This is a genomic window from Roseateles sp. GW821-FHT09H11 (assembly GCF_059415845.1).
Genome location: NZ_JBWKOA010000001.1, coordinates 1,279,666 through 1,686,630 on the forward strand (window position 1 = coordinate 1,279,666; position 406,965 = coordinate 1,686,630).

The following is a 406,965-nucleotide window of genomic DNA, read 5'->3' on the forward strand; positions in this document are numbered from 1 at the left end:
GGCCTTCTTCTCCTCGAAGTCGAAGCGGTACAGATCGCCCTTGCCGGCGTTGCCGGCCTCGGCGTCGATGGACACGCCCGGCTGCTTGCGCTCGATGTAGAACAGCGCGCCGTCGTCCGCGACGGCCAGGTCGTCGTAGCGCGCGGTCGACACCGGCAGGCCGACGATGCGGTCCTTCAGGCCGGCGAAGTCGATGCGCACCGGCTTGACCTTGGGCTTCACGTCCTTGCCGTCATCCTTCTTGCCGGACTTCCCGTCGTCCTTCGACTCCTTGGCGTCCTTGTCGGCCTTCTCCGACTTGTCGGCCTTCTCGCCCTTCTCGGACTTGTCCGACTTGTCGTCCTTCTTGTCCTCGTCCGCCTTCTTGTCCTTGCCGTCCTCGTCACCGGCCTTGGGCTCGAGCGGCGACTTGCCGTCCGCGCGCAGCACCGCCGCGTACAGGCCCATGCGCAGCGAGCGCTCCTGCGTGGACATGTCCAGGCCCACCTGGGCCGGGCCCGAGTTGATCGACGCGGCGAAGAACAGCACGTCGCCCTTGGTCGAGAACGCCGGCAGGTTGGCGTGGCTCAGGCCGTCGGTGACCGTGTGCTGCTGACCGGTCTGGAAGTCGGCGATGCGGACCTGGCTGAAGAAGTTCTTGCCCACCACCGTGTAGGCCAGGTAACGACCGTCGGGCGAGAAGCCGACGTCGAAGCCGGCGCGACGCTCGCTGCTGTCGATCTTCGCCAGCTTGCCCGACTGCGCGCCGGTCAACGGCAGCTGGTACAGGTTCAGGTGGTTGTCCTGCAGCACCAGCCGCGCGCCGTCGGGCGACCACGCGAGCAGCGTGTAGTAGCCGGTCTCCGGCAGCAGCAGCTTGCGCGTGGGCTTGTTGGCGGCCTGGTCGCCGAGCTGGTCGCGGATCACGACCTGGTGGCGCATGCCGGGCTCGTCGGAGACGTAGGCGACCTGCTGGCCGTCGGGGCTCCACAGGCCGTCCTTCTCGCGCACGCCGGAGGTCTGCGTCAGGTTGCGCACGACGCCGTCCTTCACCGGCACGGAGAAGATCTCGCCGCGCGCGCTCACCACGACGCGCTTGCCGGTCGCCGACAGCGACGCGCCGGTCATCGTCTTGGCGGCGTCCTTCCACTGCACGCGCGCCTCGTTGCTCGGCTCGTTCAGCGCGATGCTGAGGAAACGCGCGGTGCCGCCGTCGATGCCGACTTCCTTCAGCTGGCCGCCGGCCTCGTAGACGATGCGGCCGTCACGGCCGTCGGCGCTGCGGACGTCCCAGACGGTTTCCTTCGTCAGCTGGCGCAGCGCCTTGGTCCTGGTGTTGAACGCGAACAGGTTGGCCGCGCCGTCGTTGCGGTCGGAGATGAAGACGACCTCGTCGCCCATCCAGATCGGGTTGCTGTCGGTCGCGTTGACGTGGGGGATCTGCTCCCAGGTCTTGCCCTTGGGATCGAGGATCCAGATCGGCGGCGTCGTGCCGCCGCGGCTCTGGCGCCAGCCGCTCGGGCCGACGTACGCGGCCGCGTAGGGGCGGTAGGCCAGGCGCGTGCCGTCGGGCGACCACGTGCCTTCGAAGGCCACGGCCTCCATCACCTTCTGCTCGAAGCCGCCGTCGACCGGCACTTCGAAGAGCTGCCGGCTGCGGTTGTTCAGCACCTCGCGGTTGGAGGCGAACAGCACACGCTTGCCGTCGGGGCTCCAGCCGGTCACCACGTCGGCGGCCGGGTGCCAGGTCAGGCGACGGGGCTGGCCGCCGCTGGCGGCGATGACGTAGACATCGGTGTTGCCGTCGTAACCCGCGGAGAACGCGATCCACTGGCCGTCCGGCGAGAAGCGCGGCGCGAACTCGGCGGCCGCGTGGCCGGCGAGCCGGCGCGGCTGGCTGCCGTCGCGGTTGGCGATCCACAGGTCGCCGCCGTAGACGAAGGCCAGATGGCGCGCGGACACGGCGGGCTCGCGCAGCAGCAGGGTCACGGCTTGCGTCGGTGCGGTCGTCGTGGCCGTCGCGGCGGCGGATGCGATGACGGCAGGCTGGGCCTGCTGAGCCTGTGTCGGGGCTGCCGCGATGACGGCGGTCAGACTCAGGGCCAGGGTGATGGCCTTGCTGAGGATGCTGGGTTGCATGAGCGTGATCGGCGGTGAAAACAGCGGGCGAGGATAGCCCTGCGATTTCACCGTGACGAAGCTCACCCCCGGGGTTTGCGCGCTCTGCGGGTCGGTGTTTTCCCTTTAGGTGCCGCCTGCCTGCCGCGACCGGGGCGTTGGCCGCTGGGGCATTGGGCCACAGGCGTCAAGCGCCTGAACCCCAAGCCCCACCGTCCCCAACCGCTCGTGGCGTACGACGTCTTAGCGGCTCGCTGTCTGCGTCGATCAGGCGGTGGTGGTCTTCGCGCGTGAGGCGCGCCATCCACCGTACAACGCGATCAGGCCCGGGATCAGGATCATGGCCCAGATGATCTTGCTGAGATGGGTCTGCACGAACGGGATGTTGCCGAAGAGGTAGCCCGCCATCGTCAGGCCCACGACCCAGATGACGCCGCCGGCGACGTTGTAGGCGGTGAAGCGGCTGCGGGTCATCGCCGCGACGCCGGCCACGAAGGGCGCGAAGGTGCGGATGAAGGGCATGAAGCGGGCGAGGATGATGGTGACGCCGCCGTGCTTCTCGTAGAACTCATGCGCGGCGTCGAAGGCGCGCTTGTTGAAGAAGCGCGACTGCTCCCACTGGAAGACCTTCGGCCCGAAGTAGCGCCCGATCGTGTAGTTGCACTGGTCGCCCAGGATCGCGGCGACGAGCAGCACGGCGATCGCCAGCGGCAGGCTCATCATCCCGGTCCCGCACAGCGCGCCGACGACGAACAGCAGCGAGTCGCCCGGCAGGAAGGGCATCACCACGAGGCCGGTCTCGACGAACACGATCAGGAACAGCAGCGCGTACACCCACATGCCGTAGGCGGTGACGAACTCGGCGAGGTGCTTGTCGACATGCAGGATGAAGTCGACGAGGAAGTGCATCAGGTCCATGGGCGCGGATTATGGCGGGCGGTTCCCGGTCAACCGGTGACGAAACGCGAGATTGACCGACTCGGAAATGCGGTGTGGTCCACCGAACAGAGTCAAGCCCTCAGATCGGCAGTGATCGGCCCCGGAACCGCGCCACCTTCTACAATCGCCCCCATGGACGACACCCTCGCCCCGACGGCGAACGCCGCGGCCGCATTCGACACCGCCGCCCCCGCGGGCCGGCGCGCGATCCGCGAACTCCCCGATGAACTGATCTCCCAGATCGCCGCCGGCGAGGTCGTCGAACGCCCGGCCTCCGTCGTGCGCGAACTGGTGGACAACGCGCTGGACGCCGGCGCCGGCCAGATCCAGCTCAAGCTGATCGCCGGCGGCATCCGCAGCCTCATCGTCGAGGACGACGGCCACGGCATCCCCGACGGCGAACTGCCCCTGGCCATCAAGCGCCACGCCACCAGCAAGATCGGCACGCTGAACGACCTCGAGGCCGTCGCGACGATGGGCTTCCGCGGCGAAGCCCTCGCCGCCGTCTCGTCCATCGCCGAACTGGCCCTGGTCTCGCGCTACGACGGCGCCGCCCATGCCTGGCGCCTGGAAGCCCGCACCGGTGAGCTCAGCCCCGCCGCCCGCGCCAGAGGCACTTCCGTCGAAGTCCGCGAGCTGTTCTTCAACACGCCCGCCCGCCGCAAGTTCCTGAAGAGCGAGAGCACCGAGCTCGCCCATTGCCTCGAAGCGCTGCGCCGCCACGCGCTGGCCCGGCCCGACGTCGGCTTCGCCGTCTGGCACGAGGGCAAGCTGGTCGACCAGTGGCGCGCCTCCCCGCTGCCGCAGCGGATCGCGGAAGTCCTCAACGAGGACTTCATCGCGCAGAGCCGCGAGGTGTTCGCCGAGGTCGGCCCGATGCGCATCCACGGTCGCGTCGGCCTGCCCGAAGCCGCCCGCAGCCGCGCCGACATGCAGTACGTCTACGTCAACGGCCGCTACGTGCGCGACAAGCTGATCGCCCACGCGATCCGCTCCGCCTTCGACGACGTCCTGCACGGCCACCGCCAGCCGAGCTACGTGCTGTTCATCGACGTCCAGCCCGAGCTGGTCGACGTCAACGTCCATCCGACCAAGATCGAGGTCCGCTTCCGCGACGGCCGCGAGATCCACCAGCAGGTGCGCCGCGCCGTGGTGGCCGCGCTCGCGCTCTCGCGCAGCAGCGAGGAAAGCCAGTCGACCGCGGCGCCGCTCGCCACGACCGGCGAGCCCGCCGCCTCGCCGGGCCGCCAGCGCTGGACCGGCACGCCGGCCTGGGAACAGGGCGGCATGGCCGGTGCACCGGGCACCTCGATCGCATCGGGCATGGACGGACAGGCCGCGGGCGACGCCGCTTCCAGCCAGTTCGCCTACGAGCCGCCGGCCCCCTACACCGCGCCCTCCGCCCGGTTCGCCGGCCCCGAGGGCTGGCGTGCCCCGATCCCGACCCGCGCGCAGACGGCGCTCGCGCTGGAACAGGCCGAGGCGCTCTACGCTTCCGGCCCCAGAAGCGGCCTGCCGACCACGCCGGCCTCGGCTTCCGCGCTGTCGGCGCTGGGCGCCGCGCCCGCCGCCCCGCTGCCGTCGAGCCAGGCCGGCGAATGGCCGCTGGGCCGCGCGATCGCGCAGATCCAGGGCATCTACGTGCTGGCCGAGAACGCGCAGGGCCTGATCATCATCGACATGCATGCGGCCCATGAGCGCGTGGTCTACGAACGCCTGAAGGCCGCGCTCGGCGAGACCCGCATCGACTCGCAGCCGCTGCTGATCCCGGTGACCTTCGCCGCGACGCCGGCCGAGATCGCCACCGCCGAGGCGCAGTCCGAAACGCTGCGACGCCTGGGGCTCGACATCTCCCCGCTGTCGGCGAAGGTGCTCGCGGTGCGCGAACGCCCGGCGCTGCTGGCCGGCGGCGATGTCGTCGAACTCGCGCGCGGCGTGCTGGCCGAACTGGCACAGTTCGACGCCAGCCATGCGATCGAGCGCGCGCAGCATGAGATCCTCGCCACGATGGCCTGCCACGGCGCGGTGCGGGCCAATCGCCAGCTCACGATCGACGAGATGAATGCGCTGCTGCGCGACATGGAACGCACGGAACGCGCCGATCAATGCAACCATGGGCGCCCGACCTGGCGCCAACTGACCCTGCGCGACCTCGACGCGCTGTTCCTGCGCGGGCGCTGAGTCCGGGCGACTCAACGCGCCCGCCCGTCGTCCGTTCCCTCGCTCCCCTCTTTTTCCGGCGGATCCCCGCAATTCACCCCGAAGCAGTACCGACATGGCCACGCTCAAACTCAACAAGAACAAACCGGCCGATGCCAAGTCGGCGGACGACAAGGGGCCGCGCCGCGCGCCGCTGCGCGGAAAAGGCGTCAACAAGCCGCGCCCGACGCTGGCACAAGCCCAGACCGACCGCGCCGAACGCGAGGCGGCGTTCCAGAAGCGCCTGGCTGAGGAAGGCCGTGAACGACGTGACCCGCGCCGTGACGATCGCGGCCAGGACACCCGCGGCCCGCAGGGACGCGACGACCGCCGCGGCGGTCCCGGCGGCCGGCCACCGCGCGAAGGCGGAGGCTACGGCGACCGTCCGCGCTCGGATGACCGCCCCCGCTTCGACGGCGACCGTCCCCGCCGGGATGACCGCTACGGCGATCGTCCCGCCCGTCCTCAAGGGGATCGTCCGCAAGGCGACCGCCCGTATGGGGACCGCCCTCAGGGGGACCGTTCCTATGGCGACCGGCCGCAGGGGGATCGCTCGCACGGCAACCGTCCGCAAGGGGATCGTCCTTATGGCGACCGTCCTCAGGGAGATCGCCCCTACGGTGATCGTCCGCAACGCGACCGCGCCTATGGCGACCGGCCTCAAGGCGACCGTCCCCGGGGTGATCGGCCGTATGGCGACCGGCCGTATGGCGACCGTCCCTCTGGCGACCGTCCCTCTGGCGACCGTCCCCAGGGCGACCGGCCTTACGGGGACCGCCCTCAAGGCAACCGCTCCTACGGGGACCGCCCGCGCGATGATCGCGGTGGCGACCGGGGCGGCGACCGCTATGGCCGCGGCAACGAAGGCTCGCGCTACGGCAACGGCCCCGGCGCCGGTCCGGGCGCCCGCTACGGCGACGACCGCCCGCGTCGCGCGCCTTACGGCGACCGCGATCCCGGCCACCCGTCCGACGTCCATGCCCGCGCCGAGCGCGAGGAGCGCGCCGAGCGCACCGACCGCCCGCGTCAGCCGGACGCGCCGCGCCAGCCCGCGCCGGTGCGCCTCGCCGACCAGGATGCCGGTGAGCGCCTGTCCAAGCGCATGAGCGAACTCGGCCTGGCCTCGCGCCGCGAAGCCGATGAATGGATCGAATCCGGCTGGGTGACCGTGGACGGCCAGCTCGCGACGCTCGGCCAGCGCGTCGGCCCCGACGCGAAGATCGAGGTCGACCCCGCCGCCCGCGAACAGCAGGCGCAGCGCGTGACCATCCTGCTGAACAAGCCGATCGGCTACGTCTCCGGCCAGGCCGAGGACGGCTACGAGCCTGCCTCGGTGCTGGTCAAGGCCGACACCCATTGGGGCGAGGATCCGTCCAAGATCCACTGGGCGCCGGGCCACGGCCGCGGCCTCGCGCCGGCGGGACGCCTGGACATCGACTCCACGGGCCTGCTGGTGCTGACGCAGGACGGTCGCATCGCGCGCCACCTGATCGGCGAGGACTCCGACGTCGAGAAGGAGTACCTGGTCCGCGTCGCCATCGAGAACGGCGATCCGGAGCAGGCCCCGCAGCACGCGCTCGACCCGCGCGCGGTCGCGATGCTGATCCACGGTCTGGAACTGGACGGCGTGCAGTTGAAGCCCGCCAAGGTGAGCTGGGCCAACGAGGACCAGCTGCGCTTCGTCCTGCGCGAGGGCCGCAAGCGCCAGATCCGCCGGATGTGCGAACTGGTCGGGCTGAAGGTGCTGGGCCTGAAGCGCGTGCGCATCGGCCGCATCCCGCTGGGTCAGCTCCCGCCGGGACAGTGGCGCTACCTCGCGCCCTGGGAGCGCTTTTGAGCGTTCCGTCGCCGGCGGCCGCTGACCGCGGCGCGAGCCCCGCGCCCGCGCTGCAGGTCGTCGCGCTGGCGATGCTGCTGGGACTGCAGCCGGTCACAACCGACCTCTATCTGCCCGCCCTGCCCGGCCTGCGCGCCGATCTGCAGGCGGGCATGGGCGCGACGCAGCTGACGCTGTCCGCGCTGATGCTCGCGTTCGGACTCTCCCAACTGGTGCTGGGCCCGCTGGGCGATCGCTTCGGCCGGCGGCCGGTGCTGCTGGGCGGGCTGTCGCTGTACGTCGTCGCCGCGATCGGCGCGGCGCTGGCCTCGACGATCGAGGGCCTCGTCGCCTGCCGCGCGCTGCAGGGTCTGGGCCTGGCGGCGTCGGTCGTCGTCGCGCGGGCGATGCTGCGCGACTGGTTCGAGCCCCAGGAAGGCGCACGGATGATGGCCAAGGCGCTGTCCGGCCTCGGCGTCATCGCGCTGGCCTCGCCGCTGATCGGCGGCGTGCTCGCGGCCGGTCTCGGCTGGCGCTGGGCGATCCTGGCGACCGCCGTCTTCGGCGCCGCGACGCTGGCGCTGATCGCGCTGCGCGTCCCCGAAAGCCTGCCTCGTCCCGACCCCGCCGCGCTGCGTCCCTCGGGTCTCGTCGCCAACTGGCGGACCGTGCTCTCGAACCCGACCTTCCGCGCCTACGCGCTGCTCACCGCGCTCGCCTACGCGACGCTGTACGCCTTCCTCGCCGGCTCCAGCTTCGTGTTCATCGAGGTCCTGGGCCTGCGCCACCACGCCTACGGCGCGCTCGTCGCGGGCGGCGCCGCGCTCTACGTCACCGGCACGCTGATCTGCCGCCGCTGGCTGCGCACGCTGAGCATCGCCGACACCGTCGCGCGCGGCGCGTGCTTCACCGCGCTGGGCGCGCTGGGCATGGGCCTCGCCGCCTTCGTGCTGCCGCCGTCGCCGTGGGCGCTGATGATCCCGCACGTCGGCATCATGATCGGCCACGGCGTGCTCCAGCCCTGCGGTCAGGCCGGCGCGGTCGGGCCGTTCCCGCGCCAGGCCGGCGCGGCGGCGGCGCTGTCGGGCTTCGCGATCGCGCTCGCCGCCTTCGCCGTCGGCGCGTGGCTCAGCGCCAGCCTCGACGGCACCGTGACGCCGCTCGCCGCCACGATGATGGTGCTGGGCCTGTGCACCGCCACCTGCGCCTGGACGCTGGTCCGTCGGCACGGCCAGCCCTCGCCCCGACCCGCATGAGCGACCTCCGCCGCCCCGATACCGTGATCGACGCCGAGATCGACGCCGTGATCGACGCCAACCGCCCGGCGTGGCACGACCTGACCCCGCTCTGCATCGCCGGCCCGACGGGCTGCGGCAAGACCGCCGCGGCGCTCGCGATCGCGCGCCGCCAGCCGGTCGAGATCATCAGCGTCGACTCCGCACTGGTGTACCGCGGCATGGACATCGGCACGGCCAAGCCGACGCCGGACGAGCTCGCGTCCGTGCCGCACCACCTGATCGACATCCTCGAGCCGATGGCGAGCTACTCCGCCGCGCAGTTCGTCCGCGACGCCCTGCGACTCGTGCCGGAGATCCAGTCGCGCGGCGCGCGTCCGCTGCTCGTGGGCGGCACGATGCTGTACTTCAAGGCGCTCTTCGACGGCCTGTCGGAGCTGCCGCAGGCCGACCCCGCGCTGCGGGCGCAACTCGACGCCGAGGCCGCGCGCGACGGCTGGCCCGCGATGCACGCGCGGCTGGCCACGCTCGATCCCGAGACCGCCGCGCGACTGGCGCCGCTGGACGCGCAGCGCATCCAGCGCGCGCTGGAGGTCTGCCTGCTCAGCGGCGAGCCGATGTCGGCGCTCTACCAGCGCCAGCGCTCTCAGGGCGTCGACTGGCCGCTGATCTCGCTCGAACCCTCGGACGAGGCCCGCGCCTGGCTGCATGCGCGGCTCGGGCAGCGCTTCGCGCTCATGCTGGAACAGGGCTTCATCGACGAGGTCCGCCGCCTGCGCGCGCGCGGCGACCTGCACCTCGGCCTGCCGTCGATGCGTTGCGTCGGCTACCGCCAGGCGTGGGAACTCCTCGACGCGAACGAGGCCGCGCCCGACCTCGCGGCGCTGCAGGAACTCGGCACCGCGGCGACGCGGCAGCTCGCCAAGCGCCAGATCACCTGGCTGCGCAGCATGCCGGCGCGCCGCATCGTGCCGGCCGAGGCGCCGGACGCGCTCGACCGGCTGATCGCACACGTCGACACGATCTGACCGGGCGCCCGCCGGGACAGGCGCCACAATCCCTCGATCGACCTCCGGCTTCTCCACGACGATCTGGAAGAGGGTTCCGACGATGGATGTCCCGCTCCTCACGGCCACCGGCCTGACCAAGCGCTACGGCGCGCAGACGCTGTTCGAGCACCTCTCTCTGACGCTGCAGCGCGGGGAAATGCTCGCGCTGCTCGGCGAATCCGGCAGCGGCAAGTCCACGCTGCTGAACGGCCTGGCCGCGCTGGAGCCGCTGGACCGGGGTCAGGTCGTGCTGCTGGGGCGCGACATCCTGTCGCTGGACGAATCCGGCCAGGCGCAGCTGCGCCGCGAGCAGCTGGGTTTCGTGTTCCAGGCCTTCCACGTGCTGCCGCATCTGAACGTCCACGACAACGTGGCCCTGCCCTTGCTGCTGCAGGGCAAGCCCGACGCGAAGCGCGTGGCCGAGATGCTCGACGCGGTCGGCCTCGCCGCGCAGGCCCGACACCTGCCGCGGCAGTTGTCCGGCGGACAGCTGCAGCGCGTCGCGATCGCCCGCGCGCTGGTGCACCGGCCCGTGCTGGTGCTGGCCGACGAGCCCACCGGCAACCTCGATCCCGCGCATGCGGATCAGGTCATGCGGTTGCTGCGCCAGCAGTTGCTCGAGCAGAACGCGGCCTGCCTGCTGGTGACGCACTCGGCGCACGCGGCGGAACACGCGGACCGGCGGTTGCGGCTCGAGAACGGGCACCTCGTCGAGGCATGAGCCCGCAATGAGCACGCAATGAACTCGCGACACCACCGAAGCCGGCGATGAGTCCGCGATGCCCCCGCCCTGCGCCCACGACGGGCCAACGATGAGCCGGCGATGAACGCGCGCGTGAACTCCTCCGCCGTCGCCGGCCTGCGCCGCGCCTGGGGCTGGTGGTGGCAGCTGTCGTGGCCGGCGCTGCGCCTGCAGTGGGGCCGCCAGCTCGCGGCGCTGCTGACAATCGCGCTGGGCCTGGCGCTGGCCGGCGCGGTGCACTGGATCAACGCGTCGGCGCTGGCGCAGTTCGAATCCGCCGCGCGCCAGAGCAGCGCGGTGGCCGATACCGAACTCAGCCCCGCGCCCGGCGCCGCGCCGCTGTCCGACCGCTACTTCGGCGAGCTCGCCGCGCGCGACGACATTGCCGCGATCGCGCCCCGGCTCGACGCCAGCATCCGGCTGCAGGGCCGCGACGGGTCCTGGCAGCGCGTGCGGCTGATCGGGCTGGACCTGGTGCAGCTCGGCGCCTTCCATCCGCAATGGTTCCCCAGATTGGACGGCGCTGACCTCGGCCGCGCGCTGCGCGAGCCGGCGCTGCTGGTCAGCGACGCGGCATGGTCGAAGCTGGGCTTCGACGTCACGGCGAACGCCGGTGCCGGCACGTCCGGAGCCCTCCCGGCCTCGGGGTCAGGTCTTGCCGCCCCCCCTGCGTCGCCCTCGCCCCTGCCCCGGACCCTGCGCGTCGACCTCCCGGACGAACCGGCCCCGCTCCCCGTCGCCGGCCGCGTGCCGGACCGCCAGCAGCCGCTGGTCATCGTCGACATCGCCTGGGCACAGCAGCTGCTGCACCGCCCCGGGCAGCTCGACGCGATCCTGCTGCGCATGGCGCCGGACCGCGCGGTGCCGACCGACTGGCCCGCCGGCGTCCAGGCCCATGCGCCCGAGGACCAGGCCCGCCAGCAGGCCGACGAGGCGCGCCGCCTCACGCGCGCCTACCGGCTCAATCTCGGCGTGCTGTCGCTGATGGCGCTCTTCGTCGGCGCGTTCATGGTCTTCGCGGTGCACAGCCTGTCGGTGGCGCAGCGGCTGCCGCAACTCGCACTGCTGGGCGTGCTCGGCATGAGCGCGCGTCAGCGGCTGGCGCTGCTGGTGTCGGAGGCGCTGGCGCTTGGCCTCGCCGGCGCGGTGCTGGGCCTGGGGCTGGCCGTCGCACTCGCCGAGCTGGGCCTGCACGCCCTCGGCGGCGATCTCGGCAGCGGGCTGACCGGGCTCAGCGGCGGACGGCCCGAGCTGCAACTCTCGGGCGCCTCGATTGCGGGCCTGCTCGCGCTGGGACCGCTGGTGAGCCTGGGCGCGGCCGCCCTGCCGCTGGCGCGGCTGCGCGGCCTGCCGGTCGCGCAGGTGCTCAAGGGACTCGGCAGCGGCGGCGATGCCGGCCGCTGGTGGTGGATGGGTCCGGTGCTGCTGGCCGCCGCCTTGCCGCTGACGTGGATGCGCCCCGTCTTCGGACTGCCGCTCGGGACCTACGCGGCGATGGTCGCGCTGCTGCTCGGCGCGCTGGGCACGGTGCCCTTCGTGCTGCGCGCGATCACGGGCCTGCTGCGCGGCTGGGCGGCGCGGCGCGCGCTGCCGCTGCTGGCCGTCGAACGCGCCCGCGACCAGGCGGGTGAAGCGGGCCGCCTGATCGCGGGCGTGCTGGTCGCGCTCGCACTCGCCGTGGCCATGCTGGTGATGGTCGCGAGCTTCCGGAATTCCCTGGACCAGTGGCTGAGCGACATGCTGCCCGCCGATCTCTACCTGCGCCAGACCGCCCGCGACAGCGCCCAGCAGGGCCAGCCGATGCCGCCGGGGCTGGCGGCGTCGGCGGCGGCGCTGCCGGGCGTCGAGCGCGTGGCGGCGCAGCGCACGCGCTCGATCGGGATCCGGGTGCGCGGCATGACCGGCGGCACGACGCTGCTGGCGCGGCCGCTCGATCACCGGCTGCCGCTGCAGGGCGAGGCCGCCACGCTGCCCGACGGCCTGCAGCCGGTCTACATCAACGAGGCGATGCGCGACGAGCTCCGCCTCGCCCCCGGCGACCGCTTCATGCTCCGGCTCGACGGACGGCAGCTGCCGGTCGGCGTGAAGGCGATCTGGCGCGACTACAGCCGCCAGAGCGGCGCCGTGCTGATGGCGCGAAGCGATTGGGAACGGCTCAGCGGCGACGCCGCGATCACCGAGCTCGCGCTGTGGCTGAAAGCCGGCGCCGATCCCATCGCCGTGCAGCAGGCGCTGCGCGACAGCTCCGGCGCGCCGGAGTCGCTGGAGATCGCCTCGGCCGGCGAGCTGCGGCGCTTCTCGCTCGCGATCTTCGACCGCAGCTTCGCGATCACCTACTGGCTGCAGGCGGTGGGGCTGGGGCTGGGCCTGTTCGGCGTGGCGGCCAGCCTGTCGGCGCAGCTGCTGGCACGGCGGCGCGAGTTCGGCCTGCTGCTGCACCTCGGCCTGACGCGCGCGATGCTGCGCCGGCTGGTGCTCGCCGAAACGCTGCTGCAGGCCCTGGCCGGCGCGGTCATGGGGCTGCTGGTCGGGCTGGCCATCAGCGCGGTGCTGGTGTTCCGGCTCAACCCGCAGAGTTTCCACTGGAGCATGGACTGGGCCATCCCCGGCTGGCGCGTCGCGGCGCTGCTGGTGGCCAGCCTGCTCGCCACCGGCGCCACCGCCGCGTGGGCCAGCGCGCGTGCGCTGCGCGCCGGCAGCGGCGAGGCGCTACGCGCCGTGCGGGAGGACTGGTGATGATCGGACGGCGCCCGCTGCTGGGCGGTTTCGGACTCTCTGCGCTGACCCTGGCGCCTCAGGCGTCGTTCGCCCAGGCGCGGAGGTCCGGCGCCGGCGCCGGGTCAGGGTCAGGGTCAGGGTCAGGGTCGGGGTCGGGGTCGACGTCGGCTTCGGAGCGCTTGTCCGCCGCACCGCTGCATTTCCCCCGCGACCACGGCGCGCATCCCGAGACGCGCGTCGAGTGGTGGTACGTGACGGGCGTGCTGTACACGGGTTCGGCCGCGGCCGCGCCGGCAGCCAGGATCGGCAAGGACGGCGAGGGCAGTCCCCGCCCGGACTTCGGTTTCCAGCTCACCTTCTTCCGGGTCCGGAACGATCTGAAGCGTCCGTTGCAGTCGGCGTTCGCGCCGGATCAGATGATGCTGGGCCATGCGGCGATCTCGGACCTGGGCCGGCAGCGCCTGCTGCACGACCAGCAAGTGCTGCGGCACGGTTTCGCGAACGCGCGGACCGAGATCGACGACACCCGCGTGCGCCTGGGCAACTGGCAGTTGCGTCGCGTGGACACCCCCGGCGGCGCCGGCGGTGTCGGCACTGCCGGCGGCCGCAGCCGATACGCGCTGCTGATGGCGAGCGAACAGGCCGGCTTCGCGCTCGAGCTGACGCTGGACGCGCCGCAGGCCCCGCTGCTGCAGGGCCGGGCCGGCTGGTCGCGCAAGGGACCGGGCGAGCAGCAGGCGAGCCGCTACGTCAGCGAGCCGCAGTTGTCGGGCACCGGCCGGCTCGCGCTGCGCGAGGGCGGCACGCACGGCACACGCGATGTGCGGGCCCGGGCCTGGCTGGATCACGAATGGAGCAACCAGTACCTTGGCCGTGGCGCCGACGCGGCGCCGGACCGCGCGGTCGGCTGGGACTGGCTGGGTTTGAACCTCGACGACGGCGCGTCGCTGACGCTGTTCCGGATGCGCGGGCAGGACGGCAAGGGGATCTGGACCGGCGGCAGCTGGCGCGCGGCGACGGGCGGCGCCATGGTCGACTTCGAGCAGCAGCTCCAGTTCGAGCCGCTGGCGTTCTGGAAGAGCCCGGTCAGCCTCGCGACCTATCCGGTCCGCTGGCGGATCCGCACGCCGCGCGGCGTGTTCCTGGTCGAGGCCGCGTACGCGTCGCAGGAGATCGACGCGCGCCGCAGCACGGGCTTCCCGTACTGGGAAGGCGTGGCGCGCGTGGCCGACGAGGCCGGCCGCACGCTGGGCTGGGGCTACCTGGAGATGACGGGCTACGCGGGACGGGTCCCGCTGTAGCACCGCGCTAGGCCGGTCGCGTGCCGCTGTAGCGGTTGCGCCCCGACGGGATCGCCGCGTAGGCGCGCACGCAGTTGCAGCCGGCGCTGCGGGCCAGCGCCAGCGCCTGCCGGGCCTGCTGCAGCAGTTGGTCCGCGCCCTGCTGCGGCTCGCGCCGCCAGTCCTGCCAATGGGCCAGGCCCAGGCTCGCGCTCAAGGGCAGCGCCTGCCCCTGCCAGCGGTAGTCGAGGGTGGCCACGCGGGCCCGCACCCGGTCGGCGGCGTCCAGCGCGCCCAGCGGATCGGTGCACGGCAGGTACGCGGCCCACACGCCACGCGGCAAGGGCAGCAACCAGTCCCCGCCGCGCAACTGTTGCCGCACAAGCTGGTCCAGGCGCTCATCCAATGCCTGGATGCAGTCCTCGCCATGCTGCTGCTGCAGTCGCGCCCAGGGGTCGAGTTCCAGCAGCATCAGCACGCCGTCGTGGCGGTGCCGCTGCGCACGGGCGGCCTCGCGTTTGAGGTCGTCCATCAACTGCGCCTCGTCGGCGGCGGCGATCCGCGCCGGAGGCTCGCGACGCGCCAGCCAGCGCCGCCGCAGGGAAGTCCACCAGGCCCCGGGGCCCCTGTCCGAGTCTTGAGCCATGCCGCCCACCTTCGCCGGAGATGAGGATCGATTGCAGCACAGGAGCAAGCCGCGCGCCGCCCCCTTGAGCGGGGGAGGATAGGCGCTTGCGCCACGGTGCGTCGCGTCAGTTGTAACGAATCCGGACGCGCCGCAGGGACGCGTGCGACCAGTCCGCGCCTGCTCTACAGTCAACGGCTGTGTCCAGCGCCCGCGGCCTTGCCGCCCTGCCCGTGCACGCCACACCAGAACAAGGTTCGCGAGATCCGGGAGACTCGCGGGATTCCACGTTCAATGAACCGGCCGCTCCGCCGCCCGGCGACCTGCCGATGCCGGCGGTCGTCGGCGCGCTGCTCGTGCTGCTGACCGGTCTGGCGCTGACGCTCAGCGCGATGCTGTGGAACCGCAACCGCGTCGTGGCCGAAGGGCATCGCGTCCTCGATGCCCAGATGGAGCGCCTGCAGCGCGACGTCGTCCAGCGCTTCATGCAACCGGTCTACGGCCTCAAGGGCGCGCGCGGGACGATCGCCGCGCTGCGTGGCCGGCTCGACCGCCACGCCTTCCGCGCCTATGTGCAGTCGCGCGATCTGGCGCGCGAATTTCCGGGAGTGCGCGGCTTCGGCTTCGTGCCGCGCGTGATGCGCGCCGATCTGCCCGCGTTCATCGCCGCCGAGCGGGCGGACGGCGCGCCGCAGTTCTCGGTGCGCGGTTTCGGCGACGCCGCGCCGGACCTCTTCGTCGTCGCCCACATCGAGCCGCTGTCGCAGAACTATCCGGCCTGGGGCTTCGACCTCGGGTCGGAATCGACCCGCCGCCGCGCCATCGAACAGGCGATCGCCACCGGCGAGGCCACGCTGTCCGCGCCGGTGCCGCTGGTGCAGGATCGGGCGCACGGACCCGGCATGCTGCTGCTGGTGCCGGTCTTCCGCGACGGCGCGGATCCGGTCACGCCCGACCAGCGTCGACAGTCCTTGCTGGGCATGCTCTACGCGCCGCTGGTGGCGCAGGAGATCCTGCACGGGCTCAAGGAGGGCCTGGCGGCGGCGCCGATGGACTTCCGGCTGCTGGTCGACGACCACGGCGCGACCGAGGACCTGCTGCTGGACTCGGTCACCGGCATCCAGCCCCTCGACACCCCGCCGACCGCGCGGGCCGGTTTCGACAACCGCGTCGTCGCGGTCGAGCGTCAGGTCGAGATCGCTGGCCGGGCCTTCCGCGTGGAGGCCGCGCTGACGACGGCCTATGAGCGCGACGTCATCGACGCCGCGGGCTGGGGGCCGGGGCTGCTGGGCCTGGTGCTGACGACGCTGCTGGCGGCGACGACCTACCTGCTGTCGGCCGGCCGCGCCCGCGCGCAGGCCCTGGCCGACACGATGACCGAGGACCTGCGCCGCCTGACGCTGGACCAGCAGGCGATGCTGGACACCGAGGTCATCGCCATGGCCAAGCTGCGCGGCCGTCGCATCGTGTGGAAGAACGGCGCGCTGGAGCGGCTCTTCGGCTACGGCAAGGACGGGATGCTCGGGCTGCCGGTGCGCGAGCTGTACGTCGACGAGGACACCTTCGCCGCGCTCGGCCAGAACGCCTATCCGGTGCTGCGGCGCGGCGGCCACTACCGCAGCCAGCAACAGATGCGGCGCAAGGATGGCAGCCTCGTCTGGGTGGACCTCAACGGCGTCGCGCTGCCCGGCGAGCGCGACGAGGAGACGACGCTCTGGATGATGGTCGACATCACGCAGAGCAAGGCCTACGAGGCCCGCGTCGAGCGCGCCGCCTTCCACGACGCGCTCACCGGCCTGCCCAATCGCGTGCTGCTCGCCGACCGGCTGCGCCAGTCGATGGCCGCGGCGCAACGGCAGCAGCAGTCAGTGGCCGTGGCCTACCTGGACCTGGACGGTTTCAAGGCCGTCAACGACGCGCACGGCCACGATGCGGGCGACGAGGTGCTGAAGGCCGTGGCGCAGCGGCTCGCGGAGACGATCCGCGCCACCGACACGGCCGCGCGGCTCGGCGGCGACGAGTTCGTCGTGCTGCTGACGCCCCTGCCCTCGCCCGAGGCCAGCCGCGTCACCTGCGAGCGGCTGCTGCGCGCGATCCTGGAACCGGTACGGCTCTCCTCGGGCGCGACGGTGCAGGTGGGCAGCAGCATCGGCGTCGCGCACTACCCGCTCGACGGTGTCGACGCCGAGGTGCTGATGAGCCGCGCGGACCAGACGATGTTCGAATCCAAGCGCGCCGGACGTTGCCGGATCCGCTGGCTCAACGGGGCGCTGCCGCCGGACGAGATCGATCTGTCGGCGCTGCGCCAGCCTTCGGAGCTGCCATCGGCCGGCACTTCGGCGGAGACATCACCCGCGACCGATCCGCAGCGTCTGCGGGGTGACCGGAGCCATGCGCGCTGAGCCGCCGTACAGTCGGGCGATGACCTGCCTGACCACCGCCCGCCTCCGCCTGGAACCGATGACCGACGCCCACCTGCAGGGCCTGTTCGAGATGAACCGCGACCCCGAGGTGATGCGCTACATCACCGGCAAGCCCGACACGCTCGAGGACACGCAGGCCATGATCGACCGGGTCAAGGCGCGCTGGGCCGAGTGGGGCTTCAGCTGGTGGACCTTCTTCGAGATCGGGACCGGCGAGATCGTCGGCGCCGGCTGCATCCAGCATTTGCGCGGCGACAAGGCCAACCCGCACGAGATCGGCTGGCGCCTGCGCCGCGACCGCTGGAGCCTGGGTTACGGCTCGGAGGCGGCGCGCCGGATGGCGGCCTTCGCGTTCGACACGCTGCAGGCGCCCGAGCTCGTCGCGGTCTGCGAGCCGGCGAACGAGGGCTCGGCCCACATCATGAAGAAGCTCGGCATGAGTTACCGCGAGCTGCAGCGCTGGCACGACGCGGACATCGCGGTCTACGGCATGACGGCGGACGAATGGCGCCGCTCGCCGGCGGCGGCCAAGGCGGCGCAAGAGATGTCCGCCACAACGCTGGCTCCCCGCGGCTGACGCGGCGCCGGTTTGGGATGCGCCGCTAGGCGCAAACCGGAGCCATAGCAGCGCTATGGCGAGGATTTGCAACGACGCGGCGCGCCCAAAGCGGTGCTGCGTCAGTCGTGGGGATCAGAGGCCGCCGAGGAAGTAGCGTTTCAGGCCGGACAGGATCATCTCGACCGCGATGGCGGTCAGCACCAGGCCCATCAACTTCTCGATCGCCGAGACGACCGAGTCGCCGAGCAGCTTGCGGATCCGGTCCGCCAGGATCAGCGCGAGGAACGAGATCACCATCGCCGTGAACAGCGCGCCGATCCATTCGGCCACGCGGTCCGGCTGGCGCGAGGCCAGCAGCAGCACCGTCGCCATCGCCGACGGGCCGGCCAGCAGCGGCACGGCCAGCGGGAAGATGAACGGCTCGCGGCCGGTCTCCACGCCGTAGGCGGACTCGCCGGCGTGGCTGAAGATCATCCGGATCGCGATGATGATCAGGATCACGCCGCCGGCCACCTCGAGCGAACGCTCGGACAGGTGCATCAGCCGCAGGAAGCCCTCGCCCAGGAACATGAAGGCCAGCAGCACGCCGAAGGCGATGGTCACTTCGCGCAGCGCGACCTTGAGCCGGCGCTCGCGCGGCACGGCCCGCATGATGGGGATGAAGATCGGCAGGCTGCCCAGTGGGTCGAGCACCAGCAGCAGCAGGATGAGGGCGGAGAGAAAACTGTGATCCATGGGGTGGGATTCTCGCCGATGGCGACCTGCGGGCGACTGGGCGTTGGCGCGCCGCCACGCACGCTTCGTTCATCCGACTCCATAGAATCGCAAGGATTCCTCGCCCTGACCCCGATGATGAACAAGATGAACGACAGGATGGACAAGAAGACCGCCCCTGCCCGGCCCACCGGTCCGGTCGTGCTGGATGCGATCGACCTGCGGATCCTGGAGGCGCTGCAGCGCGACGGCCGGATGTCCAACGTCGATCTGGCGACTCAGGTCCACCTGTCGGCGCCGCAGTGCTTCCGCCGCGTGCGCGCGCTGGAGGAACGCGGCGTGCTGCGCGGCTACCGCGCCGATGTCGCCCCGCTCGCGCTGGGGCTGAGCGTCACCGCCTACGTCAGCCTGAACATCACCGCGCAGGCCTTCGTCCGCGTGCGGGAGATCGAGTCGCTGATCCGCGACTTCCCCGAGATCCTGGAGTGCCACACCGTGTCGGGGGACTCGGACTACCTGTTGAAGGTGGTCGCGCGGGACCTGCAGGCGCTGTCCAAGTTCCTGACCGACAAGCTGATGCAGCTGGACGGCGTCGCCGACGTGCGCTCGATGATCTGCCTGGAGGAGATCAAGCCGCCGGCGGGGCTGCCGGTCAAGTAGGCGCGTTCTGCTTCGACGGCACGGCGAATTCCAGGGCCGCGATCGCGTAGTTCAACGCTTCATGCTTGCGCTGGGCCACTCGATACTCCGCGCTCACGCCGCTGGGGTCGCGCGATGCGGGGACGCCTGACGCGGGGTCGGCCAAGCGGATCATCTCCCGCAGTCGGTCATCGCGCGCGGCCTTGATCGCCGGCAGCTGACCGCCATCGTCATGGAACGCATCGATGAGTCGCAGCCGCATCGGCGGCGTCAATTCATTGAATGCTCGACCAGCGGCCTTGGAGAGGTTCCGGGCAATGAATTCGGCCTCCCCGACACCGCTACCGCCGGCACCGGTCGCTTCGAGCTTCTGATGCACGTGACGGAGCTGGTCGACGACCAGCATCATCCGGTCCGCGATCTGATCCGCCAATCGGGCCTCCCCATTGCGGAACGGCAGGAGGCGCTTCAACTTCTGAGCAATGCCCAGGGAACTGTCGATCTCCCGGAACAGCGCTCCCATCGAATTCTGAAGGGGTCGTTCGCGCGAGGTCGCCAGCAGGTTGGCTTCGCTGGCCGCGCGCGCCTGCGTCAGTGCCAGCGCCAGCGTGGTCGCCGCTTCAGCATTCCTCGAGGTCTGCAGAAGGTCCGGGGCGGAAGCGGACCGCGGCAGCGCGGCGAACGCCTTCGGCAGACGGGCCATGGCGTCCATGATCTTGCGTTCCTTCAGGTCGGCAGCTTTGCGATCGTCGACCTCGGGATCATGGGTGGCCACTGCCGGCAACTGGGCGAACATTCGGTGGACCTCGGCGTTCGTGATCGCCGGGGTGGGCATCAAGGGCCGATGCAAAGCGGTGTTGGCGGGAATCGGCTCGTCCAGCAGCGATGACTCGGCCCCGGACATCGGTGCCGATGCCGGTGCGGGCACAGGTGCAGGTGCAGGTGCAGGTGCAGGTGCAGGTGCAGGTGCACGTGCAGGTGCAGGTGCAGGTGCAGGTGCGGGTGCGGGTGCGGGTGCGGGTGCGGGTGCGGGTGCGGGCGCAGGTGCAGGTGCAGGCATGGGTGCGGGCGCAGGTGCCTGTGCCGGTGCTGGCAGTGCGGCTGCAGGTGCGGGTGCAGGTGCTTGCGCGTACACGCGCTCGCAGGCCTGGCTGAGCTGACGATCCAGCCCTTGCGCAAAGGCCTCGCCATGCCGGTCCCGCGCCTCCTGAATGAATCGGCGCTGCTCTTGCTGGAAGTGTTCCAGGCTGGGCCCTGGCTGCTGCAGCTCATCCGCCTCCTGGCGGTGGCGATCCAGCGATTCCATCTGGTTCATCAGCGTGATCGCCGCACCGGAAGCCGTCGCGCCGTCCGCGCAGATCACCGCCAGGCCGCTGACGTCGCCGAGCGTCTCCTGCCTCGTCGCGACGGCGTCGCGAGCGCGGGCCACGTCCAGCTGAAACGCCTCCGGATCCCGCGGCTGGGCCTGCACGTCATGCATGCGCATCAGCCGCGACTCCACGGGCTCCCCGGGGAGCTGGATGTCCACCTGCAACAGCCAACTGCCGTCCGGTTCCATGCCGTCCAGGCGATACGCACTCGCGCGCGCTTCGCCGCCGTCGTCGGTCTGCAGGCTGCAGACGATCGACTGCCCCGGATGCTTGAGTTGCTCGAAGAATGGAGAGATCGGCTCACCAGGCCCCGGATGCAGCAGCATCACATCGGACACGTCCTGTTCGTCCAGGGCCTGCAGCACGCCGAGGAAGGCATGGGGATCGATGGGCGTCGGCGGCGACGACGGGGCAGGCACTGTCGCCGCGCGTGCCGGTGAAGCGGCGCGCTGGAGGTCCGGGCCGGCTTGCGGCGCCGGGCCGCTGCGCACAGGAGCGCCGGACTGCGGTTGCGGCGGTCGCGGCGCGCTGGGTGCCGGCGCGGGGTACGGCACGTACCGGATCGGGGCACCAAAGGCCGCGGGAGGCGCCGCGGCTTGCAGGACGGGCGGCATGTACCGGGAGATCTCGTGCAGCGCCGCATTCAGGATCGGCGCGATCACGCCGTGCAGCGGATGGCCGACCGCGCAGGCCGCCAACGGCAGCAGGTGGGCCACATGGACCCCGTGCGCCACGGGCGGCCACACGGACGCGACGCCCGCCATCGAGGCTCCACCGAACGACGGCGCATGCATGGCGCCGCCCCAGCCGACAGCGGAGGCGAAGGAGGAATGGAAGAGCGTGTTTTCGAACATGGGGCGGGAGAATCGCGCGGGGCAAGGCCTCGAAACGGGCCTGGCCAACGATCCAGGGAAGCGTGGATAGCCGTTTGGTGCGGTCACCGTCCAACACGGTTCGGCGCGCCCCGCCCGCGCTCCCTCATCCCCTCGGGTGATGCGCCGCGTGCAAGGCCTTGAGGCGCTCCCGCGCCACATGCGTGTAGATCTGCGTGGTCGACAGGTCCGCATGGCCCAGCAACAGCTGGACCGCCCGCAGATCCGCGCCATGGTTGAGCAGGTGGGTGGCAAATGCATGCCGCAGCGTGTGTGGCGAGATCGGGCTCGTGATCCCCGCGATGAGCGCGTACTTCTTGACGATGCGCCAGAAGCTCTCCCGCGTCATGGCCTGGCCGAAGCGGCTGAGGAAGAGGTCGTCGGTGCCGCGCATGCCGAGCAGCTGCGGCCGCCCTTCCCGCAGATAGCGCATCAGCCAGGTGTGCGCCTCCTCGCCGAACGGCACCATCCGTTCCTTGTCGCCCTTGCCGGTCACGCGCAGCACGGCCTCGCGCAGCCCCACATGCACGCTCTTGAGCGTCACCAGCTCGGTCACGCGCAGCCCGCTGGCGTACATCAGCTCCAGCATCGCCCGGTCGCGCAGGCCCTGCGCGGTGCCCACGTCGGGCGCGTCGAGCAGCGCCTCGACCTGCTGCTGCGACAGCGTCTTGGGCACGCGCATCGGCTGCTTGGCGGTGATCAGCTTGAGCGTGGGGTCGCGCTCGATGCGGCGCTCGCGCAGCGCCCAGCGGAAATAGCGCTTGAAGACGGACAGCCGCCGGTTCGCCGAACTGGCCTTGCCGCCGTCATGCCGCGCGGCGGCGTAGCCCATCAGGTCGAGTTCCTCGACCTGGTCGAGCGTCCGGTCCCGTTGCGTGGCCAGCCAGTCGGCAAGCAGCTGCAGGTCGCGCCGGTAGGCCAACTGCGTGTTGCGCGACAGGCCTTCCTCGATCCAGAGCGATTCGATGAAGGCATCGACGGCCCGGCCGCTGCGCTCGCGCGCGGCGGAAGGAGCGAGAGGTTCGGTGCTGGAAGACGACGAGGAGGGGGACGACGGGGAGGGCGACGACGACATGCCGCGCATGATGCGCGAAAAAAAAGGGCCCGCGCCACCACGCGCGGGCCCTACGGAGCAACCGCCACAGGCAGCGGTTGGTTGGGGACCGGGAAAGAGGGAGACGCCGCGCGTCAGCCGATGCGCACCGGCACGAAGATCTTGTCGCCGCCGCGCTGCACCAGCAGGGCGACCGACTTCTCCGCGCCCTTGACCGCGCTGCGGACCTGATCGAGCGATTGCACCGGCGTGCCGTTGACCGCCAGCAGCACGTCGCCGGGACGCACGCCGGCACGCGCCGCGGCGCTGCCCTCGCCCACTTCCTGGATCAGCAGGCCGTCGCGGGTGCCGAGCTGGCGGCGCTCCTCGGGCTGCAGCGGACGCAGGGCCAGGCCCAGCTTGGCGTGATCGGCGTCCGCATCGCCGCCGCCGACCTTGGCCAGCTTGGCGCCCTTCTCGTTCGCATCGCCGAGGGTGGCGGTGATCGTTTCGCGCTTGCCGCCGCGCCAGACCTCGATGTCGACCTTGTCGCCGGGCAGCGACTGGTCCACCAGCGCCGGGAGATCTCCGCTGGACACGATGCGCTGCCCCTTGAAACCGAGGATCACGTCGCCCGAGCGCAGGCCGGCCTTGGCGGCCGGGCCGTCATCCTCGACGTTGGCGACCAGCGCGCCCTCCGGGCGGTCCAGCTTGAAGGAGTCGGCGAAGCCCTGGTTGACCTCCTGCACCATCACGCCGAGCTTGGCGTGCTGCACCTTGCCGCCCTTCTCGATCTGCTGGCGGACCTTGTTGGCGACCTCGACCGGGATGGCGAACGACAGGCCCTGGTAGCCGCCCGACGCGCTGTAGATCTGCGAGTTGATGCCGACCACCTCGCCCCGCGCGTTGAACAGCGGGCCGCCGGAGTTGCCGGGGTTGATCGCGACGTCCGTCTGCAAGAACGGCACGCGGCTCTCGTCCGGACCCAGCGAGCGGCCCTTGGCGCTGATCACGCCGGCGCTGACGCTGTTCTCGAAACCGAACGGCGAGCCGATCGCCAGCACCCATTCGCCCACGCGCAGGTCCTTGGTCGCGCCCAGGCGGACGGTCGGCAGGTTCTTGGCTTCGATCTTCAGGACGGCGACGTCGGTCGACTTGTCGCTGCCCAGGACCTTGGCGCGGTACTCGCGACGGTCGGTCAGCTTGACGACCACTTCCTGCGCGTCCTGCACGACGTGGGCATTGGTCAGGATCACGCCGTCGGCGCTGACGATGAAGCCGGAGCCCTGGCCACGGATCTCGCGACTGCCGCCGCCTTCACCGCCGCCGTTGGGGCCGCCGGGCATGCCGGGCACGCCGAAGCGGCGGAAGAATTCGTAGAAGGGATCGTCGGGATCGATCTGCGGCGCACGCGCGGCCCGCGTCTTGACCGTGCCCGACACGCTGATGTTGACAACCGCCGGGCCCTGCGCCGCGGCGATCTGCGCGAAGTCGGGCATGCCCGCGGGCGGCGGCGTGAAGTTCCCGGCCGGCGCGGCGGCATTCGCCAGCGGCGTCGTGGCCGCGGCCACCTGGGTGTCGCCGTTCGACGCCGAGACACCGTCGGTCGACGCCGGCGCCGAGGTCTGCGCGACCGGCATCAGCTTCGCGTTGCGCATCGCGAGCGCACCGCCCGCGGCCCCCAGCACGCCAGCCGCGGCCAGCGCCCACACGAGTTTCTTCACCGGAATCATCTTCTCCACTTGAGCCATCTGAACCTCCAGATTCACTGGGAGTCGGCGACCAGTGCGGGACGCCTTGGCGCCGACTCGATGGCTTGAAGTTTGAGCAGCTTGGCTTAGGTCGCTCTTAATCCGCGGCAGGCGCCCTTCCGGTGCCGTTTTCAGCGGCCCGTCGACGATGCCGTGTCGCGCATGGCGCCGAGCACCTGCAGCGTGACCAGCAGCCGCTCGTTGCCCCGCCAGCACGCGTTCTGCTCGGTGATCCCGGCGCACAGCTGCTCATGGCGTTTCAGCGTGTCCTGGAACGAGCCGTCGCCGCCGCTCACGCGTCGGGCCCATCGGCGTCGACCCGCGTCGTCCAGGCCGTCGAAGGCGGCCTGCATCCAGTCCCCGCAGAGCCTGGCGCCGACCTCGCGTCGCCGAGCGGGTGCCCAGTGTTTGGGCAGCTCATCGAGCACGGGCGCGACCAGCGACATCGCCAGCGGCTCCACGGCCCTGTGCTTCGGCCCGAAGACCCGCCGCAACCAGCCTTTCACCCCGGTGGGCGCCGTCATGCGCGCCGTGAGGCTGCGGATGGCGGTCTGGCGCCAGGGCGTCAGCAACCGGGCCGTCCACGCCGTGTCCTCAGCTTCCTGCGCTTTCTGCGCTTCCTGCCGCGACGTGCAAGCGCGCGGAACCGCCGCCAGAGTCGTCGGCCCCACGGCCACCGGCGTGTCGTGCGGCGGCGAGGCCCGGGGGGTGCTCAACTGGGACTTGCGCAGGCTCGCGCCCCTCGGACGAGGCCGCGCGGGTGCGTTGGCGTCATGGCCGCGCGGGCGCTCGCCGCCGGGCGCGATCCGACCATGCGGGTCAGGCGTTTGGGACGTTCGGGACGTTCGGGACGTTCGGGACGTTCGGGACGTTCGGGACGTTTGGGGCGTTTCGGCTGCGGGCCAGGACTCAGGCGACTTCAACGCGGAGAGGAAACGCGTCGAGGCGAATCCAGCGGACGGAATGAGCATGAGAGACCTTTCGCGAAGCGTTGAGGTCCTTCATGGGTGGGAGCGGGAAGACACCCGGTTCCCTCGCGACATCGCGTCCGGCGCTGGCGCGCGATCGGGCACGCGTGGTGGCCATGCGGATGCGGATGCGGATGCCCATGCCGCTGCCGCTGGCGGTCAAGCGGGCGGCAGCGCGGGGGGCGGCGATGAAGGCGGCAGCAGCCCGGGCGGCGGCCCCGGCGGCAATCCGGACGGAGGCGGGGACGCGGCCAGCGGCGCGCGGGAGAGCGGCATCGCCAGCTCGACGCGCAGCCCGCCCAGCGCGGTGCTGTGCCCCAGCCGCAGCGTGGCGCCGTGGTCGTCGGCGATGCTGCGCACCAGCGCCAGTCCGAGCCCGCTGCCCGGCGCCTGCTGCGCCTGCGATTCGGACCGGTAGAAGCGGTCGAACACGCGCCCGCGCTCCGCGTCGGGAATGCCGGGGCCGTCGTCCTCGACCACCAGCAAGGCCTGGCCGCCGCTGCGCTCCAGGCTCAGGTCCACGCGGCCGCGGCCGTACTTGATGCCGTTGTCCAGCAGGTTGCGCAGCAGCATCGTCAGTGCCTCGCGATGGCCGTCGACCAGCACCGCGTCGCAGCGCTCCATGCCGAGGTCGATGCCGCGCGCCTGCGCCAGCGTCGCGCCGTCGATGACGGCATCGCGGCACAGCACGTCCAGCGCGATCGGCTGCGCCGGCGCCTGTGCCTTGGCGCTGTCCTGGCGGGCCAGCGCCAGCAGTTGCTCGATGAGGTGGGACGCCCGGTCGATGCCCAGGCCGAGTTTCTCCAGCGCCTGGAGGCGCGCGCCCTCGTCCGGCGCGCGGCGCAGCGACTGCAGCTGGAGCTTCAGCGCGGCCAGCGGCGAACGCAGCTCGTGCGCGGCATCGGCGACGAAGTGCTGCTGCTGCTCGAAGGCCTGGCGCACCCGGTCCAGCAGCGCGTTGAGCTCGGTGACCAGCGGCTGGACCTCAGCCGGCAGGTCCTCCTCGTCGACCGGGGCCAGGTCTTGCGCGGCGCGGCGCGACAGCTGCTGGCGCACCCGCTCCAGCGGCGCCAGCGAGTGCGACACCACCCACCACACGACCAGCGCCAGCATCGGCAGCATCAGCGCGGTGGGCAGCACGGTGCGCCAGGCCAGCTGTCCGGCCATGCGCTGGCGCACGGCGATGTCCTGCGCCACCTGCACGACCTGGAAGCGCCCCTGCACCGCGAAGACACGATAACGCTTGCCGCGCAGCGCGACGTTGGAGAAGCCCAGCACCGCGCGCTGCGGCAGCCAGTCCGGTCCGGCCGAGCGGTACAGCGGCGTGCCGTCCAGGCCCCAGACCTGCACGATCAGGTCGATGCTCTGCTCCTCGCCGAGCGGCAGCGGCAGCCCCGTGCCCATGCCCGCGCGCAGCGACAGCGCCACCTGCTGCATCTGGTAGTCGAAGATCTCGTCGGTCTCCATCAGCGCGTTGCGGTAGGCGCTCATGCCCTGCGCGAGCGCGCCGGTCAGCACCGCGCCCAGCAGGAACAGCAGCAGGCGGTAGCGCAGCGATCGCGGCAGCAGCGCCAGCCGGCCGCGGCGGCCCGCGCCGGAGCCGGCGTCCGCCTTCACGCCTCCATTCGCGTCCGCCTTCATGTCCGCATTCACGTCCGCCTTCATTCCTTGGGCACGCGGTAGCCCACGCCGCGCACGTTCTGGATCAGTTCCGCGCCGAGCTTCTTGCGCAGGCCGTGGATGTAGACCTCGACGGCGTTGCTGCTGATCTCGTCCTTCCAGCCGTAGAGCTTCTCCTCGAGCTGCTGGCGCGAGAGCACCATGCCCGGACGGGCGAGCAGCGGCTCCAGCACCGCCCACTCGCGCTGCGACAGCGTGACCGGATGGCCGTTGGCGGTGACCTCGCGCGTGGCCGGATTGATGCTGACGCCCATGTGCTCGTAGACCGGCTCCGCGCGGCCGGCGGCACGGCGCAGCAGCGCGCGGATGCGGGCCAGGAGCTCGTCGAGCTCGAAGGGCTTGAGCACGTAGTCGTCCGCGCCGGCGTCCAGCCCGGCCACGCGCTGGGCGGTCGCGTCGCGCGCGGTGGCGATCAGCACCGGCACCGCCTGCTTGCGGCCGCGCAGCGCCTGCAGCACGCTCATGCCGTCGCGCCTGGGCAGGCCCAGGTCCAGGATCACCAGGTCGTAGGTCTGGGATTGCAGCGCGGTGTCGGCGATCTCGCCGTCACGCACCCAGTCCACGGCGTAACCCTCGGCACGCAGCAGCTCGAGCAGCTGCTCGCCGATCATCAGGTCGTCTTCCACCAGCAGGAGTCGCATGGGCACGATTGTGCACGCGCGCCGAGGCGACCGCGGCCGCGAGCGGCCGGTCAGGCGTCCGCGGGGCGCCGTCGCACGGGGCCGGCCTCGAGGACCGCGGGCGCACGCCAGTCGCGCGACGGCGCGATCGGGAGCGGTGGGGGCGGCGGCAGCGGCAGATCCTTCGCCGGCGAGGGCGTTCTCCGGCGCCGGGCGGCAAAGCCTGCCCCCGCCTCCTTGGGCGATGTCCCCGCACGCAGCTGCTCGATCACGCAGCGGATCTGGACGAGGTCCCGCTGGCGCTCATGGATCACGGCCAGGCCGTCATGGTCCTCGGCGTCCTCGCGCGGCGAGCGGCATCGCCTGGCCAGCGCGATGGCGTCCCGCAGGCCGCTCGCGAACCGGACCGCCTTGCCGGTCGGCAGCGCATGCACGGAGAGGGACTTCCTGCTGCGCAGTTCACCGTCCACCTCGATCGTCAGTTCGACCCCACGCGGCAACTGGCCCGGCGGCGCCGGCAGCGGCCCTGTCCGGATCCGCAACCGGCCATGGCCCGTGAGCTCCCGGTCCACCGAGCACGGCGCGCCGAGCAGGCGCTCGACCAGCGAGCGGTGCTCCGGCGCCCCCCTCAGATCGGGTTCCTGGCGGACCGGAATCGCCACGCCGCCGATCCCCTGGTTCAGCACCGCGTCGGCCAGACGCACGAGCAGATCGCCGTCCTGCCCCGCGCCGGGTCCGGCGGCGATGGCCCAGGGATCGCCGGGTCGGCGCAGCACGCCGGATCGGGATCCGGACTCCAGCCCGGCCACCGGCCCCAGCGCGGCCCGCCAGGCGGCCACGCCCTGGGACAGCAGTCGCCGGCGCTCGAACGCCTCCTTTCCCGGCGCCGGTCCCTCCCGCCTCGCGGCGCTCCAGGCAGACGTCAGGTCGTGGCTGTCGGCCTTGGCATCGAGGCCCAGGCAACGCGTGAACAACGAAAAGATCGATGAGATGACCGGCATGTCGAGGGTTTCCATTCCTGCCCGTCCATCGGGCCGCTCCCCCTGTGTGCAGATGACGGCGCGGAGCACCTGTAAACCAGGCGGTCGCGAGGCGGACCGATTCCATGACTACAATGCGCGCCTGTCAGGAGAGAGCTCCCTCGCGGGAGCCGCCGAAGGCGCAGTGGCACAGGTGATCCCACGCTGCGAACGCTCAGGCAAAAGGACTGACGAAACGCTCGAGACATCGGGCGTCCTCACTGGAGAGAGGCGGGGCGGACCCTTTGGGTCGAGCCCGTCCACCGAAGGGGCAAGCCGCCGGTCAACCGCCGACGGCCAATCTCTCAGGTAAAGCGGACAGCGAGGGCATCTCCCCACCTTGACGTGACCGGTTCACAGTCGGGGTGGTCATGACGAATGCCCTCGGAGCGAGACATGTCCGCTGATCAGTCCTTGAACGCCCCCCTGCACAAGACCCCGCTGCACGCGCTGCACGTCGAACTCGGCGCCAAGATGGTGCCCTTCGCCGGCTACGACATGCCGGTCCAGTACCCCGCCGGCGTGATGGCCGAGCACAAGCATGCGCGAGCCCAGGCCGGCCTGTTCGACGTGTCGCACATGGGCCAGGTGCTGCTGGTCGGCGACGACGCCGCCGTGGCGCTGGAAACGCTGGTGCCGGTCGACATCGTCGACCTCGGGATGTTCAAGCAGCGCTACGCGCTCTTCACCGCCGACGACGGCGGCATCCTCGACGACCTGATGGTCGCGCGCCGCACGGACGGCCTGTTCGTCGTGGTCAACGCCGGCTGCCGCGACCAGGACATCGCGCACATGCGCAAGCACCTGTCGGGCCGCTGCGAGGTGCGCCCGCTGCCGGACCAGGCGCTGCTGGCGCTGCAGGGCCCGCAGGCCGTCACCGCGCTGTCGCGCCTGAACGCCGAGGTGGCCAAGCTCGTCTTCATGACCGGCGGCTTCTTCGAGCTGGACGGCATCCCGACCTTCGTGACCCGCTCGGGCTACACCGGCGAGGACGGCTACGAGATCTCGGTCCCCGCCGACCGTTCGGTGGAACTGGCCCGCAAGCTGCTGGCCCAGCCGGAAGTGATGCCCATCGGCCTGGGCGCGCGCGACTCGCTGCGCCTGGAAGCCGGCCTGTGCCTGTACGGCCACGACATCGACACGACGACGACCCCCGTCGAAGCCTCGCTGACCTGGGCGATCCAGAAGGTGCGTCGCGCCGGCGGCGCCCGCGCGGGCGGCTATCCGGGCGCCGCGGTCATCGACAGGCAGTTCGCCGAAGGCGCCGCGCGCAAGCGCGTGGGTCTGGTCAGTTCGGAGCGCATGCCCGTGCGCGAAGGCGCGAAGCTCGTCAACGCGGACGGCCTGGAGATCGGCGTCGTCACCAGCGGCACGCTGGGCCCGACAGTGGGCAAGCCGGTGGCGCTGGCCTATGTGCAGACGCCCTACGCCGCGCTGGGCACCGAGCTGTTCGCCGAGGTCCGCGGCAAGCGCACACCGATGACGGTCTCTTCCACGCCGTTCACGCCCAACGGATACTTCCGCGGCTGATCCGCGATCCCGGGTCACACGTCCTTCGATTCCCTCGAGCTCACCCTCGAGATTCCCCTTTCAACTTTCCGACGCACGGAGCCTCTCCATGAGCATCAAGTACACGCCCGACCATGAGTGGGTCGACACCACCGACGGCATCGCCACCGTGGGCATCACGGTCCACGCGCAGGACGCGCTGGGCGACGTCGTGTTCGTGGACCTGCCGGACGTCGGCAAGTCCTTCGCCGCCAAGGAAGTAGCCGGCGTGGTCGAGTCGGTCAAGGCCGCCGCCGACGTCTACGCGCCGGTGTCCGGCGAGATCGTCGAAGTCAACGAGGCGCTGCGCGCCGACCCGTCGCTGGCCAACACCGATCCGCTGAAGACGGGCTGGTTCTTCAAGGTCAAGCTGTCGGATCCGTCGGAGCTGGATGCACTGATGGACACGACGGCTTACGACGAGCTGGTCAAGAACAGCTAATCGCTTGAGCGATGCACGCAGGGCCCCTCGGGCCCTGCGGCAATGAATTCTTCTCTCCAGGATCGCCCCGCCATGTCCGCCCTGCCCTCGTTCGCCGAACTTGAAAACGCTGCCGAGTTCCACGCCCGTCACATCGGTCCCGACGCCCATGACGAGACGCTGATGCTCTCGGCCATCGGCGCCGCGTCGCGCGCCGCGCTGATCGACGCCATCGTCCCGGCCGCCATCAAGCGCGCCGCGAAGATGGACCTGCCGGACGCCGTGACCGAGTCGCAGGCGCTGGCCGAGCTCAAGGCCATCGCGGGCAAGAACCAGATCCTGAAGAGCTTCATCGGCCAGGGCTACCACGGCACGATCACGCCGGGCGTGATCCTGCGCAACATCCTCGAGAACCCCGCCTGGTACACCGCCTACACGCCCTACCAGGCAGAGATCTCGCAAGGCCGCATGGAAGCGCTGGTCAACTTCCAGACCATGGTCTGCGACCTGACCGGCCTGGCCATCGCCAACGCGTCGATGCTGGACGAGGCCACCGCCGCCGCCGAAGGCATGACGCTGGCCGCGCGCATGGGCAAGAGCAAGAGCCAGACCTTCTTCGTCGCCGACGACGTGCTGCCGCAGACGCTGGAAGTCGTGCGCACGCGCGCCGAGCCGCTGGGCATCACCGTCCAGGTCGGCAAGGCCGAGGACGCCGGCAAGACCGAATGCTTCGGCGCGCTGGTGCAGTACCCCGGCGTGACCGGCGTGGTGCGCCCGCTGCAGGCGATCGCCGACGCGGTGCATGCCCAAGGCGGCCTGCTGGTCGTCGCGGCCGACCTGCTGGCGCTGACGCTCATCGCGTCGCCCGGCGAGCAAGGCGCCGACATCGCCGTGGGCACCACGCAGCGCTTCGGCATGCCGATGGGCGCCGGCGGCCCGCACGCCGCCTACATGGCCTGCCGCGACGAGTTCAAGCGCTCGCTGCCGGGCCGCCTGGTCGGTGTGTCCGTCGACTCGCACGGCAAGCCCGCCTACCGGCTGTCGCTGCAGACGCGCGAACAGCACATCCGCCGCGAGAAGGCCACCTCCAACATCTGTACCGCGCAGGTGCTGCCGGCCGTCGTGGCCAGCATGTACGTCGTCTATCACGGCCCGCAAGGCCTGAAGCGCATCGCGCAGCGCGTCGCCGCCTACGCCGCCGTGCTGGCGCAGGGCCTGAAGGCGCTGGGCCTGACGCTGGTGCACGAGACCTCGTTCGACACGCTCCACGTGAAGACCGGCGCCCACACCGGCCCGGTGCTGGCCGCCGCCGTCGCCGCCGGCATGAACCTGCGCCAGGCCAGCGAGGACAGCATCAGCCTGACGCTCGACGAGACGACGACGCGCGCCGACATCCAGTCGCTGCTGACGGTCTTCGCCGAAGGCAAGCCGGTCGCGGACGCGTTCGGCGGCGCCTCGGCCTCGACGCTGATCCCCGCGGCGCTGTCGCGCACCAGCGCGTACCTGACGCATCCGATCTTCAACATCCACCACTCCGAAACGGAGATGCTGCGCTACATCCGCCTGCTCTCCGACAAGGACCTGGCGCTGGACCGCAGCATGATCCCGCTGGGCTCGTGCACGATGAAGCTGAACGCGACCAGCGAGATGATCCCCATCACCTGGCCCGAGTTCGCGCAGGTGCACCCGTTCGCGCCGCAGAGCCAGCTGCAGGGCTACGCGCAGCTCGACCAGCAGCTCACCGCCTGGCTGTGCCAGGCGACCGGCTACGCGGGCGTCTCGCTGCAGCCCAACGCCGGCTCGCAGGGCGAGTACGCCGGTCTGCTGATCATCAAGGCCTGGCACGAGTCGCGCGGCGACGCGCACCGCAAGATCTGCCTGATCCCGGAATCGGCCCACGGCACCAACCCAGCCTCCGCGCAGATGGTGGGCATGCAGGTCGTCGTCACCAAGTGCGACAAGGAAGGCAACATCGACCTGGCCGACCTGAAGGCCAAGTGCGAGCAGCACAGCGCCAACCTGGCCGCGATCATGATCACCTACCCCTCGACGTACGGCGTGTTCGACACGCACGTCAAGGAGATCTGCGCGCTGGTGCATGAACACGGCGGTCGCGTGTACGTGGACGGCGCCAACATGAACGCGCTGGTCGGCATCGCCGCGCCCGGCCAGTTCGGCGGCGACGTGTCCCACCTGAACCTGCACAAGACCTTCTGCATCCCGCACGGCGGCGGCGGCCCGGGCGTCGGCCCGGTCTGCGTGGTGGAGGACCTGGTGCCCTTCCTGCCGGCGCACCGCTCGGCCGGCCTGGGCGAGAAGACCGCCATCGGCGCCGTCAGCGCCGCGCCGCTGGGCAACGCGGCGGTGCTGCCGATCTCGTGGATGTACATCCGCATGATGGGCGAGGTCGGCCTCAAGGCCGCGACCGAGACCGCGATCCTGTCGGCCAACTACGTGGCCGCGCGCCTGTCGGACCACTTCGACATCCACTTCAGCGGCAACATCGACGGCGTCAAGGGCGGCGGCGTGGCCCACGAGTGCATCCTGGACCTGCGCCCGCTCAAGGACAGCAGCGGCATCTCGGCCGAGGACGTCGCCAAGCGCCTGATCGACTACGGCTTCCACGCGCCGACGCTGTCGTTCCCGGTCGCGGGCACGCTGATGGTCGAGCCGACGGAAAGCGAATCCAAGTTCGAGCTGGACCGCTTCATCGCCGCGATGCTCCAGATCCGCGAGGAGATCGCGAAGGTCGAATCCGGCGCCTGGTCGAAGACGGACAACCCGCTGGTCAACGCACCCCACACGGCCGAGAGCCTGCTCAAGACCGAGTGGTCCCACGGCTACAGCCGCGACGACGCCGCCTACCCGGTGCCGGCGCTGCGCCACGTGAAGTACTGGTCGCCGGTCGGCCGCGTGGACAACGTCTACGGCGATCGGAATCTGGTCTGCTCCTGCCCCCCGCTCTCGGCCTACGCCGACGAGTGATCAGGGTGATCGACGAAGGCCGCTGACGCGGCCTTCTTTTTGGCCTAGTTTCCATCCAGGCCGTCCGGCCCCGCGCGTCACGAGCGACGCGGGCGGGCGTTCCACATCCGCAAGAGCCACCCACGAGGTCCGCCATGGCAGTTTCCGTCTTCGACCTGTTCAAGATCGGCATCGGGCCGTCGAGCTCGCACACCGTCGGTCCGATGCGCGCGGCACGCATGTTCGTGCAGCGCCTGCGGCATGAGGGCGTGCTCGATCGCACCGTGCGCGTCGCCACGGCGCTGTACGGCTCGCTCGGCGCGACCGGCAAAGGCCACGGATCGGACAAGGCGGTGCTGCTCGGCCTGGCCGGGCACGAGCCCGACACCGTCGACATCGAGGCCATCCCCGGCGTCCTCGAGGGCATCCGCAACGACAAGCGCCTCGCGCTGGGCGGCGATCACGTCGTCGCCTTCGACGAGGCGCGCGACCTCGTCATGTACCGCCGCCAGAGCCTGCCGCTGCACGCCAACGGCATGCGGCTGATCGCCTACGACGCCGACGGCAACGAGATCCAGAACCGCGTGTACTACTCGGTGGGCGGCGGCTTCGTCGTCAGCGAGGAGGTGCTCGCGGACGGCAGCAAGCAAAAGCAGATCGCGCCGGACACCACCGTCCTGCCCTACCCCTTCAGGTCGGGCGCCGAGCTGCTCGAACTGACGGAGAAGGAAGGCTGCTCGATCGCCGAGATCATGCGCCGCAACGAGCGCCACTGGCGCACCGACGAGGAGACCCGCGCCGGCCTGCTGAAGATCTGGCAGGTGATGCAGGACTGCGTCCAGCGCGGCTGCCGCACCGAGGGCATCCTGCCCGGCGGCTTCAAGGTGAAGCGCCGCTCGGCCGCGCTGTACCGCGACCTGATCGCCCATCCGGAGGCCGCGTTGCGCGATCCGCTGCAGGTGATGGACTGGGTCAACCTCTACGCGCTGGCGGTCAACGAGGAGAACGCCGCCGGCGGCCGCGTCGTGACGGCGCCCACCAACGGCGCGGCCGGTATCGTGCCGGCGGTGCTGCACTACTACGCGCGCTTCGTCCATTCGGCCAACGAGGACGGCATCGTCGACTTCCTGCTGACGGCCGCGGCGATCGGCATCCTCTACAAGGAGAACGCGTCGATCTCGGGCGCGGAGGTCGGCTGCCAGGGCGAAGTGGGCGTGGCCTGCTCGATGGCCGCCGCGGCGCTGTGCGCGGTGATGGGCGGCACGCCGGCGCAGACCGAGAACGCGGCCGAGATCGGCATGGAGCACCACCTGGGACTGACCTGCGATCCGGTCGGCGGTCTGGTGCAGATCCCCTGCATCGAGCGCAATGCGATCGCGTCGGTCAAGGCCATCAACGCGGCGCGCATGGCGCTGCGCGGCGACGGCACCCACCACGTCAGCCTGGACAAGGTCATCAAGACGATGCGCGAGACCGGCGCCGACATGATGACCAAGTACAAGGAGACCGCCCGGGGCGGTCTCGCGGTGAACATTGTCGAGTGCTGACACGCCGCCGACGTGTCAGAGGGGGAGGCCGATTCGCGTGCCCCGGCGGTACGGCTTGCCGGAATCAATCGCGAGTCAGGCGGCGAAAACTGTCAGCACTCGAGCAAACGGTGGGTCCGGATCTCCCTGCCAGGCGTCCGCCCCATGACGATGACGCAGACTTCCTGACGGGAAGACCGGACCGGGATCGGATCAGCCTGGGTCGCTGATCGTCACGGTGCGGTGTCGCTGTCGCTGTCGGTGTCGGTTTCGGTGCCGCCGCCCGGCACGACGCCGGCCAGCGACGGGATCGCGGAACCGAAGCTCAGGTGGGCATCGGACACCATGCGGGCGCTCGTGACCGTCACCGGGAAGGTGTCGGTCACCGGCGTCGCGCCGCGTGCTTCCTGGACCGCGCTGAACATCAGGCCGGCGCCGATGGCCAGGCTGCTCAGCAGGATCGCGGTCTTGAAACTGCTGTTGCGTTCGGTGCGGATCGCTCGCAGGTACTTGGTGGTGCTCATGTGATGCCCCCCGGTTGATGGAACGAATGTTCCGCCTCAGTGCGTTCAGGCGGCAGACGTGCATGCCGCATCGCGCAGTGCAACGAAGCCGGCAGGCCGCGTAGGCGATCGACCGACAGCTGACAGCCGGTGACAGCACCGACCGCCGGGCAGGCGAACGGCACTGGCGGCGCCCCCTCGCCCGCTGCTACAAACGCGTCCGTGTCGATGTCACGGCGGCCCGCCCGTCGTGGGGACAGACACCCTCGGTTCAACACCTCCTCCTGGCCATGACCTCTCACCTTGATCCGAAACGGCGCCGCTGGCTGGCGCTCGGCGTGCTGTGCCTGGGCGTCCTGATGATCGTGCTGGACACGACCATCGTGAACGTGGCGCTGCCCTCGATCCGCGCCGACCTCGGCTTCACCGAGACCTCGCTGGTCTGGGTCGTCAACGCCTACATGCTGACCTTCGGCGGCTTCATGCTGCTGGGCGGCCGGCTGGGCGACCTCCACGGCCACCGGCGCATGTTCCTGGCGGGACTGGCGCTGTTCACGGCCGCGTCGGCCGCCTGCGGGCTGGCGCACACGCAGGCGCTGCTCATCGCGGCGCGCGCCGTGCAGGGGCTGGGCGGGGCGGCGGTATCGGCGATCTCGCTGTCGCTGATCATGAACATGTTCACCGAGCCCGGCGAACGCGCCAAGGCCATGGGCGTCTACGGCTTCGTCTGCGCGGGCGGCGGCAGCATCGGCGTGCTGCTGGGCGGGCTGCTGACCAGCACGCTGAGCTGGCACTGGATCTTCCTGGTCAACCTGCCGATCGGCGTGGTCGTGATCGGGCTGTGCCTGTGGCTCATCGAGCGCGGTGGACCGACCGCGCCGGACGAGACGCTGGACTGGGCCGGCGCGGTAACCGTCACGCTGTCGCTGATGCTGGCGGTCTACGCGGTGGTCAACGGCAACGAGGCCGGCTGGACCTCGGCGCGCACGCTGGGGCTGATGGGCACGGCCGTGGCGCTGCTGGCCGCCTTCCTCGTGCTGGAGACGAAGGTGGCGCACCCGCTGATGCCGTTGTCGCTGTTCCGGCTGCGCTCCGTGGCCGTGTCCAACGTGATCGGCGTGCTGTGGGCCGCGGCGATGTTCGCGTGGTTCTTCCTGTCGGCGCTGTACATGCAGCTGGTGCTGGGCTACGACGCGATGCACGTCGGCCTGGGCTTCCTGCCGGCCAACCTGATCATGGCGGTGTTCTCGGTGGGCCTGTCGGCGAAGCTGGTCATGAAACTGGGGCTGCGCAAGCCGCTGTGCGGCGGGCTGCTGCTGGCGGCGCTGGGGCTGGCGCTGTTCGCGCGCGCGCCGGCGGACGGCGGCTTCTGGCTGGACGTGCTGCCTGGGATGCTGCTGTTGGGGCTGGGCGCGGGCGTCGCGTTCAATCCGGTGCTGCTGGCGGCGATGAGCGAGGTCGCGCCGAGCGAGTCCGGGCTGGCCTCGGGCGTGGTGAACACGTCCTTCATGATGGGCGGATCGCTCGGACTGGCCGTGCTGGCCAGCCTGGCCGCGGCACAGACGGCGGAACTCGGCGCGATGGGCGCCGCGATGCCGGCGGCGCTGGCGCGCGGGTATCGCGTGGCCTTCGCGGTCGGCGCGGTGTTCGCTGCATCCGGCGGATTGCTCGCGCTGCTGCTGCGCGAGCCGGCACCGCAGGCCGGCGCGGCGGCGCCGGTGGCGCACCCGGGGTGAGGGCCTGTCGCCCAGTCGCGCCCCTCACTTCGGGACGACTCCGACGATGACTTCGCCGATCACTTGCCCAGCAGCGGCCACACGTACTTCACCGGCACCGCGTAGGTGATGCCGCTCGGCGCGCTGAGCGCCGATTCACGCGTGCCCTTGAGCACCACCATGTTGACGATGCCCACCACCTTGCCGGTACGGATGTCCAGCAGCGGACCGCCGCTGTTGCCCGGATAGGCCGTCGCGTCGAGTTGCAGGAATTCCATCGCGCCTTCACGCAGCTGGCGCACCGCGCGCTCGGACAGCGTGTTCGAGGTCGGCGCCGGCAGCGCCGCACGCGTGATCGCGGCCACGGTGCCGCGGTGCGTCGCCATCGTCACGCCCAGCGCCGTGCCGATCGGATAGCCCATCAGCGCCACGGCGGCGCCCTCGCGCACCACGGGCTGGTCGCCGTCGGTTTCGGCCAGGGGCAGCACGTCGACCAGCGCGCCCTTGTCGTCAGCCAGTTCCAGGATCGCCAGGTCGCGCGCCGTGTCGCGGCGCAGCAGCTTCACGGCGCGCAGTTGCGGCTGCCCCGACGCGTTACCCACCGCGGGCACGGTGATCATCAGGTCCTTCTCGATCGGGTTCGGGATCACGTGCGCGCAGGTGACGATGCGCCGGCCGTCGGCGACCGCGAAACCCGTGCCGCGAAAACCGAAGCGCGGGTTGTCCGTGGCCGCGAAGGTCCCCACCGCCACCACGGCCTGCCGGCTGCGGTCGATCAGGTCGGGCAGCGTGTTGGACATCTCCTGCGCCCGCGCCGGTGCGGACGCGCCGAACAGTCCCGCCATGCCCAGGGCGCCCCCCGCGCCCAGTGCCAGCAGCTCGCGGCGCCTCGGCGCCGTGGCATGCATGCCGCGATTGCTCGGCTCATTCACGGGATCGGACGTCGGGTCGGACGTCGGGTCGAACATCGGAACGGTACTGCCAGTCATGCGGCCAGGTCCTTCGTCGTGGTGCCCATCTCCAGCGTGGAGACGAAGCTGCGCCAATGGCGGTCGGGTTCGTCGATGCGGAAGCCGTAGAAGCTGCCCTGCTCGGTGTCCTTGCGTCGCACCGCGCGCGCGGTCACGTGCGCGGTCTCGTTGTGGCCGAGCTCGATCTCCACCGTGCCGTCCTGGTTCAGCGGCAGGTCGTGGTCGCACTCGGCCTGGAAGCCATGCGCCGACACCTCGATCACATCCAGGTCGAAATGCCCCAGCTGGCTGTCGTTGGCGGCACGGATGTCGAGGTGGCCCGGACAGCGGATCGAATAGCGCGGGTATTGCCGCAAGGAACGCCCCAGGTCCTGGCCGCCGCCGCTGAGCATCGGCAGCACCTCGCGGAACTGCGCGTCGTCGCGGTACACCGACCACAGCAGCGCCTTCTTGCGGTCGTCCATCGTCGGGAACACCGGCACGACCTGGTTGAAGAAGTGGTCGAGCAGCGCCGGCGTCATGACCGGGTCGTTGGTCGTGTGGAAGCGGCGCTCCGGCAGCCGGATGTTGGGCAGCCGGTGGCGGAAGAAGTAGTGGTGCAGGTTCTTTTCCGGCCGGCGGCCGCGGTAGCGGCGCTCGAACAGCGCGTCGGCCTCGTGCAGGTCCAGCGTCGCGCCGACCGCGGGCGCGCCGTTGGCGAAGTCGTACTCGGCCACCGTCTGCTCGCGCAGCCGCGTGAAGGACAGCAGCGCCTCGTAGAGCTCGATCTTGTCGGGGTTCACGGCGATCACCAGGTGCCGCGTGTCGAAGTACTCGGTGCAGTACTGGTGCATGAACTTCATCAGCGGGAACAGGATCGCGCCGCCGGTCTTGCGGAACGCGGGCGCGATCGCCAGCGCCGAGATCTCCGCGACCTTGCCGCCCTTGGCGCGCACCCCCTCGAGGTCGAAGACCGACTGCAGCGGGAAGCCGAAGACGCCCTCGCGCACCATCGAGATGGTGCCCACCACCTGGCCGTCGTACTTGGCGCACAGCGTCGTGGTCGTCGGCAGTGCGTGATAGATCGTCACGCGCAGGCCGCTCGGGTCGGGTTTCATGAAGCCGCTGCCGACGTAGGCGTCGTGCAGGATGCGGAAGCAGGCGTCGAGTTCCTCCTGCGTGTCCGCGACCTTCAGCTCCAGGCGCTCCGACGGCGCGGGATCGCAATCCACCATGCGCCGGTAGACCGCGAAGCGCATCGGCTTCGGGAGCGACGAGAACAGGCGCCGCAGCCCCTGATGGAGCCGCTTGCGCAGGCTGGATCGTCGAATCTGGCTCATGACCGTCCCCTCCCCGGGCGCGGTGGTGCCACCGTTACGCGGTCCCCGCGGCGATCGACCTCAGGATCGGACGCCTCAACGGATCGCGGCCTGCAGCTTGCGCACCTCGGCTTGTTGCTCGAAATTCGGTCCCAGGTCTGCCAGGCGCTTGAGTTCCGCCTCGGCCTCGCCCTTGTTGCCACCCGCCACGTAGAGCTGCGCGAGGCGCAGCCGGTACGCGGGAATGGTCGGCGCCTGCTTCACGGCGTCCTTCTGCACCTCGATGGCCTTGGCGTTCTGCCCCTTGGCGGCCAGCGCCTCGGCCAGCGTGTCCATGTACGGCGGCACGTTGGGACGGAGCTTGTTCGCTTGCTGGGCAAATTTCAAGCCCTCATCCGCCTTGCCGGCCCGCAGCCGCAGCCAGGCGACGTTGTTGGCCGCCGCCGCATTGTCCGGATTGGCGGCCAGCACCGCCTGGTACCGCTGCTCGGCCTCAGGATAACGGCCGGCGTTGAGCGCCACGTCGCCGAGGTGATACGTGAACAGCTCGTCCGACTTGAACTTCGCCAGATACGCGGCGGCCCAGCGGTCCGCCTCGTCCTTCTTGCCGGACTCGATCAGCACACTGTGCAGCGCGATCGCGAGCTCGGTGTTGGGCACCTTCGCACCGGCGTCCGCGGCCAGTTGATCCGCCTTGCGGTAGGCCGCGATCGCGGCCGGTGCATCCTTGCGCGCGCGGGCGATGTCGCCCTCGAGCTTCCAGCCCAGCCCGAACTTCGGCTGCGCCGTCTGCAGGCCCTTGGCCGCCGTCAGCGCCAGGTCGGGCAGCCCCAGTTGCAAGCTCTTCTCGACCACCTTGCGGGCCAGCTCTCCATCACCGGGCGCGATGGCCTGGGCACGCTTGAGCGCCGCGGTCGCAGCCGCCTTGTCGCCCGCCTGCGCATGCAGATCCGCCAGCCGCAGCGGACCGAGCGGCGAGCGGGGCTGCAAGGTCGCGACCTTGTTGAAGCTGCTGATCGCCTGCTGGCGGTCGCCCGTGGCGGCCTGCACCTGGCCCAGCAGGTCGACCAGCGCCGGGTTGTCCGGGCTCGCCGTCACGCCTTCCTGGGCCAGCGACAGCGCCGTCTTGAAGTCCTTCTTCTCCATCAGCAGGCCGACCGCCGCCTGGCGCGGCGTCGCGTCGTCCGGATGCTGCTTGGCGAGTTCCGTCAGGCGCTTGACGGCCGCGTCCCTGTCGATCAGCTTGTGGGTCAGCTTCAGACCCAGGAGGGCCATCTCCGCGCGCAGGTTCTTCGGCTCGGCCTTGAGCACCGTTTCATAGCGCTTGACGGCGTCCTCGGCCTTGCGGTCCTGCAGGTCCTGCGCGACCAGGCTGTTGGCCGCGGTCATCGAGCCCGGGTCGCGCTTGACCGCTTCCTCGAAGCTCGCCCGCGCGCCCGCGCGGTCGCCGCGCAGCAGCGCCAGGCGGCCGCGCAGCTCGGCGGGCGTCGCGGACTTGGGATCCTTCTTCTCCAGCGCCGCGATCGCCTGCGAGGCGCCCGCATCGTCCTTCTTGCGCGCCAGCACGCTGATCAGCGCGATGTCGGCCACGGTGCCCTTGTCCTCGGCCGCCAGCTGGCGCAACGCGGCCAGCCCGGCCGCTTCCTGGCCCTTCTGGATCTGGTTGAGCGCCAGCCCGACGCGGCTGCGCACGTCGTTCGGGTTGGCCTCGGCGGCGCGCGCCAGGAAGCGCTCGGCCTCGCCGCCCTGCCCTTGCTTGAGCCGGATCTCGGCGGCCAGCGCGAGCGCCTCCGACGAAGCCACCTTCGCATCGAGCGCCGGTTGCAGCGTGGTCATCGCCTGCTCGGCATCGCCGCCGCGCAACTGCAGCTGCGCCAGGGCGACGCGTGCCGGCTGCGCCTCGGGCGCGGCCTGGATGACCTTGCTGTACTGCGACTCGGCCTGTCGCAAGTCGCCGTTGGCCTGCGCCACCCGACCCGCCAGGAAGAGCGCGCGCTCGTTGTTCGGCGCCACCTTCAGCAAGGCCTGCGTGAGGTCGGTCGCCTCCTTGACCTGGCCCGCGTCCATCGCGAACACGGCGGCGTAGTAGTAGGTCTGGGGGTGCTGCGGCGCGGCCGCCTTCATCGCGGCGACGGCGTCCTTGGCCCCGGCCTTGTCACCGGCGCGCATCAGCTGGTTGATCAGGCCGGCATGCGCGCCGACGAGCTTCTTGTCGAGCTCCAGCGCCTTGCGGAAGCTCGCGACCGGTTCCGCCGATGGCGCCTCGGCCAGCACCTGCAGCTCGCCCTTGAGCTGCCAGGCCTCGGCCGACTGCGGCGACTTCTCCAGCACGCGCTCGACCTCGGCGCGGGCCTCGGGCAGCTTGCCCTCGCTGGTCAGCAGGCGCACGTTGACCAGGCGCACCGCCGCACTGTCGGGCGTCGCGCGCAGCGCCGCGTCCGCGGCCTTGCGCGCTTCGGCCATCTTCTGCTTCGCGACATAGGCGCCGACCAGCGTCATCTGCAGATCGGCCTCGTCGGCGGCGTTCTGCAGATGGGCGTTGCCGTACTGGCCGAGCAGCTCGTCGACCTTGCCCTGCATCAGCAGCAGCCGCGCCTGCAGCGCGACCAGCGCGTCGCCGCCGAAGCCTTGCGTCTTGGCCTTCCCGGCCTCGATCGCCGCGCCGGCGACATCGCCGCTGTCCAGCAGCGCCTTGGCGAGCAGGTAACGCGCCTCGGCCAGCGACTCGTCCTTCTGCAGCGCGTTCTTGAGCTGGATGATCGCGGCCTTGTTGTCCCGCTTCTCCAGGTGGCCCTTGGCGGACTTCACCAGGTCCTGCGCGGACTCGCCGAAGCAACCGGCCAGCAGCAGCGCCGAGCCCAGCGCCAGCGCGGTCGCGCCGCGCCGCAACGCGCGGCGGCCGTCGCGGGAAAGGCCGGCGTCCGCCACGCCGCAGTCAGCAGTCTGGGGGGCAGGCAAGGGTCCGGTCATCTTGGTGTTCTCAGGCTTGCGGGACATGCGTCGTCTCTTTCGCTGTCGGGTGGTCTGTCGGGTGATCGATGCTCAGGCCTTGACGCCGAGGCGGGCCATCAGGTCGTACAGCGTCGGCCGGCTGACCCCCAGCAGGTCGGCGGCCTTGGCGATGTTGCCGTCGGTACGGGCCAGCGCGGCCACGACGGCCTGGCGCTCGGCGCGCTCGCGCACGGTGCGCAGGTCGAGGTCGGCCGCGTCCGCCGGCACTTCGCCGCCGGCGGGCAACGGCAGGTTGAGGTCGTCGGCGGTGATGCGGTCGCCGTCGGCCATGATCGACGCGCGCTTCATGACGTTCTGCAGTTCCCGCACGTTGCCGGGCCAGCGGTGGGCCTCGACCGCGCGGATCGCGTCGTCGGCCAGGCGCAGGATGGGGCGGCGCTGCTCCGACGAGAAGCGGCGCAGGAAGGCATGGCTCAGCAGCACCGCGTCGCCGGCGCGATCGCGCAGCGGCGGGATGTCGACGACGATCTCCGCCAGGCGGTAGAAGAGGTCTTCGCGGAACAGGCCCTGCTCGATCTTGGCCTTCAGGTCCTGGTGCGTCGCGCCGACGATGCGCACGTCGACCGCGATCTCCTGACGCCCGCCCAGGCGTTCGATGCTGCGTTCCTGCAGGAAGCGCAGCAGCTTGGCCTGCAGCGACATCGGCAGGTCGCCGATCTCGTCGAGCATCAGGGTGCCGCCGTGCGCGGTCTCGATCTTGCCGACCGTGGTCTTGGTCGCGCCGGTGAAGGCGCCGCGCTCGTAGCCGAAGAGCTCGCTCTCGAGCAGCGCCTCGGGGATCGCCGCGCAGTTGATCGCGACGAAGCGGCCCTTGCGCTTGGACGCGTCGTGCAGCGACTGCGCCAGCACTTCCTTGCCGGTGCCGCTCTCGCCGAGCAGCAGCACGGTGGCGTCGCTGCCGGACACGCGTTCGACGGTGCGGCAGATGCGCTGCATCTGCGCGTCGCGCGTGAGCAGCTTGCCGGTGGGTTCGCCGTCCTGCTGGGTGAGCAGCCGCTGGTTCTCCTGCTGCAGCTCATGCAGGCGCATCGCGCGCTCGACGGTCAGCACCAGCACGTCCGGATCGACCGGCTTGGCCAGGAAGTCGTAGGCGCCCATGCGGATCGCGCGCAGCGCGTTGCTCTGGTCGTTCTGGCCGGTGAGCACGATGATCTTGGTGCCGGGTTCGAGCTCGATCAGCTTCTCGAGCAGCTTGAAGCCCTCGGAGGTCGAGTCCTGGTCGGGCGGCAGCCCGAGGTCCATCGTGACGACCGGCGGCTTGTGCCGGCGGAACTGCAGCACCGCGCTGGCGACGTCATCGGCGGTGACGGACTCGAAGCGGTCCATCGACCACTTCAGCTGCTTCTGCAGCGCGAGGTCGTCCTCGACGATCAGCAATGCGGGAGGTTGAGCGCTCATGTGGACTCCCCCCGCTTCGCGGGACCCTTCGGGAGGGAGGGCGTGCCGCCTTCGGGCGGCCGTGCGTCGGCGCTCATCGCGCCTCCACCAGTCCGGCATCGCTGCCCGACTGGGCGAAAAACAGCGGCAGCAAGATGGTGACCTTGGTGCCTCGTCCGGGCGCGCTTTCCACGTTGATCTTCCCTCCAAGTTCCTGCAGGTACTGGTAGCTCTCGTAGGCGCCGATGCCCATGCCCGCCGCCTTCGTCGTCTGGAACGGCTTGAACAGCCGTTGATCGATGAACTCCTGCGACATGCCGCAGCCAGTATCTTCCACTTCCACCTGCGCGTGGCTGCCCACGCGCTGCAATCGCAGCGTCACGCGGCCGTCGATCGGCGTCGCGTCCAGCGCGTTCTGCACCACGTGGCCGAGCACGCGCTCGATGCGTTCCTCATGGCCGCGCGCGCTGACCTCGTCGCGCAGCTCCAGGTCCAACGCGCGGCCCTTGCTGACGGCCGCCGCGGCCAGCCGCCGCGCGATCGCCGTCAGCGCGACGCCGCCGGCGCTGCCGTGATGCGGCTTGTCGCCCTCGCGCAGCTGCAGCATCAGCTGCCGCATCTTCTCCAGGGAGTTCTCCACCGTGTCCAGCATGTCCTGCTGGAACTCCGGGTTGTCGCGCAGCCGCTTGGCGTTCTTCATCATCAACGACAGCTGCGTGACGATGTTCTTGAGGTCGTGCACCACGAAGGCCGACATGCGGTTGAAGGCCTCGAACTTGCGCGCCTCCAGCAGCGCTTCCGCCGCCTGCATCTGCGCGAGGTAGCTGGCGGCCTGCTGGGCGGCGGTGCGCAGCAGGTCGCGCACCTCCCAGTTCAGCTCCAGCCGGGTGCGCGGCTGGCCCAGGATCACCCAGCCCGTCAGCGCGCCCGCATTGAGCAGCGGGATCAACAGCCAATGGCGGGCATCGCCGGCGATCGCCTCGGGCAGCGGCGCATGTTCGTAGGCGGCCGGGTCGCGGCGCCACTCGTCGAGGTCGACGATCCACGCGCGCTCCTGCAGCAGTCGCAGCAGCGGCTCGTCGGCGGTCAGCGGCTGGCGGTCGTCGTTGAGGTTCCAGCGCGCGGCCTGCTGGTACTCCGCGGCCGGCGCCGCCACCGGCGCGCGACGCAACCAGAGCGCGCCGGCCGGGCTCTCCACCAGATGGGCAAGCCCGCGGATCACCGATTCGCCCAGCTCCGCCGGCGACGCGCTGGCCGAGAGCATCGCGGTGAAGCGCAGCCATTCCTGCCGGTAGTCGTAGCGGTAGCTGAAGAAATGCTTGCTGATGTAGACGCGCAGCTTGGCGCGCAGCGAGCCCGACAGGCCCATCGTCAGCAGCGCCAGCACGCCCACCGCGAGCAGCACCTGCTGCAGCGCGCGTCCCCATTCGCCGCCGGTGTAGCGGACGTAGTAGCCGATGCCCGACACGCCGAGCAGGTACACGCCGACGATCAGCAGCGTCGCCGAGTGGAAGGCCGCGGTGCGCGAGACATGCAGCTTGTCCAGCCACTTCTTGTGCCGGCGGCTGGCCAGCCACAGCAAGGGCACGGCCAGGCTGTGCACGGCGGCGCGCACGCTGAGGGCGTCGCCGTCGAACTGCGCGAACAGCGAGGCCTGCGAGAACACGAACACGTCGAACGCGAACACCGCGCCCAGGCCCAGGCTGACCGGCTTGGCGTTCCAGCGCGCGTCGCTGTCGATGTTGCGCAGCATCTGCTCGATCAGCACCAGCCCGAACACGCCCAGGCCCAGCCAGGCCATCGTCATCGGACGCTGCATCGTGACCAGCGGCGCGTCGCCCCAGTAGCGCCACAACGGCAACGCGACCGCGGTGACCACGCCGGCCCACGCGAGCCATTGCAGCGGCCGCGCGACGCCGGCGCTGCGCGAGCGGCCGTCGTCGTCGCGCGATTCGATCAGCGCCAGGATGAAGGAGAACCACGCGCCGTAACGCAGCGCGTCGCAGATGGGCAGGAGCACGAGGGCGGGCCACTGGTGGCCGCCGAGCCAGCCCTGCTCGACCGCGGCGTCAAGACCGGCCCACAGGGCCGTCAGCAGCAATGCGGCCTGCAGTCGCAGCGCGCGGCGCCGGTGCTGGCCGAACTGGGGCAACACCACGACCGCCAGGGCCAGATGCGCGAATACCGCGACGATCCCCGACGCGGCGCCGAGGCTCAGGGTGTTGGCCCACATGGATCAATGTCCCGACGCGCGGGCCGCGATCAGGAACGGCCGCGGACACCGGCGCAAAAATGGACGCAGAAACGGGACGCCGGGAGCGCAACGCTCCGCCGTCGCGCTCAGCGCGCCCCCCGGCCCGTCAGGACCACCGCCACCGTCTCGAGCATGATCAGCAGGTCGAGGAACAGCGTGTGGTTCTTGACGTAGTACAGGTCGTACTGGAGCTTCTCCAGCGAGTCCTCGATGGTCGAGCCGTATTCGTAGCGGACCTGCGCCCAGCCGGTCACGCCCGGCTTCACGCTATGGCGCACCGCGTAGTACGGGATCTGCGCGACCAGCTCGTCGACGAAGAACGGGCGCTCGGGACGCGGGCCCACCATGCTCATCTCGCCGCGCAGCACGTTGATCAGCTGCGGCAGCTCGTCGATGCGGACCTTGCGGATGAAGTTGCCGACGCGCGTGACACGGGCGTCGTTCTTGGTCGCCCACTGGGGGCGGCCGTCCTTCTCGGCGTCGTTGCGCATGCTGCGGAACTTGATCACCTTGAAGGTCGCGCCGTTCAGGCCGACGCGTTCCTGCGTGTAGAAGATCCCGCCGGGCGATTCCAGCTTGATGAGCAGCGCGGTGACGGCCATGATCGGCGCGGTCGCGACCAGCAGCACCAGCGAGGACACGAGGTCGAAGGCGCGCTTGACGGCGCTGCGCAGCACGCCCTGGTTGAAGCCGTCGCCGAAGATCAGCCAGCCGGCGTGGACGTGGCTGATCTTGATCTGCGCCAGCGTCTTCTCGAAGTAGGTGGCCAGGTCCACGACGCGGATGCCGTAGAGCTTGCAGTCCAGCAGCTGGCGCAGCGGCATGCTGCCGCCGCGGCGCTCGGACAGCGCCACGACGATCTCGTCCACGCCCAGGCGCATCGCCGCGTCGGTCAGGCTCTCGGCGGCCAGCAGTTCATGCGCGGGCACCTGCGGGTCGATCTCGTTCGGGCCGGGCAGGAAGCCGACGATGTGCGCATGCGGATCGGCGGCGCGCAGGCTCTCGCTGACGGCCAGCGCGGCATGGCCGCTGCCGAAGATCAGGATCTTGGTCCGGCCGGCGCCCTGCGCGCCGGAGTGCGCGGCGTACACGCGGTGCACCATGACCAGCGCGACGGCCAGCATGGCGGTCGTGGTCAGCAGGTCGCGGTGGGAGACGGTGGCGGGGATCAGGCTGAACAGGCCGTAGGCCAGCGGCAGGCCGATCAGCAGCGCGAAGAGCGCGCGGGCGCAGGACTGCGTCAGCGAGCGCTTGTGGGATTGGGAGTAGAGGCCGGACGCGGAGTTGATGACGAACATGCCGCCGGCCAGCGAGAGCCCGTAGGACGCGGCGAAGGTCACCATGTGCTCGCTGCTGCCCTGGCTCAACGCGACCGCGAACACCGCCGCCACGATCAGGCCCAGGTCGAAGAGCACCTGGACCAGGGTTCGACGATGGAGGTAATGGTTAAAAATTCGAATCATGCCCGTCCCCAAAGCTGGTCACGGCATCCTCTCGGGATGCTGTCGCCGACCCGGGTGAACCTCTCAGGACCGCTCGTCGCGAACACGTCCTCCGCCAGAGGAGGCCCCATTCGCTGCGGGGGGCATCATGCCTCCCACCCCCAGGCTTGAAAGCCCCCTGTTTGCAGGGGCGTTCGCCTTGCAATCCGGCTCGGTTGAACCCGTCTCGCCGACCGCCGCGGAATCCCCGAATCGACCCCTTGGCGCGTTGACCGGGGCCATTGTCTGTAGGCCCTGTTAGGTGCAAACCCCCTGACTGAATGCTTTGAGGGGCTCTCGTGCGGGAATGCACGTGAGTGAGGGGGGTGCCCCCTCGATCAAGGGACAGGCCCGCGTCGTCCCGACGTCGGCTTGTCAGAGAGGAACCGTGAAGGGACGACCAGGGAAACGACGGACGAAAAAAAACGCCCACCGAAGTGGGCGTCGTTTTGACGTCGCACGACCGTCGCATGACCGTCGTGCGACAGCCGGATCCCTCTCCCGAGGGCCCCGGCCTCGCGCCGACGATCAGCGCACGACGGCGATCTGCTCGCGGTTGCCGCCCTTGTACGTATACAGGGTCAGCGCGCCGTTCTTGATGTCGCCCTTGGCGTCGAACGCGATCGTGCCGGTCACGCCCTTGTAGTCGGCCGTCTTGGCCAGCACCGGCAGGTAGACCTTCGGATCGGCGGACTTGGCCTTGACCATCGCGTCGACCATCACGTTGACCGCGTCATAGACGTACGGGGCGTAGATCTGGACCTCGACCTTGTACTTGTCCTTGAACTTGGTCTTGAAGGCGTCCAGCGACTTCTTCGACTCGCCTTCCACGCCGCCCGCTTCCGCGCAGACGACCTGGCTGTCGGCCAGCGTGCCGGCGGACAGCTTGGGCAGTTCGGCCGTGCAGATGCCGTCGCCGCCCATGAACTTGGCTTCGATGCCCAGCTGCTTCATCTGGCGCAGCATCGGGCCGGCGACGGCGTCCATGCCGCCGAAGAAGACGACGTCGGGCTTCTTGCCCTTCAGGGAGGTCAGGATGGCGGTGAAGTCCGTGGCCTTGTCGTTGGTGAATTCACGACCGACGACCTTGCCGCCGGCGGCCTTGACGCCCTTCTCGAATTCATCGGCGACGCCCTGGCCGTAGGCCGTGCGGTCGTCGATGACGGCGATGGACTTGCCCTTCAGCGAGGTCACCGCGTACTTGCCCAGCGTGCCGCCCAGGTGCACGTCGTCGGCCACGACGCGGAACGCCGTCTTGTAGCCGTTGCGGGTGTACTTGGGGTTGGTCGCCGACGGCGAGATCTGCGGGATGCCGGCGTCGCTGTAGATCTTGGACGCGGGGATCGTCGTGCCGGAGTTCAGATGGCCGATGACGCCGTTGACCTTCGAGTCGACCAGCTTCTGGGCGGCGGCGGTGCCCTGCTTCGGATCGCCGGCGTCGTCTTCGGCCAGCAGCTCGAACTTGACCTTCTTGCCGCCGATCGTCACGCCCTTGGCGTTCAGCTCGTCGATGGCCATCTTGGCGCCCAGTTCGTTGTCCTTGCCCAGGTGCGCGATGGCGCCGCTGGTGGGACCCACGTGGCCGATCTTGACCACCGCATCCTGCGCCAGGGCGGCGCCGCTTGCGGCAATGGCGATTGCGCCCACGATCACATTCAGCTTGGATTGCATCTAGGAACCTCCGACTCGGGAATATGTGGAATGACGTTGAGTTCTCAACGCGAGCGACCATACCCCGAAAGACGGAAGCGTTTCCATAGTGAAAATGCTGTGAACGCGGTCACGGCGCAGACGTTGTCGCGCCCCTGTCACCGGGGCAAACCCGGATGGTTTTCGCAGGAGTGCGACGGCGTGCACACAGGCCGCACGCGAAGTGCGGATTTCCGCCCAGTCGATCGCGCATCAGGGGGATTCGCGCCCTGCCCATGGGCTTCGCGGCACCACGACGGCGCAACGCGTCACCGGCCTGGCACCAGCCCGGCGCGGGCTTCGCCTGGCGACGAAATGACAAGAATCAGTCGGCTCAGGCCGACATGACGTGGTGATTCAGCGTCAGGCCGAGCGCCTTGTAGGCCTTGAATCGTCCGCGTCCCGCGGCGACCTGGTCGGCGTCGGTGGAGACCAGCTCCAGCACACGCTCGAAACGCTCGAGGCCGGGCGGTACGCCGGGCTCGAAATTGAGCAAGACCTGGCACCCGGCCAGCGCATCGAGCTGGTCCGAGAGCAGGATCGGGGTGCGCGCCCGCAGCGCCGCCGGGGTGTCGGCGCGCAGCAGCAGGTGCGGGAGGAATTCGCCGGGCTCGAAGGTCCAGAGCGTCTGGTCCAGCCGCTCCAGCAAACGCATCGGGCCCCAGATGCCGACGGTCAGTCCCGCCGCCTGCGTCTTGCGCAGCAGGCGGCAGGCGTAGACCTGGCGATCGGGCACGCCGGTATAGAAGTTGACTTCCGTCACCGGACCCGCCCTTCCCTCGTCAGCTTGCGGAAGTTCCGAAGAACGCCGACGGCGTTCAGCGGACCTGCGACAGCACGAAGTGCGTCAGCAGACCGACCGGCCGGCCGGTCGCGCCCTTGGCGCCGCCGCCCTTCCAGGCGGTGCCGGCGATGTCCAGGTGGCCCCAGCGGTACTTGGACGCGAAGCGCTGCAGGAACTTCGCGGCGGTGATGGAACCGCCCTCGCGGCCGGCGACGTTGGCGACGTCGGCGAAGTTGGTCTTCAGGCCGTCGGCGTAGTCGTCGTCCAGCGGCAGGCGCCAGCACGGGTCCAGCGCCGTCTCGCCGGCGGCGCTCAGCGCGGCGGCCAGTTCATCGTCGCTCGCGTACATGCCCGAACGCACGCCACCCAGCGCGATCACGCAGGCGCCGGTCAGCGTCGCGACGTCGACGACGGTCGCGGGCTTGAAGCGCTCGGCATAGGTCAACGCGTCGCACAGGATCAGGCGGCCTTCGGCGTCGGTGTTCAGGATCTCGATGGTCTGGCCCGACATCGAGGTCACCACGTCGCCCGGCTTGACCGCGCGGCCGCTGGGCATGTTCTCGCAGGCGGCGATCAGCACGACCAGGTTGATCTTCGGCTTGAGCTCGACCACGGCGCGCAGCGTGCCCAGCACGGAGGCGGCGCCGCCCATGTCGAACTTCATCTCGTCCATGCCGGCGCCCGGCTTCAGCGAGATGCCGCCCGAGTCGAAGGTGATGCCCTTGCCGACCAGCACGACCGGTGCCTGCGTCTTGGCGGCGCCTTCGTACTTCGCGACGATGAAACGCGGCGGCACGTCGGAGCCCTTGGCCACCGACAGGAAGGAGCCCATGCCCAGCTTCTCGATGCCCTTCTGGTCCAGGACCTCGACCTTGATGCCGTGGCTCTTGGCCAGGGCCTTGGTCTGGTCGGCCAGGTAGGCCGGCGTGGCGACGTTGGGCGGCAGGTTGGCGCATTCGCGCGCGACGGCGATGCCGGCGCCGATGGCCTGGCCGCGGGTCAGGCCGGCCTTGACCGCCTTGACGTCGTCCTTGCCGTGCAGCAGGGCGATCTTCGTCAGCTTCGACGCGGCGGGCGCGCTGGGCTTGGTCTCGCGGTAGACGTAGGTCGCTTCCAGGGCGGCGAGCACGGTCTGCTCGGCCAGGGACTCGGTCAGCTCGGCACCGAAGCCGGCGTAGGCCACCGAGGCGCCCGTCGCGCCCTTGCCCTTGAGCTGGCCCAGCGCGGCGCCCAGCGCGCTGCGGGCGGCCTTGAGCGAGGCGCCGCTGGCGGCGACGATCAATCTGGGGGCCTTCAGGCCGGCGGGACGGACCAGGGACAAGACCTGACCCGCTTTCAGCTCGAAGTCGCCGAGCTTGACGGCATCCTTGACCAGGGCGGTGACGGTCTTGTCGAGCGAGGCCGGCAGGCTGTCGCCCGCGACGACTAGCACGAGGGCGTCAGCGCCGTGCGACGACAGGGCGTCGAGGGAAACGAGCTGAGAGCGGAAGTCCATAATGCCGAGAAGTAGATAAAGTGCCCGGATGTTATTCGATTCAACCGTACGCAAGGAACTGGCCCGCAGTTTCGGATTGGCCTTCGTGGTCATCCTGACCATCGTCGTCACGATGCTGCTGGTGCGCTCGCTGGGCATGGCGGCCAAGGGCACGGTGGCCCCGCAGCACGTGCTGCTGTCGCTGGGTTATCTGGCCCTCGCCCAGTTGCCGGTGATGCTGAGCCTGTCGCTGTTCGTCGCCGTCGTCATGTCGCTGGGGCGCATGTACAAGGAATCGGAGATGACCATCTGGTTCGCCAGCGGCCTGGGCCTGACGCGCTTCGTGCGGCCGGTGCTGACGATGGCCTCGCCGGTGCTGGTCGTCGTGACGGTGCTGATGACCATCGTCTGGCCCTGGAGCAACGAGAACAGCGTGCAGCTGCGCGAGCAGTTCGAACAACGCAGCGATCTTTCGCGCGTCGCGCCGGGCCAGTTCCAGACCTCCAACGACGGCTCGCGCGTGTTCTTCATCGAGCGCGACCCGGCCGATGAATCCGCCGCCCGCAACGTCTTCATCATGAACAACACCGAGCACCTGGAGTCGGTGACGACCTCGGCGCGCGGCGCGCTGCAGTACAAGGACAACCAGCGCGTGCTGGTGCTGGATCACGGCCAGCGCAACGACGTCGACCAGCGCAACGGCGACAAGTCGGTGGCGCGCTTCCAGCAGTACCAGGTCGTCGTCGACGACGAGGTGATGCGCGCCGGCGGCACGCGCCCGCCCAAGACCCGTCCGACGCTGGACCTGCTGGTCGACCGCACGCCCCAGAACGACGGGGAACTGGCCTGGCGCTTCGGCATGATCCTGGGCTGCGTCAACCTGGTGCTGCTGGGGATCGGCATCTCGGCGACGAATCCGCGTCGCGCCAGCAACTGGAACCTGCTGTTCGCCCTGCTGGCCTTCATCGTCTACTTCAACCTGATCAACCTGACCCAGACCTGGGTGGTGGGCAACAAGATGAAGCTGGGCCCGGCGCTGATGGCGCTGCATGGCGGCGCCCTCCTGGTGACGCTGCTGCTGCTGCTCTGGCGCGAACAGGGCGCGCGACTGGGCGCCCCGCGCAGCGGCGTGCTGCCGGCCCCGCCCGAGAACCCGGCGTACGCGGAGACGGTCTTCGCCGCGCCCCCGGCCGGCATGGTGATCGCGCCGGCGTCGATGTCCGGCTCCACGCCGGGAGTGCCCACATGAGAACCGTCCGGCGGCTGCTGTATCGCGACATCCTCAGCTCCTTCACCCTGGTCATGGCCGGGTTCCTGGCGCTGTTCTTCTTCCTGGATTTCATCGACGACCTGGACCGCTTCCAGCGCCTGGGCCTGGGCATCGGGCTGGCGGTCTGGTCCAGCGTGCTGAAGCTGCCGGGCCGCTTCTACGAGCTGATGCCCATCGCGGTGCTGATCGGCACCATCTTCAGCATGGCGCGGCTGGCGCAGTCCAGCGAGTTCACCATCCTGCGCACCGGCGGCCTCGGTCCGCAGCGGGCGCTGGGCCTGCTGAGCGTGATGGCGCTGGCCTTCGCGGTGCTGGCCTTCGTCGTGGGCGACTTCGTCAACCCGTGGGCGGACCGCCAGGCGCAACTGCTCAAGTCCAGCGCCAGCGGCGGCGTCACGAACGCCCAGGGCGCCTGGTTGAAGGACCGCATCGGCGACTACAGCTACGCGGTGCACGTCGGCCGGGCCCGCGCCAACGGGACGATGGAGGACGTGCTCGTCTTCGAGTTCGACAGCAAGGGCGCGATGGCCACGCGGATGACCGCGAAGAATGCGACCGTCGACCCGACCGGCCGCTGGCTGATGAACGACGTGCGGCTGATGCAGTGGTCGCGCGCGCCGACGCCGCTGAACCAGCCGGCCCTGGCCGCGCCGCAGCACGCGGACCCGGCGGCGCCGCAGGACAAGCTGGCCGAGAACCCGGCCGTGCGCGAGATCCTGCTGCCGAAGTATGAGTGGCAGAGCCAGCTCCCCTCGGGCGTGGTGGCGGCCGCGGTGCAGCCGACCTGGAACATGTCGACGCTGGAGCTCTACCGCTACACGCGCCATCTCTCCTCGCAGGAGCAGTCGTCGGCGCAGCCGGAGATCCAGTTCTGGCGCAAGGCCTTCTATCCGTTCGCCTGCATGGTGATGGTGGCGCTGGCGCTGCCCTTCGCCTACCTGCATTTCCGCTCGGGCGGCATCAGCGTGAAGGTCTTCGGCGGCATCATGCTGGGCATCAGCTTCGTGGTGCTGAACGCGATCACCGGTCACCTCGGCCTGCTGCGCGACTGGACCCCGTGGCTCGTGGCCTCGGCGCCGAGCCTGCTGTACCTGGGCATCTCGATGGGCGCCTTCTACTGGCTGGTGCGTTATCGATGAGCGGCGGGATCGCCGCCTGCCGGGCCCCACGCGGGCCCTGTCGCCTGAGGGAGAACCGCTGATGGACAGTCTGCTGCTCTTCGCCCACGGGGCCCGAGATCCGGCCTGGGCCGGCCCGTTCCAGGCCATCGCCGCGGAACTCCAGACGCGCTGCCCGGACCTGCCGATCGCGCTCGCCTATCTCGAGCTGATGACGCCGGACCTGGCCACCGCCGCCGGCGCGCTGGTCGCCGTGGGCGCCACGCGCGTCCAGATCGTGCCCATGTTCCTGGGCGCCAGCGGCCATGTGCGCCGCGACGTGCCGCCGCTGGTGGAGTCGTTGCGCGCGCAGCACCCGGGCGTGCTGTTCGTGCTGCACGACGCCATCGGCGAACAGCCCTCGGTGATCCGCGCGATGGCGGGCGCGACGCTGGACCTGATCTCGTCCGTCACGCTCCCCGCCGATCCGCTCAACCCCGCCACGCCGACCGTGCTGGCCCAGTCCTGACGCTCCGACGAGCCCCGCACTGAACCCGCCATGAACCTCCACCAGTTCCGCTTCGTCCAAGAGGCCGCGCGCCGCAACCTCAACCTGACCGAGACGGCCAAGGCGCTGTACACCTCGCAGCCGGGCGTCTCCAAGGCGATCCTGGAGCTCGAGGAGGAACTCGGCGTCGACATCTTCTCGCGCCACGGCAAGCGGCTGCGCAGCATCACCGAGCCCGGCCGCCAGGTGCTGAAGTCCATCGAGATCATCATGCGCGAGGTCGGCAACCTCAAGCGCATCGGCGAGGAGTACTCCAAGCAGGATGTCGGCACGCTGTCGATCGCCACGACGCACACGCAGGCGCGCTACGTGCTGCCGGGCCCGGTCACGCAGCTGCGCAAGCAGTTCCCGCAGGTCAACATCGGCCTGCACCAGGGCAGTCCGGACCAGGTCGCGAAGATGCTGATCGACGAGACGGCCGACGTCGGCCTGGCGACCGAGTCGCTGTCGCAGTTCGAGGAGCTCGTCACCCTGCCCGCCTACGAATGGCAGCACGTGCTGGTGATGCGCGCCGAGCATCCGCTGGCGCAGCTCGAACGCATCGACCTCGAGCACCTGGCCGCGCAGCCGCTGGTCTCCTACCACCCGAGCTTCACCGGCCGCACCCGCATCGACCGCGCCTTCGCGCAACGCCAGCTCAAGCCCAACATCGTGCTGGAGGCGATCGACTCCGACGTCATCAAGACCTACGTCCGGCTGGGACTGGGCGTGGGCATCGTGGCCGAGATGGCGGTGCGCGAGGACCCGCCCGGCGGGGAACTCGTCTCGCGACCGCTGGGTCACCTGCTGGGCCAGAACGTCGCGCGCATCGCCTTCAAGCGCGGCGCCTACCTGCGCAACTACGTCTACAGCTTCGCCGAGCTGCTGTCCGATCGCCTGAACCGCACGCTGCTGCAGCGCGCGATGAGCGGCGAGGCCAGCGACTACGATTTGTGAGCCCCACCATGCGCATTCACACTCCCGTTCCCGCGAGCCGCCTGCCCCAGCTGGGCGTGACGGTCTTCAGCGTCATGTCGGCGCTGGCGCAGCAGCACCAGGCGGTCAACCTGGGCCAGGGCTTCCCTGATTTCGAAGGCGATCCGGCGCTGCTGGACGCCGTCGACGCCGCGATGCGCGCCGGCCACAACCAGTACCCGCCGATGCCCGGCGTCCCGGCGCTGCGCCAGGCGATCGCCGCGAAGATCGAGACGCTCTACGGGCACTCGTACAACCCGGACACCGAGATCACCGTCACCGCCGGCGCGACGCAGGCGATCCTGACGGCGCTGCTCGCGATCGTGCACCCCGGCGACGAGGTCATCGTGCTGGAGCCGGCCTACGACAGCTACGCGCCCAACATCGCGCTGGCCGGCGGCGTGATGGTGCCGGTGCTTCTGGACCCATCGAGCTTCCGTCCCGACTTCGACCGCCTCCGCGCCGCGCTGACGCCGCGCACCCGCGCGATCATGATCAACAGCCCGCACAACCCCAGCGGCGCCGTCTGGAGCGCGGACGAACTGCGCCAGCTCGCCGAACTGCTGGACGGCACCGACGTGCTGGTGATCAGCGACGAGGTCTACGAGCACATGGTCTACGACGGCCAGACGCACCAGAGCGTGTCGCGGCTGCCGGAACTGGCCGCGCGCAGCTTCGTCGTGTCGAGCTTCGGCAAGACCTACCACGTGACTGGCTGGAAGGTCGGCTACGTGACCGCGCCGGCGCCGCTGATGGCGGAGTTCCGCAAGGTCCACCAGTACAACGTGTTCACGGTGAACTCCGCGATGCAGCACGGCATCGCGACCTACATGCGTGACCCCGCGCCCTACCTGGGCCTGAGCGATTTCTACCAGCGCAAGCGCGACCGCTTCCGCGCCGGACTGGCGGGCTCGGCCTTCGTGCTGCGCCCCTGCCCCGGCAGCTACTTCCAGTGCGTCGATTACAGCGCGCTGCCGGCGCCGCTGGCCGCGATGGGCGACATGGAGATCAGCCAGTGGCTCACGCGCGAGATCGGCGTCGCAGCGATTCCACTGTCGGCGTTCTACGGCGGCGGCAGCGACGCGAAGGTCATCCGCTTCTGCTTCGCGAAGAAGGACGAGACCCTGGACCTCGCGCTGGAGCGCCTGAAGAAGATCTGAGCCAGGACGATCAGCGTCCCTTGGGCTCGCGTGGCGCGTCGTCCTCGACGAGCGACAGATCCAGATCCACCGACTGCGTGAGTGGCGTCCGCGACGCGGCTGGCGACTGCCAGACCATCGTGGCCATCTGGTCCGCCGGCGCGGTCGCATCCAGCGGCAGCACGACGTCGATGGACGACCCGTCGATCTCGTGCTCGGCGCGGTCCCGCGCCACCGCGTACAGCAGCAGCAGGTCGCGATAGGCCGGCAGCCCCAGGTCCCCGCTGTACTCCTGGTGGTTGGACAGCAGGTCCTGCAACAGGCTCATGCTGCCCTCGGGATCGGACCAGGCGGCCTCGAGCCGCTCGATCAGTTCCCCGTGGGTCTCCAGCGCCTCGCCCTGGTTCAGGTCGTCGCTCCACGACGGCGCACGGGCGTGGAACTGCTCGGCGAAGCGCGCCCCGACGCGGTCGAAGGCCTCGCGGTCGCCGCGACGCTGATAGAGCTCCATCAGCTTCAGGAACGGCAGGCCGCTGGCCGCGTCGCGGTGGTTCAGGCGCGAGGACAGCAGCTCGATCGCCGCGTCGTCCTGGCCCAGCACCATGAAGAAGTCGACCTGCTGCTCGAGGTCGATGAGTTCCTCGACCGTCACGGTGACACCGCCGACGCCCAGGTCGGCCGACAGCGGTGCCGGCCGCGTATCGCCGCGCTCGAACTGCAGGCTCAGCGGCTCCAGCGCATCGAGCGCGGCCAGGGCGTCGAGCGCGTCGTCCGCCGCCGTGGTCGGCGCACGGGCCGGCCGCTGGACGGAGGACGCGGGCGGCGTGGGCGACATCAAGGGCGCGGGACGGGTCGGCTCCTCGTTGAGGCTCAGCGGCATCGGGATCGTCGACGGCGCCAGGGACGCCACCGGACCGTCGCTCGACAGGTGCGACATCAACGGCACCGGCGAGCTGTGCGGATCGGTGGGCGTGAACGGGGACGGACCGGTCGGCACCGGCGGCAACACCGTCTCGGCCCCTTGCAGATCGTGGCGGGAGTCGCCCAGCCAATGCTGGCCCGCTTCACGCTTCTGCACGCGGTTGCTGCGCCACAGCAGCAGGCTGCTCGCGGCCAGCGCCAGGCTCAGCAGGCTCAGGCCCAGTACCCAGACGGACGACGACGCGTTGCCCCCGCTCGCGGCATGCTCGCGCGCGGCCTGCAACTCCTGGCGCAGCGTGGTCATCGCGGCCATCGTGCGCTTCTGCTCGGCCTGCATGTCGGCGAGCTGCTTCTGCATCGCCAGCATCTGCTGGCGCGCGTCCTCGGCGGCGCTCGCGGCACTGGCGGCGGCCTCGGCGGCCAGCAGCGCGGGTGCCGTCGGCTGCAGCGCTTCCATGGGTTCCAGCGACAGGCGCGGCGTCGGAGCCCGCACCACGCGGGCGTCGCGCGCCTGGGTGCGGCTCTGGCTCTGGCGTGCCTCACGCGACGGGTTCGAACGGGTGCCGTCGGTGCCAGGACTTGCCTCCGCCGTGCGACGCTGGGGGCGACGTGGCCGCTCGGCCGTGCTGCCCGAGGCACCAGGCGTTGCCGCGGCGGCGATCGCCAGCTCACTGCCGACGCGCGGTGTCGACGGACGGGGGACCGGCGCCTCTGGCGGCCGTGCCTGCTGGTTCTCCTGCAGAGCCTGCAGCGCGGGCGACACGGTCGCCGCGGGCGGCGGGCCGGCGTCGGCCATCGGCTCGCCGTTCAGGCCCGGCGGGTCGATGAAGGCGGTGTACTGGCGCGTCAGCCGCGCCGGACAACCCACGCTGAGCTGCACCGAGACGATGGGCTCGTCGATCCGTTGCGCGCTGCGCAGCCGCACGCCAGTGACGCGCGCGCCGTCGCCCTCGACCTGCCAGTGCAGGCCCGACGTGGCCAGCGCGTTCTCCCCGGCGCTGACTTCCGCGCGCACGCACTCGGGCGTGACGGTCTCGCCGGGGTTGAGCTGGACGGGGAACAGCAGGTTCAGCGGCTGGCCCAATGACGATGCCGCCTGGGGGCGGCCGACACCGAGGCTCCAGGCCGGCGCCGACATCATGAGGATGGCAAGCACGAGAACGCTGTGCGGCGGCAACGCGCCGCGCGGGTCGTGATGATCTCGATCCATTCCCGCTGTTGTTGCTGTTGGTGTGCGTTTCACTCTAGCACGGCGCTTACAGGGACAAACCCGGAAAAGCGCCCCTTCCTCCCCCCGGATGCGCATCGCCCGCGCATCATGCGCGGATGGTCGCGGCGCCCACGGGCATGCCGCGGGTCCCTCACAATAAGCCGGAAGAAGCCGCGACGCACGCGGTCCATCCGCACATTTCAGGAGACCGCTGGCTTGTCACGCCAGCGACAAAGCATGAACAGCTCGGTTCTTACAATTTCCGAACGCAACAACATCGAGACGGGGCCGTGGTTTTCCAAACTGTCACTGCCGCTGCGCAGCGACATTCTGGCGCGCGCCACCGTGAGACGCCTCACCGACGGCGCACTGATGTCGGTGCGCGGCGAACCGGCCGAGGAATGGATCGGCGTGGCCAAGGGCGCGGTGCGGGTGAGTTCGGTCTCGCTGTCGGGCAAGCAGGTCACGCTGACCTACGTCGAGCCCGGCATCTGGTTCGGCGACATCGCCCTCTTCGACGGCCTGCCGCGCACCCACGACGCCAGCGCCCATGGCGAGACCACGCTGCTGGTGATCCGCAAGCCCGACTTCCGCGATCTGCTCCAACGCCACACCGAACTCTACGAAGCGCTGCTGCGGTTGAACTGCCGCCGCCTGCGGCTGATGTTCGACCAGGTCGAGGACCTCAACACCCGACCCCTCGCCTCGCGGCTGGCCAAGCAGATCCTGCTGCTGGCGCGCAGCTACGGCGTGTCGCAGGGCGAGGAGGTCCGCATCGGCCTGCAGCTGGCGCAGGAAGACCTGGCGCAGTTGCTGGGCGCCTCGCGGCAGCGCGTGAACCAGGAGCTCAAGGGCTTCGAGCGCGAAGGCGCGGTGCGCGTGGAGCCGACCCGGCTGGTGGTGTTGAGCAAGGAAAAGCTGCTGGCCATCGCCAACCGCTGAGCGTCGGGGGAACGTCGACACAATCGACACGGTCGACGGGGTCGACCCGGTCTCCAGGACGCTCGGATCACGAATCACGACAACTTCAGGAGACCTTGTGGACGATGCTTTCACCGGCACCCGTGCCCCTTCGCAATCGATGGATGCCCAGGCGCTCGCCGCCTGGCTGGCGCGCGAGATCGACGGCTTCGCCGGCCCGCTGACGATCGAGCAGTTCAAGGGCGGCCAGTCCAATCCCACCTACAAGCTGATCACGCCGGGCGCGACCTACGTGATGCGCGCCAAGCCGGCCCCGGTGGCCAAGCTGCTGCCGTCCGCGCACGCGATCGAGCGCGAGTTCACCGTGATGCGCGCCCTCGCCGGCACCGACGTGCCGGTGCCGCGCATGCTGGCGCTCTGCGAGGACGAATCCATCGTCGGCCGCGCGTTCTACGTCATGGAGTTCATGCAGGGTCGGGTCTTGTGGGACCAGACGCTGCCGGGCGCCTCCACCGCCGAACGCAGCGCGATCTACGAGGAGATGAACCGCGTCATCGCCGCGCTGCACCGGGTGGACTTCCGCGCGCTGGGGCTGGAGGGCTACGGCAAGCCGGGCAACTACTTCGAACGCCAGATCGGCCGCTGGAGCAAGCAGTACCAGGCGACGATCACCGGCCCGAACGAGGCGATGGACCGCCTGATCGAGTGGCTGCCGGCGCACATCCCCGAGTCGGCGCGCGACGAGCGCGAGGTCGCCATCGTCCACGGCGACTACCGGCTGGACAACCTCGTCTTCCACCCGACCGAGCCGCGCGTGCTGGCGGTGCTGGACTGGGAGCTGTCGACGCTGGGCCATCCGCTGGCGGACTTCAGCTACCACTGCATGTCGTGGCACATCCGCAAGAGCGGCGCGGCGCGCGGCCTGGGCGGCGTGGACCTGGCGCCGCTGGGCATCCCGAGCGAGCTGGACTACGTGCGTCGCTACTGCGAGCGCACCGGCCGCGGCGACGCGGCGACGGTGATGAAGGACTGGAACTTCTACCTCGCCTACAACCTGTTCCGCATCTGCGCGATCCTGCAGGGCATCGCCAAACGCGTCGAGGACGGCACCGCGTCCAGCCAGCAGGCCCGCGAGGCCGGGGCCGGCGCGAAGCCGATGGCGGAGCTGGGCTGGCAGTTCGCGCAGAAGCTGTCGGGCTGAGCGCGAAACGAGCGGCGGCGATCGCGCCTCGACCCACTGGACCCACTGCTTTCGGAGCAGAGAGGCGCGAGTTCCGGAGCGGGCAGATTTTCAGGCTAGAATGCAAGGCTCAGTCGGGGCGTAGCGCAGCCTGGTAGCGCATCTGCTTTGGGAGCAGAGGGTCGCGAGTTCGAATCCCGCCGCCCCGACCAACCATCTCGAAAGCCGCAAGGAGTCCTGCTCCTTGCGGCTTTTCCTTTTGGCGAACTACTTCGACGACGTCCGCTTCGGACTCGCCAGCTTCGGCGCCATCGCGCCGACGGTCTTGCGCAGATGCTCGACCACGTGCTGCGCGCGCGCCGACAGCGGCCATTCGGCGCGATGGATCAGCCACAGCGTGTCCACCACCGGCGAGCCGCAATCGAGCACCCGGATCTCGTCCTGTCGAGGGAACGCGCGGCGCGCATGCTGCGTCAGCACCGTGAATCCAAGGCCGCGCGCCACCGGCTCGAGCAGCAGGCCGATCTGGTTGCTGAAGCCACGCACCGGCAGGTCGCGCACGCCCGGCGAGCCGGGGAAGTGACGGCTCAACAGACGCCCGGCCATCGCCTGTCCGTCGGGATGATCGATGAAGCCGATGCGGCGCAGGTCGTCCCACTCCGCGCACTTCTCTGCCGCCGGCAGCACGAGCTCCAACGGCTCTTCCAGGAAGGCGCAGCTGGCGAGCCGCGCATCGTCCGGTCGCAGCGTCACCAGGCCCAGTTCATAGCGGTTGTCCAGCACCGCCTGCAGCACGTCGGGATCGGGCGCGAAGCGATGCCGCACCACCAGTCCGGGACGTTGCGCCTGAAGGTCCAGCAAGTGCGGGTACACGAACAGCCCGATGCCGCCCGGCGTGATCATGCCGACCTCGCCCTGGCAGGCGTCCTCGTCCGCGAGCCGACCACGCAGGCGCTGGTCGGCCTCGTCCAGCTCGCGCCAGTAGTCCAGCGTCGCCTTGCCGGCCGGAGTCAGCTCGATCGCACGCGGGCGGCGGATCAGCAGCGGCCCCAGCGAGCTCTCCAGATGCCGCACGTGCTGGCTGACCGCCGCCTGCGTCAGGTCCAGCGCCTCGGCGGCGCGTGTGAAGCTGCCCAGCCGCGCCAGGGTGGCGAAGCTGCGCAGCCATTGAGGATTCAGCATGGGCTACCCGGCTCGAACATAAGGAAGTCTTATCGCGGTGATAAGGCCGCAGTACTTTTCATTATGGGTCCGACTTTCTAGACTGTCGTCTCCGCAGGTCTTTCCCTGCGCCCTCTTCCCCCCTTTCCACTCCCTTCCTCCCCCTCCTCCGGCGGCTCCCGCTTTTCCGATCAAGGTCTCCATGTCCAGCTTGTTCTCTCCGTTCACCCTCAAGGACGTCGTCCTGCGCAACCGCATCGCCGTGCCGCCGATGTGCCAGTACAGCGCCACCGACGGCCTGGTCAACGACTGGCACCTCACGCATTACGCCGGCCTGGCGCGCGGCGGCGCGGGCCTGGTGATCGTCGAGGCCACCGGCGTTTCGCCGGAAGGCCGCATCACGCCAGCCTGCCTGGGTCTGTGGAACGATGAACAAGCCACCGGCCTCGCCCGCGTGGCCGCGTCCATCGCCGCCGCCGGCGCCGTGCCCGGCATCCAGATCGGCCACGCCGGCCGCAAGGCCAGCGCCCACAAGCCCTGGGAAGGCGACGACCACATCGCCGCCGGCGATCCGCGCGGCTGGGCCACGCTCTCGCCCTCCGCCGTGCCTTACGGCAAGGGCCTGCCGCAGGTGCCCAAGGCCATGGACAAGGACGACATCGCCCGCGTCCAGGCCGACTTCGTCGCCGCCGCGGTGCGCGCCCGCGACGCCGGCTTCCGCTGGCTGGAGCTGCACTTCGCTCACGGCTATCTGGCGCAGAGCTTCTTCTCCGTCCACGCCAACCGGCGCGACGACGAGTTCGGCGGCAGCGCCGAGAACCGCGGCCGCTTCCTGCTGGAGACGCTGCGCGCCGTGCGCAAGGTCTGGCCCGAGCACTTGCCACTGACGGCCCGTTTCGGCGTGATCGAATACGACGGCCGCGACGAGCAGACACTGGCCGAAGCCATCGGCCTGACGCGGGCGATGAAGGCCGAGGGTCTCGACCTGCTGAACGTCAGCGTCGGCTTCACGACGCCGGAGGCGCAGGTCCCCTGGGGCCCGGCCTTCCTGGGCCCGATCGCGCAACGCGTGCGTCGCGAAACCGGTTTGCCGGTCGCGGCCGCCTGGGGCTTCCACACGCCGCAACTGGCCGAACAGGCCCTGGCCGACGGACAGCTGGACCTGGTGATGATCGGACGCGCGCTGCTGGCCAACCCGCACTGGCCCTACCAGGCCGCGCAGGAGCTGAAGAAGGACAAGCCGACCTGGGTGCTGCCCGCGCCGTACGCGCACTGGCTGGAGCGCTATCAACCGCAACGCGGTTGAGTCCCCCTCGACGAACGCCCTGACCATCGTGCACGGAGCCGGGCATGCCGGTACCCCCGGGAGCGAATTCCGAGCGGCGAGGAGGAGATTGAGCGGACGGGGGTACCGGCATGCCCGGCGGGCGCTCGGTCCCCGTCAAAGCGGATACGAATACCCCTGCTGGATCGCGCGCTCGTAGGTGCAGACCTCGATCGCGTCCCGGCGGCTGTCCAGGTAGTCCAGCAGCGCCGTGAACTTCGCGAACTGCGCCGCGTTGCCCGCCGGGATCACGTGGAAGACGAAGATGGCCAGCCCCCGGCTGGCCGCCGCATAGCTCGCGAAGTTGATCAGGTCGGCGCCGGTGTTGACGTTCAGGTCGATGCCCAACGCCGTCACGTAGTTCGGATCGGCGATCGGGAAGGTCTCCGGCAGCACGGCCTTGGCGGTGATGGAGCCGCTGGCACCGACGTTGAACCCGCGCATCCCCATCGGGAAGTTGGTCCTGCGCGCCGCCTTCCAGTCCAGCGCGTTGGGCGAGTTGTTGGAGAAGTAGGAGCCCATCCCTCCCCCGTTGAGCCCCAGCGCCACCCACAAGGCGCGTTGCGACGCCATCTCGGACATCGCCTGGCTGCCGCCGAACGAGGGGTTCTCCGTCGACCAGGCCTGGGACGCGACCTGCCAGCCGTGCAGCCGGCAGAGCTTCTGCATCTGCGCGACGCTCATCTGGAACTGGTCCGGACCCGCGCGCAGCATCGCGGCGACCGCGCCCGGGAACAGCGAGCCCGGGAAGCCGCGCCTGGCCATCTCGAACGAGGCGTCGGTCCAGGTGTCGGCCCGGCAGTCGTCGAAGGCGATCACCGCGGCGGCACGGCCCAGCTGTTTGGGACAGATGAACAGCCCGCCCAGCGCGATCTGCGTGCTGACGGTGACACCGCCGAGTCGCGCGCCCGCATGCGTGATCGCCGTGATGTCGCTCAGCTGGGCGGCGCCCACGGCCACGAAGTCCTCGATCGCAAATCCCAGCACCTGCCATTCGAGCGTGGCGTTCCAGTTCACACGCGTGCATTGCAGGTAGTTCCCGCCGCTCGCGTTGACCGTCCCGCCGGTGTAGAGACGCACGCCCGCCGTGATGCTGCCCGGGCCGGACGCGCCGCCCGGCAGCACCTTGAAGGCGAGGTAGACGTTGCAGCCCGTCAGGTTGAGCGCGGTCAGCGGCACCGCGCTCGGGATCGCCGTGACGGCGCCGCCCGAACCCAGGGTGATGAGCGGGCTCGTGCCCATGTTGGCCGGATAGGCGCTGGCCGCGGTGTTGCCGATGTAGGGATCGGCGGTGTCGTTGGTCTTGGTCGCGCCGCCGGTCAGCGCGGTCACCGCGGCGGCGGCCGTCGTGAAGAGCCCGAGGTTGCGCTTCTTCGGCCAGAACGTCGGTGGCGGCGCGGACGGGCCGGAGATCAACGGCATCTCGAAGGCGCCGGCCACGACGTTCGGCGGCGTCAGCAGCGTTCCGGTCGACACCTCGGACTCGAGCGCATTGGCGGTCGGCGCGGAGAGCGGCATCAACGCGCGCTGCTGCACGCCCACGACCTGACCGAAATCATCGACGACCCATTGCAGTTGGCGATGGGTGTCGTCGGCCATGGTTCAGCGTCTCGCCACGTCCAGCGGCACCGCCGCGGTCTCGACGAAGATCGACGGCCGGAAGCCCTCGGTGTGACCGCTCGCGGCCTTGCCCGAATCCGAGGCCAGCACCTCGATCGCGAAGGCCGACATCGGCTTCGCGAACAGGAAGCCCTGCAGCTCGTCGCAGCCCATCGCGACGAGCTGGTCGCGTTGGGCCGGCGTCTCCACGCCCTCGGCGACGACTTTCAGGTGCAGCACCCGTGCCATCTCGATGACGGCGCGCACGATGGCCTGCGCCTCGACGCTGGTCGCCACGTCGGCGACGAAGCTGCTGTCGATCTTGAGCTCCTGCGCCGGCAACTGGCGCAGCGCGGCCAGGCTCGAGTACCCCGTGCCGAAGTCGTCGATGGACACATGCACGCCCAGCGCGCCCAGCCGCTTGAACGCGCGCCCGGTGACGGTGGCGTGTTCCATCGCGACGGATTCGGTGATCTCGCAGGTGAAGCGCTCGGGCCGCAGACGGTGCTTCTTGAGGCCCTTCTCGAGCCGGAGGATGAAGTCATCCGAGCGCATCTGATAACCCGACACGTTGATCGCCACGCGCATCCGCAGGCCCATCTCGCGCCAGCGCGCGGCCTGGGTCAGCGCGGTATCGGCGACCCAGTCGCCGATCGCGTCGATCACGCCGTAGCGCTCGGCGATCGGGATGAAGCGCGACGGGCTCACCATGCCCAGCGTCGGATGCCGCCAGCGCAGCAGCGCCTCCACCGCGGTGACCTGCATCGTCTTCGCGTCCATCTTCGGCTGGTAGACCAGCTCGAGTTCCTTGTTCTTGATCGACTCGCGCAACTCGCGCGCCATCGTCAACTCCTCGCGGAGTTCCTCTTCCTGCACCGCATCGAAGAACGCATGGCCATTGCCCCCGAGGCGCTTCACCGAGCGCATCGCCGTCTGCGCGCGCCGGATCAGCCGGATCGAGCTGCCGTGCTCGGGCGACATCGCCACGCCCACCGACAGTCCCGTGCGCAGCGGCGTCGTGCCGATCACGACGGGTTGGCCCAGGCTTTCGAGCACCTGGCGCACCAGTGCATCGGTCTGCGACGGTGACACCTCGCTCCAGAGGGCGAACTCATCCCCCGCGAGCCGTCCGACCAGGGCCTTCTTGCCGCCGATCTGCCGCAGGCGCTCGGCGGTGCGGACCAGCAGGTGGTCGCCGAACTCCTTCCCGTGCTCGTCGTTGACGAGGCGGAAGCCGTCCAGTCCGATGTACAGCAGGCAGCCCTGCCCTTCGCGGCGTTGGAGGCCCTCGAGCATCGCGGCGAACTCATCCTCGAAGCGGCGCGCCAGCAGCAGGCCCGTGAGGCGGTCCCGCTGGCGCCGGCGACGGGCACGACCGAGCCGGCCCTGGACCGCCATCAGCAGGGCCAAGGTCAGCGCGACGCCCAGCAGGACGCCCAGGAGAACCCACATCAGCGTCAACAACGGCTCCGGAATCGGCGGGGGAAGTACGCATGCTAGGCGCTGAATGCGCTTCCGTGCGATCTCAGCACCGGAATGCGGGGGCAGGTCTGACCAGCGGCGACCGGAGGGCGTGACGAACTCGGCGGGGGCCGGGCCTTGCGTGCGAGAGGGGCCGGCGCGGCGCGGCGTTCGCGCGACACCCCACCCGCAGGGGCGATAGGCGCGATGGGCAAGCACCGATAGGTGGAAACCCCATGCGCACGGACCTGTCAGCACGATGTCAGGCAGAGACAATGCGCGCTGTTTTTTTGTTTCAAAACAGCGCCTTTTTCCTGTTCTCCTGGTCACGAGCCGGGAGGCGGGCGGGGCAACGGGAACGAACCCGGAAAGATCGAGCACAGCATGGCGCTACAGCATTTGACCGACGAGCAGGTGCAGACCTGGTCGCGCGCGCAGAAGGACGAGTGGTGGTTCAAGAACGTCTTTCGCGGCGACATGGCGCAGCTCTCGCTGCGCTCCGGCTTCACCGGCTTCATGCTGGGCGGCATCCTGGCGGCGACCTCGCTGTACATCGGCGGCAAGACCGGCATCAGCGTCGGCGTGGGGCTGACCTCGGTGATCCTGGCCTTCGCGATGTTCCGCATCTTCGCGACGCTGGGCTGGGCCTCGGACTACACGATCCTCGAGAACAACTGCACCCAGTCGATCGCGACGGCGGCGGGCTACGTGGTGTCGCCGCTGTTCTCGTCGCTGGCGGCGTACATGCTGGTGGTGGACCACATCGTGCCGTGGTGGCAGATGATGGTCTGGATGGTCGTGATCGCGATCCTGGGCGTGCTGGTGGCCTTCCCGATGAAGCGGCGCTTCATCAACGAGGACCAGCTCCCCTTCCCTGAAGGCCGCGCCTGCGGCGTGGTGCTGGACTCGCTGTACACCGGCGAGGGCGGCGAAGGCATGTACAAGGCCAAGCTGCTGGCCAAGGTCGCCGGCGGCGCCGCGCTGTACCAGGCCGTGGTGAGCGACGGCTGGATGAAGCTGCTGCAGTTCAAGATCCTGCGCATGGACCAGTGGGCCGGCATGACCGAGCCCTGGACCTTCCACGAGCGACTGGACCAGTACTACTACGGCCTGGCGGCCAAGGCCGAGATCTGGATCCCGAAGATCCTGGGCACCGACATCCGCGCGCTGGGCCTGCGCCTGACGCTGGACGCGGCGATGCTGGGCGTGGGCGGCCTGATGGGCATCGCGGTGGCGACGAGCTGCCTGCTGGGCGCCTTCGTCAACTTCGTGGTGCTGGCCCCGATCATGATCCAGGCCGGCGACATCGTGCAGCGCGTGGGCCCGACGGGCGCGCTGATCCCGATCTCGCGCGTGGAGATCGTCAACCAGTGGTCGATGTGGTGGGGCGTGGCGATGATGGTCGCGGGCTCGCTGACGACGCTGCTGGCCAAGCCCGACCTGTTCCTGGCGGTGTTCAAGGTCTTCAAGAAGAAGCCCGCGGGCCAGAGCGAAGGCAGCGACCTGCTGAACCACATCGAGGTGCCGCTGTGGATCTCGTACATCGGCGTGCCGGTCTTCGGCGTGCTGGCGGCGTGGACCTCGCACGCGTTCTTCGGCGTGCCCTTCCTGATGGCGCTGATCTCGCTGCCGCTGATCTTCGTGCTGACGGTGATCTGCACGAACTCGATGGCGCTGACCTCGTGGACGCCCACGGGCGCGCTGTCCAAGATCACGCAGTTCACGATGGGCGCGATCGACCGCTCCAACCCGGCGTCCAACCTGGTGCCGGCGGGGATGACCGCCGAGATCGCGTCGAACGCGGCCAACCTGCTGAGCGACATCAAGCCGGGCTACATGCTGGGCGGCAAGCCGCGCCACCAGGCGATCGGTCACATCATCGGCGTGGTGGCGGGCGTGCTGTTCTGCGTGCCGCTGTTCTTCCTGCTGTTCGTGCCGAAGAACGCCGAGGGCGTGCGCACGACGGCGACGATCATCTCGGACCAGTTCTCGATGCCGGCCGCGGTGCAATGGCGCGGCGTGGCGGAGATCATCGCCAACGGCCTGCACAGCCTGCCGGCGTCGGCGCTGATCACGATGGCGATCGCGGCGATCTGCGCGGTGGTGATCGAGGTGATCAAGATGGCGACCAAGGGCAAGTTCCCGCTGTCGTCGGTGGCGATCGGCCTGGGCGTGGTGCTGCCGCCGGAATCGACCTTCGCGATGTGGGTCGGCGCCATGATGTTCTTCGTCATGGGCAAGCTCTACAAGACGCCGGGCACCAAGGGCTGGAAGCGCTGGGTCGACGGCTGCGAGCCGATCTGCGCGGGCCTGATCTCGGGCGCGGCGCTGATGGGCATCGGCAACGCGATCGTCAACGTGCTGATCTGAGTTTGAGCTTATCGACAGTCGATCGGACAAAGATCGATATCGAACCATTCCACGGGCGCCGGTAACGGCGCATCGCATGGCACAATTCGGGCCCTTCGGCAGGCGTGGGAACGCTTTCCGGAGGGCCCGAAGTCATTTCTGGACGCGGGCCGTCGGTCTACCGATTTCAGTCTGCCCGTAGCTCAACTGGATAGAGCAGCTGCCTTCTAAGCAGCAGGTCGGGGGTTCGAGTCCCTCCGGGCAGGCCAGATTCACGTCCGCAACGCGTCGCGATTGTCCATTTTCCTCATTCACATCAAGTAGTTAGGTCGGATTTATGTCCGACGTTGTCCGAAGTTGTGCGCATCAAGCGTAGGGGCACAAGGGGAATCAGCAGGGGCACAATCAGCGCTCGAAGCCACTTCCGACCGGGTGTTCCCCTATGCTCACCGACGCCTCCTGCAAGCGATTCACCTGCCCGCCAGACAAGGCACGCGCACGCCTCAGCGACTCCGGCGGCCTGTACCTCGAGGCCGCGCCGAACGGCTCACGACGCTGGTTCTGGAAGTACTACTTCGCCAGCAAAGAGAAGCGCTTGGCACTCGGCGCCTACCCTGCCGTCAGCCTCAAGGACGCGCGGATCGCGCGCGACGATGCGCGCCGTCAGCAGCAGCAGGGCGTGGACCCGGCGGCCCAGCGGCAGCTGGCGAAGCTGAGAGCCCGAGGCGACGACACCAAGCACTTCGAGGCGGTCGCGCGCGAATTCCACAAGGCGCAGTCGCCAGGCTGGAGCGCCCAGTACGCGACGCGTTGGATCGAGCGCATGGAGAAAGACCTGTTCCCCTGGATCGGCGCGCTGGAGCTCGACCAAGTGACGGCGCCGACCCTCCTGAACGTGCTGCGCAAGATCGAAGCCCGCGGCGCCATGGAGACAGCCCACACGCTGCGTCAGACGGCCGGCCAGGTCTTCCGCTACGGCATCGCTACGGGACGCTGCGAGCGCAACCCTGCGCCGGATCTCCACGGCGCGCTGCGCCCCATGAACGTGAAGCACATGGCCGCCGTGCTGGAGCCGACGAAGGCCGGCGAGCTGATGCGCGCCATTCACGAGTACCCGGGCCAGCCTTCGACGCGCGCGGCGCTACAGCTGAGCGCCCTGCTCTTCCAGCGGCCGGCCAACATTCGCATGATGGAGTGGGCGGAGCTGGACCTACGGACCGGCATGTGGACCATCCCCGCCGCCAAGATGAAGCGCAAGGTGGCAGGCAAGATCAACGGGCGACCCCACTTCGTGCCGCTGGCCGCGCAGGCGGTGCACGTGCTGGAAGCGCTGAAGCCGCTGACCGGGCATGGCCGCTACGTGTTCCCCTCGCTGATCACCGGCGAGCGCCCGATGAGCGAGAACACCGTGAACACCGCGCTACGCCGCATGGGCTTCGGCCAGAGCGAGATGACTGCTCACGGCTTCAGATCGATGGCCCGGACGATCATCGCGGAGCGTCTGCCGGGCGTGGCCGTCGACGTCATCGAGGCGCAGCTGGCGCACGGCAAGAGCGGACCACTCGGCATGGCGTACGACCGGGCCGAGTACATGGACCAGCGCCGCGGCCTGATGCAGACGTGGGCGGACTACCTGGACCGGCTACGCGTCGGCGGGGACGTCGTGCAGCTGCGAAGCGCGTGACCCAGGCGCGGCGCGCGACATGGGGCATCGAAGGGGCTTCTGCAGGCTCTCTCAAGGCCCATGCAATCACGCGCTAGGCACGCGTCGGTCACGCGTGACGCAGTCGTCCGAGAGACACTCGGCCACCGGCGCGGGGAGCGCCAAGGGAGATCACCATGACCGAAGAGTCGAACGACTGGCGCAACGTCGCCCAGGCCTACCGGAAGCGTCTGCACGACGTCTGTTTTCTGCTGGCCTTTGCAACCTACCTGGGGAGCGCCGTGTTGCTGAGCTGGCTGATGGAACGCGCGCACATGTCTTCCTCATGGGGCGAGACCATCGCCATGTTCGTGTGGATCCCGCTGGGCGCCGGCGCATGGTGGCTCAAGAACCGGCTCGAGAAGTGGGCGGACGGTGGCTTGCCGACCCCCTGATCTCCTGAGGGTGCCGAACACGGGCCGCCAAGCCGCATGGCGCCTAGACTTCACGCCTGCCGCCTGAGCAGCATTCCCCGACCTGTTCCCCTGTTCCAGTCCGAGTGGGCAAGAAAAAGCCCGGCACGAGGCCGGGCAAAGCACAGGATGAGCGCCAATGGTCTCCGCGGCGTCGCGGAACGTATTCCCCTCAGCGCCTCGGGTTCAGTTCCTGCTGCCGGCGGCGCAGCCACTCCTGGTGACCCTCGGGGGTCTGATCGCGCGCGCGCGCCTCGGTCGCATTGGTCGACAGGTCGGCCCAGCTCATCCGCACCGGTGCGCCATCCTTGCCGAGCACTGCGTAGACGCCGCCGTCGGCGCCTCGCAAGCGCAGTTCGAGTCCGCTCTCGTCGGAGCTCGTGATCCACATCGAGCGATTGCGGAGCGCGTCCTCCGTCAGGAGGTGCGAGGCATCGCCCGCGAAGACGCGCGCCCCGCCCTCGCGAAGCACCTTCTCGACAGTCGCCTCCGCACCGCTGCGGACCTGCCTGTCGTCGAATCGTGACGGCACGCGGTAGGTGTCGGCGAAGTTGTACGCGTGCCCCATGGTTTCGTCATAGGCCTGGCGGGATGCCTCCTTCACCGATCGCCCCGTTGACCTGTACCAGTAGGCCAGCTTCTCCGCCTCCCCGATCACCACAGCGAGCGTCCCCGCGCCGGATGCGCCTTGCGCAGTGAAGGTCCGCTGCGCCAAGTCGAATTCGGAGCGGACTCGGTCTTGGATGTCCTGCATGTCGCCAGGGGGCACGAGCGCCTTCAGGTCCTCGGGCTTCATTGCCGACACCGCGGCCATGCGTGCGCGGCTGGCGTCATTGCGCATGTTCGGGATCACCATGGCGGCAGCCGGTAGCTTGTTGTCGGCGACGAGTTGCCGATACACCACCGGCCACGAGTCATTCCACCGGCGCTCCAACTGCTGAATCAGCTGCGCCGCATTGGCTCCGCCGGTGGCCTGGTCGTTGAACTGGTCGCTGATGGCGTTGGCCTGCGCGTTGGTCAGCAGCTTCGGGCCGCGAGGCTTGTTGCCGGTGACGTCGTCGCGGATGGTGCCAACGCCGAGGCGCAGCTGCTCGGACTGCATGACGTCGGCGAAGAACTTGGTCACCGCGACGCGGTCCTCTTCTCCATTCTTAGGATCCGCCATAACCTGCTGCATGACATTGGCGGCGTTGCGCACCCGCGGCGAGTTCCCGAGCGCGTAGGCGGCCGGGTCCTTCACGATGTCGCGCTCGACGATGGACTTCGCCTCGCCCAAGGCCTGATACATCCGCATGTTGCTGGAGAAGCCGGCTCCGGCCGTGGGGCGATTGGCCTGCAGGATCTCCTCGCGCTCGGGCGCGCTTGCCGTTCGCATGCGCTGGATGGCACCGCCGATCTGCTCGTAGTCGCCCACCTCCTGCTGCCAGATAGCTTTCCCGCTGGCGCCATGAAGACGCGTGTACTCCTCGACGGTTGGAGCAACACCCGGCGGAGGGGTCACACCATTCATCACCATGGACTGCAGGTCCTTCGTTCGGCTGGCGATGTCGAAGCGGCCCTCGGCAGCGATGCGGCTCACCTCGGTGTTCGCGCGGTGCTTCGCGAGCTCGAGGCGATCGGCCGGAAGCGCAGACAGCACAGGATCGTTCTTGATGCTCTCCGGCGTGGCCTCGTTGAGGCGTTTCGCCGTGCCAGCGGGGTCACGGTCGACCATGGCGTCGATCGCGGACTGAGCGATGGACTGCATCTGCCGTTGCTTCATCACCTGGCGCTCCACCTCCGGCAGCGGGAGAGAGTCCGTGGACGCCGCTCGGCGCGCCATGATGTCGAGGGCCTGACTGGGGTCCGCAAACACAGCCTGCCCGTCGGCCAGCACGCCCTGCGCCGCGTCGCCTCGGACCTTCGCCTGCTTCGCGTCGCGCTCGGCGGAAAAGGCCTGCGCCTGGACCTGCGCCCGGAGGCCGCTCGCGTATTGAGCATCGAACTTCCGAGCCGCGCGCGGCGACATGCGCCTGTACTCGGCCTCCATCCGCTTTTGGAAGTTCCCTTTGATGCGGTCGGCTTTGCCCTCAGCAGGGCCGTCGACCTTCTCACCCTGTTGTCCGTCTCCGCCAGCAGCGCCGTCGACCTGGTCGGCCAGGTCCTCGGCCATGCCAGCTCGCAGCCGGCTCATGGCGTTCGTCATGGAGAGGTTGTCCTCCGCGTCTCGCTCCTGCTGGATCTGGTGGTTGACGTTGAGGGCGATGGACGCAAGGCCTTGGGAGATGGCGCCGGCAGGGCCGCCATCACCTACGTTGGACGAGATCTCTGGCACAAGGCCTCGCGCCTGGATCTGATCGATGGGAAGTGCTGGCATAGGGATACCTCAATGTTGGTGGGCGTTGCTTATGCATGCATGGCGCAGATCGCGCCAATTCGCGAGACCTCACCAATGCGGGCCACTCGCTCAATTTCGTCGTCGAAGGCCGAGAGGTCGGCCAGCCGGTCGAGCTGATCGCGAGGGATGCCGTTCGCTTCGAGATTGCGCATCAGGCTGCTCAGTCGCTTAAGTTCGATTTCAAGCTCATCCCGGATCGCGATCGTCGCCGCGCTTAGCCTGGCCCTCGCTGCATCCGAAGCGGCCCGACTGCCAAGGAAGGCGGCGTCTGGCTGGCGCTGGCGCTCCGCCGCGCGCGCGACATCCTGCGGCGACGACCGGTTGCCGATCAGCGTTGGGTCGCTGCGCACCAGCGCTTCGACGGATGGCATGCGACCGGCGGCGAAGTCGGCGATGGCGGTGCGCATCGCGGCCTCACGGGTCTCCGGCTGCGCCATGCCGATGACGAACGCCGCCGGCGGCTCGTCGGTGCCGGTGATGGCGCGTGCGATCTCAGAGGCGCCGAGGATGCGATCGGCCTCCTCCTTCACACGGCCGGCGAATTGCTCCGGCGTGCGTCCGGCGTCGAGCTCGGCCAGTTGCTGCTCGGCCCGCGCGGCGCGCGCGTTGTCCTCGATGGTGCCGGTGAGGCGATCACGCGTGGCGGTTGCGTCGGTGAGATCGTCCGCGACCGACTTGCGCGCTGCGGCCTCAGCTTCCTTGCGCGACATGCCTTGGCCCTGAAAGTCCTTGGCGCGCTTCTTGAACTCTGCGTCTCCGCGCAGCGTGTCAACGCGGCGCTCCAGTTCGGCAATCTGCGTCTTCGCCTCCGCGATCAGGCGGGGCTCGGCGCGCTGTCCGGCCTGCGCGAGCAACTCCGCACGGAACGCTTCCCGCAGCGTCTCGCCGGCGGTGGCCGTGGCGCGCTCGGGCGTGACGTCGTACAGGCGCGCGAACGGCGCCTCGCTCACCGCCGCCAGCGGCTGGCCGCCGTCCCGCGCGATCGGCTGGTCCTGGATTACGCGCTGCTCCACCGCAGCGACCGGCACCGTTTCCTTCTCGGCCAGGCCGGCGGCGCGGCGCTGCAGGGCGCTGAAGCCAGAGGTGTCCGACACCTTGCCAGCCTCGAAGTCCAGCACCTGGCGAATCTCCTTGGTCCCCAGGCCGGCGAAGCGAGAGTACGGATTGCCGCCATTCAGGTGGTCGCCGATCGCGCCGCCCACGGCGTGCAGACCGCCGCCCAGCGCCGTGCCGAAGGCCATGTTGATCAGGCTGTCGGTCAGGCTGTAGTCGTCCTGCAACGCGGTGCGCAGGCCGTAGGTTGGGGCCTCCATCGCCGCGGCGCCGACGAAGCCTTCTGCCGCGCCGATGGCGCCGCGCGCCGCCACGCGCGCCACCGCGGACTCACCGGCGCGCGCGAGCATGCTCCCAACGCGGGCCTCGCGCACGACCGGGATGAAAGCCGACGCCACGTTGAGCGGGTCGCTCAGCCCCGTCAGCAACGCCGCGCCGCCGCGCACCGGCGTGCCGAGCCACGAATACGGCGTCGCCGCGTCGATGTCCCGCATCGTCTGCTGGTTGCGTTGACGCTTGATGATGTAGTCCACCGCATCTTGCGTGTACCCATCGACCGGAGCAGCGGCCTTGACGCCCGCGTCCTTGAACTTCTGATTTGCGGCAGCCTGCGTGAGGCGCTGCCCTCTGTTCCGATCCTGCAGGTCTGCGTAGTCGACGATCACCGAGGACAGATTGCCGGTCACCGCGGAGCCGACGGCACCAGCGAAGGACAGGCGGGCAGATGGCTCGATCTCGCCACGCCCTGCGAGCAAGCCTTGATCGGTATCGACGTAATACGGCATTCAAATCTCCTCAGAAATTGCTCTCGACGATCTCGTCGTCACGGGCGCCCAGAGGGGTCAGAGGCGCCAGTAAAGGGGAACCGTCAGGGGAACGCGATGGTTGGAAAGTGCATCGTGTCCAGCATCCATGCGCCCTAGCGACCACTCTTCGAGCCCCCTGACCGAGTCCGCGCGCGCTGCAGCAGCGTTCGGCGCGTGCACCATCGGTGTGGCAGGCGCAGGCGCTTCCGGTGTGGCCGCTGGAGTGGATTCAAAGTCAGCCATCGAGTTCTCCTTTGAGAGCCAGCCGGGCGCCCCGGGCAAGGACCTTCAGCGCCGGCGCCGCGTTCGGGCAACGCTCGAAGTCGACGAGAAGTTCCACCGCATGAGGGCCGCCCATGCCGCTGTGCCACGGGCGCGCGGACTGCGCCACGAGGTCAGCTGTCCAACCCGGGCGGTAGTACAACGCGATGACGTTGGGATCGGCCGCCGCAGCACGGAACGGGCCAGTCATCGGCACTCCGGGCGCACCGGGATCGGTCTGCATGCGCACGGTGCTGCGATCAGCGTCCAAGTCCAGCGCTTCGATGGCAGCGGTGAGCATCGCGCGGGAGCGCTTGATCTCGAAGAGGTTGACCAGCAGCACGCAAGCCTCGTCCGTCGCGAAGGTATGGCCCCAGACGCCGCGGGAGTGCCCGCCGACCCTGTCGACGTCGGCAACAAAGATCACGTTCATGACTGCGGCTCCTCTTCCCTCACGTCGAAGATCTGGCGAATCGATTGAAGGACGATCGAATCGCGAGCGCCCGACACGTCGCTGAAATTGCGGCCGGTGCGTTGGGTGAAGCGCTGCCACATCCGCCTCCACAGGCTGTGAGGCTTGGTGCCATGCATGTCCAGGAAGTCGACGCCAGCGCCCTGGGCCGAGAGGCGGGCCTTCGTGAACAGACGTTCGATGTCGAGCCACAGCTCGGCGACCTCGCCGTTCACGAGCTCGTCCATCTCGATGGCGCGCGCGACCAGCGCCTGCACGTCCTTGTCGTGCTCCAGCCGGCGAGCGGCGCGAATCGCATCAGCCTCGCGCCGTTCGGCCTGTGCGGTGAGCTGGGCAGCGGCCTCGATCGCCGCCTCCTTCTCGCGGATCTCGTCGTCGACCTTGGCGATCTTCGTGCGCGCCTTCGTGGCGGCCGCATCGTCGTCGGCGCCGATGGCCGCGAGGTATTCGCCCTCGAGGTCAGCGCGCTTCTGCCGCAGGTCCTGCAGCTGTGCCGCACGGCGCGCGCCCGCGTCCGTCAGCCTCTTGATGGTGGCCAGAATCTCCATAGTCACTCCTTCGGAAGGCGCAGGCGCGCCAGGTTGGCGATGTAAACCAGCGGCGCGCGGCCACAGGCGTTTGCGATCCGTGCCGCCGCAGCTCGAAGGCTCGTGCCCGGCCGCAGGCAGACACCCATCACAACGGGCGGCGGTTCGGATCGCAGCGCCTCAAGGCGACGGACCCGGTTTCTGAGAGAGGCATTGAGCGTCATGTGGTCTCCTTGAAAAGATCGCCGGCCAGAGCAACGTCGGCGAGGTACTGGCGCGCGGCGGCGCGGTTGTGCTGTTGGTCGTGCCACGCAACATTGGTGACGACCCAGGCCTCCAGGCCGGCGGCTCCGGCAGCGGTGTTCACCGGCGCCGGTTCCGGCAGGTCTGGTTCGTGCAGCGAAGCCATTGCCGCAAGGTGGCGACGGCCCATACGGCGGCGCATGCGTGCCAGGCGGGCCTCCAGGCCGTCTCCAAGCGGTTCAGGCGTGTTGAGGGCTTCCACGGCCGCCGCAAGTCTTTGGCAACGCTCCGCGGCCCGCTGCTGGGGCGTCATGGCGTCAAGGCGTGCGCGAGCGCGCTCCATGAGCAGAGCGATACCTGGGCGCTCGCTCTTGGCGATCTGCAGCTCCAGCCGACGAACACGGTTGCGCAACGAGCTGATGGTCATCGTTCGCCCCTTTCCTTGGCTTCCAGCGCCTCGATCCGTGCCAGGGTTTCCGTGCCCTCGATCAGGCGGCCGAGGATCGACAACACGTTGGCAAGCTTCGACACCTCGGCGATGTCGCGCTGGCCGGCCTTGCCATCGCGGTACAGGCGCGCCAGCTCCGCCTTGACGTGTCCCATCGTCTTGAGAGCCGGTGGTCTCCTGCGGGGGCCGGGGGGTAGCTCATTCTTCTCAGTGTTCATCGGTCATTCCCGGGATAGTTGCTTGCAAAAAGAGTTGCAGGTGAGACTGTTTGAGCACGGTTTCCGCTTATCCCTTCGTCCGTTCCACAGCGGCGAAAGCCGCGGTCGCAGTCACCACCGCTGCCCGGATGAGCCCCTGCGGGAGCGCGAACGTCGGCAAGCGCAGGAGGCAGGGTCATGGTCACGGGCATCAAAAGAGCCCCTCGGTCTCCACGTCCCACGCTTCGACGAAGGTGGTGCGCTCGTCGGTGAAGCGGCCCGAGGTGGCGCACTGCCAGTAGTCGAGCCGGCCTTCGAATGGCGCATTGCGCTGGCCCTCGACGGTGATCTTTGCGGCCGGCTTCGCCAGCCATTCCTCGTCGCTGGGGCTGCGCTCGAGCTTTGCGGCGCGCTCGCGGTCGTACCAGATCGTCACGATGTTGGAGGCCTGGTCGACGAGCGACGCGGTGCCGCGGATGTCGTGCTTCGTCGGCGGGTTGTTCTCGTCGATCGGCTTCTTGCAGTGCGCGACCAGATGCGCGTGCATGCCGGTTTCGCGGCAGGCCCCCAGCAGGTCGGTCATGAACTGCGACTGGGCGTCGAGCTGTTCCTCGCTGGCGCATACGAACTGCATCGAGTCGATGAAGGTCTGGGTGATGCCGAGTTCGGCCGCGTATCGCAGCACCGCCATCAGCTCGTCCGCGTCGACGTTGCCTTCGTGGTCGAAGATCCACAGCCGGCCGTCGGTCCAGCGCGAGATGAGCTTGAGCTGGTCGTTGGTCGGGCGGTACACGCCGAAGACCTGCCGCGCCATGCGTGCCAGGGTCTTCCATGGGTCCATCTCGAAGCTGGCCGTCAGCGTCTTGTGCCCTTGGCGGCAGAGGTCGGCCATCACTTGGCCGAGGAACATGGACTTGCGGTGGCCGTTGTAGCCGAACCAGGTTGTGACCTCGCCGGGACGGAAGTCGATGAGCGTTCCCATCCGCGAGCTGCGCATGGTGGCGCCGCGGTATCCCTCGGGCTTGGGCGCGAACTCGGCGAGCAGGTCCTCGAGGAACACGCTGGCCTTTCGGACCTTCGCCTTGCACGCCTTGTCGCGCTTGTAGGCCTCGAAGTCGATCTCGTCGTAGGTCAGAACTGCTGCCATGTGGCCTCCCCTTTGTTGCGCCACCACAGGCCCAGCACCTCGTGGTCGGCCGAGCTGTGGAGGGTCACGATGCACCGAGTCGCGCCTGCGTCATGGCACAGGTCGGCGACTTTTCTGGTCCGGACGGCGTCATCGCCGTGGACCATGACGATCATTCCGGCGACGAAGTCGAGGTCGCGCTCCAGCGCCGACATCCGATCGCGCTCGTCGATCTCGACGGCAGCCACGAGGGGGCTGACCTTGCCTGCATCGAGGTGCCAGCTGTCCCAGGTCGGGAGCTGGCTGTAGCCGACGCGGACCATGACGGAGTCCGGCCGACGACCCCGCTTGCGCAAGGCGATGAGGGGTTGATGGCCGCGCATCAGATGGCCCCCTCAAACGGGTCGAACCGAGCGGGACGGGCCGAGTTGGACTGGCCTGCACGCTGGTTTCGAACCCATGTCCGCCATGTAGCCGACCAGCTGAGCTTCACGCCTTTGCTGCCAGCGGCGGCGAGCCAGTAGTCACGGAACGATTCCGCCAGGTCGATCACATTCAGATCTGGACGACGCTCCTTGCAGAACGCGATGTCTTCAGCGCTGGGGTTCCAGTCAGCTGGCAGACGTGATCCCTTCGTGGTGGCGGAGCGCTCAGCGCGAGCCTTCTTTGGTTCCTGATGGTTCAATGATGGGTCGGGTGCAAGCCTTTGCAGGGGTTTGACGCAAGCCTTTGCACCCCTCCGCGCATTACCTTGCACCCCTGCAAGGCTTTGCACCCCGGAAGCGCAGGTCACGCGATAGAGATTCGTGCCTCTCGGCCCTTCGTTCTCTCGCACTTCGAGCTCGCCGGATTGCCTTAGCGCTGCGAGGATCACCTGGGCGTTCCTGGCTTGCATGCGGCATTTCGTGGCCAGGGTGCCAACTGCCGGATAGGCATTCCCGTCGTCATCGGCAAAGTCCGCGATCGCAAGCAGCATGAGCAGGTGCGAGCCGGAGTGCTGAGAGCACTCCCAGACCTTCGACATCGTGCGAATGCTCACGCGCCCCCCTCCACCCGAGAAAGCCAGGCTTCCACCTCGGGAAGGGTTGCGAAGGCCCGCGTCAGGGAGTGCAGACTCGCGCAGTACTCGACGCCGCCGCACTCCATGTGCGACTCGACAAGCTGGATGCCGCGCAAAGCGCAGCGGGCCTGCAGCGTGGCGAAATACTTGCCGGGGGATTGGCGCGACAGGATCAGCCAGTCCTCGACGGCCGCCGCCGACTCGAAGAACAGCTTTTCCTCGCCCAGCACGGCGACGTACTGGACCTTGCCACCCTCCGAATCGAGCGCCGTCAGCGCCACCCCGCGAGAAAGGGCGTAGACACGGAGTCGCTCCCAGTCGGCACGCCGGCGCTCGGCGATCTCCTCGTCTGTCGGCGGCACCGCGACGTGGTAGCCGGGCTGGAAGCCGCCGGCCGCGTACAGGTTCTCGCGCTGGTCGTACACGTCGGCGCTCATGCAGCCGCCTTGGCGCTCAGCGCCGCCCGTTCGATCCAGGCCTGAACGTCCGCGACGCGCCAGCGCGTGCAGCGCTGCCCGAGGCGGATCGGTTGTGGGAACTGCCCTTTGCTCACCCGGTCGTAAATTGCGCTGCGGCCAAGTCCGACGGCAATTCCCACCGTCTTGACGTTGATGAGCTGGTCCTGGGTCAGGCTGTTTGGTAGCGGTGCGTTCGTGGTCATTGCGGTAGCTCCTGGTCTAGGTGCGTTCGCAGTCTTCCGAAATGGACGGCGAACGTTTTTCCCAGTTCGAAGTCTTCCGGCGTTGTCCAGGAACGTTTTCCGCTAGTGGTCGCTAACGAGGAAAGGCCCGCGCTTGGCGGGCCTTTGAATCGACAGTCGACCGATCAGCTCGCGCCAGGCGGCGGCCAGTCAGGCAGTTGCTGCAGGCGCGGCGCGTCGGAATGCTCGCGGCGGCAGACGCGGTGGCCGCGCTGAAACTCGCAGAGCGGCAGGGCTTCGCGCGTTCGGCCAGTGACCGCCGCCCAGAGGGTGACGATCGCGTCGCCGCGGGGATAGTTTGGCTGCCCGCCCTGGCCGTAGTGCCGCAGCAGCCGCGGGCTGATGCCCATCTCGGCCAGGCGCCACGCGAGTTCCTGGGGCGCGAGCGCAGTCTCGATGGCGGCGATGATCTGCGCCCAGTCGGGAGCAAGGACTCTGTGCGCACGATGCCCGCGCTCTGCGGTCGGCACGTCCTCCGGGAGCGTGCGCTCCATCATGACCTCAGTGCGGACTGGTCAGCGCCGACGAGCCGCAGGTGTGAAGGCCGGCACGCGAGATCGGTGAGCTCCCCCGCTCGCGTGAAGTACTGCTTTCCCGTGAGGACCTCTTGCACCACATAGCCCGGTCTGACGTCGTGTCTTTTTCCGTCTTGGTCAACGAACATGCCTTCGGAATCTTCAACGGAGTAGGTGTCGATCGGCTTGATGATCACGACTTCAACACCGTACTCATCGGCATCCCGGAAGTGCAGCGCCCGTGCCCCGACCATCAGGGCCGATGAAGCATCGACTTGGCGTTGGATCACTTCGTAGACGCCGCATGTCTCCCACAGGCCGCGCCGGGCTGCTACCTTAATACCGTAGCGCAGCTTCTCGGCGAGCGATCCGAAGGCTTTGGGCAGCCCGCGTGGCAGGTCGCCGGACCTGGCAAGCATCGACTCCGCATCGGCCAGGATCTCCCGTGCCACGTCCAGCGACACGGTAAAGCCGGCCGCGGCTGCTGAGACCTTCCAATGAGCCTGCCTCAGGCGGAACTCCGGGAAGGCCCCTCGCGTTGCATAGTTGCCCTCGACGGACGCCGTGATCACGACATTGACGGATGAGTCGTCACGCCCTTGCTGCTGTACAGTTGAAGCACCCATTTCGATCTCCTTTCGATCGGTTGTGGTCAGGGCTCGTCATCGGCTGCAACCGGTGCCGGGCCCGTTCTATCTCTGAGCTGCAGAGACGTCAGTTCACCCGCCCTGGGTGGGTTCCTTCGCACGGTCGACCGCCTTCTCTAGCCACCCTCGGCCAAGGCGCTTCAATTTCTCCCACCGCGCATCATTGAGGCTGACGGTGCGGGGTTTTGCCCGTTCCTCGTCAGGGAGCTTAGGCCTGCCGCGGCCTCTCTTCTGTTCTGTTTCCATGGAATAAATATATGGTGTTTATTCAGTGGAATCAATGATTTTTCGCATGATGTTTAATCAGGAGAAACCCGACATGGCAGGCCAGCTCATCGACCGCAAGACCATCGCGGCTCGCCTCAGCGTATCGGTGGACACCCTTCGCCGCTCCATCGAGCCGCGCACAGACTTTCCCAAGCCGGCGCTGCGCATGAGCCAGAAGACTGTGCGGTGGGACGAGGCCGAGATCGAGAAGTGGCTCCGCTCGCAGCGGGCCGCGGCTCAACGATAGAGGTGCGCCATGCCCGTGCACCAACCGCCAAGCCTGCTGGAGACGCCCCAGGCGCTGCTAACGCTGGCCACGGTGAAGCAGCTGACCGGCTTCAGCAAGACCACGATCTACCGGCGCATGGAGGACGATGAGCACCCTTTCCCGCGGCCCAAGCGGCTCAGCAAGAGCTGCGTCAGGTGGCCGGCCGGCGCGGTCAAGCAGTGGCTGCAGGAGGTGATCGACGGGCCACCGTCATCGTGACGCGCCCTCCGACGTCTGGCACTTAGGTTGACTTAGGGGAAGAGATAGGGGAACAGCGCACCACCAGCGTTGCGCGGAACCAGCATTCATGCGGCCTAGCGGGCGATCTGCGGAGCCCTCCGGGCAGGCCATGCAGATCAAGCACTTGTGGCTCGAGACGTCAGCCGCCGAAGCCGCGAAGTTGGACAGCGTCCAACTCACCGTCCTGTCAGCGCGGCTGCACAGCCCGCACCGCACTGTTCGGCCAGTTCGCAGGGCTTGCTTTTGCAGCCCCCGACCGAGTCTTCAGTGGCCGGCGTCCAAGGCGGACAGTTGGCGCAGGCGGGTTCGCATGTCCAGCCAATCGTTCGCTCCTCACGGCCGGACTCACGGGAGGACCGCCGATATCATTTTCGAATGCAAAGCCGCCCCATCAACAACCCACCTGGCAGCGTCAACCCCGCGTTGTCTTCGGCCCCCGCCACAGCCGCAGATGCGCCCGCTCGAACTTCTGGCGAGAGTGTTCGATCCACCGGCAATCCCCATGGCCTGCCGACACGGGTCTCACCACGATCAAGCCCGACCGGAAGTCGCGTCAGCCTCCCATCGTCGTCCAGGGCACCAGACACAGGTGCCAGCGCTACGCCGAACCTGCGACAGTCTGCGAATTTTTTCGAGGGGATCGCGGAGAAGCCGAGCCAGGGGACGTCATTTGCAGCGGCCGCCCAAGGTGGTAACGCAGAGTCGCTGATGTTTGTCGCGCGGAACGTCAATCCGAATTACTACACTGGGGCGATTTCCAATGGGATTGGTGCATTGATGGGCGGTCCAAAGGCATTGAGGCAAAACTGCGTGTATTGCTCGAAGGCCGTTGATCAAAACCTCGAGGCACTCGCGTCTGGAACGCCAGCGAAATTCTGGGTGGCCACCGACACGTCTGCAGCCAACCTGCCGCACGAGAACAACGATCCCAAGGCCGTCAAAGCGCAAGTCAGCATTGAAGAGATGATCAAGGCGGAAATCGAGCCGGGTCGGCGCGGCATCATCAGCGTGCCGCAGCGCAAGGCAAAGGACAATCACGCGATGAATGTGGTGCGCGCGGATAGTGGGGCGATCCATGTGATCGACGGCCAGAATGGCAGGCTCTACGACCTGTCCAATCAGCTTGATCAGCAAGACTTCAACACCACCTTCGGCCACAACGGCGGTCCATGCATGGCACGGTTCTTCGACACAGGGGAAGCGCCCAAAGCGCCCACCCAGCAATCGTTGACCGAGGGTTGGGTGAGGGTTTGAGCGATCTGCTGTCGCAATGCTTCTCCCCAATTGACTCCCAACTGTTTCAGGCAAGCGGTGGGACCGCGCCCGCCGCGCGACGTGTTTTCGCCGCTGCCCACCCGACAGTTCTTGCATTGCCTCGTCGCCGGTCGAGCTGCTGCCATCAGCGCGGCGCTGTCGCCATCTGAAGCAACGGGGGACCTCCCTTGACATCGATTCGATGCCTCGCGCTCGCAGCCTTGCTGAGCGTTTCCTTTGCCGCTCATGCCGAACCCGAGATCCAGGTCGGCTTCTCGCCCGAGGGTTCGGCGCGACAGCTCGTGCTGGAGACCATCAGCGGCGCAAAGGAGCGCATCCAGATCCTGGCCTATGCCTTCCAGGCGCCCGACATCATGCAGGCGCTGGTCGATGCCAGACAGCGCGGCGTTCAGGTGCAGGTGGTCGTGGACAGGAAGCGCAACCAGAACAAGCCGAGCAAGAAGGCCATGGACTTCGTGACCAGCCACGGCGTGGAGCTGCGCACCAACGACCATTTCCACATCCACCACGACAAGACGATCATCGTGGACGGCCACACGGTGGAGACGGGCTCGTTCAACTTCGCGCCGTCGGCGGAAACGCTCAACTCGGAGAACGTCGTGGTGATCCGCAACGCGCCCGAGATCGTCCGCCAGTACCTGGCGCACTGGCAGTCGCGCTGGGACCTCGGCAAGCCCTACGTCTCGCAGACCTTCCCCGACAAATCGCCTTCGCCGCCCGTGCCCTGATCGATTGCACCGGGCCCGGCCGCCCTGCCCGTCAGATCGGGCGAGGGCCATGAACCGACGCGATCGCTGTCGCCGTCCCGACGATCAATCATCGGCATCCGGCAGGCTGGGCAACTCCAGGTTCTCGTGCGCATTGAGCCATTCGCCTTCGGCAACGGCTTGCGCGCGATCCGCATCGCCCAATCGCCTCGCAGCCAGGAGCGCGATCAGCGCGGAGAAGCTGCCGATCGTGTAGCAGCCGAATCGCTCCAGGCCGGTGGCATGCATCGGGAACAGGTCCACGAGGCACAGCACCAACACGAAGGCAGCCGCGGCGAACACGCGCTTCCAACGTCGTTCGAGTCGTTCCAGTTCCTGCAGGGTCCTCATGCGCGGCAGCTCCTGATTCGGGCCGGATCATAGGCCACTGGAAGATCAGCCGATACTGCCTCGTCCCGATTCGATCCACGCCCTTTCCCGACACCTTTCCCGACGCCTCCGATGTTGCTGTCCGCGCTCCGAAAGTTCTTCAGATCCGTGCTCTACCTGCTGCTCACCTTCGCCTTGCTGGCGGTCTGGGGCCTGCTGATCGAGCCCCGCTGGGTGGCCCGGCGCGACATCCCCGTGGAGGTGCCCGGCTGGCGCGGACCGCCGGGACTCAAAGTCGTGGTCGCCTCCGACTGGCACATCGCGCACGAGTTCAAGCGCGTCATGACCATCGCTCGCGCCAACGCCATCGTCGACGAGATCAACGCCGCCAGACCCGACGTCGTGCTGCTGCCCGGCGACTTCATCTACGGCCGCGGCGAGGACGGCACGACGCCGGAAGACGTGGCCGCCGTGCTGGGCCGGCTGCGCGCCACGCGCGGCGTCTACGCGGTGCTCGGCAACCACGACTGGTGGACCGACGGCCCGAGGTTCAGTCGCGCGCTGGGCGCGGCCGGCATCCAGGTGCTGCTCAACGAGGCGGTGCCCTTGCCCGGCACTGACCTGTGGGTACTGGGCATCGGGGACAGGACGTCGATGCAGAGCGACCCGGTCCGCGCGGCGCGCCAACTCCCCGCCGGCGCCCAGGCGCTGACGCTGATGCATGACCCCGCCAGCGCGCTCGCACTGCCGCCGGTGCCAGGTCTTGCCGTGGCCGCGCACACGCATGGGGGTCAGGTCTGGATCCCCTTCTACGGCTCCGCCGTCGCGCCGCACGGCTGGCCGAAGGACAAGACCCACGGGTGGGTGGAGGTCGGCGGTCGGCCGGTCTACATCACCAGCGGCCTGGGCGTCAGCATCTATCCGGTCCGCATCAACATGCGGCCGGAGTGGGTGATGTTCAGCGTGAGCGATGTGGCGAGTGGCGCCCGACCGAAGAGAATGGTCCGATGACGACGTCCCCACGCTCCGTGCCAGTCATGGCATCGCTCGCGGTGTTGCCGCTGGCGCTGATGGTGTCCACCCCGGTCCAGGCCGCCTGCGCCGAGACAGCCTGGGCTGGCCGCATCGGCACCGTGCCGGTGTCGCTGGTGTTCGGACGCCATGACGGCAGCGATGCCAGGACGCCGGTCGCGCGCTATCACTACAACCTGTCCCTGGAAGACCTCTACCTGCGCGCCGACGAAGGCGCCCCCACGCGTTGGACGGAAACCGATGTGTCGGGCCGCCGCACGGGCACCCTTCAGATGGAGTGCCAGGGGGATCGGCTCACGGGCACCTGGCGCTCGACGGATGGGCGCAGGGCCTTGCCGCTGCTGGCAAAGAAGCTGGCCGGTACGGACCAGTACGACGGGGGACGCACGCTCCAGCTGAAGCCTGATCGCGAGACCTCGAAGTACTTCGAGGACCGCATCTACGACGAAGTCGCGTACTCCGGTGTCTCCAGCGTGTCGGCGGTGTCACTGTGGGGCGACGGCGTCGGCATCGGGCGCATCAATGAACTGCTCTGGCATGAGGCCAAGCTCGCCATGTCGGAGGCCCTCGATTGCGACGGTGAGGGCCGCATGGTCCGCGGCCCGAAGCACGACCATGAATACAGCTGGCGACAGGCCGTCGCGGCCTGGAACGAACGGTATGCGGTGATCACGACCGCGTCCGGCGGCTACTGCGGCGGCGCGCATCCGTATTACGCGGATCGCGCCGCCGTGTTCGACCTGCGCTCGGCCGACGAGATCGATCCCAATGCCTGGCTCATGGCTGTTTATCGCCGGGGCGTCGATCTCAAGTCCCCCTTGGGGAGGATTCTCGTGGGGCGTTATCTGTCCCAGGAAGACGGCGAGACCGAATGCCTCGACAGGATCGACGCCGGCGGCTCCGTTTACCCAGTCCGCACGGGCATGGTCTTCAAGCTGAGCGCGATCGCCTATGTCCATACGCCATGCACCCGCGACGTGACGGTGCCGTGGGAGCAGTTGACGCCGTTCCTGAGTCCGGACGGGATGGCGGCGTCCAAGGCGTTCCGCTGAGCACGCAGGCGTTGGACGCGACCTAGCCCCCGAGTGAGGGACTCGACCCTCGACACCCCGGCGCTAGCATCGCCGCCATGTGCTACAGCGCCCGCATCCGCCAGGAATGGAAGACCTTCTGCGCCCGCCTGGGCGTGAAGATCTCGCTGGCCGATTACATCGAACTCTTCTGGGAACGCGCCGACGGCCGCAAGCTGCCGCTGCCCAAGACGATGGAGGCGATGTTCGCCGACCCGCGCACGGACGAAGAGCAGCGCGCCTGGGACGCCGTCGTCCGCTACCGCGAATCACGGACCGGGGAGATCGAGCAGGAACTCTTCGAGCTGCGCCGCCGTGTCGCCGACGCCGAACGCAAGCTCGCCGCGAAAGCGACCAGGACCGCCGAGGACAGCCGGCGCATCGCCCTGAACAAGATCGACCAGCGCCTGCGCTGGCTCGGCGACCTGCGCCGCGATCTGCCGACCGAGGAACAGGACTCGCGCATCTACCCCGGCTGGTACGTGCCCGTCCTGGTCATGGAGAACGGCCAGCGCGTGCTCAAGCCGATGCGCTACCAGTGCCGCCCCGCCGGCAAGCCCGCGTTCTTCGACACCAGGTTCCCAGGCACGTACAACGCGCGCCGCGACGGCCTCGCCGGCTTCTGGAAGGGCCAGTTCGGCGTGAGCCACGGCGTGATGGTCGCGGACGCGTTCTTCGAGATCGTCGAGCGCGACGGCCGCAAGGTGGTGCTCGAGTTCCGACCGCAAGGCCACGGGGACATGCTGGTGGCCTGCCTGTGGTCACGTTGGGAATCGCCGGACGCGCCCGGCGAGCCGCCGCTCCTGTCCTTCGCCGCGATCACCGACGACCCGCCGCCCGAGATCGCGGCCACGGGACACGACCGCTGCGTGATCCCGATCAAGGAGGCCCACCTCGACGCGTGGCTGAACCCGCAAGGCGATGTGGCGGCCATGCAGCGCCTGCTCGACGACCGCGAGCGACCGTTCTACGAGCACCGGCTCGCGGCCTGATCAGCTCATCGCCGCCACAGACCGAGCAGCTTGTGCAGCGCCAGCGCGCCGATCACTGCGGCGATCAGGGCTGTCAGCCACAACAGCGAGCCCGCCGAGGCGCCTGACGCGATCGCCGACCCGGCGTCCGACGTCCCCTCGCCAGGATCGCTCAACAGGAAACCCGTCGTGTTGAACGCCGCATGCAGCGCGATGCAGGGCATCAGCGAGCGGCCCCGCTCGTACAGCAGGCCGAGCAGCAGCCCCAGCAGGAAGGCCAGGCAGAACTGGTAGATGTTCAGGTGCGCGACGCCGAAGTACAGCGCGGAATAGCCGATCGCCAGACCTCTTGGATAGCGCTGCAGGAACCCGCGCAGCAGCACGCCCCGGAAGAGCATCTCCTCCACGACCGGCGCCACCACGCAGACCATGAGCGCCATCGACAGCGAGGGCTGATGGAGCTCGGTGAACGCCCGCGCCTCGTAGTCCGAGAGCGGCAGCACGGCCTGCAGGCCGGTGAAGAGCACCGAGTTCAGCAGCAGGAGCAGCGGGGTGAGCAGCAGCACCGCGGGCACGACCAGGACGAGCGTCGGCAGCAGCGACGACAGGTCGGGATGGACGACCTCCCGGTAACCGACGCCCTGCATCTGCATCGCCACGGCGATGACGATGCCGTCGGCCAGCACCGTGACGAGCACGGTCATCTGCTCGAGGCTCAGTCCCAAGGTCTCGCGGAAGTCGTAAAGCGCCGCGCCCACCAGTTGCTGGAGCACCAGCGTGGTCAGCAGGAGCAGGCCCGCCTGCAGGGCGGAAGGAAAGGGCGACTTGTTGTCCGGCATGGGATCCGGACTGTAGGGCCCGTTTGTTGCTGATCGGTATCGGGATCGAAGGGGATTTCCCCCAGTGGGGGGAGGCGCGCCCGAGGCCGCGCGCCAAGGCTGAAACCACCCTCGCGCGCGTGATAGCCTCGCGCCCCATGTCTCAAGAGCCCACCGTCGACGACGCCCACGCGCGCGCCTCGCTGCCCGAGGTGCTGCTGCTCGCCAGCGTCTTCGTCATCGCCGCCTGCGGGCTGGTCTACGAACTCGCGGCCGGCGCGCTCGCGAGCTACCTGCTCGGCGACTCCGTCCTGCAGTTCTCGACCATCATCGGCGCCTACCTCTTCGCGATGGGCGTCGGGTCCTGGCTGTCGCGCTACATCGACCGCCAGCTGGTTGCGCACTTCCTGCGGCTGGAGCTGCTCGTCGGCGTCATCGGCGGGCTGATGCCCGCGGCGCTCTTCACCGCGCACAGCCTGCTGCCGCCGTCGCAGGTCGCCGCCTTCCGCGTGCTGCTGTACGGGCTGGTGCTGCTCGTGGGCATGCTGGTGGGCCTGGAGATCCCGCTGGTGATGCGCATCCTCAAGCGTCACTTCCGGCAGCGTTACGCGCTCAAGGAACTGGTGTCACAGGTGCTGACCTTCGACTACCTCGGCGCGCTGCTGGTCGCCGTGGCCTTTCCGCTGCTGCTGGTGCCCCACCTCGGGCTGGTGCGCACGGGGCTGTTCTTCGGGCTGCTGAACGTCGCGGTCGCGGTGTGGGCGCTGTGGCTGTTCCGCGCGGAGCTGCGCGGCTGGCGCTCGCACGCGCTGACCTGCGCGGTGGCGATCGGCCTGCTCGCCGCGGCGATGGCGGGCGCCGACCGGCTCAGCACCTGGGCCGAGGACCGCTTCTACGGCGAGCAGATCGTGTTCAAGGAAAGCAGCAGCTACCAGCGCATCGTCGTCACGCAGGGCGCGGCGGGCACGCGGCTGTTCCTGAACGGCAACCTGCAGTTCCACTCGCGCGACGAGTACCGCTATCACGAGGCCCTCGTGCACCCCGCGATGGCCGCGCAGGGCGCGCCACGCAAGGTGCTGGTGCTGGGCGGCGGCGACGGCATGGCGGTGCGCGAGATCCTGCGCTATCCGTCCGTCGAGCAGGTCACGCTGGTCGAGCTCGACCCGCACATGACGACGCTGTTCTCGACGATGCCGCTGCTCAAGGACCTGAACAAGGACGCGCTGCTGAGCCCGAAGCTGCACATCGTCAACGCGGACGCCTTCAGCTGGCTGGAGACGACCGACGAGATCTTCGACGTCATCGTCATCGACTTCCCCGATCCGAGCAATTTCGCGCTCGGCAAGCTGTACACGGCCAGCCTCTACAAGATGGTCGACCAGCATCTGAGCGCGTCGGGGTACGCGGTGATCCAGTCGACCTCGCCGCTGGTGGCGCCGCGCGCGTTCTGGACCGTCGTCAACACGGTGGAGTCGGTCGGCCTCACCGCGACGCCCTACCACGCCCACGTGCCGAGCTTCGGCGAATGGGGCTTCGTGCTGGCGAGCCGGCGTCCGTGGTCGATGCCGAGAAAGCTGCCGGACGGGCTGCGCTTCCTGAGCATCGACGGCATCCCGGCGCTGATGAGCTTCCCGCCGGACATGGCGCGGCCGGAACACCTCGAAGTGAACCGCCTGTCCAACCAGGTGCTGGTCCACGAGTTCGAGCGCGAATGGGGCAAGTTGCATTGAAGCGGCGTGACCTGCTGACGCGCACGCTGGCGGCCTCGCTGGCCACATCGCTGGTGCCGATGCTGTCGGCTTGCGGGCGCGATGCGCGGCCGCTCGCCGATCGGCTGGCCGAGCGCCTCGTAGAACTGCCCGGCGGCTGGACCGGCGCGAACTGGGAGCGCGGCCATCGGCTGCGCGGCGCCCTGCCCGCCTGGTCGGCGGCCACCGGCGCGCCCCAGCGCGCGCAGGTGCTGGTGCTCGGCGCGGGGATCGCGGGACTGGCCTGCGCGCGCCGTCTGCGGCTGCAAGGCGTCGATGTCGCGCTGCTCGATCTGGAGGATTCCCCCGGGGGCAACAGCCGTGGGCATCGCATCGGCGCAGGCCCGGCGCTCGGCGAAGGGCTGCGCTGCCCGCTCGGCGCGCACTACCTGCCCACGCCGGGGCCGGAGGCCGTCGAGGTGCGCGCGCTGCTGGAGGACCTCGGCCTCGCCCGCCAGGAACATGGCCGCACCGTCTACGAGGAACGCTGGCTCTGCCACAGCCCGCAGGAGCGGCTCTGGTGGCACGACCAATGGGTCGACGGGCTGCTGCCGCCGGCCGAGTCGCCGGAGGTGCAGGCGCAGTACCGCCGCTTCGGCGAGCTGGTCGACCGGGCGCGGCATGAGGTCGGCTTCGCCATGCCGAGCACCCATCGCGCATGGACGCCGGCGCACCAGGCGCTCGACGCGAAGACCTTCGCCGCGTGGCTCGACGAGCACCAACTGACCGCCGCGCCGCTGCGCTGGTACCTCGACTACTGCTGCCGCGACGACTACGGCGCCGATGCGACGCAGGTGTCCGCGTGGGCGGGGCTGCACTACTTCGGCAGCCGCCACGGCTTCATGAGCGGCGAGGAACGCGAGGCCGTGCTGACCTGGCCGCAAGGCAATGGCTGGTTGTCCGAGCGCCTGGCCGCGCCGCTGGCGGAGACCTTCCACGGCGGACGCACGGCGCTGCGCGTGCGCGAGGAGCGCCATGGCGTGCAGGTGCTCGTCTGGAACGACAAGGACCAGGTGGCGGAGCAGTGGGAAGCCGATCAGGTCGTGATGGCGATGCCGCTGTTCATCGCGGCGCGGCTGCCGGAGCAGCCTCCGCCAGCGCTGATCGAGGCCGCAAAGGGCATGCGCTACGCGCCGTGGCTGGTGACGAACCTGCTGCTCGACGCACCGCCGCTGGAGCGGCTCGGCGCGCCGATGTCCTGGGACAACGTCGCCTACGGCGGCGAGGCCCTGGGCTACGTCAACGCGAACCAGCAGGACCTTGATCCGAGCCGTGGTCCGATGGTGCTGACCGCCTACCGCTCGCTGCGCGAGTCACAGCGCAAGGACCTGCTGCAGGACGACTGGCGCGCCTGGGCGGCGCGCGTGCTCGCGGACATGGCGCCGATGCACCCGGACCTGCCGGAGCGGCTGCAGCGCATCGAGTTGATGCGCTACGGACACGCGATGAGCATTCCGCATCCGGGGCTGCGCGGGTCACAGGCGCTGACCGCGCTGCGCGAGCGCCCGCAAGGGCGGCTTCATTTCGCGCATGCGGATCTGGCGGGGTACTCGGTATTCGAGGAGGCGTTCACGCAAGGTGAGGTGGTGGCGGCGCGCATCCTCCACGCGCCCTGATCAGGCGAGATTTGCCTGATAAACGCGGACTCGCGCCTCCAGCGTCGGCATCAGGTCGCGCGTCGCGACGCGAATGTCGTATTCGGCCTGCAGATTCAGCCAGAACCGCGGATCCATGCTGAAAAACAACCCGAGCCGCATCGCGGTGTCCACGGTGATCGGGCGTTGGCCGTTCACGAGATCGCTCACACGGCTCGGCGGCACGTCGATGTCAGCCGCGAGTTGACGTGCGGTCAGCTTCATCGGCTTCATGAATTCCTCGAGAAGGATCTCCCCGGGGTGGATTTCGTCTAACAGCTTGGCCATAAGGATCTAGTGGTAGTCGACGATCGCTACGTTGTGTGCGCCGTCCAGCCTCCATGTGAAGCAGATGCGCCACTGGTCGTTGATGCGAATGCTGTACTGCCCCTTCCGATCTCCGCAGAGAGCCTCAAGGCGATTGCCTGGCGGAATCTTCAGCGCACCTACGACCGTCGCGGCGTGAACCATCAAAAGCTTTCGCCTCGCCACGCGCTCGATGCGCCGAAAGCGAGGCACAACCTTGCTGGAGAACAGTGCCTCAGTGTCGGCACAGCCGAATGAACAGATCATGCCACATCGTGTTCCGCAAAACAGAATCCGCCAAGCAGAACTTCGAGTGGCATTTTCTTCTTCGTTGACTCGATGGTGCAGGCGAAGACCCAGATTCATGTCACCCTTTGAAGGAGTCTGGAATCAAGGGCCGGGTTTTCGGAGCGATCTGGTCCTTGATGTGACATCTCCCCACGTCACGAATGACCAAAATGGGCAGGCACCCCTTTCAGCCGAGCGCATGCCATGCCCCACGACCTCGACCAAGCCATCCTGCTCGCCCCTGCCGGCGACCACCGCTTCGCCGGCGCGACGAATCCGGCCTACGCCAACATGGTCGGACCATTCGGCGGCACGACCGGTGCGGCGATGCTCAACGCCGCGTTGCTGCATTCGGAGCGCATCGGCGAGCCGATCGCGCTGACGATCAACTTCTGCAGCCCGCTGGCCGACGGCGCCTTCGAGGTCGAAGCCCGACCCGCCCGCACGAACCGGTCGACCCAGCATTGGGTGCTCGAGCTCACGCAGAACGGCGAGGTGGCCGCCACCGGCAGCGCCGTCTTCGCGCAGCGTCGGGAGACCTGGTCCGCGAAGGAGGCCGAACTGCCGGCGGGCATCCCGCCCGCAGCGGAACTGAAGCCGCTGCCGAAGGTCGGTTTCCTGCCCGCCTGGGTCTCGCGCTACGACATGCGCTTCCTGCCCGGCTTCGGTCCTGGGCCGTTCGACGGCCAGGAGCAGCCGCACTCGATCAGCCGCTACTGGGTCCGCGACGAGCCCGCGCGCCCGATGGACTTCCCGTCCCTCGCCGCGATCTGCGACAGCTTCTTCCCGCGCATCTTCGTCCGCCGCCGCAAGCCCGGCGCGATCGGCACCGTCACGCTGACGACCTACTTCCATGCGGACGCCGTCATGCTCGCGCAGCAGGGCGACCGGCACGTGCTCGCGATGGCAAAGGCGCTCAATTTCCGCAACGGCTACTTCGACCAGACCGCCGAAGTCTGGAGCGACGACGGCCACATGCTGGCCAGCACGCACCAGATGGTCTATTTCAAGGAGTGAGGCGGCACTCGCCGTTGCGGCGATCAACGGCCACGTTCATCCGCCGCCTGACCTTGAACGGCGGCCGAGCCCGTCCGCCGGATCGGTCACCGATTCAACCGCCCGTGACTGGCGGGAAGAACGCCACTTCCGCGCCGTCCTCGACGGCCGTGTCCTCGGGCAGGATCTGCTGGTTCAGCGCGCAACGGATCGCGCGGCCGCGCGCCAGCGCCTCCGCGTGCGCCGCGTCGCTGGCGATCAGCGCATCGCGGATCGAGCCCAGCGTCGCGCCGGCGTGATGCGGGAAGCGTTCGTCGGTCCCCAGAGCCTCGCGCAGCGAGGCGAAGTAGCGCACGGTGATCGTCATCTCGGGTCGACTCGTCAGAACAGCTCGTTGAACGGAATGAAGCGCAAGACCTGACCCGGTGCCACCGTGCTGCCCGGCGGCAGGTCGATCAGGCCGTCGGCCCACGCCGCCGAACTCATCACGCCCGAACTCTGGTTGCCGAACAGCTGCAGCCCGCCCGCGTCGCTCAGCTTCGCGCGCAGGAACTCGCGGCGCTTGTCGGCCTTCGTCCAGGTGAACTCGGCCGGCAACGGCAAGGCGCGCGGCGTCAGCTGCGTCGCGCCCTGCATCCGCAGCAGCACCGGCCGCACGAACAACAGGAAGGTCACGAAGCTCGACACCGGATTGCCCGGCAGTCCGATGAACCAGGTGCGGCCACCAGTGCTGGTCACCTCACCGAACGCCAGCGGCTTGCCGGGCTTGATCGCGATCTGCCACAGGTCCAGGCGGCCTTCGCGCTCGAGCGCGGGCTTCAGGTGGTCCTCCTCGCCGACGGACACGCCGCCGGAGCTGAGGATCAGGTCCGCATCCTTCGACGCCTCGCGCAAGGCCGCGCGGGTCGCCTCAAGCGAGTCGGGCACGATGCCCAGGTCGCGCACCTCGCACCCCATCGCCAGCAGCAGCGCGTGCAGCGTCGTGCGGTTGGAGTTGTAGATCTGGCCGGGGCCCAGCGGCTGGCCCGGCAGCACCAGCTCGTCACCGGTCGAGAACAGCGCGACGCGGGGGCGCGCCGCCACCGTCAGCGCCGCCGCGCCGGCCGTCGCGGCCAGACCCAGCGAGGCCGCATTCAGGCGCATGCCGGCGCTGAGCACCGGTTGACCGACGCGCAGGTCTTCGCCTCGACGGCGGATGTGCAGGCCCACCGTCAGCGGCCCGTTGATACGCACCTGACCGAGACTGCCCGCCGCGCCCGTGGCATCGGCGATCGCCTCGCACTGCTCCTGCATCAGCACGGAGTCGGCGCCCTCGGGCACGGTCGCGCCGGTGAAGATCCGCGCTGCCGTGCCGGGTTGCAGCGGCTGCGGCACCGAGCCCGCCGCCACGCGCTGCGACACCGGCAATACCGCGCCCTCGCCGCCCAGCGCCGCGACGTCGGCCGCGCGCATCGCGTAGCCGTCCATGGCGCTGTTGTCGTAGGGCGGCACGTCCAGCGGCGAGACCAGGTCCTGCGCCAGCACGCGACCGCGCGCCAGCGGCGTCGTCACCGACTCGGTCCGCCCCAGCGGCGTGACCTGCGAGAGCAGGCGCTCCAGCGCCTCCTCCATCGGCATCATCGGCGCGCGCGGTGTGGCAGCGGCGCCCGGGGCGTTCTTCGCGTCAGACATGGTCGACGATGAACTGCTTGACCTGTTCCACCGAGACCGGCATCACGCTGACGCGCTTCGGACGCGTCTCGAGATCGTCGAGCGCGGCCGGGCGCGGCGGCACGATGCCGAGCGCTTCCTCGATGGTGACGGCGAACTTGGCCGGCAGCGCCGTTTCCAGCACCAGCATCGGCACGCCCGGCTCGCGCTTCGCGAGCGCGACCTTCAAGCCATCCGCCGTGTGCGTGTCGATGACGACGCCGTACTGCTGATGGCACAGACGGATCGTCGCCACGCGATCCTCATGCGTGCTGCGCCCCGAGACGAAACCGTAGCGTTCGCTGATGCGGGCGCGCTCCTCGGCGGTGATCTCGAAAAAGCCCTTCGAGGCCAGTTCCTCGCCGAACAGCCGCTTCACGCGCGAGGCGTCGCGGTCCAGCAGATCGAACACGAAACGCTCGAAGTTGCTCGCCTTGGAGATGTCCATCGACGGGCTGGAGGTCTCCAGCGTGTGCTCGGCGCCGCGCGGGCGATAGACGCCGGTGCGGAAGAACTCGTCGAGCACGTCGTTCTCGTTGGTCGCCACGACCAGGCGCTCGATCGGCAGGCCCATCCTGCGCGCCACGTGGCCCGCGCAGACATTGCCGAAATTGCCCGACGGCACGGTGAAGCTCACGCGTTCGCCGTCGGTCTTCGTCGCCTGGAAGTACGCGGCGAAGTAGTAGACGACCTGCGCCAGCAGCCGTGCCCAATTGATCGAGTTGACGGTGCCGATGCGGTGACCGCGCTTGAAGTCGAGGTCGTTGGACACCGCCTTGACGATGTCCTGGCAGTCGTCGAACACGCCTTGCACGGCGATGTTGTGGATGTTGGGGTCCTGCAGGCTGAACATCTGCGCCTGCTGGAACGGGCTCATGCGGCCGTGCGGGCTCAGCATGAAGACCTGGATGCCGGCCTTGCCGCGCATCGCGTACTCGGCGGCGCTGCCGGTGTCGCCGGAAGTCGCGCCGAGGATGTTCAGCGTCTCGCCGCGGCGCTGGAGCTCGTACTCGAACAGCTGACCGAGCAGCTGCATCGCCATGTCCTTGAACGCCAGCGTCGGGCCGTTGGACAGCGCGACCAGCGCCAGACCCGGCTCCAGCGGCTTCAGCGGCGTGATCTGCGGCGTGCCGAAGACGGCTTCGGTGTAGGTCCGGTGCGCGATCGCCTTCAGGTCGGCCGCGGGGATGTCGTCGATGTAGAGCGACAGGATCTCGAACGCCAGGTCGGCGTACGACAGGCCGCGCCAGCGGCCGAGCGTGGCGGTATCGATCTGCGGATACGCGACCGGCAGATACAGCCCGCCGTCGGGCGCCAGGCCCTCCAGCAGGATGTCGCAGAAGTGGCGCTCGGCCTTGTCGCCGCGGGTGCTGAGGTATCTCACGCCAGCTCTTCCTTGCGCAGCTTCACGATCGGCGCCAGCACGGTCTGCAGCGCCTGCATCTTCGCCAACGCCTCGCTCATGCGGCCTTCCTGCGTGTCGTGCGTCAGGATGATCAGGTCGGTCTGGCTCTCGCCTTCCGCCGACTCGCGCTGCAGCACCGCGTCGATGCTGATCTCGTGCTCGGCCAGGATGGTCGTGATGCGCGACAGCACGCCCGCCTGGTCCGCCACCCGCAGCCGCAGGTAGAACGCCGTCTGCACCTGCGCCATCGGCAGGATCGGCGTGTTGTTCATCGCGTCCGGCTGGAAGGCCAGGTGCGGCACGCGGTGGTCCGGATCGGCCGTCGCCAGACGCGTGATGTCGACCAGGTCGGCGATCACCGCCGAGGCCGTCGGCTCCGCGCCCGCGCCCTTGCCGTAGTACAGCGTCGTGCCGACCGCGTCGGCCTGCACCAGCACGGCGTTCATCGCGCCTTCGACATTGGCGATCAGCCGGCCCGACGGGATCAGCGTCGGATGCACGCGCAGCTCGATGCCGTTGTCTCTTCTGCGGGCGATGCCCAGCAGCTTGATGCGGTAGCCGAGCTGCTCCGCGTACTTGATGTCGGTCGCCTGCAGCGCCGTGATGCCCTCGACATGCGCCTGATCGAACTGCACCGGGATCCCGAACGCGATCGCGCTCATGATCGTCGCCTTGTGCGCGGCGTCCACGCCCTCGATGTCGAAGGTCGGATCGGCCTCGGCGTAACCCAGCCGCTGCGCTTCCTTCAGCACCGTCGCGAAGTCCAGCCCCTTGGAGCGCATCTCCGACAGGATGAAGTTGGTCGTGCCGTTGATGATCCCGGCGATCCACTCGATGCGATTGGCCGTCAAGCCTTCGCGCAGCGCCTTGATGATCGGGATGCCGCCCGCCACCGCCGCCTCGAAGGCGACCATCACGCCCTGCTCGCGCGCCGCGGCGAAGATCTCGCTGCCGTGCACCGCCAGCAGCGCCTTGTTGGCCGTCACCACATGCTTGCCGGCCTTGATCGCGTCCAGCACCAGCGTGCGCGCGATGCCGTAGCCGCCGATGAGCTCGACGACGATGTCGATCTCCGGGTTCGCGATCACGTCGCGCGCGTCGGCCACCACCGGGCAGGCGTCGCCGACGATGCTGCGGGCGCGCTCGACGTCCAGGTCGGCCACCATCGCGATCTCGATGCCGCGGCCGGCGCGGCCGCGGATCTCCGCCTGGTTGCGGCGCAACACCTGGAATGTGCCGCTGCCCACGGTGCCAATGCCCAGCAGGCCAACTTTGATCGGGTTCATCGTCTTGTCTTTCAGAAGGTCGGGAGGTCAGCGTGCGTGGCGTTTGCGGTATTGCGCCAGGAATCGCTCGATGCGGCCGATGGCTTCACGGAGATCGTCCGTGTTGGGCAGGAACACGAGCCGGAAATGATCGGGAGCTTTCCAGTTGAAGCCCGTCCCCTGGACGATCAGCACCTTCTCTTCGGCCAGCAGTTCGTAGGCGAACTGCTGGTCGTCCTCGATCGGATAGATCTTGGGGTCGAGGCGGGGGAACATGTACAGCGCGGCCTTGGGCTTGACGACGCTCACGCCCGGGATCTGCGTCAGCAGCTCGTACGCGAGGTCGCGCTGGTGGCACAGCCGGCCGGTCGGCGCGACCAGGTCCTTGATGCTCTGGTAGCCGCCCAGCGCCGTCTGGATCGCGAGCTGGCCCGGCGTGTTGGCGCACAGGCGCAGCGAGGCCAGCATGTTCAGGCCCTCGATGTAGTCGCGGGCATGGCGCTTCTCGCCCGACACCACCATCCAGCCGGCGCGGTAGCCGCAGCTGCGGTAGTTCTTGGACAGGCCGTTGAAGGTCACGAACAGCACGTCGTCGGCCAGGCTGGCCATGCTGGTGTGGGTGTTGCCGTCGTAGAGCGTCTTGTCGTAGATCTCGTCGGCGAAGACGATCAGCTCGTGGCGCCGCGCGATCTCGATGATGCCCAGCAGCACGTCGTCCGGGTACAGCGCGCCGGTCGGGTTGTTGGGGTTGCAGACCATGATGCCGCGGGTGCGCGGCGTGATCTTCGATTCGATGTCCTGCAGGTCCGGCAGCCAGCCGGTGCCCTCGTCGCACAGGTAGTGCACCGGGCGGCCGCCCGACAGGCCGACCACCGCCGTGTAGAGGGGGAAATCGGGCGACGGGATCAGGATCTCGTCGCCGTCGTTGACCAGCGCGTTGATCGCCATCTGGATCAGCTCGGACGCGCCGTTGCCCAGGTAGACGTCGTCCACCGACACGCCGCGGATGCCCTTCTCCTGCGTGTAGTGCACCACCGCCTTGCGCGGCGCGAACAGCCCCTTGCTGTCGGTGTAGCCGCCGGCGTCGGCCAGGTTGCGGATCATGTCCTGGACGATCTCGTCCGGCGGCGTCAGCCCGAACACCGCCGTGTTGCCGATGTTGAGCTTGATGATCTTCTGCCCCTCTTCCTCCATCTGCCGCGCCTTGTCCAGCACAGGCCCGCGGATGTCGTAACTGACGCTGGAAAGCTTGCTGGACTTGGCGACGGTTCTCAAGATGACTCCGGGCGAGGTTTCACGGGAAGCTCTGCGGAGCTTTCCGAGGGTTCCGCAAAGGGAACGCACAGGGGAAAATCAGGGCCATCGATTTAAACACAGGGTTATCGCGGGTAATCCCACGCCCGCGGGGAGACACCCTCCGTCGCTGCCAGAATCACCCTCAATGAAATTTCAACCCGACCAGCCGCTCGGCGGCAACATGATTTCGGCCCACGACCTGAACCACGTGTGGGTCAACGGCGTCGAGCAGGCCCACAGCGTGCTGGTGCCATGGCAAGGGCAGCCGGAGAACTGGGATGTCACCCGCTTCGAGGACCTCACCGAGGCGCACTTCGAGCGCATCCTGGCACTCAAGCCGGAGCTGGTGATCTTCGGCAGCGGATCGAAGCTGCGCTTCGCCAGGCCCGCGCTGTACCGGGGCCTGATCCAGGCCCGCATCGGCATGGAAACGATGGACATCGGCGCCGCATGCCGCACGTACAACGTGCTGGCCAGCGAGGGCCGCGCGGTGCTGGCGGCCCTGCTGATCGAGCCATGAGCCCGGCGTGATCGCGTCCTGAACGCCCGCCCCGGCCCCCGCGAACCCTGCCGCCGCCGCGGCTTGCCTCCCTCTCTCTGGGAGGCTGCCTACTCGTCCATGTCAGAGGGGGCGAGGAACGACCCATTCAACGTATAATCGCTGGCTATGCCCACCCGGGCACATCTCTCTGAAGAACGCCACATGACGCCAGCGCTCAACAAACCCCTCCCGGACATTGAAGCTCTTGCCACGGGAGGCGTGAAGTTCACTCCCAAGGAATTCCTGGGTCGGGTCGTGGTGCTGTACTTCTATCCGAAGGACAACACCCCGGGCTGCACGACCGAAGCGATGCAGTTCCGCGATCACCACAAGGAATTCGTCAAGGCCGGCGCCGTCGTGCTGGGAGTTTCCCGCGACAACATGGCCTCGCACGACAAGTTCAAGCAGAACCTGGAACTGCCGTTCGAACTGATCGCCGACACCGAAGAGAAACTCTGCCACATGTTCGGCGTGGTGAAGAACAAGATCATGTACGGCAAGAAGGTCAAGGGCATCGAACGCTCGACCTTCCTGATCGACGCCCAGGGCATCCTGCGCGAAGAGTGGCGCGGCCTGAAGGTCGCCGGCCACGTCGAGGAAGTCCTGAAGGCCGTCAAGGCCCTCAAGAAGGAAGCCGCCTGATCGTCTGCGCGGCCCGCGCCAGGACGTCCTGAGGGCCGCGGAACTTCGCATCGGACCATCGAATCCGATCGCCGACACCTCGGGTTTGCGCTGAGCCGCGCACGGCGGCGTCTGACAGCAACGCCGCCATGCGTCCGTCACGGGCGGACGCCGCGAGTTGTGCATAATCAGCCGCATGCCCCTGTGCCTGATCGCAGCGAATGAATTCCCAAGGACGAGCCGCACCGCCCCCGGTGCGGCTTTTTGTCTTCTGGGATCCGCGTGCGAGTTCGAGGCCCCCGATGCCGCCGATACCTCCGGCATCGCCACCGCCCGTCAGGCCCGGGGCATGACCCCTGGTCCGCATCGACCCAGGCTCATCACGCAAGCCCGTCACCCCCGCACATGCCACTGCCCAAGCCTCCGACCAAGCGCGCCAGCCGCCTAGATTCCGACGCCTTCGCGACCGACCTGTCGCCCAGCAAACGGCTCCCCCAGAACGAGGCCAGACCGTCCGCCCCCCTCGCCGCCCCGATCGCGGCGACCCGGCACGAGCCCGAGGCCAGCCATTCCGCCGCCGCTCCCGCACAGCCGTCCGCGGCCAGCGCGCGTGCGCGCACGGAGCCCGTCGAAGCCCGCGGCGGCAATTCGCCGTCGCTGGCGCTGGTGTCGCCGGCCCCGTCCAGGGCCCCCGCGAAGAAAACCGCCCCGACCCGCACCAAGGCGCGCAAGCCGGCCGGTGACCCCAAGCTGTTCGTGCTCGACACCAATGTGCTGATGCATGACCCGATGTCGTTGTTCCGCTTCGAGGAACATGACATCTACCTGCCGATGATCACGCTCGAGGAGCTGGACGGCCACAAGAAGGGCATGACCGAGGTCGCCCGCAACGTGCGCCAGGTCAGCCGCGACCTGGACGCGCTGGCCACCAGCCTCAAGTCGAGCACGATCGAGGAAATGTCCAAGGGCCTGCCGCTGGACCAGACCGGTCATCGCGAGGCCGGCGGCAAGCTGTTCTTCCAGACGACCCTGTTCGAGGCCCCGCTGCCGCAAGGCCTGCCGCAGGGCAAGGCCGACAACCAGATCCTGGGCGTCGTCCAGGCGCTGAAGCAGCAGCAGCCCGGCCGCGAGGTGGTGCTGGTGTCCAAGGACATCAACATGCGCATCAAGGCCCGCGCGCTGGGCCTGCCGGCGGAGGACTACCGCAACGACAAGACGCTGGAAGACTCCGACCTGCTCTACACCGGCGTGCAGGCGCTGCCGGCGGACTTCTGGGAGCGCCACGGCAAGACGATGGAGAGCTGGCAGCAAGGCGGCACCACGTTCTACCGGATCAGCGGCCCGCTGGTGCCGACGCTGCTGGTGAACCAGCTCATCTACCTGGAAGCGCCGGGCGCCGCGCCGCTCTATGCCAAGGTGCAGGAGATCACCGGCAAGACCGCGGTGCTGCGCACGCTGAAGGACTTCGGCCACCAGAAGCATTCGGTCTGGGGCGTCACCGCGCGCAACCGCGAACAGAACTTCGCGCTGAACCTGCTGATGGATCCGGACTGCGACTTCGTCACCCTGACCGGCTCGGCCGGCACGGGCAAGACGCTGATGACGCTGGCCGCGGGTCTGTCGCAGGTGCTGGACGAGCGCCGCTACACCGAGATCATCGTCACCCGCGTCACGGTCCCGGTCGGCGAGGACATCGGTTTCCTGCCCGGCACGGAAGAGGAAAAGATGGGCCCGTGGATGGGCGCGCTCGACGACAACCTGGAAGTGCTGGGACGCGGCGACAGCGCCGCCGGGGAATGGGGTCGCGCGGCCACCAACGACCTGGTGCGCAGCAAGATCAAGATCAAGAGCCTGAACTTCATGCGCGGGCGCACCTTCCTGAACAAGTACGTGATCATCGACGAGGCGCAGAACCTGACGCCCAAGCAGATGAAGACGCTGATCACGCGCGCGGGTCCGGGCACGAAGATCGTCTGCCTGGGCAACCTGGCGCAGATCGACACGCCCTACCTGACCGAGGGCAGCTCCGGCCTGACCTTCGCGGTCGACAAGTTCAAGGGCTGGGCGCACAGCGGGCACGTCACGCTGGCGCGCGGCGAGCGCTCGCGGCTCGCGGACTTCGCCTCCGAGGTGCTCTGAGCGGCGGGCCTGCCGGCCCTTCCCGCTCCCGCCAAGCCACCCTTCGGGGTGGCTTTTTCATTCCCGCGTCGACCCCGCTTTCGGGCGAGCGCGCCCTACTCTTCGGGGGTCAGTTTCGACTGGACGGTTTCCTCGGCGGCACCTTCGTCGCGGCGCAGCTGGTAGAAGATGAACGCCGCCAGCGCAGCCATGGCGCCGAGCGCAAGATAGGTACCGTGGAAGGCGGGGACGATCGCGGCGCCCTCGGTGCGCGGCAGCCCGTGCGAGAACAGCAGCAGGAAGGCACTCGAGGTCGCCACGCCCAGGCTCATCGACAACTGCATCACCACGGCCAGCAGGCTGTTGCCGGGACTCGCGGTGCGTTCGTCGAGATCGCCCAGCGTCAGCGTGTTCATCGCGGTGAACTGCATGCTGTTGACCATCCCGAACAGCCCGAGGTGGATCGCCAGCCAGACATGCCCGACGCCGCGCGGGATCAGCGCGAAGCTCGCGATCAGCACGCCCAGCAGCAGCGTGTTGACGATCAGCACGCGGCGGTAGCCGGCACGCTTGATCAGGCGGATCGCCAGCGTCTTGGTGAACATCGCGCCGAGCACCGACGGGATCATCGACAGGCCCGCTTCGCTGGGCGAGAAGCCCAGCCCCACCTGCAGGAACAGCGGCGTCAGGAACGGCGTCGCGCCGCTGCCCAGCCGCGCGAAGACGTTGCCCAGCAGCCCGATGCGGAAGGTCGGCACGGCGAAGAGCGCGGGCGTGAAGAGCGGCTCCTCCGTGCGCGTCGCATGCAGCCAGTAGGCCATCATGCAGGCCACGCCGGCGATCAGCATCACGAAGCACACGGCGACGCTGACCATGTGCTCGCCGAAGCCCTGCAGCGCCAGCGACATCAGCATCAGCCCCACGCTGAACAGCCCGTAGCCGCCCCAGTCGAAGCGCTTGCCGATGGGGCCCTTGATCTCCGGCATGAAGCGGCGGCAGGCGAAGGCGCCGGCCAGCCCGACCGGCAGGTTGATCAGGAAGATCCAGTGCCAGCTGACGAACTCCACCAGCACGCCGCCCAGCGTCGGCCCGAGCAGCGGTCCGACCAGCCCTGGCAGGCTGATGAAGGTCATCACCGCGAGGAACTCGGCCTTCGGGAAGGCCCGAAGCACGACCAGCCGTCCGACGGGCACGAGCAGCGCGCCACCGACGCCCTGCACCACCCGCGACGCGACCAGCACGTGCAGGCTGGGCGACACCGCGCAGGCCAGCGAACCCAGGCTGAACAGCCCGATCGCCCACAGGAAGACGGTCCGCGTCCCGAAGCGGTCCGCCAGCCACCCCGACGCGGGGATCAGCAAGGCCACCGTCAGCAGGTAGGCGACGACGGCGGACTGCATCCGCAGCGGGTCTTCGCCGAGGTCGCGCGCCATGCCCGGCAGCGCAGTGTTGAGGATGGTCGTGTCCAGCGTCTGCATGAAGAACGCCAGCGCGACGACCCATGGCAGCCAGCGGCGGGTGGCGTCGTCGAGGATCGGGCGACCGAGCACGTCGAGCGGCGTCGTCGAGGAGGAAGGCATGGGCGGCATCCGGCAAGTATCGGACCCCGGCGGCGTAGGATGTGCGCTTGTCGCGGCGCGCGGATGCGCCCCGGACCTCGCTGCCCAGGACCCATGCGCTTCTACGTTTCCGATCTCGACGGGACCCTGCTCGATCCGCAGGCCCGCCTCTCCGCCGCCACCCGCGCGGGCCTCACCGAACTGCTGGCCGAGGGCCTGGCCTTCACCGTCGCCAGCGCGCGGCACGTGGTGTCGATCGCCCGCATCCTCGAAGGGCTGCCCATCTCATTGCCGGTGGTGTCGTCCAACGGCGCCTACATCAGCGACCTGCGCACCGGCCGGCATGAGCTGGTCAACGCGATGGAGCCGGCGCTCGGCCAGGCCATCTTCGCGCTGGTGCGGCGGCACGGCCTGATGCCCTTCATCGCAACGCACGGCGCCAAGGGCGACCAGCTCTTCTGGCAGGAAGTGCAGAACGAAGGCCAGCAGCGCTTCGTCACCGAGCGTCAGCGCAACGCCGATCCGCGGCTGCGCCACGTCGACCGCCTGCAGGACCAGTTGGACGATCCGCTGGTCACGCTGCTGGTGGTCGGCCGCGCGGAGCCGCTGGAAGCGCTGCAGGCCGAGATCCTGAGCACCTGCGGCGACCTCGTCACGACGCACCTCGCCGAGGACCTCTACATGCCGGGTTGGCCCTGGCTCAACGTCCACGACCGCCGGGCCAGCAAGGACCAGGCGATCGCGACGCTGGCGCAGCGCTACGCGTTGCATGAGCGCGAACTCGTCGTCTTCGGCGACCAGGTCAACGACCTGACGATGCTGAAGGCGGCGCATCACGCCGTCGCGATGGCCAACGCCAGCGACGACGTGAAGCAGGCGGCGCACCGCATCATCGGCTTCCACCATGAGGACGCCGTGGTGCAGTTCATCCGCGACGACTGGCGGACCTACTTGCGCAAGTAGTCGTAGAACGCGTTGGCGTTGGCATCGCGACCGAGGAAGTCGCGCACCAGTTCCGGCGCCGGTTTCTCCGCGCCGCGCGACAGCACCGCGTCGCGATAACGGCGGCCCACGGCGGCATCGAGCTTGTCGGCCGCGAACGGCGTGCGCAGGTCCATCGCGACGACCAGGCTCCACAGGTAGCCGTAGTAGCCCGCGCCGTAGCTGCCCGCGATGTGCGCGAAGCGCGACGGGAACATCGTGCCAGCCACGTGGCCCAGCGGCGTGTCGCCTTCCATCCTGGCCCACAGCGCCAGCGGATCCTGGATCTCCGCGCCGTGCAGCGCGAGGTCATAACTCGCATACAGATGCTGGCGGCCGAACTTCGTGCCCTTGGCGAAGTCGCGCGCCTCGCGGGCCTTGCCGACGAGTTCGTCGGGCACCGGCTTGCAGGTCGGGCAGACCTCGGCCATCAGCTTGAGCACGCGCGGGTCGTAGACCCAGTCCTCGAGCATCTGCGACGGCGCCTCGACGAAGTCGTGCATCACCGCCCATTGCCCCAGCGACACGTCGCGCGTGTGGGCGAGGTTGTTGTGGACCGCATGGCCGAGCTCGTGCAGCAGCGTCTCCAGCTCGTCGAGCGACAGCCCGCCGCGATCGAGGTTGACGACCAGCGCCGCCGCAGGATGGCGCCCCAGGCGCGTGCTGCTGGAGCGCAGCGGCCAGACCGCCGCGTGGTTGTACTTGCCGTCGCGCGGGAAGGGATCGACGTAGAGCGTGCCGAGCGCCTTGCCGGTGGCCGTGTCGCTGACCACGTAGGCCTTGACGTCGGGATGCCAGAGGCCGGGCAGCTTCACCGCGGTGTGCGTCACGCCGAGCAGCCGGTCGACGACGCGCAGCGTGAAGGCGAGACTTTCGGCGGGCGGGAAGTACGGGCGGAAGGCTTCCTGGTCGACGGTGAAGCGCTGCTTGCGGATGCGCTCCGCGTAGTAGACGCCGTCCCATTGCGTCACGGCGGTGGTCTCGACCGCAGTCCCGAGGTGCGCCGCCTTCGCGCGGCGGAGTTCCTCCAGATCGGCGCGTTCACCCTGCTGCACGGTGCCCTTGACCTCGCCGAGGAATCGCGTCGCCGTGGCCGCGTCCTTGGCCATCTGGCGACGCAGGTTGAAGTCGACGTAGTTGTCGTAGCCGAACAGCCCGGCGTACTCCTTGCGCAGCGTGATGATCTCGGTGAGCAGCTTGAGGTTGCCCTCGCCGCCCTCGTTGGTCTTGGCGCGCCAGATGCGCTCGCGCGCGGCGCCGCTCTCGGCGGTCTGCATCAGCGCGGTGTAGGTCGGGTTGTCGACGCCGAGCAGATAACGCCCCTGGTCGTCGCGCGGCTTGTCCTTCCAGACGCCGTCGGGCACGCCGCGCAGTTCCTCGGCGGTGAACGCGACGCGGATGTTGGCGTCGCGGATCGCCTTCGAGAACTGCTGGTCGAGCGCGGAGAGCCGGTCCAGGATCTGCTTGGCGCGCGAGCGCTTGTCCTTCGACAGGCCGACGCCGCTGTCCTCGAACAGCCCCAGCGCATTGCGCTTGAGTTCGCGGTCGATCGCGTCCGCGGCGGGCGCGGTCTTCAGGCCGCGATAGATCTTCTCGTTCTGCGTGAGCGCGGTCTGGAAGTCGGTCCAGCGCAGCGCGCAGTCCTGGGCGGCGTCGCGCACGGCCTTGTCGGCATGCACGTTCTGAACGAATTCGATCGGGAACCGCGCATCCTCGTGATGCGCGATCACCAGGTCGTAGGCGGCGAGCCAGCCCTTGTCGACCTTGCGTTTGGCCAACTGGGCGACCTCGCGGTTCAGCGCCTTCAGTCCGGCATCACAGGCCCGGTCCACGGCCTTGCCGTCGGCGAAGCTGGGAAACGCCGGCGTGGGCAGCGCGGGCGCCCGAGCCTCGGATTGAGCGAACGCCGGCGCGGACATGATCGCGCTGGCCGCCAGGATCAACGCATGCGTCGAGGCCATCGGAAACTCTCCAGGAATTGGAATGGCGGGGATTCTCGTCCCCGCCCTCACCCATCCCGAAAGTCGTGCCCGCATCCTGGGGCAGAGGAAACCCGACCCCGCGCTCGCTCCATCACGCCATCACGCCATCAGGTCGCGGATCTGTTGCAACGCGGCCGGATCGTCGAGCGTGATCAGGTCGCCGGGGTCGCGATGCTCGCAGACGGCCTGGATCGCGCGCCGCAGCAGCTTGCCCGAGCGCGTCTTGGGCAGCAGCGCCACGAAGCGCACCCGCGACGGCCGCGCCACCGCGCCCAGCCGCTGGTCGACGCGCTTCAGGATCTCGCCTTCGAGCGCCAGCGCGTCCTGCGGCGTCGCGGCGCGCGCCGGGTCCTTCAGCACCGCGAAGGCCATCGCGACCTGACCCTTGAGCGGATCGGCCACCCCGACCACGGCGACCTCCGCCACCGCGGGGTGGCCGGCGATGCACTCCTCGATCTCGCGCGTACCGAGCCGGTGCCCGGCGACGTTGATCACGTCGTCGCTGCGTCCGAGGATGAAGTAGTAGCCGTCCTCGTCGCGCAAGGCCCAGTCGAAGGTCGAGTACACCTGCCGGCCCGGCACGCTTTCCCAGTAGGTGCGGATGAAGCGCTCGTCGTCGCGCCAGACGGTCTGCATGCAGCCGGGCGGCAGTGGATACGCGATCGTGAGCAGGCCCTTCTGGTTCGGCGCCTCCAGCACGTCGCCGGTGCGCTCGTCGAGGAGCTGGACGCGGTAGCCGAACATCGCCACGCCCGGCGAACCGAACTTCGGCTCGGCAGGCTCGACGCCGCGCGCCAGCGTCAGGATCGGCCAGCCGGTCTCGGTCTGCCAGTAGTTGTCGACGATCGGCTTGCCGATGGCATCGGCGATCCAGCGCGCCGTCGGTTCATCGAGCGGCTCACCGGCGAGGAACAGAGCGCGCAGCGACGACAGGTCGTGCCGCGTCAGGCAGACGGGGTCCTGCTTCTTGAGCACCCGCACCGCGGTCGGCGCGCTGAACATCACCGTGACACGGTGCCGCTCGACGAGCTTCCACCAGATCGCCGCATCGGGGCTCACCGGCGTGCCCTCGTACATCAGCGTGGCCATGCCCGCGATCAGCGGACCGTAGACGATGTAGCTGTGGCCGACGACCCAGCCGATGTCGCTGGTGGAGAAGAAGGTCTCGCCCGGATGCCCGTCGTAGATGTGCGTCATGCTCGCGGCCAGCGCGACGGCGTAGCCGCCGACGTCGCGCTGCACGCCCTTCGGCCTGCCGGTCGTGCCGCTGGTATAGAGCGTGTAGCTGATGGCATCGGAGGGCAGCCATTCGCAGGGCATGCGCGTGCCGAGCAGTCGCCCCCGTTGCTCCGCGTAGTCGAGGTCGCGGCCGTCAACGCGCTCGAACGCGCTGAGCCCGCGATCGACCATCAGCACCTTCGCCGGCTTGTGCGCCGCCAGACGGATCGCCTCATCGAGCAGCGGCTTGTAGGGCACGATCTTGCCGTTGCGACTGCCCGCATCCGCGCTGACGATCAGTACCGGCTCGGCATCGTCGATGCGGTTGGCCAGGGCGTGGCTCGCGAAGCCGCCGAACACCACCGAGTGGATCGCGCCGATCCGCGCGCAGGCGAGCATCGCGAAGGCGGCCTCGGGAATCATCGGCAGATAGATGAGCACACGATCGCCGATGCCCACCCCCTGCTCGCGCAGCATCGCGGCCATGGCCTCGACCTCGTCCTTGAGCGCGGCGAAGCTGAAGACGCGTTCCTGGTCGACCTCGCTCGACACCCAGATCAGCGCGGCGTCGTCCGGCCGCGCGGCCGCGTGGCGGTCGACCGCGTTGTGGCACAGGTTGGTCCGCCCGCCGACGAACCAGCGCGCGAACGGCGGCCGGCTCGTGTCGCAGATCTGATCGAACGGGCGCTCCCAGTCGATCAACGCCGCCTGCCCGGTCCAGAAGCCGTCCGGGTCGTCGATCGAACGCCGGTACATCGCCGCGTAGCTGTCGGTCATCGGGGTCTCCTTGGATGTTGGTATTGAATGCGCGAATTCCGCACGGATCCTCGCATCGGCAGCTTTTCTGAAACTTTCGTTCACAGCCTTGCGTCATAGGGCTGTGGTCCAATCCGGGTTTTCCTGGGAACGGTCTCGCGGCCACGCCCGGACTTTCCCTAGCCAAGCGCGGTCCTGCGGGCATTCGCGCTTGACCGGTACGGAGATGGTGCCTAGTCTCCGCGCCCAACACCGATGAGTACTGTTCGTCCTTCCCGCTCCGCTCCCCGACACAAGAAGCTCCAGCGCGCCATGGCCGCACTGGGGCTGATCTGCGTCTTCGCGAGCGGTAGTTGCTGGGCGCAACAGTCGACCTCGTCCACCAACGAGTCGCACGACAAGCCCAAGGCGCAGGCCAAGGCGGCGACGTCGAAGGCCGCCGCCAAGCCGGTCGCGAAGAAGCCCGCCGAGTCGAAGCAGGCCGCCAGGTCCTCGAAGGACGGCAAGGCCTCGAAGCCGGTCGCGGCCAAGGACACCGGCAAGGACCGCAAGGCCAAGGCCGACGAGGACAAGTCCCCGGCGACCGAGATCGCCGCCGACAAGCCGGCCAGCACCGACAAGATCGTATCGGCGAAGGCGGAAACGAAGGCCGAGACGAAGACTGAAACGAAGACCGCGGACAAGGCTGCGCCGGCAAAGGCCGACGCGAAGGTCGCGGACACGAAGACCGACGTCGCGCCACCCGCCGGCACGATGATGGGCGCCTATGGGCAGAGCCTGATGCGCTCGCCCGCCGGCGCCGCGGCGGTCGCGACGACCGTCGCCGCCGCAGGCACGGCCGCCGCGCTGGTCGCGCCGGCCCTGCCCGCCACGAACACGACCGCCACCCCGACCTCCTCGCTGCCGCCGACCGCCCTGATGGGCGCCGCCGCCGGCAACGCGAACGCCAGCGAGTCCGTTGCCCGCTTCCTGCAGCAGCGCGGCATCGTCGCGCAGGCCCAGCAGACGCCCGCCTCGCCCGGCGCCGATGCCGCCTCGCCGGGCCTGCTGAACCGGGTGCGCGACAACGCCTCGGACCTGGTGCTGTCGGCGATGAATTTCCTGGGCGTGCCGTACAAGCGCGGCGGCAACTCGGTCAACAACGGCTTCGACTGCAGCGGCTTCACGCGCCACATCTTCGAGATGAGCGTGGGCTTGGTCCTGCCGCGCCGCGCCGACGAGCAGGCCAAGCTCTCCAGCCTGGTGCCGATCAAGAAGGAAGACCTCAAGCCCGGCGACCTGGTCTTCTTCAACACGATGCGCGCGACCTTCTCGCACGTCGGCATCTATGTCGGCGAAGGCAAGTTCATCCACTCGCCGCGCGTCGGCGGCGCGGTGCGCGTCGAGGACATGCGCGAGGCGTACTGGGCCAAGCGTTTCACCGGCGCCCGCCGCGCCGATCTGAACCAGGCCAATCCTGGCACCTGAACCAGCACGCGAGCGGGTCCCTGCGCCCGCCGCCGACGCCCGCGACACGGGCGCCCCGCGCACCTTCCGGCGCGATCCTCCTGAAGACAAGTCCTGACACGGCAGCCCGGTGATCCCGGCTATGCTGCGCCCCAGCGCCGTCGCCGCGATCCTCCGCGATCCACCTTGTCCGCCGTCCTCGATCCCGCCCAGACACCGCTGCACCGAGTCTCCGACCAGATGGGTCAGGCCCTGCTGCTGGCCGTGCTGCTGCACGTGCTGCTGCTCGTGGCCATCGGCAACGCGCCCGGCGGATCGGCCAAGCCCGGCGAAGGCGCCTGGGGTCCGCTGAACGTGAGACTTCAAGGCGATCGCTACGAGCCAGGCTCGGGCGAGCCCGCCGTCGTGCTGCCCGAGCGCGGACCGATCGGCGAAGCGAAGCAGCCCCGCTCCGGCGGCGCGGTGCGGGAACGCCCGCCGACGCCGGAAGAACAACGGGCGCCTGGTGCCGCGCGCCAGGGGCAATGGCGGCAGCAGCCCGGCGACGAACTGACCGGCGACGCGCCCGCCGACCGCAGCGCTCCGCCGGCCACGACGGCACCAGTGCCCGCGCCCACACCGACGCCGGCCCCGCCCGCGCCGACACCCGTTCCCGCGCCAACGCCCGCACCGACACCAGCGCCGCCGACGCCGACGCCGCCTCCAGCGCCCTCGCCCACGCCCGCCGTCGAGCCCGCGCCTGCGATCACGACGCTCACGACGCCTGCCGACGCCACGGTGACGGCGCCCACACGCATCGCTCCCGCGCGAGAGGCAACGCCCGCGCGGCCTGCAGCGCCGACGGATCCGCTGCAGGCACCTTCGCCGTTGCAACTGCCGGAGCGTCCCGCTCCCATCCTCAGCGAGACGCCCACGACAGTGAGACGCATCGACCGCACGCCGATCGAGCGGACACTGACACCACCCGTGCCATCGGAACTGAAGGCGCCCGCCGAGTTGCCGCCACTAACGCCTGCGCCGGCGCCAACACCCGCCCCTTCGCCTCAACCCGCGCCGACGCCCGTACCGACGCCGCCAACGCCCGCGCCGCAGGTCGCGCCGCCCACACCTGCGCCCACCCCCACCGCTGCACCAACGCCACCGGCGGCGGCCACGCCCGCGCCCAGCCCTGCCGCCACGCCGCAGCCGCGCGTATCGACCACGCCTTCACCGACACCGGCCAATCGGACATCGCTCGACGGCTCGACCACGCCCACGACGACCCAACCCAGCGTGGGCGCCCCGGACGCAGGCGCACGCACCGGCCATGACGTGGCGACCCCGGCATCGACGCCGCCGAACGCGCCGAAGCTGAACCTCGACCTGAACGCCGCGCGGGGTCCGATGCGCCCGCGCGGGACGCCCTCGGGCGTGATCTCGGCGGTACCGAAGCCGCCGGAGGACAAGGACGCCCTGGCCGAGAAGATGCGAGAGGCCGGCCAGCAGGAATGCCGCAAGGCCTACGCGGACAAGGGCCTGCTGGCGGTCGTGCCGCTGGTGCGCGATGCCGCGCGCGACAAGGGCTGCCGTTGGTGAATGCCGCGCGCCGCGCTGACCACCCCGCGTGTTGTGCGAACTCCGTTCCGGTTCCCGACACAGCGGCGACCACTGTGAAATCTCTGCTATAGTCGATGTCTTCGTTGGGGGGGTAGCTCAGCTGGGAGAGCGTCGCGTTCGCAATGCGAAGGTCGGGAGTTCGATCCTCCTCCTCTCCACCAACAGATCCGGAAGGGGTCGCACCGAAAGGCGCGACCCCTTTTTCTTTGTCTGGCTTGTTCTTTGACCGGGTTTCCCCCCGACCCGCTGCCCGACTCGGGACCTTCCCTCATACGCCTTCCGTACTTGCAACGCGCTGCAATAATCCGCGCGCCTCGCGCCGGCACGTTCCGGCCACGCGAGCAAGAAGAACAAAGTTCCAGGCCACCACGAGGGAGAAATCATGATCCGACTGCGACTTGTCGCAACGCTTTCCGTCGCCCTGCTGCTGACCGCTTGTGCCGCGCCGATGCGGGCCAGCCTCACGCCCGAGCAGCGCGGCAAGATCACCGGGCTCACGGCCCATGTCGTCGTCGTGCAGGACGAGGTCATCGCCGCGGTGGAGGCCTCCAACGTGAGCGCCGCGCTCGGCGGCGGCCTCATCGGCGCCATGATCGACAGCAAGGTGACCAACAACCGGGTGAACGAGTCGCAACAGGCGCTCGGCCCCTTCTACGCCGCGATCGAGGACGTCGACTACCGCCAGGAATTCAACGGGTCGATCGAACGCGGCCTGGCCGGCTACCCGATCAAGGTGGGCAAGGTCACGACCACGCCGCGCGCCCTGTCCGACGCCAAGCTCACACAACTGCGCAAGGATCTGCAGCCCGGCCAGGCGCTGTTGGTGATCAGCCCGCGCTACACGCTGAGCATGGACTTCCGCAGCTTCGACTCCGAGTCCGTGGTCACGATCTGGCTCCGGCCCGAGGCCTCCGATTCGCGCATGCCCAGCCAGCGAGGCGTGCTGCACTATCAATCGGCGCCGGTCGGGCCGGGCGGCAGGGAGTCGCTGGCCCAATGGGCCGCCAAGGACGCCGCCGCCTTCCGCGACGTGATGCGCGAATCGATCGCGGAGACCGTCCGCATGGTGATGCTGGACATCGACGTCGCCGCCTCCAGCGCCCCGCCAGCCAAGGACCTCAGGAGCTTCGCGTTCAACTTCGGCGCCGGCAAGGGGGAGATCAAGGGCACGGTCCTGAAGTCGGAGAACGGCCGCACGATCCTGCTGGGCTCGGACCAGAAGCTCTACTCGCTGCCCGACGCGGGCGCCGCCGCCACCACCGCCTCGGCGCAGAAATGATCAGGAGGACCGCCATGACCAAGACCACGACGCTGATGGCCGGCCTTGCCGCCGCCCTGCTGTGCCATGCTGCCTCCGCCGCGGACGCCGACCTCGCCACCGCCGCTGCCGCCGCCCATGAATCCGGCGAGAAGGTGGCCATGAAGTACAGCGCCACCGACAGCGAGACCGGCGGCAAGGCCACCTTCCGCGCCGCCGGAGCCTGCACGGTGCACATCGTCCCCACCGCGGACCTCCGCCAGAACAAGGAGACCATCGGCCAGACGATGAGCGGCGCGCTGCTGTCCGGCGACGTCGGCCCCTGGGTGACCGACGGTCTGCGCCAGCTGAAGGACTTCGGCTTCACCGTGTCCGACGCGTCCGCCGAGGCCCCGGTCGCCGCCGACGGCGTGACCGTGCGCACCAGCGTCACGCGCGCCTACACGTGGCAGATCGGCCTGAAGCTCTTCAGCATGGTGGCGGTGAAGGCCGAATTCGCCGACCGCAACGGCGTGCTGCAGCAGAAGTACTACCGCTCCCATGGCGACAAGACCAACATGTGGGGCGCCAACAGCGAGTACGTCACGACGATGAACTACGGGCTCAACAACCTGCTCCCCTTCCTCGCCAACGACCTGCAGTCGCTGTGCAAGGGCGAAAAGGTCGCGGCCTATTCCTACGCTGGCCCCGACGGCCTGCCGAAGAAGTAAGGCCGGCCGCCGGGAGCGACCGGCGCGCCGTTTCCCCCATCGATCCGGAAGGGGTCGCACCGAAAGGTGTGGCCCCTTTCTCGTTGGCGCTTCGGCTGGAGCGTCCGCTGACGAGTCGCGGTAAAGCCCCAATCGCCATTCGCCCCCCTGCTCAAGACAATCCACGCCTCCTCTGCAGTCGGCGGCGTCCTTGAGTCACACAACATTACAGTGGTCGTACAAAACGCAAGGTTGGCCCCTTCGGGCAACCCGCAAGATGCGCTGCATGGTGGCGTTGGCGGTGTTGCCCTGGAGTTGCGCGGTCATGGCGACCGGGCCGACCGTGGCCGCCCCTTCGGCGGAGGGCGCCGGTGAGCTGAATGTGCTGCACTGGTGGACGTCCGCCAGCGAGCGTGCCGCGGCCAACCATGTCGCCGCGCGCATGGCCGAGAACGGCTTGAAATGGGTCGACGGCGCTGTCGCGGGCGGCGGCGGTGGCCCGGCCATCAAGGTGCTGAACGAACGCATCCTGCGCCGCATGGCGCCCAAGGTGGCCCAGCTCAACGGCGCGTCCATGAACGAGTGGGCCGACATGGGCCTGCTGCTGGAACTCGACGGCGTGGCGGCCCGGCGCAACTGGTCCTCGGTCATGTTCCCGCAGGTCATGGCCCAGGTCACGGTGCGCGGCCACATCGTCGCGGCGCCGCTGGGCATCCAGCGCATCAACAACCTCTACCTCAACAAGGCGCTGCTGAAGCGCCACGGCATCGCCCCGCCCGACGACTGGGACGGCCTGGAGCGCGCCGCCGTCAAGCTGCGCGCGGCCGGCGTCACCCCGGTGGCCTTCAGCGACGAGCCCTGGCAGGTGGCCACCATCTTCGAGGCCATGCTGCTCAGTGAAGCCGGCCCCGCCCTGTACCGCCGCATGCTGGAGCAGCGGGATCTCAGCGCCTTCGACGATCCGGCGCTGGAGCGCGCGCTGAGGCGCCTGCGCAACTGGCGCAACCTCGCGCTGCCCGCCAGCGGCGTGGCGCCCGGCGAGCGGCCCTGGACCGACGTCGTCGCCGACTTCGCCAACGAGCGCAGCGCCATGATGATCATGGGCGACTGGGCCCGCGGCGAGCTGGGCACGATGGGGCTGGAGGGCGAACGCGACTTCAGTTGCAAGGCCGTGCCGGGCACCGCCCAGGCCCATCTCTACAGCATCGACACGCTGGCCATGCTGGCCGGCAACGGCGGCAGCCAGGCCGACCAGGAGAAGATGGCCGAGCTGCTCGGCAGCGCCACGCTGCAGCTGGGCTACAACCGCATCAAGGGCTCCATCCCCGTGCGCCGCGACGTGCCGGTCGACGAACTGGACCCCTGCGCGCAGGCCTCCTTCCACCTCTTCGCCAACCCCGGCACGCCGCGCGTGCCCAGCCTCGTGCACCGCATGGCCTTCGGCGAGATCGGCAAGAACGCCATCATCGAAACCGTCCACCGCTTCGCGCTGGACCCCACCCAGACACCCGCCGCCGCCCAGCGCAAGCTGCAGGGCCTGCTGCGCGCGCTGAGCCCCAGGAAAGCCGCCCCATGACCCCGCGAAAAATCCTGATCGTCGACGACGATCAAAAGATCCGCAGCCTGCTGAAGACCTACCTCGAGAAGAACCAGTACGAGGTGCTGCTGGCCCACGACGGCGCCAGCTTCATGGCCGAGTTCGAGCGCCACCGCGACGAGATCAGCCTGTGCATCCTCGACGTGATGCTGCCCGACACCGAGGGCTTCACGCTGTGCCAGTCGGTGCGCCGACGCTCCGAGGTGGCGGTCATCATGCTGACGGCAAGCGCGGACGAGACCGACCGCATCGTCGGCCTGGAACTGGGCGCCGACGACTACCTCGGCAAGCCCTTCAACCCGCGCGAGCTGCTGGCGCGCATCAAGGCCATCACGCGCCGCACCGGCCAGGAGAAGACCAAGGAGCCGCGCTACTACGCCTTCAACGGCTTCACGCTGGACCTGCTGGAGCGCAGCCTCGTCGATCCCGACGGCACGGCCACGGCGCTGTCGGGCATGGACTTCCAGCTGCTCAAGCTGCTCGTCGAACACCCCGGCGAGGTGCTGGATCGCAGCCGCCTGGCCGAGGTCACGCGCGGGCGCGACCTGGGGCCGCTGGACCGATCGCTGGACGTGCAGGTCAGCCGCCTGCGCCAACGGCTCCAGGACGATGGCAAGCAGCCCGCGCTGATCAAGACCGTGCGCGGTTCGGGCTACGTGTTCTCGACGACCGTGACGCCGCGGCATGCGCTCTGAGACGCCCCGGTCCGCACCGACAGCACCGACAGGGGCACGTCGATGACCGACGCGGCCGTCGACTTCGACGGCCCGCCGGCCCCCGCGCGACGCTGGTGGCAGCGCACCCGCAGCTTCCTGTTCGACAGCCTGCAGGGCCGTTTCGTGCTGGCCATGCTGGGCGGCCTGGCCCTGGTGCAACTCACGGTGAACCTCGTCTGGTACAGCCAGATCGAGCAGCGCGTGCGGCGCCAGACCGAACTGGCCGCCCATCACGTGACCAGCGGCGCCATGGGGGCGATGCGGGCCCTGCGCGAACTGCCCGCCGCCTACCGGCCGCTGCTCATCGAGCAACTGCGCACCATGGGCGGCACACGCTTCCAGGTCTTCTTCAACAACGCCGCGGTGACGGTGACGCCGCTGCCCGGCCAGCCCATGGTGCGCATGCTGGAACAGCAGGTCACCCAGGAGCTGACCGCCCAGCTCCCCAAGGGCACACCGGTCCGCGTCGTGCTGGCCTCGCCCATCGGCCTGGCGGTGGCCCCCAGCGGCGCGCTGCTCAGCGATCTGCCGGAGAGCTGGGTGGAGCCGTCGCTGATCGCCGCCGAGCGGCCCGCGCCCTTCCTCGTCATCCAGGCCGAGACCGAACCCGGTGTGTGGCTCTACCTCAGCAGCACGCTGCCCGACCCCTATTTCCTGGAACAGCTGGAGTTCTTCACCTGGCACCGCCTGACCCCGCAACTGCTCGCACTGGGTCTGGCAGTGCTGCTCACGCTGATCGCCGTGCGCGCGATCACGCGGCCGCTGGCGGGTCTGAGCCAGGCGGCCGCACGCGTGGGCCGGCGCGTGGCCCCCAAGCCGCTGCGCGTCAGCGGCACGCAGGAGGTGCGCCAGGCCATCGAGGCCTTCAACGACATGCAGGAGCGCATCCGCCGCTACATCGGCGACCGCGAGCGCCTGTTCGCGTCCATCTCGCATGACCTGCGCACGCCGATCACGCGCCTGAGGCTGCGCAGCGAACTGCTGGACGACACCGCCGTGCAGGACGAGTTCCATGAGGACCTCGACGAGCTGGACATGATGGTGAAGACCGCCCTGCAGATCGTGAAGGACACCGACATCCACGAGAACCGCGCACCGCTGCGCATCGACCTGGTGCTGCAGAAGATGGTGCGGGACGCGCGCATGGGCGGGCACAGGATCGAGTTGCAGAACGAGCCGCTGACCGTGTTCGGCAAGCCGCTGGCACTCAAGCGCGCCATCGGCAATCTGCTGGACAACGCGATGTTCTACGGCGATGCCGGGCAGGCGGTGGAAGTGAGCGTCGGCAGCGACGAGGACGGCCTCGTGCTCATCACGGTGCGCGATCACGGGCCCGGCGTGCCCGACGGCGCGCTCGCTCTCCTGGGCCAGCCCTACACGCGGCTGGAGCACGGCGCCGGCCTGCGCAAGGAAGGCCTGGGCCTGGGCCTGTCTATCGTGCGCGAGATCGTGGCCGACCACGGCGGCACGGTGCGCTTCCGCAATCATCCGTCGGGCGGATTTGAAGTCCGTGTCGCCCTCCCTGCGGGCTGAGCCGTCACTACCGCCCTTCATCGCCCTGCTGCCACCGCCGCTGGCCCTCACCCCTGCCCTCTCCCGCAAGCGGGAGAGGGAGCAAGACGGACACCGCCTTCACCAACGCCGGAGGCGGCTGCCGAACAGGGCGTAGAACAGGATGACTCCGTACCAGGGCAGCATGACCCAGTAGCCGAGCTGCGGGCTGGTCACATCGGCCAGATGGCCGTAGAGCATGGGGATCAGCGCACCGCCGGCGATGCCCATGATGAGCAGGGCCGAACCGGCGGCCGTGTACTTGCCCAGGCCCTCCAGCGCCAGCGGCCAGATGGACGGCCACACCAGGGCGTTGGACAGGCCCAGCAGCGCCAGGAAGAACACGGTGTCGGGCACCGGCGGCACCCCCGCCCAGCCCAGCAGCGCCTGCGAGACGCTGGAGGTCGTCGGCGACGACAGGGCGACGCCGAGCACGAACGCGATCCCGCTCGCCCCCGAGAGGATGAGGGCGGTGCGTTGCGACATCCAGCGCGGAATCAGCGCGACGCCCAGCAGATAGCCCAGCACCATGAAGCCCATGGTGTAGGACGTCAGCACCCCGTAGTGCGCAACGCCGAGTTCACGGCCATAGAGCCCGATGGTGTCGCCGGCGATCACCTCCACACCGACATAGCCGAACAGCGCGATGGCACCGAGCACGACCTGCGGATGCTGGAAGACGCCCCAGCGCTTCACCGCGTCCGACGGTGCATCGGCCGCTTCCAGCTCAGGCTCCCGCAGCGACGAGAAATGGATCAGGGCCATGAAGACCAGCAGACCCGCGGCCATCACCGTGTAAGGCAGGACCAGGCGCTGCGACAGCTCATTGCGCAGCGCCTCCCGGCCCACGGCATCCAGGGCCGCGAGGGCCGGCTCGGAGAAGCGCTCCATGCCCGACAGGATCAGCGCCGAGAACACCAGCGGCACGACGATGCCGGCGCCCTTGTTGAACAGGCCCATGATCGAGATGCGCATGGCCGCGCTCTCGCGCGCGCCGATGCAGACGATGTAGGGGTTGATGGCCGTCTGCATCAGCGTCATGCCGCTGGCCAGCGTGAACAGCGCGGCGAGGAAGATCGCGTACTGGCCCGAGCGCGCGGCCGGGATGAAGGCCAGCGCGCCGATGGCCATCACGCCCAGGGCGGCCGTCATGCCCTTCTTGTAGCCGATGCGTGCCAGGACGGCCGCCGACGGCAGCGCCATCACCGTGTAGGCGATGTAGAAGGCAAAGGCCACCCACAAGGCCTGGAAGTTGTTCAGCTCGCAGACGATCTTCAGGAAAGGGATCAGCGAGCCGTTCAGCCAGGTGACGAAGCCGAGGATGAAGAACATCAGCCCGATGAAGAGCATGGGCAGCAGCACGCCCTGTGCTGCCGCAGGGGTCAGGGTCTTGGTATGCATGGAGGTGGTCGACCCTTAGAACTTGGCCCGGACGCCGACGCTGTATCGCGCGCCGTTCTCGTACATGCCGACGGGGATGCCGTCCACGGTGTTGGACTTGATGACCTCGTTGTTGATGTTCACCGCGCTGGCATAGAGCGCGATGTTGCGTGTCACGTCCCAGCTGGCCGACGCGTCCCACTGGCCGTAGGCGCTGTTGACGACCTGGCCGCCCATCTCCACGTTGCCGTAGCTCTTGGAGCGGTAGTTGTAGGAGACGCGCAACGTGATGGGTCCCCGCTCGTAATAGCCGCTGAAGTTGAACTGGTCGCGCGAATTGCCCAGCACCTTCAGGCGCGGCTGGCCCGCCACGGCGCCGGCCTTGGCGTCGGTGAACGTGTAGTTGACGACGGTGCCGAAGCCGGTGTTGCCGAAGGGCTGCTGCCACTGCAGCTCGAAGCCCTTGATGTCGGCGCCGTTGTCGGCGTTGTAGGGGCGCTCCACCGTCAGCGTCTCGCCGCCCACCTGCTCGGACTTGGACGCCTTGTAGGTGAAGGTGTCGAGCTTCTTGATGAAGAAGGTGCCCGAGACCAGCGCGGCATCGGCGTAGTACCACTCGGCGCCGATCTCGGCCTGGTTGGCGTGCACGGGCTTGAGCAGCGGGTTGCCGGCATAGCCCTTGGAGAGCACGGTGCCGTCGCGGCGCAGGCCGGGGCTGAGCAGGTCGAAGGTCTGGCGCGCCATGGCGCGCGAGACCGCGCCGCGCAGGATGACCTCCTTGCTGAGGTCGTAGACGACGTTCAGGCTGGGCAATGCGTCGGTGTAGTTGTGATCGACGCTGGTGGGTGAGAAGCCGCCGCTGGCGTTGCCCAGATAGCCGTCCGAGGTCTGCTGCGTGCGCACGACGCGCAGGCCGAAGTCGCCGCGGAATCTGGCCACCGAGAAGTCGGCCTTGGCATACACGGCGCTGATGCGCTCGTGGATCTTGTAGTTCTCGTTGAGCACCTCCTTGTAGGTCATCGCCTGGTCGAACATCGGGATGCCCTTGCTGGCGACGAGACCGTCGTCATACCAGGCGTACTGCCGCAGCGCGTCCGGCGTGCCCGCGGCCTGGCTCAGCAGCGGCGAGGGGCCGGTGGACAGGTCGGCCAGCGAGAACGACTGCCAGCCGTTCGAGCCCGGCCCGGCCGTGCCCTGGATGCGGGTGTTCCTGAGCGTGTTGTCGCGCAGCTTGACGCCCACCTTGACCGCCTTGATGACGCTGCCGTCGATGTCGACCGTCACGTCGCCCTGGGCGTACTTCTCCCGGGCGTCCATGCGGCGGATGCGGTCGTCGCCGGACTTGAGCGTCAGCGCTGTCGGATCCAGCGGGTTGATGTCGAGGTACTTCACGCCGTAGTGATCGGGCCCCAGCGAGATCGTCGTGCGCGTGTCGCCTTCCATCCAGAAATGGCGGTCGTGCTTGCTGCCGCCCGAGCTGCTCGTGGTGCCGGCCTGGCCGTGCACTTGCCAGTTGCCGCCCTGGTAGGTGCCGTCCAGGTCCGCCACGCGCGACTTGATGTAGCTCTCGCGATAGATGGGCTCGAAGGACACGCCGGTCTTGGGCCCGAACGTGCCGCCGACCAGCGCCTTGCTGCCGTCGGCCACGGTGATGAACTTCGGGTCGACGGCGCTGATGACGCCGCCCACCGCCAGGCCGCCGGCCTGCCAGAGGTAGTTCTGGTTGTTGTTGTTCATCTTCATGTCCGAATCCATCAGGTTCAGCACGAGATCGGTGGCCCGGTTGGGCTGGAACTGCAGCGCGAGGTTGGTCGTCGTGCGCTCGCGCTCCTGGCGGAAGATGGCCGAGCCGCCGCCCCAGGACGCATAGGCATTGGTGACGACGCCGTTCTGATCCCTCACGTCGTACTTGCCGTCGGAGAACTGCTCCAGGCCGTCGCGACGCATGTGGCGCTTCTGGCTGCTGATGGCCAGCAGCACGCCGAAGGTCTTGTCGTCGTTCTTCCAGTTCAACAGGCCCGACAGCTGCGGATCGGTCTTGCCGGGCAGCTTGCTGTACATGGCCTCGGCGGAGACCTGCACCGTCAACGGGTCCTTGAAGGCCAGCGGCCTGCGCGTCTTGACGATGACGAGGCCGCCGATGGAGCCCTCATCCAGGTCGGCCGACGGACTCTTGTAGACATCCAGGCTGCCGACGATCTCGGAGGGCAGCACGTCGTAGTTGAAGCTGCGGGTCTGCGGCTCGTTCAGCCACCACTCGGACGACGCCACGGCCTGGCCGTTGAGCTGCGTCATGTTGAGGTTCTTGTCCGTGCCGCGCACGAAGATGGACTTGCCCTCGCCCCAGATGCGATCCACCGAGATGCCGGGCACGCGCTGCAGCGAGTCGGCCACGTTCTTGTCGGGGAACTTCCCCACATCCTCGGCGCTGATGCTGTCGACGATGTTCTGCGCCTCGCGCTTCTCGGCCAGGTTCTTCTTCAACGTCGCCCGCACGCCGCGGACCTCGACGGTGTCGAGCTGCTGGTTCGCCTCCTGCGCATGGGCGGCACCAAACGCCGCGGCGCCGAGCGCGAGGCCGATGAGCCGGGGCAGGAGAAGCGGCTTGAAGACCGGCTTGAGGACCGGCTTCGGGAGGGGCTTGGGAAGGGTCTTGAAGGGGGGCTTGGCCACGTAGGTGCTCCTGGGCAACGAGTGCCCGCAATCTAGTGGCGATGCCCCCGCCTGGAGCGCGGCGTTGCGCTTTGATGGACTTCATTGCGCCGACGTTACGTTGGCGCAAGACAGGGTCAGGTCGCGCCCCCCACCGGTGCGCGACCTTGGCGATTCATTTCCCGCTGACGTACGCGTATGGCACGCCGCACGCTGTCGAGCGCGTTCGGCGCACGCCTGGAAAGATTGCGCAACCCGGGCTCGGAATCCCCCGAACGGGCGGTGGGTCACCGCCGTCCGCGATTGCGGCGGCGGCGCCGACAGGTCTAGTATTGATCGCTCCCACCCGGCATTCCGAGCCTCGCGCCCGGAGCGCCGGGAGCCCGCCGCGACGCGGCACCGCCACCAGGAGCACCCCATGCTTGAACTGATCGGCGCCATCCTCGTGGGCGCGTTCGCCCTCACCTTCGGGGTCCTGTGCATCGGCCCCATGATGCTCAAGCCCGACGACCTCTGAGGCGATGACGGGCACAGGGCTTGCCGCTAGGGCAAGCCATGAAATTCACCGTCCTCACCGTCAATCTCCACAAGGGTTTCGGCTTCTTCAACCGCCGCTTCATCCTGCACGAGCTGCGGGAGGCGGTGCGAGCCGTCTCCGCCGATGTCGTCTTCCTGCAGGAAGTGCTGGGCGAGCATGAACTGCATGCGGCCCGGATCGCCGACTGGCCGCGGGGCCCCCACTACGAGTTCCTCGCGGACAGCCTGTGGACCGACTTCGCGTACGGCCGCAATGCGGTCTATCCGCAGGGTCACCACGGCAACGCGCTGCTGTCCAAGTTCGCGATCACGCGACACACCAACCACGACGTGTCCATCGAAGGTCCCGAGCGCCGCGGCCTCCTGCACAGCGTCCTGAAACTCTCCGACGGCCGCGAGCTGCACGCGATCTGCGTGCACCTGGGCTTGCGCGAGTCGCACCGCCAGCGCCAGGTCGAGCGCCTGTGCCATCTGATCGACAGCCTGCCCCCGGGCGACCCGGTGGTCGTCGCTGGCGACTTCAACGACTGGCGCCAGCGGGCGCACAAGATGCTGAGCCGCTGCGCCGGTCTCGCGGAGGTCTTCGTGAAGTCGTACGGCTCCGCGGCGCGGACCTTCCCGTCGCGCTTCCCGCTGCTGGCGCTGGACCGCATCTACGTGCGCGGCGCGTCGGTGCAGCATCCGATCGTGCTGCCGCGCCGGCCGTGGTCGCACCTGTCCGACCACGCGCCGCTGGCCGCGGAGATCCGGCTGTGAAACGCCCCGACTGGAGCGCAGGCAACGACCTCGAGCTGCTCGAGAACGGCGAGGAGTTCTTCCCCGCCGTCTTCGCCACGATCGAGGGCGCGAAGCACGAGGTCCTCATCGAGACCTTCATCCTCTTCGAGGACAAGGTCGGCCTGGCCTTGCGCGAGGTCCTGATCGCGGCCGCGAAACGCGGCGTGCGCGTGGACATGACGGTGGACGGCTTCGGGTCGCCGGAGCTGTCGATGAACTTCGTGAGTGGACTCACCGACGCGGGCGTGCGGCTGCACGTCTTCGACCCGCCGCCCAAGCTGTCGCGGCGGCTGAAGCCGTTCCGCAGGCTGCATCGCAAGATCGTCGTCGTCGACGGCGAGACGGGCTTCATCGGCGGCATCAACTACTCGGCGGATCACCTGATCGATTTCGGCCCCGAGGCCAAGCAGGACTACGCCGTGCGCGTGCGCGGGCCGGTGGTCGCGCAGTTGCGGCGCGTGACGGGGGAGATCCTCGCCACCGCGACGCCGCAGACGCCGTCCGCCGGGTCGGCGGGACAGCGTCGCTGGTGGCCGAGCCGCGCTAAGGAACCACGCAAGAGCACCCCCTCGACGGGTCGCGCCGACGCAGCGACGGCCGGCCAGGCCAAGGCGGTCGTCGTCACGCGCGACAACCACCGCCACCGCGACGACATCGAGCGCATGTACCGCCTCGCGCTGCACGCGTCGCAGCGCGAGGTGATCATCGCCAACGCCTACTTCTTCCCGGGCTTCCTGCTGCTGCGGAGCATGCAGCGTGCCGCGCGCCGCGGCGTGGACGTCCACCTGATCCTGCAGGGCCAGCCCGACATCGCATGGGCGCGCTGGGCGGCGCAGCTCGTGTACGACCAGCTGATGCGGGCCGGCGTCCACATCCATGAATACTGCGAACGACCGATGCACGGCAAGGTTGCGCTGGTCGACGACCACTGGGCGACGGTGGGTTCGAGCAACCTCGATCCGCTGAGCCTGTCGCTGAACCTCGAAGCCAACCTGATCGTCGAGGACCGCGACTTCAACCGCGCCCTGCGCGACAAGCTCCTGCCGCTGATGAAGAACCAGTGCAAGCTGCTGAAGCTCGAGCACACCAATGCGCATCGCTGGTGGTGGCGCCTCGGCATGGGCACGCTGGTCTTCCACGTGCTGCGGCATTTCCCGCGCTGGCTGGCGCGGCTGCCGCGGCAGACGCAGCCGGTGATGCCGGCGGCGGAAACGCCGGTGGTGGTGAGCGCCTCGCAGACACCGGCTGCTGAAGCCTGGTCATGGCAAGACGGGACCGGCGAGCAGCGCGGGCAGGACGCGCACGGCGTGAAATGCATGAGCAAGGAGACGGCCGAGTGAGTGCCACGCCGACGCCGGACGCCGCGGGGCAACGCCCGGCGCGCTGGCGTTGGGGCCGATGGCTGAGCGGCGTGTTCGCGGTCGCCGTGGTGGCCCTGCTCGCCTGGGCGGCGCGGCAGGTCGACTGGGACGAGGTCGGCGACGCGCTGCGGCAACTGCCCCTGGGCGTGCTGATCGCCGGCGCGGCGCTGTGCGCGCTCAGCCACCTGATCTACAGCGGCTACGACCTGATCGGCAAACGCTGGGCGCATCACGCGGTGCCGACGCGGCGGGTGATGCTGATCACCTTCATCAGCTACGCGTTCAACCTCAACCTCGGCTCGCTGGTCGGCGGCGTCGCGATGCGATTGCGGCTGTACGCCCGCGAGGGGCTGAGGCACCCGGTGCCGGCGAAGATCCTCGCGCTGAGCATGGCCTCGAACTGGCTCGGCTATGGCTTGCTCGCGGGCGGGCTGTTCCTCTTCGGCTGGCTCGCGCCGCCGCCGGAGTGGCGGATCAGCGCCGCCGCGCTGCGCGGGCTGGGTGCGCTGATGTGGGTGATCGTCGCTGCTTATCTGGCGCTGTGCGCGTTCTCCAGACGCCGCGAGTTCCGGCTGCGCGGCCACGACTTCTTCGTCCCGAGCCTGCGCATCGCGCTGATGCAGCTGGCGATCTCGTCGGCCAACTGGCTGACGATGGGCGCGGTGCTGTGGGTGCTGCTGCAGCAGGGCGTCGACTACGGCCACACCCTGTCCGTGCTGCTGGTGGCCGCGGTGGCCGGCGTCATCGCGCACGTGCCGGCAGGCCTGGGCGTGCTCGAAGCCGTCTTCGTCGCCTTCCTGGGCCCGACGCTCGGCCACGGCCAGGTCCTCGCCGCGCTGATCGCGTACCGGGCGCTCTACTACCTCGCGCCGCTGTCGATCGCGGCCATCGCCTACTTCGTGCTGGAGGCGAAGGCGAGGACGTAGGAGGCTCAAGCGCTCCTCCGAACCCAGGCACCCGCCTTGCTGAGCCCTCCGCGAGCATCCGCATCGGATGCGCCGCACCGCTCTACAAGGACGTCGCCATGCTCCGCCTTCACTTCCAGGTCGCCGCGCTGAGCGCGCTGCTGTTCACCCTGCCCTTCGTCCACGCCGCCGACGACGCGGGCAAGGGCACCGGCAACGAGCAGCCCGGCAAGTTCAAGACCGCCATCGCGAAGACCGTGGGCAGGATCCGGCTGGATGGCGACATGCTCGCCGTGCTGAAGGCGCATGAAGGCCTGCGGCCCAAGGCGATCGAGAAGATCGACGTGCCCGCCGCCCGCGCGAATCCCACCCTCGCCGACGCCGTCAACGCGCTGCTGCGCCAGAACGGCCGCAGCACCGATCCCGCGCAGCTCGTGCCCGGCGTGACCAGCATCGACGGCACGGTGCAGGGCGGCGCGGGCATGATCCCGGCGCGTTTCTACACGCCCGCCGGGCCGGGCCCTTTCCCCGTCGTCGTCTACTTCCATGGCGGCGGCTGGGTCATCGCCGACAAGCAGGTCTACGACGCCAGCGCGCGCGGCATCGCCAGGCAGGCGCAGGCGGTCGTGGTCTCCGTCGACTACCGGCAGGCGCCGGAGAACAAGTTCCCGGCCGCCTGGGACGATGCGCTGGCCGCCTACCAGTGGACGCTGGCGAATGCCTCGAAGTTCAAGGGCGACATCAGCCGCGTCGCGCTGGCCGGCGAAAGCGCCGGCGGCAACCTCGCGCTGGCCACCGCCATCGCGGCGCGCGACGCGGGCCTGCAGAAGCCGGCGCACGTGCTGGCCATCTATCCGGTCACGCAGACCAGCCTCAACACCGAGTCCTACCTGGAGAACGCCGCCGCCCAGCCGCTCAACCGCGCGATGGTCGAGTGGTTCATCGACAAGCTGCTCGACAACAAGGAACAGTTGAAGGACTGGCGCCTGAACCTCGTCGACGCGAAGCTGACCGGCCTGCCGTCGGTGACGCTGATCAGCGCCCGCGTGGATCCGCTGCGCTCGGACAGCGCCAAGATGGAAGACGCGCTGAAGAAGGCCGACGTGCTGGTCGAGCGCCGCGACTACGAAGGCGTCACCCACGAGTTCTTCGGCACCGCCGCCGTCGTCGAGAAGGCGCGCAACGCGCAGGCCTTCGCGGGCGAGCGGCTGCGCAAGGCGTTCGGGAACTGAGGGCTGTCCCCGCTGATGCCCAAACGAAGGATCAGCCGCCGTTGGGCAGCAGACTGGTGATCAACGGCGCGACCAGTTCACGCAAGAGCACGCCGAGTCCGCCGGCCACCGCGATGGCCACCATGGCCAGCGCCAGGCGGGCGATGAGCCGCCGGTGGCCCGTCTTCAGGATGAAGGACAGGCTGAAGGCCAGGCTGGTCATCGAGGCCAGCACCGCGCCGTTGGCCGCGACGTCGAAACCGATCGCGCCCTGCGCCGCCATGCTCGCGGCGGCCGCCACCGCGCTGGCGCTGGAGAGCAGCCCGCCGATCACCGTGACCAGGTAGAAGCCGCCTTCGCCGAACTCGCGCTGCATCAACCGGCCCACGACATGCAGTGCCAGGAACAGCACGCCATAGCGCAGGGCCACGGGCAGCGAGAACGGCAGCTCCAGCTTGATGTCGGTGACGTCCTCGACGGCGGCGCCGTTGCGTCGCGCGATCAGGCTCAGCACCACGAAGCCCGCCGCGGACAGCACCATGAAGCCGAAGGCCGCCGCGGCGTTCACGAAGGCCAGCGGTGTGAGGATCAGCAGCAGCACCGCGTTGCGCATCACCATCGCGGCGACGGCCACCAGCACCGCGCGATACGCGCCTTCGGCGAAGCGGCCGGAGGTCTCGCGCACGCGCGTCGCCATCTCCACCACCGTGAAGTTGCTGTTGACCAGGCCGCCGAAGAACGCGGACAGCTCCGCGCCCTTGGAGCCGTAGAGCTTCCACAGGATGTAGTTCACGAAGCCGATGCTGGCGATCAGGATCACCGTCACCCAGGCGGCGCGGGGCTCGATCAGGTGCCAGGGTCCGATCGGCCCGGCGGGCAGCGCGGGGTAGATGACGATCGCCAGGATCGCGAGCAGCAGCGCGGAGCGCACCTCGCCCTCGGTCAGGCCCATCGACAGGCCGGACAGCCGTTCCTTCCACGCGAGCAGCGCGGTCGTGCTGACCATCACCGCCGCGGGGGTCACGGTGTGCCCCAGGCCGCAGAGGATGCCCGCCATGCAGGTCACCAGCATCGCCGCGGAGGTCGTCAGTTCCGGCCCATGGCCGCCGCGCATCGTGTGGACGTTGAGCGGCACCGCCAGGCCCGCCGCGAGCAGCAGGCTCAGCAGCGCGTAATGCTCGCCGAGCGAGCCGCCCAGCGCGCCCAGCAGCGCGATGAAGCCGAAGGTCCGCAGGCCGGCTTCCTTGCCGCGCCGCTCTCGTTCCAGCCCGAGCAGCAGGCCCAGGGAGAGGGCCAGCGCCAGGCGGATCAGGATCTCGAGATAAGGCCACTCGGCATTGGGGAGTGGCGTCGACGTCGGAAGCACTGGAGTCATCGGCCCCAGCGTATCGCAACACCACACACCGCGAAAGCCGCCGCTCTGATCGGCCGCCGCCCTGATTTGGGTGCGCGGCTAGGCGCGAACCGGAGCCATAGCAGCGCTATGGCGAGGATTCGCAACGACGCAGCGCGCCCAAATCAGGGCGGCGCGAGGCCGTCGGTGTGGTGGAAGGCCCCCCGGCCCTTCAACTACCGACGGCCCGCGCTGCACGCCTACACCGCCCAGCGCAACATCGGCGCGGCGACGGAAAGTGGAGCCGGCTGGTGAGCGACGTCGGGCTCGCGACCGGGCGTGCTCAGCACGCGGTCGAGCAGCCGCTGCTCCAGCGAGGCGAAGGCCGCGTCGCGTCGGCGCGGCCGCGGCAGATCGATGCGCAGGTCCAGCGCGAGCCGACCGTCCTCGATCAGCAGCACGCGGTCCGCCAGCGCGACCGCCTCGGCCACGTCGTGCGTCACCAGCAATGCCGTGAAGCGATGGCGCGTCCACAGCGTCTCGATGAGGCGCTGCATGTCGATGCGGGTCAGCGCGTCCAGCGCGCCGAGCGGCTCGTCGAGCAGCAGCAGCTTGGGCGCATGGACCAGCGCGCGCGCCAGTGCGACGCGCTGCCGCTGACCACCGGACAGGCGCGCGGGCCACTCGCCGGCACGGTCCGCGAGACCGACCTGCGCGAGCGCCTGTCGCGCCCGCTCACGCGCATCGGCACCTGCCAACCCCAGCGCCACGTTGTCCAGCACCCGCGCCCACGGCAGCAGCCGCGCGTCCTGGAACATGAAGCGTGTGTCCTCACGCTCGCCCGCTTCGAGCGCGCCGGCGCTCGGCGTTTCCAGCCCCGCGAGCAGGCGCAGCAGCGTGCTCTTGCCGCAGCCGCTGCGGCCGATGATGGCGACGAACTCGCCGGGGGCGATGTCCAGGTCGATGCCATGCAAGACCTGGCGCTCGCCGAAGGCCTTGCCCAGGTTGCCCAGCGTCACGGCCTGCCCGTTGGCAGGGAGCTTCGCGACGGCCTCGCGTCGCACCGGCGCCGCGTGCTGTGACGCCGCATGCTGCGATGCCGCGGGTGGCAGCGCCGCGGGCTGCGAGTCCTGCCATTCGGTCAGGACGTCGATCTCGGTCACGCTCATCATGTCTCACCCATCCTGTTTCAGCCTCGGGCCTGATAGCCCGGATGCCAGCGCAGCCACGCGCGTTCCAGCGCCTGCGCCGCGACGTCGGCCAGCTTGCCCAGCAGCGCGTAGATCAGGATGCCGACCAGCACCACGTCCGTCTGCAGGAACTCGCGCGCGTTCATCGTCATGTAGCCGATGCCGCTCTGCGCCGAGATGGTCTCGGCCACGATCAGCAGCACCCACATCAGGCCGAGCGAGAAGCGCAGACCCACCAGGATCGACGCGATCGCGCCGGGCAGGATCACCTGCCGGTACAGCGACCAGCCGCTCAGCCCGTACGAGCGCGCCATCTCGATCAGGTCGCGGTCCACGCCGCGGATGCCGTGGAAGGTGTTCAGGTAGACCGGGAAGAACACGCCCAGCGCGACCAGGAACAGCTTGGCCGTCTCGTCGATCCCGAACCACAGGATCACCAGCGGGATCAGCGCCAGCGGCGGGATGTTGCGCAGCATCTGCAGCGTCGTGTCCAGTGCCGTCTCCGCCCAGCGCTGCGAGCCGGTCAGCAGGCCCAGCAGCAGCCCCAGCCCGCCGCCGATCGTGAAGCCGATGAAGGCGCGCCCGGTGCTGACGGCCAGGTGCCGCCACAGCTCGCCCGAGAGCGCCAGCTCCCAAGCGGCCTTGGCCACCGAGGACGGCGCCGGCAGCACCCGCGTCGACAGCCAGCCCGCCTGCGCGCTCAGCTGCCACAGCGCCAGCACCGTCAGCGGCACGATCCAGGGCACGAGGCCCTTGAAGGTGACGATGCCGCGGCCCGGTGTCGCCTGGGAACTAGCCTGGGCCTGGGCCTGGGCCTGGGCCTTGATAGCGACGGTGCTCATCTCAGCTCGCCGCGGCCAGCTTGGCCGGACCGGGCACGAAGTTGTTGGCGACGATCTCGCCGAAGGGGCCGGTCAGTTTCGGTGCGCTGAGCTTCTCGCGCACGTCCAGCGGCAGCAGCGGGAAGACCAGCTCGGCGAAGCGGTAGGCCTCTTCCAGATGCGGATAACCGCTGAGCACGAAGTACTCGAGACCCAGCGCCGCGTACTCCTGGATGCGATCGGCCACCTGCTGCGGATTGCCGACCAGCGCCGTGCCCGCGCCGCCGCGCACCAGGCCCACGCCGGCCCACAGGTTGGGCGAAATCTCCAGGCCCGCGCGAATGTCGTTCTTGTCGAAGCGACCGCCGTGCAGTTCCGCCATGCGACGCTGGCCGACCGAGTCCATCGATGCGAACTTGGCTTGCGCTGCAGCGATGACGTCCTCGTCCAGATGCTTGACCAGATCGCCGGCGGCGGCCCAGGCCTCTTCCTCGGTCTCGCGCACGATGACGTGCAGGCGGATGCCGTACTCGAGCTTGCGGCCCTTGGCGTCAGCAGCCGCGCGCACCTCGTTGATCTTCTCGGCGACGGCCTTCGGCGGCTCGCCCCAGGTCAGGTAGGTGTCGACCTGGTCGGCCGCGAGGTCGATCGCCGGTCCCGACGATCCGCCGAAGAACACCGGCGGATAGGGCTTGTTGATCGGCGGGTACAGCAGCTTGCCGCCCTTGACGCGCAGCTGCTCGCCGTCGAAGTCGATGGCCTCGCCCTCGTGGCTCGCACGCAGCACGTCGCGCCAGACGGTCAGGAACTCGGTCGAGAGCGCGTAGCGCTCCTCGTGCGGCAGGAACAGGCCGTCGCCCGCGAGTTCATCGGGATCTCCGCCGGTGACCAGGTTGACCAGCAACCGGCCGCCGGACAGGCGGTCGAGCGTGGCCGCCATGCGCGCCGACTGCACCGGCTGCACCAGCCCCGGCCGCAGCGCGACCAGGAACTTCAGCCGCCGCGTCGCCTCGATGAGACTGGCCGCGACGATCCAGCTGTCTTCGCAGCTGCGGCCGGTGGGCAGCAGCACGCCTTCGTAGCCAAGACTGTCGGCGGCGATGGCGATCTGGCGGTAGTAGTCGAAGTCCGCGACGCGCGCGCCCTTGGAGGTGCCGAGGTAGCGTGAATCGCCATGGGTGGGAATGAACCAGAGGATCTTCATGGGGGGAAGCTCGTGTGAGGAACCGACGTCGCGGCGGTGGGCTTGCGGCGCTTACTTGGCGGCCGTGGTGATCGACTTCGGCAGCGCGTCGGCGATGCGGATCGGCTTGGGGATCAGCTTCAGCGCATGGAACGCGTCGGCGATCTTCTGCTGCTCGGCGGCGATGGCCGGCGTGATCGGCTGGATGCCGTAGGCGAAGCGCGCGGCGGCGACCTCGGTCGTCGCAAGGTCGAGCCCGATCTGCGGCGCGAGCAGCGCGGCCACGGCGGCGCTGTTGTTCTCGGACCAGCGGTCGAGTTTGGCAAGTTCTTCGATGATGGCCTGGACGACTTGCGGGTACTTCTCCGCGTAGCCGCGCTCGGCCAGGTAGAACTGATGGTTCGCGACGACGCCTTTGCCGTCGGCCACCACGCGCGCGCCGAGCTGGCGTTCCGCCGCGGCCAGGAACGGATCCCAGATCACCCAGGCATCGACCGCGCCGCGCTCGAAGGCGGCGCGCGCATCGGCCGGCGGCAGGTAGACGACGGTGATGTCGGTGTACTTCAGGCCCTGCTTCTCCAGCAGCTTGACCAGCAGGTAGTGGACGTTGGAGCCCTTGTTCAGCACGACTTTCTTGCCCTTGAGGTCGGCGAGCGTCCTGATCGCCGAGTCCTTCGGCACGATCAGTGCTTCGGCGGTCGGCGCGGGCGGTTGATTGGCGACGTAGACCAGGTCCGCGCCGGCGGCCTGCGCGAAGATCGGCGGCGCCTCGCCGACGGTGCCGAAGTCGATGGAACCGACGTTCAGTCCCTCCAGCAGCTGCGGGCCGGCGGGGAACTCGGTCCACTTCACGGCGATGCCCTGCGCGCTCAGGCGCTTCTCCAGGTCGCCCTTGGCCTTCAGCACGGTGAGCGTGCCGTACTTCTGGAAGCCGATGCGGACCTCCGTCGGCTTGGCCGCCGTCTGCGCGCTGGCGACACCGGCGAACAGGCTGAGCGAGGTGGTCAGCGCGGCGGCAAACGCGAGGGCCCCGCGGCGGTCGAAGAAGAACGTCATGGTGGTGGTCCTGGAGAGTGAAGAGTCGGGAGGAATCGGGAGGAATCGGAGGCGTCAGGCTCGCGGAGCGCGCGCGAAGCGTTCAGGGGCGCTCAGAGCACCAGCGCGGGACGCGAGACCGGCTCGACGGCCTGCGGCGTCGGCACGCGGTCCAGCACCTGCGACGCACCGGCGAGCAGGCGACGGGCGATGTCGTCGTTGATGCGGTAGTCGCCGGCGGCGTCCTTGGCGATCTGCGCGTCGCAGGCGTAGACGCCGTCGACATGCGAGCGCGCGCCGAGCGCGGACAGGACGGGCAGCAGGCCGTAGTCCAGCGCCAGCAGATGCGCCATGCTGCCGCCGGTGGCCAGCGTCCACACGCTCTTGCCCGCGAGGCCGTCCTGCGGCAGCAGGTCGAGGAAGACCTTCAGCAGCCCGCTGTACGCGGCCTTGTAGATGGGCGTCGCGAGCACGACGACGCGCGCCTCGGCGACCGCGGCCAGCGCGGCGCGGATCTCGGCGTCGTCGAAGTCGGCGTGCAGCAGCGGCTGCGCCGGCAGGTCGCGCAGACGCAGCGTGCGGGTCGCGAGTCCGTGGTGATGCAGCCGCTCCGCGGCGGCGCCGAGCAGCGCGCCGGAGCGCGATTTCACGCTGGGGCTCGCGGCGATGAGCAGGACGGGCGAGCCCGGAAGATCGGCGGTCGAGGCGGTGGCGGAAGCAGTCATGGCGGGGGGGAGGAAGCAGGAACCGCCCCATTCTGCGAACCGCGCCGCCCTCGCCGAACGAAGGAGATCGTCGATGCTTAGGCGCTTTGCGGCTATCGCTTGCGCGCGGGTGCCGACGGCTTCACGGCCGGCGTGAGCGACGCCAGGGCCTCGTTGCGGCAGGCGACCAGGATCTCGTCCGCCAGCGGCGAGTCGTCCGGACAGGCGCGCGACATCACCATCGCGCCGACTGCCCGCGCGAAGAGGTCCAGCGACTTGGCCCGCGCCTCGTCGGCGCTCGCGTGCTCCAGCACGGTCCCCTCGAGGTTCAGTGCCGCCAACAGACTCTCGATGCCGTTCGCAAACGTGGCGCGCACGGCGTCCGATTGACGCGCCGCATCGCCGCCGAGCGCCGCCATCGAGCACCCCTCGCCCCGCGCGTCGCGATGTTCGCGCGAGAGATAGAACCGGGCGAAGTCCGAGACCGTCACGCCGGCCGCCAGGGCCACCGTCTGCGCGATGCCGCAGGCCGCCGACTCCGCCATCAGTTCGGCCTTGGATTCGAACTGCTTGTAGAAGCCGCCGTGCGTGAAGCCGGCCGCGGCCATCAGATCGACGACGCCCACGCCGTCATAGCCCCGCTCACGGAACACCGTGGACGCCGTCTGCACGACGTGCTCGCGATTGGCCTGCGCCTGTGCCTTGCTGACCTTCATCTGTCGTCCATGCGCGTGGAGAGATCCACGGGCGTCACTATACATAGATGCTGATCATCATCAAAGTCTTGACTTTTTGGATTACAAACATAATCATTGCCATCGATCCTGCCCACCGATTCAACAGGCCTTCCCGGTCCACCCCCAGTCATGAAGACGACGATGAAAGCATTTGTCCTGGAACGCTACGGCAAGCAGAGCACGCTCCAGCCGGTGGAGATGCCGACGCCGGAACCCCGGGACGACGAGGTGCTTGTCGAGGTTCATGCCGCTGGCGTGAACCTGCTGGATTCCAAGCTCAGGGATGGCGAGTTCAAGCTGATCCTGCCCTACCGCCTGCCGCTCGTGCTGGGACACGACGTCGCCGGCGTGGTGGTCCGGGTGGGCTCGCGGGTGCGCCTGTTCAAGCCGGGGGACGAGGTCTACGCGCGGGTGGACGATTTCCGGATCGGCACCTTCGCCCACTTCGTGCCGGTGAAGGAGTCGTCGCTGGCGCTCAAGCCCGCGAACCTCACGATGGAAGAAGCCGCCTCGATCCCGCTGGTCGGCCTGACCGCCTGGCAGGCCCTGGTCGAGAAGGCCGACCTGCAACGCGGGCAGAAGGTCTTCATCCAGGCCGGATCCGGGGGCGTCGGCACCTTCGCCATCCAGCTGGCCAAGCACCTCGGCGCGACGGTCGCCACGACGACGGGCACGACCAATGTCGCGCTCGTGAAGGGACTCGGCGCCGACGTCGTCATCGACTACAGGAAGCAGGACTTCGACGGCGTCCTGCGCGATTACGACGTGGTGCTCAACAGCCAGGATGGCACGACGCTTCAGAAGTCGCTCGGCGTGCTGCAGCGCGGCGGCAAGCTCATCTCCATCTCCGGCCCGCCGGACCCCGAGTTCGCCCAGGGGATCGGAGCGCCCGGATTCGTGCGACTGATCGTGCGCCTGCTGAGTGCGGGCATCCGTCGCAAGTCGCGCCGCCAAGGCACCGGCTACTCGTTCCTCTTCATGCGGGCCGATGGTGCGCAGTTGCGCGAGATCACCCGCCTCATCGAGGCCGGCGTCATCCGGCCGGTGATCGACCGGGTCTTCCCCTTCGAGTCGACCAACGACGCCCTGGCCTACGTCAAGGCCGGCCGTGCCAAGGGCAAGGTCGTCATCAAGGTCAAGTAGATCCCGACACCCCACACGCCTCCGCCAAAGGACGCGGCGGCGCCATCGACGGGCCCGGAAGCCCAACCACAGGAGACAGAAGAATGACATTGATCCCGGCGGTCCATCGCCCCTCCCTGCTCGTGCTCGTTGCCGGCCTGGCTTGCGCCGGCCTCGCTCAAGCCGCAGCCTTCAAGCTCAAGGAGCAGAGCGCCGCCGGTCAGGGACGCGCCTTCGCGGGGTCCATCAGCGAAGGCGGGGATGCCTCCGTGATCGCCAACAACCCCGCCGCGATGACCCTGCTCGATGGGCGCCTCGTCCAGGCGGACGGCGCGGTCGTGACCTATTCGGCCAAGTTCGACGGCTCGGGCCGGGATGCGCTGGGGCGCCCTCTGTCCGGTGGGAACGGCGGCGATGCGGGACAGACCGCGGTCATTCCCTCGCTCTACTTCCATGCGCCGGTGACCGACCGGATCCATCTGGGTTTCTCCGTGACGGCACCGTTCGGATTCAAGACCGAGTACGACGACGGATGGGTCGGGCGCTACCAGGGCGTCAAGACCTCGCTGAAGGTGATCGACGCCGGCGTGTCGGGTGCCTACCAGGTCAATGACGTCCTGTCGCTGGGCGTCTCCGTGTTCGCGGAGCGCCTGGACGTCAAGCTGCGCAATGCCGTCGACTTCGGCGCGCAGCTGGCGGCCGCGCGCGTGCCGGGATTCCTGCCGACGAGCGCGGACGGGTACCTGGACGTCGAAGGCGACAACACCGAGGTCGGCTACACGCTGGGCGCGCTGCTGCGTCCCGTCGACGGGACGACGGTGGGCCTGGCCTACCGCTCCGAGGTCAAGCACAAGGCCAAGGGCGTGGACGCGCGCTTCTCGATTCCCGCCGCGGCGAACGCGGTGCTGTCGGTGGCGGCCCCCAACACCTTCGTGAACACCACGGTGGACACCGAGTTGACGATGCCGGCGTCGTGGACGCTCAGCGTCAGCCAGCGGCTGAATCCGCAATGGACGGTGATGGCCGACTACTCGCGCACCGCGTGGCACAAGTTCGACCGGGTGGTCCTGGACTTCGCGTCCAACCTGCCCAGCCAGACGCTGGACTTCGGCTATCGGGATTCGTCGTTCTACTCGGTGGGCACCGAGTACCGGATGAACGACGCCTGGACCTTCCGCGGCGGCTTCGCCTACGACCAGACGCCGGTCACCGATGCGGTGCGCGATGTCCGCGTTCCCGACGTCAGTCGCCGATGGCTGTCGCTCGGCGCGACGTGGCGGGCCAGCAAGCAATCGGCCTACAGCCTGGGCTACACGCATCTCTTCATCAAGGACACGAGCGTCAACCTGACCTCGCCCTCCGCGAGCACCCTGCAGGGCTCGTACAAGGTGGGCAGCGACATCCTGGCGGTGTCGGCGCAATACAGCTTCTAGGCGCGTCGACACCCGCGCCAGCTCGCGCCGGTCTGCGTCGGTTCGCGCCGCAGCGAATCGCACGGTTCCAGGGGTTGTCGTGCATTGGCTTTGCACACGACCCATTCGCCTCGGACGGCAACGTCCGGGGCGTTTTTTACGACAGGCGCTCCAGCTCCCTCAGCACCTCGCCCCGCAGGTCCGCCACCGCCGCGCTCCCGCGCCCGCGCGGATGCAGCAGCGGCACCTCGATGCGCCGCACGATGCGGCCCGGCCCGGCGCCGAGCACCAGCACGCGGTCGGCCAGCAGCACCGCTTCCTCCACGTCGTGCGTGACCAGGATCAGGCTGGTGCCATGTCTTGCCGCGACCTCGCGCACGAGGTCCTGCAGCCGCATCCGCGTGAAGGCGTCCAGCGCGGAGAACGGCTCGTCGAGCAGCAGCACGCGCGGCCGCGTGTAGAGCGCCCGCGCGATCGCGGCGCGTTGCGCCTGGCCGCCGGACAGTTGACGCGGCAGCGCCTCGCCGAGCTCGCCCAGGCCGACCTCGCGCAGCAGCGTGTTCACCCACGCTTCATCGTGGCCCTGGCCCAGGTCGAAGCCGACGTTCTCGGCCACCGTCAGCCACGGGAAGAGCCGCGGTTCCTGGAACACGACGCCGATGTCGCGATCCGGTCCGCGACGCGCGCGACCGTCGAGGCGCACTTCCCCGTCGAAGTCCGGATCCAGCCCGGCGGCGATGCGCAGCAGCGTGCTCTTGCCGCAGCCGCTCGCGCCGACGAGGCCGAGGACCTCGCCCGCGTTCAGGTCGAAATGGACGTCCTGCAGGATGGGCAGGTCGCGGGCGAAGCGCTTGGCGCGCACGGACACGGTCAACAGGCTCATGCGTGGCCTCCGAAGCTGTCGCGCCAGTGCAGCGCGCGTTGTTCCACCGCGGCCATCAGGCTGTCGGTCAGTTTGCCCAGCAGCGCCAGCAGCACGATCGCCGCCATCACCAGGTCCGCGCGGCCGGTCTCGCGGCCGTCGGTCAGCAGGTAGCCCAGGCCACGGCTCGCCGCGATCAGTTCCGCCGCGACCATGAACATCCACGCCAGGCTCAGTCCGTTGCGCAGACCCGTGAGCAGCGCCGGCAGCGCGGCGGGCAGCAGCACGCGGCGCGCGAGCGCCACGCGGCCGAGCCCGCGCAGGCGCGCGACCTCCACCAGCTTGCGGTCCACGTCGCGGAAGCCCGAGGACACGCCCATGTAGACGGGGAAGAAGGCCCCGATCGCGATCAGCGCGATCTTGGACGCCTCGTCGATGCCCAGCCAGAGCAGCAGCAGCGGCACCCAGGCGAGCGAGGGAATGGCGCGCAGCGCCTGGAAGCTCGGCGTCAGCACGGCTGCGGCCAAGCCCGAGAGGCCGACCAGCGCGCCGAACAGCACCGCCAGCACCGCGCCGAGCGCGAAGCCACCCGCCACGCGCAAGGTGCTCGCGAGAACGTGTTGCGTCAGTTGGCCATCGCGCAGCATCTGCGCCAGCGCCGCGGCAACATCGCTCGGCGCCGGCAGCAGGTTGGGCGCGATACAGCCGAGCCGCACCGCCGCCTCCGCAAGGGCGAGGACTGCCACGGGCGGCAGCGCGCCGAGGAGCCACGTCGGCCATCGCCACGCGACCCGCGTCTGCGTCTGCGTCTTCGTCTGTGTCTGCGTTGATCGCGATCGAGCCGACGCCTGCTCCGGCAAGACCGGCCCGAGCGACGAGACGGCGCGCGCGATGAGGTCGGGGTCGGCGCTCATCGCTCCGGACTCACGCCTTGATCAGGCCGTTGGCGAAGCGCGTGTCGACCAGCTCCGCGATCGTGCGGTTCAGGTCCACGCCCGGCTTCACCAGTTGCTCCGCGTTCAGGATCGGCGCCGCCGCCTGCAGCGCCTTCACATGCTCGTCCGACGGCTGCGGATGCGAGAAGTCGCTGCGCAGCTTCACCTGCAGCAGGGCCACCGGCAGGCTGACCTTGGCCTCTTCGGACAGGATCTTCGCGGCGTCCGACGGGTTGGCCAGCGTCCACGCACGCGCCCGCTCGTAGGCCGCGATCACGCGCTTGACCGTCTGCGGGTGGCGGTTCAGGAACTCCTCCCGCACGTTGAGGAAGCCGTAGGTGTTGAAGCCGACGTTGCGGTACAGCAGCTTCGATCCGGCATCGAGCTCGCTCGCCGCCATCAGCGGGTCGAGACCGGCCCACGCATCGACGCGGCCCTGCTCCAGCGCCGCGCGTCCGTCGGCATGCTGGAGCGCGACATGCTCGATGTCGCCGCGCTTCAGGCCCACCGTGTGCAGCGCGCGCAGCAGGAAGAGATAGGGATCGGTGCCCTTGGTCGCCGCGATCTTCTTGCCCTTGAGGTCGGCGAGCGAGCGGATGCCGGAGTCCGGACGCACCACCAGCGCGGTCCATTCCGGCCGCGAGAAGATGTAGGGCGCGCGGATCGGATTGCCGTTGGCGCGCGCCAGCAGCGCGGCCAGGCCGGCCGTGGAGCCGATGTCGATGCTGCCCGCGTTGAGGTACTCCAGCGCGCGGTTGCTGCCGGCGCTCAGCACCCAGCGCACCGACGTGCCGTCCTTGGCCAGGTCCTCCTCCAGCCAGCCGAAGCGGCGCAGCACCAGGCTGGTCGGCGAGTAGTAGGCGAAGTCGAGCTTCAGCTCCTTCGGCGCCGCGGCGCCTTGAGCGCGCAACGGGCCTGCGGCCAGTCCGGCGGCGAGGCCCGCGCCAAGGACGAGCGCATCGCGACGCGTCGGGCTGTTGTTCTTCGAATCGGTGTGGCGGGTCATGCGACGGGCTCCGTCAGGGGAATGTCCAGGGAAGTGAGTGGGGGATCCCGACCGTCGGCGGTCGTGGTGGTCGAGGGGGTCGCGGCGGCGGTATCGGCATTCGGCTCGCCGAGGCGGACACGACGCCCGGCGTGCGTCGGCTTGATGCCGTCACCCGCGCCGAACAGCCGCGCGCGCAACGTCCTCGGTGCGTCGGCGACGTCTGCGCCCTCGCCTGCTTCCGGGCGATAGCGGCCGCGGCGGCGAAGCTCCGGCACCACGAGATCGACCACGTCGCGGAAGGTCTCGTGCGCCAGCGCATAGGCCAGGTTGAAACCGTCCAGGCCCGTGGCGTCCTGCCACGCGATCAACTGATCGGCGATCTCCGACGGATCGCCGACGAAGACCGGCCCTCGACCGCCGAGGCCGATGAACGCGGCGGCCTCGCCCACCGTCCAGCGACGCGTCGGATCCGCGCTGCTGAACGAGGCCAGCGCCGTGCGCCCCGCCTGGGTGTCGAGGTAGTCGATCGTGGCGTCCAGCGGATAGCGGCTGAAGTCGACGCCGGTCCAGCCCGACAGCAAGGCCAGTGCGGCCTCGATGTCGACGTGGGACTTCAAGTCCTCGTGCTTGGCGTGGGCCGCGGCACTCGTCGGCGCGGTGACGATCAGCGCCTGACCGTAGATCAGCACGTCGCCGCGCGCCCGGCCCGACTCGGCGACCGCATCGCGCAGGCCGTTCACATAGCCCTTCACCACGGACGTGCTGGGACCGCTCACGAAGACGCACTCCGCATGCCGGCCGGCGAAGGCGCGGCCGCGGCTCGACGTGCCGGCCTGGAACAGCACCGGCGTGCGCTGCGGCGACGGCTCGCAGAGATGCACGCCGGGCACGCGGTAGTGCTCGCCGCGATGGTGGATCGCGTGGACCTTCGTCGGGTCCGTGAAGACACGCCCCGCCTTGTCGCGCTGGACCGCGCCGTCCTCCCAGCTCAGTTCCCACAGCTTGTAGACGACGTCGAGGTACTCGTCGGCCAGGTCGTAGCGCTCGTCGTGCGCGCGTTGCCCGGTGTGGCCGAGGTTGCGCGCCGCGCTGTCGAGGTAGCCGGTGACGATGTTCCAGCCGATGCGGCCCCGCGTCAGGTGATCGAGCGTCGACATGCGCCGCGCGAAGCTGTACGGCGGCTCATAGGTCAGCGCCACCGTCACGCCGAAGCCGAGGTGCTTCGTCACCGACGCCATCAGCGGCACCAGCGCCAGCGGATCATTGAGCGGCACCTGCACCGCATGGCGCAAGGCCGCGTCGGGCGAGCCGCCGTGCACGTCGTAGACGCCCAGCACGTCGGCCAGGAACACGCTGTCGAAACCGCCGCGCTCCAGCAGCCGCGCCAGCTCGACCCAGTAGTCCGGGTCGGTGTAGCGATGCGACTCGTCGCGCGGATGCGTCCACAGCCCCGGCGACTGGTGACCCACCGTGTTCATCGCGAAAGCGTTGAAACGGATCGGCTTCAACCCGCTGGCGCTCATTGCAGGAACGCCGGCCGCGCGTAGCCGGGGAACTTCTGCACCAGCACCGCCTTGAACTCCGGCGCGCGGAAGGCATCGGCCAGCGCCTTCGTCCACGGCTGCTGCTTGTCCTTGCCCTTCACCGCCAGCACCAGCATGTAGTGGTCGGGCGTCTTCTCCAGCAGCAGCGCGTCGGTGAGCTTCAGGCCGCTGGAGATCGCGAAGTTGCCGTTGACGATCGCGTACTCCGCGTCGTCGAGCGTGCGCGGGATCTGCGCCGCCTCGATGGGCTGCAGCTTCAGGTTGAGCGGGTTGCTGGCGATGTCCTTCTCCGTCACGCGGATCGGATCGGCGCCGGGCTTGAGCGTCAGCAGCTTCTGGTCGGCCAGCAGCGCCAGGCCGTGCGCCAGGTTGGCGGGATCGTTGGCCAGCGTGATGCGGTCGCCGGACTTCACGTCGGCCAGACTCTTGCGCTTCTTCGAGTAGATCCCGAACGGCGCCATCGGCCCCTGCACCACCTCCACGATATCCAGCCCGCGGTCCTCGCGGAAGCGGTTGAGGTAGGTGATGTGCTGGAAGAAGTTGGCGTCCAGCGCGCCCTGCGCCAGCGCGATGTTGGGTTGCACGTAGTCGTTGAACTCGACCAGCTTGACCGTGTAGCCGCGCTTCTCCAGCAGCGGCTTGATGCCCTGGCGCAGCACCTCGATGTTGGAACCGGCGGTCGCGCCGATGGTGATCTCCTTCTTGTCCTGCGCGTGGACGGCGGGCGAGGAAAGCGCGGCGGCGGTGAGCGCGAGGGCCAGCAAGGTGCGGCGGGCGAGGATCATCGGGAAGTCCTTGGAGGTCCGGGAGGGATGGAAAGGGAAAGAAGCGGGAAGGAAGAATCTGAAACGAAGGAGCGCGTGCTCAGCGCTTGTCGAGCCGTCGCGCCACGCGCTGACCGGTGAACTGGATCAGCTGCACGAGCACGACGAGGATCGCGACCGTCAGCACCATGACGTCGGTCTGGAAGCGGTAGTAGCCGTAGCGGATCGCGAGGTCGCCGATGCCGCCTCCGCCGACGACCCCGGCCACCGCCGAGTACGACAGGAAGCTGATCGCCAGCACCGTCAGCGCGCCCACCAGGCCGGCGCGCGCCTCGCGCACCAGCACGCGCAGGACGATCTGCGTCTCGGAGGCGCCCATCGCGTGCGCAGCCTCGATGACGCCGCGCGGCACCTCGCGCAGGCATTGCTCGACGAGGCGCGCGAAGTACGGGATCGCGGCGAAGGACAGCGGCACCGCGGCGGCCAGCGGCCCGATCGAGGTGCCCGCGATCACGCGCGTGATCGGCACCAGCGCGACCAGCAGGATGATGAAGGGGAAGCTGCGCACGGTGTTCACCACCGCGTTGATCAGGCGATGCAGCAGGCCCGCGCCGCGATGGCCCGACAGCGACTGGCCCGGGCTCAGCAGGAACAGCAGCACGCCCAGCGGGCCGCCGAACAGCACGGCCGCGCCGAGACCGATGGCGAGCATCAGGCCCGTCTGGCCGAGCGCGGTCCAGATCTCGGGCAGCAGCCCGATGAGGTTCTCAAGCATGGCGGACCTCCCGGCGTCCGATCGACGCGATCACTTCGGAGGTCGCCAGCGCCGAAGCGTCCAGCGCGGCGAGGTTCGCCGCCTGCCGCTGCAGCCGCGCGAGCTCCAGTCCCAACGGCGAGGTCGCCACGCGCGTCGCGTCGACGACATCGAACTGCTCGACCAGCCGGCCCTCCGCGATGACCGCGGCGCGTCGGCACAGCGCCTGCACGACCTCGAGTTCATGCGTGACGATCACGATCGTGACGCCCAGCCGCTCGTTGATGTCGGCCAGCGTGGCGAGCAGCTCGCGCGTGGTCTCGGCATCGAGCGCGGAGGTCGGCTCGTCGCACAGCAGCACGTCGGGTTGCGGCGCCAGCGCCCGCGCGATCGCGACGCGCTGCTTCTGCCCGCCGCTGAGCTGCGCCGGATACTGGTCGGCCTTGTCGGTCAGCCCGACCAGCGCCAGGCACTCGGCGACGCGATCGGCGATCTCGCGGCGCGAGCGGCCGGCGTGCAGCCGCAGCGGGAAGGCGACGTTCTCCGCCGCGGTCGCGTTCTGCAGCAGGTTGAACTGCTGGAAGATCATCCCGAGCCGCTGCCGCTCGTGGCGCAACTCGGCCGGCTTCAGCGCGGTCAGCTCGCGGCCGGCGACATGCACCCGGCCCGCGTCGGGACGCTCCAGCAGGTTGATCAGCCGCAGCAGCGTGGACTTGCCCGCGCCGCTCTTGCCGATCAGGCCGAGGATCTCGCCGGGACGCACGGACAGGCTCACGTCGCGCACGGCCTCGAAACGCCGCCCGTCGGGCAGCGCGAAGGACTTCGACACGCCGTCGAGGCGGATCAGCGGGTCGTTCTTTGGGGCGCTCTTTGGGATGCTCTTTGGGGTGCTCTTCTGGTCGCTCATCGGGACCTCCTCGATCAGGAATACGCCGTCGGATCGGGGATCCGGCCGTCGAGGAAGAAGCGGCCCAGGTCGCGCAACTTGTAGTCGACCGGGTCGTGCAGCGTGTGCACCCGCGCGTTGCGCCAGAAGCGGTCCAGGCCGAACTCGGCCGACGTGCTGCGCGCGCCGGTCAGCTCGAACAGCTGGCTGCCGACCTCGACGCCGGCGCGGTGCGCGAGCACCTTGGCCTCGGCGCCGGCGACCGCGACCTCGCCGCGTTCCTGCGCGGTCAGGGCCTCGCCGCGATCGAGCGCGCGCCACAGGCGGTCGACCGCCTCGGCCGACACGGCCTGCGCCGCCCTCACCTTCAGCCACAGGTCGCCGTAGCGGTGCTGCACGAGCGGATCGTCGACCGCGCGGGACACGCCCGAGGCCGACCAGGCCCGGCCGCGCGTCGCCGTGTAGCGGCGCGCCTCGTCGAAGGCGCCCTCGCCGATGCCCAGGTACAGGTGGGTCATGATCAGCTGAGCGATCTGCGAGCGCAGCGTCGCGCGCGGGGTCGGGCTCTGGCCCGGCACCTGCAGCAGTTCGTCGTCGTCCAGCCGCACCGCGTCGAAGCGCACCGTGCCGCTGTCTGTCTGCCGCTGGCCGAAGGCGTCCCAGTCCTGCTCGACGCGCACACCCTCGCGCCGCGTCGGCACGATGCCGATGAGGAAGCCGCCCTCGCCCGTCGTCGCCGAGACCGTCAGCCGGTCCGAGCCCAGCGCGCCGGAGCAGAAGCTCTTCACCCCGTCCAGGCGCCATCCGGCGCCGTCGCGCGCCGCCGTCAAGCGCGTGTCGGCGGGATTGAGCGCATTGCCCCAGAACAGGCGCTGCTCGGCGGTCTCGCGCAGATGGCGCGCGCCATGCGCCGTCGCGGCCGGACCGCCATACAGCGACACGCCGTAGAGCTGCAGGTGGTGGAAGGCCAGCACATGGGCCAGCGCGCTGTCGACGCGGGCGATCCGCCGCACGGCGTCGAAGAACTCGGGGATGCCGCCGCCCAGGCCGCCATGGGCCTCGGGAATCGTCAGCGCGAGCAGGCCGCTGGCGCGGATCAGCTCGCGCTGCTCGGCGGCGTGACCGCCCTCGCGGTCGCGCTGCACGGCCGTGGCGGCCAGTTGCTCCACGACGTGGTCAAGTCCTGACCCCAGGAGCTGGGCCAGCGGGGATGCGGCAGGGGTGGCGGAGGAAGTCGGGGAGGCGTCGTCGAGACGCCGCAGCACGGGAGCGGTCATTGGCGGGGAGGCACTCGGGGGGCGGCAATGCGCGATGACGCCGAGTGTTCCTGTCCGGCCGCGCGGACCGAAGCGAGAAATTCGTCTGTGCTTATGCGGTGGCCGGTACCGCACCCGTACCGTGCCGCGCGACCCCGGGGCGGGGTTGGCCGAGGCCGGCTGAGGTCAGCGGAGATCGGCCGAGTTCGGCCGAGTTCGGCTGACGTCGATTCAACTCGACCAGGTCGATTCGTTCTTCGCCGCCTGCGCGTTGCTCTGGATGCCGACGTCCTGCGAGAGCATCGCGCGCATCGCCTGCGCGCATTGTTCGACGTGTCGCTTGTCGGGATGCCACGGTCCCGCCGCATCGCCGTTGCTCTGCAGGTTGGCGCTTCTGACGTAGACGACGCGCCAGAGCGTCTGTTTGAGGTCGCTGGCTTGCATGTCGGGGAGTATTCCGAATCGACCGGGCCTTGCGCGAGACGGCATCGCCGTCACCGCCTGTCAGCCGCTGCCCTACAGCGGGGCACGCAACACCGAATCTACGCCTCGGGCTTGCCCCAGTCCAGTGCAGGAGGCCGGGCTGTTAATCTTCCATTCATGAACCTGCTGCTCGCCGAAGACGACGCGATCCTGGCCGACGCCCTGTGCGAACAGATGCGCGCCAGCGGCTTCACCGTGGAGCACGCGCCCAACGGAGCGGTCGCGCAGTACCTGCTCGCCAAGCAGCAATTCGACGTGGTGGTGCTGGACCTGGGCCTGCCGATGGTGGGCGGCATCGAGGTGCTCAGACAGCTGCGCCAGACGGATGCGTCGCTGCCGGTGCTGATCCTGACCGCGCTGGACAGCCTGGAGGACCGCGTCGCCGGCCTGAACGCCGGCGCCGACGACTACCTGACCAAGCCCTTCGACTTCCCCGAGCTGGAGGCCCGTCTCCGCGCCCTGCTGCGTCGCAGCCGCGCGCTGAAGGCGAGCACCGAGCTGGGCCAGCTCAGCATGCAGCGCGAGACCCGCAGCGCGCAGGTGCGCGGCGAGATGCTGGAGCTCAGCCCGCGCGAGTTCGACCTGCTCGACCTGCTGCTCACGCACCAGGGCCGCGTGATCACGAAGGAGCAGATCAACCAGGCCTGGTCGGGCGACCGCAACGGGACCGCCGCCGGCGCCGCCAGCCCCGTGGACAGCGGCGCGGCGACCAACGCCGTCGAGGTCTACATCCACCGCCTGCGCCGCAAGCTCGAAGGCTCGCAGGTGGCCATCCGCACCGTGCGCGGCCTGGGCTATCTGCTGGAGCTGGAACGCGCCTGAGGGCGCGCGCCCTCCACGCCCTCCCCATGGCGCCGTCCCGCTTCTCGCTCAAGCGCCAGCTCCTGCTGTGGCTGCTGCTGCCGCAGGTCGTGCTGTGGCTCGCGGGCGCGGTGTTCAGCTACCGCCTCGCGGGCCGCTATGCCAACGAGGCCGTCGACGCCACGCTGCTGCAGGCCACGCGCTCGCTCGCGCGTCAGGTCAAGCCCATGGGCAACGGACTGCTGATCGACTTCCCGCGCGCGGCGCAGGACGTGCTCGAGGCCGACCCCAGCGACAAGCTGCTCTACACGGTCAGTTCACCGCCGGGCAAGTTCATCCTCGGCAACCGCAACCTGCCCAGCCCGCCCGCGGTGCCGGCCAGCGCGCCGCTGGGCCAGGCGCAGTTCTACGACGGGGAGATCGACGCGCAGGAGTCGCGCACCGCCTCGCCGGTGCGGGTCGCCGCGCTCTACCTGCAGTTCGGCGAGAACCCCAAGGCCCAGCAGACGATGCTGGTGCAGGTGGCCCGCTCCAGCGCCAACCGCGAGCTGCTCGCGCGCCGGCTGCTGATCGACACGATGCTGCCGCTGTCCATCCTCATCGTGCTGATGAGCATGATCGTGTGGGCCGGCGTCGGCGCCGGGCTCGCCCCGATCGCGCGGCTGCGCCGCCTGGTCGAGGGCCGCAAGCCCAACGACCTGCGCCCCATCGAGCTCGACGCCGCGCCGCAGGAACTGCGCTCGCTCGCGCAGGCGATCAACGACCTGCTCGAGGCCGTCCGCCACAACGTCCAGGGCCAGCGCCGCTTCATCAGCGACGCCGCCCACCAGTTGCGCACGCCGCTGGCGGGGCTCAAGAGCCAAAGCGAACTCGCGCTGGCCGAAGCGCCCCCCGGTCCGCTGACGGTGCGTCTCGCCCGCGTGCATGAGAGCGCCACGCGCAGCGCCCACCTCGTCAACCAGCTGCTGGCGCTGGCGCGCACCGAGCCGGAGTCGCTGACGCGGCAGACGCCGGTGCGCTTCGACCTCGGCCGGCTGGCCCGCGAGGTCACCGCCGAACTCGTGCCGCGCGCGCTCCAGCAGAACGTGGACCTGGGCTACGACGGTCCGGACAGCGATCCGGACTGCGCCTCCGCCTCGCAGCTCGAGGAGCCGCTCACCGTCCCCGGCCTCTCCCGCGAAGAGCAAGCGCAGAAAGAGGGGCGCGAACAGGGGCAGGAGGACCGCCCCGTCGAGGTCACCGGCATCCCGCTGCTGCTGCGCGAGGCGCTGGTCAACCTCGTCGACAACGCGCTGCGTTACGCCGGCCGCGGCGCCCGGGTCACCGTGCAGGTGCACGGCGACGCCGACCGCGCGGAGCTGGTCGTCACCGACAACGGCCCCGGCATCCCCGAGGACCTGCGGGAGCAGGTCTTCGAGCGCTTCTTCCGCGCCACCCATGAGGGCAACGGCTGCGGACTCGGCCTGGCGATCGTCAAGGAGATCGTCGAGCGCCACGGCGGCCGCATCGTCCTGTCGACCGCCCGGCCGCGCGGCCTGCGCGTCTCGATGAGCCTGCCGCTCGCCGCCTGAGCCCCCCGCCCGCCCTGGCGCAGGCACGACCTGGCCCCGGCCGGTCATCACACGTCCTTCCTCGCAGGACTTGCCACCGCGATCGCTTCCCCGGACCTGTGCGCTCGGCGCCGCCCCGCGCGCACCAAGACTGCGCCGATCACACGCCAGGCGCCCGACATTGCCGCCACGCGCCCGAACTCCCCGCCTTTCGTGCACCACAACGCTAGTGGTAAGCACCAATATAGATTCATTAATGAATTATTAAAGTTCAGCCCGCATGCAAGAAAGATAAACGTCCGATTAACGGCGGCACGCCCGGAGCACCGTTGCTCGGAGACAACCGGAGACTGAACATGACACGCACCTCGCGCTTGCGCACCACCACGCTGTCGACCCTGTCGACCGCCGCCGGCCTGCTGATGGCCGCCGGTTCCGCCCATGCCCTGGACTACACCGGCTACTTCCGCGCCGGCCCCGGCGGCACCACGGACGGCGGCGCCAGCCGCGCCTGCTACGCCCTCAACGGCGGCACCAGCGGCATGAAGTACCGCCTCGGCAACGAGTGCGACATCTACGGCGAGTTCCAGCTCGCCCAGGGCTTCAAGAAGGACGGCATCGACTACAAGGTCGTGCTGATGACGGACTACTTCAATCCGCATTCGGACGCGGACGACGCCAAGCACCTGCGCCTGGCGCAGATGTACGCCGAGGCCAAGGGCTTCGACTTCGCGCCGGAAGCCACCGTCTGGGCCGGCAAGGAACGCGGCCGCCGCGGCGACGTGCACATCGTCGACACCTACTTCACCGAAATGGCCGGCATCGGCGCCGGCTTCAAGGGCCTGAACGTCGGCCCGGGCAAGCTCGGCGTCGCGTACTACACCAACGACAAGGACAACAACCAGCGTCCGGCCCACCGCGGCAACGTCGAGTACGTCGACATCAACTCCAACACCGACGGCACGCTGGCCTTCTTCGGCACCGCCACCAAGTCGCAGTTCGCCGGCGGCACCAACGGCTGGGGCCTGACCGCCAAGCATGTCCAGGCCAAGCTGTTCGGCTCGGACTTCAACAACGTGCTGTGGGTGCAGTACGCGCAGGGTTCCACCGGCCTGAACTCCAACTTCGGCAACCAGACCGACACGTCCGCGGCCAAGAAGTTCCGCGTCGTCGAATCGGTGAACTTCCAGCAAGGCGCCTGGGGCGGCATGGGCATGCTGCTGTGGGCCAACGAAAAGGACAACGCCGGCAAGGCCACGGTGTCCACGTCGGTCGGCGGTCGCCTGTCCTACGGCGTCACCCGCAACTTCAAGCTGCTCACCGAAGCCGGCGTCTCGCAGTACAAGCCCGACGGCGGCCAGCGCGCCCGCCTGACCAAGGTGACCTTCGCCCCCACGCTGTCCACCGGCCCGGCGCTGATGGACCGACCCGAGTTCCGCCTCTATGTCACCCACGCCAAGTGGAACAAGGCGGCCGGCAACGTGACCGGCGTGGCCGGCTACGACGGCGAGACCTCGGGCACCAGCTTCGGTGCGCAAGTCGAAGTCTGGTTCTGACGCCCGGTTCCGATCGGACGACGACTGAGGGGCGCGACGCGCCCCGCCTCATCCGACATCCCATGACAACATCGCACCCACTCACCGTCCGGCGCGAGCCGGATGCGATGCCCGGAAGGTGATGCCGGACGCGACACGAAACGCGATGCGAACCGTGATTCGAAACCCAATTCCAGACGACATGGAGACCCCCCCGATGATGAAGCTCAAGCAACTGTCCCAGGCCGCCGCGCTGTGCGCGCTGATGGCCGCCGGCGCGGCCCAGGCCGGCGAGGTCGAAGTCCTGCACTGGTGGACCAGCGGCGGCGAGGCCAAGGCCGCCACCGCGCTGAAGGCCACCCTGCAGAAGCAGGGCCACACGTGGAAGGACTTCGCGGTGGCCGGCGGCGGCGGCGATTCCGCCATGACGGTGCTGAAGTCCCGCGTGGTGTCGGGCAACGCCCCGGCCGCGGCGCAGATCAAGGGCCCGTCGCTGCAGGAATGGGCGGCCGAAGGCGTGCTGACCAACGTCGACACCGTCGCCAAGGCCGGCAAGTGGGACGAGGTGATCCCGCCGGTCGTCGCCAACATCATGAAGTACCAGGGCCACTACATCGCCGCGCCGGTCAACGTGCACCGCGTGAACTGGCTGTGGGTCAACCCCGAGGCGCTGAAGAAGGCGGGCGCCAAGCTGCCCACGACCTGGGACGAGTTCTTCGTCACCGCCGAGGCGCTGAAGAAGGCCGGCATCATCCCCGTCGCGCACGGCGGCCAGAACTGGCAGGACTTCACCACCTTCGAATCGGTGGCGCTGGGCGTCGGCGGCGTGGACTTCTACAAGAAGGCGCTGGTGCAGCTGGACCCGGCCACGCTGACCGGTCCGCAGATGGAGAAGGTGCTGACGACCTTCAAGCGCATCAAGGACTACACCGACAAGAACGCGTCGGGCCGCGACTGGAACCTGGCCACCGCGATGGTGATCAAGGGCGAGGCCGGCATGCAGCTGATGGGCGACTGGGCCAAGGGCGAATGGGTCGCCGCGGGCAAGACGCCGGGCAAGGATGTGCTGTGCGCCGCCGCCCCGGGCACGCAGAAGGCCTTCACCTTCAACATCGACTCCTTCGCGCTGTTCAAGCTGAAGAACGCCGCCAATGAGAAGGCCCAGCAGGACCTGGCCACCGCGATCATGTCGCCGGAGTTCCAGGAGCTGTTCAACCTGAACAAGGGATCGATTCCCGTGCGCACCGGGATGAAGATGGACAAGTTCGATGACTGCGCCAAGCAGTCCGCGACGGACTTCGCCGCCGACGCCAAGTCGGGCACCCTGGTGCCGTCGATCGCGCACGGCATGGCGGTTCCCGCCGCGGCCGAAGGCGCGATGAAGGACGTCGTGAGCCAGTTCTGGAACAGCGACAAGATGACGGCCAAGGACGCGCAGACCAAACTGGCGGCCGCCGCGAAGACGAAGTAAGCCACCAGCGAACGCTGGCCCCGAGGGGGCGGACCGATCCCGGACCGCCCCCGATCCGTTTCTCCCGACGCGCCGTCCGCGGCGCGTCCTCAGGTCCGCTCCTCCGCATGTCCGCTTCCCGAGCCCCCCGCAGTCCCTGGCTTCCCAAGCTGGTGGTCGCGCCGACCTTCCTCGTCTCCTTCCTCTTCATCTACGGCCTGATGGCGTGGAACGGCTACCTGTCGCTGTCCGCGTCGCGGCTGCTGCCGAACTACGAGTTCGTCGGCCTGGACCAGTACCGCGCGCTGTTCGACAACGAGCGCTGGTGGCTGGCGCTGACCAACCTCGGCATCTTCGGCGCGCTGTTCATCGGCGGCGCGATGGCCGTGGGCCTGCTGCTGGCCATCCTGCTGGACCAGAAGATCCGCGGCGAAGGCGTGCTGCGCACGGTATACCTGTACCCGATGGCCCTGTCCTTCATCGTCACCGGCACGGCGTGGAAATGGATCCTCAACCCCGGGCTGGGCATCGAGCACCTGATGCAGCAATGGGGCTTCGAGAACTTCAGCTTCGGCTGGCTGGTCGACCCGGACATGGCGATCTACTGCGTCGTCATCGCCGGCGTGTGGCAGTCCGCGGGCTTCGTGATGGCGCTGTTCCTGGCGGGACTGCGCGGCATCGACGACTCCATCATCAAGGCCGCGCAGGTCGACGGCGCGTCCCTGCCGCGCATCTACTGGCGCATCATCATCCCGACGCTGCGGCCGGTGTTCTTCTCGACGCTGATGGTCGTGGCGCACATCGCCATCAAGAGCTTCGACCTGGTGATGGCGCTGACCGCGGGCGGCCCCGGCTACGCCACCGACCTGCCGGCGACCTTCATGTACACGATGGCGTTCTCGCGCGGCCAGATCGGCCTGGGCGCGGCCAGCGCCACGGTGATGCTGGCCACGATCGCCGCCATCGTCGTTCCCTACCTCTATTCCGAGCTCCGCTCGAAGCAGTAACCGCGAGCGCCGCGACATGAGTACCCTCACCTCCCCTTCCGGTCCTCCCTCCTCGGGGGGATCCCGCAGCCTGACCGTGCAGCGCGTGCTGCTGTGGGCCGTGCTGCTGGTCTTCGCCTTCTTCTTCCTGCTGCCGCTGTACGTGATGGTCAGCACCTCGCTCAAGAGCATGGACGAGGTGCGCAACGGCACCCTGCTGTCCGTGCCGATGGCGCCGTCGCTGGCCGCCTGGTCCAAGGCCTGGACCAGCGCCTGCACCGGCACCGACTGCGGCGGGCTGAAGCCCTTCTTCATGAACTCGGTGCTGATGGTCGTGCCGGCGGTGCTGATCTCCACCGCCCTGGGCGCGATCAACGGCTACGTGCTGACCAAGTGGCGCTTCCGCGGCAGCGAGCTGCTGTTCGGGCTGCTGCTGTTCGGCGTGTTCATGCCGATGCAGGTCGTGCTGCTGCCGATGAGCCAGGTGCTGGGCACGCTGGGCATCGCCAGTTCGGTGTGGGGCCTGATCCTGGTCCACATCCTGGCCGGCATGCCGTCCACGACGCTGTTCTTCCGCAACTACTACGCCGGCCTGCCCGACGAGCTGATCAAGGCGGCGACGCTGGACGGCGCGTCGTTCTTCCAGATCTTCTGGCGCATCGTGGTGCCGCTGTCCACGCCGATCCTGGTGGTGACGCTGATCTGGCAGTTCACCTCGATCTGGAACGACTTCCTGTACGGGGTGGTGTTCTCCGGGGCCGACAGCAAGCCGATCACGGTCGGGCTGAACAACCTGGCCAACACGTCCAGCTCGGTCAAGGAATACAACGTGGACATGGCCGCGGCGCTGATCGCCGCGCTGCCGACGCTCGTGGTCTACGTGGTCGCGGGCAAGTATTTCGTGCGCGGGCTGACCGCCGGCGCCGTCAAGGGTTAAGGAGTCAAGCATGGGCGCGCTCGCCATTTCTCAAGTCCGCAAGAGCTACGGATCGGCCGACATCCTCAAGGGCATCGACCTGTCGATCGAGGCCGGCGAATTCCTGATCCTGGTCGGCCCGTCGGGCTGCGGCAAGTCGACGCTGCTGGCGATGATCGCCGGCCTGGAGCACCCGACCTCGGGCGCGATCCACATCGGCGACCGGGACGTCACCTACCTGCCGAGCAAGGACCGCGACATCGCGATGGTGTTCCAGAGCTACGCGCTGTATCCGAACATGAACGTCGCGCAGAACATCGCCTTCGGGCTGGAGATGCGCAAGGTACCGAAGGCGCAGCGCGAGACCACGGTGCAGCGCGTCGCGAAGATGCTGCAGATCGACCATCTGCTGGATCGCAAGCCGGGCCAGTTGTCCGGCGGCCAGCGGCAGCGCGTGGCGATGGGGCGCGCGCTGGCGCGCGATCCGAAGCTGTTCCTGTTCGACGAGCCGCTGTCCAACCTGGACGCGAAGCTGCGCATCGAGATGCGCGCCGAGATCAAGCTGCTGCACCAGCGCACCAAGACCACGACGGTCTACGTCACCCACGACCAGGTCGAGGCGATGACGCTGGGCGACCGCATCGCGGTGATGCGCGACGGGCTCGTGCAGCAGTTCGGCACGCCGGAAGAGATCTACACGCGGCCGGCCAACCGCTTCGTGGCCGAGTTCATCGGCTCTCCGACGATGAACTTCGTCCAGGCCGAGCGCAACGGCGGCGGCGCGCTCGCCGCGCAAGGCGTGACCCTGCCGGTGAACGCGGCGCAGCAGGCGTCGATCGACGCGGCCGGCGGCGTGCTCTACGGCGTGCGTCCGGAACACATCCGGCTGGCCGAGACGACCGACGCGGGCGCGGGCGGCATGCCGGGCGTGCTGAAGATGAGCGAGCCGACCGGTCCCGAGACCTACCTGCTGGTGGACACGCCGTCCGGCCCGATGACGGCGCGCGTCTCGGGCAACCCCCACCTCAATGTCGGTGACGCGGTTCGCCTGCAATGGGCGGCGGAGTCGGCCCACCTGTTCGACGCGAAGGACGAGCGCCGCCTGGCCTGAGACCGTCGGTGGGACCGGCAGGTCTCATCCGCAGCCAGAGGGTCTGCGCCGCGAGCACCGCGGCCAGCACCAGCGCGATCCAGGCGGAACCGTCGGAGCCGCTCATCGGCGAGGCGGTCTGCTTCACGTACACGCCCACCAGGCCCCACACCGCCGCGCCGGCATAACCAAGCGCGGCGGGGCCGGTGCCCGGCGCGTGCAGACGCGCGTTGGCGACCAGCAGCAGCAACGCGGCCAGGGCCCACAGCACCAGCGTCCAGGGCAACTGGTCCTGCGTCGGCAGCATCTGCGCGGCGACGACCGTCTGCGCGGTGTCCAGGAACGCGGCCAGCGACAACCAGCCCGCATGCAGCGCCAGCGGGAACACGGCGAGCCAGGACTGCGCGCCGCGCGGCATCGCCCGCGCGACCAGCATCAGCGCCCACAGCAGGCTCGCCAGCGCAGCCCAGATGACGGCAAGCGCCAGACCGAACCATTGCTGCGAGAACACGATCATCCAGCTCGCGGTCAACGCGAAGCCGACGATGACCAGCCAGTGGCAGCGATGCGAGTCGCGATGCCCTTCCCTGTCCGGGACCGGCTGGCCGCGCAGCAGCCAGGCGGCAAATACGAGATCGAGCAGGAAGATCACCCCCCAGATCGAGAACGCGTAGCCGTCGGCGACGAGCAGGGTCGGAAAGCGGTCGGAGATCGCGCCGTTGTCGGGCCCGAACACGCCGCGCTGGGACGCCCAGGCCACCAGGGGCATGGACAGCGCGCTGAGGATGACGAGGATCTGGAGCATGTCCCATCATGGGCAAGGCGCATTCCGCCTACCGCGAACGCGGGGAATGACTGGGTTTGCATACAGCTTATGATCCGCCGCCATGTCCACCGCCGATGTCTTCGCCGATCTGAATCCCGAGCAGCGCTCCGCCGTCGAGCATGGCCTGGATGAAGGCGCACAGGGCCACGGACCGCTGCTGGTGATCGCCGGTGCGGGATCGGGCAAGACGAAGACGCTGGCGTCGCGCGTGGCGCGCCTGATCCAATCCGGCGCGGATCCGCAACGGCTGCTGCTGCTGACCTTCTCGCGGCGCGCCGCCGGCGAGATGGAACGCCGCGCGGGCCGCGTGCTGCATCGCGCGCTCGGCCTGCGCGCGACGCAGGCGCCGCCGCGTTTCCCGTGGGCAGGCACCTTCCACAGCGTCGGCGCACGGCTGCTGCGCGAGTACGCGCATCGCATCGGCCTCGCGCCCAACTTCACCATCCTCGACCGCGCGGATGCCGAGGACCTGATGGGCCTGCAGCGTCAGGCGCTCGGCCTGGCCGAGACCACCGACCGCTTTCCGCTGAAGGCGACCTGCCTGAACATCTACTCGCGCGTCGTCAACAGCGAGGCGCGGCTGGACCAGGTGCTGCAGGAGCACTTCCCCTGGTGCTTCGCGGCCCATGACGAGCTCAAGCGCCTGTTCAAGGCCTACGTCGAGGAGAAGCAGCACCAGCAGCTGCTCGACTACGACGACCTGCTGCTCTACTGGTCGGAGCTGATGAGCGACGACACGCTGGCCGCGGAGCTCGGCGAGCGCTTCCAGCACGTGCTGGTCGACGAGTACCAGGACACCAACCGGCTGCAGGCGACGATCCTCAAGCGCCTCAAGCCGCGCGGGGACCGGCTGACGGTGGTCGGCGACGACGCGCAGGCGATCTACTCGTTCCGCGCGGCGGAGGTGCGCAACATCCTGGAGTTCCCGGCGCAGTTCGACCCGCCCGCGCGCGTGGTCGCGCTGGAGCGCAACTACCGCTCGACGCAGACCATCCTGGATGCCTCCAACGCCGTCATCGCGATGGCGCGGGAGCGCCACGAGAAGCGCCTGTGGACCGACAAGACCTCGAGCGAACTGCCGCACCTGGTCACTGTCGACGACGAGGCGCGACAGGCGCAATGGGTCGCGGACAAGGTGCTGGAGCGCCGGGAGCAAGGGCTGAAGCTGACGAAGCAGGCGGTGCTGTTCCGGACCTCGAGCCACGCCGCGCCGCTGGAGCTGGAGCTGACGCGGCGCAACATCCCGTTCGTCAAGTTCGGTGGCTTGAAATTCCTCGAGAGCACGCATGTGAAGGACGTGCTGAGCGTGCTGCGCTGGGCGGAGAACCCGCGCGGTCGGCTGGCGGGTTTCCGCGTGGCGCAGTTGCTGCCGGGCTTCGGTCCCGCGAGCGCGAGACGGCTGCTCGATGCAATGACCCCCGCGGCCGATCCGGCGCAGGCGCTGCGCGATTTCGAGCCGCCACGCGCCGCGGCGTCCTCCTGGACGGCGTTGCGCGAACTCATGCTGCAGTTGATCTCAGGCTCCAGTTGGCCGATGGATCTGGAAGAGGCGGTGCAGTGGTACGCGCCACATCTGGAGCGGCTCTACGACGATGCGCCGGTGCGTCTGTCCGACCTGGAGCAGATCACGCGCATTGCGCAGGGCTACGGGTCGCGGGAGCGGTTCCTGACGGAGCTGACGCTGGATCCGCCCGACGCGAGCAGCGACGAGTCGGGCGTGCCGCTGAAGGACGAGGACTACCTGATCCTGTCGACGATCCACTCCGCCAAGGGCCAGGAGTGGAATGCGGTGTATCTGCTGAACTGCGTGGACGGCTGCATGCCGTCGGACCTGAGCACGGGCGCGCAGGCGCAGATCGAGGAGGAGCGGCGGCTGCTCTACGTCGCGATGACGCGCGCGAAGGACCACCTCGCGGTGATGGTGCCGCAGCGCTTCTACGTGACGCAGCAGACGCGCAACGGCGATCGGCACCTCTACGCGAGCGTGTCGCGTTTCCTGCCCGGCAAGGTGGTTCGCCACTTCGAGAAGGTCGGCCCCGCCAATCAGGCACAAGCACCGCTGCCGGAGCTCGTGAAGCCGGCGATGGACGTCGCCGCGAAGCTGCGCAAGGCCTGGGACTGAGCTCCCCCATCGGTGACTCAAGCTTTCATGACCTGCGAACACCGCGTCAGCGCTGCTGAAGACAGGCTGCAAACGTCGTGCAGTCGCCCGCGCGTAACGCACGTTACGGCCAGCCCGGATGGCGGTCCGACGCGAAGAACTTAAACTCCGCGACGGTCAAACCCTGACCCCGCGCTTGCCGGAAGATCTCCGGACAAGTTCCCGGACCACCTCCCGGACCACTTCCCGGACCCAGCCCGCCAGCCCCGCCCGACCGCCGTGACGATCCGCGACACCGTTCTCCGCACCCTCGCCCATACCAACTGGAAGCTGGCGCTGCCGGCGCTGATCCTCACCTGCGGTTGCCTGATCGTGCAGGCCGCCAGCGACGACCCCGAGGTCGTCGTCCCCACGACCGCCCCCACCACCGCGGCCATCAGCCCCAACGGCGTCGTGACGCCCGCACCGGCGCCGCCCGTGGGTTCGTCCGCCCCGTCGCCGACGCCGGCCGCCTCCTCGCCCCTGATCGCCAAGTCGCCCGGCACGGTCGTCGCCCCGACGCCGTCCGACGAGCCGCTGATGAAGCTGCCCGTCAACGCCCGCCACATGCTGGTCGTCGACGACACCGGCCGCGTGCTGATGGCCAAGGAGCCGGACACCGTCGTGCCCATCGCCTCGCTGACCAAGCTGATGACGGCGATGGTCGTGCTGGACGCGAAGCAGGACATGAACGAGGAAATCAAGATCGACGACGCGGACGTCGACCGCCTCAAGCACAGCAAGTCGCGCGTGCGCGTCGGCGCCACGATGACCCGCGAAGCGGCGCTGGAGCTGGCGCTGATCTCGTCCGAGAACCGCGCCGCGTCGGCGCTGGCCCGCCACTTCCCCGGCGGCCTGCCGGCCTACGAGTCGGCCGTCGCCGCCAAGATCCGCGCGCTGGGCCTGTCGCACACGGCGCTGGCCGACCCGACGGGCCTGTCGCCCAACAACACCTCGACGGCCGCCGAGGTCGCACGCATCGCCGCCGCCGCGTCGCGCTACCCGGTGATCGCGCGCATCAGCAGCGACAAGTCCAGCGAGGTCGAGGTCAACGGCCGCCCGCGCGAGCTGCGCAACACCAACCACCTGGTCGGTGCCAAGGGCTGGGACATCCGCCTGTCCAAGACCGGCTACACCGAGGAAGCCGGTCGCTGTCTGGCAATGCGCATGAAGAGCGGCGGCCAGACCATCACGGTCATCCTGCTCGATGCCGACGGCTCCGCGCAGCGCCTGCGCGACGCGGCCGCGATCCGCAAATCGCTGGCGAAGATCGCGGCGGCCTGACCCCCTCATTACGCCTGGAATCCCCCTCGCGGGGGACGCGAGCAGGTTCTTTGAGGCTGGTCAAACAACCATCAGATTCGGCATTGGCGCCACGCCTTTGGTGTCCGATCACTCCTAGCATCTGCGGCTCCTCTCACCGCATGTCTGGAGTAGACGCATGCACCCTCACTCCCCGCAAATCACCAACGTCACGCCGATCCCGAACGCTCAGCCCGACCTCCATCACGTGATGTATCGGCTCGACCTGCTCTCCGCCGAGACTCACAAGCTCCGCCAGGAAATGCAGGAAGGCTTCACCTCGATTCGGAAAGATCAGGAAGTCTTCAGGAAGGAGCTCAACGACCAACGCCAGGACTTCACAAAGGAGATCAACACGGTGCGTCTCGAGATGAACGCCCAACGCCTCGAGTTCAAGGCTGAACTCAATGCTTGTCGGCACGAGTTCAAGCAGGAACTGCATGACATGCACGAGAAGTCCAGGAAAGAATTCGATGCCACGCTCGATCGCGCGAGGATCAACGTGAAGGAAATGCTCGACTCGGTGATCGCCACCGTCGACGATCGCATCAAGATGAGCGGTCAGGCCTCGGACCTCCGGCTGCTCAAGTGGTGCGCCCGCGCCGCGCTCAGCTCGTCCGCCGCCGCCGGCAGCCTCGCGTACGCGGTGTCGAAGCTCATGCCGTGACGGGCGCCTCAGGGAGGCGTCGCGTTCGCGCCTCCCTCCGTCACCCGCAGTAGGCCCCGTCCTACCCGCCCCATGAGCCACCGGAGCTACTGTCGAACCATCCTCGGCAGACTCGGTCCAGCCCTCATGGTTTCTCCCTCCTCCCCCGCGACGGACCTGCCGCCGTCCGCCTCTTCGGGCCCGCGCTCGTCGTCCTCGACCAGCCCGCCCGCGCCTCCGGTCGCGCCCAGGAAGAAGCACAAGCGCCGCCGCCCGCCGCGCCTGTCCGCCGCCGCCTGGCGGCAGTTCATGCAGATCGCCAAGCCCTACTGGCTCGGCGACCAGCGCAAGGCCGCCTGGGGCCTGCTGCTGTTGATGATCGTGCTGATGCTCTGCGAGACCCAGCTCGCCGTCATGCTCAACAACAAGACCGGGGAGATGACCTCCGCGCTCGCCGAACGCAACCACGCGCGCTTCTGGCTCGCCGTGCGCGACAGCCTCATCGTGCTGGGCTTCGCGGTGCCGGTGTACGCCTTCTACTACTACATGCGCGACGCCTTCTCCAACCATTGGCGGCGCTGGCTCACCGGCAAGTTCCTCGACGGCTACCTCGACGGCCGGAAATATTACGAGATCGGTGCCGGCGCGGCAGGCGACATCGACAACCCCGACCAGCGCATCTCCGAGGACATCAACACCTTCACCGGCCGCTCCACCCACTTCATGCTGCTGATGCTGGGCTCCGCGATGCAGCTGGTGGCCTTCTGCGCGGTGCTGTGGTCGCTGTCCAAGCTGCTCGTCGCCTTCCTCGTCGTCTATGCCACGGTGGGCACCTTCCTCGCGCTCTACGTCTTCGGCTCGCCGCTGATCCAGCTCAACTTCTGGCAGCTGCGCCGCGAGGCCGACTTCCGCTTCGGACTCATGCGCCTGCGCGAGAACGCCGAATCCATCGCGTTCTACCGCGGCGAGCCGCAGGAGCGCGCCCACATCGAGAGCCGCTTCGAGTCCGTCTATCAGAACTACTGGAAGCTGATCCGCAAGCAGCGCGCGCTCAACCTCTTCCAGCGCGGCTTCAGCCAGCTGACGCTGGTCGTGCCCGCCGTGATCCTGGCCGAGCGCGTGCTGTCCGGCGACCTGGAAGTCGGCGCGGCCGTGCAGGCCGCCGGCGCCTTTGCCGCGGTGCTGACCGCCGTCTCGCTGATCGTCGACAACTTCGAGAGCCTCAGCCGCTTCGTCGCCGGCATCGACCGGCTGCATGCGCTCTCCGAGGTCATGCACAAGCGCAAGCCCCGCGACGAACGCGCCCGCGAGAAGATCGAGACGAAACACGCCGACCAGCTCGCGTTGCGCGACCTGACGCTCTACACGCCGCAGTTCGACCGGCTGCTGATCGAGAAGCTCGACGTCGCGCTCAAGCCCGGCGAGAGCCTGCTGATCACCGGCGTCAGCGGCTGCGGCAAGAGCTCGCTGCTGCGCGCGATCGCCGGCCTGTGGCGCAGCGGCGAAGGCACGATCGAACACCCGCCGCTGGAGGACGTCTTCTTCCTGCCGCAGCGCCCCTACCTGCAGCCCGGCACGCTGCGCAGCCAGATGATCTATCCGGACACGACGACCGAGCTCGACGACGACGCGCTGCGCGCCATCCTCGACGAGGTCTGCCTGCCCGAGCTCGCCGACCGCGTCGGCGGCCTGGACGCCTCGCAGGACTGGGAGAAGCTGCTGTCGATGGGCGAGCAGCAGCGGCTGGCCTTCGCGCGGGTGCTGGTACGCACGCCGAAGATGGTCATCCTCGACGAGGCCACCAGCGCGCTGGACAGCTGCAACGAGCGCCGTCTCTACGAGCGCCTGTGCCGCGACGGCGTCACGCTGGTGAGCATCGCGCACCGCCACGCGGTGCTGCAGCATCACACGCATGTGCTGCGCCTCACCGGCGGCGGCGCGTGGCAGCTGCATGCCGCCGAGGGCTACGACTTCGACGCGGTCGAGGCGGAGGCCGAAGCGGCGCGCGAGGCGGCCCTGGAAAGCGCACTGGAAGCCAGGCACGCCACTGGCGCCGACACGGGACCGGTCGCGAAGCCCGCCGAGAAAGAGTCGCCATGAGCGCCGCCAGTGCCGCCGCCAGTGCCGCCGCCGCTGCAAGCGCAACGGCCAACGCCGCATCGAACGCCGCTTCGAACGCCGGCGCCTCCTGGACCGACGAAGTCATCGAGACCGTGCGGTCCGAGTTTTCCGACGTGCCCGACGTCGCGCAGATCACGCGCATCGCCGTGCGCCTGCTGCTGGCGGCGCTGCTGGGCGGGATCCTCGGCTACGAGCGCGAGCACCACGGCAAGGCCGCGGGCATCCGCACGCACATGCTGGTGTCGCTCGGGGCGGCGCTCTTCGTGCTGGTGCCGCAGCAAGGCGGCATGGCGCTGGCCGACATGAGCCGCGTGCTGCAAGGCGTCATCGCCGGCATCGGCTTCCTCGGCGCGGGGGCCATCCTCAAGCTGAAGGACGAGGAACAGGTCCACGGCCTGACCACCGCCGCCAGCATCTGGATGACAGCCGCCATCGGCATCGCCTGCGGGCTGGGCCGCGAGGCGACGGCCGTCTTCAGCATGCTGCTGGCGCTGCTGATCCTCGCGGTGCTGCCGCTGTTCACGCGGCCGCATCCCCGGACGGACGAGGACCGGACGGACGAACACCGGAAGGACGAGCCCCGGAACGAGGACGACCGGACGGCGGATGACCGGAAGGCGGACGCCCTGCGCTGATTCGCCTTTCCCACGCAGCGCCCCTGCCCATGGCACGCGAACCCGGCTGCTGTCGGAGCGACTGAGCCCGCCCCGACTGCAAGGACCTGCATGCTCCCCCTCCGCAGCCCCGCGAGCCCCGTCGCCGCATCGATTGACGACGCAACGATCGATGCCCGCTTCGACGGCGCGCGCCCCACCACCATCGATCCCACGCCACTGGCGCGCCAACTCGCGACCACGAGGGACGCCCTCCTCCGATCGATGGCACGCGCCCATCTCGCGCTCTGCCCCGAGGTCAAGGCGTTCCCCGACAGACCGGGAACGCACGAGTACGAAGCGCATTGCTTCAAGAGGCTCGTAGCCTATGCGAATGAGCGCCTGGCGTCGCCGTCGGCCGAGCCGCCGGTGGCTGCCACCGCATGGGAGCGGAAGCTGGATGCCCCCATGGAAGCCGAACGCTTCGTGAGCCGCGTGGCGCCGCGATTGACGGAAGCGGCGGTCTGCCGGGCGTTGGCGCGGCATCTGCGGCGCGGCGCCGACGCCCACAGTGACGCCCACAGTGACGCCCACGGCGACGCGCACGGCGACGTCGTCCTGTCGGCCCGGTCGCTATGGCGCGAGGCCCGGGCCACAGCGGGCGCTCCGCAGGCCGCCATCGTCATCGCGCCCCTCCCGGGGTCGCCGTCGCAGCAACTGCGCATCGAAGGCGATGAATGGGTCAGCATCACCGGACCCGCCCGCATGGAACGCTCGGTGCGCGTGGGCGATCTGGCGCTGATCGATCAAGCCGAGGGTGTTCGGTCCCGCCTGAGCGCCCATGCACGCGAGCGCGTGGCGCTCACCGCCATCGACGCGTCGTCATCCGCCGACCTGCGGGCCTTTCCCGCCGCCTGGGTCTGCACGTCCGGTGTCGCGGCCGCATTGCTGGAGCGGCTGGACGACCATGAGATGTCGCAATGGATGGCGCGCCAGGCGTTGACGGAGCAACCGGAGATCGCCCGGCGGATTGCCGCGAGCGGCGTCGACGCCTGGCGTCATGGGCTCGTGGCCGTCAGCGCTGATCGACTCGGCAGGACGGTCGTCCTGGAGAGCCTGAATGCACGCGCCAGCGGCCACGCGGACAACCGATCCCTGACCGCGGCGCGTTCACTCGGCGATGCCGGACGGGTCCGCGACCTCGTCGGCGGCGTGCTGGGCGGCATCGGCAAGGGGCTGACCGCGGACGAGGCCGTGTCCATCCTCTGGCGCGAGGACGACGTCGAGCCCTCACGGCCCGTTCTCCGGGGCGAGGAGGACGAGTGGCCCTCGCCGGCTCACCGGCACGGGCACCGGTACAACGCAGCCTTCCTCGACGCGCTGGCGCCTGCGTTGCGGGACGGCCGGCTGTCGGCCGTCCAGGCGACCGAACTGCTGGACAGCGGCACGCCGTCCCGGCCCATCGTGACGGGGTCGACCGCGGACATCGCCCACTGGTTCGGTGCGATCTTCAAGCTGTGGCGCGACGAGCGGATCAGCGCCGGACAGGCCCGGTCCTTGATGCTCGGTCTCGATCGCCGCGGATCCTCCGTGTGGCATGCGGCGCTGCGGCATCCCGTGGACACGTCGAATGTCTCCACCGCCCTGTCCCTGGTGCGGGCCTGGGACAGGGCCATCCGTGCGGGCCTCCTGCCGTGCGAGGCGCTGCGCGACGGGCTGCTCTCGCGAGCGCCCGACGGGGAACGAAGCGAACTCGCCCGCGCATCGGCCGCTCGCCATTCCCATTGCCTCTCCGCCGTGTTCAGGGAACTGGGTCGGCTTCAACGCCGAGGCGTCCTGCCGGAAGCCGACCTGCGCCTGATCCTCGACACCACGCTGGATACCGGAGGGATGGCGGAGGACGTGGCGGAGGAGCCTCTGGTCGACCTCATCCCGCACCCGGCACTCATCCGGTCGATTGCGCAACGTCAGTTGGCGACCTTCGAACGATTGATGAACCAGTGCCTCCACGCCCGGATCATCGATGGCGCGTCGGCCGCACGGTTTCTCCTGGCGCGGCCCGACGGCCAGACCTCGCGATCGGTGCGGGCGGCGGGGTGCGCCGGTGGGGACACCGACATTCATCGACGGATGCTCGACGACGCCGCGCACCGTGGCGACCTGTCCCCCGCGCAGAGGACCGAGGCCCTGCAGGCGGCCGGACGTCATGCCCTCGCGATCTACCCGCGACACGACTCGCCGCCGGCGGCCGCCGGCGCCTGAGCCTTCCACCGAAGCGTCCAGGCCGGGCAGGCGGCGCGGCCCTCGCTCCTCGCCGTCGCATACCGCCACCGCATGCCGCCACCGCATGCTGCCTCCGCACGGCATCTCCACGTGCCACGCGAACCTGGCCCTCACCGGGACGACTGAGGCCTGCCCTGCCTCGAGGACCTGCATGCTCCCCACCAGCACCACCGCGAGCCAGATCGCCGCAGCGATCGACGACGACGCGACGATCCTTGCGCCGCTGGACCTCGCGGGTCCCCCGGGCTCCGGCACCACGCCGCTTGCCCACGAACTCGCCAGCACCAGGCAGGCGCTCCTCGAGTCGATGGCACGCGAGCACCTCGCGCTCTGTCTCATGGTCAAGCGGTTTCCCGACCAGGTGGAGGACGTGGACGAGCATGAGGCGGACTGCGTCGCCCGGCTGGTGGCGTATGCGACCTCCGCGCTGGCCATGCTTCCCGGCAAGCCGCCGTCGTATCCGGCGTCATGGGACTGCTCCGCAGCGCACGACATGCGAGCTGCTCTTTTCCTTCATCGCGCGGCCCCGCAGGTGACGGAGGCCGCTGTCTGCCGGGCCTTGGCGCGCCGTCTGCTGAGCGGGATCGGTGCCGCCGGTCCGGACGGTCTCCCTGCCGACGCGGGCCTGCTGAAAGCGCGAGCGGCCGGGCTGGCACGGAGGCTGGGGGTGCGGATCCCCGAATCCTGCGTCCTTGCGCCGGACGCGGTGACAGGAACGGTCGGCGTGCGCGGCGACGCCACCCTGCTGGGTCAGACCTTGTGGCAAGCGGGACGTCCCACCGACGGTGCGACGGAGGCCGCGCCGGTCACCATGCGGCTGCCGGGGCCGTCATCACGGCAACTGCGCATCGATGCGCAGGAATGGGTCCGCATCGTCGGGCCCGATCGGCAGGAGACCTCGGTGCGCGCGGCCGATCTGGCGCTGATCGATCAGGCCGAGGGACGCCGCTCCCGACTGACGACCCGCGAGCGGGAACGGGTGGCGCTCACGGTCATCGAGTCGTCGCCTTCCGCTGAACTGATGGCCTTACCTGCCGCCTGGGTCTGCTCGTCCCGCGTCGCCGCCGCGTTGCTGCAACGGCTGGACGACGACGCGATGTCGCGCTGGATGGCGGACCAGGCCCTGACGCAGCAGCCGGACGTGGCCGCGAGGATCGCCGCCGCCGGCGTCCTGGCCTGGCGTCATGGGCTGGTGGCGGGCAACGTCGACAGCCTGGGCAAGGCGATCGTCTGGAAGAGCCTGACGGAGAAGCCCAGGCAATGGCACGACGAACGATGCCTGACCTGGGCCAGTTGCCTCGGCGATGCCGGGCGGGTCCACGCGATCGCCTCCGGCGTGCTGGGCGGCATCGGCAAGGGGCTGACGGCGGACGAGGCCCTGTCCATCCTCTGGCGCAAGGAGGACGTCCTGCCGCCGTTGGCCAACGGTCACGGGCATCGTTGCGCGGCGGCTTTCCTTGACGCGCTGGCGCCTGCGCTGCGGGACGGCCGACTGTCGGCTGAACAGGTGACCCGCCTGCTCGGCGGGGGTACCCCGACGCGGGCCGGCCTCGGCCTGGGGCCGGTGTTCATCGACGGCTACTGCGGCGAGGCCAGACAGTTCCTCGCCGCACTCCGGCGGTGCCAGGGCCCGGGTGGGCTCAGCGCGGAGCAGCAAGGCAGGATCATCACGGGGACGGTCCATGGCCGGCCGCCGCCTCGCCTGTCCTTCTCGCTACAGACCGTCATGAAGGGGTCGTCCACGGACATCGCGGACTGGTACGCCGAAATCCTCGCCTTGTGGCAGACACAGCGGATGCCCGACCAGGACGCCAGGCGCCTGATGCTCGGTCTCGACCGCGACGGATGGTCCGCGTGGCACGCCGCGTTGCGGCGCGAGCCGCGCGGGTCTGATGCCGCCGTGGTGCTCGCCCTGGTGGAGGCCTGGGCCGTCGCCATCCAGGAGCACCTGCTGCCGCGCAGCAGCCTGCGCGACGGATTGCTCTCGCAGTCGCCGCGCACGAGGCAATGCGAACTCGCCCGCGCGGCGGCGAATACCGACACCCGCCGGCTCTCGGAGCTGTTCCGCCGGCTGGGCGAGCTGAATCGCCTGGGCGTCCTGCCAGCCACCGATCTTGTCGAGATCCTCGACGCGACGGTCGACGTCGATGGATTGACGCAGGCCGTCGCGGCGGAATATCCGCACCTGGACACCACGAGGCGCGCTGGCTGGCGCAGGATCGCCGCACAGCGCCAGCTGATGAGCTTCGAACGATTGCTGAACGAGTGCCTCGAGGCCGAGGTCCTCGACAGCGCGTCGGCGGCCCGCCTGCTCCTGGCCCGGCCCGACGGCCGGACCTCGAGATCCGTTCGCGCGGCCGGGATGGCCGGCGGTCACAGCGACAGCCATGTGCGCCTACTCGACGACGCCGAACGCCGCGGCGACCTCTCCGCCGCGCAGAAAGCCGATGCCTTGAGCGCGGCCGGGCGCCTTGCCCTGGCGAACCCGGAACATGGCGCCCCGCCGGTGGCGGAAGGCGGCTGAGGGGCGGCTGAGGGGCGACTGAAGGGCGGCTGCCCCGTCCCATCGCCGTTTTACCCTGCGGCGCGACCTGTTCCGGCGACTTGGGCATGACAGTTGCCGCTCGATGCGCTAGGGTCGCCGATCCGGAGGCCACCCGGAGACGACCCGGAGTTCAGCATGGATCTCGATACCGTCTCATACGTTTTCCAGAGCCTGGACGGCACGTTCACGATCAAGCCGCGGCTGTCGCGGCGCTGGCGCGTGAAACACGACAGCATGCCGTGGGGGGATTCCTTTGCCTCGGCGGAGGAAGCCGCGAAGGCGCTGTCGGCGCGCTTCGCCGTGCCCGCCGACCTCAACGAGTGGACGGAAGTCGGTGACTTCCACACCGACGTCGGGGGCTTCAATCTCTGAATCCGCCCATCCCTCGGCACCCGTTTGACCAGGTACCGATGGCGCACATCGCGATGCACAGGGAACCCGTCGATCCTGGCGACAACTGAGGCTGTCCCTCGGATCGAAACGTCCAGACATGCCTGTGCATCACGCCTCTCCCGCCTTCTCCACCGCGCTGGTCTGCGCGGCCCCCTCGGCTTCGGCGCCCTCCCCTGTGGCTCAGACCGACTTCGAACGTCTGGCCGAGACGCTCTGCTCCGGCACGCTGACCCGCGATGACTTTCTGGAGGCCCTGCTGGCGCGCTCGCCCAACGGACAATCGTTCCTTGGCATGACAGCCACTCAAGCGGGAGGCCTCGATCGGCTCCTCGAAGGCTTCTCGCTTCTGGGTGACCTGTTTCATCGACAGCTGTTGGGCGAGGCTGACGTGGTGCGACTCCTCCAGGCCACGTTGGATCGTCCCGACGAGCAAGGGCAGCGGGCGATGTCGCACGCCCAGTTGGCGGACATGGCGGCTGACCAGTTGGGGGCCTTTGCGAGCCTGCTGAGCGTGTTGGTCCACGACTCGGTCATCAGCCACAAGACGGGCCGCCTGATGCTCTTCGGAGAAGGTCGCGAACAGACGCGCTTCCAGCAGACGAAAGCGCTGGCGGAACGATCGGAGTTCAGCTATCTCCATCTTCGGCTGGCCGGGCTGCCGCGTGAACTCCTGGCCCCCGCTCCTCGGCAAGAAGGCTCGTCGACGCGACGTCCGTGGATGAGTCGGGTGTCAGAGGCCTTTCATGGCCTCGTTCAACGTCGCTCCGACCAGACCCGTCCGCCGCCGATCGCGTGACAGCGTGAGCCTTCGGGCAGCCCGGCCAAGGTGGTGCCGGTGAACGCGCCGAACGCGGGCAGGATCATCAATCCCTCGGATTCGCAGAAACACGGCAGGCGATGGTGCTCGTGCGCCCGCCCGCGCAAGGTCATCGCCGGATGCAGATGCCCGGCGAGCACGTAGGCATCGGCCACGCGGCGCGGATGGTGGCAGGCGGCGAACGGTCCCATCGGATGCGGTTCGTCGACGATCTCGAAGCGCAGCGACGGCGGCGGATCGCCCGCGCGACTGTCGTGATTGCCGCGGATCAGCAGGCAGTTCACGCCCGCGTGCCGCTCGCGCCAGTGGTGCGCGGGATCGAGCACCAGCGGCTGCTGCGCCGCGGCCGCATGCAGGAAGTCGCCGAGCACGACGAGCCGCGCGGCGCCCAGGGCGTCGATCAGTGCGCTCAGGCGGTCGAGGTTGTCGCGCGTCGTCCCGGACGGCACCGGCTGGCCCATCGCGCGGAAACTCGCGGCCTTGCCGAGGTGCACGTCGGCGACGAACACCGTGCGCGTCGCCGGCCACCACAGCGCGCGCCCGGGCAACAGGTCGACGCGCTCGTCCGCCAACGTCACCGTGAGCGCGCCCGACCGCGGATCGGCGTCCGTCATCGTCTTCTCCTGCGGCCGGTATCGCGTCGTTTCGCAGGGGCCTCGCCACGCGTCTCCAACGCGAGCGACTCCCGCACCGCATCGACCGCAAACTGCGGCGAATCCTTCTTCGCGAACACCGCCAGCGCGCGCTCCGCGGGCTCGCGCGCGGTCCCGACCGCATCGCCGCCGGCGCTGCGTTCCAGTTCCGACACCATGCGCGCGATGCGGTCGCCGAGCGGCTCGTTGCTGAGCTTCTCGCGGAAGCGCTCCACCATCAGCGGAAACGCCAGCGGCGTCGGTTGCTTCAGCGCATGGATCTGGAGCGTCTGCCGGCCCATGCGCTCAAGCGCCGCGGCGAGCTGCCGCACGTCCAGCTCCTGCGTCAGCAGCTCCCGCTCCGCCTGCGCCAGCAGGCGGTTGCCCGGATCGTGCTGCTGGAACACCTCGAAGAACAGCGTCGCCGAGGCCTGCAGCTGCCGGTTGCTGCGGCGCTCGCCCGGGTGGCTCTGGAAGATCAGGCCGGCGATGCGCGCGATCTCGCGGAAGCGCCGCCGCGCCAGCTCGGTGGCGTTCAGGCTCGCGAGCACCTCGCGCAGCAGCGTGTCGATCGGCGGCAGCGTCAGCAGCGACGGCAGCCGCAGCGCCCAGTCGATGGGCTTGGCGCTGAGCAGCTCGATGCCGTAATCGTTCAGCGCGATGGAGAAGGTGCCGGTCTCGGGCTGCGCCGCGCGCCACGCGATCAGCCCGGCCAGGCCCAGGTGCACCTGCCGGCCGGCGAAGGGATGGAGGAAGAGGTGCCAGCCCTCGCGCGACTTGAGCGTCTCCGCCACCAGCACGTCCGGACCGGGCACGCCGGACCAGCGGCGCTGGATGTCGATCAGCGGCCGCACGCACTGCATCTCGGGCGAGTCGAAGCGTCCGACGTCGGCCGCGGCCAGCTCGTCCAGCACCGCGTCGGCGAGCGTGCTCGACAGCGGCATGCGGCCGCCGTTCCAGCGCGGCAGGGCGGCGCGGCCCGAGGTGGCGCGCCGCACCAGCGCCGTCATCTGCTCGACGCGCACCAGCTCCAGCAGCCGGCCGCTGAACATGAACGCGTCGCCCGGCTTCAGGCGCGCGATGAAGCTCTCCTCGACGCTGCCCAGCTTGCCGCCGCTCAGGTACTGCACGCTGATCGACGCGTCGCTGACGATGGTGCCGATGTTGACGCGGTGGCGCCGGGCCAGCCGCGCGTCGGGCACGCGCCAGACGCCCGCCTCGTCGGGCACGACGCGGTGGTAGTCCGGATACGCCGTCAGCGACGGCCCGCCCTGGCGGACGAAGTCCAGGCACCACTGCCAGTTCTCCGCGCCGAGGTCTTCGTAGGCGACGGTGCCGCGCACTTCGGCGAGCAACTCGTCCGGCCGGAAGCCGCCGCCCAGCGCCACGGTGACCAGGTGCTGGACCAGGACGTCCAGCGGTTCGCGCGGACTGCGCCGGGCCTCGATCCGGCCGGCGCGGACGGCATCGCGCGCGGCGGCGGCCTCGACCAGTTCCAGGCTGTGCGTCGGCACCAGCGTGATCCGCGACGGCCGTCCCGGCGCGTGGCCGGAGCGCCCCGCGCGCTGCACCAGCCGGGCCACGCCCTTGGCCGAGCCGATCTGCAGCACGCGGTCCACCGGCAGGAAGTCCACGCCCAGGTCGAGGCTGGAGGTGCAGACGGCGGCCTTCACGCGGCCTTCCTTGAGGCCGAGCTCGACCCACTCCCGCACCTCGCGGTCCAGCGAGCCGTGGTGCAGCGCCAGCACGCCGGCCCAGTCGGGCCGCGCCTCCAGCAGCGCGCGGTACCAGCGCTCGGCCTGCGAGCGCATGTTGGTGAAGACCAGGCAGCTCGCGCTGGCCTCGATCGCCTCGACCACCTGCGGCAGCATGCGCAGACCCATGTGGCCCGCCCAGGCAAAGCGCTCGGCGGTCTCCGGCAGCAGGGTGTCGATGACCAGCGTCTTGTCGGTTTCGCCCTGCACCATCACGGCGTCCGTGGCAGCGTCCGCGGTGCCCTGCAGGGTCCGCATCGCTTCGTCGAGATTGCCCAGGGTCGCCGACAGCCCCCAGATCATCAGCGTACTTCGCCGGCCGCTGGCCCTCACCCCTGCCCTCTCCCGCAAGCGGGAGAGGGCGTGCGCGGAACCGTCACCGGACTCGGAAGCGGCGCTTGAATCGCTCCCTCTCCCGCTTGCGGGAGAGGGCGGGGGTGAGGGCCTGCGCTCTCCGCAATGCTCCTGCCTGAAGCGGCGCAGCCGCGCCAGCGCCAGCTGCGTCTGCACGCCGCGCTTGTTGCCCATCAGCTCATGCCATTCGTCGACGACGACGAGGCGCACCTGGCCGAGCTGGTCGCGCGCATCGGCGCGCGACAGCAGCAGCGACAGGCTCTCCGGCGTCGTCACGAGCACGGTCGGCAGGCGCCGATCCTGTGCGGCCCGCTGCGACGACGTCGTGTCGCCGCTGCGCAGCGCGGCGGTCCAGCCGGGACACAGCGCCGCCATCGGCGTTTCGAGCGCCCGCAGCGTGTCGGCGGCCAGCGCGCGCATCGGCGTGATCCAGAGCACCGTCAATGGCGGTGCGATCGACTTGCCGGCGTGCACGCGCGCTTCGGCGCCGACCTCGTCGCGCAAGGCCGCGAGCGCGCCCAGCCACACCGCCAGCGTCTTGCCGCTGCCGGTGCTCGAATGCAGCAGACCGCCGCGGCCGCGCGCGATCTCCTCCCAGACGCGGCGCTGGAACGGAAACGAAGTCCACCCCTTCTCCGCGAGCCACGCGTCGATCGCCGCCACGCCGATCGTTGTCACGCCGATCGCTGGTACGCCGATGGCGTCCCCCCTTGGACTCCCTCTCCCGCTTGCGGGAGAGGGTGGGGGTGAGGGCCAGCGTCCGTGCCTGCCCACCCCGTCGTCGCCGTCGCTCCCGCCGGTCACGCGCCCTCCTCCGCCAGCAGGGCCTGCAACGTCTGCAAGGTGTCGGCCTCCTCGACCGGTTTGTCCTCGCGCCGACGCAGCATGCGCGGGAACCGGACCGCAATGCCGCTCTTGTGGCGGCCGCTGCGCGCGATGCCTTCGAAGCCGAGCTCGAACACCATCGTCGGCGTGACGCTGCGCACCGGACCGAAGCTCTCGGTCGTCGTCTTGCGGATCACCGCGTCGACATCGCGGATCTCGGCATCCGTGAGCCCCGAATACGCCTTCGCGAACGGCACCAGCTGCCGGGCCGGATCGTCCGGCGGGCCGTTCCAGACGGCGAAGGTGTAGTCGGTGTAGAGGCTGGCCCGCCGCCCATGGCCGCGCTGCGCGTAGATCAGCACCGCGTCGACCGACAGCGGATCGATCTTCCACTTCCACCAGACGCCGACGTCCTTGGTCCGGCCGACGCCGTATCGCGCGTCCCGGCGCTTGAGCATCATCCCCTCGACGCCGAGCGCGCGCGCCTGCTCGCGCTGCCGGGCCAGGTCGTCCCAGTCCGCACCGGCGATCAGCGGACTGGGCTCGAGCCCCGCCAGCGGGTGCGCGGCGACGAGGCGCTCCAGCCGCGCGCGCCGCTCATGCTGCGGGCGATCGCGCAGATCCTCGCCGCCCTCCTCGAGCAGGTCGTAGACGCACAGCGCCACGGGCAGCTCGCCGAGCAGCTTCGCGCTCAAGGTCTTGCGGCCGATGCGCTTCTGCAACTCGGCGAACGGCATCGCGCGGCCGTCGCGCCAGACGAGGATCTCGCCGTCGAGCACGACCCCGTCGGGCAACGCCTCGCCCATCGCGCGCAGCTCGGGAAAGCGGTCGGTGACCAGCTCCTCGCCGCGCGACCAGATCGCCACCTCGCCACCGCGTTTCACCAGTTGTGCACGGATGCCGTCCCACTTCCACTCAATGAGCCACTCCGACGCCGGCCCGATCGCGGCGTCGAACTGCCCGACAGCCAGGTTGAACGGATGCGCGAGGAAGAACGGATACGGCTGCAGCCCGCGACCGGCGCCATCGGCGCCCTCGAGGTCCGCGGGCGCGATGAGCGCGGCATAGTCGGCGGCGGTCGGCGTCGCGCCGAGGTGGGTGTAGCCCATCAGCCGCTGCGCGACGAGCTTGGCGTCCAGCCCGCCGACGGCCGCCAGCGCCTGCGTCACCTGCAGCTTCGACACGCCGACGCGGAATGCGCCGGTGATCAGCTTGAGGTGGACGAAGCGCTGCTCGACCGCCAGCGCGGCCCACTGGCTCTGCAGCAGGACGGCGAGCGACTCCGGCGGCTGCCCGCGCAGCGGCAGCAGGTACTCCGTCATCCAGACGGACAGCGGCCGCTCGATCACCTGCGCGGGCTCGGGCAGGAGCAGCGAGATCGTCTCGGCCAGATCGCCGACGGCCTCGTAGCTCTCGTCGAAGAGCCACTCGGGCAGCCCGGCCACCAGGCGCGCCTGCTCGCGCAGCAGCTTGGTCGGCACCAGCTGGCGCGGCTTGCCGCCGGCCAGGAAGTACACGGCCCACGCGGCGTCCTCCGGCGGCGCCAGGCGCAGGTAGGCCTGCAGCGCGGACTGCTTCGAGAGGCTGGACGTCGAGGCGTCCAGGTCGCGGTACAGCGCGGCAAAGGCTCTCATGCGGGCGATGCTAGCGAGCGCCGCGGTCCGACGCTGTAGGACGCGGGCGCGTTCTCAGGTTGACAAGCGCCGGTCCGCCCTCCAACACTGGGCCGGCTCCCACGCGGCACAGGCACTCGGCGACGCATCGCCGAAGCAGTCCGGAGCGGCCCGGGCCCGCCCGGAAGAACTCAACCGGTCCGGGGGGAGATCGTGATGGCGCAACCGCCGCGGAGCAAGAAGTCGCAGGGCTGGCGGGGCGCCGTGGTGGACCGGCCGCGCCTGGCCTGGCTCCTCATCGGCGCCGCGACGGCGGCGGCCGCCTGGACCGCGCAGTTCGGCTATACGGCCTGGGCCGGATACGAGGCGCGGCTGGAGCTGGAGCGGTCCGCGCGCGGGCAGGCCTTCCTGCTGAACCGCGTGACGATCACCAGCCCCGGGTCGGGGGCGCTCCTCATGCTCGGCCGCCTCGGCGACGAGCTCAAGCACGCCGCCCGCCTCGAGCGCGTCGAGCGCCCTCCCGCCGAACCGCTTGCCCGCCGCACGCTCAGCGTCCTGGCCCAGAGCCCGGAAACCGAAGTGGCCTTCGTGGCGAACCGTCGCGGGCTCGTCGTCGAGAGCTGGAGCAATCCGGGGCAGGAATCGCCGCTCGGGCAGGACGTCGGCCTCAGCCCCTACTTCCGGCGCGCGATGACCGGCGAGATCGCGGTGAGCGTCGGCATCAGCGCGTCGAGCGGCCGGCGCGCGTTCTTCACGGCCGCGCCCATCTGGCCGGAGGAAGGCGGCCCCGGATCCGTCGCCGCGGTCAAGCCGCCGGACCGGCCGATCGGGGTCGTCGCCCGGCGCTTCTTCCTGGACGAGGTGGACCGCTTCCTGGCCGACCCGCAGTTCGATCACGGGCGATCGGTCTCGCCCGACGCCCGGTACGCCGGCGGCCTGCTGATCTCCCCCGACGGCGTGGTGCTGGCGGCCAGCGAAGCCGGCTGGCGCCTGGCGGTCGTCGGTCCCTTCGACACGGCACGCGCCGCGGCGCTGACCGCCAGCCGCCAGTACGGCAACGCCTTTCTCGACCCGGCGCGGACGCGCCGCCTGTCCTTCGATCCGGAGCAGCCGACGATCGAGGTCGGCCGTCGCCGCCTGCTGACGGGCCGCGCCGACGTGGACTGGGGCGATCCGCGCGGCCCGTGGCGGCTGGTGCTGCTGAAGGACGAGACCCTGGTCGCCCCGATGGGCGAGCGGCTCGCCGCGGCCGGCGTCATGGCGCTGCTCTGCGGGGCACTGCTGATCGCGCTGCAGCGCGCGACCGCCCACGGCGTGGCCACGCGCCGCGCGAAGGAGGCCGCCGAAGAGGCCACGCGCGCCAAGTCCGATTTCCTGGCCAACATGAGCCACGAGATCCGCACGCCGATGAACGCCATCCTCGGCATGTCCGAGCTGGCCCTGCGCACCGGGCTCGATCCGCGCCAGCGCAACTACATCGAGAAGGTGCACCGCTCGGCCGAGCACCTGCTCGGCCTGCTCAACGACATCCTGGACTTCAGCCGCATCGAGGCGGGCAAGCTCCAGCTGGAGTCGGTCCCCTTCCGGCTCGACGACGTGCTGAGCCACCTCGTCGACCTGATCGCCCTGCGCATCGAGGACAAGGGCCTGGCCCTGCGGCTGAACGTCGCGCCCGACCTGCCGCCGCGGCTGCTCGGCGATCCGCTGCGGCTCGGGCAGGTGCTCATCAACCTGGGCAACAACGCGGTCAAGTTCACCGACCAGGGTGAGGTCGTCGTGGCCGTGGAGCGCGCGGACGAGGCGCCGATGTCCCCCGGCGGCACGACGCCGGACCGCGCGGCGTCGGACGGCCTGACGCACGATGGCACGAAGCGCGATGGCACGGCGCAAGACGGCACGATCGCGCTGCGCTTCGTCGTCCGCGATTCCGGCATCGGCATGAACCGGGCCACCCTGTCCCGGCTGTTCAGCAACTTCAGCCAGGCCGACTCCTCGACCACCCGGCGCTACGGCGGCAGCGGCCTGGGACTGGCGATCTGCCGACAGCTGGTGGAGTTGATGGGCGGCCGCATCGAGATCGAATCGGCGACCGGCCTGGGGACGATCGTCCGCTTCACGGCACGGTTCGGCGTCGTCGCGGCCGCGGAGACCGCGCCGGCCACGCCCTCGCCGGGCAGACGCCGCGCCCAGGGCGAGGCGATGCGCCGCCTGGCCGGCGCACGGGTGCTGGTGGTCGAGGACAACGAACTGAACCAGGAACTCGCGGCCGAACTGCTGCGGGATGTCGGCGCGACGGTCACGCTGGCGGACCACGGCGCGCAGGCGCTGGCCTTGCTGGCGATGGCGCCGCAGGGATTCGACGCGGTGCTGATGGACTGCCAGATGCCGGAGCTGGACGGCTACGAGACCACGCGGCGGCTGCGCGCCGATCCGCGCTGGCGGACATTGCCCGTGATCGCCCTGACCGCCCACGCGATGGCCGGCGACAGCGATCGCATCCTGGCCGCGGGCATGAACGCGCACCTGGCCAAGCCGCTGGACATCGAGCTGCTGTATGCGACCCTGGCCCGCTGGGTGGCGGTGTCGCGCGGCAAGACGCCGCCGGTGGCGGACGACGGCGCGCCGGTGGCGGCGGCGCCCCGGTCGCTCGACGATGGCGGCCCTCACGGCTTTCAGGACGCACGAGACATACACGACATACGCGACATTCGCGACAAGCGTGGCGCACGCGACGAGCGCGGCACGCCCGACCGACGCGACGACCCGATGCCCGTCGACGACGGCGAGGCGGGCCTGTCGTCGCAGGACCTGCGCCTGATGCGCGCCGGCCTGGCCGGCGCGAACCGGCGGATGCCGCTGTACCGGCGGCTGGTCGCGACCTTCCTGCGCACGCGTGCCGACGTCGACGCGCAACTGGCGGCCGCGCACGAGGGCGACGACGCGCGGTCGACCGCGCTGCTGGCGCATGCGCTGCGGGGTGCCGCGGGCGCGGTCGGCGCGCACGAGGTGGCGGAGGCGGCGGCTCGGCTGGAGCGCGCCTGCGACGCGGGCCTCCCGACGCAGGAACGGTCGGTGCTGCTGGCGCGGCTGCGGGAACAGCTGGGCGACCTGCTGCCGGCGCTGCGACGCATCCAGGCCTGGTCCAAGGCCCGGTTCGACGTCGGCTCCGATGATGACGCCGCCCATGACACCGCCCATGACACCGCCCACGACACCGCCCATGACGCTGTCGCCGTCGGCGCCGCGGTCGACGCGGCCAGGCCTGACGCCGCGAAGCTCGACGCGGCGGATCGGGATCGACTCCTGCGCCTGCTCGACGCCGACGACGGCGCCGCCGTCGACCTGGCGGAGCGGATGCGCGGCGCGCTCGATCGTCGGACGGCACTGGACGACGATCAGCGCGCGCAGCGGGCCGCGCTGCTGGGCGCGCTCGACGCCGTGCAGCGCTTCGACTTCAGCGACGCCCGCGATCGGCTGCGGAACGGGCGGCGGACCGGTTGAGCCTCACGGACGCGGCCCCGTTCGAGCGAGCCTCGCCGCCACGGTTCGGCGCGCGTGGGCCGAACGTCCGCGGCTCGGCACCAGCGCCTCTCACGGCGGCGGCTCGGGCACCGCGGCGGCGGTCGTGTCGGCATCGCCGCCCGCTTCCTCGTCGCCGTACTCGGTCGCGAAACCCTGTGCCCGCAGGCCCTGCTCGCTGAGCCAGCGCACCATCGTCGCGACGCTGCCGTGCGTGACGAAGACGCGCTCCGCGCCGGTGCCCCGGATCGCCGCCATCAAGCCCGGCCAGTCGGCATGGTCGGACATCACGAAGCCGCGGTCGACGCCGCGCCGCCGCCGCGTGCCGCGCAGCTGCATCCAGCCGCTGGCGAAGGCGTCCGCGAGGTCCGGCCCGAAACGCTTCAGCCACGGCGAACTCGCGGCCGACGGGGGCGCGATCACCAGCGCGCGCGACAGCGCGGCCTTGTCCAGCGCCGGATCGCCGGCATGCCGGGTGGGCGGCAGGCTGACGCCGGCCGCGCGGTAGACGGCGTTCAGCGGCTCGACCGCGCCATGCGCCACGATCGGGCCGATGGACGCATCCACGCCGTGCAGCAGCCGCTGCGCCTTGCCCAGCGCATAGGCGTAGAGCACCGAGGCGCGGCCCGCCTCGGCGTTGCGGCGCCACCAGGCGTCGATCTCGGCGAACAGCGCCGGCTGCGACGGCCAGCGGTAGATCGGCAGGCCGAAGGTCGATTCAGTGATGAAGGTGTCGCAGCGCACCGGCTCGAACGGCGCGCAGGTGCCGTCGGCCTCGAGCTTGTAGTCGCCCGACGCGACCCAGACACGTCCCCCGTGTTCGAGCCGTACCTGCGCCGACCCCAGCACGTGACCGGCCGGATGCAGCGACACGCGCACCCCGTGATGCACGATCGCCTCGCCGTAATCGAGCGTCTGCAGCGTGATGTCCTCGCCCAGCCGGCGCCGCAGGATCGCGGCGCTGTCGCGATGCGCCAGGTAGTGCGCATGGCCCATGCGGGCGTGGTCGCTGTGGCCGTGCGTGATGACGGCGCGGTCGACCGGCCGCCACGGGTCGATGTAGAAGTCGCCGGGCGGGCAATAAAGCCCCTCGGGCCGCGCGACGACGAGGTCGCCGACCGCCATTCCGCCGGCGTCCATGCCTGCCGTCCCCCGGGCGTTCACGATGTCCATGTCGACCGATGCTAGCCAGGGCGCGACGCCCTCCGTGTAGGACGAGCCCGCGTCCGGCGTCCGGCGCCGGGCATCCGGCATCCGGCATCCGGTATCGCAATCGCAATCGCAATCGCAATCGGCATCCAGCAATTCGATCGAACCGAAGCGCCGGGGGCGCAACAAAGTAGGTCTACCCTCACCTCGCGACCTTGCCGCCTACGCGGGGCTTGCGCCCCGGGCCACCTCCCCTACACTGACCCGGCGTTCATCCACCATCACCTGGCGCACGTACGCCGGGGGTTCCAGGGAGGAAAGGGATGGGTCGTGTTTCCGACTGGCTGCTGGGACATCGCCGGATCGCGTGGCCGCTGGCCGCCGTGGCGGCGCTCGCGCTCGGCGTCGGCGCGAGCGAGCTGCACCGCCGCTCGCTCGAGCACGACTTCCTGCGCAACCTGGACAACGCCGCCCAGCGCGAGGCGCTGGCGCTGCAAGGCCTGACCCTCACCGGCAAGGGCATGGGCGCGGTCGTGCTCTCCGGCCAGCTCAATCCGGCGCTCAAGACCGTCGCCACCCTCACCGACGTCGACGAGGCCCGCCGCACCCGCCCCGCCGCCGACACGCTGGAAGTGATCGGCAGCAGCGTCGGCGCGCAGCTGGCCTTCGTCGTGAACGCGCGCGGCCGCATCATCGCGGGCTGGGACGACGAGGGCTCGCCCCCGATCGGCCTGGACGTCGGCTTCCGCCAGTACTTCCACCAGGCGATGCGCGGCCAGCCCAACGTCTTCGCCGGCATCAGCATCAGCACCGGCCAGCGCGCGTACTGGCTCTCCGCGCCGATCTACCGCCGGCCCGGCCAGGAGGGCGAGATCGTCGGCGTGATCGCCGCCCGCCTCTATGCCGACGCGCTGGACCACTTCCTTGACACCCGCAGCTACGCGGGCGCGCTGCTGGTGTCGCCGTCGGGCGTGGTGCTGGCGGCCAGCCGACCCGGCTGGCGCATGAGCCTGGACGGCCCCGCCACGCCGCAGCGCGCGAAGACCATCACCGCGGCCGGCCAGTTCGGCAAGCTCTTCGAGGATCCCGCCCACTCCCACAGCCTGCCGTTCGCGCTGCACGGCCCCACGGCCGAGATCGACGGCGTGCGCCATGCCGTCGCCCATGCCGCCGTGGCCTGGAACGATCCGGCCGGCCCCTGGCGCCTGGTGCTGCTGGGCGACCTGGACGCGCTGGAGCCCACCGCGACGCGGCTGGGGATCGCGGCGCTCGTGGCGCTGCTGGCCTTCGGGCTGCTGGCCGCGACCTTGCGCAGCCTGGCGCACGGCGCGTCGCGCGACCGCAAGGACCTCGAGCTGCAGGCGCAGCATCGCCAGCTGCAGGCGCTGCTCGCGGAACGCGAGCGCGCCCAGGACGCGCTGCAGCAGGCCAAGGACGACGCGGAAAGCGCCACCCGCGCCAAGTCCGACTTCCTGGCCAACATGAGCCATGAGATCCGCACGCCGATGAACGCGATCATCGGCATGTCCCACCTGGCGCTGCAGACCGGGCTGGACGCCCGCCAGCGCAACTACATCGAGAAGGTGCACCGCTCGGCGGAGAACCTGCTCGGCGTCATCGACGACATCCTGGACTTCAGCCGCATCGAGGCCGGCAAGCTCAGCCTGGAGTGCGTGCCCTTCCGGATGGAGGAGGTGCTGGACCACCTGGTCAACCTGATCGGTTTCCGCGTCGAGGACAAGGGCCTGGAGCTGCTGCTGAACGTGCCGCCCGACCTGCCCACGGCGCTCATCGGCGACCCGCTGCGCCTGGGCCAGGTGCTGGTGAACCTGGGCAACAACGCCGCCAAGTTCACCGACCACGGCGAGATCATCATCGGCATCGAGGCCGTGCCGCTCACGCCGCTTACGCCGCTTACGCCGCTCACGTCGCCCATGCCGCCCACGCCGGCCCTGGACGCCGACCCGCCGGGCGCGGCCTGCACGCCCGAGGTCGAGCTCCACTTCCAGGTCCGCGACAGCGGCATCGGCATGACGCCGGAGCAGCAGGCGCGGCTGTTCCGCAGCTTCAGCCAGGCCGACAGCTCCACCACGCGCAAGTACGGCGGCAGCGGCCTGGGCCTGGCGATCTGCAAGCAGCTGGTGGAGATGATGGGCGGCCGGATCTGGCTGGAATCGACGCCGGGCGAGGGCTCGACCTTCCATTTCACGGCCCGCTTCGTGCTGCAGTCCGAGGGCTCGGACCTGCCCGCACGCCGCGCGCTGATGGCGCATGAGCTGGCGCAGATGCGCACGCTGGTCGTCGACGACAACCGCGCCGCGCGCGAGATCCTGTCCACGCTGGGCGCGGGCTTCGGGCTGGAGGTCTCCACCGCCGCCGACGGCGCCGAGGCGGTGCGCGACGCCGAGCGCGCGCAGGCCGACGGCCGGCCCTACGCGCTGGTGCTGATGGACTGGCAGATGCCGGTGCTCGACGGGATCGAGGCGACGCGCCAGCTCGTCGACGGGCGGCTGAGGGTGCCGCCGGCCGTCGTGCTGGTGACCTCGTTCGGGCGGGACGACTCCTTGACCGCGGCGCTGGCCGCCTCCGGGCCGTCGCGCCGGCCGGTGCTGCTGACCAAGCCGGTGACCGCGTCGTCGATGCTCGGCGCCATCGGCGAGGCGCTCGGCCACGTCGACCTGCCCTCCCCGGCGGCGCAGCGCCGGCGCGACTCCGCGCGCGAGGCGATGCGGCAGGTCGCCGGCGCCCGGCTGCTGGTGGCGGAGGACAACGAGCTGAACCAGGAACTCGTCACCGCGCTGCTGGAGGATGCCGGGGTCCATATCACCCTGGCCTGCAACGGGCGCGTCGCGCTGGACCTGCTGGAAGCCTCGCCCGACGGCTTCGACGGCGTGCTGATGGACTGCCAGATGCCGGTCCTGGACGGGTACGCTGCCACCCGCGCCCTGCGCGCCTCGCCGCGCTGGGCGGACCTGCCCGTCATCGCGATGACCGCCAACGCGATGAGCGGCGACCGCGAGCGCGTCCTCGAGGCCGGCATGAACGACCACCTCGCCAAGCCCCTCAACGTCGACCATCTGTTCGAGATCCTCGCGCGCTGGGTGCACCCGGCGATGCCGGCGGCGGACGTGCCGATGGACACGCGCTCCGGCGCGGGGCGTCGCGTGGACACGCAGCAGGGGCGCAGCGAGGTGCTGGAGCCCGGCATCCTCGATGCACGCGATGCACGCGATGCACGCGGCGGCGGGACCGCCTCCACCGGACCGCGGGAGGGCCGGAGCGACGGTCAGCCCGCCTGGCCCCAGGGCGACGCCGGCAAGCCGGACGGCCTGCCGCAGATCGCCGGGCTGGACGTGCAGGCCGGGCTGGCGACGGCCGGCGGCCACCTGCCGCTCTACCGCAAGCTGCTGCGCACCTTCCACGACACGCAGACCGGCTTCGCCGCCGACTTCGCCGAAGCCGCCTCGGCGGGCGACGCGATCACGATGACGCGGCTCGCGCACTCGCTGCGCGGCGCGGCGGGCACGCTCGGCGCCCGACCGCTGGCGGCGGCGGCCGGCGCGCTCGAGCAGGCCTGCGCGCAGCGCGCCCCCGCCGCCGAGCGCGACCCGCTGCTGATTCGCGCGCAGTCGCTGCTGGCGACCTTGATGGTGTCGCTGGGCCGGCACCTCGCGCGCGAGGCGATGACACAGGGAATGACGCAGGCGATGGCGCAAGGGATGACGCAGGGGATGCCGGCGTCGCCGCCCCCGCCCGCTCCGCCCGCCCCAGCGGCCACCTGGCCCGGCGGCGGCGCCTCGCCGGCGCTGGACGACGCCTCGCGCGAGCGCCTGGACGCGCTGCTGGCGCGGCTGACCGCGCTGCTGCGGGACAGCGACTCCGCGGCCACCGACGCGGCGCAGGAACTGACCGAGCTGCTCGACCGCGTGCCGCTGCCGACCGCCCGGGCCCGCCTGCTGCGCCGCGCGGCGGACTCCGCGGCCCGCTTCGACTTCGACGGCGCGCTCGACTGGCTGCACGACGACGAACGCGCAACGTCCTCCGGGAGGCCTGCATGAGCGACCCCTTGTTCCCTGCCGGCACCACGCCTCCCATGACCCCCCTGGACCGCGCCGCCAGTCTTCCCGACCCCACCGACGGCGCCACCGTGCTGGTCGTCGACGACACGCCCGACAACCTCCTGCTGATGAGCGAGCTGCTGCGCGACCGCTATCGCGTGAAGATCGCCAACCATGGCGAGAAGGCCCTGGCCATCGCGCGCGCCGAGCACCGCCCCGACCTGATCCTGCTCGACGTCATGATGCCGGGCCTGGACGGCCACGAGGTCTGCCGGCGCCTGAAGGCCGACCCGGCGACGCGCGACGTGCCGGTGATCTTCCTGACGGCGAAGTCCGACGTCGCCGACGAGACCCGCGGCCTGGCGCTGGGCGCCGTCGACTACATCACCAAGCCGATCAGCCCGCCGATCGTGATGGCGCGGGTGCGCACCCACCTGCAGCTCAAGGCCAGCGCCGATTTCCTGCGCGACAAGGCGGACTACCTCGAGGCCGAGGTGGCCCGCCGCAGCGAGGAACTGGCCGCCATCCAGGACGTCACCATCCTGGCGATGGCCTCGCTGGCCGAGACGCGCGACAGCGACACCGGCAACCACATCCGCCGCACCCAGCACTACGTGCGGGCGCTGGCCGAGGCGCTGCGCGAGCACCCGCGCTGCCGCGAACTGCGCCAGCCCGGCGTCATCGCCACGCTGTTCAAGTCGGCGCCGCTGCACGACATCGGCAAGATCGGCATCCCCGACCGCATCCTGCTCAAGCCGGGCCGGTTCACGCCGGAGGAGTTCGAGGTCATGAAGTCGCACCCGGCGCTCGGGCGTGACGCCATCGAGCAGGCCGAGGCGCAGCTGGGCACGCCGGTGGCCTTCCTGTCGACGGCCAAGGACATCGCCTACTGCCACCAGGAGAAGTGGGACGGCTCGGGCTACCCGCAGGGCCTGCGGGGCGAGACCATCCCGCTGTCCGCGCGGCTGATGGCGCTGGCCGACGTCTACGACGCGCTGATCAGCCGGCGCGTCTACAAGGACGGCATGCCGCACGAGCAGGCGGCGGCGATCATCGCCGAGGGCGCCGGCACGCATTTCGACCCGGTCATCGTCGAGGCCTTCCTGCGCATCCAGCCCGAGTTCGAGTCGATCGCGCGGCGCTTCGCCGACGACGACGCGGCGCTCGCGCGCAAGCGGGCCTGGATGGAGACGGTGAGCCCGCCCGACCTCACGCCGCTGGGCGTCGAACGGGGGCGTTGATGCCTCGCCCGGGCGATCGCAGCAGGCGGGGCTGGCGCGATCGACCGGTCATCGTCTGGGGCATCGCCACCGCCGTCGCGATCGCGGCGGGTTGGGGGCTGAGCACCGCGCAGCGCTGGTACCTGGAGGCGGACCTGCGCCGCGCCTTGCGCTCGGCCACCGACCGCGAGGGCGTCTCGCTGGTCCAGCTCACGCTGTCGGGCAAGGACATGGGCGCCGTCGAACTCAGCGGCCGGGTCGATCCGCTCGTCAAGGTGATGACGCTGGAGACGGACCTCGAGCGGGCGCGGCTGGTGCGGCCCGGCGCGGCGCACCTGCGGGCCATCGCCGACACCCTCGACAGCGAGGGCGTCGTCGTCCTCAACGGCAAGGGCGTCGTGGTGGCCGAATGGGGACCGGACGAGAAGAAGGAGCGCTTCATCGGCCGCGACCTGTCGATCCGCCCCTACGTCCAGCAGGCGCTGAAGGGCCGGCCGTCGATCTCCACCGGGCTGAGTCCCGACCTGCGGCGCCGGTCCCTCATCTTCTGCGCGCCGATCTTCGGGAGCCGGGAGTCCACCAGCGTCGTCATCGGCGCCATGGTCGCGCGCAACTCGTCGGCGGTGCTGGACCGCTTCTTCGAATTCCGGGGCCATGCGGGCGGGCTGCTGATCTCGCCGCAAGGCGTGGTCTTCGCGGCGAGCCGGCCCGACTGGCTCATGGCGCTCGTGGGCCCGCTCAACTCGGAGCGCGCCGCGTCGCTGACGGCGACGCACCGCTTCGCGGACCTCTTCCAGGATCCGGACCGCTCACGCGCGCTGCCGTTCGATCCCGTCGACGGCGCGGTCGTCGAGGTCGACGGCCGGCGCATGGCCGCCGCGGAGACCCCGATCGAGTGGAACGATCCCGAAGGCCCCTGGCGCCTGGTGCTGCTGGAGGACCTCTCCGGCGCGATGGGCGCGCGGTACCCGCTGGGGGTGGCGGCGCTGACGGCGGCGCTGCTGCTGGGGGGCTGCGCGCTGCTGCGGCTGATGGCGGCCCATCGCCGCCTTCGCGCGCGCAACAGCGCCGAGATCGCCGCCCGCGCCGACCAGGTCCGCACCATGTTCCGCATGGCGCCGATCGGCGTCTGCCTGATCGTCAACGACCGGATCGAGTTCCTGAACCCGGTGCTGGCCGAGCAGCTGGGGACGGCGCTGTTCCAGGACTGGCCGCATCGCTACGCGGACGAGGCCAGCCGCGATCTGGTCGACGCGGTGTTGCGCGAACGGCGCCGCACGCTGGACGTCGAGGTCGGCCTGCTCGACGCCCGGGGGGAGGCGCGCAGCTTCGCGCTCTCGTCGATGCCGTTCGACTACGAGGGCGACAAGGCCGCCGTGGTGCTGTGGCTGGTCGACATCACCCGGCGCCAGGAGGCCACGCGCGAGGCGCGCCGGGCGATGGAGGCGGCCAAGGACGCGGCCCGCGCCAAGTCCAGCTTCCTGGCCGGCATGAGCCACGAGATCCGTTCGCCGATGAACGTGATCGTCGGCATGTCCGACCTGGCGCTGCAGACTGGCCTGGACGCGCGCCAGCGCAACTACCTGGAGAAGGTGAACGGCGCCGCGCTCAGCCTGCTCGACCTGATCGACGACATCCTGGACTTCAACAGCATCGAGTCCGGCCGGATCGCGCTGGAGCGGGTGCCCTTCCAGCTCGACCAGGTGGTGGACCGCCTCATCGACCTGATCGGACTGCGCGCCGAGGACAAGGGCCTGGAGCTGCTGATCCATCGCCCCGCCGACGTGCCCAACGCGCTGATCGGCGATCCGATGCGGCTCGGCCAGGTGCTGATCAACCTGGGCGCCAACGCCGTGAAGTTCACGGACAGCGGCGAGGTCATCGTCGCCGTGGAGCGTGTGCCGGCGGGCACGGCCGGCCAGGGCGCCAGCAACGGCAACGGCAACGGCAACGGCAATGGCAGCGGCAATGGCAGCGGCAATGGCAGCGGCAGCGGCGGCGGCAGCGGCAGCGGCAGCGATGGGCGGGACGCCGACGTCGGCGACGACGTCGAGCTGCGCTTCAGCGTCACGGATTCCGGCATCGGCATGACGGCGGAGACGATCTCGCGGCTGTTCCACAGCTTCAACCAGGCCGACACGTCGACGACGCGCCAGTACGGCGGCAGCGGGCTGGGCCTGGCCGTCAGCCGCCAGCTGGTCGAGATGATGGGCGGACGCATCCAGGTGCGCTCGCGCCCGGGCGAGGGCTCGACCTTCTCCTTCACCGTGCGGCTCGGTCTGCGGCCGGGGAGTCGCACGGCAGCGACGGCCACCTCGGCGGCCTCCGCGGCCATGGCCGATCTGTCGCGGCTGCGCGTCCTGGTGGCCGACGACAACCGTGCCGCGCGGGACATCCTGGGCGCGCTGTGCGCGGGCTTCGGCATGCGCGTGGACACGGCGGTCAACGGCGCGAACGCCGCGCAGTGCGTGCTGGAGGCCGAGGCCGAGAAGCGCCCCTACGACCTGGTGCTGATGGACTGGCAGATGCCCGTCCTGAACGGCCTGGAGGCGACGCGGCTGATCGCGGCCGGACGGCTCGCCTCGCCGCCGGCGATCCTGCTGGTCACCGCCTTCGGTCGCGACGCGACGCTCGCCGCCGCGCTGGTCGATTCGGACCCGCGCCACCGGCCGCAACTGCTGAGCAAGCCGGTCACCGCCTCGGCGCTGCTGTCGGCCATCGGCGAGGCCACCGGGCGGGCGGTGCTCCCCACCCTCGCCGCCCCGCGCCGCGGCGGCGCGACGCGCGCGGCGATGGCACGGCTGACCGGGACGCGGCTGCTGGTCGTCGAGGACGATCCGGTCAGCCGGGAACTGGGCGCCGAGCTGCTGCGCGCCGCCGGCCTGGACGTGACGCTGGCCCCGGACGGCCCGACCGCGCTCGACCTGCTGGCGCTCGCGGATCCCGGCATCGATGCGGTGCTGATGGATTGCCAGATGCCGGGGATGGACGGCTACGAGACCACGCGCCGCCTGCGCCACGACCCGCGCTGGCGCGAGCTGCCCGTCATCGCGCTGACCGCCAGCGCGACGCTGGAGGCGCGCGAACGCATCCTCGCCGCCGGCATGAACGGCTGCCTGAGCAAGCCGCTGAGCGTGGACCGCCTCTTCGAGGCGCTGGCGCGCTTCTCACGCGGCGGCGCGCCCGATCCGGCGGCCACCGGCGACGGCGCCGCGACGCCGCCCGCCGACGCGGCGCCGGACGCCGCCCTGGAGGCGCTGCTGTCGCGCCTGGCCCAGCTGCTGCAGGACAGTGATGCGACGGCGATCGAGGTCGGCCGCCTGCTGGCCGAGACGCTCGATCGGCGGCCGCCGCCGCCGGCCCGGGCCCGCCTGCTGCGCCGCGTGGCGGCGGCGGCCTCGGGATTCCGCTTCGAGGAAGCGCTGGCGCTGCTGAGCTGGGACGCCGGCGCGCCGGCCGGAGGGCCGACGCCATGATGCGCGCGGCGCTCCGGCTGTCGCGTCATGCGACGGCGGCGTGGATCGTGGCGGCGGCGTTGTCGCTGCTCGCCGGCGCGCTGGTCGCCCGGCAGGCCCGGAGCGTCCTCGAGGAGCGCTTCCGTGCCCGCATGACGAGCACGATCGACCGGGAGGTCCTGCAGTTCCGCGGCCTCACGGAAGAGAGCAAGGCGATGGGCGCGTTGCGACTGGCCGGGCGCCTGGATCCGGACCTGAAGGCGGCGGCGCTGCAGACCGACCTCCCGGTCGCGCTGCGCATGCGGCCGGCCGCCGAGATGCTGTCCGCGATGAACGACCAGCTCGGCGCGGACGTCAGTTTCGTGGTCAACCGCCACGGCACGATCGTCGGGGAATGGAACCGCGGCCTGCAACGCTCGCCCCTGGGGCAGGACATCAGCCATCGCGAGTATTTCCGCGAGTCCATGGCCGGACGCACCGCGGTCTCGATGGCGATCAGCCAGGCCACGTCGCGCCGCGCCCTGTACCTGAGCGCGCCGGTCTTCCGGGACGTCGACGCCCGCGGCCCCGTGATCGGCATCGTCGCCACGCAGTTCTACGGCCCGTCGCTGGACCGCTTCCTGACCGAGCGCGCCGACATGGCGTCGCTGGTCCTGTCGCCCGAAGGCGTGGTGATGGTGTCGTCACGGCCCGAGTGGCTGCTGATGGTCGCGGGGCCCGCGTCGGCCGAACGCAGCCGCCGGCTCACCGAGGGGCTCCGCTACGGGCGCCAGTTCCTGGATGCGACGCGCGTGCCGGTGCTGCCCTTCGACCCCGGCGCGAGCGTCGCGGCGATCGACGGACACCCGCATGCGCTGGTGGCGCGCGACCTGGGCTGGCGCGACAGCGCCGGCCTCTGGCGGTTGGTCCTCGTGGCCGATCTCTCGGCCGCGCTCAGCGGACCGGCGCAGGCGGGCATCGGCCTGCTGACCGCGCTGCTGTGCTTCGCCGCGCTTGCCGCGCTGCTGCGCGGCCTGCTGCTGCGCGCCGCGAAGCACGCGCAGGAGACGGCGCTGCAGCGCCAGGGCGAGCGCTTCATGACGCTCATCGAGCACACGCCCGCGGGCATCGGGCTGATCACGGACGGCGTGGTGGGCATCGCCAATCCGGCGCTGCGGCGCCTGGTCGACGTGCGGATCGGCCAGCCCTGGCCCGACGTCTACGCGGACGACGCGAGCCGCGCGCGTGCGCAGGCCCTGCTGCAAAGCAAGAGCAGCAGCAGCAGCAGCAGCAACAGCAACGGCACCAGTGACGGTGACGGCGGCGGCAGCAGCACCGGCACCGGTGCCGGTGACGGCAGCGATGTCGAGCTGCAGATCGTCGATCGCGAGGGGGCGCACCATGCCTGCCTGGCGACCTTCCTGCCGGTGGCCTTCGGCCAATCGGGGACGCTGATCTGGCTGACGGACCTGACCGACCGCCTGTCCGCCGAGAACGAGATCCGCGCGGCGCGCGAGTCCGCGGAGGCCACGACGCGCGCCAAGACCGACTTCTTCGCCAACATGAGCCACGAGCTGCGCACGCCGATGAACGCGATCATCGGCATGTCCGAGCTGGCGCTGCAGACCGAGCTCGACGCGCGGCAGCGGAACTACGTGGACAAGACCTGCCGTGCCGCGGAGACCCTGCTCGGCGTGATCGACGACATCCTCGACTTCAGCCGCATCGAGGCCGGCCGGCTCGCGCTCGAGCACATCCCGTTCGAGCTCGACGAGGTGCTGGCGCATCTGGTGCAGGTGATCGGTCTCGGCCTGGAGGAAAAGGGCGTGGAGCTGCTGCTGAGCGTGCCGGCCGGCCTGCCGCGGACGCTGGTCGGCGACCCGTTCCGCCTCGGCCAGGTGCTGGCCCATGTCGGCAAGCATGCGGCGCGGCGCAGCGAGCAGGACGAGGTCGTCGTGGCCGTGGCGGAGGACCACCGTCCGGGCGACGACGAAATCATGCTGCGCTTCAGCATCCGCGACAGCGGCCCCGCCCTGTCGCCGACGGAGCTGGCGCGGCTGGGCCGGCGACCGGCGGAGGTCGACGCGGACACCCCCGATCGCGGCGACCTGGCGCTGGCCGTGTGCCGGATGCTGGTGGAGATGATGGGCGGCACGCTGCGCGTGGACTCGATGCCCGGCGCGGGCCTGACGCTGCACTTCACCGCGCGGCTGGGCATCGGGCGGGACGAGGATGACGACGAGAACGACGACGAGACGGACGGCGAGACGGACGACGATATCGACGCCGATGAGGGCCATCAGGGTCATGAGCGCCATGCGGCAGACGGGAGCGCCGACGACGATGAAGGCGCCCAGGACGATCACGACACGCGGCCGGCGGCGCTTCGCGGCCGGGTGCTGATCGTCGACGACAACCGCGTCGCCCGCGAGGTCCTCGCCGCCCTCTGCCAGGGCCTGGGCCTGCAGGTCGAGCAGTGCGTCGACGGCGCACGCGCGCTGCGGGCGGTGCATGCGGCGACGCGGGAACACCGTCCGTTCGACTGGGTGCTGATGGACTGGAAGATGCCGTCGCTGGACGGCGTGGGCGCGGCGGCCCGGCTGCTCCAGGAGGCGACCCCGGTGCCGCGCATCGTCATGGTGACCGCCTTCGGCAACGACGACGGGCTGTACGAGGCGATGACGGCGCTGCCCACCGGGCACGCGCTGCCGGTGCTGGCCAAGCCGGTGACGGCCGCCACGCTGGTGGGCGCCCTGGACGGCTCGGGCGCGTCCGGCGCGCACCCGGACGCGCAGGCCCGCCGCGCCGCGACGACGGCGATGATGCAGTCCCTGGCGGGGGCGCGGCTGCTGGTCGTGGAAGACAACCCGGTCAACCAGGAACTCGCCGGCGAGCTGCTGACCAACGCCGGCATCGCGGTCACCATCGCGGGCAACGGGGCGATCGCGCTGGAGCTGCTGCGGCAGTCCCCCGACGGCTTCGACGGCGTGCTGATGGACTGCCAGATGCCGGTGATGGACGGCTACGACGCGACCCGTTGCCTGCGCCAGGACGCCCGCTGGCGCGAGCTGCCCGTCATCGCGCTCACCGCCAACGCCACCGGCGCCGACCGCGCGCGCATCCTGGCCACCGGCATGAACGACCACGTCGCCAAGCCGCTGAACGTCGACACGCTGTTCGAGGTCCTGGCGCGCTGGATCCGCCCCGCCGGGGGCGCGGCGGTGGCGCCGGCCGGGCTGGCCGGCGGACCGCGCGCCGCGGCGGGGATGCCCCGCTCGTCCGGCACGCCGGCCCCGCCGCCCTCCTCCACCGGCTCGCCCAGGGCGCGCCTGGAAGTCCCGGCGGTGCCCGTCGTCGACGGCCTGGAGGCGCGCTCCGGCCTGGCCTCGGCCTCGAACAACGCCGAGCTCTACCTGCGCCTGCTGAAGATCTTCCTGCACTCCCAGCAGGAGACCGGCGCGCGGCTGGACCAAGCCGCCGCGTCGGACCAGGCGCAGGTGATGGAGAAGATCGCCCACTCGCTGCGAGGCTCGTCCGCGACCATCGGCGCGCTGCCCTTGAGCGAGGCCGCCGCGGCGCTGGAGAGCGCCTGCCGCTCGCCGGAGACGGCCGCCCGACGCCGTGAGCTGGCGCAGGCCGTCCGTGTCGCGCTGGACCGCCTGTTGCACGCGCTGGCAGAGACGCTCGCGGACGACGCCCCACCGACGCTGCCGGGCCCGCTGGACGATCTGTCGCCGCCGGGCATCCCGCAGCTGGACGAGCGCCTGGCGCGTCTACGCCGGCAGCTGGACGAGGACGACGCCGCGGCGGTCGACACCGCCGAGCGGCTGAGGGAAGAGATCGACCGGGGTCGGCACGGCCTGGACGACCGGCGCGCCGCCGCCTTGCGCGAGGTCCTGGCGGCCGCGACGCGATTCGACTTCGAGACCGCGCGCCGCAGGCTGGAGAATGAGGGCGCCAGTGCACCGCCCCCGCCCCCGTCCCCGCCATCTCCCGGCGCCCGATCGTTGGAGGACCCCCTGCCATGAGCATCTCGAACGGAGATTCGCGCCCGACGATCCTGATCGTGGACGATTCGCCCGAAGTCCTGTCCCAGCTGTACGAGCTGCTCAAGGAACGGCATCGCGTCAAGGTGGCGACCACCGGCGACCGCGCGCTGCGCATCGCGGCCGAGTCGCCGCGGCCCGACCTCATCCTGCTGGACGTGCTGATGCCCAACATGGACGGCTACGAGCTCTGCCGCTGGCTCAAGGCGGACGCGGCCACGCGCGACATCCCGGTGCTCTTCCTCACCGCGCGCTCCGATCCCGCGGACGAGAGCCACGGCCTGTCGCTCGGCGCGGTGGACTACATCACCAAGCCGATCAGTCCGCCCATCCTGCTCGCGCGCGTACGCACCCACCTGCAGCTCAAGGCCACCGCGGACCTGCTGCGCGAACGCGCGGCGCACCTGGAAGCCGAAATCGCCCGATGGGCCGGCGGCGCCGACGGCTGAGCTTTCATAATCGTCCGGTCCTCTCCGCTTCTGTCCTCGTCATGCAATTCCGGCCCTGGTCCCTCGCTCTCATCGCCCTGCTCGTCGGGTCGGGCAACACCTGGCCCCAGCCGCGGCCGGTGACGCCGCGCGGTCCGCTCGACGCGCAGGAGCAGAACAACATCGCGGTGTTCCGCAAGGTGTCGCCGTCGGTGGCCCACATCACGACGCTGGCGCAGCAGCGGGACTTCTTCTCGCGCAACGTGACGGAGGTGCCCAGCGGCACCGGCAGCGGCTTCCTGTGGGACGAGCAGGGCCACATCGTCACCAACTTCCACGTGATCCGCGGCGCCTCGGCGGCGAAGGTCACGCTGTCGGACCAGAGTGCGTACGACGCAAAGCTCGTCGGCGTCGATCCCGACCGCGACCTGGCCGTGCTGCGCATCGTCGCGCCGCGCGAGAAGCTGACCCCCGTCCCGATGGGCAGCAGCCGCGACCTGCTGGTCGGGCAGACGGTCTATGCGATCGGCAACCCGTTCGGACTCGACCAGACGCTGACGCGCGGCATCGTGTCGGCGCTGAACCGCGAGATCGAATCGATGACGCAGCGCACGATCCGCGGCGCGATCCAGACCGACGCGGCCATCAACCCCGGCAACTCGGGCGGCCCGCTGCTGGACTCCGCGGGCCGGCTGATCGGCGTCAACACGTCGATCTTCAGCCCGAGCGGCGGCAGCAACGGGATCGGTTTCGCGATCCCGGCCGATGAGGTGAACCGCGTCGTGCCGCAACTGATCAAGCACGGCCGCGTCATCCGGCCGGCGCTGGGCCTGACTGCCGGCAGCGAGCAGCTGCGCCAGGTGCTGCGCCTGCCCAAGGGCGTCGTGCTGATCGGCCTGCAGCCCGGCGGCGGCGCGCAGCGCGCGGGGCTGCAGCCGTTCATGCGCGGGCGCGACGGCCGCATCGTCGGCGGCGACCTCATCACCGCCGTCAACGGCAAGCCGGTGGCCGACCTCGACGAGCTGCTCGGCGAACTCGAGGAACGCCAGGTCGGCGACAAGGTCACGCTGACCGTCTGGAACGGCGGCAAGACGCGGCAGGTCCAGGCCCAGCTCACCAGCGACTGATCACCAGCGATTGATCACCAGCGATTGATCACGAGCGACTGATCGCCAACAGCGGATCGCCTGCCACCGATCGCCTACTCCATTCCGCGATAACCCTCCCGGGACCCCGGTCCGGACGGCGCGCCTAGACTCGGCGCCCATGCAAGCCCGACTTTCGATCCTCGACCTCGCCTTCATCGTCGAAGGCGGTTCCGCCGCCCAGGCGCTCCACGAGAGCATGGCGCTGGCGCAGCACGCCGAGCGCCTCGGCTACACCCGCTACTGGGTCGCCGAGCACCACAACATGGACGGCGTCGCGTCGTCCGCCACGGCCGTGCTGATCGGCCAGATCGCCGCCGCGACGTCGACGATCCGCGTCGGCTCGGGCGGGATCATGCTGCCCAACCATGCGCCGCTGACCATCGCCGAGCAGTTCGGCACGCTGGCCACGCTGTTCCCCGGGCGCATCGACCTCGGACTGGGCCGCGCGCCGGGCACCGACGGGCCGACGATGCGCGCGCTGCGCCGGCACCTGGCGACGGCGCACGAGGACCGCTTCCCCGAGGACGTGCTGGAGCTGATCAGCTACCTCGCCCCCGCCCAGGAGGGTCAGGTCGTGCGCGCCGTGCCCGGCCAGGGCACCGAGGTGCCGGTGTGGCTGCTCGGGTCCAGCCTGTACGGCGCACAGCTGGCGGCCTACCTGGGGTTGCCGTTCGCGTTCGCCTCGCATTTCGCGCCGGCGATGCTGATGCAGGCGCTGGAGATCTACCGCGCCCAGTACCGGCCCAGCGTCCGGAACCCGCAGTCCTACGCGGCCGTCGGCCTGAACGTGGTCGTGGCCGACACCGACGCGCAGGCGCAGCGCCTGTTCACCTCCATCCAGCAGCGTTTCCTCGGCATGCAGCGCGGTCAGCGCGGCCTGCTGCCGCGGCCGATCGACAGCATGGACACGCTGTGGACGGCGGGCGAGAAGCTCGGCGTCGAGCGCATGCTGTCGGAGTCCATCGTCGGTTCACCGCGCACGGTGCGCGAGGGGCTGCTGGCGACGCAGGAGCGCACCGGCGCCGACGAGTTCATCGTCGCCTGCGCGGTGCACGATCCGGCGGCCCGCCGGCGCTCGTACGAATTGCTGGCGGGAATCGCGGCGGGCACGGACGCCGGCTGACCGCCGGCCCCGGCGTGCGGCTGGCGCAGGCCGGTGACGGAAACAGGGGAGCCGCCTGCCGCGAATCGATGAGCGCCGACCGCTGGGCGCTCAACTTCGCGGATTGGCACGAACACCGCGGGCGGGGACCATGACGGCCCTCACCGCCCAGGAGTTCCTCCCGCAATGTCCGCCCGCGCCCGCTCCCTCTCCAACACGCCCGCAAGATCCGCGACACGGCAGTCGGGCTTCAGCCTGATCGAAGTCTCGATGGCGCTGGTGCTCCTGGGTGCGATGTCGCTCGGCGCGCTGCAGGTCCAGCAGTTCCAGCAGACCGTCGAGGGCGGACGCCAGGCCGGATTGCGACTGGCTGAACTGCGCGACGGCGTCGCGCGTTATGTGCGCGATCACAGCGCGGAGCTCCTGAAGGTGCAGGCCGCCCCCCAGTCGACCTGCGCGAACGTCGCCTTGTCGTTGGCGCCCTCGGCGGGGACGCCGCCGCCCAAAGACTGCGAATTGAAGGCGACGGCCGGCGGCAAGCCCCTGGCCGTCAACGCGCTCCAGCCCTCGCTGCAGGAGTTGCAGGACCTCGGCTACGTCACCTTCAGCGACACCTTGCCCTTCCCTCACGGGAACGCCATCGTCGACGGCCGCACCGGTGAGATCGCCCGGGCGCGCTGGGCGGTCTCCGTGAAGTGCAAGGCGAAGTGCCTGACAGTCGACGGCCAGCGGCCCGCGGCGACCTTCGAGGTGATGCTCTACAACACGCAGCCCTTCTTCGCGCAGGCCGATCTGCCCTTCGGCTACGGCGCGCAGTTGAAGGCGGCCCTGCAAGCGCTGGGGCCCGATGCGATGGTCTCGCTGCCGGGCGAATCTCCGCGGGTGGCGGCCCAGTTGCGCGGCAAGGGCGCCCTGCCCGTCGACAACCCGCTGCGGGGAGACAGCGCCGATACCGGCGTACCGGGCGTGCTGGCGTCCTTCCGGCTGATTCACCTGGACGGCGGCGCCACGACGGCCGGCGTCGCCTGCGGCGTCCCCACCGGCGCCACCGGCCGCGGCGCCAGCGGGTCGGCCTGTCTCGACGGCTCGGCGAAGCTGACCGGGCGATGGGACTTCAACGGCCATGGTCTCGTCGGCGTCGACGATCTGGAGGCCGCCAAGGCGAAGATCGCCGGCACCCTGCAGGTCGACGATACCGTCCACGCCAACGGCGGACTGGTGGTCCGGCATCCGCAGGGTGGCCGGAGGACACAGCAAGGAGCCGGGGCATCCCGCGACGTCGTGGATCCGGTCATCGACGTCCACGGCCACGCTGTCGTGCGCAAGCGCCTCATCGTGGGCCACAACAGCCCCTGGGACTTCGCGGGTCAGGATCAGGACGGCATGTCGCTGTCGGGCGTCCTGATGACGTCCAACGGCTACATCGACACCGCGTCGGGTCAGGCGGGCGGCCCTGGGTTCGACTCCCGTCTGAATGGCATCCGCATCCCCCGCCGCGACCCGGACACGCCTTGCAATGCGCAGGACGTCAACCCGAGGACCTCCGGCGGCAACATCGCCCTGTACCAGCCCCACCGGGGCCAGCAGGTCTACGTGATGGCCTGCAACCGGGAGGGCAAGTGGGTCAAGGCCACGGGCGGATGAAACGCGAAGGGCCGCTTGCGCGGCCCCTCCTCAGCGATGCGCCCTCATCGACGCATCACGCGCGGCGCGCGCCGCCCGATCTCACCCCACCCACTTGCGCGCGTTGCGGAACATGCGCATCCACGGGCTGAACTCGCCGGCGTCGCCGCCGGTCCAGCTCATCTGGATGTTGCGGAACACGCGCTCCGGATGCGGCATCAGCGCGGTGAAGCGGCCGTCGGCCGTGGTCACCGCGGTCAGGCCCTGCGGGCTGCCGTTGGGGTTCAGCGGGTACTGCTCGGTCGGCTGGCCGTGGCCGTCGACGTAGCGCATCGCGCGCAGCACCTGGTCCGGGTTGCCGCGCTGCGAGAAGTCCGCGAAGCCCTCGCCGTGCGCGACTGCGATGGGCAGGCGGCTGCCGGCCATGCCGGTGAAGAAGATGCTCGGCGACTCGACGATCTCGACCTGCGCCAGGCGGGCCTCGAACTGCTCGCTGCGGTTGCGCACGAACTTCGGCCAGTGCTGCGCGCCGGGGATCATCGGCGACAGCGCGGCCAGCATCTGGCAGCCGTTGCACACGCCCAGCGCGAAGCTGTCGGCGCGCGCGAAGAAGGCCTCGAAGGCCGCCTTCAGCACCGGGTTGAAGAGGATGGAACGCGCCCAGCCCTCGCCCGCGCCCAGCGTGTCGCCGTAGCTGAAGCCGCCGCAGGCGACGAAGCCCTTGAAGTCCTTCAGGTCGACCGCGCCGGCCTGCAGGTCGCTCATGTGCACGTCATAGGCGTCGAAGCCGGCCTGCGCCATCGCGTAGGCCATCTCGACATGCGAGTTGACGCCCTGCTCGCGCAGGATCGCGACCTTCGGACGGACGCCGCTGGCGATCAGCGAAGCGGCGACGTCGTCCTTCACGTCGAAGCTCGGCGACCAGTGCAGGCCCTGGCCCGGCGCGCCGGCCAGCGCGTGTTCCTGGTCCGCGCAGGCGGGGTTGTCCCGCTCGCGGGCGATGCGCCACGAGACCTGGTCCCACTCCTGCTGCAGTGCGCTCAACGGGGCGGCGAAGACCTTCTTCGCGTCGCGCCAGACTTCCGCCTGCTTCGTGTCGTTGGTCTTGCCGACGACGTGCGAGATCTTCGACAGGCCGTGCGCGCGCAACGTCTGCAGCACCGCGTCGCGGTCGCCGGTCGCGACCTGGAGCACGACGCCCAGTTCCTCGTTGAACAGCGCCTTCAGCGTCAGTTCTTCGCGGCGGGCGCTGACCTGCGAGGCCCAGTTCTTCGAGTCGCCCATCTCGGCGCGGCTGTCGCTGATGCCGTCGCCTTCGGTGACCAGCATGTCGACGTTGAGGCTGACGCCGCGCTGGCCGGCGAAGGCCATCTCCAGCGCCGCGGCGAACAGGCCGCCGTCGCTGCGGTCGTGGTACGCCAGCAGCTTGCCTTGACCGCGCAGCTCGTTGACCGCGGCGACCAGCGCCTTCAGCAGCGCGGGATCGTCCAGGTCGGGCACTTCCGGACCGAACTGGTTCAGCGTCTGCGCCAAGATCGAACCGCCCATGCGCATGCGGCCCTGGCCGAGGTCGACCAGGACGAGCGTCGTGTCGCCGTCGCGCAGCTGCGGCGTCAGCGTGCCCCGCACGTCGGCCAGCGAGGCGAAGGCGGTGATGATCAACGAGACCGGCGCAGTCACCTGCTTCGTCGCGCCCTCGTCGCTCCAGCGCGTGCGCATCGACAGCGAATCCTTGCCCACCGGGATCGAGATGCCCAGCGCCGGGCACAGGTCCATGCCGACGGCCTTGACGGTGTCGTACAGCGCGGCGTCCTCGCCGGGTTCGCCGCAGGCGGCCATCCAGTTGGCGGAGAGCTTCACGCGCGACAGCTCGATCGGCGCGGCCAGCAGGTTGGTGATGGCCTCGGCCACGGCCATGCGGCCCGACGCGGGCGCGTCGACGGCAGCCAGCGGCGTGCGCTCGCCCATGCTCATCGCCTCGCCGGTGAAGCCCTTGAAGTCGGACAGCGTGACGGCGACGTCGGCCACCGGCACCTGCCACGGGCCGACCATCTGGTCGCGGTGGTTCAGGCCGCCGACGGTGCGGTCGCCGATCGTGACCAGGAAGCGCTTGCTGGCCACCGTCGGGTGGCGCAGCACGGTGCGCGCGGCCACGCCCAGGTCCACGCCGTCCAGCGTCAGCGCGCCGCCCGAGCGGGCCACGCGCGTCACGTCGCGGTGCATCTTCGGCGGCTTGCCCAGCAGCACGTCCATCGGCATGTCGATGGCGCGTTCACCGTCGGTGCCGTCCTCGAGCACCAGCTCGCGCTGCTCGGTCGTCACGCCGACGACGGCGAACGGGCAGCGCTCGCGCTCGGCCATCGCGGTGAAGAGCTCCAGGCTCTCCGGCGCGATCACCAGGACGTAGCGCTCCTGGCTCTCGTTGCACCAGATCTCCTTGGGGGCCAGGCCGCTCTCCTCGAGCGGAACCTTGCGCAGGTCGAAGATCGCGCCCCGGCCGGCGTCGTTCACCAGTTCCGGGAAGGCGTTGGAGATGCCGCCCGCGCCGACGTCATGCACGGCCAGGATGGGGTTGCGCTCGGCCAGGCCCCAGCAGTGGTTGAGGACTTCCTGCGCGCGGCGCTGGATCTCGGGGTTGCCGCGCTGGACCGAGTCGAAGTCCAGGTCGGCGGTGTTGGTGCCGGCAGCCATCGAGCTCGCCGCGCTGCCGCCCATGCCGATGCGCATGCCGGGACCGCCCAGCTGGATCAGCAGCGAGCCGGCGGGGAAGGCGATCTTCTTCGTCAGGTCCGAGCGGATCGCGCCCAGGCCGCCCGCGATCATGATCGGCTTGTGATAACCGCGGCGGATGCCGTCGACGTCCTGCTCGAAGACGCGGAAGTAGCCGCCCAGCGCGGGCCGGCCGAACTCGTTGTTGAACGCGGCGCCGCCCAGCGGACCCTCGGTCATGATCTGCAGCGCGCTGGCGATGTGCGCGGGCTTGCCGACGGGGTTCTGTTCCCAGGGCTCGGACAGGCCCGGCAGGTGCAGGTTGGAGACCGAGAAGCCGGTCAGGCCCGCTTTGGGCTTGGCGCCACGGCCGGTCGCGCCCTCGTCGCGGATCTCGCCACCGGCGCCGGTGGAGGCGCCCGGGTGCGGGGAGATCGCCGTCGGGTGGTTGTGCGTCTCGACCTTCATCAGCACATGGGCCGTTTCGGCGCGCGCCTCGTACTTCGGCGCGCGGCGATCGCCGGTCGCCATCCAGCGCTCGATCACGTGGCCTTCCATCACCGCGGCGTTGTCGGCGTAGGCGATCACCGTGTGCTGCGGGTGCAGCTTCTCGGTGTTGCGGATCATGCCGAACAGCGACAGCGGCTGCGCCTCGCCGTCGATGGTGAACTCGGCGTTGAAGATCTTGTGGCGGCAATGCTCGCTGTTGGCCTGCGCGAACATCATCAGCTCGACGTCGCTGGGGTCGCGGCCCAGCTTCGTGAAGGCGGCGACCAGGTAGTCGATCTCGTCGTCGGACAGCGCCAGGCCCCAGGCGCCGTTGGCTTCTTCCAGCGCGGCGCGGCCGCGGCCCGACACGTCCACGTGCGCGAGCGGCTGGGCCTGCTTGTCGTCGAACAGGTGCGCGCCGGCTTCGCGCGACAGCAGCACGCTCTCGGTCATGCGGTCGTGCAGCAGGTCGGCGCAGGCGAGGATCTCGGCCTCGGTCAGCGGCTTCGCGCCGCCGGTCAGTCCGGCCGTCAACTGGTTGAGCAGGCCCGACTTCAGCGTCAGGCGGAATTCGGTGACGCGCTCGACGCGGTGGATCGCGAGACCGCAGTTGTGGGCGATGTCGGTGGCCTTGGAGGCCCAGGGGCTGAGCGTGCCCAGGCGCGGGGCGACGACGATCAGCGCGCCCTCCGCGGGGCCTGACGGGCCTTCGTAGGCATCGCCGTAGTCGAGCAGCGCGGCCAGCTTGCCCCGGCCTTCGGCGTCGATGGCGGCGTCGGTCCAGACCCAGTGGACGTGGCGCGCGTGCACCGCGGCGATGCGGTCGCTGACGGCCTGCAGACGCGCCAGCAGCGCTGCGGCCCGGAAGGACGAGAGGGCATTGCCCCCCTCGAAGTGAATCAGATGCTTGGAGGAGGTGGTGCTGGCCATGGGGTCCCAGGGGGTTTGCGCCGCGCGCGCCGCGACGGTGAGCCCGCCATTCTAGCCAGCGCGCTCACGCGGCCCGGGTTTACCCCCTCCGCCGGCCGTCCCCGCCTCGCGTCAGCGGCAGTCCGTGAGGCGCTCCAGCGCCAGATGGAACTGATGGTCGGACAGCTTGCCGCGCTGCGGCTGCACCCAGACGCCGGGCGTGCCGGTGGTCAGCGGCTTGAGGGCCACCACCTTCACCGGCTCCGGCTGCAGGGGACGTTCCCGGTCCAGCGACCACCAACCGTCCGACACCGTGCAGGTCATACCGACGTCGACGCTGGTCGGGGCCGCCACGGCACCCGTCGCATCGACGGCCAGGACGCACAACCCGATGACAGCGGGCAATACGCGGGCAACTACATGCAACATCACACCAACTCCCTGGAACATTCTTTGAGTTTCCGAATGTATCGACGTCCCGCGACGTAATCGCCCGGGGATGTCGACATTCGCCCAAATTACTGTCCCTCATTCAGGGGGTGGCAGCGCATTGCCCGTCCTGGCTCAGCCCCTGGTGCGCCGGGCTCTTCCAACGGGCGTATGGCGGGGGTCATGGCTTGTCGCTACATTGGTCGGCTCTCGGACCCGGCGCGCGCCTCCAACGAAGCTGGCGCGCGCGGGTCGTCCATCGCCACTGGAGACCACCATGTCCCGCAAGACCCCCATCGAGCTCTACCGCAACATCGGCATCTCGGCGCACATCGACGCCGGCAAGACGACGACGACGGAGCGCATCCTGTTCTACACCGGGGTCAATCACAAGATCGGTGAAGTGCACGACGGCGCCGCGACGATGGACTGGATGGCGCAGGAGCAGGAGCGCGGCATCACCATCACCTCCGCGGCCACGACCTGCTTCTGGAAGGGCATGGACCGCTCGTACCCGGAGCACCGCATCAACATCATCGACACCCCGGGGCACGTGGACTTCACCATCGAGGTGGAGCGTTCCATGCGCGTGCTGGACGGCGCGGTGATGGTGTACGACTCGGTCGGCGGCGTGCAGCCGCAGTCGGAGACGGTCTGGCGCCAGGCCAACAAGTACAAGGTGCCGCGGCTGGCCTTCGTGAACAAGATGGACCGCGTGGGCGCGGACTTCTACCGCGTGCGCCAGATGATGGTGGACCGGCTCAAGGCCAACCCGGTGCCGGTGGTGCTGCCGATCGGCGCGGAGGAGCATTTCAAGGGCGTGATCGACCTGCTGAAGATGAAGGCCATCCTGTGGCACGACGCCACGCAGGGCATGACCTTCGATTACCAGGAGATCCCGCCGGAGCTGAAGGCGCAGGCCGACGAGTGGCGCGAGAAGATGGTCGAGGCGGCGGCCGAGGCCGACGAGGAGCTGATGAACAAGTACCTCGAGACCGGCGAGCTGTCCGAGGACGAGATCCGGCGCGCGATCCGCAAGCGCACGATCGCCGGCGAGATCCAGCCGATGCTGTGCGGCACGGCCTTCAAGAACAAGGGCGTGCAGCGGATGCTGGACGCGGTGATCGACTTCATGCCCTCGCCGGTGGACATCCCGCCGGTGCACGGCATGGACGACGACGACCAGGACACGACGCGCGCGGCCGACGACAGCGCCAAGTTCAGCGCCCTCGCCTTCAAGCTGATGACCGATCCGTATGTGGGCCAGCTGACCTTCGTGCGGGTGTACTCCGGCATCCTGAAGTCGGGGGATTCGGTCTACAACCCGACGCGCGGCAAGAAGGAGCGCATCGGGCGGATCCTGCAGATGCACGCCAACCAGCGCGAGGAGATCAAGGAGATCCTGGCCGGCGACATCGCCGCCTGCGTGGGCCTGAAGGACGTCACGACCGGCGAGACGCTGTGCGATCCCGAGGCCATCATCACGCTGGAGCGGATGATCTTCCCGGAGCCGGTGATCTCGCAGGCGGTGGAGCCCAAGACCAAGGCGGACCAGGAGAAGATGGGCATCGCGCTCGGGCGTCTCGCGGCGGAGGATCCGTCCTTCCGCGTGCGCACGGACGAGGAGTCGGGCCAGACCATCATCTCCGGCATGGGTGAGCTCCACCTGGAGATCATCGTGGACCGGATGAAGCGCGAGTTCAGCGTCGAGGCCAACGTCGGCAAGCCGCAGGTCGCGTACCGCGAGACGGTGCGCAAGGCGGTGACGGACGTGGAAGGCAAGTTCGTGCGCCAGTCCGGCGGCAAGGGCCAGTACGGGCACGTGGTGTTCTCGCTGGCGCCGCAGGAGCCGGGCAAGGGCTTCGAGTTCGTCGACGCGATCAAGGGCGGCGTGGTGCCGCGCGAGTTCATCCCGGCGGTGGAGAAAGGCGTCATCGACAGCCTGCCCAACGGCGTGCTGGCCGGGTATCCGGTGGTGGACGTGAAGGTCACGCTGACCTTCGGCTCGTACCACGACGTGGACTCGAACGAGAACGCGTTCAAGATGGCGGCCTCGCTGGGCTTCAAGGAGGCCTGCCGGCGTGCGAATCCGGTGATCCTGGAGCCGATGATGGCCGTGGAAGTCGAGACGCCCGAGGACTACGCCGGCACGGTGATGGGCGACCTGTCCAGCCGCCGCGGCATGGTGCAGGGCATGGACGACATGGTCGGCGGCGGCAAGATCATCAAGGCGGAGGTGCCGCTGTCGGAGATGTTCGGGTACTCGACCTCGCTGCGCTCTGCGACGCAAGGCCGCGCGACCTACACGATGGAGTTCAAGCACTACTCCGAGGCGCCGAAGAACGTGGCGGACGCGATCATGACGTCGCGAGCGAAGTAAGGCTCTCCCCCTACCGGCTGACGCCGGCCCCCCTCCGGGGGCGCCCCCAGTGGTCTGGCAAAGCCAGCCCACGGGGGCCGCTTGGCTTTTCTTTGCCTACGATGGCTAGCGCGCGCTGTCGTGGGTCGGCAATCCGGATTCGCGGACCTGCTGGTCGATGTTGGCATCGCTCTCGCGGGCGGCTTCGAGGTCCTGGCGTGCGCGCTCGGCGTCGCCCTGCTGCTTCCAGACGAGGCTGCGTCCATACAACGCCCAGGCGAAGCCGGGCTTCAGCCGGAGCGCCGAGTCGAAGGCCGCCCTGGCGCGCGGCAGGTCGCCCATGAGCAGCCTCGTCCAGGCCAGGGAATCCTGGAAGTTGGACGAGGTCGCGTCGATCGCGACAGCGCGCTCGCAATCCTGCACGGCGATCGCCAGCTCCAGGTTGCGGACGGTGCGCATGAAGCAGCGATCGTTGTAGGCGTTGCCGTAGTTGACATCGCGTCGATGGGTGTCCATCCACAGCTCCCACTGCCGATGCGCCTCGGGCACCCGATCCAGGCCGCGGTAGATCACGGCCATCCTGAAACGCTGATCCGCGTCGCGCGACAGGCGGGCGTCCAGTTGCGCCAGGGCGGCGAGCGCGTCGTCCCGCCGGTTCAGCCGCGTATGGGCGCGCGCCTGCTCCATGATGGCGTCGTCCAGCTGGGGATCCAGACGGAGCGCCTCGTCCGCGTCGTCGAGCGCGGCCTGAGCATCACCCAACGCCACGTGGATGCGGGCGCGAGTCAGGAACTGGCTCGCCACGTCGGGTTTGAGCGCGATCGCGCGATTCATGCCTTCGAGCGCGGCCGGGTAGCGCCTCAGCTCATAGTCGAGCGCGGCCCGGCTCGCCAGTGCCAGCACGTCCTCCTGACGCGCCGGCGGCGGCGCCGCGAAACGCGCATCGAAGCGGTTCTCCGAGGCGCCTTCCCGAGCGGCGAAGACGTCGCCGCCGTTCCAGGTCGCATAGACCTTGCGCTGCAGGTACGAGACGTAGATGCGGTGGGCCAGCATGTAATCGACGCCCAGGCTCATGCCGTAGTCGCCGTCGCGTCCGGCGTCTTCCACCTCCAGCCGCTGGTGGGTGATGCGCTCGCCACCGAGCTGGAAGCTGTCGACGTCGGTCAGCCATTGGCGCGAGCGCCCGACGGGCTCGGTGACCTGCAGGCGGCTCTCCGGGATCCCCGCCTTGCGGGCCGTGCTCCGGGACAGCGTGGACGTCTGCGAACCCGTGGAGAGCATGGCCACGGCCGGCGTGTCGTTGATGCTTACCGGCAGTCGGATCATGGTGTCGCGGTCATCCCGCAGCGGAGCCATCGGCACCTCGATGACCGGCGCGTCGCCGGCCCAGTACGCGAGGCTGACCTTCTTGCAGTCGCCCAGGGGGAAGACGAGCCGCACGACGCCGCGGGCCAGGTCGTATTCCGTGTCGCCGGCGGCGAGGATGTCGCGGCCGATGACGCCCTGAAGTTCGAGGCCGGGCCTGACGTCGGTCACGACGAAGTTCACGTTCCTCAGCGCCAGGCCGCCGAGCGTGAGCCGGTCCACGACCGTCGTGTGCGACTCAAGGTTTTCGCCGTTGCCCGAGAGGTGCTGCCCGAACGGCATCATGGTCAAGGGCAGCTTCAGCGCCGCGGCGATCTTGGGCGACAGCACGGAATACTGAGCGCTGCTGCCCACCATCATCGGCACGTCCAGGCCGTTGATCTTCAGGACGGCCACGACGCGGTTCTGCACGACGAGCACCGGGAGTGTGGTCGGCTGCATCTTGCAGTCGGTGGCCCAGGCGGGCGCGGACATCACGGTCAGCGCCGCAAGGACTGACCCCATCGTCGATCGCAGACGTGCGGCCACGGACAACGGGCGCGGGAGTTCCCGCGCTGCCGCTTCATTTCTTCTTTGCAAGTCGAACTCCCTCATCGCGCGCCGTGTTGTTCGGCACCAACCTCTGTTGGCCCGGCGACTCTGTGGCCGGCGGGGTGCGGCACTCTACCGCAGGGCAGTCTTGCGATCGGAATCGTTCTTACGAAGAACACGACTGCAAGCCATGGCTGACAAAAACAGCCATTTCGACCATTTTTGCAAGCCATGGCTTACACGCCATGAGTTCCAAAACGAACGCCCTGATGGACGCCCGTTCTCATTGGTCGCATCAGGCCGCGGCGAGAGCCTCACGCACGGCGACATCCAGCGTCGTCGTCGGTCGGCCGATCAACCGCGCCAACGCGCCGCCGTCGTCATGCAACGCGCCCTTGGCGGCTTGCTCGTCCGAATCGGCAAGCAGTTCAGCCAACGGCGCCGGCAGACCTGCATCCAGCAGCACGCGCTCGTAGTCCGCGCGAGGCAGGTCCTTGTACTGCACGGGCTGGCCGCTCTGGCGGGCAACCTCCGCGGCCAGTTCCGACAGCGTGTGCCCGCGGTCGCCCGCCAGCTCGAAGACTGCATTGCCGTCGATGGGTCGCGTCAGCACGGCAGCGGCGGCATCTGCGTAATCGGCGCGAGTTGCCCACGAGATGCTCCCCTCACCCGCCGAGCCGAGGAAGGCGCCGTGCTTCAGCGCCATCGGCAGCGCAGCGAGGTAGTTCTCGACATACCAGCCGTTGCGCAGCAGCACGTGCGTGAGGCCGGCGGCTTTGGTCAGCGCCTCCGTCTCGCGGTGTTCCCCGGCCAGGCCCAGCGGCGAGCGGTCGGCGTGCAGCACGCTGGTGTAGACGAGCTGGCTCACGCGAGCGGCCTTGGCCGCGTCGATGACGGCGCGATGTTGCGGAATGCGCTCGCCAATCTCGTTCGAGGAGATCAGCAGCACGCGTTCCGCGCCGACGAAGGCGGCGGTCAGCGTGTCGGGCCGCGTGTAGTCGGCCTCGCGGACGACGACGCCCCGCGCGGCCAGGTCCGCAGCCTTCGATGGGGTGCGTACCGCGGCGACGATGCCGGCGGATGCAACGCCCAGGCTCAGCAGGCGGTCGATGACAAGGCGGCCCAATTGGCCAGTGGCGCCGGTGACAACAATCATGATCAGGACTCCGGATCGGTGAAGAGGCATTCATGCTAGGGACGGCATCCCGGACTCGGAATGGACAAAGATCCATAATTCATGTCTCCGCGTTCCGGAATTTCCATTCATGAGCATCGATCTGTTGAGCGCTGTTTTGCGCGACACGGGCCTGTCGCGGCGCTTGCTCGACCTCAGCGAGCTGTCCGACGACTGCGCGCTGCGCTTCCCCTGCGACCGCAGCATCGGATTGCACGTCGTGCTGCGCGGCAGCGTGATGCTCCATGCGCCGGAGCTGGAGGAGCCGCTGCAGTTGAGCGGCGGCGACATCGCCGTGATGGCGCGCGGTCATCCGCACGTGCTGAGCCTGCGCCCGTCGCTGAAGGGGCAGCGCGTCGACGACATCGACATGCAGCGGTCGTCGACGTCCGGCGCGATCGGCGCGTTCGGGACGCCAACGGGCATCGATGCCGCCGTGCTCAGCGGCGCGTACCAGTTCTGGCATGCACCGGTGCATCCGTTCTTCGCGGAGCTGCCGGCCTGGGCGGTGCTGCGTGCGGCCGACATGCCGCGGCTGGGGCCTCTCGCGCTGGCGGGCGGACTGCTGGTCGAGGAACTGCGCGAGGCCGAGCCCGGCGCGGAGATCATCACGCATGGCCTGCTGGACCTGCTGTTCACCTACGCGCTGCGCCAGCTGATCGCGAAGCGCGCGGCGACGAGCGTCGGCTGGAGCCTGGCGGTGCACGACCCGATGGTGGGTCGCGCGGTGGCACTGATGCATGGCGACCCGGCACATCCGTGGACGCTCGACGAGCTGGCGAAGCGGGCCGGCCTGTCGCGCACGGCGCTGGCGGAGCGCTTCCGCGAAGCGATGGGCGACACGCCGTTGAATCACCTGCGCGTGGTGCGCATGCAGCGCGCGATGCAGTTGCTCGCGCAGACGCGGCATAGCCTGGAGGCGGTCGCCGCGGCGGTCGGCTACCGCGACGCGTTCGGGTTCTCGAAGGTGTTCAAGCGGACGGTCGGACTCTCACCCAAGGCGTTCCGCCAGCAGGATGCGGCGGAGCGACAGGATCCGTGGCGCTTGTCGGCGGGGTGAATTCAGCCGAGCTGTTCGGCCAGCCCGACGATGATGCCCTCGGGCCCACGGAGATACACGAGCCGGTACGCAGTCCCGTACTCCATCCGGCCGATGAGTGCCGCGCCATGCGCGAGCATCCGTTCCACGACGGCATCGATGTCCTCCACGGCGAACATGATGCGACGAAGACCCAGCGCGTTCACCGGCGTGTCGACGGGCCCGAACCTGACGGCGTCCGGCGTGTGGAACTTGTCCAGTTCGATGCCCTGTCCATCGGGCGTCCGCAGCATCGCGAGCGTGGCCCGCACGTCGCCGAGCCCGATGAGGCGCCCGACATTGGGACCTTGCACGTCGGTCTGGCCCTCGAGCTCGAGGCCCAGTTCGATGAAAAACGCCTTCACGGCCTCGAGATCGTCGACAACGATCAGGACGTTGTCCATTCGCTTGATTGACATGTCCTTGGCTCCACTTCAACGATGTCGCTCATTTTGAGCCCCCCGTAGGCTGCGACCTCCGCCCGGATCGTTCGTGGCTGATCTACGCGTGCACCTTCGAGGTCGGGCCGCGCTGCCTGCGATGGCTGCTGGAACCGCCCGTCGTGTGGATGTTTGATTGGCGGACGCACCGCTGCTTCGAAGGGCTGCGGGCGTACATTCAGCGCCATCGGCCAGAGGTCGAGCGGTGGCAGAAGGAACACTCCGCATGACACCCCACCATTGCGGCTACGCATGCGAGGAGATTCGACGATGAGACTGCTGCTGCTCGGTGCCACAGGTCTGGTGGGAAGCAAGGCGCTGGAGCTCGCGCTTTCCAATGACGCGTTCTCGGAAGTCATTGCGCCAACGCGCAAGCCGTTGGCGCCCGCCGCGAAGCTGGTGAACCCGGTTGTCTCACGTCTGGAGGAGCTGCTTCCGGAGCTGGCGTCGTTCAGGCCTCAAGCGGCGATCTGCGCGTTGGGCACGACCCAGGCCAAGGCTGGCTCGAAAGAAGCGTTCCGACACGTCGACCACGAACTTCCCGTCGCGTTCGGAAAGGCCGCGCACGCCGCGGGCGTCGAGACCTTCGCCCTCGTGAGCGCGGTCGGCGCGTCAGCGGACTCCCGGTTCTTCTATACGAGGACCAAGGGCGAAGTGGAACGGGACATCCAGGCCATCGGATTCCGATCGCTGACGATCTTCAGACCCAGCCTTATCGGAGGAGAGCGCCAGGAAACCAGGCGTGCCGAAGGCGCGGCCATGACACTGATCCGGCTCCTGACGCCAGTACTGCCGAAGAGGTTCCGCATCAATCCGGCGAGCAGCATCGCGGCGGCGTTGCTCAAGGCCGTCATGGAGGCAAGACCTGGACTCCGATGGATCTCGTCGGACGAGATGAACTGATTGCCTGTCGCTTGCACGCCCAAGACGCATCGGTCCGACCGGATGCAGCTCAGAGCGACTTCGGCGTCTCGTCGCCGAATCGGAGCGCGCCCTTGGGACCACTCGCCAAGGTGTCCTTGGCCTTGGGCACGCTCAGTTCGGCCTCCAGCCCGGTGAGCTTGAGCCGGCTGAGCCAGGGCAGCAAGCACGCGACCACCAGCAACCCCAACAGGAGTGGCAGCAGCGCCGCGAAGACAGTCGCACTCACACGATCACTGGCAATGAACAGCCACCACAACGCACCCAGGTGCGCCAGCAGTACCACGCACAGGAACACGCTCGCGACGCGGCTGGCGCCAGTCAGTTTTCGTTCCTGGCGCAGCAGTGCCGCGACCTGTTGTCGATTGAGCTCGGCCTGCAAGTGATGTCGGTCCAACGCGAGGACCTGTTGAAAGCTCTGCAACGCACCGCGCAGGTCACCCAGCTTCGCTCGGATCAGACCGCGCTGGAACAGCGCGGCGCAGCTTCTCGGCTGACGTGTCAGCGCCAGGCCAACTTCCTTCAGCGCCTCTTCGATCAGCTTGTTGTCCGAGGCGTTCTCGCCCTGGCGCGCCAGCAACTGTGCCAAGGTGAGATGCAAGGTGCCGCTCTTTGCCACATCCACATCACGCAGGCCACGCCTCAGGATGAGTTCGGCCTCGTCCAACCGGCCCAGCTCGATCAGTCCGACGGCCATCGCGCGGTGGGCGTCCGGATTGCGAGGCGCCAAGGCCAACGCCTGATTGAACTCCGCGATGGCCAGCTTCGCCTTGTCCTGCGTCAGCAGGAGGCTTCCGAGTTGCAGGTGTGCAAAGACGTCGTCGGGGTCGATCTCGATCGCGCGGCGGAAGTACCTCTGCGCGTCTACGGTCCGCCCCATGCGTGCCAGCACCGTTCCAAGATCCGCGCAGCGCCCGGACACGGGATCCAGCTCCGCCGCACGCCGGAACTGGCGCTCGGCTTCGCTCCACCGTCCGCGCTGGAAAGCAATCTGCCCGAGACAACCGAAGGCGTCGGCCAGATCGGACTCCTGCTTCAGGGCCTCGCGGCACAAGGCTTCGGCCTGGACATGATCATCCTCCGTCCGCTGGCACACCAGCGCCGCCGCCAGGCATACCTTGAGCCGAGGGTCCGCGGGCGCGCGCCGCACGGCCGTGGCGAACGCCCGCTCCGCGGTCTCCAACCACCCCTCGTCAAAGGCGGTCCAACCCTTCTCCACCAGCAGGCCCACGGCATCGGGACAACTCGTCATGCCTTGGGCCACGACTTCCCGCGCCTCGGCAAAACGCTCCAGCTTGCGCAGGCTGGCAATGCGCCCCTGCCAAGCGGACGCATCATCCGGACGGCTCTTGAGCACCTCCTCGAAGCGACGCAAGGCTTCCTCATGGTCGCGTCGATGGAAACTGAGCCACGCAGACTCGGTATTCAATCGCGTAGCACCGGGCAGACGAGCGCGGGCCAGCGAGATCATCGCTTCGGCCTCCTCGAACCGGCGCTCACGCCGCAGGAGTTCGACCTTCCACAAGTAGTGCCCTTCGTCTGCACGGCCCGTGGCGATGATCTCGTCCAGTCGTGTCGAGGCCTCCGCATCCCGTTTCTGGTCGAGGGCACACCAGACGCGCTCCGCGAGCAGGCCGAGGGCATCGGGGTGGCGCCGCAGCGCGGCATCGAGCACGCGCGCCGCCGCATCGAAATCCCGCTGCTTGCGCAGGGTCGCCACGAGTCCCTGGGCGGCACCCAGGCTGTCCGGCTCCCGGGCCAACACAGCCGCGAACCGTGCGTTCGCGGCGGCCCAGTCTCCACTGTCGAGCAAGGCCCAGCAGGCCGCCTCGTCAGCGTCGACGACCAGCATCGCGGGCGTGGCGATGGCAGGGGTGGAGGCGCGCTGGACCGGCTTCGGACTCATGCCTGAGAGGATTCGCCGGCCTGACGCGCGGGGCAATCCCTATGTCGGCGATCGCCGAGCCAGTCCAAGCTTGCGCCGGGACCTTGCACGCCACTCGCACGGCCATTCGTCATGCCCTCGCAAACCCGGTCGGGTTTGCGCGTAGGCGGCCTCTATGCTGCCGGCACTCTTCATCCCAGGGTGCCCCATGACGAACAAGATGCTCACGAAGCAGGCCTCGCCTACGACCGTCCTGAACGCTTTCACCGTCACGCCCGCACGCGCGGGCGTGATTGCTGTCGGGCTCGCGCTGCAGGCGGCCGCCTTCGCCGCCGACGCTCCCGCAACGGCGCCCTCGCCCGCCGCGGCTGCCTCGGCGCCCGCCGCGAAATGGAACGTCAACCAGCCCCCCGGCGAGAAGAAGATCGCCAACATCGACGTGCGCACCGGCACCTGGATGTCGGTCGACGTCAGTCCCGACGGCCAGCAGATCGTCTTCGACCTGCTCGGAGACCTCTACGTGATGCCCGTAGGCGGCGGCGAAGCCAAGGCGCTGACGCACTCGATCGCGTGGGAGATGCAGCCCCGCTTCTCGCCCGACGGCAAGCAGATCGCCTTCGTCTCCGACGCCGGCGGCGGCGACAACATCTGGGTCATGAACGCCGACGGCACCAACGCCCGCGCGATCTCGACCGAAGACTTCCGCCTGCTCAACAACCCGGTCTGGCATCCCAGCGGCAAGTACATCGCCGCCCGCAAGCACTTCACCGGCACGCGCTCGCTGGGCAGCGGCGAGATCTGGCTCTATCACCTCGACGGCGGCAAGGGCCAGCAGCTCAATGAAAAGCCGAACTGGCAGAAGGACCTCGGCGAGCCCGCGCTCTCGCCGGACGGCAAGTACCTGTACTACTCGCAGGACAGCACGCCGGGCCGCCAGTTCGAATACAACAAGAACAGCACCGGCGAGATCTTCCGCATCTATCGCCAGGACCTGACCGATGGCACCAACGAGCCCTTCGTCACCGGCCCCGGCGGCGCGATCCGGCCGACGCCCTCCCCCGACGGCAAGTACCTCGCCTTCATCCGCCGGCTGCGCGACGCCTCGGGCAGCCGCACCACGCTGTTCCTCAAGGACCTGAAGACCGGCCGCGAATTCCCCGCCTGGACCGGCATGGAACGCGACCTGCAGGAGTCCTGGTCCGTGCACGGCGTCTACCCCGGCATCGCGTGGATGCCCGATTCCAAGCAGGTTGTGGCGTGGGCGCAGGGCAAGCTCTGGCGCATCGATCCGTTCAAGTCCAGCGCCGCGGAGATCCCCTTCCACGTGAAGGACGAGCGCCAGATCACGCCCGCCCTGCGCTTCGCGCATGAGGTCGCGCCCGCGACTTTCGACTCGAAGATGCTGCGCTGGGTCAAGGTCTCGCCGGATGGCAAGCGCGTGGTGTTCTCGTCCGCCGGCTATCTCTACACGAGCGAGCTGCGCGACGGCCAACCGGTCGGCGAAGCGCGCCGACTCACGTCGCAGACGGAACGCTTCGAGTACTTCCCGGCGTTCTCGCGCGATGGCAAGCAACTCGTCTACGTGAGCTGGACCGACGCGGACCAGGGCCGCGTGCGCGTGCTCGACCTCGCCGGCGGCCGCGACACGATCGTCACGCCGGAGCCCGGCAAGTACCTGTCGCCGGCGTTCTCGCCGGACGGCAGGACCGTCGCGTATCAGAAGGCCAAGGGCGGCTTCCTGACCTCGCCCTGGAACAGCCTGGAGCCCGGCGTCTACGTCGCCCCCGCCGACGGCAAGGGCCAGCCGCGCCGCGTCACCAAGGACGGCGAGGCGCCCCAGTTCGGCGCCGACAACGACACGCTCTACGTCACGCGCAAGCAGACGACGGGCGAGGTCGATTCGAATCACCAGCTGGTCCGCCTGAACCTGGTCGAGCGCAGCGAGTTCGCCGTCGCCAAGAGCGAATTCGCGACGCGATTCACCGTGTCGCCGGACGGCCAGTGGCTCGGCTTCACCGAGCGCTTCCACACCTACGTCACGCCGCTCGCGCCCGCGGGCAAACTGCAGACGGTCGGCCCGAAGGCCGAGGCGATGCCGGTGAAGAAGCTCGACGTCAACGCGGGCGACGACCTGCAGTGGTCGGGCGACGGCAAGTCGCAGCCGTATGCGCTGCACTACGCGCTGGGCAACGAGCTCTTCACCGTGCCGCTGACGCAGGCGCTGCAGCCGGGCTTCAAGCCCGCGGAACGCGGCGCGCCGATCAAGCTGACGCTGACCGCCGACAAGCCCAAGGGCCGCATCGCGATCGTCGGCGCGCGCATCGTCACGATGAGCGCGAGCAAGCCCGATGAAGTGATCGAGGACGGCGCGATCCTCGTCGACGGCGACCGCATCGCGGCGATCGGGCCGCGCGCGTCGGTGACGATCCCCGCCGGCACGGAGACGATCCAGGCGGCCGGCAAGACGGTGATCCCGGGCCTGATCGACGCGCACTGGCACGGCACGATGGCCGAGAGCGAAATCGTCCCGCAGCAGAGCTGGATCAACTACGCGTCGCTGGCCTTCGGCCTGACGACGCTGCACGATCCGTCCAACCGCACCAGCGACATCTACACGCAGTCGGAGATGCAGCGCACGGGCCGCGTGGTCGGGCCGCGGATCTTCTCGACGGGCACGGTGCTGTACGGCGCGAAGGCCGATTTCTCCGCAGTGATCAACAGCCTCGAGGACGCGCAGACGCATCTGAAGCGCTTGAAGTCGGCCGGCGCGATCAGCGTGAAGAGCTACAACCAGCCGCGGCGCGATCAGCGCCAGCAGGTGCTCGAAGCCGCTCGCGAGACCGGCATGATGGTCGTGCCGGAAGGCGGCTCGCTGTTCCAGCTGAACATGTCGATGGTCGTCGACGGCCACACCGGCGTGGAGCACGCGCTGCCGGTGGCCAAGGTCTACGACGACGTGAAGCAGCTGTGGCCGCAGACCCAGGTCGGCTACACACCGACGCTGAACGTCGCCTACGGCGGACTGGACGGCGAGCACTACTGGTACGCGCGCACGGACGTGTGGCGCCATCCGATCCTCAGCAAGTTCGTGCCCAAGGCCGTGCTGGAGCCACGCAGCGTGCGCCGCGAGACCGCACCGGAGGAAGACTTCAACGTCATCCAGGTCGCGAAGACCGCGACCGAGCTGCAGCGCGCCGGCGTGCCGGTGAACATCGGCGCGCACGGGCAGCGTGAAGGGCTCGGCGCGCATTGGGAAATGTGGATGATGGGCCTGGGTGGGATGACCTCGTTGGAGGCGATCCGCACCGCGACGCTCAATCCGGCGCGTTACCTCGGTCTGGACAAGGACATCGGCTCACTGGAGTCGGGCAAGCTCGCGGACCTGGTGATCATCGACGGCGACGTGTTGAAGGACATCCGCCAGAGCGATCGCATCAGCCAGGTCATGCAAGGCGGGCGGGTCTTCGACATCCCGTCGATGAACGAGGTCTGGCCAGCGAAGAAGGCGCGCAAGCCGTTCTTCTTCGATGGGGCGAATGCGAGCGCGCCGGTGGATGCGATGGCCGCAGGTGTCGAAGAAGGACACGGGCACGGGGATTGATCCCGGTCGGCCAAGCGCGGGCAGACCCCGGTCGGCCAAGCGAAGGCAGCCCCCGGTCAGCCAAGCGCGGGCTCTCCACGGGGCATGGGGCATCCCTCCGGGAACCCCAAGCCCCATTCCGGCCCCACTCACACTCGCTGACTCCAGCCTGCGATTGACCGGTCCGACTGCAAAGTCGGACTCGGTGTCGGTGTCGGTGTCGACTTCGACGTCTGAGTCCGAGTCCGAGTCAGCTTGGAGTGGGGTGAATGGGGTCAGGCCTTGCCGGTCGATCCGAAACCGCCCTCGCCGCGCGAGGACGCGTCGAAGTCGTCGACGACACGGAAGGTGGGCTGCACCACCGGCACGATCACCATCTGCGCGATGCGCTCCATCGGCTGGATCGTGAACGTGTCCTTGCCGCGGTTCCACACGCTGACCATCAACTGGCCCTGGTAGTCGGAGTCGATGAGGCCGACCAGGTTGCCCAGCACCACGCCGTGCTTGTGGCCCAGGCCCGAGCGCGGCAGGATCATCGCCGCCAAGCCCGCATCGCCGATGTGGATCGCCAGGCCCGTGGGCACCAGCACCGTGTCGCCAGGCGCCAGCGTGATCGCCTCGTCGAGGCAGGCGCGCAGGTCCAGGCCGGCGCTGCCGGTCGTCGCGTAAGCAGGGAGTTGCTCGGCCATGCGGCGGTCGAGCACCTTCAGATCGATGGTGGTCATGGAATCAGTCGAGATGGAAATCGAGGGCGTCTGAAGGGAGCGCAAAGGACTGCGACTGCCTCAGGCGCCGTAGGTCGTCAGCCGCTGCGCGATCTCGCGCACCAGCTCGCGGGCCAGCGTCAGCTTGTCGGCGCGCGAGAGTTCGCGTTCGCCGCGCGCGTCCACCAGCGTCAACGCGTTGTCTTCCTGGCCGAAAGCGGCCGGGCCGATGTTGGCCACGATCAGCGGCACGTTCTTGCGCTGGCGCTTCTCGCGCGCGTGCTTGATCAGGTCCTGGCTCTCCGCCGCGAAGCCGACACACAGCGGCGGATGCGGCAGCGCGGCGACCGTCGCCAGGATGTCGGGGTTCTCCGCCAGCGTCAGCGCGGGCGCGACCGCCTCGCCGGCCTTGGCGTTCTTCTTGATCTTGTGTTCGGCCGTCTGCGCCGGCCGCCAGTCCGCGACCGCCGCCGTGGCGACGAAGACCTGGTGCGTGGCCGCACGCGGCAGTACCGCGTCCAGCATCTCGCGCGCGCTCTGCACGTCGATGCGGGTCACGCCCAGCGGCGTGGGCAGGTGCACGGGGCCGGCGACCAGCGTCACCTCGGCGCCCGCCTCCGCCGCCGCGCGCGCGATGGCGAAGCCCATCTTGCCGCTCGAGCGGTTCGTGATGCCGCGCACCGGATCGATCGCCTCGTAGGTCGGCCCGGCCGTGATCAGCAGCTTGCGTCCGGCCAGCACCTTCGGCTGGAAATGCGAGACCACGTGCGCCAGCAGCTGCATCGGCTCCAGCATGCGGCCGTCGCCGACTTCGCCGCAGGCCTGGTCGCCGGACCCGACCCCCAGCACCAACGCGCCGTCCGCCTGCACCTGCGCCAGGTTGCGCTGCGTGGCCGGATGCGCCCACATCTCGCGGTTCATCGCCGGGGCGAGCAGCAACGCGCACTTGTGCGCCGGACGCGCCAGCGCCGTCAGCGACAGCAGATCGTCCGCGCGGCCTTGCGCCAGCTTGGCGATGACATCCGCGCTGGCGGGCGCGATCACCATCACGTCGGCCTCGCGCGTCAGGTTGATGTGCGCCATGTTGTTGTCGGGGCGCGCATCCCATTGGCTGGTGAAGACGGGGCGGTTGGAGAGCGCCTGCATGGTCACCGGCGTGATGAAGGACTCGGCGGCCTCCGTCATGATGACCTGCACCGTGGCGCCGGCTTTCACGAGCAACCGCGTGAGCTCGGCGATCTTGTAGCAGGCGATGCCGCCGGACAGGCCCAGGAGGACGTGCCGACCGACGAGGGAGTTGGATTCGGACATAGGAAGGAACTCTACCAGCGCGACCTTTTCGCGATGCCTGAAAGCCCTTGCAGGTCCCTCCGCGCCTGACCTTCGTCACGCACGTTCTCGCCGCGCCGGGCGCGGTGGGGGAACTCGCCCCTACGGGCCCGATGAGTGACTTGCCTCGACGATGGGAGCAGTCGGCGGGTCAGACCTTGCGCTTGAAGACCAGATCCCACACGCCGTGGCCCAGCTTCAGGCCGCGGTTCTCGAACTTCGTCAGCGGGCGGTACTCGGGCTTGTCGGCGTAGCCGTCCGCGCGGGTCGAGGTGTTCTCCAGATCCGGATCGGCGCGCAGCACCTCCAGCATCTGCTGGGCGTAGGGCTCCCAGTCGGTGGCCAGGTGCAGGTAGCCGCCGGGGGCCAGGTGTTGCACCAGCTTGGCGACGAACGGCGGCTGCACGAGCCGGCGCTTGTTGTGGCGCTTCTTGTGCCAGGGATCGGGGAAGTAGATGTGCACGCCGGCCAGCGAGCCCTTGGGGATCATGCCGTCCAGCACCTCGACGGCGTCGTGCTGGAAGATGCGGATGTTGGGGATGTCCTGCTCGCCGATCAGCTTGAGCAGCGCGCCGACGCCGGGTTCGTGGACCTCGCAGCCGATGAAGTCGACGCCGGGCAGGGTCTGAGCGATCTGGGCGGTCGGGCCGCCCATGCCGAAACCGATCTCGAAGACGACGGGCGCCTTGCGCCCGAAGGTGGCCTCGTAGTCCATCGCTTCAGGCTTGAACGGCAGCACGAACTTCGGTCCGAGTTCCGCGAGCGCCTTGACCTGTCCGGTGCCCATGCGACCGGCGCGCACGACGAAGCTGCGGATGCGGGCCTTCGGATGGTTGACGCCCTCGCCCGCCGGCGAATGACCGGCGTCCTCGCTGGCGTCATCACTGTCGGTGGGATCGTCGATGGGGTCGATGGAATCGGACATGTCGGGAATCAGGAATCGAGGGCCGGGATTCTACCGAGCCCCATGGCCCGATCACCTGACTCGTCCGGTCTGCGGGGCCCGGTGCCGGCCGACCGATTTGCGGAACATGTGCAGCGTATGAGGGCGGCCGGCACCGGGTCCCGCAGACGTGCTCGGTCTCAGCCGAGTTCCGCCATGACGAGCGGTGCTGGCGTCCAGGACGGCGCGTCGCCGATGGAGACGGCGGCGAGCGCCTGCGCGATGGCGCGATCGGCCGAGGCCTCGTCGGCGGCGTGGACGAAGGCGATCGGATCGCCTGCGGCCACGACATCGCCGAGCTGCGCGAAGCGGTCGAGGCCGACGCGCATGTCGAGCGCATCGCCAGGCAGGCGGCGGCCGCCGCCGAGCTCGACGATGACGAGCCCGAGGTCGCGCGTGTTCATGCCGACGATGCGGCCGGCGCGCGGTGCCGGGATCGGAAGGACGACCGGCGCTGCCGCGAGGTGAACCTCGGGCCTCTCCAGCAGATCCGCCGGACCACCGAGCGCCGCGACCATCTTCGCGAAGCGTTCCGCCGCCGCGCCGCTGTCCAGCGCCGCCAGCAGCTTCACGCGCGCCGAGGCCGTGTCGGCCGCGATGCCGCCCAGCACCAGCATCTCGGCGCACAGGGCCAGCGTGAGTTCATGGGTGCGGGCCTCGCGCGGCCGGCGTCCGGTCAGGTAGTCGATGGCGCCGCGCACTTCCAGCGCGTTGCCGACTTCCTGTCCCAACACCTGGTTCATGTCGGTGATCAGCGCCCGGGTCCGCAGGCCCGCGCCGCCGGCCACGTCGACGATGCTCTGCGCGAGCTCGCGTCCGAATTCCGGCGTGGACGCGAACGCGCCGTTGCCGCACTTGATGTCCATCGCCAGGCCCTGCAGCCCGGCCGCGAGCTTCTTGGACAGGATGCTCGCGGTGATCAGCGGCACGCTCTCCACCGTGGCCGTGATGTCGCGCACCGCGTAGAAGCGCTTGTCGGCCGGCGCCAGATCGCTGGTCTGGCCGATGATGGCGCAGCCCAACGTGCGCACGATGCGGTCGAAGTCGGCCGGCGCCGGCGTCGTCGTGTAGCCGGGGATGGCCTCGAGCTTGTCGACGGTCCCGCCCGTGTGCCCGAGCCCGCGTCCCGCGATCATCGGCACATAGCCGCCGCAGGCCGCCACCATCGGCGCGATCATCAGGCTCAGCTTGTCGCCGACGCCGCCGCTCGAATGCTTGTCCAGCACCGGCCCTGGCATGTCCGGCCAGCTCAGCACGCGGCCGCTGTTCATCATGGCGCGCGTCAGGGCGACCGCCTCGTCGCGCCCCATGCCCCGCAGGAACACCGCCATGCCGAGCGCGGCCACCTGGCCCTCGCTCCAGCTGCCGTCCACCAGCCCGCGCACGAAGTGCCCGATCTGGGTCTCGTCCAGCGCGCGCCCCTCGCGCTTGGTCCGGATGATTTCCTGCGCCAGCATGATCGCCGCGTCCCTTCGATGTGTTGTCGTTGTGCGCCCGCCCCTCGTCGGTCGGGGTGGGGCTTCGCGGCTTGCGCGCTGCTTGAGCGCTTCCTGTGCGCTTGTGGAGCGCTGCTTCAGTACTGCTTCAGTGGTGCTTCAGCGCTTGTTCGGCGCCTCAGTACGCGGCGCTGACCGCCGCGCTGTCCTGTCCGGCCAGCACCGCCTCGATGTCGCCCAGCAGCCCGCTCGCGCCGAAGCGCAGCCGCTGCGGCGTCAGCGCGGCGGCGCCGAGCGCCTCCGCCGCCAGCTGCAGATAGGCGCGGGCATCCACCACCGAGCGGATGCCGCCCGAGGCCTTGAAGCCCGCGTTGCCAAGCCCGCTGCCGGCGATCTCGCGCAGCATCGTCGCGGCCGCTTCGGGCGTCGCCGACACCTTGGTCTTGCCGGTGCTCGTCTTGACGAAGTCCGCCCCCGCCATCAGCGCCTGGCGCGTGGCCTCGGCGATGCGCGCGGGCGAACCGAGTTCGCCCGACTCGATGATCACCTTCAACGTCAGCGGCCGCGTCGCGTGCCGGACTTCGGACAGGAATTCGCCGACCTCGGTCGACTGCCCCGCCATCAGCGCGCGGTACGGCAGCACCACGTCCACCTCCTGCGCGCCGGCCTGCGCGATCGCGTCGATCTCCGCCAGCACGCGCGGCAGATCCAGGCTGCCATCGGGGAAGTTGGCGACCGCGGCGACGCGGATGTCCTTGGGCAACGCGGCGCGCGCCTGCGCGACAAACTTCGGCCACACGCACACGGCCGCGACGTGGCCACGCTCCGGCGCGCCGATCGCGCGCGTGCACAGGGCCTCGATGTCGGCGGCGGTATCGCCGTCGTTCAGGCTCGTCAGGTCCAGGCATTGCAGCGCCAGGCGCGCCGCTTGTTCGAGACTCATCTCCGACTTCATCGACTACTCCTACTGCTCTACCCTGAAGGTCGCGCACGACCGCCGCGGCCCGTCACGTCCGTGGACACGGGGGCCACCGGGACGCGGCGCGTCCCGATCTTCGCTCCGGGGCGCTCAGGCCTTGAGCGATTCCAGCGTCGCCAACGAGGCCAAGTAGTGGCCCAGGTAGGCCGCCGCGCGGTCGCCCGAGACCTTCGCCTGCTGCAGCGTCAGCGCGTGCGTCAGCGCCTCGTCGGACATGCCCGCGGCCATGTTGGTGATCAGCGCCAGGCCGGCAACGCGCAGGCCCGCGTGGCGCGCCAGGATGGTCTCCGGCACGGTGCTCATGCCGACCGCGTCCGCGCCCCAGGCGGCGAACATGCGGATCTCGGCGGGGGTCTCGAAGTGCGGGCCGACAGCCCACACGTACACGCCCTCGGTGAGCACCATGTTGTGCTCGCGGGCGATCTTGAAGCCCTGCTGGCGCAGCTCGGCGTCATAGGCGACGCTCATGTCGCAGAAGCGGTCGCTGCCCGGCAGGCCCGTCAGCGGCGAGCGCTGCGGCGCATTGATGTGGTCCGAGATCAGCATCAGGCTGCCCGGCGGCTGGTGCGACCGCAGGCTGCCCGACGCGTTCGTCAGCACCAGCACCTTCACGCCCCAGGCCTTCAGGCTGCGGATCGCGCCGGCCATGCCGGTGCAGTCGCCGCTCTCGTAGGTGTGGGCACGGCCGCGCAGCATCGCCACGCGTTGCTGGCCGACGCGGCCCACGGCGATCTCGGCCACGTGGCCTTCGACCTTGGGCTGCGGGAACGCCGGCAGCTTCGCGTACGGCAGGTGCTGCACGTCCTGCAGCTGGTCGACGGCGCCGGACCAGCCGGAGCCGAGCACGACGGCGACTTCAGGGCCTTGTTCGCCGAAGGTCGACTTCAGCGTGGCGATGCTGGCGGTGATGGCGGCGTCGAGCTCGGCGCCTTGCAGGGGGATGGACATGGTCGTTCTCCTGTCGCGGCCACGGCGGCCGCGTCGATTGGGATGTTCAGGGCTTCAGGTGATCCGGACCGAAGCTGGCGGGGAGCAGCTGCTCCAGCGTCCAGTGCGCGCGCACGCCGGTGGCGTCGCCCGCGATCACGATGAGGTCGTCGGGCCGCGCGAACTCGCGCAGCTTCTGGCGGCAGCCGCCGCAGGGGGTGATGATTTCCGAGCCCGCGCCGGTGACCATCACCGCGCGCGCCACGCGCCCGCCGCCCATGATCATGTGGCCCAGCGCGTTGGTCTCCGCGCACCAGCCTTGCGGGTAGGCGGCGTTCTCGATGTTGCAGCCGGCGTGGATGCGGCCGTGCTCGTCGAGCACCGCGGCGCCGACGAAGTACTTCGAATACGGCGCATGCGAATGCTGCCGCGCATCGAGCGCGGCCTTCAGCAGGCGTTCGATGACGTCGGCGGGCAGCGGGATCGCCGCGATCAGGCTTTGGTTCGCGCTCATGATCAGCGCTCCTTCACGTAGGGCTTGCTCAGCGCCTTGGGCGCGATCGCCTGGCCGATGAAGCCGGCCAGCAGCACCACCGTCAGGATGTAGGGCAGCGCCTGGATCAGCTGCACCGGGACCTCGCCGATGCCCGGCAGCGACACGCCTTGCAGGCGGATCGCGACGGCGTCCAGGAAACCGAACAGCAGGCAGGCGCACAGCGTCGGCACCGGCTTCCACTTGCCGAAGATCATCGCGGCCAGCGCGATGAAGCCGCGGCCCGCGGTCATGTTGGGGGAGAACGAGGCGTTCTGCGCCAGCGTCAGGTAGGCGCCGCCCAGGCCGCACAGGATGCCGTTGAGCGCCAGCGCGGTGTAGCGCAGCCGCGGCACGGAGACGCCGGCCGCGTCGACCATCGCCGGGTTCTCGCCGACCGCGCGCAGGCGCAGACCGGGGCGGGTGCGCTCCAGGAAGAACCACACGACGACGACCAGCGCGAAGGCCAGGTAGACCAGCGCGTTGTGGCTCAGCAGGCCGTGGCCGATGACCGAGGCCACCCAGCTGCCGGGCGTCGGCTCGGCCCACTGCGGCAGCAGGCCGGTGATGCGCTGCTCGGCGCCGATCGGCGGCGTCTGCCCGCCTTGCGCGAACCAGGCGATGCCCAGCACCACGGTCAGCCCGGCGGCCACCATGTTGAGCGCGACGCCGGAGACGACCTGGTCGCCGCGGTGCGTCACCGTCGCGAAGCCGTGGATCATCGACATCGCGATGGCCACGCCGATCGCGGCCAGCAGGCCCAGCGTCGTCGAGTGCGACACGCTGGCCACCGCCGCCGCGGCGAACGCGGCGGACAGCATCTTGCCTTCCAGCCCGATGTCGACGACGCCGGAGCGCTCCGACAGCAGGCCGGCGAGCGCGGCAAACAGCAGCGGCGTGGTGACGCGCAGCGTCGACGCCAGCACGGAGCCGATCAGGACCTCATCCATTCGACTTCCCTCCAGCGACGCCTGCGCCGCCTGCAACGCCTGCGCCGCGCTTGCGGGCCACGGCCGCATACAGCTTCGCGAACATCGGCGCGCTCACCATCGCCATCGCGCCAGCGAACAGCACGATCAGGCCCTGCACCGTCACGACCATCTCGCGGCTGAAGCCGGGGACTTCGAACGAGACCTCGACGCCGCCTTGATACAAGGTGCCGAACAGCAGCGAGGCCAGCACGATGCCGACCGGATGGTTGCGCCCCATCAGCGCCACCGCGATGCCGGTGAAGCCCGCGCCTGCGACGAAGTCCAGCGTCAGCTTGCCTTGCACGCCGGCGATCTCGTTGACGCCAACCAGCCCGGCCAACGCGCCCGACAGGCCCATCGCGGCCAGCACCTGCCAGCGCGGCTTGATGCCGGCGTAGTGCGCGGCGCTCGGGTTGGAGCCGACCGCGCGCAGCACGTAGCCGGCGCGGCTCTTCCACAGGAACCACCAGACGAAGACGCAGGCCGCGACGGCCAGCAGGATCGACAGGTTCAGCGGCGAGGACGGCCATTCGATGCCGACCTTCGCCAGCAGCTCATGCACCGCCGGCATGCGCGCCGAGTCGGCGAAGGCATCGCTCTCGACCGACATCGAGCCGTTCGGGCGCAGCCAGTTCACGAGCAGGTAGCCATTGAGACTGGCCGCGAGGAAGTTGAACATGATGGTCGTGATGACCACGTGGCTGCCGCGCCAGGCCTGCAGGTAGCCGGGCACCGCGGCCCACACCATGCCGAACAGCGCCGCCGCGACGATCGCCAGCGGGATCATCACGAACCCGGGCAGCTTGGGCGCGAGCCACAGCGACAGCAGCGCCACGCCGATGCCGCCCAGCGTCGCCTGCCCTTCCCCGCCGATGTTGAACAGGCCGCCATGGAAGGCGACCGCGACGGCGAGGCCGGTGAAGATGAAGGTGGTCGTGTAGTACAGCGTGTAGCCGAGGCCACGCGCGCTGCCGAGCGCGCCTTCCAGCAGCACCGACAGCGCCTGCATCGGGCTCGCGCCGATCAGCAGCACCACGCCGCCGGCCACCGCCAGCGCGATCAGCAGGTTCCACAGCGGCAGGAGGACCAGGTCCATCCAGCGCGGCATCTGCAAGGCTTGGCTGCTCATGGGGCCACGGCCGCGCCAGCGGCCTTCTCGTGAGTGGGGGAAGCGGACATCAGCAGGCCCAGGTTCTTCTCGGAGCACTCGTCGATCGCGAGCTCCCCGGTGATGCGCCCGGCGTTCATGACGATCACGCGATCGGCCAGCGCCAGGATCTCGTCGAGCTCGCTGGAGACGACCAGGATCGCGCAGCCGGCGTCGCGCAGGCGGCGCAGCTGGTTGTGGATGAATTCGATCGCGCCGATGTCGACGCCGCGCGTCGGCTGGCCGACCAGCAGCACCGCGGGACTCTGACCGATCTCGCGCGCCAGGATCAGCTTCTGCTGGTTGCCGCCGGAGAACTTCGACGAGCCCAGCTCCGCGTTGCGCGGGCGGACGTCGAAGCGCTCCATCATCTCCGCGGTCTGCGCGCGGAGGTGGCGCTGGTTCATGCCCAGGCCCATCGGGCCGGCGCGATAGGCGTCCTGCTCGTGATAACCGAGGGCGGCCGTTTCCCACGCGGGGAAGCTCAGCACCATGCCGAGCGCGTGGCGGTCCTCGGGCACGTGCGCGAGCTTGAGCTCACGCGCCGTGCGCGGATCCATCCACGACGTCGGGCGGAAGTCGCGGCCCGCGACGTGCAGCGTGCCGGCGTCCGGCGCACGCATGCCCGCCAGGACTTCCAGCAGCTCGCTCTGGCCGTTGCCGGAAACACCGGCCACGCCGACGATCTCGCCCGGACGCAGCGCCAGCGTCGCGTTGCTCAGCAGGTGCACGCCGGAGCCGCTGTCGCCGGCGACGGTCAGGCCTTCGGCCTTCAGCACCGGCTGGTCCGACGGGGGCTTGACGGCACCGCCGTCGCGGCCCAGGTTGACCTTGCGGCCGACCATGCTCTCGGCCAGGTCCTCGGGACTGGTCTCGCCGATCGCGCAGGTCTTGATCACCGCACCCGCGCGCATCACGGTCACGGCGTCGCACAGCGCCATCACCTCGCGCAGCTTGTGCGTGATCAGCAGGATGGTCGTGCCGCGCTCGCGCAGGCGTCGCAGCACTTCGAAGAGCTGGTCGGTTTCCTGCGGCGTCAGCACCGCCGTCGGCTCGTCCAGGATCAGGATCTTCGCGCCGCGGTACAGCGCCTTCAGGATCTCCAGCCGCTGCATCTCACCGACCGGCAGGTCGGCGACGGTCGCGTCCAGACGCACCGTCAGGCCCGTGTCGCGCATCAGCGCCTCGAGCTCCTGGCGCACCTGGCGCTTCGCCCGGGACAGGAAGAACGCCGGCTCCGCGCCGAGCATCACGTTGTCCAGCGCGGACAGCGTATCCACCAGCATGAAGTGCTGATGCACCATGCCGATGCCCAGCGCGATGGCCTGTTGCGAACTGGCGATGGTGACGCGCTGGCCGTCGACCTCGATGTGACCCTCGTCGGCGTGGTAGTAGCCGTAGAGGATGGCCATCAGCGTGCTCTTGCCGGCGCCGTTCTCGCCGACCAGGCCGTGCACCGTGCCGCGCTCGACGGCCAGGCTCACCGCCCGGTTGGCCTGCACCGCGCCGAAGCGCTTGGAGATCTCGCACAGACGGACCGCGGGCGCGGCGGCGCCGCGTGGGGACTGTGTCATGTCAGGAACGCTCGCTCGCGAGGGGTCAGTTCTTGCAGGCGTTGTCCGCCATGTAGTCCGCGACCTTGATCTTGCCGGCGATGATGTCGGCCTTGTACGCGTCCAGCTTGGTCTTGATCGCGGGAGCGATCAGCTTGGCGTTGTTGGCGTCGACGGCGTACTCGACGCCGCCTTCCTTCAGGCCCAGCACGCTGATGCCGGGCTTCCATTCCTTGAGCACGTTGTAGACGGCGACGTCCACGCGCTTGACCATCGAGCTCAGCATCGTGCCGGGCTGGATGTGGTTCTGGTTGCTGTCGACGCCGATGGCCAGCTTGCCGGCATCCTTGGCCGCCTGGTAGACGCCGACGCCGGTGCCGCCGGCCGCGGCGAAGACCACGTCCACGCCCTTGGCGAACTGGGCCTTGGCCAGCTCGCCGCCGCGGGTCGGGTCGTTCCAGGCCGAGGCCGTCGTGCCGGTCATGTTCTTGAAGACCTCGACCTTGGCGTTGGCCGCCTTGGCGCCCTGCTCATAGCCGCACTCGAACTTGCGGATCAGCGGGATGTCCATGCCGCCCACGAAGCCGACCTTGCCGGTCTTGCTGGTCAGCGCGGCCAGCGCGCCGACGAGGAAGCTGCCTTCCTGCTCCTTGAACAGCACCGACTGCACGTTGGGCTGGTTGACCTTCTCGTCGATGATGACGAACTTGGTCTTGGGGAAGTCCTTGGCCACCTGGTTCAGCGCCGAGGCCTGGGCGAAACCCACCGAGATGATCGGGCTCGCGCCGCGCTCGGCCATGCGGCGGATCGCCTGCACGCGCTGGGTCTCGTTGCTGATCTCGAACTCGAGATACTTGCCGCCCGTGTCCTTCTTCCACTGCTCGACGCCACGGTACGCGGCCTCGTTGAACGACTTGTCGAACTTGCCCCCCATGTCGAAGATCACCGCCGGGGTGGTCTGCGCGGCCGCCGCGCCAGCAGTCAGGGCCAAGGCCAAGCCAGCCGCGATGGGGGAGAACGACAGGAAGGACTTCATCATTTGCGGTCTCGATGCGAAGGGTGAGGAGCAGCCGGGCATTCTAAGAAGGCGCGAGTGTAAGCCACCTCAAGGTAAACGCTAAACGTTTGCGGGGTCGTCATTTCCAGGAGGTGGCTCCCTCGCCGGAGCCATTGCGCCGCCCCGGAAATGCCGCTATCGAGTAGCACGTCTTGTGCCTACCTTGCTCGACTCCGATCTGCCAGGCGCGGGCTCTCCACGACTCAGGGGGCGTCCCTCCGGGAACCCCCAGAGTCATTCCGGCCCCACCCCCACTGGCTGACCCCGGTCCGCCTGGCGCTCGTTGACTTCGGGCGAGGCGACGTCGCCTCGTCTCGCTGCGTTCGCACCCTTTCGAGGGACCGCGTTTTGGGCGAATCGCAGTGCGCCCTCGGGTTGACCGAACCCTCACCCCCGTTCGGCGAGAGAAGTTGAGAATCACTATCATTTAGAATCTTTCGCTTCGCAAGCCCGCAGGCTCCTCCCGAGATCCCTACGACATGAGCGCCGTTCTCCAAGTCCCCACCCTCGCGCAGGCCACCATCGGTCAGGCGCACCGCGTCAAGGCGCTGCAGGCACCGGCGCATGCGCCGGAATGGAAACAGATGCTGGAGGAACTGGGCTTCGTCGCCGGCGAGCACGTCGCCGTGCTGGCCCGCGCCATGCCCGGCGCGGACCCGCTCGTCGTGCGCATCGGGCAGTCGACCTTCGCGCTGCGCCGTGCGGAAGCGGAATGCGTGGAGCTCGAAGGCGCCGCGCCCGGCGGCCTGACGGCGGCGGTCGACACGGGCGCGAGCCAGGCGGGAGCCGCCCATGCGTGAGTCCATCGTTCACATCCACCCGGCCGGGCCGCTGCTGGCGTTGGTCGGCAATCCGAACTGCGGCAAGACCGCCCTGTTCAACCGCCTGACCGGCAGCCGGCAGAAGGTCGCCAACTACGCCGGCGTGACCGTGGAGCGCAAGGAAGGCCGCCTGAAGACCGCCGCCGGCAAGCTGCTGCGCGTGCTGGACCTGCCGGGCACCTATTCGCTGTATCCGCGCTCGCCGGACGAGCGCGTCACCGTCGACGTGCTGGCTGGTCGTGCGCAAGGCGAGAAGCGCCCCGACCTGATCGTCTGCGTGCTGGACGCGACCAATCTGCGCCGCAACCTGCGCCTGTTCCTGTCGGTGCAACGGCAGGGCCTGCCCTGCGTGGTCGCGCTGAACATGGCCGACCTGGCGCAGCGCCGCGGCATCGTGGTCGACACGCAGAAGCTCAGCACGCTGCTCGGCGTGCCGGTGATCCGCACCGTGGCCACCGACGGCGAAGGCATCGACGACCTGCGCGCGGTGCTGGACGAGCCGGAGCGCTGGCGCACCGAGTCCGTCACCGCCGAGGGCGAGGACACCGCGCGCATCAACCACATCCTGAAGGAGCTGGGCCTCGACGCGCTGCAGGGCGAGCTGCCCAGCGACAAGGTCGACCGCTTCGTGCTGCATCCGGTGCTGGGACCGATCCTGCTGGCGGTGCTGCTGTTCTTCCTGTTCCAGGCGGTGTTCGCGTGGGCCGAGGCGCCGATGGGCTGGATCGAGGCCGGCACCGCCTGGCTCGGCGCGCAGGCCGGCGCGCTGCTGCCCGAAGGCCACCTGCGCAGTCTGGTCGTGGACGGCCTGATCGCAGGGGTGGGCGGCGTGCTGGTGTTCCTGCCGCAGATCCTGATCCTGTTCTTCTTCATCCTGCTGCTGGAAGAGTCCGGCTACCTGCCGCGCGCGGCCTTCCTGCTGGACCGGCTGATGGGCTCGGTGGGCCTGTCGGGCCGCAGCTTCATCCCGCTGCTGTCGAGCTTCGCCTGCGCGATCCCCGGGATCATGGCGACGCGCTCGATCGCGAATCCGCGCGACCGGCTCGTCACCATCCTGATCGCGCCGCTGATGACCTGCTCGGCGCGGCTGCCGGTGTACGCGCTGCTGATCGGTGCCTTCATCCCGCAGCGCGAGCTGTGGGGCGGCATCGAGCTGCAGGGGCTGGTGCTGTTCGTCCTGTACTTCGCCGGGATCATCGCGGCGATGGCCGTGGCCTGGCTGCTGAAGCGCTTCACCGACGCGGGCCGCCAGGTGCGCCCGCTGATGATGGAGCTGCCCAGCTACCACTGGCCGCATGCGCGCAACGTCGCGATCGGGCTGCTGCAGCGCGCGGAGATCTTCATCAAGCGCGTGGGCGGCATCATCCTGGCGCTGACGTTGCTGCTGTGGGTGCTGTCGACCTTCCCCGGCGCGCCCGAAGGCGCGACCGGCCCGGCGATCGAGTACAGCTTCGCCGGCTACCTGGGCCGCGGGCTGGCGACGATCTTCGAGCCGATCGGCTTCAACTGGCAGATCAGCCTGGCGCTGGTGCCGGGCATGGCGGCGCGCGAGATCGCGGTCAGCGCGCTGGGCACGGTGTACTCGCTGTCGGCCACCGGCGACGAGGCCGCGCAGGCGCTGACGCCGCTGATCGCCTCGACCTGGGGCCTGCCGACGGCGTTCTCGCTGCTGGCCTGGTTCGTCTTCGCGCCGCAGTGCCTGTCGACGATCGCGGCGGTCAAGCGCGAGACCGGCGGCTACAAGATCCCGGCCGTCATGCTCACCTACCTGTTCGTGCTGGCCTACGTCGCCTCCTGGCTGACGTTCCACATCAGCCGGTGGTTGCTGACCTGAGGTCGTCTACTCGACAGCCGCATCCTTCGCCCATCGACGGATTCGAGCCAGGAGCGACCTCGCTGTGAGTCCGAATTCGGGCCTCGACTCGACCATGGAGGCAGTGAACACGGCCGCCGGATTCGGATCGGCACCGAGGATCGCCTGGCTGCCGAAGATCATGATGTCGTACTGATCCGTGATCGCCGCGCTTGCGCGGATGATGTGTTCAAGCTGCTCGCGCGTCATGGCTGCTTGGGCCCTCGTGCTGACCTGCCGACAATGCGGACTTCTTCGACAGCAGGCGCCTGCTGCTCGTTGAGCCGGCCCACCGTTTCCGAGACTGGACTCTGGAATTGCAACCCATTCTTGAGTTCTGCCATCTGGTTGAGGACGCGCTGCCTGGTCTGCTCCGGCACCAATGCGCCGAGCGGCGATGTCTGGCGCAATTGCTGGGCGAGTGCTGTCTTGGCAAGCACCTTGCTCCACGCCTTGGACTCCACAATCTTGAGCCACTCCTGCCAAAGGGGAAATGACCTCGATGCGGGATTCGTCCTCATCCACTGCGTCAGCGTTTCGCGAGCGAGTTGGACCAGTTCCGGCTTCTTGCGCAACAGACGCACCGCCTCTTCATGCAGAGAGAGGCTCAAGAGATCCTGGAGCCGATGCTTGGCAGGGTCGGTGGATATCTCCAGCTTCACCGGCGTCGGCAGCAGCCGTGAGCGGGCCGCAGCGGACCCTGGTGTGACAGGGGCGAACGTGTCTCCCGCAAGCATCGCGATTTCCTGGTTGACGCCCAGGACAGCCATGACGGACAGGTAGATCCCGATCGACGTCCTGGGGTCACCAGACTCCACGGCGCGCAGCGTCATGCGGCTGACGCCCACCTTCGCCGCCATCTCCAGCGCCGTCATCCCGCGCGCAATGCGCAAAGCCCGCAGCCGCTCACCCAGCTGAAGGAGGAGATGACGGTTCAGTACGGTGTGGTCGGCGCTCATATGGCAAACATACTAGCCAATTTATAGGTAAATGGCCAGTATGCTTGCCATCCGATCAGGGGCGAAGAACTTTGCTCCCCTTTGCTTTTGGCATGCTGTCCCGACGGGTCGCGCAAAGCTATGCTCGCGCCCCATGATGAATCGCCCCACCCGTCACACCCTCTCTGCGCTGGCCGTGGCCGCGCTGTCCAGCTTCGGCGCGCTGTCCGCCGGCATCGCCTCCGCCGCCGACGCGCCCCAGCCGACGCGCGGCGTCATCAAGCTCGCGCCGGACCAGACCCTGGACGCCGACACGCGCTTCCAGCGCCTGGCCAACGACTACATCGAGGCGCTCTGGCGCCTGGACCCGGACGCGGCCATCGGCGCCGGCCGCTATGAATTCGCCGCGGAGCTGCCCGCGCCCGACCGCACGATGCGCGCCCGCTCGCTGAGCTTCACGACCGACTGGCTCAAGCGCTTCGAGGCCGTCGACGTGAAGACGCTGAGCGCGGCCTCGCGCACCGACCTCGGGCAACTGCTCAACAAGCTGCGCAGCGACCGCTTCCAGCTGACCGAGCTGCGCGAGTACGAGTGGAATCCGTCCTTCCTCAACATCGCCGGCCCGATCGACTACATCCTCGCGACGGACTACGCGCCGCTGCCGGTGCGGCTGAAGACGATCTCGGCGCGACTGGCGCAGGTGCCGGCGTATTACCGCGCGGGCGCCGCGCTGCTGAAGCAGCCGACGCTGGAGCACACGCAGCTGGCAATCGACCAGGCGCCGGGCGTGCTGAGCGTGCTCGACGAAGTGGCCAAGGCCGCGCAAGGCGCAGACGCCGCCTCGCTGACCGACGCGGAGCGCAAGCAGCTGGCCGATCGCATCGCGGGCGCGAAGGCTGCCGTCGAGGGCTATCGCACGCAGCTCAAGCAGTTGCTGGCCGACGGCAGGGCCAGCGGCAAGGCGCGCAGCTTCCGCCTGGGCAAGGCGCTCTACGAGCAGAAGTTCGGCTACGACATCCAGTCGACGCATTCGGCCGAGCAGATGTACCAGCGCGCGTTGGCGGCGCGCGAGACGCTGCTGAAGCAGATGGCGCAGATCTCCGACCAGTTGTGGACGCAGACGATGGGCGACGCGCCCAAGCCGGAGGACCGCTTCGCCCGCATCGGCGCGGTGATCGGCAAGCTCAGCGAGCAGCACGTCAAGCGCGAGGACTTCGTCCAGGAGATCCGCGCGCAGATCCCGCAGCTGGAACGCTGGATCACCGACCACGACCTGCTGACGCAGGACGCGAGCAAGCCGCTGATCGTGCGCGAGACGCCGGTCTACCAGCGCGGCGTGGCCGGCGCCGGCATCGAGGCGCCCGGCCCCTACCGGCCGCAGGACCGCACCTACTACAACGTGACGCCGCTGGACGACCTGACGCCCGAGCAGGCGGAGAGCTCGCTGCGCGAGTACAACCGCTGGATCCTGCAGATCCTCAACATCCACGAGGCGGTGCCGGGCCACTACACGCAGCTGGTGCATGCGAACAAGTCGCCGTCGCTGGTGAAGACGCTGTTCGGCAACGGCGCGATGGTCGAAGGCTGGGCGGTCTACGGCGAGCGGATGATGCTGGAGTCCGGCTACGGCGGGAATGCGCCGGAGATGTGGCTGATGTGGGGCAAGTGGAACCTGCGCAGCGTCACCAACACGATCCTGGACTACAACGTGCACGTGCTGGGCATGACCGAGGCGCAGGCGCTGGACCTGCTGCAGCGTCAGGCCTTCCAGACCGAGCGCGAGGCGCGCGAGAAATGGCGCCGCGTGCAGCTGACCTCGGTGCAGCTGACGAGCTACTTCAGCGGCTACAGCGACATCATGGAATTGCGCGATCAGCGCAGGGTGGCGATGGGCAAGGACTTCAAGCTGAAGGACTTCCACGAGCAGTTCCTGAGCTACGGGAACGCGCCGGTGTCGGTGATCGCGGACCTGATGTCGCAGCCGGTCGCGAAGGCGGCGCCATGAGCGGGAGTCAGGGCGAGACCGGCAACACCGACGGCAGCGATGCGACGGCGCCGGAGGTCCGCATCCTCGAGGCCCGCGTCACGGAGCTGGAAATCAAGGCCAGCTTCGCCGAGGACCTCGTCGACCACCTGAACGCGCAGGTCGCGAAACAGCAGGAGCAGATCGACGCGCTGGTGCGCGAGGTCATGCAGTTGCGGCGGCAGGTGCCGGAAGGCCGCGGTGACGGCACCGGCGGATTGCGGGACGAGTTGCCGCCGCATTACTGAGTGAGGCCGCGGGCCCTCACCCCTGCCCTCTCCCGCAAGCGGGAGAGGGCGCAAGAATGATGGTGGTATGGCTCTCCTTTCCGCTTGCGGAAAAGACGCAGGAAGGGCGCCAGTCGGACTCCCTCTCCCGCTTGCGGGAGAGGGTGGGGGTGAGGGCCAGCAGCGGTGGAAGTACTGAGCCCCCTTTTTTCAGGCCGCCGGGCGCGCCGGGATGTTCAGCCCGCGCTTGACTGCGTCGCGCGCCAGGAAGGCCTCCAGCACGCGCTGGACGTTCTTGAACTCGCTGAAGCCGACCAGGTCGCCCGCGCCGTAGAAGCCCACCAGGTTGTTGACCCAGGGCCAGATGGCGATGTCGGCGATCGTGTACTCGTCGCCCATGATCCAGCCGCGGCCGGTCAGGCGCTGTTCGAGCACGCCCAGCAGGCGCTTCGATTCGTTGAGGTAGCGATCACGCGGACGCTTGTCCTCGAAGTCCTTGCCGGCGAATTTGTGGAAGAAGCCGACCTGGCCGAACATCGGCCCGATGCCGCCCATCTGGAACATCACCCACTGCAGCGTCTCGTAGCGGCGTGCCGGGTCTTGCGGGATCAGCTGGCCGGTCTTCTCGGCAAGGTAGACCAGGATCGCGCCGGACTCGAACAGCGGCAGCGGCTCGCCGCCGGGGCCGTCGGGATCGATGATCGCGGGGATCTTGTTGTTCGGGTTCAGCGACAGGAACTCGGGCGTGAGCTGGTCGTCGGTCTGGAAGCTGACCAGGTGCGGCTCGTAGGCCAGGCCCAGTTCCTCGAGCGCGATCGACACCTTCACGCCGTTGGGCGTCGGCAGCGAGTACAGCTGCAGGCGTTCGGGGTGCTGCGCGGGCCACTTCTTGGTGATGGGAAAACTGGACAGGTCCGTCATGAAAGTTCCGTCTGGATGTTGTGAAGGCTGGATGGACGGACCATTCTCTTCGGCGCCCGAGAGACCTTGCGCGCGACGGGTCAATGCGATCCGTGTCTGCTCAACGCAGCGGCGCCGCGAACCGGTCCCAGCGCGGCGCCCAGTGCCCGGTGATGTCGGCCGAGACCAGCACGCGGTGCGCCTGCCCGATGATCAGCCGCCGCGGCACGAGGCCGATGAAGCGCGAGTCCTCGCTGTTGTCGCGGTTGTCGCCCATCATGAAGAACTGGTCGGCCGGCACGACGATCGGGCCGTAGTCGCGCCGCGCGCGGACCTCGGGCAGGAACTGCACGACGCGGCGCTGGCCGCCCCAGTGCTCCACCGCGCGCACGCCGCGGACCTCGACGCCGGGCGCGAGCGCCTCGGCCACCTCCTCCACCGGCGCGTAGTCCGCCGGTTGCCCATTGAGGATGAGCCGGTCCGCGCGCAGCTCGACGGTATCGCCGGGCACCGCGACGATGCGCTTGATCAGCCGCGTGCCGTCGCGCGGCGAGCCGAAGGTGACGACGTCGCCCCGCTGCGGCTCGCCGACGCGGCGCAGCGAGATGTCGGTCAGCGGCAGCTTCCAGTCGTAGGCGACGCGCTCGACGAAGACGACGTCGCCTTCGAGGATCGTCGGCCGCATCGAGCCGCTGGGCACCGGATTCCAGTCCGCGATCGCGGTGCGGAAGAACAGGAAGCCGGCGAGGAACAGCAGGAAGCTGCGGTTCTCGCGGAACCAGACGGCGACGGGGATCTTCATGGCAACACTCCAGGGTCGGGCGACGATGCGCCAGTGTGTCCAGCACCCGGGCCCCATGGCGATCGCGTGCGGCGATTGGCGGGAATCCGCGCCTGAGTGGCGGCATGCCCGGCGTCTGCCCGGCATTCACCGGCGGCTTGCCCGCTCTTCGCCTGCTCTTCGCCCGCGCTTCGCCTGCATTCGCCCACAGTTCGCCCCCGGCATGACGACAGCTTCGCGACATCCTGACGTTCGGCCGGACGCCTCGCGACCCTCATAATTCCGCGCCATGCGCAAGCACCTCCTGCACTTGCTGCTCCCGCTGTTCATGCTGCTGTCGCAGCAGGGCGCGGTGTGGCACGGCATCGGTCACCTGACCGGTGCGCGGGGGCATGCGCCCGCAGGGTCCGTCCTGGCGCACGCGCCCACGACGGCCACCGCGCAGGACGGGCACGACGACGTCGCCCACGCCGATCCGGACGATCTGTCCACCGATCAGCTGTGCGAGGTCTGCCTGGCCTTCGACGACCTGGCCGCGTCGGCCCGCGCCGAAGCGCCGGTGCTCGCACTGGCCGAGGCCGTCCACGTCCAGGCGACCGCCGTCGAGCGCACCACGCGCTCGCTGCCCGCGCCGCCGCCGCGCAGCCGCGGCCCGCCGCTGGCGATCTGAGCTCGACCTCCTGACCGCAACGCCGTCCGCCCGCGCCTGAACGCTTCGAACGCTTCGTCGAAGCCTTCGGCGCCCGGGCCTCGATGGCCGGCCTGCGTTCGACCGATTTCAGATTTCCAGAGTCTCACCATGACCCATCCTCCTCTGCGCGTGCTCGCGCTGTCCCTGTCGCTCGCCTATCCGCTGCTGCACGCGCTGCCGGCACGCGCCGACGACACCGCCACCACCACCTCCTCCGCCGTCGCGACCAGCACCGTCGAAGCGCCCACCGCCGCCGGTGGCACGCCGCTGCCCACGGTCCAGGTCCAGGGCGCGCGCAGCCGCCTCGACGCGGCGCGCAACGGCCTGTCGCCCGACACCGGCAGCACGATCTACAAGTTCGACAAGAACGACATCGCCCGCCTGCCGCAAGGCGACGACACGCCGCTGAACCAGGTGCTGCTGCAGACGCCAGGCGTCGTGCAGGACTCCTACGGCGGCCTGCACGTGCGCGGCGACCACGCCAACCTGCAATACCGCATCAACGGCGTCGTCATCCCCGAGGCCATCAGCGGCTTCGGCCAGACGCTGGAGACGCGCTTCGCCGACAGCATCAGCCTGCTGACCGGCGCGCTGCCGGCGCAATACGGCTACCGGACCGCCGGCATCGTCGACATCACGACCAAGGGCGTCGGCGACGACGACAAGCCCTTCGCCGGCAGCGCCGGCATCACGCTGGGCACGCAGCGCTCGCGCGAGCTCGACCTGTCGGTGCACGGCACGCAGGGCCGGCTGAGCTACGAGTTCAGCGGCTCCTTCCTCGGCAACGACCTGGGCATCGAGAATCCGACGCCGTCGCGGGACGCGCTGCACGACCGCACGCACCAGGGCAAGGGCTTCGGCCTCGTCTCCTACCTGCTCGACGACGACAGCCGCATCACCGCGATGGCCGGCGTCACCGACAACCGCTTCCAGATCCCGAACTCGCCGGGGCAGTCGACCGCCTTCACGCTCGACGGCACGCCGGACAAGGACTCGAGCACGCTGGACGCGCACCAGCGCGAGCGCAACCGCTTCGCCGTCGTCAGCTACCAGAGCGTGATCGGCAGCAACGTCGACTACCAGGTATCGCTGTTCCACCGCTACACCGACGTCCACTACTCGCCGGACCAGACCGGCGACCTGCAGTACCTGGGCGTCGCCGCCAACATCCTGCGCCGCAACGAGGCCAACGGCGTGCAGGCCGATGCCAGCTGGCGACTCGACAGCGCGCACACGATCCGCACCGGCCTCTTCGCGCAGCGCGAGCACGCCAGCACGGTCAACGACGCGCTGGTCTTTCCGGCCGACGACGACGGCAACCAGACCAGCGGCACGCCGGTCAGCATCGCCGACAGCGGCCGGCTGAGCGGCCACCTGTGGGGCGCCTACCTGCAGGACGAATGGAAGCTGGATCGCACGCTGACGCTGAACTACGGCGCGCGTTACGACGAGGTCGACACGGTCACGAAGGAGCACCAGTTGAGCCCACGCATCGGCCTCGTCTGGGACGCGGCGCCGACGGTGCGCCTGCATGCGGGCTACGCGCGCTACTTCACGCCGCCGCCGACCGAGAAGATCGACACCACCTCGGTGGCGGCATTCGCCGGCACGACCAACGCGTTGCCGACCGACGCGGACACGGCGGTGCGCTCGGAGCGCTCGAACTACTACGACGCCGGCGCGGCCTGGCAGGTCACGCCCAAGCTGACGCTGGGCATCGATGGCTACTACCGCGCGGTGCAGCACCTGCAGGACGAGGGTCAGTTCGGCAACGCGCTGATCTATTCGGCCTTCAACTATGCGAAGGGCCGCATCTACGGCGTCGACCTGTCGGCCAGCTACAAGGAGAAGACCTGGTCCGCCTACGCCAACCTCGGCACGACGCACGCCCGCGCGCAGCAGGTCGAGACGGGGCAGTTCAACTTCGAGCAGGACGAGCTGGACTTCATCGCCAACCACTGGGTGCACCTGGACCACGAGCAGAAGCTGAGCGCCTCGGCGGGCGTCAACGTGCGGCTCGACGACGGCTACGCGGTCGGCGCGAGCGCGCTGTTCGGCAGCGGCCTGCGCAACGGTTTCGCCAACACGACGCACCTGCCGTCGTACACCAGCGTCAACGCCGACGTGAGCAAGAAGTTCGACCTTGGCGGCGGCGGTCCGGTGGAAGCGCGCCTCTCGGTGCTCAACCTCTTCGACAAGGGCTACCAGCTGCGTGACGGCTCGGGCATCGGTGTCGGCGCGCCGCAGTACGGCCAGCGCCGCACGGTTTACGTCAGCCTGACGAAGGAGTTCTGACGCACCGGCAGCGGCATCGCCGTGCGTCGTCCTGTCGCCTGTATCGGGCGACGGTGGGACAGCGCACGGCGAAGGCGATCGGCTCGCGGTAGGCTGCGACGCATGAGTGCCGAGCCGACCGCCCCACCGCCCCGCCCTGACGCCGAATCGCTCGCTGCCTCGCAGCCGGAGGCGCCGGGGCCCCTTGGAGCGAATGCCGAGCGTGAGGAGGCGATTGAGCGGAAAGGGGCCCCGGCGCCTCCGGCTGACGCTCAGTCCGCGCCTGCCGACGTCCCCTCGCCCACCGACGTCTGGGACCGCCGCTACGCCGCGCAGCCGCTGAGTCGCGACGAAGCCTGGTTGAGCAACTGGCAGCACCGCCTGCCCGGGGTGCGCCGCGCGCTGGACATCGGCTGCGGCGACGGCTGGGAGACGGCTGCGTTGCTGGAGCTGGGCGTCGACGTCACCGGCATCGACATCTCGGCCGAGGCGCTCGCGCGCTGCCGGCAGCAGTCGCCGCGGGCGCGGCACGTGCTGGCCGACGTGCGCGCGATGCCGATGCTGGCCGACGGCGAATTCGACCTGGCCGTGGCGCAGCTGTCGCTGCACTACTTCGACCGCGACGACACGCGCCGCGCGCTGTGCGAGATCGCCCGCGTGCTCGCGCCGGGCGGCCGGCTGATCGGTTGCGTCAACGCCGAGGACGACTGGCACTACGGTGCGCCGGACGACGCGTCGTCCTGGACGCTGACGGTCGTCGACGGCGTCGCCAAGCAGTTCTTCACCCGCGAGAAGATCGAGGACGCGCTCGCCGCGTGCTTCAACATCGAACACCTCGACAAGCGCACGCTGAGCCGTTACGGCAAGCCGAAGTCGGTGTGGGAATTTTTCTGCACGCGCAAGGCGGAGTGAGCGGGGGCCGCGTGCCCTCGCCGTCCGCGTCGCGCGGCTTCAGCCCTTGTAGAGCCGGAAGTAGTGCAACTTCATCGAGCCCTGGTTGGTGCAGCCGCTGATGGCGACCGTCACCGTCGTTCCCCTGACGACAGGACGCTCACGCCTCGCTCCGACGCTTGTACAGCACCAGCAGGCCGTCAACGAAATCGCGCCCCAGGAAGTCGGCGACCGGCACGGCGTAGATGTTGACGCTCGACGTGACGCGATAGTGGGCCTCGATGTCCAGCCGCGTGTGGACCGCATCGATGGGCGTCAGCGTGAACCGTGTTTCGCCGAGATCGAAGTAGCGTCCGCCGATGACGACGTGATCGTCCATCGTGCCGGGCGGAAAGGAGTCCGGCGAGAACTCATAGCGCCACGCGATCCGGCGTCCCTCGACGCGCTCGGTGACTCGGCCGAGGAAATGGACGCCCCGCTCCCAGCGCGACTCGCGGACTTCACCCTGCGGCGTCGCATGGTTGACGCCTTCGACGGGACGCGGCACCCCGATGAGGTGGATCCAGGTGCGCGGAAACTCCTCTCGTCGGATGTCCCGCGCCGCGACGATCTCGGACCAGAGACGTTCCGGCGTCGCCTCGACGACCACGGAACGATCGATGCGCTGCCACTGCTCGGCGGTCAATGGTCCTTCGACGATGGTGAACAGCAGCGGCAACGTCGCCAGCACCCCCACCTGCAGGTTTCCGATGCGCGTGGTTCGCAGGACAACGTTCATCACCACGCCGCCGACCGACGCCAGCGCGAGGAACAGAGGCGACAGGATCACGACGCAGATGGCGCCCTCGAGGAGCGTCAGCATCGCGCCGATCATCATCAACCCCGTCGCGCCCCAAGGCGCGAAGACCGCCTGCGTCCAGGTCGGGCCTGGGCGGCCAGGCTCTGCCCGCATCAGGTACACCGTGATCGCTCCGAGTACCAACGGCGTCATCAGGACAAAGCCCGTGCTCATGACGAGGCTGGTCTGTTCAGCAATGCCCAACCAGGACGACGCTTCGCGCAGCCCGCCGAACACGACGCGCATCAGCAAGCCATATGCCGCGCCTGCCAGCACCGGTGTCCAGGCCCTCATTCCGCGGCGGCGAGGTTCAGCCGTCACCGCCGGAATGGCCCTTTCGTCTTCACTTCGTGGGGTGTCCTTCTCGTTCATGTTCCCGTCCCTGTTTTGCGGCGCATTCTGCCCACATCCGCGCGCGCCCCCCGACTTTTCAATTTTTCGCTTGCAATTCATTCGCACACTAATTAAAGTTCACCCCATGGCACGCACCACCACCCCCAAGCAGCAGAAGGCGACCGGCACAGCCGCCAACGCCAGCGCCGTCTGCCCGCCGCTGGAGATCGATCAACAACTCTGCTTCGCGATCTACTCGACGATGCTGGGGATGAACAAGGTCTACCGCGAACTGCTGAAGGACCTGGAGCTGACCTACCCCCAGTACCTCGTGATGCTGGTGCTGTGGGAACGCGACGGCCTCACCGTCGGCGAGATCGCCGACCGGGTGTTCCTCGACTCCCCCACCGTGACCCCGCTGTTGAAGCGGCTGGAGACCGCGGGCCTGGTCAGCCGCGACCGCTCGCCGCAGGACGAGCGCCAGGTGCTGATCACGCTGACCACCGCCGGCCGCGCGCTGCGCAAACGCTCGACGCATCTGCCGCAGTGCATCGTCGACGCCTCGGACTCGGACCTGTCCGAACTGATCGAACTCCGCGATCGTCTGCTCGTGTTGCGCGAACGGATGGCCCGCAAGGCCGGTTGAGCGCCGACCGACGAACTCGAACACCGCTTTCCCGTACCACTTACTTCGCACACGAACAATTAGCAAGCAATTCGAATCCCTGACACCTGATCCCGCAGCACCAACCCACCTTTCCACCCCCTCTCACCCCACCCAAGAAGGAGCCCACCATGAACGCCATCGCCACCCTCGCCCGCCAATCGCGTCGTCAACTGCTGGTCCTGTCGACGCTGGCCGTCGCCGCCGCCGGCGCGATCGCCACGCCGGCCCTCGCCGCCGACGCCAAGTCCTCGCCGGCGCCGGTTGTCAGCGCGCAGCCCTCGGGCTCCTACATCACGACCAAGGACGGCGTGCAGCTCTACTACAAGGACTGGGGTCCGAAGAACGGCCAGCCCATCGTGTTCAGCCACGGCTGGCCGCTGAACTCGGACAGCTGGGAATCGCAGATGATCTTCCTGGCCGACCAGGGCTACCGCGTGATCGCCCATGACCGCCGCGGCCATGGCCGCTCCAGCCAGCCCTGGGACGGCAACGACATGGACCACTACGCCGACGACCTGGCCACCGTCATCGAGACGCTGAACCTGAAGAACGCCGTGCTGGTCGGCTTCTCCACCGGCGGCGGCGAAGTCGCCCGCTACATCGGCCGTCACGGCACCTCGCGCGTGGCCAAGGCCGTGCTGGTCTCGGCCGTGCCGCCGATCATGGTCAAGTCCGACAAGAACCCCGGCGGCCTGCCCATCGCGGTCTTCGACGGCATCCGCAAGGCCCAGCTCGACAACCGGTCGCAGCTCTACAAGGACATCCCCGCCGGCCCGTTCTACGGCTTCAACCGTCCCGGCGCCAAGGTCTCGCAGGGCCTGATCGACAACTGGTGGTTCCAGGGCATGCAAGGCGGCCACAAGAACACCTACGACTCGATCAAGGCGTTCTCTGAAACCGACTTCACCGAGGACCTGAAGAAGTTCGACAAGCCCACGCTGATCATCCACGGCGACGACGACCAGATCGTGCCGATCGACGCCGCGGGCCGCGCCTCGGCCAAACTGATCAAGGGCTCGGTGCTGAAGGTCTACGCGGGCGCCCCCCACGGCCTGACCGACACCCACAAGGATCGCGTCAACGCCGATCTGCTGGCCTTCATCCGCCAGTAACGCCCTGCAACTCCGGAGCCCCGGCCGCCTTCCATGGGGGCCGGGCGACCGGGTAGCAAGACCCGTCCCCCACCTTCGGGGGAAGTCAGACGCGGGGTTTCGCCAGTCGCTTCGTTTGGTACGCTTGGTGATCTTTCCGATGGCCGGCGTCTCGACGCGCCGGCGCGTGGACCCCGCCGATGCCGACCCCCCTCCCGCCCTCTTCTTCGCTGCCGAATGTCCGCGTGTTCGAACTCCAGGCCAGCGATGAGGACCTGCTCCAACGGTTCTACGAGCGGAATCCGCTGTACTTCGAGCAGGTGAACGGCGCCCCGCCCCGTCCCGACGAAGCCCGCGAGGAAATCCGCGACCTGCCGCCCGAGGGCTGGAGTTTCAGTGCCAAACGGTTGCTGGGTTACGCCGACGACGCAGGCGAACTGGTCGCGATGGCCTCGATGGTCTCGGACCTGATGGCACCCCGGGTGTGGCTGGTGGGACTGTTCATCGTCGCCACGTCCCTGCACGGCTCGCCGGCCGCGCGCGAGATCTACGGGGAACTGGAGCGCTGGATGCAGCGCAACGGGGCCCAGTGGGTGCGGCTGGGGGTCGTCGTCGGCAACCAGCGCGCGGAGCGCTTCTGGGAACGCCAGGGCTTCACCGAGGTCCGCCGTCGCGACGGACTCACGATGGGGCAGCGCGTCAACGAGTTGCGCGTGATGGTCAAGCCGTTGGCAGGCGGCCGGATCGACGACTACCTGGCGATGGTCCCTCGCGACCGACCTGGGGAGCCCTGATCAGCCATCCGCCGGAGGGACGTCAAAAAGAACGAAGGGTCCTCACGGACCCTTCGTCGTCATGCCTGCCGGGATGCACATCATCACGGAGCGCCGGCCGTGACCGGCGCCGCGGCGAGGCTTACTCGCCGACTTACTCGCCGACTTACTCGCCAAGATAGGCCGCGCGCACCTTCGGGTCGTTCAGCAGCGTCTTGCCGTCGCCCTCCATCGTGATCGCGCCCGACTCCATCACGTAGCCGCGGTTGGCCAGTTCCAGCGCGCGGCTGGCGTTCTGCTCGACGAGCAGCACGGTCACGCCCTGCTGGTGGATGTCGTTCACGACCTCGAAGATCTTGTCGACCATGATCGGCGACAGGCCCATCGACGGCTCGTCCAGCAGCAGCAGCTTGGGACGCGCCATCAGCGCGCGGCCCATGGCCAGCATCTGCTGCTCGCCGCCGGACATCGTGCCCGCGAGCTGATTGCGCCGCTCCTTGAGCCGCGGGAACAGGCCGAAGACCTTCTCGATGTCGGCCTCGATCTCCTTGTCCTTGCGGATGAAGGCGCCCATCTGCAGGTTCTCGGTGATCGTCATGCGCGTGAAGGTGCCGCGGCCTTCGGGCACCATCACCAGGCCCTGCTTGGCCAGGTTCCAGGCGCCCTGGCCCTTGATCGACTGGCCCAGGAACTTCACGTCGCCGACGTTGAGCGGCTGCAGTCCGGTGATGGCCTTGAGCGTGGTGGTCTTGCCCGCGCCGTTGGCGCCGATGAGCGAGACGAGCTCGCCCTCGCGCACGACGAAGTCCACGCCCTTGACCGCCTGGATCCCACCGTACGCGACCTTGAGGCCCTCGACCTGGAGGAGGTTGTTGTCTGCCATCTTTTCGATTTCCTTGGGTCGCGATCAGGGAGCCGCGTGGACTTCTTGCGCCGCATGGGCGCCGAGGTAGGCCTCGATCACCTTGGGGTTGCGCTGCACGTCGGCCGGCGTGCCTTCGGCGATCTGCTTGCCGTAGTCCAGCACCGAGACACGGTCGCACAGGCCCATCACCAGCTTCACGTCGTGCTCGATCAGCAGGATCGTGCGGCCGTCATTGCGGATGCGGTCGATCAGCTCGCGCAGCACGACCTTCTCGGTCGCGTTCATGCCGGCGGCGGGCTCGTCCAGCGCGATCAGCTTCGGATCGGTGGCCAGCGCGCGCGCGATCTCGAGGCGACGCTGGTCGCCGTAGGACAGCGTGCGCGCCTTGAAGTCCGCGTGCCGGCCGATGCCGACGTAGTCCAGCAGCTCGCGGGCGCGGGCGGTGATCTCGGCCTCTTCCTTCTTGAAGCCCGGCGTGCGCAGCACCGCGCCGATCAGGCCCGAGTGCGTGCGCACATGGCGCCCGACCATCACGTTCTCCAGCGCGGTCATGTCGGCGAACAGCCGGATGTTCTGGAAGGTCCGCGCGATGCCGGTCTTGGCGACCTGGTGCACCGCCTGCGGCTTGTAGGGCTGGCCGCCGAGTTCGAAGGTGCCGCCGTCGGGCACGTAGAGCCCGGTGATCACGTTGAAGAAGGTCGTCTTGCCGGCGCCGTTGGGTCCGATCAGGCCGTAGACCTGGCCCTGCTTGATCTCGATGCCCACATCCGACAGCGCCTGCAGACCGCCGAAGCGCTTGGAGGCGCCGGCCACTTTCAGTACGGTTTCAGTCATTGGTTCTTGCTCCTGGCGCGGGTCAGGTGGCGTTGATCGCATTGCCGGCATTCGCGGGCGGCTGCGCGCCCGGCGGCAGCGGCCGCGACTTGCCGTGCTCCGGCGAGGGCCACAGGCCGCGCGGACGGATCAGCATGATCACGATCATGGCCAGCGCCACCAGCAGCTGGCGCAGGATGGACGCGTCCAGGCGGCCGTCGGTCATCTCCTGCAGCGGACCGGCGACGTAGCGCAGCACTTCCGGCAGCGCGGCCAGCAGCAGCGCCCCCAGGATCACGCCCGGGATGTGGCCGATGCCGCCCAGCACCACCATGGCGACGATCATGATCGACTCCTGCAGGCTGAACGATTCCGGCGAGACGAAGCCCTGGAACGCGCCGAACATCGAGCCCGACACGCCGCCGAAGGTGGCGCCCATGCCGAAGGCCAGCAGCTTCATGTTGCGGGTGTTGATGCCCATGGCCTTGGCGGCGATCTCGTCCTCGCGGATGGCCATCCAGGCGCGGCCGATGCGCGAGTTCTCGAGCCGGTAGCAGATCAGCACCGAGCCGACCACCAGCGCCAGGAACAGGTAGTAGTACATCGACACCGAGTTGACGGCGAAGCCGAGGATCTCGTGGTTCTGGCTGAACTCGAAGCCCCAGAAATGGACGCCGTCGATCTGGCCGATGCCGCGCGGGCCGTTGGTGATGTTCAGCGGATATTCCATGTTGTTCAGGAACACCCGGATGATCTCGCCGAAGCCCAGCGTCACGATGGCCAGGTAGTCGCCGCGCAGCTTCAGCGTCGGCGCGCCCAGCAGCACGCCGAACAAGCCCGCCAGCAGCGCCGCCAGCGCGATCGCCAGCAGCAGCGGCAGGTGCAGCCCGTTGGGGAAGGCGGCGGCGATGTGCTCGAAGTTCTCCGCCAGGTGCGGGCTGTTGAGCAGCGCGAACAGGTAGGCGCCCACCGCGTAGAACGCGACGTAGCCCAGGTCGAGCAGGCCGGCGTAGCCGACGACGATGTTCAGGCCCAGGGCCAGCAGCACGTACAGCAGGGCCAGGTCGATGATGCGGACCGGGCCGTTGCCGAACTGCTGCGCGAACAGCGGCAGCACCAGCAGCAGCGCGCCGGCGACCAGGAAGGTGATCAGCTTGGAGGATTTGGTCTGGAACATGTGCGGCTCCTCAGGCGCGGTCGGCGACGCGTTCGCCCAGCAGGCCGGACGGCCGCAGCGTCAGCACCAGGATCAGCGCGATGAAGGCGAAGATGTCGGAGTAATGGCTGCCCAGCACGCCGCCGGTCCAGTCGCCGAGGTAGCCGGCGCCGATGGCCTCGATCAGGCCCAGCAGCACCCCGCCGACCATCGCGCCGGCCAGGTTGCCGATGCCGCCCACCACCGCGGCGGTGAAGGCCTTCAGGCCCGGCAGCACGCCCATGGTGTGCTGCGCGGTGCCGTAGTTGGCGGCCCACATCAGACCCGCCACCGCGGCCAGCGCGGCGCCGATGATGAAGGTCAGCGAGATCACCGCATCGGGCTTGACGCCCATCAGCGAGGCGACGCGCGGGTTCTCCGCGGTGGCGCGCATCGCGCGGCCCATCTTCGTGTGGTTCACCAGGAACAGCAGGCCGCCCAGGATCACGACCGTCGTCACCAGGATCACGATCTGCGTCACCGTGATCACGGCGCCGCCGAGGTGGATCGGATCAGCCGGCAGCAACTGCGGGAAGGGCTTGGGGTTCGGCTTCCAGATGATCATGGCCAGCGTCTGCAGCAGCAGCGACATGCCCATCGCGGTGATCAGCGGCGCGAGTCTGGGCGCGCTGCGCAGCGGCCGGTAGGCGATCTTCTCGATCGTGTAGTTGAGCAAGGTGCAGATCACGACCGCGCAGACCAGCGCGATCAGCATCAGCGCCCAGCCGGGCAGGCCCAGCGACGCCAGCGCCGTGACCACGGTCCAGCTGACGAGGGCCCCCACCATCAGCACGTCGCCGTGCGCGAAATTGATGAGGTTGATGATGCCGTAGACCATCGTGTAGCCCAGCGCGACGAGGGCATACATGCTCCCCAGCACCAGGCCGTTGATGATCTGCTGAAAAAGTATCTCCATAAGGCCCCAGCATGTAGTTGGACGCGGCTCGCACCGCGTGACGGCGCTTCGGGGTGCAACCCCCGTGCCAAGCGCTGCGTTTCAAGGGTATTCACCGACAAGGTGACATCCGTGCGTACGAGGCGACGTTGTGTTCCCAGTCTCGGCGACGCAACGAGGTGCGGAAATCCGCACAAACCGCCTAGCCAGCCGGGCGATTCCTCGCCAGTCACAAAAAAGCCGCCGCCCCGGGTGCAAGGCGTGCGCCAAGTTGGGCACACTGGGCGTCGATTTTTCGTCTCCCATGCCCTCGGTCGCCTCCTCCTCCTTCGCCTCGACATCGGTCCGCCAGCGGCTGGCGCATTTCCTCGGCCGGCCGACCTTCTACCTCTACCTGACCGGTGTGCTGATGCTGCTGGGCCTGCTGCTGGGCCACCGCTTCAGCGAACGCGCCAGCCTGGACCAGCTCAGCGCGCTGGCCACCGAACGGCTGGAGCTCTACGCGTCCAACCTGCAGACCGAACTCGGCCGCCACGCCTATCTGCCCAGCCTGCTGGCCATCGACGGCGACGTGTCGCGCCTGGTCGAGCATCCCGAGGACGAGGCCCTGCGCAAGGCCGCCAGCCTGCTGCTGGCCCGGGTCAACGTGCGCGCGGGGACGACGCAGATCTTCGTCGCCGATCCGGACGGCCGCGTGCTCGCGGCCAGCGAGCCGCTGACCCCGCCGCTGCGGCTGCAGCAGGCGATCGAGCAGGACCGGCACCACTTCTTCGCCTCCGACGCCGGCCAGACGGGGCTGAGCGGCTCGACCAACTTCTTCCTGCTGCACCCGCTGCGACGCAACCAGCAGTTGCAGGGCGTGATCGTCGTGAAGCTCAACCTGGCGCCGCTGGAGTCGACCTGGGTGGACCTGGGGCTGCGCTCGCAGGGGGAACGGATCCTGGTCTCGGACGACCAGGGCGTGGTGATCATGAGCTCGGTCGAGGACTGGCGCTACGCGGTGCTGAACCGCGCCGACGCGTCCGAGCGCGACCGGCTGCAGGCCAGCGCGCGTTACCCCAAGGTCGGGCCGGACCTGGGCCTGCCGGGCGCACTGGAGGCCTACAACAGCCTGTTGGTGCGGGCGCCCGCGCCGGCCAGCGCGACGCTGCTGGCGCAGGAGCGGCAGCTGCTGCCGCTCGGTCTGCGGCTGCTCGCCCTGTCCGACCTGTCGGAAGTGCGGCGGCAGGCACGCCTGGCGGCCTGGAGCGGCGCGGCCTTCGGCGCGGCGATCGGCATGCTGCTGCTCTACCTCGCCTCGCGTCGGCGCGCGCTGCGGCAGCTCTTCCACGCGAAGACCGAATTGCAGAACGCGCATGCGCAGCTGGAGCTCATCGTCGATGAACGCACGGCGGAACTCCGCCAGACCAACGAGGAATTGCTCGACCAGATCGCCCAGCGCCGACAGGCCGAGGGCGAGCTGCTGCAGACCAGCAAACTGGCGGTGCTGGGGCAGATGTCGGCGGGCCTGTCCCATGAAGTGAACCAGCCGCTGACGGCGCTGCGCGCGCTGGCACGGAATTCGCAGAGGTTGCTGGAGGCCGGCCGCACGCAAGCGGTCGCGGACAACCTGCAGACGATGGACGACATGGTCGAGCGGATGGGTCAGATCACGCGCCAGCTCAAGAGCTTCGCCCGCAAGGCGGAGCCCTCGCGCACGGCGGTGTCGCTGCTGGCGAGCGTGAACAACGCGAGACTGCTGCTGGAGCACCGCACGCGTCAGCTGGACCTGCCCGTGGAGGTCGACGTGCCGCCGGGGCTGCGTGTCAGCGCCGAATCCAACCGGCTGGAGCAGGTGCTCGTGAACCTGCTGGCCAACGGCATCGACGCGATCGCGTCGGAGCCGGCGCACGACGGCCACGAACGGCGGCTGCGCGTCGCGGCCGTGCCGACGGACGATGGCCGGCGCGTGCTCGTGCAGGTGCAGGACACGGGGCCGGGGCTCAGCGAATCGCTGCTGCCGCGGCTGTTCGAGCCGTTCTTCACCACCAAGCCCGCCGGCGAAGGCCTGGGGCTGGGGCTGGTGATCTCGTCCAAGATCGTCCACGAGTTCGGCGGCGCGCTGCGGGCGCACCGCCTGGACCATGGCATGTGTTTCGAGTTCGACCTGGAGGTCGACACCTGGCAGGCCGAGGAGGGGCAGTATGTTTGAAGGCTACAAGGTCGTGTTCGTCGAGGACGACCTGCCGGTGCGGGTCAGTCTGACCCAGACGCTGGAACTCGAGGGGCTGGCCGTGGTGCCGTGCCGCTCGGCGGAGGAGGCGCTGCCGCACGTGCAGCCGGGCGCGCAGGTCATCGTCATCACCGACGTGCGCCTGCCCGGCATGGATGGGCGCGCGCTGCTGGCCCACGTGCAGGCGACCGATCCGCAGATCCCGGTGATCCTGATCACCGCGCACGGCGACGTGAACATGGCCGTGCAGGCGATGCGCAACGGCGCCTACGATTTCATCGAGAAGCCCTTCGCGCCGGAGCGGCTGCTGGACACGGCGCGGCGCGCGCTGGACCTGCGCCTGATCCGCCACTCGGCCGACGAGTTGCGCGCGCAGCTGTCGGCGGCCAGCGGCATCGAGGCGGCGCTGCTCGGCAAGTCGGCCGCGATGCAGCAGTTGCGGCGGCAGGTGCTCAACCTGGCCTCGACCTCGGCCGACGTGATGATCCTCGGCGAGACCGGGACCGGCAAGGAACTGGTCGCGCGCTGCCTCCACGACCAGAGCCCGCGGCGCGATCGCAACTTCGTCGCGATCAACTGCGGCGGCTTGCCCGAAGCGCTGTTCGAGAGCGAACTCTTCGGCCATGAGTCCGGCGCGTTCACGTCGGCGGGCAAGCGCCGCATCGGCAAGATCGAACACGCCAACGGCGGCACGCTGCTGCTCGACGAGATCGAGACCATGCCGGTCGCGCTGCAGATCAAGCTGCTGCGCGTGCTGCAGGAACGTCGCGTGGAACGGCTCGGCTCCAACGAGGAACAGGTCATCAACGTCCGCTTCATCGCGGCGAGCAAGGCCGACCTCAAGGAGATGGGCGAACGCGGACAGTTCCGCAGCGACCTCTACTACCGGCTCAACATCGCCACGCTGGTGCTGCCGCCGCTGCGCGAGCGCCGCGAGGACATCCCGCTGCTGTTCGAGCACTTCGTCGCCCAGGCCTGCAAGCGCTACGAGCGCGACGCGCCCGAACTCACGCCCGAGAAGCTGCGCGAACTCATGGCCCACGACTGGCCGGGCAATGTGCGCGAGATCCGCAACGCGGCCGACCGCTTCGTGCTGGCCCTCGATGACCTCGATTCATCGGCCGCGATCCAGGCCGTGCCCAACCTGGCACTGGCGCGTCAGATGGAAATGGTCGAGAAAGCACTCATCGAACAGGCGCTGCGGCGATCAGGCGGCAAGGTGCCGGCGGCGATGGAACTGCTCGGGACACCGCGCAAGACCCTCTACGACAAGCTGCATCGGCACGGGATCCAGCTCGACGATTTCCGCTGAAGCCCCTCTTCCTTCCCCCTCTCTGCGTCCGCATGGGGGAAAGATTTTCCCGGCTCCGCCGCGAAAACCCTTCCCCCATACACCGACACAGCACCGCCCTTCGACGGGCGCGCACCGAGGACTTCGGAAGACGTTGTGCGTTCGGCCTTCAGGCGGCCTGACGCGAGGCGAGCGGCGCAGCATCCAGCACCGCCTTCAATTGATCGATCGTCGCGGGCTTGACCAGGTAGGCGCTCGCGCCGCGACGGATCGCCTCGGCAGCATCACCGGGGTCGGACGTGCCGGTGAGCATCACCACCGTCATCGGCCCCTGCAACAAGGCCTCGGTCAGAAAATCCATGCCCTGCCCGTCCGGCAGCGCCCGGTCCAGGATCAGGACGTCCGGTCGGTGCTCGGCGATGCGCTGGCGCGCCTCGCGCAAGCTCCCGGCAGTGGCGGCGGAGTAGCCCTCGAGTTCGAGGAGGATGCCCAGCGTTTCGCTGGACTCGAGGTTGTCGTCGACGATGACGGCGTGGGGAAGCATGGCAAACCCTGCGGCAAGAGGTCCACGGAACAAGCCGGCGGGCGCGGCGCGAGCCGGCGCGCGACAAGCGTGCGATGAGGGGAATCGGGGCGACTCGGCAAATGGCGTGCCTCCCTCGGCGACATCCCTCTGGCGGACGGTTCGACATTCTTGCCGCGGCCGCGCGCGGGCTTGGACCCCTCGTCCGTAGGGGGCGGGACGGATGTTTGCCCTGGGCCTTTCTGACCATAATCCGCGCCTTCGCGGAGAGGGGTTGCGGCAAGTCCGCAACGTGCCCGACCCGCAGTGCGCGCCCGCCTTGTTTGCCGAGCTTCATGACGACGACCGACGCCACGATCGAGACCGACCTGCTCCCCCGCCTGCGCCGCAGCACCGGGCCGCTGCATGACGACATCGAGGCGCTGCTCCGGCTGGAGGCGCCGATGCCGCTCGTGCGCTACGGCCGCATCCTCCGCGGGTTCCACGAATTCCTGCAGCTGTGGGAACCGCGCGCGCGCCAGGCGTTGCCGGAGCGCCTTCGCCCCTGGTTCGACGCCCGTGTGCGATCACCGTTCGCCGCGCGCGACCTCGCCGCGCTGGAGCTGCCCGAGGACGCCGCGGACACCGCGATGCGCGCGTCGGCGCTCGCGGCGCTGCACGGGCTGCGGTTGGATTCGCCGGCGGCGGCCTTGGGATCGCTGTACGTCATCGAGGGCTCGGCGCTCGGCGGCCAGGTGCTGACGCCGAAGCTGCTGGCCGCGCACGGCCTGACCCCCGAGCACGGCGCGGCCTACTTCCACGGCTTCGGGGCCCGGACCGGCGCGATGTGGCGCGAGTTCCGCCAGCTCGCCCAGGCCGAAGCCGGCGGCGCGGAAGACGATCGCATCGCCGCCTGCCACGCGGCGGTGGAGACCTTTCGTGCGCTGATCGCGACCTTCGGGGCGCTGGACGCGCCAGCAACGCCCGCAGCGCCCGCAGCGCCGCCGAGGTCATGATGAATACCGACACGCTGGCCACGTCGCCGACGGACCTGCAGGTCGCGCAGTGCGCGAGCGAGCCGATCCGCATTCCCGGCGCGATCCAGCCGCACGGCTGGTTGGCGGCGGTGGACTGGCGCAGCGGCGGCCTGGTCGCGTTCAGCGAGAACTGGTCGGCCTTGCTGCAGTCCACGCCGGACATGCTGGCCGCGCGCATCGAAGGCGCGCTGGACGCGGTCAGCGGTGTGCGGCCGGGGCTGATCGACGGCGAAGGCCCCGTGTCCTGCGGCACGTTGACGATCGGCGGACGGCGCCTGCACGTGTCGGGCCACCGACTCGGCGGGCTCGCCTACTTCGAGCTCGAAGCCGACACCGACGACGCCGGCAACCGCGCGCCGATCTACAGCCTGGCGCGACACCTCGTGCCGATGATGCAGCGCACCGACGCGGTGAGCGAACTCTGCCGCATCGTGGTCGCGGAGATGAAGCGGCTGACCGGCTTCGGCCGCTGCCTGGCCTACCGCTTCGACGCGGACGGCCACGGCGAGGTGCTCGCCGAAGCGATCGACCCCGGCTACGACGCCTACGCCGGCCACCGGTTCCCGGGTTCGGACATTCCGCCGCAGGCGCGCGAGCTCTACCGCATCAACCACATCCGGCTGATCGCCGACGCGCACTACGAGCCGGTGCCCGTGCGCTTCGTCGACGGGCGCGACGGCACGGCGCTGGACCTGTCGCAGGCCGCGCTGCGCAGCGTGTCGCCGGTGCACCTCGAGTACATGCGCAACATGCGGACGCTGGCGTCGATGTCGGTGTCCATCATCGTGGACGGGAAGCTGTGGGGACTGGTGTCCTGCCACGACCACGCGCCGCGCCAGTTGTCCTGGCAGGCGCGCATGGCCTGCGAGCACCTGGGCCAGCTGCTGTCGCTGCAGATCGAGGCCAAGGAAGAGAACGAGCAGGTCACCGAGCAGTTGCGGCTGCGTCAGCAGACGCTGGCGATCGTGGCGCACCTGTCCGACAGCGACGCCACGCTGCAGCGCCTGGTCGAAGAACCCGGCCCGCTGCTGCGCCTGGCGCGCGCCACCGGCGCCGCCGTGATCCTCAACGACAGCTGCTGGGCCGTCGGCGAGACGCCGGACCACGCCACGCTGCTGGCACTCGGCCAATGGCTGGGCAACCGCATCGACCAGGTCTGGCACAGCGACCGGCTGCCGGTGGAAGCGGCGTCGCTGGGCAACGAGGCAGACAACCGGGCAGAGAACCGGGCAGACAACGAGGCAGACAACGAGGCCGGGAACAAGGTGGGCAACCCGCTGGGACCGACGGCGGGGCTGCTGGCGATCTCGATCTCCAAGCTGCATCGGCATCACATCGTCTGGTTCCGGCCCGAGATCGTCCAGACCATCCTCTGGGCCGGCGACCCGCGCAAGGAATCGGCCATCGGCGAAGACTCGCGGCTGCATCCGCGCCGCAGCTTCGCCAGCTGGAAGCAGCAGGTGAGCGGCCGGTCCCTGCCCTGGACGCCGGGCGAGATCCACGCGGTGCAGGAACTGCGGCAGGCGCTGATCGGCATCGTGCTGCGGCGCGCCGAGGAGATGGCCGAGGTCGCGATGGAACTGGGCCGCGTCAACAAGGAGCTGGAAGCCTTCTCCTACACCGTGTCGCACGACCTGCGCGCGCCGATGCGCCACATCGCGGGCTTCGTCGACCTGGTGCTGGAGATGGAGGGCGGCGCGCTGTCCGAGCGTTCGCGGCGCTACCTGGCGCATGTGAAGGAAGCCTCCGCGCATGCCGGCCAGCTGGTGGATGCGCTGCTGGACTTCTCGCGCATGGGGCGCTCGGCGATCAAGCCCGGCTCGATCAACACGGACCACCTGATCGACGACCTGATCGCGGAGCAGAACACGCTGAACAAGGACCGCCGCATCGAGTGGGCCGTGTCACGCCCGCTGCCGCGGCTGTGGGGCGATCCGATCCTGCTGCAGGTCGCCATCCGCAACCTCGTCACCAATGCCGTCAAGTACACGCGGCCGCGCGATCCGGCGCGCATCGAGATCACCGGCTTCGAGACCGGAGACGGCGTCGGACTGAGCATCTCGGACAACGGCGTGGGTTTCCAGATGAAGTACGTGAACAAGCTGTTCGGCGTGTTCCAGCGCCTGCACCAGACCGAGTCCTTCGAAGGCACCGGCATCGGCCTGGCGAGCGTGCGACGCATCGTCGAACGGCACGGCGGCCACGTCGAAGCCTGGGGCGAGGCCGACCGCGGCGCACGCTTCCGCTTCACGCTGCCCACCCGCGAGATGGCGGAAGCGCAAGCCATCGATCCCGCCCCCGGCCACGGGGCATTCCCCCCTGACGATGCCGCCGTGACCGCCTTCGAGCGATCGGTCGGCACCGGCAACACCCTTCTCTGACCCCCAGCCCCCCGAACGCCATGCTCAAGCCCATCCTGCTTGTTGAAGACGACGCCCGCGATCTTGAACTGACGCTGGTTGCCCTCGAACGCAGCCAGCTCGCCAACGAAGTGATCATCGTGCGCGACGGCGCCGAGGCGCTGGACTACCTGAACCGCGAAGGCGTCCACGCGGACCGCGCCGAGGGCAATCCGGCCGTCATCCTGCTGGACCTGAAACTGCCGAAGGTGAACGGGCTGGAGGTGCTGAAGGCCGTCCGCGCCACGGAACGGCTCAAGAGCATCCCGGTGGTGATGCTGACCTCGTCGCAGACCGAGTCGGACGTGGTGCACAGCTACGAGCTCGGCGTGAACGCGTATGTCGTGAAGCCGGTGGAGTTCAAGCAGTTCGTCGCGGCAATCGCGGACCTGGGTGTGTTCTGGGCCGTGCTGAACGAACCGCCGCCCGGATCGTTGCGCGCCACGCGCCGCTACGAATGAACCATGACTGAGACGTCACCGCCGCCCGACGACGCGGGCTCGCCGCCGCTGGAGATCCTGCTGCTGGAGGATTCGACTTTCGACGCGGAGCTGCTGCTCGCGTCGCTGGAGACGACGCATCCCCGCGCGCGGGTGACCTGGGTGAAGGACGAGCCTCAGCTGCTGGGCGCGCTGGAGACGCAGCGCTTCGACCTGATCCTGTCGGACTACCAGTTGCCGGGCTTCACCGGGGCGGAGGCGCTGACGCTGGCGCAGCAGCTGGTGCCGGGGACGCCGTTCATCTTCGTGTCGGGCGTGATCGGCGAGGAGAACACGGTGGAGCTGCTCAAGCGCGGCGCCACCGACTACGTGATGAAGGGCCGGCTGACGCGGCTGCCGGTCGCGATCGACCGCGCGCTGCGCGAGGTGCGCCAGCGCGAGGCGCAGATCCAGGTCGAGGCGCAGCTGCGCGAGGCCGACGCGCTGTATGCGCGGGTCGTTGATTCGCTGCAGGACCACGCGGTGATCCTGCTGGACACCGAAGGCCGCATCCGCGACTGGAACCGCGCGGCGGGGACGATCTTCGGCCACGTGCTGGACGACGTGCTCGGCATGTCGGCGGAGATCCTGCTGACGCCGGAGGACCGCGCGGCGGGCGTGCTGGAGAACGAACTGGCGCTGGCCCTGACGCAGGGCGCGGCGCGCGACGACCGCTGGCTGATGCGGCAGGACGGCACGCGGCTGCGCGCCGAGGGCGTGGTGACGCCGCTGTTCAGCGCGGCGGGCGTGACGACGGGGTTCTCGAAGATCATCCGGGACACGACGCCGGCCTACGAGGCGCAGCAGGCGCTGCGACAAGGCAAGGAAGAAGCGGAGCGCGCCAACGAGCTCAAGGACCAGTTCCTCGCGGTGCTGTCGCACGAGCTGCGCTCGCCGCTGAGCGCGATCACGGGCTGGGCGGACATCCTGACCAATTTCTCCGACGCCCATCCGCTGCTGGGCAAGGCCTCGACGGTGATCCGGCGCAACGCGCAGCTGCAGGCGCGGATGATCAACGACCTGCTCGACATGAGCGCGGTCGTGGCCGGCAAGCTGATGCTGCAGACGACGCCGATGGACCTGGCGGCACTGGCGGCGGACTCGGTGCTGGGCGCGCTGCACGAGGCGCAGGGCAAGGGCGTGGCGCTGAACTGCCATGCGGCGGCGCCGGTGTGGATCCCGGGCGATGCGCAGCGCCTGTCGCAGGTGATCACGAACCTGATCGGCAACGCCATCAAGTTCACCGAGAGCGGCGGCAGCGTCGACGTGCAGGTCGAGGTCGAGGACGGCTGCGCGCTGCTGCGCGTGCGGGACACGGGCCGCGGCATCTCGCCGGAGTTCCTGCCCTTCGTCTTCGATCGGCTGCGGCAGGAGGACGGCTCAAAGACGCGCAAGGTCGGCGGCCTGGGCCTGGGCCTGGCGATCGCGCGCGCGATCGCGCAACTGCACCAGGGCCGCATCAGCGCCGACAGCCCGGGGCCGGGCCGCGGCGCGGTCTTCGAGCTGCGCCTGCCGATGCTGGCGGAGCAGGCCCTGGCGCCCTCGCCGTGCGCGGAGCCGGTGGAGTTGTCGGAAGACACGCTGTCGGGCGTGCGGGTGCTGCTCGTCGATGACGAGGAGGACGCGCGTGAGGTCGGCCAGGTGGCGCTGAGCCGCCTGGGCGCGAAGGTCAGCGTGGCGACGAGCGCGGCGGAGGTGCTGTCGCGCCTCGAAGAAGGCGAGGAGCACTACGACCTGCTGGTGTCCGACATCGGGATGCCGGAGATGGACGGGCGCTCGCTGATCCGCGCGGTGCGGCAGCTGCCGGGAGGCAGCCCCGACAAGCTGCCGGCGGTGGCGCTGACGGCCTTCGCGATGGTCGCGGATCGCCAGGAAGGCCTCGCGGCCGGGTTCCAGGGCTACGTGGCCAAGCCGATCGAACTGGCCGCGCTCACGCGCGCGGTGCAGGAGGCGCTGGGGCGCAAGGCGGGCGGGGATTGAGGGTCATCAGCGTCGCGGGCCGGCTGCGCTGAGCGCCCGCTGCCTGCGCGGACGGACGGGCTCCGAGGGTCGACGCGGCTGCAACGTGGGGCGGCACAGCGCTTGCACCGCCATGTACTTGGCTCCAGTCACCCTACCCGCTCGCTTGAGCGTGAAGTAGAGGTCGAGAAGCGTTCGATCAAATGGAGACACGGATTTGTGCATGGCAATTCACTTTGAAAAGACGACCGTCCTCGATCTCCGTCTCGCGTTGATCGAGGCCCAATGACAGAAATTCTTTGACGGCGTCTCGGCAATGCAGCTCCCTCGCGGTGCTGATGTTGCTCAGATCGCTCTTCGCGAAACCGTAAACGAAGAGCCAAGTCTCGAATTCCGGTTTGGCGACGATCGTCCGGAAACCGCCACGCTTTCCTTGACCGTTTCGGGCAATGCGCTTCTTGAACAGCGCGCCCCCGAGGTTCGCGTCGATCAAACCCTGTGTCATCTCCAAAACGGCCCGACAGAGATCGTCATCTTTCCAACCCTTGATCTCGCATCCAACGGCGAAACCTGCGCGCGACATACACCGTCACATCGACCTCCACGCAGCACTGCGATGAACCTCAGTGCCGGGTCTTGCGTGCGAACGATTCGTTCTGAAGGCGGCCTACTGATGGGGGCGTGGCGACCGCCCGATTTCAGAATGTGGATCTGCGGCGCACCAGGCTCGGCACGGCCAGCAGGACGATCAACACCGCCTCGAAGAGATCGAAGGCGAAGGGGCCGTCCGACGCGTACAGCTCCATCACGTGGCGCCAGCCGAAGAAGGCGATGCTGAGCGCATACAGCACCAGCAGCAGCACCGCGCCGATGCGGCGCACCGGTTGCGGCACGAGCAGCATGATCAGCAGACCCGCCAGCACACCCGCCGGCACGAGCGCCCAGAACGGCGGCGACGCATACGTGAACGCGTAGGCAAAGAGCCGGAAGCAGATCACGGCGATGACGGTCAGCGTCAGCAGCACCGTGAGCAGCACGCGAAGGGCCTTGAGGAGCGCCTCGAGCGACTGCGTTTCCTGATTCATGAACTCATCCTGATGCCGGTTGATCGAGGACCGATTGTGACGCCACGGCCCCTGCCCTCGGCTCAAGGGCACGCCACAAGCGGAACGGGCCGCGCCCCTTTCGAAGCGCGGCCCGCGATCAGCGGATGTCGTTGCGGACGTCGGTCCCGATCAGAACCGCTGCGACTGCATGTAGTCGTCGAAGCCCGCTTCCGCGAAGCGGAACCACAGGTTCTGGTCGCGCCGGAAGTTGGCGTAATCCTCGTAGACCTTCTTCCAGTTCGGGTTCTTCGCCGACAGCTCCGCGTACAGCGCCATCGACTCCTTGAACGCCAGGTCCATCGTGTCCTTCGGGAAGCGCATCAGCTTGGTCTTGGCCGCCACCAGCTGCTTGAGCGCCTGCGGGTTCAGCACGTCGTACTTGGCCTGCATGTCCACGTGCACGTACGCGGACGCCGCTTCCACGATCGCCTTGTACTCGGGCGACAGCCCTTCATAGGCCTTGGTGTTGATGAAGAAGTCCACCTGCGGGCCGCCCTCCCACCAGCCGGGGTAGTAGTAGAACGGCGCCACCTTGTTGAAGCCCAGCTTCAGGTCGTCGTACGGTCCGACCCATTCCGCGGCGTCGATCGTGCCCTTCTCCAGCGCCGAATAGAGCTCGCCGCCCGGTAGGTTCTGCGGCACGCCGCCCATGCGCTCGATCACCCGGCCCGCGAAGCCACCGATGCGGAACTTCAAGCCCTTGAAGTCCGCCGCCGACTTGATCTCCTTGCGGTACCAGCCCGCCATCTGCGCGCCGGTGTTGCCGCCGGGGAAGTTGATGATGTTGTAGTTCCGGTAGAACTCGCGCATCAGCTTCAGGCCGTTGCCGTGGAAGGTCCACGCCGTCATCTGCCGCGAGTTCAGCCCGAACGGGATGGACGCGCCGATCGCGAAGGTCTCGTCCTTGCCGAAGAAGTAGTACGGCACCGTGTGCGCGATCTCGACCGTCGCGTTCTGCACGCCGTCGACCACGCCGAAGGCCGGCATCAGCTCACCGCCCGCATGCACGCTGATCTGGAACTTGCCGCCGCTGAGCTCGCTGACCTTCTTGGCGAAGACCTCGCCGCCGCCGTAGATCGTGTCGAGCTGCTTGGGAAAGCTCGACGCCATCCGCCACCGGATGTTGGCCTGCGCATGCACGATGGCCGGGGCCGCACCCGCGGCCAGCACGCCGGCCAGGCCGGCATTCTTGACGAACGAACGACGCTCCATGAAGTCTCCTTTTTCGTTGGTATGGAGCACCCTCCTGGGTGCCCGGGCGAAAGCAGGATTAACTACTGGAGGGCTGGCGTCAACCTGACAAGCCCTGGGGAAGCCTCAGGCGCCAGCGAGCTTCATGTTCTCCAGCAGGATCGACCCCACCGTCTTGCTGCCCAGCGTGTAGGTGTCGGCGCCGATGCCCACGATCTGCTTGAACATCTCCTTGACGTTGCCCGCGATCGTGATCTCGTTGACCGGGAAGGCGATGACGCCGTTCTCGACCCAATAGCCGCTCGCGCCGCGCGAGTAATCGCCGGTCACGTAGTTGACGCCTTGCCCCATCAACTCGGTGACGAACAGGCCGGTGCCGAGGCGGCGCAGCATCGTCGGCAGATCGTCGCCGGGTGCGGTCGCCTTGCTGCGCATCGTCAGGTTGTGTGAGCCGCCTGCGTGGCCCGTCGTGCGCAGGCCCAGCTTGCGCGCCGAATAGGTCGACAGGAAGTAGCCCTTGAGCACGCCCGCCTCGACCACGGTGCGGGCCTTGGTGACCACGCCTTCGTCGTCGAAGGGCGAGCTGCCCTTGCCCTTGACGATGTGCGGATCCTCGACCACCTCCACATGCGGCGACAGGATCTGCTGGTCCAGGCTGTCGAGCAGGAAGCTCGCACGGCGGTAGAGCGCGCCACCGCTGGTGGCCTGCACCAGCGCGCCCAGCAGGCCGGCCGCGACCGGGGCCTCGAACAGCACCGGCACGCTGGCCGTCTTGACCTTGCGGCCCTTGAGTCGCGCCAGCGCGCGCTCGGCGGCGTAGCGGCCGATCGATTCCGCGGACGAGAGATCCGCCGCGTCGCGCATCGAGCTGTACCAGGCGTCGCGCTCCATGCCCGCGCCACGGCCGGCGATCGGCGCCACCGACACGGAATGCCGCGAACTTGCATACCCGCCGCGGAAACCGCGCGAGTTGCCAGAATAGAAGTGCGACTGCTGCGCCGAGACCGCCGCGCCTTCCGAGTTGGTGATGCGCGCGTCCGTCTTCAGCGCCGCGTCCTCGCAGCGCAGTGCCAGCTCGGCGGCCTGCTCGGCGGTGATCGCCCACGGATGGAAGAGGTCCAGCGACGGCCGCGCCGCTTCGTCAAGCGACAGGTCCTGCTCGTCCGGCAGGCCGGCGAATTCGTCCTCGGCCGTGAAGCGCGCGATGTCGTAGGCGGCGCGCACGGTGTCCTTCAGCGCCTGCGGCGAGAAGTCCGAGGTGCTCGCGTTGCCTCTGCGCTGGCCCAGGTAGACCGAGATGCCCAGCGACTTGTCGCGGTTGCGCTCGACGTTCTCGAGCTGGCCACGCCGCACCGACACCGACATGCCGCTGCCTTCGGAGACTTCCGCGCCGGCGTCGCTGGCGCCCTGGCGTTTGGCCTCGGCGAGCACGTCCTCGATCAACTGGCGGAAATGGTCCTGGCTGTAGGCGAATCCTTGCTCGGCTTGACTCATGAATGCGGTCTCTTTGGAAAGCAGCGCGGCCTGGGGGAATCCGAGGCCGCGGCGGGGTGGCGACTATCATACGGGCGCTGTGCCCCGCCCTTCCGGTCGGGGCTTCTCGCTTTCTCCCCCTCATGAACGCCGACCACGACGACCACGACGACCGCGCGGACTTCGACGACTTCGAAGACGACCGCCCCAGCAAAAGCCAGCTCAAGCGCGACATGGACGCGCTGCAGGCGCTGGGCGAAGAACTGCTCACGCTGCCCGAGAAGCGCGTGGCCGCGCTCGACCTGCCGGAATCGCTGCTCGACGCGATCAAGGAAGGCCGCCGCATCGTCGCCGGCACCGCCCGCAGCGGCAAGAAGCGCCACCTGCAGCTGATCGGCAAGCTCATGCGCCAGGTCGATCCCGAACCGATCCGCGAGGCGGTCGCCGAGTTCAAGCTCGGCCGCGCGCAGGACTCGCTCGAACTGCACCAGGCCGAGCGCTGGCGCGTGCGCCTCGTCGAGGACGACAACGCGCTGCAGGGCTTCCTCGACGCCTTCGACGAGGTCGATACCCAGCAGCTGCGCAGCCTGATCCGCGCCGCCCGCAAGGACCGCGCCCAGGCGCCCGAGCAGCGCAACGGTCGCGCCTGGCGCGAGCTGTTCCAGTTCGTGAAGGGCCACGTGCTCGCGGGCAAGGGCGACGCGGCCGGTGACTCGGAAGCGTCCGGCGAGGATGACGATGAGTGAGCCCGCGGCCCTGCGGGCCGACGGCGCGGCGCTGCCGCCGCCGGAGCCGGTGCGCATCGGCATCGTCTCGATCAGCGACCGCGCCTCCAGCGGCGTCTACGAGGACAAGGGCCTGCCCGCGCTGCAGGACTGGCTGCGCTCGGCGCTGATCAATCCGATCGAGTTCCAGCCGCGGCTGATTCCCGATGAACGCGAACTCATCGCGCGCACGCTGCGCGAGCTCGTCGACGAGACCCGCTGCAACCTCGTGCTGACCACCGGCGGCACCGGCCCCGCGATCCGCGACGTCACGCCCGAGGCGACCATGGACGTCGCCGACCGCGTGATGCCGGGCTTCGGCGAGCAGATGCGGCAGATCTCGCTGCGCTTCGTCCCGACCGCGATCCTGTCGCGCCAGGTCGCGGTGATCCGCGGCCAGGCGCTGATCATCAACCTGCCGGGCCAGCCCAAGGCGATCGCCGAGACGCTGGCCGGCCACGAGGCCGCCAGCGGCATCTTCGCCGCCGTGCCGTACTGCATCGACCTGATCGGCGGCCCCTACCTTGAAACACGCGACGCGATCTGCGCCGCGTTCCGTCCCAAGACCGCCCAACGGCCCAAGCGCCCGGGCTGACCACCCCCGCGGCCTCCACAAGGGGCCTCCACAAGAAGCACGCACTGAGCAACACCCCATGAAGATCACCAAGGACACCATCGCCACCGTCGAACTGAAGGTCGCGAACAAGCTCGGCCAGATCATCGAGAAGACCGATGAGCCGATGGCGCTGCTGATCGGCGGCTACGGCAACACGCTGCCGGTCGTCGAAGCCGCGCTGGAAGGCCAGGAGAAGGGCTACGCCACCACGATCGAGCTGACGCCCGAGACCGGCTTCGGCGAGCGCGACGAGAGCCTGCTGATCACGATCCCGAAGAAGGACTTCCCGCCCGGCGTGAAGGTCGGCGGCCAGATCCAGATCCGCCAGGCCAAGGAAGGCGAGGAAGAGCCCGCGGCCGACGACGGCTTCCATGTCTTCACGGTCGTGAAGGTCAAGGGCGACACCGTGCACCTGGACGGCAACCACCCGCTGGCCGGCCAGCACCTGAAGATCAGCGTCAAGGTCACGGACGTCCGCGCCGCGTCACAGGAAGAGATCGAGCACGGCCACGCGCACGGCGCGCACGGGCATCACCACTGATCGCCATCCAAGCCCTCACGATGGGGGCACTCTGAAGAACGAAGGGCGCCATCGGCGCCCTTCTGCGTTTCCGCCCGGAGCGGAAGCGAATCAGCTTCCGCTGATCACTTCACCAGCCGCGACAACTCCGCCGCGTCGAAGTGCTCGCCCTGCTGCGCGCCTTGCGGCACGCAGTCCTTGCGCTCTTCCTCGGACAGCTTCGCGATCGCCTGCCACAGCAGCGCGATCTGGTGCTCCTGGGTCGCGGCGTTGTCGATCAGGCCCTTCATGGCCAGCGCCACCGGGTCGTCGCCCTGCGTCACGCCGTAAGCCGAGAAGCCCATGCGCGCCGCCGCCTCTTCGCGTCTGGCATCGAGCTTGGCCTCAATGACGCGGGCCGGATTGCCGACCGCCGTCGCGCCCGGCGGCACCGGCTTGGTGACCACCGCGCCGGAGCCGACGCGCGCGCCCTCCCCGACCGTGAAGCCGCCGAGGATGCAGGCATTCGCGCCGACGATCACGCCGCGCTCCAGCGTCGGGTGCCGCTTGGCCCCCTTCACCAGCGAGGTTCCGCCCAGGGTCACGCCCTGGTAGATCGTGACCTCGTCGCCGATCTCGGTCATCTCGCCGATGACGACGCCCATGCCGTGGTCGATGAACACGCGCCGGCCGATGGTCGCGCCGGGGTGGATCTCGATGCCGGTCAGGAAGCGGCCGACGTGGGAGGTGAAACGTCCCAGCCAACGCAGGCCACGGAGCCAGAACCAGTGCGCACAGCGATGCACCACCAGCGCGTGCAGACCCGGATAACAGGTCAGCACCTCCCAGGCCGAGCGGGCGGCGGGGTCGCGTTCGAGGATGCAGGCGATGTCTTCGCGAAGACGCTGGAACATGGTGGGGGGACCCGATGGCAGCCCGCGAGGGGCTGGAGCTGAGGGTCGGCCAGTTTAGCGGCGGGTCCCGACCTTGCCGGCCGCAGGCTTACTGGCCTGCCGCGCGGGCGCCACGCCGGCCCTACTCGTCTCCCCCGAGTGCGGGGGGCGTGCCGGCGGCGGGGTGGGTCTTCTCGATCGCACGGGCGATGCCGCGCAGGATGTGGACCTCTTCCTTCGTCAGCCCGGCGCGGTTGAAGAGCTGGTTCAGCCGCGGCATCAGCTTCTTGGGCGAGACCGGGTCGAGGTAGCCCAGGTGGACGAGGCTGCCTTCCAGATGCGTCAGCAGCCCCTGGACCGCCTGCGCGTCGGCCAGTTGCGGATCGGCCGTGCGCGGCGCCACCGCGTAGCCGCCCAGCGCCTGGCGCCAGTCGTAGGAGATCAGTTGGACCGCCTGCGCCAGGTTCAGCGAGCCATAGTCCGGATGCGTCGGGATCGACAGCACCGCATGCGCGCGGTAGACGTCCTCGTTGCTCATCCCGTAGCGCTCGGAGCCGAAGAGGAACGCCACCTGATGGGGGAGCGGCTCCCCCATCGCCAGTTCGGCGAACAGCGATCTGGGCTCGCGCGTCGGCGGTCCGAAATCGCGCGGCGTCATCGCCGTGGCGCAGACGAAGGTGCAGCCGTCGAGCGCGTCCTCGACGCGGTCGACGATGCGCGCGCGGGCCAGGATGTCGGCCGCGCCGCTGGCCATCGCGACCGTCTCCTCCTGGCTCAGCACGTCGGCGAAGCGGGGCCGCACCAGCACCAGGTCGCGGAAGCCCATCACCTTCATCGCCCGCGCGGTCGAGCCGACGTTGCCGGGGTGGCTGGTCTCGATCAGCACGAAACGTGTCGGATCGGACGTCGGAGGGCGGGCGGTCGTGCCGGAGTCAGCCGGGGGCATAGGGGAAACCACGAGTCTGTGTCAAAATGGTCGATTATCCGCGCCGGTCCCCTCGCTCGCGATTCAATTCGCCCCCGAGGTTCTGACCACAGGCCCCAGGGCCGACGCACGCTCTTTCCTTTCGCCAGTCCACTTCCCACAGGAACCGTACCGCATGACGCAAGCCGCTCACCATCCCATGCTCAACGTCGCCATCAAGGCGGCGCGTACCGCCGGCGCGATCATCAACCGCGCGTCGATGGACCTGGACATCCTGAAGATCAACACCAAGTCGCCCAACGACTTCGTGACCGAAGTGGACCAGGCCGCCGAGCAGGCGATCATCGAGACGCTGCTGCAGGCCTACCCCGACCACGGCATCCTGGCCGAAGAATCCGGCCGCGAATACGGCGCGAGGCACTCCGAGTACCAGTGGATCATCGACCCGCTGGACGGCACGACCAACTTCATCCACGGCCTGCCGTTCTACTGCGTGTCGATCGCGCTGGCGCACCGCAACATCGTTCAGCAGGCCGTCGTCTACGACCCGACCCGCAACGACCTGTTCTACGCGACCAAGGGCCGCGGCGCCTACCTGAACGACAAGCGCATCCGCGTCAGCAAGCGCACCCGCATGAGCGACGCGCTGATCGGCACGGGCTTCCCGTTCCGCCGCGGCGACAACTTCAAGCGCTACCTGAAGATGTTCGAGGACGTCATGACCCAGGTCGCCGGCGTGCGCCGCCCGGGCGCGGCCGCGCTGGACCTGTGCTACGTGGCCGCGGGCCACTACGACGGCTTCTTCGAGACCGGCCTGAACCCGTGGGACGTGGCCGCGGGCTCGCTGATCATCCAGGAAGCGGGCGGCCTGGTCGGCAACTTCACCGGCGAGCCGGACTTCCTGCATCAGCGCGAGATCGTCGCCGGCACGCCGCGCATCTACGGCCCGCTGGTGCAGATCCTGGCGCCGTACACCCGCGTCATTACGCAGGACGCGCTGGACGCGGACGCGGACGCAGCCGCGGGCGGCGAGCCCGCTGACAAGGCAGCCCCCCGGAAGAAGGCCGCGGCCACCACCGAAGGGGGAAGCGAAGCGCCGAAGAAGCGCGCGCCGGTCCGCATCAAGAAGAACGACGGCGGCGCGGAAGCCTGATTCCATCGGCCTTCCCGACGATCCGCGGCGTCGTTGACGCCGATCAAACAGAGCCCTCCCCTTGGAGGGCTTTGTCGTTTTTGGCGCGAACGGTTGAAGCGCGAGCCGCTGGAGCAGACCTAGCATGGCTCCATCCGATCACTGGCATCACCCGCTTCAGCGCCATGACTACGCCTCCCTGCTCTGCCCAATCAGTTGCCGATTACATCCTCTACTTCTTCCAGTGGAAATGTGACCCGATCAACAACTACAAGCTGCAGAAGCTTCTCTATTACGTCCAGGGCTGGCACTTGGCGGAATACGACGAGCCCGCGTTTCCTGACCGGATCGAAGCCTGGATTTCAGGACCGGTCTGCCCTGCCATCTTTGAACGGTATGCGCAGTACACCTGGCGTCCGATATCGGAAGAGACGCAGGATCCCACGGGCCTTCCCGAACGTTTGACCAGGTTGATCGACGAGGTCGTTGATCTCTATGGCTTCGATACGGGGTGGTCCCTGGAGTACCGTGTGCACCGGGAACCCCCGTGGCTGGAGGCCCGCAAGGGCCAAGATCTCATCGACACGCGCCGCGAGGAGATCACGCACGAATCCATGGCGCGATTCTTCAAGGCGGAATCGGCGGCCGCCGAGGTGGAGGCGGGGTCATGACACTTCGCAAACGTGCCGAGCGGCGTCCCGCCGTCCCCGCCTCGACATTCCACGCTCTTCCGGACGGCATGCTGCACTTTTCGTTTCGGCTGCTGCACTCGACCGGCAAGTTCGGCCACGAACAGGTGACTGCTGCTGCCCCCTACCTGTCGACGCTACTCGACAGGCTTCGAGGACTGTCGACCATGCGGCCCGACGAGTTCCGACGCAACAGGGATCGTGCGTGGCGAATCCACCCCGTGCAATGGTCCGAAACGACGGAGAAGAATGGTTTCAAACATCTGCCAAGCGAAATGCAGCAGTACGTCGCCTGGCAGTTCCAGCTGACAGCGAACGAACACGGCCGCGTTCATGGAATCCTGGTGGAGGATGTCTTCTACATCGTCTGGCTCGATCCCGAACACCGTCTCTACCAGTGATACCGGCAGCCCCGATCATGTCCAGCCATGCCCTACACTCATCCCCCAGTCAGCCACCACAGCGCCCTCCGCACGAGGGCGTTGTCCATTTCCCGTCCGCACCGCTCCCGATGACCAGCGCCGTCCCTGCCGATTTCAGCCACCACACGCCGATGATGCAGCAGTATTTCGGCCTCAAGGCCGAGCATCCGGACACGCTGCTCTTCTACCGGATGGGGGACTTCTACGAGGTCTTCTTCGACGACGCCCGCAAGGCCAACGCGCTGCTGGACGTCACGCTGACCACCCGCGGCCAGAGCGGCGGCGAACCGGTCGTCATGGCCGGCGTGCCGGTGCACTCGCTGGAGTCCTACCTCGCCAAGCTGCTCAAGCTCGGTGAGTCCGTCGCGATCGCCGAGCAGACCGGCGAAGTCGGCGCCACCAAGGGCCCGGTCGAACGCAAGGTCGTGCGTGTCGCCACACCCGGCACCGTCACGGAATCCGAGCTGCTCGCCGACAAGCAGGACTCGATCCTGCTGTCCATCGCCACGCAGGGCAAGACCTTCGGCCTGGCCTGGCTGTCGATGACGCAGGGGCAGATCGGTCTGGCGCAGTGCGGCGAACGCGACCTGCCCTCGTGGATCGCCCGCCTGTCGCCGGCGGAGGTCCTGGTCGATCGCGAGAAACATCCGCAGGCGGTGCTGGGCGCCAAGCTGCCGATCACCAATCGCCAGAGCTGGCAGTTCGATACGAACCTGGGCAACCGCAAGCTCTGCGAGCAACTCGGCGTTGCGAACCTGCAGGGCCTCAACGCCCAGGACCTGCCCGCCGCCCATGCGGCGGCCTCCTGCCTGCTGTCCTATGCCGAGAGCACCCAGGGCAGCCGCGCGCTGAGCCACGTGAAGAGCCTGCGCGTGCTGCGCGCGTCCGACCTCCTGGACCTGCCGCCCGCCACCCAGCGCAACCTGGAGTTGACGCAGACGCTGCGCGGCGAGACCTCGCCGACCCTGCTGTCGCTGCTGGACACCTGCCGCACCGGCATGGGCAGCCGCGCGCTGCGTTTCTGGCTGCTGCACCCGGAGCGTGAACGCACCGTAGCCCGCGAACGCCAGGAGGCCATCGCCGAACTGATGAGCACCGGCTTCGAGCCGCTGCGGGAAGCCTTCCGGCAGGTCTCCGACGTGGAGCGCATCGCCGCGCGCATCGCGCTGCGCCAGGTGCGTCCGCGCGAACTCGCCGGCCTGCGCGCGACCTTGCTGATCCTGCCCGAACTTGCGCAGACGGTCCCGGCCGGCGCGAAGTTGCTCGACGAGTTGTCCGAAGGCCTGCGCGCGTCGCCGCACATCGCGGAGCTGTTGAGCCGCGCGATCGCGGAAGAGCCGCAGGCGCTGATCCGCGAAGGCGGCGTGATCGCCAAGGGCTTCGACGAGGAGCTCGACGACCTGCGCGCCGTGCAGACCGACTGCGACCAGTTCCTGCTCGCGATGGAAGTCCGCGAACGCGCGCGCACCGGCATCGGCAACCTGCGGGTCAAGTTCAACAAGGTGCATGGCTTCTACATCGAAGTCACGAACAGCGGCCTCGAGAAGATCCCCGCCGACTACACCCGCCGCCAGACACTGACGAACGCCGAGCGCTTCATCACCCCCGAGCTGAAGGCCTTCGAGGACAAATCGCTGTCCGCGAACGAACGCGCCCTCGCCCGCGAGAAGATGCTCTACGAGATGGTCATCGATCAGCTCACCGAGGAGATGCCGGCGCTTGGACGGCTGGCGCGCTCGCTGGCGTCGCTGGATGTGCTGGCCGCGCTCGCGGAACGCGCCGCCACGCTGAACTGGTGCCGTCCCGAGTTCGTCCCGCATCCCTGCATCGACATCCAGGGTGGCCGCCATCCGGTGGTCGAGGCCCGCCTGCGCGAGACCGGCGCCGGCGAGTTCATGGCCAACGACTGCCGGCTGGACGCCCGCACCAAGCTGATGGTGATCACCGGCCCGAACATGGGCGGCAAGAGCACCTTCATGCGTCAGGTCGCGCTGATCACGCTGCTGGCGGCGATCGGCGCCTATGTGCCGGCGACCGCCTGCCGGCTGGGGCCCATCGACGCGATCCACACGCGGATCGGCGCGGCGGACGACCTGGCCAACGCGCAGTCCACCTTCATGCTGGAGATGACCGAAGGCGCCGCGATCCTGCACAGCGCGACCGAACAGTCGCTGGTGCTGATGGACGAGATCGGCCGCGGCACCTCGACCTTCGACGGCCTGGCGCTGGCCGGCGCGATCGCCACCCACCTGCACGACAAGTGCCGCGCGTTCACGCTGTTCGCGACGCACTACTTCGAGCTGACCGAGTTCCCGGCCAAGCATCCGCAGGCGGTCAACATGCATGTCTCGGCGGTCGAGAGCGGCGAGAACATCGTCTTCCTGCATGAGATCCAGCCCGGTCCGGCGAGCCGCAGCTACGGCGTGCAGGTGGCGCGGCTGGCCGGCATGCCGGGTCCGGTCGTGCGGCAGGCCCGCGCGGCGCTTGAAGCCCTTGAAGCCCGCGCCACCGAGGGCGAGTCGCAGATCGACCTGTTCGCCCCGCCGCCGGAGCCCGCGCCGGGCGCGGTGGCCGAGGAGCCGTCCGAGCTGCTGGACGCGCTGCGGGACCTCGATCCCGACGCGCTGAGCCCGCGCGAGGCCCATGCGGCGCTGTACCAGCTCAAGCTGCTGGCCGCCGGCCGGCACTGAACCCTCCGCCGACCCGACGCGCCAGACCTGACCCCATGGACTCGACCAAGACCCTCGTCTTCTCGCATGCCAACGGGTTTCCGGCGGGCTGCTACCGGGTGCTCTTCGACCGCTGGCGCGACGCGGGCTGGACCGTGCACGCGCTGCCGCGCATCGGCCACGACCCGCGTTATCCGGTGACCAGCAACTGGCCGCACCTGCGCGACGAGCTGCTGCACTTCATCCAGGACGAGGTCAAACCGACCGCGCCGGTGATGCTGGTCGGACATTCGCTCGGCGGCCTGCTGTCGCTGCTGGTCGCCTGCCGCAAGCCGTCGCTCGCGCAGGGCCTGGTGATGCTGGACTCCCCGGTGATCGACGGCTGGCGCGCGCACAGCCTGCGCGTGGTGAAGTCCGCCGGCCTGATCAAGCGCGTCTCGCCGGGCAAGGTCTCGCACCAGCGGCGCTACGAATGGCCCAGCCTCGAAGAGGCACACGCGCATTTCGCCGCCAAGAACAAGTTCGCACGCTGGGATCCCCGCGTGCTGAAGGACTACATCGCCAGCGGCTTCGACGCGCACGAGGACGGTCAGGTGCGCCTGGGCTTCACGCGCGAGATCGAGACCCGCATCTACAACACGCTGCCCCACAACCTGCCGCGCATCCTGCACGGCCACGCGCCGAAGTGTCCGGTGGCGTTCATCGCGGGCACGCAGTCCGAAGAACTGCGGCAGGCCAACGCGGCCGGGTCCAAGGCGCTCGCCAAGGACCTGTTCCGCTGGTTCGAGGGCACCCACCTCTACCCCTTCGAAAGACCGGACGACACGGCGGCGCTCGTCCTCGAATTGATGGGCGAGATCGAGGCCAAATCGGCATCGCTATAATCTCCTTTTACCACCACGGCGTTTTTGGTTTCCTGCTCGGAAAACCGGCGCTGCAAGACAATGACCAAGTACGTCTTCGTCACCGGCGGTGTCGTGTCCTCTCTCGGCAAGGGCATCGCATCGGCCTCTCTCGCGGCCCTTCTCGAGTCCCGCGGCCTCAAAGTCACCCTGATCAAGCTGGATCCCTACATCAACGTGGATCCGGGCACGATGTCGCCGTTCCAGCACGGTGAAGTGTTCGTGACGGACGACGGCGCCGAGACCGACCTGGACCTGGGTCACTACGAGCGCTTCATCACCACGCGGATGAAGAAGAGCAACAACTTCACCACCGGACAGATCTACATGTCGGTGCTGGAGAAGGAACGCCGCGGCGACTACCTCGGCAAGACCGTCCAGGTGATCCCGCACATCACCAACGAGATGCAGGACTTCATCCGTCGCGGCGCCGGTCACGGCACGGCGGACGCGGTGGACGTGGCGATCGTCGAGATCGGCGGCACGGTCGGCGACATCGAGTCGCTGCCCTTCCTGGAAGCGGCGCGTCAGATGAGCCTGAAGGCCGGCGCGAACAACGTCGCGTTCGTGCACCTGACCTACGTCCCGTGGATCGCCGCCGCCGGCGAACTCAAGACCAAGCCCACGCAGCACACCGTGCAGAAGCTGCGCGAGATCGGCATCCAGCCCGACGCGCTGCTGTGCCGCGCCGACCGCCGCATCCCGGACGACGAGCGCGAGAAGATCTCGCTGTTCACGAACGTGCCCGAGTACGGCGTGATCTCCATGTGGGACGTCAACACGATCTACAAGGTCCCGCGCATGCTGCATGAGCAGGGCCTGGACCAGATGATCTGCACCAAGCTGCAGCTCAACACCAAGTCCGCGGACCTGAAGCGCTGGGACACGCTGGTCAACGAGGTCGAGAACCCGAAGACCGAAGTGACCATCGCCATGTGCGGCAAGTACACCGACCTGTCGGACAGCTACAAGTCGCTCAACGAGGCGCTGCGCCATGCCGGCATCCACAACCACGCCCGCGTCAACATCGAGTATGTCGACTCGGAGACGCTGGACGCCGAGCACTCGCAGCAGCTCGACAAGTACGACGCGATCCTGGTGCCGGGCGGCTTCGGCAAGCGCGGCGTCGAGGGCAAGATCCTCGCCGCCCAGTACGCCCGCGAGCACAAGACGCCCTACCTGGGCATCTGCCTGGGCATGCAGGTCGCGACCATCGAATACGCGCGCCACAAGGCGCACCTGGACGGCGCGAACTCGACCGAGTTCGAACCCGACGCGCCGCACAAGGTGATCGCGCTGATCGACGAATGGCAGGACGCGGACGGCTCGATCCAGAAGCGCAACGCCCAGTCCGACCTCGGCGGCACGATGCGTCTGGGCGCGCAGAGCTCCGACGTCAAGCCGGGCACGCTGGCCTACGAGATCTATGGCCCGGTCGTGAACGAGCGTCACCGCCACCGCTACGAGGCCAACGAGCAGTACCTGGACCAGCTGCAGGACGCCGGCCTGGTGATCTCGGCGATCACGCAGCGCGAGAAGCTGACCGAGATCGTCGAGCTGCCGCGCAATGTGCACCCGTGGTACATGGGCGTGCAGTTCCACCCGGAGTTCAAGTCGACCCCGTGGGACGGCCACCCGCTGTTCATCGCGTTCATCAAGGCCGCGCTGGAACACAAGGCCAAGGCCGGCCACGAGGTGAGCGCGCCCGCGGCGGCCTGAGCCCCGTCGGGGTCCGGGACGACTTCAGAGACCAACAACAGAGACACCGCCCATGCCCGCCTTCATCATTGCCGACGTGACCGTGACCGACGCCGACCAGATGGCCAAGTACCGTGAATGGAGCACCAAGGCGATGCAGGAGCACGGCGCGGAAGTGCTGGTCCGCGGCGGTGAGATCGAGGTGCTGGAAGGCCCCTGGACGCCGAGCCGCCTGGTGGTGCTGAAGTTCCCCGACCGCGCCGCGGCCAAGGCTTTCTACGACTCGGAGACCTACCAGCATGCGAAGTCGCTGCGCGAGCACGCCGGCATCATGCGCATGATCGTCGTCGACGGCGTCTGATCCCCCGCCATGCCCTGCACGAGCCATCGCGCCGCCAGCCTGTCCAGACGGACGGCCAGCGGCCCGGTGGCTTTTTTTCGCCTCCGTATTTCATCCCCCGTTTCGTCCCCCAATATCCGGACGCAGGTTGTTCAGCCAAGGTAACCCGTTGCTGGCACCATGCGCGCCGACCGAGTTTTTTCACTTCTGGAGACTGTTCCCATGAGCGCCATTGTTGACATCGTCGGCCGAGAGATCCTCGACAGCCGCGGCAACCCCACCGTGGAATGCGACGTGCTGCTGGAGTCCGGCGTGATGGGCCGCGCCGCCGTGCCGTCGGGCGCGTCGACCGGTTCGCGCGAAGCCATCGAGCTGCGTGACGGCGACAAGTCGCGCTACCTCGGCAAGGGCGTGCTGAAGGCCGTCGAGCACATCAACACCGAGATCTCGGAAGCCGTGCTGGGCCTGGACGCCTCGGAGCAGGCCTTCCTGGACAAGACCCTGATCGACCTGGACGGCACCGAGAACAAGAGCCGCCTGGGCGCCAACGCGATGCTGGCCGTGTCGATGGCCGTGGCGCGCGCCGCCGCGGAAGAATCGGGCCTGCCGCTGTACCGCTACTTCGGCGGCATGAGCGGCAACCAGCTGCCGGTGCCGATGATGAACGTCATCAACGGCGGCGCGCACGCCAACAACTCGATCGACTTGCAGGAATTGATGATCATCCCCGTGGGCGCGCCGTCGTTCCGCGAGGCGCTGCGCTGGGGCGCGGAGGTCTTCCACGCGCTCAAGAAGATCATCGACGCCAAGGGCATGTCGACCGCCGTCGGCGACGAAGGCGGCTTCGCCCCGAACGTCGAGAACCATGAGGCCGCGATCCAGATGATCCTGGAAGCGATCGACAAGGCCGGCTACACCGCCGGCGAGCAGATCGCGCTGGGCCTGGACTGCGCCGCCAGCGAGTTCTACAAGGACGGCAAGTACGTGCTGGAAGGCGAAGGCGGCATCCAGCTGACGGCCGAACAATGGACCGACATGCTGGCCACCTGGGTCGACAAGTACCCGATCATCTCGATCGAGGACGGCATGGCCGAAGGCGACTGGGACGGCTGGAAGCACATCACCGAGAAGCTCGGCGACAAGGTGCAGCTGGTGGGCGACGACCTGTTCGTCACCAACACCAAGATCCTGAAGGAAGGCATCGACAAGGGCATCGCCAACTCGATCCTGATCAAGATCAACCAGATCGGCACGCTGACCGAGACCTTCGCCGCCATCGAGATGGCCAAGCGCGCCGGCTACACCGCCGTGATCTCGCACCGCTCGGGCGAGACCGAGGACTCGACGATCTCCGACATCGCCGTCGGCCTGAACGCCGGCCAGATCAAGACGGGTTCGCTGTCGCGCTCGGACCGCATGGCCAAGTACAACCAGCTGCTGCGCATCGAGGAAGACCTGGGCGACGTGGCGGTGTACCCGGGCCGCGCCGCGTTCTACAACCTGCGCTGACCCCACGCGGACGTCCGCTGGGCGGGCGCTCCCCGCGTTCGAAGGGCAGGCCCATGGGCCTGCCCTTTTTCGTTGCAGCTAAACTCGCGGCCTGTGAAAGCCCTGGCCATCGTCCTCACCGCGTTCCTTGTCGCCATCCAGGCCCAGCTCTGGTTCGGCAAGGGCGGCCTGGCCCGCGGGGTCCAGCTGCGCGCCGAACTGCGCGAGCAGGACGAGGCCAACGAGAAGGCCCGCGCGCGCAACACCCAGCTGCAGGCGGAACTGCTCGACCTGCGCGAGGGCCTCGAGATGGTCGAGGAAAAGGCCCGCATGGAACTGGGCATGGTCAAGCCGGACGAAGTCTTCGTCCCGCTGCGCCGCTGAATCACAATTCCGCCTCCCGCCACTCCTGCATGCGCTCGCAGATGGATGCCTTGCTCGCCTGGGCGCTCTCGCCCGCCTTCCACGCCCTCGGCAGCCCGATCAGCTGGCTGGAGCTCGTCGCGTTCGCGCTGGCGATCTGGATGGTCGTCTGCAACATGCGCGTGCAGGTGCTGGCTTGGCCGCTGGCGCTGACCAGCTCGCTGCTCTACTTCCTGCTGTTCTGGAGCGGCAAGCTCTACGGCGAGGCCTCGCTGCAGCTGCTGTTCGCCGCACTCGCGCTGTGGGGCTGGTGGCAGTGGATGCGCGGCCGCACGGCCGACGGCCACACGCTGCATGTGCGCACGCTCGGTCCGAAGGGCCGCGTCACCGCGCTGCTGTTCACGCTGGCGGCCTGGCCGCTGCTGGGGATGTTCCTGCAACACCGCACCGACTCCCCCCTCCCCTATTGGGATGCCCTCCCGACGGTGGCCAGCATCACCGGCCAGTGGCTGCTCGGCCGCAAGTACCAGGAGAACTGGCCCGTCTGGGTGATGGTCAACCTGGTCAGCATCGGGCTGTTCGCGCTCAAGGGCTACTGGCTGACGGTCGTGCTGTACGCGGTGTTCGTGCCGATGTCGGTGGCGGGCTGGCGCGCCTGGCAGCGCCAGCTGCGGCCGGCAGCGATGGCCGCTTGAGCGACCGCTCTCATAGCGCACTTCGTCTGACGCCCCTGCGCGGCGCCCTGCCATCATTCCCACCATGACGCTGCACATCGCCCTCGTCGGCGCCGAGAGCACCGGCAAGAGCCGCCTCGGCGTGGCGCTGCTGGAGCACCTGAGCGCCCAGACGCGGCTGCGCTGCGCGCTGGTCGGCGAATACCTGCGCGAGTGGTGCGAGCGCGAGGGCCGCACCCCGCGCCCGGACGAGCAGCGCGCAATCGCCGAGGAGCAATGGCGCCGCGCCGAAGCCGCCTCCATCGATCACGACCTCATCCTGCACGACACGACGCCGCTGATGACCGCGGTCTACAGCGAGCAGCTGTTCGACGACACCAGCCTCTACCCATTCGCGCTGCAGGTCCAGGCCCGCATGGACGCCACGCTGCTGATGGCGCTGGACCTGCCCTGGGTCGCCGATGACATGCGCGACGGCCCGCATGCGCAACAGCCGACGGACCGCCTGGTACGCCGCGCGCTGCGCGAGGCCGGCCTCGGCTACAGCCTGGTCTCGGGCACCGGCCCGGAGCGCCTGCAGCAGGCGCTCAACGCGCTTGGTCCGCTGCTGAGACCGCATCTGGGCCGCGAGGACGGCCTGTTCGGCCGCCTGCTGCAGCGCGAGGAAAGCCTGGGCGGCGACTGGCGTTGCGAGCTCTGCGACGACCCGGCCTGCGAGCACGCCAGCCGCACCGCCGAGCGCCTGCCGCGCGCCTGAACGCGGCGCTCACGGCCCGGCCACACAGCCGAGGCACAATCCGCCGCTTCGCCGTCGCAAACATTTGCGGACGTCGCGAATTTCGAGATCACGGCGTTCCTGGAGCCTCCCCCGATGAACCGTTCTTCCGTCCGCCCGCTGGGCGCTCTGTCGATGCTGCTGAGCGCGGCACTGCTCGCCGCCTGCGGATCGCTGAGCTCCTCCGGGCCGCAGGCGCCGCTGCCGCCCTCGCTGGAGACATCGGCCGCGGCCGCGAAGACCGCGACGCCGACCAGCGGCTCGGTCGCCGTCAAGGTGCTGGCGATCAACGACTTCCACGGCAACCTGCTCCCGCCGGCCGGCGGCATCAAGCTGCCCGATCCGCAGAACCCCGACAAGACGATCACGCTGCAAGCCGGCGGCGCGGAGCGCATGGCCACGGTGGTCGCGCAGATCAAGGCGAAGAATCCCAACCACGTGTTCGTGGCCGCCGGCGACCTGGTCGGCGCGAGCCCGCTGCTGTCGGCGCTGTTCCATGACGAGTCGACGATCGAGTCGCTCGGCATGATGGGACTGGACATTTCCTCGGTCGGCAACCACGAGTTCGACCAGGGCATCGACGAGTTGCTGCGCAAGCAGCGCGGCGGCTGCCACCCGAAGGACGGCTGCAAGGGCCCGACCGAGTTCAAGGGCGCGAAGTACCAGTACCTCGCCGCCAGCACCATCGACGAGAAGACCGGCCAGTCCGTGCTGCCGGCCTACGCGATCAAGCGATTCGACGGCGTGCCGGTGGGCTTCATCGGCCTGTCGCTGAAGGGCACGCCGGAGCTGGTCAGCCCGACCGGCATCAAGGGCCTGCGCTTCGACGACGAGGCGCAGACGATCAACCGCCTGGTGCCCGAGCTGGAACGCCAGGGCGTGCACGCCTTCGTCGTGCTGATCCACGAAGGCGGCTACCCCAGCGGCGGCATCAACGACTGCCCGGAGATCTCCGGGCCGATCGTCGACATCGTCAAGCAGCTGGACAAGCGCGTCGGCCTGATCGTGTCCGGCCACACGCACCGCGCCTACAACTGCCGCATCGACGGCCGCCTGGTCACCAGCGGCGACAAGTACGGCACCCTGGTCACCGAGATCGACCTGACCCTGGACCGCGCCACCGGCACGATGACCGAGGCGCGCGCCAACAACGTGGTGGTGCGCCCGGAGACGGCGAAGGACCCGCGCCAGACGCTGCTGATCAGCACCTACCAGCACGTCGCTCAACCGTTGATCGAGCGCCAGGTCGGCTTCCTCGCTCAGGCGCTGAGCAAGGAAGGCGACGACAGGAACGAAGGCGGCGGCTCGACGATGGGCCAGCTCGTGGCCGACGCGATGCTGGCCGCGACGCGCGCGCCGGAGAACGGCGGCGCGCAGGTCGCGTTCCAGAATATCGGCGGCGTCCGCACCGGGCTGATCCATCGCGCGGACGACACGGTCACCTTCGGCGATCTATTCGCGGCGCTGCCGTTCTCGAATGCACTGGTGGTGGTCGAGATGACCGGCACGCAGTTGCAGGCGGTGCTCGAAGAGCAATGGTGGGCCAGCGATGCGAAGAAATTCCTGCCGTTGCAGACGTCGCAAGGCTTCAGCTACCGCTGGGACAAGCGCCGGCCACTCGGCTCGCGTGTGGTGCCCGGCAGCATGACGCTCAATGGCTGGGCGATCGCTCCCGATCAGAAGGTCCGCGTCGTCATCAACAACTTCCTGCAGGTCGGCGGCGACAGCTTCAATACCTTCACGACCGCGCGGCTCGTGCAGACCGGGCCAATGGACGTGGACGCGCTGGAGGCCTACTTCAAGGCCCATGGCACCCAGCGGGTGAAGGCCACGGCGCTGGATCGGGTGGTGCGCGTCGATCGTTAAAGCTGACATTGAGTCAAAACTCAAAAGCCCGCACGCGCGGGCTTTTTTTTTAAGCGGTCTGGATCGCGCACCTGACCTCAGAGTCAAGACCAACCGACTCCACTCCAGAGCTGAGATTTGCGCCACCTACCCCGTCGAAAGGCCGGGGGGCGCGACACCACGACCATTCAGCCTAGGACTTGACGCCAAGTGCGAACAATCTGGGGGAATCGCTTCAGTGACCCGTGCGCATTGAATGCCATTTAGGTATTTCCCCAATCGCACGACACCGCCTCCCCCCTAAGATGATTCGGCCAAGCCTTCATCTGAGGCAAAAACTCGAAGAACTTATTCTGGGAGCTTGAGATTGAGCGTTCATCAACTTCTCAAATCACTCAACATAAAAACAAGAAACCGCGTTCGCGTACTACTTTCCCTTTCAGGGACAGAGGCGACGGAGTTACTAAACTCAATTCGCAAAACAGCAACCGTTCGCGAACTGATTCAGATAGACAAAATTCTTTGGAGCAGCTCCCAACTGCGCGAAGCAGCCATACCGCTTCCATTTCCAAAAAACCCTCAGTTCAGCGAAGGCTTCTATAGACTCAATTCACTTAGCCTAGAGGCCCAAATCCAAGTACTTCAAGGGCACATTTCCGAGAACCAAGAGACTGTCCACAACCTACTCGGAAAGATTTCCGAACTAAATCGCCACATTGTCGAAAACAGCCTGAAATCAGCTCAAAATACAATTAATTCAATTATTGAGGATTTCGGGTTTAGCCACATCTTATTAAGGAAGCTCTCTCTTGTTCGAGAACTCTCCCGAGGCGAGTCTCCAATGCGTGAACTTGAAGAGCTACTAATCCAGTCAGGCTATCAAAGAAACAATGTTGTCCTCAACTCTCTAATTCACTGCTACCAAGAAGAACAGGACTTTCTAAGTATAAAGCGATCCATACTTGGACTCCCTGATAGAGGGAACTCAAACAAATTCACTCGAGACATAAGCAGAATACTATTTCAACCCATCGCAACGTCTGAGCACGAGCTATCGGAAATTATCCAAAGTTCAATGCAATGCTCGCTACTTGACGCAGTCATCGCATACAAGATCCATCGAGAATTCATAGATGCGGACGGTCGGCACAAAATATTGGCGGAAGTTTGCGAAAGAATCGAAAAATCTACCCCGACAGTCGACGAGATTGCCGAGCGATATTGCAATACAGATTCCGACTGCGAGCATCAGTTCTATAAACACAGCAGCGCATGGCTAGAAATCGACCAAATAGTCGCCTACCGAAAACTATTAGACTCGTACTACGATAGCCAGCCCAAAGAGGAAAGCGATTATGGGAGCGTTATTCAACGCAGCATCTCCAACTGGATTGGAGAACTCCCCATCGAAAACCTTTCAGAAAGCAAACGAGTAACTTCACACAATCATGCAACACTCGGCATGCTTGAGTACCAAGGCCATGCAACCAGGTCCGCAATATTTAATCGGGCACTTGAGCAGCAGGACGGAATAATCAAGATCTCCGAAGAGAGCCTAATTGCCCTAATGGGCCTCACTCGAGATCTACAGAAAACCATCCCAATTGCGCAAGCCAAAAATCTTGCAAAATTATCATCTTCTAGCGTTTCGAAATTAATACTCTTCTTGCTGATCGCAAAGCGAAGCAAAAATGAGAAAGACGATCATCTGCTCCGGAAGATGGTCCAAAACGAATCCCGCAAAAACATCGAGGCGGAGAATAAGGTTGTCGGTCTAGTCGAAGAACTCTACTCTCGATGCAGCGCTATTGGCATTTACGCTTACGAAATTTTCACTGAAGACTTCATTGCAAAACTCTTCCAAATCACTTCCAGCACGTCTCAGATAACTGAAACCCGGGCCGCGCTTCATCGCTGGATGGGAGAAAAGACGGGGGAACGTGCGTATTTTGATCGCGCTCGCACACTTCTGATTGATCATCAAATCAACAAGATAAGAAATGAGCTTGACGATCACCGAATTTATGTCGACGTAGCACGATTCCACGAATGGTTCGATGATGAGGTGCTGCGAGATTTCAATTCTGCACTTAATGCATTAGACCATGCGAACTTTGATGCAACCAAAGAATCGGATTCCGTTCTATTGAAGCTTCTCGAAGATTGTTACCAAGCATTTTGCTCTAATAAGGTGTTTGGTATCGCCTCCTATCTCGGCAGGAGAATCCGCCACGGCACCTTCAAGGGGCACCTGTTTTCGAATGTAGTTGCCGCCGCCAAGGACCAAAGGTACCGCCGCTTCCTAAATGGCCTGTATGTTGCACCAATCTGGCAAGACTGGAAGATGGCATACGAGGCTAGAGTCGATGAGATCATCGACAAGCGGTTACATGTAGCATCGGCATCCAAACGCGACGGTCTACTCCATCCAAATATCGGCACTCCATGGAAAAGAGATATAGCGGCCGCGTGCATTCGTGCCATCTATCAGGATTTCGAACAAAATAGATCATCGGCCGCACTGCCGCACATCGTGACCGAATATTGCTGGAGAATGGCAGAATTTGACCTCAAGTCCTTCAATGCATATCTAAAGAGCCAGCGAAAGGACCTGCTGGACAACGATTCCTTGAACGGACTTAAAGTCGCCTCACCGCAGGAGCAACGACTGATAGCAGGCGAATTTTGTCGAGACATCGCGAGGAGAATCGACGAGACGCTAATGACTTTTCAAACGTGGTTTAAGCGCCCCCTGAACGTCTCACCGAAAGCTTCTTTGCCATTACTCTTCCGAGCGGTGGCGGCAGAAGTCAAGCAATACTTCCCCGAACTTCCTACTGACACGCTCGTCTCCACCGAGCAAGATATAGAAATTATGGGAGGCGCATACCATGTACTATATGACGCCATGTTTGTTGTTGTATACAACGCAGCAGAACATGGCAAACGCGGCGCAAAGATTTCACCATCGTTTAGTATCGCTCGCCTTTCCGAAGATCGTCAGCATTCGATCACCATAAGAATTACCTCGACAATTCGAGAGGACGACACGGACGAACAAGTCTCAAATAAGCTCAAGATTCCGACAAGGGACGAAATCGATAATGCTCAACTGTATGAGAATAGAAGCGGGATTCCCAAGCTATATCAACTTCGAGAGGCGGACCCAAGATTCTCAATTATAGGAATAAACTGCAGCGGCCGAGAATTCTCCGCCGAATTTGGTTACCTATTGGAAATCTGATGGCCAAGATCCTGCTGGTGGAAGATGACAGCTTCAAATCCGACGAAATACAAGCACTAATCAGGCAGATCGATTTAAGTGCCGAGATATCACTTTCGACAAGTGTATTTGCCGCAGTCAACCAACTTACCCAAAGACAGTTCGACCTAATAATTCTCGACATGGCGCTACCGAGTCACCCCTTAGTGGCCGGCGAAGGGGCTCCCGTATCTCTTTTGAATGGTGGCATCGAGATAATATTCGAACTTCAATCGCTAGGAAGAACGGATCCGTGCGTAGTAATCACGCAGTTTCCCGATATTGAGATCTGTGGCGAGCTTTGTCCGATATCAATAGCTGCGGACAGGATGTTCGACGCATACGAAACGCGTGTGGAAGCTTGCCTCGAATACTCACAAACCAACTTCTTTTGGCGCAATCGCCTCAACGATATCTTAAGGAAATATGCAAATCCTCATTCTTGAAGATTCAGTGGAGAAGCTCGAGGCGATACAGGGCCACATCAGCACACACCACCAAGCGGCAGAAATAACCGTCGCGGCTTGCCTAGGAGACTATATTTCGCTGATCAACAGGAGGAAATTCGACCTCCTAGTTGTGGACCTCGTCATTCCATCCTTCAAAGGCGACGCAGACGCAGTTGAGTCGACCGAATCTATAATTGAAAACACAAGGGGCGACTATAAATGCCCCAATTTCAGAACCCCAGCAATTGCTGTAACAAGTTTTGACGAGAAGGCGGAAGAGAATTTCAGATCCTTGAATATTCACGACTTCAGCATAATCACCTTTTCCGTCGATAATCTCGAATGGCAAGATGCTTTGAATCGAAAAATTGAGGGGATAAAGGCTGCTGAAAAGTTCGATTTTGTGATTATTTGCGCCTTGCAAAAGGAAGCCGACGCATTTATTCAGCTTCAGCTCACTGCATCAGCAAGTGAGTTGATTTCCGGATTGGTGTGCAGGCGGATTGACATTGGTGGAAAGCGCGGCGTGATCGTTACTTGCCCCAGGATGGGGCTTGTCAGCAGCGCGATCACAGCGACTGCTGCGATTGAGGCATTTCGGCCAGCGGTCATATGCATGGCCGGCATTTGCGGCGGCATTGCCGACCAAGCGAACATTTACGATACTGTGATCGCGGAAACGTGTCATCAACATGACTCCGGAAAATGGGCCGCCGACACATTCAAACCGGAGGTCTACTCAAATGCGATAAATCACAGGCTATTGCAACGATTCCGAATTGAGACGAAAAAGCCGGAGTTTATTGAGGAAATGAAGCGAGGGATAAGCCTCTCTCGCTCTGAGTTTCCGAAGAGAAAGAATGATTTTGAGGCAAGGATCTACGATGCCCCAGCCTCAAGCGGCAGTGCAGTCGTGGCAAACGAAAAGATGGTCGACTTAATCGCCAATCAACAGAGAAAATCCGCGATCTTCGAGATGGAGTCCTATGCACTATATGAAGCTGCACGACTTCATCCGTCAGAACCGTTCTATTTCAGCGCAAAAACAGTGGTGGATGACGGCGGGCGGAACAAGGGCGATGCATTTCACCGAGTTGCATGCCTCTTATCAGCCAGAGCAGTCAGCAAACTACTTCTTAGCTGCGAGTTCCCTTAAGGCCAGCAGGCCGAGGGACGACGCAGGGATGGCGGTAAAACTCCGCTCAGGCGGGCCAAGTCATGATGCTGGACGCTCCGCGTGGAGACTCGACGCGATAGCGACACCCAATCGCGTTTGCGCAAAGGAGTGCCGACGGGGCCGCGACTTGAAGCAAGCCGCCGACTCTCCTCTGGGGGTGTAGTTTGTCGCTGAGACACCCGCTCGTCGGCAATGCTGATTCACTGGACGTTCTTCGATCCCGGAGCCTGGTTTTGCGGGTCGGTGAAGAGCTCACCGACATCCACCGGGTCGAAGACATAGTGGTTGCCGCAGAACTCGCAGCCGATCTCGACGCCGCCCAGCTCCGCCAGGATCTCGTCCACTTCCTGTCTGCCCAGACCCAGCAGCATGCGGCCCACACGCTCGCGTGAGCAGGTGCAGGCAAAGCGCGGGTACTGCGGATCGAAACGGCGGACGTTCTCCTCCCAGAACAGACGGCGCAGGATCGTGTCGCTGTCCAGCGTCAACAGCTCCTCCGCCGTCAAGGTGGCGGCCAGCATGCTGATGCGGTTGTAGGCGTCCTCCATCTCCTCGCGCGCGACGCCCGAGCTGGCACCCGGCTCGAGGTTGCCCTCGCCTTCGATCGGCAGGCGCTGGATCAGCAGGCCCGCGGCCAACTGGTCGTTGGCGGCGAGCACCAGCGTGGTCTCGAGCTGCTCCGACTGCCGCATGTAGTGCTGCAGCACGTCGCTGAGCTTCTCCAGCGGCTGGCCCTGCGGGCCGCTCAGCGGCACGACGCCCTGGTACGGCTGCTGGCCCGGCAGGCGGTCCTTGGGATCGAGCGTGATCGCGACGCGGCCCTGGCCGTGCACGTTGAGCATCTGCTGCAAGGTCGCATCGTCCACCACCGTCTCGCGCGTCTTGGCGGTGGAGCGGAAGCTGGCGTCCGGCTGTACCTCGACGACCGCCAGCTTCAGCGGCCCGTCGCCCATCACCTGGAAGATCAGCGCGCCGTTGAACTTGATGTTGGCCTGCATCAGCACGCCGGCCGCGGTCATCTGGCCGAGCAGGTCGCGCACCGCCGGCGCCAGCGGCTCCTTGCGGCGGCCGAGCAGTTCCTTCCAGCTGTCGTCGAGCCGGACCAGCATGCCGCGCACGGGCAGCCCTTCGAAGAGGAATTTGTGGAGCTCGCTCGGAGCGGGTTTGATGGACGTGGCCATGGGCTTCCTTTGAATTCGAGTTATCTGGGGACGGATTGCGGATCGTCAATGCGGACGAGTTCCTCGGCATACCGCCGCCCGTTCTGGACGTAGTGGGCGGCGCTCATCGCCAGGCCCTGGATCTGCTCCGGCGTGAGCTCGCGCACGACGCGGGCCGGTGAGCCGACGATGAGGCTGCCGTCCGGGAACTGCTTGCCCTCGGTGACCAGCGCGCCGGCGCCGACGAGGCAGTTGGCGCCGATGCGCGCGCCGTTGAGCACCACCGCGCCGATGCCGATCAGCGCGTTGTCGCCGACGGTGCAGCCGTGCAGCATGACCTGGTGTCCGACGGTGACGTTGCGGCCGAGGACCAGCGGCATGCCCGCGTCGGCGTGCAGCACGCTGCCGTCCTGGATGTTGCTGCCGGCGCCGATGGTGAGGTGTTCGCTGTCGCCGCGCAGGACGGCATTGAACCAGACGCTGACGTCGTCCTCCAGCGTGACGCGGCCGACGACCTGCGCGCTGTCGGCGATCCAGACGCCGGTGCCGAGTTCCGGCGTGTGTTCGCCAAGGCGGTAGACGGCCATGCGATTCTCCAAAAGGGATAATTCTACGAATGGAACTTCGAACCCGCGCGCTGCAGGTGCTTCTGATCGCCGATCCGCAGGCCAAGGCGCGGGCGGCCCGTGAGCTGTACGGCGCGGCCGATGCCGCTGAGCTCGACGCCGCCGCCCTCCTCACGCCCGACACCGAGCCGCCCGGCCGCCCCGAGCGCCCCCACCTCGTCGCGGCGCTGCAGGTGGCGTCGCGCTCGCCGTTCACGCCCGAAGGTCGAGCAGCGCTGATCCACGCGATCGCGCACATCGAGTTCAACGCGATCAACCTGGCACTGGACGCGGTCTGGCGCTTCCCCGGCATGCCGCGCGCCTACTACGTCGACTGGCTCCAGGTCGCCGCCGAGGAGGCGTTGCACTTCACGCTGCTCGACGAGCACCTGCGCAGCCTGGGCCGCGCCTACGGCGACTTCGACGCGCACGACGGCCTGTGGACGATGGCGATGCGCACGGCCGGCGACGTGCTCGCACGCATGGCGCTGGTGCCGCGCACGCTGGAGGCGCGCGGGCTGGACGCGACGCCGCCGCTGCAGGCCAAGTTCGCCAAGGCCGGCGACGCGCGCGCGGTGGAGATCCTCGACGTGATCCTGCGCGACGAGGTCGGCCATGTCCGCATCGGCAACCACTGGTACCGCCACCTGTGCCGCGAGCGCGGACTGGATCCGCTGACGCTGTATCCCGAGCTCGTCGAGCGTTTCGAAGCACCGCGGCTGCGACCGCCGTTCAACGTCGAGGCGCGCAGCGCCGCCGGCTTCAGCGACGAAGAGATCGCCTACCTGAGCGGTTGATGGCCGAGCTCCTCTGAGCTCCTCGCCGACGCTCCGCAAGCCTCCCCTGCCAGCCGAAGAAGGCTGACCCGCCCGTGCCATCCGGCGCGGGCGTCGAGATCCCCGACACTCCCTCCCCATGACCCGCATCCAAGCCAACCTGCTGCTGACCCTCATCGCGATGATCTGGGGCTCGGCCTTCGTCGCCCAGGCCCATGGGATGGAGAGCATCGGCCCGATGATGTTCACCGGCATCCGCTTCCTGATCGGCGCGCTCGTCGTGCTGCCGCTGATCGTGCGCGAGCGGCGCGCCCCCGGCGCGACCGTGCTGCGCGGCAGCGACGCGCTGAAGATCATGGGCCTCGGCGCGCTGCTGACGACGGGCGCGGCGCTGCAGCAGATCGGCATCCAGTACACATCGGTGACCAACGCCGGTTTCCTGACCGCGCTGTACGTGCCGTTGGTGCCACTGCTGGGCTGGCTCGTGCTACGCCATCTGCCGCACTGGTCGGTGTGGCCGGGCGCGCTGGCCTGCCTGATCGGCGCTTTCCTGCTGTCGGGCGCGCATGAGCTGGACATCGGCGTGGGTGACGCCTGGGTGATCGCCTCCTCGCTGCCCTGGGCCGTGCACGTGCTGCTGGTCGGCATGGTGGCGGACCGGATGAATTCGCCGTTCACCGTGGCCGGCGGGCAGTTCCTGTTCTGCGGCGTCGTCGCGCTGGCCTGGGCGCTGGGCTTCGAGTCGTGGAGCTGGGCCGGCATCGAGGCCGCGGCCGGACCGATCCTCTACACCGGCGTGCTGTCGGTGGGCGTGGCCTTCACGGGCCAGGTCGTCGCGCAGCGCTACGCGCACGCGGCGGACGCCGCGATCATCCTGTCATCCGAGACGCTGTTCGCCGCCGTGTTCGGCTACCTGATGATGGGCGACCGCCTCAACGGCGCCGGGCTGCTGGGCTGCGCGCTGATCCTCGGCGCGATGCTGCTGATCCAGCTGCTGCCGATGCTGCGCGTGCTGCGGCCGCGCACGGCCTGACCCTCGGCGCTCAATCCAACGGGAACGCACTCGTCTTCTTGACGGTGCGCAGCACCAGCATCGAGTTCGCCTTCGCCACGCCCGGCAGCTGCATGAGCACGTGGGTGTGCAGGCGTTCGAGGTCCTCGGCGTCCTTGTAGGCGAAGCGCAGCAGGTAGTCGTTGCTGCCGGCGACGTAGAAGCAGTCGAGGATGTCCGGCGCGTCCTTGACCGCCTGTTCGAACTCGGCCAGCGCGGCGGGCGTCATGCGCTCGACGTTGACGATGGTCCAGCTCGTGCCGGGCTTGCCGATCGCCTTGGGGTTGAGCAGCGCGACGACGCGGTCGATCACGCCGGAATCCTCCAGACGCTTCACCCGGCGCAGACACGCGGACGGCGACAGATGGACCTGCTGCGCGAGGTCCTGATTCGAGATGCGCGCGTCGCGCTGCAAGACCGCGAGGATCGCGCGGTCGATCGCATCCAGTTGCACTTCCTTGATCATGGGCGGCATTCTGTTCGAAGAATCCGCCCACAGGCCGCATCCGATTGCGCCGATGCGGGTTTTCCCGCCGCGGGAACGCTCACCGATTGCGCGTCCGCTTGCCTAGACTGGCCGGATCGATCACGCGCGCCGAACGCGCTCCGGGAGCTCCACCATGTCCACCCCCACCCGCCCCGACCTTGACGCCTACTGGATGCCGTTCACGGCCAACCGCCAGTTCAAGCAGTCGCCGCGCCTGCTGACGCGCGCCGACGGCATGTTCTTCACCGACGACCAGGGGCGGCAGATCCTGGACGGCGTCGCGGGCCTGTGGTGCGTGAACGCGGGCCACAACCGGCCGCGCATCGTGAAGGCGATCCAGGAGCAGGCGGCGGAACTCGACTTCGCCCCGCCCTTCCAGATGGCGCATCCGAAGGCCTTCGAGCTCGCGTCGCGGCTCGCGGAGATTTCGCCCGAGGGCATGAACAAGGTGTTCTTCACCAACTCCGGATCGGAGTCGGTGGAGACGGCGCTGAAGATCGCGCTGGCCTACCACCGCGTCCGCGGCGAGGGCCAGCGCACGCGCCTCATCGGCCGCGAGCGCGGCTACCACGGCGTCAATTTCGGCGGCATGTCGGTGGGGGGCATGGTGGCCAACCGCAAGATGTTCGGCACGCTGCTGTCGGGCGTCGATCACCTGCGCCACACGCACGACATCTCGCGCAACGCGTTCAGCGTCGGCCTCCCTGCGCATGGCGCGGAACTGGCCGACGACCTCGAACGCATGGTTGCGCTGCACGACGCGTCGACGATCGCCGCGGTGATCGTGGAACCGGTGGCCGGCTCGGCCGGCGTGCTGATCCCGCCGCAGGGCTACCTGCAGCGCCTGCGCGAGATCTGCGACAAGCACGGCATCCTGCTGATCTTCGACGAGGTCATCACCGGCTTCGGCCGCACCGGCAGCCCCTTCGCGGCGCAGACCTTCGGCGTGACGCCGGACCTGATGACGGTCGCCAAGGGCCTGACCAACGGCTGCGTGCCGATGGGCGCGGTCTTCGCGCAGCAGCGCATCCACGACACCTTCATGACCGGGCCGGAACACCTGATCGAGTTCTTCCATGGCTACACGTACTCGGCGCATCCGCTGGCCTGCGCGGCGGGCCTCGCGACGCTGGACACCTATGCGGAAGAAGGCCTGCTGACGCGGGCGTCGGAACTGCAGAGCTACTTCGCCGAGCAGCTGCATTCGCTGCGCGGTGAACCCAACGTCATCGACGTGCGCAACATCGGCCTGGTCGGCGGTGTCGAGTTGGCACCGCGTGCCGGCGAGCCGACCAAGCGCGCCTTCGAGACCTTCCTCGACTGCTGGCAACAGGGCGTGCTGATCCGCACGACGGGGGACATCCTGGCGCTGTCGCCGCCGCTGATCGCGGAGCGCGAGCACCTCGACCGGATGATCGACGCGATCCGGGTGGCGCTGCGGCGGCTGAAGTAAGTCTGCTTTCCACCTGCTCAGGCCCGGGCGTTGGCCGCCAGGTCGCAGGGCCCTGGCGTCAAGCGCCAGAACCCCGCGACCAGCCGTCCCCAATCACTTGCTGACTGCTCTCAGTTCTTTGCGCACGACGAGCTTGAGCCCCGACCACACCTCACTGACGGCGCAGACCTTCACGTCGACCCAGCCGAGCGGCAGGCACTCCTCGCGGATGACGTCCTCGGTGATCGTGGTCGGAACCTTCGAGGCCTTCTTCGGCCACGAGATCCACAACGCCGCATCGTCGCGCAGCTTGCCGCGCAAGGCCTTGAGTTGATGCGCGAGTTCCTGTCGCTCGACGAGGAACACATGCGCGACGTCGACCCGGGTCGACGGCTGCTTCGCGCGCGTGACGCCCTCGGGCATCGGCGCGAGCCAGTCCTCGTAGCCCTCGGGCGCATTGAACGTCCACACCGTGCTGCCCGCCTGGATCCCGAGCTTGCGTGCGAGGGGCGTTCCCGAGTAACCCGCCGACGTCGCCCCCACCCCTGTCGCCATGTCTGATCCCTCCCTGCGTCGGGCATCATCACCCACCATGTCCAGCGCCACAACCGACCGGAAACCCGCGTCCTCCGCCACGGCCCCCACCACGTCTTCCGCGGCCTCCGACGCAGCGTCCGGGACGATCGGCACACACGGTCACCACGTCCCGTGGCTCTCGTACCTGAGCCTGGCCGCCAGCACCAGCGTCATCGGCAGCTACGTCGGGCTGTCCAAGCTGCTGGTCGTCGTCTTCCCGATCTTCCTGCTGGCCTTCCTGCGCTTCGGCATGGCCGCCGTGTTCATGCTGCCTTGGCTCAGGCGCGGCCCGGCCGAGAAGCCGCTCACCGGCCGCACGCGCTTCCTGCTCTTCCTCGAATCCTTCTTCGGCAACTTCCTGTTCTCGATCTGCCTGCTGTTCGGGATGAAGCACAGCTCGGCCGTCGTGGCCGGCGTGATCATGGCCGGCATCCCGGCCACGGTCGCGCTGATGAGCTGGATCTTCCTGCGCGAACGCATCGCGCCGCGCACGCTGTTCGGCATCGCGATGGCGGTCGGCGGCATCGTGATGGTGGCGCTCGACCGCCATGGCGGCGGTGAACACCTCGGCGACACCTCCGCCTGGGGCGCGCTGCTGCTGGTCGGCGCGATGTGCTGCGAGGCCAGCTACGTCGTCATCGGCAAGCGCCTGACCGCCGACCTGCCACCGCGCCGCATCAGCGCGCTGATCAACCTGTGGGGCCTCGTCCTCGTCACGCCGCTGGGCCTGTGGCAGGCCGTCGATTTCGACTTCGGCACCGTCGCCGTGAAGGACTGGGGACTGCTGCTCTTCTACGCGATCGCCGCCAGCACCGTCACGGTCTGGTTGTGGATGAAGGGGCTGCAGCACGTCAGCGCCGCCAAGGCCGGGGTCTTCATGGTGTTCCTGCCGATCTCCACCGCGCTCGTGGGCCTGGTGCTGCTCGGCGAGCAGATGAGCGGCATCCAGTTGCTCGCCTACGCGCTGGCGCTGGGCGGAGTGGTGCTGGCCACCTGGCCGGGCCGCCCCACGGCTTGACGACGGCCGGCGGGCCCCGCTGGCAGGCTCCCCGGGAAGGGCCGCCGGCGAGGTCGCGGACGATCCCGACCGGCCCGCTCCGGGAATACACCGGTCTTCATCCAGTTTTACTACCAATGTAATACCATTTCCCGATTCGGCCCGCTAAGATGGGTCGATCGAACTTGCCTTGGCGCCTGCCGTCCGGGCCGCCAACTTCCCGCCGATGAACGCGACCGCCCCTTCCCCGGCCTCCACGCCTGGTTTCCCGACAGCCGTCAGCCCCGCCGCCAGCCAGGCCGACTGGGAATCCTGGATCGCCAGCTGGTATGCCGTCCTGCGGCAACCCGTGCGTACCGGTGTGAGTCCTTTGGCCCCGGATGGTTCCGGTACCACACCAGGCATCCCACCCCAGCGCGCGCCGCACGTGCTGGTGTTCGCTCCACATCCGGACGATGAATGCATCGTCGGCGCGCTGCCGCTGCGGCTGCGCCAGGAAGCCGGCTGGCGCGTCACCAACATCGCCGTGACGCTGGGCAGCAAGCAGGACCGCCGCGCCGAGCGCTGGACGGAACTGGGCGCCGCCTGCGACGTGCTGGGCTTCGACCTGCGCCTGCTGGCCGCCGACGGCTTCGAGCAGGTGAAGCCCGAAGCCGCCGCCGCGCGCACGCCGCTGTGGCAGGAGCAGGTCCGGCTGGTCGCCGAGCTGCTGGTCGCCGAACAGCCCGCGCTGATCCTCGTGCCGCACGCGAGCGACGGCATCCCGACGCACATCGGCGTGCACCTGCTCGTGAGCGAGGCGCTCGCGCAGGCGCGCATCAGCACCGTCTTCGCGCACACCGAGTTCTGGGCCACGCAGCCCTCGCCGACGACGCTCGTCGAGACCGGTCAGCGCGACACCGCGCTGCTGGTGCGCGCCCTCGCCTGCCACCATGGCGAGATCGCCCGCAATCCGTATCACCTGCGCCTGCCGGCCTGGATGGCCGACAACGTGCGCCGCGGCGGCGAGCTGCTCGCCGGTCCGGGCGAAACGCCGCCGGACTTCGCCTTCGGCACGCTGTACCGCCTGACACGCTGGATCGATGGCGCCGCCGCCGAGGAACTGCCGAACACGCACTGGTCCTGCGACGCACTGCTCGACCCGGCCGCGCTGCTCGGCGGCTGAACGGCGCCACCCCCACTTCAACTCATCGCTGCCCGCGCTTTCGGCATACGCGCCGCGCACGCGAGGGCGGTGCGCGGGCTCGTGCGGGCCTATGCTTCGGGTTCCCTTTTTCGAGCCCCTCCGCCACGCCATGAGCGACGCCCGCACCGATCACCCGACCCACCTCCGCGTCCACCAGTTCGCCGGCCTGAAGCCCGGCCCCAAGCTGCTGGTGACGGCCGCCGTGCATGGCAACGAGGTCGCCGGCGTCGGCGCGATCCAGCGCGTGATGGCGATGCTGGACGAGGGCGCGCTGACGCTGCTCAAGGGCACGCTGACGATGATCCCCATCGTCAACCCGCTGGCCCACCGCCTGCAGCGTCGCGAGGGCGAGCGCAACCTGAACCGCAACCTGCGCGTCAATCCGATCCCGCAGGACTTCGAGGACCGCATCGCCAACCGCCTGTGCCCGTGGATCGCCGCCAGCGACGTGCTGCTGGACCTGCACAGCTTCAACAACCCCGGCCCGGCCTTCGCGATGATCGGCCCGCGCGACAACGACGGCGAGCTCGAGCCCTTCCGCCACCAGGCCGCCGAGAGCGCGCTGGCGATGGCAGTGGGCACCTCGCGCATCGTCGAGGGCTGGCTGTCGACCTACGCGCTCGGCCTGAAGCGCCGCGCGGAGAAGGCCGCGGACGGCTCCCGCAAGATGGCGCTGCAGCAGGACCCGCATTACGGCGTCGGCACCACCGAATACATGCGCAGCACCGGCGGCTACTGCATCACGCTGGAATGCGGCCAGCACGCCGACCCGCAAGGCCCCGACGTCGCGTTCAAGGCGATCCTGCGCACGCTGGCGCTGCTGGGCATGATCGCCGCCGAGGGCGTCGAGCTCGCGGACCCGAAGCGCCCCGTCGAGCTGCTGCAGCTCTACGAGGTCGTCGACCGCGAGCGCATGGACGACACCTTCACCCGCGCCTGGGCCAGCTTCGACCCGATCGCCGAAGGCGAGCGCATCGGCACCCGCGCGGACGGCACGCCGGTGCTGGCGCCCTTCGGCGGACGGATCGTCTTCCCGAACAACAACGCGGAACCCGGCCACGAGTGGTTCTATCTGGCAAAGCCCAGCGACCGCGTGTTGACTTGAGCTTCTGGCTAGAGTCGGCGGCATGAACGACACCACCGCTTCCGCCGCTGCCGCCACGAGCCCGCTGCAGCCCTTGCGCATCGATTTCGTCTCCGACGTCGCCTGCCCCTGGTGCGCCGTCGGACTGAAGTCGCTGGAGACCGCCCTCGCCCGCGTGCCGGACGTGCAGGTCGACATCCACTTCCAGCCCTTCGAGCTGAACCCGCAGATGGTGCCCGAGGGCGAGGACATCGAGGAGCACCTGACGCGCAAGTACCGCTCGACGCCCGAGCAGCGCAAGGACATCCGCGCGCACCTGAAGCAGCGCGGCGCCGACGTCGGCTTCACCTTCACCGAAGGCGCGCGCAGCCGCATCTGGAACACCTTCGACGCGCATCGCCTGCTGCACTGGGCGGGACTGCAGTCGGCGCAGGCGCAACGCGACCTGAAGCTCGCGCTGCTGACCGCGTATCACACCCACGGCAAGAACCCGGGCGACCGCGAGACGCTGCTGGAGACGGTGCGCGAGATCGGCCTCGATGCCGCCGAAGCGGCGCGTGTGTTCGACAGCGGCGAGTTCGCCGACGACGTGCGTGAATCCGAATCGCTGTGGCAGAGCCGCGGCATCAGCTCGGTGCCCGCGGTCGTGATCAACGAGAAGTACCTGATCTCGGGCGGCCAGCCGCCGGAGGCCTTCGAACAGGCGCTGCGCCAGATCGCCGCCGAACAGGCATGAGGAAGCCCGGGGCCACTGAGCAGCCCTGAGCAGACCTGGGTCGGCAGGCAGCGAGCGCTGCTGGGGCCGGAATGGTGCTGGGGGTCCCTGGAGGGGCGCCCCCTGCACCGTGGAGTGCCCGCGCCAGGCTTCCCGAAGTCCCTCGAGTGACGTAACGGTTCCAAACGCAAGGGGGTTGTTCCGCTGCCGACAGGACCGCCAGACCTGAGACAATCGTGCCATCGTTTGAACGGGGCTCGCGTCGTCCGCGTGGCCCCGTTTTCATTGCTGTCGCTGTATCGTTGTCGCGAGTTGTCGTCCGTATGTTCAAGAACCTGATCGTTTACCGTCTGGCTGCTGACTGGCAGCCCAATGTCGAGAAGCTCGAGGATGCGCTCGAGAACGAGCGTTTCGTCCCGTGCGGTGCCACGGAGGCGCTGTCTGCCGGCTGGGTGCCGCCGCGTGGCGAACCTGGCGCCCGCCTGCTCGAGGAGATCGGCGACCACTGGCTGCTGAGCCTGCGCATGGAAAAGCGTGTGCTGCCCGGCTCGGTCGTGCGGGAGAAGGTCGAGGAGATGGTCGAGCGCGTCGAGCTGGAGACCGGTCGCCGCCCTGGCAAGAAGCAGCAGCGCGACATGAAGGAGCAGGCCACGCTGGAGCTGCTGCCGCGCGCGTTCACGCTGCAATCGCACCTGCGGGTGTGGATTTCCCCCAAGCAGGGGTTCCTGATGGTGGACGCGGGCTCGATCGGCAAGGCCGATGAGTTGATCACGCTGCTGGTGAAGGCCGATTCGTCGATCAACCTGCACCTGCTGCAGAGCGCCGAGTCGCCCGCCGCCTGCATGGCAGCGTGGCTGATGGACGGCGTGCCGCCGAAGGACTTCGTCATCGACCGCGACTGCGAACTCAAGGCCGCCGACGAGATGAAGGCTGCCGTGCGCTACGCCCGCCACAACCTGGACACCGACGAGGTGAAGGCGCACCTGACCAGCGGCAAGATGCCGACGCGCCTGGCGATGACCTGGAAGGAGCGCGTGTCCTTCACGCTGACGGACACGATGCAGATCAAGGGCATCAAGTTCCTGGACGTCGTGTTCGACGGCCGCGACAAGCCGGCCAAGGACGAGGCTTTCGACGTCGATGCGGCGCTGGCCACCGGCGAACTCGCGCAACTGATCCCCGACATGATCGAGGGCCTGGGCGGCGAGTTGGACTTCATCGGCCAGTCGGCCAAGATCGCGGCGGAACATGCGCCGGGCGGCGCGACGGCCAAGCCCGCGGCCACCGAAGCCAAGGCGGCAAAGACACCGGAATCGGCCTCCTCCGCGAAGGACGAGGACCTCGCCACCGAAGCGGCGCCCTGGGACTGAGCCCGCCATGACGGACGCCCCCGCCGCGGACACCGACTGGGTGCGTCACGGCGCGGGCCACGACGGCCTCGATCGACTCGAGGCCTTTTTTCATGGCGAGGCCTACACGCCGCATCGCCACGACACCTACGCCATCGGCAGCACGCTGAGCGGCGTCCAGTCCTTCACCTACCGCTCAGCGCTGCGCCACAGCCTGGCGGGTCACACGGTCGTGCTGCATCCGGACGAGCTCCACGACGGACACGCCGGCACCGACGCCGGCTTCCGCTATCGCATGCTCTACCTGGCACCGGCGCGGCTGCAGGAGATGCTCGGGGGCGTCGCCCTGCCCTTCGTGCCGGGCGGCGTGTCGACCGATCCTCGACTCGCTCGCGCGACACGCGCGCTGCTGGCGCAACTCGCCGCGCCGCTCGACGCGTTGGAGCAGGACGACGGGCTCTTCGAACTCGCCACCGCGCTGCAACTCGCGACCGGTTCATCGCCGCGGCCCGTGCGGGGCGACTACCGTGCCGCGCGTATCGCACGCGAGTTCATGGACGACCGACTGGACAGCGACATCACGCTCGAGGAGCTCGGCGCCGCTGCGGGCCGCGATCGATGGAGCCTCTCGCGCGATTTCCGCGCCAGCTTCGGCACCAGTCCGTATCGCTATCTGACGCTGAGACGGCTTGACCTCGCGCGACGGTTGATGCTCGCCGGGCAGACGCTCGCGGACTGCGCCGCCCACGCGGGCTTCTCGGACCAGAGCCATCTGACGCGCCAGTTCGCGAAGGCGTTCGGTGTCACGCCGGCGCGGTGGCTGCGGATGTCGGGCGCGCCGGGTTCGAACTAGCGCGGACCAGGCATCGGGCTCGGACTCGAAGTTGACGTCGAACCCCACGCACGATCGTTCAAGACGGGACGCAGGCGGGTCGCCAAGATGGGCGCTCCGACAGACTTCCTCGCGCTGACCGCCTTGAATGCCATGACAACGCCTGACCCCCAGCCGATCCCCGGCCCCGCCCCGCGCCGGGACTACCGCGCCGTCAACCTCGCCGACAAGCTCTCGCTGCTGCATGAGCAATGGTCGCAACGCGTGGTGGCCGAGATGAACGACTACCAGTTCAAGATCGCCAAGGTCGAAGGCGAGTTCCTCTGGCACGCGCATGCCGAGACGGACGAGACCTTCCTGGTCGTGGCCGGTGAACTGCGACTGGACTTCCGCGACGGCGCGGTCACGCTGCGCGCGGGCGAGCTGTTCGTCGTCCCGCGCGGCGTGGAGCACAAGCCCAGCGCCGCGCAGGAGACGCACATCCTCGTCGTCGAGCCACGCGGCGTGCTGAACACCGGCGCCGCGCGCAACGAGCGGACGCAGCCGAACGACCGGTGGCTCTGAGAGGCGGACTGACGCCTCTTCCACCATCACGTCAACGTCGGGCGTCAGCCGGATGGGTCGTCTGAGACCGAGGCCGCGCGGGCGCGTCCGAGGATGGCCGATGCCTGGCCGACGCGAGGGAAGGCCGTGCGCTGAACAGGGCCATGCGAGCCCGGGCGTTTGCAACGAATCGCCTTGCGGCGCTGCCACTGAGCCAAGAGGGCGCTTTAGCGGAATGAACGCCGGCTGGTGCCTCCCGCGCCGGGGATTCCCCGGCGCCCTCGCCCTCCCGAACGCTCAGTTCCCGCGGTCGCGGCTTGTCGAGCGCAGCACCGCAAACCGGCATCGCCAGTGGCCTGCCCCTCGCGGGGACCCGCGTAGCGGGTGCTTGGGGTGCCGTCCAGGGTTGCCAGGCCTCGACGTCGGTCAGTTGAAGGAAGGCCGTGGCATCCGACTTCGCCAGGTGAAGCATCCGACGAATGAAATCGTCCCTGAAAGACTGGGCCTCGATCCGATCGAAGCCCTCGACGGGCCTGGCGCCTTGCGCGATCTTGATGGCGTGGTGCAAGGCGTCGAGGAACCCACGTGTGGTCGCCGGAGCGGCGATGCGGTTGGCGTCGGCCTCCGCCACGGAGCCGCCGCGGACCCGCATGGTCGCCATGAACTGCTCGGCCGAGCCTCGACGGCGGTGGCCGAAGTAGAGGACTTGCGACGCCGCTTCGCAGTCTCCGGGCAGCTCGCGCCGTTGGTCCTCTTCGCTGAAGCACACGACCGCGGTATCGCCCAGTTCGAGAAGCTCGACAGCCAGGGAGGTCAGTTGCTTGATCGCTCGCTCCCGCATTTCCGGGTCCCACCACTCCCGCTCCAGCCGACTCAAGTTGAAATGAAGCCCCTCCGACTGAACGCGCCGATCAAAGCGCGTCTCCGACGGGCTCAGGGGCCTCCGGACGGTGTGCGGCATCAGGACGCTGGTTTCTCCGCGCCAGGTCGTCGGGACATCGGGGCGCTCCCACCACTTGGCAGCGTCCGCGTCCGCGACTGAGGCTGAGGCTGAGGCTGAGGCTGAGGCTGAGGCTGAGGCTGAGGCTGAGGCGCCTTGGAGATTGTTCGATAGGTCGTACAAGGATCGATCTCTGCAATTGACAACGACCCTTGAGTAGCCTGTCCCTGCCGAACGTTCATGCTGCGAGAGTGTCCTGAGACGCAGCCGCTGCGCGACGAAGGACGTCCTAGAACAGATCCTGCTGTTCCCCGACCTGCTGCCCCGTTGCGCGCGCTTCGATCGCGAGAATTTTCAGCTTCGTCACGACGCCGCCCGGCGCGGAGAAGCCCGTGAGGTTCGCCGCCTTGCCGGCCGTCGGCGCGCCCATCACGCGATGGCAGGGCACGATCGGCGCGAACGGGTTGTGGCCCTCCGCGCGACCGACCGCACGCGCCGCGTTCGGCTGTCCGAGCCGCGCCGCCACCTCGCCGTAGGTCAGCGTCTGTCCCACCGGGATGCGCCGCGTGAACGCGAGCACCTCGCGGTCGAAGGCCGGCACGGCGCTGTCGTCGAGCTCGACCTCCAGCAGATCGCGCGCCTCGCCGTCGAGCAGCGCGCGCACACCGACGCAAGCCTGCTTCACCGGCTCGGGCAGGCGCTCGAAATCCGCCACCTCACGCCCCGCGGGGAAACGCACCTGCATGCGGTCGCGCGTGACGGACAGCGTCTCCTCCGGCAACTGCGAGCCGACGATGCCGCGCTCGCTCCACGCGATGCCGCAATGGCCGAGCACCGTCGGATAGCAATGGAAGAACACCTGGGGCGCCATGGCGGGATGCTGAGCCGAGGCGCGGTCAGTTCGTGACAGGAGCCTGCGCGGCCGGCTCGATCGCCGCGTCGACGGGCGGCTTGAACGCGGGATGCAGGCTGGCGATCTCGGCAGCCTGCAGGCGGGCGGCGGTGGCGAGCTTCGCGACCTCGCGCGGCGCCAACGCCTTGAGCTTGTGATCCGACCACACCTGACGCCAGCGGCGCGCGCCGGGCAGGCCGTTCCACAGGCCGAGCGCGTGTCGCATCGCCTGCGACCACGGGCGGCCAAGCGCGACCTGCCGATCGAGATAGTCGAGCCACTGGTCCTCGACCTCTTCACGGCTGGCGACGGGGGCGGTCTGCTCGCCGAAGAAGCGCTGGTCCCACTGCGCCATCTGCCAGGGCTCGTGATAGGCCTGGCGGCCGATCATCACGCCGTCGACGTGGTCGAGCTGCTGGGCGATCTCGTCGTCCGTCTTGAGGCCGCCGTTGATGGCGATCGTCAGATGCGGGAATTCGCGCTTGAGGCGATGCACGAGTTCGTAGCGCAGCGGCGGGATGTCGCGGTTCTCCTTCGGCGACAGGCCCTGCAGCCAGGCGTTGCGCGCATGGACGAGGAAGACCTCGCAACCTGCGTCGGCGACTTGGCCGACGAAGTCGCGGACGAAGTCATAGCTCTCGATCCTGTCGATGCCGATGCGATGCTTGACGGTGACCGGGATCGCGACCGCGTCGCGCATCGCCTTGACGCCGTCGGCGACCAGCGCGGGCTCCGCCATCAGGCACGCGCCGAACGCGCCGCGCTGGACGCGCTCGCTCGGGCAGCCGCAGTTCAGGTTGACCTCGTCGTAGCCCCATTGCTCGGCCAGCTTCGCGCAGGCGGCGAGATCGGCCGGTTCCGAACCGCCGAGCTGCAGCGCGACGGGGTGTTCCTGCTCGTTGAAATCGAGGTGCCGGGGCTTGTCGCCGTGCAGGATCGCGCCGGTCGTCACCATCTCGGTATAGAGCAGCGTGTGGCGGGTCAGCAGCCGGTGGAGATAACGGCAGTCGGCCGTCGTCCAATCCAACATCGGGGCGACGGACAGGCGCCAGGGGGAGAACTTCGAGGACATAGGGGGCGGATTATCCCGCGCCGCCCGGGATCGGGCGCCGGACGGGGCTTCCCCCGGCGTTCACCCGCCGCGGAGCCGTCAACCCCTCCTTAGAGGCAGCTTCTTGTTTCCAATTGCTTCAACGCCGCTGAAGCCGGCGACGCCGGGGCTTGCGTACGTCGTACCATCCCCGCCGCCTCCGCGGTCTCCTGCCTCACGTCCGATGTTCCCGTTCCGCCGCCCGCTCGGCTCCGCCAGCGGCCCTCCGCGCCTTCATGGCACCGTTCTCGCGCTGCTGATCGCCGCGGGCGTGGCGCTGCCGTCTGCGCATGCGACGCAGACGCAGACGCAGAAGAGGGTCAAGGCGACGAAGGCGGCGACCTCCGGCCCGCCGGCGAACGAGCCGGCGTCGAACCTGGCGAAATCCGAACTTGCCGACATCGCCGACCTGCGCAAGCGGATGTCGGCGAAGACGGTGACCCTGACGCGGCATGCCGAGGTCGCCGACATCGCCATCCAGGTCTGGGCGCGGACGACGCTCCCGAAGAAGTACTACGTCGCCGTGACGCAGCAGGGCACGCTGCGGCGCACGCTCACCGCCAACGATGAAGCCGAAGCCTGGCGGAGCTACGACAGCTTCCGCCGGATGGCCGGCCTCGGCGAGGTGGGACGGCCGGTGCTGCTGGGACAGCAGATGACCGCCATTCCGGTGCAGCCCTTGCCCCCGCTGGCGCCCCCCCCGCCGCCTTCGTTCTCATCCCCACCGCCGGCCCGCACGCCGATGGCCACCGCGGCGATCGGGATGTCAGCGCCGGAAGGCCTCACGCGCGCGCCGTCGTCGAGAAGCGATGTGCCCATGGCCGCCAGGGAGATCTCCGCGACGACGGGCGAGACCGTGGAGTCGCGTGTCGCCGGCTATGCGGTCGAGACACTGCGCCGCGCACGCTTCGGCGACGAGGTGGCGCGGCTGGTCTGGAGCGCCGAGAGCTCGCTGTACTTCGTGTCTCTCACGCGCCAGGGCTCGGTCGTGGTCATGCTGCGCAGCCGCGACGGCGCCGAGGCGACCCGGGCCTACGAGGACTACGTGCGGCAGGCCGAGACGCGCGCGGCGTTGCTGCAGGGACGCACGGCGGCGGGGCCGATGTCGTCGGCATCGCGCTAGCAGCGGCTCCTCGTCCTACAGACACCGCTCCGGGAAGGGCGAAGACTCCGTGCATCCGGCCGCCACGGCCATCGAGAGGCACGTCATGATCCGCAAACTCAGCAACGGTCAGTACCGCCTCTATTCCCGCAACCCCGATCCGAAGACGGGGAAGCGCCGCAACCTCGGCACCTTCGACACCCGCGAGGCGGCGGAGAAGCACGAGCGGGAGGTGCAGTACTTCAAGCAGCATTGACCCCTCAAGGAGTTCGTGGTCCATGCCAGCCGTCACAGCAGTCGAATACCTCCTTCGCTTCGCGCTGTTGATTTCGCATTTCCTCCTCGGAGATATCGCGCCAAAGCTTGTAGTCGGCCATCACTCGACGCTCGCGCAATGTGGTTAGTTGCTTCGCCAAGTGATGGGCCACGCGCATCTGCCGCGCGGGACAAGACTTGGGAGGATCCGCGAGACGTTCGATCAGTTGCTGATGAACACCGTGGACCTTCCGGCTCGACGGGGTCGGTCGAGGAAGCGACTTCGCCCATTCCCGACAGCGGTGATACGCCGCGTAGTAGGCACGACTGATCATCGCCCGCCGACGCGCTTCGGGCGTATGTCCACGCAGGCCTTGCGCATGCACAAGCAGATCCTTGCTTGACGTCGACATCACTCGTCCTCCTCGTCGCAATCATCGTAATGATCGTAGGGGTCCAATTCGTCTTCACCGTCTTCGACGTCCTCGTCGCCGGCAGCCTCCTGGTCGACCGGACCGTCCCAGCGCCCCTTGAATGCGATCTGAAAGCCCAGCGACTGGAGATCACAGTCGATGATTCGCCATGAGCAGGCCGTCGACACCACATGCCCGACTTCCCAAGGGGCATCGATGCGCAGCTCGTAGCGCATGCCAACGAATCCTGCTTCCTTCGGCGAGAAGGTCACTCGTGCCGGGCAATTGCACAGCTGCAGCGAATGTTCCTTCAGGACGTCTGCGGCCACCTGCAGCATCTGCACGACCTGCGACCAACGCAATCGGTGATGCCGCAGCACCTGATCCATGTCTTCGGCCACTTGGTGCCAATCCACGGCCTTCGTCGATCCGGAACAGCTCCCGTCGCACGCCGTCGATGGCTCGCCGAACAGCGCCGTCGGCGCTGCAAGCAGAGCCACGATCTCGTCGAATTCCGCCACAGGCCGTCCTACCACCGGCGGTAGTCGTTTCACCAGATTCTTCGCCTGCGCCAAACGAACATCCATCACCATCACCGTCCTCGCTTTCTCTTGCACTCAAGCAGTCGTTCGATCCGAATGCATGCAGTGTCGAACCGGATCCGCCGATGTCGATTCCCCTTGAAGGGCGATTAAATGGGGGACACACCTTCGTGTGAGTCGCTCCCCCTGCACAAACCGATGCAGGTCATTGCGTCGAAGCCTCTATGCTTGAACGGAACCGGCCCGCCCCGGCGCGCCGACTACCAGAGAGCACAGGGAGACAACATGCGACTTTCCGTTCGACGCGGCCGTGGGCCGCTGCATGCACTGGCCTTGGCCTTGACCGTGGGATCGGCCGTGGGATCGGCCGGGCTGCTCGCGGGCTGCAACGGCGATGACGACGGGGACGGGACACCCGTTGCCAAGTTCAGCGCCGAGATCCGGCGCACCGCCCTGGGCGTGCCCCACATCAAGGCCGCCGACTGGGGCGGCGCCGGTTACGGGTACGGCTACGCGCAGGCGCAGGACGACCTGTGCACCATCGCCAACTCGATGCTCACCTTCCGCGGTGAACGCGCGCGCCACTTCGGCGCCGATGCCGTCATCCCCTTCCAGGGCACCATCGGCCAGCCGAAGAACCTCGACTCGGACTTCTATCACCGCCACGTCCTCAACGACGACGTGATGCAGCGGCTGATCGCCGCGCAGCCGGACAAGCTCAAGCAGCTCGTCGCCGGCTTCGCCGCCGGCTACAACCGCTACGTGCGCGAGATCAAGGCCGGCGCGGAACCCACCGCCCATGCGGCCTGCCGCAATGAGGCCTGGGTCGTGCCGGTCTCGGACACCGACATCTTCCGCCGCATGTACGCCGCGCACTTCGCGGCGGGCTACAGCAACTTCATCGCGCAGATCGCGAACGCCACGCCCCCCGCGGCGGCGACACCCGCGATGGCGACGTCCACGATCGTCATGGCGGCCGCAGCAACCAGAAAGCCCGCAACGACCGCAACGACGGTACAGCCTGCGGCGGCCAAGGCATCGCGACGTGCGCGCACCGCGGCGCCGCAGCGACTCGCCATCGCCACGCAGCACCTGCCCGACTTCCAGGTCGGCGGCAGCGACGGCGTGGGCAGCAACATGATCGGCTTCGGCACCGCCGCGACCGGCGACGGCAGCCCGCTGCTGTTCGGCAACCCGCATTGGTACTGGCGCGGCCCCGACCGCTTCTACCAGGCGCAGCTCACGATCCCCGGCGAACTCAACGTCGCCGGCACGTCCTTCCTGGCGATCCCGGTGATCCAGATCGGCTACACGGACAACGTCGCCTGGAGCCACACCGTTTCCACCGCGCGCCGCTACGGCCTGTTCCAGCTCACGCTGACGCCCGGCGACCCGACGAGCTACCAGCGCGACGGCGCCCCCGTGAAGATGACGGCCCGCGCGATCACCGTGCAGGTCAAGCAGGGCGACGGCAGCATCGCGCCGGTGTCGCGCACGCTCTATGAGTCGCAGTACGGCCCGATCGTCAACCTCGGCGCGCTCAACGCGGCGCTGGGCTGGAACACGAACACCGTCTTCGCGATCCGGGACATCAACGGCGACAACTTCCGCGTGTTCCGCGTCTGGCTGCGCTGGAGTCAGGCCAAGACGCTGGACGAGCTCGCCGCCATCCAGCGCGAGGAATCCTCGATCCCCTGGGTCAACACGGTCGCCGTCGCGCGCGGCAGCGGCCAGGCCTGGTACGCCGACATCGGCGCGATGCCCAACGTGTCCGCCTCGCAGTTCGGCAGCTGCGCGACGGCCTTGACGACCGCGCTCAGCGCCGCGCTGCCGCGCACGCCGGTGCTCGACGGCTCCAAGAGCAGCTGCGACTGGCAGAGCGACCCCGACTCCAAGCAGCCCGGCGCGCTCGGCCCCGCCCGCATGCCCAGCCTGCTGCGCGACGACTACGTGCTCAACAGCAACGACAGCTACTGGCTGGCCAACACGGCCGCGCCGCTGACCGGGTATCCGGACATCCTCGGACCGGCGGGCACGACGTCGATCAGCTTCCGCACGCGGCTGGCGCATCTGCTGGCCCAAGGACGCCTGGCCGGCACCGACGGTTATGGCGGCAACAAGGCCACCAGCGGGACCGTGCGCGCCATGGTGCTCAACAGCCGCACGCTCACCTCGGAGCTCTTCAGGGATCAGGCGGTCGCGATGTTCTGCGCGCCGCCGACGGCGTTCACCGTGGGCGGCGATCCTGCCACGGGCGAGACCTTCAGTCCGGCGCGCAACGTCGACCCCACCGAGGCCTGTGCGGCACTGCAGGCGTGGGACGGCAAGGCGCTGCTGGCGTCACGCGGCGCGCACCTGTGGGACGAGTTCTGGACGCGCGCGTCGCGCATCCCCGAGGCCTCGCTGTTCGCGGTGCCCTTCAGCAGTGCCGATCCGCTGCACACGCCGCGCGACCTGAACGTCGCCGTGAAGACGACACTGCAGCAAGCCTTCGGCGCGGCGATCCTGCGCGTTCAGGCCAGCGGCTTCGCGCTGAACGCGACGCGCGGCGAAACGCTCTTCGCCACGCGTGGCAGCGAGAAGATCCCCCTCTTCGGCGGCTGCGGGCAGCCACAGGGCTACTACACGGTGGCCTGCGCGCTCAGCCGGCTGGACCAGGGCGGCTACGACCTCAACACCGCCACGAGCGCCAACAGCTACATGCAGGTGGTGCGCTTCCCCGGCGAGGGTGTCGAGGCCTACACCTTCCTGACCTTCTCGCAGTCGGACGATCCGGCCTCCGCGCACTACAGCGACTACACGCGCGCCTACAGCGCCGGGCAGTGGCAGAAGGTGCCCTTCTCCGAGGCCGACATCGCCAAGGACACGGCCTTCACGACGAAGACCATCAGCGAATAGCGCGACGGACACGCGCTTGCTTGCGACGGCCTGATCGATGGCCAGGCGCGTCAGGTGCCTCGGCAAGGCAAGGCTGAGGTCAGGGCTTGCGCCGGCCATCGCAGCAGTCGAAGACCTCCTGCGCGAGCCCTACTTGCACGCTGAGTTCCCTTCGGTCCAGCTCCTCCGACAGCTTGTAGTCGGCCCGGACCCTCAGCTTTCGCAGTTCGTCGAGGCTGTCGCCAAGCCATCGGGAAAGCTTGGCTTGTTCGCCGGTGCACTGCGTATCAGGCGTTTGAAGTCGCAGGATCAAGCGTTGATGGACGCCGCCGCGCCGCTTGAGCGGATTTCCACGAGCGGGCAACGATCGCTCCCACTCGAGGCAACGGTGATAGCTGGCGTAGTAGGCGCGGCTTGCCAGATTGCGCCGGCGTGCCTCAGGCACGACGAGCGGTCGTTCTTTCGCTTGATGAAGCAGGTCATGACTGGTGACGGGCATGGCACTTACCTCACTCAAGGTCCGCTTCACGGCGATCCAGTTCGGCCAGTTCTTCCTCGGTCCATTCGCCGACGAATCCGAACATGAAACCATGCCGATGCATGTCGCGATCGATCAGGCGCCAAATGAACTTGTCGGTGAGCGCCCGAGCCACCTGATGAGGCGCGTCAATTCGGAGGTCGTAGCTGAAGCCGGGCTCCTCCATCTCCGGCGGATAGATGTCGACACACTCGGGATTGCCGCGACAGATTTTCAGGCCACTCTCGCGCAACACTTCCGCTGCGACCTGCAGGACTTCCACCATCGTTGTGGCCGTCATCCAATGCTCTGCTGCTGTCTGATGCGCGACTTGCAGCAACTCATCCCAATCTACGCGTGGGCACTTGGCATTCGGATCGACCTCCTTGTCCGCAGGTTCCCCGAACAGCGCGCTCGGTTCTCGCAGTATTGCCACCAGATCATCGAAATGGAACGTCTGCCGGGGCGGAAGCTGCGACATGCCAGCCACCACCATGGTTGCCCGTTCCAACTGCGCATTCATCGTCATTGCACATCTCCTGTTGCCGAGTCCTCGACCCGGGAAGGCATGCAGTGTCGAATCGGAAGCGCGGTTGTCGATTCCCCTCGAAGAGCGAATCGATGGGGGAAATCACTTCGAGTAGGTGAGTCCCCCTGCACATACACATGAGGGCCATTGCGAGGGGCCTGGCGATGCTCACGGCCCCATTGCTTGCAGTGCCTGCGCCGCCTCGGGGCGCGCGGGCTGCGCCTCGCGCAGCGCGATGAGCACGCGCCGAGCCGCCGCCGCATCGCGCGGCGCGAGTGCGTTCGCCATCTGCAGCAATGGGTCGTAGGCGGGGCGGAAGTCCGGACTCAAGCGCAGGGCCTCGAGCAGCGGATCGCCCACCTGCGCCAGCATCGACGCCGGATCGGCAACCGGACGCGCCGATCGTCCGGCTTCGAGGAATCGATCGCGCGCCCGCCAGTACGCGGCGAGTCGCCGCGCCTCATCCGGCGCCTTCAGGCCGACGTCCGACGGCGCGGCGCTCACCTGGTGCAGGAACTCGAAGAGCCGCTCCTTCGGCGTCGATGCCGGCGCGTACACCAGTCGCGGCGCCAGGTACGCGACGATCGGGCGGTCGTCCGTGTTCATCGGAAACTCGCCCGCGAAGGCCGCCAGCGACCGCGGCCCCGCGACGATCGCGCCGAGCATCGCGAACTCGTCCTCGATGCCGAAGTCGGCCAGCGTCCGGCCATCGCGCCTCGCAGGCGAGAGCTTGCCACGCGCGTGCCATGCCGACAATGTCGATGTCGATGTCGATGTCGATGTCGATGTCGATGCCGATGAAGCCGCCCCGCGCCACGCATCCGCTTCGCGCCGGCCCACGAGCCCGATCACCGGCGTCTCCAGGCTGTTGGCCGCCAGCACCGCGATCGCCTCGGGGTACACCGCCAGGAAGGCACGCGTGACGCTGCGCAGGCTGTCGAGGTCCAGCTGGTGCAGCGGCAGCCATTGGCAGAACAGGCCACGCGGCGCCAGGCGTTCGCGCACGGCGGCGAAGTGCTCGCGCGTGTAGAGCGCACCGGAACCGCTGCGCGCCGGATGGAAGTTGTCCGAGACGATCACGTCGTAGCGCGCTTCGGACGCGCGCACGAACCGCCGCGCGTCCGCCGCGACGAGACGCGGCAACGCGGCGTCCAGCCCCAGCGCTCGCGTGAAATGCGGCGACGCATCGATCACCTCCGGCAGCAGCTCCACCGCGTCGACCTCCAGCGTCAGGTCCTGCGCCGCGACGCCAGACGTCGCGCCGGTGCCCAGGCCCAGGAACAGCGCGCGACGCGGCGCCGGATGCAGCAGCACGGGCAGCAGGGCCTGTCGACCATCCACGAACAGGCTCGCGCTGCTGCCTTCCTGCTGGCGGTTGTTGATGCGCAGTCGCGCCACGCCCGCCACGTCCTCGACGACGCTGACCGCGGCCATGCTGCCCTCGGCGTAGCTGACGAGATGCGCGCCGTCTGGCAGGTCGACGAATGCGAGCGGCGCGCCAAGGACGGCCATCAGCGCGAGCGCGACCATCGCGGCCGCAGTCCCGATCGCAGTCCCCATCGCAGCCGCCGTCGAAGTCCCCGTCGCGGTCGCCGTCGTTGGCGTCGCAGTCGACGTGGCGGCGGCGGTCGCTTTCATCGGCGCGACTGTCGGACGTCGCCACGCCCGCGCCCCGACCATGGCGGCGGCAAGGTAGCCGCCGGCAATCAGCAGCAGCGCGGTCTTCGGTCCGCACCATGGCGCGACGACGACGCCAAACAGCGGCGCGGCCATCGCTGCTCCGACCGTGTTCACCGCAAGCGCACGCCCGAAGGCAACGCCCTGCCCCAACGCCTGCGCGCCCAGATGGCTGAACCACGCACCCATCGCCAGGGTCGGCAGACCGAAGGCCGCCGCCGCAAGCAGCGCTTCGGCGCCGAGCGCCGCCGCGAAGCCGGTACCGACCAGCCCGATGGTCCCGGCCTTCAGCATCGGCGCCGTCCACAACGCGGCGAGGCCGAGCAGGCAGGCGGCCGCCAGCACGCCGGGCAACACCGTGGACAGCCGCTCCTCATTCCATCGTCGAAGCCAACGCTGATAGCACGCCGCGCCCATCGACGTGCCGACGAGGTAGACGGCCAGCAGCAACGCGAAGGTATAGACCGTGTCCTCATTGAGCTGGCTGAGCACGCGCACGACGACGACCTCGTAGCCGATCCCCAGCAGGCCGCTGACCGCGAGCAACGCCAGGGCCTGCGTCCAGCGAGCGCCGGTGGGCCCGGAACGGTGCGTGGGGGTCCCGGACGGGAGCCCCCATGCATCGTGATGGGCCGCGCTTGGCCGTCCGCCCGCGGGTGCTGCGGAGCTTGCGTCATTCGCGCCGGCGCGCCGGTCCTGAAGCCACCGCCGCGCCGCGACCACGCACAGGGCATTCATCGCCACGCAGACCCCGGCCGTCGCCGCCAGTCCGAGGGCCGGCACCAGCCAGAACGTCGCCAGCAGCACGCCGAGCACGGCACCAAGCGTGTTGGCGGCGTAGAGGCCGGCGATGGAACGTTTCCCCTCGCCTGCCTCGCCTGAGTCGCCTGAGTCGCCTGAGTCGGCACCGAGGACCCGTTCGATCGCCGGCAGCGTCGCGCCCATCGCGGCGGTGGCGGGCAGCAGCAACAGGAAGCTCGCGCCGAAGGTCACCGTCCATTGCCACCACGCGGCCGGCTCCGCGCCGATCCAGTGCTCCACCGCATCGCCGACCGGTTGCATCAGCACGATCAGCGCCAGTCCCCACAGGCCGATCACGGCCTCGCAGGCGAGGTACCCACGCAAGGGGGACGCCGATCGCTCGATCCGTCCGCCGAAGGTGATCGCGCCCAGCGCGAGCCCGCCGAAGAACGCCGTGACCACGGCGAGCACCGCCGCCGCCTCGAAGCCGAGCCACAGCGCGCACTGCTGCGTCCAGACCATCTGGTAGCCGAGCCCCGCGAATCCCGACAGGCCCATCAACACCAGCGCTACGCGGCGCGCGCGGCTCCGTGACGCCGCCGACGCGGAGTCGACGGCGGCAGGCGGGTCGGCGGGCGTCAACGACACCGTCATCCGCTGAACCCGATCGTGTAGCCCCACGAGTTCAGGCGCGCCGGGATCGCGTTGAACGCAAGGCTGATGCGCGTCTGGCCGTCGTTGGGCGGCACCGCATGCATCAGGTAGCTCGGGAACAGCACCAGGTCGCCGGGCGACGGCGAGGGGCTGATCCACTTCTCCGCATTGAACGGCCCCGCGACCATGCCGGGGTGGTCGTTCTTGAAGCTGAAATCGGTGCCGCCCGGCGACTTCATGAACACGGTCCGCGCCGAGTCGTCCGTCCCCGTCAGGTACACGATCCCCGAGGCGAAGCTGTTGGCATGGTTGTGCATCGCCTGATGGCCGCCGTGCGCCATCACGTTGACCCAGAGCTCCTTGACGCCCCAGGCCATGCGTTCGCCGAAGAGCAGCGCGCCGAACTCCGACAGCGGCCCCGCCAGCAGCGCCGCGACGTCGACCAGCAAGGGGCTGTCGCCCGGCTGGAGCATCCGCGTGTGCACCAGCTTCGCGGAGCTGTTGTTGTCCCGCACCGCCTCCGCGCTGAAGTGCGCCACGAGGGCCGCCACCAGCGTCGGCGGCAAGGCGCCCGGCACGCGCATCACGGGCGTGGGAAACAGACTGAAGGTCTCGGATGCAGGCATCGACACTCCCCTCACCCGGCGATCGCCGCGATGCGCAGCCACGACCAGTAAGCCGCCGCCGAGCCGATCAGGTACAGCAGCGCCGTGCGCAGCCGCCCGGTCCACGGCCATCGGCGCGAGACCCGCCACAGCGCCCAGCAGGCGCCGACCGTCATCAGCTGGCCGATCTCGACGCCGACGTTGAAGGTCAGCAGCGCGACCAGCAGGTGGTTCTCCGGCAGGCCGATCTCGCGCAGCGCGCCGGCAAAGCCGAGCCCGTGCACCAGTCCGAACAGGAAGGCCACCAGCGCCGGCCAGCGGCGCGCCAGCGTCTCGCGGCCCTTCGATGGTTTCAGCGCCTCGCACGCGACCAGCACGATGGACAGCGCGATCGTGGCCTCCACCGGCGGCGGCCGCAGCTGCAGCCAGCCCAGTGCGCTCATGCCCAGCGTCAGGCTGTGCGCCGCGGTGAACGCGGTGATCGTCCACAGCAGCTGGCGCCGGAAGCCCACCAGGAACAGCAGCCCGATCACGAACATCAGGTGGTCGATGCCGGCCAGGATGTGCTCCACGCCCAGCAGCGTGTAGGCGCGGGCGATCTCGCCCATGCCGCGCCTGTCCTGCGCCGAGCCGAACAGCTGCACCGACGGCTGCCCCGCCGTCAGCGTGTAGACGCTGGTCTGGCCGTCGATCCAGAACACCTTCACCAGCGCGGCCGAGTACTGGCGGCCGACGCCGTCCATCGTCAGCGTGCCCTTCAGCCCCGACTTGCCGCAATGCAGGTTCAGGCCTTCCGCCGTGCAGCCCTCGGGCCACGCCGGCGCGAGCACTTCCTCGGCGGCGCGCTTCTCGCTCGCCGTCCATTGCCAGATGAATTCGCCGGGCGCGGTCTCGCGCACCTGCATCTCGGCCATGCTCATCTCGTGCGCCCGCGCACTGCCGCCCGCCAGCGCGGCCGCTGCCATCAGCAGGCCGAGCATCCGTCGCATCCAGAGGCTCATTTCGATTCGCCTCCGAGGGCGGCGGACGGCGCGGTGGTCGACGTGGTCGCCGCTGTCGCCGTCGTCGCGGTGGTCTCACGGCGGATCGTGTACTTGCGGCTCAGCGCGAGGACTGCCGCACTGCGCTGCTCCGACAGCGTCGCATCGGTCCAGTCCTGCAACACGACGCCGCGCAGCCTGTTGAAGTCGCCGGGTCGGGCCGGCGTCGTCGAGACCAGCCGCATGGCGCGCCAGGCCGGATTGCCGCCTTCAACAGTGCGGAACACGCGCCATTCGCCGATGGCCGACGACTCGATCGCCTTCGCGAAGTCCGTGCCGTAGCTTTGCACGAGGTTGGCATGCGGACGGCCCTTGAAGACGCGCAGGCCGGCGCCGGTGTCGCCCGATGCGCCGCCATTCGCTCCACCCGCGCCGCCGTTGAGCTTCGCGACGAAGGCGCGCAGGGCCGCTTCATCGGCGTCGCCGGCCAGCACGGCCTCCTCGAAGTCGAAGCGCGCGGGATCGTCGTACTTCTCGCGATGCGACTCGAACCAGCCGCGCAGGTGCGCGTCGTCGGCCGGCGGCAGCTTCACGCCGGCGTCGATCATGCTGAGCGACTTGAAGATCACGCGCTCGCGGATCGCCGTATCGCCCTTGTCGAGCTGCAATGCGAGGCCTTCGCGGTACAGCACCTCGTTGTCGAGCCAGACCTGGCGCAGCGCGGCGAGCTCCTTCGCATCGGGCGCGCGGCCGCGCGAGGCGGTGAACACCTGCGTCGCCTCCGCATCGACCTCGGGGCCGACGACGATCCGCATCGGATCGTCCGCGCGGCTGACCATCACGTGGTCCACGCCGAACAGCACGCCGCCCAGCAGCAGGAAGTGCAGCAGCGGCTCGCGCGTCCACGAGGGCCAGCCGCCCTTGGACGACGAAGAAGAGGTAGAAGCAGCGCGCGCTTCGGCGGGGGGCATCGTCATCGACATGGCAATCGGATCACTTCTGAAAATGGAAATGCGCCGCGCGTCGAAACGCGCGGCGCCGAGGGCTTCAGTGCGACTGGGTTACTTCACACCTGCCACTTGCGTCGAACCGCTCACTTCGATGTAGACGGGGTTGCTGTAGAACCAGAGGTCCGACCAGGCGGCCACGTCGTAGGCCACGTACTTCACGCCGCCGACGGTCGGGAGGTGGTTCGGGCAGCCGTCGATGGTCGTGCCGGTGTAGGTCGCGCCGTTGGCCGGGACGTTGGTCCCCACCGTCGTGCAGGCGATGCGCAGCTTGGACGAGTCGTTGGCGTTGGTGTACAGGTCCGCCAGCGGATTGCCGCTGCCGTCGGTCTCGAACGGCACCGACGCCGGCAGGTTGGTGCCGCGCAGCCGCACGTACTGCGAGGCGGTCACCGCCGGGATGCGGGTGCTCATCTTCAGGAACTGCGTGCTGTCCGCGCCCGAGATCACCTTGACCCACGGCGACGAGCCGGCGCCGTTGAAGCTGCGGATCACCGCGGCCGTCGTGTTCTTCGCCGCGGCGGGGACGTTGGCCAGGCCGGTGGTCGTGCCGTCGGTGCGCAGCCAGTTGGTGTTGCGCGGCCATTCGCCGGCGTAGTCGGCCGAGCCCGGCGCGCGGTAGCCGCTGACCAGACCGCGGATCAGATCGATGTGGTCCAGCACCGGCTGGTTGATCGGCTGCTCGATGCCGACCTGCTTCAGCGACGGATTCGGGAAGCTGTAGGGCGAGTAGTTCGTGCCCGCCGGATCGCGCACCGCGACGGCGACGACGAGCTCGGCGCCCGGACGCACCACCAGCTTCTCGCCCATCGTGGCGCAGCCGGCCACGTCGGTGTCGGTGTTGCCGGTGGCGGCGTTCAGCGCGAGCTGCTCCACCGAGGCGCTGCTGCGCGCGCCCGGGCCGGCGTAGGACGCGCAGACGACCACGGCCAGGCGATCGATCAGCTGGCCGGTCGTCGACCAGGCGTTGCCCGAGCGCAGCCCGTTGACGATGGCTTGCGGGCGCAGCTTGTCGGTGCCGTTGCGGACCATCGCGTAGGTGCGCTGGTACTCGCCGGGGTAGAAGTCCTGCGTCGAGCGGCGGTCATCGGGACCGAAGCTGCCGCGGTTGTGCCAGTCGGAGCTGGCGAAGAACCAGAAGTTGCGGCCCTCGCCGAGCAGCGCGTCCCACACGCCGCCGACCACGCCCGCGTACACGCCGGTGCCGCCGAAGGTCGTGCCGCCGACGGAGTCGACCTTCTCACTGCCGAAGGTGTTGCGGTTGACCTGGTACTCGCCGCGGTTGGCCGAGGCGCCGTGGCCCGGCTGCGATTCGAAGCCGAAGGCGATGCCCGGGGCGGCGTTGTTGAAGTTGCGCAGGTGCTCGACGTTGAAGCCCTGGTTGCCGTCGGCATAGAACGGGCCGGCGCGCTCCAGGTGGGCCGGCACGTAGTAGCTGGCGGTCGCATGGTTCTGCGCCATCCACTTCAAGGCCTCGACCGTCTTCAGGTGGCCGCGCGTGCCGACGCCGGCGCCGCTCGCGGGCATCAGTTTCTGGGCCTGTGCGTTCCAGCTCACGTCGGCCTGGCTGTTGCTGCCCGGGACCGCGCAGTTCCAGTTGTTGCCCACGTTGGAGCCGGTGACGTTGCCACGGCTGCGGTCGGTGTCGCCGCGGTCGAAGCAGTACGACCATTGCGCCAGCGCGTCCGCGTTGCCCAGCGCGGCGAAGCTGCCGCTGGCGGGCAGCTGCGTGGCATCGATGCCGTTGGGCATCTGGCCCGTCACGATGGACATCGAGCTGTGCTCATGGCCGGCCACCACCGATTCCATGCCGATGAACAGCGGCAGGTTCTTCGCGACCGACAGGTACTCCAGCAGCGGGTACTGGAACTCCTGGATCGACTGCCAGCGCCACATGTTGCCGTTGCCGCCGACGCCGCCGTTGTCGCCCTTGATCGCGGCCGCGCCGATGCTGGCGGACCAGGTCGTCGTCGGACCCTGCCCTTGCACGAACGGGTAGGCCGGCGTGGACAGCGAGGCGTCCTCGACCAGCGTGCAGTTGCGGTTGCCGTTGCCGCCGTGGCCGGCCTGGACGAACCAGTCCAGGCCCCAGGGGGTGTCCTGCTTGTCGGTGACCTTCTTCACCAGCTTCTGCATCGAGATCGAGCCGTCCGAGCAGGTGGTGTGGTTGTGGAAGTCGCCGCTGACGTAGCGGCCGGGGGTCTTGCCCGCGGCGGCGGCCGGTGCCGGCGCGGTGGTCAGCGAGAGGGAGCCGAGGGCGGCGAGCGCGGCGAGGGCGACGTCGCGTCGGGCGAAGGGGAAGCGCATGGTGGTTGCTCCAGGAGTCAGCGAGGACCGGATGAGGAAAAAGTCACGCGCAGCGTAGAAAGCCGGCTTGACCGAGCCGTGACAGCGCCGCGGCAGGACCCGGAATCGCGTCCCCTGAAACCAGGGACGCGGGAAACCCGTGGAACGAGACTTCCGTCACGCGACTGCCTTGGACGGATTCGAGACTCGCGGCCGAAGCGTCCCGACGTGCAGGCCCGATCCGCGCGGTTTGCATGCGGGAGGCAACCCCTGACCCCCACCGGAGAACCTCCATGAAGCGTGCTGCTTCCACCGCCTTGCTGTCCCTGGCCGCGCTGTCGGCCCTCGCCCTGTCCGCGGCGCCGGCCCATGCCGCCAACGCGTGGATCGACTTCGACGGCCCGACGAGCTTCGCGTCGGTCGACGACTACTACAACGGCGGCACCGACGGCGCCGGCCTGAGCGGCGCCAACCTGGGCGTGTCGTTCAGCGGCTCGATCCTGGGCCTGGCCAACGACGGCCTGGCCGACAGCCCGAGCGGCAACTACTTCAGCAACGCGCCGACGATGGGCGGCGTGATGTTCAACAACATCGGCGAGACCGGTCTGATGAACGTCGCCAAGGGCTTCACCGGCGAGGTGTCGCTGTACTACTCGTCGGCGAGCGCGCTGGCCAGCGCGGTCACGATCTACAGCGGCCTGAACGGCACGGGCTCGATCCTGGGCTCGTTCTCGCTGGCCAACAACGCGCAGCTGGGCTGCTCGGAGTCGTCGTACTGCCACTTCGACCTGGCGTCGGTGAGCTTCGCCGGCGTGGGGCGCTCGCTGGTGTTCAGCGGCGGGCTGAATGGCGCGATCGACAACATCGCCATCACGGCAGTGCCGGAGCCGGGTACCTACGCGCTGATGCTCGCCGGCCTCGCGGCCGTCGGGTTCGTGGCGCGGCGCAAGCGGGCGCAGTAAGTCTGCACCGGGGCCTGCCCGGCCCCGCACCGACGATCAATGCGCCTGGAGGCGCATTGATTGTCATCAGCTGCCGCAGGTCTTGAAGAGCAGGCGCGCGTCGTAGAGTTGCTTCTTGAGATCGATCTCACTCACGGAGCGCCGCAAACGATAGTCCGCGATCACGCGCTGATCCTTCTGGCGGCTCAGGAGCCGGTGCAGGTCGACCGATTGACACTTCTGCTTCGACGTGCAGGCACCGTTTGGCGCGCCGAGCCTGTCGATCAGGCGCTGATGAATGCCGCCCTGCGGTTTCGCGACTTGGCCGCGCCGGGCCAGCCCACGCTCCCACGCCAGACATCGGTGGAAAGACGCGTAGTACGCGCGGGAAATGGCAGAACGCCGCCACGGCTCACCAACATGCCGGGCTTGCTCGCTGGCCAGTTCCAAAAGGTTTTCGGGTTTGATTGACATGCGATCTCCTCAGTCCAAGTCTTGATCCCAATCAAGACTCTCATCCGTTTCGTCGTCTCCAGCCCCTTGAACGAAGCTGAAGCAGAATCCGTGATAAGGCACGCCAACCTGATTGGCGAGCCCATCGAGTTCACGCGTCAAGTCACTGGCTCGCTTCCAGTCGGTGTCGACGCTCAACTCGATGAAGATGTCCATCGTGTCCTCCTCATGGAGGAAAAGGATCGCCATCTCACCAGCGCAGATCCGGACGCCATGCTTGAGGAGCACCTCGACCCCCAAGTGCAGGTGAAACAACACATCGCTGCAGCGAGTGTCCCAGTAGGCAAGGAACTTGCCGATCTCCCGCGGCGCCGATGCCCAGTCGACCGACTCTCCCCGGTCCCTGGCTTTGCGCTCAGACGGAGTTCCAAAGAACTCTTCGGGCACGCGCAACATGCGCATCAGCCGAGCCAATCCAGGCATGCCTTCCAGCGCATCAAGCTCCGCCGCGGTCGACGGGTTGACGGGCGACAGGGATGGCACCGACGCCGTCTCCGGCTCGGTCACGCGGTCATCGAGTGACTCCACCTCCGGCTCCATCTCCAGCTCCATCTCCAGCTCAGATTCCATTTCTGCAAACGCCATTTGCATATCTCTCCATGTCTACTGCGACAACCATCGAGCTCACGGCTCGGATGCATGCAGTGTCGAAGCGAAGAGGCGTTTGTCGATTCCCTCCGAAGGGCGTTCTGATGGGGGGCGTTGATTGAAGTAGGTCAGTCCCCCTGCGTCTACGCAGAAGAGGTCATTGATTCAGCGCGGCGTCAGAAGCTGCGGCGCAGCGTGACGCGCACGGTGCGCGGTTCGGCGGGATGCACGTGGCGATCGGCGACCGGTGTGGCCTCACCGGGCAGCTGCGACTCGTAGTAGTACTCGATGTCGTTGACCTTGCGGTCGAAGAGATTGAAGACGTCCAGCGTCAGCTCGGTCTTCGTGCCGACGCGCCGGCTCACGCGCAGGCTGGTCGTCAGCGACGAATGGGAACGCACGCTGTTGTCCTCGATCAGCGCGCCGCTGCCGAGGTAGCGCCATTGCAGGCTCGCCGACCAGGGCCCGAGTTCCCGCACCGTCACGCCCATCGAGGCCACCTGGTCGACCGCATTCGGAACGCGATTGCCGGCCGGATCGGCGTCGGAGAAACGCGCGTGCGTCCACGCAAGGTCCGCGTCGATCAGCAGCCAGGGCAGCGGCACATAGCGGTTGTTCCACTCGATGCCGCGCCGCCGGCTCGGCCGGTTGGCCTCGGTCGCGCCGGCGTCGCCGACGTAGACCAGCTCCGAATCGAAGTCCAGCTTCCACAGCGCCACCGAGCTCTGCAGCCCGGGCACGATCTCGCTGCGCAGGCCGAGCTCGTAGCCCCTGGCCTTCACCAGACCTTGCGCGGGGTCGCTCGCGCTGGTCACCCCGCGCGCGTCGTTGCTGTGGAAGCCGCGGCCGGCGTTGACGAACAGCTCCGTCTTCGCCCACGGCCCCAGCACCAGCGAGAACTTCGGCGACACCAGCGTCGCGCGCTCGCTGCCGGAGTTGCCCTCCCCCGCGCGGTGGTCCACGCGGAAGCGTCCCTGGTCGGCGCGCACGCCGAGCACCGAACGCGCCCACGGCGCGAGCTCGACACTGGTCTGGCCGTACACGCCGGACAAGGTCTCGCGCACATCGTCGTCGCGCGTCGTGTCGGTCGCCGGATCGACGACCACGCGCGCCACCGTCTTGAACAGCCCCACCCGCGCCCGGTCCTGGCGCACCTGGAAGCCGAACTCGGAACGCGCCGGCAGGCCGCCCAGCACGTGGTCGAACGCGTGACTCCCGCTCAGGCCGTAGACCTGGCGGTCGTCCTTCTGCGCGAACTGGTCGCCCACGTCGGGGCGCTCCATCGCGTAGGTGAAGTTGGAATACAGCGCCAGTTGATAGGCCATCGCATAGGCGGCCAGTCGCGTGCTGCGGCCCTCGGCATCGCGCTGCCATTCGGCGGACAGGCTGCTGCGGCGCGTGTTGCCGCCGTCGCTCGGGTCGACCGCATCGAAGCGCCCGAAGGGCCGCCCGTCGAAGCGGCCCGCATCGATCAGCCGTTGCGGCACCTGGTCCGTCGAGGTCCAGTCCGCGCGGTAGTCCATCAGCCCGATGCGCCAGCGGTCGCCGCCGGTGCCGCCCGTGCCCGCGGTGCCATCCGACAGGCTCAGCACCACGTTGCGACGCTTCAGGTCCTCCGGCAGCTGCCACGGACCGTCGTTGCGCATGCCCTCCGCGGCGCCGAGCAGCTGCATGCCGCCGCCGATGGCCGTCGAACCGGCCGCCAAGGCGCGCCGGTACTTGCCCTCCCCCAGCGTGAGCGCGACGAAGGGATCGTCGAGCCGGCGGAAGTAGGCGATGTCCGCCGACCCCGCGGCCGCGAAGTCGCCGTTGCCGGCGAAGTACGGCCCCTTGCGATAGTCAATGCGCTCGACCAGTTCCGGGATCAGGAAGTTGAGGTCCGAGTAGCCCTGCCCGTGCGCATGGCTGGGCATGTTGACCGGCAGCCCCATGACCGTCGTGGCGAAGTCGGTCCCGTGGTCCAGGTTGAAGCCGCGCAGGAAGTACTGGTTGGCCTTTCCGTCGCCGCTGTGCTGCGTGACGATCAGCCCCGGCACGAACTCCAGGACCTCGCCGGGGCGCAGCGCCGGGCGGCTCTTCAGCAGTTCGGCGCGCACCGCGCCCTGCGAGGCCGCGTCCGTCGTGCCGACGCCGTTGTCGTAATGGCGGCCGTTGAGCTCGACGCGGTCGAGCGCGACCGGCTCGGCCCTGGCGACCTGGACGGGTGTCGCCGCCTCGTCCCGCGGCGTGGCGGTCGCCTTGGCGGAGGAGGCGTCGACGCTCCCTGGAATCTGGGCACACGCGGGGCCGCAGACCGCCAACACCACCGCGCCGATGCGCGCCCTGTTCGCGGCCCTGGGCCCTCGCCTGATCGTCATCCGTCCGTCGCTCCGAGATCCCTCCGCACGGGAGGTGCGCAGTGCGGCGACTCTAGGCGGACGCTGTGAAGGTTCTCTGAAAACGCGGGGGTCGGGTTTTGCCCGTCACTGACGTGGGGGACAGCGCGGGCGATCAGTCGAGCCCGCGCAGCGGGTGCTCGGCGGCCGTCCAGGGGCTCTGGAAGAAGGCCTCGACGTCGGCGCGCGTCACGTCCTCGACGCGGGCCGGGTGCCATTTCGGCGCGTGGTCCTTGTCGATGGCCAGCGCGCGCACGCCCTCGACCGTCTCGCTGGCGGCGCCGGGCCGGAGGTGGAAGCAGTGATGCACCAGGTCGCGCTCCATGCGCAGGTCGTCGGCCAGGCTCATCGACGCGGCGCGCCGGATCTGCTCCAGCGTCACCGCCATCATCAGCGGCGAGCGCTGCTTCAGCGTCGCCAGGGTGTGCTGCGCCCAGGGATCGGCGTCCGCCTCGAGCGAGGCGAACAGCGCCGGCACCGAGGCCGCCGAGAAGTGCCTGTTGATCAGCGCCCGCGAGTTCCAGTGCTCGGCGACCGGCGCCAGGTCCACGCGCTCCATCACCGTCGCGACCACGTGCTCGGCGCTGTCCTGCACGCCGGTGCGGAACGCCTCGACGATCGCCGGGAGCTCGCTGCTCTGGACGAAGACATCGCCCAGGCCGAGCTCGATCGCGTCGCCCGCGCCGATGACCTGTCCGGTCAGCGCCAGCCACTCGCCGCTGCGGCCGGGGCAGCGCGACAGGAAGTAGCCGCCGCCCACGTCGGGGAACAGGCCGATGTTGGTCTCGGGCATCGCGAGCTTGGAGTGCTCCGTCAGCACGCGCAGCCGCGCGCCCTGGCTGATGCCCATGCCGCCGCCCATCACGACGCCGTCCATCAGCGCGATGAAGGGCTTGGGGAACTGGTGGATCCGGTGGTTGAGCGCGTATTCCTCGGTGAAGAACGCGTCCAGCGCGTCGTCACCGGCGAGCGCGGCCTGGTGGAAGAAGCGGATGTCGCCCCCGGCGCAGAACGCCGCGGGTTTGCCCTCGCGGCCCGCGCCCATCAAGGCGACGGCCTGGATCGCGGGATCCTTTGCCCACGCGGTCAGCAGCGCGGTCATGTCGCGGATCATGGCCAGCGACAGCGCGTTCAGCGCCTGCGGACGGTTCAAGGTGATCAGGCCCAGGCAGCCGTTGACCTCGGCCAGGACCTGCCCTTCGGATTGCAGCGACGGAATCACAGCGACATCTCTCCACTCGTAGAAGCTGCCGGGCGGCGCCACGCGGCCAGCAGCTCATTGCCTATCAATGCGGCCAGCACCATAACACCGCCGAGCAGCGCGGCCCGCGATGGCGCCTCATCCGCCAGCAGCCAGGCCCACAGCACGCCCAGCAGCACTTCCATCAGACCCAGCAGCGCCACCTCGGCCGCCGGCAGCACCCGCGTCAGCCGCACGACGATCAGGCACGGCAGCGCCAGCTGGAACACGCCCAGCCCGGCCAGCAGCAGCAGGTCCCGCCCCGAGGCCGCGAACGGCCAGGCCAGCGGCAGCGTCGCCAGCGCCGACAACAGCGCGCCGAACCAGACGGCGGGCAGCAGGTCGGTCTCGCCGTCGCCGGCGCGCGCCTGCAGCAGCGTCCAGTTGCTGGCCGCCGCGACGGGGACCGCCAGCGCGACGCCCATGCCCAGCCACGCGGCCGGGCCGGCGCTCATCTCGTTCGCGAACATCCAGGCGATGCCCGCACTCGCGACCCAGATCGCGAACCAGGTCCGCGCCGCCAGCCGCTGATGCAGGAAGACGCGCGCAAACAGCGCCGTCAGCAGCGGCCCCAGCGCCATGGTCACCAGCACGTTGGCCACGCCGGTCATCGTCAGCGCCAGCATGAAGGCCGTGTACATCACGGCCCAGCACAGGCCCGAGCCCAGCACCGACGGCGAGCGGCGCAGGCGCGGCAGCGCGCGCCGCCAGTAGTCCCGGCCGCGCAGCAGCGGCAGCAGGACCGTCAGCGCCAGCGCATTGAAGGCGCTGCGCCAGAAGGTCACCTCGAAGCCGCGCGCCGAATCCAGGTGGCGCGACACCGCGCCGGCCGTGCTCCACAGCAGCGTGACCAGCAGCATCAGCAGGACGGCGACACGGTGGCTCATGGCATCGGTCGACCTCATTCGGCCTCGTTCGTGTTCATCCGTCCTCATTCTTCCTGGTAGACGCCGACCACCGGCGCGCCGCCGGCCTCGACCCAGCCGCGGTACATGCCTTCGGTGTTGAAGCCGAGCCAGACGTTGCCCAGCGTGTCGACCGCGATCAGGCCGCCGTCGCCGCCCACCGTCGGCAGCTCGTCGAACACGACGCGCGCACAGGCCTCCGACAGCGGCAGGCCGCCGATGCGCATCAGCGCGCCGACCTCGTGGGCCGCGGCGGCGCGGATGAAGGCTTCCCCGGTGCCCGTGCAGGAGACGGCGACGCTGCGGTCGTCCGCATAACAACCGGCGCCGGGGATCGGAGAATCGCCGACGCGACCCGGCCGCTTGTTGGTCATCCCGCCGGTGGAGGTCGCCGCGGCGAGGTGGCCCGCCGCGTCGCGCACCACCGCGCCGACGGTGCCGAACTTGGTCTGTTCGTCGATGGGACCTTCGACGGTCGAGTCGGCCTCGGCGAGCGCCTGCTGCCCGTCATGATCCAGCACCTGGCCGAGCGCCGACGCCCTCGCCTTCTCCAGTTGCGCCAGCCGCTGCGGCGTGCCGAACCAGTCCGGCGCCACGCGCTCCAGGCCCTGCTCGAAGGCGAAGGTGTCCGCCGCCGTGCCGACCAGCAGCACGTGGCCGCTATGCGCCATCACCGCCCGCGCCGCGAGCACCGGATTGCGCACCCGCGTCACGCCTGCCACCGCGCCCGCCGCGCGATCGCGCCCGTCCATCACGCTGGCGTCAAGCTCATGCCGCTGGTCCGCCGTGTAGACCGCGCCCTTGCCGGCGTTGAAGAGCTCGCACTCCTCGAGCCGGCGCACGGCCTCGACCGCCACGTCCATCGCCGCGTCGCCGCGCGCCAGGCACGCCGCGCCGTCGGCCAGGATCTCCGCCAGCGCGGCCCGGTAGCGCGTCTCCATGTTCGCGCTCATGCTGGCGCGGCGGATCGTGCCCGCACCGCCGTGGATGGCGAGCACGGGCCGGGGAAGGGACGTCGCGAACAGGGTCGGGAGAGCGGTCGAGGAAGCGGTCGAGGGAGCGGTCGGGAGCGAGGCGGTCATGGCGGTTCTGCGGAGCCCGGAAGCCGCGCATTCTCCCCCCGCCCCCCGGGATGCCCCTGGCTTTGTCCCGGTCGGGACAGGAAAAAAGCGAACGCTCGTGCTAAAAACCGCCGCAGTTCCCTCGACAGGCGCGCCACAAGCGCCGGGCAAGACATCAAGGACCGCAGGAGACACACCAGCATGGACCTCAACTTCACTCCCGAAGAACAGGCCTTCCGGGCCGACATCCGCCAGTGGGTGGCGGAGCATCTTCCGAAGGACATCAGCCACAAGGTGCACAACGCGCTGCGGCTGAACAAGGACGATCTGCAGCGCTGGGCGCGCATCCTGGGCAAGCAGGGCTGGCACGGCTGGGCCTGGCCGAAGCAGTTCGGCGGCCCGGGCTGGAACGCCGTGCAGCGCCACCTGTTCGAAGAGGAATGCGCGCTGGCCGGCGCGCCGCGCGTCGTGCCCTTCGGGCCGGTGATGGTGGCGCCGGTGATCATGGCCTTCGGCTCGCGCGAGCAGCAGGAGCGCCACCTCCCCGGCATCATGAGCGGCGACGTCTGGTGGAGCCAGGGCTACAGCGAGCCGGGCTCCGGGTCGGACCTCGCCTCGGTGAAGACGCGCGCCGAACGCCGCGGCGACACCTACGTCGTCAACGGCCAGAAGACCTGGACCACGCTGGGCCAGTACGGCGACTGGATCTTCTGCCTCGTGCGCACCGATGCGAGCGTCAAGCCGCAGGCCGGCATCTCCTTCCTGCTGATCGACATGAAGTCGCCCGGCGTGACCGTGCGTCCCATCACCATGCTCGACGGCGAGCACGAGGTGAACGAGGTCTTCTTCGACGACGTGGTGGTCCCCGCGGAGAACCTGGTCGGCGAGGAGAACAAGGGCTGGACCTACGCCAAGTACCTGCTCGCGCACGAGCGCACCAACATCGCCGACGTCAACCGCGGCAAGCGCGAGCTCGAACGCCTCAAGCGCATCGCCAAGGCCGAGGGCGTCTACGACGACCCGCGCTTCCGCGACCAGATCGCGTTGCTGGAGGTGGACATCGTCGCGCTCGAGATGATGGTGCTGCGCGTGCTGTCGGCCGAGTCCAGCGGCAAGCAGTCGCTGGACGTCGCCGGCCTGCTGAAGATCCGCGGCAGCGAGATCCAGCAGCGCTACACCGAGCTGATGATGCTGGCCGCCGGGCCGTACTCGACGCCCTTCATCCAGGAAGCGATGGAGGCCGGCTGGCAGGGCGACCAGGTCGGCGCGGCCCACTGCGCGCCGCTGGCGAGCCACTACTTCAACTATCGCAAGACGACGATCTACGGCGGCTCGAACGAGGTTCAACGCAACATCGTCGCGCAGACGGTTCTGGGCTGAGGCAGGAGACACGACATGGATTTCGATTTCACCGAAGACCAGAACTCGCTGCGCGACGCGGTGCGGCGCTATGTGGACAAGGACTACGGCTTCGAGCAGCGCCGCGCGATCGTGAAGGCGGGCGGCTTCTCGCGCGACGCGTGGAACGCGCTGGCCGGACTGGGCCTGACCGCGCTCGCGGTGCCCGAGGCCCACGGCGGCCTGGGCTTCGGCCCGGCCGAGGCGATGGTCGTGATGGAAGAGCTGGGCCGCGGCCTGGTGATGGAGCCGTATGCGCAGGGCGGGCTGGTCGCGCCGGCCGTGCTCGCGCACGCCGGCGATGACGTTCAAGGCGAGTGGCTGCCGCGCATCGCGGGCGGCGAGGCGCTGGTCGTGCTGGCGCATCAGGAGCGCAAGGCGCGTTACCGACTCGACGTCTGCGACACGATCGCGACGGCGGATCACCGCCTGACCGGCGCGAAGAGCGTCGTCCCGGCCGGCGACGCGGCCGACGCCTTCATCGTGCCGGCCTGCGCGGGCGGCGCCGGCGCGAGCATCGCGCTGTACCTCGTCGCGAAGGACGCGGCCGGTGTCTCGCTGCGCGGCTACGCGCTGCATGACGGATCGCGCGCCGCCGAGCTCACGCTCAAGAACACCCCCGCTACGCTGCTGGTCGGTCCCGACCGCGGCCTAGCGGTGCTGGAGCACGCCGTCGACATCGCCATCGCCGCGCAGGCGGCCGAGGCCGTCGGCGCGATGGACCGCTTCGTCGCGTTGACGGCGGAATACCTGAACACGCGCAAGCAGTTCGGCGTCGCGATCGCGAGCTTCCAGGCGCTGCGCCACCGCATGGCCGACGTGAAGATGCAGCTGGAGCTGGCGCGCTCGATGAGCTACTTCGCCACGCTCAAGCTGAACGAGCCGGCGGACGCGCGCCGCCGCGCGATCTCGCAGGCCAAGGTGCAGCTGGGTCAGTCGATGCGCTTCGTCGGCCAGCAGTGCACGCAGCTGCACGGCGGCATCGGCGTGACCGACGAGTACATCGGCAGCCACTACTTCAAGCGCCTGGCCGTCATGGAGATGCAGTACGGCGACTCGCTGCACCACCTCGGCGAGGTGAGTGCGCGTATGCAGGACACGGCCGGCGTCTTCGCCTGACGCAGCGGCGATTCGGGCGCACCGCGTCGTTGGAAATCCTCGCCATAGCGCTGCTATGGCTCCGGTTTCCGCCTAGCGGTGCATCCCGACTCGCCGCTGCGTACACTGGCGTGGCTCGCCCCTGCTGCGGCGAGGGAGCCTGCCATGTCTTTCGCCCCCTCCTCCCTGATCGTCGGCCTGCTGCTCGCGGCCGGCGTCGTGTCCGCTTCCGCCCAGGACTTCAAGCCCGGGTTGTGGGAGATCAAGCAGAAGCCCCAGCTCGATCCGCAGCGTCAGGCGCAGATGGAGCAGATGCAGAAGCAGATGGCGGCGCTGCCGCCCGAGCAGCGCAAGCAGATGGAATCGATGATGTCGCAGCACGGCGTCAGCATGAACTTCCAGGGCGGCGAGCTGACGCTCAAATCCTGCGTCACGAAGGAACAGGCCGACCGCGCCGCGATGCCGCGCACCGACGGCAAGTGCGAACACGACAGCAAGCGCACCGGCGACACGATGCTGGTGAACTTCCGCTGCACCAATCCGGCCTCGGAAGGGACCAACGAGATCACCTTCCTCGGCCCGGACCATTACAAGACCAAGAGCGAGATCCGCGCACAGCGCGACGGCAAGACCGAGGTGCTGCGCTCCACCGGCGAGGCCCGCTACCTGGGCAGCGACTGCGGCTCGCTGAAGCCGCAGGGTGGCAAGCCTTGAGCGGATCCCCGACCGGCGCCTTGACCGGCCCTTTGACCGACCCGTTGCACGAGCCGTTGCACGAGCCGTTGCACGACCCGTTGCCCGAAGCATCGCCCGACGCCGGCGCCCTGTGCGACGTCGCCGGCCTGAAGGTCGGCCACTTCACGCATCCGTCGGTGCCCACCGGCTGCAGCGTCGTGCTGTGCGAGGCCGGCGCGACCGCCGGCGTCGATGTGCGCGGCGCCGCGCCGGGCACGCGCGACCTCGAACTGCTCCGTCCCGAGAACACCGTGCAGCAGGTCCACGCGATCCTGCTGACCGGCGGCAGCGCGTTCGGCCTTGCCGCCGCGGACGGCGTGATGCGCTGGCTGGCGGAGCGGGGGCACGGCTTCCGTGTCGGCCAGGTGCGGGTGCCCATCGTGCCGGCCGCGGTGCTCTTCGATCTCTGGCTGCACGGGGCGCAGACCGCGCCCGATGCGGCGGCCGGCCGCGCGGCCTGCGACGCAGCGTCGGCCAATGAGCGCTCGCGCGGACGCATCGGCGCCGGCACGGGCGCGACGGTGGGCAAGCTGCTGGGCGTCGAGCGCTCGATGCCGGGCGGACTGGGCATGGCGTCCGTGCGCATCGGCGGCGTGACGCTGTCGGCGATGGTGGCGGTGAACGCGGTGGGCGACGTCGTCGATCCGCGCGGCGGCGAGGTGATCGCGGGCTCGCGCGGCGCGGACGGCCGTCCGCGATCGACGGTCCAGGCGCTGCTTGACGGCGAACGCCCCGGCGGTGCGCTGCAGGGCAGCGCCACGACGATCGGCGTCATCGCGACCGACGCGCGCCTGACGAAGGCGCAAGCCACCAAGCTGGCCCAGATCGCGCATGACGGCCTGGCACGCGCCATCCACCCGGTTCACACGGTGATGGACGGGGACGTGATGTTCGCGCTCGCCACCGGCGCCGCGGACGTCGACGGCGACATGACGCTGCTCGGTGGGGTCGCCGCGGAAGTGGTGGCGCGGGCGATCGTGGACGCGGTCCGGGTTCAGTCGCGCTGAGGGTCCGCTCTGGTTTGACAACCCCGGCCGGCTGTCAGCCTCCCATCCCCGCGACCCGCGCCGGACGGGTCATCTGTCAAGGCAGATCCCGCGCTGCCAGCATCAGGCGGCCGAAGGCCATCAGTGACGCGAGGTCCTCGGCGCGGAACAGCTCCGGGCCGCGATCGCGACGGATGGTCAGGCATTCGTCCAGCACGACATCCTCCAGTTCGTCCGCGAAGATCGGGAAGCGGCGATGCACCTCGAGCAATGCGTGGGCGGCCGCGAACGTGGCGCCGGTGTGCTGCCCTTGCGCGCACTGGAACGCCACGTGCGCCGTGGACGCCGCGCGGGCCAGATGCACGCTGGTGTCGAGCAATCGCTGGGGCGAAATGGGCTTGTCGTCGTCCACAGGCACCCGGATCCAGTCCAGCGACTGCGACAGGTCGCGCGGCGCATCGCCATCCGCGGCCGGCGTCTGCCGACCGGGCTGGAGGCTGAGCTCGATCTTGCGGACGTGGTCTTCGGCCGCTCCCGGCCCCACGCCGCGCAACGGGGCCTCGCGCCCCTTCCGTGCAAAGCGGGCGACCCCGTCCTCATTGACGAAGGCCGGCTTTCCGCCGTCCAGGGGACTCGCGTGTGCAGGCTGTCTGTCATTCGACGAGCGAAGGTCCACGACCCAGCCGATCTGGTGCTTCACGCAGGCACGGGCAAAACACAGCGCCTCCTGGACCGTCGGCGACGCCATCAGCACCGGACCGTCGCGCAGGCGGCTGGCGTGCGGCAGCCCGTCGCCCAGCAGCGTCTCCTCGTTGAGATGGGCCGGCGTGCGCGAGCCCGCCGGCGCGGGGGGACAGCGCGGCAGCGTCGCTGTCTCGGCTCCCAATTGGTCGTGGAGGCGCCGGCCCTCGACCTGATTGCCGGCCTGATTGCCGGCCTGAGCGTCGGCCTGAGCGTGGGGTTCGACCTGCCCGTTCAAGGAGATGGAAGTGCGTTGGACGATGGATGGCATGGCGGCGAGGACCGGTTCGGAGGTGCCGTGTAGGTGCCCCGCACGCCCCCACCCATCCCACTGACGAACGTCCAACATTGACATCGCTCAATTCCTGAACACATTCGCCCGCGAAGCGACAATTCCTCCCCATGACCTCGAGTTCCGCAATTTCCAACAAGTCCGCCAAGCCGGTGGCCCTCGCCCAGATCCTCTTCAGCCAGGGCTTCGGCACCCGCCGGCACTGCGCCGCGCTGGTCCACCACGGGCTGGTCTCGATCGGCGGCACGGTCGTCGACGATCCGCACCAGGCCTTCGACACCGCGGGCCTCGTCTTCGAGGTGGAAGGCCAGACCTGGCCCTACCACGAGAAGGCGCTGATCCTCCTGTACAAGCCGGCCGGCTACGAGTGCTCGCGCAAGCCCAGCCATCACCCGAGCGTGTTCTCGCTGCTGCCCGAACCGGTGCGCAACCGCGACATCCAGCCCGTGGGTCGCCTCGACGAGGACACCACCGGCCTGCTGCTGCTGACCGACGACGGTCCGCTCCAGCACAAGCTGACCAGCCCGAAGTACCACGTGCCCAAGCTCTACCAGGCGGTCTGCAAGGCCGATGTGGACGAGGAACAGCTGCGCCGGCTCGTCGCCGGCGTGCTGCTGGAGGAGCGCAACCCCAAGCTCGCCGAGGAACCGGTGCGGGCCGTTTCCGCCGAGCGTCTGCCCGACGGGCGCCTGCAGATGGCGCTCACCGAGGGTCGCTATCACCAGGCCAAGCGGATGGTGGCCGCGGTCGGCAACCGGGTGCTGAGCCTGCACCGGCAGCGCATCGGCTCGCTGGAACTGCCGGCCGACCTGAAGGAAGGCGGCTGGATGTGGCTCGACGAGCGTCATCGCGAGCTCGCCATGTCCGAACCGCCTTCCGGCCCCGGCTCTTCGGCGCCCGGCTCGGCCGGCTGACCCGGGTCCGCGCCCGGGGCGTCTCCGGCCAGCGCCCACTCGCGGGAAGTCCCCGAGTCCACGGATCACCATCCTTGGGTAGAAACGCGCCACCGAAGCGCCGCCCTGGAGCGGCGCCAGCAGCAGGAGCCGCATCGGTCGGACACCTCGCCGGCCGGGTCGTATGGGAATTTCAGACATCGCACATCACGAGGACAGCGCCGCCAGCGTGGCGATCCAGGTCCGGGCCGAGCGCCTGAGCAGCCTGCAGGCCCGCGTGGCCATGCCCGCGGGCGTGGGCGCGCTGTTCGGCCTGCTGCCGGTCGTGCTGCTGTGGCCGCACCTGCCCGTCGTGGACCTGCTGGGCTGGCTGGGGGCGCGCTGGATCATCTCGCTGTGGCGCACGGTCCAGGCCCGACGCTTCCTCGCCCTGCCGCTGCAGGAGCGCGCCTCGCCGCGCGAGGAACGGCGCTACCTGGCCGGACTGGGACTCGACGGCCTGGCCTGGGGCGTGATCGGCGCCCTCTTCGCCACCCCCAACCTGCCGGAGATCGACGGCGCGGTCATGACGACGCTGGTCGGCCTGGTCGCCTTCACGATGGTGTCGCTGGGCCATTGGGCGCGCGGGCAGGCGCTGTTCGCCTCGCTGGTGATCGCGCCGCTGGCGATCCGGCTCGCGCTGCAGGGCGGCGTGACCGGCTGGCTCAGCGTCGGCGGACTGGCGATGTTCTGGCTGCTGACGGTCCTGGAATCCCGCCGCATCGAGGCCGGCACGCTGGAACTGCTGCGCCTGCGCTTCGAGCAGGCCCGCCTGGCCGAGCAGCGCCGCCTGGCGCTCAACGCCGCCGAGGAGACCAGCAGCAGCAAGAGCCGCTTCGTCGCGGTGATGAGCCACGAGATCCGCACGCCGCTCAACGGCATCATCGGCATGACCCAGCTGCTGGAGCGCGGCGACCTCAGCGCGCAGCAGCGCGAGCAGGTCGAGATCGTGCGCCGCTCCGGCCGGCATCTGCTGACGCTGGTCAACGACATCCTGGACCTGGCGCGCATCGAATCCGGCAAGCTGGTCGTCGAGGCGCGGCCCTTCGACATCCGCGAGGTCGCCGGCGACGTCGCCCGGCTGCTGGGCGAGTCCGCGCGGGCCAAGGGACTGGACTTCACGCTGAGCGTCGCGCCGCAGCTCCCCGCCCGGGCGATGGGCGACGCCTCGCGCATCCAGCAGGTGCTGCACAACCTGGTGGGCAACGCCATCAAGTTCACCGACCACGGCCGTGTCGGGCTGGAGGTCTCGTCGGTGCTGGACATGCGCGCCGGCACCCTGCTCCACTTCGCGGTCCGGGACACCGGCGACGGCATCCCGGCGGACCAGCTCGAACGCATCTTCGCGCCCTTCGAGCAGGCGGGCGGCCCCGGCACGGACCGCGCCCGCCGTGACGGCGCCGGGCTCGGGCTGACGATCTCCCGCGAGATCGCCCGGGCCATGGGCGGCGACCTGCGCTGCGCGTCGGCGCCGGGCCAGGGCTCGGTGTTCGAGTTCACGCTGCCGCTGCAGGCCTGCGCCGCCGAGGCCGCCGCCCCGATGCGCGCCCCGTCCGCCGGCACGCCGCCGCACCCGCCGCCTCAGTTGGAGGGCCGCGTGCTGCTGGTCGACGACAGTCCGGTCAACCTGCTGGTCGCCACGACGATGCTGGAGCGCTGCGGCTTGAGCGTCGTGCCGGCCGAACACGGGCGCGAGGCCCTCGAGTTGTTGAGCGCCCAGCGCTTCGACCTCGTGCTGATGGACTGCCACATGCCCGAGCTGGACGGTTATGCGACCACGACCGCGTGGCGGCAGGAAGAGGCGCGCCGCCTGCTGCCGCGCACGCCGGTGGTCGCGCTGACCGCCAGCACCGTCGACGAGGACCGCGCCCGCTGCCTGGCCAGCGGCATGGACGGCCATCTGGTCAAGCCGTTCGAGATGGATGAGCTGCTGGCCGTCGTCGCGCAGCACCTGCCGGCCTCGCCGGCCGCCGCGGCCGCCTGATCCGTCAGATCCGCGCCTGATCCATCGGATCCCGCCCGAATCCATGCATCGGCGGCGGCGCCTCGCGCGGCGGCTGATAATCCCCGCCCATGCAGGTTTTCCGCGGCTTCCACCATCCCGGCATCGCGGCGCAGTGCGCGCTGACGATCGGCAACTTCGACGGCGTCCATCGCGGCCATCAGGCCATGCTGGCGCTGCTGCTGTCGGAGGCCCGCCACCGCGGCCTGCCGACCTGCGTGCTCAGCTTCGAGCCGCACCCGCGCGACTTCTTCGCCAGGAAGCTCGGCAAGCCCGAACTGGCGCCGGCGCGCATCGCCACGCTGCGCGACAAGCTCCAGGAGCTGGAGCGCTGCGGCATCGACCAGGTCGTGGTGCTGCGCTTCGACGAGGCGCTGGCCTCGCTGCCGGCGCAGGACTTCATCCAGCAGGTGCTGGTCGACGGACTGGGGACGAAGTACGTGCTCGTCGGCGACGACTTCCGCTTCGGCGCCAAGCGCCAGGGTGACTACGCGACGCTGGATGCCGCGGGGCAGCGCCTGGGCTTCGACGTCGCGCGGATGATGAGCTACGAGGTGCACGGCCTGCGGGTGTCCAGCTCCGCCGTGCGCGAGGCGCTGGCCGCCGGCGACATGGACGGCGCCGCGCGCCTGATGGGCCGGCCGTACGCGATCTCCGGCCACGTGATCCACGGCCAGAAACTGGGGCGCCAGCTGGCGGAGACCGCGCCCGGCCGGGGCGACGGCTTCCGCACGCTGAACCTGAGGTTCGACCACGACAAGCCGGCGGCGCACGGGATCTTCGCGGTGCGCGTGCACGGGCTCGACGGCCAGGATCGCCATGATGGCAATGCGGGCGGCCAGGGTGGCGGCATCGTGCTGGACGGCGTCGCCTCGCTGGGCGTGCGACCGACGGTCGAGGACGCCGGCCGCGTGCTGCTGGAGGTCCATGCGCTGGACTGGCCGGCGGCGCTGGCCGACCGCCTGGGCCCGGGCGAGGCCTACGGTAAACTCGTGCGCGTGGAACTCCTGCACAAACTGCGTGACGAAGCCCGTTTCGACGGTCTGGACGCCCTGACCGCCGCGATCCGCGAGGACGTCCGCCAGGCACGCGCGTACTTCGCCGAACCGGCGACGACCCACGCCGCCGTCCGCCGCCAGACCACGCGCGACCGAATTTGAAGGGCTGAGCACCCGATCGCTCATCTCGACCGCTCAGCCGGCGCGCGGGCCCGCCTCTTGTGCCTCCTGCCCCACCGCGCCACCCCTCTTCTCTCGCGGCCCCGTCCACCGGCCGCCTCCTTCGATTGCCGCCGCCATGACCGACGATTCCAAGTCCAACACCTTGTCCGCCGACAAGTCGGGTGCCAAACCTGACTACCGCTCGACGCTGAACCTGCCCGACACCCCGTTCCCCATGCGCGGCGACCTGCCCAAGCGCGAGCCGGGCTGGGTCCAGGAATGGGAAGACCAGGGCGTCTACCAGCGCCTGCGCGTCGCGCGCCAGGGCAAGCCGAAGTTCGTGCTGCACGACGGCCCGCCCTACGCCAACGGCCAGATCCACATGGGTCACGCCGTCAACAAGATCCTGAAGGACATGATCGTCAAGGCGCGCCAGCTCGAGGGCTTCGACGCCGCCTACATCCCCGGCTGGGACTGCCACGGCCTGCCGATCGAGAACCAGATCGAGAAGACCTTCGGCCGCGGCCTGCCGCGCGACGAGGTGCAGGCGAAGAGCCGCGCCTACGCCACCGAGCAGATCGACCAGCAGCGCCTGGACTTCAAGCGCCTGGGCGTGCTCGGCGACTGGGACCATCCGTACCGGACGATGGACTTCAAGAACGAGGCCGGCGAGCTGCGCGTGCTCAAGCGCCTGTTCGAGCGCGGCTTCGTCTACCGCGGCCTGAAGCCGGTGTACTGGTGCTTCGACTGCGGTTCCTCGCTGGCCGAGTTCGAGATCGAGTACGCCGACAAGGACTCCCCGGCCGTCGACGTGGCCTTCCTGAGCGCGGAGCCGGAGAAGCTCGCCGCGGCCTTCGGCGTGCCGACGCTGGACAAGGAAGCGTTCACCGTCATCTGGACGACGACGCCCTGGACCATCCCCGCCAACCAGGCGCTGAACCTGAACCCGGAGCTGCCGTACGCGCTGGTCGACACGGCGCGCGGCTACTTCGTCGTGGCCGAGGCGCTGGTCGAGAAGTGCCTGGCCCGCTGGGGCATCGAGGGCAAGACCGTCGCGGTCACGCCGGGCAAATCGCTGGAGCTGCTGAAGTTCAAGCACCCGCTCGCGCACGTGCATCCGGGCTTCGACCGCGAGAGCCCCGTCTACCTGGCCGACTACGCCACCGCCGACGACGGCACCGGCGTGGTCCACTCGGCGCCGGCCTACGGCGTGGACGACTTCAACTCGTGCATCGCGCACGGCCTGGCGTTCAAGGACATCCTGAACCCGGTGCAGGGCAACGGCGTCTATGAGGCCGAGCTGCCGCTGTTCGGCGGCCAGCACATCTGGAAGGCCAACCCGGTGATCGCCGCGGCGCTGCAGGACGCCGGCCGCCTGATGGCGCACAGCAAGATCCGCCACAGCTACCCGCACTGCTGGCGTCACAAGTCGCCGGTGATCTACCGCGCGGCCGCGCAGTGGTTCGTCCGCATGGACGAAGGCGACGGCGTGTTCACCGTCGACAAGGCCGACAAGACCCTGCGCCAGCTGGCGCTGGACGCGATCGAGCAGACCAGCTTCTATCCCGAGAACGGCAAGACGCGCCTGCACGACATGATCGCCGGCCGGCCCGACTGGTGCATCTCGCGCCAGCGCAGCTGGGGCGTGCCGCTGCCGATCTTCCTGCACAAGGACAGCGGCCAGCCGCATCCGAAGACGCTGGAGTTCATCGAGCGCGCCGCGCAGCTGGTCGAGGCCGGCGGCATCGAGGCCTGGTCCAAGCTGGACCCGGCCGAGTGGCTGGGCGACGAAGCCGCGCAGTACTCGAAGGGCCAGGACATCCTGGACGTGTGGTTCGACTCGGGCTCCACCTTCCAGCACGTGCTCAAGGGCTCGCACGCCGGCGCGGCGCACGAGACCGGTCCGGAGGCCGACCTCTACCTGGAAGGCCATGACCAGCATCGCGGCTGGTTCCACTCGTCGCTGCTGATCTCCTGCGCGATCAACGGCCGCGCGCCCTACCGCGGCCTGCTGACCCACGGCTTCACCGTGGACAGCAAGGGCCGCAAGATGAGCAAGTCGCTGGGCAACGGCGTCGACCCTCAGGAGACCAGCAAGAAGCTGGGCGCCGAGATCATCCGGCTGTGGGTGGCGGCGTCCGACTACTCGGGCGACATCGCCGGCGACGAGAAGATCCTAGCGCGCGTCGTGGACGGTTATCGCCGCATCCGCAACACGCTGCGTTTCCTGCTGGCCAACACCTCGGACTTCGACGCGGCGACGGACGCCGTGCCGCTGGACCAGCTGCTGGAGGCGGACCGCTACGCGCTGGCCCGTGCCGCGCAGTTCCAGGAGGAGATCCTGGCGCACTACCAGCGCTATGAGTTCCACCCGGTCGTGGCCAAGCTGCAGGTGTACTGCTCGGAGGACCTGGGCGCGTTCTACCTGGACGTGCTGAAGGACCGGCTGTACACGAGCGCGCCGAAGTCGACGGCCCGCCGCTCGGCGCAGACGGCGCTGTGGCACATCACGAACGCGATGCTGCGCTGGATGGCGCCGTTCCTGAGCTTCACCGCCGAAGAGGCGTGGAAGGTCTTCGCGGGCAAGCAGGCCGGCGACACGATCTTCACCGAGACCTACTGGTCCGTCGGCGTCGCGCACGACGACGGACTGATCGCGAAGTGGAATCGCATCCACGAGATCCGTGACGCGGTGAACAAGGCGATCGAGGAAGTCCGCACGACCGGCGCGATCGGTTCGTCGCTGCAGGCCGAGGTCGCGCTGGGCGTGAACGCCGAGGACCTCGCCCTGCTGAACAGCCTGGGCGACGACCTGAAGTTCGTGCTGATCACGTCGGCGGCGAGCGTGGCGCTGGCCGGCGAGCTGAGCATCACGGTGACACCGTCGGCCCATCAGAAGTGCGAGCGCTGCTGGCACTACCGCGCGGACGTCGGCGCCAATCCGGCGCATCCGACGATCTGCGGACGGTGCGAGAGCAATCTCTACGGCGAAGGCGAGCTGCGCACGATCGCATGAGCACGAAGGTGCGTGCAGATCCGCTGAAGCGCTGACGCCCTGAGGCGTTGTCGAACCAAGCCGCCAGGCCATGCGCCTGGCGGCTTTTTTTCGCCCGAAGCGCCGGCTCAGAGCGTGTCCAGGTCGACGTCGAGCTCGATCAGTTGATCGAAGGCCGGATCCGTCCAGCCGCGCGCCTGAAGCGTCACACGCCCGCGGTGGAGACCAGCGGGCAGCTGAGGGTTGTCCTCCCGATGGAAGCGCACCATCACCCGCCCCGCCGACCGTCGCTGGCAGGTGGCGGCATCTTCCATGCGCGTCATCCGTCCGCCGCAAAGCGGATCGCGCTGCGCTCGCAGCACGACCTGCCGGTCCTGCTGGGTCACGGCGTCGCGCACCGTCACATCGATCCGGCTGGACAGCGGGCTGCCGTTCCACACGCCGGACACCGGTCCTTGCGCGCGCGCCTGCGGAGGGACCGTGTAATAGATCGTGCCGTGGGCCGCCCGCTCGGCCAGATTGGGCGAGACGTAAGCGGAGGTGGTCGAGACCTGGCCCCGCAGCAGATGCCGGACGTCGACATGGAGGCTCACCCGCTCCTGCCGCGAACGATCCAACCAGGACAGCACATCCACATGGAAGCGGCCGGTGTACGCGCCGGGTTTCAAGCCGGGGTTGTCGTCCGCTCGAAACGCCACCTTCAGCTGGTTGTTCTGCGAGCCGGGACACGGTGCCGCATCCTCGATCGGCGACCGCCGGCACCCTGCATCGCGGTGGGCACGGAGCCGGATCGTGGAGATCGCGCCGGTGCGGGACTCCTTCACCGCCACGGAGATCATGCTGTCGCCCTTCGTGCGCGACGATCGACCAACAGTCGGCCCGATGGCGCCCGTCTGGGGAGGAATGACGAAGAAGACGTTCATTCCAGACGGATCGAGGGCATGGTTCCGAGACACGAAGGGCGCGGACGCGGTCACCGACATGCGTTCCGACTGCATCACGGCGCCTGGAAATACGCCCTCGATCCACGCCGCATGTCGGGCCAGATGCGGACCCACGCCGTAGGAAGGACGCATGCCGGCGTTGACGCCGGCAGCCTGCCAGTAGCCCTGATGAAGACGCCATGCGGCTGAACCGCTGTCACCTGGCGAGGGGCGGGCCCACGACTGGCTGGCCTTCACCGACTCATATCGGCTGTAGAAACCGCGATCGCCGGAGAAGAAGCCTGCGACAGGGGCCTCGCCCCTCAACCGACCTTTCTCGGCCGCCGGCCGGTGGCTGTCGCTATAGGTTTGTCCGACGCCGACCAGGCCGTAGCCGACGTAGTGAAGGAGCTCCGATGTCTGCAGCGGTGTGTCGGCGATCGTCGGCGGCGCCAACCTTCTGCCAGAACCATCGACCGGGCTCGCCACGCGAGGCAGGCTCAGCACGGCGACGTCATCGGCAAAGCCGTCCCAGCTCGGCGTGGCCTGCCAGTTCGCCCACTTCGGCGGCCTGAGGGCCCAGCCCTCTCCTTGTGCAATGACCTGGCCGCGCCAGTCCTTGAATGTCCGGTGGGTACGAGTGACCTCGCCGTGCGTCGCGGACACGCAGTGCGCCGCAGTCAGAAGGTAGGTCCGACCGCCCTCCTCGCCCAGCCATGTCGCCGTGCATCCCTCGATCCAGCCCACGGGCATGAACTGCTCCGACAGACTCCACGAATGCAATCGCGCGGCGACCGCAGAGAATGTTGCCTTGACCGCGCCAAGGTCTCCGCCGAGCTCGACGAATTTCGCCTCGTTGATGATCAAGGCATGCGCCGTCCGGACGACGGCCGAGTCACCGACCAGGGCGATCGCCAGCCCCGCCATCGGGACGACGAGGCCCCTTCGAAAAAATCTCACCGCGACTCCTCGCTTGCAAATGGAGCCGCTCAGTAGATGGCGGGGGCAACCTGTGTCAGAAGTTTTCCCGTCGAGTCGGGAACAACCAGCCGAGACCGGCGCTGGTACCGCCAGGGACCGCACCGCGCCGGGGTCGATATTCGCAACCGATCCAGCCGTCCCATCCGGTCGCCGCCGCGATCTCGTCGATCGCGGCAAGGGCGCTTCGCCAATCCAGCGATCCATCATCCGGCTCGTGCCGGTCCGGGACGCCCGCGATCTGGAAGTGCCCCACACGCCCCGTCGGCAAGTAGCGGCGCACCTGCGCGACCACGTCGCCTTCGACGCGCGCGCAGTGGTACAGGTCCATCTGGACCTTCAGGTTCGAGGCACCGACACGTTCAACGACCGCGTGCGCCTCCTCCTGCCGCTGCAGCAGGTAGCCGGGGATGTCGTGCGGATTGATGGGCTCGATCGTCAGCCCGATACCGGCGCTCGCAGCCTGCGCCGCGGCCCAATGCAGCCGCTCCTCGTAGCGCGCAATCGCCGCATCGCGATCGCTCCCCTCAGGCAGCAGGCCGGCCAGCACATGCACGCGCGGCGCGACAACCACCGAGGCATAGGCGAGCGCGCGCTCGATCGACGCGCGGAACGCCCCTTCGCGGCCCTCGACCGACGCCAGGCCCCGATCCCCCGCCGCCCAGTCGCCCGGTGGCGCGTTGATCAGCACAATGTCCAATCCCTGGGCAGACGCGCGGGCGCGCAGCTCAGCCGCAGGGACGTCGTAGGGGAACAGACACTCCACGGCTTCGAACCCATCCCGCGCAGCAGCCGAGAAGCGATCGAGGAACGGCAGCTCCTGGTACAGGAAGCTCAAGTTGGCGGCGAAGCGGGGCATGCCCCGTAGTGTCTTCCAACGGACAACGGCCCCGAAGGGCCGTTGTCGTTCGTCGCGCGATGCTCAGCAGCAGCGGCCGGTGCGGGAGCTGTAGCGAGCCTCCTGACGCTCGCGGAAGAAGGCTTCGTAGCTCAGCGGCGCCTGGTCGGGATGCGTGCGGGCCATGTGCGCCAGATAGGCGCCGTAGTCCGCGCCGATCAGTTGCTGGCGCACGCCTCGGGCCATGTAGCGGCCGGCCTGCAGCACGTCCGAGGCCGCCGACAACGCGGCCTGGGCCGCTTCCGCCGCCTGCTTAAGCATGACCGCCTGCCGTCGCGCCTTCGGGCATGCGCTCGAACGGCGTCTCTTGCACCGACGGCCTGCGCTCGGCACGCGCCTTCAGCACCGCCTTCACGCTGTACACGAGCACGCTCACGACCACGAACATGAACAGCGCGCACAGCGCCGCGTCGAGGCGGTCGTTGAAGATCACGCGCTCCATGGCCTCCAGGCTCTTGGCCGGCGCCAGCACCTTGCCGGCCGCCAGCGAGTCCGCGTACTTCGCGGCATGCGCCAGGAAGCCCACCTTCGGGTCGTCGCTGAAGATCTTCTGCCAGCCCGCCGTCATCGTGCAGATCAGCAGCCAGGCCGCCGGCAGGATCGTCGTCCAGGCGTAGCGGTCCTTCTTCATCTTGAACAGCACCACCGTGCCCAGCAGCAGCGCCACCGCGGCCAGCATCTGGTTGGCGATGCCGAACAGCGGCCACAGCGTGTTGATGCCGCCCAGCGGATCCACCACGCCCTGGTACAGGAAGTAGCCCCAGGCCGCCACGCACAGGCCGGTGGCGATCAGGTTGGCGGGCAGCGACTCGGTGCGCTTCAGGGCCGGCACGAAGGTGCCCAGCAGGTCCTGCAGCATGAAGCGACCGGCGCGCGTGCCGGCGTCGACGGCGGTCAGGATGAACAGCGCCTCGAACAGGATCGCGAAGTGGTACCAGAAGGCCATCATCGCCTTGCCGCCGACCACCTGGTGCAGGATGTGGGCCATGCCCACCGCCAGCGTCGGCGCGCCGCCGGCGCGCGCGAGGATGGTGTTCTCGCCGACGTCCTTGGCCGTCTGCACCAGCATCTCCGGCGTGATCACGAAGCCCCAGGTGGACAGCGTCGCGGCCACCTGGTCCGGCGTCGAGCCCACCAGCGCGGCCGGGCTGTTCATCGCGAAGTAGACGCCCGGCTCGATGCACGAGGCCGCCACCAGCGCCATCACGGCGACGAAGGATTCCGCCAGCATGCCGCCGTAGCCGATGAAGCGCGCGTTGACCTCGTTGTCCAGCATCTTGGGCGTCGTGCCCGAGCTGATCAGCGCGTGGAAGCCCGACACCGCGCCGCAGGCGATGGTGATGAACAGGAACGGGAACAGGTTGCCCGACCACACCGGGCCGTTGCCGGCCGCGAACTGGGTGAACGACGGCATCTGCATCGGCGGCGCGACGATCACGATGCCGATGGCCAGCGCGATGATCGTGCCGATCTTCAGGAACGTGGACAGGTAGTCGCGCGGCGCCAGCAGCAGCCACACCGGGATGCTGGCGGCGACGAAGCCGTAGCCGATCAGCATCCACGTCAGCGCCTTGCCGTCGTAGGTGAACAGCGGCGCCCATGCGGGGCTCTCATGCACCCACTGGCCGCCGATGATGGCCAGCATCAGCAGCACGAAGCCGATGATGGAGACCTCGCCGATGCGGCCCGGACGGATGAATCTCAGGTACACGCCCATGAACAGCGCGACCGGGATGGTCGCCGCCACGGTGAACGTGCCCCAGGGCGACCCCGCCAGCGCCTTCACGACGATCAGCGCGAGCACCGCCAGGATGATGATCATGATCATGAACGCGCCGAACAGCGCGATCACGCCGGGCACCGTGCCCATCTCCTGCTTGACCAGGTCGCCCAGCGAGCGGCCGTCGCGGCGCGTGGAGATGAACAGCACGATGAAGTCCTGCACCGCGCCGGCGAAGATCACGCCGGCCAGGATCCAGAGCAGCCCCGGCAGGTAGCCCATCTGCGCGGCCAGCACCGGACCGACCAGCGGGCCGGCGCCGGCGATCGCCGCGAAGTGGTGGCCGTACAGCACGTACTTGTGGGTCGGGACGAAGTCCAGGCCGTCGTTGTATTTCCAGGCGGGGGTCTTGCGGGTGGGGTCCAGTCCCAGGACCCTGGTGGCCAGGAACAGGCTGTAGTAGCGGTAGCCGATCAGGTACACGCAGATCGCCGCGACGACGACCCACAGCGCGCTCACCGCTTCGCCGTTGGCCAGCGCGACGGTGGCCAGGGCAAAGGCCCCGAGGATGGCCACGCCCGCCCAGGCGAGGTGGCGACTCATGTTTGACATCGATGTCTCCTTTTATCGTCGCGCGCCCGGCGCCCAAGAAGGACGACGACACACGCGGGCTGTCTTGCGGCGGCAGTTTCCGTTCCTGTGCGGTTTCGCACATCCGTCGCGTGGACTAGCCGACCGGCGTAGGAGCGCTTAAGTGGAAACCCTCGGCGGCGTCGCATGACACCCATGGCGGGCGCCTTCGCAGGACACCCCGCGTCCGCGGATCGAAGCGATGGCGATGGCGATGGCGACGAGCCCGGGCCTCAGGCGTCGTCGCGATGCAGCCCGCGCGCGTGCTCGACCGCGTAGCGGATCAGTTCCGCCTGCCCCTCCAGGTCGAGCTTGCGCTTGATGTTCTGGCGGTGGGTCTCGACGGTCCTCACGGACAGGTCGAGCGCCCGGGCGATCTGCTTGCTGGATTCGCCGCGGGCCAGCGCGGAGAGGATCTCGCTCTCGCGCGGCGAGAGGATGGGCCGCGGCTGCTGCGTGCGGAACATCCGCTTGGAGACGCCCGGGCTGAGGAAGGTGCCGCCGGCCGCGACCGCGTCGATCGCGGCCACGATCTCGCCCGCCGGCGCATCCTTGAGCACATACCCCCGCGCGCCGGCCTGCAGCGCGCGCTGCACGTATTCGGGGTTGTCGTACATGCTGTACATCAGGACGCGCAGGTCGGGCGCGCGCTCCAGCATGGTCTGCGCGAGCTGGATGCCGTTGTGGCCCTTCAGGCCCACGTCCAGCAGCACCACCTGCGGTTGCGTGGCGATGAGCATCATCATCGCCTCCTCCGCGGTGCCGGCCTCGCCGACGACGAGGTAGCGCGCCTCGCCCTGCAGCCGCGAGCGCACGCCCTCGCGCACCAGCGGGTGGTCGTCGACCAGCAGGATCCGGACGGGCGCGGCCGCGCCGGCCGATGCGGCTGCCGCGGTGGTAGTCGCGGTGGTGCTGGAGGAAGGATCGGCACTCATGGCACGGGATTGTCGCGCGCCAGGCGGCTGATCGCCGACGCCGGCACGATGGCCTCCACCTGCGTGCCGTGACCCGGGCTGGACTGCAGGTCCAGCACCCCGCCGATCGAGGCCATCCGCTCGCGCATGTTGCGCAGGCCGATGCCCTGGCTGGGGTCGGCGCGCTCGGCGTCGGCGGGATCGAAGCCGGCACCGTCGTCGAGCACGCGCAGCAGCACCGCGCCGGTGTCGCCGCGCACCGCCTCCGGCGCGAACTCCAGCGTCATCTCCACGCGCGCGGCGCCGGCGTGCTTGGCGACATTCGTCAACGCCTCCTGCGCGACCCGGAACAGCACCGTGTTGAGCAGCTCCGGCAGCTCGCGCGGCGCCCCGGTGACGCGCAAGGCCACCGGCACCGCGCCCGCCTCGTCGAACTCGCGCGCGAGATGCTCCAGCGCCGCCGGCAGCCCCAGCGTGTCGAGCAGCGCCGGGCGCAGGCGGTGGGACAGGCCGCGCACCTCGCTCAGGCTGGCGTTGAGCCGCTCCAAGGCGCGCGGCAGCAGCGCGGTCGAGCCCGCCTGCTGCGCCGATTCGATCAGCAGCTTCGTCGAGACCAGCGTCTGGCTGACGCCGTCGTGCAGTTCCCGCGACAGGTGCGCGCGTTCGTCCTCCTGAGAACGCACCACCTCGTGCGCCAGCGCGCGCAGCCGCGCCTCGGACTGCCGGTGTTCGCTGAGGTTCAGCGCCAGCGCGCAGGCGCTGATCAACGCGACGCCGAACACCGCGATCGCGGCGATGCCCCACATCGTCCGCGCGATGTTGGCCTGCGCCTCGCGGTCGAGCTGCTCCAGCGTCGCGCGGATGCCGTCGAGGTACAGGCCCGTGCCCAGCATCCAGTTCCAGCGCTCCATCGCGACGACGTAACCCAGCTTGGGCGCCATCTCGCCGCTGGACGGCTTGCGCCAGAGGTACTCGACATAGCCGCCGCCGGCCTTGGCCTGTCCGACCAACTGCTGGATCGTCGGCCGGCCCAGGGGATCGCGCAGGCCCCACAGGTCGCGGCCGAGCAGCTCCGGCTGGCGCGAATGCATCAGCACCTTGCCCTGCAGGTCGTAGACGAAGAAGTAGCCGTCCTCGCCGTAGTCGAGCGAGGACAGCAGCCGCAGCGCCTCGCGCTTGTCGCGCTCGATATCGGCGTCGGTGGCGCGGGCGACGAGCACGGGCGAGCGCTCGTACAGCGGTTGCAGCGTGCTGACGGCCAGCTCCACGTAATGGCGCAGCTCGTCGCGGCGCGCGTCCATGTAGGCGCGCTGCACGGCGGCGTGCTCGCGCTCGAGCAGCTCGCGCTCCTGCTGACGCACCGCCACCGCGATCAGCAGCAGCGAGGCGACCAGCGGCAGGAGCGCCAGCAGCAGGATCTTCAGGCGCAGTCTCATGGGGTCATCATCGGAACGTCATCGGAACGTCGTCGGATCGGCTTCGAGGGAAGCGCTCCGGTGCCGCACTCTAGCCGCACGGCGCGGCCTCGGCGGGGCGCTACAGTTGCAGGTTCCGTCCGACGTCCCCATCCCGCAGCATCCATGGCCACCAAGTCCCCGTCCTCGTCGAACAACCGCCTGATCCAGTGGCTGGCGATCGCCCTGCTGGTCATCGTGGCCGATCAGTTCACCAAGGTCCTGATCCTGCACAGCTTCCAGTACGGGGACAGCCACTACGTGCTGCCTTTCTTCAACCTGGTGCGGGTCCACAACACCGGCGCCGCGTTCAGCTTCCTGGCGGGCGCGTCGGGCTGGCAGCGCTGGTTCTTCGTCGGACTCGGCGTCGCGGCGACGATCTTCATCATCTGGATGCTGCGCCGCCACGGGCACCAGACGCAGTTCGCGTGGGCGCTCAGCCTGATCCTGGGCGGCGCGGTGGGCAACATCGTCGACCGGCTGCTGCACGGCTATGTCGTCGACTTCATCCAGCTGCACTGGGCCGGCTGGTACTACCCGTCGTTCAACATCGCCGACAGCGCCATCACGATCGGCGCCGTCCTGCTGATCTGGGACGAGCTGCGCCGCGTCAAGCGCGGCTGAGCGTCCGGCGCGCGGGAGCGCGCCCGCCACGCACGTCCCCCTCGCCCCTCGGACCGAGGGTTCCTCCGGAGAAACGAGGCTGGCGCTCCTGCATCGGCCTGCGTAGCCTTGCGCCATCGAGGGTTGCCGCCACGCATGCGGCAGCTCGGAGGGGGTTCTTTCGGGCACCGACGCGGACACGCCGCAGGCAGGGCGTTGCGCCGCGCATGGGCGGTCTTCACGCACCGTCGCGCGCTTCGGCACGCCCGCGCGTCCGACGTGACGGAATGGACATCAGGACCATGGACAGGACACGGCCGACGGCGACAATCCGCTGCGACCAAACGTAACCAAGAACAGGGCCTCGCCCCCATGCTCGACTTCTCCTGTCTGACCCACTATGACTGGCTCGATGTGCCCATGTGGGTCTACGACCAGGAGCGTCAGCGCAACCTCTGGGCCAATGCCGCCGCGCTGGGTTTCTGGCGCGCCGACAGCGCCGAGGAATTCCTCTCCCGCGACCTCAGCGACATGAGCCCGTCGGTCGCGGAGCGGCTGGCGGTGACCGCCGCCGACCACACGCAGGGCAAGCTCGTGCGCGAGCAATGGACGCTCTACCCCAAGGGCCAGCCGACGACGGTGATGCTGGTCTCCCGCGGCATCCGCACGCCCGACAAGCGCCAGGTGATGCTGTTCGCGGCGGACTCGCTGGTCAGCGGCGTCGACAAGAGCCTGCTGCGCGGCGTCGAAGCGCTGCAGCACACCTCGGTCCGCATCGCGGTGTTCTCGCTGCGCGACGGCAGCACCCTGATGCGCAACCCCGCCGCGGCGATGTGCTTCAACGGCCTGCGCAAGACCATCGGCGCGACCGACTTCAGCGCGATCTTCCCCGAGCCGGACCTCGCGCGCCGCATCGTCGCGCAGGTGCGCGGCGGGCAGACCTTCGGTGCCGAGCTGGAGATCAACACCGCCAACGGCCGCCGCTGGCACGCCATCGACGCGCGACCGATGCGCGACCCGGTCAGCGGCGAGGTCGTGCTGCAGCTCAACGCGCGCGACGTCGGCGACTTCAAGGCCACGCAGGCGCAGCTCGAGGCCGCGCGCGAGGCCGCCGAGGCCGCCAGCCAGGCCAAGAGCTCCTTCCTGGCCAACATGAGCCACGAGATCCGCACCCCGATGAACGGCGTGCTGGGCCTGACCGAGCTGGTCCTGCAGACCGAGCTCAACGAGCGACAGCGCAAGTTCATCGAGCTCGCGCACAGCTCGGCCAAGGGCCTGATGGTGATCATCAACGACCTGCTGGACATCGCGAAGATCGAGGCCGGCCGCGTGATCATCGACCAGGCGCCGTTCAGCCTGCACGACTGCCTGCGCGAAGCGCTGCACCCGCTGCTGCTGCAGGCGCACGAGAAGGGATTGCAGCTGCACGCGCGCGTGCAGCCGGGCGTGCCGCAGCATCTGCTGGGCGATGCGCTGCGGCTGCGCCAGATCATGGTGAACCTGGTCGGCAACGCCTTGAAGTTCACCGAGAAGGGCGAGGTCCGCGTCGACATCCAGCGCGTGGACGGCGGCGGCGACGAGCCGGTCCACGCGGGACCGCTGCGCCTGCGCATCGCCGTGCACGACACCGGCATCGGCATGACGCGCGAGCAGATCGCGCAGATCTTCAGCCCGTTCACGCAGGCGGACGGCAGCATCACGCGCCGCTACGGCGGCACGGGCCTGGGCCTGACCATCGTGAAGCGCCTGGTGGAACTGATGGGCGGCGAGGTGCAGGTGGAAAGCCAGCCGGGCGCCGGTTCCTGCTTCAGCTTCGAGGTCAAGGTCTCGCAGCCGCTGGTGCTCGACGAGGTGCTGCGCACCGAGACCGTGGACGTGGACGTGCACGAGACGACGGCGGGCTCGCTCGACGGCGAGCCGGCCACCGACTTCGGCGCCGACACCGTGCCCGCGGGACTCGACGACCTGCCCGCGCCGCGGCGCGTCGTCACCGACGAGGGCGCTGCGGAATCGCGGGAATCCCGGGACCCCCGGCATGACCCGCGCGCCGATGACAGTGCCAACGACGCGCTGCTGGACGCCGAGACGGTGGCGGCCGATCTGGATCCGCCGCTCGCCGCCTCCGCCGGTTCAAACCAGCAGCACGCCTGAGCCCGTCGTCGTGCGGGCTTCCAGCTCGCGATGGGCGCGCTGGACCTCGTCGAACGGATAGCGCTGTTCGACCTCGATCTTCACCGCGCCGCGCTCGACGGCCTGGAACAAGGCGCCCGAGATCTCCTTTGTCGCCTCGAGCGACGAGAGATGCACGAACAGCGACGGCCGCGTCAGGTAGAGCCCCGACGCCGCCAGCGCCTTCAGCGGCACCGGCGGCACCACGCCGGACGCGTTGCCGAAGCTGACCATCAGGCCGAAGGGCCGCAGGCTCGCGAGCGAGCCTTCCCAGGTCGACGCGCCGACCGAGTCGTAGACGACCTTCACGCCTTTCCCGCCGGTGATCTCCTTGACGCGATCGGCGAAGTTCTCCTTCGAATAGTTGATCGCGAACTCCGCGCCGTGGTCCAGCGCGAGCTGGCATTTCGCATCGCTGCCGGCGGTGCCGATCAACCGAAGCCCGAGCGCCTTCGCCCACTGGCACGCGATGAGTCCGACGCCGCCCGCAGCCGCGTGGAAGAGCACATGGTCCCCGGCCTGCAACCCGCCCTGCGGCAACGTCCGCTGCAGCAGGTACTGCACCGTCATGCCCTTGAGCATCATCGAGGCGCCCTGCTCGAAGCTCAGGAAGTCCGGCAGCTTCACCACGCACTTCGCAGGCATCACGCGCGCGGTCGCGTAGGCGCCGATCGGCTGGCTCGCGTACGCGGCACGGTCGCCGGGCTTCAGGTGGGTGACGCCCTCGCCCACCGCCTCGACGATGCCGGCGCCTTCCATGCCGATCCCCGTCGGCACCGGCAGCGGATAGACGCCGCTGCGGTGGTAGATGTCGATGTAGTTGAGGCCGCAGGCCGCGTGGCGGATGCGGATCTCGCCGGGGCCCGGGTCGCCGACCTCGACCGATTCGATCGTCAGGACCTCCGGTCCGCCGGGTTGCGAGATGCGCACGGCTCTGTCGCTCATCAGGGTTCTCCTCATGGGGGGATGTCGCTCGCGCGTCGCCCGACGCGTCGATCGCGGCTATCGTGCCAGTCTCGCGACTCGGGCGCATCGCCGCAATGACCTTGACCCCACGACTGGCCCTGATGCTGACGCTGCCGCCGCTGCTGTGGGCGGGCAACGCGGTGGTCGGGCGCTCGGTCGGGCCGCTGGTGCCGCCGCTGCTGCTCAACGCGACGCGCTGGACGCTGGCCTTCGTGCTGCTGGTGCTGATCGCGCGTCCGGCGCGCGCGCTGCTGCAAGACCTGACCCCGTTGCGCGCGCGCTGGGGCTACTTCGCGCTGACGGGTCTGCTGGGCATGGGCTGCTACAACGCGCTGCAGTACCAGGCGCTGCACAGCTCCACGGCCCTCAACGTGACGCTGATCGCCGCGAGCCTGCCCGTGTGGATGCTGGCCGTCGGCGCCCTGTTCTACCGCGTGTGGCCGACGCGCCGCCAACTGGCCGGCGCCGTGCTCTCGCTGGCGGGCGTGGCGCTGGTCATCTCCCGTGGTCATCTGGAGCGGCTGGCGCAGGTGCAGTTCGTCGTCGGCGATCTGCTGATGCTGCTGGCCGTGCTGAGCTGGGCCTTCTACAGCTGGCTGCTGGCGCGGCCGCCCGCGCACATGCAGGGCGAGCGCCGGCCCGACTGGGACTGGGCCGCGCTGCTGATGGCCCAGATGCTGTTCGGACTGGCCTTCGGCTGGGCCTCGGCGGCCGTGGAACAGGCCGTCGGCGTGCCGCCGGTGCGATGGGGATGGCCGCTGGTGGCGGCGCTCCTCTACGTCGCGATCGGGCCGTCGCTGATCGCCTACCGCTGCTGGGGATTGGGCGTCGCCCAGGCCGGACCGACGCTGGCCGCCTTCTTCGGCAACCTCACGCCGGTCTTCGCGGCGCTGATGTCGGCCGCGCTGCTGGGCGAATGGCCGGCGTGGTTCCACGGCGCGGCCTTCGCGCTGATCGCGGCGGGGATCCTGGTCTCGTCGGCGAAACGCTGAGATCCCAACGCCGACGTTCAGAACGTGCCCGGGTAGGAACCGCCGTCCAGCAGGATGTTCTGCCCGGTCAGGTAGCCCGCGTGCGCCGAGCACATCAGCGCGCAGATGGCGCCGAACTCCGCCGCGCTGCCGAAGCGCTGCGCCGGGATCGCACCCATGCGCTTGGCGCGCACGTCGTCGACCGGCTGTCCGGACTTCTGCGCGCCGGCGGCCATCGTCTTCTGCAGGCGTTCGGTGTCGAACGCGCCCGGCAGCAGGTTGTTGATCGTCACGTTGCGGCCGGCGATGCGCGACTGGCGCGCGATGCCGGCCACGAAGCCGGTCAGGCCCGAACGAGCGCCGTTGGACAGGCCCAGCACGTCGATCGGCGCCTTCACCGCGCCCGAGGTGATGTTGACGATGCGGCCGAAGTCCCGTCCGGCCATCTGGTCCACCGTCGCCTTGATCAGCGCGATCGGCGTCAGCATGTTGGCGTCCAGCGCGGCGAGCCACTGCTCGCGTTCCCAGTCGCGGAAATCGCCGGGCGGCGGGCCGCCCGCGTTGTTGATCAGGATGTCCACCTGCGGCGCGGCGGCCAGCGCGGCGGCGCGGCCGGCCTCGGTGGTGATATCGCCTGCCACGGCCACGACCTGCACGGCCGGGTTGAGCGCGCGCAGCTTCGCGGCCTGCGCCTGCAGCGCCTCCTCACCCCGCGCGGTGATCACCACGTTGACGCCTTCGGCGGCCAGCGCCTCGGCACAGCCAGCACCCAGGCCCTTCGAGGCCGCGCACACCAGGGCCCACTTGCCCGTCAGTCCCAAGTCCATGTCGATCTCCGTTCTAGATTCGTCGGCCCTCGCAAGAAGGCTTCAGCACTGCCACCGCCGCGGGCCCTCACCCCTGCCCTCTCCCGCAAGCGGGAGAGGGAGCAAGAGGACTTCAGCTTGTCAGCGCCGCTGGCGCGCGAGCAACCACACGCCGCCCAGCACCAGCACTGTGCCCGCGACGACCCAGCCGGTCAGCGGCTCGTCGAGGATCAGCACGCCCATCAGTATCGTGGACATGGGGCCGACCATGCCGGTCTGCGCGGCGACACCCGCCCCCATGCGCTCGATCGCCATCATGACCATCAGCACCGGCGCGAAGGTGCAGGCCAGCGCGTTCAGCACCGACAGCCACCACACGGCTGGCGCGAGATCCGCCAGCCCCGACACCGGCCGCGTCAGCAGGAACTGCGCGATGCAGAAGCCGCAGGCGACCGACGTCGCCAGGCCGGTGAGCCGCATGGCGCCGAGGCGCTTGACCCATTCGCCGCTGTAGACGAGGTACAGCGCGTACGACACCGCGCTGCCGAAGACCAGTGCGCCGCCGAGCCACACGTTCGCGCCGGCGACCTGCAGTTCATGCCCGAAGACCAGCAGCACGCCGGCGTAGCTGACCGCCAGCGCGCCCGCCTGGCGCAGCGTCACGCGGCGTCCGAACATCGCCCACGAGAGCAGCAGCACGATGGTCGGGTTGAGGTACAGGATGAGCCGCTCGAAGCTCGCGCTGACGTAGGCCAGGCCGGCGAAGTCCAGGAAGCTTGCGAGGTAGTAGCCGCTGAAGCCCAGGCCGAGCACGGCGAGCTTCTCGCGTCCGGTGAGGGCCGGCTTGCCGCGGCCCGCCCACCAGGCCAGCAGCAGGAACAGCGGCAGTGCGAGCAGCATGCGCAGCATCAGCAGCGTGATCGCGTCGACGCCGTGGCGATAGGCCAGCTTGACGATGATTGCCTTGCCGGAGAACCCGATCGCGCCGCCGACGGCCAGCAGCAGTCCGCTCAGCGGCACGCGCGACGAGGCCGCATCGGGAGAAGCGACCGGCGTCGCGGAAGTGGAACTGCTCATGCGGCCGATTCTAGGAATCGGGGCGCTGACCGCATTCGCGAAGGGGCAATGCACGCTTGCCGCCCGAGACCCGAAGCCTACGGTGTCTCGAAGCCGGCGGCGCCGGTGCCCCTCGAAGCGAATGCCGAGCGTGAGGAGGCGATTGAGCGCAGAGGGGCACCGGTGCCGCCGGCTTCTGCTCGGTCTTCGAAGGCGTGTCCCCTCCCCTGTCCCATGTCGCGTGAATAGTTGCGGCCCGCGCCGCCAAGGTGCAGTGGTGCCCTCAAGACCTGGCCCCACCGCGCCGAAGTCCGGGAGCGCCTGCCGCCATCGAGCGGCGCACGGCGCAAATGGAAGTGGAAGTGGGGATAGGAAACGACAAGGGACCGCGCGTCGACGGACGTGACAGGTTCCGGACCTGCGAGGGACCCTGCCGATGAGGTACACCGAGAGCATTGCCGCCAGCGCACAGGCGCTGCGGACCGCTTTGCCGTTGATGTCCAGACAGCGCGCCGCGCTGCATCCGGTCACCTATGCCGTCTGGTACGAGCACGTGACCGCGATGAACGGCGCGCTCAGCCGCGAGCTGATGGGACTGACCCAGGACGGCGCGACGCTGGACGAGCCGCAGACCTGGGCGCTCTACCGCAAGCACATTGCCGAGCTCGATGAACAGATGGCCGTCACGCTGGCGCAGGACGTCGGCGACGTGCTGCGCGGCGTGTCCGACTGCACCGACCAGGCGGGCCAGCAGGTGCAGCAGTACGCGCGGGCGCTGCAGGGCTGGGAGCGCTCGCTGCGCGAGGCCGCGCCAGGGCAGCACGTCCAGGTGCTGGCCGCCGCTTTGCAGGGCACGCAGGACATGCGCCACGCGGTCCTCGGCCTGGCGGCGAAGCTGGAGGCGAGCCGCCAGGAGGTCGCGTCGCTGCGGCAGGAGGTCCACCGCGCGCGCAGCGAGGCGCTGCTGGATCCGCTGACGGGCCTGAGCAACCGCCGCGGTTTCGACCGCGCGCTGGCCGACTGCCTGCGCAGCCCCGACGCCGGCACGCCGACGGCGCCGTGCCTGCTGCTGGGCGACATCGACGACTTTCCGGCGCTGCGCGAGCGCCTCGGCGAGGCACTCCTGAACGACACGCTGCGGCAGGTCGCCAACGCCGTGCGCAGCGTCGCGCAGAGCCACCACGTCGCCGCGCACATCGAGGACGACGAGTTTGCGCTGCTCATCCCGGGCGCCGGCCTTCACGAGGCCTACACGCTCGCCGAACAGTTGCGCCACGGCGTCGCGCAGCTGCAGGTGGCCGCGGACCGGCGCCTGAGCCTGTCGGTGGGCGTCACGCAGCTCGGCCAGGGCGACAGCGCGCGGGATTTCATCGGCCGCGCCGACCAGGCGCTGCAGGCCTCGCGCGCCCAGGGCCGCAACCGCGTGACGGTGCTGGCGGCGGATGAGCGTTTCGCCGCATGAGGTCGTCATCGTCGACTTGCATAATCGGCCGTCACAAGGGTTGAGAGGGACGGACGTGGCCCTGATGAAGACTTCTCTGCGCAGCGCCGTGATCCTGGCGTTGCTGGCGGGCCTGGCCCTGCCGACCGGCGGCGTGCTGCTGTACGAGCAGCAGCTGAGCCGCCGCGTCGTGATGGAGGACCTGCAGCGCGACCTGTCGCGCGTCTCGGAGGTGCTGGCGCTGTCGCTGGCGGAGCCGATCTGGCAGGTCTCGCCCGACCTGGCCGAGCCCATGGTCAAGGCGCAGGTCGACGATCCCCGCTTCGTTTCCGTCGTCGTGACCGAGAACGCCGCGCAGCAGGCCTTCATCGAGTTCCACCGCGGCACGCCCGACGACGCGATGACGCTCAGCGAGACGCGCTCCGTGCTGCGCGACGGCCGCGAGATCGCCAAGCTGACCGTGGTCATGAGCGCCGAACCGCTGATGGCGCGCAAGCGCGACGATCTCTGGAACGCGCTGTGGCGCAGCCTGCTGACGCTGACGGTGTCGCTGGGGCTGATCCTCGTCGTGATGCAGCGCCGCGTGCTGCGCCCGATGGCGCGGCTGTCCGAGGCCGCCGACGAGCTCGCGTCCGGCCAGCTCGACAAGCCGCTGGCCTTCGGCGGCGAGGACGAGATCGCACGCGTCGGCAAGGCGATGGAGCGCATGCGGCTCGCGCTGCTGAAGGCCTTCGACGACCTGCGCGGTCATGCCAGCACGCTCGAGGACCAGGTGGCGCAGCGCACCGTCCAGCTGACCGAATCCAACGCCGAACTCACGCAGGCGCTGGCCAACCTCAAGACCGCGCAGCGCGAGCTGGTGGAGTCGGAGAAGCTGGCCTCGCTCGGCCGGCTGGTCGCGGGCGTCGCGCATGAGCTGAACACGCCGCTCGGCAATGCGCTGACGGTGGTGTCGGCGCTCGAGGACCGCTGGGGCAAGCTCGACCGCATGCTGACCGACAACACGCCGATGCGGCGCAGCCAGCTCGAGGAGCTCGTCAAGGACACGCGACGCGGCCAGGACATCCTGCATCGCAACGTGCAGAAGGCGGCCGACCTCGTGCGCGACTTCAAGCAGGTGGCCATCGACCAGACCAGCGACACGCGGCGCGACTTCGAGCTGGCGCAGGTGGTGGAGGACGTGCTCGTGATGGTCGAGCCGAGCTTCAAGCACACGCCCTTCCGCATCGTCACCGACCTGCAGCCGGACCTGCGCATGAGCAGCTATCCCGGCGCGCTGGGTCAGGTCTTGACCAACCTCTTGATGAACACGCTGGTCCACGCCTTCGAGGGCGAGGCGCAGGGCGAGGTGCGGGTGAGCTGCCACCGGCTCGACGAGGCCACGGTGGAGCTCTGCGTCGACGACAACGGCCACGGGATGGATGCGTCGATCGTGCGCCGGATCTTCGACCCCTTCTTCACGACCAAGCTCGGCAAGGGCGGCTCGGGCCTGGGCATGCACATCGTGCACAACATCGTGACGAACGTGCTGGGCGGTCAGATCGAGGTGATCTCGCGGCCGGGCGAAGGCACGTGGATGATGATGCGATTGCCGGTCGACGCGCCGCTGCGCGCCACCGGCGAGGACCGGGGCGGGTGACCGGTCCTCGGGTCTGCGCCGCGTGATGCGGCGCAGGTGTGGCGCTGCTTACTGCGACGCGCCCGACGCGGCGACGGAAGCCGCTTCTGCCGGCAGGGCCGCAGACGCAGCCGCCATCGCCGCCGAGGCCGCATCGCTCGCGGCCTGGTCCGCGTGACCGCCGGTCACGTCGTGCTTCTCGCCCGTCAGGTCGATGTTGCCGCCGCTCTTCATCAGCACGAACAGCGCGATGGCAGCGAAGACGATGAATCCAACGACGATTTTCCACATGGCTCCGAATTCCTCTTGAGGTTGCCGGTCGCGACAGACTGACCGGGTCGGAGGCCATTGTGGGAAGCAAGCCTGACAGCAGGCTGAGCGCCACCTGTATCCAAGCGTGATGCCGGTGCGGCTCAGCCGATCTGCTCGATCGCATAAGCGATCGCGCGCCACGTCGGATCGCTGCTGGTGGACAGCACCCGTTCGACCAGCGGCCGCCACTCGTGCTGGCCGCCGGCCAGCCGGTCGACCATCGCGAACACCAGCGTGGCGGCGTCGGCCTCCCCGGAATGCTGCTCGTGCGCCAGTTCCGCGCGGCCCACCGAGGCATCCCCGCCGAGTAGCGCGCCCACCGCCATCAGCACCTTGACGGCCCGCTCGTCGCCCAGGTCCCGCGCGAGCGCCGCTCCGATGTGAGCGGCCTCGTCATGCCGGCCGGTCCGGCTGGCCAGCAGCAGGCACGCGGACAGGATGCGTCGCCCGTTCCAGGACGCTTCCGGCGCGGGCAGCACGGAAGGGAACCCGCCGCCACTGCCCGACATGGGATCGAACGGGGCGGTGCTGTCGAAGGAAGGCGTGGACTGCAGGTACATGGGGGTTGCTCACGGTGGCCGCTCTCGATGAGCCTGGCATGCAGCCGACGCGATCGAAGCTCGCATCGCGAAATCTTCGCCCTCGGCGCGAAGCAGCGAGGCCGGCGTCCAACTTCTCGATGTCTTCGGGGATCAGGACGCCGCTTCGGATCTGGCCAGCGACGCGCGCAAGGGTGCCCAAGATGGCCTTTTGTCGTCAGCAACCCCAGAAGGAGACCTGCCATGTCCGTGAGCTTCCAGAACCAACCGCTCGGAGGCCTCGGCGGCCTGGGCGGCCTCGATTCCCTTGGCCAGGCGGGAGGCCTCTCGGGCCTGTCGCAGGCGCCGGGCGGCGCGGCCGAGATCCAGGCCCGACTGACCGAGGTGATCCTCCAGATCCTCAACCTCCTGATCAACGAGATCATGAAGGCGCTGCAGCAACAGCAGCAGGGTGCACAAGGCGGTGGTGGAGGCGGTGGCGGTGGCGGTGGCGGCCCGTCGGCCGTCGGTGGCCCATCGGGTGCTTCGGGCGCCGGCGGTCCCCAGGGCGCGTGCGGTCCGCAAGGCCCCTCCAATGCCTACCAGCCCAACAACGCCTATCAGGCCCAGCAGCCGTCCTATGCACCGCCGGTGTCGAACACCGGCTCGCCGTCGGGCGTGGGCGACGTGTCCTCGACGAGCGGCGGCAAGGGCCCCGCCGGCATGCCCGCGGAGTTGTGGAAAGACTGCCAGGAGGCCGGCAGGAAGACGGGTGTCGATCCCTACATCCTGGCCGCGCAGATGGAGAAGGAAAGCCAGTTCGGCAAGGGTCTGAACGGCAGTCCCAGCGCGGGCGACGGCCTGATGCAGGTCGAGCCCGGCACCCGCCAGGCCTACGCCGGCAAGTTCCAGGAAAAGATGGGGCACGCCTACGACCACAACGATCCCAAGGACCAGGTCGCCATGGCCGGCGTGATCCTCGCGGACAAGGGCGGCGACGCCACCAACATGCTGCAGAAGTACAACGGCGGCGACAACTGGGCGCCGGGCGCCACCGACTCCTACGGCCGCGAGATCAAGGCCGCCGAGTACGCGTCCTCGGTGCTGGCGAGGGCGCAGCAGATGAAGGCCGCCGGCTGACGATCCGCGACCATGAAAAAGGGCGGCCTTTCGGCCGCCCTTTTCGTTGGTGCGGAGCGCTCGCTCAGTCGCGGGCGTAGATGTCCACGTCCTTGGTCTCGCGGACGAACAGCAGGCCGATCACCAGGGTGAGCGCGGCGATGCCGATCGGGTACCAGAGGCCGTGATAGATGTTGCCGTTCTGCGCCACCATCGCGAAGCTGATCGAGGGCAGCAGACCGCCGAACCAGCCGTTGCCGATGTGGTACGGCAGGCTCATCGAGGTGTAGCGGATCCGGGTCGGGAACAGCTCCACCAGCATCGCGGCGATCGGGCCGTAGACCATGGTCACGTACAGCACCAGCACCGCGAGGATCGCGATCACCAGCGGCGTGTTGACCTTGGCCGGGTCGGCCTTGGCCGGGTAGCCCGCGGCCTTCATCGCGTCGGCCAGGTCCTTCTTGAACGCGGCGATCTTCTTCGCGCTGTCCTCGTCGAACTTGTGGCCACCGGCGGTCAGCGTCGCGGTCGGCGCCTCGATGACCTTGTCGCCGATCTTGACCTGACCCGAACCGGCCGCGCCGGGCACGGTCTCGTAGTTCGCCGCGGCTTGCGCCAGGGCGCGCTTGGCGATGTCGCAAGGCGTCGTGAAGTCCACGTCGCGCGCGATCGGGCTGCCCTGGAACGAGCACTGCGCCGGATCGGTCGTCAGCGTGATCTGCGCGGTCGCCTGGGCCTTCGCCAGGTCCGGGTTGGCCGCGTTGGTCAGCGCCTTGAACAGCGGGAAGTAGGTCAGGATCGCCAGCAGCAGGCCCGCCATGATGATCGGCTTGCGGCCGATCTTGTCGGACAGCGTGCCGAACACGACGAAGAAAGGCGTGCCGATCAGCAGCGCCACCGCCACCATGATGTTGGCCGCGGCCGGATCGACCTTGACCACGCTCTGCAGGAAGAACAGCGCGTAGAACTGGCCCGTGTACCAGACCACGCCCTGGCCGGCCACCAGGCCGAACAGCGCCAGCAGCACGACCTTCAGGTTCTTCCACTGGCCGAAGGACTCGGACAGCGGCGCCTTGGAGGTCTTGCCCTCGGACTTCATCTTCTGGAAGGCGGGCGACTCGTTCATCGACAGCCGGATCCACACGCTGATCGCCAGCAGCAGGATCGACACGATGAACGGGATACGCCAGCCCCAGGCCGCGAACGTCGCTTCGCCGAGCGCCGTGCGGGTGCCCAGGATGACGATCAGCGACAGGAACAGGCCCAGCGTCGCCGTGGTCTGGATCCACGACGTGTACGCGCCGCGCTTGCCGTGCGGGGCGTGCTCGGCGACGTAGGTCGCGGCACCGCCGTATTCGCCGCCCAGTGCCAGGCCTTGCAGCAGGCGCAGGCCGACCAGGATCACCGCCGCGGCGGGACCGATCGTGTCATAGGTGGGCAGCACGCCGACGATGAAGGTCGACAGGCCCATGATCAGGATCGTCACCAGGAAGGTGTACTTGCGGCCGATCATGTCGCCCAGGCGGCCGAACACCAGCGCGCCGAACGGACGCACGATGAAGCCCGCCGCGAACGCCATCAGCGACGCGATGAACTGCGCCGTCGGATCCAGGCCGGTGAAGAACTGCTTGCCGATGATCGCGGCGAGCGAGCCGTACAGGTAGAAGTCGTACCACTCGAACACCGTGCCCAGCGAAGAGGCGAAGATCACCTTCTTCTCTTCGGCCGTCATCGGCGCATTGGTGGTCACTGCGCTTGCAGTTGCCATGGGATTGTCTCCTCGGGATTTCCCAGAGCCATCGACCGATGGCCCTTGGGGAGCGACTATCCGAGCGCGCTCTGACCCGTTTCTGACGACTTGCTTGCCTCAGACTGACAAACCCGGGTGCAACCCTCGCTTCGCATTTCTCGATGCGGAATTTCGGTGCCTGCGCGCCGCATCAGAGGGTATGTCCCTACGGCGACATTCGAGGGCGAAGCGACCTCGTCGTCGTCTCGACGACCGCCCGCGCTCAACCGCGCTGGACGCCCACCGGCAAGGTCCGCGCCGCGTCCCACGCGGGACCGTCGAACCACGTGTCGCCATCGAGGTAGCCGGTCAGCATCTCCATCGCGTCGAGGCCCCAGAACAGCTTGTCGTCGACGCCCATCGTCGGCACGCCGAAGACGCCGCGCGCGACGGCGGCATCGGTGGCCCCGCGCAGCGCGGCCTTGACCTCGGCCGAGGCAGGATCGCGCATCGGCGCGAGGTCCGCCGTCAGTTCGGCCAGGCGCTGCGGATCCGCCGCGTCGAGCCCGCCGCGCCAGACATGGTGGAAGACGCGTTCGACCGCGTAGCGGCCCGGCGTCCCGAGTCCGTCGTGGGCGCTTGGCGCGGTGGCCCACAACAGGCGCAGCAAGGGCAAGGGATTGAAAGGATGCGCCGCCGGCAGGTCCAGCGGCACGCCGAGCCGGTGGCCGAGCCACGACACCTGGCGGTAGGTCCAGTCGCGCTTGCCGGGGATCTCGGCGGGGCCCTTGTGGTCGAGCGCCTTCAGCATCGCGCCGAAGAGGATGGGCACGTAGCGGACCGCGACGCTGCGACCGGCCAGCGCCTCGGGCAGCCGCTCGAAGGCGAGCGCCGCATACGGCGAGATCGGGTCGAAGTAGAAATCGATCGTGACCATCGTCGCTCCGTTCAGACCTTGGGCAGCGGCTCGGTGGCGAGCGCGCCGTGCGCGATCAGCAGCGCGCGGCGCTCGGGCAGCAGCGCGAGCAGGCGGATGCGCGACTCGTCGTCCGACTTGCTCCAGCCGGCGATCTCGGGGATGGTGCGCGCGCAGCCGCGACACAGCGCGGTGGGCTCATGCATCTTGCAGATGTTGATGCAGGGCGAGGCGACGCGGCCTTCAGGCGTGCGGGCGACGTCGCTCACTGCGCGACCTCGATCACCGGCGCGCCGGTCAGCGCGACCAGCTGTTGCGGCGTCATCAGGAACACGCCGTTCGGATGGCCGGCCGCGGCCCAGATCGCGTCGAAGCGGAACAACTCCTGGTCGATGAACAGCTGCGGGGCGGCGCCCTCCTCCGCCGGCTGGAAGCCGAGTGGCGACACGCCGCCGATCGAGAAACCGGTACTCGCCTTCACGTAGTCGGCATCGGCGCGGCCGAGCTTGCCGGTGTGGAGCTCGAGCTTGCGCTCGTCGACGCGCTTGTCGCCGGAGGCGATCACCAGCACGGCCGCGCCGTCGGACTTGCGCTTGAACACGACGCTCTTGGCGATCTGCCCCAGCGCGACGCCGAGGGCGTCGGCCGCCTCCTGCGAGCTGCGGGCCGAGACCTCGAGCCAACGCGGCTCGTGTTCGTGGGACAGCGCGCGCAACGCGGCGCGCACGCGGAGGAAACCGTCGGGACGGGCGGTGTCGCCTGCCGTGGAAGTCGCGGGGGAAGTCGTGTCGCTCATGCCGCGCATTGTGCCAAGGCGCCCGGTGCGCGATTGGCGCATCGGCGTCAGACCACACGGCGCGCACTTCGGTATGGTGTGAGGGGCCGCACCCTGAGCGGCCTCTGGAGATCATCTCGTGGAACTGCGCCAGCTGAGGTATCTGATCGGCGTCGCCGACGCCGGCAGCCTGCTGAAGGCGTCCAGGCTGCTGCACCTGGCCCAGCCCGCGCTCGGCCAGCACATCGTCGCGCTGGAGGAGGAACTCGGCGCGCCCCTGTTCATCCGCTCCAGCCGCGGCATGGCCTTGACCGACAACGGCCGCCGCTTCGTCGAGCAGGCGCGCAAGGTGCTGGCGGAACTCGAGGCCGCCAAGGCCTCGGTGCTGGCCGACGGACAGCACCTCGCCGGCGAGGTCATCCTGGGCCTGCCCACGACCGTCGCGCTGGCGGCGACGGTGCCGCTGCTGCGCCTGGTGCGGACGCGGCTGCCGCTCGTGCGGCTGCGCATCGTCGAGAGCCACAGCGGCTTCCTGCGCGAATGGCTGCAGGCGGGGCGGCTGGAACTCAGCATCCTGTTCGAAGACCGCCAGGAGCCATGGTTGTCGCAACGGCAGCTGCTGACGGAGCAGCTGGTGCTGGTGGGCGCCGCGGGTGCCGGCGCGCAGCCGCTGGGGCGCGAGCTCGCGCTGCGCGAGCTGAGCCACTTTCCCATGATCCTGCCCAACACGGAGCACGGGCTGCGGCGCATCATCGACGCGGCCTGCCGGGCCCATGGCGTCGAGCTCGACGTGGTGGCCGAGATCGACTCGCTGCCCGCGGTCAAGAGCGCCGTCGCCGCGGGGCTCGCGTTCACGATCCTCTCGCCGGGCTCGGTGAGCGAGGAACTGCGCCAGGGTCGTCTGCGCCAGGCCGTGATCCGCGATCCGGAGATCCGGCGAACCATCTGCAGCTGCTTCGCGCTGACCCGCTCGCCAGGGCCCGCGGCACGCGCGGTGAGCGATCTCGTCGATGAAGTGATCCGGGAACTCGTGCTGACCGGGCAGTGGCCCGCGACGCTGGCGTAGCGCTTCACTACCTCCGCGCGTGAGGCCGCGCACGACTCCCGCGCAGCGCGCTCCGCACGCCCGCTAGTCCGGATCCGACTAGCGCCTAGCCGACATCCGTATTTCCCAGCGACGGCGCGCATCCGTAGGCTGCTTCCATGAAAGGAAGCGCCTCCATGAGCCTTGAGCCCTCCCTCTCCGACGAGCGCCAGCCGCTGTCGGATGTCGTCGTGATCGACCTGTCGCGGCTGGTGTCGGGCAACGTGCTGACGCATGTGCTCGCCGATCTCGGTGCGTCGGTCGTGAAGATCGAGTCGCCGGAGCGCGGCGACGACCTGCGCGCCTGGCAGCGCCAGGGCGTGAGCACCTACTGGATGGAGTACAGCCGCAACAAGGACAGCGTCGCGCTGGACCTGCGCTCGGACGACGGCATGGCCTCGCTGAGATCGCTGATCACGCGCGCCGACATCCTGGTCGAGAACTTCCGCCCCGGCACGCTCGAGAAAATGAGGCTGGGCATCGACGCGCTGCAGCGGCTGAACCCGCGCCTGATCGTGGTCCGCATCTCCGGCTGGGGACAGACGGGCCCGTTCGCGAAGAAAGGCGGCTTCGGCTCGCTGATCGAGGCGATGAGCGGCTTCGCCGCGATGAACGGCCATGCGGACCGGCCACCGGTGCTGCCGCCCTTCTCGCTCGCCGACTCGGTGGCGGGCCTGCACGGAGCGACCGCCGCGCTGGCCGCCCTGCATCGCCAGCGCGCCCATCCCTCGCCGACGGTCCAGGAGATCGACCTCTCGCTCTTCGAGCCGCTGTTCTCGATGCTCGGCCCGCAGGCCTCCGAGTTCCAGCTCACCGGCCAGGCCACGCAACGGTCCGGCAGCCGCTCGCCGACGCATGCACCGCGCAACGTCTACGCGACGAAAGACGGACGCTGGGTCGCGTTGTCCGCGGGCATGGCGGGCACGCTGCAGCGGCTCTTCGCCGGTATCGGGATGCCCGAGGCCCTGAAGGACGAACGCTTCGCCACGCACGAGGCGCGGCTCGCCAACATCGACGCGCTCGACGAGTTGATCCAGGGGCACCTGTCGACGCTCACGCTGGCCGAAGCCCTGGCCTTCTTCGAGGAACGCGACATCACCGCTGGCGAGGTCTGCGACATCGAGGACCTGCTCAAGCACCCCTACGTGCGAGAGCGCGAACTGCTGCTGGACGCGCAGACGCCGGACGGCCGCACGGTGTCCGTGCACGCTGTTCCCTTCAAGATCAACGGCGCGCGTCCGCCGGTGCGCCGACCCGCACCGGCGCTCGGCCAGGACAACGACAAATGGCTGAAGGACCGGTGATGAACGCCCACTCCGCATTGCCTGCATCGACCGCATCGACCGCTCCGTCGCACCGCTTCTACCGGTCCTACCTCTTCGTCCCCGCCGACAACGAGCGTCTGCTTCAAAGCGCCTTGAACAAGACGCCCGACGTCGTGATCCTGGATCTCGAGGACGGCGTGCATCCGAGCAGGAAGGCGGCCGCGCGTGCCGGCGTGGCGACCGCGATCGGACGCGTGCACGCAAGCGGCAAGGCCGCTGCGGTGCGCGTCAACGGCGCGCTGAACACCGCCATCGACGACCTGCGCGCCGCCGTGTCGCCGGGCCTGCGCCTGCTGGTGCTGCCGAAGGCCGAGCACGCCCGCGATGTCCAGCTGCTGGCCGGCGTCGTCGACGAACTCGAACGATCGGCCGGTCTGCCGGCGGGCGGGGTGCGCTTCCTGCTGCAGATCGAGTCCGCGGCCGCGCTGCCACGGCTCCACGACATCGCCGCGGCCTCGCCGCGCGTGCATTCCATGATGCTGGGCAGCGAGGACTTCTCGCTCGACGCCGGCGGCCTTCCGACGCCTCAGGCGCTGCTCACGCCGAGCCTGATGGTGCTGTACGCGGCGCGCGCGGCCGGCGTGCTGCCCGTGGGCTTCGTCGGCTCGATCGCCAACCTCGGCAACGTCGAGGATTTCGAAGCACTGCTGCAGCAGGCCCGCTCGCTCGGCTTCCGCGGCGCGGTGGTCGTGCATCCGAAGTTCGTGGACGCTATTAACGCCTGCTACACGCCAACGACCGAGCAGGTGGCGCAGGCGCGCGCCATCGTCGCCGCCTTCGACATCGCCGATCGCGACGGCCTCGGCGCCACCAAGCTCGGTGATCTGATGATCGACAAGCCGGTGGTCCTGCGCGCGAAGGCCCTGCTCATCGAGGCCGGCCTCAGCCCCCTCGGCGACGGCTGAGCGCACTCGCCGCTTCGGCGTTCCGCGGCCCCGGACGACCCCGACCCCAAGACAACAACAGGAGACAACGTCATGCTGACGAAGCGAGAGTTCTGCGCCTTCACCGCCTTTTCCGCCTTGAACGCGGTCGTGCCCGCCGCGCGGGCGCAGGCCTATCCCGGCAAGCCGGTGACCATCGTCGTGCCGCAGGCTCCAGGGGGCACGAACGACGCGGTGGGTCGCATCCTGGCGCAGAAGCTCACCGAGAGATACGGCCAGGTCTTCAACATCGACAACCGCGCCGGCGCGGGCGGCAACATCGGCACCGAGCTCGCGGCACGCGCGCCGAAGGACGGCTACACGCTGCTGCTGACGATCAGCAGCACGCAGGCGATCAATCCGGCGCTGTACCGGCGCATCGGCTTCGACCCCGTGAAGGACTTCGATCCCATCGCGCCGATCGGCGTCGTGCCCAACGTGCTGGTGGTCCACCCGGGTTTCCCGGCGCGGGACCTCAAGGGCTTCATCGCGGCGGCCAAGGCGAAGAGCCCGTCCTACCAGTACGCGTCGGCCGGCAACGGCTCGTTGAACCACCTGCTCGGCGAAATGCTCAACCGCTCCGCCGGACTGCAGCTCGAGCATGTGCCGTACAAGGGCGTCGGGCCCGCGTTGACCGACATGCTGGGCGGTCAGGTGAGCGTCGGTTTCGCGAGCCTGCCGTCGTGCCTCGAGTTCGTGCGCGCCGGCAAGCTCGTCGCGCTCGGCGTGAGCTCGCCCAAGCGTTCCTCCGCGCTGCCGGACGTCCCCGCGATCGGCGAGGTCGTCCCGGGATTCGCGGGTGAGCTCTGGGTCGGACTCTTCGCCCTCCACGGGACGCCGGACGCGATCACGAAGCAGCTGTCCGAGGACGTGAGCTCGGTGATGAACGCGCCCGATGCGCTGGCCAAGCTCAAGGCGCTGGGCGTGGAGCCGCTCAGCGGCGGCCCGACCGCGCTGGCGGCCATGCTGAAGCAGGACATCGCCAGGTGGGAGCCGATCGTGAAGGCGTCGGGAGCACGCGTGGACTGACGCGGCTCAAGGGGAGCGGCGCACACACGGCGTGCTTGTCCGCGCGGATTAGGGCGAGCGCTCTCCTGCCGCGCGCGGCCTTGCGTTATGGTCCGCGCCCATGACCGACGTGAAGAGCCCCTTCGAGCCCGAGTTCACCACCGCCCTGTGCGAGATCTTCGAAACGCTGATCACCTTCAACCAGGTGCTCGGCGTGAAGATCGACGAGCTGCAGCACGAGATCGTGCGGGCCCACATTCCCATGCGGCCGGACCTGGTCGGGCACTACGCCCACAACCGGCTGCACGGCGGCGTGATCAGCGCAACGCTCGATTCGATGGGCGGCCTGGCGGTGATGGCGGCGATCGGCGCGCGACATCTCGACGAAGCGCCGCAGCAACGGCTGCAGCGTTTCGCCAAGCTCGGCACGATCGACCTGCGCGTGGACTACCTGCGGCCCGCCATCGGCGCCCTCTTCCGCTGCGAGGCCGAGGTGATGCGGCTAGGCAGCCGCGTCGCCAACACGCGGATGGCGTTCACCGATGAGCAGGGCCGACTGCTGGCCACCGGCGCCGCGGCCTACATCGTCTCGTGACATTGGCGCCCTTCTTGCTCCCTCTCCCGCTTGCGGGAGAGGGTGGGGGTGAGGGCCAGCGGACTCTGCAGTCCACTACACCGCGCTGATCCGATAGGCACAGCGCCGCGCGCCGGCCAGCAGATGCTCGGTGCGCTCGACGGTAAGTCCGGGCCCCAGGCAGCGCTCGAACAGCGCCAGCTCCGAGCGGCAGAAGCCTTGGCAGCTCTGTGCGGCGGCACAGATCGGGCAATGGTCTTCGACCAATAGCCAGTCTTTGCCGACGCGCTCGGCGCGGGCCATGTAGCCCTCTTCCGCGCGCAGCCGAGCGAGCTCGCGCACACGGTCGCCGGTCGTGCGACACCGGTCGATCGCCGCTCGATAACGCAGCTCGCTGTCGCGCTCGCGAGCACCGATCAGTTGATCGAGTCCTGCCTCGCCGAAGACCGCGCGCGCCTGCTGGATCAGTTGCACCGTGAGATCGGCATGCCGATCCGGGAAACGCCCGTGGCCCGCCGCCGTCAACGACCACAGCTTGCGCGGCCGTCCGGCCTCGCCGCGCTGATCGTCCTGCGCGACGACGAGTCCCTGCTCTTCCAGGCGCGCCAGCAGCTTGTGCGCGCCCATCGGCGTGATCGCGACAGTTGCCGCCAGCGCGGCCGCCGCCTGCGGGCCGCGGCTCTTGAGCTCGAACAGCAGCCGGTCCTCGTTCCCTTGACTCATGAGTGGCGCCTCGCGAAGCGGATGAAGCCGATCGCCGCGCCCAGGCACATCGTGCCGCCCAGCAGCATGATCCAGCGCGCGGACAGCATGCCCAGCGCGCCGCCGATCAGCGCGATCAAGGTGTTGGACAGGCAGAAGACCGTCGTCAGCAGGCCCATCACGCGGCCTTGGCCATGCGCGGCGAAGCGCTCCGACATCCATGCCGGCATCAGCGCGTTGTAGAACGAGAGCGGCACCCCCAGCAACGGGATCAACGCAAGTCCCAGCCATGAGGGCGCGAGGCTCAAGGCCAGCAGCCCGATCGCCGCGACGACCGCGAAACGCGCCGCGCGGTGCAGCGGCGTCGGCCCGGAGCCGATGCGCGCCGCGAAGATGCTGGCCGCCGTCATCGCGGCGCACTGCACCGCGGTGACCAGCGCGATGCCGCGACTGTCCAGTCCCGCCTGCTGCAGCATCCACAGCGGCGCGAACTCGTACAGCGCGTTGACGCCCAGCGTGTACGCCAGCTGCAGCAGCGCGAGGTGGCGCAACACGGGATCCTGGGCGATCAGCCCCAGCGACTGCTGGCGCCGCATGGCGGCGAGCATCCCGCCTTCGGGCTTGGCGGTCGGCCGGTCGTCGGGCAGCCCGAAGCCGAGCAGCACCAGGCAAGGCAGGATCACGACGGCCGCCACGATGAAGGGCACCGCCTCGCCCCAGGGCAGCGTCAGGCCGCCGAGCAGCGGCCCGACCAGCCAGCCGATGTAGAGGCTCGCGTTGAGCCAGGCGAAGCTGCGCGTGCGCTCGAGCTGCGGATGCCAGTCGGCCAGCAGCGCCCGCACGACGGCGACGTTGCCTTCGGTCAGGCCCGTCGCGAAGCGCGACAGCACGAACAGCGGATAGTCCCGCGACGCCAGCGCGAAAGCGCTCAGCCCGTAGCCGACGAGCGTCGCGGTGATGGTGACGCTGAGCACACGGCGCCGGCCGTAGCGGTCGGACATCGGCCCGATCACCAGGCTGCCGACCAGGATGCCGGCCGGGTTCACCGCCAGCGCCAGGCCCATCAGCAGCTCCGGCCGCAGGCCGAGGAAATGGGTGAAGTCGTCGACCGGCCCGCTGACGAAGATCGGCGCCAGGATCGGGTACGGCAGCGCGACGCCGGCGGTGCTCATCAGCGCGAGCGCGCAGACGGCCCAGAGCAGCAGATGCGGATGGCGCAGCGGCGCCGGCGAGGTGGCAGTCGCGGAGGACTCGGAGGAAGACAGCACGGCGCTCATTGTGCGGCCCCTTCGCGGCGCAGACACAAGGCATAGCCGGGCCAGCCGCGATGGCGCCATTCCTCGCGCGCGGCGTCGGCGACCTTGATGCGGTGGTCGTTCATCGACGCGTGCAGCGCGGGCAGCTCGCGCGTCCAGTCGTCCTCCGTCGCGTGTCCCGCGTGGACCAGCGCCCAGGCCGGCGCCGGACGCAGTTCCGACAGATACGTGCCCAGCCACGCGCGCCAGACGGTGCGCAAGACCTGACCCTCGTCGACGGCCAGGCCACGTGAGGCGGCGGCCTCCAGCAGCACGCGCAGCGCATGCGTGCCCGTCACCAGATGCAACGAGGCGAACTGGTGCCGCGACAGGTACACGGCCAGCGAGGCTTCCGCCAGCGCATCGAGCGTCAATCGCGGGCGCTCCACGTAGCCGTCGAAGCCCGGCAGCGTCGCGGCATGTTGCATCCGCGTCGTGATCAGCGTGCCCGGCATCGCCGGCATGGCGAGCGCGGGATCGGCACGCACCGCATCGATGACTTCACGAAGGCTTTCACGCCCCTGCCCCGCCGGCACCGGCGCGCCGAGCGGGCTCTCCAGCCCGATCGTCGTCCTCAGCGCCGCGTCGAGCTCTTGACGATGCCCCGACTGCAGCGCATAGGCGAGCCGGATCGCGACATGGAAGGCCTGCGCTTCGGGCGCGGCCAGCACGCGGCGCAGCGCGTCCTCGACGGAGGGCGGCGGCACGCCGTCATCGTCCGCGACACGTGACAGCGGCGCCCAATGGTCGATGTGCCGTTGCAGCGATTCGCGCGGCGCGCCCAGCCGAGCCAGCGCGCCGAGCGCCATCGGCAGATGGTTGAAGAGCGGCAGCGCCTCGGTGCCGTACATGGGGCCGAACTTCACCGACTGGTCCAGCGCCTCGTGCAGCCCCGCCGGCCAGGGCGGGCCCTTAAGCTCGAGGGCATTGCCGTCGGGATCGAACAGGTACAGCGACGGTCCGTCGCCCTCCGCGCCGTAGCGGGAGCCGTAAGTGTCGACGGTGACGCCTTGCGACGTCAGCCAGCGACGCAGCGCGGGCTCGTCGAGCGTCTCGACGCGCAGGCAGAAGTGGTCGACATTGCGCCCCTCCGCGCCCGGGCCTGCGCCACCGACACGGCCGAGTTTGCCGTCCAGCGGCACGAGGTCGATCAACTGCGCGCCCGCACGCAACTGCACCAGCCCGATCTCCTCTTGACGCCGCTCGACGGTGCAACCCAGCAGGTCCACATAGAAGTGCAGCGCCGCCGGTAGATCGCGCACGCGCAGCACGAGATGGTCGAGTCCCTGGATCCTGATCATGGCGAGCTCCTTCCGCTTGCGTTGTTGTGACTTCGAGCCTTGCTTCGGCGGGGCGTCGAACGAGGCGCTGAACGCCATGCCGCGATGATCGCGCCGCCCGTCAAATTAATAAACTTTTAGTTGATTAACATCGCCTCCAGCAGGGAGACCCGACAATCGGGGCATGGCTTTCCGACCCCTCCCCCTCCCCGACGCCATCCCGGGCCGGCTGTGGCTGCAGTCGATGCCGGGCCGCCGCGAGTCCTGGGGCGCCTTCCTCGACGAGGCGCGCCTGAATCAGCTCAACGTGGTGGTCTGCCTCAACCCGCTCGAGGAAGTCGCCGAGCTCTCGCCGCCGTATCACAAGGCGATCGCCGAGGGCCGGCTGCCCTTCCGCTGGCTGCATGTGCCGATGCGCGATTTCGGTCTCGCGTCGGACAGTGCGGCGTTCCGGCAGGGTGTGGAGCACATCGCGCAGGGCCTGCGCATGGGCGACCGCGTGCTGCTGCATTGCGCCGCCGGCATGGGCCGCACCGGCACGATGGCCGCTTGCGTGCTGAAGCGGCTGGGCGTGCCCGCGGCGCAAGCGCTCGAAGCGGTCAGCGCGGCAGGATCGAATCCGCAGTCGGCGATGCAGTCCGGGTGGATCCACCAGTTCTGAGCTGCAACGACGTTGGGTGATTCCTGGATGATGCTTCAACGATGCCTCGATGATTGATCCGACCCTGCCGGCACTAACCATCGTCCATGCGGACAGATGGCGCGTCGTCGTCGACAAGCCGTCGGGCCTGCTGTCCGTGCCCGGCCGCGGCGAGCACAAGCAGGACTGCGCCTGGGCGCGCGTGGCGGCTGAATTTCCGGATGCGCTGATCGTGCATCGGCTGGACCAGTCGACCTCCGGCCTGATCGTCTTCGCGCGCGGCGAGGCGATTCAGCGCGCGCTCAGCGAGGCCTTCGCCGCGAGGCTCGTCGACAAGCGCTATGAGGCGGTGGTGGCAGGCCTCGTCGAACGCGACGCGTTCGAGATCGACCTGCCGCTGATCGTCGATTGGCCGAATCGCCCGCGGCAGATGGTCGACCACGAGCGCGGCAAACCCAGCCTGACCCGCGTGCGGGTGCTCGATCGCGATGTCGCGGCGCGCACCACGCGCGTCGAACTCGAGCCGGTCACCGGGCGCTCGCACCAGCTGCGGGTGCATCTGTTGGCCGCCGGTCATCCCATCCTCGGCGACGCGCTGTACGCGCCGCCGGAGGTCCTCGCGCAGGCACCCCGCCTGCTGCTGCATGCACGGGACCTCAACCTGCCGGCGGTGCTCGATGCGCCGCCGCTTTCATTGCATTCGCCGCCCGATTTCTGAGCGTGCATCCCGCCATCCGCCCAAGGAGCATTCCCAATGTCCTCGACCGTGTCCACCGACTCTTCCCAAGCTCATTCCCTCACGATCATCACCGGCAGCTCGCGCGGCCTGGGCGAGGCGCTGGCGCGCCAGTCGCTCGAGGCCGGTCATCTGGTCATCGGCATCGCCCGGGGACGCAGCGAGGCGTTGGAGCGCTTCGCCCATGAGCGCGGCCTGCCGCTGCAGCAATGGCAGGCGGACCTGTCTAGCCCGCTGGCGATCGCGCAGCGCCTGGCCGACTGGCTGCGCACGCAGCCCCGCGAATGGACCACCGCGACGCTAATCAACAACGCCGGCGTCGTCACCACGCCCGGCCCCATCGACGGAGAGTCGCTGGAGGCACTGTCCGCCGCGCTGCGCGTCGGCCTGGAGGCGACTGTGCTGATGAGCGCGGCCTTCCTCGATGCCACCCGCGACTGGCCCGCCGAGCGCAAGGTGCTGAACATCTCGTCCGGCCTGGGCCGCCGCGCGATGGCCGGCAGCGCGCTCTATTGCGCGGCCAAGGCCGGCATGGACAACCTCAGCCGCGCCATGGCGCTGGACGAGGAACACAAGGCAGCCAAGGGGGAACGCGCCGCACGCGTCGTCTCGCTGGCGCCCGGCATCATCGACACCGACATGCAGGCCCAGTTGCGCGGGGGCGATTCGTCGAAGTTCCCGGACCGGGACCGCTTTGCCGCCTTCAAGGCCGAAGGCCAGTTGGCCAGCGCCGGGGACACCGCGGCTCAGGTGCTGAAGTTCCTCGCCAGAAAAGACTTCGGCCAGCAGGTGCTGGCCGATGTGCGGGACGCCTGAACTTCCGGTTGGGGCGTGCGCAGAGCTTGGCCGGGTCCGGCGGCTCGGGCCTCGCGGGCGCGCCAACTCGCTTTGCTCACCTGCGGTTCGCGCCGCTCGGACAGACGGCGCTCAAGTCAGTTTTGGAACGCTCGGCTTCGCCGCCGGACCCGGCCAAGCTCTGGAGAGCGTCTGCGCGCGGAAGGCGCACTCAGCCCACCAGGTTCGCCAGCGTCAGTAGGGCCAGCAGCATCATCCACAAGACAACCGAGCGCCAGACGAGGCCGACCACGCTCTGCAGGTGACCCAGTTGCGGTGGGACACCACCGGTGGAACCTTCCGCCCGCGTCGCATCCATGTCGCCGCCAGATTCGAAGGTCTTGCTCCGGTCGGGCGTGACGCCTGGAGCGGCGCTGCCGCCCAGTTGCACGCCGACGGCACCCGCGGCGGAAGCGAGGATGATCCCCTCGTTGTCGTGGGCCCACAGCGCCGAGTCGCGGCGCCAGGAACTCACCGCCTCCTCGAAGTTGCCCACGATCGCGAAGCCCGTCGCCGTCAGGCGCGCAGGGATGTGGTCGATCATCCCGAACAGCTTGCGCGAGAGCTCCATCAGGCGCTCGTTGGTCGGCGCGTCCAGCGTGCGGCTCTTGAAGGCCCAGTAGCGGCCGGCGAATTCAGCCATCCGGTACAGCACCGCGCCCGCCGGGCCCAGGCCCAGCGTCGAGAACAGCACGAACCAGAAGAACACCCCGAAGACATGCCGGTGCGCGGCAAGCAGCGAGTGCTCCAGCACGTGCCTCAGCAGCTCGGTACGCGGCAGCTCGCTGGCGTCGAGGTGACGCCACTCGGCGAGCAGGCGACGGGTCTCGAGCTCGTCGCCACGCTCCAGCGCGTCACGGATGTCGGTGAAGTAGTGGCTGAACTGGCGGAAGCCCAGCGTCAGATAGAGCACCAGCACATCCATCGCCAGCGAAAGCAGCAGGCTGTAGGGCCGCACGAGCGCGTAGATCGCCCCGACCAGCAGGGCCGGACCGACGACGGTGATCGTCCACACGACGGCCGCATGGTGCGACCGGCCCGCGTCGAAGTTGCGCCCGGTCCAGCGCACCCAGGCGATCATGCCTTGGTGGACCGGATTCCCGTGCGGCAGAGGCTTGAGCTGCTCGCACACCAGCGCCAGCAAGACCGCGAAGAAGTTCATGGCCCGGGATGATAGCGGCCCGCACACCCGTCGAAGAGGGATCGGTGTCCCCCTGCCCCCTGCCATGGCTCAGACCTGCAGGAAGCGGTAGAGATTGCGCAACATCGCGGCGGTCGCCCCCCAGATGAAGAACTCCTTCGAAGCGCCCGCCGTCAGCGTCACGTCGGGGTCCACGTTCGACACCGCAAGACCTGGCCCCGTCCACGGCATCGACAGGAACTGCCGTCGGCCTTTCAGGGGGCCGTTGTCGCTGGCGGCCTCCCCGGTCGCGTCGCCCGCGTCGTACTCGAAGGTGTGGCGCTGGTGGTGCGCGGGGTTCATCAGGAACTCCAGCGGGACCTCGAACGCCTCCGCCACCTCGAAGGCATCCAGCCGCAGCGAGAAGCCCGGACGGATCAGACCCACCACCGGCGTGACCTCGTAGGCTGTCACCGTGCGATAGACAGGCAGCTGGCCGATCAGGTCCACGTAGCGCTCGTCGAGGCCGATCTCCTCCTCCGCCTCGCGCAGCGCCGTGCGCTCGGGCGAGCCGTCCTCCGGCTCGGCGCGGCCGCCGGGGAAGCTGATCTGGCCGGCATGGTCCCGCAGATGCGCCGTGCGTTGCGTCAGCAGGACGTGCAGGCCTTCGGCGCGCTGCACCAGCGGGATGAGCACCGCGGCCTGCGCTGTCGTGCGGCCCGGGAAGAGGCCGCCGTCGCCGGGCAGCTCCGGGTCGATGCTCAGCGGGTGCAGGAAGCGCTCACGCAGCCAGCCCGGGGTCAGACGCTCACGGGGGACGGCGGGGAGATGCGCATCGGTGCCGGTGACGGGGATGGCGCGGGGATCCTGGATGGCTGGACGGCTGGCGGGACGGCTGGAAGGAGGCGTCGGCATGCGGCAGGGTCGTCCGGTGTGCCGGACTTGTTCGTGGGCGCTCGGGGCGCGAAGCCCCGATTGGACGCCAGAAACGACAAAGCCGCTCCGGGCAGGGCCTTGGAGCGGCTTTGGGGTGGCTTGCGCCGAGGATCAGGCCGACTTGATGGCCAGCTTTTCCTTGATGCGCGCCGACTTGCCCGAACGCTGACGCAGGTAGTACAGCTTCGCGCGACGGACGTCGCCGCGGCGCTTGACTTCGATCGAAGCGATCAGCGGGCTGTACAGCTGGAACGTCCGCTCAACGCCTTCGCCGCTCGAGATCTTGCGGACGATGAAGTTGGAGTTCAGACCGCGGTTGCGGCGGGCGATCACGACGCCTTCGTAGGCCTGCACGCGCTTGCGGGTGCCTTCGACGACGTTCACGTTGACGATCACCGTGTCGCCAGGAGCGAAAGCGGGGATGGTCTTGTTCAGGCGAGCAATTTCTTCTTGCTCGAGGGTTTGGATCAGATTCACGAGGATCTCCTGTGATCTTGCCGGCGCGAATCAGGATGATTCCAGGACAGGACACCTTCGAAGGAATTCTTCGGCGCCGCCCGCGTGGGGATTCAACCAACGGTGTCAAAGCACCGCCCTTGCCCCATCAGCCCAGTAGAGGATCGGAAAAACCCGCGATTATAGACGTGGTTGGGCGATCGTCAAACTTCGCCCGTCTTGGCGATCGTTCCGCCCTGGGTCGTGCGCAGCGACGCGAGGAACTTCTCGTCCTTCTTGTCGAGCTTGCCGTCGCGGCGCGCGGCCTCGATCAACTCGGGCCGGCGGCGCCATGTCAGCGCCAACGACTGCTCGCGACGCCAGCGGGCGATCTCGGCATGATGGCCGGACAGCAGCACCGGCGGCACCGGCAACGGGCCGTCGGGCGTCTCCAGAACCTCCGGGCGGCTGAAGTGCGGGCAGTCCAGCAGCCCGTCGGAGAAGCTGTCCTGCTGGTGCGAGGCGGCGTCGTTCAGCACGCCGTCCTGCAGACGCGCGATCGCATCGAGCATCGCGATGGCCGGCAGTTCGCCGCCGGACAGCACGAAATCGCCGAGGCTGATCTCCATCGACACGTGGCGGTCCAGCACACGCTGGTCGATGCCTTCGTAGCGGCCGCAGAGCAGGATGGCGCCCTCGCCTTGCGCAAGCTCTTGAGCCAGCGCCTGGTCGAGCTTGCGTCCGGTGGGGCTGAAATGGATCACCGCCGGAGCGCCGGGATGGGTGGCCGCACGATCGGCCTTCACGGCCGCGAGCGCGCGCTCCAGCGGCGCCGCCAGCATGACCATGCCGGGACCGCCGCCGAAGGGACGGTCGTCGACACGACGGTAGTTGTCTTCCGCATAGTCGCGCAGCTGCCAGAGCCGCACGTCGACCTGTTTGCTCTCGTACGCGCGACGCGTCACGCCGACCCGCAGGAAGGGGTCGAAGAGTTCAGGAAAGAGGGTGAGAACGTCGAAGCGCATGGGCATCGGGCCCGACGGCTTCAATAGTCCAGATCCCAGTCCACGGGGATGACCCGCGCGGCCTTGTCGACGGTGCCGACAAACGCGTTCACGAACGGGATCAGGATTTCCTCGTCCGGCTTGACCGGCGCCGTCTTGCCGGCGGGCAGGATGCGCAGCACGCAGTGCGGGCCGGTGTCGATCAGGTCGATCACCTCGCCCAGCGTCTGGCCGTCCTTGTTGACGACGCTCATGCCGATCAGGTCGACCCAGTAGAACTCGTCCTCGCCGGTGTCCGGGAACACGCTGCGCGAGACGAAGATGCGGGCACCCTTGAGCGCCTCGGCGCCGTTGCGGTCCGCCACGCCTTCGACCTGGGCGACGATGCCGTCCGCATGGTCGCGGACGGAAAGAATCTTGAGCACGGGGGGCACGACATGCGGCTTGCCCGGCAGGGCCTTCTCGCTCGGCTTCATGAACCAGCGGCGAGAGGCGAAAAGCGCCTGGGCATCGGCGGAGTGGCTGAGGATCTTCAGCCAGCCCTTGATGCCCCAGGCGTCCAGCACGCGCCCGACCTCGATGGCGTCCTCCGGAAAGGCCGGAGAACTCTCGATGACGTCGTCGGGCGCTTGCTTCATCTGCTGCGATCCGAAGGATTAGGCAGCGACGGCGGCGGCCGGAGCGGCAGCCGACTTCTTGGACACGTCGACCAGGCGGGCGACGGCCGGCGACAGCTGGGCGCCGGTGCCGACCCAGTAGGACACGCGGTCCTGGGCGACGCGCAGGCCTTCGGCGTTGCCGGTGGCGACGGGGTTGTAGAAACCGACGCGCTCGATGAAGCGGCCATCGCGACGATTGCGGCTGTCGGTCACGACGATGTTGTAGAACGGACGCTTCTTGGAGCCACCGCGGGAGAGTCGAATAACGACCATGATCTATCCTTCAGGTTTTGAGCGTTCCACCGCACCAGGGAGACACACAGGGGCAAGCAGACAATTGAATCGATTTTTCGTTGGGCACGCGTGTGTCGCGAAAGATCCCCACGAAAGGTCGACAGCTGGCCCTGTAGATACGCCCCCGGACTGTCATCGCACAAGCTCCGGATCAGGAAGCTTCGAAGCGTGACAGCCACACCCGGGGGCCAGCGCCAAAACCCGGCATTATAAACTCGCGTTTGACGCTTTGTCCTCCTCCCCCAATGACGACAACCACCAGCAGTTCCTCCCCCCTCCTGATCCGCCCCAGCCTGGAGGGCGACATCGCCGCGATCCAGCAGATCTACGAGCACGCGGTGCTGCACGGCACCGGCACCTTCGAGACCGACGTGCCCGACCGCGCCGAGATGGGCCGCCGCCGCACCGAGGTCCTCAGCCGCAGCCTGCCGTACCTGATCGCGGAGCGTGACGGGCAGGTGCTCGGTTTCGCCTACGCCAACTACTTCCGCCCGCGCCTGGCCTACCGCTACTTCGTCGAGGACTCGATCTACCTGTCTCCCCAGGCCCAGGGCCAGGGCGTCGGCCGCTTGCTGCTGGCCGAACTGATCGCCCGCTGCGAGGCGGCAGGCGCCCGCCAGATGGTGGCCGTGATCGGCGATTCGCAGAACCTCGGTTCGATCGGCGTGCACCGCAGCCACGGTTTCGAGGACATCGGCGTCATGAAGGCCGCCGGCTGGAAGTTCGGCAAATGGCTCGATGTCGTGCTGATGCAACGCCAGCTGGGTCAGGGTGACACCAGTTCGCCCACCGGTGCGACGCCCGCGACCGCGGCGGCCTCGCCGGCGGCCCCTTCCACGCCTGCCGAAACGCCCGCCGCATGAGCGCCGTCGCTCCCGACGCCGGCGGCGCGGCGGACCTCAAGTCCAAGACCGTGGCCACCTGGCTGAGCTTCGCGCTCGGCAGCCTCGGGGCGCATCGTTTCTACCTGCACGGATTCAGCGACAAGCTCGCCTGGCTGCATCCGCTGCCGACGCTGCTTGGCCTCTATGGTGTGCACCGCATGGACACGCTGGGCCAGGACGACGTCGCCGCCTGGTTCCTGATCCCGCTGCTCGGGCTGATGATCGCCCAGAGCATGCTGGCGGGCATCGTCTACGGCCTGATGCCCGACGAACGCTGGGCCGACCGCTTCAACCCCGGACAACCGGTGCGCAAGACCGGCTGGCTGCCTATCCTGGGCGTGATCGCCTGCCTGATGGTGGGCGGCGCCTGTCTGATGGCGACGATCGCCTTCTCGGCGCAGCGCTACTTCGAGTCGCAGGTCGAAGCCGCCCGCGAGATCAGCCAGTAGCGCGCCGCGCTCAGAACAGCGTGAAGCTGATCCAGTAGAACAGCCCGGCGATGAACGCCGACGCCGGGATTGTGAAGATCCAGGCCCAGACGATGTTCCCCGCCACCCCCCAGCGCACCGACGACGCGCGCTGCGTCGACCCCACGCCGACGATGGCGCCGGTGATGGTGTGCGTGGTGGACACCGGAATGCCCAGGGAAGTCGCCAGGAACAGCGTGATCGCGCCGCCGGTTTCCGCGCAGAAGCCGCCGACCGGTTTGAGCTTGGTGATTTTCTGCCCCATCGTGCGGACGATGCGCCAGCCGCCGAACATGGTGCCCAGGCCGATCGCCAGGTAGCAGACGACGATGACCCAGGTCGGCGGCGAATGTTCGCCGGCGCCCGCGTAGCCGGAGGCGATCAGCAGCATCCAGATCAGGCCGATCGTCTTCTGCGCGTCATTGCCGCCATGGCCCAGGCTGTACAGACCGGCCGAGACCAGCTGCAGCCGCCGGAACCAGTTGTCCACCCGCAGCGGCGAACTGCGTCTGAACACCCAGGCCACGGCCACCATCAGCAGCGAGCCCAGCAGGAACCCCAGCAACGGCGAGACGAAGATGAACAGCACCGTCTTGCCGATGCCGCTCATGATCAGACCCTTGGTGCCTGCCTTGGCGATCGCCGCGCCGACGAGGCCGCCGATCAGCGCATGCGACGAGCTCGACGGGATGCCGTAGAACCAGGTGATCACGTTCCACGCGATCGCGCCGATCAGCGCGCCGAAGATCACATGGTGATCGACGATGGACGCGTCGATCGACCCCTTGCCGATCGTCGCCGCCACCTTCAGCTCGAAGAACAGCACCGCGATCACGTTGAAGAAGGCCGCGAAGAGCACGGCCTGCTGCGGCTTGAGGACGCCGGTCGACACGACCGTGGCGATCGAGTTCGCCGCGTCGTGGAAGCCGTTCATGAAGTCGAAGGCGACGGCCAGCACCACGAGCATGGCCACGACCCAGAAGGCCACGTGCATCGTTCCCATGGGAGACGCTCCGGGACCGGGTCAGGAATTCTCGAGGACGATGCCCTCGATCAGGTTGGCGACGTCCTCGCAGCGGTCGGAGATCGATTCCAGCTGCTCGTAGATCGCCTTGAGCTTGATCAGCTCGCGCACGTCCTCCTGCTCGCGGAACAGCTTGGACATCGCGGCGCGCATCACACGGTCGGCGTCGGACTCGAGCTTGTCGATCTCCTCGCAGGCCTTGATGGCGGCTTCGGCGGTCTTGGGCTCGCTCAGCTTGGGCAGCAGCGTCACGGCGTGCTTGACGCGTTCGCAGCACTTGGCCGACAGCTCGCCCAGGCGCAGCACTTCCTCGGGGATGGAGCGCACGTCGTAGAGCTGCATCGTCTCGCTGGAGTCCTGCAGCAGGTCCAGGATGTCGTCCATCGCGTTGATCAGGCCGTGGATCTGCTCGCGGTCGATCGGCGTGATGAAGGTGCGATGCAGCAGCCGGTTCACCTCGGCGGTGACGCGGTCGGCGTGGTGCTCGGCCTTGTCCACCTCGGCGGCGTATTTCTCGCGCAGCGTCAGGTCGTTGTAGTTCTGGATCATGAGCATGAAGGCGCGCGCGCCTTCGACGATCTGCGTGCCGTGCTCATTGAACAGTTCGAAGAAATTGCCCTCTCGGGGCAGCAGCTTGCCGAAAAACATGGGGGAGGCTCCGCGCCGTGCGATCCGCGCCGGATCGTCACAATTGATTCATTTCCGTGTCACGGAAAACCCGCGAGTGTAGCCGCCCCATGGCCCGTTGGAGCCACGGCCTGCGCACACCCCGACGTCTGCGGGTCTGCCTCGCCCCTCCGGGGGACGGGAATTTCAGCTGCGGAAGATGAAGTAGACGGCCCCCATCAGGCACAGACCGGCCCAGAGGTGGTCCGTCTTGAACGGCTGGTTCATGAAGAACATCGAGAAGGGCACGAACACCGCCAGCGTGATCACTTCCTGCGTGATCTTGAGCTGCGCCAGCGTGAAGCCGCCCTGGTAGCCGATCCGGTTGGCCGGCACCTGCAGCAGGTACTCGAACAGCGCGATGCCCCAGCTGATCAGCGCCGCGACATACCAGGGGCGCGCCGCCAGGTCCTTCAGGTGGCCGTACCACGCGAAGGTCATGAACACGTTGGACAGCGTCAGCAGGACGATCGTCTGCCAGCCGGCGGCGGTTGCGAACATGGGGCGAGCTCCCGAAAGGCTTGGACGTTGATTCGACTCGTCAGGGACGGCGAAGGCGCAAGGGCACGTCCTCGCGCTCGATGACCTGATCGGCGACCGACGGCAGGTGGCCTGCCAGCTCACCAAGACCCGGCGCGTCCAGCGTCGGAGCCAGCTCCAGCAGCGGGCGCAGCACGAAGGCGCGCTGATGCAGCCGCGGATGCGGGACGATGAGCCGATCCAGGTCGACGGTCTGGTCACCGTAGAGCAGCAGGTCCAGGTCGAGTGTCCGCGGCGCGTTGAGGAACGGCCGTTCGCGCCCATGGCGCAACTCGATGGCCTGCAGCGCCGCGAGCAGCGTCAGCGGCGGCAGTGTGGTCGTCACGCGGGCGACCGCGTTCAGGTAGTCGGGCCCCTCGCAGCCGACCGGCGCGCTGCGCCAGGCGGAGGAGACAGCCTCCAGGGTCAGATCCTTCACGTCGGCCAGGTCGGCGAGCGCCGCCTCGAGCGTGTGCCGCAGCTCGCCGAGGTTGGCGCCCAGCCCGACGTAGGCCGTGGTCATTCGTCGTTGGACGGGGCAGTGTCCGCAGGACCCGCGCCGCCTGCCGCCTTCGGCTTGCGACGACGGCGGCGCTTCTTGGCGGGGTGGCCCACGCCGCCCTCGCCTTCCGCGGCGTCGACCGCTTCGGCATCGATCGGCAGCGCGGCCGCCGATTCACCGCTGACAGGCATCGTCGAGGGCGTGCTCACCGCACCGCGCGGCACCGAGTGGACACGGCCGCCGCCCGCCTTGGGCTTGCTGCGCGGACCGCCCTGGCGCTGCGTCTCGCGCGCCAGCTCGAGGAGCGCACGACGCTCGTCCTCGGTGCCCAGCGCGAAGTCTTCCCACCAGTCGGCCAGGGCCGGATCGATCTCGCCCGCCTCGGCGCGCAGCGCCAGGAAGTCGAAGCCGGCGCGATAGCGCGGCTGCTCGATCAGCCGGTGCGGACCGCTGCCGGTGCGGCGCTCGAAGCGCGGCTGCATCATCCAGATCTCGCGCATGTCCGCCGCGAGCTTGCCGCGACCGGAGATGTCCCCGACGCGCGCGTCGAAGACCAGGTCGATCGCCTGCTGCAGCGCCGCCACTGCGCCTTCGCCGCCGTCGATCAGGCGCGTCCAGCGCTGCTGGACTTCGCCCCACAGCATGCAGGCGAGCATGAAGCTCGGCGCCACCGAGCGGCCTTCTTCGACCCGCTTGTCGGTGTCTTCCAGCGCCAGGCGGACGAACTTGCCGTGCACGTTGTCCGGCAGCGCGCCGTCCTTGTCGAGCACCGCGTCCAGGATCGGGAACACGCCGCGCGCCAGGCCCTGCTTGCGCAGCTCGTCGATGCTGGCCAGCGCGTGGCCGGTCTGCAGCAGCTTGATCATCTCGTCGAACATCCGCGACAGCGGCACGTTCGCGAGCAGCGGCGCCATGACGGCGATCGGCGCGCGGGTCTTGGGCTCGATCGTGAAGCCCAGCTTCGCGGCGAAGCGCACGGCGCGCAGGATGCGGACCGGGTCCTCTCGGTAGCGGGTCTCGGGGTCGCCGATCATCCGCAGCACCTTCTTGCGGGCGTCGGCCAGACCGCCGTGGTAGTCGACCACCAGCTCGCGCTCCGGGTTGTAGTACATCGCGTTGACGGTGAAGTCGCGTCGCGCGGCGTCCTCGATCTGCGGGCCCCAGACGTTGTCGCGCAGCACGCGGCCGGACGCGTCGACGACGTGCGACTTGCCCTCCAGCGCGCCCTTGGACGTCTTCTCGTTGCCCTGCACCTGTTCGGCGTCGTCTTCCTTGAGCAGCGCCCGGAAGGTCGAGACCTCGATCACCTCGTGCTCGCGGCCGCGGCCGTAGACCACGTGGACGATGCGGAAGCGCCGACCGATGATGAAGGCGCGTCGGAACTGGTTTTTCACCTGTTCCGGCGTGGCGTCGGTGGCGACGTCGAAGTCCTTGGGCCGGCGGCCCAGCAGCAGGTCGCGCACGGCGCCGCCGACGATGAAGGCCTCGTAGCCCGCGTCGGTCAGTCCCTTGACGACCTTGACGCCACGCTCGTCGAGCAGGGCCGGATCGATGCGGTGTTCCTCCGCGCCGATCTCCACGCGCTTGCCCAGGGGCGTGGCGGTACTTTCGGGCTTGCCCAACAACTTGTTGATGAATTTCTTGATCATTCGAACAGCTTCAGTATCGGCCAGCCGCGCTCGCGCGCCAGCGCCTCGAGGGCCGAGGTGGGGTTGGTCGCCACCGGATGGCTGACCCGATCCAGCAGCGGCAGGTCATTCATCGAGTCGCTGTAGAAATGCACGCGCTCGAAATCCTCCCAGCGGCGCCCCTGCGCCGCCAGCCATTCGTTCACGCGCACGATCTTGCCCGCCTGGAAGGACGGAGTTCCGTGCACGCGCCCGGTGAACGACCCGGTCGCGTCGCGCTCCAGCTGCACGGCGATCAGGTGGTCGATGCCGAAGGCCTTGGCGATCGGCGCGGTCACGAATTCGTTGGTCGCCGTCACCACGACCACCAGATCCCCGGCGTCCAGGTGGCGCTGCACGAGTGCGCGCGCATTGTCGCGCAACATCGGCGCGATGATCCGGGCCATGAAATCGGCGCGGGCCGCCTCGGCCTCGCCCAGCGGGCGGGCGCGCCAGACCGAGGTGGCGAACTCGACGTACTCGTCCAGGTCGAGGTTCCCGCGCTGGTAGTCGGCGTAGAACCCGTCGTTGCGGGCGGCCCAGGCGGCGCCGTCGGCCCAGCCGATCTCCACCATGTAGCTGCCGAAGGCGTGGTCCGAGTCCTGCGGGATCAGCGTGCCGTCGAGGTCGAACAGGGTCAGGTCCACGTCGAAATCCTTGAAAGATCTTGAAAGCGAAGCAACCGGCAGCGTCGCGCCCTCAGGCGTGCGCCCCCTGGTCGGCGAGCATCTGGCGCAGCAGCGGCACGGTGACCGCCCGCTTGCTGGCCATGGCGAATTCGTCCAGCCCGTCCAGCAGCGTCATCAGGTGCTTGAGGTCGCGGGCATAGCGGGTGAGCAGGTAGTCGATGACGTCGTCGGTCAGTGCGATGCCGCGCCGGTCGGCCTCGCGGCGGAGCACGGCGCGCACCTCAGCCTCCGACAGGGGCTGCAGCGCGAAGGTCGGGCCCCACCCGAGCCGGGTGCGCAGGTCCTCGCGCAGGTCCAGGTCCACCGGCGGCGCGGTACCGGTCGAGACGACCGCCAGCCCCAGCGTGGCCGCCTCGACGAACAGCGCGAAGGCCGCATGCTGCTGGCCGGGGTCGAAGCGCTGGGCGTCGTCGAGCAGCAGCAGACTGGGGTGGGTGGGCAGTTCCCAGGGCAGCGGGGTGTCGGCGTCGTACCAGCCGACCTGCGCGCCGGCCTGCTGCCAGTGGCGCGCGAGCGCGCGCAGCAGGTGCGTCTTGCCGCTGCCGGGCGGCCCCCACAGGAACACCGGCGGCGAGCCAGTCCCCAGCGCCAGCACATGCGTGAGGGCCGCGGTGTTGGCACCGGTGAGGAGCGTGTCAAAGGTGTAGTCGGGCTCGGGACCGAGCGACAGCGGGATCTGCTTCAAACCACTTCAGCGTTGGATGGCGGGGCGACGTCGGCGACGCGGAGGTCGGCAACAGGGAGGTCACACCCTCAGGAAGAGGGGGATTCTATGCGTCGCCCGGCGCCCCTCCCCCGTCGTGCACCCTCAATGGAGGGTGGCGGGTCCGCCACCCGCATCGCGCAGCTGCTGCAGACTCTGCTCGAGCTCCGCGCGCTCCCCGCGGTCGTCGGGCAGCAGCGCCACGAGTTTGCGCTGGACCGCCAGCAGCCGGGGCAGGTCCTGCTGGTCCATGTGGATCTGCTTGAGGTTGCGCAACATGCGCGCCAGGATCTGCCGCGGCGCCGCCGTGCCCAGGAAGGCATCCAGCGACATCGGCTCCTGCGGCATCAGGCCGGCACGCTCGCGCCAGGGGCTGAGGAACTCGTCGAGTTCGCCACGCCCCAGCGAACGTCCGCTGAACGGGTCCAGCACGACCTCGCCCTGCGGCAGGCGCAGCTTCATCAGGAAATGGCCGGGGAAGCTGACGCCCTTGACCTGCAGGCCGACGTGCGAGGCCAGCTCCATGTAGATGATCGCCAGCGAGATCGGGATGCCGCGACGCGTGGCGAGCACCTGGTGGAGGTAGCTGTTGCCGACGGCGTAGTAGTCGTTGACGTTGCCCGCGAAGCCGAGTTCGCCGTGGAAGTACTGGTTGAGCATGCGCAGCCGGTGGCTGGGCGGCGCATCGGCGGGGAGACGGTGGCGCAGCCGTTCGCCGAGACGGTCCAGCTCGGCCATCACCTGCTGCACGTCCAGCCGGGGCACTTCGTCGAGCGCGATCGCCGTGGCGGCCTCGGCCAGGTTCAGCGTGTCGTCGTCGGCAACCAGCGTCGAGAAATAGTCCAGCGCCGACGGCACCGTCCACTGCAAAGGCGAACTCATGCGCCCGAGTCTACGCCCACCGCCGCCGCCGGAAACCGGAGACGACGCCCCCGGGTTCAGGCCCGGCGAGCGAACTGGCGCAGCTTCACGCCCAGCAGCAGCAGCACGCCGAAGTACAGCAGGGCCGAGGCGCCGAGACTCAGCGCCATCCAGCCGGCGCGCGCCAGTTCGAAGTGGAAGCCCTTGCCGCCGACCCAGGCGACATTCCCGGCCAGCCACCATTGCAGCGCGCCCATGGCAGCGCTGGCGATCAGCACGCGCAGCAGGAACAGCATCCAGCCGGCTTCCGGCGCGTAGGTGCCGAGCTTGCGCAGGCCACGCAGCAGCAGCAGCGCATTGACGACGGCGCCCAGGCCGATCGACAGCGACAGGCCCGCGACGCCGATCTTGAATCCGAAGACGAAGATCGCGTTGAACACCTGCGTCAGGATCAACACGCCGACGGCGATGCGCACCGGCGTGCGCATGTCCTGACGGGCGTAGAAACCAGGCGCCAGCACCTTGATCGACACCAGCCCCATCAGGCCCAGCCCGTAGCCCATCACGGCGTGCGCGGTATGGGCGACGTCCTCCGCCCGGAAGGCGCCGCGCTGGTAGAGCACCGCCACCAGCGGCTCGGCGAAGACCAGCAGCGCGACCGCGCAGGGCAGCGCCAGCAGCAGGGTCAGGCGCAGGCCCCAGTCGAGCAGGCCCGAGTATTTCTCCGTCTCGCCCTTGGCCGTGCTGGCCGCCAGCTGCGGCGTCAGCACCACGCCCAGCGCGACGCCGAGCAGCGCGATCGGGAACTCCATCAGGCGGTCCGCGTAGGTCAGCCAGGAGGCGGCGCCCTCGCCCACCGCGATCGCGATCTGCGTGTTGATCAGCAGCGAGAGCTGGGCCACGCCGACGCCCAGCAGCGCCGGTCCCATCTTGCGCAACACCTGGCGCACGCCTTCGTCGCCGGCGGCGCGGCGCAGGCCGGAGAGGTTCAGCGCGAAACGCGGCATCAGGCCGATGCGCCGCAGCGCCGGCACCTGCACGGCCAGTTGCAGGATGCCGCCGATCATGACGCCGAGCGCCAGCGAGTAGATCGGCTCATAGCCGTGGCGTGCCAGCACGGGTGTCAGGCCGTAGCCGCAGGCCAGCGAAGCGAGGTTCAGCAGCACCGGCGTCACCGCCGGCACGATGAAGCGTTTCCAGGTATTCAGGATGCCGGCCGACAGCGCCACGAGCGACATGAAGCCGATGTACGGGAACATCCACCGCGTCATCACGACGGCGGCCTCGTGCGCATCCCGGGACAACCCCGCTCCCAGCGTCCAGACCAGCACCGGGGCGCCGATCACGCCGATGACGCAGGTCGCCAGCAGCGCCCACAGCAGCACGGTCGCGACGGCGTCGATCAGGTGGCGCGTCGCCTCGTCGCCGTCCTTGGCGCGCGCGGCGGCCAGCGACGGCACGAAGGCCTGCGAGAACGCGCCCTCGGCGAAGAGCCGCCGCAGCATGTTGGGAATGCGGAACGCCACGTTGTAGGCGTCGGTCATCGCGTTGGCGCCGAACAGCCCCGCCACCATCTGTTCGCGGACCAGCCCCGTGATGCGCGACAGCAGCGTGAAGACCGAAACGACGGAGGCGGTGCGGAGCAGGTTCATTCAGGCGACGGCGCGGAGGCTCTACGAAGGCAGCACGGAAACGGTGCGTGGAACAATTCCCCTGGGGCATCGAGCCCCGGCGAACGACCGCGCATTATGGGTGGCCCGCCGCGGACGCCATACCTCGGGTTTGGTTTTTCCAATCCTGGCTGCTATACTCGCCGTCTTTGCACCAACTGGACCAATAAGACAATGGCAAGCTCTTCCAAAGCCAAGAAGAAAACCGTGCGTCTGGCCTCGGGCCGCAAGCGCGCACGTCAAGACGTCAAGCTGAACGCCGCCAACTCGGCGCTGCGTTCGAAGTTCCGCACGGTCATCAAGAACGTGCAAAAGGCGATCGTCACGGGTGACAAGGCCAAGGCCGCCGACCTGTTCAAGACCGCCCAGCCCGTGATCGACTCGGTCGCCGACAAGGGCATCTTCCACAAGAACAAGGCTGCTCGCCACAAGAGCCGCCTGTCTTCGAAGATCAAGGCGCTCGCCGCCTGATAGCAAAGTCCAGCTCTGGTGCACGGAAAGCCCGCCAATCGGCGGGCTTTTTCGTTGGGCTCAGAGCGGCATCGGCGTCGTGATCTGTCCGACGACCTCGCGCACGTGGAGCCAGTCCACGACGTTGCGCGCCACCCATTCCCCGTCATCGAGCGGCAGGTCGTGCCCCGCGTGCCGGTGCAGCCGCAGCGGCGCACCCCACGCCCGGCTGATGGCCTGCGAGCAGCGCCAGTCGACCAGCGAGTCCCCCTGGCTGCACAGCAGCAGCATCGGCGGCTCGGGCTTGGCCAGGCTGGCGCGGTAACGCGCCGCCGCCAGCAGCTGCCGCAGCGCATTGCGACGTCGCACCGGGTGCTGGCGCTGGATCGAGACCCAGTCGTCGATCACCTGGTCCGGCTGACGCTGCATCCGCGTCGTCATCTGCAGCACCTTGGCCTCGCGCTGGCGCAGGCTCAGCCGCGTCAGGCTGAGCAACAGCAATGACCAGTAGTTCGACGGCCTCAGCCGCCGGAAGAAGGCGCTGAAGGGCCTCAGGCTGGTGTTGATGAGCACGATGCCGTCGAGCTCGCGCGGATGGCGCGACGCCCATTCGCTGGCGACCATGGCACCCAGCGACATCGCCAGCACCTGATACGGCGGGGGAACGCCGCGACGACGCAATTCCGCACGGCAAGCCTCCATCATCGCGTCGACATGGGTCGGACTGCTCTGCCGATGCTTGTCGCCATTGCCGGGCAGGTCGAGCAGTTCCAGCCGGGCGTCCGGCTGCTGCACCCGCAACGCGCGCAGCAGGCGCGCGGGGAAGTCCCCCCAATGGCCGCTCTCGCGGGTCAAGCCGCGCAGCAGCACCCAGGTGTGGACGCTCATCGAGCGGTCCTCCGATACCAGCGAATCAACGCCTGCTCCCCGTGATCGATTCTTGTGTCCGGTCCTGGCAACCACCGCAACGCGCTCTGCGTCGCACGTGTCATGAAGTCCATCCAGGCCATGTGCCGTCGCAACACACGCTGCTGTCGATGTGCGATCAGCGGGTTGAACATGCCGTGCCGGGAGAGTAGCTGGCGCGGGTTTTTCTTCACCCACAGCCATGACCCCATTTCGAGCGTCATCGGCAGGAAGATCCCCCGATCAAGGGAGAGGGACTCATCGTAGAGGTGGTCCCACAGGTCGCCGTGGGTCAGGTAGTGCCGGCTCTGCGGCTCCATCACGTAGGGATGCGGGGACAGGCATTGATCGAGCACCTCGCACAGCGCGTGGATCTCGGCGAGGTGATGCATCGGACGGCGCGTGCGCGCATAGGGGAACCAGATGCGGTCGCGCAGGCCGAAGCCGCTGTGGAAGTCGATGGCCACAGAGATCGGCCGCCCCAGCAGTTCCTCGCGGACGAATCGGCACAGCGCCTCGCTCTCGACCTGCAGCGGCGCGCCGGTCAGCCCGCGGTAATACGGCAGATGCGGGGACAGGCGATGCCCGCCGACCAGGAAGGGCACGCCGCGGTCGGCGTCCTGCGGCGCGTTGCGCATCAGGTCGACGCCCTGCGGATTCGCGCGCGACCCGGCCAGCACGCCACCCGGATTGACGACCGGAAGGAACACGAGCCGCAGCGACTCGAGCTGCTGATGCAGGCTGAGGTCCCAGCGCAGCCGGCGCACCAGGCTGCCGAGGTAGGCCAGCACCACCTGCGCGCCGATGCGCTCCAGGCCGTGGACCCCGCCGATGAAACCGAGCGCGGGCACCGCGGGATCAGGATTGCCCAGGGTCACGCCGATCACCGGCAGCGGGCCGCCGACGGTGCTCACGGTCGCGAGTTCGCGGGCCTGCAGCATCGACCCGCCCTGGTCGATCAGGCGCAGCAACTGCTGCATTTCCGGCAGGACGGCCGCGGCCCGGGAGCCCGCGTCGGCGGTGAAGACGGCCATGTCCAGGGAGCCCGGTGGGGAGGTCGCGGCGAACCCGTCAGCGTAGTCGCAAGGACGCGGGCCGGCGATGGCCCGAACGGGCCAGCGGGCCTTCAGCGCTTCAGGCCTTGCCGGATTCCCGATCGCCGGGCAGCAGGCAGGCGTCGACGACCTGCAGCTTGTTGTCACGGGCGAAGTTCATGACGAACTCCCAGGCCATCGGTTCGACAGACTTCAGCGCCTCGTTGACGATCACGCACTTGATGCCGTCGATGACGCGCGGCACGCAGTAGGGCGAGTAGCCGAGGTAGGCGTCGCGGCCGCTGCGGGTGCCGCCGGGACGGAAGCAGGACATGGCCCCAGCCAGACGTTCGGCCCAGTCGCTCGGGCGGAAGGTGCGGCCATCCGTGGTGATCCCCTGGATGAACACTTCTCGCGGCTTGGGCTGCTCAGTCATTGGCTACGGTCTCACGCGTCCCGGCAAAAACGCTATTGTGCCCTGGATGTGTTGCGCCGCAGCACAGGTGGGCTTCTGCTCGCCCGCTGGTCAGCGCGGCTTGTCTGGCTGTGCAGGAGGAATCTCCTCACCCGCCAGGGTCGACCCGTAGAATCGATCGGCTCCCGCAACCCCGGTCCCGGACCGGGATTGCCGGGCGCCTTCCTGGAGATGATTCCCCCACCCCTCCCACGTTTTGGAGACTTGATGAACGCCCCGGACTCCTCGTTCGCCGCCCCGACCGAACCCCATGTGATGCACACCTACGGCCGCCTGCCGATCGCCCTGTCGCACGGCGAAGGCGCCTGGGTCTGGGATACGGCCGGCCGACGATACCTGGACGGCCTCGGCGGGATCGCCGTCAACACGCTCGGACACAACCATCCGAAGCTGGTGGCGGCCTTGCGGGACCAGGTGGGCAAGCTCATCCACACGAGCAACTACTACCACGTCCCGCTGCAGGAGCAGCTCGCGGCCAAGCTCTGCGCGCTGTCGGGGCTGACCAACGCCTTCTTCTGCAACTCCGGCCTGGAGGCCAACGAGGCCGCGCTCAAGATCGCGCGCAAGTACGGCCACGACCGCGGCAACGAGAGCCCCGAGGTCATCGTGTTCGAGAAGGCCTTCCATGGCCGCTCGATCGCGACGCTGTCCGCAACCGGCAACCCGAAGGTGCAGGCGGGCTTCGGCCCGCTGGTGCCGGGCTTCGTCCGCGTGCCGCTGAACGACATCGCGGCGATCCGCCAGGCCATCGCCGAGCACCCGAACGTGACCGCGATCTTCCTGGAGACCATCCAGGGCGAAGGCGGCATCAACCCCGCCCACATCGACTTCCTGAAGGACCTGCGCAAGCTGTGCGACGAGCACGACCTGCTGCTGATGCTGGACGAGGTGCAATGCGGCATCGGCCGCACCGGCAAGTGGTTCGCGCACCAGTGGGCCGGCATCGTGCCGGACGTGATGCCGCTGGCCAAGGGCCTGGGCTCGGGCGTGCCCATCGGCGCGGTGGTGTGCGGCGACAAGGCCGCCAAGGTCTTCGGACCGGGCAACCACGGCACGACCTTCGGCGGCAATCCGCTGGCGATGCGCGCGGGCGTCGAGACGCTGACGGTGATGGAAGAGGACGGCCTGCTGGCCAATGCCGCGACCGTCGGCGCCGAGCTGAAGGCCGCGATCGAGCACGGCCTGGCGGGCGAAGCGGGCCTGGTCGAGGTGCGCGGCCACGGCCTGATGATCGGCATCGAACTCGACCGCCCCTGCGGCGTGCTGCTGACGCAGGCGATGGAGGCGGGCCTGCTGCTGAGCGTGACCGCCGACAAGGTCATCCGCCTGGTCCCGCCGCTGATCCTCACGAGCGCGGAAGCGGCCGAGATCGCCGCGCGTCTGGTGCCGCTGGTGAAGGCCTTCCTGGCCGCCCCGGCGTCCGCGCCATGAAGCCGGGGAACACGCTCATGCGTCATTACCTGCAGTTCAAGGACCTGCGCGCGGAGGAGTACACCCACCTGTTCGAACGGGCGGCGACGATCAAGCGACGCTTCAAGAACTACGAGAAGTACCAGCCGCTGCAGGACCGCACGCTGGCGATGATCTTCGAGAAGGCCTCCACGCGGACCCGCGTGAGCTTCGAGGCGGGCATGTACCAGATGGGCGGCTCGGTGGTGCACCTGACCACCGGCGACAGCCAGCTGGGCCGCGCCGAGCCGATCGAGGACAGCGCGCGCGTGATCAGCCGCATGGTCGACATCGTGATGATCCGGACCTACGAGCAGACCAAGCTGGAGCGCTTCGCCGCGCACTCGCGGGTGCCGGTCATCAACGGGCTGACCAACGAGTACCACCCCTGCCAGATCCTGGCGGACCTGTTCACCTTCATCGAGCAGCGCGGCATGGACCGACGCGGCGCGATCGACATGGACTGCCTGAAGGGACGCGTGGTGGCCTGGGTCGGCGACGGCAACAACATGGCCAACACCTGGTTGCAGGCGGCGGAGATCCTGGGCTTCACCGTGCACGTCAGCACGCCCAGCGGCTACGAGATCGACCCGGCGGTCGCCGGCATCAAGGACACGCGCTGCTACAAGGTCTTCAAGGACCCGAAGGAAGCCTGCCGCGACGCGGACCTGGTGACGACGGACGTGTGGACCAGCATGGGCTACGAGGCCGAGAACGAGACGCGCCGCACGGCGTTCGCGGACTGGTGCGTGGACAAGGACATGATGGCGCAGGCCAAGCCGGACGCGCTGTTCATGCACTGCCTGCCGGCGCACCGCGGCGAAGAGGTGGCGGCCGACGTGATCGACGGCCCGCAGTCGGTGGTCTGGGACGAGGCCGAGAACCGCATGCACGTGCAGAAGGCGCTGATGGAGTACCTGCTGCTCGGACGCATCGGCTGAACGCCCTGCCCCGCCCCGAGACGACAAGGCCCGCCGAGCGCGGGCCTTGTTCCATGACGCGGCGATCGCTGCGCTACTTCGGCACGACGATCGCCTTCAGGCCGTCTTCATACGACCCGGCCGGGTAATGCTTCTGCAGCGTCTTCCAGACGGTGCCGGAGCGTGAGTTCCGCTCCAGCGCGTCGCTCAGCACCTCGCGGTCCTTCGCCGGCAGGTGCCGCGACAGGTAGATCCCGCTGTCGGTCCAGGTGAGCTCCGCCATCGCCTCCAGGCGCAGACGGTCCAGCAGCGGCCGCGTCTTCGAGTCCTGCAGCAGGGTGCCCGCCAGGATCGACGGCGCCATCACCGTCACGTCCGCCAGGTTGCGCTCCAGCGTGCGCACGACCGCCGCCGGATCCGCTTCCACGACCAGTCGGCGCTGCGCCTTCAACGTCCTCAGCAACTGCTGGTAGGGCTCGCCGTAGTCGAAGCCGCGCACCACCGCCACGCGCAACTCCCGCCGCTCGCCGAGCTCGGTCAGGCTCTCGACCGGCGCGCGGTCCGACGAGATCGAGATCAGCATCGCCCGCGCCTTCATCATCGGAATGAAGTCGCCGTGCAAGTCCCGCTGGGAGGTGCGCGTCGCCGGCACCAGCACGTCCGCGCCGCTGCCGGCGAACATCGCCTCGACCCGCGCCCGCGGCACGACGACGAAATCGAACTGGCAGCCGGTCTCCGCCGACACCTTGCGCAGCAGGTCCGGATAGACCCCGCTGACCTCGCCGCCCGAGGTCACCACGCTCATGCCGATCGGCGCCATCGGCACCCGGATCGGTCGCGAGCAGTCCGCCCGCGCGGCGCCGGTCACCGACGCGAGCATCAACCCCACCGCCAGACCGCCTGCCGCGCGCGCGACGAGCGGCAGACGGCCCCGCCAGGGCACGCATGCCCAGCGCTCGATCGCCGGCGTTCGCCCGCGCTCGCGCGGGTCCGGCCGCCCGGATTCCAACGTGTTCATCTTCTTTCTCTCCCATGCCGGAACTGCCGGCGGCGCTGCGCTCTCGCCACATCGCCTCCTCGGCGCCCCATGTCGCCAGCCAGATTAGCAAAGCCCGGGACATCCACAACGCGTCAAACCCGCGAGTCCCCCGATCCATCGCCCATCCGGAGGGGCCGTGCCCCTGCGCTTCGGGGGGCTTGCGTCCGCCACTCGCCGTCTTGCGAAGGTTGACGTCAGCCATGCGTGGCATGCTTGCCCCTCGCATCCATGCTGCCTCCATGAAGACCGCCCTGATCTCCGACCTGCACGCCAACCGGCAAGCCTTCGAGGCCGTCCTCGACCACGCCCGGCGGCAGGGCGCCCGGCATTTCGCCCTCCTGGGAGACTACGTCGGTTACGGCAGCGACCCCGGCTGGGTGATCGACCAGGTGCGGACCCTGCGCGCGGAAGGCGCGATCGTCGTCGCCGGCAACCACGACCTCGGCGTGACGCAGGGCCCCCGTCCCACGATGAACGACGACGCGCGCGCCGCCATCGCCTGGACGCGCGCGCGGCTCACCGACGACCAGGTGGCCTTCCTGGCCGGGCTGCCGATGTCGGAGGAAGAGGACGACTGCCTCTACGTGCACGCCAACGCGTTCGATCCGACCGGCTTCGCCTACGTGCAGGGCCGGCTGGAGGCGATGCGCAGCCTGCACGCCACCGAGTGCCGCTACACCTTCTGCGGCCACATGCACGAGCCGATGCTGTACCACCTCTCCGGCACCGGCAAGGCGGGCGACTTCAAGCCGCAGCCCGGCGTGCCGATCCCGCTCCTGCCCAACCGGCAGTGGCTCGTCATCCCCGGCGCCTGCGGCCAGCCGCGCGACGGCAACCCGGCCGCCGCCTACGCGCTGTTCGACCACGACAGCGAGGAACTCAGCTTCCAGCGCGTGCCCTACGATGTGGAAGCCGCCGCCGCCGCGCTGCGCGCCGCGCCCGGCCTGCCCGCCGGCCTGGCGGACCGGCTCGCGCAACGCCTGGTGGCGGGCCGATGAAGATCGATGACCGCAGATGACGGCCGGCCACTTGCTCCCTCTCCCGCCTCCGGCAGAGAGCGGGGGCGAGGGCCAGCGGCGGTAGAAGTGCCAATGAATCGATGAACGACGCCCACCCGACGCACGCTTCCACTTCAGTCCCGGTACCGATCACCTCGCCGCTGCAACCCGGCCAGGTGCTGGACGGTTTCGTGCTCGAGGCGCGGCTTCACCAGGGCGGCATGGCCAACCTCTGGCAGGTGCGGCGGCAGGATCCGGCGGACCCGACAGGTCCCGCCGACGCCCATGCCGTCGATGTCCATCCCGTCGAGGACTTCCCGCTGATCATGAAGGTCCCCCGCATCAAGGGCGGCGAGGACCCGGCCAGCATCGTCGGCTTCGAGGTCGAGCAGATGATCATGCCGGCGCTCAAGGGGCCGCACGTGCCGCGCTTCGTCGCGCGCGGCGACTGGCGCCGCCAGGCCTACATCGTCATGGAGCGCATCGAGGCCGAGAGCCTGCGCCCGCGCCTGGACCAGGCGCCGCTGCCGCTGGTGGAGGTCGTCGAGATCGGCATCCAGGTCGCGCACGCGCTGACCGACCTGCACCGCCAGCACCTGGTCCACCTCGACATCAAGCCCAGCAACATCCTGCTGCGCCCGGACGGCACCGTGGTGCTGGTCGACTTCGGCCTGTCGCGGCACGACTTCCTGCCCGACCTGCTGGAGGAGGAGTTCTCCCTGCCGATGGGCACCGGGCCGTACATGTCGCCGGAGCAGGTCCAGTTCGTCCGCAACGATCCGCGCAGCGACCTCTTCGCGCTGGGGGTCATGCTGTACCACCTTTCCACCGGCGAGCGGCCCTTCGGCCAGCCGACATCGGTGCGACAGCTGCGGCGCCGGCTCTACGTCGACCCGATCCCGCCCCGCGCGATCCGGCCCGAGCTGCCGCCGTGGTTCCAGGAGATCGTCCTGCACTGCCTGGAGGTGCGCGCCGAGCGCCGCTACCAGAGCGCCGCGCAGCTCGCGCTGGACCTGCAGCGGCCGGACGCGGTGCCCCTGACCGCCCGGGCGCACAAGCTGCAGCGCAGCGGCATGGTGCGACGCTTCAAGCGCTGGTTCCTGGCGATGGGCGAGGAACCGCGCGCGCCGGCCTCGGTCGGCGCGCAGGTTGCGCGCAGCCCCGTGATCATGGCCGCCGTCGACGTGCTGGGCGCCACGCCCACCTTGCTCGAGGAATTGCGCGAGGTCGTGCGCCGCCTGATGCAGACCGAGCCCGGCGCGCGCCTGGCCTGCGTCGGCGTGATGAAGACCAACCGCATCGGCATGGACGAGCTCACCGACGCGCAGGGCCGCAGCCATCACGTGCAGCAGCTGATCGCGCTGAAGAACTGGGCGCATCCGATGACGCGGGAACTGGCGCTGGAAGACGGCCGGCTGACCTTCCACGTGCTGGAAGCACCGGACGCCGCCGATGCGTTGATCGAGTTCGCCGCGAAGACCGGCGTCGACCACGTCGTGATGGGCGCGCGCGCCAGTTCGATGATGCGCCGCTACCTGGGCAGCGTGTCGGCGCAGGTCGTCTCGCAATGCGCCTGCACCGTCACCGTCGTGCGCGAACCCGTGCTGCCCGACGACACGCCCGCGCCCGACAGCACGCTGATCAGCCCGTCGGCGTCGAACTGAAACCCTTCCCGCGGCGCCCTGCCCTCACCCGCCCTCCGTTGACATGCCGGCCTTCACCGACAACCCCTGCACCCGCTGCGGCGCCTGCTGCGCGAGCTTCCGCGTCGACTTCTCACGCCAGGAGCTGCTCAGCGAAGGCGGCACGGTGCCGGACGGCCTGACGGTGGAAGTCACGGACTCGACCTGCCGGATGCGCGGCACCGACCATGCGCGGCCACGTTGCGCCGCCTTGCAGGGAAAGGTCGGCGAGCACGCCGGCTGCGGCATCTACGAATGGCGACCGTCGCCGTGCCGCGACTTCGGCCTGCGCTCCCCCTTGGGCATCGGCGACGACGCCTGCGCCCGGGCGCGCGCGCGTCACGGCCTGCCGCCGCTCGACGCCTGAGTTCCCAAGCCGGCGTCCCCGGTCCGCGACTGCCGCGGGCTAGCGGACCTGGACTTTCGCCGGCTGCATTTTCGCCTTCAGGCTTTCCAGCTTGGCCGCGTAGAGCTGCCGCTGCGGCGCGGTCACGCTGTACTCCTGGGCCTTGGCCAGTTCCGTGCGCACGACATCCCACTTGCCCAATCCCACGTTGGCCAGCGCCATCCAGAAATGGAACTCGTGGTAGTAGGCCGAGCGGTCGATCTCCTTGGCGAAGAGGTCGCGCGCCTGGGCGTAGTCGCCCGCCTTCATCGCGGCGACGCCGAGGTCGAAGAACTTGAACGGCGGATACGGCTGGAGCAGGGCCAGCTGGGTCTCGAGCTTCTGCGCCTCGGCGAACTGACCCTGGAAGCGCAGCGCCTGGGCCAGGTTGGACATGGACTGCACGTTGGCCGGCTCGTGCGCCAGCACATGGCGGAAGGCGCGCTCGGCAAGCACGGTGTCGCCGTGCCGCCGGTAGATCACGCCCAGCGTGTTGAGCGCCGTCAGCATCCGCGGATCGTGCAGCCAGGCGGCGCGCGCCCACCAGTAGGCGCGGGCAATCTGGGCCTGCGCCAGCAGCTCCGCGGCGCGGTTGTTCATGTACATCGCGACGATGCCGCGCTCGTCGATGGGCATCGCGCGCTGGCGCGAGATCTGCGCGCCGGGCAGGAAGTCGACCACCAGCGAGGGCTCGTCGTTGCCCAGCACGCGGAAGTCCGTCCGGCGCCGGCCCAGCGCGATGTTGACGTGGCCGGAGACGACCTGCAGGTCGCCGACGCGGCTCCACTGCTCCTCGTCGTAGATCTGGCGGAACACGAAGGGCAGGCCCATCTCGCGCGCGAAGGCGGCCGTCATCATCGCCAGCGACAGGCAGTTGCCGGCCTTGGCGTCGAAGGCCTCGGCGGCGGTGCGCGTGGTCTCGGCGTCGTACTCCAGCTGGAGCTCGTTGCGGTTGTAGAGCGCATCCAGCAGCAGGTGGCGCATGTCGCGCGCATCCATCATCAGCGTCGTGCCGTTGGCGCCCGCATTCGGGATGCGGCCGCGGATGAACTCGCGCATCTTCGGCGTCAGCGCCATGACCTGCGCCGGGTCGATCACGTCGCGCGACGGCGGGAAGAGCTCGTCGTGGATCAGCGAGGCCGCCTCGATCGGCGGCGTGGCCTCGGGCGCCGTGGCGCACCCTGTCACCGCCAGCGCCGCCAGCAGCGCCGCGCCGAGCATCAGCGCCTTGCGGACCGAATGGATCGCCTGGATCGTTCCCATGACCGTCTCCGATGCGGCCTCTGGACGGGGCCGCTGATGAGCCATGCTACTCCGCCGCGCGAGGCGCGCAGCCCCGTGCGACGGATGGGGTGATCCCGGGCTTGAAAGTCGCCCGGCGAAGGTCCAGACCCGGGACGCCCGCGAGGCTCAGCGACGCTCCGACTTCGTAACGGGACCGTTCAACGACGCTCGACGACGAACACCGCGACGCTGCGCGCCGGCACCCGGAAATGCCCCCGCACGCCGTCGACCCGCGACTCGTTGCGGATGCGCGTATCCGCCGCGCCGGCGGCGCGCTGCACCGGATGCAGGCGCCAGGCGAAGCCGGCTTCGGCCGGCAAGGTCAGCGACGTCGGCTCGGCGGTGGCATTGACGACGTACAGCAGCCGATCGAACACGGCATCCGCGCGTCCAGCCCCGTCGAGTCGACCCACGATCACGCCGGCTTGCTGAACCGGGCCGGAGTTGTGGAAGACAAGCCGGCGCCGGATTTCCTCCGGATCGGCGAGCCGGAACAGCGGCGTGCTCGCGCGGATCCGCAGTTGGTCGAGGAACACGCGCCGCGTCCAGTCGATCTGCGCCGGACCGGGCTTGATCGCGGGATCGGCCAGCAGCGGCCGCAGCAGTGCGAAGTCCTGGCCGCTGTCGCGGGCAGGCGGCAGGCCGGCGCCGAAGCCGTTGTCGCGACCGCTCCAGTCGAGCCGGTTGAACCAGTCGCCCGAGTCGTAGCTGTTGCGGTCCATCGACTTGGAGCGCAGCAATTCGCCGCCGGCATGGAAGTAGGCGACGCCCTGGCTCAGCGCATTGATCCCGAGCGCCACCGCCTGCGTGCGGGCGCGGTCGTCGGCGCTCGTGGTGCGCGGCAGCTTCAGCACCAGCGCGTCGAACAGCGTCTGGTTGTCGTGGTTCTCGACGTAGTTGACGACCTCCGCCGGCACCGAGGCGTAGCCGGCGGGCTGGTCGCCGTAGGGCAGGCGTTCGCCGGCGACGCGACGACCGTCGGCGGTCTCCAGCTCGAAGCCGCGCAGCGTGCCCGCCATCGCGAGCTTGAGCAGATCGCCCTGGCGCAGCAGTTCCTCGCGGCGCGCGGCATCCCCCGACTGCGCCGGCACGATGAACCCAGGCCCGCGCGCCGAAGTGGCCGCATCGTCGCCCGCCGCGCCGCCGCGCACCGCATCGCGGCCGCGATCGCTGAAGGTGCCGATGCCGGTGCCGTTCAGCGACAGCTGCGAGGCCTGCACGAATCGCGCGCCGCTGGCGACCTCGCCGAAGTTCCAGCCTTCACCGATCAGTTGGACGTCGCGACCCAGCTCGCGCTTCAAGCGCGCCTGGAGTTGTTCCATCACCGCGCGCGGCTGGTGCCCCATCAGGTCGAAGCGGAAGGACGCGATCCTGTACTCCCGCGCCCACAGCACCACCGAGTCGACCAGCAGCTTGCCCATCATGCGGTGCTCGGTGGCGGTGTTGTCGCAGCAGGTCGAGCGCTCGACACGGCCCAGCACGTCCAGGCGCTGGTAGTAGCCGGGCACGATGCGGTCCAGCACCGAATGCGGATGCTGCCCGGAGGCCGTCGTGTGGTTGTAGACCACGTCCATGCCGACGCGCAGTCCGGCCGCATGCAGCCCCATCACCATCGCGCGCAACTCTCGCACGCGGACCGCGCCGTCATTGGCATCGCTGGCGAAGCTGCCCTCCGGTGCGCTGTAGTGGTACGGGTCGTAGCCCCAGTTGAAGCAGTCGCTGTCGGCGACGGCCATGACGGCCGCCTGCTGCGCCTCGCTGTCGGGCGCGGCCCTCGGCACGCGCGGGATCGCGCAGTGGCGCTCCGGCACGGTGGCCAGATCGAAGACCGGCAGCAGGTGCACGTCCGTCAGGCCTGCCTCGCTGAGCGCGCGCAGGTGGCGCATGCCGGCCGAGCCGGACTGCGTGAAGGCCAGGTACTTGCCACGCATGGCGGCGGGCACGCTGCGGTCGTCGCGGGAGAAGTCGCGCACATGCAGTTCGTAGACGACCATGTCCGTCGGCGTCTTCACGCGGTCGGGGATGCGGCTGGCCGACCAGCCGCGCGGCTGCAGGCGCGGCTCGGACAGGTCGGCGACGTAGCTGCGCGCCGAATCCGCCGACAGGCTCACCGAATACGGATCGGTCACGAGGTTGCGCACGCGACCGACGCCCGGCACGAAGAGCTCGACGAGGTAACGGTAATACGAGCCGCTTCGCACGCCCGCCGCGCCGGATACGCCGGATACGCCGGATACGCCGGATACGCCGGGTGCGCCGGGTGCGCCGGGTGCGCCAGCCTCGCCGGACGTGCGCGCCGTGTCGACGGCCCAGATCCCCGTGCGGTCGTCGCGCGCCAGCGGGAGGCGCACGCGGGCAGCGCTGTCGGGGCCGTCGTAGACGCACAGCGCGACGCGATCGGCCGTCGGCGCCCACAGCTTGAAGGCGGCGCCCTTCGACCCCACCGTCACGCCCAGCGCCGACTCGTCCTCGGCGGCGGCGTAGATCGCATCGAGCGCGCGCGCGGTCTGCGCCGGACTCCAGCGCCGCACGCGGCCCTGCGCGTCCTCGACGACGACCAGCGACTGACCGCGCTGCAGCAGGGCCGCATCGACGCCTTCCTCCAACGCGAACTCCGGGCCGGCGCCCAGATAGGCGCCCTGCGCGGCGATCTCCGCGCTCAGCGGCTCGCGGGCGACGTCGACGATCCGGAGCGCAAGGCTGCGGTCGCTCCCGGTCATGCGCCCTTCATTCAAGGTCAATCCGCCAGCCGCCGAGTGATGCCACCGGACGGTCTCGCCGGCGGCCAGCATCAAGCCCGGCCAGCGCAGGCGGCGTGCATCGAGCCACACCGGCTGCGGCATCGCGGGCGCGGCGGGCTGGGGCGCCAGCGTCGGCGACTGCGGTGCCAGCACCGTCGCCCACCCGGCGCCGCAGGCGGCCAGCGAAGGGTCACCTGCGGCGATCGTGGAATCGCCCGCGGCGATCAAGGAGTCGCCTGCGGCGATGGCCATCGGCATTCCGGCCAGGCCGCTCAGCATCAATACCGCCAGACGTGGCCAGGGGCGGGACAAGGTCGAGCGGACGCCCATCGGATCTCCATCGGAAGGTGGTTCTGGCGCCGGATCCACCTTCCTTGAAGGCCGTGCCGGCACTGCGCTTCAGATGGTAGCAAAACTACATACGAGGGCGATCAGGACTTCCCTTCATAGGCCATACCTTCTATGCTGCGGCGCGACGACGCCTCCGAAGCTTCTTCCGGAGACGTTCAGATTTGTACTTTTGCTACAGACACGATCACAAGACCAGGAGATTCGCGAGATGACTCGTCGCCCCTTCGCCCTCGCCACGGCCACGGTGCTGGCCGTCGCGACGGCCGCCGGACTGACGGCGCCGACGGCGCACGCGGCGCCGGCCGCCGCGGCGACGCCGGCCAGGGCCGCGACGCCCGTGGACCTCTCGCCCGTCCAGGAGGCGCGCGGCCACAGCGCGCTGCCCGAGGGCTGGCAGCACGGCGCCTTCATCGAGATCTTCGTGCGCGGCTTCCAGGACAGCGACGGCGACGGCATCGGCGACCTGCGCGGCGTGACGCAGCGGCTGGACTACCTGAAGGACCTCGGCATCAAGGGCATCTGGCTGATGCCGATCACCGCCAGCGCCGACCACGACCACGGCTACGCGACGACGGACTACCGCGCGATCGAGCCGCAGTACGGCACGCTGGCCGACTTCGACGAGCTGATCCGCGAAGCCCACCGGCGCGGCATCGGCGTCGTCATGGACTACGTGATCAACCACAGCGCGCGCGAGCATCCGCTGTTCCGCGCGGCGGCGGCGGATCCGGCCAGCCCGTGGCGCGACTGGTTCGTGTGGACCCCGCAGCCGCTGGCAGAGCTGAAGGACTGGGACATCTGGGGCAAGACGCCCTGGTACCTGCCCGGCGAGGACGTCCCGCCCGAGCTGCCCGAGGGCGCGAGCGCGCCGCCCAAGCCTGAATCGACGGCCCAGGCGGGCGCCGGCTCGCCGCGCTACTTCGCGGTGTTCGGACCGCACATGCCCGACTTCAACATGCGCAACCCGGCGGCGGTGAAGTACCACGCGGACAGCCTGCGCTTCTGGCTCAACCGCGGGCTGGACGGCTACCGCCTCGACGCGGTGCCGCACCTGATCGAGAACAGCGCGAAGGACTGGAACGACCAGCCGGAGAGCCGCGTCCTGACCGGCGACTTCACGCGCCTGATCAAGCGTTACCCGCGGCGCTTCGTCGTGTGCGAGGCCACCGCCGAGCCCAAGGTCTACACGCGCGACGACATCTGCGGCAGCGCCTTCGCCTTCGGGCTGGAGCGCGCGGTGATCGATGCCGCCAAGGGCGGCGACGGTTCGGTCGAGGCGGTGGCCAAGGTCGCGCGCTTCTTCACCGAGGCGCCGTTGTCGATGGCCACGATGCTGAGCAATCACGACATCTTCGCGGGCAAGCGGGCCTGGGACCAGTTCGAGGGCGACGAGGCACGCTACAAGCTCGCCGCCGCGACCTACCTGCTGCTGCCGGGCACGCCGTTCATCTACTACGGCGAAGAGATCGGCCAGGCCGGCGTCGCCGGTCTGCCGGGCGATGCGCCGTTGCGCGCGCCGATGAGCTGGACCCCGGCGCCGGGCGGCTTCTCGACGGGCACGCCGTTCCGGCCGGCCTCGCCGAACCTCTCGACGCACAACGCGCAGGCGCAGGCCGCCGATCCGGGCTCGCTGCTGAACTTCTACAAGGCGATGCTGGCGCTGCGCAACGGCCAGCCGGCGATCGCGCGCGGCCGCTACGAGGCACCGCTCGCGCAGGGTCAGGTGTTGAGTTTCCAGCGCGCCTACAAGAACGAGCGCGTGCTGGTCGTCATCAACTACGGGCGGGCTGCCACCGAGGTGACGCTCCCCGGCCTGCCGGCGAAGGCGCGCCTTCGCGCCTTGCACCCGCAGCCTCCGTCGGGCTCGGCGACCGCCATCCAGGCCAGGGCACTCGCCGCCGATGCGCGGGGTCGGGTCACGCTGACCGCCGCGCCGCTGTCGGTGCAGGTCTTCCGCCTTCGCTGAAGGGCGTGCAGGATGCCGACCACGACGCGCCTCATCGCACGACTCGCCCCGCTGGCCTCGCTCACGCCTTCCACCCCCTTCGTCTCCACCGTCTCCACCGTCTTCCTCGCCTTGAGCCTTCTTGTCATGACAAACGCTCCCTCCGCCGCGACGACCGCTCCCGCCTCTTCCACCCCTTCCACCGCCCCGGTGACGCTTGATCACGTCGAGCCGCCGGACTGGTGGGTCGGCATGAAGTCGCCCGACCTGCAGCTGATGCTGCACGGCGCGGGCATCGGCGCCCTGCAGGCGGAGCTGGCGCCCGTGCCCGGCGTGATCCTGGTCGGCACGCGGCGCGGCGACAGCCCCAACTACCTGTTCGTGGACCTGCGGATCGAATCGTCGGCCCAGCCGGGCACGCTGACGCTGCGCCTGAAGCGCGACGGGCAGGTCGTCGTCGAGCATGGCTACGTCCTGCGCGCGCGCGTGCCGGGCTCGGCACAGCGCGAAAGCTTCGGACCGAAGGACGCGATCTACCTGGTGGTCCCGGACCGTTTCGCCAACGGCGATCCGCGCAACGACGAGGTGCCGGGCCTGGCCGAAGGCCTGCGTCGCGACGACCCGGGCGGCCGCCACGGCGGCGACCTCGCGGGCCTGACGTCGCACCTCGACTACATCGCCGCGATGGGCTTCACGATGCTGTGGCCGACCCCGCTGTCGGTGAACGACAGCCCGAAGTGGAGCTACCACGGCTACGGCGCGACCGACTTCTACCAGGTCGATCCGCGCTTCGGCAGCAACGACGACTTCGTGCGGCTCGGCGCCGAGGCGAAACGCCACGGCATCGGCCTGATCCAGGACATCGTGCTGAACCACATCGGCGTGCATCACTGGTGGATGGCCGACCTGCCGACGGCGGACTGGGTCAACACCTGGCCCCAGTACACCGAGACGCATCACGCGCGCATGTCGCTGCAGGATCCGTACGCCGCGCCGAGCGACCGCAGGCGCTTCAGCGACGGCTGGTTCAGCCCCGGCATGCCCGACCTCAACCAGCGCCAGCCGCTGATGGCGACCTACCTGACGCAGATGAGCCTGTGGTGGATCGAGACCGCCGGCCTGGCCGGCGTGCGCACGGACACCTACAGCTATTCCGACAAGGACTTCCTGGCCGCCTGGTCGCGCCGCCTCAAGGAGGAGTATCCGAAGCTGAACATCGTCGGCGAGGAATGGAGCCCCCACCCGGCCGTGGTGTCGTACTGGCAGGCGGGCAAGCGCAACCACGACGGCTACGTGTCCTCGCTGCCGAGCCTGATGGACTTCCCGCTGCAGGAGGCGCTGCTGGCCGCCCTGAACCAGCAGGATGCGCACGACGGCGGCTTCACGAAGCTCTACGAGGCGCTGGCGCATGACTTCGTCTATCCGGACCCGGCCAACCTGGTGCTGTTCGAGGGCAACCACGACACGCCGCGCGTCTACAGCGTGCTGCACGACGACGTCGAGCTGACGAAGATGGCCTGGGCCTACCTCTCCTTCGTGCGGCGGATCCCGCAGTTCTTCTACGGTTCCGAGATCCTGATGACCAGCCCGCGCCATCGCGACGACGGCGCGGTGCGGGCGGACTTCCCCGGCGGCTGGGCCGGCGATGCGGTCAACGCGTTCACCGGCGCGGGGCTGGGCGAGCGCCAGGCCGGCGCGCAGGCCTGGCTGAAGCGGCTGCTGAACTGGCGCAAGACGGAGGCGCTCGTGCACGGCGGCGCGCTGATGCAGTACGCGCCGCTGGCCGAGAGCTATGTGCTGTTCCGCTACGACGCGGCCCAGGGCCTCGGCGGCAGGCGCCTGATGCTCGTGCTGAGCAAGGCGAAGGAGTCGCGCGAGCTGGACCTGTCGCGCTTCCCCGAGATGCTGCGCGAGGGCGACACGGCGGTCGACGTCATGACCGGCGAGCGCAGGACGCTGGGCCGGACGCTGACGCTGCCGGCGAGGTCGGTGACGCTGCTGTCGATCGAGTGAACGACTGCATGAGCGACTGCGGGAACGACTGCTTGAGCGACTGCTTGAGCGCTGCATGAGCAACTGCATGAGCGACTGAGTAAGAATAGGCTCCGGTCCCATCGACTGGAGCCGTCCATGCGCCCTGCTCTCCGGCGGCTGATGTCGCTTGTCTCCGTGTTCGCGTCGTTCACCGCGCTCGCGGTGTCGTTGACCGGCGGCAGCGCGGCCCACGCCGCCGACTACGTCGGCCCGATCTTCGACGCCCACCTCCACTACAACGAGGAAGCCTGGAACGGCCTTGACGGCCCGCATCCGCCGTCGGACGTGCTCGCGCGCATGCAGCGCAGCGGCGTGAAGGCGATCCTCGCCAACTCGCGCCCGAACGACGGCACGCGCACGCTCGCGTCGCTGCCGGAGACACGAGCGGCCGGCGTGACCGTCGTGCCGTTCATCCGCCTTTATCGCACCCGTTCCGACTACGACGGCTGGTTCCGCAACGAGAGCATCTATCGCATGGTGCAGGATGAACTCGCGCGCGGGACGGCGTCAGGCCCCTATCGCGGCATCGGCGAGTTCCACCTCTACGACAGCGCCAACGCGCGCGGCCCGGTCGCGCAGAAGCTGATGGCGCTGGCGGAGGAGAAGTCGCTCGTCGTGCTCGCGCACGTCGACGACGAGGCGATCGACCTGCTGATGGAAGCGACGCCCAGCAAGGGCCGCGAAGCGCGACTGATCTGGGCCCACACCGGGATCAACGGCGCGCCGGTCGAGCGCGTGGAGGCGCTGCTCGCGAAGTACCCGCGGCTGATGGGCGAGCTGTCCTACCGCCCCGGGCTCACCTGCGACGACGGCAAGCTCTGCCCCGCGTGGCGCGCCTTGATCCTGAAGTACCCGGATCGTTTCCTCGTCGGCTCCGACACCTGGGTCAACCAGCGTTGGCAGCACTACGAGGCCACGATGAAGGGCTACCGCACCTGGCTGGGCGACCTGCCCGCGGACGCGTCCCGCAAGATCGCCTGGGGCAATGCGGCGAAGCTGTTCGGACTCGGCGACTGACGACGCTCGCCGGTGCCGCGCGACCCCTCTGGCAGCGCCAGCAACGACGGCGACTGAGGCTGCGGCCACCGCGATCTCAGCATCGACGCCAGCGGACGGCCTCACACGTAGCAGCTGCATCCCATCGCGCCCCAGAACGCCTGCGCCGCCGATGCGTCGCGCGCCGCGCTCGCGACCGCCGTGTGATCGTGGGCATGCACACCGCACGCGCTCGCGCAGGCGCACTGCGCGGCGTACTGGTAGCGGCGCTCGGCATCGCTCAGCGACGACGACGCCGCCGACTTGCGCGCCTGGTAGCCGCCGTAGGTGCGCACCGGCGACCAGTCCGGCATCGCCGGCGGCAAGGCCGGCGCGAGCGACGCATAGGCGCCGCTGCCGTGCACCGGCTTGCCCGCCACCACGGTCAGCACGGACGTGATGTCCTGGATCTGGTCCTCGGGCACGGTCAGGAAGTCGCGGTCGAGCACCGCCAGGTCGCCGAACGCGCCCGGCTTCAGCACGCCCTTCTTCCCCGTGTCGCGCGAGAACCAGGCGCCGTCGGCCGTCATCAGCCGCAGCGCGGCGACGCGGTCGAGCCGCCGCTCCTCCGGATACAGCAAGGTGCCGCCGATTGTGCGACCCGACACCAGCCAGTACAGCGCCTGCCACGGGTTGTAGCTGTTCACCCGCGTCGCGTCGGTGCCCAGCGAGACGGGGATGCCCATCTCCAGCATGCGCTTGACCGGCGGCGTCTCGGCCGTCGCCTTCAGCCCGTAGCGGCGGATGAAGTACTCGCCCTGCATCGACATCCGGTTCTGCACCGCGATGCCGCCGCCCAGCCGCTTGATGCGCTCGAGGTTCTGCGGCGTCACCGTCTCGCAGTGGTCGAAGAACCAGCCGAGCTTGTCGATCGGGTGGTCGCGATGGACCTTCTCGAACACGTCCAGGCTGCGCGACACCGTCTCGTTGTAGGTTGCATGCATGCGCCAGGGCCAGCCGTTGCCGGCGAGGAAACGCACCACGCCTTCCAGGTCGTTCTCCATCGCCGCCGGCATCTCGGGCCGCGGGACGAGGAAGTCCTCGAAGTCCGCGGCGCTGAAGGCCAGCATCTCGCCGGCGCCGTTGAGCTTGTAGAAGTCGCTGCCGTCGCCCGGCTTGCCGGTGCGCGCCCAGCGCTGGAAGTCGGCCAGTTCCTGCTTGGCCTTCTGCGGGAACAGGTTGTAGGCGATGCGCACCGTGAGGCGGTTCTCCCTGGCGAGCTTGTCGATGATCGCGTAGTCGTCGGGATAGTTCTGGAAGCCGCCGCCCGCGTCGCCGACCGAGGTCACGCCGAGCCGGTTCTCCTCGCGCATGAAATGCAGCGTCGAGTTGAGCTGCTGCTCGGGATCGAGCTTGGGACCGAGGTTCAGCGTGTTGTAGAGGATGAAGGCGTTGGGCTCGGCGAGCAGCAGGCCGGTGGGCTCGCCGCGCGCGTCGCGCTCGATGATCGCGCCGGCGGGCTGCGGCGTGTCCTTCGTGTAGCCGACCGCGCGCAGCGCCGCGCGGTTGAGGAAGGCCTGGTTGTAGAGGTTGAGCACGAACACCGGCGTGTCCGGCGCGGCGGCATTGAGCTCGGCGAGCGTCGGCATGCGCTTCTCGTCGAACTGGAATTCGTTCCACCCGCCGACGACGCGGACCCACTGCGGCGCCGGCGTGCGCGCGGCCTGGTCCTTGAGCATCTGCAGCGCCGCGCCCAGCGAGCGCACGCCGTCCCAGCGCAGCTCCATGTTGAAGTTGAGCCCGCCACGGATGATGTGCATGTGCGAGTCGGTCAGCCCTGGGATCACGCGGCGCTTCTCGACGTCGACGACACGCGTCTTCGCGCCGGCGAGCTTGGCGATCTCCGCGTCCGTGCCCACGGCCATCACGACGCCGTCGCGCAGCGCGATGGCGGTGGCCTCCGGCCTGGCCGGATCCATCGTCGTGATGCGGCCGTTGCGCAGGATCAGGTCGGGCGCGCCACCCTGCCCCGTCTGCGCGAGCACCGGCCCCGCCATCACGCTGATCCCGAGCGCGGCGGCCGCCTCCATGAAATCTCGGCGGTTGCCCTGCGGCGCATCCTCGCGGCCGGTGCGGATCAGGTCGGTGAACATGGCGAGCTCCTGTGCATGGGAACCGGCCAATTCTTCGCCTGATCGTCGCGTTTCGCTTCTCCCGAAAGGGGGGACACCGATGGGGGATGCGATACCTACGTCGAGGTGATTGCGAGAGATACCGCGAGCCGAATACGCTGCAAGCCCAAGGAGTCGCTCATGAAATCAATACGCGAATTGCACGAGAAGTACGGCATCCCCTACGTTGAACGCACGAGGAAATACCCGCCAAAGAATCTCCCACGCCCCGGGGAAGAACGCGCCCCCTCACGCGAAGTGAGTCCGGAGTTCATGGCCATCGTCGAACAGGTCATCGCGGAACATCGCGACGTCCTTCGCGCGCTTGCAAAGCGTTGAACCATGCTGGACGCGAATGAGGTCTTGCGAATCCACGACTCGATCCTTCGAGATGAAGGTGGATTACCCGGTGATCACGGCATGGGCGCCTTGGAGAGTGCGCTCTCACGTGTCATCAATCGTATGCAGTTCGCAGGCATGGATGACATCTTTGAGAGATTGCCGCCATGTACGCGGTGGCCATCGCTCGAGGACATGTTTTCAACGATGGCAACAAGAGGACGGCGCTCGCCAGTGCCCTGGCGTATCTGAAGGCCGAGGGCATCAACTTGCAACGGAGCATTGAACTTGAAGAAGTCATGGTCGACGTTGCGCAGGGGCTTCTGAACGAATGCGACCTGGCAGAGTTCCTCCAGTCGCTCCAGCCCGCGACTCATCGGCCACCGGCCGAGTGAACCGCGATGAGGCGTCATCCCGACGCCTCATCGCGGCCATTTTGGAAGACCGCCTTGTCAGGGCCGGTCGCGCTTGGGCACCCGCGTCTCGATGGCCTTCACCTGGTACTTCGGCTCGAAGCGGCAGGTCTGCCCCAGCCTCTCCCTGGCCTTCTCGCAGCCGGCGGCGATGGATTCCGGCGTCGGCTTCTTCCCTTGCGTGGCCCAGGTCGTCAGCGCGTCCATCAGCGCCGCATAGGTCGGGTCGCTGAGGTAGCTGTGGTCCTTGTCGCCGGTGAAGGTCTGCACCAGCGCATCACCGCGGCCCGCGGCAGCCATCGTGCGGCCGAAGCTCTCCTGCAGCTCGACCATCGCCGTCGGGTCGTGGATCGCGTGCACCGTCAGCACCGGCACCGGGATCTTCCCGCCCAGGTCCGCATCGGCGGACAAGGTCGCCACCGCCTTCGCATCGGCCGTGTAGCGCAGCACGCCCGCGTTCAGCGCCGCGTCGTCGCTCGAGCCGGCATACACCGCGCCGACGTTGCCGAACGGGCTCGCGCCGCCGGTGCGCTTCTGCGCGATGTCCTGGAAGTGCCAGGTCGCCCAGTTCAGATGCGACTGGATGCTGCGCTCCGGGATGTGGATCACGTCGATGATGGTCTTGATCTTCGACGCCTGCTCCGGCGTGCGCTCCGCCGCCGGCTTGTTCAGGCCCAGGCAGTCGTCGACGCGCTTCGCAAGATCAGGCTGCTTCAAGGGCGAATCCGCCGGCAGCCCGATGTTGAGCGGGTACTGCGGTTCGCTCGGCAGCGGATGGTTGTGGCAGAGGTACTGGTAGACGACACGCAGGTCGAGCCGGAAGTCGTAGCTCCGCGTCCCGCCACCCAGCACGCCGGAGGTGAGCAGCACCGCGTCGTAAGGCTTGCCGTCGGCGAACAGCTCCGCGCCCTTGGCCGCCACGCTCGCGCCCCAGGACTGGCCGTGCAGGTAGACATGCCTGGGCTTGGCGACCTTGTCGATGAACAGGCGCCGCAGGCGCTCGTTGTCCTCGGCCGCGGCGGTGACCGCCACGCCGCCCTGACGGTAACTCGACGTCGCGAACGCGTAGCCCAGGCGCGGCATGATGGTCCAGCGCTCGACGTCCTCCGTCACGCGCTTGATCGTCGGCGCGCCGAGGAAGGGCCCGCCGTGCGCATGCACGACGAGGTCCCCGTTCCACTGCCTGGGCATCACGATCATGTAGAGCGCACCGGCGCTGTCCTTGCCCGACAGGCAGCTCGCGCCCTCGCCGACGCCCGACGGACAGGCGGCCGGGGCCGGCGCGGTCTCGGCCGCCATGTCGAAGCTCGCGCCCGCCGGGCCCTTCGCGAAGGCGGCCGGCACACCGGCCACCAGCAACAAGGTCGTCGACCACGCGATCCACGCGCTCGCGCCGCCGATCCCGTTCGTTCGCGTCATCCGCTTCATCGTCATCCTCTTCTCCCTTCGGATCATTGCAGTCAGGCCGCCGCGCCGCCGGGCGCGAGCGCGGTGGGCCTGGTGGCCATCAAAGGCGCCGCGGCCGACGCCGCCGCGCGACGTCGACGCAGCATCCACAGCAGGCCCAGGCCCAGCCCCGCCAGCGCGAACGACGCCGGCTCCGGCACCGCCGCGGCGAAACCGAGTTGGTCGCTCGCCACGCGCTGCAGCAGCAGCGCGTCGGCCGCGCTGATGCCGAGGTCGCGCGCGGCGATCTCGTTCAGGCCCAGCACCGCCGGATCCAGCCCCGTGATCGTGCCGAACAGCGTCAGCGCGCTCAGGTAGGAGCCGTACTTGCTTGCATGGGTGCCGTCGTCGAACCACAGGTCGAGCAGGCCGTCCGTCGCCGCCGTCGACGCGTACATGTCGGGCGTCGCGACACCCGCCGCGATCGCGCGCATGAAGGCCTCGCCCACCGGCGCGACGCCGGCGATGCCGCCCGAACCGTCCGCGCCCGCCATCAGCGCCGCCGCGGTGTACGCCTGCTTCAGGTCGTCGGTCATCGCCTGCAGCGACGGGTAGAAGGACGGCGCAGGCTGCCCCGTCGGGATGACCTCGCCGGTGTTCTCGTCGGTGACCGTCGTGCTGGGCGCGTTGACCAGGTTGGGCCGCGCCCAGGTCTGGTAGAGGTACACGTCGGCGTTCGCGTTGGCATGGGCGTTCGCCGGCACGTTGCGCAGCAGCGAGCAGGTCCCCGTCGACGCGCCGGTGATCTCCGCGCACTTGGCGTTCGTGCCGCCGATCAGGTCGCGCTCGCGGTAGCTGAGCGCGTTGCCTTGATGAATCCAGTTCTCGATCAGGTTGGTGTACGTGTTGAAGTAGGCCGGATTGGAGGCCAGGCCCGGCTGCTTGGTCAGCGGCTCGTCGCTCTGCTCCTGCAGCACCACCTTGTCCCAGGCCTGCGAGCCGATGTTGCCCCGCAGGTCCCAGCCGGCGTTGTTGGTGTTGAGGAACTGCCCGCGCAGCGAGGCCGCATTGCGCGCCGAGATCGAGACGTCGTAGTCCAGCCCGACCTGCACGGTGAACTGCTTGAAGATGCCGGCGACGCCGCCCCACGGATGGGGCTCGAAGCTGTTGGCGCCGCTCGGGTTGCTGGCGTACATCGCCGCCGTCAGGTCGTGGACGTTGGCGGCGTTGTAGCTCATCACCGGATCGACGCGTCCGAAGGTGTAGCTGTTGCCGACGAAGAGGATCTTGGTCGCTTCCGCCTGCGCGCCCAGCGGCACGCAGGCGCCCAGCGCCGCGAAGGCGAGCGCGACCGCGCCGGCCAGGTTCGAGGACCGCCGCGATGGCCGCCCCGAGGACTGCCGGGACGACCGCCATGACGTGGTGGAGAGCATGCTGTTCGACATGGTCGTGCTCCTTCGTTGCTGCTGGTTGAAGCGAGGGTCAGAAGTTGTGGCGCACGCCGGCCTCGAAGCCGCCGCTGTCGCCCCCGGGCTGCGTCGTCGCCAGACCGACGTTGAAGCGCGTGCCGCGGCCCTTGTTGTCCACCTTGGCGACGTTGGTGTAGAGCGCCGTCCGCTTGGACAGGTCATGCACGTAGCCGATCGCGATGTGCGTCGCGTCGCTGGCGACGTTCTTCGCCTTCAGCCAGGTGTAGGCGAAGCGCAGCTCACCCTGCGGCCACACCTGCCACTGGGTGCCCAGCATCGTCGCGGTCGTGCTGGTGATGCCGACCTCGTTGCGGCCCCACAGCGCCATCAGCTTGGCCGGCCCCCAGGTGTAGGCCATGCCCACGTTGCTCTGCGTGTAGTCGCCGGTGGCATAACGCGTCTTGGAGATCGCCGCCGAGCCGTTGAAGGTCTCGTTGCGCCAGCCGATGCGCACGCCGGTCAACTGGCCGTCCTTGTGCGTCGGACCCGCGCCCTGCTCGCCCAGCGCCAGCATCGCGTGGCCGTAGAAGCCGTTGAGGCCCGACGGCGTGAAGTAGCCGATCGAGTTGGACGCCCGCACGTTGGTGCGCGCCGTCGTGCCGTTGGCGGGCGCCGGGTAGTACATGATCCCGGAGCTGCCCACGCCGTTCGTCCCGAACGGATGCATGGACGTGGTCAGGTTGCCGAAGGACGGCACGTAGTCGCGGCCCAGGCGCAGTTCGCCCCAGTCGGCCGAGGAGATCTGGACGGTCGCGCGGCGACCCCAGGTCAGGCCGCCGCTGACCGAGTCCTTGTTGTTGGTGCTGGTCGCGCCGCTGGTGCCGTCGTCGACGGCCACCGCCGACTCCAGCCAGAAGCCGACCTTCAGCCCGCCGCCCAGGTCTTCCGTGCCGCGCACGCCGAAGCGGCTGGACGTGTTGCCGTCGCTGTTCACGAAGTAGCGGGTGTCGCTGCCACTGGCCTTCAGCGCCTGCACGCCGATGTCGAGCAGGCCGAACACCTGCACGCTGCTGCCGCTCTGCGCCTGCGCGCCGCTGGCCGCTCCCACCGCGGTGGCAGCCAGGACCAGGGTCCTGGCTGCGTTCCACGCGTTCCTCGACTGTCGTTTCGTCTTCATCAACGTTGTCTCCGTTTGGTTGTAGTAGGTATCCGGGCCGGACCTTAGTGACCGGCCTCCATAGCGTCAAATACACTGATCCGCAGAGTCCGAGACGTTTTGAATATGGGACGTACGTAGCTTTGCGCATGGCAGGGCGACGGCGAGCCCGAGGACCAGGAGACAACGCAGACATGGACCTTCGACATCTGCGCTACTTCGTGACGGTCGCGGAGACCGGCCACATGACGCGCGCGGCGGCGCTGCTCGGGATGCAGCAGCCGCCGCTGAGCCAGCAGATCAAGACGCTGGAACAGGAGCTGGGCATCGCCCTGCTGCACCGCCATCCGAAGGGCGTGAGCCTGACCGACGGCGGTCGTCAGTTCCTGGACGAAGCGCGACGGTTGCTGCGCGATTACAACGACATGCGCGACCGCATGGACCGGCTGGCCGGCGGGCAGCACGGGCTGCTGGCGATCGGGTTCACCAGTTCGGCGGCGGCACATGCGTACACGCCAGCGGTGCTGCGCGCCTGCCGCGGCGAACACCCGGGCATCGCGCTGACGATGACCGAGAACCATGCCGCCGGGTTGATCGAATCGATCGTGAAGTCGCGGCTGCACTGCGCCTTCCTGCGCGTGCCGGTCGCGCAGCCCGAAGGCGTCAGCTTCGAGACGCTGTTGACCGAGCCCGCGCTGCTGGCGCTGCCGCTGGACCACCGGCTCGCGACGGTGCCGCGCGCGGGGGCCACGCCGGTGCCGCTGGCGGAGCTCGAGGACGAGGACCTGATCCTCGTCCGCCGCCCGGGGGCGCCCGGCCTCTACGCCAATCTGCTGGCGCTGTGCGAGCGCGACGGCGTCAAGCCGCGCAGCTTCGTGGAGGTCGACCGGATGATGATGAACCTCAACCTGGTGGCGGCCGGCGCCGGCATCACGGTGGTGCCGGCGTCGATGCGCGGCGTGCACGCGCACTCGATCGTGTTCCGGCCCCTGGAGAAGCATGCGCGGCTGGAAGCGCCGTTGACGATCGCGTATCGCTCGCATGACCAGGAGGGTCCGACGGCGACCTTCCTCGCGCTGGCCCGCCGCATCGCGATGGAGCACCGCGATGCGTAGGCGCGCGTTGCTGAATGCCGCCGCGTGGAGCGCGGTGGCGGTGCCAGGTCTTGCGCAGGTCGCGGGCGAGCCCTGGCCGACGCGCCCGATCCACCTGATCGTCGCCTACCCGCCCGGCGGCGTCAGCGACGAGACCGCGCGCGCGCTCGCGCAGCACATGAGCGCGCGGCTGAAGGTGCCGGTGATCGTCGAGAACCGCGCCGGCGCGGGCGGGCTGACCGCGCTGGAGTCGCTCGCGCGCGCGGCGCCGGACGGCCACACGCTGGCCTACTGCGCCATCTCGCCGCTGGTGTTCGCGCCGGCCGGCGCCGGCCCCTCCGCGACGGCGCCCGAGGTGGCCCCCGTCGTCAGCATCATGGACACGCCGGTGCTGGTGCTCGCGCATCCGTCGTTCAAACCGAAAGACTTCGCCGCGATGCTTGCCGCCGCGCGCGCGGCGCCGGGCCGCCTGCGCTGGGCGACGTCGGGCCACGCGACGGTCGGGCACATGGTGCTGGCGCAGGTGCGCGCCGCGGCGCGCGTCGACATCATCCACGTGCCCTACAAGGGCGGCGGCCAGCAGTTGACCGATGCGATCGGCGGGCAGTTCGAGCTGCTGTCCTCCAACGTCGCGTCGCAGCAGCTGCAGTTCGTGCGGCAGGGCAAGCTGAAGGCGCTGGCGATCGGCTCGCCGGTCCGGCTACCAGTGCTGCCCGACGTGCCGACGCTGGCCGAGCTCGGCTTTCCGGACGCGAACCTCGTCTCGACGTTCGGGCTCTTCGCGCCGCGCGGCGTGCCGGAGGAGCGGCTGCGATTGATCAACAGCGTCGTCAACGAGGCGCTGCGGCTGCCGGAGATCCGCTCGAAGATCCTCGACGTCAGCAACCTGCCGACGGGCGGCTCGGCGGCGGACCTCGCCGCGCGCATCGCGAAGGAGCGGGAACGCGCGCTGCGCGTGCCGGCGGATTGAAGCGGGGGTCATTCCACCTGCCAAGTCTCTGCGCTTGGCCGCCAGTGCATGAGGCCCGGACGGCAAGCGTCCAAACCTCACGCACTGCCGTCCCTGATCGACCGCGCACTCATTCGAGTCCGCTGCGTGCAACGACCTCTTCGGCGATCGCCAAAGCACTCGTGAGTCCGGGCGACTCGATCCCCATCAGGTTCACCAGTCCCGGCACGCCGTGCTGCGCGGGGCCGTCGATACGGAAATCGGGCGCAGGCTCGTGCGGCCCATGGATCTTCGGCCGCACGCCGCTGTAGGCAGGCTGCAGCGCGCCATCCGGCAGCGCGGGCCAGTAGCGGCGCACGTCGTCGTAGAACACGTCGGCGCGGGCGGGATCGACGGCGTAGTCGATGTCTTCGGGGCTCGCGACGTCCAGCCATTGCGCATCGGGGCCGAAGCGCGCCTGGCCGCCGAGGTCCAGGGTCAGGTGCACGCCCAGCCACGCGTCCTGCGGCATCGGGTACACGAGCCGCGAGAACGGCGCCCGCCCCTGCAGCGCGAAGTAGCAGCCCTTGCTGAAGCGCGCCACGGGTGGCGGCGGCAGGCCCTCGATCGCGGCGGCAAGCAAGGGGGCGCGCAGCCCCGTCGCGTTGACCACGATGCGGGTGCCGAGCGTCATGTCGTCGGTGTGGACCACGTGCGCGGCACCGTCGCGACGGACCGCGGTCACCGCCGCGCCGAAGGCGACCGCGCCGCCATGCCGCTCCAGATCGCCTTGCAGCGAGAGCATCAGCCCGTGGCTGTCGACGATGCCGGTCGAGGGCGACAGCAAGGCGGCCTCGCACTGCAGTTGGGGTTCGAGCGCGAGGGCCTCCTCGCGCGTGAGCCAGCGCAGGTCGTCGACCCCGTTCGCGGCGGCGTTCGCCTGCAACGCGCGCAGGCCGGGCAGTTGTTCGGCCGACGTGGCGACGACGAGCTTGCCGCAACGCTGGTGCGGCACGCCGTGCGATTCGCAGTGCGCGTAGAGCAGCTGCTTGCCGCGCACGCACAGCCGCGCCCTCAGCGAGCCGGTGGGGTAGTAGAGCCCGGCGTGGATGACTTCGCTGTTGCGCGAACTCACGCCGGTGCCGATGCCGAGTTCGCGCTCGAGCACCAGCGTCTCCAGTCCGCGCATCGCCAGCGCCCGTCCGACCGCGAGGCCGACGACACCGGCCCCGATCACCACTGCATCGACTTGATCCATCCCGGCGATTGTGCCGAGCCGCTTCTGCCTTGGTCCGTCCTCGGACGGCGATCAGGCGCGCAGATCGACCAGCGCGTGCGAATGCTGGAAACCGAAGGCGCTGACCGCGGCGGCGTCGTGGCTGAACTCGCCCGCGGCGAGTCGTTGGGCGAGCGTCTCCAGGTCCAGCGTCAGGAACTCGCTGACCTCGCCGTCGCCGTTGCGCGGCGAGAAGCCGGCGGGCAACTGCAGGCTGAAGACATGCAGCACCTCGTCGTGCAGGCCTTCGGGTTCCATGCGCGTGCTGCGCAAGGCGCCGCGCGCTTGCACGCAAGCGCTGACGACCATCGGCACGCCGGCCTCTTCCAGCAGCTCACGACGCGCGCAATCGACGAGGTCTTCATCGGCGGTCAGACCACCGGCGGCGAGGTTGTCGAGCTTGCCCGGATCGGTCGCCTTCGTCAGCGCGCGTCGGCCGCACACGAGCCGCGCGCCCGGCAGGAAGCCATTGATGTGGACGGCGCGGCTCATCAGGCCGAAGAAGCGGAAGGCGGCGCGCTCCAGACGGAACAGCACTTCGCCGCGTTCGGAGCAGGGATCCTCGACGGGCCGCTCGCAGGCGTAGCGTTCGCCGCGCCAGCCGGCAATGGCGCCGCGCGCCTTCAGCGCGAGCGCCACGGCGCCGATGCGCTCGGAGCGGGCGTCGACATCGAGCGCCTCGGCCTCCCAGCACAACGCGCCCTCGCGGCGCTTCAACTCAGGCCAGACCTCGCCTAGCAAGACCTGGCGCATCGGATGCACACGGCCGATCGTGGCGTCACCGAGCCGCAGCGCAATGAGCCCCTCCGGCAGCGGCTGACGCGCCAGTTGCAGACAGCGCGGAAGAACGGCGACGAGCGATGGCGGCAGCAGCGGAGACATGCGTCGATTCTCTCCGCGCCTCCCCCGGAAATGACTGAAATGTGCGAGAGACGAGACCCCGTGAACGCAGGATGATCGCTGCCCACCCCACCCAAGAACACGCAGTACACAACGCGAAGGAGCCGCTCAATGAAGCTCGCATTGCACAAGGCATTCCGTCAGGTCGGCGCCTCGCAGCAGGACGCCGACACCGCCGCTGAATCGATCGACAGCGCCTTGGAGAAACGCATGAACGACAAACAAGCCCATCTGGCCAAGAACTCCGACATGTATACGGTCAGGACGGAAATGGCGGAGATGAAGTCCCAGATCGCCGGCGTTCGCAGCGAGGTCGGCATGGTGCGCGCTGAACTGCGGCAGGAGATTGCCCTCGTGCGTGGTGAGATTGCCACCGTCCGCGCAGAGTTGAAGCAGGACATCGCCAGCGTCCGCGGCGACATCGCCAACGTTCGAGGCGAGATGTCGCACATGCGAAGCGACTTGGTCCGCTGGATCATCGGAAGCCAGGTCGCAACGATCGGCGCGACGACGTCCATCGTGTTCGGGATGCTGAAGTACCTTCATCCCTGATGACCAGCCAAGAAAAAACCCCGCCAACTTGCGTTGACGGGGTTGATCTGGTGGGCGGTGCAGGGTTCGAACCTGCGACCCCTGCCGTGTGAAGGCAGGGAATATGGACTTTCCTGGACCTTCATGGACCCATCTCTCATAGGAGAATGGTCCAATATCGTCCAAACAGTTGCAGCCAGGTTTGGACCAGCTTTAGACCACCCTGAGCCACGATGGTTACTTCGCACAATCTGGAGCGTCAATGGCCGTAAAGCCCATCTCTACCGAAATTAAGCAGAAGGCGACGCGGCTGACCAACCTCAACTTGGCCACGGTTGCGGCTCGCGACAAGCTTAAAGTTCGCGAGTCGCCGTATTGGCAGAAGCTCGACACAGGGTGTCATCTGGGCATGCGGAAGATGACGCCCGGCTCGGAAATCTGGTGGGCCAAGTACACGGAGCCGGGAACGAAAACGACCATCAAGGAAAGCTTGGGGGAGTTTGGCCACCTACCTCGCAATGAGCGCTTCGGGGCTGCAAAGAAGGCCGCGGAAGCTTGGTTCAAGACGGTCGGCCGCGTCGGCCGCGTCGACCCGGTGACCGTCAAGCAAGCATGCGCGGCCTACGTGCAGCACAAGCTTGAGACCGAAGGAAGCGAGCCTGCGGCGGACATCGAAGGTCGTTTCAGGCGCTGGGTCGACGCCGCACCCATCGGCAAGATTCAGCTCGCGAAGTTGACCCGGACTGACGTCGAAGAGTGGCGAAAAACGATGGTCGCCACGCCTGTCAGAGTCAACTATGACGACCGGAAGCCAATGTTCCGCGCTCGCAGCATCCACACCGCAAACAGAGACTTGACGCCGCTTCGCGCAGCGCTGAACTACGCGCTGGGCAAGGACCTCGTCGCATCCGACAAGGCCTGGATTGAGGAGCTGAAACCGCTCGTGAAGGCGAGGCCCAAGCGCAACAAGCCGTCTGAGAGCGACGACGAGGATGCTGACCTGGAAGACGATCTGGACGACAACGATGACGAAGAAGACGAGGATTCCCAGCTCGGGCATCACAACATCGAGCTCAACCTTGCACAGCGCACTGCACTGATCGCCGCGGCAAGTGTTGAGCTACGCCCGCTACTGCATGTGATGTCGATGCTGCCTGTGCGACCTGGCGCGCTGGCTCGCCTGCGGGTGCGCAACCTGAGCGTCAGGAACGCACGGTTGCGGATCGTGCGCGACAAGGCGGGCAGCGGCCGACTGCTCCCACTGCCTCCAACAACACTCGCGGTCTTCGAAGCTCTGGCTGCAGGCAAACCTAAGAACGCGCTGCTACTTCCTCGCGCAAACGGAAAACGATGGACCAAAGATGGGTGGAAAAAGCCCGTCAAGGCGGCTGTCATCGCGGCCGGGTTGCCGTCCGAAGCGAGCATCTATACGGTGCGGCACAGCGTCATCACCGACCTCGTGCAGGCCGGCCTAGACGTAGGCAACGTGGCCAAGCTGGCCGGAACCAGCATCCAGATGATCGACAGGCACTACTTCAAGCTCGGAACTGACCGCGCAACCGCAGCCCTGGCTGCGCTGCACATTGAGATGCCCTCCTCGCCTCCGCCCGCCCCCCTGGTCGATTTCGATGACGGCGACCTCATCTGATTTCAGCGTATGTAATCGTCTGAATCAGCATCAAGGCGGGAGTCGTAAGCCGCGTCGAACTCGTCGTCGTCGGCCGCGGAGCGGGCTCGCATTCGGTGAGGAAGTAGCGCGGCGACCTGCCCTTTGGTCAGGCAGTGTGAGAGTGTGATGGTGGTGGAATTCGAGCACAGGGTTAGGTCAAGCCCGATGCCGCTTCGCGAAGGTCCGCCGCCCCGCGCGCGCTACTCTGCCACAGAGCGGCTCCGTGCCGGCGATGAGGTTGCGATGCTTCTCGAGCGGTCAGCGGTCATAACCACCGTGACCAGCGTGGAGGTCTATTACGAGGACATCCCCCCTCCGCCATTGCCTTCACTGCATTCTTCGCCGCGGCAACCGCCTCGTCCGCTGTTGGGTGCTCGCCCGCAAGAGGAACGCGCGGTTCCCTTTCGCTCACGTCACCTTCCAGTCCAAAAACGAGAACAGCTCGGCACAGCCCTGCAGCAAGTTCCTCGGTCTCGATCTTGGCGGAAACCAGCAGGTCTTCTCCCATCGTGGCAGCCTCGAGTTCGGTGGATGAGCATCGTAGCTGCCGCCCGAACTACGGTCATCTGTCCCCGCCATCTGTGCACAACTCTGTTGGATGCCTATGCAGGGCAGTGTCAAGTCCTTGATTCTTCAAGCACAAACCTTCTCTGCCTCAAAACGCGGCAGCTCGGCCTCGTGCAGCATCCAACCAAGCCGCGCGCGAGCATCGCACCCTCTCTTCTACGACCTCACGCACCATGCACAGCCAGGAACCTGGCCCGCAAAGCAAGCGCATCCGCTAGGGCATGGTGACGCCGCAGACCGCGTGCTCTCCTCAATTGGTCGAAGCACATCTCGCTGGCGCGATCCCCCTCGGGCTGGCCAACTAGGTAGCCCACGTGCGTCGGAATCACTGCACATCTGACGCCCCGCCCCTGAGCGTCGAGCAACTGCTCGATGAAGGCGAAGTCCTGGTGGTAGTCGTAGCAGACCTGCACTTCTGCAGCGCCAAGTGCCTCGATCCACTGAATCAGCTGCTCGCCAACTTCGACGAAGGCCCCCGCCTGCCCTGGCGCAGCCGCCAGCTGCGGCAGCACCTGCGTCCGCATGAACTCGTCTCTCCGGTCATGATCGAGCTCTGCCGCGACCTCGCAGTAAAACTCGTCGCCGGCCACTGAGCAAAGTCCCACGCTCAGCAGGACCGGCGCCTGGGTGTCCGTCGCTGGCGCGAATTCGGTGTCCAAGAAAACGTAAAGCGGCATGCGGTCCTCACATCGCTCGGCCACCGGTCGGAGGCCCAAAGCTGTGCTCCAGCGCTGCGTAGAGGCGGTTGATGGCCTCCGAGTCCGCCAAACCTCGCGAGCCACTGGTGATGACGACGTACGGAAGCTCGTCCTCCGCCCAACCGATGGCGTAAGCCACGCGGTGCCGAACCAACAATTGAGCAAAGGGCCCGATATCTGCCATCAGGCTGTTGATTCCCGCGCGATCCTGACCCACCGTTTCCATCCAATCTTGACCCACACTTGTTCGAGCCACTGAGGCTCA

344 protein-coding genes, 3 tRNA genes, 2 pseudogenes and 2 riboswitches (1 of these 351 only partly in view) are annotated in these 406,965 nt (G+C 69.1%); of the genes and pseudogenes, 172 read left to right on the forward strand and 177 right to left on the reverse strand.

Annotated features, from left to right (window positions below):
• Positions 1-2,118 carry the 5' portion of a S41 family peptidase gene (locus AC07PR_RS05355; protein WP_495134627.1) on the reverse strand. It extends 1,362 nt beyond the left edge of the window, so only the first 2,118 of its 3,480 coding nucleotides appear in the window; it begins with the start codon at positions 2,116-2,118; its stop codon lies beyond the left edge, outside the window.
• 246 nt (positions 2,119-2,364) lie between these two features.
• Positions 2,365-3,015 (reverse strand): DedA family protein, encoded by a 651-nt coding sequence (locus AC07PR_RS05360; protein ID WP_377155629.1) that lies wholly within the window; start codon positions 3,013-3,015, stop codon positions 2,365-2,367.
• Positions 3,016-3,168: 153 nt separating this feature from the next.
• Between AC07PR_RS05360 and mutL the strand changes: the two genes are divergently transcribed.
• The 7 genes from mutL (at position 3,169) to AC07PR_RS05395 (ending at position 14,096) form a co-directional block, all read left to right on the forward strand.
• Positions 3,169-5,217, forward strand: coding sequence for a DNA mismatch repair endonuclease MutL (gene mutL / locus AC07PR_RS05365; protein WP_495134628.1), 2,049 nt, complete (start codon positions 3,169-3,171; stop codon positions 5,215-5,217).
• Between the two features lie 94 nt (positions 5,218-5,311).
• Positions 5,312-7,072, forward strand: coding sequence for a pseudouridine synthase (locus AC07PR_RS05370; protein ID WP_495134629.1), 1,761 nt, complete (start codon positions 5,312-5,314; stop codon positions 7,070-7,072).
• Positions 7,069-8,307, forward strand: coding sequence for a multidrug effflux MFS transporter (locus tag AC07PR_RS05375; RefSeq protein ID WP_495134630.1), 1,239 nt, complete (start codon positions 7,069-7,071; stop codon positions 8,305-8,307). The genes AC07PR_RS05370 and AC07PR_RS05375 overlap by 4 nt, the downstream gene beginning before the upstream one ends.
• Positions 8,304-9,314, forward strand: coding sequence for a tRNA (adenosine(37)-N6)-dimethylallyltransferase MiaA (gene miaA, locus AC07PR_RS05380; protein WP_495134631.1), 1,011 nt, complete (start codon positions 8,304-8,306; stop codon positions 9,312-9,314). The genes AC07PR_RS05375 and miaA overlap by 4 nt, the downstream gene beginning before the upstream one ends.
• A gap of 82 nt (positions 9,315-9,396) precedes the next feature.
• Positions 9,397-10,056: an ABC transporter ATP-binding protein gene (locus AC07PR_RS05385; RefSeq protein ID WP_377155641.1), complete on the forward strand. Its 660-nt coding sequence runs from the start codon at positions 9,397-9,399 to the stop codon at positions 10,054-10,056.
• A 102-nt stretch (positions 10,057-10,158) separates the two neighbouring features.
• On the forward strand, positions 10,159-12,813 hold the full coding sequence (locus AC07PR_RS05390; protein ID WP_495134632.1) for an FtsX-like permease family protein: 2,655 nt from the start codon (positions 10,159-10,161) through the stop codon (positions 12,811-12,813).
• A gap of 161 nt (positions 12,814-12,974) precedes the next feature.
• Positions 12,975-14,096 (forward strand): lipocalin-like domain-containing protein, encoded by a 1,122-nt coding sequence (locus AC07PR_RS05395; protein ID WP_495134633.1) that lies wholly within the window; start codon positions 12,975-12,977, stop codon positions 14,094-14,096.
• A gap of 7 nt (positions 14,097-14,103) precedes the next feature.
• Here the strand turns inward: AC07PR_RS05395 and AC07PR_RS05400 are convergent, their stop codons facing one another.
• Positions 14,104-14,721 carry a GGDEF domain-containing protein gene (locus AC07PR_RS05400; RefSeq protein ID WP_495134634.1) on the reverse strand — a complete coding sequence of 206 codons (618 nt, stop codon included), beginning with the start codon at positions 14,719-14,721 and terminating at the stop codon, positions 14,104-14,106.
• A 308-nt stretch (positions 14,722-15,029) separates the two neighbouring features.
• Here AC07PR_RS05400 and AC07PR_RS05405 point away from each other — a divergent pair, with 308 nt between their 5' ends.
• The gene (locus AC07PR_RS05405) at positions 15,030-17,102 is read left to right on the forward strand and encodes a sensor domain-containing diguanylate cyclase (protein ID WP_483105993.1); all 2,073 of its coding nucleotides are present in this window, start codon (positions 15,030-15,032) and stop codon (positions 17,100-17,102) included.
• Between the two features lie 58 nt (positions 17,103-17,160).
• Positions 17,161-17,700 (forward strand): GNAT family N-acetyltransferase, encoded by a 540-nt coding sequence (locus tag AC07PR_RS05410; RefSeq protein ID WP_377155645.1) that lies wholly within the window; start codon positions 17,161-17,163, stop codon positions 17,698-17,700.
• A 114-nt stretch (positions 17,701-17,814) separates the two neighbouring features.
• On the opposite strand, the gene AC07PR_RS05415 is transcribed toward AC07PR_RS05410, so the two are convergent.
• The gene (locus tag AC07PR_RS05415; protein ID WP_495134635.1) at positions 17,815-18,417 is read right to left on the reverse strand and encodes a MarC family protein; all 603 of its coding nucleotides are present in this window, start codon (positions 18,415-18,417) and stop codon (positions 17,815-17,817) included.
• A 126-nt stretch (positions 18,418-18,543) separates the two neighbouring features.
• Between AC07PR_RS05415 and AC07PR_RS05420 the strand changes: the two genes are divergently transcribed.
• On the forward strand, positions 18,544-19,056 hold the full coding sequence (locus AC07PR_RS05420) for an Lrp/AsnC family transcriptional regulator (RefSeq protein ID WP_483105991.1): 513 nt from the start codon (positions 18,544-18,546) through the stop codon (positions 19,054-19,056).
• On the opposite strand, the gene AC07PR_RS05425 is transcribed toward AC07PR_RS05420, so the two are convergent.
• The 7 genes from AC07PR_RS05425 to AC07PR_RS05455 all read right to left on the reverse strand — a co-directional run bounded on the left by AC07PR_RS05425 (position 19,049) and on the right by AC07PR_RS05455 (position 28,345).
• Positions 19,049-21,169 carry a hypothetical protein gene (locus AC07PR_RS05425; protein WP_495134636.1) on the reverse strand — a complete coding sequence of 707 codons (2,121 nt, stop codon included), beginning with the start codon at positions 21,167-21,169 and terminating at the stop codon, positions 19,049-19,051. The two genes, AC07PR_RS05420 and AC07PR_RS05425, sit on opposite strands and share 8 nt — an antisense overlap.
• 214 nt (positions 21,170-21,383) lie before the next feature.
• On the reverse strand, positions 21,384-22,352 hold the full coding sequence (gene xerD, locus AC07PR_RS05430) for a site-specific tyrosine recombinase XerD (protein ID WP_495134637.1): 969 nt from the start codon (positions 22,350-22,352) through the stop codon (positions 21,384-21,386).
• Positions 22,353-22,465: 113 nt separating this feature from the next.
• Positions 22,466-24,061 (reverse strand): DegQ family serine endoprotease, encoded by a 1,596-nt coding sequence (locus tag AC07PR_RS05435; RefSeq protein ID WP_377155653.1) that lies wholly within the window; start codon positions 24,059-24,061, stop codon positions 22,466-22,468.
• 131 nt (positions 24,062-24,192) lie between these two features.
• Positions 24,193-24,777 carry a hypothetical protein gene (locus AC07PR_RS05440; protein ID WP_495134638.1) on the reverse strand — a complete coding sequence of 195 codons (585 nt, stop codon included), beginning with the start codon at positions 24,775-24,777 and terminating at the stop codon, positions 24,193-24,195.
• Positions 24,778-25,188: 411 nt separating this feature from the next.
• A complete protein-coding gene (locus AC07PR_RS05445; protein ID WP_495134639.1) occupies positions 25,189-26,682 on the reverse strand; it encodes an ATP-binding protein in 1,494 nt (497 codons plus the stop codon).
• An 8-nt stretch (positions 26,683-26,690) separates the two neighbouring features.
• Positions 26,691-27,350: a response regulator gene (locus AC07PR_RS05450; protein ID WP_297524135.1), complete on the reverse strand. Its 660-nt coding sequence runs from the start codon at positions 27,348-27,350 to the stop codon at positions 26,691-26,693.
• A 50-nt stretch (positions 27,351-27,400) separates the two neighbouring features.
• Positions 27,401-28,345, reverse strand: coding sequence for a hypothetical protein (locus AC07PR_RS05455; protein WP_495134640.1), 945 nt, complete (start codon positions 28,343-28,345; stop codon positions 27,401-27,403).
• Positions 28,346-28,445: 100 nt separating this feature from the next.
• A riboswitch (glycine riboswitch) is annotated at positions 28,446-28,549 on the forward strand.
• Between the two features lie 10 nt (positions 28,550-28,559).
• A riboswitch (glycine riboswitch) is annotated at positions 28,560-28,680 on the forward strand.
• 64 nt (positions 28,681-28,744) lie between these two features.
• On the opposite strand from AC07PR_RS05455, the gene gcvT reads away from it, so the two are divergent.
• From gcvT to AC07PR_RS05475, 4 genes are all read left to right on the forward strand, one after another.
• Positions 28,745-29,878 carry a glycine cleavage system aminomethyltransferase GcvT gene (gcvT, locus tag AC07PR_RS05460; protein WP_495134641.1) on the forward strand — a complete coding sequence of 378 codons (1,134 nt, stop codon included), beginning with the start codon at positions 28,745-28,747 and terminating at the stop codon, positions 29,876-29,878.
• A gap of 88 nt (positions 29,879-29,966) precedes the next feature.
• Positions 29,967-30,338: a glycine cleavage system protein GcvH gene (gcvH, locus tag AC07PR_RS05465; RefSeq protein WP_297524138.1), complete on the forward strand. Its 372-nt coding sequence runs from the start codon at positions 29,967-29,969 to the stop codon at positions 30,336-30,338.
• A 72-nt stretch (positions 30,339-30,410) separates the two neighbouring features.
• Positions 30,411-33,302, forward strand: coding sequence for an aminomethyl-transferring glycine dehydrogenase (gene gcvP, locus AC07PR_RS05470; protein WP_495134642.1), 2,892 nt, complete (start codon positions 30,411-30,413; stop codon positions 33,300-33,302).
• 134 nt (positions 33,303-33,436) lie between these two features.
• Positions 33,437-34,828, forward strand: a complete 1,392-nt coding sequence (locus AC07PR_RS05475) for an L-serine ammonia-lyase (protein WP_377155664.1) — start codon at positions 33,437-33,439, stop codon at positions 34,826-34,828.
• Between the two features lie 212 nt (positions 34,829-35,040).
• On the opposite strand, the gene AC07PR_RS05480 is transcribed toward AC07PR_RS05475, so the two are convergent.
• A complete protein-coding gene (locus AC07PR_RS05480; RefSeq protein ID WP_495134643.1) occupies positions 35,041-35,331 on the reverse strand; it encodes a hypothetical protein in 291 nt (96 codons plus the stop codon).
• A 269-nt stretch (positions 35,332-35,600) separates the two neighbouring features.
• Between AC07PR_RS05480 and AC07PR_RS05485 the strand changes: the two genes are divergently transcribed.
• Positions 35,601-37,046 (forward strand): MFS transporter, encoded by a 1,446-nt coding sequence (locus AC07PR_RS05485; protein ID WP_495134644.1) that lies wholly within the window; start codon positions 35,601-35,603, stop codon positions 37,044-37,046.
• Positions 37,047-37,105: 59 nt separating this feature from the next.
• Here the strand turns inward: AC07PR_RS05485 and AC07PR_RS05490 are convergent, their stop codons facing one another.
• From AC07PR_RS05490 to AC07PR_RS05530, 9 genes are all read right to left on the reverse strand, one after another.
• Entirely contained in the window at positions 37,106-38,014 is a 909-nt protein-coding gene (locus AC07PR_RS05490) for a S1 family peptidase (protein ID WP_495134645.1), read from the reverse strand.
• Positions 38,011-39,315, reverse strand: coding sequence for a PilZ domain-containing protein (locus AC07PR_RS05495; protein ID WP_483105978.1), 1,305 nt, complete (start codon positions 39,313-39,315; stop codon positions 38,011-38,013). Before AC07PR_RS05495 ends, AC07PR_RS05490 begins: the two co-directional genes overlap by 4 nt.
• A gap of 75 nt (positions 39,316-39,390) precedes the next feature.
• Positions 39,391-42,291 carry an XrtA/PEP-CTERM system TPR-repeat protein PrsT gene (prsT, locus tag AC07PR_RS05500; protein ID WP_483105977.1) on the reverse strand — a complete coding sequence of 967 codons (2,901 nt, stop codon included), beginning with the start codon at positions 42,289-42,291 and terminating at the stop codon, positions 39,391-39,393.
• Between the two features lie 45 nt (positions 42,292-42,336).
• Positions 42,337-43,704: a PEP-CTERM-box response regulator transcription factor gene (gene prsR / locus AC07PR_RS05505; RefSeq protein WP_377155672.1), complete on the reverse strand. Its 1,368-nt coding sequence runs from the start codon at positions 43,702-43,704 to the stop codon at positions 42,337-42,339.
• Between the two features lie 73 nt (positions 43,705-43,777).
• Positions 43,778-45,916: an XrtA/PEP-CTERM system histidine kinase PrsK gene (gene prsK, locus AC07PR_RS05510; RefSeq protein WP_377155675.1), complete on the reverse strand. Its 2,139-nt coding sequence runs from the start codon at positions 45,914-45,916 to the stop codon at positions 43,778-43,780.
• Positions 45,917-46,023: 107 nt separating this feature from the next.
• Positions 46,024-47,400 carry a TIGR03013 family XrtA/PEP-CTERM system glycosyltransferase gene (locus tag AC07PR_RS05515; RefSeq protein ID WP_377155677.1) on the reverse strand — a complete coding sequence of 459 codons (1,377 nt, stop codon included), beginning with the start codon at positions 47,398-47,400 and terminating at the stop codon, positions 46,024-46,026.
• A gap of 546 nt (positions 47,401-47,946) precedes the next feature.
• A complete protein-coding gene (locus tag AC07PR_RS05520; RefSeq protein ID WP_377155678.1) occupies positions 47,947-49,089 on the reverse strand; it encodes a branched-chain amino acid ABC transporter substrate-binding protein in 1,143 nt (380 codons plus the stop codon).
• Between the two features lie 352 nt (positions 49,090-49,441).
• A complete protein-coding gene (locus tag AC07PR_RS05525; protein WP_483105974.1) occupies positions 49,442-49,870 on the reverse strand; it encodes a DNA polymerase III subunit chi in 429 nt (142 codons plus the stop codon).
• Positions 49,871-49,925: 55 nt separating this feature from the next.
• Positions 49,926-51,386 carry a leucyl aminopeptidase gene (locus AC07PR_RS05530; protein ID WP_377155680.1) on the reverse strand — a complete coding sequence of 487 codons (1,461 nt, stop codon included), beginning with the start codon at positions 51,384-51,386 and terminating at the stop codon, positions 49,926-49,928.
• A 28-nt stretch (positions 51,387-51,414) separates the two neighbouring features.
• Between AC07PR_RS05530 and lptF the strand changes: the two genes are divergently transcribed.
• From lptF to AC07PR_RS05555, 5 genes are all read left to right on the forward strand, one after another.
• On the forward strand, positions 51,415-52,614 hold the full coding sequence (gene lptF, locus AC07PR_RS05535; protein ID WP_483105972.1) for an LPS export ABC transporter permease LptF: 1,200 nt from the start codon (positions 51,415-51,417) through the stop codon (positions 52,612-52,614).
• Positions 52,611-53,774 carry an LPS export ABC transporter permease LptG gene (gene lptG / locus AC07PR_RS05540; protein WP_377155683.1) on the forward strand — a complete coding sequence of 388 codons (1,164 nt, stop codon included), beginning with the start codon at positions 52,611-52,613 and terminating at the stop codon, positions 53,772-53,774. The genes lptF and lptG overlap by 4 nt, the downstream gene beginning before the upstream one ends.
• A gap of 61 nt (positions 53,775-53,835) precedes the next feature.
• A complete protein-coding gene (locus tag AC07PR_RS05545) occupies positions 53,836-54,261 on the forward strand; it encodes a sirohydrochlorin chelatase (protein WP_431102813.1) in 426 nt (141 codons plus the stop codon).
• A gap of 30 nt (positions 54,262-54,291) precedes the next feature.
• The gene (locus AC07PR_RS05550) at positions 54,292-55,236 is read left to right on the forward strand and encodes a CysB family HTH-type transcriptional regulator (protein ID WP_088408215.1); all 945 of its coding nucleotides are present in this window, start codon (positions 54,292-54,294) and stop codon (positions 55,234-55,236) included.
• A gap of 8 nt (positions 55,237-55,244) precedes the next feature.
• Positions 55,245-56,414, forward strand: a complete 1,170-nt coding sequence (locus AC07PR_RS05555) for a pyridoxal phosphate-dependent aminotransferase (protein WP_495134646.1) — start codon at positions 55,245-55,247, stop codon at positions 56,412-56,414.
• Positions 56,415-56,424: 10 nt separating this feature from the next.
• On the opposite strand, the gene AC07PR_RS05560 is transcribed toward AC07PR_RS05555, so the two are convergent.
• Entirely contained in the window at positions 56,425-58,524 is a 2,100-nt protein-coding gene (locus AC07PR_RS05560) for a type IV pilus assembly protein FimV (RefSeq protein ID WP_495134647.1), read from the reverse strand.
• A 237-nt stretch (positions 58,525-58,761) separates the two neighbouring features.
• Here AC07PR_RS05560 and AC07PR_RS05565 point away from each other — a divergent pair, with 237 nt between their 5' ends.
• From AC07PR_RS05565 to AC07PR_RS05575, 3 genes are all read left to right on the forward strand, one after another.
• Entirely contained in the window at positions 58,762-59,466 is a 705-nt protein-coding gene (locus tag AC07PR_RS05565) for a Crp/Fnr family transcriptional regulator (RefSeq protein ID WP_088408218.1), read from the forward strand.
• 139 nt (positions 59,467-59,605) lie between these two features.
• The gene (locus AC07PR_RS05570) at positions 59,606-60,646 is read left to right on the forward strand and encodes a phosphotransferase (protein WP_495134851.1); all 1,041 of its coding nucleotides are present in this window, start codon (positions 59,606-59,608) and stop codon (positions 60,644-60,646) included.
• Positions 60,647-60,760: 114 nt separating this feature from the next.
• Positions 60,761-60,837, forward strand: a tRNA-Pro gene (locus AC07PR_RS05575).
• Positions 60,838-60,892: 55 nt separating this feature from the next.
• On the opposite strand, the gene AC07PR_RS05580 is transcribed toward AC07PR_RS05575, so the two are convergent.
• Positions 60,893-61,807 (reverse strand): LysR family transcriptional regulator, encoded by a 915-nt coding sequence (locus tag AC07PR_RS05580; protein ID WP_377155690.1) that lies wholly within the window; start codon positions 61,805-61,807, stop codon positions 60,893-60,895.
• Positions 61,808-61,988: 181 nt separating this feature from the next.
• On the opposite strand from AC07PR_RS05580, the gene AC07PR_RS05585 reads away from it, so the two are divergent.
• The gene (locus tag AC07PR_RS05585) at positions 61,989-63,092 is read left to right on the forward strand and encodes an NADH:flavin oxidoreductase/NADH oxidase (RefSeq protein ID WP_495134648.1); all 1,104 of its coding nucleotides are present in this window, start codon (positions 61,989-61,991) and stop codon (positions 63,090-63,092) included.
• Between the two features lie 135 nt (positions 63,093-63,227).
• Here AC07PR_RS05585 and AC07PR_RS05590 read toward each other — a convergent pair whose 3' ends face one another.
• Positions 63,228-64,709 carry a hypothetical protein gene (locus AC07PR_RS05590; RefSeq protein ID WP_495134649.1) on the reverse strand — a complete coding sequence of 494 codons (1,482 nt, stop codon included), beginning with the start codon at positions 64,707-64,709 and terminating at the stop codon, positions 63,228-63,230.
• 3 nt (positions 64,710-64,712) lie between these two features.
• Complete coding sequence (locus tag AC07PR_RS05595; protein WP_377162008.1) at positions 64,713-66,161, reverse strand: putative bifunctional diguanylate cyclase/phosphodiesterase; 1,449 nt, start codon at positions 66,159-66,161, stop codon at positions 64,713-64,715.
• 393 nt (positions 66,162-66,554) lie between these two features.
• On the opposite strand from AC07PR_RS05595, the gene AC07PR_RS05600 reads away from it, so the two are divergent.
• From AC07PR_RS05600 to AC07PR_RS05615, 4 genes are all read left to right on the forward strand, one after another.
• Positions 66,555-68,540 (forward strand): OPT family oligopeptide transporter, encoded by a 1,986-nt coding sequence (locus tag AC07PR_RS05600; RefSeq protein WP_495134650.1) that lies wholly within the window; start codon positions 66,555-66,557, stop codon positions 68,538-68,540.
• 171 nt (positions 68,541-68,711) lie between these two features.
• Positions 68,712-68,788 (forward strand) — tRNA-Arg (locus tag AC07PR_RS05605).
• A 173-nt stretch (positions 68,789-68,961) separates the two neighbouring features.
• Positions 68,962-70,203, forward strand: a complete 1,242-nt coding sequence (locus tag AC07PR_RS05610; protein WP_495134651.1) for a tyrosine-type recombinase/integrase — start codon at positions 68,962-68,964, stop codon at positions 70,201-70,203.
• A 155-nt stretch (positions 70,204-70,358) separates the two neighbouring features.
• Positions 70,359-70,616, forward strand: a complete 258-nt coding sequence (locus AC07PR_RS05615; protein ID WP_495134652.1) for a hypothetical protein — start codon at positions 70,359-70,361, stop codon at positions 70,614-70,616.
• Between the two features lie 190 nt (positions 70,617-70,806).
• On the opposite strand, the gene AC07PR_RS05620 is transcribed toward AC07PR_RS05615, so the two are convergent.
• From AC07PR_RS05620 to AC07PR_RS05685, 14 genes are all read right to left on the reverse strand, one after another.
• A complete protein-coding gene (locus tag AC07PR_RS05620) occupies positions 70,807-72,990 on the reverse strand; it encodes a hypothetical protein (RefSeq protein WP_495134653.1) in 2,184 nt (727 codons plus the stop codon).
• 29 nt (positions 72,991-73,019) lie between these two features.
• The gene (locus tag AC07PR_RS05625; RefSeq protein ID WP_495134654.1) at positions 73,020-74,849 is read right to left on the reverse strand and encodes a hypothetical protein; all 1,830 of its coding nucleotides are present in this window, start codon (positions 74,847-74,849) and stop codon (positions 73,020-73,022) included.
• 256 nt (positions 74,850-75,105) lie between these two features.
• Positions 75,106-75,564, reverse strand: a complete 459-nt coding sequence (locus AC07PR_RS05630) for a hypothetical protein (protein WP_495134655.1) — start codon at positions 75,562-75,564, stop codon at positions 75,106-75,108.
• A complete protein-coding gene (locus AC07PR_RS05635) occupies positions 75,561-76,151 on the reverse strand; it encodes a hypothetical protein (RefSeq protein WP_495134656.1) in 591 nt (196 codons plus the stop codon). The genes AC07PR_RS05630 and AC07PR_RS05635 overlap by 4 nt, the downstream gene beginning before the upstream one ends.
• Before the next feature lie 2 nt (positions 76,152-76,153).
• Positions 76,154-76,354, reverse strand: coding sequence for a hypothetical protein (locus AC07PR_RS05640; RefSeq protein WP_495134657.1), 201 nt, complete (start codon positions 76,352-76,354; stop codon positions 76,154-76,156).
• On the reverse strand, positions 76,351-76,800 hold the full coding sequence (locus AC07PR_RS05645; protein WP_495134658.1) for a hypothetical protein: 450 nt from the start codon (positions 76,798-76,800) through the stop codon (positions 76,351-76,353). Before AC07PR_RS05645 ends, AC07PR_RS05640 begins: the two co-directional genes overlap by 4 nt.
• A complete protein-coding gene (locus AC07PR_RS05650) occupies positions 76,797-77,039 on the reverse strand; it encodes a hypothetical protein (RefSeq protein ID WP_495134659.1) in 243 nt (80 codons plus the stop codon). Before AC07PR_RS05650 ends, AC07PR_RS05645 begins: the two co-directional genes overlap by 4 nt.
• Before the next feature lie 190 nt (positions 77,040-77,229).
• Positions 77,230-78,165, reverse strand: a complete 936-nt coding sequence (locus AC07PR_RS05655; RefSeq protein ID WP_495134660.1) for an AAA family ATPase — start codon at positions 78,163-78,165, stop codon at positions 77,230-77,232.
• Positions 78,150-78,467: a hypothetical protein gene (locus AC07PR_RS05660; RefSeq protein ID WP_495134661.1), complete on the reverse strand. Its 318-nt coding sequence runs from the start codon at positions 78,465-78,467 to the stop codon at positions 78,150-78,152. The genes AC07PR_RS05655 and AC07PR_RS05660 overlap by 16 nt, the downstream gene beginning before the upstream one ends.
• 59 nt (positions 78,468-78,526) lie before the next feature.
• A complete protein-coding gene (locus tag AC07PR_RS05665; protein ID WP_495134662.1) occupies positions 78,527-79,183 on the reverse strand; it encodes a helix-turn-helix domain-containing protein in 657 nt (218 codons plus the stop codon).
• Complete coding sequence (locus AC07PR_RS05670) at positions 79,180-79,641, reverse strand: hypothetical protein (protein WP_495134663.1); 462 nt, start codon at positions 79,639-79,641, stop codon at positions 79,180-79,182. Before AC07PR_RS05670 ends, AC07PR_RS05665 begins: the two co-directional genes overlap by 4 nt.
• Complete coding sequence (locus tag AC07PR_RS05675; protein ID WP_495134664.1) at positions 79,638-79,865, reverse strand: helix-turn-helix transcriptional regulator; 228 nt, start codon at positions 79,863-79,865, stop codon at positions 79,638-79,640. The genes AC07PR_RS05670 and AC07PR_RS05675 overlap by 4 nt, the downstream gene beginning before the upstream one ends.
• Before the next feature lie 164 nt (positions 79,866-80,029).
• A complete protein-coding gene (locus tag AC07PR_RS05680; RefSeq protein ID WP_495134665.1) occupies positions 80,030-80,398 on the reverse strand; it encodes a hypothetical protein in 369 nt (122 codons plus the stop codon).
• Complete coding sequence (locus AC07PR_RS05685) at positions 80,398-81,045, reverse strand: hypothetical protein (protein WP_495134666.1); 648 nt, start codon at positions 81,043-81,045, stop codon at positions 80,398-80,400. Before AC07PR_RS05685 ends, AC07PR_RS05680 begins: the two co-directional genes overlap by 1 nt.
• Before the next feature lie 313 nt (positions 81,046-81,358).
• Here AC07PR_RS05685 and AC07PR_RS05690 point away from each other — a divergent pair, with 313 nt between their 5' ends.
• From AC07PR_RS05690 to AC07PR_RS05705, 4 genes are all read left to right on the forward strand, one after another.
• Entirely contained in the window at positions 81,359-81,580 is a 222-nt protein-coding gene (locus tag AC07PR_RS05690) for a helix-turn-helix transcriptional regulator (protein WP_495134667.1), read from the forward strand.
• A 9-nt stretch (positions 81,581-81,589) separates the two neighbouring features.
• Positions 81,590-81,820: a helix-turn-helix transcriptional regulator gene (locus AC07PR_RS05695; protein WP_495134668.1), complete on the forward strand. Its 231-nt coding sequence runs from the start codon at positions 81,590-81,592 to the stop codon at positions 81,818-81,820.
• Positions 81,821-82,549: 729 nt separating this feature from the next.
• Positions 82,550-83,095 (forward strand): hypothetical protein, encoded by a 546-nt coding sequence (locus AC07PR_RS05700; protein WP_495134669.1) that lies wholly within the window; start codon positions 82,550-82,552, stop codon positions 83,093-83,095.
• 221 nt (positions 83,096-83,316) lie between these two features.
• Positions 83,317-83,844: a phospholipase D family nuclease gene (locus AC07PR_RS05705; RefSeq protein WP_495134670.1), complete on the forward strand. Its 528-nt coding sequence runs from the start codon at positions 83,317-83,319 to the stop codon at positions 83,842-83,844.
• An 84-nt stretch (positions 83,845-83,928) separates the two neighbouring features.
• On the opposite strand, the gene AC07PR_RS05710 is transcribed toward AC07PR_RS05705, so the two are convergent.
• Positions 83,929-84,213 (reverse strand): hypothetical protein, encoded by a 285-nt coding sequence (locus AC07PR_RS05710; RefSeq protein ID WP_495134671.1) that lies wholly within the window; start codon positions 84,211-84,213, stop codon positions 83,929-83,931.
• Positions 84,214-84,324: 111 nt separating this feature from the next.
• Between AC07PR_RS05710 and AC07PR_RS05715 the strand changes: the two genes are divergently transcribed.
• From AC07PR_RS05715 to AC07PR_RS05725, 3 genes are all read left to right on the forward strand, one after another.
• Positions 84,325-85,203 (forward strand): metallophosphoesterase, encoded by an 879-nt coding sequence (locus AC07PR_RS05715; protein WP_495134672.1) that lies wholly within the window; start codon positions 84,325-84,327, stop codon positions 85,201-85,203.
• A gap of 44 nt (positions 85,204-85,247) precedes the next feature.
• Positions 85,248-86,276 carry a hypothetical protein gene (locus tag AC07PR_RS05720; protein WP_495134673.1) on the forward strand — a complete coding sequence of 343 codons (1,029 nt, stop codon included), beginning with the start codon at positions 85,248-85,250 and terminating at the stop codon, positions 86,274-86,276.
• Positions 86,277-86,353: 77 nt separating this feature from the next.
• Positions 86,354-87,286 (forward strand): SOS response-associated peptidase family protein, encoded by a 933-nt coding sequence (locus AC07PR_RS05725; protein WP_483105894.1) that lies wholly within the window; start codon positions 86,354-86,356, stop codon positions 87,284-87,286.
• 5 nt (positions 87,287-87,291) lie between these two features.
• Here AC07PR_RS05725 and AC07PR_RS05730 read toward each other — a convergent pair whose 3' ends face one another.
• Positions 87,292-88,104, reverse strand: coding sequence for a CPBP family intramembrane glutamic endopeptidase (locus AC07PR_RS05730; RefSeq protein WP_495134674.1), 813 nt, complete (start codon positions 88,102-88,104; stop codon positions 87,292-87,294).
• A 137-nt stretch (positions 88,105-88,241) separates the two neighbouring features.
• Here AC07PR_RS05730 and AC07PR_RS05735 point away from each other — a divergent pair, with 137 nt between their 5' ends.
• Positions 88,242-89,813 (forward strand): polyamine aminopropyltransferase, encoded by a 1,572-nt coding sequence (locus AC07PR_RS05735; protein WP_495134675.1) that lies wholly within the window; start codon positions 88,242-88,244, stop codon positions 89,811-89,813.
• Positions 89,795-91,447, forward strand: a complete 1,653-nt coding sequence (locus tag AC07PR_RS05740; protein WP_495134676.1) for a flavin monoamine oxidase family protein — start codon at positions 89,795-89,797, stop codon at positions 91,445-91,447. Before AC07PR_RS05735 ends, AC07PR_RS05740 begins: the two co-directional genes overlap by 19 nt.
• Here the strand turns inward: AC07PR_RS05740 and AC07PR_RS05745 are convergent, their stop codons facing one another.
• Positions 91,448-91,753 (reverse strand): HigA family addiction module antitoxin, encoded by a 306-nt coding sequence (locus tag AC07PR_RS05745; protein WP_495134677.1) that lies wholly within the window; start codon positions 91,751-91,753, stop codon positions 91,448-91,450.
• A 6-nt stretch (positions 91,754-91,759) separates the two neighbouring features.
• Positions 91,760-92,038 (reverse strand): type II toxin-antitoxin system RelE/ParE family toxin, encoded by a 279-nt coding sequence (locus tag AC07PR_RS05750; RefSeq protein WP_495134852.1) that lies wholly within the window; start codon positions 92,036-92,038, stop codon positions 91,760-91,762.
• A gap of 225 nt (positions 92,039-92,263) precedes the next feature.
• Here AC07PR_RS05750 and AC07PR_RS05755 point away from each other — a divergent pair, with 225 nt between their 5' ends.
• A complete protein-coding gene (locus AC07PR_RS05755) occupies positions 92,264-93,076 on the forward strand; it encodes an acyl-CoA thioesterase (protein ID WP_495134678.1) in 813 nt (270 codons plus the stop codon).
• Between the two features lie 94 nt (positions 93,077-93,170).
• On the opposite strand, the gene AC07PR_RS05760 is transcribed toward AC07PR_RS05755, so the two are convergent.
• The 5 genes from AC07PR_RS05760 to AC07PR_RS05780 are packed head-to-tail and all read right to left on the reverse strand — an operon-like array spanning position 93,171 to position 98,689.
• Complete coding sequence (locus tag AC07PR_RS05760; RefSeq protein ID WP_431286041.1) at positions 93,171-93,422, reverse strand: MoaD/ThiS family protein; 252 nt, start codon at positions 93,420-93,422, stop codon at positions 93,171-93,173.
• A gap of 14 nt (positions 93,423-93,436) precedes the next feature.
• Positions 93,437-94,726, reverse strand: a complete 1,290-nt coding sequence (locus AC07PR_RS05765; protein WP_495134679.1) for a molybdopterin molybdotransferase MoeA — start codon at positions 94,724-94,726, stop codon at positions 93,437-93,439.
• Complete coding sequence (gene thrC, locus AC07PR_RS05770; protein WP_495134680.1) at positions 94,719-96,128, reverse strand: threonine synthase; 1,410 nt, start codon at positions 96,126-96,128, stop codon at positions 94,719-94,721. The genes AC07PR_RS05765 and thrC overlap by 8 nt, the downstream gene beginning before the upstream one ends.
• Positions 96,125-97,435 (reverse strand): homoserine dehydrogenase, encoded by a 1,311-nt coding sequence (locus tag AC07PR_RS05775; RefSeq protein WP_377155725.1) that lies wholly within the window; start codon positions 97,433-97,435, stop codon positions 96,125-96,127. Before AC07PR_RS05775 ends, thrC begins: the two co-directional genes overlap by 4 nt.
• A gap of 27 nt (positions 97,436-97,462) precedes the next feature.
• Entirely contained in the window at positions 97,463-98,689 is a 1,227-nt protein-coding gene (locus tag AC07PR_RS05780; protein ID WP_431102787.1) for a pyridoxal phosphate-dependent aminotransferase, read from the reverse strand.
• 166 nt (positions 98,690-98,855) lie between these two features.
• Here AC07PR_RS05780 and AC07PR_RS05785 point away from each other — a divergent pair, with 166 nt between their 5' ends.
• The 3 genes from AC07PR_RS05785 (at position 98,856) to AC07PR_RS05795 (ending at position 102,011) form a co-directional block, all read left to right on the forward strand.
• Positions 98,856-99,230, forward strand: a complete 375-nt coding sequence (locus tag AC07PR_RS05785; protein WP_377155726.1) for an Mth938-like domain-containing protein — start codon at positions 98,856-98,858, stop codon at positions 99,228-99,230.
• 183 nt (positions 99,231-99,413) lie between these two features.
• Positions 99,414-99,893, forward strand: coding sequence for a peroxiredoxin (locus tag AC07PR_RS05790; protein WP_067270239.1), 480 nt, complete (start codon positions 99,414-99,416; stop codon positions 99,891-99,893).
• Positions 99,894-100,277: 384 nt separating this feature from the next.
• Complete coding sequence (locus AC07PR_RS05795; RefSeq protein WP_495134681.1) at positions 100,278-102,011, forward strand: PhoH family protein; 1,734 nt, start codon at positions 100,278-100,280, stop codon at positions 102,009-102,011.
• 95 nt (positions 102,012-102,106) lie between these two features.
• Here AC07PR_RS05795 and mdtD read toward each other — a convergent pair whose 3' ends face one another.
• Positions 102,107-103,570 (reverse strand): multidrug transporter subunit MdtD, encoded by a 1,464-nt coding sequence (gene mdtD, locus AC07PR_RS05800; RefSeq protein ID WP_331616269.1) that lies wholly within the window; start codon positions 103,568-103,570, stop codon positions 102,107-102,109.
• A gap of 93 nt (positions 103,571-103,663) precedes the next feature.
• Here mdtD and AC07PR_RS05805 point away from each other — a divergent pair, with 93 nt between their 5' ends.
• Positions 103,664-104,512, forward strand: coding sequence for an HAD family hydrolase (locus AC07PR_RS05805; protein WP_377155730.1), 849 nt, complete (start codon positions 103,664-103,666; stop codon positions 104,510-104,512).
• Here the strand turns inward: AC07PR_RS05805 and AC07PR_RS05810 are convergent.
• Entirely contained in the window at positions 104,497-106,491 is a 1,995-nt protein-coding gene (locus AC07PR_RS05810) for a M3 family metallopeptidase (RefSeq protein ID WP_495134682.1), read from the reverse strand. The two genes, AC07PR_RS05805 and AC07PR_RS05810, sit on opposite strands and share 16 nt — an antisense overlap.
• 120 nt (positions 106,492-106,611) lie before the next feature.
• Positions 106,612-108,507: a propionate--CoA ligase gene (locus AC07PR_RS05815; RefSeq protein WP_495134683.1), complete on the reverse strand. Its 1,896-nt coding sequence runs from the start codon at positions 108,505-108,507 to the stop codon at positions 106,612-106,614.
• Between the two features lie 291 nt (positions 108,508-108,798).
• Between AC07PR_RS05815 and AC07PR_RS05820 the strand changes: the two genes are divergently transcribed.
• The 8 genes from AC07PR_RS05820 (at position 108,799) to AC07PR_RS05855 (ending at position 117,321) form a co-directional block, all read left to right on the forward strand.
• Positions 108,799-109,953, forward strand: coding sequence for a C40 family peptidase (locus AC07PR_RS05820; RefSeq protein ID WP_495134684.1), 1,155 nt, complete (start codon positions 108,799-108,801; stop codon positions 109,951-109,953).
• 165 nt (positions 109,954-110,118) lie between these two features.
• Complete coding sequence (locus tag AC07PR_RS05825) at positions 110,119-111,507, forward strand: hypothetical protein (protein ID WP_495134685.1); 1,389 nt, start codon at positions 110,119-110,121, stop codon at positions 111,505-111,507.
• A gap of 106 nt (positions 111,508-111,613) precedes the next feature.
• Positions 111,614-111,689: transfer RNA gene (locus AC07PR_RS05830), tRNA-Ala, on the forward strand.
• Between the two features lie 221 nt (positions 111,690-111,910).
• Positions 111,911-112,807 carry a hypothetical protein gene (locus AC07PR_RS05835; protein ID WP_483105881.1) on the forward strand — a complete coding sequence of 299 codons (897 nt, stop codon included), beginning with the start codon at positions 111,911-111,913 and terminating at the stop codon, positions 112,805-112,807.
• Positions 112,808-112,821: 14 nt separating this feature from the next.
• Positions 112,822-113,496, forward strand: coding sequence for a hypothetical protein (locus AC07PR_RS05840; protein ID WP_483105880.1), 675 nt, complete (start codon positions 112,822-112,824; stop codon positions 113,494-113,496).
• A 304-nt stretch (positions 113,497-113,800) separates the two neighbouring features.
• Complete coding sequence (locus AC07PR_RS05845; RefSeq protein WP_483105879.1) at positions 113,801-115,051, forward strand: ABC transporter substrate-binding protein; 1,251 nt, start codon at positions 113,801-113,803, stop codon at positions 115,049-115,051.
• Entirely contained in the window at positions 115,048-115,767 is a 720-nt protein-coding gene (locus AC07PR_RS05850) for a response regulator (protein WP_483105878.1), read from the forward strand. The genes AC07PR_RS05845 and AC07PR_RS05850 overlap by 4 nt, the downstream gene beginning before the upstream one ends.
• A gap of 42 nt (positions 115,768-115,809) precedes the next feature.
• Positions 115,810-117,321, forward strand: a complete 1,512-nt coding sequence (locus AC07PR_RS05855; protein WP_495134686.1) for an ATP-binding protein — start codon at positions 115,810-115,812, stop codon at positions 117,319-117,321.
• 99 nt (positions 117,322-117,420) lie between these two features.
• Here AC07PR_RS05855 and AC07PR_RS05860 read toward each other — a convergent pair whose 3' ends face one another.
• Positions 117,421-118,740 carry a sugar MFS transporter gene (locus AC07PR_RS05860; protein ID WP_495134687.1) on the reverse strand — a complete coding sequence of 440 codons (1,320 nt, stop codon included), beginning with the start codon at positions 118,738-118,740 and terminating at the stop codon, positions 117,421-117,423.
• Positions 118,741-118,755: 15 nt separating this feature from the next.
• Positions 118,756-121,392: a TonB-dependent receptor gene (locus tag AC07PR_RS05865; RefSeq protein ID WP_495134688.1), complete on the reverse strand. Its 2,637-nt coding sequence runs from the start codon at positions 121,390-121,392 to the stop codon at positions 118,756-118,758.
• Positions 121,393-121,926: 534 nt separating this feature from the next.
• On the opposite strand from AC07PR_RS05865, the gene AC07PR_RS05870 reads away from it, so the two are divergent.
• From AC07PR_RS05870 to AC07PR_RS05885, 4 genes are all read left to right on the forward strand, one after another.
• A complete protein-coding gene (locus AC07PR_RS05870; RefSeq protein WP_377155750.1) occupies positions 121,927-122,664 on the forward strand; it encodes an endonuclease/exonuclease/phosphatase family protein in 738 nt (245 codons plus the stop codon).
• The gene (gene clsB / locus AC07PR_RS05875) at positions 122,661-124,025 is read left to right on the forward strand and encodes a cardiolipin synthase ClsB (RefSeq protein WP_495134689.1); all 1,365 of its coding nucleotides are present in this window, start codon (positions 122,661-122,663) and stop codon (positions 124,023-124,025) included. Before AC07PR_RS05870 ends, clsB begins: the two co-directional genes overlap by 4 nt.
• Entirely contained in the window at positions 124,022-124,972 is a 951-nt protein-coding gene (locus AC07PR_RS05880; protein ID WP_377155751.1) for a lysylphosphatidylglycerol synthase domain-containing protein, read from the forward strand. The genes clsB and AC07PR_RS05880 overlap by 4 nt, the downstream gene beginning before the upstream one ends.
• 98 nt (positions 124,973-125,070) lie before the next feature.
• Positions 125,071-126,183 carry an alpha/beta hydrolase gene (locus tag AC07PR_RS05885; RefSeq protein WP_495134690.1) on the forward strand — a complete coding sequence of 371 codons (1,113 nt, stop codon included), beginning with the start codon at positions 125,071-125,073 and terminating at the stop codon, positions 126,181-126,183.
• A gap of 31 nt (positions 126,184-126,214) precedes the next feature.
• Here the strand turns inward: AC07PR_RS05885 and AC07PR_RS05890 are convergent, their stop codons facing one another.
• The 7 genes from AC07PR_RS05890 to AC07PR_RS05920 form a co-directional block, all read right to left on the reverse strand.
• Entirely contained in the window at positions 126,215-127,537 is a 1,323-nt protein-coding gene (locus AC07PR_RS05890; protein ID WP_377155756.1) for an MgtC/SapB family protein, read from the reverse strand.
• Between the two features lie 218 nt (positions 127,538-127,755).
• Complete coding sequence (locus AC07PR_RS05895; protein ID WP_483109234.1) at positions 127,756-128,664, reverse strand: ATP-binding cassette domain-containing protein; 909 nt, start codon at positions 128,662-128,664, stop codon at positions 127,756-127,758.
• Positions 128,665-128,684: 20 nt separating this feature from the next.
• Positions 128,685-129,527 (reverse strand): aliphatic sulfonate ABC transporter permease SsuC, encoded by an 843-nt coding sequence (ssuC, locus tag AC07PR_RS05900; RefSeq protein ID WP_495134691.1) that lies wholly within the window; start codon positions 129,525-129,527, stop codon positions 128,685-128,687.
• 1 nt (position 129,528) lies between these two features.
• Positions 129,529-130,710 (reverse strand): FMNH2-dependent alkanesulfonate monooxygenase, encoded by a 1,182-nt coding sequence (gene ssuD, locus AC07PR_RS05905; protein ID WP_421036419.1) that lies wholly within the window; start codon positions 130,708-130,710, stop codon positions 129,529-129,531.
• Positions 130,711-130,761: 51 nt separating this feature from the next.
• On the reverse strand, positions 130,762-131,745 hold the full coding sequence (locus tag AC07PR_RS05910; protein WP_483105869.1) for a sulfonate ABC transporter substrate-binding protein: 984 nt from the start codon (positions 131,743-131,745) through the stop codon (positions 130,762-130,764).
• Between the two features lie 92 nt (positions 131,746-131,837).
• On the reverse strand, positions 131,838-132,374 hold the full coding sequence (gene ssuE / locus AC07PR_RS05915) for an NADPH-dependent FMN reductase (protein WP_421036421.1): 537 nt from the start codon (positions 132,372-132,374) through the stop codon (positions 131,838-131,840).
• 167 nt (positions 132,375-132,541) lie between these two features.
• Positions 132,542-133,144 carry a TetR/AcrR family transcriptional regulator gene (locus AC07PR_RS05920; RefSeq protein WP_495134692.1) on the reverse strand — a complete coding sequence of 201 codons (603 nt, stop codon included), beginning with the start codon at positions 133,142-133,144 and terminating at the stop codon, positions 132,542-132,544.
• Between the two features lie 162 nt (positions 133,145-133,306).
• Here AC07PR_RS05920 and AC07PR_RS05925 point away from each other — a divergent pair, with 162 nt between their 5' ends.
• Together AC07PR_RS05925 and AC07PR_RS05930 are read left to right on the forward strand one after the other, a co-directional pair.
• Positions 133,307-134,308, forward strand: a complete 1,002-nt coding sequence (locus AC07PR_RS05925; RefSeq protein WP_377155765.1) for an NADP-dependent oxidoreductase — start codon at positions 133,307-133,309, stop codon at positions 134,306-134,308.
• 83 nt (positions 134,309-134,391) lie between these two features.
• The gene (locus AC07PR_RS05930; protein ID WP_495134693.1) at positions 134,392-135,720 is read left to right on the forward strand and encodes an outer membrane protein transport protein; all 1,329 of its coding nucleotides are present in this window, start codon (positions 134,392-134,394) and stop codon (positions 135,718-135,720) included.
• A gap of 136 nt (positions 135,721-135,856) precedes the next feature.
• Here the strand turns inward: AC07PR_RS05930 and AC07PR_RS05935 are convergent, their stop codons facing one another.
• The 9 genes from AC07PR_RS05935 to AC07PR_RS05975 form a co-directional block, all read right to left on the reverse strand.
• On the reverse strand, positions 135,857-136,582 hold the full coding sequence (locus AC07PR_RS05935; protein WP_377155768.1) for an ABC transporter ATP-binding protein: 726 nt from the start codon (positions 136,580-136,582) through the stop codon (positions 135,857-135,859).
• Positions 136,579-137,475 carry an ABC transporter permease gene (locus tag AC07PR_RS05940; protein WP_495134694.1) on the reverse strand — a complete coding sequence of 299 codons (897 nt, stop codon included), beginning with the start codon at positions 137,473-137,475 and terminating at the stop codon, positions 136,579-136,581. The genes AC07PR_RS05935 and AC07PR_RS05940 overlap by 4 nt, the downstream gene beginning before the upstream one ends.
• Positions 137,476-137,485: 10 nt before the next feature.
• A complete protein-coding gene (locus AC07PR_RS05945; RefSeq protein WP_495134695.1) occupies positions 137,486-138,502 on the reverse strand; it encodes an aliphatic sulfonate ABC transporter substrate-binding protein in 1,017 nt (338 codons plus the stop codon).
• A complete protein-coding gene (locus tag AC07PR_RS05950; RefSeq protein ID WP_495134696.1) occupies positions 138,499-139,992 on the reverse strand; it encodes an LLM class flavin-dependent oxidoreductase in 1,494 nt (497 codons plus the stop codon). The genes AC07PR_RS05945 and AC07PR_RS05950 overlap by 4 nt, the downstream gene beginning before the upstream one ends.
• Before the next feature lie 11 nt (positions 139,993-140,003).
• Complete coding sequence (locus tag AC07PR_RS05955; RefSeq protein ID WP_495134697.1) at positions 140,004-140,813, reverse strand: MetQ/NlpA family ABC transporter substrate-binding protein; 810 nt, start codon at positions 140,811-140,813, stop codon at positions 140,004-140,006.
• A gap of 79 nt (positions 140,814-140,892) precedes the next feature.
• Positions 140,893-141,567, reverse strand: a complete 675-nt coding sequence (locus AC07PR_RS05960) for a methionine ABC transporter permease (protein ID WP_377155778.1) — start codon at positions 141,565-141,567, stop codon at positions 140,893-140,895.
• The gene (locus AC07PR_RS05965) at positions 141,560-142,453 is read right to left on the reverse strand and encodes a methionine ABC transporter ATP-binding protein (protein WP_495134698.1); all 894 of its coding nucleotides are present in this window, start codon (positions 142,451-142,453) and stop codon (positions 141,560-141,562) included. The genes AC07PR_RS05960 and AC07PR_RS05965 overlap by 8 nt, the downstream gene beginning before the upstream one ends.
• A 14-nt stretch (positions 142,454-142,467) precedes the next feature.
• The gene (locus AC07PR_RS05970) at positions 142,468-143,709 is read right to left on the reverse strand and encodes an acyl-CoA dehydrogenase family protein (RefSeq protein ID WP_495134699.1); all 1,242 of its coding nucleotides are present in this window, start codon (positions 143,707-143,709) and stop codon (positions 142,468-142,470) included.
• Between the two features lie 210 nt (positions 143,710-143,919).
• Complete coding sequence (locus AC07PR_RS05975) at positions 143,920-144,132, reverse strand: hypothetical protein (RefSeq protein ID WP_377155785.1); 213 nt, start codon at positions 144,130-144,132, stop codon at positions 143,920-143,922.
• 156 nt (positions 144,133-144,288) lie between these two features.
• Between AC07PR_RS05975 and AC07PR_RS05980 the strand changes: the two genes are divergently transcribed.
• From AC07PR_RS05980 to AC07PR_RS06010, 7 genes are all read left to right on the forward strand, one after another.
• On the forward strand, positions 144,289-144,993 hold the full coding sequence (locus AC07PR_RS05980) for a response regulator transcription factor (protein ID WP_377155787.1): 705 nt from the start codon (positions 144,289-144,291) through the stop codon (positions 144,991-144,993).
• 26 nt (positions 144,994-145,019) lie between these two features.
• Positions 145,020-146,543, forward strand: coding sequence for a sensor histidine kinase (locus AC07PR_RS05985; RefSeq protein WP_377155789.1), 1,524 nt, complete (start codon positions 145,020-145,022; stop codon positions 146,541-146,543).
• 335 nt (positions 146,544-146,878) lie between these two features.
• A complete protein-coding gene (locus AC07PR_RS05990; protein ID WP_377155790.1) occupies positions 146,879-148,078 on the forward strand; it encodes a maltoporin in 1,200 nt (399 codons plus the stop codon).
• A gap of 196 nt (positions 148,079-148,274) precedes the next feature.
• Positions 148,275-149,528: an ABC transporter substrate-binding protein gene (locus AC07PR_RS05995; RefSeq protein ID WP_377162015.1), complete on the forward strand. Its 1,254-nt coding sequence runs from the start codon at positions 148,275-148,277 to the stop codon at positions 149,526-149,528.
• Between the two features lie 107 nt (positions 149,529-149,635).
• A complete protein-coding gene (locus AC07PR_RS06000; RefSeq protein WP_067270156.1) occupies positions 149,636-150,514 on the forward strand; it encodes a carbohydrate ABC transporter permease in 879 nt (292 codons plus the stop codon).
• Between the two features lie 16 nt (positions 150,515-150,530).
• On the forward strand, positions 150,531-151,430 hold the full coding sequence (locus AC07PR_RS06005; protein ID WP_377155793.1) for a carbohydrate ABC transporter permease: 900 nt from the start codon (positions 150,531-150,533) through the stop codon (positions 151,428-151,430).
• Between the two features lie 10 nt (positions 151,431-151,440).
• Positions 151,441-152,520 carry an ABC transporter ATP-binding protein gene (locus tag AC07PR_RS06010; protein ID WP_495134700.1) on the forward strand — a complete coding sequence of 360 codons (1,080 nt, stop codon included), beginning with the start codon at positions 151,441-151,443 and terminating at the stop codon, positions 152,518-152,520.
• Here the strand turns inward: AC07PR_RS06010 and AC07PR_RS06015 are convergent.
• Positions 152,435-153,304, reverse strand: coding sequence for a TspO-related membrane protein (locus AC07PR_RS06015; RefSeq protein ID WP_377155797.1), 870 nt, complete (start codon positions 153,302-153,304; stop codon positions 152,435-152,437). The two genes, AC07PR_RS06010 and AC07PR_RS06015, sit on opposite strands and share 86 nt — an antisense overlap.
• Before the next feature lie 82 nt (positions 153,305-153,386).
• Here AC07PR_RS06015 and AC07PR_RS06020 point away from each other — a divergent pair, with 82 nt between their 5' ends.
• From AC07PR_RS06020 to AC07PR_RS06060, 9 genes are all read left to right on the forward strand, one after another.
• Entirely contained in the window at positions 153,387-155,447 is a 2,061-nt protein-coding gene (locus tag AC07PR_RS06020; protein WP_495134701.1) for an ATP-dependent helicase, read from the forward strand.
• A 258-nt stretch (positions 155,448-155,705) separates the two neighbouring features.
• Positions 155,706-156,749, forward strand: coding sequence for a serine hydrolase (locus tag AC07PR_RS06025; RefSeq protein ID WP_495134702.1), 1,044 nt, complete (start codon positions 155,706-155,708; stop codon positions 156,747-156,749).
• Between the two features lie 157 nt (positions 156,750-156,906).
• On the forward strand, positions 156,907-157,434 hold the full coding sequence (locus tag AC07PR_RS06030; protein ID WP_377155803.1) for a hypothetical protein: 528 nt from the start codon (positions 156,907-156,909) through the stop codon (positions 157,432-157,434).
• A gap of 126 nt (positions 157,435-157,560) precedes the next feature.
• On the forward strand, positions 157,561-159,513 hold the full coding sequence (locus tag AC07PR_RS06035) for an ABC transporter ATP-binding protein/permease (protein ID WP_495134703.1): 1,953 nt from the start codon (positions 157,561-157,563) through the stop codon (positions 159,511-159,513).
• The gene (locus AC07PR_RS06040) at positions 159,510-160,169 is read left to right on the forward strand and encodes an MgtC/SapB family protein (protein ID WP_495134704.1); all 660 of its coding nucleotides are present in this window, start codon (positions 159,510-159,512) and stop codon (positions 160,167-160,169) included. The genes AC07PR_RS06035 and AC07PR_RS06040 overlap by 4 nt, the downstream gene beginning before the upstream one ends.
• A 90-nt stretch (positions 160,170-160,259) precedes the next feature.
• Entirely contained in the window at positions 160,260-162,389 is a 2,130-nt protein-coding gene (locus AC07PR_RS06045) for a hypothetical protein (protein WP_495134705.1), read from the forward strand.
• Between the two features lie 172 nt (positions 162,390-162,561).
• The gene (locus AC07PR_RS06050; protein WP_495134706.1) at positions 162,562-164,934 is read left to right on the forward strand and encodes a hypothetical protein; all 2,373 of its coding nucleotides are present in this window, start codon (positions 162,562-162,564) and stop codon (positions 164,932-164,934) included.
• Positions 164,935-165,090: 156 nt separating this feature from the next.
• Positions 165,091-165,327, forward strand: a complete 237-nt coding sequence (locus AC07PR_RS06055; protein ID WP_377155808.1) for a hypothetical protein — start codon at positions 165,091-165,093, stop codon at positions 165,325-165,327.
• Between the two features lie 118 nt (positions 165,328-165,445).
• Entirely contained in the window at positions 165,446-166,144 is a 699-nt protein-coding gene (locus AC07PR_RS06060) for a hypothetical protein (RefSeq protein ID WP_495134707.1), read from the forward strand.
• Here the strand turns inward: AC07PR_RS06060 and pdeM are convergent.
• From pdeM to AC07PR_RS06075, 3 genes are all read right to left on the reverse strand, one after another.
• Entirely contained in the window at positions 166,102-166,779 is a 678-nt protein-coding gene (gene pdeM, locus AC07PR_RS06065) for a ligase-associated DNA damage response endonuclease PdeM (protein ID WP_495134708.1), read from the reverse strand. The genes AC07PR_RS06060 and pdeM overlap by 43 nt on opposite strands.
• Complete coding sequence (locus tag AC07PR_RS06070) at positions 166,776-169,583, reverse strand: ligase-associated DNA damage response DEXH box helicase (RefSeq protein ID WP_495134709.1); 2,808 nt, start codon at positions 169,581-169,583, stop codon at positions 166,776-166,778. The genes pdeM and AC07PR_RS06070 overlap by 4 nt, the downstream gene beginning before the upstream one ends.
• Positions 169,584-169,705: 122 nt before the next feature.
• Positions 169,706-171,364 (reverse strand): ATP-dependent DNA ligase, encoded by a 1,659-nt coding sequence (locus AC07PR_RS06075; protein ID WP_495134710.1) that lies wholly within the window; start codon positions 171,362-171,364, stop codon positions 169,706-169,708.
• A 195-nt stretch (positions 171,365-171,559) separates the two neighbouring features.
• On the opposite strand from AC07PR_RS06075, the gene AC07PR_RS06080 reads away from it, so the two are divergent.
• The gene (locus tag AC07PR_RS06080; RefSeq protein WP_495134711.1) at positions 171,560-174,844 is read left to right on the forward strand and encodes a response regulator; all 3,285 of its coding nucleotides are present in this window, start codon (positions 171,560-171,562) and stop codon (positions 174,842-174,844) included.
• Between the two features lie 90 nt (positions 174,845-174,934).
• On the opposite strand, the gene AC07PR_RS06085 is transcribed toward AC07PR_RS06080, so the two are convergent.
• Positions 174,935-175,987, reverse strand: coding sequence for a ligase-associated DNA damage response exonuclease (locus tag AC07PR_RS06085; protein WP_483109230.1), 1,053 nt, complete (start codon positions 175,985-175,987; stop codon positions 174,935-174,937).
• Positions 175,988-176,334: 347 nt separating this feature from the next.
• On the opposite strand from AC07PR_RS06085, the gene AC07PR_RS06090 reads away from it, so the two are divergent.
• From AC07PR_RS06090 to AC07PR_RS06125, 8 genes and pseudogenes are all read left to right on the forward strand, one after another.
• Positions 176,335-180,069, forward strand: a complete 3,735-nt coding sequence (locus tag AC07PR_RS06090) for a response regulator (protein ID WP_495134712.1) — start codon at positions 176,335-176,337, stop codon at positions 180,067-180,069.
• 35 nt (positions 180,070-180,104) lie between these two features.
• Positions 180,105-181,310: a response regulator gene (locus AC07PR_RS06095; protein WP_495134853.1), complete on the forward strand. Its 1,206-nt coding sequence runs from the start codon at positions 180,105-180,107 to the stop codon at positions 181,308-181,310.
• Positions 181,310-184,765 (forward strand): hybrid sensor histidine kinase/response regulator, encoded by a 3,456-nt coding sequence (locus AC07PR_RS06100; protein ID WP_495134713.1) that lies wholly within the window; start codon positions 181,310-181,312, stop codon positions 184,763-184,765. Before AC07PR_RS06095 ends, AC07PR_RS06100 begins: the two co-directional genes overlap by 1 nt.
• Entirely contained in the window at positions 184,765-188,751 is a 3,987-nt protein-coding gene (locus AC07PR_RS06105; protein WP_495134714.1) for a response regulator, read from the forward strand. Before AC07PR_RS06100 ends, AC07PR_RS06105 begins: the two co-directional genes overlap by 1 nt.
• Positions 188,748-189,191: pseudogene (locus AC07PR_RS06110) on the forward strand (response regulator); the annotation flags it as partial. The gene AC07PR_RS06105 and the pseudogene AC07PR_RS06110, both read left to right, overlap by 4 nt.
• A gap of 68 nt (positions 189,192-189,259) precedes the next feature.
• A complete protein-coding gene (locus AC07PR_RS06115; RefSeq protein ID WP_495134715.1) occupies positions 189,260-190,324 on the forward strand; it encodes a S1C family serine protease in 1,065 nt (354 codons plus the stop codon).
• Positions 190,325-190,463: 139 nt separating this feature from the next.
• A complete protein-coding gene (locus tag AC07PR_RS06120; RefSeq protein WP_483105848.1) occupies positions 190,464-191,468 on the forward strand; it encodes an LLM class flavin-dependent oxidoreductase in 1,005 nt (334 codons plus the stop codon).
• Between the two features lie 165 nt (positions 191,469-191,633).
• Positions 191,634-193,091 (forward strand): type II secretion system protein, encoded by a 1,458-nt coding sequence (locus AC07PR_RS06125; protein ID WP_495134716.1) that lies wholly within the window; start codon positions 191,634-191,636, stop codon positions 193,089-193,091.
• Positions 193,092-193,172: 81 nt separating this feature from the next.
• Here the strand turns inward: AC07PR_RS06125 and purL are convergent, their stop codons facing one another.
• On the reverse strand, positions 193,173-197,198 hold the full coding sequence (gene purL, locus AC07PR_RS06130; protein ID WP_495134717.1) for a phosphoribosylformylglycinamidine synthase: 4,026 nt from the start codon (positions 197,196-197,198) through the stop codon (positions 193,173-193,175).
• 111 nt (positions 197,199-197,309) lie between these two features.
• Entirely contained in the window at positions 197,310-197,606 is a 297-nt protein-coding gene (locus tag AC07PR_RS06135) for a hypothetical protein (protein ID WP_377155819.1), read from the reverse strand.
• A gap of 277 nt (positions 197,607-197,883) precedes the next feature.
• Between AC07PR_RS06135 and fusA the strand changes: the two genes are divergently transcribed.
• Positions 197,884-199,986, forward strand: a complete 2,103-nt coding sequence (gene fusA / locus AC07PR_RS06140; protein WP_495134718.1) for an elongation factor G — start codon at positions 197,884-197,886, stop codon at positions 199,984-199,986.
• 105 nt (positions 199,987-200,091) lie between these two features.
• On the opposite strand, the gene AC07PR_RS06145 is transcribed toward fusA, so the two are convergent.
• Both AC07PR_RS06145 and AC07PR_RS06150 read right to left on the reverse strand, forming a co-directional pair.
• Positions 200,092-201,834, reverse strand: coding sequence for an aspartyl protease family protein (locus AC07PR_RS06145; RefSeq protein WP_495134719.1), 1,743 nt, complete (start codon positions 201,832-201,834; stop codon positions 200,092-200,094).
• A gap of 322 nt (positions 201,835-202,156) precedes the next feature.
• Entirely contained in the window at positions 202,157-203,017 is an 861-nt protein-coding gene (locus AC07PR_RS06150; RefSeq protein WP_495134720.1) for an SDR family oxidoreductase, read from the reverse strand.
• Positions 203,018-203,126: 109 nt separating this feature from the next.
• Between AC07PR_RS06150 and AC07PR_RS06155 the strand changes: the two genes are divergently transcribed.
• Positions 203,127-204,095, forward strand: coding sequence for an AraC family transcriptional regulator (locus AC07PR_RS06155; protein ID WP_495134721.1), 969 nt, complete (start codon positions 203,127-203,129; stop codon positions 204,093-204,095).
• A gap of 2 nt (positions 204,096-204,097) precedes the next feature.
• On the opposite strand, the gene AC07PR_RS06160 is transcribed toward AC07PR_RS06155, so the two are convergent.
• Positions 204,098-204,532 carry a VOC family protein gene (locus AC07PR_RS06160; RefSeq protein ID WP_495134722.1) on the reverse strand — a complete coding sequence of 145 codons (435 nt, stop codon included), beginning with the start codon at positions 204,530-204,532 and terminating at the stop codon, positions 204,098-204,100.
• 291 nt (positions 204,533-204,823) lie between these two features.
• On the opposite strand from AC07PR_RS06160, the gene AC07PR_RS06165 reads away from it, so the two are divergent.
• Positions 204,824-205,456 carry an NAD-dependent epimerase/dehydratase family protein gene (locus tag AC07PR_RS06165; RefSeq protein ID WP_495134723.1) on the forward strand — a complete coding sequence of 211 codons (633 nt, stop codon included), beginning with the start codon at positions 204,824-204,826 and terminating at the stop codon, positions 205,454-205,456.
• A gap of 49 nt (positions 205,457-205,505) precedes the next feature.
• On the opposite strand, the gene AC07PR_RS06170 is transcribed toward AC07PR_RS06165, so the two are convergent.
• The gene (locus AC07PR_RS06170) at positions 205,506-207,380 is read right to left on the reverse strand and encodes a tetratricopeptide repeat protein (RefSeq protein WP_495134724.1); all 1,875 of its coding nucleotides are present in this window, start codon (positions 207,378-207,380) and stop codon (positions 205,506-205,508) included.
• Positions 207,381-207,567: 187 nt separating this feature from the next.
• Between AC07PR_RS06170 and AC07PR_RS06175 the strand changes: the two genes are divergently transcribed.
• A complete protein-coding gene (locus tag AC07PR_RS06175) occupies positions 207,568-210,960 on the forward strand; it encodes an amidohydrolase family protein (protein WP_495134725.1) in 3,393 nt (1,130 codons plus the stop codon).
• A 254-nt stretch (positions 210,961-211,214) separates the two neighbouring features.
• Here AC07PR_RS06175 and dut read toward each other — a convergent pair whose 3' ends face one another.
• The 11 genes from dut to AC07PR_RS06230 all read right to left on the reverse strand — a co-directional run bounded on the left by dut (position 211,215) and on the right by AC07PR_RS06230 (position 222,496).
• Complete coding sequence (gene dut, locus AC07PR_RS06180) at positions 211,215-211,664, reverse strand: dUTP diphosphatase (RefSeq protein WP_431102716.1); 450 nt, start codon at positions 211,662-211,664, stop codon at positions 211,215-211,217.
• Between the two features lie 60 nt (positions 211,665-211,724).
• A complete protein-coding gene (gene coaBC, locus AC07PR_RS06185) occupies positions 211,725-212,954 on the reverse strand; it encodes a bifunctional phosphopantothenoylcysteine decarboxylase/phosphopantothenate--cysteine ligase CoaBC (protein WP_495134726.1) in 1,230 nt (409 codons plus the stop codon).
• A gap of 169 nt (positions 212,955-213,123) precedes the next feature.
• Complete coding sequence (gene trmB, locus AC07PR_RS06190; protein WP_495134727.1) at positions 213,124-213,897, reverse strand: tRNA (guanosine(46)-N7)-methyltransferase TrmB; 774 nt, start codon at positions 213,895-213,897, stop codon at positions 213,124-213,126.
• A gap of 158 nt (positions 213,898-214,055) precedes the next feature.
• Positions 214,056-215,375 (reverse strand): thymidine phosphorylase, encoded by a 1,320-nt coding sequence (deoA, locus tag AC07PR_RS06195; protein WP_495134854.1) that lies wholly within the window; start codon positions 215,373-215,375, stop codon positions 214,056-214,058.
• A gap of 154 nt (positions 215,376-215,529) precedes the next feature.
• A complete protein-coding gene (gene deoC, locus AC07PR_RS06200; protein ID WP_495134728.1) occupies positions 215,530-216,294 on the reverse strand; it encodes a deoxyribose-phosphate aldolase in 765 nt (254 codons plus the stop codon).
• 126 nt (positions 216,295-216,420) lie between these two features.
• On the reverse strand, positions 216,421-217,278 hold the full coding sequence (locus AC07PR_RS06205; RefSeq protein WP_483105838.1) for a purine-nucleoside phosphorylase: 858 nt from the start codon (positions 217,276-217,278) through the stop codon (positions 216,421-216,423).
• Between the two features lie 46 nt (positions 217,279-217,324).
• Positions 217,325-217,771 carry a cytidine deaminase gene (cdd, locus tag AC07PR_RS06210; protein WP_377155846.1) on the reverse strand — a complete coding sequence of 149 codons (447 nt, stop codon included), beginning with the start codon at positions 217,769-217,771 and terminating at the stop codon, positions 217,325-217,327.
• Between the two features lie 2 nt (positions 217,772-217,773).
• Positions 217,774-218,739, reverse strand: coding sequence for an ABC transporter permease (locus AC07PR_RS06215; RefSeq protein ID WP_377155848.1), 966 nt, complete (start codon positions 218,737-218,739; stop codon positions 217,774-217,776).
• The gene (locus tag AC07PR_RS06220; protein WP_377155849.1) at positions 218,732-219,889 is read right to left on the reverse strand and encodes an ABC transporter permease; all 1,158 of its coding nucleotides are present in this window, start codon (positions 219,887-219,889) and stop codon (positions 218,732-218,734) included. Before AC07PR_RS06220 ends, AC07PR_RS06215 begins: the two co-directional genes overlap by 8 nt.
• Complete coding sequence (locus AC07PR_RS06225) at positions 219,886-221,481, reverse strand: ABC transporter ATP-binding protein (RefSeq protein ID WP_495134729.1); 1,596 nt, start codon at positions 221,479-221,481, stop codon at positions 219,886-219,888. Before AC07PR_RS06225 ends, AC07PR_RS06220 begins: the two co-directional genes overlap by 4 nt.
• A 25-nt stretch (positions 221,482-221,506) precedes the next feature.
• Positions 221,507-222,496, reverse strand: a complete 990-nt coding sequence (locus AC07PR_RS06230; protein WP_495134855.1) for a BMP family lipoprotein — start codon at positions 222,494-222,496, stop codon at positions 221,507-221,509.
• 500 nt (positions 222,497-222,996) lie between these two features.
• Here AC07PR_RS06230 and AC07PR_RS06235 point away from each other — a divergent pair, with 500 nt between their 5' ends.
• Together AC07PR_RS06235 and feoB are read left to right on the forward strand one after the other, a co-directional pair.
• Positions 222,997-223,317, forward strand: a complete 321-nt coding sequence (locus AC07PR_RS06235; protein ID WP_495134730.1) for a FeoA family protein — start codon at positions 222,997-222,999, stop codon at positions 223,315-223,317.
• Positions 223,310-225,172 (forward strand): ferrous iron transporter B, encoded by a 1,863-nt coding sequence (gene feoB, locus AC07PR_RS06240; RefSeq protein ID WP_377155854.1) that lies wholly within the window; start codon positions 223,310-223,312, stop codon positions 225,170-225,172. The genes AC07PR_RS06235 and feoB overlap by 8 nt, the downstream gene beginning before the upstream one ends.
• Before the next feature lie 6 nt (positions 225,173-225,178).
• On the opposite strand, the gene AC07PR_RS06245 is transcribed toward feoB, so the two are convergent.
• A complete protein-coding gene (locus AC07PR_RS06245; protein WP_495134731.1) occupies positions 225,179-225,400 on the reverse strand; it encodes a hypothetical protein in 222 nt (73 codons plus the stop codon).
• The gene (locus tag AC07PR_RS06250) at positions 225,397-226,149 is read right to left on the reverse strand and encodes a helix-turn-helix transcriptional regulator (protein WP_495134732.1); all 753 of its coding nucleotides are present in this window, start codon (positions 226,147-226,149) and stop codon (positions 225,397-225,399) included. Before AC07PR_RS06250 ends, AC07PR_RS06245 begins: the two co-directional genes overlap by 4 nt.
• A 136-nt stretch (positions 226,150-226,285) precedes the next feature.
• Between AC07PR_RS06250 and AC07PR_RS06255 the strand changes: the two genes are divergently transcribed.
• The gene (locus tag AC07PR_RS06255; protein WP_495134733.1) at positions 226,286-228,133 is read left to right on the forward strand and encodes a DUF885 domain-containing protein; all 1,848 of its coding nucleotides are present in this window, start codon (positions 226,286-226,288) and stop codon (positions 228,131-228,133) included.
• A complete protein-coding gene (locus AC07PR_RS06260; RefSeq protein WP_377155862.1) occupies positions 228,130-228,399 on the forward strand; it encodes a SlyX family protein in 270 nt (89 codons plus the stop codon). Before AC07PR_RS06255 ends, AC07PR_RS06260 begins: the two co-directional genes overlap by 4 nt.
• 189 nt (positions 228,400-228,588) lie before the next feature.
• Here AC07PR_RS06260 and AC07PR_RS06265 read toward each other — a convergent pair whose 3' ends face one another.
• Both AC07PR_RS06265 and lepB read right to left on the reverse strand, forming a co-directional pair.
• Positions 228,589-229,299: a glutathione S-transferase N-terminal domain-containing protein gene (locus AC07PR_RS06265; RefSeq protein ID WP_377155863.1), complete on the reverse strand. Its 711-nt coding sequence runs from the start codon at positions 229,297-229,299 to the stop codon at positions 228,589-228,591.
• A gap of 100 nt (positions 229,300-229,399) precedes the next feature.
• Entirely contained in the window at positions 229,400-230,080 is a 681-nt protein-coding gene (lepB, locus tag AC07PR_RS06270; RefSeq protein ID WP_377155864.1) for a signal peptidase I, read from the reverse strand.
• Positions 230,081-230,348: 268 nt separating this feature from the next.
• Here lepB and AC07PR_RS06275 point away from each other — a divergent pair, with 268 nt between their 5' ends.
• From AC07PR_RS06275 to AC07PR_RS06285, 3 genes are all read left to right on the forward strand, one after another.
• A complete protein-coding gene (locus tag AC07PR_RS06275; protein WP_495134734.1) occupies positions 230,349-230,729 on the forward strand; it encodes a DUF2946 family protein in 381 nt (126 codons plus the stop codon).
• A gap of 129 nt (positions 230,730-230,858) precedes the next feature.
• Positions 230,859-233,045 carry a TonB-dependent receptor gene (locus AC07PR_RS06280; RefSeq protein WP_495134735.1) on the forward strand — a complete coding sequence of 729 codons (2,187 nt, stop codon included), beginning with the start codon at positions 230,859-230,861 and terminating at the stop codon, positions 233,043-233,045.
• 339 nt (positions 233,046-233,384) lie between these two features.
• Positions 233,385-233,936: a class I SAM-dependent methyltransferase gene (locus tag AC07PR_RS06285; protein ID WP_495134736.1), complete on the forward strand. Its 552-nt coding sequence runs from the start codon at positions 233,385-233,387 to the stop codon at positions 233,934-233,936.
• Positions 233,937-234,075: 139 nt separating this feature from the next.
• Here AC07PR_RS06285 and AC07PR_RS06290 read toward each other — a convergent pair whose 3' ends face one another.
• Complete coding sequence (locus tag AC07PR_RS06290; protein ID WP_495134737.1) at positions 234,076-235,125, reverse strand: SRPBCC family protein; 1,050 nt, start codon at positions 235,123-235,125, stop codon at positions 234,076-234,078.
• Between the two features lie 106 nt (positions 235,126-235,231).
• On the opposite strand from AC07PR_RS06290, the gene AC07PR_RS06295 reads away from it, so the two are divergent.
• The 3 genes from AC07PR_RS06295 (at position 235,232) to AC07PR_RS06305 (ending at position 237,638) form a co-directional block, all read left to right on the forward strand.
• Positions 235,232-235,732, forward strand: a complete 501-nt coding sequence (locus AC07PR_RS06295; protein ID WP_495134738.1) for a MarR family winged helix-turn-helix transcriptional regulator — start codon at positions 235,232-235,234, stop codon at positions 235,730-235,732.
• 149 nt (positions 235,733-235,881) lie between these two features.
• Positions 235,882-236,865: an alpha/beta fold hydrolase gene (locus AC07PR_RS06300; RefSeq protein WP_431102699.1), complete on the forward strand. Its 984-nt coding sequence runs from the start codon at positions 235,882-235,884 to the stop codon at positions 236,863-236,865.
• Positions 236,866-237,044: 179 nt separating this feature from the next.
• Positions 237,045-237,638 carry a GNAT family N-acetyltransferase gene (locus tag AC07PR_RS06305; protein WP_495134739.1) on the forward strand — a complete coding sequence of 198 codons (594 nt, stop codon included), beginning with the start codon at positions 237,045-237,047 and terminating at the stop codon, positions 237,636-237,638.
• A 145-nt stretch (positions 237,639-237,783) separates the two neighbouring features.
• Here AC07PR_RS06305 and AC07PR_RS06310 read toward each other — a convergent pair whose 3' ends face one another.
• Genes AC07PR_RS06310 through AC07PR_RS06325 form a run of 4 tightly spaced genes read right to left on the reverse strand, consistent with a single transcriptional unit; the run spans position 237,784 to position 241,406 of the window.
• The gene (locus AC07PR_RS06310) at positions 237,784-238,500 is read right to left on the reverse strand and encodes an ABC transporter ATP-binding protein (RefSeq protein WP_377155879.1); all 717 of its coding nucleotides are present in this window, start codon (positions 238,498-238,500) and stop codon (positions 237,784-237,786) included.
• 24 nt (positions 238,501-238,524) lie between these two features.
• A complete protein-coding gene (locus AC07PR_RS06315; protein WP_377155881.1) occupies positions 238,525-239,316 on the reverse strand; it encodes an ABC transporter ATP-binding protein in 792 nt (263 codons plus the stop codon).
• A gap of 22 nt (positions 239,317-239,338) precedes the next feature.
• Positions 239,339-240,472, reverse strand: coding sequence for an ABC transporter permease subunit (locus AC07PR_RS06320; protein ID WP_377155882.1), 1,134 nt, complete (start codon positions 240,470-240,472; stop codon positions 239,339-239,341).
• A gap of 10 nt (positions 240,473-240,482) precedes the next feature.
• Complete coding sequence (locus tag AC07PR_RS06325; RefSeq protein WP_495134740.1) at positions 240,483-241,406, reverse strand: branched-chain amino acid ABC transporter permease; 924 nt, start codon at positions 241,404-241,406, stop codon at positions 240,483-240,485.
• Positions 241,407-241,689: 283 nt separating this feature from the next.
• Here AC07PR_RS06325 and AC07PR_RS06330 point away from each other — a divergent pair, with 283 nt between their 5' ends.
• Positions 241,690-243,576: a sensor histidine kinase gene (locus AC07PR_RS06330; protein WP_431102694.1), complete on the forward strand. Its 1,887-nt coding sequence runs from the start codon at positions 241,690-241,692 to the stop codon at positions 243,574-243,576.
• Positions 243,569-244,909 carry a sigma-54-dependent transcriptional regulator gene (locus AC07PR_RS06335; protein ID WP_377155886.1) on the forward strand — a complete coding sequence of 447 codons (1,341 nt, stop codon included), beginning with the start codon at positions 243,569-243,571 and terminating at the stop codon, positions 244,907-244,909. The genes AC07PR_RS06330 and AC07PR_RS06335 overlap by 8 nt, the downstream gene beginning before the upstream one ends.
• A 148-nt stretch (positions 244,910-245,057) precedes the next feature.
• Here AC07PR_RS06335 and AC07PR_RS06340 read toward each other — a convergent pair whose 3' ends face one another.
• The gene (locus tag AC07PR_RS06340) at positions 245,058-245,432 is read right to left on the reverse strand and encodes a response regulator (protein WP_495134741.1); all 375 of its coding nucleotides are present in this window, start codon (positions 245,430-245,432) and stop codon (positions 245,058-245,060) included.
• Between the two features lie 314 nt (positions 245,433-245,746).
• Here AC07PR_RS06340 and AC07PR_RS06345 point away from each other — a divergent pair, with 314 nt between their 5' ends.
• From AC07PR_RS06345 to AC07PR_RS06360, 4 genes are read left to right on the forward strand one after another with little or no spacing between them, the layout of a single operon-like run.
• Positions 245,747-246,406, forward strand: coding sequence for a biliverdin-producing heme oxygenase (locus tag AC07PR_RS06345; RefSeq protein ID WP_377155890.1), 660 nt, complete (start codon positions 245,747-245,749; stop codon positions 246,404-246,406).
• A complete protein-coding gene (locus AC07PR_RS06350) occupies positions 246,406-248,808 on the forward strand; it encodes an ATP-binding protein (protein WP_495134742.1) in 2,403 nt (800 codons plus the stop codon). The genes AC07PR_RS06345 and AC07PR_RS06350 overlap by 1 nt, the downstream gene beginning before the upstream one ends.
• 20 nt (positions 248,809-248,828) lie before the next feature.
• On the forward strand, positions 248,829-249,287 hold the full coding sequence (locus tag AC07PR_RS06355; protein ID WP_377155894.1) for a response regulator: 459 nt from the start codon (positions 248,829-248,831) through the stop codon (positions 249,285-249,287).
• A gap of 3 nt (positions 249,288-249,290) precedes the next feature.
• Positions 249,291-251,285 (forward strand): hybrid sensor histidine kinase/response regulator, encoded by a 1,995-nt coding sequence (locus tag AC07PR_RS06360; RefSeq protein WP_495134743.1) that lies wholly within the window; start codon positions 249,291-249,293, stop codon positions 251,283-251,285.
• A gap of 178 nt (positions 251,286-251,463) precedes the next feature.
• Here AC07PR_RS06360 and AC07PR_RS06365 read toward each other — a convergent pair whose 3' ends face one another.
• From AC07PR_RS06365 to pmbA, 4 genes are all read right to left on the reverse strand, one after another.
• The gene (locus AC07PR_RS06365; RefSeq protein ID WP_483105822.1) at positions 251,464-251,847 is read right to left on the reverse strand and encodes a type II toxin-antitoxin system RelE/ParE family toxin; all 384 of its coding nucleotides are present in this window, start codon (positions 251,845-251,847) and stop codon (positions 251,464-251,466) included.
• 115 nt (positions 251,848-251,962) lie between these two features.
• Positions 251,963-252,349 (reverse strand): hypothetical protein, encoded by a 387-nt coding sequence (locus tag AC07PR_RS06370; RefSeq protein WP_495134744.1) that lies wholly within the window; start codon positions 252,347-252,349, stop codon positions 251,963-251,965.
• 150 nt (positions 252,350-252,499) lie between these two features.
• The gene (locus AC07PR_RS06375) at positions 252,500-253,582 is read right to left on the reverse strand and encodes a TRAP transporter substrate-binding protein (RefSeq protein WP_067270047.1); all 1,083 of its coding nucleotides are present in this window, start codon (positions 253,580-253,582) and stop codon (positions 252,500-252,502) included.
• Positions 253,583-253,687: 105 nt separating this feature from the next.
• A complete protein-coding gene (pmbA, locus tag AC07PR_RS06380; protein WP_377162023.1) occupies positions 253,688-255,055 on the reverse strand; it encodes a metalloprotease PmbA in 1,368 nt (455 codons plus the stop codon).
• A 122-nt stretch (positions 255,056-255,177) separates the two neighbouring features.
• Here pmbA and yjgA point away from each other — a divergent pair, with 122 nt between their 5' ends.
• From yjgA to AC07PR_RS06395, 3 genes are read left to right on the forward strand one after another with little or no spacing between them, the layout of a single operon-like run.
• On the forward strand, positions 255,178-255,780 hold the full coding sequence (gene yjgA, locus AC07PR_RS06385; protein WP_495134745.1) for a ribosome biogenesis factor YjgA: 603 nt from the start codon (positions 255,178-255,180) through the stop codon (positions 255,778-255,780).
• Positions 255,767-256,393 carry a molybdopterin adenylyltransferase gene (gene mog, locus AC07PR_RS06390; RefSeq protein WP_495134746.1) on the forward strand — a complete coding sequence of 209 codons (627 nt, stop codon included), beginning with the start codon at positions 255,767-255,769 and terminating at the stop codon, positions 256,391-256,393. The genes yjgA and mog overlap by 14 nt, the downstream gene beginning before the upstream one ends.
• A gap of 58 nt (positions 256,394-256,451) precedes the next feature.
• Positions 256,452-256,955 carry an FKBP-type peptidyl-prolyl cis-trans isomerase gene (locus tag AC07PR_RS06395; protein WP_431102684.1) on the forward strand — a complete coding sequence of 168 codons (504 nt, stop codon included), beginning with the start codon at positions 256,452-256,454 and terminating at the stop codon, positions 256,953-256,955.
• Between the two features lie 104 nt (positions 256,956-257,059).
• On the opposite strand, the gene cysE is transcribed toward AC07PR_RS06395, so the two are convergent.
• Together cysE and AC07PR_RS06405 are read right to left on the reverse strand one after the other, a co-directional pair.
• Complete coding sequence (cysE, locus tag AC07PR_RS06400; RefSeq protein ID WP_377155907.1) at positions 257,060-257,827, reverse strand: serine O-acetyltransferase; 768 nt, start codon at positions 257,825-257,827, stop codon at positions 257,060-257,062.
• A gap of 121 nt (positions 257,828-257,948) precedes the next feature.
• Positions 257,949-258,752: an RNA methyltransferase gene (locus AC07PR_RS06405; RefSeq protein WP_495134747.1), complete on the reverse strand. Its 804-nt coding sequence runs from the start codon at positions 258,750-258,752 to the stop codon at positions 257,949-257,951.
• 154 nt (positions 258,753-258,906) lie between these two features.
• Between AC07PR_RS06405 and AC07PR_RS06410 the strand changes: the two genes are divergently transcribed.
• From AC07PR_RS06410 to AC07PR_RS06480, 15 genes are all read left to right on the forward strand, one after another.
• Positions 258,907-259,884 carry an inositol monophosphatase family protein gene (locus tag AC07PR_RS06410; protein ID WP_377155908.1) on the forward strand — a complete coding sequence of 326 codons (978 nt, stop codon included), beginning with the start codon at positions 258,907-258,909 and terminating at the stop codon, positions 259,882-259,884.
• A gap of 164 nt (positions 259,885-260,048) precedes the next feature.
• A complete protein-coding gene (locus tag AC07PR_RS06415) occupies positions 260,049-260,534 on the forward strand; it encodes a Panacea domain-containing protein (protein ID WP_377155909.1) in 486 nt (161 codons plus the stop codon).
• Entirely contained in the window at positions 260,531-260,953 is a 423-nt protein-coding gene (locus AC07PR_RS06420; protein WP_377155911.1) for a hypothetical protein, read from the forward strand. The genes AC07PR_RS06415 and AC07PR_RS06420 overlap by 4 nt, the downstream gene beginning before the upstream one ends.
• Before the next feature lie 110 nt (positions 260,954-261,063).
• Positions 261,064-263,664, forward strand: a complete 2,601-nt coding sequence (mutS, locus tag AC07PR_RS06425; RefSeq protein ID WP_495134748.1) for a DNA mismatch repair protein MutS — start codon at positions 261,064-261,066, stop codon at positions 263,662-263,664.
• A 35-nt stretch (positions 263,665-263,699) separates the two neighbouring features.
• Complete coding sequence (locus AC07PR_RS06430) at positions 263,700-264,527, forward strand: alpha/beta hydrolase (protein ID WP_431102675.1); 828 nt, start codon at positions 263,700-263,702, stop codon at positions 264,525-264,527.
• A 60-nt stretch (positions 264,528-264,587) separates the two neighbouring features.
• A complete protein-coding gene (gene pyrG / locus AC07PR_RS06435) occupies positions 264,588-266,264 on the forward strand; it encodes a CTP synthase (RefSeq protein ID WP_377155916.1) in 1,677 nt (558 codons plus the stop codon).
• 52 nt (positions 266,265-266,316) lie between these two features.
• Complete coding sequence (locus AC07PR_RS06440) at positions 266,317-266,604, forward strand: DUF1330 domain-containing protein (protein WP_495134749.1); 288 nt, start codon at positions 266,317-266,319, stop codon at positions 266,602-266,604.
• A gap of 201 nt (positions 266,605-266,805) precedes the next feature.
• The gene (gene eno / locus AC07PR_RS06445) at positions 266,806-268,092 is read left to right on the forward strand and encodes a phosphopyruvate hydratase (RefSeq protein WP_088405489.1); all 1,287 of its coding nucleotides are present in this window, start codon (positions 266,806-266,808) and stop codon (positions 268,090-268,092) included.
• Positions 268,093-268,185: 93 nt separating this feature from the next.
• A complete protein-coding gene (ftsB, locus tag AC07PR_RS06450; protein WP_483105816.1) occupies positions 268,186-268,455 on the forward strand; it encodes a cell division protein FtsB in 270 nt (89 codons plus the stop codon).
• Positions 268,456-268,496: 41 nt separating this feature from the next.
• Positions 268,497-269,129 carry a nicotinamide riboside transporter PnuC gene (gene pnuC / locus AC07PR_RS06455; RefSeq protein ID WP_377155922.1) on the forward strand — a complete coding sequence of 211 codons (633 nt, stop codon included), beginning with the start codon at positions 268,497-268,499 and terminating at the stop codon, positions 269,127-269,129.
• A 64-nt stretch (positions 269,130-269,193) separates the two neighbouring features.
• The gene (locus tag AC07PR_RS06460) at positions 269,194-269,865 is read left to right on the forward strand and encodes an AAA family ATPase (protein ID WP_495134750.1); all 672 of its coding nucleotides are present in this window, start codon (positions 269,194-269,196) and stop codon (positions 269,863-269,865) included.
• Positions 269,866-269,979: 114 nt separating this feature from the next.
• Positions 269,980-271,749 (forward strand): bifunctional metallophosphatase/5'-nucleotidase, encoded by a 1,770-nt coding sequence (locus AC07PR_RS06465; RefSeq protein WP_495134751.1) that lies wholly within the window; start codon positions 269,980-269,982, stop codon positions 271,747-271,749.
• A gap of 346 nt (positions 271,750-272,095) precedes the next feature.
• A complete protein-coding gene (locus AC07PR_RS06470) occupies positions 272,096-274,972 on the forward strand; it encodes a hypothetical protein (RefSeq protein WP_495134752.1) in 2,877 nt (958 codons plus the stop codon).
• Positions 274,972-275,436, forward strand: coding sequence for a hypothetical protein (locus AC07PR_RS06475; protein ID WP_495134753.1), 465 nt, complete (start codon positions 274,972-274,974; stop codon positions 275,434-275,436). The genes AC07PR_RS06470 and AC07PR_RS06475 overlap by 1 nt, the downstream gene beginning before the upstream one ends.
• A complete protein-coding gene (locus AC07PR_RS06480) occupies positions 275,417-276,595 on the forward strand; it encodes a phosphorylase family protein (protein WP_495134754.1) in 1,179 nt (392 codons plus the stop codon). The genes AC07PR_RS06475 and AC07PR_RS06480 overlap by 20 nt, the downstream gene beginning before the upstream one ends.
• Before the next feature lie 221 nt (positions 276,596-276,816).
• Here the strand turns inward: AC07PR_RS06480 and hslO are convergent, their stop codons facing one another.
• Positions 276,817-277,797: an Hsp33 family molecular chaperone HslO gene (hslO, locus tag AC07PR_RS06485; RefSeq protein ID WP_088405485.1), complete on the reverse strand. Its 981-nt coding sequence runs from the start codon at positions 277,795-277,797 to the stop codon at positions 276,817-276,819.
• Between the two features lie 20 nt (positions 277,798-277,817).
• Positions 277,818-278,363, reverse strand: coding sequence for a gamma carbonic anhydrase family protein (locus AC07PR_RS06490; protein WP_495134755.1), 546 nt, complete (start codon positions 278,361-278,363; stop codon positions 277,818-277,820).
• Between the two features lie 29 nt (positions 278,364-278,392).
• On the opposite strand from AC07PR_RS06490, the gene AC07PR_RS06495 reads away from it, so the two are divergent.
• Together AC07PR_RS06495 and AC07PR_RS06500 are read left to right on the forward strand one after the other, a co-directional pair.
• The gene (locus tag AC07PR_RS06495) at positions 278,393-279,178 is read left to right on the forward strand and encodes a ferritin-like domain-containing protein (protein ID WP_495134756.1); all 786 of its coding nucleotides are present in this window, start codon (positions 278,393-278,395) and stop codon (positions 279,176-279,178) included.
• Between the two features lie 118 nt (positions 279,179-279,296).
• Positions 279,297-280,190, forward strand: coding sequence for a DMT family transporter (locus AC07PR_RS06500; RefSeq protein WP_483105811.1), 894 nt, complete (start codon positions 279,297-279,299; stop codon positions 280,188-280,190).
• Positions 280,191-280,200: 10 nt separating this feature from the next.
• Here AC07PR_RS06500 and AC07PR_RS06505 read toward each other — a convergent pair whose 3' ends face one another.
• The gene (locus tag AC07PR_RS06505; protein ID WP_377155933.1) at positions 280,201-280,674 is read right to left on the reverse strand and encodes an Lrp/AsnC family transcriptional regulator; all 474 of its coding nucleotides are present in this window, start codon (positions 280,672-280,674) and stop codon (positions 280,201-280,203) included.
• Positions 280,675-280,828: 154 nt separating this feature from the next.
• Between AC07PR_RS06505 and aptA the strand changes: the two genes are divergently transcribed.
• A complete protein-coding gene (gene aptA / locus AC07PR_RS06510; RefSeq protein ID WP_495134757.1) occupies positions 280,829-282,148 on the forward strand; it encodes an omega-aminotransferase AptA in 1,320 nt (439 codons plus the stop codon).
• A 93-nt stretch (positions 282,149-282,241) separates the two neighbouring features.
• On the opposite strand, the gene AC07PR_RS06515 is transcribed toward aptA, so the two are convergent.
• Positions 282,242-282,682 carry a DUF3052 domain-containing protein gene (locus AC07PR_RS06515; protein WP_495134758.1) on the reverse strand — a complete coding sequence of 147 codons (441 nt, stop codon included), beginning with the start codon at positions 282,680-282,682 and terminating at the stop codon, positions 282,242-282,244.
• 37 nt (positions 282,683-282,719) lie between these two features.
• Here AC07PR_RS06515 and AC07PR_RS06520 point away from each other — a divergent pair, with 37 nt between their 5' ends.
• The 7 genes from AC07PR_RS06520 to AC07PR_RS06550 all read left to right on the forward strand — a co-directional run bounded on the left by AC07PR_RS06520 (position 282,720) and on the right by AC07PR_RS06550 (position 289,430).
• Positions 282,720-283,721, forward strand: coding sequence for a DMT family transporter (locus tag AC07PR_RS06520; RefSeq protein ID WP_495134759.1), 1,002 nt, complete (start codon positions 282,720-282,722; stop codon positions 283,719-283,721).
• 169 nt (positions 283,722-283,890) lie between these two features.
• Entirely contained in the window at positions 283,891-284,865 is a 975-nt protein-coding gene (locus AC07PR_RS06525; RefSeq protein WP_495134760.1) for a PIG-L deacetylase family protein, read from the forward strand.
• Between the two features lie 130 nt (positions 284,866-284,995).
• The gene (locus AC07PR_RS06530) at positions 284,996-285,991 is read left to right on the forward strand and encodes a succinylglutamate desuccinylase/aspartoacylase family protein (RefSeq protein WP_377155941.1); all 996 of its coding nucleotides are present in this window, start codon (positions 284,996-284,998) and stop codon (positions 285,989-285,991) included.
• A 22-nt stretch (positions 285,992-286,013) separates the two neighbouring features.
• Positions 286,014-286,706, forward strand: a complete 693-nt coding sequence (locus tag AC07PR_RS06535) for a DsbA family oxidoreductase (RefSeq protein ID WP_377155942.1) — start codon at positions 286,014-286,016, stop codon at positions 286,704-286,706.
• 302 nt (positions 286,707-287,008) lie between these two features.
• Positions 287,009-288,055, forward strand: a complete 1,047-nt coding sequence (locus AC07PR_RS06540; protein ID WP_377155944.1) for a recombination-associated protein RdgC — start codon at positions 287,009-287,011, stop codon at positions 288,053-288,055.
• Between the two features lie 7 nt (positions 288,056-288,062).
• On the forward strand, positions 288,063-288,887 hold the full coding sequence (locus AC07PR_RS06545) for an AraC family transcriptional regulator (RefSeq protein WP_495134761.1): 825 nt from the start codon (positions 288,063-288,065) through the stop codon (positions 288,885-288,887).
• 132 nt (positions 288,888-289,019) lie between these two features.
• On the forward strand, positions 289,020-289,430 hold the full coding sequence (locus AC07PR_RS06550) for a cupin domain-containing protein (RefSeq protein WP_495134856.1): 411 nt from the start codon (positions 289,020-289,022) through the stop codon (positions 289,428-289,430).
• A gap of 31 nt (positions 289,431-289,461) precedes the next feature.
• Here the strand turns inward: AC07PR_RS06550 and AC07PR_RS06555 are convergent, their stop codons facing one another.
• The 3 genes from AC07PR_RS06555 to dusA form a co-directional block, all read right to left on the reverse strand.
• Complete coding sequence (locus AC07PR_RS06555; protein WP_495134762.1) at positions 289,462-290,370, reverse strand: hypothetical protein; 909 nt, start codon at positions 290,368-290,370, stop codon at positions 289,462-289,464.
• A 268-nt stretch (positions 290,371-290,638) separates the two neighbouring features.
• Positions 290,639-291,220: a methylated-DNA--[protein]-cysteine S-methyltransferase gene (locus AC07PR_RS06560; protein WP_495134763.1), complete on the reverse strand. Its 582-nt coding sequence runs from the start codon at positions 291,218-291,220 to the stop codon at positions 290,639-290,641.
• A gap of 25 nt (positions 291,221-291,245) precedes the next feature.
• On the reverse strand, positions 291,246-292,313 hold the full coding sequence (dusA, locus tag AC07PR_RS06565; RefSeq protein WP_495134764.1) for a tRNA dihydrouridine(20/20a) synthase DusA: 1,068 nt from the start codon (positions 292,311-292,313) through the stop codon (positions 291,246-291,248).
• A 202-nt stretch (positions 292,314-292,515) separates the two neighbouring features.
• Between dusA and AC07PR_RS06570 the strand changes: the two genes are divergently transcribed.
• The gene (locus AC07PR_RS06570; RefSeq protein WP_495134765.1) at positions 292,516-293,454 is read left to right on the forward strand and encodes a hypothetical protein; all 939 of its coding nucleotides are present in this window, start codon (positions 292,516-292,518) and stop codon (positions 293,452-293,454) included.
• Between the two features lie 85 nt (positions 293,455-293,539).
• Entirely contained in the window at positions 293,540-293,689 is a 150-nt protein-coding gene (locus AC07PR_RS06575) for a hypothetical protein (RefSeq protein WP_495134766.1), read from the forward strand.
• A gap of 4 nt (positions 293,690-293,693) precedes the next feature.
• Here the strand turns inward: AC07PR_RS06575 and AC07PR_RS06580 are convergent, their stop codons facing one another.
• Both AC07PR_RS06580 and AC07PR_RS06585 read right to left on the reverse strand, forming a co-directional pair.
• Positions 293,694-294,101, reverse strand: coding sequence for a hypothetical protein (locus tag AC07PR_RS06580; protein WP_483105799.1), 408 nt, complete (start codon positions 294,099-294,101; stop codon positions 293,694-293,696).
• Complete coding sequence (locus AC07PR_RS06585; RefSeq protein ID WP_377155959.1) at positions 294,101-294,718, reverse strand: hypothetical protein; 618 nt, start codon at positions 294,716-294,718, stop codon at positions 294,101-294,103. The genes AC07PR_RS06580 and AC07PR_RS06585 overlap by 1 nt, the downstream gene beginning before the upstream one ends.
• Before the next feature lie 210 nt (positions 294,719-294,928).
• Here AC07PR_RS06585 and AC07PR_RS06590 point away from each other — a divergent pair, with 210 nt between their 5' ends.
• Entirely contained in the window at positions 294,929-297,541 is a 2,613-nt protein-coding gene (locus AC07PR_RS06590; protein WP_495134767.1) for a penicillin acylase family protein, read from the forward strand.
• Positions 297,542-297,620: 79 nt separating this feature from the next.
• Here AC07PR_RS06590 and AC07PR_RS06595 read toward each other — a convergent pair whose 3' ends face one another.
• From AC07PR_RS06595 to AC07PR_RS06625, 7 genes are all read right to left on the reverse strand, one after another.
• Positions 297,621-298,019 (reverse strand): hypothetical protein, encoded by a 399-nt coding sequence (locus tag AC07PR_RS06595; protein ID WP_483105797.1) that lies wholly within the window; start codon positions 298,017-298,019, stop codon positions 297,621-297,623.
• A gap of 10 nt (positions 298,020-298,029) precedes the next feature.
• Positions 298,030-298,566 (reverse strand): hypothetical protein, encoded by a 537-nt coding sequence (locus tag AC07PR_RS06600; protein WP_495134768.1) that lies wholly within the window; start codon positions 298,564-298,566, stop codon positions 298,030-298,032.
• Between the two features lie 168 nt (positions 298,567-298,734).
• The gene (locus AC07PR_RS06605) at positions 298,735-301,638 is read right to left on the reverse strand and encodes a fused MFS/spermidine synthase (protein WP_495134769.1); all 2,904 of its coding nucleotides are present in this window, start codon (positions 301,636-301,638) and stop codon (positions 298,735-298,737) included.
• On the reverse strand, positions 301,635-302,264 hold the full coding sequence (locus AC07PR_RS06610; protein WP_495134770.1) for a putative 2OG-Fe(II) oxygenase: 630 nt from the start codon (positions 302,262-302,264) through the stop codon (positions 301,635-301,637). The genes AC07PR_RS06605 and AC07PR_RS06610 overlap by 4 nt, the downstream gene beginning before the upstream one ends.
• Before the next feature lie 11 nt (positions 302,265-302,275).
• Positions 302,276-303,244, reverse strand: coding sequence for a HupE/UreJ family protein (locus AC07PR_RS06615; RefSeq protein ID WP_495134771.1), 969 nt, complete (start codon positions 303,242-303,244; stop codon positions 302,276-302,278).
• A complete protein-coding gene (locus AC07PR_RS06620; RefSeq protein WP_495134772.1) occupies positions 303,241-304,200 on the reverse strand; it encodes a peptidyl-prolyl cis-trans isomerase in 960 nt (319 codons plus the stop codon). Before AC07PR_RS06620 ends, AC07PR_RS06615 begins: the two co-directional genes overlap by 4 nt.
• A gap of 84 nt (positions 304,201-304,284) precedes the next feature.
• A complete protein-coding gene (locus tag AC07PR_RS06625) occupies positions 304,285-306,537 on the reverse strand; it encodes a hypothetical protein (protein ID WP_495134773.1) in 2,253 nt (750 codons plus the stop codon).
• 272 nt (positions 306,538-306,809) lie between these two features.
• Between AC07PR_RS06625 and AC07PR_RS06630 the strand changes: the two genes are divergently transcribed.
• Positions 306,810-307,478 (forward strand): PEP-CTERM sorting domain-containing protein, encoded by a 669-nt coding sequence (locus AC07PR_RS06630; protein ID WP_495134774.1) that lies wholly within the window; start codon positions 306,810-306,812, stop codon positions 307,476-307,478.
• A gap of 66 nt (positions 307,479-307,544) precedes the next feature.
• Here the strand turns inward: AC07PR_RS06630 and AC07PR_RS06635 are convergent, their stop codons facing one another.
• The 6 genes from AC07PR_RS06635 to AC07PR_RS06660 all read right to left on the reverse strand — a co-directional run bounded on the left by AC07PR_RS06635 (position 307,545) and on the right by AC07PR_RS06660 (position 314,160).
• Complete coding sequence (locus AC07PR_RS06635) at positions 307,545-307,931, reverse strand: hypothetical protein (RefSeq protein WP_483105791.1); 387 nt, start codon at positions 307,929-307,931, stop codon at positions 307,545-307,547.
• A gap of 9 nt (positions 307,932-307,940) precedes the next feature.
• Positions 307,941-308,555, reverse strand: a complete 615-nt coding sequence (locus AC07PR_RS06640) for a hypothetical protein (protein ID WP_495134775.1) — start codon at positions 308,553-308,555, stop codon at positions 307,941-307,943.
• Positions 308,556-308,734: 179 nt separating this feature from the next.
• On the reverse strand, positions 308,735-310,915 hold the full coding sequence (locus tag AC07PR_RS06645; RefSeq protein ID WP_495134776.1) for a TonB-dependent receptor: 2,181 nt from the start codon (positions 310,913-310,915) through the stop codon (positions 308,735-308,737).
• Positions 310,916-311,048: 133 nt separating this feature from the next.
• Positions 311,049-312,155, reverse strand: coding sequence for an enoyl-CoA hydratase/isomerase family protein (locus tag AC07PR_RS06650; RefSeq protein ID WP_495134777.1), 1,107 nt, complete (start codon positions 312,153-312,155; stop codon positions 311,049-311,051).
• Positions 312,152-313,060 (reverse strand): DMT family transporter, encoded by a 909-nt coding sequence (locus AC07PR_RS06655; RefSeq protein WP_495134778.1) that lies wholly within the window; start codon positions 313,058-313,060, stop codon positions 312,152-312,154. Before AC07PR_RS06655 ends, AC07PR_RS06650 begins: the two co-directional genes overlap by 4 nt.
• Positions 313,061-313,104: 44 nt before the next feature.
• Positions 313,105-314,160: an isoaspartyl peptidase/L-asparaginase family protein gene (locus tag AC07PR_RS06660; RefSeq protein ID WP_495134779.1), complete on the reverse strand. Its 1,056-nt coding sequence runs from the start codon at positions 314,158-314,160 to the stop codon at positions 313,105-313,107.
• A gap of 180 nt (positions 314,161-314,340) precedes the next feature.
• Between AC07PR_RS06660 and AC07PR_RS06665 the strand changes: the two genes are divergently transcribed.
• The 4 genes from AC07PR_RS06665 (at position 314,341) to AC07PR_RS06680 (ending at position 318,377) form a co-directional block, all read left to right on the forward strand.
• Positions 314,341-315,519 carry an acyl-CoA dehydrogenase family protein gene (locus AC07PR_RS06665; RefSeq protein WP_377155987.1) on the forward strand — a complete coding sequence of 393 codons (1,179 nt, stop codon included), beginning with the start codon at positions 314,341-314,343 and terminating at the stop codon, positions 315,517-315,519.
• 15 nt (positions 315,520-315,534) lie between these two features.
• Positions 315,535-316,656: an acyl-CoA dehydrogenase family protein gene (locus AC07PR_RS06670; RefSeq protein ID WP_495134780.1), complete on the forward strand. Its 1,122-nt coding sequence runs from the start codon at positions 315,535-315,537 to the stop codon at positions 316,654-316,656.
• Positions 316,657-316,800: 144 nt separating this feature from the next.
• Entirely contained in the window at positions 316,801-317,349 is a 549-nt protein-coding gene (locus AC07PR_RS06675) for a DUF3617 domain-containing protein (protein ID WP_495134781.1), read from the forward strand.
• A gap of 20 nt (positions 317,350-317,369) precedes the next feature.
• Positions 317,370-318,377, forward strand: a complete 1,008-nt coding sequence (locus tag AC07PR_RS06680; protein WP_495134782.1) for a P1 family peptidase — start codon at positions 317,370-317,372, stop codon at positions 318,375-318,377.
• Between the two features lie 76 nt (positions 318,378-318,453).
• Here AC07PR_RS06680 and AC07PR_RS06685 read toward each other — a convergent pair whose 3' ends face one another.
• Positions 318,454-319,443 (reverse strand): hypothetical protein, encoded by a 990-nt coding sequence (locus tag AC07PR_RS06685; RefSeq protein WP_495134783.1) that lies wholly within the window; start codon positions 319,441-319,443, stop codon positions 318,454-318,456.
• A gap of 56 nt (positions 319,444-319,499) precedes the next feature.
• Here AC07PR_RS06685 and AC07PR_RS06690 point away from each other — a divergent pair, with 56 nt between their 5' ends.
• The 4 genes from AC07PR_RS06690 (at position 319,500) to ileS (ending at position 326,499) form a co-directional block, all read left to right on the forward strand.
• A complete protein-coding gene (locus tag AC07PR_RS06690; protein ID WP_495134784.1) occupies positions 319,500-320,303 on the forward strand; it encodes a pseudouridine synthase in 804 nt (267 codons plus the stop codon).
• Positions 320,304-320,466: 163 nt separating this feature from the next.
• Complete coding sequence (locus AC07PR_RS06695; RefSeq protein WP_495134785.1) at positions 320,467-322,305, forward strand: ATP-binding protein; 1,839 nt, start codon at positions 320,467-320,469, stop codon at positions 322,303-322,305.
• A gap of 89 nt (positions 322,306-322,394) precedes the next feature.
• On the forward strand, positions 322,395-323,483 hold the full coding sequence (locus tag AC07PR_RS06700; protein ID WP_377155996.1) for a bifunctional riboflavin kinase/FAD synthetase: 1,089 nt from the start codon (positions 322,395-322,397) through the stop codon (positions 323,481-323,483).
• A gap of 136 nt (positions 323,484-323,619) precedes the next feature.
• Positions 323,620-326,499: an isoleucine--tRNA ligase gene (gene ileS / locus AC07PR_RS06705; protein WP_495134786.1), complete on the forward strand. Its 2,880-nt coding sequence runs from the start codon at positions 323,620-323,622 to the stop codon at positions 326,497-326,499.
• Positions 326,500-326,606: 107 nt separating this feature from the next.
• Here the strand turns inward: ileS and AC07PR_RS06710 are convergent, their stop codons facing one another.
• The 6 genes from AC07PR_RS06710 to AC07PR_RS06735 form a co-directional block, all read right to left on the reverse strand.
• Positions 326,607-328,268: a trypsin-like peptidase domain-containing protein gene (locus AC07PR_RS06710; RefSeq protein ID WP_495134787.1), complete on the reverse strand. Its 1,662-nt coding sequence runs from the start codon at positions 328,266-328,268 to the stop codon at positions 326,607-326,609.
• A 148-nt stretch (positions 328,269-328,416) separates the two neighbouring features.
• On the reverse strand, positions 328,417-329,238 hold the full coding sequence (locus AC07PR_RS06715; RefSeq protein WP_495134788.1) for a hydroxypyruvate isomerase family protein: 822 nt from the start codon (positions 329,236-329,238) through the stop codon (positions 328,417-328,419).
• Positions 329,239-329,301: 63 nt separating this feature from the next.
• Positions 329,302-329,538 (reverse strand): YbdD/YjiX family protein, encoded by a 237-nt coding sequence (locus tag AC07PR_RS06720; protein ID WP_297523945.1) that lies wholly within the window; start codon positions 329,536-329,538, stop codon positions 329,302-329,304.
• Positions 329,531-331,609 carry a carbon starvation CstA family protein gene (locus AC07PR_RS06725; RefSeq protein WP_495134789.1) on the reverse strand — a complete coding sequence of 693 codons (2,079 nt, stop codon included), beginning with the start codon at positions 331,607-331,609 and terminating at the stop codon, positions 329,531-329,533. The genes AC07PR_RS06720 and AC07PR_RS06725 overlap by 8 nt, the downstream gene beginning before the upstream one ends.
• Before the next feature lie 251 nt (positions 331,610-331,860).
• On the reverse strand, positions 331,861-332,562 hold the full coding sequence (locus AC07PR_RS06730) for a response regulator transcription factor (protein ID WP_495134790.1): 702 nt from the start codon (positions 332,560-332,562) through the stop codon (positions 331,861-331,863).
• A complete protein-coding gene (locus tag AC07PR_RS06735) occupies positions 332,559-333,977 on the reverse strand; it encodes a cache domain-containing protein (RefSeq protein ID WP_495134791.1) in 1,419 nt (472 codons plus the stop codon). Before AC07PR_RS06735 ends, AC07PR_RS06730 begins: the two co-directional genes overlap by 4 nt.
• Positions 333,978-334,121: 144 nt before the next feature.
• Between AC07PR_RS06735 and lspA the strand changes: the two genes are divergently transcribed.
• Both lspA and AC07PR_RS06745 read left to right on the forward strand, forming a co-directional pair.
• The gene (lspA, locus tag AC07PR_RS06740; protein ID WP_297523949.1) at positions 334,122-334,619 is read left to right on the forward strand and encodes a signal peptidase II; all 498 of its coding nucleotides are present in this window, start codon (positions 334,122-334,124) and stop codon (positions 334,617-334,619) included.
• 351 nt (positions 334,620-334,970) lie between these two features.
• The gene (locus AC07PR_RS06745) at positions 334,971-336,749 is read left to right on the forward strand and encodes a sensor histidine kinase (RefSeq protein ID WP_495134792.1); all 1,779 of its coding nucleotides are present in this window, start codon (positions 334,971-334,973) and stop codon (positions 336,747-336,749) included.
• On the opposite strand, the gene AC07PR_RS06750 is transcribed toward AC07PR_RS06745, so the two are convergent.
• Positions 336,729-337,712, reverse strand: a complete 984-nt coding sequence (locus AC07PR_RS06750; RefSeq protein ID WP_495134793.1) for a quinone oxidoreductase family protein — start codon at positions 337,710-337,712, stop codon at positions 336,729-336,731. The genes AC07PR_RS06745 and AC07PR_RS06750 overlap by 21 nt on opposite strands.
• Before the next feature lie 95 nt (positions 337,713-337,807).
• Here AC07PR_RS06750 and AC07PR_RS06755 point away from each other — a divergent pair, with 95 nt between their 5' ends.
• The gene (locus tag AC07PR_RS06755; protein WP_495134794.1) at positions 337,808-338,725 is read left to right on the forward strand and encodes a DMT family transporter; all 918 of its coding nucleotides are present in this window, start codon (positions 337,808-337,810) and stop codon (positions 338,723-338,725) included.
• Between the two features lie 17 nt (positions 338,726-338,742).
• On the opposite strand, the gene AC07PR_RS06760 is transcribed toward AC07PR_RS06755, so the two are convergent.
• Both AC07PR_RS06760 and AC07PR_RS06765 read right to left on the reverse strand, forming a co-directional pair.
• A complete protein-coding gene (locus AC07PR_RS06760; RefSeq protein ID WP_495134795.1) occupies positions 338,743-339,531 on the reverse strand; it encodes an SDR family NAD(P)-dependent oxidoreductase in 789 nt (262 codons plus the stop codon).
• 120 nt (positions 339,532-339,651) lie between these two features.
• Positions 339,652-340,587 carry a DMT family transporter gene (locus AC07PR_RS06765; RefSeq protein WP_495134796.1) on the reverse strand — a complete coding sequence of 312 codons (936 nt, stop codon included), beginning with the start codon at positions 340,585-340,587 and terminating at the stop codon, positions 339,652-339,654.
• Positions 340,588-341,002: 415 nt separating this feature from the next.
• On the opposite strand from AC07PR_RS06765, the gene AC07PR_RS06770 reads away from it, so the two are divergent.
• Positions 341,003-342,028, forward strand: coding sequence for a GGDEF domain-containing protein (locus AC07PR_RS06770; RefSeq protein ID WP_495134797.1), 1,026 nt, complete (start codon positions 341,003-341,005; stop codon positions 342,026-342,028).
• A gap of 64 nt (positions 342,029-342,092) precedes the next feature.
• Positions 342,093-343,646 (forward strand): sensor histidine kinase, encoded by a 1,554-nt coding sequence (locus AC07PR_RS06775; RefSeq protein WP_495134798.1) that lies wholly within the window; start codon positions 342,093-342,095, stop codon positions 343,644-343,646.
• Positions 343,647-343,694: 48 nt separating this feature from the next.
• On the opposite strand, the gene AC07PR_RS06780 is transcribed toward AC07PR_RS06775, so the two are convergent.
• Together AC07PR_RS06780 and AC07PR_RS06785 are read right to left on the reverse strand one after the other, a co-directional pair.
• On the reverse strand, positions 343,695-343,916 hold the full coding sequence (locus tag AC07PR_RS06780) for a hypothetical protein (protein WP_377156019.1): 222 nt from the start codon (positions 343,914-343,916) through the stop codon (positions 343,695-343,697).
• A 122-nt stretch (positions 343,917-344,038) separates the two neighbouring features.
• Positions 344,039-344,497 carry a hypothetical protein gene (locus AC07PR_RS06785; protein ID WP_495134799.1) on the reverse strand — a complete coding sequence of 153 codons (459 nt, stop codon included), beginning with the start codon at positions 344,495-344,497 and terminating at the stop codon, positions 344,039-344,041.
• 222 nt (positions 344,498-344,719) lie between these two features.
• On the opposite strand from AC07PR_RS06785, the gene AC07PR_RS06790 reads away from it, so the two are divergent.
• Positions 344,720-345,595 carry a transglycosylase SLT domain-containing protein gene (locus tag AC07PR_RS06790; RefSeq protein ID WP_483105768.1) on the forward strand — a complete coding sequence of 292 codons (876 nt, stop codon included), beginning with the start codon at positions 344,720-344,722 and terminating at the stop codon, positions 345,593-345,595.
• Between the two features lie 64 nt (positions 345,596-345,659).
• Here AC07PR_RS06790 and AC07PR_RS06795 read toward each other — a convergent pair whose 3' ends face one another.
• The 4 genes from AC07PR_RS06795 to AC07PR_RS06810 all read right to left on the reverse strand — a co-directional run bounded on the left by AC07PR_RS06795 (position 345,660) and on the right by AC07PR_RS06810 (position 349,015).
• The gene (locus AC07PR_RS06795; RefSeq protein ID WP_377156023.1) at positions 345,660-347,342 is read right to left on the reverse strand and encodes an MFS transporter; all 1,683 of its coding nucleotides are present in this window, start codon (positions 347,340-347,342) and stop codon (positions 345,660-345,662) included.
• Between the two features lie 244 nt (positions 347,343-347,586).
• Positions 347,587-348,240, reverse strand: a complete 654-nt coding sequence (locus AC07PR_RS06800; RefSeq protein ID WP_495134800.1) for a 2-hydroxychromene-2-carboxylate isomerase — start codon at positions 348,238-348,240, stop codon at positions 347,587-347,589.
• Positions 348,241-348,251: 11 nt separating this feature from the next.
• Positions 348,252-348,488, reverse strand: a complete 237-nt coding sequence (locus tag AC07PR_RS06805; RefSeq protein WP_377156027.1) for a DUF1289 domain-containing protein — start codon at positions 348,486-348,488, stop codon at positions 348,252-348,254.
• Positions 348,485-349,015 (reverse strand): YbaK/EbsC family protein, encoded by a 531-nt coding sequence (locus AC07PR_RS06810; protein ID WP_483105766.1) that lies wholly within the window; start codon positions 349,013-349,015, stop codon positions 348,485-348,487. The genes AC07PR_RS06805 and AC07PR_RS06810 overlap by 4 nt, the downstream gene beginning before the upstream one ends.
• Before the next feature lie 118 nt (positions 349,016-349,133).
• Between AC07PR_RS06810 and AC07PR_RS06815 the strand changes: the two genes are divergently transcribed.
• The 5 genes from AC07PR_RS06815 to AC07PR_RS06835 all read left to right on the forward strand — a co-directional run bounded on the left by AC07PR_RS06815 (position 349,134) and on the right by AC07PR_RS06835 (position 353,929).
• Positions 349,134-350,060, forward strand: a complete 927-nt coding sequence (locus AC07PR_RS06815) for a LysR family transcriptional regulator (RefSeq protein WP_495134801.1) — start codon at positions 349,134-349,136, stop codon at positions 350,058-350,060.
• Positions 350,061-350,215: 155 nt separating this feature from the next.
• Positions 350,216-351,382: a CaiB/BaiF CoA transferase family protein gene (locus AC07PR_RS06820; protein WP_495134802.1), complete on the forward strand. Its 1,167-nt coding sequence runs from the start codon at positions 350,216-350,218 to the stop codon at positions 351,380-351,382.
• The gene (locus AC07PR_RS06825; protein ID WP_495134803.1) at positions 351,382-352,308 is read left to right on the forward strand and encodes an HpcH/HpaI aldolase/citrate lyase family protein; all 927 of its coding nucleotides are present in this window, start codon (positions 351,382-351,384) and stop codon (positions 352,306-352,308) included. The genes AC07PR_RS06820 and AC07PR_RS06825 overlap by 1 nt, the downstream gene beginning before the upstream one ends.
• A 72-nt stretch (positions 352,309-352,380) precedes the next feature.
• The gene (locus AC07PR_RS06830) at positions 352,381-353,355 is read left to right on the forward strand and encodes a Bug family tripartite tricarboxylate transporter substrate binding protein (RefSeq protein WP_495134804.1); all 975 of its coding nucleotides are present in this window, start codon (positions 352,381-352,383) and stop codon (positions 353,353-353,355) included.
• Positions 353,356-353,455: 100 nt separating this feature from the next.
• Positions 353,456-353,929, forward strand: coding sequence for a thioesterase family protein (locus AC07PR_RS06835; protein ID WP_377156039.1), 474 nt, complete (start codon positions 353,456-353,458; stop codon positions 353,927-353,929).
• 75 nt (positions 353,930-354,004) lie between these two features.
• Here AC07PR_RS06835 and AC07PR_RS06840 read toward each other — a convergent pair whose 3' ends face one another.
• From AC07PR_RS06840 to AC07PR_RS06855, 4 genes and pseudogenes are all read right to left on the reverse strand, one after another.
• A complete protein-coding gene (locus tag AC07PR_RS06840; protein ID WP_495134805.1) occupies positions 354,005-354,631 on the reverse strand; it encodes a helix-turn-helix transcriptional regulator in 627 nt (208 codons plus the stop codon).
• Complete coding sequence (locus tag AC07PR_RS06845) at positions 354,628-355,878, reverse strand: MFS transporter (protein ID WP_377156043.1); 1,251 nt, start codon at positions 355,876-355,878, stop codon at positions 354,628-354,630. Before AC07PR_RS06845 ends, AC07PR_RS06840 begins: the two co-directional genes overlap by 4 nt.
• Before the next feature lie 5 nt (positions 355,879-355,883).
• Positions 355,884-356,756 carry a questin oxidase family protein gene (locus AC07PR_RS06850; RefSeq protein WP_495134857.1) on the reverse strand — a complete coding sequence of 291 codons (873 nt, stop codon included), beginning with the start codon at positions 356,754-356,756 and terminating at the stop codon, positions 355,884-355,886.
• A 42-nt stretch (positions 356,757-356,798) separates the two neighbouring features.
• Positions 356,799-357,206: pseudogene (locus AC07PR_RS06855) on the reverse strand (VOC family protein); the annotation flags it as partial.
• A 163-nt stretch (positions 357,207-357,369) separates the two neighbouring features.
• On the opposite strand from AC07PR_RS06855, the gene AC07PR_RS06860 reads away from it, so the two are divergent.
• From AC07PR_RS06860 to AC07PR_RS06870, 3 genes are read left to right on the forward strand one after another with little or no spacing between them, the layout of a single operon-like run.
• Positions 357,370-357,846 carry a protein-tyrosine phosphatase family protein gene (locus AC07PR_RS06860; RefSeq protein ID WP_495134806.1) on the forward strand — a complete coding sequence of 159 codons (477 nt, stop codon included), beginning with the start codon at positions 357,370-357,372 and terminating at the stop codon, positions 357,844-357,846.
• 49 nt (positions 357,847-357,895) lie between these two features.
• Positions 357,896-358,543 (forward strand): pseudouridine synthase, encoded by a 648-nt coding sequence (locus tag AC07PR_RS06865; protein ID WP_495134807.1) that lies wholly within the window; start codon positions 357,896-357,898, stop codon positions 358,541-358,543.
• Positions 358,544-358,579: 36 nt separating this feature from the next.
• The gene (locus AC07PR_RS06870; protein WP_495134808.1) at positions 358,580-359,377 is read left to right on the forward strand and encodes an SDR family NAD(P)-dependent oxidoreductase; all 798 of its coding nucleotides are present in this window, start codon (positions 358,580-358,582) and stop codon (positions 359,375-359,377) included.
• A 190-nt stretch (positions 359,378-359,567) separates the two neighbouring features.
• Here AC07PR_RS06870 and AC07PR_RS06875 read toward each other — a convergent pair whose 3' ends face one another.
• The 6 genes from AC07PR_RS06875 to rpsP form a co-directional block, all read right to left on the reverse strand.
• On the reverse strand, positions 359,568-360,557 hold the full coding sequence (locus AC07PR_RS06875) for a CobD/CbiB family protein (RefSeq protein WP_495134809.1): 990 nt from the start codon (positions 360,555-360,557) through the stop codon (positions 359,568-359,570).
• A 69-nt stretch (positions 360,558-360,626) separates the two neighbouring features.
• Complete coding sequence (locus tag AC07PR_RS06880) at positions 360,627-361,430, reverse strand: NUDIX hydrolase (protein WP_495134810.1); 804 nt, start codon at positions 361,428-361,430, stop codon at positions 360,627-360,629.
• A 132-nt stretch (positions 361,431-361,562) separates the two neighbouring features.
• Positions 361,563-361,928 carry a 50S ribosomal protein L19 gene (rplS, locus tag AC07PR_RS06885; protein WP_297523974.1) on the reverse strand — a complete coding sequence of 122 codons (366 nt, stop codon included), beginning with the start codon at positions 361,926-361,928 and terminating at the stop codon, positions 361,563-361,565.
• Between the two features lie 182 nt (positions 361,929-362,110).
• Positions 362,111-362,911: a tRNA (guanosine(37)-N1)-methyltransferase TrmD gene (gene trmD / locus AC07PR_RS06890; RefSeq protein ID WP_495134811.1), complete on the reverse strand. Its 801-nt coding sequence runs from the start codon at positions 362,909-362,911 to the stop codon at positions 362,111-362,113.
• A gap of 20 nt (positions 362,912-362,931) precedes the next feature.
• Positions 362,932-363,528: a ribosome maturation factor RimM gene (rimM, locus tag AC07PR_RS06895; protein WP_431102598.1), complete on the reverse strand. Its 597-nt coding sequence runs from the start codon at positions 363,526-363,528 to the stop codon at positions 362,932-362,934.
• An 18-nt stretch (positions 363,529-363,546) separates the two neighbouring features.
• On the reverse strand, positions 363,547-363,822 hold the full coding sequence (rpsP, locus tag AC07PR_RS06900) for a 30S ribosomal protein S16 (protein WP_377156057.1): 276 nt from the start codon (positions 363,820-363,822) through the stop codon (positions 363,547-363,549).
• A gap of 266 nt (positions 363,823-364,088) precedes the next feature.
• On the opposite strand from rpsP, the gene AC07PR_RS06905 reads away from it, so the two are divergent.
• On the forward strand, positions 364,089-364,706 hold the full coding sequence (locus AC07PR_RS06905) for a GNAT family N-acetyltransferase (RefSeq protein WP_377156059.1): 618 nt from the start codon (positions 364,089-364,091) through the stop codon (positions 364,704-364,706).
• Positions 364,703-365,176 carry an NINE protein gene (locus AC07PR_RS06910; RefSeq protein ID WP_377156060.1) on the forward strand — a complete coding sequence of 158 codons (474 nt, stop codon included), beginning with the start codon at positions 364,703-364,705 and terminating at the stop codon, positions 365,174-365,176. The genes AC07PR_RS06905 and AC07PR_RS06910 overlap by 4 nt, the downstream gene beginning before the upstream one ends.
• Before the next feature lie 10 nt (positions 365,177-365,186).
• Here the strand turns inward: AC07PR_RS06910 and AC07PR_RS06915 are convergent, their stop codons facing one another.
• The 9 genes from AC07PR_RS06915 to murJ form a co-directional block, all read right to left on the reverse strand.
• Positions 365,187-366,197 carry an inorganic phosphate transporter gene (locus tag AC07PR_RS06915; RefSeq protein WP_377156061.1) on the reverse strand — a complete coding sequence of 337 codons (1,011 nt, stop codon included), beginning with the start codon at positions 366,195-366,197 and terminating at the stop codon, positions 365,187-365,189.
• 21 nt (positions 366,198-366,218) lie between these two features.
• Positions 366,219-366,866 (reverse strand): DUF47 domain-containing protein, encoded by a 648-nt coding sequence (locus AC07PR_RS06920; RefSeq protein WP_297523981.1) that lies wholly within the window; start codon positions 366,864-366,866, stop codon positions 366,219-366,221.
• 165 nt (positions 366,867-367,031) lie between these two features.
• Positions 367,032-367,385: a DMT family protein gene (locus AC07PR_RS06925; RefSeq protein WP_495134812.1), complete on the reverse strand. Its 354-nt coding sequence runs from the start codon at positions 367,383-367,385 to the stop codon at positions 367,032-367,034.
• Between the two features lie 40 nt (positions 367,386-367,425).
• On the reverse strand, positions 367,426-367,926 hold the full coding sequence (gene folK, locus AC07PR_RS06930) for a 2-amino-4-hydroxy-6-hydroxymethyldihydropteridine diphosphokinase (RefSeq protein WP_377156065.1): 501 nt from the start codon (positions 367,924-367,926) through the stop codon (positions 367,426-367,428).
• Positions 367,923-369,554: a polynucleotide adenylyltransferase PcnB gene (pcnB, locus tag AC07PR_RS06935; protein WP_377156067.1), complete on the reverse strand. Its 1,632-nt coding sequence runs from the start codon at positions 369,552-369,554 to the stop codon at positions 367,923-367,925. The genes folK and pcnB overlap by 4 nt, the downstream gene beginning before the upstream one ends.
• Complete coding sequence (locus tag AC07PR_RS06940; RefSeq protein WP_495134813.1) at positions 369,551-370,219, reverse strand: histidinol-phosphatase; 669 nt, start codon at positions 370,217-370,219, stop codon at positions 369,551-369,553. The genes pcnB and AC07PR_RS06940 overlap by 4 nt, the downstream gene beginning before the upstream one ends.
• Before the next feature lie 52 nt (positions 370,220-370,271).
• Positions 370,272-370,946, reverse strand: a complete 675-nt coding sequence (gene hda, locus AC07PR_RS06945) for a DnaA regulatory inactivator Hda (RefSeq protein ID WP_377156071.1) — start codon at positions 370,944-370,946, stop codon at positions 370,272-370,274.
• A 123-nt stretch (positions 370,947-371,069) separates the two neighbouring features.
• Positions 371,070-371,846 carry a SirB1 family protein gene (locus AC07PR_RS06950; RefSeq protein ID WP_377156073.1) on the reverse strand — a complete coding sequence of 259 codons (777 nt, stop codon included), beginning with the start codon at positions 371,844-371,846 and terminating at the stop codon, positions 371,070-371,072.
• 56 nt (positions 371,847-371,902) lie between these two features.
• Positions 371,903-373,477, reverse strand: a complete 1,575-nt coding sequence (gene murJ / locus AC07PR_RS06955; RefSeq protein ID WP_495134814.1) for a murein biosynthesis integral membrane protein MurJ — start codon at positions 373,475-373,477, stop codon at positions 371,903-371,905.
• 192 nt (positions 373,478-373,669) lie between these two features.
• Between murJ and rpsT the strand changes: the two genes are divergently transcribed.
• A complete protein-coding gene (gene rpsT / locus AC07PR_RS06960; RefSeq protein ID WP_067269869.1) occupies positions 373,670-373,966 on the forward strand; it encodes a 30S ribosomal protein S20 in 297 nt (98 codons plus the stop codon).
• 60 nt (positions 373,967-374,026) lie between these two features.
• Here rpsT and AC07PR_RS06965 read toward each other — a convergent pair whose 3' ends face one another.
• The 3 genes from AC07PR_RS06965 to AC07PR_RS06975 all read right to left on the reverse strand — a co-directional run bounded on the left by AC07PR_RS06965 (position 374,027) and on the right by AC07PR_RS06975 (position 376,321).
• A complete protein-coding gene (locus AC07PR_RS06965; RefSeq protein WP_377156076.1) occupies positions 374,027-374,833 on the reverse strand; it encodes an alpha/beta fold hydrolase in 807 nt (268 codons plus the stop codon).
• Entirely contained in the window at positions 374,830-375,885 is a 1,056-nt protein-coding gene (locus AC07PR_RS06970) for a M14 family zinc carboxypeptidase (protein WP_495134815.1), read from the reverse strand. Before AC07PR_RS06970 ends, AC07PR_RS06965 begins: the two co-directional genes overlap by 4 nt.
• Positions 375,886-375,985: 100 nt before the next feature.
• The gene (locus AC07PR_RS06975; protein ID WP_377156079.1) at positions 375,986-376,321 is read right to left on the reverse strand and encodes a DUF3579 domain-containing protein; all 336 of its coding nucleotides are present in this window, start codon (positions 376,319-376,321) and stop codon (positions 375,986-375,988) included.
• A 246-nt stretch (positions 376,322-376,567) separates the two neighbouring features.
• Between AC07PR_RS06975 and AC07PR_RS06980 the strand changes: the two genes are divergently transcribed.
• Both AC07PR_RS06980 and argF read left to right on the forward strand, forming a co-directional pair.
• Positions 376,568-377,791 carry an aspartate aminotransferase family protein gene (locus AC07PR_RS06980; protein WP_483105750.1) on the forward strand — a complete coding sequence of 408 codons (1,224 nt, stop codon included), beginning with the start codon at positions 376,568-376,570 and terminating at the stop codon, positions 377,789-377,791.
• Positions 377,788-378,750, forward strand: coding sequence for an ornithine carbamoyltransferase (gene argF / locus AC07PR_RS06985; protein WP_377156081.1), 963 nt, complete (start codon positions 377,788-377,790; stop codon positions 378,748-378,750). Before AC07PR_RS06980 ends, argF begins: the two co-directional genes overlap by 4 nt.
• A 73-nt stretch (positions 378,751-378,823) precedes the next feature.
• On the opposite strand, the gene AC07PR_RS06990 is transcribed toward argF, so the two are convergent.
• On the reverse strand, positions 378,824-379,747 hold the full coding sequence (locus AC07PR_RS06990; RefSeq protein WP_377156082.1) for a substrate-binding periplasmic protein: 924 nt from the start codon (positions 379,745-379,747) through the stop codon (positions 378,824-378,826).
• 260 nt (positions 379,748-380,007) lie between these two features.
• Here AC07PR_RS06990 and AC07PR_RS06995 point away from each other — a divergent pair, with 260 nt between their 5' ends.
• The 3 genes from AC07PR_RS06995 to AC07PR_RS07005 all read left to right on the forward strand — a co-directional run bounded on the left by AC07PR_RS06995 (position 380,008) and on the right by AC07PR_RS07005 (position 382,815).
• Entirely contained in the window at positions 380,008-380,766 is a 759-nt protein-coding gene (locus AC07PR_RS06995; RefSeq protein ID WP_495134816.1) for a metallophosphoesterase family protein, read from the forward strand.
• A gap of 101 nt (positions 380,767-380,867) precedes the next feature.
• Entirely contained in the window at positions 380,868-382,430 is a 1,563-nt protein-coding gene (locus AC07PR_RS07000; protein WP_377156084.1) for a serine/threonine protein kinase, read from the forward strand.
• Between the two features lie 43 nt (positions 382,431-382,473).
• Positions 382,474-382,815, forward strand: coding sequence for a YkgJ family cysteine cluster protein (locus AC07PR_RS07005; RefSeq protein ID WP_377156086.1), 342 nt, complete (start codon positions 382,474-382,476; stop codon positions 382,813-382,815).
• A gap of 39 nt (positions 382,816-382,854) precedes the next feature.
• Here AC07PR_RS07005 and AC07PR_RS07010 read toward each other — a convergent pair whose 3' ends face one another.
• Together AC07PR_RS07010 and pulA are read right to left on the reverse strand one after the other, a co-directional pair.
• A complete protein-coding gene (locus AC07PR_RS07010) occupies positions 382,855-384,096 on the reverse strand; it encodes a tetratricopeptide repeat protein (RefSeq protein ID WP_495134817.1) in 1,242 nt (413 codons plus the stop codon).
• Between the two features lie 179 nt (positions 384,097-384,275).
• On the reverse strand, positions 384,276-387,188 hold the full coding sequence (gene pulA / locus AC07PR_RS07015) for a pullulanase-type alpha-1,6-glucosidase (protein WP_495134818.1): 2,913 nt from the start codon (positions 387,186-387,188) through the stop codon (positions 384,276-384,278).
• A 229-nt stretch (positions 387,189-387,417) separates the two neighbouring features.
• On the opposite strand from pulA, the gene AC07PR_RS07020 reads away from it, so the two are divergent.
• The 3 genes from AC07PR_RS07020 (at position 387,418) to AC07PR_RS07030 (ending at position 392,205) form a co-directional block, all read left to right on the forward strand.
• Positions 387,418-389,175, forward strand: a complete 1,758-nt coding sequence (locus AC07PR_RS07020; RefSeq protein WP_495134819.1) for an alpha-amylase family glycosyl hydrolase — start codon at positions 387,418-387,420, stop codon at positions 389,173-389,175.
• A gap of 126 nt (positions 389,176-389,301) precedes the next feature.
• Positions 389,302-391,167 carry a glycoside hydrolase family 13 protein gene (locus tag AC07PR_RS07025; protein ID WP_495134820.1) on the forward strand — a complete coding sequence of 622 codons (1,866 nt, stop codon included), beginning with the start codon at positions 389,302-389,304 and terminating at the stop codon, positions 391,165-391,167.
• 141 nt (positions 391,168-391,308) lie between these two features.
• The gene (locus AC07PR_RS07030) at positions 391,309-392,205 is read left to right on the forward strand and encodes an amidohydrolase family protein (protein WP_495134858.1); all 897 of its coding nucleotides are present in this window, start codon (positions 391,309-391,311) and stop codon (positions 392,203-392,205) included.
• Between the two features lie 101 nt (positions 392,206-392,306).
• Here AC07PR_RS07030 and AC07PR_RS07035 read toward each other — a convergent pair whose 3' ends face one another.
• On the reverse strand, positions 392,307-394,220 hold the full coding sequence (locus AC07PR_RS07035) for an amidohydrolase (protein WP_483109223.1): 1,914 nt from the start codon (positions 394,218-394,220) through the stop codon (positions 392,307-392,309).
• A 255-nt stretch (positions 394,221-394,475) separates the two neighbouring features.
• On the opposite strand from AC07PR_RS07035, the gene AC07PR_RS07040 reads away from it, so the two are divergent.
• Positions 394,476-394,673: a hypothetical protein gene (locus AC07PR_RS07040; RefSeq protein ID WP_483105744.1), complete on the forward strand. Its 198-nt coding sequence runs from the start codon at positions 394,476-394,478 to the stop codon at positions 394,671-394,673.
• A 167-nt stretch (positions 394,674-394,840) separates the two neighbouring features.
• Complete coding sequence (locus AC07PR_RS07045; RefSeq protein ID WP_431102576.1) at positions 394,841-395,068, forward strand: type II toxin-antitoxin system death-on-curing family toxin; 228 nt, start codon at positions 394,841-394,843, stop codon at positions 395,066-395,068.
• Positions 395,069-395,125: 57 nt separating this feature from the next.
• On the opposite strand, the gene AC07PR_RS07050 is transcribed toward AC07PR_RS07045, so the two are convergent.
• Genes AC07PR_RS07050 through AC07PR_RS07060 form a run of 3 tightly spaced genes read right to left on the reverse strand, consistent with a single transcriptional unit; the run spans position 395,126 to position 399,058 of the window.
• Positions 395,126-396,505, reverse strand: coding sequence for a hypothetical protein (locus tag AC07PR_RS07050; RefSeq protein ID WP_495134821.1), 1,380 nt, complete (start codon positions 396,503-396,505; stop codon positions 395,126-395,128).
• A gap of 41 nt (positions 396,506-396,546) precedes the next feature.
• Positions 396,547-397,917, reverse strand: coding sequence for a PEP-CTERM sorting domain-containing protein (locus tag AC07PR_RS07055; protein WP_495134822.1), 1,371 nt, complete (start codon positions 397,915-397,917; stop codon positions 396,547-396,549).
• 37 nt (positions 397,918-397,954) lie between these two features.
• Positions 397,955-399,058 carry a porin gene (locus tag AC07PR_RS07060; protein ID WP_495134823.1) on the reverse strand — a complete coding sequence of 368 codons (1,104 nt, stop codon included), beginning with the start codon at positions 399,056-399,058 and terminating at the stop codon, positions 397,955-397,957.
• A 173-nt stretch (positions 399,059-399,231) separates the two neighbouring features.
• Between AC07PR_RS07060 and AC07PR_RS07065 the strand changes: the two genes are divergently transcribed.
• The gene (locus tag AC07PR_RS07065; protein ID WP_483105740.1) at positions 399,232-400,152 is read left to right on the forward strand and encodes a LysR family transcriptional regulator; all 921 of its coding nucleotides are present in this window, start codon (positions 399,232-399,234) and stop codon (positions 400,150-400,152) included.
• A complete protein-coding gene (locus AC07PR_RS07070) occupies positions 400,145-401,101 on the forward strand; it encodes a Bug family tripartite tricarboxylate transporter substrate binding protein (protein ID WP_495134824.1) in 957 nt (318 codons plus the stop codon). The genes AC07PR_RS07065 and AC07PR_RS07070 overlap by 8 nt, the downstream gene beginning before the upstream one ends.
• 109 nt (positions 401,102-401,210) lie before the next feature.
• Here the strand turns inward: AC07PR_RS07070 and AC07PR_RS07075 are convergent, their stop codons facing one another.
• Complete coding sequence (locus AC07PR_RS07075) at positions 401,211-402,317, reverse strand: NAD(P)/FAD-dependent oxidoreductase (protein ID WP_495134825.1); 1,107 nt, start codon at positions 402,315-402,317, stop codon at positions 401,211-401,213.
• Between the two features lie 51 nt (positions 402,318-402,368).
• Positions 402,369-403,217, reverse strand: coding sequence for an NUDIX hydrolase (locus AC07PR_RS07080; RefSeq protein WP_495134826.1), 849 nt, complete (start codon positions 403,215-403,217; stop codon positions 402,369-402,371).
• 129 nt (positions 403,218-403,346) lie between these two features.
• Between AC07PR_RS07080 and AC07PR_RS07085 the strand changes: the two genes are divergently transcribed.
• Entirely contained in the window at positions 403,347-403,787 is a 441-nt protein-coding gene (locus AC07PR_RS07085) for a hypothetical protein (RefSeq protein ID WP_377156110.1), read from the forward strand.
• A 241-nt stretch (positions 403,788-404,028) separates the two neighbouring features.
• The gene (locus tag AC07PR_RS07090; RefSeq protein ID WP_495134827.1) at positions 404,029-405,414 is read left to right on the forward strand and encodes a tyrosine-type recombinase/integrase; all 1,386 of its coding nucleotides are present in this window, start codon (positions 404,029-404,031) and stop codon (positions 405,412-405,414) included.
• Positions 405,415-406,166: 752 nt separating this feature from the next.
• On the opposite strand, the gene AC07PR_RS07095 is transcribed toward AC07PR_RS07090, so the two are convergent.
• Complete coding sequence (locus AC07PR_RS07095) at positions 406,167-406,679, reverse strand: hypothetical protein (RefSeq protein ID WP_495134828.1); 513 nt, start codon at positions 406,677-406,679, stop codon at positions 406,167-406,169.
• Positions 406,680-406,965 lie beyond the last annotated feature (286 nt).

Excerpts from the sequence above, each read along its gene's own strand:
- AC07PR_RS05360 (WP_377155629.1), bottom strand. The coding sequence starts at position 3,015 with ATGGACCTGATGCACTTCCTCGTCGACTTCATCCTGCATGTCGACAAG.
- mutL (WP_495134628.1), top strand. The coding sequence starts at position 3,169 with ATGGACGACACCCTCGCCCCGACGGCGAACGCCGCGGCCGCATTCGAC.
- AC07PR_RS05370 (WP_495134629.1), top strand. The coding sequence starts at position 5,312 with ATGGCCACGCTCAAACTCAACAAGAACAAACCGGCCGATGCCAAGTCG.
- miaA (WP_495134631.1), top strand. The coding sequence starts at position 8,304 with ATGAGCGACCTCCGCCGCCCCGATACCGTGATCGACGCCGAGATCGAC.
- AC07PR_RS05385 (WP_377155641.1), top strand. The coding sequence starts at position 9,397 with ATGGATGTCCCGCTCCTCACGGCCACCGGCCTGACCAAGCGCTACGGC.
- AC07PR_RS05390 (WP_495134632.1), top strand. The coding sequence starts at position 10,159 with ATGAACGCGCGCGTGAACTCCTCCGCCGTCGCCGGCCTGCGCCGCGCC.
- AC07PR_RS05400 (WP_495134634.1), bottom strand. The coding sequence starts at position 14,721 with ATGGCTCAAGACTCGGACAGGGGCCCCGGGGCCTGGTGGACTTCCCTG.
- AC07PR_RS05405 (WP_483105993.1), top strand. The coding sequence starts at position 15,030 with ATGCCGGCGGTCGTCGGCGCGCTGCTCGTGCTGCTGACCGGTCTGGCG.
- AC07PR_RS05410 (WP_377155645.1), top strand. The coding sequence starts at position 17,161 with ATGACCGACGCCCACCTGCAGGGCCTGTTCGAGATGAACCGCGACCCC.
- AC07PR_RS05415 (WP_495134635.1), bottom strand. The coding sequence starts at position 18,417 with ATGGATCACAGTTTTCTCTCCGCCCTCATCCTGCTGCTGCTGGTGCTC.
- AC07PR_RS05420 (WP_483105991.1), top strand. The coding sequence starts at position 18,544 with ATGAACGACAGGATGGACAAGAAGACCGCCCCTGCCCGGCCCACCGGT.
- AC07PR_RS05425 (WP_495134636.1), bottom strand. The coding sequence starts at position 21,169 with ATGGCGGGCGTCGCGTCCGTGTGGCCGCCCGTGGCGCACGGGGTCCAT.
- xerD (WP_495134637.1), bottom strand. The coding sequence starts at position 22,352 with ATGTCGTCGTCGCCCTCCCCGTCGTCCCCCTCCTCGTCGTCTTCCAGC.
- AC07PR_RS05435 (WP_377155653.1), bottom strand. The coding sequence starts at position 24,061 with ATGGCTCAAGTGGAGAAGATGATTCCGGTGAAGAAACTCGTGTGGGCG.
- AC07PR_RS05450 (WP_297524135.1), bottom strand. The coding sequence starts at position 27,350 with ATGCGACTCCTGCTGGTGGAAGACGACCTGATGATCGGCGAGCAGCTG.
- AC07PR_RS05455 (WP_495134640.1), bottom strand. The coding sequence starts at position 28,345 with ATGGAAACCCTCGACATGCCGGTCATCTCATCGATCTTTTCGTTGTTC.
- gcvT (WP_495134641.1), top strand. The coding sequence starts at position 28,745 with ATGTCCGCTGATCAGTCCTTGAACGCCCCCCTGCACAAGACCCCGCTG.
- gcvH (WP_297524138.1), top strand. The coding sequence starts at position 29,967 with ATGAGCATCAAGTACACGCCCGACCATGAGTGGGTCGACACCACCGAC.
- gcvP (WP_495134642.1), top strand. The coding sequence starts at position 30,411 with ATGTCCGCCCTGCCCTCGTTCGCCGAACTTGAAAACGCTGCCGAGTTC.
- AC07PR_RS05475 (WP_377155664.1), top strand. The coding sequence starts at position 33,437 with ATGGCAGTTTCCGTCTTCGACCTGTTCAAGATCGGCATCGGGCCGTCG.
- AC07PR_RS05480 (WP_495134643.1), bottom strand. The coding sequence starts at position 35,331 with ATGAGCACCACCAAGTACCTGCGAGCGATCCGCACCGAACGCAACAGC.
- AC07PR_RS05485 (WP_495134644.1), top strand. The coding sequence starts at position 35,601 with ATGACCTCTCACCTTGATCCGAAACGGCGCCGCTGGCTGGCGCTCGGC.
- AC07PR_RS05490 (WP_495134645.1), bottom strand. The coding sequence starts at position 38,014 with ATGACTGGCAGTACCGTTCCGATGTTCGACCCGACGTCCGACCCGACG.
- AC07PR_RS05495 (WP_483105978.1), bottom strand. The coding sequence starts at position 39,315 with ATGAGCCAGATTCGACGATCCAGCCTGCGCAAGCGGCTCCATCAGGGG.
- prsT (WP_483105977.1), bottom strand. The coding sequence starts at position 42,291 with ATGTCCCGCAAGCCTGAGAACACCAAGATGACCGGACCCTTGCCTGCC.
- prsR (WP_377155672.1), bottom strand. The coding sequence starts at position 43,704 with ATGAGCGCTCAACCTCCCGCATTGCTGATCGTCGAGGACGACCTCGCG.
- prsK (WP_377155675.1), bottom strand. The coding sequence starts at position 45,916 with ATGTGGGCCAACACCCTGAGCCTCGGCGCCGCGTCGGGGATCGTCGCG.
- AC07PR_RS05515 (WP_377155677.1), bottom strand. The coding sequence starts at position 47,400 with ATGATTCGAATTTTTAACCATTACCTCCATCGTCGAACCCTGGTCCAG.
- AC07PR_RS05520 (WP_377155678.1), bottom strand. The coding sequence starts at position 49,089 with ATGCAATCCAAGCTGAATGTGATCGTGGGCGCAATCGCCATTGCCGCA.
- AC07PR_RS05530 (WP_377155680.1), bottom strand. The coding sequence starts at position 51,386 with ATGGACTTCCGCTCTCAGCTCGTTTCCCTCGACGCCCTGTCGTCGCAC.
- lptF (WP_483105972.1), top strand. The coding sequence starts at position 51,415 with ATGTTATTCGATTCAACCGTACGCAAGGAACTGGCCCGCAGTTTCGGA.
- lptG (WP_377155683.1), top strand. The coding sequence starts at position 52,611 with ATGAGAACCGTCCGGCGGCTGCTGTATCGCGACATCCTCAGCTCCTTC.
- AC07PR_RS05545 (WP_431102813.1), top strand. The coding sequence starts at position 53,836 with ATGGACAGTCTGCTGCTCTTCGCCCACGGGGCCCGAGATCCGGCCTGG.
- AC07PR_RS05550 (WP_088408215.1), top strand. The coding sequence starts at position 54,292 with ATGAACCTCCACCAGTTCCGCTTCGTCCAAGAGGCCGCGCGCCGCAAC.
- AC07PR_RS05555 (WP_495134646.1), top strand. The coding sequence starts at position 55,245 with ATGCGCATTCACACTCCCGTTCCCGCGAGCCGCCTGCCCCAGCTGGGC.
- AC07PR_RS05560 (WP_495134647.1), bottom strand. The coding sequence starts at position 58,524 with ATGGATCGAGATCATCACGACCCGCGCGGCGCGTTGCCGCCGCACAGC.
- AC07PR_RS05565 (WP_088408218.1), top strand. The coding sequence starts at position 58,762 with ATGAACAGCTCGGTTCTTACAATTTCCGAACGCAACAACATCGAGACG.
- AC07PR_RS05570 (WP_495134851.1), top strand. The coding sequence starts at position 59,606 with ATGGATGCCCAGGCGCTCGCCGCCTGGCTGGCGCGCGAGATCGACGGC.
- AC07PR_RS05580 (WP_377155690.1), bottom strand. The coding sequence starts at position 61,807 with ATGCTGAATCCTCAATGGCTGCGCAGCTTCGCCACCCTGGCGCGGCTG.
- AC07PR_RS05585 (WP_495134648.1), top strand. The coding sequence starts at position 61,989 with ATGTCCAGCTTGTTCTCTCCGTTCACCCTCAAGGACGTCGTCCTGCGC.
- AC07PR_RS05590 (WP_495134649.1), bottom strand. The coding sequence starts at position 64,709 with ATGGCCGACGACACCCATCGCCAACTGCAATGGGTCGTCGATGATTTC.
- AC07PR_RS05595 (WP_377162008.1), bottom strand. The coding sequence starts at position 66,161 with ATGTGGGTTCTCCTGGGCGTCCTGCTGGGCGTCGCGCTGACCTTGGCC.
- AC07PR_RS05600 (WP_495134650.1), top strand. The coding sequence starts at position 66,555 with ATGGCGCTACAGCATTTGACCGACGAGCAGGTGCAGACCTGGTCGCGC.
- AC07PR_RS05610 (WP_495134651.1), top strand. The coding sequence starts at position 68,962 with ATGCTCACCGACGCCTCCTGCAAGCGATTCACCTGCCCGCCAGACAAG.
- AC07PR_RS05615 (WP_495134652.1), top strand. The coding sequence starts at position 70,359 with ATGACCGAAGAGTCGAACGACTGGCGCAACGTCGCCCAGGCCTACCGG.
- AC07PR_RS05620 (WP_495134653.1), bottom strand. The coding sequence starts at position 72,990 with ATGCCAGCACTTCCCATCGATCAGATCCAGGCGCGAGGCCTTGTGCCA.
- AC07PR_RS05625 (WP_495134654.1), bottom strand. The coding sequence starts at position 74,849 with ATGCCGTATTACGTCGATACCGATCAAGGCTTGCTCGCAGGGCGTGGC.
- AC07PR_RS05630 (WP_495134655.1), bottom strand. The coding sequence starts at position 75,564 with ATGAACGTGATCTTTGTTGCCGACGTCGACAGGGTCGGCGGGCACTCC.
- AC07PR_RS05635 (WP_495134656.1), bottom strand. The coding sequence starts at position 76,151 with ATGGAGATTCTGGCCACCATCAAGAGGCTGACGGACGCGGGCGCGCGC.
- AC07PR_RS05640 (WP_495134657.1), bottom strand. The coding sequence starts at position 76,354 with ATGACGCTCAATGCCTCTCTCAGAAACCGGGTCCGTCGCCTTGAGGCG.
- AC07PR_RS05645 (WP_495134658.1), bottom strand. The coding sequence starts at position 76,800 with ATGACCATCAGCTCGTTGCGCAACCGTGTTCGTCGGCTGGAGCTGCAG.
- AC07PR_RS05650 (WP_495134659.1), bottom strand. The coding sequence starts at position 77,039 with ATGAACACTGAGAAGAATGAGCTACCCCCCGGCCCCCGCAGGAGACCA.
- AC07PR_RS05655 (WP_495134660.1), bottom strand. The coding sequence starts at position 78,165 with ATGGCAGCAGTTCTGACCTACGACGAGATCGACTTCGAGGCCTACAAG.
- AC07PR_RS05660 (WP_495134661.1), bottom strand. The coding sequence starts at position 78,467 with ATGGTCCGCGTCGGCTACAGCCAGCTCCCGACCTGGGACAGCTGGCAC.
- AC07PR_RS05670 (WP_495134663.1), bottom strand. The coding sequence starts at position 79,641 with ATGAGCGCCGACGTGTACGACCAGCGCGAGAACCTGTACGCGGCCGGC.
- AC07PR_RS05675 (WP_495134664.1), bottom strand. The coding sequence starts at position 79,865 with ATGACCACGAACGCACCGCTACCAAACAGCCTGACCCAGGACCAGCTC.
- AC07PR_RS05680 (WP_495134665.1), bottom strand. The coding sequence starts at position 80,398 with ATGGAGCGCACGCTCCCGGAGGACGTGCCGACCGCAGAGCGCGGGCAT.
- AC07PR_RS05685 (WP_495134666.1), bottom strand. The coding sequence starts at position 81,045 with ATGGGTGCTTCAACTGTACAGCAGCAAGGGCGTGACGACTCATCCGTC.
- AC07PR_RS05690 (WP_495134667.1), top strand. The coding sequence starts at position 81,359 with ATGATGTTTAATCAGGAGAAACCCGACATGGCAGGCCAGCTCATCGAC.
- AC07PR_RS05695 (WP_495134668.1), top strand. The coding sequence starts at position 81,590 with ATGCCCGTGCACCAACCGCCAAGCCTGCTGGAGACGCCCCAGGCGCTG.
- AC07PR_RS05700 (WP_495134669.1), top strand. The coding sequence starts at position 82,550 with ATGTTTGTCGCGCGGAACGTCAATCCGAATTACTACACTGGGGCGATT.
- AC07PR_RS05710 (WP_495134671.1), bottom strand. The coding sequence starts at position 84,213 with ATGAGGACCCTGCAGGAACTGGAACGACTCGAACGACGTTGGAAGCGC.
- AC07PR_RS05715 (WP_495134672.1), top strand. The coding sequence starts at position 84,325 with ATGTTGCTGTCCGCGCTCCGAAAGTTCTTCAGATCCGTGCTCTACCTG.
- AC07PR_RS05725 (WP_483105894.1), top strand. The coding sequence starts at position 86,354 with ATGTGCTACAGCGCCCGCATCCGCCAGGAATGGAAGACCTTCTGCGCC.
- AC07PR_RS05730 (WP_495134674.1), bottom strand. The coding sequence starts at position 88,104 with ATGCCGGACAACAAGTCGCCCTTTCCTTCCGCCCTGCAGGCGGGCCTG.
- AC07PR_RS05735 (WP_495134675.1), top strand. The coding sequence starts at position 88,242 with ATGTCTCAAGAGCCCACCGTCGACGACGCCCACGCGCGCGCCTCGCTG.
- AC07PR_RS05740 (WP_495134676.1), top strand. The coding sequence starts at position 89,795 with ATGGGGCAAGTTGCATTGAAGCGGCGTGACCTGCTGACGCGCACGCTG.
- AC07PR_RS05745 (WP_495134677.1), bottom strand. The coding sequence starts at position 91,753 with ATGGCCAAGCTGTTAGACGAAATCCACCCCGGGGAGATCCTTCTCGAG.
- AC07PR_RS05750 (WP_495134852.1), bottom strand. The coding sequence starts at position 92,038 with ATGATCTGTTCATTCGGCTGTGCCGACACTGAGGCACTGTTCTCCAGC.
- AC07PR_RS05755 (WP_495134678.1), top strand. The coding sequence starts at position 92,264 with ATGCCCCACGACCTCGACCAAGCCATCCTGCTCGCCCCTGCCGGCGAC.
- AC07PR_RS05760 (WP_431286041.1), bottom strand. The coding sequence starts at position 93,422 with ATGACGATCACCGTGCGCTACTTCGCCTCGCTGCGCGAGGCTCTGGGG.
- AC07PR_RS05765 (WP_495134679.1), bottom strand. The coding sequence starts at position 94,726 with ATGTCTGACGCGAAGAACGCCCCGGGCGCCGCTGCCACACCGCGCGCG.
- AC07PR_RS05775 (WP_377155725.1), bottom strand. The coding sequence starts at position 97,435 with ATGAACCCGATCAAAGTTGGCCTGCTGGGCATTGGCACCGTGGGCAGC.
- AC07PR_RS05785 (WP_377155726.1), top strand. The coding sequence starts at position 98,856 with ATGAAATTTCAACCCGACCAGCCGCTCGGCGGCAACATGATTTCGGCC.
- AC07PR_RS05790 (WP_067270239.1), top strand. The coding sequence starts at position 99,414 with ATGACGCCAGCGCTCAACAAACCCCTCCCGGACATTGAAGCTCTTGCC.
- AC07PR_RS05795 (WP_495134681.1), top strand. The coding sequence starts at position 100,278 with ATGCCACTGCCCAAGCCTCCGACCAAGCGCGCCAGCCGCCTAGATTCC.
- mdtD (WP_331616269.1), bottom strand. The coding sequence starts at position 103,570 with ATGCCTTCCTCCTCGACGACGCCGCTCGACGTGCTCGGTCGCCCGATC.
- AC07PR_RS05805 (WP_377155730.1), top strand. The coding sequence starts at position 103,664 with ATGCGCTTCTACGTTTCCGATCTCGACGGGACCCTGCTCGATCCGCAG.
- AC07PR_RS05810 (WP_495134682.1), bottom strand. The coding sequence starts at position 106,491 with ATGGCCTCGACGCATGCGTTGATCCTGGCGGCCAGCGCGATCATGTCC.
- AC07PR_RS05815 (WP_495134683.1), bottom strand. The coding sequence starts at position 108,507 with ATGACCGACAGCTACGCGGCGATGTACCGGCGTTCGATCGACGACCCG.
- AC07PR_RS05820 (WP_495134684.1), top strand. The coding sequence starts at position 108,799 with ATGGCCGCACTGGGGCTGATCTGCGTCTTCGCGAGCGGTAGTTGCTGG.
- AC07PR_RS05835 (WP_483105881.1), top strand. The coding sequence starts at position 111,911 with ATGATCCGACTGCGACTTGTCGCAACGCTTTCCGTCGCCCTGCTGCTG.
- AC07PR_RS05840 (WP_483105880.1), top strand. The coding sequence starts at position 112,822 with ATGACCAAGACCACGACGCTGATGGCCGGCCTTGCCGCCGCCCTGCTG.
- AC07PR_RS05845 (WP_483105879.1), top strand. The coding sequence starts at position 113,801 with ATGGCGACCGGGCCGACCGTGGCCGCCCCTTCGGCGGAGGGCGCCGGT.
- AC07PR_RS05850 (WP_483105878.1), top strand. The coding sequence starts at position 115,048 with ATGACCCCGCGAAAAATCCTGATCGTCGACGACGATCAAAAGATCCGC.
- AC07PR_RS05855 (WP_495134686.1), top strand. The coding sequence starts at position 115,810 with ATGACCGACGCGGCCGTCGACTTCGACGGCCCGCCGGCCCCCGCGCGA.
- AC07PR_RS05860 (WP_495134687.1), bottom strand. The coding sequence starts at position 118,740 with ATGCATACCAAGACCCTGACCCCTGCGGCAGCACAGGGCGTGCTGCTG.
- AC07PR_RS05870 (WP_377155750.1), top strand. The coding sequence starts at position 121,927 with ATGAAATTCACCGTCCTCACCGTCAATCTCCACAAGGGTTTCGGCTTC.
- AC07PR_RS05885 (WP_495134690.1), top strand. The coding sequence starts at position 125,071 with ATGCTCCGCCTTCACTTCCAGGTCGCCGCGCTGAGCGCGCTGCTGTTC.
- AC07PR_RS05890 (WP_377155756.1), bottom strand. The coding sequence starts at position 127,537 with ATGACTCCAGTGCTTCCGACGTCGACGCCACTCCCCAATGCCGAGTGG.
- AC07PR_RS05895 (WP_483109234.1), bottom strand. The coding sequence starts at position 128,664 with ATGAGCGTGACCGAGATCGACGTCCTGACCGAATGGCAGGACTCGCAG.
- ssuC (WP_495134691.1), bottom strand. The coding sequence starts at position 129,527 with ATGAGCACCGTCGCTATCAAGGCCCAGGCCCAGGCCCAGGCCCAGGCT.
- ssuD (WP_421036419.1), bottom strand. The coding sequence starts at position 130,710 with ATGAAGATCCTCTGGTTCATTCCCACCCATGGCGATTCACGCTACCTC.
- AC07PR_RS05910 (WP_483105869.1), bottom strand. The coding sequence starts at position 131,745 with ATGACGTTCTTCTTCGACCGCCGCGGGGCCCTCGCGTTTGCCGCCGCG.
- AC07PR_RS05920 (WP_495134692.1), bottom strand. The coding sequence starts at position 133,144 with ATGAAGGTCAGCAAGGCACAGGCGCAGGCCAATCGCGAGCACGTCGTG.
- AC07PR_RS05925 (WP_377155765.1), top strand. The coding sequence starts at position 133,307 with ATGAAAGCATTTGTCCTGGAACGCTACGGCAAGCAGAGCACGCTCCAG.
- AC07PR_RS05930 (WP_495134693.1), top strand. The coding sequence starts at position 134,392 with ATGACATTGATCCCGGCGGTCCATCGCCCCTCCCTGCTCGTGCTCGTT.
- AC07PR_RS05935 (WP_377155768.1), bottom strand. The coding sequence starts at position 136,582 with ATGAGCCTGTTGACCGTGTCCGTGCGCGCCAAGCGCTTCGCCCGCGAC.
- AC07PR_RS05940 (WP_495134694.1), bottom strand. The coding sequence starts at position 137,475 with ATGAGCGCCGACCCCGACCTCATCGCGCGCGCCGTCTCGTCGCTCGGG.
- AC07PR_RS05945 (WP_495134695.1), bottom strand. The coding sequence starts at position 138,502 with ATGACCCGCCACACCGATTCGAAGAACAACAGCCCGACGCGTCGCGAT.
- AC07PR_RS05955 (WP_495134697.1), bottom strand. The coding sequence starts at position 140,813 with ATGATCCTCGCCCGCCGCACCTTGCTGGCCCTCGCGCTCACCGCCGCC.
- AC07PR_RS05960 (WP_377155778.1), bottom strand. The coding sequence starts at position 141,567 with ATGCTTGAGAACCTCATCGGGCTGCTGCCCGAGATCTGGACCGCGCTC.
- AC07PR_RS05965 (WP_495134698.1), bottom strand. The coding sequence starts at position 142,453 with ATGAGCGACCAGAAGAGCACCCCAAAGAGCATCCCAAAGAGCGCCCCA.
- AC07PR_RS05970 (WP_495134699.1), bottom strand. The coding sequence starts at position 143,709 with ATGACCGCTCCCGTGCTGCGGCGTCTCGACGACGCCTCCCCGACTTCC.
- AC07PR_RS05975 (WP_377155785.1), bottom strand. The coding sequence starts at position 144,132 with ATGCAAGCCAGCGACCTCAAACAGACGCTCTGGCGCGTCGTCTACGTC.
- AC07PR_RS05980 (WP_377155787.1), top strand. The coding sequence starts at position 144,289 with ATGAACCTGCTGCTCGCCGAAGACGACGCGATCCTGGCCGACGCCCTG.
- AC07PR_RS05985 (WP_377155789.1), top strand. The coding sequence starts at position 145,020 with ATGGCGCCGTCCCGCTTCTCGCTCAAGCGCCAGCTCCTGCTGTGGCTG.
- AC07PR_RS05990 (WP_377155790.1), top strand. The coding sequence starts at position 146,879 with ATGACACGCACCTCGCGCTTGCGCACCACCACGCTGTCGACCCTGTCG.
- AC07PR_RS05995 (WP_377162015.1), top strand. The coding sequence starts at position 148,275 with ATGATGAAGCTCAAGCAACTGTCCCAGGCCGCCGCGCTGTGCGCGCTG.
- AC07PR_RS06000 (WP_067270156.1), top strand. The coding sequence starts at position 149,636 with ATGTCCGCTTCCCGAGCCCCCCGCAGTCCCTGGCTTCCCAAGCTGGTG.
- AC07PR_RS06005 (WP_377155793.1), top strand. The coding sequence starts at position 150,531 with ATGAGTACCCTCACCTCCCCTTCCGGTCCTCCCTCCTCGGGGGGATCC.
- AC07PR_RS06010 (WP_495134700.1), top strand. The coding sequence starts at position 151,441 with ATGGGCGCGCTCGCCATTTCTCAAGTCCGCAAGAGCTACGGATCGGCC.
- AC07PR_RS06015 (WP_377155797.1), bottom strand. The coding sequence starts at position 153,304 with ATGCTCCAGATCCTCGTCATCCTCAGCGCGCTGTCCATGCCCCTGGTG.
- AC07PR_RS06020 (WP_495134701.1), top strand. The coding sequence starts at position 153,387 with ATGTCCACCGCCGATGTCTTCGCCGATCTGAATCCCGAGCAGCGCTCC.
- AC07PR_RS06030 (WP_377155803.1), top strand. The coding sequence starts at position 156,907 with ATGCACCCTCACTCCCCGCAAATCACCAACGTCACGCCGATCCCGAAC.
- AC07PR_RS06035 (WP_495134703.1), top strand. The coding sequence starts at position 157,561 with ATGGTTTCTCCCTCCTCCCCCGCGACGGACCTGCCGCCGTCCGCCTCT.
- AC07PR_RS06040 (WP_495134704.1), top strand. The coding sequence starts at position 159,510 with ATGAGCGCCGCCAGTGCCGCCGCCAGTGCCGCCGCCGCTGCAAGCGCA.
- AC07PR_RS06045 (WP_495134705.1), top strand. The coding sequence starts at position 160,260 with ATGCTCCCCCTCCGCAGCCCCGCGAGCCCCGTCGCCGCATCGATTGAC.
- AC07PR_RS06050 (WP_495134706.1), top strand. The coding sequence starts at position 162,562 with ATGCTCCCCACCAGCACCACCGCGAGCCAGATCGCCGCAGCGATCGAC.
- AC07PR_RS06055 (WP_377155808.1), top strand. The coding sequence starts at position 165,091 with ATGGATCTCGATACCGTCTCATACGTTTTCCAGAGCCTGGACGGCACG.
- AC07PR_RS06060 (WP_495134707.1), top strand. The coding sequence starts at position 165,446 with ATGCCTGTGCATCACGCCTCTCCCGCCTTCTCCACCGCGCTGGTCTGC.
- pdeM (WP_495134708.1), bottom strand. The coding sequence starts at position 166,779 with ATGACGGACGCCGATCCGCGGTCGGGCGCGCTCACGGTGACGTTGGCG.
- AC07PR_RS06075 (WP_495134710.1), bottom strand. The coding sequence starts at position 171,364 with ATGAGAGCCTTTGCCGCGCTGTACCGCGACCTGGACGCCTCGACGTCC.
- AC07PR_RS06080 (WP_495134711.1), top strand. The coding sequence starts at position 171,560 with ATGGCGCAACCGCCGCGGAGCAAGAAGTCGCAGGGCTGGCGGGGCGCC.
- AC07PR_RS06085 (WP_483109230.1), bottom strand. The coding sequence starts at position 175,987 with ATGGCGGTCGGCGACCTCGTCGTCGCGCGGCCCGAGGGGCTTTATTGC.
- AC07PR_RS06090 (WP_495134712.1), top strand. The coding sequence starts at position 176,335 with ATGGGTCGTGTTTCCGACTGGCTGCTGGGACATCGCCGGATCGCGTGG.
- AC07PR_RS06095 (WP_495134853.1), top strand. The coding sequence starts at position 180,105 with ATGACCCCCCTGGACCGCGCCGCCAGTCTTCCCGACCCCACCGACGGC.
- AC07PR_RS06100 (WP_495134713.1), top strand. The coding sequence starts at position 181,310 with ATGCCTCGCCCGGGCGATCGCAGCAGGCGGGGCTGGCGCGATCGACCG.
- AC07PR_RS06105 (WP_495134714.1), top strand. The coding sequence starts at position 184,765 with ATGCGCGCGGCGCTCCGGCTGTCGCGTCATGCGACGGCGGCGTGGATC.
- AC07PR_RS06115 (WP_495134715.1), top strand. The coding sequence starts at position 189,260 with ATGCAATTCCGGCCCTGGTCCCTCGCTCTCATCGCCCTGCTCGTCGGG.
- AC07PR_RS06120 (WP_483105848.1), top strand. The coding sequence starts at position 190,464 with ATGCAAGCCCGACTTTCGATCCTCGACCTCGCCTTCATCGTCGAAGGC.
- AC07PR_RS06125 (WP_495134716.1), top strand. The coding sequence starts at position 191,634 with ATGTCCGCCCGCGCCCGCTCCCTCTCCAACACGCCCGCAAGATCCGCG.
- purL (WP_495134717.1), bottom strand. The coding sequence starts at position 197,198 with ATGGCCAGCACCACCTCCTCCAAGCATCTGATTCACTTCGAGGGGGGC.
- AC07PR_RS06135 (WP_377155819.1), bottom strand. The coding sequence starts at position 197,606 with ATGTTGCATGTAGTTGCCCGCGTATTGCCCGCTGTCATCGGGTTGTGC.
- fusA (WP_495134718.1), top strand. The coding sequence starts at position 197,884 with ATGTCCCGCAAGACCCCCATCGAGCTCTACCGCAACATCGGCATCTCG.
- AC07PR_RS06145 (WP_495134719.1), bottom strand. The coding sequence starts at position 201,834 with ATGGGGTCAGTCCTTGCGGCGCTGACCGTGATGTCCGCGCCCGCCTGG.
- AC07PR_RS06150 (WP_495134720.1), bottom strand. The coding sequence starts at position 203,017 with ATGATTGTTGTCACCGGCGCCACTGGCCAATTGGGCCGCCTTGTCATC.
- AC07PR_RS06155 (WP_495134721.1), top strand. The coding sequence starts at position 203,127 with ATGAGCATCGATCTGTTGAGCGCTGTTTTGCGCGACACGGGCCTGTCG.
- AC07PR_RS06160 (WP_495134722.1), bottom strand. The coding sequence starts at position 204,532 with ATGTCAATCAAGCGAATGGACAACGTCCTGATCGTTGTCGACGATCTC.
- AC07PR_RS06165 (WP_495134723.1), top strand. The coding sequence starts at position 204,824 with ATGAGACTGCTGCTGCTCGGTGCCACAGGTCTGGTGGGAAGCAAGGCG.
- AC07PR_RS06170 (WP_495134724.1), bottom strand. The coding sequence starts at position 207,380 with ATGAGTCCGAAGCCGGTCCAGCGCGCCTCCACCCCTGCCATCGCCACG.
- AC07PR_RS06175 (WP_495134725.1), top strand. The coding sequence starts at position 207,568 with ATGACGAACAAGATGCTCACGAAGCAGGCCTCGCCTACGACCGTCCTG.
- dut (WP_431102716.1), bottom strand. The coding sequence starts at position 211,664 with ATGACCACCATCGATCTGAAGGTGCTCGACCGCCGCATGGCCGAGCAA.
- coaBC (WP_495134726.1), bottom strand. The coding sequence starts at position 212,954 with ATGTCCGAATCCAACTCCCTCGTCGGTCGGCACGTCCTCCTGGGCCTG.
- trmB (WP_495134727.1), bottom strand. The coding sequence starts at position 213,897 with ATGTCCGATTCCATCGACCCCATCGACGATCCCACCGACAGTGATGAC.
- deoC (WP_495134728.1), bottom strand. The coding sequence starts at position 216,294 with ATGAGTCTCGAACAAGCGGCGCGCCTGGCGCTGCAATGCCTGGACCTG.
- AC07PR_RS06205 (WP_483105838.1), bottom strand. The coding sequence starts at position 217,278 with ATGTCCATCCCCCTGCAAGGCGCCGAGCTCGACGCCGCCATCACCGCC.
- cdd (WP_377155846.1), bottom strand. The coding sequence starts at position 217,771 with ATGAGCGCGAACCAAAGCCTGATCGCGGCGATCCCGCTGCCCGCCGAC.
- AC07PR_RS06215 (WP_377155848.1), bottom strand. The coding sequence starts at position 218,739 with ATGGATGAGGTCCTGATCGGCTCCGTGCTGGCGTCGACGCTGCGCGTC.
- AC07PR_RS06220 (WP_377155849.1), bottom strand. The coding sequence starts at position 219,889 with ATGAGCAGCCAAGCCTTGCAGATGCCGCGCTGGATGGACCTGGTCCTC.
- AC07PR_RS06225 (WP_495134729.1), bottom strand. The coding sequence starts at position 221,481 with ATGACACAGTCCCCACGCGGCGCCGCCGCGCCCGCGGTCCGTCTGTGC.
- AC07PR_RS06230 (WP_495134855.1), bottom strand. The coding sequence starts at position 222,496 with ATGAAGTCCTTCCTGTCGTTCTCCCCCATCGCGGCTGGCTTGGCCTTG.
- AC07PR_RS06235 (WP_495134730.1), top strand. The coding sequence starts at position 222,997 with ATGAGCGCCGTTCTCCAAGTCCCCACCCTCGCGCAGGCCACCATCGGT.
- feoB (WP_377155854.1), top strand. The coding sequence starts at position 223,310 with ATGCGTGAGTCCATCGTTCACATCCACCCGGCCGGGCCGCTGCTGGCG.
- AC07PR_RS06245 (WP_495134731.1), bottom strand. The coding sequence starts at position 225,400 with ATGACGCGCGAGCAGCTTGAACACATCATCCGCGCAAGCGCGGCGATC.
- AC07PR_RS06250 (WP_495134732.1), bottom strand. The coding sequence starts at position 226,149 with ATGAGCGCCGACCACACCGTACTGAACCGTCATCTCCTCCTTCAGCTG.
- AC07PR_RS06255 (WP_495134733.1), top strand. The coding sequence starts at position 226,286 with ATGAATCGCCCCACCCGTCACACCCTCTCTGCGCTGGCCGTGGCCGCG.
- AC07PR_RS06260 (WP_377155862.1), top strand. The coding sequence starts at position 228,130 with ATGAGCGGGAGTCAGGGCGAGACCGGCAACACCGACGGCAGCGATGCG.
- AC07PR_RS06265 (WP_377155863.1), bottom strand. The coding sequence starts at position 229,299 with ATGACGGACCTGTCCAGTTTTCCCATCACCAAGAAGTGGCCCGCGCAG.
- lepB (WP_377155864.1), bottom strand. The coding sequence starts at position 230,080 with ATGAAGATCCCCGTCGCCGTCTGGTTCCGCGAGAACCGCAGCTTCCTG.
- AC07PR_RS06275 (WP_495134734.1), top strand. The coding sequence starts at position 230,349 with ATGCGCAAGCACCTCCTGCACTTGCTGCTCCCGCTGTTCATGCTGCTG.
- AC07PR_RS06280 (WP_495134735.1), top strand. The coding sequence starts at position 230,859 with ATGACCCATCCTCCTCTGCGCGTGCTCGCGCTGTCCCTGTCGCTCGCC.
- AC07PR_RS06290 (WP_495134737.1), bottom strand. The coding sequence starts at position 235,125 with ATGAACGAGAAGGACACCCCACGAAGTGAAGACGAAAGGGCCATTCCG.
- AC07PR_RS06295 (WP_495134738.1), top strand. The coding sequence starts at position 235,232 with ATGGCACGCACCACCACCCCCAAGCAGCAGAAGGCGACCGGCACAGCC.
- AC07PR_RS06300 (WP_431102699.1), top strand. The coding sequence starts at position 235,882 with ATGAACGCCATCGCCACCCTCGCCCGCCAATCGCGTCGTCAACTGCTG.
- AC07PR_RS06305 (WP_495134739.1), top strand. The coding sequence starts at position 237,045 with ATGCCGACCCCCCTCCCGCCCTCTTCTTCGCTGCCGAATGTCCGCGTG.
- AC07PR_RS06310 (WP_377155879.1), bottom strand. The coding sequence starts at position 238,500 with ATGGCAGACAACAACCTCCTCCAGGTCGAGGGCCTCAAGGTCGCGTAC.
- AC07PR_RS06315 (WP_377155881.1), bottom strand. The coding sequence starts at position 239,316 with ATGACTGAAACCGTACTGAAAGTGGCCGGCGCCTCCAAGCGCTTCGGC.
- AC07PR_RS06320 (WP_377155882.1), bottom strand. The coding sequence starts at position 240,472 with ATGTTCCAGACCAAATCCTCCAAGCTGATCACCTTCCTGGTCGCCGGC.
- AC07PR_RS06325 (WP_495134740.1), bottom strand. The coding sequence starts at position 241,406 with ATGGAGATACTTTTTCAGCAGATCATCAACGGCCTGGTGCTGGGGAGC.
- AC07PR_RS06330 (WP_431102694.1), top strand. The coding sequence starts at position 241,690 with ATGCCCTCGGTCGCCTCCTCCTCCTTCGCCTCGACATCGGTCCGCCAG.
- AC07PR_RS06335 (WP_377155886.1), top strand. The coding sequence starts at position 243,569 with ATGTTTGAAGGCTACAAGGTCGTGTTCGTCGAGGACGACCTGCCGGTG.
- AC07PR_RS06340 (WP_495134741.1), bottom strand. The coding sequence starts at position 245,432 with ATGCTTCCCCACGCCGTCATCGTCGACGACAACCTCGAGTCCAGCGAA.
- AC07PR_RS06345 (WP_377155890.1), top strand. The coding sequence starts at position 245,747 with ATGACGACGACCGACGCCACGATCGAGACCGACCTGCTCCCCCGCCTG.
- AC07PR_RS06350 (WP_495134742.1), top strand. The coding sequence starts at position 246,406 with ATGAATACCGACACGCTGGCCACGTCGCCGACGGACCTGCAGGTCGCG.
- AC07PR_RS06355 (WP_377155894.1), top strand. The coding sequence starts at position 248,829 with ATGCTCAAGCCCATCCTGCTTGTTGAAGACGACGCCCGCGATCTTGAA.
- AC07PR_RS06360 (WP_495134743.1), top strand. The coding sequence starts at position 249,291 with ATGACTGAGACGTCACCGCCGCCCGACGACGCGGGCTCGCCGCCGCTG.
- AC07PR_RS06365 (WP_483105822.1), bottom strand. The coding sequence starts at position 251,847 with ATGTCGCGCGCAGGTTTCGCCGTTGGATGCGAGATCAAGGGTTGGAAA.
- AC07PR_RS06370 (WP_495134744.1), bottom strand. The coding sequence starts at position 252,349 with ATGAATCAGGAAACGCAGTCGCTCGAGGCGCTCCTCAAGGCCCTTCGC.
- AC07PR_RS06375 (WP_067270047.1), bottom strand. The coding sequence starts at position 253,582 with ATGGAGCGTCGTTCGTTCGTCAAGAATGCCGGCCTGGCCGGCGTGCTG.
- pmbA (WP_377162023.1), bottom strand. The coding sequence starts at position 255,055 with ATGAGTCAAGCCGAGCAAGGATTCGCCTACAGCCAGGACCATTTCCGC.
- yjgA (WP_495134745.1), top strand. The coding sequence starts at position 255,178 with ATGAACGCCGACCACGACGACCACGACGACCGCGCGGACTTCGACGAC.
- mog (WP_495134746.1), top strand. The coding sequence starts at position 255,767 with ATGACGATGAGTGAGCCCGCGGCCCTGCGGGCCGACGGCGCGGCGCTG.
- AC07PR_RS06395 (WP_431102684.1), top strand. The coding sequence starts at position 256,452 with ATGAAGATCACCAAGGACACCATCGCCACCGTCGAACTGAAGGTCGCG.
- cysE (WP_377155907.1), bottom strand. The coding sequence starts at position 257,827 with ATGTTCCAGCGTCTTCGCGAAGACATCGCCTGCATCCTCGAACGCGAC.
- AC07PR_RS06405 (WP_495134747.1), bottom strand. The coding sequence starts at position 258,752 with ATGCCCCCGGCTGACTCCGGCACGACCGCCCGCCCTCCGACGTCCGAT.
- AC07PR_RS06410 (WP_377155908.1), top strand. The coding sequence starts at position 258,907 with ATGACGCAAGCCGCTCACCATCCCATGCTCAACGTCGCCATCAAGGCG.
- AC07PR_RS06415 (WP_377155909.1), top strand. The coding sequence starts at position 260,049 with ATGACTACGCCTCCCTGCTCTGCCCAATCAGTTGCCGATTACATCCTC.
- AC07PR_RS06420 (WP_377155911.1), top strand. The coding sequence starts at position 260,531 with ATGACACTTCGCAAACGTGCCGAGCGGCGTCCCGCCGTCCCCGCCTCG.
- mutS (WP_495134748.1), top strand. The coding sequence starts at position 261,064 with ATGACCAGCGCCGTCCCTGCCGATTTCAGCCACCACACGCCGATGATG.
- AC07PR_RS06430 (WP_431102675.1), top strand. The coding sequence starts at position 263,700 with ATGGACTCGACCAAGACCCTCGTCTTCTCGCATGCCAACGGGTTTCCG.
- pyrG (WP_377155916.1), top strand. The coding sequence starts at position 264,588 with ATGACCAAGTACGTCTTCGTCACCGGCGGTGTCGTGTCCTCTCTCGGC.
- AC07PR_RS06440 (WP_495134749.1), top strand. The coding sequence starts at position 266,317 with ATGCCCGCCTTCATCATTGCCGACGTGACCGTGACCGACGCCGACCAG.
- eno (WP_088405489.1), top strand. The coding sequence starts at position 266,806 with ATGAGCGCCATTGTTGACATCGTCGGCCGAGAGATCCTCGACAGCCGC.
- pnuC (WP_377155922.1), top strand. The coding sequence starts at position 268,497 with ATGGATGCCTTGCTCGCCTGGGCGCTCTCGCCCGCCTTCCACGCCCTC.
- AC07PR_RS06460 (WP_495134750.1), top strand. The coding sequence starts at position 269,194 with ATGACGCTGCACATCGCCCTCGTCGGCGCCGAGAGCACCGGCAAGAGC.
- AC07PR_RS06465 (WP_495134751.1), top strand. The coding sequence starts at position 269,980 with ATGAACCGTTCTTCCGTCCGCCCGCTGGGCGCTCTGTCGATGCTGCTG.
- AC07PR_RS06475 (WP_495134753.1), top strand. The coding sequence starts at position 274,972 with ATGGCCAAGATCCTGCTGGTGGAAGATGACAGCTTCAAATCCGACGAA.
- AC07PR_RS06480 (WP_495134754.1), top strand. The coding sequence starts at position 275,417 with ATGCAAATCCTCATTCTTGAAGATTCAGTGGAGAAGCTCGAGGCGATA.
- hslO (WP_088405485.1), bottom strand. The coding sequence starts at position 277,797 with ATGGCCACGTCCATCAAACCCGCTCCGAGCGAGCTCCACAAATTCCTC.
- AC07PR_RS06490 (WP_495134755.1), bottom strand. The coding sequence starts at position 278,363 with ATGGCCGTCTACCGCCTTGGCGAACACACGCCGGAACTCGGCACCGGC.
- AC07PR_RS06495 (WP_495134756.1), top strand. The coding sequence starts at position 278,393 with ATGGAACTTCGAACCCGCGCGCTGCAGGTGCTTCTGATCGCCGATCCG.
- AC07PR_RS06500 (WP_483105811.1), top strand. The coding sequence starts at position 279,297 with ATGACCCGCATCCAAGCCAACCTGCTGCTGACCCTCATCGCGATGATC.
- AC07PR_RS06505 (WP_377155933.1), bottom strand. The coding sequence starts at position 280,674 with ATGATCAAGGAAGTGCAACTGGATGCGATCGACCGCGCGATCCTCGCG.
- aptA (WP_495134757.1), top strand. The coding sequence starts at position 280,829 with ATGTCCACCCCCACCCGCCCCGACCTTGACGCCTACTGGATGCCGTTC.
- AC07PR_RS06515 (WP_495134758.1), bottom strand. The coding sequence starts at position 282,682 with ATGGCGACAGGGGTGGGGGCGACGTCGGCGGGTTACTCGGGAACGCCC.
- AC07PR_RS06520 (WP_495134759.1), top strand. The coding sequence starts at position 282,720 with ATGTCCAGCGCCACAACCGACCGGAAACCCGCGTCCTCCGCCACGGCC.
- AC07PR_RS06530 (WP_377155941.1), top strand. The coding sequence starts at position 284,996 with ATGAGCGACGCCCGCACCGATCACCCGACCCACCTCCGCGTCCACCAG.
- AC07PR_RS06535 (WP_377155942.1), top strand. The coding sequence starts at position 286,014 with ATGAACGACACCACCGCTTCCGCCGCTGCCGCCACGAGCCCGCTGCAG.
- AC07PR_RS06540 (WP_377155944.1), top strand. The coding sequence starts at position 287,009 with ATGTTCAAGAACCTGATCGTTTACCGTCTGGCTGCTGACTGGCAGCCC.
- AC07PR_RS06545 (WP_495134761.1), top strand. The coding sequence starts at position 288,063 with ATGACGGACGCCCCCGCCGCGGACACCGACTGGGTGCGTCACGGCGCG.
- AC07PR_RS06550 (WP_495134856.1), top strand. The coding sequence starts at position 289,020 with ATGACAACGCCTGACCCCCAGCCGATCCCCGGCCCCGCCCCGCGCCGG.
- AC07PR_RS06555 (WP_495134762.1), bottom strand. The coding sequence starts at position 290,370 with ATGCCGCACACCGTCCGGAGGCCCCTGAGCCCGTCGGAGACGCGCTTT.
- AC07PR_RS06560 (WP_495134763.1), bottom strand. The coding sequence starts at position 291,220 with ATGGCGCCCCAGGTGTTCTTCCATTGCTATCCGACGGTGCTCGGCCAT.
- dusA (WP_495134764.1), bottom strand. The coding sequence starts at position 292,313 with ATGTCCTCGAAGTTCTCCCCCTGGCGCCTGTCCGTCGCCCCGATGTTG.
- AC07PR_RS06570 (WP_495134765.1), top strand. The coding sequence starts at position 292,516 with ATGTTCCCGTTCCGCCGCCCGCTCGGCTCCGCCAGCGGCCCTCCGCGC.
- AC07PR_RS06575 (WP_495134766.1), top strand. The coding sequence starts at position 293,540 with ATGATCCGCAAACTCAGCAACGGTCAGTACCGCCTCTATTCCCGCAAC.
- AC07PR_RS06580 (WP_483105799.1), bottom strand. The coding sequence starts at position 294,101 with ATGTCGACGTCAAGCAAGGATCTGCTTGTGCATGCGCAAGGCCTGCGT.
- AC07PR_RS06590 (WP_495134767.1), top strand. The coding sequence starts at position 294,929 with ATGCGACTTTCCGTTCGACGCGGCCGTGGGCCGCTGCATGCACTGGCC.
- AC07PR_RS06595 (WP_483105797.1), bottom strand. The coding sequence starts at position 298,019 with ATGCCCGTCACCAGTCATGACCTGCTTCATCAAGCGAAAGAACGACCG.
- AC07PR_RS06600 (WP_495134768.1), bottom strand. The coding sequence starts at position 298,566 with ATGACGATGAATGCGCAGTTGGAACGGGCAACCATGGTGGTGGCTGGC.
- AC07PR_RS06605 (WP_495134769.1), bottom strand. The coding sequence starts at position 301,638 with ATGACGGTGTCGTTGACGCCCGCCGACCCGCCTGCCGCCGTCGACTCC.
- AC07PR_RS06610 (WP_495134770.1), bottom strand. The coding sequence starts at position 302,264 with ATGCCTGCATCCGAGACCTTCAGTCTGTTTCCCACGCCCGTGATGCGC.
- AC07PR_RS06615 (WP_495134771.1), bottom strand. The coding sequence starts at position 303,244 with ATGAGCCTCTGGATGCGACGGATGCTCGGCCTGCTGATGGCAGCGGCC.
- AC07PR_RS06620 (WP_495134772.1), bottom strand. The coding sequence starts at position 304,200 with ATGACGATGCCCCCCGCCGAAGCGCGCGCTGCTTCTACCTCTTCTTCG.
- AC07PR_RS06625 (WP_495134773.1), bottom strand. The coding sequence starts at position 306,537 with ATGCGCTTCCCCTTCGCCCGACGCGACGTCGCCCTCGCCGCGCTCGCC.
- AC07PR_RS06630 (WP_495134774.1), top strand. The coding sequence starts at position 306,810 with ATGAAGCGTGCTGCTTCCACCGCCTTGCTGTCCCTGGCCGCGCTGTCG.
- AC07PR_RS06635 (WP_483105791.1), bottom strand. The coding sequence starts at position 307,931 with ATGTCAATCAAACCCGAAAACCTTTTGGAACTGGCCAGCGAGCAAGCC.
- AC07PR_RS06640 (WP_495134775.1), bottom strand. The coding sequence starts at position 308,555 with ATGGCGTTTGCAGAAATGGAATCTGAGCTGGAGATGGAGCTGGAGATG.
- AC07PR_RS06645 (WP_495134776.1), bottom strand. The coding sequence starts at position 310,915 with ATGACGATCAGGCGAGGGCCCAGGGCCGCGAACAGGGCGCGCATCGGC.
- AC07PR_RS06655 (WP_495134778.1), bottom strand. The coding sequence starts at position 313,060 with ATGAGCCACCGTGTCGCCGTCCTGCTGATGCTGCTGGTCACGCTGCTG.
- AC07PR_RS06660 (WP_495134779.1), bottom strand. The coding sequence starts at position 314,160 with ATGACCGCCTCGCTCCCGACCGCTCCCTCGACCGCTTCCTCGACCGCT.
- AC07PR_RS06665 (WP_377155987.1), top strand. The coding sequence starts at position 314,341 with ATGGACCTCAACTTCACTCCCGAAGAACAGGCCTTCCGGGCCGACATC.
- AC07PR_RS06670 (WP_495134780.1), top strand. The coding sequence starts at position 315,535 with ATGGATTTCGATTTCACCGAAGACCAGAACTCGCTGCGCGACGCGGTG.
- AC07PR_RS06675 (WP_495134781.1), top strand. The coding sequence starts at position 316,801 with ATGTCTTTCGCCCCCTCCTCCCTGATCGTCGGCCTGCTGCTCGCGGCC.
- AC07PR_RS06690 (WP_495134784.1), top strand. The coding sequence starts at position 319,500 with ATGACCTCGAGTTCCGCAATTTCCAACAAGTCCGCCAAGCCGGTGGCC.
- AC07PR_RS06695 (WP_495134785.1), top strand. The coding sequence starts at position 320,467 with ATGGGAATTTCAGACATCGCACATCACGAGGACAGCGCCGCCAGCGTG.
- AC07PR_RS06700 (WP_377155996.1), top strand. The coding sequence starts at position 322,395 with ATGCAGGTTTTCCGCGGCTTCCACCATCCCGGCATCGCGGCGCAGTGC.
- ileS (WP_495134786.1), top strand. The coding sequence starts at position 323,620 with ATGACCGACGATTCCAAGTCCAACACCTTGTCCGCCGACAAGTCGGGT.
- AC07PR_RS06715 (WP_495134788.1), bottom strand. The coding sequence starts at position 329,238 with ATGCCCCGCTTCGCCGCCAACTTGAGCTTCCTGTACCAGGAGCTGCCG.
- AC07PR_RS06720 (WP_297523945.1), bottom strand. The coding sequence starts at position 329,538 with ATGCTTAAGCAGGCGGCGGAAGCGGCCCAGGCCGCGTTGTCGGCGGCC.
- AC07PR_RS06725 (WP_495134789.1), bottom strand. The coding sequence starts at position 331,609 with ATGTCAAACATGAGTCGCCACCTCGCCTGGGCGGGCGTGGCCATCCTC.
- AC07PR_RS06730 (WP_495134790.1), bottom strand. The coding sequence starts at position 332,562 with ATGAGTGCCGATCCTTCCTCCAGCACCACCGCGACTACCACCGCGGCA.
- AC07PR_RS06735 (WP_495134791.1), bottom strand. The coding sequence starts at position 333,977 with ATGAGACTGCGCCTGAAGATCCTGCTGCTGGCGCTCCTGCCGCTGGTC.
- lspA (WP_297523949.1), top strand. The coding sequence starts at position 334,122 with ATGGCCACCAAGTCCCCGTCCTCGTCGAACAACCGCCTGATCCAGTGG.
- AC07PR_RS06745 (WP_495134792.1), top strand. The coding sequence starts at position 334,971 with ATGCTCGACTTCTCCTGTCTGACCCACTATGACTGGCTCGATGTGCCC.
- AC07PR_RS06750 (WP_495134793.1), bottom strand. The coding sequence starts at position 337,712 with ATGAGCGACAGAGCCGTGCGCATCTCGCAACCCGGCGGACCGGAGGTC.
- AC07PR_RS06755 (WP_495134794.1), top strand. The coding sequence starts at position 337,808 with ATGACCTTGACCCCACGACTGGCCCTGATGCTGACGCTGCCGCCGCTG.
- AC07PR_RS06760 (WP_495134795.1), bottom strand. The coding sequence starts at position 339,531 with ATGGACTTGGGACTGACGGGCAAGTGGGCCCTGGTGTGCGCGGCCTCG.
- AC07PR_RS06765 (WP_495134796.1), bottom strand. The coding sequence starts at position 340,587 with ATGAGCAGTTCCACTTCCGCGACGCCGGTCGCTTCTCCCGATGCGGCC.
- AC07PR_RS06770 (WP_495134797.1), top strand. The coding sequence starts at position 341,003 with ATGAGGTACACCGAGAGCATTGCCGCCAGCGCACAGGCGCTGCGGACC.
- AC07PR_RS06775 (WP_495134798.1), top strand. The coding sequence starts at position 342,093 with ATGAAGACTTCTCTGCGCAGCGCCGTGATCCTGGCGTTGCTGGCGGGC.
- AC07PR_RS06780 (WP_377156019.1), bottom strand. The coding sequence starts at position 343,916 with ATGTGGAAAATCGTCGTTGGATTCATCGTCTTCGCTGCCATCGCGCTG.
- AC07PR_RS06785 (WP_495134799.1), bottom strand. The coding sequence starts at position 344,497 with ATGTACCTGCAGTCCACGCCTTCCTTCGACAGCACCGCCCCGTTCGAT.
- AC07PR_RS06790 (WP_483105768.1), top strand. The coding sequence starts at position 344,720 with ATGTCCGTGAGCTTCCAGAACCAACCGCTCGGAGGCCTCGGCGGCCTG.
- AC07PR_RS06795 (WP_377156023.1), bottom strand. The coding sequence starts at position 347,342 with ATGGCAACTGCAAGCGCAGTGACCACCAATGCGCCGATGACGGCCGAA.
- AC07PR_RS06800 (WP_495134800.1), bottom strand. The coding sequence starts at position 348,240 with ATGGTCACGATCGATTTCTACTTCGACCCGATCTCGCCGTATGCGGCG.
- AC07PR_RS06810 (WP_483105766.1), bottom strand. The coding sequence starts at position 349,015 with ATGAGCGACACGACTTCCCCCGCGACTTCCACGGCAGGCGACACCGCC.
- AC07PR_RS06820 (WP_495134802.1), top strand. The coding sequence starts at position 350,216 with ATGAGCCTTGAGCCCTCCCTCTCCGACGAGCGCCAGCCGCTGTCGGAT.
- AC07PR_RS06825 (WP_495134803.1), top strand. The coding sequence starts at position 351,382 with ATGAACGCCCACTCCGCATTGCCTGCATCGACCGCATCGACCGCTCCG.
- AC07PR_RS06830 (WP_495134804.1), top strand. The coding sequence starts at position 352,381 with ATGCTGACGAAGCGAGAGTTCTGCGCCTTCACCGCCTTTTCCGCCTTG.
- AC07PR_RS06835 (WP_377156039.1), top strand. The coding sequence starts at position 353,456 with ATGACCGACGTGAAGAGCCCCTTCGAGCCCGAGTTCACCACCGCCCTG.
- AC07PR_RS06840 (WP_495134805.1), bottom strand. The coding sequence starts at position 354,631 with ATGAGTCAAGGGAACGAGGACCGGCTGCTGTTCGAGCTCAAGAGCCGC.
- AC07PR_RS06850 (WP_495134857.1), bottom strand. The coding sequence starts at position 356,756 with ATGTACGGCACCGAGGCGCTGCCGCTCTTCAACCATCTGCCGATGGCG.
- AC07PR_RS06860 (WP_495134806.1), top strand. The coding sequence starts at position 357,370 with ATGGCTTTCCGACCCCTCCCCCTCCCCGACGCCATCCCGGGCCGGCTG.
- AC07PR_RS06865 (WP_495134807.1), top strand. The coding sequence starts at position 357,896 with ATGATTGATCCGACCCTGCCGGCACTAACCATCGTCCATGCGGACAGA.
- AC07PR_RS06870 (WP_495134808.1), top strand. The coding sequence starts at position 358,580 with ATGTCCTCGACCGTGTCCACCGACTCTTCCCAAGCTCATTCCCTCACG.
- AC07PR_RS06875 (WP_495134809.1), bottom strand. The coding sequence starts at position 360,557 with ATGAACTTCTTCGCGGTCTTGCTGGCGCTGGTGTGCGAGCAGCTCAAG.
- AC07PR_RS06880 (WP_495134810.1), bottom strand. The coding sequence starts at position 361,430 with ATGCCGACGCCTCCTTCCAGCCGTCCCGCCAGCCGTCCAGCCATCCAG.
- trmD (WP_495134811.1), bottom strand. The coding sequence starts at position 362,911 with ATGCGCTTCGACGTTCTCACCCTCTTTCCTGAACTCTTCGACCCCTTC.
- rimM (WP_431102598.1), bottom strand. The coding sequence starts at position 363,528 with ATGAAGCAAGCGCCCGACGACGTCATCGAGAGTTCTCCGGCCTTTCCG.
- rpsP (WP_377156057.1), bottom strand. The coding sequence starts at position 363,822 with ATGGTCGTTATTCGACTCTCCCGCGGTGGCTCCAAGAAGCGTCCGTTC.
- AC07PR_RS06905 (WP_377156059.1), top strand. The coding sequence starts at position 364,089 with ATGACGACAACCACCAGCAGTTCCTCCCCCCTCCTGATCCGCCCCAGC.
- AC07PR_RS06910 (WP_377156060.1), top strand. The coding sequence starts at position 364,703 with ATGAGCGCCGTCGCTCCCGACGCCGGCGGCGCGGCGGACCTCAAGTCC.
- AC07PR_RS06915 (WP_377156061.1), bottom strand. The coding sequence starts at position 366,197 with ATGGGAACGATGCACGTGGCCTTCTGGGTCGTGGCCATGCTCGTGGTG.
- AC07PR_RS06920 (WP_297523981.1), bottom strand. The coding sequence starts at position 366,866 with ATGTTTTTCGGCAAGCTGCTGCCCCGAGAGGGCAATTTCTTCGAACTG.
- AC07PR_RS06925 (WP_495134812.1), bottom strand. The coding sequence starts at position 367,385 with ATGTTCGCAACCGCCGCCGGCTGGCAGACGATCGTCCTGCTGACGCTG.
- folK (WP_377156065.1), bottom strand. The coding sequence starts at position 367,926 with ATGACCACGGCCTACGTCGGGCTGGGCGCCAACCTCGGCGAGCTGCGG.
- pcnB (WP_377156067.1), bottom strand. The coding sequence starts at position 369,554 with ATGATCAAGAAATTCATCAACAAGTTGTTGGGCAAGCCCGAAAGTACC.
- AC07PR_RS06950 (WP_377156073.1), bottom strand. The coding sequence starts at position 371,846 with ATGAGTTCGCCTTTGCAGTGGACGGTGCCGTCGGCGCTGGACTATTTC.
- murJ (WP_495134814.1), bottom strand. The coding sequence starts at position 373,477 with ATGAACCTGCTCCGCACCGCCTCCGTCGTTTCGGTCTTCACGCTGCTG.
- rpsT (WP_067269869.1), top strand. The coding sequence starts at position 373,670 with ATGGCAAGCTCTTCCAAAGCCAAGAAGAAAACCGTGCGTCTGGCCTCG.
- AC07PR_RS06965 (WP_377156076.1), bottom strand. The coding sequence starts at position 374,833 with ATGAGCGTCCACACCTGGGTGCTGCTGCGCGGCTTGACCCGCGAGAGC.
- AC07PR_RS06970 (WP_495134815.1), bottom strand. The coding sequence starts at position 375,885 with ATGGCCGTCTTCACCGCCGACGCGGGCTCCCGGGCCGCGGCCGTCCTG.
- AC07PR_RS06975 (WP_377156079.1), bottom strand. The coding sequence starts at position 376,321 with ATGACTGAGCAGCCCAAGCCGCGAGAAGTGTTCATCCAGGGGATCACC.
- AC07PR_RS06980 (WP_483105750.1), top strand. The coding sequence starts at position 376,568 with ATGAACGCCCCGGACTCCTCGTTCGCCGCCCCGACCGAACCCCATGTG.
- argF (WP_377156081.1), top strand. The coding sequence starts at position 377,788 with ATGAAGCCGGGGAACACGCTCATGCGTCATTACCTGCAGTTCAAGGAC.
- AC07PR_RS06990 (WP_377156082.1), bottom strand. The coding sequence starts at position 379,747 with ATGAACACGTTGGAATCCGGGCGGCCGGACCCGCGCGAGCGCGGGCGA.
- AC07PR_RS06995 (WP_495134816.1), top strand. The coding sequence starts at position 380,008 with ATGAAGACCGCCCTGATCTCCGACCTGCACGCCAACCGGCAAGCCTTC.
- AC07PR_RS07000 (WP_377156084.1), top strand. The coding sequence starts at position 380,868 with ATGAACGACGCCCACCCGACGCACGCTTCCACTTCAGTCCCGGTACCG.
- AC07PR_RS07005 (WP_377156086.1), top strand. The coding sequence starts at position 382,474 with ATGCCGGCCTTCACCGACAACCCCTGCACCCGCTGCGGCGCCTGCTGC.
- AC07PR_RS07010 (WP_495134817.1), bottom strand. The coding sequence starts at position 384,096 with ATGGGAACGATCCAGGCGATCCATTCGGTCCGCAAGGCGCTGATGCTC.
- pulA (WP_495134818.1), bottom strand. The coding sequence starts at position 387,188 with ATGGGCGTCCGCTCGACCTTGTCCCGCCCCTGGCCACGTCTGGCGGTA.
- AC07PR_RS07020 (WP_495134819.1), top strand. The coding sequence starts at position 387,418 with ATGACTCGTCGCCCCTTCGCCCTCGCCACGGCCACGGTGCTGGCCGTC.
- AC07PR_RS07025 (WP_495134820.1), top strand. The coding sequence starts at position 389,302 with ATGACAAACGCTCCCTCCGCCGCGACGACCGCTCCCGCCTCTTCCACC.
- AC07PR_RS07030 (WP_495134858.1), top strand. The coding sequence starts at position 391,309 with ATGTCGCTTGTCTCCGTGTTCGCGTCGTTCACCGCGCTCGCGGTGTCG.
- AC07PR_RS07035 (WP_483109223.1), bottom strand. The coding sequence starts at position 394,220 with ATGGCGGGGCCGGTGCTCGCGCAGACGGGGCAGGGTGGCGCGCCCGAC.
- AC07PR_RS07040 (WP_483105744.1), top strand. The coding sequence starts at position 394,476 with ATGAAATCAATACGCGAATTGCACGAGAAGTACGGCATCCCCTACGTT.
- AC07PR_RS07045 (WP_431102576.1), top strand. The coding sequence starts at position 394,841 with ATGTACGCGGTGGCCATCGCTCGAGGACATGTTTTCAACGATGGCAAC.
- AC07PR_RS07050 (WP_495134821.1), bottom strand. The coding sequence starts at position 396,505 with ATGACGCGAACGAACGGGATCGGCGGCGCGAGCGCGTGGATCGCGTGG.
- AC07PR_RS07055 (WP_495134822.1), bottom strand. The coding sequence starts at position 397,917 with ATGTCGAACAGCATGCTCTCCACCACGTCATGGCGGTCGTCCCGGCAG.
- AC07PR_RS07060 (WP_495134823.1), bottom strand. The coding sequence starts at position 399,058 with ATGAAGACGAAACGACAGTCGAGGAACGCGTGGAACGCAGCCAGGACC.
- AC07PR_RS07065 (WP_483105740.1), top strand. The coding sequence starts at position 399,232 with ATGGACCTTCGACATCTGCGCTACTTCGTGACGGTCGCGGAGACCGGC.
- AC07PR_RS07070 (WP_495134824.1), top strand. The coding sequence starts at position 400,145 with ATGCGTAGGCGCGCGTTGCTGAATGCCGCCGCGTGGAGCGCGGTGGCG.
- AC07PR_RS07075 (WP_495134825.1), bottom strand. The coding sequence starts at position 402,317 with ATGGATCAAGTCGATGCAGTGGTGATCGGGGCCGGTGTCGTCGGCCTC.
- AC07PR_RS07080 (WP_495134826.1), bottom strand. The coding sequence starts at position 403,217 with ATGTCTCCGCTGCTGCCGCCATCGCTCGTCGCCGTTCTTCCGCGCTGT.
- AC07PR_RS07085 (WP_377156110.1), top strand. The coding sequence starts at position 403,347 with ATGAAGCTCGCATTGCACAAGGCATTCCGTCAGGTCGGCGCCTCGCAG.
- AC07PR_RS07090 (WP_495134827.1), top strand. The coding sequence starts at position 404,029 with ATGGCCGTAAAGCCCATCTCTACCGAAATTAAGCAGAAGGCGACGCGG.
- AC07PR_RS07095 (WP_495134828.1), bottom strand. The coding sequence starts at position 406,679 with ATGCCGCTTTACGTTTTCTTGGACACCGAATTCGCGCCAGCGACGGAC.